Consider the following 449,894-nt stretch of genomic DNA (forward strand, 5'->3'; position numbering starts at 1 on the left):
GCCGTCACGGCATTCTTCGTGGCACGCGACGGGCGGAGGGAACCGAACGGTGCGCACCGTGTTGTGTGCGCTCGGTGCGGCGCCGGTCCCCCGGCGGCCCACCGTCAAGGACCCCAATCCCAAGGCCCTCGCGTTCCGGGGGCCATCAGGAGGACCCTCCTCATGCTGATGCGTTGGAAGATCGCCGGCCTCGCGGCCCTGGCGTTCGGCGGTCTCGCGGCCGCCCCCGCGAGCGCGGCCCCGGCCGGGCCCGGCCTTGCCGGCCTGCTCGCCCCCGAGGCGCCGGTGACCCAGGTCGCTCAGGGCTGCGGCCCCGGCTTCGCCCGCGGGCCCTACGGCGGTTGCCGGCCGATGTACGGCCGCCGCTATTATGGTCCGCCGCGGGTCTATGGCCGCCGCTGCTTCATCCGCCCGACGCCCTACGGGCCGCGGCGGATCTGCCGGTTCTGATCGGCGGCGCCCGAACCGGGCGGGGCTCCCTGCGGGATCCCCGCCTCCATCAGCCTTCCATAGGCCGGCAACCTTCCATCGGCCGGAACGCCACCAGTGCCATGTCGTCCCGCCGCGGCTCGGGCCCGCGATGGGCGGCGAGGGCCGCCTCCAGGGCCGCCACCTGGTCGGAGAGCGGCAGGCCGCCGTGCCGGCGCAGGATCTCGGCGACGCCGCGATGGCCGAGGAGCCGCCGGGACGCTCCCCCCATCTGGTCGCTGACCCCGTCGGTCATCAGGAAGAAGGCGCGGGGCCCGCCTTGGGCGTCGCGCAGCGGCACGGTGACGCGTGCGAAGGGCTCCTCCCGGCCGGTGCGCCGGTAGCCGAGGCCGTGGCGCCGGCCCTTGATCCGGGTGATCTCGCCGTCGGCCAGCACCGTCAGGGCGAGGCCGGCCCCGGCGAAATCCAGGATGCCGTTCGCCCGGTCGACGACGCAGATCCCGCAATCGAGCCCTTCGTCCGATCCGTCGGGGCCGGTTCCCGCGGCAGCGCCGGCCTCCTGCCGCAGCCGTGCCCGCACCACGCCGTCGAGGGCCGCCAGGATCTCGTCCGGCCGGCGCAAGGCCCGGTCGTGCAGGATCCGGTCGAGGGCGGTCGCGACGATGAGGGTCAGGAAGGCGCCGGGCACGCCGTGGCCGGTGCAATCGGCCACCACCACGATGCCGAGGCCGTCGCTCTCCTCGATCCAGTAATAGTCGCCGCCGACGACGTGCAGCGGCTCCCACAGCACCGCGACCTCGAACCCGGCCCCGCGCAAGGAGCCGGGCCCGGGCAGCACCGCCTGCTGGATACGGCGGGCATAGTTGAGGCTCTCCATCACCAGGCCGTTCGCCTCGGCGAGCCGGGCATGGGCACGCTCCAGCTCGGCCAGGAGGTGGCGGGCCTCGTCGCCGCTGCGTAAACCCTCGACCATGCGGTTGAAGGCGGCGGAGATGTCGGCGATCTCGCGGCTCGGCCGCCGGCTCCCGGCGAGGTCGACCGTCACCCACTCCTTGCGCTCGACCCGCCCCATCGCCGCGAGCAGCCGGCGCAGGGGCGCGAGGACGTGGCGCCCCACGGCGAGCCTCAAGGAGAGTGCGAAGGCGAGAATCAGCACAAGGCTGGCGCCGAGCACCATCACGACCTGCTTCTCGGCATTGGCCCGCAGGCCCTCCGCCGACAGGACCAGGGTCAGGCTGCCGGCGGGCTGCGCGTCGGGGCCGGGCTCGATCTCGGCCGAGACCTGGATGCGCTCGAAGCTGCGGCCCCGCGGCTCCTCGCCGAGCCGCGCCACCACGCCCCCCGCCGCGTCGCGCAGGATCGCGGAGCGGAAGGCGGGGTCGAGGCCGAGCGCCTGGAGCGGGGGGCCGTAGGCCGTGGTCCAGCCCGGATGGGCCAGCGCCCGGGCGGTCATGTCCGCCATCGTCCGGGCGCGCTCGCCCTCGATCCGGATCTGATCGCCGTAATTGACCCAGGCGATCACCACCTGGGTCGCCAGCACCACGGCCGCGATCACCGGCGAGAGGCGCAGGAACAGGGTATGGGCGAGACCGTCGAGGTTGCGGCCCCGGGCGGCGCCGCGCAACGCCCCCGGGCGCATCGTGTCGGCGCCGCCATCCTGCGTCGTCGGCACCCCGGTGACGCCGAGACCGGCCGGCGCGTCGCCCCGGCGCATCGGGCCGGCGCCCCGCAGGGAGCCGCCGCGGCGGGGGGCTGCTTCCGCCACGGGCTCGCCGCTCAACCGCGGGTCTCCGGTGCGCTCTTCTCCTGAATGCTCGTCTCCGGCCCGGCCTCCGGGGAGGGCGCCTGCGCCACCCGGTTGCGGCCGCCGTGCTTGGCCGCGTAGAGCGCGGCGTCGGCCCGGCGCATCGCCGCCTGCAGGCTCTCCCCCGGCTCGGCCGATGCCAGCCCGATGCTGACCGTGATGCCGATCGGCCCGCCCTCGGTGGCGACGGGGTTGGCCGCGACGGCGGCCCGGATGCGCTCGGCGATCGCCGCCCCGTCCGCGGGATCCGTCTCGACCAGCAGGACCGCGAATTCCTCGCCCCCGAGCCGCCCGACCGCATCGAGGGAGCGCAGGGCCGAGCGGCAGGCGGCGACGAAGGCGATCAGCGCCGCGTCGCCGGCGGCGTGGCCGTGGCTGTCGTTGACGAGCTTGAACCGGTCGAGGTCGAGCATCAGCAGGCAGGCGCGCTGCCCGGGCCGGCGCGGCCAGTCGCGGGCGCAGACCTCCAGGAAGCGCCGGCGGGCCAGCGCCCCGGTCAGCGGGTCGGTATCGGCGAGCCGGCGCAGCTCGGCCTCCAGACGGGCGCTGGTCTCGATCTCGCCCGACAGGGCCTCGTTCAGGTTCTGCAGGTCGCGCTGCTGCTCAGCCAAGCGCTTGTTGGCCTTCTGGAGGTCGGCCTGCATCCGGTCGCTCAGGCGCACCAGCCGGCGCTGCTCGCGGTAGCCCCGGCGATAGGCCTCGGCCAGCACCTTCACCCCGTCCGCCACCGCGGCGAGCTGGGTCAGCATCACCTCGGTCCGGTCGAGGACCGCCTCCTCGTTGTCGAACAGGCTGAAGACGTTGGCAGGTCCCCCGGAGCGCTTCGTCCCGTCGCCGCGCTTTCCCGTATCGGGCTCGGCCAAGCCGGGTTCCTGGGGGGCCTCGCCGTCGGTCGTCGCCGCAGGCCCGGGAAGCCTCCTGGTCGTCATGCGGCCGTCTCCTGCACCATCTCGAACCGGGCATGCGAGAAATCGGCCGCGAAATCCTCGCCCGCTTCCGCGATCGTGTCGTCCCCTTCGGCGTAGAGCCAGCGGATCGTCACCGCGCGGCCCTCCTCGGCGGCCTCCTCGAGGGGCATGAACAGGTTCATCAAGGCCTTGGCGCTCGACGAATTGAAGTAGGACAGGGCGACCTCGAAGGTCAGCGGCGTCGCCTCCTCCTCCAGGCAGGCGCGCAGGGCCTGAAGGAGGGGGCCGTAGAAGGCGGCGGCGTCCTCGGGGTAGGATTCGCCGCGCAGGAGCAGGCGCCCGGCGGGAAAGTCGAAATCGACCAGCGGCGAGCGGCTGGTGGCGGGGATCTGGATCCGGTCCATCGTCGGGCGCCTCAGATGAAGGCCTTGAGGCAGAAGAACGAGCGGTCGTCGCCGCGCGCCTGGAAGTCGTACTCGACCGGGGCGCTGGAGCGCCGGGCGATCTCGATCAGCCCGATGCTGCCGCCGAGGCTGCCCTCCTCGGCGGGCTGGCGCAGCCGCTCGCGGTAGTATTTCTTCAGCTCCTCGCCCGACAGGCCGACGATGTGGTCGAGCCGGGCGCGCAGCGCCGTGACGTGCTCGCCCGGAACCTCGTTGCCGCAGGCGACGAAGAAGCGCCCGTCCTCGATGCCGACGACGATCAGGCCGGCGCTGACCATGCTGCCCGCCGGCGTGCCGTGCGGCACCAGCTTGTCCGCCGAATAGCGGATGACGTTCTGGGCCTGCTCGACGAAGATCGAGAAGACCCGCTTCGACACGCCTGCGTCGGTGGCGCCCTGCTGCATGCGCAGCTTCAGCACCTCGCCGAGGGAGAACAGCACGTTCTCCGACAGGTCGCCGCCGAACGACAGGATGATCCCGTTGCGCCGGGACGCCTCGTGGAACGCCATGAAGTCAGATGCGAGCACCGCTCTCTCCCGCCCGGGTCACCGCGCCGGCCTTGAAGCCTCTCGCCCCCGCCGCCCGCTTTGTCCGGGCCGAAGGCGGCCGGACGCCATGGTAGCCGGCAAGGGCTCACTGGAGTGTTACTGCGTTGCACAACGGAAGTCCGCACACAGTCGATAAAAATTTTGTCGGTCGCTCGCCGCCGCGCGGATTTTTCATCCGGAATGTGCTTAAAAAATCCGCGACTTGCTTTTCGGTTGTGCAGCAGAAGGAGAGCCTGTCGCAAGGGTAGGTTTGAGGCGATTCGATCGCGTCGTTTTCATGGCCGATTCCCGGCCGGCCCCTGGCCGAGCGTGATGCGCCCCGCCGGCTTCGTGTCGATCGATTCGCCGCGAGGATGCGGTGGCGAGCCCTCCCTCGCCTCGCCCCCTTGCCTCGCCCCCTTGCCGCCGCCGGGCCGCGCGGGCAGCATCGAGCGGTCGGTGGAGCGCGTCCGGGCATGGTCGAGATCAAGCGGCGCCGGTCCTTCGAGGCCGGGCATCGGCTCAAGTTCATGGTGCTGGTCGACGAGACGCCGGAATGTGACCGCGCGGTGCATTTCGCCGTGCGCCGGGCGGCGCGGCTCGGGGCCCGGGTGGTGATGCTGGCGGTGGCCGAGCCGCCCGAGACGATGGAGTGGCTCGGCGTCGGCGACGCGATGCGGGCCGAGGCCGAGGCCGAGACGATGGAGCGGCTGGAGGCGCTCGCGGCATCGGCCCGGCAGGCCGCGGGCGTCGATCCCGAATTGGTGGTGCGGACCGGCGAGCGCGCCGACGCGATCCTGCGCCAGATCGAGGCCGACGAGGACATCGCCTTCCTGGTGCTCGGCGCCGCCGCCGGCGGCGACGGGCCGGGGCCGCTCGTCACCTCGATCGCCGGGCGCAAAGCCGGCAGCTTCCCGGTGCCGGTGGTGATCGTGCCCGGCGCCCTGAGCGAGGCGGAGATCACCGCGCTCGCCGGGTGAACGCCGCCTGCTCCATTGAGCTTTGGCGCGTTCGGGTCCACATCAGCGGGCAGGCGCGAAGGGCTCCCGAGGAGCCGCGCGCCGTTCCCGGCCGGCCTTGAACCGGCGCTGAGAACGTCTCGAGGATCACCGATGTTCATCCAGACCGAAGCCACCCCGAACCCCGCCACCCTGAAGTTCCTGCCCGGCAAGGTCGTCCTGCCCGAGGGCACCTTCGAGGCCCGGGACGAGGGTGCAGCTTTGCGCTCGCCGCTCGCCCGCGCCCTGTTCGGCGTCCAGGGCGTCTCCGGCGTCTATCTCGGCCACGACTTCATCTCGGTGACCAAGGCCGAGGGCGAGCCCGGCTGGCCGCAGGTCAAGCCCGCGGTGCTCGGCGCCATCATGGAGCACTTCATGTCCGGGGCCCCGGTCATGGAGGCCGGCCACGCCCCCGAGGAGGCGGCGGAGGAGTTCTACGACGAGGCCGATGCCGACACGGTCGTCACCATCAAGGACCTGCTCGAGACCCGGGTGCGCCCGGCGGTGGCCGGCGACGGCGGCGACATCACCTTCCGGGGTTTTCGCGATGGCGTAGTCTACCTGGAGATGAAGGGCGCCTGCTCGGGCTGCCCGTCCTCCACCGCCACCCTGCGCCAGGGCGTGCAGAACCTCTTCCGCCACTTCCTGCCGGACGTGCGCGAGGTCCAGGCGGTCTCGTAAAGGCTTCCCCGCCGCCCGCAGATCGGCGGGGCGGGAGCGTCGTTTCTGCCGCCGACCGGTTTCCTCCCCGGCGGGGGATGATCTAAAGGCTGAACCGAACCGGGCCGCCTCGCCATACGCGGGGCGGTCCTTCTTATGTTAACCTGTCTGTGCCAGGCTGGGATTCAAGCGGCGGGCCGACGAGCGGCCCGGCGCGGCCGGCGTCACGGACCCGGCCGCGGCGTTGCAACCCCGCGGGCGCGAAAGGGCGGAGCCTGACTGTGATGCGGATCCTGGCCATCGATACGGCGCTCGAGCGCTGCGCGGCCTGCATCATGGCGGACGACTCGCCCGAGCCCCTGGCGCAGGAGAGCATGGACCTCGCCCGCGGCCATGCCGAGGCGCTGCTGCCGCTGGTCGAGCGGGTGGTGGCCCGGATCGAGGGCGGGTTCGAGAGCCTGGACCGGGTCGCCGTCACGGTGGGGCCGGGCTCCTATACCGGCCTCAGGGTCGGCCTGTCGGCCGCCCGGGCGGTGGGGCTGGCCTGCGGAATCCCGGTCGTCGGCGTCACCACCCTGTCGGCCCTGCTGGCGCCGCTGCTCGCGGCGGAAGACGATTTCCTCGGGCAGGGCTACCTGCTCGCCGCCGCGATCGATGCCCGCCACGGCCATGTCTATTTCCAGGCCCTGAGCCAGGACGGCGGCATCGCCGTGCCGCCGAGCCTGCTGCCGCTCCCGGAAGCCGTGCGGCTCCTCGGGCACGGCCCCGCGGCGCTTGCCGGCTCCGCCGCCCCGGCGCTCGCCGCCGCCGCGGCCGCGCAGGGCAACCGCGCCGTGGTGCCGGAAGGCCACATCGCCCCGCAGATCGCCTGGGTGGCCTCGCTCGGCCTCGTCGCCGACCCGGCCCAGGCGCTCCCCCGTCCGTTGTATCTGCGCGGGCCGGACGCCCAGCCGCAGGACCATGCCCGCCTCGCCCGCCGCTGACGGAGACCCCGATGAAGTGGATGCCGTTCCGCTCTCCCCCGACCGCCCATGTCGCGCCCCTGACCTCGGCCGACCGGGCCGGAGAGCTCGCGGCGCTCCACGCCACCGCCTTCGCGCGGCCCTGGGAGGCGGACGAGTTCGAGCGCATGCTGTGCGAGCGCGGCCACATCGCCCACGCGCTGATGCTCGGCACGGTGATCGGCGGCTTCGTGCTCTCGCGCCAGGTGCTCGACGAGGCCGAGATCCTCACCATCGTGCTCGGCCCGGCCTCCCGCGGCGCGGGCCTGAGCCGCCAACTGCTTCGCGCGCATCTCGTCGCCCTGGAGGATGCGGGCGTGCGCCGGGTCCATCTCGAGGTCGACGACGGCAACGCCCCGGCGCTCGCCCTCTACCACCGCCACCGCTTCGCCGAGACCGGCCGGCGGGCGAGCTACTACGCCCGGCCCGACGGCAGCCGGGCGAATGCGATCATGATGCAGGCGGCGCTGGGGTAGGGGACTACGGGGCGATGCGCCCGAACCCTCCCCGTTCTGCGCTAGCGGATTCACGCTTCTTCCCCGAGAGCTAACCCTCTGTAAATGTGCGCGCTTTCCCCTCCCCCTTGTGGGGAGGGGTTAGGGGTGGGGGTGGTGCCGCGTAGAGCTGTGCGGTGCCTCCTGTACCACCCCCACCCCCATACCCCTCCCCACAAGGGGGAGGGGAGGTGCGCTACGTTCAAAGGGAGAAGCGCTCAAACCGAGTTGTGTGAACGCGATAGCCGCAAGCGGGGAGGAGGATACCCACGCCCAGTCCTTCCCCAAACAGCCTTGCGAGTGGCAGGAAGATCCGGTGCGGTGGACGCCCCCGGCCGGACTTGGTATGCGGCGCAAGACGCGCGACCCCGACCGCGCGGCCCGCCAGAAAACCTCCTCGAGCCGAGCACCGCGCCGCCCGAACCATGACGTATCTCGTCGCCGGCCTGCGGCTCCTCGCCTATGCCCTGACCTTCGCGCTCCTCGCAGGACCCCACTGGCTCGCCCTGAAGCTCAGGAAGGGCCGGTTCGCCGGGCACGCGCCGGTCTGGCTGCACAGGGTCTTCGTCCGGCTGTTCCAGTTGCGCATCACCGTGACCGGCACGCCGCCGGCCCCGGGCGAGGCGGCGCTCGTCATCGCCAACCACATCTCCTGGCTCGACATCCCGGTGCTGGGGAGCGTGCGGCCGCTCTCCTTCGTGGCGAAGTCCGAGATCGCCGGCTGGCCGGTGGTCGGCACGCTCGCCCGGCTCCAGCGCACGGTGTTCATCGATCGCGCCCGCAAGCGCCACACCGCGGTGGTCAACACCGAGATGAGCCGGCGCCTGCGCGAGGGCGACCTGATCGTGCTGTTTGCCGAAGGCACCACCGGCGACGGCACCCGGCTGCTGCCGTTCCGCACCTCGCTCGTCGGCGCGGCGCGGGCGGCGATCACCGAAGGCGGGCTCGACCGGGTGCGTCTCCAGCCGCTCTGCATCGCCTATACGCGCCGCCACGGCCTGCCGCTGACCCGGTCCGAGCGCCCGGACATCGCCTGGTACGGCGACATGGAGCTGGGTCCGAGCGTCAAGCTGTTCTTCGAGCGCGGGCCGATCGACGTCCAGGTGACCTGGGGCGAGCCGGTGGCGTTCGCGGCCGGCACCGACCGCAAGGCCGCGACGGCGCTCGCCGAGGCCTCGGTGCGCCGCGCGCTCCAGGAGGCGGTGACCGGCCGGCCGCCGGCCCCCGAGCCGGCGCCCGTTCCACGGCCCGTGCACGGGGCGCCGCCTATTCTCATTCCGGCCGCGACGGCTTAAATGACGGGAAGCGGTCCGCGACGGGCCGCCCCCGCCACCTCCGATCATCTCCGCTCAGGGCCGGTTCGTTGAAGAAAGCGTTCGTCAAATCCTACGGCTGCCAGATGAACGTCTACGACGCCTCCCGCATGGTCGACCTGCTCGGCCGCGAGGGCTTCGTCGAGACCGGCGCCGTCGAGGAGGCCGACGTCGTCGTCCTCAACACCTGCCATATCCGCGAGAAGGCGGCGGAGAAGGTCTATTCCGAGCTCGGTCGCCTGCGGGTGCTGAAGGGCGAGCGGGCGGAGGCCGGCCACGACACCAAAGTCGTTGTCGCGGGCTGCGTCGCGCAGGCCGAAGGGCGCGAGATCCTGAACCGCGCCCCGGGCGTCGACGTGGTGGTCGGCCCGCAGAGCTACCACCGCCTGCCGCAGCTGCTCGCCGCCGCGAAGTCCGGCCGGGTCGTCGACACCGAATTCCCGGTCGAGGACAAGTTCGATCACCTGCCGGCGCGTCGCACCCCGGGTGTCTCCGCCTTCCTCACCGTGCAGGAAGGCTGCGACAAGTTCTGCGCCTTCTGCGTCGTGCCCTATACCCGCGGCGCCGAGGTCTCGCGCTCGGTGGAAAAAATCGTGGCCGAGGCCGAGCGGCTGGCGGCGGCCGGCGCCCGCGAGCTGACCCTGATCGGCCAGAACGTCAACGCCTTCCATGGGCAAGGACCCGACGGGCGCGACTGGACGCTCGGGGAACTGCTCCACCGCGTCGCGGCGATCCCCGGCGTTGTGCGCTTGCGCTACACCACCAGCCACCCGCGCGACATGGACGAGGCCCTGATCGCGGCCCATCGCGACCTGCCGGCCCTGATGCCCTACCTGCACCTGCCGGTGCAGTCGGGCTCGGACCGGATCCTGCATGCCATGAACCGCAAGCATGATGCCGACACCTATCGCCGGCTGATCGACCGGGTGCGGGCGGCGCGGCCCGACATCGCGCTCTCCTCCGACTTCATCGTCGGCTTCCCCGGCGAGACCGATGCCGACCACGCCGAGACGATGCGGCTGATCGCCGATGTCGGATTCGCCAGCGCCTTCTCGTTCAAGTACAGCCCGCGCCCCGGCACGCCGGCGGCGGAGAGTGCCGACGCGGTGCCGGAGGCGGTGAAGAGCACGCGGCTCGCCGAGTTGCAGGAACTGCTGGAGCGTCAGCGCCAGGACTTCAACCACGCCACCGTGGGCAAGGTCGTGCCGGTGCTGCTCGAGAAGCCCGGGCGGCATCCGGGCCAGGTCGCCGGCAAGTCGCCCTATCTCCAGGCGGTGCAGATCGAGGGCGACGTCGCGGCGGTCGGCACGGAAATTCCTGTGCGGATCACCCGGGCCGGCTCGAACAGCCTGTTTGGTGAAGCGTTGACCGCGACCCCGGCCGCGACGACGGCCCAAGCGGCCGACACGGCCGCCGCGTGAGGAACGGGAACGACAGGATGGCGATGGGAGAGGGCGGGCGCGGTCCGAGAGGGCGTGAGCCCGCGCGCGAGCGGGAACTCGCCCCGCGGGCGGTGGCGGGCCTGAGCGAGGCGGCGGAGATCGCGCTCACCTTCGACGACAACCGCCTGGCGAGCCTGGTCTTCGGCCAGTACGACCAGAACGTCGCCCATCTGGAGCGGCGCCTCGGCGTGGTGGCCACCGCGCTCGGCAACCACGTCGTGGTCAAGGGCCCGCCCGATTCGACCGAGCGGGCGCGGCGCGTGCTCGAACTGCTCTATGCCCGCGTCAGCGACGGGGGCGGGGTGCCGCTGACGCTGGGCGACGTCGACGGGGTGATCCAGGAATCCTCGCTCCAGGGCAACCTGTTCTCGCCGGCCGAGGCGCCGGCCAACGGCGAGCGCCCGTCCTTCGACCAGATCGCCACGCGCCGCCGCGGCGGCGTGCGGGCCCGCAACGCGGCGCAGGACGCCTACATCAAGGCGTTGCGCGCCCACGAGCTGGTCTTCGCGGAAGGCCCCGCCGGCACCGGCAAGACCTGGCTCGCGGTCGGCTACGCCGTCTCGCTGCTGGAGCAGGGCCATGCCGAACGGCTGATTCTTTCCCGCCCGGCGGTCGAGGCCGGCGAGCGCTTAGGCTTCCTGCCCGGCGACATGCGCGAGAAGGTCGATCCGTATCTCCGGCCGATCTACGACGCCCTCTACGATTTCATGGAGGCGCGTCACGTCGATCGCGGCTTGCAGACCGGCATGATCGAGATCGCGCCGCTCGCCTTCATGCGCGGGCGCACGCTCACCAACGCGGTGGTGCTCCTCGACGAGGCGCAGAACACCACCTCGATGCAGATGAAGATGTTCCTGACCCGGCTCGGCGAGAATTCCCGGATGATCGTCACCGGCGATCCGAGCCAGATCGACCTGCCGCCGGGCCAGAAATCCGGCCTCGTCGAGGCGGTGCGGATCCTCGACGGCGTCGAGGGCGTCGGGCGGGTCACGTTCCGGGACGTCGACGTGGTGCGCCACGACCTGGTGCGCCGGATCGTCACGGCCTACGAGACCGATGCCCGGGAAAACCCGGAGGTCGTGCCCCAGCGGCCGATTCCCTCGCGCCGGGGGCCGCTGCCGTGAGCGGGCACGACGACACCGGTGAGAACGAGATCGACGTCGCGGTCGAGGACGAGCGCTGGGAGGGCGTCGCGCCCGACCTCGAAGGCTTCGTCGCCCGCGCGGTCGAGGCGGCGCTCGCCATCGTGCCGCCGGACGGCCCGATCGAGATCAGCATCGTGCTGACCGACGACCCCGCGGTGCAGGAGCTGAACCGCACCTGGCGGGGCAAGGACAAGCCGACCAACGTGCTGTCCTTCCCCAACGAGCAGCCGCATGGCGGGGGCCCGCGCCTCCTGGGCGACGTGGTTCTTGCGTATGACACAATGCTGCGCGAGAGTGGGGAGCAGTCCAAGCCCCTCGATCACCACCTCGCCCATCTCGTGGTCCATGGCACGCTGCACCTCCTCGGTCACGACCACGAGCTCGGCGACGCCGAGGCCGACGCCATGGAGGCGTTGGAGGTCGCGGCCCTGCGGCGCCTCGGCGTGCCGGACCCGTATGGCGACGTGGCCGGTTGAACCGCGGACGCCCTCACCCCAGACGCGAGAGACATGAGCAACGATCGAAGTCGCAGCGCCGCCGCGACCGCGCAGGCGATTCCGGAGGACGACAGTCCGGGGCGCGAACCCTGGTATGACCGCCTCCTCAGCATCTTCCACCTGAAGACGCGCGACGCCCAGCGCGACGGCCTCTCGGACGCCCTCGCCGAGGTGCAGAACGGCGACCACCCGGTCTCCGCGGTCGAGCAGGCGATGCTCAAGAACGTCCTGAGCCTCCACCGGGTGCGGGTCGACGACGTGATGATCCCCCGGGCCGACGTCGTGGCGGTCTCGATCGACACCGCCCTCGGCACCCTGCTCAAGGTCTTCCGCTCGGCCGGCCATTCCCGCCTGCCGGTCTACGGCGAGAGCCTGGACGACCCCCGCGGCATGGTCCACATCCGCGACTTCGTCGACTACATGGCGAGCCGGGCGGAAGCCCACGGCGACCGCCTGCCCGACCTCGCCGGGGTCGACCTCGCGGCGACGCTCGCCACCACCCGCATCCTGCGGCCGGTGCTGTTCGTGCCGCCCTCGATGCCGGCGATCGACCTGCTCGCCCGGATGCAGGCGAGCCGCACCCACATGGCGCTGGTCATCGACGAGTATGGCGGCACCGACGGGCTGATCTCGATCGAGGACCTGATCGAGGTCGTGGTCGGCGACATCGAGGACGAGCACGACGTCGCCGAGACCCACCGGGTCCTCAAGGTCGACGGCGAGAGCGAGATCTTCGTCGCCGATGCCCGCGCCAGCCTCGACGACGTCGCCGAGGCGACCGGGGTCGATCTCGCGGCGGCGGTGGGGGAGGCGGCCGAGGAGGTCGACACCCTCGGCGGCCTGATCGTCACCCTCGTCGGCCGCGTTCCGTCCCGGGGCGAGGTCATCGCCGTGCCGGGCGACTTCGAGGTCGAGGTGCTGGACGCCGATCCGCGGCGGATCAAGCGCCTGCGCATGCATCGCGGACTCGCCCGGCTCGTAGGACCCGAGACGCCGCTGGCCCTGCCGCCACCCGTGGGCGAGGCCCGCCTGCGGACAGAGACCGCCGCCTGATCCGTCCCGCGGCCCCCCCATGCATCCTGCCACCGGCTGCCTTGCGACCGGTGCCGCAGCGGCGGCCGGTCCGGCACGCGGAATGATGCTACGACAGGAATGACGAGCGGAGACGCACGACGCGTCTCCGCCCGAGCGCCGCCCCGCGAGCCCGCCCATGCACGACATCGACACGAACGGGACGGCGCTCGCCGCCCCGGCGGCGCCCTTCGGCCTCGCAACCCTCGCCCACCGCATCGCCCTGACCTCCGGCTGGACGCGTCTGGCGCTCGCCTGGCTCGCCGGCGCCTGCGGGGCCCTGGCAATGCCGCCATTCGGGTTCCTGCCCGCCCTCTGCGTCGCCCTGGTGCCGGCGGTCTGGCTGCTCGACGGGGCGGCCACCGCCTCGTCGCGCCTCGGTCGGCGCGCCGGCACGGCGCTCTCCGCCGGCCTGATCGGCTGGGCCTGGGGCTTCGGTTACCTCACCGCCGGCCTGTGGTGGTTAGGGGCCGCCTTCCTGGTCGAGGCCGACCAGTTCGCCTACCTGATGCCGCTCGGCGTGCTCGGCCTGCCGGCGGCGCTCGGCCTGTTCTACGGCGCGGGCTTCGCCGCGGCGCGGCTGATCTGGTCGCCGGGCCCCGGCCGCATCGCCGCCCTTGCCTTCGGAATCGGCGCCGCCGAGTGGCTGCGCGGGCACCTGTTCACCGGCTTTCCCTGGAACACCCTCGGGATGGCGCTCGGCCAGAACCTCTGGCTGATGCAGGCGGCCTCGGTCGTCGGCCTCTACGGGCTGACCGTCCTGGCAGTGCTGGCCTGCGCGGCGCCCGCCACCCTGGCGGATGCGGGGGGGGCCTCGCGGCGGCTCGGACCGCCCGCCGCCGCTGTCCTGCTGCTCGCCGGCCTCGCCGCCGGCGGGGCGCTGCGGCTGCCCTCCGGGCCGATGCCGGAGGTGCCCGGCGTGCGCCTGCGCCTCGTCCAGGCCAATATCCCGCAGGATGCCCGCTTCAACCCGCGCAACCGCGAGGGCATCCTCGAGCGCTACCTGGGCCTGAGCGACAGCGCCACCGCACCGGACCGGCAGGGCCTGCGCGACGTGACCCACCTGATCTGGCCGGAATCCTCGTTCCCGTTCCTGATCCAGCGCGACCCGCAAGCCCTGCGCCGGATCGGCAATGCGCTGCCGCCCGGCACGCTCTTGGTCACCGGCGCGGCGCGGGCCGACGAACCTCTGCCCGGCGAGCGGCTGCACTTCTACAACTCAATCCTGATGATCGGGCAGGACGGCCTCACGGGCGGCCGCTACGACAAGCTCCACCTCGTGCCCTTCGGCGAATACCTGCCGGGACCGGTCGACAGCCTGCTGCGCACGCTCGGCCTCAAGCAGTTCGTGGCGGTGCCGGGGGGCTTCACCGCGAGCGAGGCGCATGAGCGGCCGCCGCTCGCGGTGCCGGGCCTGCCGCCGGTGGCGCCCTCGATCTGCTACGAGGCGATCTTCCCCGGCGCCGTCGCCTCGCACCGGGAGCGTCCCGGTCTACTCCTCAACGTCACCAACGACGGCTGGTTCGGCGATACGCCCGGCCCGCGCCAGCATTTCGCCCAGGCCCGCCTGCGCGCCGTAGAGGAAGGAATTCCTCTCGTGCGTGCCGCCAACACCGGGATCAGCGCCGTGGTCGATCCTTACGGAAGGGTGACCGGGATGTTGTCGGTCGGCACCGAAGGCGTCCTCGACCGCAACCTTCCGAGAAACCTTAGGGAAAGTCCGGCATACGTACGTTTCGGCGATGTTTTTTTCACCATCATGCTTCTAGGGTGTGGGCTGTTGGCCCTCGTGGCGCGCCGTCGTCGCGCGCCGTCACCGCCCCGCGGAGCGTCGATGTGAAAAAGGCACCGGATCCGGTCGATCGTCATGTCGGGCATCGCGTCCGCGTCAGGCGGCTTCTGGTCGGCGTGAGCCAGGAGAAGCTGGGCGACGCGCTCGGCGTGACGTTCCAGCAGATCCAGAAATACGAGAAGGGCACCAACCGGATCAGCGCCAGCCGGCTGCGCCAGATCGCCGACATGCTGGGCGTGCCGGTCAGCTTCTTCTACGAGGGAGCGCCGCGCCAGGACGGCACGCGCAGCGACGCCGCCGCGGAGCCCGGCGCCGAGACCGCCGCCCACGACGTGTTCTGGACCAGCCAGGACCTGCAGCTGGTGCGCGCCTTCCAGCGCATCGGCGACAACCAGCTGCGCCGGCGGATCATCAGCCTGGTCGAGGCGATCGGTACCGGTTCCGCCACGCCCTCGGCCGGGCCCGACGCACAAGCGTGACGATCCCGCGTGACGATCCCCCCGACGATCCGTCGGTGACCGGGGTTGCAAAGGTTTCGGTGCTCACACGGCCGCCATGACGGTATGACCCTCCCGAACGCGACCGCGCCACCACGGCGTGCGCAGGCGCGACCGACGCGCGCGAGCGCGACAGGGAGGACGATCGTGCGGACCATCGAACGGGAGCCCGGCGCCGGGACCGCGCGGCCGGGGAGGGCGCAAGCCGGCTTCCATCCGGTCCTGATCGGCCTCGGGCTGATGCTGGTGGCCTTCAACCTCCGGCCCGCCCTGTCGAGCATCGGCCCGCTCCTGCCGGGCATCCGGGCCGAGACCGGCCTCTCCGGCGCCCTGGCGGGAGCCCTCGTCACCCTGCCGGTCCTGTGCCTCGGCGTGTTCGGCCGCCTCGCGCCGGTGCTGGTGCGGCGCATCGGGCCGGATGCCGGGGTGCTGGCGGCCCTGGTCGTGCTGGCTCTGGGGCTGACCCTGCGCGGTCTCGGGGGCCTGCCGCTGCTGTTCCTCGGCTCGGTGGTCGCCGCGGCGGCGATCGGGATCGTCGGCGTGATCCTGCCCGGCATCGTCAAGCGCGACTTTCCCGACCAGGCCGGCCTGATGACCGGCCTCTACACCGCGCTCCTCTGCCTCGGCGCCGCCGCCGGGGCCGGCTTCACCGTGCCGGCGCGCCACGCGCTCGGCCTCGGCTGGGAGGGGGCCCTGACGCTGTGGGCCGCCCCCGCCCTCGTGGCCGCCGCCTTGTGGCTGCCCTTCGTGCGCGGCCGGCCGATGGCGGCGGCAGGCCCGCGCCCGTCCGGCCGGCTCTGGCGCGATCCCCTGGCCTGGCAGGTCACCGCCTTCATGGGCCTGCAATCGTCGCTCGCCTACATCGTGTTCGGCTGGCTGCCCGCCGCCCTGGTCGACCGGGGCTTCGACATCGTGGCGGCCGGCCTCGTCGCCTCGGTCTCGGCGCTGGCGCAGGGTGTGCTGGCGCTTCTGGTGCCGACGCTCGCCGCGCGCCGGCCGGACCAGCGCCCCTGGGTGATCCTCGTCATCAGCCTGCCGCTCGTCGGCTTCACCGGGCTGCTCGTCGGGCCGCTGGCCTTCGCCTGGGGCTTCGCGCTGCTGCTGGGCCTAGGCCTCGGCGGCTGCTTCGGCCTCGCCCTGACGCTGATCGTGCTGCGGGCCGGCGATCCGCGCGCCGCCGCCGAGCTCTCCGCCATGGCGCAGGGCGTCGGCTATTGCGGCGCGGCGCTCGGGCCGTTCCTGGTCGGCATCGCGCACGACCTCAGCGGCGGCTGGGGCCTGCCGGCGGCACTCTATGCCGGTGTGTGCCTGACGGCGGCGAGCTTCGGGTGGCTGGCCGCGCGGGACCGGACGGTGCGGATCTGAGCCGCGGGAGCCCGCTCGCTCACCCCTGCGCGATCACCTTCTGCAGGCAGACCGCGTTGGTGTCGCGGTAGCCGAGGTGGTCGTAGAAGCCGAGGACGCCCTCGTTCTCCCGGCGCACCAAGAGCTGCACCTTCCATACGCCGCGCGCCGCGAGCCAGGCCTCCCCCGCCTCGACCATGCGCCGCCCGAGCCCAGTACCCTGCTGGCCGGGCGCCACCGCGACGTAGTAGAGCCAGCCCCGGTGCCCGTCCTCGCCGGCCATCGCGCTCGCGACGATCCGGCCGTCCACCTCCGCCACCAGCACGGTGCCGTGGGGGCCGCGCCGGGCGAAGGCGATGTCGGTGGCCGGGTCGTTCCAGGGCCGCGCCACCCCGGCCTCGTGCCACAGGGCGATCACCGCCGGCACGTCGGCATCCTCGATCTCGCGGATGATCGGCGTCATGGTCGGGCTCCCGTCTCGATGCCGGTGCGCCCGGCCGAGCCGGCGGGGCGAGGGAGAGGCGCTACACCATAGCGGACGCCTCCGGAATGCCCCGACCGGTCGGCATCGCGACAGCGAACGACGTCCCGGCGAACCCCGCCTACCGGCACCCGGCCGTCCCCTCGATCGACGACGACGCCTCAGCCCCGATGGTCGCCGATGTGTTTCGGGGCATCGAGCCCGGGGACCTGCCGGTCGGGCAGGGGCGATCCCAGGGGACTGGAACAGGGTGACGCTACGGCATATCGTTGACCAGCCGCGGCAGAGACACGATATATCGTGCGGATCGAATAGGACGAGCCGAAGCGCCAGGCCAATCTCCAGAAGCATGGCCTGGATTTTGCCGATGTCACGGCGAAGTTCGATTTCGCGACTGCGGTTCGATTGGAGACCAGGCCAAGCCGAACGGGGCGGAGACGGTTCAAGCTGATCGGGTGGTTCGAGAACCATCTGGTCGTGGTGGTGGTGGCTTCCCCGCTCGGCACGGAAGCCCTCTCCGTCATCAGCATGCGCCCTGCCAATCTGAAGGAGCGTGTTCATGTCGAATAACTCAGACGCAAAGAAACCCGATCACGCGCCCGGCTACGTTCCCAATGCCGAATATACGCAAGACGATTGGGACGAGGTCTGCGACGATCTGGAATCGACCGATGAGGATTTTCGCCGGGCCGTGCCATTCAGGGATGCCTTCCCGGATCTCTACGCGAGCCTGATGGAGGACCGCGAGGCGGTCGCGGCCGGGCGCAAGGTCGGGATTTCGATGACGCTCGACGCGGACGTCGTCGCCCGGTTCAAGGCGACCGGTCCGGGCTGGGAAGCGCGAATGAGCGAGGCCCTGCGCCGGGCCGCCGACGCGCTGCCCCCGGCCTGACACGGGCAGTCCGGAGGCCCCACGCCCGGCTCCGCGATCCCCGGGCTCACCCCTCGGGCGCGAACAAGGCCCGCTCCGCCTCGACCGTCGCGTAGATGTGCTCGGCCACGGCGCGGATGCGGGCGAGGTCGCGGCTGTCGGTGTGCATCATCAGCCAGAAGCTGCGGATCAGCGTCACCTCGTTCGGCAGCACGCAGATCAGGTCCGGGCGCCATGCGGCCATGAAGCAGGGCAGCACCGCGAGTCCCAACCCTGCCACCGTCGCCTGGAGCTGGGCGGTGAGGTTGGCGCTGCGCAGGCGCGCGCTCGCCCCAGGCGCGACCTGGTGCAGGTAGTCGAGTTCCGGCGAGTAGAGCAGTTCGTCGATATAGCCGATGAAGCGGTGGCCCTGGAGGTCGCGCCGCGCCCGGATCGGCGGGCGGCCGGCCAGGTAGGCAGGGGCGGCGTAGAGCTTGAGCGCGTAATCGGTGAGCTTGCGCCCGACGATGCGGCCCTCCGGCGGCAGGCTCAACCCGATGGCGATGTCGGCCTCGCGCTTCGACAGGCTGAACAGCCGGGCGGTCGCCACGAGTTCGATGTCGAGATCCGGGTGGCGCTCGATCAGCGGGGTCAGGCGGGGCGCCAGGAAGGAACTGCCGAAGCCGTCCGGCGCGCCGATCCGCACCGTGCCGACGAGCCCCGACGCTGCCCGGCCGACTGCCGCCTCGCCGTGGATGATCGCCGATTCGACCGCGTCCGCCGTCGCGACCAGCGCCAGGCCGGCTTGCGTCGCGGTGTATCCGGAGGCCCGGCGGTGGAAGAGCTTCTCGCCGAGGCGCCGCTCCAGCCGGTCGATCCGCCGGATCACCGTGGCATGGTCGACCCCGAGCCGGCGCGATGCCGCCGAGACCGTGCCGGCCCGGTGCACCGCCAGCACGAAGCGGTAATCGTCCCACATGTCGCCTTTGGCATCGCCTTTCGCCCCATCCGCCGGTTCCCGCATCCGCGCACACCCGTTCCGCTCCCACGCCCCTTCCTCTATGGGGACCGCCAGGGCAAGGTGGCCCGAACACGATCAATCCAGGGAGGATCCCATCATGGCGCGCGAAGTCGGGCACTTCATCGGCGGCGAGCACGTTCCCGGCCGCTCGGGCCGCTATTCCGACATCTACCAGCCGATGACCGGCGAGGTGATCGGGCGCCTGGCGCTGGCGAGCCGGGCCGAGATGCGCGCGGCCATCGAGAATTCCGCCAAGGCGCAAGTGGCCTGGGCCGCCACCAACCCGCAGCGCCGGGCACGGGTGATGATGCGCTTCCTCGACCTGATCGCCCGCGAGATGGACAGCCTCGCCGACCTGCTCGCCCGCGAGCACGGCAAGACCATTCCCGACGCCAAGGGCGACATCCAGCGCGGCGTCGAGGTGGTGGAGTTCGCCTGCGGGATCCCGCACCTGCAGAAGGGCGAGTACACGGAAGGGGCGGGCCCCGGCATCGACATCTACTCGATGCGCCAGCCGCTCGGCGTGGTCGCCGGCATCACGCCGTTCAACTTCCCCGCCATGATCCCGATGTGGAAGTTCGCGCCCGCCATCGCCTGCGGCAACGCCTTCATCCTGAAGCCCTCGGAGCGCGATCCGGGCGTGCCGATGCGGCTCGCCGAGCTGATGATCGAGGCGGGCTTGCCTGCCGGCATCCTCAACGTCGTCAACGGCGACAAGGAGGCCGTGGATGCGATCCTCGACGACGACATCATCCAGGCGGTCGGCTTCGTCGGCTCCTCCGACATCGCCCAGTACGTCTACGCGCGGGCGACCGCGACGGGCAAGCGCGCCCAGTGCTTCGGCGGCGCCAAGAACCACATGATCATCATGCCGGACGCCGACATGGACCAGGCGGTCGATGCCCTGATGGGCGCCGGCTTCGGCTCGGCCGGCGAGCGCTGCATGGCGGTCTCGGTGGCGGTGCCGGTCGGCGAGAAGACCGCCGACGCCCTGATGAGCAAGCTGATCCCGCGGGTCGAGAGCCTGAAGATCGGCCCGTCGACCGATCCGAGCGCCGATTACGGCCCGCTGGTGACCAAGGCGGCGCTCGAGCGGGTGCGCAACTATGTGGAGATCGGCGTCCAGGAAGGTGCCAAGCTCGCGGTCGACGGCCGGGCCTTCAAGATGCAGGGCTACGAGAACGGCTTCTACATGGGCGGCTGCCTGTTCGACCACGTGACGCCGGAGATGCGGATCTACAAGGAAGAGATTTTTGGCCCCGTGCTCTCGGTGGTGCGCGCCAAGGACTACGCCGAGGCCCTGCGGCTTCCCAACGAGCACGAATACGGCAACGGCGTCGCGATCTTCACCCGCGACGGCGACGCGGCGCGCGACTTCGCCGCCAAGGTGCAGGTCGGCATGGTCGGCATCAACGTGCCGATCCCGGTGCCGCTGGCCTACTACACCTTCGGCGGCTGGAAGCGCTCGGGCTTCGGCGACCTCAACCAGCACGGGCCGGATGCCGTGCGCTTCTACACCAAGACCAAGACGGTCACCCAGCGCTGGCCGTCGGGGGTGAAGGAAGGCGCGCAGTTCTCGATGCCGGTGATGCAGTAACGCCTGTCAGGCGTGCGGGAGCCATCCGGGCTTTCCGCGAGTGGCACGGGTTTCCCCTCTCCCCGCCCGCGGGGAGAGGAGAAACCCGCGCCAGTCCGAGGCCGGGTACGGACAATAATCGACACGGAACAGGAGGAACCGCCGCATGACCCTGTTCACCCTCCCCGAGGACCAGATCGCCATCCGCGACATGGCGCGCAGCTTCGCGGCCGAGCGGATCGCGCCGCACGCCCTCGACTGGGACGAGCGCAAGCATTTCCCCCTCGACGTGCTGCGGGAAGCGGCCTCCCTCGGCATGGGCGGCATCTACGTGTCCGAGGAGCATGGCGGCTCCGGCCTGACCCGGCTCGACGCCGCCCTGATCTTCGAGGCCTTGAGCCTCGGCTGCCCGACGGTGGCGGCGTTCCTGTCGATCCACAACATGGCCGCCTGGATGATCGACCGTTTCGGCTCAAGTGCCCAGCGCGAGCGCTTCCTGCCGGGTCTGTGCCGGATGGACCAGGTCGCCGCCTATTGCCTGACCGAGCCGGGTTCGGGCTCGGACGCAGCCTCGCTCCGCACCAGCGCCCGGCGCGAGGGCGATGTTTACGTCCTCAACGGCGCCAAGCAGTTCATCTCGGGCGCCGGCGCGGCCGATCTCTACGTGACGATGGTGCGCACCGGCGAGGCGGGGCCGAAGGGCATCTCGACCCTGGTGGTGCCCGCCGACGCGCCCGGCCTGTCCTTCGGCCCGAACGAGCGCAAGATGGGCTGGAACGCCCAGCCGACCCGGGCGGTGATCTTCGAGGAATGCCGGGTCCCGGTCGAGAACCGCCTCGGCGAGGAGGGGATCGGGTTTCGCATCGCCATGGCGGGGCTCGATGGCGGCCGGCTCAACATCGGTGCCTGCTCGCTCGGCGGCGCGCAAGCCGCCCTCGACAAGAGCATCGCCTACATGGCCGAGCGCAAGGCCTTCGGAAAGCGCATCGACGAATTCCAGGCGCTCCAGTTCCGCCTCGCCGACATGGCGACCGAGCTGGAAGCCGCCCGCGCGCTCCTCTACGGGGCCGCCGCCGCGCTCGACCGGAAGGATCCCGACGCCACCCAGCGCTCCGCCATGGCCAAGCGCTTCGCCACCGATACCGGCTTCCGGGTCGCCAACGAGGCGCTCCAGCTCCATGGCGGCTACGGCTACCTGTCGGAATACGGGGTGGAGAAGATCGTCCGTGACCTGCGGGTGCACCAGATCCTGGAGGGCACCAACGAGATCATGCGGGTGATCGTGGCGCGGGGCCTCGTCGCGGGCTGAACACGGCACCGCCGGATACGGCACGACTTGGACCGTCGTCATTACAGAACCAGAAACCAGCAGAGGACACGCTGAGCCATGACGCAGATCGCCTTCCTGGGCCTCGGCAACATGGGCGGGCCGATGGCCGCCAACCTCGTCGCGGCGGGCCACGCGGTGACGGGCTTCGACCTGGTGCCCGACGCCCTCGAGGCCGCCCGCGCGGCCGGGATCACGGTGGCGGACAGCGCCGAGGCCGCGGTGGCGGGAGCCGAGATCGTCGTCACCATGCTGCCGGCGGGGCGTCACGTGCTGGCGGTCTACGACGCGGTGCTGCCGCACGTGGCGGACGGCGCCCTGATGATCGACTGCTCGACGATCGACGTCGCCAGCGCGCGGAGCGCCCACGACAAGGCGACGGGACGCGGGCTCGCGAGCCTCGATGCCCCGGTCTCCGGCGGGGTCGGCGGCGCCAAGGCGGCGACCCTGACCTTCATGGCCGGGGGCTCGCCGGACGCCTTCGCCCGGGCCGAGCCGATCCTCGCCAAGATGGGCCGCAAGGTCGTGCATTGCGGCGAGGCCGGTGCCGGCCAGGCGGCCAAGATCTGCAACAACATGATCCTCGGCATCTCGATGATCGGCGTCGCCGAGGCCTTCGTGCTGGCGGAAAAGCTCGGCCTGTCGCACCAGGCCCTGTTCGACGTCGCCTCGACCTCGTCGGGCCAATGCTGGTCGCTCACCACCTATTGCCCGGTCCCGGGCCCGGTGCCGACCTCACCGGCCAACACCGACTACAAGCCGGGCTTCGCCGCCGCCCTGATGCTGAAGGACCTGCGCCTGGCCCAGGAAGCCGCCGCGGGTGCCGGCGCCGCGACGCCGCTCGGCGCACACGCCGAGGCGATCTACACGGCCTTCGAAGCGGCGGGGCAGGGCGGCACCGACTTCTCCGGCATCGTCCGCCACCTGCGCGAGGCGGGGCGGGACTGAGCGGAGCTGCACGCACGGTCCACGACCATCGCATGACGCCGACGGTGGATTCTTTCCCCACCCGCGACCTCATCCTGAGGTGTTGGTCGATCGAAGATCGACTGACCTCGAAGGAGGACTCCAGATACCACTGCGATCCCTGGAGCCCTCCTTCGAGGCTCAGCGATCTGCGATCGCCCGCACCTCAGGATGAGGTCGTGGAGTGGAAAAGCCTGAACCTGGGCATGCCACAGGCATCGTCGTGTCCTCTGGGGAGGGTGGAGCCGCGCCCCCCTCACCGCCCCGGACCGCGATCCGGCGGCGGGCGGTAGGCTTCGGGGGGCAGGTCGCGCGACAGGGTCTCGCCGGTGCCGCGGCCCGGCACCGGGCTCGGCGTCGGGGTGGCGCCGGGGGGCTCGGCCGGCTGGGGGCCGTCGGTGATGTAGCGCTGCGACCCGCTCCGGGGCGCGGCCTCGGGGGCCGGCGGGGTCTCGGGCGGGCGGGACTCCGGCGCCCGGGGTGCGAGGTAGCGGCGCCCGCTCTCGGCCGGGGCCGGCGGGGGCACCGGGACGGCCGGGCGGGCCGGTTCCGCCGGGGGCGGCGGACGCTCCGGCGGGGGGCGCACCGGGCGGGCCAAGGGCCTGTCTTCCCGTGTCTCCTCCCGCCTCTGCTCCGGATTCCCGTCCGGCCTGGGCTCCGCCGGGGCGGGGCGGGGCACGGGCTTCGGCGGGCGCCGTCGCGGAACCGGGCGCGCGGCGGGCGCCTGGACCGCACCGTCGCCCGGCAGGGCGATCGTCAGGTGCTGGACCGCCGCCACGAGGTCGTCGAGGCTCGCCTGCGCGGTGCGGCAGAGCCGGATCCGCAGCGACAGGGCGCGGCGCGGGGCCGACGGGTCGGTGACACCGAAGACCCCGTCGCGGGACGCCTCGCGCGCGCCCCGCCGCGGCCGCTCGAACCATTGCCACGCGTAGAGACAATCGGCCCCCAGCGCCAGGCCGATCGGGCCGTAGGCGTTGCGGCGCGGCACCTGGATCCGCATCGGCTCGCCGGGGAAGCGCACGGCGATCTCGCCACTGATGCCGAACTCGCTCGGCTTGGCGAGCCGGGGCGGGAAGGCGAGGAGCAGGTCGCCGGTCTCGTTGCGCAACGCGATCTCGGCGTGGTTGCGCCCGTCGCCACCTTCGTAAGCGATGCGCTGGTCGAAGCCGTCGCGCTGGCGCGTCTCGATCACCGCGGCGACCCGGCCGGCGCCGGGCAGCCGCAGGGCCGGGGCAGGCTGCGCCAGGGCACTCTCGGGGACGCTCCCGATCAGCCCGAGAAGACAGACGGTCAGGCGAAGGTTCACGGATAGCCTTTCTCGGGAGGCACCGTGCGCTCCGAGGTGGTGCGGGCCGGGACCGAGAAGCGGACGCTCTCCGGCGCGGCCGAGCGGTTGCGCTCGCCCTGCTGGTCCTGCCACAGGGTACCGGGCGGCGGGGCGCTCAGGCCCTCCGGCTTGTCGAGGCCGTTATAGCCCGGCAGCAGCGTGTAGCCGTAGCGCTCGTAAGGCATCGCCCCGGCGCCGGGCACCCGGCGGGCGACCAGCGGCGGGGCCGGCACCACGGGCTCGCGGGCATAAAAGCCCGGGGCGGCACCCTGGCCGGCCCCGGCGGACGGATAGCGCAAGGGATTGTCGAGGGGGACGCCCAGGGGGAACTCGCCGCGCTGGACCGCGAGCGGCACCGCCTCGGCCCGGCCGCCGGCGCCGGGCGCGTCCGGCCGGGGCACGCGGCCGTAGGAGGGCGGGGCTTCCGGGCGCGTCGCATTGGCGGCCGCGGGGGCGGCCCTACCACCGGAGGCGGTCTGCACCGCGCAAGGCAGCGGCGGTCCGCCCTGGCCCTCGCGGAACAGCAGGTCGACCACCTTCGGGAACAGCCCGTCGTAGCGGTTGACGACTTCGAGATAGGGGCGCTGGCGCCGCTGACGCTGGAGGGTCAGGGCGTAGCCGAACACCGTGCTCTCGCTCGGCATCCAGGCGACCGCGCGCTGGAACCACTCCAGGGCGGCGTCGAACTGGCAGGAATTGTAGGCGTACCAGGCCAGCCCCTGTGCGCCCTCGCCCGACGCGGTGGCGTTGACGACGCGGGCGTAGCGCTCGATCCGGGCCGGCTCGATATAGGGCGGGCTCGCGAGCGTCAATTTGCGCTCCAGGAGGTCGATGAACAGGAGTTCGTTGCCGACGAAGCGGTCGCGCCAGGCATAGGCCACCTCCTCGGCCTCGCGCATCATGTTGAGTTCGCGCAGGGTATGGGCGAGGCCGTGCGCCACCATGGCGTCGCCGCCCCGGGCGATCGCCAGCTTGAACCATTCCAGCGCCTCGCGGAACTGGCGCCTCTTGTAGGCGTACCAGCCGAGCAAGCCGGTCTGGCTCGGCTCGGCGGTCTTGCGGGCATAGGCCTGGAAGGCGGTGAGGTCGGCCAGCGTCGGGGTCTGGGCCGGCTCGTCGTGCAGGAAGGCGGCGATCCGCGCCCGGGTGATGTCGAGGCGGATCGGGTCGAATTCGGAAGCGCCGGACGGGTCCTGGCGGCCCATCGCGATGAGCCGCTCGGCCTGCTCCATCTTGATGTGGGCCATCGCCTTCTGGATCGTGGCGAGCCGCGCGCCGGCATCCGCGTTGCCGTCCAGCACCGACTTGTAGAGGGTGAACGCGTCCTCGCCCGCTCCCGTGGCGGCGAGGTCGTCGGCGATGGTCCAGATGCTCTCGATGTCGGAGGGGTCCAGCGCGCTCGGGTCGTTGCGGTAGAGCGCCACGACCCCGTCCGGGTTCTTGCCCGCGGCGGCCGCGATGCTGGAGCGGAACTCGGCCCGGCGCAGCTTGCGCGCCAGTTCCTCGGAGGGCTGCCAGGACGGCTCGACCGAGCGGCGCGCATTGATGGCGGCGCGCAGGTCCTGCAGGCGGCCGGCGGTGAACAGATCCCAGAGCGGCGCCTCCTCGGGCGGGCTCGGCTGCAGGCTGTCGAGGTCCTGCGGCTCGGTCCAGCCCGGATAGAGCCGCTTGAGGCGCGCGATCTCCGCCTTCATCCGGGCGGTCTGCTTCTGCGAGGCGTAGTAGCGCAGCGCGCTCTCGTCGACCATGCCGGGGGTGCGGGAGGTCTCGGGGTCGACCATGATGGCGGGCGCGCGCACGCCGTCGCCGTAGACGACCCGCGGCACCGCGGTCTCGGGCGCCTGGGCCAGCGCAGGGGCGACCAGGAGGAGGGCCCCGGCGAGGAGCGGGGTGCGGCTCATTTGAGGCATTGGGGATAGCGCATCCGGGCCGCGACCAGGGCGAGGAGGTGGAGCGTCGTCGGGTAGTAGTTCTGCCCGTCCTGCACGCTGCGCAAGCTTTCCGGAAAGGGCGTGCCGTCCTGCGCGCAGGCGACGAGGGCCGGGAGCGCGGTGTAGCCCGGCTCGGTCAGCCACTCGACCGGGCGGCCGTCGCGGGTATCGACGATCGGCAGGCGCTCGCGGTCGATCCCGCCCCACAGGGTCCGGAACGGCGCGTAATCCTCCGGCCGGCCGACCCCCGCCCAGGCGAGGTAGAGCGGGATGCGGATGGCGTTGTAGGAGAAGAGCGGCGGGAAGCCGTCGGCGGGGCGTAAGCCCTCGTCCTTGGCGGAGATCCACTCGGTCGGCAGCGCGCTCGGGCCGAAGCGCGAGCGGCGCAGGATCTCGATGCCGCTGCGGATCACCGAGGCCCAGTCGTATTCCGGCGCCACGATGCCGAGCCGCTGGAAGGCCGGGAAGACCCAGTAGGAGAGGTTGACCAGCGGCCCGTCGGCCCGGTCGCGGGCGGCGAATCCCGCCACCGCCGGCAGCACCAGCGGCCCGGGGGCGGCGCGGAACAGGATCGTCTTGCGGCCGAACTCGACGGCGATGCGCCGCGCCGCCGTGCGGTAGGACGGCTCGCCCCAGGCCTCCGCCGCCTCGGTCAGCGCCCAGGCGACCAGGATGTCGCCGTCGGTGGCGTTGTTCATGTCGGCGACCGCCGGGCGGTGGTCCGGCGCCCAGCGCCAGGCCAGCAATTCGTCGGAGCGCACCATCAGGTTGGCGCGGGTCCAGCCCCAGATCCGCTCGAAGGCCGGCCGGTCGCCCGCCGCCACCGCCAGCAGCATGCCGTAGCCCTGGCCCTCGCTATGGCTGATGAAGCCGTTGGCGGTGTCGACGATGCGGCCCTTCTCGGTGACGAACCGGGCCCGGTAGGCGCGCCAGCCGGGATCATCCCCGAGGCTGCCGGCAAGGGAGGGGGCCGGCCCGGCGCGGCCGGGCGCGTCGCCCGCGGGGGCGGGCTGGGGCAGGCTCGGCACGGCGGTGGCGGGGGGCACGGGGGTCGGCTCCTGTCCCTGCGCGACCTGATCCTGTGCGCCGTCGGGCGCCTGGACGGATTGCGGCACCTGAGGGGCCTGCGCCCGTCCGGGCACCGTCGTCAGCAGCAGGGCCGCCGCGCAGGCGAGGGCGGGGAGGCGGCTCATCGGTTCCTCCGGCCGAGCTGGCGCACCAGGCTCGTCGTGGCGAGCCCGAGGCAGAGCGCCATGACCAGCGTCATCGCCACATAGGCACCGGGATTGAGGGAGAGCCAGGCGGCCGAGACCAGCCGCAGGTTCGCCAGGCTCCGTCTCTGCGTCTCGATCAGCCCGACGCGCCTGGGCTGCACGGTGCCGAGGCTTCCGTCGGAGGCGTCCAGGAAGGCGGCCTGGCCGGACAGGCCGGTCCACACCGCCGGATCGACGAGGCAGGAGACCGAGGCCTTGAGCATCGAGGCGTTCGGGGCGGTCACCACCACGGTCCCGTCCGCGACCCGACCCCCGGACCCTTGCGCGATGATCAGCGAGGCGCGGGGATTGAGCGGCACCGCCTCCGGCGCCGGCCCGCCGGCAAGCCGCAGCACGAGGTCGCGGGCCTCCGCCGCCCGCTGGACCAGGCCCGTCCAGGCATTGGCGAGCACCGCCGGGACGCTGAAGCCGCGTGCCGACTCGTCCCAGCGCGCCACCAGATCCGCCTCGCTGTCGGCGGGACCGTCGGCGGGATCGGGCCCGGGCGCCGGCGATGCGGCCTGCACGGAGGCCGGCTGCACTTGGACTAGCCCTTGGACCGGCCCTTGGACCGGCGCCGCCGCGGTGCGCAGGGGCGTGGTGAAGGACGGCAGGGCGCAGCGCATCGGCAGGTTGCGGCGCAGGCGGTCGAGGGTGACGACGCCCTCGGCCCCGAACGGGCCGGGGGTGGCCACGGTCTCGGCCCGGCCCTCCCAGATGCCCCGCACCTGGCCCGGATCGAGCCCGACCGCCTCGAGGGCGGCGGGGGTCAGCGCCCGGACCGGCGCGACGACGAGATGGGCGCCGCCGCCCGCCTCGCGCTCGTCGCTCGCGACCTCGAAGTCGATCACCCGGCCGGCCGCGATGGCCAGGCGCGCCGCCAGGGTCGCGGCGGCGGAGGCCGAATCGCGGTCGGGGGTCGGCAGGACCAGACGCGGGCGGGGGCCGGAAGCCGCCAGGCCGGGGGCCAGGAACGGCACCGCCCCGGCCTTGACCGCGGCGAGGTCGGGGCTGCGCACGGCCCGGGCGAGCGCCGGGACGTCGATCCGGGTGCGGTCGAGGAACAGGAAGCGGGCGCGCTTGGCCCCCGGAGCAAGGGTGTCGCAGGCCCGGTCGGCGGTCGTGGGGAGCTGGGCGCTGATCTCGACCCGGTTCAGCCCCGGCCGCCACAGGCTCAGGGGCAGCGGGATCGCGCTGTCGGAAAACACCTCGCCGCGGCTGTAGGGCAGCGGCACGCTGGCGGCGTTGCGGCCGTTGATGTCGACGACGATCCGGGCGCTCGGATCGAGGCCGGCCGCGTAGCCGCCGGCAAGGTGCAGCATCACCTTGCCGTAATCGGCCGGGACGAAATCGGCCGGGAAGCGCACCGCGAAGCCGACCCGCAGGAGCCGGCCGTTGAACTCGCGGCTCGTCACCCCGAGTTGCTCCAGGGTCAGGCTCTCGCCGCCCCGGACGGGAAAGCCCCGCGCCAGCTCGGCGAGGCGCAAGCCCGCCGGCGTGCCGGTGTCGTCGCCGGGCGAGGCCAGGGTGGCGATGGCCCGGCGCACGTCCGCCGCACTCGCGCCGGTGACGACGAGGGTCGGGGCGCGGTTGGCCCGGGGCGCCAGCAGGGCGACCCGCGGGCCGGTGATCGGGCCCAGTTCCTCCAGCCCCTCGGTGCCGCGGATCTCGGCGGCGGTGCCGACGACGAGGGTGACGCCGGCCCGGCCGGTGAGGGCCGGCCCGAAGCTCACCGCCGGCCCGGCGAGGCGCCCGACCAGGGCCAAAGCCTGCACGGCGCCGATCATCCGTTCCAGCCGCTCCGGGCTCGGCCGCTCGGTGAGCAGCACGCCGACCGGCAGCGCCCCGCTCTCGTCGGGCTCGATCGCCGCCAGGGTCTTGAGGTCGAGGTCGCCGGCCTGGGCCACGACGAGGCCGGAGCGCGACGGGTCGATCTGAGTCCACAGCTCGTAGGTGGCCTCGGTCGAGCAATCGACCCGGTGGCGCTGGCTCGCCGTGAGCGCCACGGCGTTGGTGCCGGGCTTCAGCAGGCCCTCGGGGATCGGGAACTCCACCACCTTCACGGCGCCGGGGGCCTGGATCCGGGTCCAGCCGACCCTGGTGCCGTTGACGCTGCCCGAGAGTTCGGAGGCCTCCGGCGCCACCGAGATCGCCGAGAGGTAGGAGACGCGCAGCTTCGCGGCTCCCCGGGCCTGCGCCTCGGTCAGGTAGACGGGAAAGGTCAGCCCATCCTCCTCGCCGGCCAGGCGATAGCCGCGGAAGCCGGCGGGAAACCGCCGCGCCGCCGCGACCGTGCCGATGACCGGCATGGTGCGGCGGGCCGGGTCGACGTCGGGTGCGGGGCTCTGGGGGGCTTGGCTCTGGGGGGCTTGGCTCTGGGGGGCTTGGCTCTGGGGGGTTTGGCCTTGCGGTGCTTGGCCTTGCGGTGCTTGGCCTTGCGGCCGCGGCGGCGCGCGCATGGGCTCGCCGCCGGGCGGCAGGGTCAGGCGCTCGGCCGGCCCGGTGCCGAGGAAGCTCTGGGCGAGGACGGGGGTGGCAGAGAAACACAGGAGGAGTGCTGCCACGACACGCTTGCAGGTCGCGCGCCTCTCCTCCCCAGCCGATCTCGGGCTTGCCCGAGATCGGTCGAGCCTGTGGGGAGGAGCCGGAGGTGGGGGTGGTGCAGAAGGCACCGCTGAGCCTCTTTCGGCACCACCCCCACCCCTGACCCCTCCCCACAAGGGGGAGGGGAAGGTGCCAAGCATCCCAAGACGTTGGAGAGCGACCAAGCGGCGCAGCATCATCCCGGCCTCACGCCGCATCGGTGCGCCGGCCGCGGGCGGCGAGCGCGCGGTCGTTCTCGAAATCGAGCATCAGGCGGACCCAGTCGCCCTCGGCCTCCGGCTCGGCTTGGGGCACGGTCCGGGCCTCGGCCTGGACATGCGGCTGCGGGGCCACGTGTGGCTGGGGCTGGACGTCGGCCTGGATTCGGGGACGCACCGGAAGCGTCGGCCGCGTCCGCGGCGCGAGTGGCAGGTCGACCGGCGGCGATGGGGGAGCGACGGGGGCAGGCTCGTCGTAGACCGGGGCGGTCTCAGGCGCCTCGACACGGACGGGCCGCGGAGCCTCGCCGGCGAATGCGGTGCGCAGGGCGCGGACCGGCTCGGCGAGGCCCCACCAGACGAATTGCAGCGTGCCGGTGAACAGGTCCTTGTGGCGGCGCCGGCGCAGCTGGAACCGGCGCATCGCCTCGGCATCGCCATACATCAGGCCGGCGAGCGCGACGTAATCCTGGGGGCGCAGGGTTCCGAAGGCGAGGCGGCCCACCGCGTCGGCGCCCGACCGGGTCACCGGGCCGAGCACCACCGGCAGCGCTCCGGCGGGACGCGCACCCGCCACCGGCACCACCGTGAGCGTGCCGGGGACCGGGCGGTGGCCGGCGCCCGGGGCGAGGAACGCCGCCGGCATCCGCACCGTGCAGGCCTCCGCCGAGACCCGCTCGATCGCCACGTCGACGGCCCGGCCCGCGAGGGTGAGCTGGCCGCGGCGGGCGATCGCGAGCGAGGGCGTGCGCTCGAGCTGCCGGCGCTCGGCGCAGACCCCGAGCGCCGCCCCGGCGGTGAGCAGGTTGAACAGGTTCCACAGGCCGACGACCAGCATCAGGTTGGTCACGCCGGGCTCGAAGGCGTAGCGCCAGGCCGCGACGAGGCAGCCGGTGAGCAGCAGGCCGTAGACGGCGAAGAACGGCAGCGACAACGCCGACAGGTGGTCGTGGTCGAGGGTCGCGCCCTTGCTGGTGACGTTGAAGGTGGGCTTGCGCGGCGACCAGATCACCGAGACGATCGCCTTCGACAGGTACAAGCCCTGGACGTATTCGTACAATTCGGAGACGAACGGCCAGCGGAACTTGCCGTAGACGTAGTTCTGCATCATCAGGTTGATGACGATGTAGGTCGCCGTGTAGGCGATCGACTCGTCGACGCTGGCGACGAAGATCTTGAGATCGAAGAAGATATGGAGCAGCGGCGCGAACATGAAGACGAGCCGCGGCACGGGAAAGAACCAGAACGTCATGCTCGACAGGTAGGCGAGCTTCTGGATCGGCTTGAGGCCGCGCTGCAGCGCCGGATTCTTGAGGAGCAGGATCTGGAACATGCCCTGGCACCAGCGCGAGCGCTGGCCGATGAAGTCGGCGAGCGTGTCGGGCTGGAGGCCGGCGATCAGCGGCTTGTCGACATAGGCGCTGGTCCAGCCGCGGGAATGCAGCTCGAAGGCGGTCTCGCAATCCTCCGTGATGGTGATGCCGGCAAATCCCCCGGCCTCGTCGAGGGCTTGCCGGCGCAGGAGCGCCGCCGAGCCGCAGAAGAACGAGCCGTTCCACTTGTCGAGCCCGGCCTGGGTCACCGCGTAGAACATCTCGTTCTCGGACGGCATCCGCTCGAAGGTCCTGAGGTTCCGCTCGATCGGATCGGGATTCAGGAAGGCGTGCGGGGTCTGGACCAGGAAGAGCTTCGGGTCCTCGGCAAAGTAGCCGACGGTCTCGGCCAGCAGCGAGCGGAACGGCACGTGGTCGGCGTCGAGCACCAGCACCAGATCGCCGGTGGCGGAGGCCAGACCGTTGTTGAGGTTGCCGGCCTTGGCGTGCTCGTTGCGGGCCCGCGTCAGGTAGCGCGCGTCGAGGTCACGGCAGAGCGCCTGCAATTCGGACCGCCGGGCCTTCGCGGCCGCGGCCTTCTCGAGGTCCGGGTCGGCGCATTTCTGGTCGGTGCCGCCGTCGTCGAGGAGCCAGACGGTCAGCTTCTCGGGCGGGTAGTTCATCTGGCGTGCGGCGGCCAGCGTCATCGCCAGGATCTCGGCATCCTCGTTGTAGCTCGGCACGAAGACGTCGACGAACGGCAGGTCGGACGCCGGCACGGCGGCGGGCGGGCGGCGACGCAGGGGCTCGGCGTTGATGATCAGGCTGACGAACAGGATGAAGACGCAGTAGAGTTCGCACAGCAGCAGCAGCAGGCCGAAGCCGAAGCTGACCGGATCGCCCGGCGAGGGCAGCGTATCGGTCACCCGCCACAAGATGTAGCGGAGCACCACCAGGCTGCCCATCGCCAGGAAGACGAAGCGCGTCCGCGGCCCGTCGAGGGCGAGCCAGAGCACGGCCATCGCCGCCATGGCGGCGAGGCTCATCGCGAGCTGGTTCTGGGTGCCGACGGGCTGGCTCAAGAGGGCGAGGCCGGCGGCCGTCGTCCCCATCCAGGCCAGCCATCGCAACGCACGCACCACGCCCACCGCTCCAGAATCGCCGAAGAACCCCTACGCCATCAGATTATGTCCGTTTGTCGTTGCACGAAGCTGTTTTTTCCGCGCCGCACAAGCTGAACACGGCATGGTGCCGGCGCAAAATGCCACACTTGATCGCAAAGCCGCCCGCAACGGCGCCGAATCGCGCAATCTCTCGCTGTGAAATGCAATGATTTTCCTAGGAATATTTTTGTCATTCCATGCCGAAACGATCAGTCTTTCGGCAGTCCTGCCCGCGATGCGATCGGCCAGAGCCAGAGTTCTTCGCACCTCTGCAGGGTCATGACATGGCCCAGGCCGTCCGCTGCCCTGCGTCATCACGCGGCCGAGGATTGGCGGAGCCGGCGAGGAGCCGGCTTCCCTCGACGTCATCCCCGATCGCCGCAGCCACCGGGCACCCCGCTCCGCGACAGGACCGGGGCTCAGAAATTCGCCCGCGCCTCGATGCTCGAATAATAGCCGGAGCCCTGGACCCGGTCCTGGACGTACCCCGCCGCCAGCGACATCTGCACCGGCCCGAACTTCACGCCGGAGAGGTGGGCGCCGATCCGGTACTGGCGGAAGAAGTCGTCGCCGAGAAAAAGTGCCTCGGGGCCGATATAGACGCCGTCGGCGACCATGTAGCCGACGCGCAGGCGGGAGTAATAGGCGTTGAACTTGGTCGAGTAGGAGCCGTAGGCCGACACCATGGTACGGTCGGTGGGGTTGGCGTAGAAGTTGGCGGCGACCCGCAGGCCGATGCCGGTGCCGACCACCGGGTTGCCGGGATCGACGACCGAGAGCTGGTTGCTGCGCACGTTGAAGCCGATGAAGCCGGCGAGCGCCGCGTCGCGCCACACCCACTCGTAGCCGGCCATCGCCGAGCCTTCCTGCTGGTAGCCCGTCACCCGCGTGGCGACGGCCTGGCCCGGATAGGAATAGGTGCCAGCGATGGCCTCGACCCGCACCCGCGGGCCGCTCTGGCTCGGCGAGCCGGCGAGCGGCGCCGTCACGGTGATCGAGCCGAAGGCCGAGCTGTTGGAGGTGACGCTGGTCGAGCCGTCGACGGCGACCGCCCAGCTGTCGTCGACCGCCTGGGCCTGCGCGCCGGTATACCAATCGGCATCCGCGCCCGGCGCCCGGAGATCCGCCGCCCGGACGGGACCGGACGCGGCGAGCACGGCGAGGCCGGCGCCACCGACGAGATAGAGTGTTCGATACTGACTCGAGGCAATCAACGCCGCCTCCACACATGACACAGATACTCTGTGCACTGTTTTATGCGGAGGGACGGTTAAATTTCGCTTGCCTGCGCCGATCATCGTATCGGCAAATTTTACCGATCAGGCAGACGCTCCGTCAGCCCCCGGGCCGCCGGGAGATCAGGCGGCGCGGGCGGCGAGCACGGCGGCGAGGTCCTCGCGGCGAAACGGCTTGTCGAGCTGGAGGAAGCGGCGGGCGGCGGCGGGCAGCTGGCCGTGCGGGCTCGCCAGGATGACGCGGAGATCCGGATGGCGCTCGACGACGGTGGCGGCGAGCTGGAGGCCGGTCATCGCCGGCATCGCCTGGTCGGCGATCATCGCGTCGAAGGCGGCGTCGCGGCCCAGGAGTTCGAGGGCGTGCTCGCCGGAGGCCGCCTGGACCACGTCGTGGCCGAGCTCGGCCAGAGCCTCGACGAGGCTGGCGCGCACCAGGCTGTCGCTCTCGACGAGCAGGATGCGCAAGGCGGCCTGCGGCGGCGGACCGGCAATGGCATTCAGAGGGGAGGCGGCGGTGCGCGCTCCCGCGGGGCGCTCTTGCGAGGGACGGTCTTGCAAGGGACGGTCTTGCGCGGGACGCTCTTCCGCGCGTAGCCACGCCTCGGCGAGGAACGCCTCCTCGCCGCTTCCGTCGCTCATGACGCGCCAGCCGCAGCCGCTCGCGCGCAGCAACCGCCCCACGGTCTCGAGGGCCTGGATCTGAGACGACCGACCTGCCGGCCGCGCCGCGGCATCGGCCGGCCGGCGCCCGCTGGCGAACAGTACCCGCAGGGCCGGCCCCTCCGGCATGCCGGCGACCGGCGGCGCATCGGCCGGGTGCTCGGCCGCCCCGATCGCGAAGCCGTGCAGGCCGAGGTCGCGGACGTGGAAGGCGAGGTTGAGGAGCACCAGCTCGACCAGACGCTCGCCGCAAGCCGCCGGCGGCAGGCCACCGGGGATGCGGGTGACGACCGGCGCGTCGCGCAGGACGTTGGCCTGGAGGAAGGGCAGGAAGGCGGCCACGGTCGCGGCGAGGTCGGACGAGGCCAGTTCCGCCGGGGGCTGATCCGCGGCCAGTTCGCCGCCGCGCACCAGGCCGAGCAGGCGCCGGGTCAGCGCCGCCCCGCGCTGGGCGCCCGCGAGCGCCGCGTCGGTCAGGGCGACTTGTCGCGGATCGAGGCCGGTCTGGCGCCGCAAGACCCCGAGATTGATCAGCACCACCGTGAGCACGTCGTTGAAGTCGTGGACGATGCCGTCGGTGACCCGGCGCAGGACGAGGTTGCGCCGCCGCTCGTTGGCGCCGGCCGGGGTGTCGGCGGCCTCGCCCGCGCGGATCGTCCGGCTGAGGGCGTGGATGCGGGTGCGGCCGGCATCGTCGCGGCCGCGCAGGAACCGCAGCAGCAGGCGGCCGTCGGAGTCCGGCACCGGCCCGCGCATCCGCATGACCACGTCGTGGGGCCCGTCGGCCCCGAGCGCCGCCGCGAGCGCGAGGTCGAGGAGGGGGCGGTCGATCGGCTCGAACCGGGCGGCGAGGTCGGTGAGCGTCGCGACGCGGTCGGCCCCCGCCAGGGCGCCGGTCCCGTCGAGATCCGACCACACCACCTGCCGGGTCTCGGGGTCGATCTCCCAGCAGGTCCAGCCCGACATCGTCTCGAAGGTGTGCAGCCGGCCCCGGACGCGATCGAGGCCGGTCCCGGCCCCGGCGAGCCGGGCGTCGACGCTCTGGGCCCGGTCGCGGACGCTGCCGGCGATCGCCGCGATCTCGCGCACCCGCGAGACCGGCGCCTCGTCCGCGTCGCCGGCCGGGTCGGTCCCCTCGGCGAGGCGGCGCAGCCGCGCCGAGACGCGCCCGCCGAGGGCGTAGCCGAGGCCGCCGGCGCCGATCACCAGGGCGAGGCCGAGGGCGATCAGGCGCGGGTCCGGGCCGGCCGCGGGCGTGAGCGGAAGCCCGGGGGCGGAGGCGGTGACGAGCCAGCCGGGACTGGCGATGTCGCGGCTGCCGCGGGTGGGCGCCGCCTCGTGCGGCCGGGGATCGTCCGCGGCCGGCAGCGCGCCGACCAGCGCCCGCCCGTCGGCGCCCGCCACCGCGAAGCGGATCCCGTCGCCCGCCGCCAGCGCCCGGCGGACCCGCTCGCCGATCTCGTCGAAATAGCCCGGCGCGGCCCGGAGCACGATCCGGTCCGACCGGCCGGGGAGGCCGAGTGCCAGGGTCAGGGCGAAGGGCGCGTCGATGGGGCCGGCCGCCACCGCGACCTGCGCGTTGCGGGCGAGCGCGCGGTCTCCCTGCGTCCCGCCGGGACCGCCGGCGGCGCGCAGGGTCCCGTCGGGGGCGACGAGCGCGGCGGCCCGGTAGCGCGGATTGAGGGCGAGCCAATCCTGCAACCGGCCAGAGCGCCAGGCATCGGACAGGGTGGAATCGTCGAGGCGCAGGAGCAGGGCGGCGTTGCGGGCGTCGTTGATCGAGGCGCTGAGCTCCTCGTCGAGCGCGTCGGCATAGGCGCGCGCCGCCTGGACGAGATTCTGCGCGATGGCGGGCCGCTCGGTCGCGGCGTGGCGCGAGGTCCCGGAGAGTGCGCCGCCGAACCAGGCCAGCCCGAAGGCGGCGGCCGCCACCGAGGCGAGCTGGGCCGCGTTCAGCACCTTGAGCGAGATCCGGACCGAGTCCAGCATGAACGGGTTCCACGGCGCCCCGCGCGGGCCGGCTCGGAATCGGCAAGGGCGCCCTGCAACCTGGGACGATTTATGCTTAAGACGGAGTTAACGAGGCCGGTCGGGGAACGGCTGGTCTACGCCTCCGGCTCCGCCCCCGTCCGCCGCCCCCAGCATGAACCAGACCAGGGCCGCGGTCTTGATCGAGAACGGCGAGTCGCTGATGACGAGGAGCAGGCAGAGATAGACCGCCATGGCGCAGCGCAGGCGCCAGCCATCCGGGTTGCGGGCCGGCATCAGAACGAACAGGCCCCAGGCCACCAGCGCGCCCGCCACCCCGATCTGGGTCAGGGCGTAGGCGTAGCCGGAATCCGACAGGAACAGCTTGTCGGGCAGGATGCCCCACACGCCTTCCGGCGGCAGCGAGGTGACGAGCAGGGCGGCCCAGAGCAGGCGGCCGGCCATGTCGTTCTGCCAGGTCACCTGCATGCTCTCGAAGCCGTAGACCGTGAGGCCGAGCAGGATCGTGAAGGGCAGGGCGAACCAGAGCAGGCGCGGCAGCCGGTAGGCCACCAGCATCGCCCCGGCGATCGCGACGCAGACGTAAGCACCGAAGCGGGCATCGGCCAGGATGATGGTCAGCGCCGCGCAGAGGAACAGCCAGGCCCGGCCCCGCATGGTGCGGCGGTAAAGCGCCCAGGAGAACAGCACGGCGCCGAAATTGCCGGCCGAGACCGGCTCGAGGAAGACCGACGAGACCCGGTGCGGCCCGAGGAAGGGCAGGATGGTGCGCGAATCCGGCCGGATGCCGCTGGTGAACAGCGAGCCGGTCATCTCGTTGATCTCGGAAGGAGACATGCTGCCGCGGGCCACGTAGTAGCGCACGATGTTGAAGTATTGCTGGTAGGTGTCGAACAGGCAATACTCGAACAGGCCCATCACCACCACGATGACGCCGCTCGCCAGCACCGCCCGGTCGGCGCTGCGCAGGTCGGGCGAGCGGACCCCGAGATTGTAGAACACCACCGGGATCAGGAAGTCGCGGATGCCCTTGACGTCGGGTGAGCCGCGCAGGGCCACCAGCAGCAGCCCGTAGGTGACGAGCCCGGCGAGGATCAGCCAGGGCCCGGGCCGCTCGTCGAGGGCAAAGCCGAGGGTGAGCGCGATGATCGCCACCTCGGCCCCCATGACGGTGCCGCCGGAGACCGGGAAGCCGGCGGTGTTGAGGAAGCACAGGGCGGCGTTGAAGACCAGCGCGCCGATCAGCACGGCGAGGGCCGCCCGCCCCTGGTAGGGCGCGCGCCAGTCGGCGGCGGACCCGACGGCGGATCCGGCGGCGGCGGGGCTCACGCCGCCCGCACCTGGCCGGCCCCTTGGCCAGCCCCTTGGCCGGCCACCGGCCGCGCCGGTGCCGGCCGGCGGAAGCGCGAGACCCGCCGCCCCTCGACCGTGACGAGGCCGAAGAGCCCCTGCGCCCGGAAGCGGCCGGCGCCGTCGAGGGTCTCGAGCAGGCGCTCCAGGCGGGTGCGGGTCATCCGGCCGGGGGCGACGACGAGGAGGATCGCGTCCGAGGTCTCGGGGATCGACAGCCAGCCGTCGCCGCGGGACAGATCCCGCTCCGCCACGATGATCTCGGGCCGGGTCATCCGCTCCGGCCCGCGGACGGGATCGCGGACCGCGAGCTGGCCGCGCACCGGCGCGTCGCTGCGCGGACCGTCGCCGAAGCCGAGGCGGGCATGGGCCTGCTCGGGCACCAGCAGGGCCGGCTCGCCGAGGCGGATCAGCAGGTCGGTGAGGATTTCCGCCGCGTGCAGGCGCTCGGGCGCGAGTCCGTCGGACGCCACGGTGACCACCACCGACTGGCCGCGGCCGGCGAAGCGGTGGCGCAACTCGCGCGCCGCGGTGACCAGGGCCTCCTCGGCGCTGGTGCCGCGCCCGGCCCGGCGCGGCCGCTGCAGGCGGGCCCAGACCGGCGCGGCGGCGCCGAAGCCGGCCACCGTGGTGATGTTGCCGCGCCAGACGTCGTAGAGGAAGCCGAGGATCAGCCCGAGCACGGCGCCGAACAGGCCGGCGGCCACCACCACGATCGGCGCCGGGGTGTCCGAGGGCTTGAGCGGCGGGGTGGCGCGCGAGACGATCTGCGAGTTGCTCGGGTTGATCGAGAGCTGCTGCTCCAGGTCCTTGGTCCGGTCGAGGACGAGGTTGTAGGTGCGCCGGATCGCCTCCGCCTCGCTCTCGAGCTGGCGCAGGCGGATGCCCTCCTGGTTGCTGCTGGTCTGGTTCTGGATCAGCCGCTCGGCGCGGGCGCGCAGCTGGCGCAAGGATTCCTCGGCCCGGCGCTGGTCCTCGTCGATGGTGCGGCGGATCCGGTCGGCCTCCGCGGCGATCAGCCGGGCGGTCGCGGCGCGCTGGGCGGCGAGCGCGATCATCTGCGGGTGGCTCGGCCCGAGGCTGCGCGACTGCGTCGCGATCTCCTGGAGCGTCTGGGCGTACTGGGTGCGCAGCGAGACCATCACCGCGGAGGTGTCGGCCTCCGGCACCGCCTGGACCTGGCCGTCCGGCACGCGAAGCTGGCGCACCACCTCGCGCCGGGCCGAGAGCCGGGACAGGTTGGTCTCGGCGGCGGTGATCTGGGTGTAGAGGTCCTTGAGCTGCTGCGACACCAGGAGCCCGGCATCGCCCGATCCGATCAGGCCCTTCTCGGCCCGGTAGCGCTCCACCGCCACGTCGGCCCGGTTGAGCTGGGCGCGCAGGTCTCCGGCCTGGGTCAGGAGCGCTTCGTTCGCCCGGCGCACCGCCGAGACCCGGTCGCGGGCGCCGGTCTCGAAGAACTGCGCCGCGACGGTATTGGCGATCTCCGCCGCGCGCCGCGCATCCGGATAGGCGACGGTGAGCTGGAAGTTGAACGAGTTCTCGACCCGGCGCACCACGATGCGCTTGCGCAGGGCCTCGAGCGCCACCACCGCGGGATCGGCGCCGGGCGGCGCGCCCTTCATCAGCACAGGGTCCTCGGCGAGGCCGAGCTTCGCGATCACCGGGTCGAGGAGCTTGGCCGAGAGCAGGATCAGCCCCTGGCTCTCCAGGTTGGCGAAATCGAGCGGGGCCGGCGCGTCCTGGCGCGACAGGCCGCGCCCGACGATCTGCAGCGCCTGCGGATCGATCAGGAGCTCGACCGTGGCGCGGTAGGTCGGCACCTGGCGCAGCGCGTAGAGCCCGCCCAAGGACGCCATCACGCCGGCGCTGGCGACGATCCAGACCGCGCGTCGGCGCGCCGATCCCCACAGATCGGCCAGCGTGCCGCCGGTCCTGCGGGTGGTGGCCGCGGCGGGATCTGCCGTCGACATCTCGTGCCCCTGCCTCATGCGAGTTCCGATTGACGATCCGGCGATGCGGACATCAACTCCGCTCATCTGTCGTGCCGGTCGATGATGGGCCCCGTCGACAATCGTCCTTCGGCGGAACCCAGGCTTCGACCATCCCTGATCCGGCAGGGCACGGGCAGGAACTTAGTCGCAGGTCGGTTACCGATCCCGCTGCCGTTTCCGCCGCCGGGCCATGCCAAACTGAGACAGATCGGGCGCTCTAGCGGGAGACGAGCGCAGCAGAGCATGCTGGGGCCCGTGCGGCGGGCGCGGCGAGGCGGGCGTCGTTGCGCCGGAACCAGGCGAGGGACGGGCGCTCGACGAAGCGGTAGGTGAGGGCGGCGAGCGGCACCGTGGCCGCCACCAGGGCGGCGGCGACCGCGAGGTTGGCGAGGCCGGATCCGAAATCGAGGTAGCGGTCGTGCCCGAGGATCACCGTGTGCGGCAGCCCGGTGCGCTGCTCGACGTAGTGCATCGCGGTCGTGAAGACCTGGATCACCGGCAGGTGCAGGAGATAGATCGAGAACGACCACCGGCCGAGGCACTGGGGCGCCTGAGCCCGGGCGAGCCCCGACACGGCGCCGCGCTGGTGCGAGAACAGCGCGATCGCGGCGGCGAAGACCAGGCTCGCGCCGTAGCCCAGCGGCCCCTGGGGCAGCATCAGCACCAGGGCCGGCAGCGCCAGGACCGCCAGGATCTCGGCCCGGGTCGCGGCGGGGCGGGGCAGGCGGACCGCATCGCGCAGGCCGTAGGCGAGGCAGCCGAGGAACAGGTCGAACAGGCAGCGCACGATGCCCCAGTTCTGGATCACGAACAGCGTGCGTGGGCTCACCCACCACAGGGCCAGCGCACTCGCCGTTGCGAGCCCGACGAAGGCGAGGCGGGCCCGTGGCCCTGCGGCCAACACGGTCGCGGCCAGCACGATCGAGGCCCAGAACTCGACCGCGATGCTCCAGGACGGGAAGTTCCAGCTGTAATCGCCGAAGGTGCGGAAGTTCTGCAGGAACAGCAGGTTCGTGACGATCTCGACCGGCCGGTGCGCCGCGCCGAAGGGGGGCGTCGCGACCGGCGCGTCGGGATGGTGCGAGAGGTAGAGGAACCGCACCGTCTCGATCAGGACCAGAAGCCCCAGGGTGAGGGCGTGGAGCGGCCAGAGCCGGCCGAAGCGCATCAGCACGAAGCGCAGGACCTGCCGGCCGCTCGCCAGCCGGTCGCCATAGGCGTGCAGCAGCACGAAGCCCGACAGCACGAAGAAGACGTCGACGCAGAATTGCAGGTTCGGGAACCAGGCCTGCTGCTGCAGCGGATGGGCGAGCGGCATGTGGAAGAACGCCACGGCGAGTGCGCAGACGCCCCGGCCCGCATCAAGCGCCTCGAACCGTTCCGACCCAACCCGTCCGCGCATGGCCGCCACCCGTGCCGTTCTCGAACAATCCCGTCCCGTCCGGGGATGCCGCACGGGAAATCGTCCTCGCCGCCGCAGGATCGATGCCGGGCGAGACCCCGAAGGCGGGACTTGCTGTGGGGACTTGCTGTGGGGGACTTGCCGAGGGACCATCCATGGTCAGCCCGGGCGGCGATGCTGGTTGGTATTGGTCGATTCACCAGCCGCGCAGATTGCGTTTGATTTCTGCCCTGTATCTGTCTATGCATAAAACAGCACAGAACGAGGTCGAACGATGGCGTCCAACCAGGAAATCCGTACGATTCTGGCACGCCACGGCAACCTCGCCCGCACCCTCGACCGTCTCTCGGACGACGATTGCCTGTTCGACAACGGACTCGACTCGTTCGGCGCGGTCCAGGTGATGATGGACCTGGAAGAGCATTTCGGACTCGAGTTTCCGGAACACCTGCTCAGCCGCGAGATCTTCTCGACCGTCGGCAATATTCGGAGCTTCGTCTCGGGACAGGTGCTGCGCAAGGCGGCGTGAGCCGGCTCGACCCGCGCAACGGCAGCACGACAGTCCCGATGGTCTCGAACCCGCGCGGCGGCGTCGAGACGATCTTTTTCGCGTGTGCCGGCCCGGCCGCGATGGGTCGGACGGCATTCCCGATCAGGTCGGGATCGGACCGGTGGCCACCACGCCGGAACCCTCCCCCTCCAGGCAGGGCTATCCGGGGAAAATCCGTTTAAAAATCAAGCGCGTGATCCCCTCTCCCCGCGGGCGCAGGGCTGTCCGGGGCAAAGGGGGGAGGGTTGACGGGGCGGCGGCCCCTGCTCCCCGACCTGCGCTCCCTGCTGTATCTTGTACCGGGGACCGACCGCTTCACATCCCTCCATGTCCATCCCGGAGCCGTGTACACGAACCCGGGATGAGGAGGCGAGCAGCGCTCAGTTGAACTTGCCGCTCGCCGCCGCGCCGTCCGGCCCGGTGATCTGCACCACGCCCTTCGGGTTCGCGCCGAGCGCCACTTCGGCCTCGCCGGTGAGCCGGGCGGCGGCCGGTGTCAGGATCACGCGGGCGGGCTTGCCGCCGACGACCAGGATCGCCGTGCCCTTGAACCCGGCCGGGGACACGGCCTTCTCCTTGGCATCGTAGATCGTGACCTCGACGGTCCGGTCCCGGGTCACGAGTTCGATGTGGTAGGGCCCGGCATCGGCGATGCGCCCGCCATTGTGGCCGGCTCCCTCGTGGGCGCAGGCGCGGTGGGCGCAGAGCGGCAGGGCGAGGGCCAGGGTGCCGGCGGTGAGGATTCTGCGAAGCGGCATCGTGTCGGTCACTCTTACGGTGAGGGGGGATCAGTAGAGGTCGGCCGGCGCGGCGCCCGCCGGTGTATGCGCCGGCACGGCCGCCCGCGCCGCCATCAGGCGCTCCAGGGGGCGGCGGCCGCAGCGCAGGATCAGCACCGGCGTCAGCAGCGCGTCGAGGAGGGTGGCGCTGACGAGCCCGCCGAAGATCGTCACCGCCACCGGGTGCAGGATCTCCTTGCCGGGGCTCGCGGCGTCGTGGAGCAGCGGCACCAGGGCGATTCCGGCCGAGAGCGCGGTCATCAGCACCGGGGTCAGCCGCTCCAGGCTCGCGCGCACCACGAGGTCCGGCCCGAACGGCACGCCCTCGTGCAGGGCGAGGTTCAGGGTGTGGCTGACCTTGAGGATGCCGTTGCGGGCCGCGATGCCGGTGAGCGTGATGAACCCGATCATCGAGGCGACCGAGAGCGGCTGGCCGGCGAGCCACAGGGCCGCCACCGAGCCGACCAGCGCCAGCGGCACGCTGCCGAGGATGATCAGCGCCAGCGCGGCCGACCGGTAGCGGCTGGTGAGCAGCGCGAAGATCAGCCCCAGCGAGACCAGCGACAGGGCCCCGATGGTGCGGCTCGCCTCCTCCTGCGCCTGAAAGGTGCCTTCGAGGCTGGCGAAGGTGCCCGGCGGCAGGGTCTCGGCGGCGACCGTCTTGCGGATCGCCGCGATGATCTCCGCCATGTCGGATCCGGCGGTGGTGTTCGCCATCACGACGAGGCGGCGTCTCCCGTTCTCGCGCAGGATCTGGTTCGGCCCGTCGGTCTCGCGGATGTCGGCGACCTGGCGCGCCGGCACCCAGCCCGACGGCGTCTCGATCAGGAGGTCGCTCAAGGTCGCGGTGGTGCGTTGCGTCTCGGGGAGCCGCAGGACCACGTCGAAGCGGCGGTAGCCGTCGACCACCGTCGAGACCAGGCGCCCGTTGGAGAGCCGGCTGATCTGCTCGACCACCATCGCCGGCTGCACCCCGTAGAGCGCCGCCCGGCCGTAATCGACCCGGATCTCGAGCTGCGGGATCCGGGTCTGCTTCTCGATCTGGAGGTCGGCGAGGCCGGGAATGACCCGCATCCGCTCCTGCAGCGAGGCCGCCACCCGGCGCAACGCATCCAGATCCTCGCCGAAGATCTTCAGGGCGATCTCGGCCCGGACGCCGGACAGCATGTGGTCGAGCCGGTGCGAGATCGGCTGGCCGACATTGACCGAGACCGGCAGGACCGCGAGGCGCCGACGGATCTCCGCCACCAGCTCCGCCTTCGGCCGCCCGCCGCCTTTGAGCGCCACTTCGAGGTCGGAGGAATGGACGCCCTCGGCATGCTCGTCGAGCTCGGCCCGGCCGGTGCGCCGACCGACCGCGGCCACTTCCGGGATCTCCATCAGCAGCCGCTCGGCGATGGCGCCCACCCGGCTGCTCTCGGTGAGCGAGATGCCCGGGGTGAAGGCCATGGTGACGGTGAACGAGCCCTCGTTGAACGGCGGCAGGAAGGCCCGCGGCAGTTGCGACGCGGCGATTCCGGCGCCGGCCACCAGGGTGACGACGGTGCCGACGAGAAGGCGCTGGTGGCGGAACACCACCGCCAAGGCGGCGGCGTTGAGGTGCTTGAGCCCGCGGATGAACCGGCTCTCGTGCTCCTCCAGGCTCTTGAGGCCCGGCAGCAGCCAGGAGGCGAGGACCGGCGTGAGCGTGATCGAGACGACGAGGCTCGCCAGGATCGACACGATATAGGCCTGGCCGAGCGGCGCGAAGAGCCGCCCCTCGATGCCCGACAGGGCGAAGAGCGGCACGAAGACCAGGACGATGATCGCCGTGGCATAGACAATGCCCGAGCGCACCTCGTTCGAGGCCGCCACCACCACCTCGAAGACCGAGCGCGGATTGCCGGCGGCGCGGTTCTCGCGCAGTCTCCGAAAGATGTTCTCGACGTCGACCACCGCGTCGTCGACGAGTTCGCCGATCGCAATGGCGAGGCCCCCGAGCGTCATGGTGTTGATCGACAGCCCGAGGAGGTGGAACACCAAGGCCGTCGTCAGGATCGAGACCGGAATCGCGGTCAGCGAGATCAGGGTGGTGCGGACGTTCAGCAGGAACAGGAACAGCACGAGCGCGACCACGGCGATCGCCTCGACCAGCACCCGCTCGACATTGCCGATCGAGGTCTCGATGAAGTCGGCCTGCCGGAACAGGATCTTGTCGGCGGAGATGCCGGCCGGCAGCGAGGGCGCGAGATCCTTGAGCGCAGCCTCGATGTTGCGGGTCAGCGCCACGGTATCGACGTCGGGCTGCTTCTCGACCGAGACGATCACCGCGGGCTTGCCCTGGTAGCCGCCCTCGCCGCGCTTGGCTTTCGCCGCGAAGGAGACCTCGGCGACCTGCCGCAGCCGCACCGGGGCGTTGCCGCTGGCGCCGACCACGAGGTCGCGCAGATCCTCCAGGCTCATCGTGCGGCCGATGTTCCGGATCAGGTATTCGCGCGAATACTGGTCGGTGAAGCCGCCGCCGGCATTGGTGCCGAATTGCTGCAAGGCGGCGTCGAGCTGGGCGTTGGTGACGCCGAGTGCGCGCATCGCCGCCGGGTTCGGGGCGACCCGGAACTGGCGCACCTCGCCGCCGATCGGGATCACCTGCGCCACCCCCGGCACCGTGAGAAGCCGCGGCCGGAGCACGAAGTCGGCGGTCTCGCGCAGCTCCATCGGGCTGACGGACTCGCCGGTGACGGCGATCAGCAGCACCTGGCCCATGATCGAGGAGACCGGGCCCATCTGGGGCGTGACCCCGCGGGGCAATTGGTCCTGGACCAGGCTCAGGCGCTCGGCGACCTGCTGGCGGTTGCGGTAGATGTCGGTGCCCCAGGCGAACTCGACATAGACCACCGACAGGCCGACGCCGGAGACCGAGCGCAGCCGGGTCACCCCGGGCAGGCCGTTGAGGCGGGTCTCGATCGGATAGGTCACCATCTGCTCGACCTCCGGAGGCGCGTAGCCCTCGGCCTCGGTCATGATGGTGACGGTCGGGCGGTTGAGGTCGGGAAAGACGTCGACCGGGAGCCGGGTGAGGCTGAACGCGCCGTAGAGCACCAGCACCAGGGCCAGGGCCAGGACGAGCAGGCGGTTGCGCAGCGACTGCGTGACCAGGAAGGAGAACATCTTTTGGTGTCTCCCTACCGGACCTGGTCCAGGAGCTCGGCGCCCTGGACCACCACGCGGATGCCCGGCGTCACCCCGGCCTCGACCAGCACCCGCGTGCCGTCGAGGGGCGCGACCCGCACGGGTCTGGCCTCGTAGCGCTCGGCGCTCGTGTGGGCATAGACCACATCCTGGCCGTTGGCGGTGCGGACCACGCTCGCCCGCGGCAGGGCGAGGCCGTGCTGCTCGGCATCGGTGGCGGCGAGCACGGTGACGAACTGGCCGACCCGCAGGCCCTCCGAGCCCCCTTGGATCGCGAACTGCACGGGAATCGCCTGGTTGCGGTCGGCCAGCCCCGCGCCCTGGTAGGCGAGCGCCAGGGTCCGGCCGTCGGCGAGCCGCGCGGTGGCGTCGGATGCGGGCGTCAAAGCATCGAAGCTCAGGGCCTCGACCCAGAGTTTGGCCGGATCGACGATCTGGAACACCATCTGGCCGGGAGCGGCCATCTGTCCGGCGACCGCCGCGGCTTCCGCGATCACGCCGCCGACCGGGGCGGTCAGCACCTCCGGCTCCTGGCGGATGCGGTCGAGGGCGGTGCGGCGGTCCTTGAGGCCCTTCAATTCGTCCTGCGCCTCGTCGAGCTGGACCTGCGAGACGGCGCCGCTCGGGCTGAGCTTGAGGTAGCGGTCGACCCGGCGCTGCACGATGGCGATCTGCTGATCGAGCTCGCCCTGGCGCTGGCGCATGTCGGAGAGATCGACCCGCTGCACCGGCGGGGTGACCAGGGCCAGCGCCTCCCCGGCGCGAACCTTGGTGCCGAGCCGCGGGAAGGTGCCGGAGGGCGGCGGCGCCAGGCGCCCGCCGACCGAGGATTGCACCACGCCGCTGGCATTCGGGTCCGGGATGATGCGGCCGGGCAGGGACACGGTACGGCGGAAGGCGCCCTCGGCCGCGACCTGCGTGCGCAGGGAGAGCAGGCGCTGGGCGGGTTTGGGCACGAACACCGCCCCGTCGCCGAGGCGTTGGGCGAGGTCGGTGGGCGAGGGCACGAAGGCCGCGCCGGTCTCCGGGTGGTCTCCCTCATGCGCGAAGGCGGTGGCACCGAGCACCAGGGTCGCGGCCAGCACCAGAACGGCGAGGACGGGCGCCCGGCGTCCAGCCCGCATCAGCCCCATGGCGGCGAGCCCCAGGGCGAAGCCCCCGGCGGCGGCGAGGCCGGCGCCTGGATCGCGGGCGGCGATCCGGTCGGTCAGGCCCTCGGTGAGCCGGTGCAGCCAGCCCTCGCCCTCATGCCCGGCATCATGCGCGGCTTCGTGCCCGGTAGGAGCAGGCTCGGCGGGTTTCGGCATCGCGACGCTCAGCGGCAGCACGTCCACGTCGGCGCCGGCGGTCACCGTGACGACGAGGTCGAGGTGATCGGCCTTGGGATCGCGGGTCGCGAGCCAGGGCGCGGGGAGGCGGTAGCTGCCGTCCGGGGCGGGTTCGGCGGTGGCGGGACCTGTCGGCGTCTCGACCTCCAGGGTGGCATCGGTGATCGGTTCAGCCGTCGCGAATCGGTCGAGAAAGAGCACCAGGGCATCGCCCCGGGGGATCGCCACCAGCTCGAACGCGGCGGAGGACGCCTCGCCTCGCGGCGCAATGGTCTTCGAGACCGGCGGTTGCGGGGCACCGTGGTCGTGGCCCTCATGGGCATGGGCGGAGAGAAACGGCAGCGCCAGAAGAGCAAGCGCCACGGCCAGCGCACGCGGCGCTGCCGTCGACCGGAACGGGAACATCAGGAATTGGACCTTCGCGAGCGGACGTCGAGGAGCGCCCGCGGCAGTATCCGCCCGTCTCAGGCGGCGCGCCGGCGCGGGACGCGGGCGTCAGGCGAAGGATCGTGGCGGCCGGGCGGGCGAGTCCGGCGCGATGCCGGCGGGCACCGCGTCCTCGGCGGCCTTCAGGCGGCGGGCCGGAGTGAGGGCCGGGAACGCCGCCAGGCCGTCGGGAAGCAGGCCGGGCACGCAGCAGGAGGCGCCCATCAGGCAGCACAGACCGTTGCAGGGCCGGGCAGCGGGCGCCGCGTCCGGGTCGATGGCGGTCAGGCGCGGGCCTTGCGCGACGGAGCGCGCCTCGGCCAGCGTCAGCGCCGCCGCGGCGGGGGCAGGTCCCTCGACATGGGCGCGAGCCTGATGCGAGTGCCCCTGATGCGCCTGCGCCGACGACACCCCGACCACCGACGAGCCGACGCACGCGGCGATCAGAACGATCACCACGGCGAAGAGCCGTGCGAGGGGACGGGGCAGGGTCATGCCATCAGGATACCAGATTCGGGCCCGGAAGGAAGCGGGAGCGTCGGGCTTCGGCCCAGCATGGTCTCGAAGCCTGTTTGGCTGTTCGACGGACCCTCTCCCATCCGCGACCTCGTCCTGAGGTGTCATACGCTTTCCGGTTGATCGCTTCGCGATGCGGAAAGCGGCTTCGCTCAGGCGCCGCGCGGGCTGATGATACGGAATCCGGAAGTGATCTTCCGGATTCCGTATCAGCCGATTGAAAATCGGGTGACCTCGAAGGAGGGTTCCAGGGATCGCAACGGTATCTGGAGCCATCCTTCGAGGCTCCTTTCAGTCACACCTCAGGATGAGGTCGCGGGTGGGATGAAAATCCCTCGCGATGCCGATCTCTCGACTCAAGCAGGCTCTCAGCCCGGCCCCGACGTCTTGTCCGGATAGCGGCACAGGTCGGCGATGGCGCAGCGCCAGCATTCGGGCTTCCTCGCCTTGCAGGTGTAGCGCCCGTGCAGGATCAGCCAGTGATGGGCGTCGAGGCGGTAGGGCTCGGGCACGATCGCCTCCAGCCCCGCCTGGACCTTGTCGGTGGTCGAGCCCGGCGCGAGCGGGATGCGGTTCGAGACCCGGAAGATGTGGGTGTCGACCGCGATGGTCGGCTCGCCGAAGGCGACGTTGAGCACGACGCTCGCGGTCTTCTTGCCGACGCCGGGCAGCACCTCCAGGTGCTCGCGCTCCCGCGGCACCGCGCCGCCATGCTCCTCGACCAGGATGCGCGAGAGCGCGATGACGTTCTTGGCCTTGGTGTTGAACAGCCCGATCGTGCGGATGTGGTGGCGCACCACCTCCTCGCCGAGTTCCAGCATCGCCGCCGGGTTGTCGGCGCGGGCAAACAGCGGCGCGGTAGCGATGTTCACGCTCTTGTCGGTGGCTTGCGCCGAGAGCACCACCGCGACGAGGAGCGTATAGGGGTTCACGTATTCGAGATCGGAGCGCGGCTCCGGATTGGCGGCGCTGAGCCGGGCGAAGATCTCCCGCAGCGTCGCGGCATCGACCGGCTCCGGGGTCGTAGCCCGGGCGGTGAGGGGCTTCACCAGCCCTGCCTTGGCAGGTGCGGTGATTTTGTCGGGGGCGGCCTGCTTCCGGCGAGTCATGGGTGCCTTATATGGGGCGCATGGCGAGCGGCAAGGCATCCGACGACGCAAGCACGCGGCACCCCTACGGGCGCGACCCGGACGCGATCGAGCGCCCGGTCTTCTCGGCGACCATCCGGCCGCATTGCTCGCTGTCGCGCCTCGGCTTCCGGGTCGTGATGGTGGCCTGCGGCGGCGTCGCCCTGGTGACGGGGATCGCCTTCCTGCAGATGGGGATGTGGCCGGTCACCGGCTTCTTCGGCCTCGACATCGCGGCGCTCTGGCTGGCGCTCACCCTCAATGCCCGCCGCGGCCGCTCCTTCGAGCAGGTGGTGATCAGCCAGATCGAGGTGCTGGTCGCCCGCGTCAGCCATCGCGGCGAGCGGGCCGAGTGGCGCTTCAACCCGCTCTGGACCCGGCTGCACAAGGTCGAGGACGAGGAATTCGGGCTCCTGTCGCTGTCCTTCGTGTCGCGCGGGCAACGGGTGCTGGTCGCGCGGGATGCCTCGCCGACGGAACGGCAGGCGGTGGCCGACGGGCTGACGCGGGCCTTGGCGGAGGTGAAGAAGGGGTATTGAGGGATTGAGCCTGTTCGACTTGATCCAGCCACTCAATCCCACCCGCGACATCATCCTGAGGTGCGGGTGGGATGGAAATTCCCCTCTCGAATTTCTCGTCGCAAGCCAACCGGGCTCCCAGCCATTTTGATATTTCGGACTGATCTTATTTTCTCTTCCTCGCCGGCTGCCGCAACCACTCCGCCAGCTTGGTATACCGCGGCTTCACCCCACCCCGCACCGCGATCGCCACCGCGCGGGTCTGGGCCACCAGCACCACCAGCCGCTTGCCCCGGGTCACGCCCGTATAGAGCAGGTTGCGGGCGAGCATCGTATAGTGCTGGAGTGCCACCGGGATCACCACGGCGGGGTATTCCGAGCCTTGCGATTTGTGGATCGTGATGGCGTAGGCGGGGCTCAAGGCGTCCAGCTCCTCGAACGGCCAGGTCACCTCGCGCCCATCGAAGCCCGCCACCAGCGATCCCTCCTCGGGATCGACCCGCAGCACCACGCCGAGATCGCCGTTGAAGACCTCGCGGTCGTAGTCGTTCTGCCCCACCATCACCCGGTCGCCGGGGGCGAAGACCCAGCCGAAGCGCTCGACCGAGACGGCCGGGTTCGGGTTGAGCACCCGCTGGAGCGCCTGGTTGAGGTGGCGGCTTCCCAAGGCGCCGCGGGTCATCGGGCAGAGCACCTGCACGTCCCGGACCGGGTCGAGGCCGAAGCGGCGCGGGATGCGGCGGGTGACGATCTCGACCAGCTTCTCGGCCCCGGCCTCGGGATCGTCGATCCCGACCACGAAGAAGTCGCCGTCCGGCGTGTCGGCGCCTTGCGGCATCCGCCCGGCATTGATCCGGTGGGCGCCCGTGACGATCCGGCTCTCGGCGGCCTGGCGGAACACCTCGGTGAGGCGGGCGACCGCGAAGCGGCCCGCATCGATCACGTCGGCGAGCACCCGGCCCGGCCCGACCGAGGGCAGCTGGTCGACATCGCCGACGAGCCACAGCGCGGCGTGGCGCGGCAGGGCCCGGGTCAGCGCGTTCATCAGCGGCACGTCGATCATCGAGGCCTCGTCCAGCACCAGGAGGTCGCAGGACAGAGGAGCGTGCTCGTTGCGCTGGAAGCCGCCGTGGCGCGGGTCGATCTCGAGCAGGCGGTGGATGGTCCTGGCCTCGCGGCCGGTCTGCTCGCTCATCCGCTTGGCGGCCCGTCCCGTGGGCGCGGCGAGCAGCACCGCGGCCCCCGCCCCGTCGAGCATCCGCAGGAGCGCGTCCAGCGTGCTGGTCTTGCCGACGCCCGGCCCGCCGGTCATCACCGCGACCTTGGCGTTCAGCAGCGTCGCGGCGGCGGCTCGTTGCGACGGCGAGAGCGGCCGGCCGGTCTCGCCCTCGACCTTGGCGAGCGCGGCCTGCGCATCGATCTCGTCCCAAGGCAGGGGCGCGTCGTCGAGGGCGACCAGCCGCTCGGCGATCGTCCGTTCCGCCGCGTGCAGGCCGCGCAGGAACAGGTGCGGCACGTCCTGGATCGTGTCCATCACCACCGACTCGCCACCGATCTCCTCGACGAGGGCGGTGCGGAGCAGGCCCGCCTCCACCGCCAGCAGCGTGGCGGCGCGGGTGATGAGGTCCGGCACCGGCAGGGCGCAATGGCCGTCATCCATCGCCGCCTGGAGCGCGTAGGCGAGGCCGGCGCGCAGGCGCTCGGGCGCGGTCGGCGCCAGGCCGAGCTTGCCCGCGATGGCATCCGCCGTGCGAAAGCCGATGCCGCGTACGTCGCGGGCCAGCCGATAGGGATCCTCGGTCATCACCTGGACCGAGTCGGTGCCGTAGGTCCTGAAGATCCTGACCGCCCGGGCGGTGCCGACGCCGTGGGCGTGCAGGAACACCATGATCTCCCGCACCGCCTTGTGCTCGGCAAAGGCCGCGGTGATCCGGGCGGCGCGCGTCGGGCCGATGCCCGATACCTCGGTCAGGCGCTCCGGCTGAGCCTCGATCACCGCGAAGGTGTCGGCCCCGAAGGCCTTGACGATGCGCTTGGCCATTTCCGGGCCGATGCCGCGCATCTGGCCCGAGGCGAGATAGCGACTGATGCCCTCGACGCCCGTGGGAGGGGTCGCCGCCAGGGTGTCGGCGCGGAATTGCAGGCCGTGCTCGCGGTCGCTGACCCAGGCGCCGGTGGCGGTCACCCATTCGCCCGCCGCCACGGCGGGAGCGTGGCCGATCACCGCCACGAGGTCGCGCCGGCCCCGCGCCTTGACCTTCAGGACGCAGAACCCGCTCTCGGCATTGTGGAAGGTGACGCGCTCGATCGACCCGGCGAGGGCGTCGGGCGAGCGGGAGGGCGGGGGAGCGAAGGCGGCCATCGGCGCCCGTGAAGATCGGAAGGGGGCGGGAAGGCTGCAAGTGCGATGGTGGGGGGCGTGTGTCGTCGTCACGGCTCCGGGCCGCTCACATCCTCCTCCCTCCCTGGACCTCATCCTGAGGTGTTAGCCGATTGAAAATCGGCTGACCTCGAAGGAGACCTCCAGAGATCGCCGAGACTTCTGGAGCCCTCCTTCGAGGTCAGTCCATCTGCGATGAACTGACACCTCAGGATGAGGTCGAGGATAGGATTGCCGAGTCGGCGGACGTCAAAACAATTTCGAAGCGCGTCCTCTACCCCTCCCGCTCGAAGACCAGGTTCAGCCGGGTCTTGGCGATGCGGCGGTAGCCGTGGCGGGTGAGCAGGGCGGCGAGGTCGGTCTGCCACAGGTCGGTGCCGTCCTCGACGATGAGGAGGCGCGGGTACAGGGAGGACGGCGCCTGGCGCAGGAACGGTTCGAGGATCAGATCCTCGGCGCCCTCGACGTCGAGCTTGACCGCGTCGAGCCGGGTCAGGCCCTCGCCGCGCACGAGGTCGAGGAGGGACACCGCCGGCACCCGGATCGCCGCGCCCTCGTTGGTGCCCACCACCTTCAGGCTCGATTCGCCGCGGTTGCGGGGATCGACGAACAGGGTCATCTCGCCGGCCTTGTCGGCGACCGCGCAGGCCACCGCCTTGACGCTGCCGAACGGGTTCTGGGCGATGTTGTAGGTGAGCTTGTCGAAGATGTCCGGCTGCGGCTCCACCGCCAGGACCCGCGCGCCGGGGCCGGCGGCGGCGGCCACGAACAGCGCGTAGGCGCCGACATTCGCCCCGATGTCGAGGAAGACGCAGTCCGGCTTCACCCGCTCCCGCAGGATCGTCCGCTCCAGCGGATCGAAGAACTGCGGGGTGAAGAGCACCTTCTTCTCGCAGTTGTTGTTGTAGGGATGCAGCCGCATGCGTGCGCCGTAGCGCTCGACGTCGAGGGGCCGGCCGCGCAGCAACCGGATGGCGCAGCGGCGCAGGAGCAGGGCGAGGCGCCGCGCCCCCCAGCTCTCGTCGGGCAGGCGCTCGGTGCGGGACAGGATCCAGCGCACGAGCCCGGCGGGCGCGTAGGTGCCGAAGGGATGGAGGGTCTGTGTCATCATGCCGGTTCGAGGCCGCGGCGGGCCGCGGCCGCCCCGCGCGGACGCGGAGGCGGGTGGGAGTATCGTGGGGGGCGTCATGCCACCCCGGCGGGCGGCCGGCAATGACCGGCGGCGCGGGGGATCAGGCGAGCGGGCCCGGGATCGCCTGCTCGGCCTCCTGCGTCAGCCGCGCCTCGTGACGGCGCACGAACAGCCACAGGGCGATGCCGCCGAACACCACGATGGCGAGGAGCCCCAGCCCGACCGGGCCGGCGACGTGCTCGATCGAGCGGCCGCCCCAATAGGCGCCGAAGCCCATCAGCGAGGCCCAGGCGATGCCGCCGGCGGCGTTGAACAGGAAGAAGCGGCGGGCGTCGAACTGGTTCACCCCGGCAAGCAGCGCCGCATAGGCGCGCAGCATCGCGGTGAAGCGGCCGAAGAACACGATCTTGCCGCCGTGGCGGCGGAAGAGATACTGGCCGAGCTTGAGGCGGCGGTGGTCGAGGGCGATCTTGCTCCCGTGCCTGAGGAGCAGCGGCATGCCCCAGCGCCGGCCGACCCAGTAGCCGAGATTGTCGCCGATGATCGCGGCGGCCGCCGCCGCCAGCACCACGAGGCCGATGCGCAGGTTGCCGGTGGAGCCGGCATAGACGGAGGCCGAGATCAGCGCCGTCTCGCCCGGCATCGGCACGCCGGCGCTCTCGAGGGTGACGATCAGGAAGATCGCCCAGTAGCCGTAATGGGAGATCAGGTCGGCGACCGGGAGGTCGTGGAGGAAGTGCATTCTGGTCCCGCTGACGCACGATGCAGGGCGGCGCCGTGTCGCGCCCGATCGGCTGAAATAAGGGATTCGATCGTGGCTCTTCCAGGGCAACGCTCGGGCGGCGTTCAGCAATCGTGACGCAACATCGTCGTCGTACTGGCGACGCATTGCCATGCGGAATGGCCGTGCGGATCGGCGACGAGATGCCCGTCAGGCGAACGTGACGCAGGCGCAGGGCTGCGCCGCCCGCACGACATGAGAGGTGTCGCGGGGGCAAGGTCGGTGTTTCCAAGGTTGGTGGCTTCAGGTCCGGGTTGTCCAGAGCGATGAACGAGTTGTCTCCCATCCGGACCGATGACGCGGTCGAGCAGCGGCCGCGTCGGCGCGGCCGTGGGCTCGTGTGGCTGATCCTGCTGCTGGCGCTCGCCGGGGGCGGGTACTGGGCCTACCGCACCTATCTGCCGGATGGGTTCCGGAAGCCCGAGACCCAGCAGGCCGGGTCCGGACGGCGCGGCGGGCGCCGCGGCGCGGGCGGGGAGGGGCCGCAGGCGGTCGGCATCGCCACGGTGCAGCGGGGCGACATGCCGGTGGTGCTGTCGGGGCTGGGCACGGTGACGCCGCTCGCCACCGTCACGGTGCGCTCGCAGGTGAGCGGCTACCTCACCCGGATCGGCTTTCGCGAAGGCCAGACCGTCAAGGCCGGCGACTTCCTGGCCCAGATCGACGTGCGGCCCTACGAGGCGCTGCTGGCGCAGTACCAGGGCCAGCTCCTGCGCGACCAGGCCCTGCTGCAGAATGCCCGCCTGGACCTGACCCGCTACCAGACCCTGAACCGGCAGGATTCGATCTCGAAGCAGAACGTCGACACGCAAGCCGCCACGGTCAAGCAGTACGAGGGCATCGTCGCCTCCGACCAGGCCCAGATCGACCAGCAGAAGCTCAACATCAGTTACGGCCGCATCACCTCGCCGGTCGAGGGCCGGGTCGGCCTGCGCCAGATCGACCAGGGCAACTACGTCACCGCCGCCTCGACCGGCATCGTCGTGGTCACCCAGCTGCATCCGATCTCGGTGCTGTTCACCCTGCCGGAGACCGTGCTAGCCCGGGTGATGGACCGCCTGCGGGCCGGCGCCACCCTGCCGGTGCGGGTCTTCGACCGCTCGGACACCACCGAGATCGCGCGGGGCAACCTCGACACCGTCGACAACCAGATCGACGTGACGACCGGCACGGTGAAGCTGCGGGCGCTGTTTCCCAACACGGACGACCGGCTGTTTCCCAACCAGTTCGTCAATGCCCGCCTCGACGTCGACACCGTGCGCGACGCGGCGCTGGTGCCGGCCGCGGCCGTTTTGCGCGGCACGCCCGGCACCTACGTCTATCTCCTCACGGCTGAGGACAAGGTCGCGGTGCGGACGATCGAGATCGGCGAGAGCGACGGGGTGCGGACCGTCGTCACCAAGGGGCTCGCGGTCGGCGACCGGGTGGTGGTCGACGGGACCGACCGGCTGAAGGACGGGGCGGCGGTGCGCGTCACCGGTGGGCGGCCCGAGACGACGGCCGGGCCGGAGGCGGCGAAGCCGGAGGGCGGGGAGGGCGCTGCGGCCCAGCCGAAGCCGGAGGGGCAGCGTCCCGAGGGCGAGCGCCCGCACCGCCGCCGGCAGCAGAGCCAGAACCCGTGATGACGTGGCACGCCGCTATGAACCCTCCCCCCTCTGCGGGGGACTATCCGGGGGAAAAAATGGCGCGGGAATCCTCCTCTCCCCGCGGGCGGGGAGAGGGCTGCGAACCCCTTGTCGGGTTCGCAGCGAGCCCGCACAGCGAACCGCAGGTTCGCCGCGAGGGTGAGGGGGTTTTTCCGGGAGCGCCTCACTCGTCGAGACCCCCTCACCCTCGCTTCGGCTGCGCCTCCGCTTCTTTCGTCCCCGGCAAGGGGGACGAAAGCCTCTCCCCGCCCGCGGGGAGAGGGGAAACCCGCGCCTTTTCCTTTTCCCGGACAGCCCTGCGCGTAGGGGGCAGGGTTGAGGCAGCGCGCCTCATCGGAATCGCCCGATGAACCCCTCCCGCCTGTTCATCCTGCGCCCGGTCGCGACCACGCTCCTGATGCTGGCGATCCTGCTCGTCGGCATGATCTCCTACTTCAACCTGCCGCTCTCGGCCCTGCCCTCGGTCGATTACCCGACGATCCAGGTCCAGACCTTCTATCCCGGCGCCAGCCCCGAGGTGATGACCTCGGCGGTGACGGCGCCGCTGGAGCGGCAATTCGGCCAGCTCGCCAACCTCAACCAGATGACGTCGCAGTCCTCCGCCGGCGCCTCGGTCATCACGCTCCAGTTCAACCTCGATCTCGGCATCGACATCGCCACCCAAGAGGTTCAGGCCGCGATCAACGCCGCCGGCAACCTGCTGCCGGGCGACCTGCCGGCCCCGCCGGTCTACGCCAAGGTGAACCCGGCCGACGCGCCGATCCTGACGCTGGCGCTCACCTCCAAGACCCTGGCGCTGACCCAGGTCCGCGACCTCGCCGAGACGCGGCTGGCGCAAAAAATCAGCCAGGTCTCGGGCGTCGGCCTCGTCTCGATGGCGGGTGGGATGCGGCCGGCGGTGCGGGTGCGGTTCAACGCATCGGCGCTCGCGGCCTACGGCCTCAACATCGACGATTTGCGCACCACCATCAACAACCTCAACGTCAACACCCCGAAGGGCTCGATCGACGGGCCGACCCAGTCCTTCACCATCAACGCCAACGACCAGATCCGCGATCCCAACGCCTATCGCGACGCGGTGATCGCCTATCGCAACGGCGCGCCGGTACGGCTCTCGGCGGTGGCCGAGGTGGTGGAGGGGGCGGAGAACACCCAGCTCGGCGCCTGGATGGACACCACCCAGGCGGTGATCCTCAACATCCAGCGCCAGCCCGGCGCCAACGTCATCGCGGTGGTCGACCGGATCAAGGCGCTGCTGCCCCAGCTCCAGGCGACGCTGCCGGCGGCGATCCAGGTCACCCCGCTCACCGACCGCACGGTGACGATCCGCGCCTCGGTGGAGGACGTGCAGTTCGAATTGCTGCTGGCCATCGCCCTGGTGGTGCTGGTGATCTTCCTGTTCCTGCGCTCGCTGCCCGCCACCCTGATCCCGAGCCTGTCGGTGCCGCTGTCGCTGGTCGGCGCGCTCTCGGTCATGGACCTGTGGGGCTTCTCCCTCGACAACCTGTCCTTGATGGCGCTCACCATCGCGACCGGCTTCGTGGTGGATGACGCGATCGTCGTCATCGAGAACATCGCCCGCCACGTCGAGGAGGGCGACAGCCCGATGGAGGCGGCCCTCAAGGGCTCGCGCGAGATCGGCTTCACCATCATCTCGCTCACCGTCTCGCTGCTCGCGGTGCTGATCCCGCTCCTGTTCATGGGCGAGGTGGTGGGGCGGCTGTTCCACGAATTCGCCATCACGCTGGCTGCCACCATCGTGATCTCGGGGATCGTCTCGCTGACCCTGGTGCCGATGCTGTGCGCGCGGCTGCTGCGCCACGAGGCCCCGCAGGCCCGCGCCGCCGGGCGCCTGTCCAATGCCGGGCGCCGGCTGATGGAGGGCGGCATCGCCTTCTACGGCCGCACCTTGCGGGGCGTCCTCGCCCATCAATGGCTGACGCTGCTGGTGGCAGTGGGCACCCTCGTGCTCACCGTCTACCTCTACGTCGTGATCCCGAAGGGCTTCTTCCCGGTCCAGGATACCGGGCTGATCCAGGGCATCACCCAGGCCGACCAGACCGTCTCGTACAGCGCCATGGCCGAGCGCCAGCAGCGCCTGGCGGAAGCGATCCTGAAGGATCCGGACGTGGTCAGCCTGTCGTCGTTCATCGGCGTCGACGGCCAGAACGTGACGCTGAATTCCGGCCGCTTCCTCATCAACCTGCGCCCGCGCGAGGAGCGGACGGAGAATGCCAGCGCGATCATCCGGCGGATCTCCGCCCGGGTCGGCGACGTGCCGGGGATCGCGCTGTTCATGCAGCCGGTGCAGGACCTCACCATCGACACGGCGGTGAGCGCGACCCAGTACCAGTTCATCCTGGAGAACCCGGATCTCGGCGCCTTCGACACCTGGGTCCCGCGCCTCGTCGACCGCCTGAAGCAGATCCCGGATCTGGCCGACGTGGCGAGCGACCGGCAGGCGAGCGGGCTATCGGCCTACATCACCATCGACCGCGCCACGGCCGGACGCTACGGCATCACCCCGGCTTCCGTCGACAACGCCCTCTACGACGCCTTCGGCCAGCGCATCATCTCGACCATCTTCACCCAGTCGAACCAGTACCGGGTGATCCTCGAGGCCGATCCGGAGCTGCACCGGACGCTGGACTCGCTGCAGCGGATCTACCTGCCGTCCTCCACCGCCACCAACGGCCAGGTGCCGCTCACCGCCATCGCCCAGGTGAGCGAGCGCCGCGCCCCCCTCCTCATCAGCCATCTCGGCCAGTTCCCGGCCACCACCATCTCGTTCAACCTCGCGCCGGGTGCCTCGCTCGGGCCGGCGGTGGCGGCGATCCGGGCGGCGGAGGCAGAGCTCGGCATGCCCGACAGCTTCCGGCTGATCTTCCAGGGCTCGGCGCTCGCCTTCCAGGCCTCGCTCGACAACACCCTGTTCCTGGTGCTCGCGGCGATCGTCACGGTCTACATCGTGCTCGGCGTTCTGTATGAGAGCTTCGTCCACCCGATCACGATCCTGTCGACCCTGCCCTCGGCCGGCATCGGGGCGCTCGCCGGGCTGATGCTGTTCAACCACGACCTCGACATCATCGGCATCATCGGCATCGTGCTCCTGATCGGCATCGTGAAGAAGAACGCCATCATGATGATCGACTTCGCGCTCCAGGCCGAGCGCGAGGAGGGCATGACCCCGCGGGACGCGATCTACGAGGCCTGCATCCTGCGCTTCCGCCCGATCCTGATGACGACCTTCGCGGCCCTGTTCGCGGCGATCCCGCTGATCCTCGGGACGGGGACCGGCTCGGAGCTGCGCCAGCCGCTCGGCATCTCGATCGCCGGCGGCCTGATCGTGAGCCAGATCCTGACGCTCTACACCACGCCGGTGATCTACCTCGCCTTCGACCGGCTCGGCCGGCGCCTCTCCGGGCGGCGCAGCAGCGGGCTCGCGCCCGGGGAGGCGGTGCCGTGAGGGGCGCGACGGCCGAACAAATTTCCACTTTCGGTCGCGCGCATCCCCTCTCCCCGCGGGCGGGGAGAGGGCTGCTGACCCCTTGTCGGGTCAGCAGCGAGGCGGTAGCCGAAGGTGAGGGGGTGTCTCCGGATGAGACTCTTCCGGCACCACCCCCTCACCCTCGCTCCGGCTTCGCCTGCGCTCACTTCACCCCCGACGAGGGGGGTGAAGTCCTCTCCCCGCCCGCGGGGAGAGGGGAAAGCCTGCGTCGAGCCCCCGGGGCCCGCCGGTGAACCTCTCCGCCCCCTTCATCCTGCGCCCGGTCGCCACCACGCTCCTCACCCTCGGCGTGCTGCTCGCCGGGCTGTTCGCCTTCGTGCGGCTGCCGGTGGCGCCGCTGCCCCAGATCGATTTTCCGACCATCCTGGTCCAGGCGCAGATGCCCGGCGCCAGCCCCGACACCATGGCGACGACCGTGGCGGCGCCGCTCGAACGGCGGCTGGGCCAGATCGCCGATGTCGACCAGATGACCTCGACGAGCTCGGTCGGGCAGACCCGGATCGTGCTGCAATTCGGGCTCGACCGCGACATCAACGGCGCCGCCCGCGACGTGCAGGCGGCGATCAACGCCGCCCGGGCCGACCTGCCGACCGCGCTCCGCACCAACCCGACCTACCGCAAGTTCAACCCGGCCGACGCGCCGATCCTGATCCTCGGCCTGACCTCGAAGACGCTGAGCCCCGGCGCGCTCTACGATTCCGCCGCGACGGTGCTCGCCCAGAAGCTGTCGCAGCTCGAAGGGATCGGCAACGTCGATATCGGCGGCTCGTCGCTGCCGGCGGTGCGGGTCGAGCTCGATCCCAACGCCCTGTTCCATTACGGAATCGGGCTCGAGGGCATCCGCGCCGCGCTCGCCAGCGCCAACGCCAACTCGCCGAAAGGCGCGATCGAGGCCGGCGAGCGGCGCTACCAGCTCTACGCCAACGACCAGGGCCGCAAGGCCGCCGATTACCAGGATATCGTGGTGGCCTACCGCAACGGCGCGGGCGTGCGGCTTCGCGATGTCGGCCAGGTGGTCGACGGCGTCGAGGACCGTCGCAACCTCGGCCTCGTCAACGGCCGTCGCGGCGTGCTCCTGATCGTCTACAAGCAGCCCGGCGGCAACGTCGTCGAGACGATCGACCGGCTTAAAGGTGCCCTGCCGCAGCTCAAGGCGGCGCTCCCGGGCGACACCGAGCTGATCGTCACCGGCGACCGCTCGCTCACCATCCGGGCGTCGCTGGCGGAGGCCGAGCGCACGCTGATCATCTCGGTCGGGCTGGTGATCCTGGTGGTGTTCGGCTTCCTGCGCTCCGCCCGCGCGACCCTGATCCCGGCCGTCGCCGTGCCGATCTCGCTGGTGGGCACCTTCGCCGCCATGTGGCTGTGCGACTACAGCCTCGACAACATCTCGCTGATGGCCCTCATCATCGCGGCAGGCTTCGTCGTCGACGACGCGATCGTAGTGCTGGAGAACATCCAGCGCCACATCGAGGACGGGCGCTCCCGGGTCGAGGCGGCGTTGCTCGGCGCCCGCGAGGTCGGGTTCACGGTCCTGTCGATGAGCCTGTCGCTGATCGCGGTGTTCCTGCCGATCCTGCTGGCAGGCGGCATCGTCGGGCGGTTCTTCCAGGAATTCGCCGTCGTCCTGTCCCTGGCGATCCTGATCTCGCTGGTCGTCTCGCTCACCACCACGCCGATGATGTGCGCCCGGTTGCTCAAGCCGGAAGCTCATGGCGTGCGCCCGGGCCCGGTGGCGCGGGGGCTGGAGGGCGCCTTCGCGGGCCTCCTGTCGGGCTATCGCGTCACCCTCGACTGGGCGCTCCGCCACGGCGTCACCGTGATGCTGGTGCTGCTCGCGGCGGTGGTCCTCAACGTCTACCTCTACGTCATCGTGCCGAAGGGGTTCTTTCCCCAGCAGGATACCGGCCAGATGATCGGCGGCATCCAGGCCGACCAGCGCATCTCGTTCCAGGCGATGAGCGCCAAGCTCCGGCGCGCCACCGCCATCGTCCAGGCCGACCCGGCGGTGGAGAGCGTGGTCGGCTTCACCGGCGGGCGCGGCACCAACTCGGCCAACGTCTTCGTCGGCCTCAAACCCCTCGGCCAGCGCGACCCGATCTCCGACGTGATGACCCGCCTGCGGCCGAAGCTCGCCGCGATTCCCGGCGCCCGGCTCTACCTGTTCCCGCGCCAGGATTTTTCCATGGGCGGGCGCCAGAGCTTCTCGCAGTACCAGTACACGCTCCAGGGCGACACCAGCGAGGAGCTCTACACCTGGACCCCGAAGCTGCTTGAGGCGATGCAGAAGGACCCGACCTTCACCGACGTCACCTCCGACCAGCAGCAGGGCGGCCTGGAGACGCGCCTCGTCATCGACCGGCCGACCGCCTTCCGCTACGGCCTGACCCCGGACCAGATCGACAACACCCTCTACGACGCCTTCGGCCAGCGCCAGGTCTCGACGATCTACAACCCGCTGAACCAGTACCACGTCGTGATGGAGATCGCGCCGCGCTACCTCGACAATCCCGAGACGCTGAAGCTGATCTACGTCTCGACCTCCGGCGCGCGGGCCCGCGGCTCGGCCACCACCAACGCGGTCGCCGGCACGGTGGCGAGCGCCGCGACCGCCCCGACCGACGCGACGAGCGCGGCCGCCGCGGTCGCGACCGATTCAGCCCGCAACGCCGCCACCAACTCCATCGCGGCGGCCGGCCGCTCCAGCGCCTCGTCGAGCGCGGCGATCAGCAGCGCCAAGGAGACGATGGTGCCGCTCTCGGCGTTTGCCAGCTTCGAGACCGGCTCGACCCCGGTCCAGGTCAGCCACCAGGGCCTGTTCGTCGCCACGACGCTGTCGTTCAACCTCGCCCCCGGCAAGAGCCTGAGCGACGCCACCGCGGCGATCGACGGCCACATGCGCGACCTGCGCCTGCCCGCCACCGTCCACGGGGAATTCGCCGGTGCGGCGAAGAGCTTCCAGTCCTCGTCCACGCGCCAGCCGCTCCTGATCCTGGCGGCCCTGCTCGCCGTCTACGCCGTGCTCGGCATCCTCTACGAGAGCTGGGTCCACCCGCTCACCATCCTCTCCACCCTGCCGTCGGCGGGCATCGGGGCGATCCTGGCCCTGATGCTGGCGGGCGAGGAATTCGGGGTGATCGCGCTCATCGCCGTGATCCTGCTGATCGGCATCGTGAAGAAGAACGCCATCATGATGATCGACTTCGCGCTGGACGCCGAGCGCACGCGGTCCTTGAGCCCGCGGGAGTCGATCCGCGAGGCCTGCCTCTTGCGCTTCCGCCCGATCATGATGACAACCCTGGCCGCGCTTCTCGGCGCGCTGCCGCTGATTCTCGACGGCGGCGAGGGCTCCGAGCTGCGCCGTCCCCTCGGCATCGCCATCGTGGGCGGCCTCATCGTGAGCCAGGTCCTGACCCTCTACACCACCCCCGTCGTCTACCTGTACCTCGACCGGTTCCGGCTCTGGGTCGGTCGCCGCCGGGGCTCCGCCACGCGGGCGCTGCCGGCCGAATGACCTTGTCCACCGATTTCATTGACTTGAACGACCGCGCGCCCGTGAACCCTCCCCCCTCCGCGGGGGAGGGTGGCCTGCGGAGCAGGCCGGGAGAGGGGACCGCGACGCCGATCCAGGTGGCGCCCTTCATCGCGCGCGCGACCTCTCCGGAAACGGCGTCCCCTCTCCCGACCCGGCCTCACGGCCGGGCCACCCTCCCCCGCAGAGGGGGGAGGGTTGGGGGGCGCGCTCCGCATCTGGCGGCAGCGACCCTGCTCCCGCTCATGCTCGCCGGCTGCCTCGTCGGCCCCGATTACACCCGCCCCACCGTCGAGACGCCCCCCGCCTTCAAGGAGGGCGGCGCCCGGCCGATGCCGCCGCGCAACTGGCGGCCGGTGCGGCCCCTCGACGAGGCCGAGCGCGGCGACTGGTGGCGGGTCTTCCGCGATTCCACCCTCGACCGGCTGATCCGCCTGATCGACGTCGACAACCAGAACCTGCGCGCCCAGGTCGCCGCCTACCGGCAGGCCCGCGCCCTGGTGCAGGAGGCCCGCGCCCAGCTGTTCCCGACCGTGCTCGGCGCCCCCTCGATCAGCCGCGCCAGCACCGGCGGGATCGAGCGCACCACCGTGACGCTGCAGGGCTCGGCGACCTGGGAGCCCGACCTGTTCGGCCGCATCCGCCGCACGATCGAGAGCGACGTCGCCGCGGCCCAGGCCAGCGCCGCCGACATCGCCTCGGTGCGCCTCGCGCTCCAGACCCAACTCGCCACGGCGTACTACCAGCTGCGCTACCAGGAATCGCTCCAGAGCCTCTTGGAGCGCACCGTGCGGGCCTACCAGCGCTCGCTCGAGATCACCCAGAACCAGTACAATGCCGGCGTCGCCGCCCGCTCCGACGTCATCACCGCCCAGACCCAGCTCCAGACCACCCAGGCCAGCGCCATCGCGGTCGGGCTGCAGCGGGCGAACCTCGAACACGCCATCGCGACGCTGATCGGCCGCCCGCCCTCCGAGGTGTCGCTGGTCCGCGGCAGCCTGCCGGCGAGCCCGCCCGCCGTGCCGGTCAAGCTGCCCTCCGACCTGCTGGAACGCCGGCCCGACATCGCGCTCGCCGAGCGCACCGTGCAATCCCAGAGCGCCCAGATCGGCGTCGCGGTGGCGGCGTTCTACCCGACCGTCACCCTGTCGGCGAGCGGCGGGATCGCGGGCGATCCGGCCCGCACCTTCTTCTCGGCCGCCAACACCTTCTGGTCGGTGGCGGCCTCGGGGTCTCAGGTGCTGTTCGACGGCGGCGCCCGCACCGCCGCCCTCCAGGCCGTCGAGGCGGCCTATGACGGGGCCGTCGCCAATTACCGCCAGACCGTGCTCACCGCCTTCCAGCAGGTCGAGAACGGCTTGGCCGGCCAGCGCATCCTCGCCCGCCAGCAGGGCGCGCAGGAGCTGGCGGTGCAATCCTCGCGCCGGGCGGTCGAGATCGCGCTCAACGAGTACCGCGCCGGCACCCAGAACTACACCACCGTCGTCACCGCCCAGGCGCTGGAACTGAACAACGAAGTCACGGCGCTCCAGGTCCGGCTCAACCGCTTCACCAACGCGGTGTCGCTGATCGGCGCGATCGGCGGCGGCTGGGACACCAGCAGCCTGCCGAGCGGCGAGGCCTTGAAGCAGTTCACGCCGCTGCCGATCGACCGCGGCCAGGCGCCGCGGGTGGACGAGTGAGGCGGTGTCCGCCCGATCTGTGTCGAGATCAATAAAGCTCGGGTTCTCTCCTCTCCCCGCGGGCGGGGAGAGGCCTTCGCCCCCCTCGTCGGGGGTGAAGGAAGCCCGAAGGGCGAGGGTGAGGGGGTGTTGCCGGAGGAGCCTCATCCTGAGACACCCCCTCACCCTCGCTTCGGCTGCGCCTCCGCTCACTTCATCGACGACAAGGTCGATGAAGTCCTCTCCCCGCCCGCGGGGAGAGGGGTTTCCGGCGATTTACCTTTTCCGGACCGCTCCACCGCCCCGGTTCCCGCCCGCCCGCCAATGCCCTACACCGGTCCACCGGCGCGCCGCCGCCCGACCCATGAGCCGATGACCGACCCGCTCCTCTCCGTCCAGGACCTCTCCGTCGCCTTCCGCCAGGGCGGGCGCGAGACCCGTGCCGTCGATCGCGTCTCCTTCGCCATCGCGCCGGGGGAGACCGTGGCCCTCGTCGGCGAATCGGGCTCCGGCAAGTCGGTGACCGCGCTCTCGATCCTGCGCCTCGTCGATGGCGCCGTGCCGGAGGGCCATATCCGGTTCAAGGGCCGCGACCTGCTGACCCTCTCCGAGCCCGAGATGCGCGGGATCCGCGGCGCCGACATCACCATGGTGTTCCAGGAGCCGATGACCTCGCTCAACCCGCTGCACCGCATCGCCGAGCAGGTCGGCGAGGTCTTGCGGCTGCATAAGGGGATGAGCGGGGAGGCGGCCCGCGCCCGCACCCTCGAACTCCTGAACCTCGTCGGCATCCGCGACGCGGAGCGGCGGCTCGGCGCCTATCCGCACGAATTGTCCGGCGGGCAGCGCCAGCGGGTGATGATCGCCATGGCGCTGGCCTGCGAGCCCGACCTGCTGGTGGCGGACGAGCCGACCACGGCGCTCGACGTCACCGTGCAGGCCCAGATCCTGTCGCTGCTGGCCGACCTGAAATCGCGGCTCGGCATGGCGATGCTGTTCATCACCCACGATCTCGGCATCGTGCGCCGGGTCGCCGACCGGGTCTGCGTCATGCTGCAGGGCCGCATCGTCGAGACCGGCCCGGTCGCCGAGGTCTTTGCCGATCCGCAGCACGACTACACGAAGCGCCTGCTCGCCGCCGAGCCGCGGGGCCGCGGCAACCCGGTGCCGGACGGGGCGCCGATCCTGGTCGAGGCCGGGCCGATCAAGGTCCACTTCCCGATCAAGACGGGCTTGCTCCGCCGCACCACCGGCCACGTCAAGGCGGTGGACGGGGTGGCCTTGAGCGTGCGCGAGGGCGAGACCGTCGGGGTGGTGGGCGAGTCGGGCTCGGGGAAAACCACGCTGGGCCTCGCCATCCTGCGCCTCATCGCCTCGCAGGGGCCGGTGGTCTATCTCGGCCGGCGCATCGACGGGCTGTCGGCGAACGCCATGCGGCCCCTGCGGCGAGAGATGCAGGTGGTGTTCCAGGATCCCTACGGCTCGCTCTCGCCCCGGATGTCGGTGGCCGAGATCGTCGCCGAGGGGCTCGAGGTGCAGGGCAAGGGCCGCACCGAGGCCGAGCGCCGGGAGATCGTCGCCCGGGCGCTGACCGATGTCGGGCTCGATCCGGCGGCGATGGACCGCTACCCGCACGAATTCTCCGGCGGCCAGCGCCAGCGCATCGCGATCGCCCGCGCCATGGCGCTCGATCCGCGCTTCGTCGTCCTCGACGAGCCGACCTCGGCGCTGGACATGTCGGTCCAGGCGCAGATCGTCGAGTTGCTGCGCGACCTGCAGGCCCGCCGCGGCCTCGGCTACCTGTTCATCAGCCACGACCTCAAGGTGGTCCGCGCGCTCGCCAACCGGGTGATGGTGATGCAGGGCGGCCAGGTGGTGGAGGAGGGCGCGGCGGAGGACATCTTCTCCCGGCCCCGCACCGACTACACCCGCGCGCTATTTGCCGCCGCCTTCGACCTCGCGGCGGCCCCGACCGGGGCGGTGAGCGAATGAGCCGGGCGCTCCTCATCGTGCTCGATTCCGTCGGCATCGGCGGCGCGCCGGATGCCGCGGCTTTCGGCGACGCGGGCGCCGACACGCTCGGCCACATCGCCGAGGCCTGCGCCCAAGGCCGCGGCGACCGGGCGGGCCTGCGGAGCGGCCCGCTGCACCTGCCGCACCTCGCCGGCCTCGGCCTCGGGCTCGCGGCGCAAGGTGCGAGCGGCCGGATCCCGCCCGGCCTCGCCCCGCCCGGGCCGATCGCAGGCGCCTTCGGCCACGCGGTCGAGGGCGCGCAGGGCAAGGACACGGTGTCCGGCCACTGGGAGATCGCCGGGGTGCCGGTGGATTTCGCCTGGGGCCATTTCCCGGCGACGCGGCCAGCCTTCCCGCCGGAGCTGATCGAGGCCCTGGTCGAGGAGGCCGGGCTGCCGGGCATCCTCGGCGATTGCCACGCCTCCGGCACCGCGATCATCGAGGAACTCGGAGCGGAGCACGTCCGGACGGGCAAGCCGATCTGCTACACCTCCGTCGACAGCGTGTTCCAGATCGCCGCCCACGAGGAGACGTTCGGGCTCGACCGGCTCTATCGGCTCTGCACCATCGCCCGCCGGCTCTGCGACCCCTACCGCATCGGCCGGGTCATCGCCCGGCCCTTCATCGGTGATGCGACCACCGGCTTCACCCGCACCGCCCACCGGCGCGACTACGCGGTGCCGCCGCCGGCCGACACGCTGCTCGACCGCCTGACCGCCGCCGGCCGGACGGTGGTGAGCGTCGGCAAGATCGGCGACATCTTCGCCCATCGGGCGACCGGCCGCGAGGTCAAGCCCGGCGGCAACGAGGCCTGCCTCACCGCCGCCCTCGCGGCGCTGGCCGACCTGCCCGAGGGCGGCTTCGTCTTCGCCAACCTCGTCGAGTTCGACACCGAATACGGCCACCGCCGCGACGTGCCGGGCTACGCCGCCGCGCTCGAACGCTTCGACGCCAGGATCCCGGAGATCCGGGCGGCGCTCAAGCCCGGCGACCTCTGCCTCGTCACCGCCGATCACGGCAACGACCCGACCTGGCCCGGCACCGACCATACCCGCGAGCAGGTGCCCGTCCTGGCCTTCGGGCCGGATGTGGCACCCGGCCCCCTCGGGCGGCTCGGCTTTTCGGCGATCGGCCGGAGGGTCGCGGATCATCTCGGCTTGACCGATCACAGCTTGGCCGATCACAGCTTGAGGGAGCCCGGACCGCTCGCGTAAAGCAGGGACGGTGCGCCAGCGGAGACGTTTTCGCCTTGTCCATCACGGCTTCCGGTCCGCTCCCCGTCGCGGCGCACGAGCCCGGAGCCTACGCGCCGCCGGTGCCGGCCCTCGCCGAGCGGGTCGGCTGGCTCAAGCTCCTCGGCGCGTTCCGGCGCAACACCCTGGAGGCGCTGCCCCGCGCCTGCCTCGACGAACCGGCGGTGACGGTGCCGCTGCCCGGGGGCGGCCGGATCGTGCTGCTGTCCACGCCGGCCGGCGCCCGCCACGTCCTGCTCTCGGCCACCGAGGATTTCCTGCGCCTGCCTGCCGGGCGGCGGGCGATCGGGCCGATCGCCGGGAACGGCCTGGTGCTCGCCGACGGCGAGGCCTGGCGCCATCAGCGCCGGGTGCTGGCCCCGGCCTTCACGCCGCGCACCCTGCCCTTGATGCTGCGCTTCGTCGCCCGTGCCGCGGAGGAATCCTGCCGCCGGCTGGAAGCCGGCCTCGGCGCCCCGGCCGACCTGCGCTCCGAGATGCAGCGCGTCGCCCTCGACATCGCCACCACGTCGATGTTCTCGCTGGAGACCGGGGCGCTGGGCACCGAGATAAGGAGGCTGGTCTCCGGCTATCTCGACCGGCTCGGCCGGCCGACGATCGCCGATTTCCTGCTGCCGCCCGGCTGGCCGACCCCGTCGAGCCCGCGCCGGGCGCTGTTTCGCCGCCGCTGGCTCGGGACCGTGCGGGCGGTGCTGGCGGCGCGGCGGGCACAGGGGGCGACGGGGGAGGCGCGGGACCTGTTCGACCTCCTGGTCGAGGCGCATGGCGACGCGCCCGGAGGCTTGCTCGCCGACGAGGTCGGCACCCTGATCGTCGCCGGCCACGAGACCACCGCCTCGACCCTGTTCTGGGCCTGCACGCTCCTCGCCCGGGAACCCGCCGTGCAGGACGCGCTCGCGGCGGAAGCCGCCGGCCTCGACCTGTCGGAGGCGGGCGCGGCCACGTCCCTGGCCCATCTGCGGCTCGCCCGGTCGGTGGCGCAGGAGACCCTGCGGCTCTATCCGCCGGTCTACGTCATCCCCCGCCGCGCCGCCCGGGCGAGCGTGGTCGAGGGCACGGCGATCCCGGCCGGCAGCATCGTGATGATCCCGACCTGGGTGCTCCACCGCAACCCGCTGTGGTGGGACCGGCCGGAGGTCTTCGACCCGCGCCGCTTCCTCGACGGGCCGGAGCCGGACCGCTTCGTCTACCTGCCGTTCGGTGCCGGCCCGCGGATCTGCATCGGGGCGCAGCTGGCGCTCGCCGAGGCGATCCTGGTCCTGGCGCGCCTGATGCGCGACTTCCGCCTCTCCCTCGACGGCGACCGCCCGGTGCTGCCGGTGGCGACCACGACTTTGCGGCCGGACCACGTGCCGCGCTTCCATCTCGAACGCCGCGCCGGTTGAGCCTGCCGCGCGCGCGAAAATGCTCTATGGGCTGTGCGGGAAGCGGCCGGCCCGGCCCCGCGAAGAGATTGAAGACACGGTGCGACCCTGGCGCAGCGGCCCGTCCGACCGGCGCGGCTACCATCACGGCAACCTCAAGGAGGCCCTGATCGAGGCCGCGCGCCGCTTCATCGCGGAGCGCGGGATCGGCGGCTTCACCCTGGTCGATGCGGCGCGCCTCGTCGGCGTCTCGCCGGCGGCGCTCTACCGCCACTTCCGCGGCCGCGAGGCCCTCTTGGAGGAGGTGGCCGAGCGCGGCTTCACGGAACTCGCCGCGCGGCTGGCCCGGGCTTTGCGCGGCCCCGGCACGCCGCTGGAGCGCTTCACACGCATGGGCGAGGCCTACCTGACCTTCGCCGAGGAGGAGCCGGGCTACTACGCGGCGATCTTCGAGGCCCGGCCCGTCGGACCCGACGACTGCAAGCCGGTTCAGGCCCCGCGGGACCGCAATGCCTTCGAATTGCTGGTCGAGGCCCTACGCTCGACCTTCCCGGACGGATTCGCGCCCGGCGTCGATCCACGCTTCGTCGCCCTCGAAGTCTGGGCCTTGTCCCACGGCATCGCGACGCTCGCCGCAGCCGGCCGGCTGCCGACCGGGCCGGGCCTTCCGACCAAGTACGACCTCTTGCGGGCCGGGGTGCTGGCGATGGTGCACGGGGCGACGGTCAGGACGGGGTAGGGGCGTGGGCGCGACGCTTTTCCGTCGATCCGGCCTTCCATCCCACCCATGACCTGATCCTGAGGTGCTGGCGATCGAAGATCGCATTCGACCGAAGGGAGCCTCGAAGGAGGCCCCCAGAGACCACTGCGATCCCTGGAGCCCTCCTTCGAGGTCAGTCGATCTTCGATCGACCGACACCTCAGGATGAGGTCGCGATTGGGAAGACGATCAATCGCCCGCATCCCGGCCGTTCCGATACGCTCGATGGCTCAATGCCCCGAAGCCACGGCCGATCCCGGCTTGTCGTGGGTGCCGAGCTTCTCGACCAACGTCGCCGAGGCCGCGTTGAGGCCGACGATCTCCACCGGTACCCCGTGGTGGCGGAACTTCAGCACGACCCGGTCGAGGGCGTTGACGGCGGTGAGGTCCCAGAAATGGGCCTGCGTCAGGTCGATCACCACGCGCTCCAGTTCCTCCTCGCGGAAGTCGAAGCCGGCATGGAAGGCCTCCGCGGTGGCGAAGAAGATCTGGCCCGTCACCCGGTAGGTGCAGGTCCGGCCCTCGCGGTTCGAGGCGACGGCGAAGAACCGGGTGACCTTGTGGGCGAAGAACAGCCCGCTCAGGATCACGCCGAACAGGACGCCCTTGGCGAGGTCGTGGGTGACGAGCACGACCGCGACGGTGCCGAGCATCACGATGCTCGACGTGGTCGGGTGGGTGACCAGGGTGCGGATCGAGCGCCACTGGAAGGTGTCGACCGAGACCACGATCATCACGGCGACGAGCGCCGCCATCGGGATCTGCGCCACGTAACGCCCGAGCACCACGATCAGGAACAGCAGGAAGGCGCCGGACCACAGGGTCGAGAGCCGGCCGCGGCCCCCCGACGAGACGTTGATCATCGACTGGCCGATCATCGCGCAGCCGGCCATGCCGCCGAACAGGCCGGCGGTGACGTTGGCCAGCCCCTGGCCGGTGCATTCGCGGTTCTTGTTCGAGGTGGTGTCGGTGCGCTCGTCGATGATCGCCGCGGTCATCAGGCTCTCGAGCAGGCCGACCATGGCGATCGTCAGCGAATAGGGCAGGATGATCCGCAGGGTCTCCAGGGTGAATGGCACCTGCGGCAGGGCAAAGCTCGGCAATTCGCTCGGCAGCGCTCCCATGTCGCCGACGGTGCGGATGTCGAGGCCGAGGCTCATCGACAGGGCGGTGCACAGCACGATCGCCACCAGCGCCGGGGGCACGGCCTTCGTCAGGTACGGCAGGCCGTAGATCAGCGCGATGCCGGCGGCGGTCATCGCGTAGACGACCGGCCCGCGGCCGATCAGCTCCGGCAGCTGGGCCATGAAGATGAGGATGGCGAGCGCGTTGACGAAGCCGGTGACGACCGAGCGCGAGACGAAGCGCATCAGGTCGCCGAGCTTGAACGCCCCGGCGGCGATCTGGATCAGGCCGGTGAGGATGGTGGCGGCGAGGAGATGGCCGAGGCCGTGATCCTTGACCAGCGACGTCATCAGCAGGGCGGTCGCCCCGGTGGCCGCCGAGATCATCGCCGGGCGCCCGCCCGCGATGGCGGTGACGACCGCGATGCAGAACGAGGCATAGAGCGCGACCCTCGGGTCGACCCCGGCGATGACCGAGAAGGCGAGCGATTCGGGGATGAGGGCAAGCGCCACGACGGTGCCGGCCAGGATCTCGCGCGTGACGTCGGGCGCCCATTCGCGCCGCAGGCGGACGAGGTTCATGGAGTCTGAGCTTTCGGAACGGGCGCGACGAGGCGCGCGAGGACGGTCCGCCGCGCGGAGCGGACGGGTACGGAGGACAGGCGTGGAGAGAGGACGCGGGAGAGCGGAGCGCTACGGCGGCGTGGGCCGCGAGACCAATATGGCTCGATCCTGCATCATGGGTCCGTGCGTACACGGGTCTTTGCTGCGGCGCAACGGGGCGAGGGGATCAAAGTCGCAACGGCTGGGCGCAGGGTTATCGGGAACCAACCAAACCGAGATTGGCGCGGGTTTCCCCTCTCCCCGCGGGCGGGGAGAGGCTTTCGCCCCTCTCGTCGGGGGCGAAAGGAGCGCAGGCGTAGCCGGAGCGAGGGTGAGGGGGTCTCTACGGGTGAGACTCTTCCGGAAACACCCCCTCACCCTCGCCCTTCGGGCTTGCTGCATCTCCTGAACGGAGACGCAGCCCTCTCCCCGCCCGCGGGGAGAGGAGATTCCCCGCGCCCTTCAAGAAAAAAGCCCGCCCCTCGGCGGAGGGGCGGGCCTTGTCGTTACGGAGCGTACTCCAGCCCCTAGGCCGGGATCAGCGGATCCCGCCGCGCCGCATTCTCCGGCACCCCGTCCTTGGCCTTCTGCTTCGGCGGCGGCCCGAGGAAGGCCGGGACGATGAAGAAGGCGGCGACCAGGGTGAAGAACAGCGACAGGGCGAGCAGCTTGCCCATGCTGGCGGTGCCCGGGTGGCTCGACAGGACCAGCGAGCCGAAGGCGGTGCCGGTGGTCAGCGCCGAGAAGAAGATCGCCCGGGTCAGGCTGGAGGCGAGCATGTCGGCGACGCCGGCCCGCCAGGCGATCACGTAGTAGATGTGGAAGGCCACGCCCACCGCCAGCATCAAGGGCAGCGCGATGATGTTGGCGAAGTTGAGCGGCATGCCGATGAGGTAGAGCGCCTCCAGCGTCCACAGGGTGGCGAGCACCAGCGGTCCGAGCGCCATGGCGACGTCCCAGGGCCGGCGCAGGGCCACCGACAGGATGATGAAGATCGAGAGCAGCGCCAGCAGGCCCGCCTCGATGAAGGCGCCCAGGATGGTGTGGCTCGACAGGGTGGTGGCGACCGGCGCGCCGGTGGCGTGGGGAGCGACGCTCAGGACTTCCTTGGCGAAGCGCCGCTGCACCAGGTTGTCGTTCGAGTTGCCCTTCGGCTGCACCTCGATCCGGGCCTTGCCGTCGGCGGCGATCCAGTCGGAGCGGATCTGCTTGGGCAGGTTCTCGAGGGTGATCTTCTCCGGCGCGAGCAGGCTGCGCAGGCGGGTGAGCAGGACCTTGAGGTTCGGCACCACCGCGGCGGCGGCGGCCTCGCGGACGGACGGCTCGGCGGAAGCCAGGCGGTCGAGGGTGTCGGTGAAGCCCTGGATGGTGGCGAGCGGGCCGGAAGCGGCGGCGCCCTGCTCCTTGCCACCCTGCTCCTTGGCACCCTGCGCGATCCCGCGGAGCGCCGTCACGGCGTTGCGGATCGCCGTCACCACCTCGCGGTCGGTCGGCGGGGGCGCGACGCGGGGCGGGTTGAGCACGGGCCCGAGCACCTGCGCCGCGTCCTCGATGGTCGCGAGCTTCTGGTCCTGGTCGGCGGGCACGAAGGTGTTGATGTCGATCACCCCGGCGACACCCGGCAGGGCCATCAGCTTCCTGACCATCGGGTCGATGGCGTCGCGGTCCGGCACCACCACGTCGATCGAGTTCGGGCTGGTCTTCGGGTCCTTGGCGAGATCGAGATAGGTCGCGACCGATTCCACCTTCGCGCTGCGCAGGTGCATCGGGTTCGAATCGAACGGCAGCCAGTAGAGCAGCGGCAGGCCCGCCACGGTGACGAGGCCGGTCAGCGCCAGGACCAGCTTGCGGTGCTCGAGGATCCAGTGATCGACCGAGGCCATGCTGGCGGTGCCGACCTCCTGCTTCTCGCCCGGCGGCCGCAGCACGGCGATCAGCGCCGGCAGCATGGTGAGCGAGAACAGGTAGGCGACGATCATGCCGACGCCGGCGATCAGGCCGAGCTCGGACACGCCGCGGAAGTCGGTCGGCAGGAAGGAGAAGAAGCCGGCCAGCAGCGACACCGCCGCCAGCGTCAGCGACCAGCCGACGCCCCGGGCGGCCGAGCGGATCGCCCGCTCCAGGTCTCCCTCGGCGAAGCGGTCGGCGCGATAGCGCACGGCGAACTGGATGCCGAAATCGATGCCCAGGCCGACGAACAGGGCCGCGAAGGCGACCGAGATCGGGTTCAGCTCGCCGACCATCAGGAGACCGAGGGCGGCCGTGACGATGAGCCCCGCGAAGGTGGTGACGAGCACCGCGACGACGAGGCTGCCCGAGCGGAGCGCCAGCCACAGGAACAGCACGATGGCGCCGCCGGTGACCGAGTAGTTCAGCCCGGCATCGTCGGCGAGGGTCGCGAACTCGTCGTCCGCCACCGCGACCTGGCCGGTGAGGCGCACCCGCACCCCGTTGGCCTCGGTCAGGCCGAGGTTGCGGGCGGTCTCGCGGATCAGCTGGGTCGCCTTCTCGCCGGGCTGCAGGGCGTCGTAGTCGAGCACCGGCTGGGCGATGACGAAGCGGCGCAGGTCGCTCGGCTCGGCCTTGCCGCCCGAGAGCAGCAATTGCCACGAGAGCTGCGCCCGCTCGCCCTTCAGGACGCGATCAAAGACCTCCTTCATCTGGCCCATCGGGCCGACGAGGTCCTCGGGCTTGGCCTGGCCCGCCTTCACCCCTTGAGCGCCCATCACCATGGCCTGCATGATGCCGCGCAGGGACGGGTCGGCGGCGAGCGGCCCGAGCAGGCCCTGCTGCTGGATCAGCCGCTCCGTGGTCTGGTCCAGTTCCTTCTGGGGCATCAGCAGGAGGCCGTTCTTGTCGAAGAACGGCCCGCCATCGGGGCGGTAGACGATCGGCAGCAGGTCCTTGTGGGTCGCGAGGGCCTGGGTCAGGCGGGTCGCCGCCTCCTCGGCCTGTTCCGGGGTCTGCCCGTCGATCACCGTGACGAGGAGGTTGCTGCGCTGCGGAAAAATCTTCTCGAACTGGATCTCGTCCTGGCGCCAGGGCACGTCCGGGGTGATGAGGCGCTCGACGTCGGTGTTGATGCGGAAGAGATGCGCCGCCGTGACGGCGCTCGCGACGGTGAGCAGCAGCGCGGCCACGAGGACGAGCCAGCGCCGGTGTACGGAAAACGCCACGAGCCGTTCGATCACGATGCGAAGCCTGCCTCTAGCTCGCGGGCCATGCGGCGGCCCGGTGGAATCCTGACGATCGGCCCGACGGCCCTGCCACGGCGATGTCCCGTGCAAGACGCGCGCTAGCCGGGACCAACATAGCGCGCGGGGCGGCGGCGCCCATGGTCGCGAGGTGCATCGGTGTCACGGCAACGCTCCAGGGAGCGTCCGTGGCGCGCTAGGTAATGACCCGCAGGCCCGATTGCAACGCGTTGGCGCAAAACGGATCCCCGATCCGACCGGACTTCGCCGCGCAGGTCCTTCGGCCCGGCTCGGCTTTACGCCTCCGCCGGCCTCGCCCTAAACCTTCGGCCCGAGAGGGCTTTGCCCGGCAGGACGAGAGGGCTTTGCCCGACAGGAGCCGAGTCGCGGCGAGACGAGACGGAGGTCCGGTGGCGGCAGAGCAGGAGAACGGGATCGACCTCGTGCTGGCCCAGCCGCGGGGCTTCTGCGCCGGGGTGGTGCGGGCGGTCGACATCGTCGAGCGGGTGCTCGCCCGGGGCGATCGCGCGGTCTATGTTCGCCACGAGATCGTCCATAACGGCCGCGTCGTCGCCGACCTGAAGGCCAAGGGCGCCCACTTCGTCGAGAGCCTCGACGCGGTGCCTATTGGGGCCACCACGATCTTCTCGGCCCACGGCGTGTCGCGGGCGGTCGAGGCGGAGGCCGCGCGACGGAGCCTGCCCGTGATCGACGCCACCTGCCCGCTGGTCGCCAAGGTGCACAAGCAAGGGCAGCTTTATGCCGCGCAAGGCCGCACGGTGATCCTGGTGGGTCATGCCGGCCACGCCGAGGTCGAGGGGACGCTCGGCCGGATCGACGGGGCGGTCCATCTCGTCGGCAGCGTGGCGGAGGCCGAGACCCTCGACCTGCCCGCCGAGACGCGGCTCGCCTACGTCACCCAGACGACGCTCAGCGTCGACGACACGCGGGCGATCATCGCGGTCCTGCACAGACGCTTCCCCGATCTCGTCGGGCCAGAGACCAGGGACATCTGCTACGCGACCCAGAACCGCCAGGCCGCCGTGCGGGCGCTCGCCGAGGTCGCCGACCTGATCCTGGTGGTCGGCGCGAAGAATTCCTCGAACTGCAACCGCCTGCGCGAGGTCGCCGCCGAGGCCGGCCGGCCGAGCCATCTCGTCGAAGGCGCGGAGGACTTGCGCCGAATCGCCCTCGACGGCGTGCGGACCCTCGGGCTGACCGCCGGCGCGTCGACCCCCGAGGTGGTGATCGCCGAGGTGATTGCTGCGCTGCAGCGTCGCACCCCCCTGCGGATTTCCACGCTTCCGGGCGTGGTCGAGAGCGCAAGCTTCCCGCTCCCGTCGAGTTTGGGCCACAGTTAGGCCGATACGCACCCAGCCTGGACTCTTTCGAACCTAGCTTGCTGGAAATCCGCCACTTTTCGGGCTAATCAGCCCGCTTGGCACAGCACTCGACACGAACCACGACACAAGGAGCCTTGGTCTTGGGCATTCCTCTCCGGTACGTCGCGAAGATCGGCGGCTACATCCTCAAGCAGCACCTCACCGGCCGCAAGCGCTACCCGCTTGTCATGATGATGGAGCCGTTGTTCCGGTGCAATCTTGCCTGCGCGGGCTGCGGCAAGATCGACTATCCGGACGAGATCCTCAACAAGCGCCTGCCGGTCGACGAAGCTCTCGAGTCGGTCCGCGAGTGCGGTGCACCCGTGGTGGTCATCGCCGGCGGCGAGCCGCTCCTGCACAAGGACCTGCCGCAGATCGTCGAGGGCATCATCGCCCAGAAGAAGTTCGCGATCGTCTGCACCAACGCACTTCTCCTCGAGAAGAAGATCGCGCAATACAAGCCGAGCCCGTATTTCACTTGGTCGATCCATCTCGATGGCGACAAGGACATGCACGACCAGTCGGTGTGCCAGCGCGGCGTCTACGACAAGGCGGTGGCGGCGATCCAGAAGGCCAAGGAGATGGGCTTCCGGGTCACGATCAACTGCACCTTCTTCAACAACTCCTCGGCCGACAAGATCGCCGACTTCTTCGACAGCGTGACCCGGATGGGCATCGACGGCATCACCGTCTCCCCCGGCTACGCCTACGAGCGCGCCCCCGACCAGCAGCACTTCCTCAACCGCCGGGCGACCAAGGACCTGTTCCGCGGCGTGTTCCGTCTCGGCAAGGAGAAGGGCCGCGAGAAGTGGACCTTCCAGCAATCAGGCCTGTTCCTCGACTTCCTGGCCGGCAACCAGACCTACCACTGCACGCCGTGGGGCAACCCGACCCGGACGGTCTTCGGCTGGCAGAAGCCGTGCTACCTGCTCGGCGAAGGCTACGCCAAGACCTTCAAGGAGCTGATGGAGACCACGGACTGGGATTCCTACGGCACCGGCAACTACGAGAAGTGCGCCGACTGCATGGTGCATTCCGGCTACGAGGCCTCGTCGGTGGTCGACTCGGTGAAGAAGCCGTGGAAGCCGGTGATCTACGCTCTCCGCGGGATCAAGACCGAGGGCGAGATGGCTCCCGAGATCTCCCTCGAGAACCAGCGCCCGGCCGAGTTCGTGTTCTCACGCAACGTCGCGCAGAAGCTCTCCGAGATCCGGGACGCCAAGGCCGACGCCAAGAAGCGCGCGACAGCGGCCTAACGAGGCGAAGGCCGCCGACGAGTCGCGGGCGAGGCGCACCAGCCCGCCCACGCTCGCCGAGCGGCGGGCCAGAGCCGACAGGACGGCGAGGATATCGGGCTCGCCGTCCGGCTTGAGGGCCTTGGCGATCGCCGCCGGCAGGGCGCGGTCGGCCGGGTCGCACACCACCCGGACGGCGCAGAACGGCAGGCCGTGGACCTCCGCGAAGGCCGCCGCGACCTGCGATTCCATGTCGACCGCAGCAGTGCCGGTCTCGGCATGCAGGACCGCCTTGGCGTGCGGAGACAGCACCGCCGCCTCCACCCCCGCGACATCGGCCTGGATCACCCGCCCCGGCGCGTCCGCCAACCGGCGGGCGAGAGCCGCGACCACCTCCGGATGCGCCTGGAAGCGCCGCCCGGCCGAGACGACCCCGGTCGCCACCACGACGTCGCCCGGCACCAAGGCCGGATCGAGCCCGCCGGCAATGCCGATGCTCATCACCGCCCGGCAGCCCGGGCCGCTGCGCCCCTTCAAAAGATCCCGCAACCGCTCCGGATTGCCCCCGGCCCCCACCGTCGCCACGCCCGGCCCGGCGGCGAGCCGCGCCTCGCGGGCCAGGCCGGTCACGGCCAGGACGGGATGAGGCCCGTTCGGACCGGTGGTGTCCTCGACGACGATCATGCGGAGTCCTGAGCTTTCAATGGGGGCAGGCATTGGGGGCAGGCGACAAGCACCCCTCATACCAGAGCGGAGGAGGCGGTCCTGTGGCGCCGGTGACACGGGCGGGGCTCCGGCCGGTGCCGTGAATGACCACCCATGAACGACGGCACAGAAATGCCCGCAGACAATCCCGGCAGGCTGCCGCCGGTGGATCGGGTGATCGCCATCGATGGGTAAGCGGAGCGGCGGACGGCGTGATGCCGTCGGGCGATCGGTCAGCCTGCCCGGCTGAACGCAGGATCGTGCCATCCGGCGGCGGACGGGGCACGATTGTGCTTGTAGGCCCCGGCCCGCCTCGGCTATGACCCCGCTCGGACAGAAAAAAGGCCGCCCTTGCGAGGCGGCCCGAAGTCTAGGGAGGAAACGCCCAAAGAGGGCTGCACCGCCGCGACGCCATCGCTGCGGTACGACGCGGTTATCTCATGCTGCATCGCACAAAGCAATCGATTGCAGCGCACAACGGCCATGCTCGAAGCACATGGGTGGCCTTTGCGATGCGGGGACGATCCGGCTAGCGCCGGATGTCCATCTTCCGCAGGCCCCAGAATGCCAGCATGGCGGCCGCGACGGTGAAGGGCGCCGCCCCGATCACGGCCGCGATCGGCTCCGACCCGATCAGCCCCCCGAGACCCTTCACCAGGGCCATCAGCAGCAGGAAACCGCTGACGCAGGCGAGCAGCAGGATCGCGCCGCCCCACAGGGCCCAGCCCGAGACGACGCGGGCGATCCGGTCGACCTCGTCGGAGAACAGCGTGATCTCCTTGACGGCCAGGCTGCTCGCGAGGCGTACCGCCTCGACGACCAGCCTGATCGTGCTCACCTGCCGGTCGGCCCGCAAAGCTCGCGCTCCCGCCTCGCCGCGACCGGGCATCGGTGCGGCGAGCGAAAACGCCCGAGCTTGGCCGTCGTTCCCGGGTCGTGCCCGTCAGGCGGGCTTGAGCGGACAGCTCTGGCGGGCCAGCAGCCGCCAGTCGCCGCCATCTTTCAGCCAGACCTGCATCACCGCGATGTAGGAGCGGCCGGTCTCGCCGTTGGGCAGGATATCGGCGCCGTCCCAGACGTGACGGACCATGGCGGTATCGCCGACGATCTGGAACCACGGCTCCGAGAAGGTCAGCGACTTGTAGTTGGTCTTGCCGGCGAGGCTGGCGATGAACTGGGGCTTGGTCTCGATCTTGCGCCCGCTCGAATGGCCGTAGCTGAGCTGCGGATGGGTGAGGGCGTCGAGCGCCTTGGCGTCGCCCTCCACGATCGCGACCCGCAGGGCCTCGAGCTTCCCGGCCACCGCCTCGTTCCCGTCCGCGGCCAGGGCCGCGCCCGATCCGAGCATCGGGGCCGCCATCACCCCCATCGTCATGCCCGCCAGCAGGACGCGCCGCGAGCAGCTCTCTGTCCGTTCCATGGACTTCCTCCCGTCCGTGCGGTCACCGACGGGTTGATCCCGGCCGCGCCGCACGCCCCGAGCTTAGCGCGGAGCCCCGCTTCAGGCCACCGCGCCATCACAGTCGGGCTTGGCCCGCGAAATGGGAGCGCTCGGTCAATAACCCTGCCGCGGGGGCCCGGCCGCGTCCCGGCCCGAAGCGGCGGCGCTGGCGGCATCCAGCTCGCCCTGGCAGGGCGGGCTGACGCTGGCATAGTTGCGGCGCAGGCAGCGCTCGATGCGCCGCGTGTTGGGAACGTCGGCGGCGCACAGCGTCATGGCGTCCGTCATGCAGGCCATGCGCTGCCGCTCGGTCCCTTGAGCGCTCGCGCCAGCAGGCGCGAGGAGCAGGACGGCTCCCGCCAGGGCGACGGCGCGGGTCAACGGCATCGACATTCCACCTCTCCGGCTCTCTCCGGCGGGTCAACACCGAGCCAGGCCTTCCGGTTCGCGGCAAAGCTGGTTTGCGTTGCCGGAAGGGCAGGGCAGAGCGGGGCAGGTGGGGATCACCCGCCCACAGGTGTCGAGCCCATTCTCATCGTCTTCTCGCTGAGGGTCGGGTGCGGGATGGCCCCGTGCATCGGGTCGTCCCCGGTGATCTCGATCGGGACCGACAAGCGAGGGGAGAGAGGATTGAGCGGCCTGTGCGACCGCCTCACGCGGGCCGCAAGAGGCCCTTCAACACGCCCCGACTGGAGCGCCTGCCTCGACAGGCTCGCGGGGTGAACGGCTGCCAGTCCAGCGAGTTTTCCTTGCGCGGAGGCCAGAGCATTTTCCGACGAATCGGATACCGGCTCGTCGTAGAAAACGCAAAAAAATTAAAGACATAGAGAACTTCGCGATTGCAACGCGATCGTGAAGCTCTCTAGTTCGCAGATCGAACCGAGTGGATCCTGAGGACACGGCCGGCGGCTCCGCAGGCCCAAACGCCAAGGACGACGTTTCGGCCTTCCTTCAACATCGTTTCGAGACCGCGCTTGACGTTACCGACCGTTACGGCATCATCGCCGCGATTATCTCCTGCGTTTACAAATGTTCTTGTTCCGTCCGCTTTTTCCAAGATAATACTCTCTATATTAAATCCAGATCTGTCAAATTCCCGCTTGACGATCTTTCCTTTTAATGTCGATGGAAAGCAATCTTCTTTGTCTGATAAATTTGAAAGAGATATAATTTTTCCGCTCGAGGCATCCACCTTATATCTGGGCGCGCCCGCCTCAGCCGATCTGGCGTGACATGCCGCGCACGTCACGATCGCGATCCAGAATATTGCGTTTTTCATGGGTTTTCCCTGCTGCGCCTCACAAGTATTATTTAGACAATTCCGATTTACACGCTCAACCGGGCATTAGGTTGCGCATGGAATAACGATAAAGTCAGTCCTGAAATATTTTTAAGCACATCGGCTGAGCCCAAGAGGCGCATGTACCGAGGTGGCGCCGGTGAGACGATCTCGTCGGGACCGGGCGGCAATCCCCGATCTCGATCGACCATGGCGCCCGACGTACCAGCCCATGCCGGGCTGGCGGAGCGTGACGGCTCCACCGGCGGCTGACAGCGACGGGACGCAGGAGGGTCGAGGGACCCCGCTGCCGGCAGCATCGCGCCGCCGGCTCGGCCCATGATCGCCCTTTCCGAGAGCGTGACCGCGAAGGCGGATCGCGCCTGGCCTTCGGATGTCGACCCGTCGTTTCGAAAGAGCGTCTCGCGCTCCAGCGTCCCTAGGTGTGGATCACCCGCCCATAGGCGTCGAGCACGCTCTCGTGCATCATCTCGCTGAGGGTCGGGTGCGGGAAGACCGTGTGCATCAGCTCTTCCTCGGTGGTCTCGAGGGTCATCGCCACGACGTAGCCCTGGATCAGCTCGGTCACCTCGGCCCCGACCATGTGGGCGCCGAGCAGCTGGCCGGTCTTGCGGTCGAAGATCGTCTTCACCAGGCCGTCGGGTTCGCCCAGCGCGATCGCCTTGCCGTTGCCCGCGAACGGGAAGCGGCCGACCCGGACATCGAAACCCTGCTCCTTGGCCTTGGCCTCGGTGAGGCCGACCGAGGCGACTTGCGGCTGGCAATAGGTGCAGCCCGGAATCTTGCCCTTGTCCATCGGGTGGGTGTGCAGGCCCTTGATGGTCTCGACGCAGATCACGCCCTCGTGCTCGGCCTTGTGGGCCAGCATCGGCGGGCCGGCGACGTCGCCGATGGCGTAGATGCCCGGCACGCTGGTGCGCCCGAGCCCGTCGGTGGCGACGATGCCGCGCTCGATCTTCACCCCGAGCGTCTCCAGGCCGAGATTCTCGATGTTGCCGACGACGCCGACCGCCGAGATCAGGATCTCGGCGGTGATCTCTTGCGTCTTGCCGCCCTCGGTCTCGACCGTGGCGGTGACCGCCTCGCCCTTCGTGACCTTGGTCACCTTGGCGCCGGTGAGGATCCGGATGCCCTGCTTCTCGAAGCGCTTGCGGGCGTGCGCCGCGATCTCGTGGTCCTCCACCGGCAGGATCTGCGGCAGCAATTCCACCACCGTCACCTCGGCGCCCATGGTGCGGTAGAACGAAGCGAACTCGATGCCGATCGCGCCCGAGCCCATCACCAGCAGGCTCTTGGGCATCTTCTCCGGGACCATGGCCTCGTAATAGGTCCAGATCTGGCGTCTGTCCGGCTCGATGCCGGGAATCGCCCGCGGCCGGGCGCCGGTCGCCACGACGATGTGCTTGGCCCGGTAGGTGCCCGCGGCCTTGGCGCCCTTCGGGGCTTCGGCGCGCTTCGTCTCCTTGACCACGACCCGGCCGGGTTCGTTGCCTTTCGGCGCCGCCTCGATCGCCGCCTCGCCCCAGATCACGTCGACCTTGTTCTTCTTGAGCAGCATGCCGACGCCGCCGTTGAGCCGGCTCGACACGCCGCGCGAGCGCTTGACGATGGCGGCGGTGTCGAACCCGACATTGTCCGCCGTCAGGCCGTAATCCTTGGCGTGCTGCATGTAATGGTAGATCTCGGCCGAGCGCAGCAGTGCCTTGGTGGGGATGCAGCCCCAGTTGAGGCAGATGCCGCCCAGGTGCTCGCGGTCCACCACCGCCGTCTTGAAGCCGAGCTGCGCGGCCCGGATCGCCGCCACGTAGCCGCCGGGACCGGCGCCGATGATGAGGACGTCGTAGGTGTCATTATTCATCAGCGACCGCCTTTCGATTTTGAGAATACACCATCTTCTTTTAAGTTTTTCAGCTCGATTGTTAATCGTTTCCTCAAATCTCCGATATTTTTATAAACAATACACCTCTGACCCCCTACATCGAAAGGAAGATCGCTCCCCTCTTTCAGCATGAGAACTGCTGGCTTTCCTTTTGCCCAAGCATATCCCAGCTCAAGAAAAACATTTGGATTTGATTCGTTGAGAAGTGCTAGGACGCCATCAAATTTTTCAATTCTTTCCTTTATGTTCTGCAATATATCCCCGATATATGATTGCTGGTCCATTCTTTCACAGAGAATACCGTTGTTTTCTACCGCTTCGGTTATAGCGATATCAAATTCGTCGCTGAAATCAGATTTAAACGGCATTGCAACAAATAATTTTATCTTATTTTCACTGGCGGCCCCATACGAGGCAAGCTTTTTATTAATGGCGATATCCCTGGCTGAGGATGTCTTCGCCACCTGCTTTCGAGATGCGCCCTTCTCTTGGCCATCACCATATAAGGGCTTGATGCCAATTTTTTGGTCCAAGAGCCTTGTCAGGTGGGAAGCCCTAGCAGCCGCACGTTCGACAATAGTGATTTCCTCCAAGTGGCCGGGATATAACTTTTCTTGAATTGCCTGATAGAATCCAGAAATCAGAGACAGGAAAGACTCGGACTCATCGAGACCGTACCCAGGACCATGTATTGTCGTCGCAATCGTTCGTATTGCTGCCTTCTCATGCCTCAAGGAAGCGAGGGCATTATACGCAAAACTATGAATTTTTGAGTATCGAAATTCCGCAAGAGGGCCAACCCCAACAAACATAACCTTTTTCGGTCCGATTCCTATCCCCTGCAATATAGAATATGAGCCGTCTTGAACTGGACCCGAAAATGATATCAGATCAGCGACCACAGCGTCTGCGCCATGAAATCTATCCGCGTATTTCAAAACGAGCATATCACATACGTGGTTAATCACATCCCCTTGTTTGACTGATAGATTTACCATTTATGTCCACCACTCCAATTTGCCCCATATTAATACAAGCACGCTGAATGATCAAGAATTCTACGCGCGCCATCTGCTAGAGCGGGGGAACTAACGCAGGGAGATTGCTCCAGATGCCGCCCAAATATAACATCTGGATGGCAAATTTATTTTGCAATCTCCCGCACTACAAATACGGGCCCTATTTCAAACCAGCATGCTCATCGGGCTCTCGATCAAGCCCTTGAAGGCCGCGAGCAATTCGGCGCCGAGCGCCCCGTCGACCACCCGGTGGTCGCAGGAGAGCGTCACCGTCATCGCCTGGACCACCGCGGGCGCGCCGTTCTTCGCCACCACCCGGGCCTCGCCGGCGCCGACCGCCAGGATGGTGCCGTGGGGCGGGTTGATGACCGCGCCGAACGACTTGATGCCGAACATGCCGAGATTCGACACCGCCGTGGTGCCGCCCTGATACTCCTCGGGCTTCAGCTTCTTGGTGCGGGCGCGAGCCGCCAGATCCTTCATCTCGGCCGAGATGGTCGAGAGGGTCTTCTGCTCGGCCTTGCGGATCACCGGGGTGAACAGCCCGCCGTCGATCGCTACCGCGACGCCGACATCCGAGTGACGGAACCGCAGGATCCGGTCCTCGGCCCAGACGGAATTCGCCGCCGGCACCCGCTGGAGCGCCAGCGCCAGCGCCTTGATGACGAAGTCGTTGACCGAGAGCTTGAAGGCCGGCTTGCCGTCCTTGTCCTTCGCGGCTCCCGCATTGACCTGCTCGCGCAAGCTCAGGAGCGCGTCGAGCTCGACGTCGAGGGAGAGGTAGAAATGCGGGACGGTCTGCTTCGACTCGACCAGGCGCTTGGCGATGGTCTTGCGCATCCCGTCGAGGGGCACTTCCTCGTAGGAGCCCGGCTCGAACATCCCCATCACCTGCTTGGCCGTGAGGCCGGAGGGCGGGGCGGCGGCCGCGGCGGGCTTCGGAGCTGGGGCAGGCTCGGGCTTCGCGGCGGAGGCGGGGGCCTCCTTGGCGGCGGCTTGCGGTGCGGGCTTGGCCGTTCCCTTGGCGGTCCCGCGTTCGAGGGCGGCGCGCACGTCGCGCTCGATGATCCGGCCGTGCGGGCCCGAGCCCGTCACCGCACCGAGGTCGAGGCCTTCCTGCTTGGCGATGCGGCGGGCGAGCGGCGAGGCGAACAGGCGTCCGCCCTCCTGCTTGCCGGCCGACGCCGGTCGCGCGCCCTCCGGCGCGGTGTCGACCCGCTCATACGCCATCGTACCGCCGCCCGGCGTCTCGTTGCCGGCGGGCGCCTGGGGCTTACCGCCCTCGGCCTTGCCACCCTCCGCCTTGCCGGCCGGCGACGTCCCGGCCTTCGCCGTCTTGTCCTGCCCGTTGCCCCCGGCCGTCACGCTACCCGGATCCTCGCCCTCCTCGGCGATGAGGGCGATCAGGTCGTTGACCGGCACGTCGGCGGTGCCCTCCGGCACCACGATCTTGGCGAGCACACCCTCGTCGACCGCCTCGACCTCCATCGTCGCCTTGTCGGTCTCGATCTCGGCCAGGATGTCGCCCGACTTGACGGTGTCGCCCTCCTTCTTGAGCCACTTGGCGAGGTTGCCCTTCTCCATGGTCGGCGAGAGGGCGGGCATCAGGACGTTGATCGGCATGGATTCAGGTCTCGGCGGGAGGAGGGGCGGCCGGATCGTCGGGAGGCGAAGCCTCAATAGGGAAGAGATCGTCGAGCGGGAACGGGGCGGCCTCGAAGGGCGGCAGGACCACGTCGCCGCCGCGCTCCACGGTGCCGAGGAGCAGCCAGTGGTCACCCACAAGCGCAAAGCCTTCGAGTACGCCGTTGGCGGGATCGAGCAGCCAGAGGTGACCGACGCCGAACTCGGCATAAATCCGCCGTTTCGGCCCGCGGTCGAGCCGAGTGGTCGACGGTGACAGGATCTCGCAGACCCAGTCGGGCGAAGTTTCGATGAAGGCGGTCTTCGGGATCACCGGCAGGCGTTCGAGGCGCCAGCCGGCGAGGTCGGGCACGACCACGTGCGGCCCGAGATGAAGCTCGGGCTCGATCATGAAAATCCAGCCGCCCGGGCCGCCGCGCCCGCGGGAGAATGGGCGATCCAGTTCACCCGAGAGCCGCGCCGACGCGATGCTGTGCAGCGGCCGCGGCCGCGGATGGGTCTCCAGCACCCCATCGACGATCTCGGCCACGAGGTGGTCCGGCACCGCCTCGAGGTCGGCATAGGTGGCCCAACGCGGCGCGGCCTCGGCCATGAGGAGCCTCAGTTGAAGCTCTCGGGATCGAGGCTCTCGGCCTCCATCCCGGCGCGGATGCGCGCGAAGGCCTCCTCCTCGGACATCTCGGTCTCGCGGGCATAGACCACGGCCGCCTGCCGGGCGAGGTCGATGAACAGGCGCCCCCAGGTCGCCGGGTCGTCGAAGGAGCGGCGCAGCGCGATGCTCACCGCGCCGTCGACCACGGCGGCGCGCAGGACCTCGATGCCGCCCTGCTCCAGGGCGTCGGGCGGGATGTCGAGGGCCTCGAAGCGGGGCGCGTCGTCGGTCATCGGGGTCACCGGTAGCAGACGGCCTTGGCCGCCTCGATCACCTCGGCGACGTTCGGCAGGGCGAGCTTTTCGAGGTTCGCCGCGTAGGGCATCGGCACGTCCTTGCCGGTGATGCGCAGGACCGGGGCGTCGAGATAGTCGAAGGCATCGACCATCAGGCGCGCGGCGATCTCGGCGCCGATTCCGGATTGCGGAAAGCCTTCCTCCACGGTGATGCAGCGGCCGGTCTTCTTCACCGAGGCGACCACCGTCTCGGAATCCATCGGCCGGATGGTGCGCAGGTCGATCACCTCGGCCTCGATTCCGGCCTCGGCGAGTTCGTGGGCGGCCTTGAGGGCGTAGGTCATGCCGATGCCGAACGAGACGATCGTCACGTCCTTGCCTTCGCGATGCACCTTGGCCTTGCCGATCGGCACCGTGAAGTCGTCGAGCTTCGGCACCGGGAAGGACTGGCCGTACAGGATCTCGTTCTCGAGGAAGACGACCGGGTTCGGGTCGCGGATCGCGCTCTTCAACAGGCCCTTCGCGTCGGAGGCGGTGTAGGGCATCACGACCTTCAGGCCCGGCACGTTGGAGTACCAGGCGGCGTAGTCGTGGCTGTGCTGGGCGCCGACCCGGGCCGCGGCGCCGTTGGGGCCGCGGAACACGATCGGGCAGCCGAGCTGGCCGCCGGACATGTAGAGGGTCTTCGCCGCCGAGTTGATGATCTGGTCGATCGCCTGCATGGCGAAGTTGAAGGTCATGAACTCGACGATCGGCCGCAGGCCGGTGAACGCAGCGCCGACGCCGACGCCGGCGAATCCATGCTCGGTGATCGGCGTGTCGACGACGCGCTTCGCGCCGAATTCCTGCAACAGCCCTTGCGTGATCTTGTAGGCGCCCTGGTACTCGGCGACCTCCTCGCCCATCACGAAGACCTTGTCGTCGCGGCGCATCTCCTCGGCCATCGCGTCGCGCAGGGCCTCGCGGACGGTCTGGGTCACCATCTCGGTGCCTTCCGGGATCTCGGCCATCGCCGGATCCTGGCCGCGATTGGTGATCACCGCCGGGGAGGCCGGCGTCTCGACCGGCTTGTCGTCCTCGGTCTTGGCGGCGGGGGCGGGGCGCTCGGCCTGGCCCTCGGCGTGCATGTCGGGGGCCGGGGCCTTCTGGCCCTCCTGCTTGTCCTTGCCGTTCGGCTTTGCTCCGCCCGCCTGCACGCCCTTGGGGTCCTCGCCCTCCTCGGCGAGCACCGCGATCGGGGTGTTGACCGCGACGTTGTCGGTGCCGTCGGCGACAAGGATCTTGGCGAGCACGCCCTCGTCGACCGCCTCGACCTCCATGGTCGCCTTGTCGGTCTCGATCTCGGCCAGGATGTCGCCGGCCTTGACCGGGTCACCCTCCTTCTTGAGCCACTTCGCGAGCTTGCCCTGCTCCATCGTCGGCGAGAGGGCGGGCATCAGGATGTCGGTCGGCATGGGGGACTCTGTCGATCCGGGAGAGGGGCGCGGGCGCCGGCCAGGGGCGGGAGAGCCATCCGCGTCGCCGCGGACGGCCAGAGCGGCAGCAGCGCTAGAGCAGGATGTCGGTCCAGAGCTCGGACGGATCCGGCTCGGGATCGCTGGTGGCGAAGTCCGCCGATTCGTTCACGATCTCCCGCACCTTGGCGTCGACCGCCTTGATCTCGTCCTCCGCCACCTTGTGGGCCCCGAGCAGGCGCTTGCGGACCTGCTCGATCGGGTCGGATTCCTCGCGCATGCGGGCAACCTCGTCCTTGGTCCGGTACTTGGCCGGATCGGACATCGAGTGGCCGCGGTAGCGGTAGGTCTGCATCTCGAGGATGTAGGGGCCCTCGCCGTCGCGGGCATGCGCGATGGCCCGGGTCGCCGCCTCGCGCACGGCGCGCACGTCCATGCCGTCGACCTGCTCGCCCGGGATGCCGAAGGAGACGCCGCGCTTGGAAAAATCGGTCTGGGCCGAGGCCCGCGAGACCGAGGTGCCCATGGCGTAGCGGTTGTTCTCGATCACGTAGACCACGGGCAGCTTCCACAGCTGCGCCATGTTGAAGCTCTCGTAGACCTGGCCCTGGTTGGCCGCGCCGTCGCCCATGTAGGTCAGGCTGACCGCGCCGTCGCCGCGGTACTTGTTGGCAAAGCCGATGCCGGTGCCGAGCGAGACCTGCGCCCCGACGATGCCGTGGCCGCCATAGAAGTTCTTCTCGCGGGAGAACATGTGCATCGAGCCGCCCTTGCCGCGGGAGTAACCTCCCTTGCGGCCGGTCAGCTCGGCCATCACGCCCTTCGGCTCCATGCCGCAGGCCAGCATGTGGCCGTGGTCGCGGTAGCCGGTGATGACCTGGTCGCCGTCCTTCGAGGCCATCTGGACGCCGATCACCACGGCCTCCTGGCCGATATAGAGGTGGCAGAAGCCGCCGATCAGGCCCATGCCGTAGAGCTGGCCGGCCTTCTCCTCGAAGCGGCGGATCAGCAGCATCTCGCGATAGGCGTGCAGGTCCTCGTCCCGGCTGAAGGCCGGCACGTTCGAGGCCGTGGGCGGCGGGGCCGCCTTCTCGCGGGTCTTATCGCTCCCGCGGCGCGCCTCTTTCGCGGCATCCATCGGCACCCTCCCGGCTGCATCCCTGTTGGGACCGTTTCTAGGGCAGGTGGCCGCGCAAATCGAGCGGTTCGGGACGGAAAGCCGCCGGCTTCGGGCGTCTTGTTCGTGTCTCTTGGCGGCTTTCAGGGGTTGATGATGACGACGTCGTTGGGGTGGACGCGGCCGAGCACGACCCGGGCCCGCTCCTCCAGGAGATCACGATCGATCTGGTCGCTGCGCAGCAGGGCGACGCGCCGCTCCCACTCGGCCCGGTCGGCCTTGGTGGCGTCGAGATCCTGCTGGAGGCCGTAGGCCTGGATCTTCAAGGCCCGCTTGGCTTCGAGGCCGCGATTTCCGCTCTCGGCCTCGTGCAGAAAGTAGCCGACCACGAGGATCGACACGGCGTAGAGGCCGAGCGGCAACAGGACGGCACGGGCGCGACGACGGACTACCATGCGGGAGAGGATGGGGCGGGAGGGTTAAGGAAGGCGTAAAGTGGGACCGGCGACCTGCCTTGACAGGGAATGCGGAAACTGGCGAATCTGTATCCTGTAGGATACGATGACGCATGGTCGAGATCCGCCGAACCGCCACCTACGCTGCCTGGATCGACGGCCTGCATGATCGGCGGGCGGCTGTGAGGATCGAGGCCCGCATCAACCGGATGCGCCTGGGCAATCCGGGGGATGTGAAGCCCGTGGGCGAGGGCGTCTCGGAGATGAGGATCGACTACGGCCCTGGATACCGGGTCTACTTCGTCCAGCGCGGGACGACCTTGGTCATCCTGTTGTGCGGCGGGACCAAGAGCAGCCAGGAGCGAGATATCCGGACTGCCAAGTCCCTCGCGAAGGAGGTGTGACGATGCCGCTGGAGACCCTTCCGCACGATACGGCGGAGCATCTGAGAACCGACGAGGACGTCGCCCTGTACATCGAGGCTGTCCTTGAGGACGGCGACCCGGCGCTGATCCGCGATGCCATCGGGATCGTCGCCCGGGCCCGCGGGATGAGCCAGATCGCCCGCGAGGCGGGCCTGAGCCGCGAGAGCCTGTACAAGGCGCTCTCGCAGTCCGGCAATCCGAGCTTCGAGACGGTGAGGGCGGTGTTGCAGGCGCTGGGCCTCCAGCTCAGCGTGAAGCGAGCCGACAAGCCGGCGGCGTAACGCGAGACATCACCCGCAGGGGCTCACGCAGCTCCCCGCCACGCCGCCGGCGTGAGGCCGGTCGCCTGGGCGAAGCGGCGGGTGAAGTGGCTCTGCGAGGCGAAGCCGCAGGTCAGCGCGATCTCGGCGAGGCTCATGCGTCCTTCCGCCAGCAGCGCCTTGGCCCTGGCGATCCGCCGCTCGGTCACGTAGCGGTGCGGCGGCACGCCGAAGCTCGCCTTGAACATCTTGGCGAAGTGGAAGGTGCTGAGACCCGCCTCGTCGGCCAGCACCTCGAGGGTCAAGGCCTCGACGAGGCGCGCCTCGATCAGTTCCGCGATCTGGCGCCGGGTGGCGGGCGCGAGGCCGCCCGTCACCGCCCGCGCACCGCGGCCGGCATGGCGCCGCAGCAGGGCGTGGAGAAGAAGGTGGCAGGCGCTCCCGAGCGCCATCCGGTCGGCGCCCGCCCCCCAGTCGAGGGGCAAGACGGCGCCGCGCATCAGCATCGCGGTGGCGGGATCCTCGGCGAAGGTCAGCTCGCGCAAGGCGATCGTGCGGGGATCGACGTCCAGCGCGCTCACCGCCTGGTAGGCCAGGATCTCGGGCGCGACGTAGAGGTGGAGCATCCGTAAGCGACCGCCGATCAGCCACCGGCTCTCGTGGCCGGCCGGCAGCAGGCAGAGCTTGTCCGGCCCGCCGCCCGAGACCGCGCCGTCCTCCCGCACCACGCCCTCGCCGCCTTCGAGATAGAGGCTCAGGGTGTGGTGGTCCGGCCGGTCGTAGCGGGCGCGGTTGTCGCGGTTCTGCCACTCGGCCAGCGACAGCCCGCGCCCGATCTCGGCCTTGCGCAGGAGCGCCGCGCCGGTGCGGGACAGGGCGTCGTGGACGTCGGGATTCGGCTCGGTCACTTGAATGGGCCAGGAGGAAGCTCGCAGCGAGACCGTAGGGGGCGCCCGGGAGGTCCGGCAACCGGGTCCGCAGCCGTGACGGGGCCGAAAACCCCAAGAATGGACAACGCAGCCGCCGGAACCGGGACGCCCGCGGGATCGCGGCCGGCCTATGCCGGGCGCTCCAGCCCACCGGGACCCGACACGCCGTGACCGCCTTCCTCTACGCCCTGACCATCCTCATCTGGGGCACGACCTGGATCGCCATCAAGCACCAGCTCGGCGCCGTCGCCTTCGAGGCGTCGATCGCCTATCGCTTCGCGCTGGCCGGCGCGGTGCTGGCCTGTGCCCTGGCCCTTACCGGGCGGCTCAAGCCCATCCCGTGGCGGCACCAGCCCTTCGTGCTGCTGCAGGCGCTCTGCCTGTTCTCGTGCAACTTCGCCTGCTTCTACCTTGCCACGCGCTCGGTCCCGAGCGGGATCGTCTCGGTGGTGTTTTCCGCCGCCACCATCTTCAACGTCGCCAACGCCTATGTCTTCCACCGCCGCCGCCCGGCGCCGCGGGTGCTCGCCGGAGCGGTGATCGGGCTTGTCGGCATCGCCTGCCTGTTCCGGGACACGCTGGTGAGCACCGCCCTCGACCGGGACACCGCGATCGGGCTCGGCCTGGCGCTTCTCGGCACCTGGTTCTTCTCGGCCGGCAACCTCGTCTCGGCCCGCAACCAGCGCCACGGGCTCCCCGTCGCCACGGTGAATGCCTACGGGATGCTCACCGGCGCCGCGCTCGTGGCGATCGTCGCGGCGTTGCGCGGCGTACCGTTCGGCTTCGATCCGTCGCCCGCTTACATCGGGGCGCTCCTCTACCTCGCCATCCCCGGCTCGGTGATCGGCTTTACCGCCTATCTGACGGTGGTGCACCGGATCGGCCCCGAGAGGGCCGCCTACATGACCGTGCTGTTTCCGGTCGTGGCGCTGACGATCTCGGTCTTTGCCGAAGGCTACCGGGTGACGCCGCTCGCCGCCCTCGGCTTCGCCCTGGTGCTCGCCGGCAACGTCGCGGTGTTCGTGCCCCTTCAGGCCCTGCGCGCGCAACGAAAAGGCCGCCCGGAGGCGGCCTGCAAGGCATGACGCTGTCATGAGCGGGGAGGGGCCTTCGACGCCCCTCCCCTGAGAAAAGCTCAGCCGATCTTCAGCGCGCCGCGGCCGAGATAGCGGGCCTGGGTACCGAGGCCTTCCTCGATGCGGATGAGCTGGTTGTACTTCGCCAGTCTGTCCGAGCGGGCGAGCGAGCCGGTCTTGATCTGCCCGCAATTGGTCGCGACGGCGAGGTCGGCGATGGTCGCGTCCTCGGTCTCGCCCGAGCGGTGCGACATCACCGCGGTGTAGCCGGCGCGGTGGGCCATGTCGACGGCGGCGAGCGTCTCGGTGAGCGAGCCGATCTGATTGACCTTCACCAGGATCGAGTTCGCCGTGCCCTTGGCGATGCCCTCCGACAGGCGGGTGACGTTGGTCACGAACAGGTCGTCGCCGACGAGCTGGCAGCGGTCGCCGACCTTGTCGGTGAGCGCCTTCCAGCCGGCCCAGTCGTCCTCGGACATGCCGTCCTCGATCGACAGGATCGGGTAGGAATCGACGAGCTTCGCCAGGTAGCTCGCCTGGGCCTCCGGGTCGCGGGTCTGGCCCTCGCCCTCGTAGACGTAAGCACCGTTCTTGAAGAACTCGGTGGCGGCGCAGTCGAGCGCCAGCACGATGTCGCGGCCCGGCTCGAAGCCGGCGGCGCGGATCGAGTCCATCACGAAGTCGAGCGCGGCTTCCGCCGAGGGGAGGTTGGGGGCAAAGCCCCCCTCGTCACCCACGTTGGTGTTGTGGCCGGCCTTCTTCAGGGCGCCCTTGAGGGTGTGGAACACCTCGGCGCCCCAGCGCACCGCCTCGGCGAGCGAGTCGGCGCCCACCGGCATGATCATGAATTCCTGGAAGTCGATCGGGTTGTCGGCATGCGCGCCGCCGTTGATGATGTTCATCATCGGCACCGGCAGGATCCGCGCCTGGGTGCCGCCGACATAGCGGTAGAGCGGCAGGCCGGAGGCCTCGGCGGCGGCCTTGGCGACGGCGAGCGAGACGCCCAGGATCGCGTTGGCGCCGAGACGCGCCTTGTTCGGGGTGCCGTCGAGCTCGATCATCGCCTCGTCGATGGCGGCCTGCTCCTCGGCATCCATGCCGCCGATGGCGTCCAGGATCTCGCCGTTGACCGATTCGAGGGCCTTCAGCACGCCCTTGCCGCCGTAGCGGGACTTGTCGCCGTCGCGCAGCTCCACCGCCTCGTGGGCGCCGGTCGAGGCGCCGGAGGGGACGGCGGCGCGGCCGAACGAGCCGTCCTCCAGGAGGACGTCGACCTCGACGGTGGGGTTGCCCCGGCTGTCGAGGATCTGGCGGGCGGCGATATTGGTGATCGCGGTCATGAGAGGATCTCTCGGGCAGGCTCTACGGCGTTCGCGCGGCTTATCGGCCAAGACGCCGCCTGCGGCAAGCCGTCCATGGGTGGGGAAGCGGCATCGTGCCCATGGGGCATGCAGGCGGAAGCGAAGCCCGGGGTGATCCGCGCGCGGTTTCGCACGGGCCCGCGCGGGTCTATACGGCGGCCATGACCCAAGACATGTCGCAACACGCCCGCCAACTCGGGCAGCTCAGCGCCCAGCCGCGCTCGCCCGACGAGGCCCAGCTCGACCGCGTGCCGAACCCGCACCCGGACACCGATTACTGCGCCCGCTTCACCGCGCCGGAATTCACCTCGCTCTGCCCGGTGACCGGCCAGCCCGACTTCGCCATCCTGGTGATCGACTACGTGCCGGACCAGTGGCTGGTCGAGTCGAAGTCGCTGAAGCTGTACCTGCACAGCTTCCGCGATCACGGCGCCTTCCACGAGGATTGCACCGTCGGGATCGGCCGCCGGCTGACCGCGCTCCTGGAGCCGCGGTATCTCCGCATCGGCGGCTACTGGTACCCGCGCGGCGGCATCCCGATCGACGTGTTCTGGCAGACCGGCACCCCGCCGGCCTCGGTCTGGCTGCCCGACCAGGGCGTGCCGCCCTACCGGGCCCGCGGCTGACATGAAAGAAGGGCGGCCGGGTCACCCCGGCCGCCCTCTTTCGACGACTCGCGTGCGTCAGGCTTCAGTAGCCGTAGCCATATCCGTAGGCCGGGGCCGGGGCACCATAGCCATACCCGTAGCCGTTGCGGCGGGCCGCATCGGCCGCAGCCGCGGCGCCGATCGCCCCCACGGCGGCACCGGCGATGCCGAGGCCGACCGCGGCGCCGGGCGAGATGCCGCGGCGGCGCCCACCATAGGCGTAGGGCCGGCCGGCATAGCCGCGGCCATAGCCGTAGCCGTGGTGATGGCCGTAGCCGTGACCGCGCCACCCTTGAGCCTGCGCCGGCGAGGGCGCGACGGTGGACACGGCGCCGAGGGCGACGGCGAGGGCCGGAATGATCGCCAGCTTGCGCATCGTTGATCTCCTGCTTTCGTTCAAGCCATATGACCCCAATAACGAGCGCGGATGGGAAGGGTTCCCGTAATCGTGCTACCCGGGGCCGCCCGCCTGCGCTGCGGCGGACCGGAGATTCGGCGCCCGCAACGGGGGGACGTGACTGTCGCTGATCCTGCCGGGCGACGCCTGAACTCGGGCTGAACTTGACGCCCGGCCGGATCGTCAGCCGGCGCGGGCGAGGCGCCGGGCGGTGGCGAGCCCGAGGACCAGGATCGCGACGGCGCAGAGGCTCAGCGCCGGCAACTGGCCGAGGGCGTCGAGGCCGAGTCCCATCACGGCGACGCCGAGCGCCTGGCCGCAGAAGAACGAGAAGGCGTGGAGCGCCACCGCCGAGGCCCGGGCCTCCGGCGCCACCTCGGTCACCTGCACCTGGAAGGTGTTGTGCAGCATGTAGAAGCCGAGGCCGAGCGCCGTGAGCGCCGCCGCATCGGCCTGCCAGGAGCCGGCGAGGCCGACGACGAGAAGCGCGCCGCCGGAAACCGCACCGCCCGCCATCAGCATCCGGGTCTGGCCGAGGAAGCGCAGCAGCAGCCCGACGGTGAGCGAGTAGGCGAGCCCCCCGGCGGCAAAGCCCGCGAGCACCAGGCCTGCCTCCTTCGGCCCGCCCTCGCCGCGCGCCTCGATCAGGTGGGCGAGGTGCGGGAAGATGCCGAACACCGCGATCGCCTCGACGAAGACGGCGGAGAACAGCACCCGGGCGCGGGGATTGCGCAGGATGGTGCGGTAGCGCGTGAGGGCGGGCGCGAGGGCGAACCGGCCCCCGGGCGCGCGCAGGCGCCGGGCGAAGCCGAGGGCGACGCCGAGAAGACCCAGGGCCCCGACCCCGGCGGCGAGGCCGAACACCCCGCGCCAGCCGATCGCGCCCTCGATCAGCCCGGCGATGGTGGAGCCCGACAGCTGGCCGAGGATCACCGCGACGAGGAAGCGGCCGATCGCCACCTGGCGCTGCGCCATCGGGATGCGGTCGCCCATCATGGCGAGCGAGAGCGGGATCACCCCGCCGGCCGCCGCCCCGGCGAGCATGCGCAGGCCGAACAGGGTGCCGATGTCGTGAGCGACGATGCAGGCCGCCAGCGCCAGGGTCAGCACGAACAGGCAGGCCACCACCACCCGCTCCTTGCCGAGCGCGTCGCCGACCGGCCCGAGCACCGGCTGGATCAGCGCGTAGGGCAGGGCGAAGGCCGTGGAGAGGAGCGCCACGGTGGCGGGCGGGCTCGCGAGGTCGCGCGCCAGAACGCCGACCAGCGGCTCGACCACCCGGCCGGCGAAGGTGCTGGCGAAGCCCCCGGCGGCCAGGACCGCGATCAGGCGGGAGGGCGAATCGGGCTGCGACGCCCCGGCCCTGGGCGTCTCTGCGGCCTGCATCGCCGCCGCCCCGTCAGCCGCCGACCCCTTCCGATCCCCGCGCTTTGGCCAACCGGTCGAAGGCCTGGAGCTCGGCCAGCAGCGCCGGCATCTGGCGCAACGGCACCATGTTGGGCCCGTCGGAGGGGGCCCGGTCGGGATCGGGATGGGTCTCGATGAACACGCCCGCGACCCCCACCGCCACCGCGGCCCGGGCCAGAACCGGCACGAATTCGCGCTGGCCGCCGGAGGTGGCGCCCTGGCCGCCGGGCTGCTGCACCGAATGGGTGGCGTCGAACACCACCGGCAGGCCGCCGCTCACCCCCGCCATGATCGGCAGGGCGCGCATGTCCGAGACCAGCGTGTTGTAGCCGAAGGAGGCGCCGCGCTCGGTCAGCAGCACGTTGGGGTTGCCGGCCCCGGTGATCTTGGCCGCGACATGGGCCATGTCCCAGGGGGCGAGGAACTGCCCCTTCTTGACGTTGACCACCCGGCCGGTGGCGGCGGCGGCCAGCAGCAGGTCGGTCTGCCGGCACAGGAAGGCCGGGATCTGCAGGATGTCGACGGCCTGCGCCGCTTCGGCGCAGTGGCCGGGCTCGTGCACGTCGGTGACGACCGGCAGCCCCAGGGTCTCGCGGATCTCGGCGAAGATCGGCAGCGCCTGTTCGAGGCCGAGGCCGCGGCTCGACCCGGCCGAGGTGCGGTTGGCCTTGTCGAACGAGGACTTGAAGACGAGGCCGATGCCGAGTTGCGCCGTCATCTCCTTGAGGGCGCTCGCGACCTCGAGGGCGTGGTCCCGGCTCTCCAGGGCGCATGGCCCGGCGATGAGGCTCAGCGGCAGGTGGTTGCCGAACCGGACGGAGCCGGCGGCGACGGTGACGGGCGAGGCGGCGGGCGAGGGGGATGCGGTCGGCATGATGGGTGAGGCGTAGCGGGTTTCGGCGGGCGCGGGAAGGTGGTGAGGTGGAGTCGCGCCTGCGTCTGCGGGAGGGGTGCTTTGTCGAACGCGATGGCGGCGCCGCCGGGTCTTCGATCGTGTTGGCTCATCTCAGCGTGATCATTCCGGTTCACCACCGCGCCTACGGCGGGGCTCGCCGGCGAAAGGAAATGGCGCGGGTCCTCTCTCTCCCCGCCCGCGGGGAGAGAGAGGACCCGCGCTATTCTCGTCTCGAAGGCTTCCCGGACAGTCCTGTGCCTGCGGGGAACACGTCTTCTGGAAGCTGTCGATCCACCTCACGTTTTACGACGTCGAAGAGCGCACCGACGTTTCCGCTCCGTTCTCGGCAAGCCACAGAGCCCGTCGAAACCGGTCCGGGACAGACGGAGCGGATTTCCCATCACGCGAGAAGTCACCCCGAAAGCGGCTCCGGCCAGCGCATGGCCTCGTTTCCGGTATTTGACAAACGTCCATCATAGGAGAAAATCGCACCCGGACAGGAGCCCCGCCATGCCATCCCGACCCGACCTCCCATCCCCGGGAGCAGCCCGATGACCGGCGCGGCTCTCCTCTGTCTCGTCGCCGGGGCGGCCCTGGTGGTGCAGAACGCCCTGATGGGGGCGATCGTGGCACGGGGCACCGGGCTGACCGGGGCGCTTCTGTGCAACTCGCTGGTCGGGCTGTCGCTGCTCGGGCTGGTCGAGGTCTGGCGCAGCGGGCCGGCCTTCCCGCTGCGGCTGGCGGAACGGGCGGAGCCGTGGTTCCTGGTGCCGGGGCTGCTCGGCACGCTGGTCGTGGCCGCGAGCCTCTACGGCTACCGGCAGCAGGGCGCGACCGTCACGGTGGCGCTGGTGGTGGCGGGGCAGCTCACGGCGGGGATCGCCGGCGACGCGATGGGGCTCACCGGCCGCAAGGGCGGCCTCGGTCCGGAGACGTGGATCGGGGCGGCGCTGCTGGTCGCCGGCGCGGTCCTGATCCTGCGGGGGCGGGGGTCGGCCTGAGAGAGTGGGTCGGCCTGAATGAAAGAGGGGGGATCCCCCCTCGCGTCAGCCCCGGCCGCCCCGGGGCGCCTCGGCGGAGACGGCCGAGACGAGGCCGTCCGGCGCAGCCCCCGGGCCGAGCAGGTTGACGGCCACGTGGAGGCCGATGGCGGGTCCGAAGACCAGGGCCAGCATGAGAAGAAGGACAACCACGACGCTGCGGTCGCGGGTGGCGGCGGCGCCGGAGCGGGCGCCCGTCGTCATCAGGGTCATGGCTCACCTCGTTCGACCGGCCGCATCGGCGCCGGTCGCGGGCGAGCCCGATCAGCGATCAGGCGCGTGTCACGCGAGGCGGTACCGAGGCGGCGCGGTCCGTCGACTACTGTCGCTGGGCATGGGGGATGAAGGATTCCGGTGATGCCGCGCACGGCCGAGTCGTCGGCCGCCCACGGACGAGGGCCACATGCGTGCGAACCCCCGCCGCGTCAAGGGGCAGGGCGCGGTTTTCCCCCACCGTGGAGGCAGGGTCACGCCGGGCGCAAGGCGTGCGCGGTCCCGGGGCGCCGGCCGCACGGGACGATTGAACCCTTTGTCCTCGCCGCATTTGTTTGTCACAAGCCGGACGATCCCCCCACCTCGTGCCGCGATGCCGGCACCGAACCCGAAAAGACCAGCCCGCCCTCCATGCCCGATCCCGTGCCTTCCCCCACCGACGACGCGGCCCCGGTCCCGACCGGCGTGCCGGGCCTCGACAGCATCCTGGAGGGGGGATACGCGGCCAACCGCGCCCACCTGGTCGAGGGGCGTCCGGGCTCCGGTAAGACCACGCTGGCGCTGCAATTCCTCCGCGACGGGGCGCGGCTCGGCGAGCGCTGCCTCTACATCACCCTGTCGGAGAGCCGGCGCGAGCTGGCCTCCGTCGCCGCCCGCCACGGCTGGTCGCTCGACGGGATCGAGATCTTCGAGCTGGTCCCGCCCGAGCTGAGCCTCGATCCGCGCCAGCAGCAGAGCCTCGTCCATTCCTCCGATCTCGAGCTCGGCGAGACCGTGCGGCTCGCCGTCGCGGAGATCGACCGGGTCAAGCCGCAGCGGGTGGTGTTCGACAGCCTGTCGGAGATCCGTCTGTTGTCCCAGGGCTCGCTGCGCTACCGCCGCCAGGTGCTGGCGCTCCGCAGCTACCTGCTGATCCACGACACCACCGCGCTCCTCCTCGACGACCTCACCGCCGAGCAGGACGACCTCAACCTGCACAGCCTCTGCCACGCGGTGATCCGGCTCGAGCAGCTCGCCCCGCTCTATGGCGGCGAGCGCCGGCGCCTGCGGGTGATCAAGATGCGGGGTACGCATTTCCGCGGCGGCTACCACGATTTCGTCATCCGCCGCGGCGGCCTCGTGGTCTTTCCGCGCCTGATCGCGGCCGAGCACGGCCACCCCTACGCCATCGACCGCCTCGGCAGCGGCAATCCGGGCCTCGACGCGCTCCTCGGCGGCGGGCTCGACCGCGGCACCAGCACGATGCTGCTCGGGCCCTCGGGGGTCGGCAAGTCCTCGACCGCGCTCGCCTACCTGACGGCGGCTTTGGCGCGCGGCGAGCGCGGGCTGATCCTGAGCTTCGACGAGCCGACCGGGATCCTGATGCGCCGGGCCGCCGGCCTCGGCATGGACCTGACGGAGGCGGTCGCGCAGGGGAGCCTCACGGTCGAGCAGATCGACCCGGCGGAGGTCTCGCCGGGCGAGCTCGCCGCGATGGTGCGCGACGCCGTCGAGCGCGAGGGCGTGCGCCTCGTCCTGATCGACTCGCTCACCGGCTACCAGAGCGCGATGCCGGGCGAGCAGTACCTGCTGCTGCAGATGCACGAGATCCTGACCTACCTGAACCAGCAGGGCGTGACGACGCTGCTCGTGCTGGCCCAGCACGGGCTCGTCGGGCAGATGTCGTCGACGGTCGATCTCACCTATCTCAGCGACACCGTGGTGCTGTTCCGGTTCTTCGAGGCGGACGGGCACTTGCGCCGGGCGGTCTCCGTCGTCAAGAAGAGGGTGGGGCCGCACGAGGACACCATCCGGGAACTTCGGATCGACGGCGACGGTTTGCGGGTCGGCGAGCCGCTGGCGGGCTTCCGGGGCGTCCTGACGGGCGTGCCGAGCTACCACGGGGCGCTCGGCCGCCTGCTGGCCGAGAGCGAGACTTCCCCTTCGGGATCGGCCGGGCCGGGACAGCGATGAGAGAGAGTGATCCCCCGGTCCTGATCCTCGCCCCCGCCGGGCGCGACGCCGCGGTGGCGGCCAGCATCCTGGACGAGGCCGGCCTGCGGGCGGAGGTCTGCGCCGACCTGCCGGATCTGGTCGCCCGGCTCGCCGAGGGCAGTTGCGCCGTCCTCACCGAGGAGGCCCTGCGCGCCTCCGACCGGCACGGGCTCGCCGCCTATCTCGCCGGGCAGGAGCCGTGGTCGGATTATCCCTTCGTGCTGCTCACCCTGCGGGGCACCCCGCCGGATGCCCGGCTGATGGAGTCGCTGGGCAACGTCACCCTGCTGGAACGGCCGTTCCACCCCGCCACCCTGGTCACCGCGGCGCGCTTCGCCGTGCGGGCGCGGCGGCGCCAGCGCGAGGCGGCGGCCTTCCTGCACGAGCGCCAGCAGACCTCCGAGCGCCAGGCCCTGCTGATCCGCGAGCTGCACCACCGGGTGAAGAACACGCTCGCCACCGTGCAGGCGCTGCTCGGCGCCTCGGCGCGGGGCGCCACCAGCGTCGACGAGTTCTACCAGGGCTTCTCGGCCCGGGTGATCTCGCTCGCCAAGACCCACAACCTCCTGACGGAGGATTACTGGCAGATGGCCTCGCTCCAGGAGATGCTGGAGAACGAGCTCGGCCCCTACAACGACGAGGCCGGCAAGCGCATCACGCTGAAAGGCCCCCTGGTCGAGCTCACCGCCGACCTCGCGGTGCCGACCGGCATGGCGATCCACGAACTGACCACCAACGCCGCCAAGCACGGCGCCCTCTCGCTACCCGAGGGGCGCATCGCCGTGACCTGGGCCGTCGACCAGGGCGAGACCGGCCGGCGCCTGCGCCTCGACTGGACCGAGCGCGGCGGCCCGCGCACCGCGGAGCCGACCCGCAAGGGCTTCGGCTCGACCCTGCTGCAGCGGGTGCTCACCATGCAGTGCGGCGCCGACATCCGCTTCGACTTCAAGCCGACCGGCCTGCATTTCCGCATGGAGGCGCCGCTGGTCGAGCACCGGACGGTGCCGCATTATTGAAGCGTGCTCGGCTCGTAGCGCCACTCCATCATTGTCGCAGGCGTCGACGCATCTCTACGTCATCCCGGGGCTCGACGAAGTCGAGAACCCGGGGTCCTTAACCGCGGACGTTTCAGGAAACAGCGACCAGCGTTCCGCTTCGTCCTGAACCATCAGCGGTCATGGAGCCCGGGTTCCGCTGTCGCGGCCCCGGGATGACGATGGGGGGTTCGAGAACTGTAGAAGCCAGACAGACAGGCTCTCTGACGATCACCCCGTCCCGGGCAGGAGCACCGCCGCCACCGCCTCGGGCGTCGCGAACAGGTGGGCCGGCCCCGCGGCGGCGAGCGCCTGCGCCCGTGTATAGCCCCAGGTCACCGCCCCGAAGGCGAGGCCCGCCTGCGTCGCGGCGTGGTGGTCGCGCAGCTCGTCGCCAAGGCACAGCACGGTGGCGGGGGAGACGCCGATGTCACGCACCACGGCCCGGAACCGCCGCGCCTTGCCGAACAGGGCCGCGCCGCAGGCGTAGCGGCCGATCAGGCCGGTACATTCCGGGCCGAGCACCCGGCGCACCACGTCCTCGCGGTTCGAACTGACGAGGGCCAGGTCGAGCCCGCCGGATCGAAGCCGGGCGAGCAGGCCGGGAATGCCGGGGAAGAGCGACAGGTCGCCGGCGTCGCGGGCGACGAGGCGGCGCATGTGGCGGGCGATCAGCGGCAGCTTCCAGGCCGGCACGTGCAGATGCCGCAGCACCGCCCGCGCCTCCAGGGCCCGCAGGGTCTCGACCTCGTGCGCGGCCGGCCGGCGGAAGCCGTAGCGGTCGGCGACGCCGGGGAGCACCCGGGAGAACCACGGGAAGGTGTCGGCGAGGGTGCCGTCGAAATCGAGGATGACGACCCGGTAGGGCGGACCGGGACGGTCCGCACCCGAAGGGAGGCTGCCGGCCCGGTGCGTTACCAGCACACGCGGGGCAGGCGGCGCTTCCAGCGCTGACCGATGCGCAGGTCCTCGTCGCCGGTGCGGCGCTTCACCCGCGGGCGGATCTCGGCGTCCTCGGAGGCCTGCTGCGGCGGCGCCTCGGTCTTCGGCAATTCGATCCGCTCTTGAATCCTGTCCTGGCGCCGGGCAGCGGCCGGGACGGTGATCGGCGCGGGCGTCTGGATCGGGGCCTCGTCGGGCCAGTCCTCGGGCCACACGAAGGCCGGGCGCGGGCCGGGTGTGCGGCGGGGCGCCGACTCGGCGGTGCGGTAGCGGCGGACGCGGGGCAGCTTGGTCTCGGGCTCGGGTGCGACCTCCGGCTCGGGCTCGGGCTCCGGCGGGGCGATCAGGCTCGGCAGGACGCGCTTCGCGGGAGCAGCGGTCTTGGCGGGGGCTGCGGTCTTGGCGGGGGCGGCATCCTTGGCAGACGCCGCATCCTTGGCGGAAAAGACCTGGTCGGCAGGCTTCTCGGCGGAAGACTTGCTGAAGACCGGGAGGTCCGGCGGGTCGAAGCGGCCGGACTGGGTGGCGGCGGCGGTTTCCTCGAAGAGGCCGGTGCCGGCCCAGAGGTTGCGGCCGGGGGAGGCGGGCCGGGCCTCGGGCTCGCTCGGGGCGGGCGCGCTCGCCGCCGGCTTCGCGGCGGCCGAGGGCTTGGCGGCGCCGGGGGGCTTGAAGAGCGCCTCCGCCGGATTCGAGAAGCCCATCGAGGGCTTGCCGGCGGGGCGCTCGCTCTGGGGCCGCTCGCCGTCGGGCAGGGGGGAGGTGCGGCTGCGCTTGATCTCAACCGTGAATGACGGTCTCGCGCGGTGGCGCGTCATTGAATGTCCTGAAGCGATCTGTTCGGAATCAGCAGCCCGCGGCCATGCGCGCGGGCACGATCCTCACTTAGGATGGGTGACAGGGATTGTCCATGCCAAGAATTGATAAAGTCTCAACGGAGGTCTCAGTGACGGCATCGCGATGGTCTCGCACCGGCATTGTTCTGCAGCGTGCGAGCTTTGACACAATCGTGTCCCAGTCGTCGGCCGAATCGCCGCCCCCGCGGGAGGGCCGCGCGTGAACCTCTTCGTTCTCACCGGAGCCGGCATCTCGGCCGAGAGCGGGCTCGGCACCTTCCGGGATCCGGGCGGGCTGTGGCGGCGGTTCGATCCGATGCGGCTCGCCACGCCGGAGGCCTTCGCCGCCGAGCCGGAGGAGGTCCACGCCTTCTACAACCTGCGCCGGCAGGGCGTGCGGGAGGCCGCGCCCAACGCCGCCCACGCGGCGCTCGCGCGCCTGGAGGCGGGTCTCGCGGCACGCGGCGGAACGCTCTTCCTCTGCACCCAGAACGTCGACGACCTGCACGAGCGCGCCGGCACCCGGGCGGTCACCCACATGCACGGCGAGGTGATGCGGGCGCGCTGCACCGCCTGCGGCGAGGGCCGCCCCTGGCCCGGGGACCTGTCGGTCGGGACGGCCTGCCCGTCCTGCGGGCGAAGCGGCGGGATGCGCCCGGACGTGGTCTGGTTCGGCGAGGTGCCGCTCCACCTCGATGCCATCGCGGAGGCCCTCGACGAATCCGACCTGTTCGTCGCCATCGGCACGTCCGGGGCGGTCTACCCGGCGGCGGGGTTCGTGGCGCGGGCGCGGGCGGCCGGGATCCCGACCCGCGAGATCAACCTCGCCCCCTCCGACACCGCCGGCCTGTTCATGGAGGCCACCTACGGCCCGGCCACGCAGGCGGTGCCGGACTTCGTCGACGGGCTCCTGCGGGGGATCGACGGAGCCGCACCGTGACGCCGCGACCGGGGCCGCATCTCCGACGATCGTCGTCGGGCCCGCGACCGTCCGCGCGGCCGACCTGCGCCCTCCGTTCCAAACATCGGGCGGGGCGTCTCACATCGCGCCGGGCCACGCGTTCGTTGCCGCCGGGCCATATCGGCCCGCATGGTCTTGTCATAGTCACGGCGCACGGAAACTCACGCGCGACCGCGCATCCATCGCCGCCGGCGATGACGTCGGGCGGTTCGGCGGTCGCCCGCTCGAGGACTTGACGGATGTCTCGGATCGCCCTGGCCCTGTTCCTGTCGTTCGCCGGCCTCGTCGCGGCGCGGGCGGCACCGGCCGAACCGGTGGCCCGGCCCCTGCCGCCGGATGTCTGCAGCGCCCTTCGGACGGCCTTCGCCGCCGCCCTCGGCTTCCCGCTCGCCTCGGGCACCCAGTCGCCGAAGACCGTCAGCGACAGCGCGCCCGCCGGCACGGCCTGCACCTTCTCGGGCCGGGCCACGGGGCTCGGGCATTCCTACGCCGACGCCCTCGGCCGGCTGGAGACGATCGTGGAGGGCTGGGACCAGATCGCCGAGATCTCGGCCGACGGCCCGGAATCGACGGTGCAGGGCTACCGCAAGGACGACCGTCGGGTCGTCGTCGCCCTCGACCGGTCGCCGCCGGACGGCACCTGCGAGAACACGGTCCAGGTCCGCTGCAAGGTGCCGGCGAAACGCTGGCGCTGGACGTTCAAGGCCGCCGCCTATCGCCAGTGACGCAAAGCTCCGCTCAGGGCGCGTAGGCGCTGGCGGCCTTCGGCAGGGTCGAGGGCGGCAGCGCGCGGGCGGCGAGCGGCCGCAGGCTCGGGCGCTGCCACGGCCCCTCGATGGCGAAGCTCCCGCCCGCCCGCCCGTCGGGCCCGGGCTCGATCCTCGCCTCGGCGCCGAGCCGCCGCTCGGACAGGAAGATCCGGCCGCCGAGGCTCGCGGCGAGCGCCGCCGCGCGGATCTGGCCCTGGCCGATCTCGGCGACGCCGTCGCTCACCGTCAGGCTGACCCGGGCACGCTCGAAATGGGTGCGGCCGCCCCGGCGCAGGGCGGTGGTGGCGGAGTCGGGGCGCTGGGCGAGGTCGGCGAGGTTCACGCCTAAGATCTCCCCGCTCTCGACCGTGGCGGCGGCGCGGCCCGAGAGGCGCCGGACGAGGTCGGCGAGGCTCGATCCGGCCCCGTCGAGGGCGACCGAGGCTTGCGCCCGGCCGAGGATCCAGCGCGGCCAGCCGAGATCGGCGAAGAGGCCGCCGAGGTCGATCCGGTCGGCGCTGCCCTGGAGGCGGGCATCGAGGCCCGCCGGCAGGGCGGCGAGCGCCGCCCGCCCCTTGACGGTGCCGCCCTGCACGGTGGCGCGCCCCAGCGTCGCCTCCACGGTGCCGTCGCGCACCAGCAGGCCGGCGGCGACGTCCTGCGCCTCCACCGGGCCGAGGCGGGCCGAGGCCGCGGAGAGGCGCAGGTCGAGGTCGCCGTCCGTCAACCCGTCGAGGGCGAGCGGCGCCCGGCTCCAGGGACCGTCGGACAGTGCCTCGGGCATCAGGCCCGAGAGGTCGAGCCGCTCGGCCGCCAGGGTGCCGGTGAGGCTGAGCCGCCCCCGCGCCACGGACGCGGCGCCCGCGCCCTCGAGCCGGTTGTCGCCGACCTGCACCCGGATCTCGGGCCATTCGACGGCGCCCGGGCGGGCGAGGAAGCGCCCGTCGAGGCTCACCGGGCCGGCGAGCGCGGCGGGGCCGGGGACGATCCCGAGCCAGGCCAGGGTGCCGGGCAGGGCGGAGGTGACGAAGCGGCCCTGGCCGGACAGGCGCGGGCCCGTGCCGGAGGTCTCCGTCGACGCGGCCCTGGCCGTGCCCTCGGCCTGCTCCTTGGCCGGCTCCTTGGCCCAGACCAGGCTGCCCTCGATCTCGGCGCTGCCCTCGGCGGGCCGATCGGTCCCCGCGCTCGCCCCGTTCCAGGTGAGGGCGGCGGTGACCGGGGTCTCGGCGCCGGCCGCGAGTTCGCGCGGGCGCAGTCCCGACAGGGCCAGGGTCGCCGGCACGCCGCGCCAGGTGAAGGCGGCCGACAGGTCGAGGCCGGCGGTCGGGCGCGGCCAGTTCGCCACCAGGTTGAGGCCGGTGACCGTCTCAGGGGCACCGGAGCGCGGATCGCGCCCGGTCACGGTCGCGTCGACGAGGACGAGGCGGCGCAGGTGGCGGCCCCTCCCGGCGGCGACCCGCGCGGCGAGCCGCGCCGCCGGCTCGGCCCAGTCGCTCCATGCGTGCGGCGGCAGGGCGATCCGGGCCCGTTCGAGGACGAGGCCGGTGATCTCGGCCCGGCCGGCGAGGAGCCCGGCGAGGCCGAGCTGCACCTGCAGGCCGTCGCTCGCGACGAGGTCGTGGCCGGCGCGGCTGAGCCGCACCCCGGAGAAGGTCAGGCGCGGGGCCGGCAGCAGCGTCAGGGTGGCGGGGCCGGCGACCGCCAGGCCGAGGCCGTAGCGCCGCGCCAGGTCCCGCTCGGCGAAGGCCGCCGCCTGCGGGGCCGCGATCGTCCAGGACAGGGAGGCGGCCGCGACCGCGAGCGCCGTGACGACGGCGCCGCTGAGGGCCAGGGTGGTTCGGCGCGACATCGCTCTCCGGCAGCCGGCGTGGACGAGAACTCGTGCGCCCCCCCGGGCCGCCGTCCCGGCGGCCTCTTCGAGAGCCTGCCGGCGGCATCCGCCTTCCCGTGTCCCCTATAATCCCTCGCGCACGGCTTGTCTCCCCGGCATGGTTTGCCGCGTGGCGTGCACCGCTCCGGCAGCGGGACATTTTCCTCTCCCCGCCCGGTGGTGCGGCGGCGCAACGATGCTAAACAGGGCGGCGAGGCGCCGCATCCGTGCGGGACCGAGGGCGCTTCAGCCCCGGCGGTGCCGGAAATTTGAGGAAACGAGGGATGAAGAAGGTATACCCCGACGCCACCGCCGCCCTGGCGGGCGTCCTGCGGGACGGCATGACGATCATGGCCGGCGGCTTCGGCCTCTGCGGCATTCCCGACGTCCTCATCGACGCTGTGCGCGAGAGCGGCGCCAAGGACCTCACGGTCATCTCGAACAATGCCGGCATCGACGGCGTCGGCCTCGGCGTCTTGCTCGAGACGCGCCAGATCAAGAAGATGATCTCGTCCTATGTCGGCGAGAACAAGACCTTCGCCAAGCAGTACCTCGCCGGCGAGCTCGAGATCGAGTTCAACCCGCAGGGCACGCTGGCCGAGCGCATCCGCGCCGGCGGCGCCGGCGTCCCGGCCTTCTTCACCAAGACCGGCGTCGGCACCCTGATCGCCGAGGGCAAGGAGACCCGGGAGTTCGACGGCGAGACCTACGTGATGGAGCGCGGCCTGTTCGCCGACGTCTCGCTGGTCCATGCCTGGAAGGGCGACCACGAGGGCAACCTCGTCTACCGGAAGACCGCCCGCAACTTCAACCCGATGATGGCCACCGCCTCGCGCATGACCATCGCGCAGGTCGAGCACCTGGTGCGCCCCGGCGAGATCGACCCGGACCACATCATCACCCCCGGCGTGTTCGTGAAGCGGATGATCCACGTCCCGAACGCGCAGAAGCGCATCGAGCAGCGCACCACCCGCAAGCGTGCCGAGGCCGCCCCCAACGCCGAGCCCGCGCCCGCCCCGACGGGCGGCGGCGCCATCTGAACGAGCGAGACAGGAGACCCCCATGGCTTGGACCCGCGACCAGATGGCGGCCCGCGCCGCCCGCGAGCTTCAGGACGGCTTCTACGTCAATCTCGGCATCGGCATCCCGACGCTGGTGTCGAACTACATCCCCGAGGGGATGTCGGTGCAGCTCCAGTCCGAGAACGGGATGCTGGGCATGGGCCCGTTCCCGTACGAGGGCGAGGAGGATCCCGACCTCATCAACGCCGGCAAGCAGACCATTACGGAGTTGCCGACCACGAGCTACTTCTCGTCGTCGGATTCCTTCGGGATGATCCGCGGCGGCCATATCGACCTGTCGATCTTAGGGGCCATGCAGGTGGCCCAGAACGGCGATCTGGCCAACTGGATGATCCCCGGCAAGATGGTGAAGGGGATGGGCGGCGCGATGGATCTCGTCGCCGGCGTCAAGAAGGTCGTCGTGGTGATGGAGCACGTCGCCAAGGCCAAGGACGGCTCGGAATCCCCGAAGCTGCTCGAGGCCTGCGACCTGCCGCTCACCGGCACCCACGTCGTCGACATGGTGATCACCGATCTCGGCGTCTTCACCATCGACAAGAAGGGTGACGGCGGCATGAGCTTGGTCGAACTCGCCGACGGCGTCACCGAGGACGAGGTGCGGGCGAAGACGCAGGGTCAGTATCGGGTGGCGCTGAAGAACAGCTGATCACCATACTACATCGGGATTGAGAGCTCGAAGTAAAGCTCTTCCCCCTCTCCCGTGCGGGAGAGGGGATCCCACGCTATATTCTCGAATATTGATCGATAATTAGTGCTGCCCCGGATACGCCGCATCCAGCACGAACGGATACGGCCCGTCGAACGCCTCGACATAGACCATGTGGCTCACGATTCCCGTCTCCGGCGTGTAGCGGTGGAGCAGGTAGGCCGGCGGCTCGAAGACCAGGGCGCCGTCGTGCTCCGGTGTGAGATCGAAGGCGACCTGGTGAGTCACGCTCGGGGCGATCTGCGCGATCGTGCCGGCGTAGCGGGTGACGATCGGCCGGTGGTGGTGGCCGCACAGGATCCGCTCGATGCAGGTCTCACCGGCGATCAGCCGCCGGAACGGCGCCTCGCCGTCGAGGAGCCGGATCTCGTCCATGTGGACGAGCCCGCACTCGAAGGGCGGGTGGTGCATGAAGACCAGGGTCGGGCGGCCGTCGCCGCCGGCGAGCGCCCGTTCGAGGAAGCCGAGGCGCTCGGTGCAGAGCGCGCCGTGGCTCGCGCCCGCCACCAGCGTGTCGAGGGCGATCAGGCGGACCGGGTGATCCTCGACGGTGTACTGGATGAAGCCGTCCGTCGCGCCGGGCATCCAGGCCGCCGGCAGGACCTCGCGCAGGGTCTCGCGCCGGTCGTGGTTGCCGGGGATGACGTAGATCGGCATCGGCAGGCGCGCGAGCAGGCCGCGCAGCTCCTCGTATTCTTCCGCAAGCCCGCAATCGGTGAGATCGCCGGAGATCAGCACCAGGTCGGGCCGGGGATCGAGGGCGATGAGGTGGGCCACCGCGCGGGCGACCATCCGGTTGGTCTCGGAGACCCGGTAGGCCGGCAGCCCGCGGGGGCGCACGTGCAGGTCGGTGATCTGGGCGATGAGCATGGAATTCGTCCGGCACTCGGGGGCAATGGGCCCCGTCCCGGGCGTCGTCCAGGACGGGGAGGCGCGTCAGCGCGAGGCGGTCACTCGGCGCCCGGCAGGCGGAGCGCAGTGTCCTCGACGTAGGGGCGCATCAGGGCATCGGCGGCCTTCTGGGCGGCGGTGAGCGCCTCCTTCGGCTGGCGCTTGCCCGCGAGCACGGCCTGCAGCTCGTCCTCGATCGCCTTGCGCACCGGCACGGTGCGGTAGGTGGCGAACCACGGCTGGGCGTTGGCGAGCTGATCCACCGCGATCTTGGCGTCCGGGTTCTTCTCCAGGAAGGCCTTCATCTCGGGCAGGTCGTAGGCCGCCTTGTTGGGGGCGAAGTAGCCCGTGGCGCGGCTCCACCAGCCCGACTTCCCGGGCGAGGTCAGCCACTGGATCAGGGTCCAGCCGGCGGCGCGCTTCTCGGGCGAGAGGCCGGTCGGCTGGACCAGCGAGGCGCCGCCGATCGGCACCGCCTGGCGCACGTTCATCGGCACGAAGGCGACCTTGAACGGGAACTTGGCGGTGTCGCGGATGAAGGTGAGCGAACCGGTCGAGATGATCATCATCGAGGCCTGGCCGGCCAGGAAGGCGCCGGTCACCGCCGGGCCCTTCTGCTCGCCGGCCGGGTGCACCTTGGCCTTGTGGACCAGATCCGACCAGAAGGTGAGGGCGCCGAGCATGGTCGGGGTGTCGTAATAGACCTCGCCGCCGTAATCCCGGTTGTAGTATTGCCCGCCGTTGGACATGGTCAGGGCTTCGAGGATCCAGCCGCCGTAATCGTAGCTCGAGGGCATCATCAGGCCCCAGCGGGTGGTGCGGTCGCCCTCGCGCCTGGTCAGCTTGCGGGCGGCGTCGGCGAGCTCGGCCCAGGTGCGCGGCGGCTTGTCGGGGTCGAGACCCACTTCCTTGAAGTGGTCGGCATTGATGTAGAGCAGAGGCGTCGAGTTGTGGAACGGCACGCCGTAGACCTTGCGGTCGATCACGGCGTTGGGGAGGAGCGCCGGGAAGAACTGGGCCATGAAGGTGTCGGGCGTCTTGCCGTCCTTGGCGATCAGGTCGTCCATCGGCGCGATCTCGCGCTCGATCGACAGATCGGTGAGGAAGTTCGCCGACATGATGACGGCGGCCGGCGGCTTGCCGGCCTTGATCGCCGCGCGGGTCTTCAGGAGCGTGTCGTCGTAGGAGCCGGTGAAGACCGGCGTCGCCTTGATGTCGGGGTGGGAGTCGTTGAACTCCTTGATCAGCCCCGACATGTTGCGGGCGAGCGCCCCGTCCACCGGGACGGGGAAGAACAATTCGATATCGGTCGCGAATGCGGGGCGCGGCGCGGCGAGGCCGGCCACTGCTGCAAGCGCAAGGGCAGCGCCCTTCCACCAGGAAATCATCGGTCTATCGTCCTTTACTTGATGCCGGAGGCGAGGAAGCTGTTCACGAACCGGCGCTGGAAGATCAGGAAGGCGGCGAGCAGCGGCAGGCTGACCAGGAAGGTGCCGGCCGCGATCAGCCCCCAGGCCTGCATCCCCTCGGCGCTGAGCGTGAAGCTCGCGAGACCGAGGGTGAGGGGCCGCCTGTCGGGGGAGTTGATGACCATCAGCGGCCACAGGAACTCGTTCCAGTGGCTGGTGACCGAGACGATCGAGAAGGCGACGAGCGCGGGCTTCGTCAGCGGCAGGTAGATGAGGCGGATGCGCGCCCACCAGCCGGCGCCGTCGATCATCGCGGCGTCTTCCAGTTCGCGCGGCACCTCGCGGAAGCTCTGCCGCATCAGGAAGGTGCCGAAGGCGGTGGCGCAATAGGGCGCCATCACCCCCGGCAGGGTGTCGTAGAGGCCGAGAGCCGCGATCGTCTTCAGGTTCGGCACCAGCAGCACCACCGGCACCAGCATCAGCTGGAGCAGGAACAGGGCGAACAGGATCCCGCGCCCGCGGAATTCGAGGCGGGCGAAGACGTAACCGGCAAGCGAGGCGGTGACGAGCTGCACCGCCAGGATGCCGGCGCAGATGACGGCCGAGTTGAGGAAGTAGAGCGGGAAGTCGGCCGAGGCCCAGGCCTCGGCGAAGTTGGCGAGCGTCGGCGTCAGGGAGGGCAGGAGCGAGGCATCCGCCCCCGATCCCGCCGGCCGGAACGCCGCCACCAGCATCCACCAGAACGGCACCGCCCAGATCAGCGCGAGGCCGATGACGACCCAGCGGGCGATGTGAGGCGTGACCTCGCGGGTCACCGGGCCCGATACGGGGGAGGCGCTCATCGGGCCGCCTCCGGGCCCTGGCTGCGGGTGAGCGACAGGGCGGTCAGCGCAGCGAGCAGGCCCAGGGTCACCACGGTCGCGGCGGCGGCGCGGCCGGCATCGTAGCGCTCGGCGGCCTGCTCGTAGATGTAGAACAGCAGGAGCTTCGTCGCGTCCGAGGGCCCGCCCTTGGTGAGCACGAAGACGTGGTCGACCTGCGTCACGGCGTTCAGGAGCGCAATCACCCCGACGAAGGCGAAGGTCGGGCGGAGCGCCGGCAGGGTGACGTAGCGCAGGCGCTGCCACGGGCCGGCGCCGTCGAGGAGCGCGGCCTCCTTCGCCTCGTCGGGGATCGCCTGCAGCCCGGCCAGGATGAACAGCATGTAGTAGCCGGCATTCTTCCACACGGTGAGCACCGTGATGGCGGCGAGCGCGAGATCCGGGTCGCCGAGCCAGTTGGCGCCGGCGAATCCGAGCCGGGCGAGGTGGTGGTCGATCAGCCCGATGCCGGGCAGGAACAGGAACAGGAAGAGCGCGGCGGCGGCCACCAGCGGGATCATCACCGGCAGGAAGAACACCGCCCGCATCAAAGCCCGCACCCGGCCGGCGCCGTTGAGCGCCAGGGCGAAGGCGAGCGCCAGGACCAGGCTCGGCACCACCGTGCCGACCGCGTAGAGCGCGTTGTTGAGGAGCGCGCGCTGGAAGGTCGGGTCGGCGAAGAGGGCCGAGAAGTTGGCCAGTCCCACGAAGCGGGTGCCGCGCCGCGACACCTCGTGGGTGGCATCCCACAACACCTCGACCACCGGCCAGTAGGTGAACAGGACGAGGAAGACGAGGGAGGGGCTGAGCAGGGCGAGCGGCAGGGCAAGGCCGGCCCAGGGCCGGCGCGTCGCATCGGGCGCGGCGGCAGGGGCCTTTCGGGCCGCCGGAATCAGGTCGAGGGCGTGGGTCACGTGTATCCGCCGGGGGTGTCGGGACCGGCGCGTCATCGGGCGGTTTCGTGACAGGCGGATGAAATCGGCTTCGCTTACGGCCGCGCTCCCGACATGGCCGACCCGATTTCGGCGGTCGTCGTCCCGACCCCCTGCCTATTCGATCGCCGATCGATCAGTCCTGCGCGGCAGACCAGCTTAGCTCGACAGCGAGCCATGACGGCATGGCCTAAGTCGGATCATGACGGATCATGACGGATATTGCCGAATCGCCCACACTCCGCCGCGAAACCGGAACGATGGTGACGATCACGCACGGCCGGGCTTGCCGGCACGCCGCCGGGGCGGGACGCTCTCTCGGAGAGGCCCCGGAGCGAATCATGACGGACCACGGATACCGCGCCTTCCTGGAGGAGATGCTGGCGCCCCTCGGCGGCGTCTCGATCCGCCGGATGTTCGGCGGGCTCGGGCTGTTTCGCGATTCCCTGATGTTCGGGCTGGTCGTGCGCGACGTGCTCTACCTGAAGGTCACGCCCGACGAGACCGCGTCCTTCGCGGCCGAGGGCGGCGCACCGTTCTCCTATGCCGGGAAAGGCGGCCGGGTGACCGTCATCGCCAGCTACTGGCGTGCGCCGGACCGGCTCGGCGACGATCCGGAGGAATTCGTGGCCTGGGCGCGGCGGGCCTGCACGGCGGCGGAGCGGGCGCAGGCGAAAGGGTCATCCGGCAGCCGGTCATCTGCCGGTGCCGCCGATGAACCCTTCTCTCGTGTATCGTGAGCCGGCGCGATCGAACGCGCTCGGAGCCTTGCCGCACGATGCGGAGGCAAGGCTCTGAACGCGTGCTCTCTTAGAATTCCGGCTCGTTCAGCACCCGGGTGCCGATCCGGCTCTGGAGGTCGATCGGCGCACCGGTCTGCTGGCCGGCGGCATCGACCTCGATCACCGGGATGCCGGCGCCGCGCATCTGCTCGCGCAGGCGCTCCGACATCATCCGGAAGGCGCCGCCGGTGTCACGGGGCGGAACGTGGAGCAGAACCGCCGCCGGGCGCGGCATCATCGCCAGAACATCGTCCGCCGCCTCCAGGGAGGCGGTGACGCTGGCATAGCCCAGCTCGGCCAGCTCCGCGGAGAGGGCCCGGTCGACGGCGCGGTGGCCATCGTCGACGACGAGAACTTTTTGCAGCGCACCCATGTTCAAGCGTTAGCCGATCGCGTGCCTCTCGTGAAGGCACCGGGGCAGTAACGCCGTGAGCCGACGAAGGTTCATTCCCCGGCAAGGCCGGGACCGCCGGGCGATCCCGGGCGGGACCCGGTGATGAGCCGTCAAACAGCTGGAACGACAAGAATTTTTGAGATGGAAGCCGATCCGGACAGGTTGCCCGCGCGCTATGGCATTTCTGCGACCGCGGTGGCGACGCCGGCGAAGAGAGAGGCTCGGAAGCGCGAATCCATCCATCCGTCCGGATTTTCGTTCTCGGTGATGCCGCGGCGCAACATGACGGCTTGGCAGGCCGGACCGCGGAAGCTCAGGCGCCCATCCGGATCGCGGCGCAGCTGGATCAGGCCGCCTCGATCCCCGCCGGGGGCGGCCCGCTCGGGGGCCGACGCGGCCCGCTCGGGGGCCGCCAGGACGAGGCCGACATCCTGGGCATCACGCCGGCCGCAGAGCAGGGCGACCTCGTCGAAGGCCACGATGTCGACCACGCCGGAGCGGCCGGGCAGGCGGGCGCTGAGGCGGCAGGGCGCCCGGTGGACATAGGCGAGGGTGCGCAGGCGGCCCGGCACGGTGGTGCGGGAGAACCCCGCCTCCATCCAGGCGGGCGCGACGAGATGGGTCGGCACCGGCTGGTCGAGGGCGGCCGAGAGGGCGCCGGCATCGAAGACCGGATGGCATTCGAGGGTGGCGCCGGCGAGCAAGGCGGCGGCGAGCCCGGTGGCGAGGCCCTTCAGGTCGGTCGATGGCAGGAGGCTGAGGATCCGCTCGCCCGGCTCGATCCGCAGGGGCACCAGGCAGCCGGCGGCGGCGGCCGTCAGCGCCTCGGCCTCGCGCCGCACCGGCAGGGGCGCGCCCTCGGGTTCGGGCTGGGGGCCGGGGTGGGCCGGCACGGCTCCCGACAGGGTACCCGGAAGCGCGAAGGTGATGAGGCCGGCGGCCGGCCCGGTGCCGAGGGCGGCGGCATCGCCGCGATGGTCGAGCACGACCTGGTCGAGGCTGATCACCCCGTCCGGCACGTGCGGCCCGAAGGCGGCGACGAAGCGCAAGGGGAAGTAGCGCATCGCGACCCGGCAGACCTTGTCCGCCGGCCGCTCGGCCCCGAGGACTCCCTGGGTCAGGATGGCGAGGACCTGCGCCGCCTCGACGGCCTGGAGTAGGCGGTCCTCGTCCCAGGTCACCGGAAGCGGGCAGGGGACGTGGCCGGCCTGCTCGATCGCCAGGAAGGCGAGATGCGCCTCGGCCATGCCGGCCATGCACAGGCCGATGGGGCTCCCGGGCGGCAGCCGCCATTGCTGCAGGCCCTCGGCGAGGCGCGCGACGATCTCGCGGGCGGCGGCGTAGGTCCAGGCGATGGCGGGGCGGCCGCACCAGGCGGGCTTGCTCGCCTGGTCGACGAGGGCGATGCGGGCGGGATGCCGGTCGGCGATCGCGGCGAGGAGGGCGCCCAAACCCATGGCCGAACCCGTGGCCGAACCCGTGGCGGCGGGCCGCCCGGCACCGGCCGGGAGTGCCGGCAGGACCGCGGGATCCGGCAGGGACGACGCGTCGTCTCGTCTCATCGTCGCCTGAGCCGCCACCACCGTCACCCCGTCCGCATGCCGCGCCCGCCATCCTGCCCACGCATGGTTAATGCCGTTTTAAGCCTGCGGGCCCCCTCGCGATCCGCGTTGGGATCGGCTAAGGCCCCCTGACGGTCGGCGGCCGAGGCCTTGCCTTCGCCTCAATCCGGGGGAAAGCAGGCGCCCCGGAGGCCGGGCGGAGCCCTTCGGCCGCGCTCCGCTTGCTGCCGGCGACCCGCATCCAGCGGGCTTCGCGCGCATAAGGCCACCGACGTCCTGCCGTTTGAGGGGTCCACTCCTGATGTTCTTCGCGAATCGTCCCGCGCGCCCGAACCAGGCCGCCATTGCCTTCGCCCTGGCCGGCCTCGGGCTCGGTCTCGCGGCCGCCCCGGCGCTCGCCCAGCCCAAGAAGCCCGCCGCTCCGGCGCCGGCCCCGGCCCAGCAGGCCGCCCCGGCCGCGCAGGCCCAGCAGACCGGCCCGATGGTCGTGCAGGTGAAGCCCGAGCCGTCCCAGGCCGACTGGACCAAGGTCTGCGGCAAGGACCAGGGCAGCGGCAACGAGGTCTGCTACACCACCCGCGACTTCGTCTCCGACCAGGGCCAGGCGGTGCTGGCCGTGGCGGTCTACGACATGAAGGGCCCGCAGGGCACCAAGGTCGTGCGCTTCCTGATGCCGCTCGGCCTGCTGCTGCAGCCCGGCATCCGCTTCACGGTCGATAACGGCCAGCCGACCCCCGGCCGCTACGCCGTCTGCTTCCCGAACGGCTGCTTTGCCGAGGCCCCGGGCCTGAAGGACGAGGTCGTCGCCGCGATGAAGAAGGGCACCACCCTTCACGTCAGCGTGCAGAACCAGATGCAGCGCGAGGTCACCTTCGCGGTGCCGCTGGCCGGCTTCGGCAAGGCCTTCGACGGCGCCCCGATCGACCCGAAGGTGCTCGAGGAGCAGCAGAAGAAGCTCCAGGCCGAGCTCGAGAAGCGCTCCGAGGAGATGCGCAAGCAGCTCGAGCAGAAGGGCGGCGCGGCCCCGGCGGCGGCTCCGGCCAAGTAAGACAAGCAAGACATGGCCTCGCGCCCCGACCGGCGGCGCGGGGGCTGAGAGACCCGGACGCCCCGGCATCGACGCCGCGATGCCGGGGCGTTCCGTTTGGCCAGTCCCCTACCGCCGCAGGCCGCGGGTCACCCGATACTCGCGCGGCACGCAGATGCCGAGCGGGGTCGGGAACCGGGCGTGAAAAGCGATGAAGTCGCGGCGCAGGGCGGCGCGGCGTTCCTCGTCCAGGCTCGCGGCCAGGGCCTTGGTCGGCCCATAGCCGGTGGAGAAGGTCTCCCAGGCCGCTTCCGGGCTCGGCTCGCGGTAGAACGAGACGCCGTCCTCGAAGGCGAGGTCGAAGTCCCGGCCCAGCAGCTCCGCGATCCGCTCGGGGCGGCCCCACTCGAAGGGCGAGGGCGGGGCCGGCGCGGGCGGCGGCGGCATGTAGGCCTTCATCACCCGGAACATCTCGAACACCGCGCCGTCGGGCGCCCAGGTGGTCAGCGCGATGCGCCCGCCCCGGCGGCAGACCCGCGCCAGCTCCGTTGCGGCCGCCTCCGGCTTGCTGGCGAACATCACCCCGCAGGTCGAGATCACCGCGTCGAAGGCGCCGTCCGCGAAGGGGAGGCTCTCGGCATCGCCGACCCGGTAGGTGATGGCGAGCCCCTCGGCCTGGGCCCGCCCGGCCGCGAAGGCGATCAGGTCGGCGCCGAGATCGACGCCCACGACCTCGGCGCCGCTCCGGGCGACCAGGCGCGAGGTCCAGCCGGTCCCGGTGGCGAGGTCGAGGATCCGCTCGCCCGGCCGCGGATCCAGGCGCAGCACGCAATGGGCGATGCTGTCGGCGATGCCCCGGCTGATCTCGTCGTAGCGGCCGCCGCCGGAATTCCAGATGCCGGCCGGCCTGGCGTTGTGAGGCTGGATCCCGTTGCTCATGCCCCCTCCCGTTCGCGCAGGGACGCATCGCCGCGTCGCGTGACGGACAGTCGGATGACGGCAGGACGGAGCATCCTGCAAGTCGGGTCGCAGTCTATGACAAAGGCGGCAACATTCGTTTACATAAGTTGCGCGTCTCTCCGCCTGGCGCGAAACGCGGCACCGACCGGACATCGCTACCGACCGGCGCGAAGCAAGGTTGTCCAGGGAAAACACAGCTGTCCGGGGAAAAGAAACGGCGCGGATTTCTCCTCTCCCCGCGGGCGGGGAGAGGGCTTCATCGACCTTGCCGTCGATGAAGCAAGCGCAGGCGAAGCCGGAGCGAGGGTGAGGGGGTATCTCCGGATGAGACTCCTCCGGGAACACCCCCTCACCCTCGGCTGACGCCTCGCTGCGTGCCCTGAACGGGAATACAGCCCTCTCCCCGCAACGAGGTCGGGCCTGCCCGACTTCGTCCGTCGCTTGCAGATCCCGGGCAAGCCCGGGATCTGTCGGGGAGAGGGGAAAGCCCGCGCCTTTCTTTTCACCGGACAGCCGTGTGAGAGAGGAAGGGTATCGAGGGAGCGCTTTCGCTCAATTCGCCGCGTCGATCCGCATGCGGTAGCCGCCCTCGGCGTCGCGCTCGAACATCTCGGCGATGCGGGCATGCCGCAGGGGCTCGCCGGAGCGGTCCGGCACCAGGTTCTGCTCCGAGACGTAGGCGACGTACTCGGTCTCCTGGTTCTCGGCGAGCAGGTGGTAGAACGGCTGGTCCTTGGAGGGCCGCACCTCCTCGGGGATCGCCTGCCACCATTCCTCGGTGTTGGCGAAGACCGGGTCGACGTCGAAGATGACGCCGCGGAACGGGTAGATCCGGTGGCGCACGACGTCGCCGATGTTGAACTTGGCGAGGCGGATGACCGCGCCGGACGGCGCGGCGGCGTCGGGCTGCGGGGCGGGCATGGCGGAGAGGGTCTGTCCGAGGGGCATGGGCGTCAACATAGGAGGACGGGGGCGGGTTTGCACCGGCGTGGGGCCTGCACGCAGGGCAGGGCTCGCCCCCTGGAGGCTCACGATACCGGGAGCGGCTTGGTGTCGTCGCGCGAAACTCCCGGTCGCTGTCGTCGGCCGCCGTGGCGGCACCGGTTCGGCGGGAGTTTTGTGAGGGACACTTACGCGTCCAGGCCGTAGGCACGGGCGAGGTCGGGATCCTTGGCGGCGACGAGCCGGGCGAGGTTCACGATCACGCTGGCCTGCTTCCAGGTGGCGTCGTCCTGCATCTTGCCGTCGAGCATCACCGCGCCGGTGCCGTCGGGCATCGCCTCCAGGATGCGCTTGGCGAAGGCGACCTCGGAGGGATCGGGCGCGAACACGCTCTTGGCGATGGCGACCTGGCTCGGATGCAGGGTCCAGGCCCCGGCGCAGCCCATCAGGAAGGCGTTGCGGAACTGCACCTCGCAGGCGGCGGCGTCCGAGAAATCGCCGAACGGGCCGTAGAACGCCTTGATGCCGTTGGCCTGGCAGGCATCGACCATCCGGGCGATGGTGTAGTGCCAGAGGTCCTGCTGCACGCTCGCCCGCTCCGAGGAGCCGGGGGTGGGATCGGCGATGACCTTGTAGTCCGGGTGGCCGCCGCCGACCCGGGTGGTCTTCATGCCGCGCGACGCCGCCAGATCCGCGGGGCCGAGGCTCATGCCGTGCATGCGCGGCGAGGCGCAGGCGATGGCGTCGACGTTGGCCACGCCCTCCGCCGTCTCCAGGATGGCGTGGACGAGGATCGGCTTACTTACCCCGGCCCGGGCCTCGAGCTGGGCCAGCAGCTGGTCGACGTAGTGGATGTCCCACGGCCCCTCGACCTTGGGCACCATCACGACGTCGAGCTTGTTGCCGACCTCACCGACGATCTCGATCAGGTCGTCGAGCAGCCACGGGCTGTTGAGGGCGTTGACGCGGGTCCACAAGCCGGTGCCGTGGGCGGAAAAGTCGGTGTCCCGCGCCATGGCGATGAAGCCTTTTCGGGCATTCAGCTTCTGGTCGGCCGGGACCGCATCCTCGAGGTTGCCCAGAACCACGTCGACTTGGGCCGCCAGTTCCGGCACCCGGGCCCGGACCTTGTCGTTGTGCGGCGGCACGAAGTGGATCATGCGCTCCAGGCGCACCGGCAGCTCGCGGAACGGGGCCGGGGCCCCGGAGGCCAGGGGCTGGAAGAAGCGGCGCGGCAGTTTCATGGGCGTATCTCCGACCTTCCGGCGCGACCGGTCTCCCGCATCGCGAAAAATCCCCGGCGTGACGGAGGGGTAGTGCAGGGGCGGCGCGGCCGTAAAGGGGGCTCTTCTCGGCAGATGGTCGTGCCGGGGCCGGTCGCCCGCCCGCCGCCGTCAGTGGGCGTCGGCCTCATGCTTTTGGGGGACGATCCGACCGGACCCCCCCGGATGCGTGCCGGACCCTGTCTTCAAGGCGCCGTCGCAAGTTGTTTCATGTCGACTTGTGGGCCGTGCATTGCGGATTATCATTGTGGGATCGGGACGGGAGCAGCATAATCCGGGCAAGGCAGTGTCCGGATTGGCCGCGAACCGGACCTCTCGCCTGGTGATCTGACGGATTGAGCCCGACACACCTGCGCGCACGTGTTCTTTCGCACATGCGGCAGGGAACGCGAGCCTCACCGTAGCGTTCACCGGGCGAGGCGGGCGGCGGAGGACAGACGATCATGTCCCGAGAGTTGAATCGGCGCGGATTTGCCGGCGCCGCGATGACGCTGCTCGCCTTGAGCCTCACGCTTCCGGCCGAGGCCGGCACGGTGGCGGACCGGCAGCGCTCGACCGTGCGGGCGAGTTTCACGGCGGGGGATCTTGCGGCGGCACGGCCCGAGGGACTGCCCGCTTCCGTGCGGCTGCCGGGCGACGATCCGGCGGCGTTCCGGGCCTTCCTCGACGGTGCGCCGATGGCCTCCCGTGCGCCCTGGCTCGCCCTGTCCGGCGGCGGCGAGAACGGCGCCTTCGCGGCCGGCCTGCTGAAGGGCTGGACCCGGGCCGGCAACCGGCCGGATTTCGGCGTCGTCACCGGCGTCTCGACGGGCGCGCTCATCGCCCCCTTCGCCTTCGTCGGCGCCTCGCAGGACGCGGCCCTGGAGAAGGCCTACACGGAGACCTCCGCGGCGGACGTGTTCGAGTTCGGCGGCGGCCAGGAGAGCCTCACCGATACCTGGCCGCTCAAGCGCGGCATCGAGCGCAGCGTCACGCCCGCGCTCCTGGCGGCGGTGGCGGCGGAGCACCGCAAGGGACGGCGTCTCCTCGTCGTCACTACCGAGCTCGATTCCCTGCGACCGACCCTGTGGGACATGGGCGCCATCGCGGCGGCCGGCGGGCCCGCCGGGCTCAAGCTCTTTCGGGAAGTGATGCTGGCCTCGGCGGCGATCCCCGGCATCTTCCCGCCGGTGATGATCGATTCGACCGGCCCGGGGGCGAAGCGCTTCCAGGAGATGCACGCCGATGGCGGCGCCACGTCGCCGTTCTTCGTCGCCCCCGGCCGCGCTCTGCTGGATCAGGTGGAGGGCGGAGCCCCCGCGGAGGACAGGGTGCCGGCGCCCGCAATCTACGTCGTCGTCAACACCTCGCTGGCGCCGGACTTCCAGGTCGCGCAGCGGTCGATGCTGAGTATCCTCGGCCGCTCGCTCTCGGCGATGATCAAGGCCCAGACCGCCGGCGCCATCGCGGTGACGAAGGCTTTCGCGGCCCGTACGGGAACGCCGATCCACATCGCCACCATCGACCAGCGCTTCTCCCAGACCTCGCAGGCCCCGTTCGAGCAGGGCTACATGCGGGCTTTGTTCGCCCATGGCGAGCGGCTCGGCAAAACCGGCACCGCCTTCGACTGGTCGCCCGACACCCTCACCACCAGCGCGACGGGGCGCAGCGCCAGCAACGCGCCGTAAGCGTTCAAGGCAAGAGCCGTTCATTGGCTCGAGGACCCGGAAACCTCCGTGTCGTTCCGGGACCGCGAAAGCGGAGCCCGGAACGACACGGAGCCTGTGAGACTCGTCGAGCGGCCCCGTCACCCCCGCATCAGTGTCGGCGTCCCCAGGCGCGGGGTCACGCCCTCGCGCATCACCAGGCGGCGCAACGGCGCGATGGTCGAGAGGGCCAGGAGCCCCGCGCCGCGGGCGAGGTCGCTCGGCAGGAAGGCGGTGAGCAGGCTGCGGTTGAGGGTATCGACCGCGCCGGTGCGCAACCGGGCGTCCAGGGCCCGGCCGCGGGCAAACCCCGCCAGCACGGATTCCGCCCCGGCATCGCGCGTGCCCGCCACCGCGTCGCGGAGGGCGGCGGCATCGCGAAGGCCGAGATTCAGGCCCTGCGCGCCGATCGGCGGAAAGACGTGGGCCGCCTCGCCGACGAGCGCCAGCCGCGGCCCGACCGGACGCGGCACCGACAGGCCGCGCATCGGCACCAGGCCCCGCGGGCCGTCGATCCGCATCTGCCCCAGCAGCGACTGCGCCTGCCGCTCGATCGCCCGAGCGAGGGCGTCGTCGTCAAGCGCGCTCAAGGCCTCCGCCCGCGCCTCGGCCGAGACCCAGACCAGGCTCGAGCGGCGCCCGCCCGGCAGCGGCACCAGGGTGAAGGGCCCCTCGCGGGTGTGGAACTCGGTCGAGACCTCGCGGTGGTCGCGCGTATGGGCGAGGATGGTGGTGAGCGCCTTCTGCGGGTAGGTCCAGCGCCGCGCCGTCAGCCCCGCCGCCTCGCGCAAGGGCGAGCCACCGCCATCGGCCGCGACGACAAGGCGGGCCGCGACGCTCCCGCCCCCCTCCAGCGCCAGCACCGCCCGTTCCTCGGCCACGGTGCAACCGGCGGAATCCTGCTCGACCAGCGTCAGTTCCGGGATCTCGCGGGCACGGTCGCGCAGGCCCTCGACCAGGCGCCGGTTCTCGATGTTCCAGCCGAAGGCGTCGAGGCCGATCTCGCGGGCGACGAAGCGGGCCGGCGGCGGACGGAACAGGCTGCCGGTGTCGTCGATCAGGTGCATCTCGGCGAGCGGCGCCGCCTGGGGCTCCAGCCCCTCCCAGGCGCCGAGCGCCCGCAGCAGCCGCACCGAGCCGTCGAGGAGCGCCACGGTGCGCCCATCGGCCACGGGGGCGTGGCGACCGACGAGCGCGGTGCGCAGGCCGTCGCGGGCGAGCGCCAGGGCCGCAGCCAGGCCGACCGCGCCGGCACCGACCACCGCCACGTCGTAGAGGGGAAAGGCCTCGGAATTCGGCTCGGCTGTCTGGCTCACGAAACGGGTCCTCGAACACGCATGCGGGAGATCTTGCGGGAGATGGAGATCTTGCGGGAGATCTGGGGCGTGCAGGGCCGCTCCGCCATCCCGGTCATTGCCGAAAGGAGACCGGTTCCTATGATCCCGCGCAGCAAGCAAGAGCAAGGTGGGAGCGGACGATGCCCAAGGCGATTCGGATTCACGAATACGGCGGCCCCGAGGTCATGCGCTACGAGGACGTCGCGGTCGGCGATCCCGGGCCGGGCCAGATCCGGGTGCGCCAGAGCGCAATCGGCGTCAACTACATCGACATCTACTTCCGCTCCGGCCTGTACAAGGCGCCCCAGCTGCCCTTCACCCCCGGCAACGAGGGCGCGGGCCAGGTGGTGGCGGTCGGCGAGGGCGTGACCGGCTTCTCGCCCGGCGACCGGGTCGCCTACGGCTCGGCCGCCGGCACCTATGCGCAGGACGTGGTGATCGAGGCGCGGACGGTGGTGCGCGTGCCCGACGGCATCGACGACGACACCGCGGCCGCGATGATGCTGAAGGGCCTCACCGCCCAGTACCTGCTGCGCCGTACCTACAAGGTCCAGCCCGGCGACACGATCCTGTTCCACGCCGCCGCCGGCGGCGTCGGGCTGATCGCGACGCAATGGGCCAAGCACCTCGGCGCCACGGTGATCGGCACCGTCGGCTCGCAGGACAAGGTCGCGCTCGCCCGCGAGCATGGCTGCGACCACGTCATTCTGTACCGGAACGAGGACTTCGCCGCCCGGGTCAAGGAGATCACCGGCGGCAAGGGCTGCCAGGTCGTCTACGACGGCGTCGGCCAGGCGACCTTCCCGGCCTCGCTCGATTGCCTGAGGCCCTTCGGCTACTTCGTGAATTTCGGCAGCGCCTCGGGCCCGATCGCGGCCTTCGACATCAGCATCCTGGGCCAGAAGGGCTCGCTCTTCGCCACCCGGCCGACCGTGTTCACCCACACCGCCGACCGCGCGGCCCTGGACGAGATGGCCGCCGACCTGTTCGCGGTGGTGCAAAGCGGCGCGGTGACGATCCCGGTCCATACGCGGGCGAAGCTCGCCGACGCCCCGAAGGTCCATGCCGACCTCGCCGGGCGCCGGACGACGGGTGCGACGGTGATGCATCCCTGATAGCGTGACGGTGCGGCATACGGGGCGATTCGCCCGGTATGGGCGGAGACCCGATGCGATGACCTCCTACGCCCTGCACGCGACCGAGACCGATTGCCTCCTCGTCATCGACGTCCAGCCCGACTTCCTGCCCGGCGGTGCGCTCGCGGTGCCGGACGGGGACGCGGTGATCGCGCCGATCAACGCGCTCGGGCGCCTGTTCCGGCACGTCGTCCTGACCCAGGACTGGCACCCGGCCGGGCACGCCTCCTTCGCCACGAGCCATCCGGGCAAGCAGCCCTTCGAGACCACGGTGCTGGCTTACGGCGAGCAGGTCCTGTGGCCGGAGCACTGCATCCAGGGCACGCCCGGGGCGGAGGTGTCGCCGAAGCTGGAGCTGCCCCATGCCGAGCTGATCATCCGCAAGGGCTACCGGGCGGGAATCGACAGCTACTCGGCCTTCCGCGAGGCCGACCGCACCACCCCGACCGGGCTTGCCGGCTACCTGCGCGAGCGCGGCTTCACCCGGGTGTTCCTGTGCGGCGTCGCCACCGATTACTGCGTCGGCTGGAGCGCCGTCGACGCGCGGGAGGCGGGATTCCAGGCGGTGGTGGTCGAGGATGCCTGCCGGGCGATCGACCTCGACGGCTCGCTGGAACGGGCCTGGGGCGACATGGCGGCGGCGGGGGTCGAGCGGGAGGAGAGCGGGGCGATCGGGGGGTGATGCGGTTTCCGGACGATCCCTCGCGGATCGCGATCGGGCACGAGGTTGGTGAGAGGTCGGCGACGGGGTGACCGCCGCCGTCGAGGAAGGGGGGCCTCCGCCGGAAAGGCGCCCCGACCACCGGGCGTCAGCCGAAGGCGAAGTTGTCGGATGTCAGGCTCGACAGGGCGACGTTCCTGATCGTGATGCTCGTCGTGGTGTCGAGGTTGACGACGACATCCGATCCCATCTGCTGACTGGACGACAGCAGTTGATCGAACGAGGCGAACACCCCTCCGTTGAACGAAATCTGGTCGCGCTCGTCACCCGATACGACGAAGTCGCGGATCACGTCACGCCCGTCGCCGTGGCCGAACGCGAAGGTGTCGCGTCCGCGCCCGCCCGTCAGCCCATCGTCGCCGGCATTGCCGAACAGCAGGTCGTTGCCGTCCTCGCCATAGAGATCGTCGTTATCGGCGCCGCCAAAGAGGCTGTCGTCGCCCGCACCACCGCCCATGAAGTCGGCGCCTTCACGTCCTTCGAGCCAGTCGTTTCCGAGTTCTCCGAACAGGGTATCGTTCCCGAGTTCCCCCACGAGGGCATCGTTGCCGGCGCCGCCGAAGAGACGATCGTCGCCCGCGCCTGCACCGATGAAGTCGTCGCCGTCGCGGCCGTCCAGGATGTCGTTGCCGGCCTCGCCGAACAGCGTGTCGTTCCCGCCTTCGCCGATCAGGGCGTCGGCGCCGTCTCCGCCGAAAACCAGATCGTTGCCGGCTCCTGCGCCGATGAAGTCGTCGCCCTGCTCACCGTAGATCCGGTCGTCGCCGTCGTCGCCGAAGAGCGTATCGTTGCCAATATAACCGCGCAGCTCGTCGTTGCCGGCACCGCCGAGGATCAGATCCGCACCGGCATCACCGAAGAGGGTGTCGCGGCCGTCTCCACCTGAAATCGTATCGTCACCGTCCCGCCCCGAAATCAGATCGTCGCCGGGACCGCCGACAATCGCGTCGCCCAACGCCGTTCCGATGAGAGAGAGGCTTCCGCCCGGCGCATCAGTGACGTCGATCGTCGTCTGGAAGCCGGCGGCGACGAGGTCGGCGGTGGTGTAGTAGGTGTAGTTGCCGGCCTTGTCATACACCGACAGACCGGAGATCGTGTAAGTTCCGGACGCCGTATCCTTGGTGAAGATCTGCGACGACGACGACACTCCGTCCGAGAAGGAATCCTGGCTGTCGTAGAACGAGAAAGACGAACTCCGCCCATAGGACGACTGGTAGATGTTGTCGAACGAGAATGCGACGAAATCCACGCCGAGCCCTTGATCGGTCGCGCCGACGGTGATGGACACCGCCTTGCTGCCGCCCGACAAATCGAGCGACTTCGGCATCGTGATCGATGTCAGACGAGGCTTGACGGTATCGGCAGCGGGCGCTCCCCCCGTGACGTCGATCGTCGTTTGTAAGCCGGCGGCGACGAGGTCGGCGGTGGTGTAGTAGGTGTAGTTGCCGGCCTTGTCATACACCGACAGACCGGAGATCGTGTAAGTTCCGGACGCCGTATCCTTGGTGAAGATCTGCGACGACGACGACACTCCGTCCGAGAAGGAATCCTGGCTGTCGTAGAACGAGAAAGACGAACTCCGCCCATAGGACGACTGGTAGATGTTGTCGAACGAGAATGCGACGAAATCCACGCCGAGCCCTTGATCGGTCGCGCCGACGGTGATGGACACCGCCTTGCTGCCGCCCGACAAATCGAGCGACTTCGGCATCGTGATCGATGTCAGACGAGGCTTGACGGTATCGGCAGCGGGCGCTCCCCCCGTGACGTCGATCGTCGTTTGTAAGCCGGCGGCGACGAGGTCGGCGGTGGTGTAGTAGGTGTAGTTGCCGGCCTTGTCATACACCGACAGACCGGAGATCGTGTAAGTTCCGGACGCCGTATCCTTGGTGAAGATCTGCGACGACGACGACACCCCGTCCGAGAAGGAATCCTGGCTGTCGTAGAACGAGAAAGACGAACTCCGCCCGTAGGACGACTGATAGCTCTTGTCGAACGTGAATGCGACGAAATCCACGCCGAGCCCTTGATCGGTCGCGCCAACGGTGATGGACACCGCCTTGCTGCCGCCCGACAAATCGACCGACTTCGGCATCGTGAGCGACTTCAATAACGGCTTAGAGTTGTCAAGCGCTGCCATTGTGATCCAGACCGCTGTCATGCCGGTCACGTTGATGCCGGCCGCCAGTCATACAAGCGAACGCAGCGAGATCACAACCCTTTGGTTAAGAACAAGGACAGTGTGATATTACAATCACATCGCCCCCGCGCGCCACCAAATACTAACAGCGACAAAGCTTTTTAAGTAAAAATTCCTATTTTCTATGATCGCAGATCAATAGCATGACTTGATGAATTGGATTGCTCTGTCAGGCCGACGAACCACTCGTACCCGAGTGATCGACGGCCAGACCGATTCCTCACACCGCCACCCCGTGCAGATCATACGCATCCGCCGACTCGATCTTCACCGTCACGATGTCCCCGACCCGGACCGGGCGGCGGAAGGCGACGTGGACGTTGCCGTCGATCTCCGGCGCATCGTACTTCGAGCGGCCCTTGGCGACGGTGGGGCCGGCGGCGTCGATGATGACCGGCAGGCGCTTGCCGACCTTGGCCTTCTGCAACCGCAGCGACACGGCCTGCTGCGTCTCCATGAACCGGCGCTGGCGCTCGGCCTTGACCTCGTCGGGCACGGCCGCCGCGATCGCGTTGGCGGGGGCGCCGCGGACCGGCTCGTACTGGAAGCAGCCGACGCGCTCGAGCTTGGCCTCCTTGAGCCAGGCCAGCAGCTCCTCGAACTCCTCCTCGGTCTCCCCGGGGAAGCCGACGATGAAGGTCGAGCGGATGGCGAGATCCGGGCAGGTGGTGCGCCAGGAGCGGATGCGCTCCAGCATCTTCTCCTGGTTGCCGGGGCGGCGCATGCGCTTCAACACCGTGGGGCTCGCGTGCTGGAGCGGCATGTCGAGGTAGGGGAGCACCTTGCCCTCGGCCATCAGCGGGATGACCTCGTCGACATGCGGGTAGGGGTAGACGTAGTGCAGGCGCACCCAGGCACCGAGCTCGCCCAACTCCTTGGCGAGGTCGTAGAACCGGGCCCGCACCTCGCGGTCGCGCCAGGGGCTCGTGCCGTAGCGGGTGTCGATGCCGTAGGCGCTGGTATCCTGCGAGACGACGAGCAATTCCTTGACGCCGGCCTTCACCAGCTTCTCGGCCTCGCGCAGGACATCCGCCGCCGGGCGGCTGACGAGGTCGCCGCGCAGCTGCGGGATGATGCAGAACGTGCAGCGGTTGTTGCAGCCTTCCGAGATCTTCAGATAGGCGTAATGCCGCGGCGTCAGCTTGACGCCCTGCGGCGGGACGAGATCGAGGAACGGATCGTGCGCCGGGGGCACCGCCTCGTGGACCGCCGCCACCACCGATTCGTAGGCCTGCGGCCCGGTGACCGCGAGCAGGTTCGGGTACTTTTCGCGGATTTCCTCGGGCTGCGCGCCCATGCAGCCGGTGACGATCACCCGGCCGTTCTCCGCCATGGCGTCGCCGATCGCCTGGAGCGACTCCGCCTTGGCCGAATCGAGGAAGCCGCAGGTATTGACGATCACCACGTCGGCGCCGTCGTGCTTGCGGGCGAGCTCGTAGCCCTCGGCCCGCAGGTGGGTGAGGATGCGCTCGGAATCGACCAGGGCCTTGGGACAGCCGAGCGACACGAAGGAGATCTTGGGGGCGGGTGCGTTCATGGCAGCGTGAGGAATGACAGTGAGGGGATGCCGCGCCGGCCCACGGCCAAGCCGGCGCGAGCGGGATCAAGGATTTAGGGAAAGGTGCTGGGGCAGGCCATAGCACGGGGGAGGGCGGGCGTCACGGGGCGGGCCCTGCCCCCGCATCGTGGCTGATATCGCGATCGCGTCCGGTATCTTGGCCCGACGGCCGGCTTCCGCTGCGGCCCCCGCCTCCGCTATCACGGCGCGATGTGGAGCCGCCTCGTCACACCCCTCGATCCCGCCGCCGCCGCCGCCCGCCTGCGCGGGCGATGGCCCGGCCTCGCGCTCCTCGACAGCGCGATGCGGCACGACACCCTCGGGCGCCACTCCTACCTCGCCGCCGACCCGTTCGGGCGCTTCCGGGTGCGCGGCGGCCAAGCATCCTGGAACGGCGCCCCGATGCCCGGCGCTCCCCTCGACGCCCTGCGCGCCGTGCTGGCGCCGTACCGCATCGAACCGGATCCCGGCCTGCCGCCGTTCCAGGGCGGGGCGATCGGCTATCTCGCCTATGATTTCGGCGCCAGCCTGGAGCGGGTGACGCCGCCCCTTCGCCGGGCCGGCCTCACCGACGATCTCGCGCTCAACCTCTACGCCTCGGTGGTGGCCTTCGACCACCGGGCCGGCACCTGCCTGTTGATCGCCACCGGCTTCCCCGAGACCGACCCTGACGCCCGGGCGCTCAAAGCCGCCGCCGATCTCGACGCCCTGGAGGCGGCGCTGGAAGGCCCCGAGCCGGCGAGCGCGGCCGCCCCGGTCGCCCCCCTCGCCTGGCGCTCGAACTTCACCGCGGAGACCTATGCCGGGGCGGTCGAGCGGGTGCGGGACTACATCCGCGCCGGCGACATCTACCAGGCCAACATTTCCCAGCGCTTCGAGGCGGGGCTGCCGCCCGGCTTCGACGCCTTCGCGTTCTACCGGCGCCTGCGGGCGCGCAATCCGGCCCCGTTCGCGGCCTATCTCGAGGTCGATGGCCTCACGATTGCCTCCTCCTCGCCCGAGCGCTTCCTGCGCCTCGACGGCCGGGCGGTCGAGACCCGGCCGATCAAGGGCACGGCGCCGCGCTCCGCCGACCCGGCCGAGGACCGGGCCCGGGCCGAGGCGCTGGTCGCCGACGCCAAGGAGCGGGCCGAGAACGTCATGATCGTCGATCTCCTGCGCAACGACCTGTCGCGGATCTGCGCGCCCCACAGCGTCGCGGTGCCCATCCTGTGCGGGCTCGAGACCTATGCGGGCGTCCACCACCTCGTCTCGGCGGTGACCGGCACGCTCAAGCAAGGGGCGGACGGGCTCGACCTGCTCGCCGCCACCTTCCCGGGCGGCTCGATCACCGGGGCGCCGAAGCTGCGCGCCATGGACATCATCACGGAGATCGAGGGCGATGCCCGCGAGGCCTATTGCGGCGCGATCGGCTGGATCGGGTTTACCGGAAGCCTCGACACCAGCATCGCCATCCGCACGGTGCTGCTCGACGAGGCCCGCGCGGTGCTCCAGGTCGGGGGCGGGGTCACGCTGCTCTCGGACCCGCAGGCCGAGTACCGCGAGACCCTGACCAAGGCCGAGCGGGTGTTTGCGGCCTTCGCGACCGGGGAGGGTGCATGATCCTCGTCATCGACAATTACGATTCCTTCGTCTTCAACGTGGTGCGCTACCTTGAGGAACTGGGCGCCCCGGTCCGGGTCGCGCGCAACGACGCCCTCGACGTGGCGGGCCTCCGGGCCCTGGACCCGGAGGCGGTGGTGATCTCGCCAGGGCCCTGCAGCCCGGCGGAGGCCGGGGTGTCGCTCGCGGCGATCCGGGACCTGTCGGGGGAGGTGCCCTTGCTCGGGGTCTGCCTCGGGCATCAATGCATCGGCGCGGCCTTCGGCGGCCGGGTCGCGCGGGCCCGACGCCCGCTCCACGGCCACGCCACGCCGATCGACCATGGCGGGCAGGGCCTGTTTCGCGGCCTGCCGGCGCCGCTCACGGTCGGGCGCTACCACTCGCTGATCGTCGAGCCGGTGCCGGGCATGGCGGAGCACCTGACCGTCGATGCGGTCTCGCCCGAAGGCGAGGTGATGGCGCTCTCGCATCGCCGCCACCCGACCTACGGGGTGCAGTTCCACCCGGAATCGGTGCTGACCGAGCACGGCCACGCGCTGTTCGGCAATTTTTTAGGATTGGCCCGGCGCTGGCACGCGGAGGGAGGGACGCATCGTGCTGTGGCGTGACGGGCGGTTGCAGGAGGGAACGGTCGCCCCCTTCGACCTCGCCGATCGCGGCCTGCTGCTCGGCGACGGGGTGTTCGACACCGCCATGGCGCTGGGCGGCCGGGTGGCGGCGGAAGAGGCGCACCTGACGCGGCTCGGCCGCGCCGCCGCCGCCCTCGGCTTCGCGCTCGACGAGGCGGAGGCCCGTACGGCGATGCGAGCCGTGGCCGCCGGATACGAGCGGGCGGCGATCCGCACCACCGTGACCCGTGGGCCCGGCCCGCGAGGCCTGCGCCCGCCGGCCGGAGCCCGCCCTGTCCTGTGGTCCAGCGCCGCACCGTTGCGGCCCGGCATGGCCTTTTCGGAAATGTCCCTCGGCTGGAGCGCGATCCGCCGCAACGAGACCTCGCCGACCTCCCGCCACAAGACGCTCGGCTACCTCGACGCGGTGCTCGCCGCCGAGGCCGCCGGGCCCCAAGGCCACGACGAGGCCCTGTTCCTCAACCTGCAGGGACGGGTGGCCTGCGCCGGCATCGGCAATGTGTTCGCGGTGTTCGGGCGCGAGGTCGTCACGCCGCCCCTCGAGGACGGGGTGCTCGCCGGGATCGTGCGCGCCCAGGTGCTCGCCCTGGCCCCCGGCCTCGGCCTCGTGCCGGCCGAGCGATCGATGACGCCCGCGGACCTGGCGGGCGCCGAGGCGGTGATCCTCACCAATTCCCTGCGACTGATCGCGCCGGTGCGGCGGATCGGGGAGCGGGCTTACGCCAGCGCCGGGCATCCGGCGGTGCTGGCCCTGCGCGAGGCCCTGTCGCGGGAGATCGGGCAGGCCTGCGGGATGGCGGTGGAGGGCTGACGGCGCCCGACCCTGCCGCCATGACGGGGCCGTCCCGGAAAGGCGAGGCACGGAAAATCCCCTCTCCCCGCGGGCGGGGAGAGGACTTCATCGACCTTGTTGTCGATGAAGTGAGCCCGCAGGGCGAGGGTGAGGGGGTCTCGACGAATGAGGCTCCTCCGGACACACCCCCTCACCCTCGCAGCGAACCTGCAGTTCGCTGCTCCTTTCGCCCCCGACAAGGGGGGCGAAAGCCTCTCCCCGCAACGAAGTCGGGCTTGCCCGACTTCGTTCCTCGCTTGCAGATCCCGGGCGAGCCCGGGATCTGTCGGGGAGAGGGGGGAACCCGCGCTTCGTCTTTTCATCGGCAGCCCTGCTTCTGCGGGTGCCTCGCGCCGGTCTACGAGCGATCCGCGTCGGGACCGAAGCCCGCGCTCACTCCGCCTGCCCCGCCATCCGATGGCGCAGCTCCGCCACCCCGACCGACTCGCGGGCATAGGCGAGGCCGAGCTCGACCCGCAGGACGCGCAGGGCCTCCTCCGCGCGCTCGGTCGGCAGGCCACGGCGCCGGCGCTCGTCGAGCACGGCGAGCTGCCGGGCGATGCCGCGACAGGCCTGCGCGACCGTCCGGTGCTCCGCCGCGGGTGAGGATTCAGGTGCCACGCAGCCTCCGAACCGACCATCACGACGGTGTTCCGCACCGACGATCTGTCCGAAACCTGACACGGATCGAGGCGCAAACACAATCGGCCGGGGGTTACGCGACTGTGCGTCCCATCCGCCGGGGCCTTGCGAAAAAGATCGGAAACCCGCCAGAAGTGGCGAAAGCCGGGCCGAGAGGCCCACAAGGATCGGAGAGCAGAGCATGACACGCGCGTCCCTGGCGGTGGTTCTCGGTGCCGCGACCGCCCTGGCGGCAAGCCTGCCGGCCGGCGCCAAGACGCTGGTCTACTGCTCCGAGGGCAGCCCGGAGAATTTCTATCCGGCGGTGAACACCACCGGCACCTCGTTCGATGCCGGCTCCCAGATCTATTCCAACGTCGTCAATTTCGAGCGCGGCACCACCAACGTGGTGCCGGACCTCGCCGAGACATGGGACGTGTCCGAGGACGGCAAGACCTATACCTTCCATCTGCGCAAGGGCGTGAAGTGGCATTCCAACAAGATCTTCAAGCCAACCCGTGACTTCAACGCCGACGACGTGATCTTCTCGTTCGAGCGGCAGTGGAAGGAGAGCAACCCGTTCTTCCGGGTGACCAGCGCCAACCACACCTATTTCAACGACATGGGGCTGCCGAAGCTCCTCGCGTCGCTCGACAAGGTCGACGACTACACGGTCCGCTTCACCCTGACCGGGCCCGAGGCGCCGTTCCTCGCCGATCTGGCCATGCCCTTCGCGGCGATCCAGTCGAAGGAATACGCCGACGCGATGCTGAAGGCCGGCACGCCGGACAAGCTCGACCAGGAGCCGATCGGCACCGGGCCGTTCTATCTGCTGCAATATCAAAAGGACGCGATCGTCCGCTACCGCGCCTTCCCGCAATACTATGCCGGCAAGGCCGCCCTCGACGATCTCGTCTTCGCGATCACGCCGGATGCCTCGGTGCGCTGGGCCAAGCTCCAGAAGGGCGAGTGCCACGTCATGCCCTACCCGAACCCGGCCGACGTCGACGCGATGCGCAAGGACGCAAACGTCCAGGTGCTGGAGCAGCCCGGCCTCAACATCGGCTACCTCGCCTACAACACCCAGAAGAAGCCGTTCGACGACGTGCGCGTGCGCAAGGCGTTGAACATGGCGATCAACAAGAAGGCGATCATCGACGCGGTCTATCTCTCGACCGGCGTCGCCGCCAAGAATCCGATCCCGCCGACCCTGTGGTCCTACAACGACGCGATCAAGGACGACCCCTACGATCCGGACGCGGCGAAGAAGCTGCTCGCCGAGGCCGGCCTCGGCGACGGCTTCGCGATGGATCTCTGGGCGATGCCGGTGCAGCGGCCCTACAACCCCAATGCCCGCCGCATCGCCGAACTGATGCAGGCCGACCTCGCCAAGATCGGCGTGAAGGCCGAGATCAAGTCCTACGAATGGGGCGAGTACAGGAAGCGCATCCAGGACGGCGAGCACCAGACCGCGATGTTCGGCTGGACCGGCGACAACGGCGATCCCGACAACTTCCTCCACACCCTGCTCGGCTGCGCCGCGGCGCAGAAGGGCGGCGGCAACGCCGCCAAGTGGTGCGACAAGACCTATGACGACCTCGTCACCAAGGCCAAGACCATCACCGACAAGGCCGAGCGCACCAAGCTCTACGAGCAGGCGCAAGTCGTGTTCAAGCAGCAGGCGCCGTGGTTCACCATCGCGCATGCGGTGCAGCTGAAGCCGGTCCGCAAGGAGGTGGTGGACTTCAAGCTGTCGCCGTTCGGCCGCCACACCTTCTACGGCGTGAGCCTCAAGTAAGGGCGCCCGCGTGCTCCGCTTCCTCCTGACCCGCGCGTCCCTGGTGATCCCGACCTTCCTCGGGATCACCCTGGTGGCGTTCTTCCTGATCCGCCTGGTGCCCGGCGACCCGATCGAGACGATGGCGGGGGAGCGGGGCATCGATCCCGCGCGGCACGCGGCGCTCCGCGCCGAGTACGGCTTCGACAAGCCGCTGCTCGTCCAATACGGCATCTATCTCGAGCGGCTGGCGCATGGCGATCTCGGCCGCTCGATCAGCACCAAGGAACCGGTGATCTCCGAATTCGCCAGCCTGTTTCCGGCGACGATCGAGCTCGGAATCTGCGCGATCCTGTTCGCGCTCCTCATCGGCCTGCCGGCCGGCATCCTGGCGGCGCTCCGCCGCAACTCGGTCTTCGATCACGGGGTGATGGGGCTGTCGCTCACCGGCTACTCGATGCCGATCTTCTGGTGGGGCCTGCTGCTGATCCTGCTGTTCTCGGTGCAGCTCGGCTGGACTCCCGTCTCGGGCCGGATCGACGTGCAGTACTTCATCGAGCCGGTGACCGGCTTCCTGCTGATCGACACGCTGCTCTCCGACGAATCCGGCGCCTTCGCCTCGGCCCTGTCGCATCTGATCCTGCCGGCGGTGGTGCTCGGCACGGTGCCGCTCGCGGTCATCGCCCGCATGACCCGCTCGGCGATGCTCGAGGTGCTCGGCGAGGATTACATGCGCACCGCCCGGGCCAAGGGCCTGCCTTCCTGGCGCATCGTCGGGCTGCATGCCCTGCGCAATGCGCTCATCCCGGTCGTCACGGTGATCGGGCTGCAGGTCGGCGTGCTGTTCACCGGCGCGATCCTGACCGAGACGATCTTCTCCTGGCCCGGCATCGGCAAGTGGCTGATCGAGGCGATCGGCCGGCGCGACTATCCCGTGCTCCAGGGCGGCATCCTGCTGATCGGCGCGGTGGTGATGGCGGTGAACCTCCTCGTCGACCTCGCCTACGGCCTCGTCAACCCCCGCATCCGGCACGCACGATGAGCGCCGAACTTCTCGACACTCCCGCCGCCTCGGCGGCCCCCGCCGGCCCACCGCATCCGCTCGCCGAGTTCTGGACGAGCTTTCGCGCCAATCAAGGCGCGGTGATCGGGCTCGCGATCATCGTCGCGGTGCTGCTGATGGCGGTCTTCGCCGATGTCGTCGCGCCGCACCCGCCGAACCTCACCAACGACGCCGCCTTCCTCAAGCCCCCGTTCTGGCAGGAGGGCGGCTCGCTCACCTATCCGCTCGGCACCGACGCGATCGGCCGCGACATCCTCTCGCGCCTGATCCACGGTGCCCGGCTGTCGCTGTCGATCGGCGTCGCGGTCGTGGCGGTGTCGATCCTCGTCGGCACGATGCTGGGGCTGGTCGCGGGCTTCATCGGCGGCGCCACCGGCATCGTCATCATGCGGGTGATGGACATCATCCTGACCCTGCCGTCGCTGCTGCTCGCCATCGTCATCGTGGCAATCCTCGGCCCCGGGCTGATGAACGCGATGCTGGCGGTCGCCGTGGTGGTGCTGCCGCATTACGTCCGCATCGCCCGCGCGGCGGTGATCGCCGAGAAATCGAAGGACTACGTCACCGCCGCCCGGGTCAGCGGGGCAGGGCCGTTGCGGCTGATGGTGGGGGAGGTGCTGCCGAACTGCGCCGCTCCCCTGATCGTCCAGGCCTCGCTCGGCGTCTCGACGGCGATCCTCGACGCGGCGGCCCTCGGCTTCTTAGGGTTGGGCGCCCAGCCACCCGCGCCGGAATGGGGCACGATGCTGGCGGATGCCCGCGAATTCGTGCTCCGCGCCTGGTGGGTGGTGACTTTTCCGGGCCTCATCATCCTGATCACCGTGCTCGCCTTCAACCTCGTCGGCGACGGCCTTCGCGATGCCCTCGACCCCAAGCTGAAGCGGTGAGGCGACCCATGCCGCTCCTCGACATCCAGAACCTCTCCGTCGCATTCCCGTCCGCCGGCGGGACCTTGCGCGCCGTCGACGGCGTCAGCCTGACCCTCGAGGAGGGGGAGGTGCTCGGCGTCGTCGGCGAATCGGGCTCCGGCAAGAGCGTGACCATGATGGCGCTGATGGGCCTCGTCGCCTATCCGGGCCGGGTCTCCGCCGACCGCCTCGCCTTTGCCGGCCGCGACCTGATGGGGATGCCGGCCCGCGAGCGCCGCCGCCTCACCGGCCGCGACGTGGCGATGATCTTCCAGGAGCCGACCACCAGCCTCAATCCCTGCTTCACGATCGGCTTCCAGATCACCGAGTCCTTGCGCCAGCATCTCGGCCTCGACCGCAGGTCAGCCAAGCGCCGGGCGATCGAGTTGCTGGAGCAGGTCGGCATCCCGGCGGCCGAGAGCCGGCTCTCGGCCTATCCGCACCAGCTGTCGGGGGGCATGAACCAGCGGGTGATGATCGCCATGGCGATCGCCTGCAATCCGAAGCTCCTCATCGCCGACGAGCCGACCACGGCGCTCGACGTCACCATCCAGGCCCAGATCCTCGACCTGCTGCTCTCGCTCCAGCGCGAGCGCGGCATGGCACTGGTGCTCATCACCCACAACATGGGCGTGGTCGCCGAGACCGCCGACCGGATGATGGTGATGTATGCCGGCCAGGTGATGGAGGAGCAGCGCGCCGAGGCCCTGTTCGCGAGCCCCCAGCATCCCTACACGGCGGCCCTGCTGGCGGCGCTCCCGGAGCGCAGCGAGGGCGGACGGCTCGCCACCATCCCGGGCGTGGTGCCGGGGCTCTACGACCGGCCACGCGGCTGCCTGTTCGCGCCGCGCTGCACCTACGCCACCGACCATTCCCGCGAGCAGCGGCCGGCCCTGCGCCCCTGGCAGGACGGTTTCGTGCGCTGCCACTATCCCTTGGGCGATCCCTCGCGCGACGCCCGCATCCGCCAGGACCACCCCGTCGGCGCGAGCGTGGAGGCGACCTCGTGAGCGCCCCCGTCGTCGTCGCCGACAACCTCCGCCAGACCTACGAGATCCGCCGCGGCCTGTTTCGCGCGCCCGCCCGGCTCCAGGCGGTCGGTGGCATCTCGTTTTCGATCGAGCCCGGCCGGACGCTGGCGGTGGTCGGCGAATCCGGCTGCGGCAAGTCGACCCTCGCCCGCATGGTGACGCTGATCGAGCCGCCGACCGACGGCGACCTCATCCTCGACGGGATCGACGCCGTCGATACGCCGGCGGCCGAGCGCCGCCGCCTGCGCCGCACCGTGCAACTGGTGTTCCAGAACCCCTACGGCTCGCTCAACCCGCGCAAACGCATCGGGGCGATCCTGGAGCAGCCGCTCGCGATCAATACCGGTCTGTCTGGCGCGGAGCGCCGCGAGCGGGTGCGGGCGATGATGGCCAAGGTGGGCCTGCGCCCCGAGCACGACGCGCGCTATCCGCACATGTTCTCCGGCGGCCAGCGCCAGCGCGTCGCCATCGCCCGCGCCTTGATGCTGTCGCCCAAGCTCGTCGTCGCCGACGAGCCGGTCTCGGCCCTCGACGTGTCGATCCAGGCCCAGGTGCTGAACCTGCTGGCCGACCTCCAGGCGGAACTGGGGCTGGCCTACCTGTTCATCTCGCACGACCTCGGCGTGGTGCGCCACATCGCCCACGACGTGCTGGTGATGTATCTCGGGCTCGCCATGGAGCAGGGTCCGAAGGACGCGATCTTCGCCAATCCGCTCCACCCCTACACCCGGGCCCTGATGGCGGCGACGCCGGGCGTCGGGCCCCGCACCCGCGAGCGGATCGTGCTGCGGGGCGAATTGCCCTCGCCGCTGAACCCGCCGCAGGGCTGCGTATTCTCGACCCGCTGCCCCCACGCCACCGCCCGCTGCCGGGAGGAGCGCCCGCAGCCGCGGCCCTTGGCGGACCGGGCGGTGGCCTGCCACTATGCCGAGGATTTCCTGGAGGGAGCCCCGGCAGACGGACGCGCGCTCGCGGGCTGAGGGGGCCACCGCATCACGGTCAATTCAACACCCGGGGGCTTCGCTGCGCCGCCGCATGCCCTACCATCACGGAGAGAGCGGGAGCCCGGCGACCTGATCCGTGAGTGAGCCCATCGCGGCGGCCGAACCGCCGCCTCTGTCCCAGCCGAAGGCCTCGGGCTTCGCCCGAACGAGCCTCGCCCGCATGCTCGCCTTCCGCACCAGCCTGCGGGTCGCGCGCCTGCGCCACTGGCTCGCCGGACGACTGCCGCCCCGGGCCCGCGGGCGGCTGGCCGGGAACGTGCGGGCGGCCGAACTCGCCGGCCTCGCCTTCGCGTTCCGGGCCCGCGCCGTCGCGATCGTGGTGGTGTCGCTCTGGCTCCTCATCCTCGTGCCCTGGCCGCGCGACCTCTACTACCTCGCCGTCGCCGGCCTGTTCTTCCTCCTCGGCTACGTGCCCTACCGGCTGCGGCACCACCGATGGGCCGGGCCGATCAAGCTCGCCTTCACGGTGCTCGACATCGCGCTGATGACCACGGCGATCATCATGCCGCCGCCGGCCGGGCTCGGGGTCGACTGGCCGATCCAGACCCGCCTGCGCACCCCGGAATTCCTCTACGTGCTGCTGCTGCTGGGCGAGGCGGCGCTGACCTACTGGCCGGTCGCGGTGCTGTGGACCGGCACCTGGATCGTGGCGATCTGGTCCTTCGGCGTCTGGCTGGTCTATGGCCGCGCCGACACCGTGCGCTTCGCCGACACCGTCCATGACGGGCGCTTGAGCGCCGAGGCGGCGTTGCGGGTCTTCCTCGACCCGGCCTATGTCGGCCTGACCCCGCTCTGGACGCAAGCCATCGTCACCGGCCTGTTCACGCTGCTGCTCGCCATCGCGGTGTGGCGGGGACGCGGCACGATGCTGGCGCAGGTGCGCGCCGAGGTGGTGCGGGCCGACCTCGCCCGCTACGTCTCGCCCGACGTCGCCGACGCCCTGGCGGCCCGGGCCCATGCGGGCTTCGGCGCGCCGCAGACCCGGGTGGTGGCGGTTCTGTTCGCCGACGTGGTCGGCTTCACCGGCATGAGCGAGGAGCTGGAGCCGGAGCGCGCCTTCGCGCTCCTGCGCGGCTTTCGCGAGCGCAGCTGCAAGGTGGTCTTCCGCCACGCCGGCACCCTCGACAAGTTCCTCGGCGACGGCTTCATGGCGACCTTCGGCGGCCTCGACGGGCGCGGCGACGGCGCCGCCCGGGCGATCGCCTGCGCCCTCGACCTCCAGCGCGAGATCGACGCCTGGACCGCCAAGCGCGAGGCCCGCGGGGCGGCGCCGATCCGGGTCGCGGTCGGCGTCCATTGCGGCCCGGTGGTGATCGGCAATATCGGCGCCGACCAGCGGGTGGAGTTCACGGTGATCGGCGACGTCGTCAACGTCGCGAGCCGCCTCCAGGCCGCCACCCGCGAGGTCGGCGGCCGCATCCTCGCCTCGGAATGCTGCCTGGCGGCCGCCGGCCCGGAGGCGGCGGGCCGCTTCACCCGCTCGCTTCCGCTCACCCTGCGCGGCCGCACCCAGCCGATCGTGGTGCATGTGGCGGAGTAGGGCCTGAGATCGGCTTGTGCGGAGGAGGGGTCAGCCGCGCTGCAGAACCTCGATGCGCACGCCGTCCGGCCCCTCGAAGAAGGCGATCCGCAGGCCAGGCTTCACGTCGGTGATGCCCGAGACCAGGGGGATGCCGCGGGCGGCGAGGTCCGCCACCGTGGCCTCGATGTCCTCGACCCGCAGGCCGATATGCTCGATGCCGCGATGCGGCGGCACCGCGGCCGGCCCGGTGCCCTCGGGCGCCTGCTCGATGAACATCCGCATCCCGCCGAGATCGAGGATGATCCGGCTCGGATTCTCGCCGCCCTCGCGCCCGATCTCCCGCGCGCCCAGCACCTCGCCGTAGAACCGCGCCGCCGCCACCGCGTCCCGGCTGCGCAGGTGGAGATGGTCGTACACGTAGCCCATGCGGGTCTCCTTCCGGCGCGTCCCGTCGCGCCGCTCGTCCCGGCCGCACGGTACGTCGCCCGGGCACCGCGCGATAGGCGACCCGGCCGCGGTTGACGCAATCCCGCGCCGCGCCCTACAGAAGGGAACCCGGGCCATGGCGCCCGCGGCCGGTTCGCAAGCGCCTGCGGCCGGTTCGGAAGGGTGGCCGAGTGGTTTAAGGCAGCGGTCTTGAAAACCGCCGTGGGGGCAACCCCACCGTGGGTTCGAATCCCACCCCTTCCGCCAGCAGTTTCTCTAAGAACTTGAGAAACAAGGCTTATTTTAAACGCTGTACCGCCGGCCCCAACTCAGGCCCCAACAGCTTGAGTGGATATCAGCGGACGTCCGCGGACCCACCCGGTCGAACCGAGGCCCGATGTGAAGCTCGTCTCCCGCCCGCGCCGGTCGCTGATGCCACGCTCAAATTCGCTCCTGCAGCAGGACATCGACTTGCGCCACGGCAACCGCGAGCGCCCGATCGCTGAGTGTCCGGGTGATATCGCGTAAGCGAAGCTCAAGTTCGAGCCGCCTGGGGGAGTGCTGGACCCCTGGCGCCCCAACGCCTTCGAGCAGCTCACTGGCCGGAATGCCGAGTGCCTGCCCCAACTCTACGAGAGTCTCGATGCTCGGCAGCTGCAAGCCGCGCTCGATGTTCGAAATGCTCTCTGGCGTCCGCCCGATCTGGGCACCAAGCTCCTCCTGAGTGAGCTTCTGCCGCTGGCGGGCGATGCGCACTTTCAGCCCAACGCTTTTCTTCAAATCGACCGTCATGCCCGAACGCTGGCTTCGTCAGACAGGCTTGACCATGAAGGCGGCTTTGACTCTTATGCCGCGAACGAAGTGCGGTTCGTTTGTAGCGCACAGATACGAAGTTGGCGTACGCGCAGATGCGGGTCTGTGTTCACCGTGGGACCAAGGAGATCGGGGGCTCCTGCGTTGAGCTCGCACATGACGGAGCCCGGCTCCTCCTCGACCTCGGCCTACCCCTCGACGGCACGCCGGACGACGCGACCTGTCACCCACCGGTCGAAGGACTCGACGGCAGCGGCGACCTCCTCGCGCTCATTCTCAGCCACGGCCACCGCGACCATGTTGGGCTGAGCCACCTCACAGGGCCCGACCTGCCGGTGGCGCTCGGTGCGGTGACGCTCCGCATCCTCCAGGCCGCCGCCACCTTCGTGCCCGATACCTGGGTACCGCCGAACACGGTGACTTTCGGCGACGGCCAGTCCCTCACCTTCGGCCCGTTCACCGTCACGCCGATCCTCGTCGACCATTCCGCCTTCGATGCCTACGCGCTCCTCGTGGAAGCCGGCGGGCAGCGGCTGCTCTATTCCGGCGACCTGCGCGCGCACGGACGCAAGGGCGCCCTCTTCGAGCGTCTGGTCCGCAGCCCGCCGCGCGCCATCGACGCCCTCCTCATGGAAGGATCGAGCCTCGGCCGCCTCGACGCTGAGCGGATTTTCCCGACCGAGAGCGAGATCGAGGACCGCTTCGTCGCGCGGTTCCGCGAGATGTCAGGCCTGGCCCTCGTCGCGGCCTCCGCCCAGAACATCGACCGCGTCGTCTCGCTCTACCGCGCCTGCAAGCGCGCCGACCGCACGCTGATCCTCGACCTCTACGCTGCCGAGATCCTGGCCGCGACCGGCCACCCGAGCATCCCGCAATCCGACTGGCCGAACGTCGCAGTCTTCGTCCCGCACCACCAGCGCGTGCGCATCAAGCGCACCGGCCGCTTCGACCTGCTCACGCGGCACGGCCACCAGCGGATCTACGCGGAGCACCTCGCGGCGCTCGCGCCCCGGGCGGCCCTGCTGTTCCGGCACTCCCTGTTGCCGGACCTCGACCGGGCAGGCTGCCTCGCAGGCGCCGAGGCGATCTGGTCCCAGTGGGACGGCTACCTCCAGCAGCCGCGCGGGCAGGCTCTCGCCGCCGACCTCGCCGCCCGCGACATCCCGCTGACCCAAGCCCACACCTCGGGCCATGCCAGCATCCGGGACCTTAAGCGTCTGGTGGCGGCGATCGCGCCCCGGCGGCTCGTGCCGATTCACACCTTCGAGCCGCAGCGCTTCCCAGCGCTGTTCGGCGCCAGCGTCGACATCAAGGAGGACGGACAGTGGTGGGACACGACGGCATGAGCGAGACAACACCCTATCGGGCCCTGGGCGAGCCCTTCCTCGCGGCGCTCGAAGCCCTCGCGACCGCGCCGCATGGCGGCTGGTGGGCCGACGTCCTCGCCGACCCGGACCTGCTGCTGGCGGTGCGCGACCGCTCGCTCAACGTCTATTACCGTGGCGCGTCGCTGTTCCGAATCACGCCGGCCGGCGGCGGTGTCGCGGCCGAAACGCACGTGAAGTACCTCGTGCGCCAGCGTCAAGCGCTGACCCGGCTCGGCCAGGACGGGGGCTTCGCGCTCGACCCAGGCACGGCGGTGTGGACGCGCTACGAGGGGCCCGGCACGCTGGCCGAGATGAAGCGGGCCGCCGCCGCACTCTCCGGCCTGGAGAAGGCGGGCATGCACGCACTGGTGAAGGCCAGCCCGAACGTCGTCGATGTCGAGATCGCGCTCACCAGCGCACCAGTAGAGGCTGCGCCCATCGAGCGGGAGGGCGTGGAAGCAGATGCTATGCTCCTGACGCCGGACACAGAAGCCGCGGCCACTCCAACTCCGGCTCAGACCCGCCAGGATCGGCTCGACGCCGCGAGCCTGGAGGAACGGGGCGCGGCCGACGAGGCATGGCTCGTGTTCCACGAGGCTAAGCTGGCTGCGAACCCGAGCCTTCGTTCGAGGACCACCCCGGCGATCGTCACGCAAGTCGCACGCTACCGCGCGACGCTGACTGAGCAGGCGGAACGGCTGGCGAAAAGCTACCCAGCCCTCTGCCATGACCTCGTCCGCCTCGATGCACTGCGCGGGGCAGTGCGTGCCACCCGCGGCCTCGCCGCCTTGCCTCCCCTCGATCCGCTGGTGGGCGAGGTCGCCCGCGGCACGCGCCGGCTCCGGGTCGACACTGAGCCGCGTATCGTGGTGTTTGGCTTCGATGCCGACCAGCGTGACGGCGCGCTGCAGGCGGTGATCGACGATCTGCGCGGCCAGCACAGGCTACAGGTCTATCCGGTCGGCCGGCCCGGCGGGCGCACGACGGCTGCCTTCCGCCGCCCCGCCGACGCGGCCTGACGGCACCCACCCAGGTAGGGTGCGACCGCCGGCCGCGGCAGGAATTTGCGTCCGGCGGTAAATTCCGAGGGGGGTCAACGGGAATACATATCGTCGGCTCTGCCGGAGCCTCCGCGAGATCCCTTCGCCATGTTCAGCCCGATCCCGTCACCCGCCCTGAGCGCGCCGCACGCCGCACCCCCGTGCGCAAACTTGCGCGCGCCCGGCCGCGCTGCGGCTTGGCAGGGATATCTCGTTCGCCTCAATTGCCGGCAGCTAGGCTATCCAAGCCTCGTGATGTCCGCCAACCAGACCTTTGGCGCCTTCGACTCCCTCCGGCGGCTGTTCTCAGCAGACATTTCGGGACTTCGGACCATGCACATCGTCCGCGCTAGCATCACGACGGTCCTCTTCGTGACGGCACTCAGCATCTCCCCCGCTGCCGCCAACGCCAAGCCAACGACGCCCCTAGCAGCCTACGCAGGCACCTGGGCCCCCAGCGCGGAGCAGTGCAAGATCGACCCCACGACGACGCTGAACCAGCGCCTGGCAATCACCGCCGACGGGCTGAGTGACGGCCGCGCGCCCGACGTCGACTGCACGGTCGAGAAGATCAAGACCCACCCGGACGGGCTGAACGTCGGGCTCATCTGCCAGATCGGCCAAGAATCGCCGTTCAACTTCCGCACCGACTACACGATCCTGCGCAAGAGCCCGCGCACGATCGCGATTACGAACAGCTTCGTCGACCGCAAGCCGGAGACCCTGGACTACGTCCGCTGCGCGAAAGCCGTTCTACCGAATCCGAGCGCCCGAGCGCCGACCGGCGCGCCCGCCTCGAGCCAGTACACGCTGCCGCCACTGGCCGGCGGCGAGTACTACGAGGGTCAACCCTACCGAGCGGACTACGACGAGCGCCGCGCGGAACTCCTGGGCGCGAAGGCGAAGCCCCTCGCGCGCCGCACGCACGAAGTCTGCACTCAGCCCTTCTGCCGCAAGTACCCCGAGATCCGCGCCTGCTACGACAACGGCGCCTACTGCGTCGGCCGCTGGGAGCGCGCGGACAGCGCGACGGTCGACTATGTCGTCAAGCCGGACACGCTCGAGGTTCTGAACATCGTCTGCCGCGACACCTGCGGCGTCGACGAGATCCAGCGGCCTGCGCGCTAACGACCCGATAGCTGGAGAAGCTAGGCCATGCAACTCGCGGGTGGATGCCAACCGGAGCACTCTGACAGCGTAGGGGCCACCTCACCGAGCGTCGGCATCTTCTGGGGCGTGCCGGACGGCGGACGCACCGTGCTGGTCACCGACCGCACTACCATGACCGAGGCGGAAGTCTACGGCGACTGCCTCACCCACCCGCGTGGGCACCACGAGGTCTGGGAAGCGTGGCGTAAGCTCGGAGCCACGGCGCTGCGCCGCCGTGGCCTGCCGCCGGCCATCGTGAATCACGAGTACGAGGCGTTCCCGCGCGGGCGGGTGGTCTACATGCGCGAACCGGCGCTTTTCACCCTCTACGCCGACCGGCACCTGCAACGGCCGGAGACGGTCACCAACATCCTCCGGCTTTTCGGCCTCACCGGCGAGCGGCACACGGTGCGCTCAGACGCGCACTACCGCACTCGGGACGGAGGGCAATTCACATGACCGGCAGCTCGGCAGACATCGAGGCGCTACTGGTCGACGTCAATGATCTGAGTAACCCGACGCCCGGCATGCTGCCGGCGATCTTCCGCGACATTATCGGGCGGCTCGACGCGGCTGGTCTTGGCTACGCCGTGGTCGGCCGCATCGCCCTGGCGCTTCATGAGCAGGCCCGCTCCGTACGCGAGATTGAGATCGTCGTAGCTCTCGACGCAGACGAGCACGAACGCATCGCGGTCCTCACACGAGCGACCCAGGAACGATTCGCGGCACACCTGGACCCGCGGCAGTGCGAGCACCCCATCGTCCTGACGCTGAGGCCCAGCACCTGTACAGTCGAGGCACAGTTGCTGTCTAAGGCGATCGCCCGCCAATGGTTCGGCGTCGAGGCACGACTAGCGAGCGCGGAGCACCTGCTTTGGCTATGGTGCCACACCGAGGGTCCTGACCATGCCATGAACGCCAGTGCGCTCATCGTGGGCGGCACGGTCGACCTCTACTGCGTACGGGGTCTGCTGCGCACGACAGACGACGTTGAGGAAGGCGGTCAGCGACGACTGCGGCTAGCAATCGGCGACGCGGTCTTATCGGCGACGTCCTCGTTCAACAGGTTCATGACAGAGCGGCGGACCCGGCTCGACCCGAACCGCGTACCGATCTGGCAGCTACAACGAGCGAAGGCCGCGGACAGCGGCGAGCGCTGAGCGTCCAGCCGTCCGACATGCCAGCTTTACTAGACGTCGCCTGCCAAACATAGCAGGGGACAGCGCCGGTTCTTCATTTACGCGAAAGAAAGGGTCTGATACCCGTTCGTGCTGCAAGAACGGGTATCAGACCCGATCTGAGGAGATGGTCCCTGCGCTCGGTTCCCACGCCCGTCGCCTGCCAGCTTACCGAACTCTCGACCGACAAGCTTCGCGAGTGGACGAGCCGCCGTGCGCTGGTTCCGGCGGACATCCGACCCAAGGGCAAGGGCTCTCCTGCCCAGTTCACCTGGCAGACGATCCTCGTTCTCAGGATCGCAGTTCTGCTGCGCGATCAGTTCAGCTTGGAGCTCCAGGCTCACAAGGCGTCGCTGGACAAACTACGCAAGGCGCTCCGGTCGAAGTCCTTCATCGCACTTTGGGGTCAGCGGCTCGCCCTTCAGGGTAGCCGAGACTGGGTATTCCTTAATGAAGCCGAAGCGGTGCTCGAAGCGGATGCGCTCGTCATCCACCTAAACCCACACCTGCGGGTGCTGCGGGACGGGTTCGCTCTACCTGACGCCGAAGCATCGAAGGGACAGTTGGACCTCTTCTCTCTGCCGGCGATCCACGATCGAACGGCAGCAACGGCTTCGTTCAGCGCCAGGGCGCAGCCAAGACGCCGGCGCACCGCATGACCGCGTTCGCCCCCCGCTTCAGGTTGCGAGCCGAACCATCATCAGGCATTGATGTTTCAGTTTTGTTCTTATTCCGACCAGCATGGAAGGTGTGGCTGTGATCCCCGTAGCGGTGCAGGGATGGCTTGAGCGACTCGGCTACACGGCCGAGCCGGGCCTGCTGCATGTCCGCGGCGAAGGGGTCCCGGAAACGCACCCTTATGCACTCGAAATCAAAGCCCTGCTGAAGCCGGACGGAGCCGTTCGGGCTCAGGCGGTGTTTGACGTAGAGGGCGTGCCCACCGTCGTCTTCATTGAAGAGGATGGACGGCTTCTTGGTCCCAGAGGACTGGACGATGCCCGCAAACGCATCTGGAACCAGAACCTAGCGACCGTGGTCATCGAGGTGCGCGGCGACGAAGCGCTCGCACTTCCAGCTCGCAAGCTGAAGAAGGCCGGCGAACGGCTTCGGTTGAGCGACGCGCGCCCAGATGGCCCCTTCTCTGCCCAGGACGTCGCCACTGCGAACCTGTCGCGCCGCGAGCCGAAGTGGTTCGAGGTCCAGGCGCGCGTCGACCGCAAGCTCCTGTTCAACCTGTCCACGGCCGTCAAGAACCTGACTGCCGAAGGCCTCGACCGCGCGCCTGAGAAGGACCGCCGCCGCCTCGCCGAGCTCCTGATGGGGCAGGTGCTGTTCGTATCTTACCTCGAGCATCGAGAGATTGTCGGCCCGACCTATCGGGAGCGGCGCTCGGTAGCACAGCTCCACGAGCTCGTCGCCTCAAGCGACCGAGGCGGTGTCCGGACGCTCATCGACCGGCTGCGTGCGGACTTCAACGGCGATTTCCTTGGCGACGATCGCCACGATCCCTGGGCGGCCCTCTCGGCGGACGGCTTCGACATCCTGAACCAGTTCCTCCGCCGCACCGATATGGAGACCGGGCAAGGCGACTTCTGGAACTACGATTTCAGCTACATCCCGGTCGAGCTGCTCTCTGGCCTTTACGAGAAGTTCTTGACGCCTGAGCAACAGGCCAAGGAAGGCGCCTACTACACGCCTCGCAATCTCGCGATGCTCGCGGTCGGTCAGGCCTTCCTCACCTCCGATAACCCGCTCGAAGAAACTATCTTCGACGGCGCGTGCGGCTCGGGGATCCTGCTCACCACCGCCTATCGGCGATTGATCGCGCTTACGGAGGCCCATAAGGGGCGCCCGCTCAGCTTCACTGAGCGCGGCAAGTTGCTAAAGCTTCGCATCTTCGGCGGCGACATCAACTTCATGGCCTGCCGTGTCACCGCGTTCAGCCTCTACCTGTCGTTGCTCGAAGGCCTCGATCCCGCCGACATCCTGGAGGCGCAGGAGCGGGAGGGCGCGAAGCTCCCGCCACTCCAGAACAGCAATCTTGCGCACGGCCACGAGCATGGCGACTTCTTCCGCCAAAGCCATCGCTTCGCGGACAAGCGCTTTTCGCTCATTATCTCCAATCCGCCCTGGGCGGAGCCGGAGGGCCAGTCGGAGATCACTGCGGATACCTGGGCCAAGGACGCCGGCGCCCCGTTCGTCCGCCGCCAGATCGCCGGCGCATATGCGCTTCGAGCGCTCGATTTCCTTGAGGAGGACGGCCGAACTTGCCTCATTCTTCCCATCGGGCAGTTCCTTGGCGGCTCCAGTGCGAGCTTCGTCTCGCACCTTCTGGAGCGGGTTCAACCTCTTCGGCTGATCAACTTTGGCGATCTTCAGGGCCTTATCTTCCCCACGGCGGAGAACACATGCCATGTGTTCGTCGGCAAACGTCGCGAGCGGGTGTTGCCGCGGCAGATCCCGTTCCGCGAGACCTTTGATTACCTCGTACCGAAGGCCGATCTGAGCCTCGCGCTCGGCCGCCTCACGATGCAGTCGGCTGACCGGCATATCCTGCAGACACGGTCGGTCGCCGAAGACCCGCAGCTCCTCGTCACCAATATGTGGGGCGACGCCAGCGATCTCGCAATCTGGACGCGCCTGTCGCTTCGCGGGACCTTCGCCGACTTCTGGAAAGGTCAACGCGACGAGCGGCGTTGGGTCTATCGCAAAGGCATCCACCTCAAGGACAAAAGCCGCGAGGCGGTCAGCTCAGCCCCGCTTCGTGACCTGCCCTTCGTACCGATCACGGCGTTGAGCGCGGGTTCCCCAGTCCTGCACCCCGATCTCCTGAGGCCGTGGCCATCCAACCACTCGACCGTAGTCGGCCTGAACGAGGCCGTGCTGGCGGTGTTCGATGGCCCGAGAGTTCTCTTCCCGGACGGCTTCTCCAAGGAGGAGCAGAATATCAGGGCCGCCTACTATGACGCCCCCGCCAGCTTCACGCACAGCGTTGGCGTAATCGCGTCAAAGACGAAGGACGACGCGAGGCTCCTTCAGTTCGCCGCCGTCTATCTACGATCCACCCTCGCGCGCTACTTCCTGATGATGCGCGGCTGGAAGATGCTGTGTGAACGTAACGGCGTTCACCTAGCCGATGTCGAAACTTTTCCCTTCTTCCCGCCCGAGAGCGCGCCAAACGTCGAAATGGCGCAAGCTGCCCTCGCGCAGGTTGGCGAGCACCTCGAAGCATTGCGACAGCTGCCGGAACTCGAGCAGGGTCCGCGCTATGGTCAGATCCGGGACGATCTCGACGACGCGGTGTTCGACTATTTCGAGCTGACCGATCCCGAGCGCAAACTAATCCGCGAGACCGTTAAGGTCCTGATGCCCTCAATCCGGCCTCGTAGCTTCAAGAGCCTGGACACGCCGGCACAGCATCTCGCCGATGCAGGCGATTTCAAGATCTACGCTCAAGCCCTGGCCGACTCCCTGACCTCGTGGCGCAATCGCACCAAGGGCCAGGGCCGGTTCCTTGTCGATGTAGTCGCCAGCGACCCAGAGCGCGCAGGACCGTCGGGAATCGTTCGGATCACTTACGATCAGAACATCACGGAAGCGCCCGTCATCAATACTGACGTTAGCGACGAGCTCGTGCTGCAAACTTTAGCGCAGCTGCGGGCCGCAGGGCTACGTGCGATCCCGTCGGGCGACTTCCTGACCTTGGTTCCAGACGCTCATCTGTGGATTGACGGGGCTCTTTACCTTGTGCGGCCGCTCATGCATCGGAGTTGGACGATCCGTCAGGCGATGCGCGATGCCGAGCAGATCGTCCGGAGAGTGCAAGCGCGCGCTTCACGCGAGAAGTCCGAGGTAAGTTCGTGACTTCGGCCGACGACTGGCGCACCGCCTTCCCAATTCAGCCCGCCACCGAGGCCGTCGAGGCGCTCCGCCAAGCCTGGACCGAACTCGCCGCGCGCCCCCTTCGCGACTTCAACCCGAAGACGAAGGAAGACGCGCTTACGAAGCGCTTGAAGGTCTACATCGAGAACTACGTTGCGCCGCGGCGCGGACTCCTAGGGATGTGGGCGGCGGAAGATATCATCGGAGCCGTGGACCCGGCTACGGGCGAGATGATCGAGGAGCGTCGGACCGACATTGCCTATGGTTGGAACGATCAAGACAAGGACATGAAGCTTGTCTTTGAGTTTAAGCGCCTGGGCCGTCAAAAGCGCCACCGCGATCATTACCTGCAGGATCAAGGGTTGGGGCGCTTCGTGACCGGCATCTACAGCCGCCGGCAGTCAGTGGCCGCCATGGTCGGCGTCCTGCTCGATCCCGAGGACGAGGTCGTGCCGCCGATCCGACGGGCGCTCGGGCACACGGCGCTTGCGACGACTCTGAGGCTTCGCAAGACCGCCACCGGAGATCACTTCACGCGGCCTTCGACCTTATTCACGACCGCCGATTTCGACACGGAGCATGAGCGGGATGCAGCGTTTGCGCCGCCGCACGGCACCATTAACGTGTCCCACTTCTTCCTGGCGTTCGGCTACCCCGTCTCCACCGGGAAGCCCAAGAAGCCAAAAGCCTGACAGCTCCGCCCCCACGCCGTCCGTCGGTGTTCAAGGGAGCCGCAGTCCGCGATCAAGCAGAGCTTGCAGTTGATCCTCTGTAATACCAACGGTCGTTGAAAACGACCTTTGATTCCGTTCCCGAATTTTCGTCAAGCCTTTGGCTTGGCATCGAAAATTCGGGATGGTTCAATGGCCCAATGCGTCAGCATCTTGGGCCATTGGTATAAGTGCTCTTCCGAGCACGCGCCACAGCTCCGCGACAGCCGTCGTCACCTCGTCCGGCAGCTCAATCCCACTCACGCTCACTGCTTCTTCTTCGGCCCCATGAACAAAAGGACATGCTCGACGCTGGTCGGGTCGCCAAGATCGTCCAGAGCCGTGTCGCCGAGCTTGCCCTTGCCGCCCGCCAGCGCCCACCTCACACCGGCGTGGTTCGCCGGCAGCATTCGCGCGATCCGCTCCGCCACGCTCGCGTCCCGCTCACGTACAATCCAGATGGCGAGAAGCAACAGCACCCGGCGCTTCTCAATCGTGGACAGGGCCTCGGCGGCTTTGAGAACCTGATCCATCTCGGCGCGCAACGCGACAAGCAGCAGCAGCCGAGAGGCCACCGCCTCGATCCTGGTCGCGAGCAATTGCGGCGTGATCCGGCTCAACGTTTCGGGCAAGACCTGCTCATGACCCGCTAGCAGGGCTCCGGCGGCATTCACGCGAACCGTACGCCGCCCAGGGTTGACGGCGAGGTCGAACAGCTGCCCCTGGAAGCCAGGATCGGCAGCGCGCACGAGCAGGGCGAATATCTCATAGCGGATGTCGGAGTCGCGCGTGTCGATCGCCAGCCGGTAGAGCTCGTTGGCCACCCGGTCTTCCAAAGGCCCGAGCTTCCCCATCGCGCCGATCGCCGCCTGCGCAATGGGGTAGTCGTCCTCCTCGCCCTGGTAGGACGAGCGAGGCGACCAGTCATCCTTCGCCAGAACCAGCAGCGCTGGGAGGTGGTCAGCGTGAGGCTTGAAGTCGAGCAGCTCGACCAGCGCCTTGCGGACAGGGCTGCCCTTGTGGTCGGCGAGGGCCAGCAGAGCCCTAGGCAGCGGCGCTGCCAGCGGCGCCGCCACGGCACTAAGCGATTGCGCAACCACGGCTGCAAACCGGTGCGACAGCCCGGCCTCGATCTCAGCTGTCATGCCGTGCCGGATCGCGGCCTTGATCGCCTCGACGGCGCTGCTCGCCTCGTCCGTATTGGCCAGCAGCCACCGCACATCGTCGGGGACGAACATCGGCAGGTGCTCGTCCAGGGTGATGCGGAACAGTCGCACCTGCTCGGTCGGTGATCCGGCGCGTGCTAAGAACTCGCGGACGCCGTCCGAAAGGGTGGGCACAGCCTTGGTCTCGAGCGCGAATCCGGCGTCGCTGACCTCCTTGAGAAGCGGCGGCAGGAGCGCTACCGCGCGCTCCGCAGCCTCCCCATGCCGGCTGCCGTCGAAGTCCGACCGCTTGCGGCGCATCTCGCCCAGGGTGATCGCAATCTCGACGAGCCGGCCTTCCTGTCCGGTATCGGCGAGTTGCTGGCAGATTGCCGGCAGCCGCTCGACCGCGCGCTCGGCGAGGCACGTCAACGCGGCGAGACGAACCTGCGGCTCGGCATGGCCTTCCAGCACGCGCTCCACCAGCGCAGGCTCGAAGGCGGGGTCCCAGGCCTTGGCCAGGACGTGCCAGAGATCGTCCTCGTCCTCACTCCCGCGGCCGACCGCGAAGGCTCCAGCGATTTCGCCCGTATCCAGCGCCTCATCCTTCGCAAGCTCCCGGAACCAGTAGTAGAGCAGCCGGTCCCGATGCCGATGCTCGGCCAGATGACGCCAGCCGACAGTCGCTCGGACGCGCTGGACATAGGCTTCAAGGAACTCGCCCGCAGTCCAGCCATCCTCATTATCGTTGAGGTGCTCGGCATAGTCATCGCTGTACTCACCGTTGGTGATCGCGAGATTGATTTCGGCGTAGCGTCTGAGGTCGGCGGCGCTGGGCGTGCGTACCACAACCGCAGTGTCGACGATAGCCTCGAACCCGGCGAGGTCACCCAGCGCGCCTTCCGCGATGGCGTCGTAAGTGTGTGTAAAGCCATAGTGCACGGCCGTCGCCGCCGCAGCCAGGAACGCCGGCGTCAGACCGGGCGCGACCCGCTCCGCCTCGGTGACAAAGCGCGCCCGAAAGTCGTTGCGGGCGTGCGGTAGCACATCGCGGATGAAGGTCCCGATAACCGCTTTGACCGCTGGGTCGGCCCGCATCCGGCCGTACCATGCCTCGTCGTGCTCCGGCGGCCCCCAGATGTGCATCCATCCGAAGGTGTGATCCGGCCGGTGAACGAGAAAGCGCGCGATCTCGGAGACGTTGCTGTCCGTCGACCCTGCCGCCGCGGCGAGGCTGAGGTTGTTCTCAAACGCTTTTCCCCCCTTGGCCAGCTCGTATGCCAACCAGGCGTCGATCTTGGCCTGCGCCGCCGCCGAGGGCGTCGGCTTCAGCTCCGGCTTGCGCTCGCCAGCGAGAAGCAGGCGCGCTGAGGCGGCGATACCCCAAGCCTCGCCGGGTCCATCAGGCGACACGAGGATGTCGATCAGGAAGCGCAAGGTCCGCCGAGCGACCAAGCGGTCCCGATCCAGCGCCTGCTCGATGCCGGCTTCGACCCGCGGGTGATAGTAGGTAATCGTGCTCTCGGCCTGACGCAGGTTTCGAGCGGCCACGAAGAACGTCACAAGCGGCGAGACGCCCTTCTCGAACTGGGGTCCGCTCTCGGCGAGCAGCTCCTCGATCTCGCGCAGCAGCCGCAACGAGAGCTTGTCGTTTGCCTTGAGCAGGCCCCACAAGACGGCGGCCGCCCGCACGTCACCGCGCTCCTCGATCTGATCGACAACGGTTCGCTCTATCGAGTCCTGATGCGCCCGCCGGATCGCCTCGGCCACGAGACCCTCCGGATTGCGCCGCTCCTTATCATCCAGGGTCGGCAGCGCATCAAAGAACTTCTGGATCTCCAGCGGCGTTGCGAGCTCCGCCAGCACCGAACCTTCACTCTCCTTCGCGAGCGCCTGCAGCTTGCGCGGCAGCGCATCGATGCGGGTGCGGTACAGGCGTCGGCGCTCCGCCTGGCCGTAATGCTCGGCCTCCAATCCGACCTGCCACGGCTTCACCGTGTCGAGCGCCCCAGCGCTCTGGGCGACGTCAAGCCGCGATGTTGCAACAATCATCCTGCCGGGGCTAGCCCTGGCGAAGAACTGTGCGAGTTGATCGTTCCAGGGCCGACTCTTAGGGTCGAAATCGTAGCGCCCCCACGGGTCCTCAATGTCATAGAGGACGGGCGACTCTGTCACGTCGTCGCGCAATTGGTCAGGGCCTAGCGTGATCGGCACGCGCGCGAGGCCAGGCACCTCCTTGCGCAGCTCGTCATAAAGCTTGCGCGTCGCCATCGTCTTGCCCGTCCCGGATTGCCCGATGATGAGCGCGGCGTGCCGCTCGTCCATCGCGGCGCGCAGTTCGCCCCAATTCGTGGGATGGACATAGTGGTCGAGCTCCGGCGAGCTGGCGATATAGCCGTCATAACGCCGAATGATCTGCTCGACCTGCACGCGCGTCCAGCGCCCTCCGCCCGCGCCGCCGATCCGGACTCGCGCTTGCTCGCGCAGGACCTTGCGGCAGTCATCGAGCTTGGCGTGCGGAACCCGAAAGCTCTCCGTAAGCAGCGTCTTGATATCGGTCGCAAGACGCTCCTCATCCTCGTTGCCGATGATCGCGACCCGGCCCGCCGAGCCCGCAGGCAGGGCGCTCTTGATCGTCGAGGGCATGTCGCCCGGCTTCGGCCAGCTTCCCGCCCGGCGAACGCGCAAACCGCGCGTACCCCCGTTCAGCCCCGCCGAGGTGACCAGCAAGTAACGGGACTTCTCGTTTTTCAGTCGCTCCATGGCGGAAGGTCGAGCATCGCCATGTTCGAGCAGCGCCTTCACTCCGGCAACCGTCCAGGCGTCTCCGCCTCGAAGCTTGGCCTGAACTATGAGGCGGTATCCGTCCAAGGCCGCCGTGCTCGTCAGGCGGCCCGGCTCATTTTCGGCGAGATCGGCTTCGATATCTTCTTCGGACGCAGGCTCCAGCACTAGCTCGTAGGTGAGCCTGCTGGCCAGCACTAGGTCGAGCGCCAGCCAGACTGAAACGTCGATCTGATACTCGTACCCAGCAACTGATTGCCCCCCAGACCCGCTGCGCTCGTCCTCCAACTTTGTCATTATGCTTCACTCGCCTTGCAGATGCCTAAGCTATGTCCGACCTTCGCCGGGCATAGCACAAGCCAGGGTTTGATGAGTCGGGTAGATCGTATCGCCAGGAGGGCCGACCAGACGGCGTGGCGGGAAGGTGACAGGTTCAATTTAGTATCTGCCGCACATGGGTGGCCATTTGTCTGCCACTGCGAAGCGCTTCCCTCACTAGTGTTGCTCCAAGAACTCTTCGATATAAGGACGCGCGCATCTTCGATCCGCATGTCGCGGGTCATGCAAGCGGCACTAATTCCACGACAATAATTCGCCGACGACTTTCACGACGTCGTATGTCGTGTTTTCAGGCGGTGAGCCGGCACGTCGCGAAAACCCTCGTTCTCAAGACGCTAGCTCCCGCACATGCAACGGCTGGCGTTCGCTTTCGGGCAACGAACCGGTGACTGCTGTTGGCGCATCTCGGAAGGGGAAGGCGCTTTGACGCACGGCAGCGGGCGCATCCCTGCTGTCGGACCCCGCTATCTTCGCGAAAATATCAACCAGACCAGGGACGAGGCGCACCCAGCCCGCCGAGTGGCGGCAGTGGTGCCCTACCTGCGCCTACCACCCCTACGCCGACACCCGCCGGCATGCCAGCCGTACCGCCGCCGACATGGACGACGACGGGTGCGACCGTCCACTGGCGGACCAGCACCTCGACTGTTGACCGCGCCGAAGCACCAGCGCAACCACGCCTATGCGCACTGCCGGCGTGGCTCCCGACAACGCCGCGCCGTCCCCTTCGTCGTTCATCCCGCTGCCCCCTTCCGGGAATCCCGGTCTAGCCGCCCCCCGCGGCCCTGACCCAGGATTCACCCGATGGACATCACCGCACACCTGCCTTCCGCCGCCGACACCGACACCCTCGCAGCGGCCGCCCGCGCTGTTCTTGACCCCTCCGGCCTCGGCCCCATCGACCGCGTACCTCTCATCCCCGAGGCCGCCCGCCGCCGACACCGCGTCTTCGTCCCCGCCGACCACCGCTTCAAGGCCGCCGCCCGCTTCATGCAGGCACTCTGGCGCGAGGACCGCGGCCTCGCGATCGGCACCCACGTCAATCGCCACGAGCCGCACCGCCCCCGGCGCCTCGGCTCACGCATCTCGACCGCGGCCGGCGCGCTCGGCGCCAACTTCCTTCATCCAGACATCGTCCCGGTGGTCACGCGCGCGCTCGCCTACCGTGAGCCGAGCGCGGCCTACGACATCGACCGCCTCAAGACGAACCTGCTGTCCTCCCAGCCGCTGGCCTTCAACCTGTTCGGCCTGCTCGCCCGCGACCCCGCACTGGCCACCCGCTTCGTCACGGAGTTCCTGCCGGGGACGCTGACGGAGGTCACCGACATACTGTTCGAGCACTCGCCGGGCCGCGGCGACCCGCGTTTCACGGCCGACCGCACCGCCTACGACGTCGTCTTGCGCGGCCGGGACACGACCGGCGCACGCGGCCTGATCTGCATCGAGATCAAGTACAGCGAGCCCGGCCACGAGCCCGCGCCCCCACCCCACCCGCGGCACACGCAGATCGCGCACGCCACCCCGGGCCTGCTCGTGGACCCCGAGGCTCCGACCCTGACAAGCGCCACCTGTCAGCAATTCTACCGCCAGCACTGCCTCGCGAGCGCGATGCTGACAGCCGGACTCGCGGACACGGCGACCCTGGCCTTCATCGCCCCCACCCACAACCAGTCTGCGCACGCCGCGGCGGCGACCTACCGGCGCCACCTCACGGACCCGCAGACGGGCCCAATACCGTTCGTGCCCACGACGCTGGAGCACGCGTTCGCGGCCATAGCGACCGCCGGCCTCCCGGACCACGCCCGCGCCCTTCACCGTCGCTACACCGACTGGTGGCTCGTCGACGGCGAACTCGACCTCGCCGCAGCAAGCACACCTGCTGAGGCCACCGTGTCCCCCATAACCGACACCTCGGCGTTGCGTCGCATGCAGACCCGAGCGCCACGCCGGCGCCCGAGCCGTTCTCCTGGGCTGCCCGTCTCGCGCGCAGTCTGAACTCACTCACCTACCGACTGGGACTGGCATACCATCCGTGCGCCGGCCCCAGAACGGCTTACACCCGCGGCACCCGATCCGCGCACGAGTGCTGACACCAACACTTCATCGCCCCGACCATCGCGCACCACTGTGCAGGCCCGCCCCGGACTTCGTCCGAGCGACTTACGCACAAGCACAAACATCCGCTGCGCCGATCGGCACCACCCCTGATAAGAATAGCTACTAACTCTAGCTGCACAGAAGGGCGGTTTACAACGCTACGAAGGTCGGCGGCAAAATTAGCCGTCCCCGCATGATAGCACACATCCCCGACGACTATATTCAGCAAGCAGACAAGATAAACATACCTGGGGCGCAAGGCGATCCTAGAATGGGCCTCGTCTGCAACATCAAGGCTACATAGTCTAAGGGGCACCTATGACCGACGCACCACCACCATTACCTCCGTTCAAAGAAGACGGGTACAGAACCGTCGAGCCCCGGATCTCGTTCACAATCGAGCGAACCATTGTCGCATACAGGAACGAGATCTGTCGTGCCTGGACCGACCCGGAGCAGCTCAAGCGCTGGATCGTCCCACCGGACCAAGATCTCGTCTCCTGCTACCTCGAATCCGAAGACCGGATGGTCTGGTACACCAAAAGCCATGCGGACAGCGAGAGCTGCGTAGAGCACGTCTTAGACTGCCAGACGTGGTTCCCATACAGCCGTATGGAGATTGCATTCTACACATCCGCCGTGCCGGGCATGATGGATGAGCACCCGGTCTTCCTACAGGTGGAACTCCAAAAGCAAGAGCGGGACGACACGGTAGTCTCCACCGACTACAAGCTTACGCTCCAATACCACAACGCTACTCTATGGCGATATACCAGCCGGATCGATCTGCATACCTTCTGGCTCGAAGCCACAGAACGCCTCACACGGCTCATCGAGCGCAGTAGCACTCTGAGCAAGGCAACGACCCCAACTCAGCGGCTGCAGATTAGCTAGCAAGAACGATCCCGGAAGCGCACGCCGTTTCCGGGATCCCCTCTTGCGGGGTGAAGCGCCTTCTCGTCGGCGACACTTCGTCGAAAGAACTGCCTACGCCACCCAATACAAACACTACTTGCGATCGCCCACCCTGATCACAGGATGACCAAGCGACCACTCGTCTCCCGCGCAACAGACCGGTGCAGCGCGCTTCAAGCAAACGCTACGTTTGCGACAGGGTGTACTGCACCCATTCACCCCGATCTCGCTTCCAGGACACCGGCACGGTTTACACAGCCGCCACGGGATAAACAAGCAAATCCAACCCCTGATGGCTTCGTGCAAGTGATGCGAAGGCACACTGTATCTAACTGCGCTACCATAGTCTATAAAATCGCCGTCGACCGACAGCGCCGCACCAGCGTCGGCGGCAGGCGCTACTTATCTGGTCCGCACCTCCGTGCCTGCCAACAGCAGGCGCCACTTCTCTGGCACCCATACGCGCTCGCCTCGCAGCACTGGTGCGGCGTCCCACCCACCGGGCGCCACACGATGTTCACGCACCATCCCGATCCCACCCCCTTCGTCACCTCACTCACCACATGCCGCCGAGTCGACGTCACACCGCACGCGCTCGCACACGCGCTCGGGGCCGCATTTCTGTCTACGCGCACACCGGAGGGCGCGAGCCCAAGCCCAATCGCAATCGCAATCGCAATCGACCTCAACATCGGCATCCAAGGTCGAGGCGCGATCACCTTCTGCTGCCAAGAAACAGGCATCAGCGAACGTCGACCTCTGCGAGCGCAACGCCGATCACACTGGGAATTAACAGTCGCGACGGAGCATGACGGACGCATTCACGGAGAGACTCGAACTCCCGCCTTTGCGCTGACCGTGGCTCTGACGCCGCTCCTTCATCCAGGGCGATCCACCGCAACCCGCATCGGCATGTCCCTTCACCTCGTTCATGAACCCTGGTGGCCATCCGACCTAACCGACACGCTCACAAGCCTCGTCGACACCTGGCTTCGGTGCATCGCGGAACGCGCGCAATCAACAGCGTGAGCCAGCCGGGAGCGGTACGCGAAGTACCGCGACCACCCGAGGCGGCACATCGACGAAATCGCGCCGATCCCGGCCCTGCCAAGTGCCTGAAACTTGGCACGTCTGACCACGCGACTTCTGCCAACATGCCGCCTCGGCCGCACCCAACGACCTGTAGCTCACACCCACCCAGAAGCGGCCTTCTTTGATGTATCTCTCATCAAGCAGAAGATGCGTGCTGGCCGCAATGCGCCATTTCCAGACCTTCGCCACTGGCTGTTCGAATGGTCGCTCGCCGTCCGACAGCGGACTTCAGAGGGCCGTGATTGCTTAGCAGGTGCCCGAGCATATTAGGGGGTATATTTTGGGCTGTTCCTGGGCGAGCGGCTGGCCGCCCCGAACTGGCTCGGCATCGCGCTCATCGCCGCCGGCGCCGTGCTGGTCGCCTACCGGGCGTGTGGATGGCCCCCCGAAACGGAAGGGGGCGATCCGACGACCGCCCCCTCGGCACCGCTACTGCGCGGCTTGCACCTGGACCGTCGCACCGGTCTCGCCGGGCTTGCCCTCGACGATCACGAGGATGCGCCGCGCCGCGGCGTTGGGGTTCTGCGTCACCTGGCGGATCGGTCCGACCGCGTTGACGATGGCGGCGCCCGCAGGGTTCGTCATGAAGGCGGCGAGCGGTTCCAGCGGCCCGGCGCCCTTCGGGTCGGCTGAGAGAGCGAGCAGGTAGGGGCTCTTCGGCGTCAGCCCGGTGACCGCGGCCTGCAGCGTCTGCAGCACGCCCTGGTCGAACAACGTCACCTGCGTCACCGGCTTGCCGTCCGGCCCGTCGAGGGTCAGCCGGCTCGACTGGCCGGCCGCGCCGAGGGGCTGCAGGTTCGGGGCGCCCGCGCTCTCCGGGACCGCCGCGGGCAGGTAGGCCACGCCTTGCGGGCCCTGGCCGATCGGGATCGTTGCGGTGACGGCGTTGGTGCCGGTGTCGATCACCGCGACCGCATCGGCATTCTCCAGGCCGACATAGACCCGCGATCCGTCGCCCGAGGGCCAGAGGCCGTGCGGGAGCGCGCCGGTCGGGATCGTCACGACCTGCGAGAAGTCGTCGGTGCGGAACACCTTGACCTGGTTGAGCCCGCCGACCGTCACGTAGGCGAACTGGCCGGCCCTGGTGCGGGCGATGTTAACGTGGTTAGTGATCGGCCCCGTCTCAATGGTCTTGAGCGCCTTGAACGGCGGCGCGGCCTCGAAGACCTGGACCCGGCCGACATCCTTCAGGGTGAACCAGACCTGGCGGCCGTCGGGCGTCGCCGCGATGTCGGGGCAGAACGGGCTCTCCTGCTTGATCCGCCCGACGATCTGCCGGCTCTTGACCTCGATCGCGACCGTCTCGGGGCTGAAGCTGGAGCAGACGTAGCCGTACCGGCCGTCGGGCGAGAAGATCGTCATGCCGGGCCCGTTCGGCACCGTGATCCGGCCCGTCTCCTTGCCCGTCGCCGCGTCGAGGATCGCCACGTAATCCTCGCCGCGCACGCTGACCCAGACCTCGCGCCCGTCCGGCGTGAAGAACGCCTCGTGCGGCGAGCGGCCGACATAGGTCGTGTGCCGCACGGTATTGGTGGCGGTGTCGATGAAGCTGACCGAGTTCGAGCCGATTGAGACCGCGAGCAGAGTCTTGCGATCGGGCGAGAAACCCATGCCGTGCACGAGGAGCTGGCCGCGATAGAGCGGGCTCAGGTTCGCGGGCGTGGTGTCGCCGAGGCGGATGACGCCGAGGAGCGTGTTGGCGGCGGGGTCGATCACCGAGACCGTGTTGGAGAACTGGTCCGAGGTATAGAAGCGGTCGCGGGGGCCGACCGGCACGTCGGGCGCCGAGGCGGGGCCAGGCGCCTGGCCCGCGAGCGCGGTTCCGCCGAGAAGGGCGAGCACGAGGGCCGCCGGAATGAGGTGTCGCATCGGATGTCGTCTCGCTGGGTGTGTGGGCCGGGCGGCTCAGTGATGGTGCGGGGCCGGAGCTTTCGGCGTGGCGGGAACGGCGGGCGGGCGCTCGGCGAGCGCGCGCCGCATGACCTCGATCTCCTGGGCCTGCTCGACGATGATGCCCTGGGCGAGCCGGCGCAGGACGGGGTCGCGCCCATAGGCGAGTTCGGCTTTCGCCATATCGATCGCGCCCTGGTGGTGCGGGATCATCATGGCGGCGAAGTCCCGGTCCGGATCGCCGGAGGGCGGCACGGCCATGTCGGCATGCATCCGGGTCATCGACTGGGCCATCAGCGCGTCGAAGCCGTCCGGGGCGCTCTCGGCATGCCCGGTCCGCATCATCATCATGCCGCCGCCCGCCAGGCCGCCGGCCATCAGGGTGGCGATCAGGATCGCCGTCGGTGCGCCGCGCATCGTCTCTCCCGGTTCTCGAAGGTCACGCCGGGAGAGATGCCGGGGAGCGGCGGATATTCCCCGACCGGGCGAAACGCACCGATCACGGCTGCGTGATGCGATTTTCCGACCGGCCGGGGGAATACCGCGGCCTCATCCGGCATCTTTCGTCGCGAGCCGCGGCATCCATCCGCCACCGCCCGCCCCGAAGAGCGCCATTGTGGAGAACGCCTTGGACGACCTCGCCGCCCTGATCGAGCCGCAGATCCCGGCGTTGCGGCGCTACGCCGTCGCGCTCCTGCGCGAGCGCGAGGCGGCCGACGACCTCGTCCAGGACGCCCTCGAACGCGCGATCCGGGCCTGGCCGCAGCGCCGCCGGGACGGCGACCTGCGCGCCTGGCTGTTCGCGATCCTGCGCAACCGCTACCTCGAAGGGGGGCGCGGCCGCCGCGGCGTCGAGGTCGGCCCGGAGCTGCTCGACGACGTCGCGGATGCCTCCGCCGATCCCGGGGCCGCCCTCGGCGTCCGGGACGTGCTCGACGGGCTCGCCGGCCTGCCCGAGGATCAACGCTCGGTCCTGCTCCTCGTCGCGGTCGAGGACATGTCCTATGCCGAGGCCGCCGCGGTGCTCGCCGTGCCGATCGGCACGGTGATGTCGCGCTTGAGCCGGGCGCGGGGCCGGATGCGCGCTTTCCTGGACCTCGCACCGACCGTCGTCACCGGACACCTGCGGAGGGTGAAATGACCGCGTCCGACCCCCGGCCCGTCGGCGAGGACGATCTTCACGCCTTCGTGGACGGCCAGCTCGATCCCGGCCGCCGCGCCACCGTCGAGGCCTGGCTCGCCGAGCACCCGGACGCGGCGGCCCGGGTCGCCGCCGACGGGCAGGCCCGCGCCCGCCTGCGCGCCCGCCTCGCCCCGATCGCCGACGAGCCGATCCCGGCCCGGCTGCGGGTCGCCCATCTGGCGCGCCCGCGTCCCGCCCGAAGCAGCCGCTGGCTGCCGGGCGCCGCGGCGGCGATGGTCTGCCTCGCCTTCGGCGGGGCGGTGGGTTGGGTCGGGCGCGGGGCGGTACCGCCCGCGGCGGCGCCGGTCGAGCCGATGACGCAGGCGGCGGTTTCGGCCTTTCGCACCTACGTGGTCGAGGCCGTCCATCCGGTCGAGGTCCGCGCCGACGGGACGCCGCATCTGGAGCAGTGGCTCTCGCGGCGCGTCGGCCGGCCGGTCAGGGCGCCGGATTTGCAGTCCCAAGGGTTCCGCCTGATGGGCGGGCGCCTGCTGCCGGCCGGCGACGAGCCGGCGGCGATGCTGATGTACGACGACGACCGCGGCACCCGCCTGACGCTCTACAGCCGCGCCGGCGCGGCCGGGGGACGCGGCGTCTTCCGCTACGCCCGCGAGGGCGACGTCGCCGCCTTCTCGTGGATCGACGCCGGGATGGCCTACGTGGTGACCGCGCGCACGGACGAAGCGCGGCTGCTGCGGGTCGCCGAGGCGGTCGACGCCCAGGCGAGCGGACGAGAAAGCGGGCCGCGGTGACGCCGGGCCAAGCTCGGTCGAGAAGATGGGCAGGGGGAGCGAGCATGACGGAACGCGTGCCGGGGCCGTCCGGACGGCCATGACCCTCGACCAGCTGCGCATCTTCGTGGCGGTGGCCGAGCGCCAGCACGTCACCCGGGCCGCCGAGGCGCTCAACCTCGTCCAGTCGGCGGTCAGCGCGGCCATCGCCGCCCTGGAGGGCCGGCACGCCGTCAAGCTGTTCCACCGGGTCGGGCGGGGCATCGAGCTGACCGAGGCCGGCCGCCTGTTCCTCGCGGAGGCACGCGCGGTGCTCGCCCGCGCCGAGGCGGCCGAGCAGGTGCTCGCCGACCTGAGCGGCCTGCGCCGCGGCACCCTCGCCATCCGGGCAAGCCAGACCATCGCCGGCCATTGGCTGCCCCGCCACCTCGTCGCGTTCCGGGCGGCCTATCCGGACATCATCCTGCGGCTCGGCATCGGCAATACCGCGCAGGCAGCCGAAGCGGTCCGCTCGGGAATGGCGGAGCTCGGCTTCGTGGAGGGCGCCGTCGAGGATGACGGCCTCGCGAGCCTTCCGGTCGCGGAGGATCGGCTCGTCCTCGTGGTCCGCCCCGGGCACGAACTGGCCGGCTGCTCGCAGCCGGGCCCCTCGGACCTCGCCGCAATCGCCTGGGTGCTGCGCGAACCCGGATCCGGGACGCGCTCGGCCCTCGAATCCGCCGTCGCGGCCGCCGGCCTCGCACCCGACGCGCTCACCGTGGCGCTGGAACTGCCCTCGAACGAGGCGGTGCTCGCCGCCGTCGCGGCGGGGGCCGGCGCGAGCGTCCTGTCGGAGGCGGTGGTCGCCCCCTCCCTGCGGACCGGGACACTCGTCGCCGTGCCGCTCGGTCTGCCGGCACGCACCTTCCGGGTCCTACGCCACAAGGAGCGATACCGCAGCCGGGCCGCGGACGCGCTGCTCGACCTGATCCGGGGGGCCGAGCCGTGAGCAACGTCGAACCCGACGATCCGCGCGTGCGGCTGGCAGAAGACCGGACGGTGCTCGCCGCGGAACGCACCTACGCCGCGTGGCTGCGCACCGGGCTCGCGTTTCTGAGCGTCGGTTTGGCTGCGCAACGCTTCCTGTCGGAGATGCTGCCCGGCTGGCCGCTGCGGATCATGGCTCTGGCACTCGTCGCCTGCGCTTTCGGATGTTTTTGTGCGGCGGCCTGGCGCGATCACGCCGTGAGGCGATCCCTCGCGTCGGCACCGATGCGGATGATGCCCCGTGCCCTGCCCCTCGGCATCGCGCTCCTGCTCTCCGCTGTCGCGAGCCTCGCGGCCGTGACGCTGTGGCAGGTCTGAGTACCTCCCGGCGCTCACTCCACGGTCACGCGCACGCGGTGCCACGCGGCGCTGAGGTAGCCCTTGTAGTTCCAGGTGTCGTCCGGCAGCGCAGGCTGGGTCTGCCCGGCCTCGTCCCAGGCGCGCACCGCCAGCTCGTGCTCGCCTGGGGGGAGATCGAGGTCGATCGTCCAGAACGTCCAGGCGAAGCGCGCCCGCGCATCGTGCTCGAGCGCCGCTTGCGCCCAGGTCCGCCCGCCATTGCCGGAGACGTCGACGCGCACGACGGCGCGGTCGCCCGACACCGCGTAGCCGCGGATTGTGTTCGCCCCGGCCGCCAGCCGTGCCCCGCGTGCGGGCTCGCAGATCGCCGCGTTCAGCGGCATCGTGTTGATGGTGTGACCCTGGGCGGGGTCGGCCGTCTCCGCCGTTACGTCCGACGGGAACAGCTTGTAGTCCTCGGCCTGGATCGGGTTGTCCGACGGGTGGTCCTGCACCGTGATGCGCTTTAGCCATTTCGGGCTGCGCACCCCGGCGAAGCCCGGCACGACGACGCGCAGCGGGAAGCCGTGCTCCGGCAGCAGCGGCGCGCCGTTCATCGCGAAGGCCAGCAGGGTCTCGGGCGCGAGCGCCTTGGCCAACGGAATCGAGGCTCCGTAGGGCCGGCCCTCGACGAGGTCGTGGCTCTCGAAGGCGACGTGCAGGTCCGCACCCTCGGCGATCCCGGCCTCGCGCAGCACGTCGCCCAAGCGGACACCGGTCCAGTCGGCCGTGCCGATCGCGCCGCCGTCCCATGGGTCGCCGGAGACCGGCGCCACCGCCCGCATGTCCGCGCGGCGGTTGCCCGCGCACTGCATCGTCGCCGTCACGGTGGCCTCGATATGACGCGACCGCAAGCTCTCCAGCGACAGCTCCAGCGCCGTCGGGATCGCGCCGTCGAGGTGGAGGCGGTAGCCGTCCGCATCGATCTCCGGCAGGTCGCCGTGCGAGCGCACGTAGAAGTCGTCGGCTGCCGTGCGATAGGAGGCGCGCAGCCGCGCGAGGGGCGGCTCGGCATTGTACGGCGCCTCCCCGTGGACGATCAGGCGCGCCCTGCGCTCGGCCAAGCTCGACATGCGGGTCTCCAGGCTGGTGGATCGCGGGACAACGTGCCGGGACCGGATCGGTCCCGGCGTGCTTCCCCGGCTTCGCCGTCGCGACGGCGGGCCGGGCACGTCACCGTCAGGGCTGCGGCTTCATTGCCGCGAGGTAGTCGACGATGGCCTTCACGTCGGCCTCGTCGATCGGTGCCTTGTAGACGTGGACCATCTTGTTGACGGTCTCGGTCCACTGCGCCTTCGACAACTTGGGCTGGGTCAGCACCATTCCGGCCGAATGGCAGGCAAGGCAGTTGGTGTTGGCGGCCTCCGCCCCGGGGCCCTCCGGGAAGAAGCGGTCGGAGGTGGGCAGCTCGACCTGCTGCGAGGTGAAGCGCATCGGCTCGGTCGCCTCGGCGGCGAATGTCGGGGTGGAGGCCAGCGCGAGCGCGGCGAGCAGGAACGCGGTGCGGGATGTGACCATGGCTCTCTCCCTCAGGCGACGTGAAGCGACACGGTCTCGACGCCGTTCTGCATGAACCCGGCCCCGTTCCAGACCCGCTCCATCGGCTGGGCCAGCCCGTTCGTGTTGGTGCAGCGGACCTTGATCGCGTGGGTGCCGGCCGCGAAGGCCGGCAGGTCGCCCTCGAACCGCCGGAAGCTGTAGGGGCCCTCGTCGGCTCCGAGCTTGCCCAAGGACCACGTCGCGCCGCCGTCGGCGGAGATCTCCACCGTCCTGACCCCGCAATCGCCCCCGAAGGCGATGCCGCGAACCGCCACCGGCGAACCGGCCGCCGCCCGTGCGCCGTCGCGCAGGTTGGTGACGAAGGCGCGCGGGACCATGCGGTTGATCGGCACCGTCTTGAACCCGGTCTGACCGGGCTTGATGTTTGCCCCCGGCACGTCCGGGATGCGGTAGGCGGTCTTCATCCAGTACTGGTCGTCGGGCTTGTCCAGCACCTCGATGTCGGACAGCATCTTGACCCAGTAGGTCGAGTACCAGCCTGGCACCACCAGGCGCAGCGGAAAGCCGTTGAGCAGCGGCAGCTGCTCGCCGTTCATCGCGTAGGCCAGCATGACCTCGCCGTCGCGGGCATGGTCGAGGTCGAGCGACTTCTTGAAGTCGGGCGCGTCGTCCACGACGGGTTCGTCGAGGCCGCTGAAGCGGACTTGCACCGCTCCACCCTTCACCCCGGCGCGGTCGAGCACGTCCTTCAGGCGCACGCCCGTCCAGCGCGCGTTGCCCATCGAGCCGTTGGCCCACTGCGCCCCCGGCACCCGCGGCTCGAACAGGCCGCGGGAATTGCCCGAGCATTGGTTGACGGCGGCGATCTCGAAGCGCGGCAGCCGGGCGAGCTCGTCGAGCGACAGCGACAGCTCCCGGTCGACATGGCCACGCACCGTCAGCCGATAGGCGTTCGCGTCGACCTCGGTGGGGATCGAGGCCCAGTGCCAGCGCACGTAGAAGCGGTCGTTGGGGGTGAACACGCCCTGGTCGAACACCTCGAACGGCGTCTCCAGGAGCGGCGGGCGCGTCCGCTGCAGGATCATCGGCCCCTTGCCGGGGAAGGCCGTGGTCAGGTCGCGCAGGTCGGGGCCGCCGGGCTGCGGGAGCTTGACCGTGCCCGCAGCCCAAGCCGGCACCGCGGCCGCGAGGCTGCCGAGGCCAAGACCACTGAGGCCAAGACCGGCGAGCATCGCGCGGCGGGGAATGGCAGGATGGCTCAAGGGTGTTCCTCCGGGTCCGGGCCGAGCGTCTCGCGCTCTCCCTTGGGTGATGGAAAGTATCTTCCATGAGACAGGGCTTCCAACGGAAAGTCCTGCTCGTTCCGATCGATTGGAGAGATCGTTTCCCTCCGGCGCGCCGGGAAACGGTCGTCCGAGGACGCTCGGTTAGGCGATGCCGAGGAGTTGGATCAGGCAGAGGCTGACCGCGGTGAGGGCGAGCAGGGAGGCGACCACCGCTAGCGTGACCCGCAGCCCCGCGCCGGCGACGCTGCGCACGTCGACCCCGAGCCCGAGCGCGGCCATCGACACGATGGTGAGCACGTTGGCGGTCGCGGCGATCGGCGGCAGGGCGGCCTGCGGGATCAGCCCGCCCGAGCGCAGGCCGGCCATCGCCAGGAACGCCAGGATGAACCACGGCACGAGGCGGTGGATCGCGACGCGGCCGGGCTTCGGACGCTCCCCCGCGGTGACGTGCGGGGCCGGCTCGTCCGTCTCCTCGCGCAGCCGGCTCGCGCCGAGGGAGAGCGCCAGCACCACCGGGCCGAGCATTAGTACCCGGACCAGCTTGACCAGGGTGCCGACCTGGACGCTCAGCGCCGCCACCGGCGCCGTCGCGGCGAGCACCTGCGGCACGGCGTAGACGGTGAGGCCGGCGAGCACGCCGTACTGCATCGGCGACAGGCCGAGGAGCGGCACGAGCAAGGGCAGGCCGAGCACGACCAGCACCCCGAGCACCGCCGTGAAGGCGATGGAGGAGGCGACGTCCTCGCCGTCCGCACCGATCACCGGGGCGGTCGCGGCGATCGCCGAGTTGCCGCAGATCGAGTTGCCGCAGGCGACGAGGATCGCGAGCCGGGGGTGCAGACCTAGGGCGCGGCCGATGCCGTAGCTTGCCGCGATCGCCGCCATCACCACCACGGCGATGCCGACGAGCAGGCCGGGTCCGGCCGCCAGCAGGGTTGCGAGGCTGAGCGAGGCTCCGAGCAGGACGACGGCGACTTCGAGGACAGTCTTGGCGCCGAAGGCGATGCCGGGGAAGTAGCGCGCGCCCGGATTCCACACGGTGCGCAGGGCCGTGCCGAGCACGATCGCGAGCACCAAAGCCTCGAGCCAGGCTCGGCCGAACAGGTGTTCCTCGGCCGATTCGAGCGCGAGGGCGGCGCCGGTCACCGCGAGGCACAGGAGGAGGCCGGGCAGGAGGCGGCGCAGGGGGGTAAGGGGGGATGCGATGAGGGTCGCGGCGGTCATGATGGTCTCGCGGAGTCGCTTGGATCTGTCCCCACCGTGCCAATCCACGAGCATTCGATCCAACAGAACGTTACGATGGTTCTGTTCGTCATTACCGATCATTGCGACCGTGCCGACGACGATGCCGGTCGTCGGGTGGACAGGTTCACCTGCCCTTGAAACTCCGAGCCCACGACCAAACTTCCCGGTGAACGGTCACGCCCGGCAGACGGGCATGATTATGCGACCGGAGCAGGTGCGAGCCAGCCTCATGATCCCCGATCGGCCGATCGTGCGCCTGCTGGCGGCGGTGATCCTCGTGATCCTCGCCTCCTTCGTGCCGCCGGCAGTCCAGGCCCATGAGGGACACGCCCATCACGCTGGCCACGGTTCCGCGACGCACATGCGGACCGCCTCGGTGGCAGCGGTTCCGGCTGCGAATCTTGCCGGGCATGTCGCCCGGGCCGAGCCTCTGGCCTGCGCGGAGACCGCGCTCCGGATCACCGCTGTCGCGCCCATCCGGGACGCTGGTTGCTGCCCCGGCCCCTGCCGGGTCCGCTGCTGCGGAACGATGGCCTGCTGTGCCGCCGGCATTCTGCCCGGCCAGCCCGTCCTGGCGCCGATCTCGTTCCGGGCCGTCAGGCTGGTCCCGCGCAACGCCCCCGTTCGCACCGGCGCCGGACCCGAAGCCCTGCCGAGGCCTCCCCGAGCCCTCGCGTGAGATGAGGCGCGCCTGAAGGCGCGCAACGCCCGAGTTGTGCCCGCATCGACGGTGCACCTCCGGCTCTCACGGCACGGGCAGATCCCGCGGCTGCCGATCCCGCCTCTCGCCGCCCCGGGTGCGGCCGCCCCGCCTCCTAGGCGAAGTCCGCGCACGCCCCGCCCCCCCGGGGCCGTCCCGGGCGGCCCGTTCGAAACGATCCCCATTCGAAGCAGAGACCGATCCATGACCGCCCCTCGCACCTTCGCCGCCATCGTCCTCCTCTCGGCCGGCCTCGCCGGTCCCGCCCTGGCGCAGGCGTCGCACGACCATCGCTCCATGCCCGGGCACGGGATGGGCAAGACGAAGCCGGACCCGAAGGACACCGCCTCGACCGTTGAGTTCAAGGCCGCCGACGCGGCGATGATGAAGGAGATGCATGTCGCCTACACGGGCGACCCGGACGTCGACTTCCGCACGCACATGATCCCGCACCACAAGGGCGCGGTCGCCATGGCGAAGGTCGCGCTGACGCACGCCAAGGACCCCGAGACGCGAGCGATGGCGCAGAAGATCATCGACGATCAGGAAAAGGAGATCGCCGACATGGAGGCGTGGCTGAAGCGGCACGGCCGGTAGGCACCGCGCGGGCCGGGTTCATCCCGGTCCGCTTCCCCCGATATCGACCGACTGCTTGAGGAAATTCGCATGCCAGCCACCGCAAAGAAGGCCGTCCTCTACCGCATGGTGATGGAGAAGCACCTCTGCCCGTACGGGCTGAAGGCCAAGGACCTGCTCGAACGCCAGGGTTTCGCGGTCGAGGATCACTGGCTCACCACGCGCGAGGAGACCGACCGCTTCAAGGCCGAGCACGACGTCAAGTCGACGCCCCAGACCTTCATCGACGGCGCGCGCGTCGGGGGCTACGACGACCTGCGCCGCCGCTTCGGCACAACGGCGAACGACCCGAACGCGACGACCTACACGCCGGTCGTTGCGGTGTTCTCCATGACGGCGCTGATGGCGCTTGCGGCCAGCTATGCCGTCACCGGCACGCCGTTCACGATGCGCGCGGCCGAGTGGTTCATCGCCTTCAGCATGTGTGTGCTCGCCCTCCTCAAGCTGAAGGACGTCGAGAGCTTCTCGTCGATGTTCCTGGGCTACGACCTGCTCGGCCAACGCTGGGTCCGCTACGCCTACGCCTATCCGTTCCTGGAAGGCCTCGCCGGCATCCTCATGGTCGCGGGAGCCCTGAACTGGCTGTCGATCCCGGTGGCCCTGTTCATCGGGACGATCGGGGCCGTCTCGGTGTTCAAGGCGGTCTACGTCGACAAGCGCGAGATCAAGTGCGCCTGCGTCGGCGGGTCGAGCAAGGTGCCGCTCGGCTTCGCTCGCTGACCGAGAACCTGATGATGGTCGCCATGGCGGTTTGGATGCTGGCGATGCACGCATGAGCGCGGCGGCCGCGCCGCCATCGACCGAGGTCGCACGACCGGCGGAATCCCGTCTGCCCGGGTTCGACGGGGCAGAATTTACTTCGAGTCCAAGGCCCAGGCGCCCCCCGGGAGCATGCCGGTCCGGGCCCGTCGCACTCGGACGTTGCACTGGTTGCTCGATGCGTCGAACGGCTTTCGAAGCGGCGAAGCTGCTCGGCTCTAGAAACGACCGACGGGCATCGGAGAACCCGATGCCCGCACGGTCTCGCGTCTCGAATCTCGAGGCTACGCGGCCCGGCGGGCGTGACCCTTGCCGCGGCGCGACACGCCGAGGCCCTTGCGGGCATCGCACTTGAGGCCGTGGCTGTGCCAGCCCTCCGCGGGGGCCTGCTGCCAGCCGTGATGGCAGCCATGCGCTGCGGCAGGGCCGATCCAAAGAGCCGTCAGCAATCCGATCGAGACAGCGAGGGTGCGCATGCGAAGATCCTTCTCAGGTGGGAAAATCAGGTCTCAGAACCGGCCGGCAAGCGTCAGCCGCACGGCTGTCGGCTCGACCGGGTGGAAGTGGCGGTCGGCGACGCCGCCCGCGTCCTCCCCCGGCAGGCGTGACACGTAGTAGTAGGTGATCTGATCCGCCTTGGCATTGGTCACGTTCAGCACGTCGAGGGAGAGGCTGACGCCGTTGTCGAAGTTGTACCCGACCCGGCCGTTGAGAAGCGCGGTCGGCTTCGAGCGCACCGAGTTGTCCTCGATCAGAGGGCGCGGCCCGAAATAGCGGAGTCGCAGTGAGCCGAACCAGCCCTGGCCTTCGCCGAACGTGATGCCCGCCGACGCGATCGTGGTCGGCGCCTCGGGCACCCGCCGGCCGACCGGGTCGCGGTCGGCGAAGCGGGCGTTGGTGAGCGTCAGGTCGCCCTCCAGGGCCAGCCAGGGCGTGACGGCGTAATGGTTGCTCCACTCGATACCGAACCGCCGTGTCGGCCGGCTCGGCTCGGTGGTGCCGGTGTCGCCCTGGAACAGGTTCTCGGACGCGAAATCGAGCCGGAACAGCGCCAGGGAGGTTTCCAGCCCTGTGATCGAGCGGTTGCGGATCCCGACTTCGTAGCCGGTCGAGGGGACCAGGAACGGCGAGCGGGACACGTTGAACAGCGGACTGACCGGATCGACGGTGGCCGTGACGCCGCGAGCATCGTTCGAATGGAAGCCGCCGCCGTAGTTCACGTACAGCTCGGTATCTAGCCACGGCCCGAGCACCGCCCCGAGCTTCGGATTGACGATGCCGTCGCGGGCGCGGCCCGAATTCGCCGGGGTGTCGGAGCGGACATCGGCATAGTAGCCGTCGGCCCGGAAGCCGACGCTGGTGCGCAGCCAATCGGTCCAGCGCACCCGGTTCTCGTAGTAGAACGCCGCGCTGGCCTCCAGCACCCGGTCGTCCAGCACCGTCGAGCGGTACTGCCGCGCCGTCGTGTTGAACAGGCCGACCCGGATGTCGTCGGTGCGGGTCTGCACGCCGAACTCGTTCTCTATGGCGAGCCCGAACAGGTCGCCCTGGAACACGCGCGAGATTTCACCGCCGCCGAGCACGCGGCTGTCGCGCTGGCGGAATTGGTCGCCGTTGACCGGATCGTTTAGGAAATACGTGAAGTTGTTCCAGAGGTTCATCTGGTATCGGATCACGTAGGCCGAGGCCCGCGTGATGCCGCTGTCATCCGACTGGCTCCAGCGCCCCGACAGCGAGAAGCGCCCGGTATCGCCGCCATCGCTCGGGTCGAGGGTGCCGTAGCGACCGATGATCCCCTCCGCCACCGCCCGCTCGGGAATCTGATTGGTGGCATTCCACTTGGCCCAGTAGGCCATGCCGGTGACCGCAAAGCCGTCGAGCGGCGTACCCTGGCTGTAGCGCACCACGCCGTTGAACTTGCGGAGGGTATCAGGCACCACCCACGGGCCGTCATAGGTCTGCGCCTCGCCCGCCATGAGCAGGTTGCCCGCGCCGAGCGGTGCCGACGCGGCCGAGAAGGCTCGCTTAAGACCGAAGCTGCCCAACGTCGTCAGCGCGATGTTGCGGTTGAGCTTGTCGAGATAGTCGATCCGCACCGAGCCGGCCGAGGCGAAGTCACCGTCGCGCACGAAGTACGGGCCCTTGTGGAACTCGACCGCGCCGACGAGCTCGGGGATCAGGAAGTTGAGATCGGCGTAGCCCTGGCCGTGGGCATGGGTGCGCATGTTCACCGGCATGCCGTCGACGTTGATGGCGATGTCGGTGCCGTGGTCGAGGTTGAAGCCACGCAGGAAGTACTGGTTGGCTTTGCCCTCACCCGAGTGCTGCGTGATGATGAGGCCCGGCACTTCCTCCAGCACCTCGCCGGGTCGGGTCACCGGGCGGCTGTTGATCTGCGCCCCCGTGATGATGCCGGCACTTGCAGCATCAAACGGTCGAAGCGCGCCGCCGATGCCGGTGACGCCGCCGACATAGCCGGCGCTGGCGTTAGGTGTGCCCGATGACGTGGCGGCCGGTGCTTCCGGTGCGACCGTGATCTCGGAGAGCGCGATGGTATCTGCGGTCTCGGTCATCGCCGGCGCGGCCCAGGCGTGGGAGGCGACCAGCAGGACGCTGGCGGAGCTGAGCAGGCTGTATCGACGCACCCTGTGGGCAGATGACAAGGTAGAGCGGGCCAACGGCGTTCCAGAAGCGGCATCGAGGCGTGCCCCTCGCACGTCCCGCGTATGAGAAATCTACGCAAAGTTCACACCGCCGGCTGTGGCCGGCGGTCCTCAGTGGCCAGCGTTGTCACCGTGCGGGTGCGGGTGGTTGGCCGGTTCGGCGCTGTTCTCGGGAATGAGGTGCAGGTGGCCGTAGCGCACACCCCGCTGGGTGATGATGCGATCGGCGTAAGCCTGCATGGCCGGCACAGATCCATGCAGCACCGCAACTTCCAGGCAATCGTCCCTGGTCAGATGCACATGCATGCTGGCGATAGACACCCCGTGGTGGTGTCCTTCATCGGTGAGACGGCGTGCCAGGTCGCGGGTGCCATGATTGTAGACGTAGCTCAGCGTCCCGTAGTAGGACGCAGCGCCCGCCTGATCGCCCTGGGATGGGGCGACCGCATCGCGGACGAGGTCACGCACGGCCTCCGAGCGGCTACCATAGCCGCGTTCGGTACACAGACGATCCATCGCCGCCAGCAGCTCGTCGTCAATGGTGATCGTGATGCGCTGCATGCCCGCTCCGTCAACTGCTCGATGGCTTTGGTAGGAGCATGGCGAGCGCGTGAACAGCTAGGGGAATGGCGCGCCTTCGCGCGGCTCATGCCCCAGCGGTCATTCCATCACATGAACTGGCATGTAAGAAAAACGACCTGTTCCTGACAGCCAGAAGAGCCTTCGGCGGTGACGCACTTGACGCCGGAGCCCGGCGACGCAGCGAATGTCAAGGAGCCTGTCATGAAATCAAATGTCTGGAAAATCCTCGCGACCGGACATTCCTGACATAGTTTGCGAGGAGCCGCTTTGGGTCAGTTGTTCGCATGCCCCTTGGTCTGCTGAGCGACCTCGCCGACCTCTGGCTCTAGCGCCTGGAAGAACACGCGCACGCGACGACGCTGCATCACCGACTGCTCCGTATGTGACAGCACCACCCGCGTGGCCGCATCGCCCTTTTCGCACTGATTCGCACGCCGCCAAGTGTTTGAAACTTGGCGCGTCTGACAACGATCATTCTGCTGACATGGCGCCTCGGGCGCACTCAACGATCTGTAGCTCAGCCCACCGCACACAGCCGCCCTTTTGATGTGTAGTTCACCACCCCGATCCGGGAAACCCGCTCCAGAGGCCGCCATTATCGCCGCGGCCGCAACGGAGCAACCCCGGCCATGCCCGCCGACCTACACGAGCGCGTCACCGCCACCATCCTGCAGCAGCTCGACACCGCGGACCCCGACGCCTGGACACCGCCCTGGCACGGCGACGACCCGCTGCCGCGCAATGCGCTCACCGGCAAGCGTTACCGAGGCCTCAACATCCTGGCGCTGTGGTGCGCGGCCCAAGCCCACGGCTACACCGACGCCCGCTGGGCGACCTATCGCCAGTGGGCGGCGCTCGGCGCGCAGGTTCGTCGTGGCGAACGCGGCAGCCTGATCCTGTTCTATAAAGACCTGCCGACCGCCGACCGAGCAGACACAGCGCAGGGTACCGACACCGACAACCACGCAATCGCTGCCCGCTTCATTGCCCGTGCCTCGACCATATTCAACATCGCCCAGGTCGATGCCGCGCCCCAGGCGACCGCGCCGACGGGATCGCCGCCGGCCCTGCAACCCACCTTCGACGCCTTCGTCACCGCCACCGGCGCGCACATCAACGAAGGCGGCGCACGCGCCTGCTACGTCCCGGCCACGGACACGATCCACCTGCCGCCCCGGACCGCCTTCCACACGCCCACACGCTACGCGGGCACGCTCGCCCACGAACTCATTCACTGGACCGGCGCCCCCCACCGACTCGCCCGCGACCTCACCGCCCGGTTCGGCGCCCGCGCCTACGCCGCCGAGGAGCTGACGGCTGAACTCGGCGCCGCCTTCGTGCTGGCAGACCTCGGCCTCGCGCGCACGCCCCACCCGGACCACGCCGCCTACTGCGCCTCCTGGGCACCGCTCCTACGGGCAGACCCGCGCGCACTCAGTCACGCCGCCACCCAAGCCTCGCGCGCGGCCGACTATCTCACCGCGCTGCAACTGGGCCGCCAGGAGGAAGCGGGGACACAAGACGAGGCAAGCTTCTCTTACGCACCAACGCCGGAGGCGGCTTAGGCCGGATCCCAGATGAGACTAGCCGCCGCGGACACCGTGCCGGCGAACGCAGCATGAACACCGTATTCACCGTCTACCTCTCGTGCTCGACGTCCACCGCCCACCACCACGGCGGATTCGATTCACGGGCCCCGAGCCAAGGATGCTCGACTTCGTGGGGTCGAGGCCGCGCTCCATGATCAAGAAGATGGTCTCCGTGCGCTGCCAGCTCAGGCTGCTCGACGGCGCCACCCGTATATCGCACCCGGCCGCATTCAGACGGCCGCACCCGTCAAGCGTATTCGGAGGCCGGACGTGCCAACAACCCTGTCCATCGAACATCAGATTCCCAGCCCGTTCACACATCCCGCCTTCCTGGCGCGTCACAGGCAGGCGAACCGCAAACTGGATCGGCGGCACGGGGGCATCGAGACCGATGTACTCGCGCTTCGAGCCGCCGCGACAATCGCCTCGACAGCACCTGACCCGGCAACCCGACGCATCGCCTACCGGCTGCTCGTCCGTTGCAGCATCCTGGCGTCGATGAGCCTGACCGACTGCGAAGGGGAGGTGGTGGTGGACTCCTTCTTCGCGATGAAGGAGGCCGAGCACGGAGGCGATCGGCTGGCCGCATTTCAGAGTCACATCGATACCGTCATCGCGGCAACGCACACGAACGCGCCGCGCGAGGTACTTCCCGTGGTCTGGCGCGAACTAGAGCCGTTCATCCGCCCCCTGACCGATCGGAACTGGGCCGCCTTCCTGAAAGTCATCGCCTGGTGCTCAGCCGAAAATTTTCGGGATGATCCGGCACGGATACGCCATAACATCTATCTTCTCCGCCAACTTCGACAGCTGGTCGGCGGCACGGCCCGTGCAACCAATTAGAACTACTGGGGCTGGAACTGCGCACGTGGCCCCAGCCCCGAATATATCGCCGCCGCCACGGACGGAGGACGGCGATGAACAACACGGAACAGTACGGCGCGATGTCGATCGAGGACTTCTGCCGCTGGGCTGGGATCGGCCGTTCCCTGGCCTACAAGGAGATCGAAGCCGGCCGCCTTCGTATCAAGAAGGTCGGCCGGCGTACACTGATCACTATGGACGCGGCACGCGCCTGGCTCGCGAACCTGCCCGACGGGGACGCCGGAAACGCTGCGTAGCCCCGGCGTGTCACCCCCTGCACACCAGGGCTAAATCAACAATACCCCCTTACGACTGCGACCAGCGGGCACGACAGGTAGGCTGGGCAGGTGGACCTGCCTCCCCAACGACCGCCTCTACGACCAGCCCGACCTATACAGCCGCCGTGGACGCCTACCCACGGCACCCCACACGAACGGCGCTCCCGCCGACCTCAGCACTTCAACGCGCAAAATGACCGCAGGCCGAGGAAAATTCCCCATATCGTCACCTTGAAGCGTGAGAAATCCCTCTAATCATCTGGAAAAACAGAGTTTTTCGGCGCGCGAGATCGCTTCGCCTCACACTTTCATAAAGTGTGAGATCGGCATGCAACCCAAGATTTTACTTATCTGATATTATTAATCTTCAAGTTGATTAATCAGCTTGAACCTTCGATAATCTTCTATGGTCTGCTCACGCGCTAGAACGCGACGAGCCTCTCGGATCTCGGCATATGACATCGGAGGGGACTGTCGCGTCACGTAAGCTGCAAACTCAGCACCGTACAGCCTCCAAACATCGAACCGTCCCGCCTCGAACGAAGACTGGAAGGGTTCATTCTCCGGATTCCAGTTAGACGGAGGCAATATGCATTTCAAATCACCAATATAGATAGTTCTTCTCTCTTGATCACTCTCGGCCGCTAACTTAAGGGCCTTTTGACCCCCGGGACTTCCGGACCGGCGGGACGTCTCTCCAAGCAATTCGGAATGACCGATCCGCTTCTTCAGGGGGACCGTGCCAGGGTTCCTCCACTTAAACGCAATCAGGTCACCTAACATAACAGCTTGCCTGTCCTCCGAATTGCGACTCCTGACGATGCAAGCGTCCTGATCGTAGCCTTTCATCTGATAGTGGAACCCCATCCAGTGACGCATAAGGCTTGACTTGCCGCCTCGGCTAACCGCGACCGCCTTCGGCACATAGGATCTGAGTCTGTTCTGAACCCAGGTCCGCTGCGCCCACTCGCGAAAATTCTTGCGATGGGTTGGCTGCTCCTCGGCATCCGCAGGGATATGCACCTGCAAGTGCGTATGTAGGCTTCCGTCAGCACCAGCCTCGTGGACGTAGAAATATGCACGCGGGATCTCGTAATCCTTCAGCCAAGCATCAAGACACATCTGGAATGCACGAAAGCCGGCCTTGACGGCATTCGTGTCGTGACATCCGAGCAGGCCCCATTGGATCGTAATAGATACATCGCAGAGTAGGTTGTTTTCGACTGCGAACTCTGCGGCAGCATAATGCGAGGCAAATTCCTGTGCACCAATGAGAGATGGCCTCGGTCCAACTAGATCGACATAGAACGGCTTTACAGCTCGACCGCGCAACTTCCTGACAAAGCAGGAGGGACGACGCTCCTGTTGACTATTTATATTCTTGATATCAGCCTCATACAGCTCTTCAGGACTTCTCCCGTAAACACCTGCCAACAACCGGCTTTCATAACTATTGCCGGTGAAGCTGTAAGCGTGGTTTGGCGAGGGGCCGCCAGCATGTAGAACCGCAGCATCATGAGATGCGCGATCAATGAAGTCGCCTGGATTGACGTGCCTGTTTGCTCTTCGAGCCATCAACCTCATCCTACCCTAATCATGCGGCCACTCGACATCTTTATTCAGCACTGAGCAGAATCGCCATGCTCAACCAACCCTCGCCCCGAGAATCGTTTCGACGTCCCCTGTAGTGTCGTTCAAGAACCCTGGTGCCACATCACAGAAATTCGCCCACGCCTCCATCAGCTGCCGGCGCTTCTCCAGCGCGTCACCGCGTCGGTAGGCCCGTTCGACCGCGTCACCGACAAGATGCGCCAACGCGGCTTCCGCCACCTCCCGGGGAAACGGCGTCTCCTCACCCGCCCAGTCCCGAAACGCCGACCGGAACCCGTGCGGCGTGTCCGTCCGCTTCGCTCGCCGCATCACCATCTCCAGCGCCATCACCGACAGCCCCTTGCCCGGACGTTGACCGGGAAACACGAATGGATTGTCGGCCAGGCCGAGGGCCTGCATCTCCGAGAGGATGGCGAGGGCTCGGTCGCTGAGCGGCACTCGGTGCTCTCGCCCAGCCTTCATCCGTGCGGCTGGCACGATCCACACCCGCGCCTTCCAGTCCACCTCCGACCATTGCGCACCCAAGGTCTCGCCGGACCGGGCAGCCGTTAGGATCGTGAACTCCAGCGCACGCGCGGCGATGCCGACCGAACCCCGAAGCTGCTGCACGAAGGCCGGCACGTCCGCGTAGGCCATTGCCTTGTGATGCCCGCGGCTGAGCTTCGTCCGCTTCGGCAGCAGCAGGTCGAGGTGCCCCCGCCACCGCGCGGGGTTCTCGCCCGCCCGCAACCCCTGCGCCTTGGCCGCGTCCAGCACGCGCTCAATCCGCCCGCGCAAACGCGAGGCCGTCTCCGGCTTCTGCAGCCAGATCGGCTTCAGCACGCGCACGACGTCATCGGTGCTGATGCCGTCAACGGGACGGTCGCGCAGCAGCGCCGCGTACTCCCGAAGCGTCATCTGCCACTGGGCGACGTGCTTCTCGTTGCGCCACTGCGCCTTCATCGCCTCCACGAACGCATCGGCCACGACGCCGAAGGTCGGCACTGCGGCCTCAGCCTGCCGGATCGCAAGTGGATCCGTCCCCTGCGCGACGAGGTCACGGGCCCGTGCCGCCGCCTCGCGAGCCCGCGCCAACGGCACGTCGCGGGGCGTACCAAGACCCATCTCGCGCAGCCGTCCCTGCCAGCGGAAAAGGAACACCCAGCGTCGCCGCTGTCCGTCCTTCGAGATCGACAGATAGAGGCCGCCACCGTCGGCATGCCGACCGGGCTCCTCAAGGGTCGCGACCTTGCGAGCGCTGAGCCGGTTCAACTGCCGCGTCGTCATCCGCTTCACCCCATGCACTACCGGCCGGCCCCAACATGGGCCCCAACTCGTGACGAGGATTCTACCGGATGCCCACGGACGCCGCCAGACATACCAGCGATTAAAAGCCTTTTTTATCAAATTGATATGCAGACCAAGGGGGAAACCCGCGGATGCCTGCGGACGTGGATACGGCGGACACCCCTTCCGCCAAATGCCTCCGATAAGCCATTGTCCTGCATGGTTTTTCTGGCAGAGAAGGTATTGTCACCCCTCATAGCAGCCCACATTCGGTCTCGGCTTGTACTGGCCCTCAGTGGATGTGATCGGACAAGCTGCTGCAGTCACCCGGATGCCACAACAATCCGCACCGTCTCGGCGGCCTGTGTAGGCCATCGCGACACGATCTGAAGTGTCACGCAGGGCCACTTAGCTTCAGGGCACCAGACTACGGATCCGGGGGTCAGAGGTTCGAATCTATTCGGGCGCGCCACTCAACTTCCTCGCAGCACTGGTCTTTTCCTGCCGCGGGCTGGCGGCCTGCGCTCTGGTTTGCAGCCGGTTTGCAAACTGCGTCTGCGGCGACTTTTCCCAGTTTGCAATGGCCGGATCGGCCAGCGCCCGGGTGCGTGCCAGGTAGCGATCGAGGATCACCGTCACCGTCTTGAGCGAGTGGCCGAGACGCCGATGGTGTCCGGGCTGCGCAGCTCTTCGGCGCTCGCTCCGGCCATGGCTTCCGTCACGATCTGGCCCAGCCTGGCGTTGCCGGGCTCGGCATAGCCGCGAATGATGAAGATGCTGCGCGCGAGTTCCGCATAGCGGTTCGCGACCCTGGTCCGTTGTTCGCCCCCTGAAACAGCCGTCTGCATCGACGATCTCGCGTCAATATGAGTGATACTATGCGTGATTGATCTCGAACTCTGGTTGAGAACCGCCGAATTCATGCTGTTTTAAGGTCTTTCCCGGACAAAACGTCAGAGTGTCCAGACCAGGCGGCCTTTTGGGGCAGCCGGCAGGAGGCAGGGTGGTCGAGCGCAGTAGATCTGTGACCGAACCCCATGGTGCGACCGGCAATAGGCTGGCCAGCTATGTGAGCGACGAGCTCGATGGCCGGGCCGCCGATCTCGACTTCGCCCGCATGAACGCCGAAGAGAAACGGCTCCGCCTGATCGCCAAGTCCAGCGTCCTGCAGATGACCGCCAGCACCATGGTCGATCCGGCCTGGCTGGCACGGCTAGCCCGCCCGGGCGCGAAGCCTGAATGATCCGACAAACTGCACCGGCGCGCCGCCCCGGGCAGGGGAGTGCGTGTCCTGGCGGACCAGGCTCTCAGGCTAACGCCCAGCGCCGTCTTGCGTCGCCGCCCTGCCGGGTGACGTCCTGGTGTGCAAGCCGCGTCGCCGCGGCCGGCGCGAGCTCCTCGAACAGCAGCAGCTGGGCGAAGCTCTCGCGGGCAAAAGCGGTGCGTAGGACGGCGATCGTAGCGGCTGTGCTTAGCCACGGCCGCCTCCGCTTCAAAGCCCACCGAACGGGGCCCAAGAAAAAATGGTCGTCGCGCTCCGATCTCGAACGGTTCAGCGGGAATGAGAGCTGCTCTTGAAGCTCTAGGGATTGCCCATATGAACGAAGGCGAGACACCCGGCATTCGCCATTGTAAAGTTGATTTGTTTTTCCGATGCCCGTTCTGCCGGTTGGAGCATGACATGCCTGTGTGGAACAATTGCACAATGAGTTCCTACTATGATGATGGCTTGATTGAGGAGCAATGCGTCGTAAAGATCGAAGGCAGCTCGATTATAATCGAATATATGAATGGAAAAAATCGTTATTCGTTTGTAGGGGTGGAGCAAACCGACGGGCACTATAAATTAACAGCACAGACTCACAAAGGTCGGGCTACGCTTCACCGCTTTCCGAATGATCAGTTTCTAGAAGGCTGGTGGCACGAAGACGGTAGAGTAGGAATGTGGCGCATTCAGCTAGACGATTGAATACCGATTAGGTCATCGGAATTTTGATTATAGTCGACTGGGACGCCTTTTTCAAGGAAGAACACGCTGCCGCGCATGTAAAGGAGCGCCTCCTCTCGGCCGTGCCGCATCGCCGTGCCGCGAAGGGGCAGTTAATTGCCGTCCCGTTGTTGAAACCTAATGCCAATGACGTTCTACAGCATGCAGGCGCATTTTAAGTAGAAATTTTATCGACGAATAATAACAAAATTATCTACATTGATTTTTCTACATTTTTGTGCAATATTGCTGTTATCGAAAGCTGTTCAGTGCAACGCACTGGCGCTGATCGATGTTAGCCAAGGAGATCTGCGATGCACCAGCGACCCTCTTTCTCCGCCCGGCGTCAATCGCCGCCGCCCGGCCAGCCTGCCCTCCACGTCAGCATCTTCGCCAAGGCCCCCGCTCCGGGGGCCTTCTTCGTTTCAGGAGCACGCTGATGAGTGGCAAAGCTGCTCTGCAACTCGTCGCCGAAGTGCCGCTGCGGCCCATGACACCGGCGCTCGTCCTGTTCGGGCGTGATGACGCCGGCCGGCCCCGCGCCGCCTGGTTCGATGCCAGCGAAGCCAAGCTCGCGGCGCAAGCGGCCGAGGTGATGAACCTCCGGGTGGTACAGCTCGCCGACGACGAGCAGCGCGCCTTCGCCGATCAGCTCACCCATGGCCGGCTGTTCGGCAGCGGCCGCGCCTTCATCCCCTACATCCGGCGCGAGCTCTTCCCCCGCCTCCTCGAACTCGCCGGCGTTCAGGTGGATCCAGACGGCACGGACCAGGCCCCTGCCGCCGAGGATGGCCCGCCCGCGGCAACGCAAGAGCCGGGGAGGGGAACGCTGCCCCGCACGACGACGGCAGCCCCTCTGCCGCCCGCTTCGCCCGGACCCTTCGTCGGGCACAAGCTGCCCCGCGACCGGGATGAGATCGGGCTGGGCAGCATCGTGCTCGCTCATGAGGGGGCCGACGAGGGCTGGTGGGAGGCGGAGGTGATCGGGATCAACGGCACCGTCCACTCGCTGCGCTGGCGCGACTACCCGACCGAGCCCACCATCCTGCGCCGCGCCGACGAACTCGCGCTGCTGCCGCCCGGCAAAGCTTAGCGGTTCCGCGCCCCCGCCCGAGCCACAAAGGCTGGCTCGGGCGCCCAGTGGCAGGCCGCATCGTGCCGCCGCCTACCTCCCTTTCGATATTCGAGGCTCTCATGCTGACCACCGTCCTCGACGTGGATCGCACCCGCGCGCTCAACGACATCCTCCGCCGCTCCCTCTCGGGCGGCTTACTGATGCTGACCGCTGGCGTCATCGCCCTCGGCCGCGAGCGCCAGCAGATCATTCTCGACGCCATCGCCGCCTACGACGACTTCACGCCCGACAACGATCCCCGCGGCGAACACGACTTCGGTGCACTCGAGGTCGCGGGCGAGCGAGTGTTCTTCAAGATCGACTACTACAACCGCGCGATGACGGGGCACTCCCCGGATCCGGCCGACAGCAGCATCACGACGCGAATGCTGACCGTCATGCTCGCCGGGGAGTACTGACGTGGCCGGACGCAGACTGGCGGCCTCAATCATCCCCACCCCCGGGCCGTGGCTGGCGCGCGGCGAGGCCGAACCGGGAGCATCGCCCGCGCAAACTATGCTCGGGGTCGAGCCAGCGGCCGAGGATCGCACGGGTGGCTGGCCCTACTTCATTCGGCGGGATGCACCCGTCGAGCCCGGTGGCTGCCCGCTGCACATCGCCACCGGCATTCAGCGGCTCGCCGACGCTCAGCTCCTGGCCGCCGCCCCAGACCTCGCGGAACGGCTACTCGCGCTGCTCACCGCGCCGGCACTCCGATCGCGCGACCTCGACGCCCGGACCCGCACGGCGATCGACGCAGCTTGGGCCCTCCTCATCCGAGTCGCCCCGCAGCTGGAGATCGGCGCGTGAGGCGTCCGACGCGCCCGGCGCAACCAGCCTCCCCAACCCGGTGTCGAGGTTCACCCGGACTTCGCGCGCCGCCCCGCCCGCAACGGCATCGGTGGCTCGGCCCCGGCTTCGGGTTCGATGAACAGAGCTGCAACCGGCACGGCGAGGGCGACCGCCATCGCCTCCAGCGTCGAGATCGTCACGTTCTCCGAGCCGCGCTCGACCCGCCCGACATAGGCACGGTCGATGCCGGCCGCGAGCGCCAACCGCTCCTGCGAGAGGCCCTTGGCGACGCGCAGCCGCCGCAGATTCCAGCCGATGAGTGCTCGCACCTCCATGGCGCGAGAGAGCCAGTCCGCGGCTTGACAATCGACGGACCAACAGTCCCACATTCCTTCTATCAAAGGGCTCGGCCGCAGGCCGTCGGCCCGTTCCATGGAACCTCTGTCATGCTGCTGTCCGCCTCCGGAGCCTATTTCCTCGTCGCCTTGATCGCCGCCGCGGTGAGCTATGTCGTGGCTCATCGAAAGGGCCTCAACGCCGTCGGCTGGGCGTGGGCCTCGCTGTTGTTGCTCGTCCCTGCAGCGATTTTGCCGTTCGTACCCTCACGACAGAGGCTGGAGCGGTCGAGTGGTGTTCCGGACGAGACTTGGCAGGCCCTCCTTGCCTACGATCCCGACATCAAGGCGGCCGCGGCGCAGCTCGCTCCCTACGGCGCGCCTGCCCTCGATGAACTGCGGCGGGCCTGGGCGGCGGTCCCCGATAAAGGGGCGTTGCCGGCGATGGTTTCGGCCATTGAGGCGCGATGGTCGGGCTACATGGCCGCGGGTCTGGTGCACGTCGAAACCCAGGACGGGGTTGCGGTGCTGCGGGACGCAGCGGGGCGTTATCACGTCGGGGAGCGTCAGACCGGTGACCTCCGCACGGCGCGCCTCATCGCCTCGGCCAGCGCGCGGCGGGCGCGCACGTCCTCGGTGGCTGGCATCGTCGTTGGAGTAGCCGTTCTGGCCGCCGCAGTGACCGGTGCTGGCCCGGCGAGCGCCCAACCCGGCGCGACCGGGATGACGCTGCCGAACTGCGAGACCTACGATCGCGAACGCCCTCGTGGCGGCACGCGGGAGCAGCTGTCCGATCTGTTCGGCCTGTCGGTCTACCGGTGGGGTGACGCAGAGTACGGCCGCTATCGGGCCTTCCTGCTCGACTGCAAGCGCACGCTTCCGGGCTTCCGCCAGGATATGACACTGCGCGATTGGGCAACTGCCGTCGAGAGCAGCGTCGCGACCCTTAAGGCCTACACCGGCTACGTGAACCGGTTCGGCGAGCCGATGGGCCGACAGAGCGGGTCTCGGCCCCGCCTGGGCGAGCCGGACTACACGCGCGCTTTCGAGATCGTGTCCTGCGACCGCTTCACCGAGGCGACGGTCAACGCGTGGACGCGCGGCGGCCCGCCCGACGCATCGGCGGCCGCACCGTTTTCGGTGCCACTGGCGGCATGGCGCTACGAGGTCTGGCGCGCCTTCGAGAACCGCGTGCTGGCCTGCGGCAAGCGGTCCGGCTCGCCGGTCGAAGCCGACGAGAGCTGGATGCGCGTCATCGTCTCCCAGCAGGAGACCGGGAATGCTGCTGCGATCCGGCAGGCGCAGCAGGAGGAGGCCGCGGGCGCAGCACGGCTTGCCGGCATTCTAAGCCGGGCCGCCGAGGCCGAAAGCTCAACCTCGGCCGACGACATCGCTGGCAAGCTCAAAGCCGTCGATGCTCTCGCGGCGGGGCTGAAGCTCGCCCCCGCCGACGCCGCGCAGGTTGCGGCGGCACGAGCGCAGATCGACGCGCGTCTACGGGCAGCCCGAGCGGCCGAAGCCGAAGCCTGGGAGCGGGATCGCCCGGCGCGAGAGGCGCGGGCCCAGCAGCAAGAGGACGAACTGGCGGGCCTGCAACGTCAGAACCGCGAGCGTGACGCGGAAGCTGCGGCCGAGCGTGAGCAGGCTACCCGGATCGAGGCGGAACGGCAGGCTGGGGCTCGGGCGCAAGCCGAGCGGCAGGCGGCGGAGGCTGCGGCCCAACGGCAACGCGACGCAGCTCAGCGCGCCGTCAACCGGGAGGAGCGGGAACGAGCAGCCGCCGAGACCTTGGCCCGCCTCCGGCGCGAGGAGGAATCGGCGCTGGCGCGTGATCCGTGCAACCGGGTCGAAGTGCGCCGGCAGTTGATGGAGGCCGCCAATGCCACGGACCGCGCACGCTTCGGGGAGCGCAAGCTGCTCGATTTGACGCGTGGGCTTACGAATTCTGGGCAGCCTGATGCAGTACGTTCGTGCGTGTTCGAGGCCGAGTGGTCCTCGGGCCAGCGTGGGCTGGTGACGATCACGGTGCGCAAGAACTCATTCGGTGACGACCTGATCGAGGTGCGTCCGTGAATAAGGTCGCCAGAGTACCCGGAACAGCTGATGTAAAGTGTCGGAGCCAACGAACATGTTAGCCCTGCGCTCCGTCAAGGACGCAGGGCTATGACGCCGAAGGGCTCGTGCGCAGGGCTCAGGAAGGGGCAGCGGAAGGCGGCGCAGTAGCTGGCCCGCTTGGGGCAATCGTCGGCGGTGCAGTCGGAGCGGCAAGGCTAGTCGGATCTGCGTGAGGTGGTGCTCATCGTGCTCGGCAAGCCGTTCGACCGACGGAAAATGGAGGCGACGCTTCGGCGGTTTGCCGAATAGTTCATGCAAGTATCGTTGGCGCGTGATGTGGGACCGTCCGCGGCGAGCCTCCCCTCCCCAAAGATGGGGAGGGGCGATAGTGTCCATCCATGCGGCCGGATGTTATAGCTTACCGAGTGAACCAGACTTTATCAGTGCAGGGCCGAACGCGCCATCATCGCCTGAATCTCGGCCTCCTCACGATCCGAGAGGTAGTTGCGGTAGTGCCAGTCGATTGCCGTCTCACTGTGCATCTGCAGCTTCTTGGCTGCCACCGTCCAGCCGTTGAGGACCTCCTTGCCGATCCACCCCTCGAAGTCGTCCGGGTGCACGCGCTCGTTCTCGGCCCTCTCCAGATAGACGCTGTAGTCCCAGCAGAGGTTGTCCTGCACCGCGGTAACCGGCTTGGCATTGCGCGCGAGCTGCATGTGGGCCACCACCAAGACCCCGCTCGGGGGTCGCACGCCATCGCTGGCCGGCTTGACCTTGGACGATGCTCCACGTTGCGCCCCGGCCTTGCCGTAGAAGCCGTAGAGCAGGTTATAGGCGCTGGTTACCGTGTGCACCGTCGGCATCGGGACGATCTTGAGCTCCTCGCGCAGTTTGGGCAGGTCAGCGCATCCGCCTCGCGCCTTTGCCCGCTCGAAGTTCTCCACCATCCGGCAGACGCGTGAGATGGCTTCGAGGCTGTTTCCGATAACTTCGAGCTCGCCGTTGGCGACGTGCCAAGTTAGCTGCCCACGCGCCGACACCAACTCATAGACCTTGTGCTTCTCGCAGTGATAGCAGGCGCCGAGCATCTTCTGGCTCCGGGCAATACCCGCCAGCGTTGATATATCTCCGGCATATTTTGTATTTTTCACGTCTTCACCTCTTGAATTTCGAATGGCAGATATTCAGCTAAGCCGAAGCAGGTTGGCATCGACCGACAGCAGACCAGCCATTCGAGTTATGCGGGGCCTGATCAAGTTCTGGTCATCACCATGCGCGCTCGCTCCGGCGACGCCCTTGAAGACGACCTCGGTCAGAGTAGGCCGCCCGAAGGGTCCGAAATACCCGCATCGCCGATCTTCGCGCATCGATTTTAGCGTCGGCGCAGCGGGCTCTGTGCGTATAGCCAACAGCTTTACCGGCGGTCCGACGTCGAACATGATACTCCAATTTGCATTGCGTTCGCCGATGGTGCTGCTGATTATTTCAGGGGCTGGCGGTATCGCGGGTTACGGCGGCAGCCCGATGTGTGACCACTCGCTTATCGCTGCTCTTGTCATTCTCCTCCCCTCGTGGTTCTGATTGATTCGTGGAGTTAAAGAAGCGGCGGCGGGCAACGGCTGTGCAGGACAAGTATCTTTGGCCGCCGAAGTGTACGCTGTCGTTCTACCGGCGTGGGGCCGCTCTCGGGAGCTTTACCAACCGACGGCTGGATCTAAGCGACACCCTGATGCTTCAGCACAATGCGAGTCAGTTGACGGTGGAATTTGGAGTGCTGACAGAAAGTCCTCGTTGGCTCTGCTGGGACGAGGAAAACTTGGCCAGAATCGAGGGCTTGATCCGCCACGACTTGGGCTTCGACGGTTACGGGGTCACCATTCGGCGATGCGCAGGATACGTCGGGATGCCCTGCGATCTGGAGTTTCGGTGGAAGCTCCGGATCCGACCGCGGTAGGCGTGTTCCGTCCTCGTGTTGGCAGCGACGTCGGTCAAGTGCGCCGTCGCGGGCGTATGAATTCCATCGACCCGTGGACCGTTTCCTTCCCAACGGGCGTGCGATCATGAGAGACATCGTGCAGGTCGAGGAGTCGGCAATGAGTTCCGCAGAGTCTAGTCTTGGCACGATCATCACGCCGTTGCGCCTCTCCGGCACGCCGGCCACCACGCTCCATGGTTGGCTGCCGCTGGTGGACGCCCTCAACACGCTCGGCCATCATGATCACCCGGGCCTTTGGGGATACATGCCCGGCTGGGCGGCCATGCCGTTCCGATGGTCTCGCAAGGAGCGACGGCATGTCCGCCACGATTTGCGATTGATGGGCATTCGAGCCAGGCTTCGACGTATTCCCGTCGACCTCGCACTCACGCAAGCCGAACGGCGGGTTTGCACGCGTTTGTACAAGGCGGTGCGCACGACACTGCGCGAGGCTTTCTAGACGGGCCGGCTCGCCGCGCACGCTGTGCATCACGCTACGGGCGTGCGCAGCCCGATGCTGGCTCCAGGGGTTTGGCTGAAGCAAGCCCGGCCGATCTTCTACACTGGCCGCACCGTGATCCGCGAACCCGGGCTGCCGGACCAGCTCGCCGACGTGGTGATCGAGAGGGCCGCCTTCGAACGCTGGATGGACGCCCGCCGGAAGGAAGGGGGGAAGACTGCGAGCGAGGCCATGTTGCACCAGGCGGGCGAGCTCATCCGCGCACACGAGCGTGCGCACGATTACGGCATTATACCAACGGCCCTAAACTTTGACCTTCGCCCAGTCGCGCGCTGTGATTGAGGTCACGAGGTCCGGGTTGTTGGCGAAGAAGTTCCAGGCGTCGCAGCAAGCCTCGACGATCTGCCTGTAGTCACGGAACACCCGATTGGCGAGCTTGTTCTGGCGCACGTATTGCCAGACCAGTTCCATCGGGTTCAGCTCCGGCGAGGACGCCGGCAGATGCAACAGCGTGATGTTGTCCGGCACCGCCAGGCCACGCGGTCGGCGTGTCTTGGCGGTGCCGTGATAGCCGGCCCCGTCCAGCACCAGGATCGCGTGTGCGCCCTCGGCCACCTGCTTGCTGATCTCGGCCAAGTGCAGCGACATCATCGCGGTGTTGACCGTCGGCAGCACCAAGGCCGCGCTGGTCGCGCGCGCCGGGCAGGCCGCGCCGAACACGTACGCCCACTTGTAGCGTTGGTCGCGGGGCGCCCGCGGGCGCGTGCCCTTGCGCGCCCAGACCCGCGTCAGCGTGCCCTGCTGGCCGACGCGCGCCTCGTCCTGAAACCAGATCTCGAGCGGCTTGGCGCGGACGGGTTCGGGCAGGACCTCTGCCACGCGCGCGGCGAAGTTTTTTTAAATGCTTCCTGGATCTCCTCGTCGGCCTTGGGATGCTGCGGGCGCACCGAAAGCCGCACGAAGCCAAGCTCCGCCAGGTGCTTGCCAACGGTGCGCTCGTGCATCTCGACCCCGAACAGATCCTTGATCCGCGCCTGAAGGTCGACCCGGCGCCAGCGCACCACGCCATCGGTGTCGACGTCCGGCCCCGCCTCGACCAGCGCGGCCAACTGCTGCTTCTGGTCGGTCGTCAGCTTGGCGGCCCGGCCTGGCGCCTTGCGGTCGCTCAGACCTTCAAGCCCCTCGGCGTTGTAGCGGTGGACCCAATCGCGCAGGGTCTGGCGGTCCATGCCGCAGGAGCGGGCCGCCGTGGTGCGATCGGCACCCTCCAGCACCAGCGCGAGCGCCAGCATGCGACGCGCCGCCGGAATGCTCGGCGCCTTGGACGATGCTGCGCGCAACGCCTCAGCGCTCAGATCCGTGCGGGTGATGGCGATCCCGGTCATGGCACGCTCTCCTGATCCGTGAACCGAATCAGAACTGGAACCCGCGCGCAACACGCCGAGTCAGCCTCACCGGCCGTTGGTATTACTCGTGACGAAGCTTTGGATCTGGTGACCAGCGTAGCGCAGCGGCATGGCCGTGATGTGAGCGAACGACAGTTCAAGAAGCTGGTGTGGGCGCCGCGCAAAGCGAAAGCGGGCCGCCGGACGAAGGCTCAGAAAGAGCGGTTCACACAGCACCGCGGCGACTTATCCGACCACATAGCGGCGCTGTTTGCAGGTTCGGCGGGACCGTGAGGCCGGTGAGATGCGAGCGACCACCCGGATATCCAGCCCACGCAGCGCAGGAAGATTCCGCTCCGATTGCTGGAAAGCGCAATGATAGCAGCCACATAAATCCGCGCAGGTAATCGCAGCGGAGATTGGCCCAGCGCGGCTATTAGCCCATAGACAACCCGGTAAATGGAACGGCTTCGCCCACAGCAGCGAGGCCGCCCGTGCCCCCCAACCAAGCGACCGATCCCCCCGATGCCGCCCGTGAGCAACTAGCCGCGCTCGGGCTCGATAACTTCGAGACCGCAGCCGCGGTCGCTCAGCGCCAGCAGGCGATGGTCCGGGCTCTGGCCCGCACCAATGCCCCACGCGGCTTGATCCGTGAGCTCGGCCGGTGCAACCCCGACACCTGTGGCCCACGCCGCTGCCGCGACGGTTGCCACGAAGCCCAAGCGCGACTGCGCGCCGCGCTGATCCCGCAGGCCGACCTGCTGGTGCGCGCCCAGCCCGGGCCGCTGCGGGCCGTGACCCTCGTCCACCCGCTTTGGGAGGTGGCCGACGCGGCAGGCCCTGGGGCGATCTCGATCTCGGCGGTCAAGCAGCACGTGAGCATATTCATCGCAGGTCGCGGCCAGTCGAAGGGGCTGACGGCTTGTCGTTCGTGGTTCCGGCGGAACGCTCCCCGGCTCCGTTTTTGGTCTTCGGCGCTTCCTCAACCCGGTAGCTAAGCCAAACCATACCGCCCCTCTGGGGTTTCGGTCGCGAAATGCCGGAGCGCTTGACCTACGCCCGGCCGCTCGTCCGCATCGCCCTGGTAACAGAAGAAGCTCTCGACGCCGGTGAGGCCATCGACAGCCGGGTGGATGAGCACGCTGATCTCGTCGATCAGGCCCGCCTTCAGGAAGGCACCGTTGATGGCCGCGCTCCCTCCTCGTGTACCACCTCTACTATCCGAGCCGGCGCCGGCAACCGGCGGCATTCGAGGTGCTGGTCGAGGCCCTGCGCCACCGGGACTGAGACCGCTACCAAGCCGCTGGCGCTCAAGCAGCCGGGAGAGACCCGCGCCGCCCGAGCGGCTGCCCGTCCCGGAGCACCGCCATGGCCTCGTTGGCGGCCCGTTGCCCGCTATCGTGGGCCCCGTGAGCGGTCGTGAAGTCGAAGGGGTGTGTCGCCTCGCCTGCGAAGAACAGCCGGTCCTCGAAGGGGCGGGCCAGCCGCGCCCGCGCTTGGGATTGCCCCGGCAGGGCGCAACTGTAGGCACCGCCGATGGACGCCGTCCGGCTCCAAGCCGTGGCCGCGAGCGGGCGGATGGCCGAGGCCACGTCGCTCCCGAACAGGGCGACCAGTTCGGCCGAGGCGTGGGCGAAGCCGGCGGCCGGACCTTCCTCCTCCAGAATGCGGGCCCCTTCGCTGCCGAGGAACGCCTCGATGACCGGCCAGCCGTTGGGCCGGATCGAGTAGGCGGCTGACCGGGCGTCGCGCAGGTTGCCATAGGCGTGCGAGACCGGCTCGAACGCGGCGTCGCGCCTGATCTCCAGGAAGACCTTCTCGTTGCGGCCGAGCGGCAGGGCGGCGGCCGCCTCGCGCCAGGGCTCGGTTCCCGCGGGCAGGCGGATGGCATCGCCGGCCAGAACCGCGGTCGAGACTGTGAGGATGGCGGCCCTGGCGCGGACGGTACCGACGCGCGTCAAGACGGCGACGCCGTCCGCCATCAGGTCGACCCGCTCAACGGGGGTCGCCAGGCGCAGCGTCACCGAGGGCGGGAGGCTGGCAGCGACCAGGGTACCGTAGCCGAGTGGCAGGTTCCAGTTCCGACCCGTGGAAGCATCGTCGTAGGCGATGTAGTCGTGGCCGAGATCCTCTCGGGCGCGACCCCGCTCATGAAGCCGGCGATAGTCCGCACGTAAGCGTCCCACTCACCCTCGGGCTCCAGGGCATCGCTCGCGCGGTCGCTGCCCTGCGCGATCACCCGGAGCCGCTCCTCCCAATCGCCGAACGCCTTCTGGGCCACCTCTTCGTCGTCCTGGCCCCAGGCGATGCCAGGATGCGCCTTCGCCCATGGCGGGTCGCTTCGGTCGACCGGGAAGCCGGACGCCTCGGCGATACCGACCCAGGCGTTGCGGTCGCCCGAATGGAGCCACTCGCAGCCGAGGTCGAGCGGATACCCGCCGAGATCCTGCGTAAAGGCGCGACCGCCAAGGCGAACCGACGCCTCAAGTAGCAGCACCGCCTTACCCTTCGCGGCCAGCCGCCGCGCGGCGCCGATGCCGGCAGCGCCTCCTCCTACGATGATGACGTCAAACTCGCTGCCCATGGGGCCGTAGGTGAGGTCGGCCGGCAATTGGGGCAAGCGTCGGCGGTCTTCGGGCGTCGTCCCTAGCCGGGGCGGGCACCGGCCATATCGGCAACTGCCGCTCCGCCAGCACCTCCGGGAAGGCCACGATGCCTGCCTTCGTGGTCGCGCGGTCCGCCGACAGATGAGAAAGCGGCAGGCGAACTGGTGACCCCTTGCGGACATTCGCTTTCAGATTGGGAACGTCCGGTGTTCATTTTTACCAGACATTCATTTGCGCATAAAAATATTCAATGAAATAATTATGTATATTTCAAACAGATTTGGCAGATAAAATCAATTTAATAGGATCATTATACGATATATTAGCGCCACGTATCAGTTGTATGATTTCGATATCTTAAATTATGTTCGAAGCAATATATATTTTTATACTGATAATAAGAGTCTATAGAAGCGACAACGAACATACGCTCACTGCCACAATGCATCTACGAGTTGTCTGCCGACGTGAAGTCCATCAGCATCAATCCAGAATTCCCGGATGGTGTCGTCGTGCGGTCCGATCCTCTTCTTGATCACCGACACCGCCCTGCGCAAGTGCCCATCCGCCTCGAAGAACCGAAACAAAAGTAGGGTGTCAGCAAGGTAGGTAGGATCAATCGCGGCCGAAATCTGTCCCACCAAGCCGTGCTGGACCAACACGAGTAGCGTCGTCACCCTCTGCTGGTTCAGGTAGGTCAGGATCTCGTGCATATGAGGCAGTAGGTACTGCTCGTCCGGCATCGCGTTCTGATAGCCGGTGAGCGAGTCGATCAGCACGAGCCGCACGCCCTCGCGCTCGACAGCGTCGCTCACCATGGCGGCGAGCTCGCCCGGCGAAACCTCCGCCGGGTCGATCTGCTCGACCCGCAGGCGCCCCTCCGCGACCGCATCCGCGATGTCCATACCGAGACCGGCAGCCCGGCGCATCAGGATCCCTGTCGGCTCGTCGAAGCTCAGGATGAGCCCGCGCTCGCCCCGCGCCAGCGCCGCCGTCAGATAGGCGAGCGCGGTCGAGGACTTGCCGACGCCGGAGGGGCCGAGAAGCATCGTACTGGTGCCTCGGTCGAGTCCGCCGCCGAGCATCGCGTCGAGGGCGCTATTACCGCTGCTGAGGCGGTCGACCTCATAGGGATGGCCGTGCTCGGCCGCGACCAAGCGCGGGAACACCGAGAGGCCGCCGCGACGGATGACGAAGTCGTGGTAGCCGCCGCGGATATGCGTACCGCGCATCTTGATCACCCGCAGGCGCCGGCGCTCGCCGCCATAGAGGGGGACAAGCTGTTCGAGCTGGATCACCGCGTGGCAGAGATTGTGCAAGTTGAGGTCGTCCTGGTCGACGGTGAGGTCGTCGAGGAGGAGCGCGGTGGTGTCGTGGATGAGGAGATAGCTGCGCAAAGCCAGCACTTGGCGGCGGTAGCGTAGGGAGCTCTGCGAGAGCAGGCGGATCTCCGACAGGCTGTCGAACACCACCCGTTGCGGCTTGATCCGGTCGATCTCCGCGATGGCGAGCCGCACGGTCTCGCCGAGCTCGAGGTCGGAGGAATGGACGAGGCTCTGCTGCTGGCGCGGGTCGAGGCTGAGCTCGGGCGGCACCAGCTCGAAGATCTCGATGCCGTCGAGCGACCAGCCGTGGCGGGAGGCGACGGAGGCGAGCTCGCGCCGGCTCTCCGAGAGGGTGATGTAGAGGCAGCGCTCGCCGAGCCGCGCCCCGTCGCGGAGGAATTGCAGCGCGAGCGTGGTCTTGCCTGAGCCCGGCCGCCCCTCGACCAGGTGGGCACGGTTGGCCGCGAAGCCGCCCCCCAGAATGGTGTCGAGGCCGAGTGCCCCTGTTGCGACAGGGGAGGCATCGACGCGCTGAGTGGGCATGGGAATACTTTCAGAGCATGGTGAGCTTCACCACGGCGCTTGCAGGGTAGAAGGACAAATATGCCATCTATTTTTCAGGATATGTTAAATTGCTTATCCGGTGCCGTCCAAAGGACGCTCCCGCGGCTGCCATGCAAATGGCTTTTTCCAGGATTTTTGCCTATGCTTATTTGTCGGAAGCCCAGCGTATGAGGGCATTTCCGTTAATTTTTCAATGCGCCGACGAAATTCTTCATTGGAAGGACTGCGCGCTGAACCAGTGATGAAATTCTTTGCCATGAAAATTTTCTCCCGATAAGTTATATATTATAAACGCTATGATCTACCGCATCGCCGGCTTGATTCACTAGAAAATAGAGGCAATCTCACTTTCTCTGACAGCGCGATCTCCCATACGAGATCGGATACGGTACGACGCCTCCCCACTCCGATCCTCTGGCATGAGCTGCACAATTTCGAAAGTATCTCCGCTGCTCGTCAACCTGTCGGAGAAGCCGCCTTGAACCATGCGGACTTGTTGGCGCAGTTTGAATTTATGGGACACGTGGCTTGATCCTTTATTCATGATCGGGAAGATCTGCTAGTTCCGCCAAAATGCATTGCAACCACATCTGAGCTTGCGCCTTGCGGGCATCTCGCGCGGCCTGCTGCTTGGCACACAGCTTAACTTTAGCGACTGCGGCATCGGCAGCACGCAGCATTTCCTCAGGCGCCGCAAGCTCGCGCTCACGCACTTGCTGGGCTTCTGCTCTAGCCTACTGGATAATCCGAGTTACTTTTCAAGCAGCTCGTTCTGTCTCTCGCTCGGTCAGACGAATAGCTCTCGCTGCGAAGATAGCCCGCCGTTCGGCTTGCCTGTCCGCAGAGGCCAGGTCGTTCTTGGCGCCCCCCGCCTGAAACCAGGCTTGCAAGGTCTGGCGTGCCGCGGAGGCGGAACCCAGCCTTTCACCCAGAGGCGCTTCATTGCATTTGCCCATGGCTCAGGCTCGGTTCCTGACGAGGGATCGGATTGGGGACAAAAACCGGTTTGAGGCGTGTCATACGGAATCCGGAAGATCACTTCCGGATTCCGTATCATCAGCCCGCGCGGCGCCTGAGCGAAGCCGCTTTCCGCATCGCGAAGCGATCAACCGGAAAGCGTATCAGTGCGGTTCGTGGACCGAGTGATCGCAGTAGGTGCGATCGGATAGTTGACGCCGCGACGCTGGTCGCCAACCTATTGCGAGTATCGATTGCCGAGAAGCGGCGACAGCTTGATTGCTACAACGCAAAGAACAAATTATAGATTTTCTCAAAGTTTACGCCGCTTTTTCGCTTAAAAAGCTACCGACACCTTAAATTTAAGCAATGAAAGTGAGGACAGATATGTCCTCACCCCAATGTAGTGAATTTTATGCCGACTGCAGATTGCCGGCAGACTGCTTGCCGCTGCGGCGATCGGTTTCCATTTCGTAGGAGAGTTTCTGTCCATCGGTAAGGGTCTGCATGCCAGCCCGCTCGACTGCTGAGATGTGGACAAAGACATCCTTGGTGCCATCATCCGGCTGAATGAAGCCGAAACCCTTTTGCACGTTGAACCATTTCACGGTGCCGATGCTCATCGTCATCTCCATATCTCCCAGGTGCATGCATGAACTCAGCGCGCCACAGCGTCGCTAAAGCTCCAACTATCGGCAGATCTGGAGAGAATAACAGAGCGGACGCCCGGGGTAAGCGGAACGAAAAGCCCGGCAATCCGGCCAATGATCAACTCGTCTCATATGGTTCGGATCAGGCGAATTAGCAAGGGCGCAGAGAAAAAACTTTTTGCGCGTTCGGTTTGTAATACGAAATCTTGCAAAGGTGGCCTCATCGCGCAGCTGTCCGCTTCGACATAAGATGCCAGGATTGTACCCTCTGCCTCGTCGGGCCTCTTCGCGCCGAGGCCGATCTCCCCGCCGATCGGTGTCGTCATACGAGCTCGGTAGCCTATCGAAAGCAAAGGGCTGCGTTGAATTGCGCTGTAACGTCATTGGTGAGGATTAGCCCAAATTTTACTACCTATCCTGGCGCGATCACGGAGCATTGACGATCATATGCCGATCGATATGTCGAGGCTGTAGCTCATTTTTGATCAAGAAGACGCCGGTGATGAGATCAGGCTGATCTTTTTTCAGACATGTTTGACTATTTTTGTTGCGTTGTCTAAGTACGGATTTACCGATGAGCCATGGCTTCATCCGATAGTTTGATTATTTTACGGTCTTTCACATAAAAATATAATACATCGGAAAATAATTGGATAGCGACCGTGGAGGCATCTCCGAAGGCTGGCACCGGATCGTCATTGGTGACGCCTTCAGCGTCTTTCGCCGCCAAGCACCAGCCGGAGCGAGCGGGCGAGTTCGTCGCGGCGATAGGGCTTGCTCAGCACCGGCAGCTCGCCGCGCCCGATGACCTGCCCCTCGTCGAGATTGGCGACATAGCCCGAAGTGAGCAGGACCTTGATGCCGGGACGGAGCCGTTGCGCCTCGACGGCGAGCTGCGAGCCGTTCATGCCGCCTGGCATCACCACGTCCGAGAACAGGATGTCGATGCGCTCCACCCCCCTGAGGTGCTCCAGCGCCTCCGCGGCGTTGCGTGCGACGACCACCCGGTACCGCAGCTCCTCGAGGCTCTCGACAGCCATGGCGAGCACTGGCTCGTCGTCCTCCACGAGCAGCACCGTCTCGCCCGCGCCGGCTCGGCGGAGCGGAAGGGCGCTGACCGGCCCGGTCCCAGGCTCCTCGCCGGCTGGATCGGTCGAGCGTGGGAAACACAGGCTGACCGTCGTGCCCCGCCCGACCTCGGACTCGATGCGTGCGAAGCCGTTGGCGCTGCGCGTGAAGCCGTAGACCTGGCTCAATCCCAACCCTGTTCCCTTGCCGACCTCCTTCGTGGTGAAGAAGGGCTCGAACACGCGCGGGAGCGCGTCGGACGGGATGCCGCTGCCGGTGTCCGTGACCGACACCGTCACGTAGGGACCGGGCGGCACCCCCTTGTCGGCGACGGCCGAGGTACCGAGGTGGATGTTCCGGCTCGTCACGGCGATGCGGGCGGGGCCGTCCCGTCCCTCCATCGCATCGCGCGCGTTGACGACGAGGTTGAGCACCGCCGCTTCGAATTGGGCCGGATCGATGCGGATCGGATCAATCGCGGGATCGAGGTCGAAGGCCAGCTCGACGGCTCCGCCGGCCGCCCGCTCGGCGAGTGGCTTGAAGTCCAGGAGCAGCCGGTTCGGGTTGAGCGTCTGCGGCCGCAGCATCTGGCGCCGGGAGAAGGCGAGAAGCTGCTGGGTCAGCTGCTCGCCGCGCCTTGCCGCGCCCATGGCCGCCTCGGCCAGGCGCTTCACGCGCTCGACCTGCTCGGGCCGACGCAGCATCATGTCGAGCCCGCCGACGATGACGGTGAGCAGGTTGTTGAAGTCGTGCGCCACGCCGCCGGTGAGCTGCCCGATCGCTTCCATTTTCTGGGCTTGGCGCAGAGCCTCCTCGGTGAAGCGCTGGTCGGTGCGGTCCATCAGGATGCCGGCGATCCGCGTCGCCGTATCGCCCTCGTCGCGGACTCGGCCCCTGAGCGCGATCCAGCGCACCTGTCCGTCGGCGCGCCGGATGCGGCACTCGAGGTCGAGCGTGCCGGTCTCGCGGGTCGCCGCGAAAGCGCGCTCGGCGATGTCGCGGTCCTCCTCGACGACGTGCGCGATCAGGCTCTCTCTGTCCCAGTGCGGGCCTGCCTCGCCGTACCCAAAGACGGCGTCGAAGCGGGGCGAGCGCCGCGCCGCGCCGGTGCGGTCATCGAGGTCCCAGGACGCCATGCCGGCGGCGTCGAGGGCGAAGGCGAGGGTCTCGTGAGCGGTCTCGACCTCCCGCGTGCGCTCGGCCACGCGCCGCTCGAGATCCTCGTTGGCGAGCCGGAGCTGCGCTTGAGCCCGCTCGCGCTCCAGGAGATGCTCACGAGCCTGGTACTGGCGGCGGCGCGCCCGAAGGGCGGAGGCCGCGGCGCTGACGAGCGTCTCGGCATTCACCGGGCGCTCGAGCAGCACGACATTGGCGAGCCGGGCGAGCCGCTGCGACGCACGCTCGGAGCGGCGGCCGGCCTGGCGGGTCGCCAGCACGATGAAGGGGAAATCCGACCAGGCCGGTTGCGCATCGAGCCACGCGAACAGGTCGGTGAGGTCACCTTCCAGCGCCTCCTCGGTGACGAGGGCGGCACCAGCGCCGTCCCGCAGGCCGTCGAGCCAGCCCGTCAGGTTGGGACAGGCTTGTGCGGGCGTGCCGGTCCCGGCGAGCACCTGCCCGATCACTGCGGCATCGCGCCCCCGCGGCGCCAGGATCAGGATGCGTTCCTCGTGCGCGACCGGCATGCTCACGCCTCGCCACCCGCCGGAGCCTGACCCGTCAGCATCGCCACCTTGCCCCGGTAGGCCGGCAAGCCCGTGAGCACCCCTTCGAAGTCCTCGAGCGCCTGGCCGACCTCGAGGCCGCCCTCGGATAGCTTCAGCTCGCGGATGGTGCGCTCATGCGCGTTGACCCGGCTCTTCATCACCGAGAGGGCGGTGCGAACCATGCCCTGAGCCTCGAAGAACCGGAACAGCAGGATGCCGTCGCTGAGATAGCTCAGGTCGACATCCGTCCGGACCTCGCCGACGACGCCGTGCTGGCCGAGGACCAGCAGGGTGGTGATGCCCTGCTGGTTGAAGTAGCTCAGCAACTCGTGCATCTGCAGGACCAGGAATTCCTCGCCCGGCATCGCGTGCAGGTAGGCGTTGAGGCTGTCGATGACGACGACCGACGACCCGCGCTTCTCGACCGCCTCCCTGGCCATGGTGGCGAACTCGCCCGGCGAAACCTCGGCGGGGTCGATCTGGGTGATGGTCAGCCGCCCGGATTCGACATGCGGTCTGAGATCCATGCCGAGCGTGGCCGCCCGGGTCATCAGGGTCGCGAGTCCCTCATCGAACAGGTAGTAGGTCGCCGTCTCGCCGCGCTCCAGCGCCGCTTTCATGCACCGGACCGCGGTCGTGGTCTTGCCGACGCCGGAGGGCCCAAGCAGGAGCATGTTGGTTCCGGGTACGAGGCCGCCACCGAGCAGCAGGTCGAGCTCGGCCGACCCGGTGGACTTGGCCACCGGGTCGAAGGCCGCGTGGTGCTCGGACGCGATCAGGCGCGGGAACACCCGGATGCCGCCGGTCTCCAGGGCGAAGTCGTGGTGGCCGCCGCTGAACTTGATGCCGCGCATCTTCACGATCCGCAGCCGTCGCCGCTCGGACCCGTATTCGCGCGCCATCTGGTCCAGGGAGATCACGCCGTGCGCGATGCTGTGCAGCTGGACATCCCCCGTCTCCGAGGTCTTGTCGTCGAGCAGCAGCACCGTGCAGGCGCGCTTGGCGAAGAACCGCTTGAGCGCCAGGATCTGACGCCGGTAGCGCAGCGGGTTCTGAGCGAGCAGGCGCAGCTCCGAGAGACTGTCGAACACGACCCTGTCGGGCTTCGTCTCGCCGACGCGGGCAATGACGTCCTTGACGGTCTCGCCGAGTTCGAGCTCGGAGGGATGCAGGATCGATTGCTCGCTGTCGGGATCGAGGCCCATCTCGTCGACGAGCTCGTAGAGGTCGATGCCGTCGAGCGACCATCCGTGCGTCGCGGCGGCGGCGCGGAGTTCGTCCGAGGTCTCGGACAGGGTGACGTAGAGCGCCCGTTCACCGCGGGCCGCCCCCTCGCGGAGGAACTGGAGCGCGATGGTGGTCTTGCCCGTGCCCGGGGTGCCCTCCAGCAGATAGAGCCGGCTCGGGGTCAGGCCGCCGCAGAGAACGTCGTCGAGACCGGGCACGCCGGTCGAGATCCGGGGCTCCTTGCCGGGCGTCCGGCGCGTTGCGGGTTCGGTCATCGCGGAGGGTCCAGGTTCCTTGGGGCCGGTGGAGACCGCCGCCCGGCACGGCGGCGGTCCTTCCGGTCCCTCGTGGGTGCTCGCGAACGGTATGTCGGGAGTACCGGAGGACGCGGCATACGCCGAGAGAGGGTGTCAGGATACATCCCTGGAGATTCCACGGACGACCGTCCGGCGGTCAGCTACCCGAGGTCCGGCCGTCCGCCGGTCCCCAGGTGACCTTGCCCGGCTCGTTCGCACGGCGACCGATACCGGTGGAAAAGCGAGCGTTCGAGTTCGTCCGACGATCATGCCGCGGAGATCCCGCGGGCCCTGACCTGCCGCCAAGCCGCTACGGCGGCTCGTCGGGCCTCGTACGCCATACGCTGCGGCGTCCCTGGCTCACCCCTGCCGAGGGGGCCGTAGCCGTGGAGCAGGACGCCGTCGGGCCCATGGAGCCGCTGCACCTCGGCCCGCCACGCGCGATCGGCGAGGGCCAGTCGGTGCTCGGTCTCCACCAGGCGCTGCGCGTTCATCGCGACGCTCGTTGCGGTCACTCCTGAGGCGGACACTCCCGAGGCGGTCATGGCGCCGCGAGCCGCTTGGTGTTCGCCGCCACGTGCTCGCGGTAGCGGGCGACCACCATCTCGGGCGACCCGCCGGACGAGAGCGTCACCATCGCCTCGCCGGCCGCCGAGACTTTCTCCGTCACCATGGACTGAGCCTCGGCCCACCCCTCGGGACCGCCCCAGGCCAGCCGGACCATTCGCAGCTCGACGACCTTCTGGGCTTCGATCGCGAGCATCATCGAGGACAGCAACAGGTTGATCATGTCTCGCTCCGCACCGCGGCAGATGCGGCACGGCGTCAACCCGCCGCGATGCAGGATTGATCCGGCCCCGAAACGCAGCGCAGACCTGCAAGCCGCCCCGTGACCAAGGGGCGACCTGCGCGAGCCCGCGAGCCGGGCCGGATCGTCTCATGTCGTGAGCGGCGTCGCCTCCTCGGTCGTCACCCGGAAATCCACGAGGGTGTTCGGCCCGAACGTGAGCGTCAGGGGCACGTCGGCGGCGTCGCGTCCGTAGGCGATCAGGATTCTGCCGATTCGCGGGCTGTTGTTGCGCGGATCGAAGGTGTGCCAGCGGCCGCCCAGGAAGACCTCCATCCAGGCCGCGAAATCTCCCGGAGCATGCGGCAACGGCAGACCGATGTCGCTGACGTAACCGGTGCAGTAGCGAGCCGGGATGTTGAGGCAGCGGCAGAACGCGATCGCGAGATGGGCGTAGTCGCGACAGACGCCGCGACGTTCCTCGAAGGCCTCCAGCGCCGTCCGGGTGGGCCGGGAATGCTCGTAGCCGAAGGTAATGCGATCGTGCACGTAGTCGCAGATCGCCTGCACCCGCGCCCATCCCGGCGCCATGGCGCCGAACAGGTCCCAGGCGGTCTGCGACAGGCGATCGGTCTCGCAGTACCGGCTCCCGAGCAGGTAGAGCAGCGTGTCGACGGGCAGGCTGCGCACCTCCTCCTGCCGTGCGACCGTGTCGGTCATGTCCCCGTTGCCGTGATCGCGGACGACCGTGTCGGTCTTGAGCGTGAAACGCCCGGCCGGCGCGACGAGCCGGTTGCACCAATTCCCGAACGTGTCCCGATAGCCTTCCAGGGGCACGGCCGGCACCGTCAGCAGATAATCCGGTCGCTCGAGATCGGAGAACCGCGACGCGTGGACGTTGAGCATCGTGACGACCGGCGTGTCCTGCACGAAGTCGTAGGTCATTTCACAGCCGACGTGGATGCGCATCGCGTGTCTCCGGGGGGACGGCAGGGTCGCGCTCTCCCTGAACGCGGGTCGGCTCGCGTCTCCGGTTCACGTGGCTGCACTCGAACGATCCATGACACGAATGAGCGATCTGTACAGCACGAACAAAGAGCGTTTCCGTTCGCCGGACCGGAACGCGATCATCGAAGCCACAACCGGCCCCCGTCAGGGCAGCGGCCGGTCGCTCCCTCTCATCGCGGCATTCGCGGTGGTGGCAGGCATTTGGGCGTCGTGGTCTCCACGGGCTTAAACCCGCGACGGCATCGGAATTCAGCAGGCACCCTTTCATGTCAAAATATGATAGAGTGGATTTTTAGAAGGTCTCCCGATGAACCGTCAAAATAATGCAGTGGTGTTTCTGGCCACGCTGATCTGCGCGGCTGTCCTCTCCAGCACCTGGTCGAGCGCCGGAGCGCGCCCGGCAGGTGCCAGGCACTCCACCGAGCGATCTGTCGATGGAGCCGCTTCCAAGTTCAAATTGGATCCCGCGAAAATCGAAGACCGCGCGAGAAAAAGAAGGGAGGCCGACCGCAGGCGCGACGAGCGCATGAACAAGCTCGGTGCCTCGATCTGCACGGGCTGCGGCGGTCCCGTCGTTCCCTTTGACCCAAGCGGAGGCGATCTGAGCATCAACGGCAGATCGAAACCGCAAAGGCGCTGAATGGTCGACAGGAGTTCGTCATGATGTGCGCAGCCGGGCAAGAGGCGGGCGGAAACCATGACGACACGCCATTGGCTTCGCGCGATGGATCGGCACCGATGGTCCGTAGCCGCTTGGGCGAGATCGGGTGCCAAGCCTGTATCGCGATCGAGGAGCGGGATGTCCCCGCTCGCCGACGCGCCACTTCGTGAGACCGAGGCGATCGTCGGACCATCGCTGCATGGGTTCGATGTCGCAGCCCGGATGGCAGCGTGACGGCCACGCCCACCTCCGGCTCGAAAGCCGGCTATCGGGTATCGGCCGCCTGCCGCCACCACGGGACGGCAAGGCACTCAGCCGGTCGTTCGAACCCGGGCGGGCTACCGTTTCACGCCGGGCTTGCCGTTCGCCACGACCTGGCCCTTCGTGCTCGGTGCCGCCGCGATGACTTTCGGGGTTTCCTTCTTCGGCTTCTTGGCTTCACGGTTTCCACGAGTTCGATCGCTAGTCATCTGGACTTCTCCGGTCAGATGTTGGGAGCCTGCGGGTCTTGCGCCTCGGGCTTGGTCGGCCCCGACAGACGCGCGAAGTCGGACAACACGGCGGTGACCATGCTCTGCAAGCGAGGATCATCGCAGGAGAGCGTCGCGGCAAACCTTTCGAGCAGATACTTCGCCTTGTCGGCGGCCTCCGGCCATGTCGTCGCCTCGGCCGCGAACAGGTGGGCTTCCAGGTCGTGCTGGCGCGCGACGAGGCCCGCACGTTGCGCTTTCACCGCAGCTCGCCTGCGGCGCACCTTCGTCGCCTTCTGGGCGGCCATGCCGCGCCGTTCGTCAAGCTCGATCGGACGATCCGTCATCCAGCCAACCCTCTGTGCTGCGTTGCTGGCTCTTCGCCGCCGGGATGCGAACGCGGGTGCTCCGAGGGACCCTCTCGGACCGCGGCCGACGGAGCCGCGGAAGGGGGCCATGGCCTTGACACCCTGATATGCGGGGCACTGGACCCACGCACGTACGTTCCTTGCGCGAACGAGGTTCAGGGACCAGGAATGGCCATGGCTGCCGGTAACGACGCCAAAGAATTCGGGTCACGCGTGGAGCTCGTGCCGATACCGCTGAGCAAGCGCTCAATCAGCATCGTCGCTTCATGGATCTGCATTGCCGCGCCTCTGATCGTCTCGAGACTGGCTCGCCCAGGCTCGTCGGCACTCCACCAGCGGCCATTGTCGATGGCTTGAAGCAGGCGGCCGATCCGTCTGTGATCCCGCTCGATTTGTTCGATAACCTCAGCACCGTAGGGCACGACTATCTCCTGGAATGAAACGATAGTGAGATCTGCTGCCAAAGGCGCACCGTGCGTTCATAGGATATTTGGCCGACAGCATGAGAGCGATCATAACCGCGACGGTTTCCCTGCATGCGTGCCAGTTTCAGCCGGCCGACGATCCTGTCGAGACGCCGCTCCTCGCGTGCAATCCTCGACAAGATGTCGCGTGCGCGATCGCAAAACACGTCCTTGGATTCGACTGTGGTTATTCGGTTCGCACTCGGCAGTGCTCCCGGACCTGATCCTTCTGACGTGCGACGATGCAGTTCGGCCCAGGCATTCAGGTGGCGCAGGAGCCTGATGTGATCGCGTTCCTCAAGCGCCTGTTCGATGCGCCAGCCGAGCAAACGGAGCCGCAGGTTGACGATGACGGCACGCAGGGTCGATCGACCGTAATCTGGGGAACGCTGCCGGCGAGAAGGAAAGTCGGTGGGCATGGCGCCCTCCGGTGCAGTCCTGGCCCATCGCCACGACACCAGTACGTATATGGTGTGCAGTGAGCGGATAGCAACTCAAATACGAAAATACTCAAAAAATCACCGCGCGGCCAATGAAGTTGTAGGCCATGAGAATTTTTCTTACCCCACGGCTGCTGGTCATCGAAGCTGAGCAATATGGACGTCGACGATCGCGCTTCTCCAGCGAGCCCGGGACGCTATCGACGCGCAAAGCGCGTTCGAGCGGACTCCGCTCGCCGCCGTGCCGACGGGCATGAGATCGCTCAGAGTATGTCCGGGAAGAATTTGTTTTTTCGGAGCGCGTTGCGGTTCGCGCTGACAGGCGTATGCTTGAGCGATGTGGACGCCTGAGAACCGCCAGCGGTACGACCGCAGCAAGCTTCGCTATCCCACTGATTTGACGGATGAGGAATGGGCGCTTGTTGCTCCCCTTCTCCCGCCGGCTCGACGCGGGGGAAACAAACGAACGGTTGATCTGCGCGAGGTGGTCAACGGCTTGATGTATGTCCTTGGAACGGGGTGCCAATGGCGCGCTATCCCAAAAGATCTACCGCCTCGCTCGACGGTGCATGGCTACTTCGATCTATGGGATTACGACGGAACTCTCCTGCGCATCCATCACACCCTCTACGTTCTCTGCCGCGAACAGGCAGGACGTGAGGCCAGCCCAACGGCAGCGATCATTGACAGCCAGAGCGTCAAGAGCGCGGAAAAAGGGGGCGCACGATCGACCCGTCCGGCTATGATGCGGGCAAGAAGATCAAAGGCAAGAAGCGCCATCTCCTCGTCGATACGCAAGGTCTGCTGATGCATGCTCTGGTGCATCCGGCCGACGTGCAGGATCGTGATGGCGGCGTATGGGTCATGGCGACGCTGTTTAGTCTCTACCCGTTCCTGCTGAAGCTGTATGCAGATGGCGGCTACCAGGGGCCGGTGTTCCGGGAGGCGTTGGAACGGGTCTGCCGGTCTGTGACGGTGGAAATCGTCAAGCGGTCGGATCAGGCGGTCGGGTTCGAGGTCCTGCCCAAGCGCTGGATCGTGGAGCGGACGATTGGTTGGCTCAATCGCTGCCGGCGGCTGGCGAAGGATTGGGAGTGCCGCACCCGCAAGGCGCTGGCTTTCCTGCGCCTTGCTTCCATCCGCATCATGCTCAGAAAACTCTGCCAACAATCAGCATGATCCCGGACAGACACTCAAGGTCGGCGACGATGCGAACGAACTCCGCTGCAATTGCAAGGAAATGGCATACAGATCCAAGGGCGCCTCAAGTTGCCAACTCATCGTGATCGATTAAATATTTCAATAAAATACTATATATTTTTCCCATTTAATAAAATCGCGATGCAGCCAAAAGTTCAGCAGGGACTGAAAGCAGCAGATCTGGCCATCTCGTGTTAGGTAATGCTGCCCTAGGTTAAAATCTCAGGCTGTGTCGATCAACCATTCCGCGCTAAGAATGAGAGAGGCTGCGAATAATGCCTGCCCTGTCTCGTCGCGCATCAGCACCGCAACCTGCCGGCTTTTACCCAGGCTCATTTCCTCACGCGCGATATCTGGCAGAATCCGGATGGCGGCATCGCGGGCAGCATGAGCGTTAGGAAACTCGGTTCCTATATCGTCGGGGATCATTTGGCCGTCTTGGATGTCGAAAAAGAAACGCGGCATCGCATGCTCCGCTCGTGTAACCCGGGAGCGCGCATGTCTCACAGCCGCCAAGGGGCAAAACAGGTGTTGGCGATGATGTGCCCTTATCTCGAAAGACATCGAGGTGCATTAACATAAAGCAAACCAAGCGGATCGCAGCCGCCGCCCCGCCTCTCACAAGACCAATGCGTGAAAATTTCTGCCCGACCATGGTCGTTTTAGCTCACTAAGCGCGTTGCGTTAAGCGAACCCACCTGCCGTGAGTGACAGTGGGCGTAGCGTTCAGCGTGGGAGACGAAAAACGATGCCCATCACATACGACGAAGAATGGAAACCCGGCTCCGACAAACATTCGAGCGTGAGGCAGGTTTATCGCGATGGGAAGCGGCTCGGCCGAGTGCGATCCTGGAAGGCAGAAGATCCTGGCGAGTTGACTGGCGAGTGGTTCACTGTCGAACGATGGGAGCAGGGTCTGCATGTTCCTCAGGAAGGCATGTATGTTGATTTCCAGGAGGCCCTGGAGCAGATCGCGCTCTACACTACAACACAATGAAAATAAGTATATATATAATCTTGCTGCCTATATGTCATCTAAGCATTATTATAATTTCGATGAAGTTTATTTTTGAAAAAATTCAGCAATTGATCTATTTGAGCTTCACTTTTTCACATTTGCAAATATCAGGCACGAAGGGTCCAAAACTATAAATTGCAATAAGTGGCCTAGTTCGCTCTAGTAGGTCGCGAGATCTTGCTATGCTTTCACGGGATGATTCGATTAGCCAGGTATCGTATTCCGAAGCTGTGAAGCTCTTGTGAGATGACATTGCCATGACAGCGCTCCTCGCGATGCAGGCGGGAGCGCACGTCTCTCTCGGCCACCAGCGCCTACAGGTTAAAACGGCTGGCGATGGCGGTATCCTGCGCCTGCATTGCGGATTATTCAAGTGAGGTGGCACAGAATATTTGTAAATAGATCAGAAAATTGAGTCCCTTTGGCATCTTGTTGGACAGTTCTATGACATGCAGCGAAAGCATCTCGGACTTCGTCAATCAGACGCGTGTCTTCCACATCACCTTGCGCCCTTCCAGCAGTAGTGGCGCGATTGAGGCGGGCGGCGAGGGGGCTGGATGAGAAAGCAGATCGGCACTCCATCCTCCCGCTGAGCCAGTACTGTCAAACTGCGCCGCTCCGGCCATAGCCCAGACGCGCATGCGAACTTATCTTGGACGCGTGGCTCGAGAAAACTCGCTCAAAAGAGATCGGTGACCCTCAAGGATAATCTGCTTTGTCTACGATCGAGCTCACGACCTCATTGCCGCGCACATTAATGATGAGGTGCAAGCGCTTCGTTGGAATGGCTTGGCGCTCTTACATCCCCGCGCCGCGTTCAAGAAGATTTTCTCTTTTGCACATTTGCTTGTTATCTAATGAATGCTAGCAGACGATATTTTGTATTTCATTCTTAGTTTTTTTAATATCATAATTACATAATCAGCAAGCATTTTATCTTCTACATCAGATGTTTCTTCTGTATCCATTACAAAACTAGCCATGCTGTTATCATCATCAATATCTTTGAACTCAATCCAAAGCAGATTGTGACCGCAAGGAAAATTCTTGATCTGTTGTAGCACCATGATCGCGATCTGCGGCCACGTTTTCCATTCGCGTTGCATGCGCTCGTTCCGGAGGCGGCAGACACTGCTGCTCCACCGCAGGCCCGCAGTCAAATAAAAAATGCTACCTTCCTGCAATCACACCCTTATGCCGCACCCTCGATCGCCGATATTCGCCATCAAACAGAGGGCAAGGAATCGAACTAATGTCATTTAGGATCAAATTTTTTACTTACGAATGTCGATATATTATTTTCCAAAACTACACTTGCGATGGTCGTAAATCTCGCTGTTGAACCCCTCTTCGAGCACAATACAGGTGAGCTCGACACGCCTGTCATCAAGCTGGAGCAAATCTATCGAGCAGGTGTTGCGTGGTGCGATGGGCAATCGCAGCCCACTCAGAACGGAGACCGCCAAGATTCTAAATCTCTGGCGGCCTTTGTGCTGCCGGAACCGGACTAGCACCCGAACATTGACCCAGCAGTCACACCAGCCTGCCGCCTCATGGCCGCTCGGCTGGCGTCACCGGCGGGCCGGGTCTCCGTGACGGGGAAAACGCTTCCGGTCCGCCGCGCGGTCGGCGTTCTGCCTAAGTCGTGTTCAATTTTGGACAAGCTAGATTTTCCCGCAGGACGCAGGTCCGGTGCGTGATATGTGACCACCCGCACCTGCAGAGAGTTTCCCGCCTCGGCAATGATTGGTGGTAATACGCTGCAAACTCGACTTGTCTCGATCGCGAGGATCACCGGTTCCGGCAGCGGCCGCGTGATGAGGACTTGCTCGCCCGCGTTTCGTCGCATTGATGGTGCCGACGGTAGCCCGCCGCAACCACGACACGGCCAATATTCAGGATACCAACCTGGCGGCGCGCTGCCAGCGCTGTCACATGTTGCGCAATCGCGATAAGCATCAGAGCTGCCACTGGCTCACTCTGTTTCGGCGCAAAGCCATGGGTGACATGTACAGGGACGCTACCGACTTGCCTCAACTCGGCCGAGCCGACTCGATCACTCCGGTGGCGGCTCCTGGTCAAAACGTTAGGAACGGGACATTCATCAGTGCCAAGGTAGCTATGGCGGAGGAACGTGGCGAGGGAACATGTCAGACAGCCAACGAGAAGCGGTGCGCCAGAAGGCGCTCGCTGAGATCGCGCTGCTCGACACGGCCCCGGAACGCGAGTTCGACGCTCTGGCGAAGCTCGCTCAGCGCATGCTCGGCACCCGCATGTCCTCGATCACGCTCATCGACCCTGAACGGCAATGGTTCAAGGCGCGATGCGGTCCCTTGGCGTCCGAGACGCCTCGTGCCGGAGCATTTTGCCCGGTTGTCTTCGAGACCGAAGCACCTTTGACCGTGGCCGATGCTCGACTCGATCCACGCTTCGCGTCGAGTCCGTTTGTCATTGGCGCCCCTAACATCTGCTACTATGCCGGGGTGCCCGTCCGGGTCATGCAGACCGGCGGTGATGCGGTCGTCGTCGGCACCCTCTGCGTGCTGGACGATAAGCCTCGTGAACCCTGCGCCTCTGATGTGGAGGTTCTCTCGGAACTGGCCTGCATGGCCGAAGCGCTTCTTGAGGCGAGAATGGCCGCGTTACATGCGGCCGAAGCGGCCGAGGATAGACGCCTGACCGTCGAGCACCTCGAGCGCGAGCGGCGGCAGTTCAAACAGGCGGAGCGCATGGCCGTGATGGGCTCCTGGCGCTACGATCTCGGACTCCGCGCCGCGACCTGGTCAGACGGCATCTTCGCGATCCATGAGCTGCCCGTGAGCGGCGGTGTGCCGAATGACGAGATTATGAGCTTCTTTCCGGAGCCGGATAGAAGCGCGTTTCTTGCCGCGGTGATGCGCACGCTCAACACGGGTCTGCCCTTCGAGCTGGATGCTGACTTGATGACGGCAAAGGGCAACCGCCGACGAGTTCGCTGCCTCGCGGAGATCGAGGTGTCGAAGGGAAGGCCTGTCGCGCTGATGGGCCTGCTTCAGGATATCACCGAGCAGTATCATATGGAGCAAAAGCTACGACAGACCGCTCGCACCGACGATCTTACTCAGCTATCCAACCGGGCGGAGTTCAACCGGGTTTTGGACAGCCGCCTGCGGGAAGCCGACGCCAGGAATACGGAATTTGCGGTGCTGTTGATCGATCTCGATGGCTTCAAGGATGTGAACGACGCTTTGGGGCACGCCGCAGGCGACGAAGTGCTGCGCCGCGTGGCGGACCAGCTCCGTGCCGAGTACCTGAGTTCGTGTGTTCCGGCACGGCTTGGAGGCGACGAGTTCGCCGTTCTGGTCCCGCCGACGGTGGGTCGAGGAGCCATTGAGGCCCTGGTGCAAAGGCTGCTTCACAGCCTCCGCATCGTGGCGGATGGGCCTGGGCAAATTGCGAGCGTCACGGGGACGATCGGGGTCGCCTGGTCTGGTGGGGAAGCGCGGAGCCGAACAGAACTCCTTCGTAACGCAGATACGGCTCTCTACGAGGCCAAGCGCACGTGCAAGGGTACCGCCTGCACCTATTCGGGGGCATCAGATCGCCACACCGCCGGCTGAACAAGGGCGTCAAACGGTATCCAAACGGGGTTCATCCGCACTTTCAGTGCTGATGACTCGCCGTCCGATTGACTGCCGTCGGTCTCGGTGGAGATCAGGAACTGTGCGACCTATCGTACGACCTTGATCAGAGGTCCGAAAGTCGGTGCATCACCGTCCGGCCGGGCAGAGGAGGGGCGGATGTCGTCTCTCCTGCCGGCGCGCATAGCATCACAGGTCCCGGTTCGTCTCCATTCCCTGAGCAGGTCAGAGGCGTCCTGGGCGGTGGCCCTGGACGCCGCCTTCGTCGGTTTCGTCGGGGCATCGGTTCGCCCCGGGGCCGGGGCTAGCCCATGACCTGTGCGGCGATGCCGTTGAGGGCCTTGACGATATCGTCCGGCGGGTATGGCTTGGCGAAGAACAGGCCATTGTCGGGCAAATCCTCCTTCGTCACCTTGCGCCGCCCCGACGTGACCATGATGGCGACCGGGGGCCAGCGCTCCCGCACGGCGTGGGCCAGCTTCAAGCCGTCCATCGAGCCCTCCATCTCGATGTCGGTGAACAGGACGCGGATCTCGGAATGGCGTTCGAGGAGTTGGATGGCCTGGTCGGCGTTCCGTGCCTCATAGGTCGTGAAGCCCGCCTCGATGCAGAGGTCGACGGCCTCGGCCCGAAGCAGGGCGTCGTCCTCGACGACGAGGACGGCGACGTCGGCCGGATTGAAGGACTGTCCCATTATGCAACCCGAACCATCATGCCTCGACCGCGATGCTGCCGGGCACGCCCGTCAGCCTGAACCTGATGCCTGCCGGGTCGAAATCCAGGTGGCCCTCCCCCTCGAAATAGGCTGCCACGATCCGTTCGATTAACTTGGAGCCGAAGCCCCGGCTCCCGGGCGGGACGACGGGAGGCCCGCCGGTCTCGACCCAATCGAAGGCGAACGCGCCATCCTCGAACCGCCACGACATCGCGACGCGGCCGGCCTCGTTCGACAGGGCGCCGTACTTGACCGCGTTGGTCGCCAACTCGTGGACCGCGAGCGAGAGGCCGAGCGCCCGCTGCGAGGTGAGGATCAGGGGCGGGCCGGACCAGGAGATGCGATCCCCGACGACTCGGTACGGGTCGATGGCGGCCGCGACGACGTCATGGATGTCGGCCTCTGTGAAGTTCGATCGGGTGAGGATGTCCTGCGCCCGGCCGAGGGCGGACAGGCGCTGTCCCACCGCCGCGCGGGCCTCTTCCATCGACTTCGCTTGGCGCAGCGTCTGGGTGACGATGGCCTGCACCATGGCGAGCGAGTTCTTCATGCGATGGGCCAGTTCCTGAGCCAGCACTGCGCGCGCCTCCTCCGCCACCTTCAGGTCGGTGATGTCGCGCGAGATCGACAGGATGCGCTCGGGCTTCCCATCCGCTCCCACGATCGGGGAGACCTGCACGTCCCAATACCGGCGGTTGCCCTTCATCGTGTCGGCGTAGCCCTGGAATCCGGACGCAACGCCCGCCCTGGCCGCGGCAACGGCTTCCTTGGCGGCGAGGTTGCCCTCGCCTTCCCAGAAGCTCGGCCAGGGACACCCGGCGACGGCGTTGAAGTCAGAGACATCCATGACGCGCTTGCCGCCCTCGCTCATGTAGGTGAGCCTGGCGTCGAGGTCGAGCACCTTGATACAGTCGCTGGAGGCGGCGAGCACCCCGCGCATGAAGGATTCGCTCTCGCGCAACTGCTCCAAGGCGCGATGCCTCGCGGTCGCGTCGGCGGCCATGCCGAACCATTCCGTGACGCGGCCCTCGCCGTCTCTCACGGGGACCGCGCGTGAGAAGATCCAGCCCGTGCTCCCGTCGGCGAGGCGCACCCGGTGCTCCATCTCGAAGGGCTCGGTCCGCGCGACCGCCGTCGCGATCCTGTCGCTGACGTCGGTCCGGTCCTCCGGGAGCAGGTATTCGTCCATCCAGCGCACGCTCGGCGCGTCGGCATCGGTGATGAAGCCGCGACCCTGCAAGGTGCGCATCTCCTGCCAATCCGGGCTCATCGAGTACAGGCTGTCCGAACTCGCCTCGACCAGCGCCGCCAACCGCTTCTCGCTCGCGCGCAACCGTTCAACGGCCGCGTCGCGCTCCCGCTGCGCGACGACCCGGGCCGTGCAGTCGGATGTCACGTTGAGCAGGCCGACGACTTCGCCTCGCTCGTCGCCAACGGGCGAATAGGCGAAGTCGTACCAGACCTGCTCCTCGAAGCCATTGCGCATCATCGTGAGGGGCTGGTCGCGGAACGCGCAGCTTTCCCCTCGGAAGGTTCGGTCGATCAGGGGAACGAGGTCGTCCCACAGTTCCGGCCATACGTCCTCGGTCCGGAGGCCCAGGGCGCTGGGGTGGCGCGCTCCCAGAATCTCGGCATAGCCGTCGTTGTAGAGGAAGATGCGCTCAGGTCCCCACATGACGCACATCGGGTGCAGCGACGCGAGCATCAGGTCGACCGTGGTACGCAAAACCGCGGGCCAGGTCTACCGCTTCCCCAAAGGCGTCGACGCCCAGTCGTAAAGACGGAAAAGGTCCGCCATCCGCAGTGAACCGGTCCGTCCAGCTTCCGTGCCAAGCTTGGCGTGTCGCATCATGCCTCGTCTCGCGAGATACCCCGTTCGGCGAGCGACCCGCCTGCACCATCTCTAGACGGTCACCGGCGCGCCAGGAAGGGAGGTGCGCCCACCTCTTCGTGAGGCGGGCTGCCCGGACTCGGCGACATGCCAACGCTTCCATGCCCCGGCGATCTCCCGGAGAAGGGCTTCGAGAATCCCTGCCGGCGCGACAAGGTCTCGGACGCGATGCGGCACAGGAAGGCCGCCCAAGGTCAAAACCCAACTCGCTTGACTGTAAGAGGGTCTACTCCCGACCGTTCGGGCTTTTGGGGTGCCCGCTTCGCGGCCATCCCGCCGCACTCCTCCTTCCGGGTCCGGGGTGTCCGGTTGGCAACCTTTGACGGTCTCGCCCGAGCGTGACAGACCGTTGGCATGCCGAACACGCAGACCCGCAACGTCTCCCTGGCGACCGAGTTGACCGCCTCCATCAACGCTCAGGTCGCATCGGGTGACCACTCGAACGCGAACGAGGTGGCGCGAGCCGGACTGCGCCTTCTCATCGAGGGTGACCATGCGCCGACCACGGATGGGCGCCCGGCAGTCCACGAAGCGGCCCGTGCAGACGATCGTCCGGGTCGCTGATCGATGGCCGACCCTCGACCTGCCTCGACGCTCCTTCAAGGCTTCCTCACCGACGTCGTCGCGGTCGAGAGCATCGCGGCCGTGCCCACGATCCTCGACGTGGTGTGCCAAACCACCGGAATGGGGTTCGCTGCCATCGCGCGCGTCACCGATGACCGCTGGGTCGCCTGCGCCGTCAAGGATGACATCGCCTTCGGCCTCAAGCCTGGCGGTGAGTTGAGCCTCGAGACGACCATCTGCCACGAGATCCGGCAGAGCGGCACCGCGGTCGTGATCGACCACGTGGCCGAGGACCCGGCCTTCTGCGGCCACCACACGCCCGCCCGCTACGGATTTCAGAGCTACATCTCGATGCCCATCGTGCTGCCCGACGGCACGTTCTTCGGCACGCTCTGCGCCATCGACCCCAAGCCCGCCAAGCTGAACACGCCTGCCATCGTCGGCATGTTCAAGATGTTTGCCGACCTGATCGGCTTCCACCTCGATGCCAACCAGCGCCTCGCCTCGCGCACCGCCGAGCGCGACCTGTACGAGAACATCGTCCAGTCCGACACCGCGCCGATCTGCGTCTTCGACACGGAGTATCGGCTGATCGCCTTCAACAAGGCCCACAACGACGAGTTTTTCCGCGTCAACGGCTTCACCACGAAGGTCGGCGACATCTTCCCCGACCTGTTCATCCCCGAGCAAGCCGCCGTGATGCGCGCCAATATGGCCCGGGCGCTGGCCGGTGAAGCGTACAAGGTCGAGGCCGTCTTCGGCCGGGCCGAGTTCGGCCAGCCATGCTGGGAGATCACCTACACGCCCCTGCGCGATGCGGCGGGCAAGGTTTTCGGCGCCTTCCACCAAGCTCACGACATCAGCGCGCGGCTCAGGGCGGAAGCTGAGCTTCAGGATGCGCAGGACGTGTTGCGGCAGTCGCAGAAGCTGGAGGTTATCGGCCAGCTCACCGGCGGCGTGGCGCACGACTTCAACAATCTCCTCACGGTCATCAAGTCCTCCACCGACCTCCTGAAGCGCCCGGATCTCGCAGAGGCACGGCGCGGCCGCTACATCGAGGCGATCTCCGACACGGTGGATCGCGCCGCGAAGCTGACCGGCCAGCTCCTCGCCTTCGCACGGCGGCAGACACTCCAACCCAAGGTGTTCGCAGCCTGCGACAGCGTGCGGGTACTCTCCGAAATGCTAGGCACGCTCACCGGCTCGCGCATCAGGGTCGTGACCGAGCTGCCGGAGAACGACTGCTTCGTGAACGCTGACCCGAACCAGTTCGACACGGCGCTGGTGAACATGGCCGTGAATGCGCGCGACGCGATGGAGGGCGAGGGGCAACTCATCGTTCGCGTGCGGGCCGTCGAGCGGATGCCGCCCGTGCGCGCCCACCCTGCGGTGGATGGACCGTTCGTGGCGGTGTCGATCAGCGATACCGGCATCGGCATGACACCGGAGACGCTGGGGCGGATCTTCGAGCCGTTCTTCACCACCAAGGCGGTCGGGCAGGGCACCGGCCTTGGGCTCAGCCAGGTGTTCGGCTTCGCCAAGCAGTCACAGGGCGAGGTCGTGGTGGAGAGCGTGGTCGGGCAAGGTACGACCTTCACACTCTATCTTCCCCGCGTGGGTGGCGCGATCCAGGCCCCGGAACGGGGCGAGCGGACGCCCGTGGTGGATGGCCATGGCACCTGCGTGCTTGTGGTCGAGGACAACGTCGAGGTGGGCACGTTCGCCACGCAGGCTCTGGCCGAACTTGGCTTTGCCACGGTCTGGGCGGCCGATGCCGGGGAAGCTCTGGCGGAGCTGGCCGACGACGCGGGTCGGTTCGACGTGGTGTTCACGGACGTGATGATGCCCGGCATGAACGGCGTTGATCTCGCCCGTGAGATCGGGCGGCGTCATCCCGGTTTGCCCGTCATCCTGACCTCCGGCTACAGCCACGTTCTGGCCCAGACCGGCACCGGCGGGTTCGAACTTCTGCAGAAACCCTACTCGGTCGAACAGCTCTCGCGCACCTTGCAGGCGGTCGCCAGGCTCGACCACCCCAATCGCATCGGCGACGAGTAGCGTCCGGCAACAAGCTGCAGCCCATTTCGACTGTCCACTCCGAGCAGTCCTTCGCCCACGGTGGCCCCTCGCACGGTCAAGCTGATCGTGTCGAGACCGGTGTCCGCGGCAGCCCGCACGGTGTCAGGCCCCGCCCCTAAGCCCGACGCAGGCGTCCTGGACGGCACGGCGGAGGATGCGCGACAGATCGGCGACCGAGTAGGGCTTGCGCAGCAGGTCGAAGCCGTGCGTGCCCTCGGCGGCGAGCACGTCGCTGTAGCCGGAGGTCAGCACGACCGGGATGTCCGGCCGGCGCCGGCGTATCTCGCCCGCGAGCTCGACGCCGTTCATGCCTGGCATCACCACGTCCGAAAACACCACCTCGAATTGCGAGGAGTCGCGCTCGATCTCGGCGAGTGCCTGATGCGCATCCTTGGCCCAGACGGTGACGTAGCCGAGCTCGCGCAAGGCCTGCTCGGCGAAGGCGCCGACATCGAGGTTGTCCTCGACGACGAGGACCCGGGTCCCGTGCCCTTCGGCCAGCGCCTCCGGCTCCTCCACCGGCCCGGCGGCGCGTGACGGGCCGACCCGCGGGAGATAGAGGGTGAAGGTCGTGCCCTCGCCGAGCGCGCTCTCGACGGTGATTTCGCCGCCGGATTGCTTGGCGAACCCGAACACCTGGCTCAGCCCCAGTCCCGTGCCCTGGCCCACGGTCTTGGTGGTGAAGAACGGCTCGAAGATGCGCTCCAGGTTCTCGCGGGCGATGCCCGCACCGGTGTCCGAGATCGTGACCGCGACGAAGTCGCCGCGCCGCGGCGGATGCGCCCGGACAGCGGGGATACGGGATGCACGGCGGAGCCCGATGCGCAGGCGGCCCTCGCCGTCCATCGCGTCCCTGGCATTCACCACGAGGTTTACCAACGCCGTGTCGAACTGGCTCGGGTCCGCGTTGACGTGAAGGTCGTCCTGTTCCCCGTCGGGCATGCCGAACTCGACCCGGATGCGTGATCCGGTGAGCGTGCCGACCATGTCGGCGAGCGCCGCCACGGCGCGGTCGGCCGCGAAGGTCTCCGGCCGCAGGGCCTGTCGGCGGGCGAAGGCGAGGAGCTGACCGGTGAGCTTGGCGGCCCGGTCGACCGTGTCGGAGATCGCGCCGACATAGCGGAGCCGGCGCTCCTCGGCGAGGCCGGGCCGCTTCAGCAGGTCGGTCGAGGACTTGATGACCGTGAGCAGGTTGTTGAAGTCATGGGCCACGCCCCCGGTCAGTTGCCCCACGGCCTCGAGCTTCTGCGATTGGCGCAGCTGCTCCTCGAGCGCCCGCCGTTCCGTGACGTTGCGACCGGCGGCGTAGAAGTGGTCCCCCCGGGGAATAGCGTTCCAGGAGATCCAGCGATGACCGCCGTCTCTGGCGCGGACGCGCACGTCGACGTCGTGCAGCGCCAGCCCGCCCGTGACCCGCTCGAAGGCCGCAGCCGCCTCCGCCCGGTCGTCGGGATGGACGAAGGCGTCGAAGCGGGCGCCGACGACGTCGGTCTCCTCCCACCCCAGCATCTCGGTCCAGGCGGCGTTCGCCTTGCGGAAGAAGCCGTCGCGTCCGCAGACCACGAAGAGGTCGCGGCTGGCTCGCCAGACCATGTCGCGCTCGTTGGCCTGCTCCTGGGCGGTGGCCTCCAAGTGGTTTTCAAAGCGGCGCCGGTCGGTGATGTCGTTGAACAGGATGGCGACCCGGTGCTGCTCGGGGTCGCCCACCCTCAGGGCGTGCACGTCGTACCAGCGTCCCATCGCAATGGACCCGCTCTCGAACCTCACCGGCTGGCCGGTCCGCGCGACCGCGCCGTAGGTGTCGAACCAGGAGCGTTCGAGCCGGGGCACGAGCTCGCTCGCCCAGCGTCCAGCCGCATCGTGCAGGCCCGTCTGCGCCGCGAAGGCGGGGTTTACCTCGACGAAGCGGTAATCGACCGCGCGGTCGTCCGCGTCGAAGCGCATCTCGATGACGCAGAAGCCGCTGTCGACGGCGTCGAACAACGCCCGGTACCGGGCTTCGCTCTCGGCGAGTACGCCCTCCGTGGTCCGGAATCGGGTGACGTCGAGCTGGCTGGCGAAGAAGTAGCGGAGTTGTCCCTCAGCGTCGAAGACGGGGCTCACGTAGAGCTCGTTGCGGAAGGGTGTGCCGTCGCGGTGGTAGTTCAAGATCTCGACCACGACGTCGCGCCGGGCCACGATGGCGTCACGGACCTTTGCCACGTCGGCGGGGTCCGTGTCCGGGCCCTGGAGGAAACGGCAGTTCCGCCCGATCACCTCGGCAGCGTCGTAGCCGCACAGGTTCTGGAAGGCCCGGTTGGCGAAGACGATGGGATTGTCTGGCTGGTTGGGGTCGGTGATGATCTGCGGCATGCGAGTCTTCTCCGCCGCCGTGAATAGCAGGTCGGTCGATGCCGCCGAGGTTCGCTGCCCACGGTCCGGCCGGCGCAGGCCGTCACCCAGTTGGGCTTCAAGCCTCGCGACGCGGTCCTCGAGTTCGCGCTCGCGCCGCCGCAGCCTCTCGATCTCTGGGTCCATGGCCCCTCCCTTGGCGTGAGTACCTTCCGCACCGGCGCGGGACAACGGTCCGGGTCGGATAACGCGACAGCGGCGTCCGGGTGGCGAGGCGTAGAGTGCGACGTTCGACGGCGTCGTCCGTTGGCGTTTGCCCTAACCCGGGGGCGCCTGAGGGAAGGACGGCATGCAATCGGATACGCCATGGCCGGGAGGCGACCCGCCGCCGAACCGGCCCGCCAGTCGAGGCCCTAGCACCCCAGCCTCCTGGCCCGATCAATCGGCGCTAGGCCCCGGACGTCGACGTCACAGCCCTGTACCCTTGACCGGGCGCAAGGCCACCACGTTCGCGGCCTCGGGCATCTCCGCTCCGGCGGGTCCGAGCACCTCGGCGACCTTTCTGGCGAGTTGCTCGCGCTTGAACGGCTTGGAGATGAGATGCACCCCGTCGTCGACCCGGCCATGATGAATGATGGAGTTCTCGGTGTAGCCGGACATGAACACGATCCGGACCTCGGGCCGCAGGGCCTGTACCCTCTCGGCGAGTTCGCGACCCCGCACCTTGCCAGGCAGGATCACGTCGGTGAGCAGCAAATCGATGGTCGCGACGTTGGCGGCAAAGACCCTCAGCCCTTCCTCGCCGTCGCCGGCTTCCAGGACGCGGTAGCCGAGATCGGCCAGGATCGCGCAGGCGATTTCGCGAACCGCCGCCTCGTCCTCCACGACCAGGATCGTTCCCGATCCGCGTGGCAGATCGACCGGACTGCCGGACCGCTGGCCCGTCGCCGCCGCGGCCCCGACCGCACGCGGCAGGTAGAGCTTCACCGTCGTGCCCTCGCCGGGCTCGGAATAGATTTTCACGTGTCCGCCGGACTGCTTGACGAACCCGAACACCATGGCGAGGCCGAGCCCCGTGCCCTTGCCGTCGGGCTTGGTCGTGAAGAACGGCTCGAACACCCGCTTGACGATGTCGGGGGTCATGCCATGGCCGGTGTCGGAGACCGCCACCATGGCGTAGTCGCCGGGCACGGTTTCGGCGTGCCGGCGGACATAATCGTCGTCGAGGACCTTGTTGCCGAGCTCGATGGTGAGGCGGCCGCCGCCCGGCATCGCGTCGCGGGCGTTGAGCGCGAGGTTCAGGACCGCGCTCTCCAACTGCGCCGCGTCGGCCATCGCGGGCCACAGCCCGACGGTCTCGACGTAACGGACATCGATGGTCTCGCCGAGGGTCCGCCGCAGCAAGGGTATCAGGTCCGGCATCGTCGCGGCGAGGTCGATGGCCGACGGCGCGAGCGGCTGCTTGCGGGCGAAGGCGAGGAGCTGGCCGGTGAGCGTCGCCCCGCGCTGGGCAGCCCAGGATGCCCGCTCTATCCGCGTCTGGAGCCTGGCGTCGCCGTCGAGTTTCGCCCGGATGAATTCCAGGTTTCCGAGGATGACCTGAAGCAAGTTGTTGAAATCGTGCGCGATGCCGCCGGTGAGCTGGCCGATGGCCTGCATCTTCTGAGCCTCGCGCAGCACGCCCTCGGCCTGGGCGCGCTTGGTCATGTCCGAGATGGTCAGCACGAAGCCGCCGTCGGGCATCGGCGTCCGGCGGATCTCCAGGTGGTGCCCCTCCGCGTTCTCCCGCTCGTAGGTGACGGCCTCGCGGGGATTCCGGCTGCCGTGTCGGACCTGGTCCTCGGTCTCCAGAGCGGGACGCCCGGGTTCGCCGGTGTGCTCGACGAAGGCGCCGTAGGTCGTGCCCCGTCGGACCATCGCCTTCGGCAGGTCGAGTAGCACTTGGAAGCACTCGTTCCAGTTCGCGAGCTTGCGGTCGGGCCCGAACACCGCGACGCCCTGGCTGAGGCTGTCGAGGGTGGTGCGCAGGCGCAGGGCCACAGCCCGCTGTTCGGTCTCGGTCCTGTAGGAACGCGACCACGCCTGGTTCAGGAGGCGGGCCGCCCAGAGCAGGGTGAGGACCGCCAGCACGGAACCGGCGATGACCATCCAGCGCACCCAGGTCGCACGGGCGTCGTTCTGCACGAGGCGCTCGTCGAGGAGCCGCTGCTCGTCGGCGAGCATGGTCGCAAGAATGGTTTCGGCCTCGCGCATGTGGTTGCGGCCGGCGTCGCCGTTGATGATGCGCAGCGCCGCCTCCAGGCCACCGTCGCGGCGCGCCTGAAGCGTCTGGGCGAGTTCCTCCAGCTTGTGCTGGATGGCCGGGGCCAGCGCCCGGATGCGCTCCTGCTGCGCGGGGTTGTCGGCGGTCAGCTTCTGGAGCTCGCCCTGGAGAAGGCCGAGGCGGTCGCGCGCGACGTCGTAGGGGCCGAGGTACTCGGCCCTGCCGGTGAGGACGTAGCCGCGCTGGCCGCGCTCGGCGTCGCGCAAGGCGATGGCGAGGTCCTTGGTGGTGTCGAGCACCTGATAGCTGTGCCGCGACCAGGTGCGAGCGTCGCGCGAGGCGTTCAGCCGCTCCCAGGTCGCCGCACCGACCAGGGCGAGGATGGCGATCAGCACGCCGAGGACGAGGACGTTAGCGCGCCTGACGAGGTACTGGGTCATGGTATCCTAGTTGCGGCCGCAGCTTACTATTTGGTTCACGTCAGCGAGCGCGGTGCCATATTGGTCGCTAGTGAGACCTTGAGGCAATGCCCACTCGTGCGTCCAAGGTCAGCCCATGCGCCGCGATGCGGGCCTTTTACGGGCGCCGCGAACCGGGATCGTGGGACGCATCCCTCCGCGGACGCACTGAGTTTCCTGCTCTCAGCCGGCCCAGCGGGCATACCGGCCCTCGTTCCACGGTTCGAAATAACGCCCGAACGAGACCCGGACGTCCATCTACGCCTTGAGCATGACCGGTGTGGTGGGTTCATCGTTGCAGCGCGGCGCCGCGGATATCAGGGCCCGTGGCCCGGCAGACTCTCTGACGGCGTCAGGGGGAACCCCGCTCTACGAGAAGCTCGGCTATTTCCTTTATGATGCGGTCCGAGAACTCCTCGGCGCAGAAGCGGTCGAGCTGGATCTCGACCTTGGCGAGCTAAGCCTGGACGCGGACGTCCTCGGCCTAATCGGCTTTGGACCGGGCGTCCAGCGCGTCGTTCCCGGCATAAGGATCTTGTAGCCTCCCGTCCCGACCACTCCGTGCAGAGGCAGCTTGCGGTCGGATAGCGGATATTCAAGTAATTGTAGCTGAAGGTCCGCTAATGGCGCACTGCAGACGTCCCCGGTCACTCGCCGCGCGAGGGACTGGCGCCCCGCCCTGGTCCGGGCGTACTCGCAGAGCTGCGAGTCGGGTTGGACGCTTACCGTCACCTTGATCACGCCGAGCTTCAACAACTGCTTCGTCGTCACGCTCTCGGTGTTGTGGCGTAGGCCCTGTTCGCTCACCACGTCCTTTAGGCAGCCTACGATGGGACGTTACTGGCAGGCGCACTGAACGCGGCACGGGTGCCTCGAACCGCGTGCTGCTCACGCGGCTTGGCAGGGGGCCTTCAACGCAGACGACTGAGCCGACGCGGCCAGTTGCAGGCGCTCCAGCTCGTGGGCAACTGCAACCTCGACGTAGCGGTCGTCAGCCAAGGCACCAGCGCCGGGCCTACGGGCTATCGTTGACCGTCACCGCGTTGAGGCGGCCAGAGAGCCCCGGGGTGCGTGACCTCGGCCCTACAGCTCGGACTCGGCCACACCCATCAGGATGCTCTGGACTTTGGCATCGAGATTTTCTCCAGTCACCCTCTCTGGCACCGTGCCAATCGCAGCGAGCGCCATCGTCAGCGACATCGGATCCAGGAACGCACGCGCCTCCCGCACCGCGGCGGCCAGCAGCAGGCTGGCCATCATCAGCGCATCCACCCGTTGCAGCGTGCCGTCGGCCAGCCAGCCTCTCAGGTCAGCGCGCGCCGCTACGGTGGCCCGAGTGGGCCGTCCGAACGCCCCCGGTCCTTCAGGGGGGTGAGTCTTGCGGGTGCGCCGGGCAGGAACGCTGGTGCAAGGTGCCTTGCTGGTCGCAGGGTTAGCGATCTGCTGGCGCTTGCGGGCGATGCGCCTGGGTGCCTTGGTCATGCGGGTCTCCTAACAAATACGGCGGGTGGATACGGTCGACGGTCGTCCGACCGCCGCCAGGGGCGGCGAGACCACCGTCGTGACTCCTAATGAAGTGCCGAACGGGCGAGGTACGCGCTTATGTCAGCGTTGTCCTCGTCCGAAAGGAAGTCGTGGAAGTGCAGCGCGCCCTCGTTCTCGCTATACATCCCGATCTGCTTGGCCGCTTTGCTCCATGCGTTGAGGATGTCCCGCCCAATCCAGTCTTCGAAGGTTTCGGGCCCCACGCTCGCGTTCTCGGCTCGATTGAGGTGGTGGCTGAACGCGTCGCACAACTTCTCCTGGGCCGGAGTCGTCGGCTTAGCAACCCGTGCAATCATGGTGGACGCCAGCCGAGATGCGCCTGCCGTAGTGGCCGCACTGTCTGCAACACCGCCATTGACCAGGGGCCTCGGGTGCGTCCCGCCCGGCCGGTTGTTGAAAGCGCGCAGCAGGATATAGGCGTGTCTTAGGGGATGCTTCGTAGGCAGCGGCAGGATCTCGACCTTTTTTGACGGTTTGAGAAAGGGCAACGGGTGCTTCTGGACCTTCTGCAGCTCGAACATCGTGAGCACGTCGTAGAAGAGCATTGTTCGCTCGAGGGTATGCGCGATACCGCCGACCGCACCGCTGGCCATTCTCCAAGTTAGTTTGCTCTCAGTAGTCGAGAGCACGTAGGTGCTGTGCTTTTCGGAAAAATACCACTGACCGCGGAGTTTGCAGAAGTGCGCGATGTTAAGCAGATCTTGTATTTGCCCCGTGAATTGCGCCGAGAACATGCTAGCCTCCGTATCAAAGTTAAAACGCTGACGGATCCCGATTGCGCCGGATCAATAACACTTTACCCAAGAGGCGCCACAGGATGAGCGCTCTTATTTTGATTTTACCGAATAGCCTATCACGCTAGTGATCGAAGCTACCGGTGGCACGACCCTGTGTTCGTCAAGCGCCCGAACCAGCGGCGCACTGTCTAAATCGCGAGGCTTCGAGCGTTAGGCAGCGTATTCTGCAGCACCTATAGGATCGCGTTCAGCACCGCGTAACACCCAGCGCCAGGACGGCTTATCCGGAAGATGGTGGGCAATTGCGATGACAGTACCGTTTGCTCGGTGTCGATCAGGTAAGTTGCGTGTGGCAGAGTTTAGCGCTGGCGAATAAGATCCCCAACGTCCGACGTCTGAAAATCATGCTACCTTCAAGGCCACACGATGAAACACGGCTTTGAGGTAGCGGAACAAACTACGAACTCCACAGGGGAACGTGCGCGAATTTTCGATACGAAAAAGCTGGGAGGGGGCAGCCCCCTCCCAGCCCCTGCTCACTCTGCCCCGCGGGCTCGCGGATATCCGATGCACATACGGCAGTTAGGCGTTCACGATCCGCGCGCGAAGACTGCAGTGAAGCGACGCTGTAGTGGGCCGGGCCGCCCCTGAAAGCAGACCGTACCAGTGCTCGAACACCAGTTCATGATCTCGCCAGAGGATGAACGGAATTGATGGCAGCCTGCCGATTCAAGCGGGCGCCACTCTCCGAATATGCCGCAATCTCTGACAATTTTTTCCAGCCGCTTGTAAGAACCCGCATATTTTTGCTTCATCGCATTGCCCTCACTACCGACAACGTCGTCAGCGAGAGGTATTTACCGAATAGAACTTCGGCACGAACTCAGAAGCCGAGACGCGCTTACCACGTCAAAGCAGATGCAAGCGCCTGCTTCAGAATTGGTCGGGCCTCACCTCCGGCCAGCGTAAGATCCGGCAGTGTCAAGTTGCGCATCTCTTTATAGAGACGAACGGAATTGATTCCGTTTATGACGCGTTTTTGTTGAGCGAGAGAACCTGTTTCGCGCCGCCAAACCTGATATTGCTTGTAAGGTGTTTTGCCAGTGTACCAAATGATTTGGCGAAGATCCGGCGGTCGGATCTGCCGCCAATCTACTGCAGTGGCATAAGGCAGGTAAGCACTCATCGTCGGACGAACATTCATCGCCCACTCGTCGAGTTCGCGCGCTGACGTATTCCAGACAATGACATGAGCGTGCCAGAGGATGAAACGCGGAACGTGCTCAACCCTCTGCGCAGAGACGTAGAAGGCAGGGTCGAGCATCCCGAGGTAGTCTAGGCCCCGCAGCGCGCTACGGTAGCGGCGGCGAACGCTATCAATCGTGAGCGCGGGACGCCAGCCCCGCTCGCTGCCGGTAGGATAGGCGATTTGCTCCTCGTCGATCAGGGTGACGAAGAAAACGGGAATGCGCGGCTCCCAGTTGGGAGCACGGGCACCGACGTGACGGCACAAACCCGCGCCCAGCGAGCGCATCCAATACTCACGGGCGTAGGGGTTCTGTGTGCCAAGCTTGCCAGCCTGGCGGCGGCCAAGGCGACGTACTTCGCGTTCGGGCCGGTCGTAGACCTGCTGATGGTAGCCCCGCAGTCCCTCTATGAGGCGGGCGGCTTGGGCGTGCTCGCGCACGGAAAAGCGAGCAAATGCTGAGCGTTGCATCATGATGAACACCATACCGACATAGACATATCAGTACTTTACCAAGCATCAACAATGCTCACTTTCATCGTATTAGTCGTATATACAAGCGTTCGCACACCGCGTTCAAAATACTCGCCTTTGAAAATGCGGAGGACCGGACGGCATAGCCGTCCGGTCCCACCCATCGTTTAATCAGATGCCGTAGATTGGCGGTACTATTCGCTTTCGTCGTCAGAGGCTTCGCCGGGGAGAACCTCGTACTCCACAAGGCTCCAGGACATCGGACTGGTCGGGCCACGCTTGCCCCAGCAGATTTTCACAAGGCGAATCTCACCATCCTCCGGTTCGCCCTCAAAGTCGTCCCATTCCTTCTTCCACAGATTGATTTGGAGCTGGACAGTGTGGGGACCATCGTTTGCGACTCGCGCGCTGCCCGCTTCGCGGCGCTCCTTCGGCTTGCCAGCCGCCTTGGAAGTCGCCTTGTTCTTGGTAGCGCCGAGCGCCTCATCCTGCGATGACCGCGTTGAGGTCGTCTTCACCTTCTTCTGACGGGCGCGCTCCTCCTTTGCCTTTTGGTAGGCGTTCTCGAAACCATTCTCGGCCTTGATAAACTCAGCGCACTCTTCCGGACTCACCTCCTCTTTAACAAGGAACTTGATAAGGGTCACAGTCTTGGACAGCGTGCTGGGCAGGATGTCACTGCCAGAACAGCCCAGCTTGACCACGCAGCGGGCGACATACGACCGGAAGTTCTCTTCCGTGAGCGACAAGAGCTTGTTGTCGCCCTCAAAGCACTTTGCCTGCCGCCACTCGCAGAAGAGATCGTAATCGTCGCGCCCGGCGTACACCATAGCCAGCAGTCCGGCGGTCCGGCCTCGGAGAGCAGCATGGTAACCCCGCTCACCATGGCGGATCTCTTGCTTAAGATCGCGCATGTAGCGGCGCGGATCGCGCCGCCCGCTGTCGAAATCGTTCACGTCAAAACCGTTCGACATGTTTGCGTCCTGCGTATTAGAGGGATTTTCGATACGAAATTCATTGAGTTCGATCGTCGCGGCGGAGTGCCTCGTCGCCACTCCGCCGCGGCAATGGGGACTACTCGACACCCTCCGCGAGCAAGCGCCGGATATCCTCAACACGGTAGACGCGGATACGCGGGCCGAGGCTGACCGGCAGCGGGAAGCGGCTGCCACGGTGGGCGAACCAAGTCGAGCGGGAGACGGGGATCAGGTCCAAGACGGTACCGAGGCGCACGAAGCCGATCTTGGGCAAGCCATCTGCGTCAATCGCTACCTCACCCAAGTTTTTAACATTGTTTTTCTCAGTCATCTGATAATCTCCGTGACGGGGCGCCGGCCGGCAAAGAGAGATTTACTACACACCGATCCGCACGCGGAACTCGTCAGAAAATTTTGAGGATACTTATGTTGCTGCGAATTTGCCGGGTCGCCTCGGATTCAGCCCCGTCGGACGGACGAGTGATGCGGCGGGCCGGCTTGTCAGCGTCAAAGGGGAAGGGCCTGTACATACGTGAAGGCCGTTCGCCAGATCCCGGCTAGGCGCCCAGTCGCCGTTTTGTGTTGGGGCGACCGCCGCACTGCTGACTGTCGCAGCCGTGACTGGTATGTGCGTGTGGCGGGTACCCAACGCAGAATTCTACGCATCTGCCGCGCGCGCCGTTCACCGTTCCGAAACCGCGATATTTTCGATCTACTACCGACCGACGGGGCGTAGATGCCAGCGGCCCCTCAAAACTCAGCTGCTGCGGATTGAAGCGATGGATATATGAAGCGGACCCACAGAAATCGCAGACCCAGCTCAGAAGATATGCAATATAAAAATATAATATTTGTGATTTTTAGTAAATAAAGCATGTTTTTTAGCTACACTAGGATGGAGATGAATATCTATTTATCAGATCAATATTCTGTTTTATTTGTTTTTCTTGAAGATCCGCACGCGCGTTTTTATAACCATCGGCAATGATTTCAGGAGAAAACGAAAATACCTTGGGTAATTCGAACGGTACAGGGGCAACGCTGAAAATATCAGCTCCATAGTCGTACGGTTTCTGCTCTGGGTGGCATTGGTCTAGGATTCCCTCCACCACGAAGCGCGCCCGCCCGCACCATTCTAGCATCAGATCGCGATGCTTTGTGTACGTGGATCGGCAGGCAACGATCTCGTGCAGCAGCGTTCGGCCGGGCTCCGTTGGCAGAGAGGCTGCAGCATAGGCATAGGCATAGGCGATGGACGCCCGCGAGGCATTCCATGATTTGACAATGTTTGTTTCAGCCCGTAGCTTGTATTGCGCAGGCAATTTTCCATCTTTTTCGGGCTTGATGGCAGGGCCAGCTTTGACTTTTACTCGTAGCTCCTCCACGAATAATCGGCTACTCGGTGCGCCGAATGCGGTTTTGACCAACGCCGCTCCGGCATCCTTACTTGGAATGTGGTAAGTTTTTTTATCGGGCAGATGCGTAAGATGATAATGGTGTAGAGCTACTAAATGCACCGCTTCCAACATCTCGGTGGCGTGTGACAGCAGGGTGCGCTTAAACGTTGGGCGTGACATCGCTCGCAGAATGCGGGGAGCGCCTCCGATAGGATAGAAGACCTCATCGTTGAAGCGTCGATCGGTTCCAAGCGTTAACCCGACCACATCACCGACCAGCCTATTGAATCCGCTGGCCTTCTCGCGCCAGGGAGCTTCGGCCGCTTCAATAGCTCTGGCTACGCTGTAGACCATTGCGTCCTCGCGTAGCTTGCGAAAGCCGGGGCAGATTACCCAAGCGCAGAAGCCGGCGTGTAAGATTGCTTTGTGTCGATGGAAATGGCTGGGGCCAGAGTCGAGAAGATAACTTGCGATCGCTCGTGGATCGAAATTCTCCCAGGCATAATCAATGAACGGGCGCAGGGGGGTCGCCTGCTCCGTCGCTTTCCAATTCGCGCACAGGCGCCGGCGACGCGGAGTTTCGGCTTTCTGTGCCTCTCGGCACGGCCCACCATCCGTCACTGAAGTTCGCTCCCGAGGTCACCGCCGGATATATGCGCGTGTTACGATACAGACGTGTTGCGTACGACGCTACCGGATGTGGGTTCGCTCATAACATGCGCAGTCCACTGCTCCATCAGCTCGCGTCGGCGCTCCAGCAAGTCGCTGCGTGCGTAGGCAGCCTCCGTCCGATTCTCAACCGCGTGCGCTAGCGCCATCTCGGCGACCTCCCGCGGCAAGCTGGTGCGCTCCCCAGCCCAATCGCGGAACGAAGAACGGAAACCGTGAGCGGTGATGCTGAGGTTCATCCTCCGCAACAACATCAGGAACACCATGTTCGACAGCGGCCTTTCCCCCGAGCGACCGGGGAACACGAAGCTACTGCCCGCGGCGAGTTCTCGCGCTCGCGTAAGAAGCGTCAGGCTTCGCTCGCTGAGCGGCACTCGGTGCTCGCGCTTGGCCTTCATGCGCACTGCGGGCACGGTCCACAGCCGCTCCGTCACACTGATTTCGTCCCAGCGCGCGCCGAGCACCTCGCTCGTGCGCGCGGCGGTCAGCACTAGAAACTCGAAGGCAAGCCGGCTGCCTTCGCTCGCGTCCGACTCTCGCAGTCGGACGATGAAAAGTGGGACTTGGGCATATGGCAGGGCCGCGTGGTGCTCGTCACGGCCCCCTGCTTCGGCAGGCCTTTAGCGACGCCCTCGATCGGGTTTTCACCACTGCGATGACCGGCGGCCTTGGCCCAGTCGAGCACCGTGCCGATACGCTGGCGCACCCGCCGTGCGGTCTCCGGTTTGGTCAGCCAGATCGGCGCGAGCACTCGCAAAACGTCGGGAGTATCGATCTGATCGACGCGGCGCTCCCCAAGATGAGGGCAGGCATATTGCTGCAGGGTATTACGCCATTGCTGAGCGTGCTTCGCGTTGGCCCATGAGGCCTTGTGTTCGCCATGGACGCGGTCGACGGCTTCGGCAAAGGTCGGGACGACGTCTTGCGCTTTGCGGCGCTCAGCCAGCGGGTCGCCACCCTCCCGGGCCGTCTTGCGGTAGGCGAGTGCTCGCTCACGAGCTTCAGCAAGCGTTACGAGACCAGCCCCACCCAAGCCGATATCGCGGCGGCGACCTTGTACAACAAGCCTGAGAAGCCAACGTTTGGCGCCGCTAGGATCAACGACGAGATAGAGACCATTCCCGTCAGCATATCGGCCAGGCTGTCTGAGCTGCCGCACCTGCATGGCGGTGAGTGCTCTATCAGGATGCCTGCCCCTACCTTTCATGGATCCTCCGCCGAACTCAGCTACCCCACATTCCATACCACATATCGGCTCGGATGTAGCCAGATTTTGCAGGCTCCTTCCGGACTATCACTTTCTCTTAAATCACTGATGTGAAACACGATCTACATGATTTTGGACACTGCCGGACGTCGAATGGGCGGTCGCCCCTTCCGCCAGCGACTTCAAGAGCTGAGCCCAACGCCTCCAGCGCGAGCCCTGGTGCCTCGGCCAATTGGCGCCCGGCCTCGCCATCCCCGTGACGACGCCCGGTCACGGGACGCGTGGATCGCATCGGGAAGGCCGCCCGGCGGCCGAGGATGGCGCGAAGGGCGGCAGGATGCTGGGGCAGGCCCGTCACGCAGCATCCCGCCGCCGAACCCTGCCCGGGAACGCAGCAGAGACCCGCTCAACCGAGCGCCACCCCACTCACGACGCCGCCCGCAGCCGAGCGAAGCCCGCCTCCAGGTCCCGCGTCAGGTCGTCGAGATCCTCCAGCCCGACCTGGAACCGCAGGCCCGGCCCGCCCGGCGCCCAGGGGGTGGCGGTGCGGTAGGGCGCGCAGTCGAATGGGATCACCAGGCTCTCGAAGCCGCCCCAGGAGAATCCCATCCCGAACAGCTCCAGCCCGTCGAGCATCGCCGCCACGGCGGCCTCGGGGCAGGGCTGGAGGATGATCGAGAACAGGCCCGAGGATCCCAGGAAGTCGCGCGACCAGATCGCGTGGCCGGGATCCTCCGGCAGGGCCGGGTGGAGCACCCGGGCGACCTCCGGCCGGCCCTGGAACCAGCGGGCGAGTCTGAGCGCCTGCTCGCCGTGCTCGCGCAGGCGCAAGGGCAGAGTGCGCAGGCCGCGCAGGGCCAGGAAGACGTCCTCGGCACCGGCGCACATCGAGAACAGGTCGAAGGTCCGCCGCAGGGCCGGCCAGTATCGCGCATTGGCCGAGGTGAGGCCGAGCAGCAGGTCCGAGCCGCCCGACAGGTACTTGGTGCCGGCCTCGATGGCGATGTCGACCCCGCGCTCGTGCGGCGGGAACAGCAGCGGCGTCGCCCAGGTGTTGTCCATCAGCACGCAGGCGCCCCGCGCATGCGCGGCCTCGGCGATGGCCGGGATGTCCTGCATCTCGAAGCTCTGCGAGCCCGGCGCCTCGGTGAGCACCGCCGCCGTGTTCTCGCGCATCAGCGCGGCGATGCCGGCGCCGATCGTCGGCTCGTAATAGGTGGTCTCGACACCGAAGCGCTTGAGGAAACCGTCGCAGAAGGCCCGGGTCGGCCGATAGGCGGAATCGGTCACCAGCAGGTGATCGCCGGCCTTGAGGCAGGACAGGAGCCCGACCGTGACGGCGGCGAGGCCCGAGGGCGTCAGCACCGTGCCGGCGGCCCCGGCGAGTTCGGTCCAGGCGGTCTCGAGGGCGCGGATCGTCGGCGTGCCGGCGGTGCCGTAGGTGTACTCCGCCCGCCGGTTCTGGAGTGCGTCGTAGCTCGGAAAGAGCACGGTCGAGCCGCGATAGATCGGGGTGTTGACGAAGCCGTGCTGCTGCGACGGGTCGCGGCCGGCATGGACCAGGCGGGTGCGGGTGCCGAGGCGGCTCTTGTCGCGGGGCGGGGTGATGCTCATCGGGCCTCTGGCGTGGCGGGATCGGGCGGTCCGGAAACGGGCCGGGAAACCTGAGTGGAGCACATCCCGGGCCGCCGCCCGCCGTCAAGCCTCGACCGTGATGTAGGACGCTAGATCAGATGGCAGAACCGGGAATTTCCGGGATTGGCCGGGTCCTGGCGGGATAAGCGCATCATTCCGAAGGCTTTTCCCGCTTTGTGACGCTCGGCTTTGGCCAAGACCCCGCGCTGGATCAGATGGCAGGACGAGGCTCGCTTGGGTGCGGCCGCGCAGCATCACATGTCACGCCCTCGTGGAACCAGCGGCCCAGAAAAATAGGCCAGCGGCTACGACAACGGACAGCAGGATGCATCCAACGGCGGGCCTTGAGGTCCAAACCCGCACGCCGGAAGCGTCACGACTAATGCCGGCAACGAGCAGCCACGCCATCGCCATGTTCAATGTCAACGCTACTGCGATTGCGGCTGTGACGGATCGGTCGAGCAAAAACCAGCCCACCAATCCGTAAAACGCCAGCAGATTAATCAGCGCGACGAAGCAGCAAAATCTCTCAAAGGGGCTGTTTTTCATCGAGCTTGATCCTAGGAATGGTCGTTCTGTCGGTGGATCGCCTCAGATATAGCGCAGGAAGCCGCCTACGCGACCAACGATGCGGACGTGGCCGCGCTCCGCAGCAGGCACGACGGCGTCTTCGTAGTGACCACCCTTGTTGTCGCTGATGATCTTCAGGCCACCATCGAGTTGGGGGCGAATGCGCTTGATCAGAACGGCATCACCATAGGCCAAGGCATAGATCTCCTCGTCGCGAACACGGTTTTGCGATGTGTCGACGATCACAAGGTCTTTATCCAGTAGCGTCGGCGCCATCGAATGGCCGCTAAGGCGCAGGACGTGCGCGTAGTGAGGGTTGATGCCCACCTCCCGCAAGTAGCGTCTACTAACGGACAGATAGTCCTCGATTTCCTCCCGTGTTGGGATCAGGCCATGACCCGCCGATCCGTCAATGGTGAGCCGCGGCAGGGCGATAGCATCCTCGCTGCCCTCGTCCGGCACAGTCCCTTGCATTAGCTGCTGCCCCATATGTTCTCTTTCCGTTCTCATAACGGATAGAACATTGGCTGGTTTCACGTCAGGGTGGCGCACGCCTTTCGCGAGCCAATCCACAGTTTCCCCTGCGGCCTCGCACAAGCGGAGCAGCGCGAAAAAATCGGGCCTGCTTCGACCCAGCCTCCACGAGGTGAGCTGGTCAATCGAGCCGCCCGTTAGGTCGGCAGCGGCCTGCCCACCACCAACCTGATTAATCACGGCCTCCAGCCGATCTCTGAAGCCGCTGGTGAAACCGGGAACCGGCTTCCCGGTTTCCTTTATCGGCCTTGCCATACCTTAAGCCATTGATCTTTAAGCCAGAACTTCTGTAATTCCGCAAAAATACGGATATGGAAGTGGGAACGCGATTTCCCGCTTTCAAAACCGCAAAATCGCGGATACGATCGTTCTACCAACTGTTGCAACGCGACCCGAGAGGCCGGCCTGCCAGCCGGCGGTTCCCAGGAGCCAGAATGTGACCCAGCCTGCGAAAACGCAGCCCGATCGGTGGACCCCCGACCTCATCCGAGACGAGGTTAGGCGCCGTCACCTCTCGCTCCGGGGGATTGCGCTCGCCGCCGGCCTCCACGAGGCGTCCTGTCGCCAGGCCCTTCATGGGATCAACCGGAAGGGCGCCGATGCGCTCGCGGAAGCGCTCAACATCCCCTTCGACAAGCTCTTCCCCGATGGGTTCGTTCAGAGCCGGCGCCAAGCTAGCGTGAAGCGGCTGGCAGAGTCCCGGCAAAAGCGCGCTGCCCCTGCTGACAAGATTGCAGCCCAGGCCTGAGCGCTCCGGCAGCCTTAACCACGATCGCTGACGGCCAAGCCTCGCGACGTTCACAGCCCCCCACCACAGCAGGATCACCCTGTGATGAACGTGCGTACCGTCGACCTTGCATCGGTAGACGTCGGAGGACGCTTGCGCGCCCTCGACCCGGCTTGGGTCAAACTCCTTGCCGAGGAGATCCAGGCGGACGGGCAAGTCCAGCCCATCCGCGTCGTCGAGCGCGGTGCCCGCTTCCAGCTCATCGACGGCGCCCGGCGCGTGGCGGCGTGTCTTCAGCTCGGGCATACCGGCATCGAGGCCGCGATCGAGCCGGAGGCGGCCCTCGCCAACGACGCCTTCGTGCGGCTCGGCGAGATCAAGGGCAACTTCCTACGCGCCGAGCTGACGATGCTCGAGCGGGCCTATTACGTGGCCGCTTGGCGGGCGGTGTACGAGGGCGTCAACGGCGTCATCAAGCGGGGCCCCAAGCCCAGGACGGGAATTCCATTCCAGCGGAATGAAATTCCCGAGGCCGGCAACGACGACGTTGCCGACGCCTTCGTGCTCAGCCTGTCGGAGGCCGCCCAGAAGGCGCTTCAGATCTCGCAGCCGACGATGTCGCGCTACCTGCGGATTGCGTCGATCCCGACGGCGCAGGGGCACCGCTTGGTCGGTCACCAGGCTGCAAATAGCCGCGCCGAATTGCTCGTCCTGGCCGAGCAAACGGCAGCTCGTCAGGTCTCCATCATCGACATGCTCACGGCCGCCGAGCCGCGGGCAGCCACGGTGGCGGAGGCGATCATCGCACTCGACGGCACGCCGGCTGCGGCGCGCCTCTCGCCTTCGGAGAAGATCCACCAGACCTTCTCCCGGCTCCGGCCGCAGGATCAGGAACGCTTCTTCGACCTCAACGCCGAGGCGATCGAGCGGTGGTCGGCGGCGCGCGGCGCCAGTCGTCGGGCTTCCGGGCGGGGAGCGGCGTGATGCGCCCGTCCCTGCGCGAGCGCAACCTTAGAGCGCTGGAACGCCAGTGCGAGGCCTTCAACCTCCTGCACCTGGTCGGCGACACGATCCACGTCTGGTCCGGGCCCCGTGAGGGCAAGTCGGTGGCCGTGAGGATCAAGTACCCTGCCCAGGTTCTCAGCGGTCACACGCCGGTGGTCTACGTCACCGGCGCCCGCACCGGGTCGATCGCCCTCTCGCACGTACGGGAGGCCTGATCGATGGCCCCGCTCCGCGACCTCCACGCCCGCGATCTCTCAGCCTACGAGCCCGAGCCGGTCACCGTCGGCTACGGCGAGGACGTGGCGGGTCGCGGAGATCTGGGCAATCAGATCGTGCGCCTCGTCAGCCGCGCTCTGCGCGACGCCAGCATTGCCGACATCCCCCGAGCTGAGGTTGCCCGGCGGATGGCCGAATACCTCGGGCGTGAGGTCAGGGTGGCCACGCTCGACAAATGGGCGAGCGCGGCAGCGGTCGAGCATCGCATCCCCTTCGACGCCTACGTCGCCCTCGTCCACGCAACAGGTCGGCACGACCTTCTCGGCTTCCCGGCGAGCCTCTTCGGCTATGCCGTGGTGCCCGCCAGCTACATCGACATGATCGAGCTACAGCAGCTCGAAGAGCATGCGCGCGAAGTTGCCGCTCGCAAGGCCGCCCTGGAAGCTAAGATCGCGGGACGCCGGTGATGAAGGAGTGGTTGACCGCCCAAGAACTGGCGGACGAAAAGCTCCCGCATCTGCCGACGACCAAACGCGGCATCAACGATCTCGCCGAGCGCGAGGGCTGGAACCTCGATCCGTACCGTGCTCGCCGCCGCGCCGGCCGCGGCGGCGGCATGGAGTACAGCATCGGCCTGCTGCCTTCGCTCGCGCAGGTCGTCTATCGCCAGCGGACCATTCCCGTCGGGCCGGTGCCGGAGCCGGCCAAAGTGCAGCCTCTCGCTGCACTTTCGGGCCGCGCTGCCCTGGAGCGCGATGCCCGCCTGGCAATCCTGCGCGCCTACGACCTCTTCGCTCGCGGCCAGCGCCTGAACGCGCAGGGCTGCGAGCAACTGTTCGTCGCGAAGTACCAGGCCGGCACCTTCGCGATCGAGGCGTGGGTGCGCGAGCTGGTGCCGTCCTTCTCCCGCCGGACGCTCGCCCGCTGGCGCGCCGAGGCGGCCAGGGACCGCGACGGACTGGCCTTCGATCGCGGTGCCGCCCGCAAGGGCACCGGTGTCCTCGATACCGCCAATGACGGCAAGGTGCGTGCCTGGATCCTCGGGCTGATCGCCCACCAGCCGCACCTCTCGGCAGCGCATGTCCGCACCCTCTGCCGGGACGAGTTCGGCGACACCATCACGGTAAAGGACAAGGCGGTGCCAATGCCGCCGCTGCGGACCTTCCAGGCGGCTTTGAAGGCCCTGAAAGAGGCCGAGAAGGTGGTGCTGACGAAGCTCACCGATCCGGACCGCTTCCGCTCGCACATGCAGCTATCGGGCTCCGGATCGCTCCGGCACATCGGCGAGCCGAACCAGCTCTGGCAGATCGACGCTTCGCCGGTCGACGCGCTCTGCACCGACGGGCGCCATTCCATCTACGTCTGTGTCGACATCGCGACCCGCCGCGGCGTGTTTTACATGTCGCGCACGCCTAGAGCCGAGGCGGTGGGGCTGCTCCTACGCAAGGCCATCACGGCCTGGGGCGTCCCGTCCGAGATCAAGACCGACAACGGCAGCGATTTCGTCGCCAAAAGCACCCAGCGCTTGCTGGCCTCGCTCGGCATTACTGCGATCACGTCCGACGCCTTCTCGCCGGAGCAGAAGGGTCACGTCGAGCGGCTGATCAAGACATTCCAGCATGACGCGACAACGCTACTCCCGGGCTTCGTCGGGCACACCGTGGCCGACCGGAAGGCGATCGAGGGCCGGAAGTCCTTCGCCCAGCGCCTCGGCCAGGACGACGCCGCGACATTCGCAGTGCAGCTCACCGCAGCCGAGATGCAAGCCCACGTCGATGCCTGGGCCGAGCTGCACTACGAGCATCGAGCCCATAAGGGTCTCAAGGGGGCAACTCCGGCCGAGGTCGCGGCGAATGCTTCGCACACCGTGCGCCGGGTCGACGTGCGCGCCCTCGACCTCCTGCTGGCGCCGGCCGCGCGGGGCGACGGCACCCGCGTGATGACGAAGACAGGCGTCCACGTCGAGAACCACGCCTACCATTGCGGTGCGATCCTGCCCGGCACCCGCGTGTTCGTCCGGCGCGATCCCCTCGACCTGGGGCGCCTCTACCTGTTCGAGCCCGACGGCGAGACCTTCCTTGGCGAGGCGGTCAACGCTCAGCTCTCCGGCCTGCCGGCGGCGGCCCTGGTCGCAGCAGAGCGCGAGATCCGCGCCGAGGTGCTGGCAGAGCGCACGAAGCAGGTCGAGAAGATCCGCCGCGAGCTGCGCAAGGGACCGAACCTTGCCCAGCGGGCTCGCAAGGTCTGGGAACGCGACAAGGACGCGCGCGAGGCCGAGAGGGCCGACGTGGTGCCGTTCCCGCGGCCCGAGGTTGAGCACACCACCCTGCACATCGCCGCCGCCCGCGACGCTGCGGTCCAGCGCGGGCGCGGGCCGGTGGCGAAGCCCCTCTCGGAGGCCGCCGCTGCGACCCATGCCCGCCTGCGGGAGCAGGCGCGCCAAGCGCCCAACGTCACGCCGCTGCGCCAGCAGGAGACCTCGCGCCAGCGCTTCGCCCGGATGCTCGCGGTGGAGTTGCGGCACGAGGCCGGCGAGGCCGTGGAGCCCGACGAGCTGATCAGCCTCGGGCGCTACCAGGGCACCCCAGAATACGTGGCTCTGCGCAAGATCCACGACCGCGAACAGAAGAAGACCCCGAACAGCGGGGCGTGAATAAAAAAAAGGCCCCGGACTTGATCCAGGGCCATCGACAGGAAGTTCAGTGAGGCGTCAATGAACATGCATTCGACGCCGGTCAAGGGCGGGTCAACCGCTATCCTTAAGAATGTATCAGCGATGATGACGCTGATCGAGACGGTTCGGCAGCGTCCGGAGCAGTCGGCGGGCTTCGGCCTGTTCTACGGCCGTTCGGGCTACGGCAAGACGGTCGCCAGCACCTACGCTCAGAACGAGGAAAACTGCCTCTACATCGAGGTTCGCGAGTTCTGGACGCGGCGGGATTTCTGCGTCGCCTTCCTGGAGGAGCTGGGCCAGCGCCCGCGCGGCACGATCTCGGCGATGATGCGCGAGATCATCGGCCTCCTCGGCATGGATTACGGCCGCGCCGTCATCATCGACGAGGCGGACAAGCTCATCGACAAGCGGATGATCGAGCTGGCCCGCGACCTCCAGGAAATGACCCGGGCGCCGGTCATCCTCGTCGGCGAAGAGCAGCTGAAGAGCAAGCTCCAAGCCTATGAGCGCTGCGACGGCCGCGTGCTGGAGCGTGTCGAGGCGCTGCCCTGCGATGCAGAGGATGCCGGCGAGCTGGCCGGCATGATCGCGCCAGGTATCGACCTCGATTACGAGTTGTTGGACTACATCGTCGCCGAGGCGAAGGGCTCGACCCGCCGCGTGGCGAACGCCCTCTACAAGGTCTCGAACCTCGCCCGGAGCCGTAACCTTAACCGGGTGTTGGTGGCGGATTACGCCCAGGGAGGCGTCTGATGCCGCGCAACCTCCGCTTCGAGGTGCCGCCGGGCGGCGTCGTCCTGCGCGGCCAGGACCATTACTGGTCGGTGATCCTCTCTCTGCATCGGCGAGGCGAGGTCTGGACCACCGGAGAGATCGCAGATCGATGCGCCGCGCCGGTCAACCGTGGCGACATCTGTGATTTCGTCGGTCGCTTGGTCGCGGGCGGGTTCGCGGCAGCGGACGAGAGCGGGGAGGGGCGCTACCGGCTGCTGCGCACCCAGCTCGCCACCCCATGCCTGCGCCGAGACGGCACGCCGGGAGAGCAGGGGCGCGTCCGCACAGCGATGTGGAACGTCCTGCGGGGGCCGCTGGGACGCCAGGGCGTGACCGCCCAGGATCTCGCCTTCTACGCCTCGACCGAGAGCCTGACGGTCAAGCACCTCACGGCGCGGACCTACATCACCCACCTGTCCCGCGCGGGCCTGCTGCGGTGTATCCGCCCGCGGAAGCCCGGCGTGCCTGCCCTTTGGCGCGCTCGCGCGGGGCTTGGCCCGCTGCCGCCGGTGATCCTGCGCGGCGAGATCGTGTTCGACCAGAACACGGGCCAGGCCGTCGGGCCCGTTGAGGCGAGCGAGGTGCAGTCGTGAACGGCCGCCCTCGCACCGACTTCCTCGCCCGGGTGCGCGAGAGCTGGTCTGATCCGCCCGATTGGGTGGTCGCATTGGCGGAAGCCTGCACGAACAAGACACAGGGCGAGGTGGCCCGCCTGATCGGCTACTCGCCCTCCGCCGTCAGTGCCACGCTCGCCAACAAATATACCGGCGACGTCGCCGAGATCGCCGAGCGCACCCGCGGCGCCTTCCTCGGCCAGCACGTCATCTGCCCGCGCAAGGGTCGGATGCGCCGCGACGTCTGCATGGCGTGGCAGGCCAAGCCCTTCGCCCAGACCTCATCCGACCGCGTGGCGATGTTCCACGCCTGCCGCTCCGGCTGCCCCCACTCCCGACTGAAAGGGGAATGACCATGGACCTCGTCAACCCCGTGCCCGCGCTCGAAGGGCTTCTGGCCCTGTTCGAGGACGGGGCTGCAAAGGGCGGCACATTCGTCGATCAGGTGGCGTGCATGACCGCCATGGACGGCATTGCCGACACCATCCTGGCGTTCGCGGAGCTGGGTGCCCGCATGGAGGCCGCCGGCCTCCTGGAGCATCACGCGATCCCCCTGCCGGAGCCCGACGCTCCGGCAGGGCCACTGACCCCGGTTGAGCGCCGCCAGCTCGCCCGCCTCGCCGTCCGGCTCGATCTGGAGGGGCGCGTGGTGCGCCTGCCGACGGCGCTCGCTCTTGGGGTGGCGCGATGAGCGACCAACCCCTCACCACCCGGCACCTTTCCATCCGACACATCGCCGTGATCGTCGCCGAGGATTACGGCTCGTCGCTGGCGGAGATGCGGGGCGCGCGCCGCAGGAACGAAGACGTCAAGCCGCGTCAAGTCGCGATGTACTTGGCGCACCGCCTGATCGGACCGGGTCTCTCTGCAATCGGGCGGTATTTCAACCGGGACCACACGACGGTGCTGCACGCGGTCCGTGCCGTAACCGAGGACGCCGAACGGGATCACGTCCTGGCGTGCCGCCTGCTGGACCTCGAAGAGCGCATCAACATTGCCGAGACCCGCGCCATCGCGGGCCTCCGTGAAGTCGCGGACGCGCCTGTGACCGCACCCGTGACCGTGTCTGCGCCTCTCGTGCTGACGCGGGACGATCCGGGGACGCTCCGCGTGATCGATGCCGTCCGCAGCTACCTCGCGAGCCGGTCGGCGCTCGCGCTCGCGCGGCACACCAAGCTGGAGGCCGGAGCCCGCCGCCGGGCGGACGACGACTTCGACGCCCTTGCCAGCATCTACCGCGAATACGCCGACGCCCGGGGGCAGCGATGACCGCCCTCTCGCAGCTCGCCCCGCTTCCCCAGCAGCCCCCGAGGTCCCCGATGTTGATGGTCGACGCCATCACCCTGTCCGTCCTCGACCTGTCGGCCACCAGGCCGGTCCGGGTCGCTGCCGTCGACCCGAACGGTGGCGGCGACATCATCGGCATGGTCATCAAGGAGCTGTCTGAGACGCACGTACTCCTGGAGGCCGACGACGGCCCGTTGTTCATGGTGGAGAAGACATCGCTCCGCATCCTCTCGATCGACGAGGTGCTGTGATGGCCGTCGTCTATTGCTCTCGCGGCGGCGTCATCGGGATCGGCCGCCGCGCCCCGCGCGGCACCCTGGCCCTGATCTCGGGCCCGGGTCGGCCTCTGCGCTCCATCGTCGAGGTGGTGGCGCGGCACGCCTACACGGGCGGTGACCTGCTCGTCCCGGGCATCCCGGAGGCGACGAGCGATGTGGAGGCGCTGGAGGCGGCGGGCTCGTTCCGCGACCAGGTCGCCCGCCGCCTCGCCGATCGCGTCGGCGCCACTGCGACGGGAGGGCTGCCGCTGTGATCGTCGCCTACGCTTTCCTGGAGTGGGCCGCTGCCGGGACGGCCGTCTGGTTTGCCGTCGAAGCCTCTGGCACGGGCTCGACCCTCTCCATCCTGACCGTGGCCGTCAGCGCGATCGTCGCCGGCCTCGCCCGTCAGCTCGCGTTCCAGGCCATGCGAGCCCGGGACATGGATGCGCTCTACGACCGCCTCCGGCTGGCAGTGCCGCGGGGAGGTGCGCGATGAGCCCCGTCACCCTGTCACCCGTCGAACGGCGAGTGCTCCAGCACATCCGCCGGGACATCCTGACCCACGGGCGGGCACCGACCTACGACGAGCTGACCGCGGTCGCAGGTACCAAGGGCAGCGCTCACCGGGTCGTGCGCCAGCTGGCGCGCAAGGGGCTCGTGGTGCGCGAGCCGCAGCGGAACCGAGGGCTTCGGCTCCCGGCCGGCGCCGACACCTACACCATCCACCTCGAGCCGGAGGCCGATGCGCAACTCTTGGCCCTCGCCGCCGCCCGCGACGAGGTCCCGGAGGTCATCATCGCCCGGGCGCTCGCCGAATACCTTGGGAGAGCCGCATGACCGCCCGTCGCGCCGCCACGGCCGAGCGGCCGATCCAGGCCCACCAGCGCCGGACCATCCACGCGATCCGCAGGGCCACCAGCCTCGACGATGCGAGCTACCGCGGGTTGCTCGCCGGTGTCGGTGTCGCCTCGTCGAGTGACCTGACCGAGCCGCAGGCGAACGCCGTCATCGCTCGTTTAAGGGGGCTTCAAACGTCCTCGAATGACCGGGCCGAAGGGAAATTCGCCCCCAAATTGCAGGCTCTCTGGATCGCCGGCTGGAACCTCGGCGTCATCCGCAACCGGTCCGACGCCGCGCTCCACGCCTGGATGGATGATCGGTTCGGCGCCCGCGGCATCACCCACACCCGGTTCCTGATCGACCTGGGCCAAGCCGAGATGGTGATCGAGGCTTTGAAGGGGTGGCTGGAGCGCGCTGCCGGCGTCGACTGGCCGACCGGAAAAGCCTCTGCCGGGCTGCCGCAGCTCCGCGCGGTGCTGGTAGCGCAGTGGCGGCGCGCCGTGGCCCTCAACGGGATTTCGGTGCTCGACGGCTTCCCGGTTCGTGACGACGGCCTGCGGGAATACGCGGGCGAGCTGCTGCACCGAGACCGCTCCAGGTTGGCGTCGATCACCGATCGCGACCTGACCATGGCCGACCTCATCCGGGTTTCGAATGCCCTCGGCGTCGTCATCCGGGCCGCGCAGGCGGCGGGAGGCGACGATGAATGAGGCGCGGCTTCGGGATCGGATCGAGGAGCTGGAGGAGGAGGTTCGGCAGCTCCGCCAGCAGCTCGTGCCAGTCATTGCCCTGCCGAAGGCGTGGGGGCTGACCACGTTCGAGGCGCGGCTCCTCCTGGCGATCCGATCGGCGTCTCCGAACCTGGTCTCCCGAGATCGGGCCATGGTCGCCCTCTACGGCCTCAATGACGCCCCGGAGTACAATGTCGTTGACACGCTCCTCAGCCGCATGCGTCAGCGGCTCGCGGCGATCGGCCTGTCTGACGTTATCGAGAACCGCCGGGGCCTCGGTTGGTGCATGTCCCGGGAAGGCGCCCGAGCCTTCGACGATGCCCTCTCGCAGCGCGAGGTGGCGTGATGGTCGCCTATAACTTCCAAGGCCGCTTCGTCCCGGCGATCCGGGCCGGCAACAAGCGTCAGACCATCCGGGCGGAGCGCACCGGCCGCGTCCGCCATGCACGCCCGGGCGAGGCGGTGCAGCTCTACCAGGGCATGCGGACGAAGAAATGCCGCCTGATCGCGGCGCCGCTGTGCGAGGCGGTATGGCCCGTCCAGATCGACCTGGACGCGGGGATCGTGATCCTGCCCCAGGTCAAGCACGTCCTCCCGGCCGACCTCGACGCCTTTGCCTGGAGCGACGGGTTCTGCGACTGGGCCGCCATGACGATGTTCTGGCGCAGCCGGCACCCGGGCGTGCTGCTGTTCTCCGGCGTGCTGATCCGGTGGGAGCCGATCGCCGCGGAGGACCTGGCGCCCGAGGGCGCTCGCCGGGGGGGGCAAATGGACCTCTTCCCTGAACGGGCCGGACTGGCTCCCTGATGTCCAGATCCGTCAGCAAGCTCCGCTTGCCTCCGATCCTGCGCTCGATCGCCGACGCTGCCGGCCTCGCGGCGGCGCTCAAGCTCGCGCAGGCGAAGGGCGGCACGCGCATCTACGTGCCCCACCGGGTGACCGAGGGCCACTGGCTGGCCGAGCTGGTCGGCCTCGCGGCGGCGCAGGAGATCGCCCGGCTCTACGCGGGCGAGAACATCGACATCCCACTGGGCCTCACAGGCTCGGCGCAGAATGCCCGCCGAGCCGTGCGCGAGGCCCTGGACGCGGGCGCCAGCGTCGCGCAGGCTGCGCGCGCCGCCGGGGTCACCGAGCGCACGGTGTACAACCTGCGCAGCCGCGAAGGCTGCCGCGCCCCTAACCCGGATCAGGGTAGCCTCTTCGACGAGTAGCCGCTCCCACTGAACTCCTTCAGCGGATCCTGTTGGCGCGCGCGCGCGCAGTGTCGCTCTCGAATTCCGGGATCGGGAGCCGAGGGGATGCAGACATCGGACAACGGAGAGCTGTTCATCGCCTCCTTCGAGGCAGTGGTGCTCCGCGCCTATCCCGATCCCGCCACCGGCGGCGCGCCCTGGACCATCGGCATCGGCCACACCTCGGCGGCCGGCCATCCGAAGGTCACGCCGGGAATGGTCATCACCAGGACCAAGGCGTTCGAGATCCTGGCGAGTGACCTCCGAGCGTTCGAGGCCTGGATCGTAAAGGCCGTGAAGCGACCCTTGAAGCAGCATCAGTTCGATGCGTGCTCATCGTTGATCTTCAACATCGGCCCCAAAAACTTCTCCAGCTCCAGCATCGTGCGCCACATCAACGCCGGCCGCTGGCTCGATGCCGGTGCCGCTTTCGCGCTCTGGAACAAGGCTGACGGCAAGGTCATGACGGGATTGGTGCGCCGCCGGGCGGCGGAGCGCACCCTGTTCGAGGCCGGCCAGTACGGCCTCACCCTCGCGAGCGACGGGGACGAGGTGGTCGGCGTCGTGCTCGTCCGCGGCTCGGTCCATCCAGAGGGCGTGCGCGCGCTCCAGGTCGACCTGATGCGCCTGGGCTTCCTCCCGGCCGGGAACGACGACGGCGACTTCGGCCCGAAGACGGAGGCGGCCGTGGAGCGCTTCCAGGCCGCCACGCCCGGCCTCACCGCGGACGGCCGCGTCGGCCCCGCGACCCGCGCCGCCATCGCCGCGGCCCTCGTCCGCGCCGGCACCGCCCCGCAGGTCGCGATGTACCCGCTCGCCGGCCAGGCGCTCGATCTTCCCATCGCCGCCTGACGCGGCATCCCGCAGGAGCACGACATGGATCAGGACAACGCGTCCCTCGCCGGAGGCGACACGAAGCCGTGGTGGGCGAGCCGCACCATCATCGGCGCCGGCATCGGCCTCGCGGGCCTCGGCCTCGCCGCCGCCGGCTACCAGATCGACGCCGCCACTCAGTCGGTGCTGATCGACCAGACCACCGCGTGGGTGTCGGCGACCGCCGCGCTCGCCGGCACGGTCATGGTGATCATCGGCCGGATCGCGGCGACTAAGACCATCGGGAAGCGGTGACGCCATGGCGAACAAGGATCTGCCCCTCACGGCCGACATCGTCGGTGGCGTGGTCACCATCAGGATCGGCGTCTCGGCCCTGTGCCAGGTCGTAACGGAGACCCTGACCGGCTTGGCCGATGGCGACGCGCCGACCTTCACCGACGAATACGCCTTCGCTCGGGGGGTGCTGGTCGAGTTGCAACGAGTGCGGAACGAGGAAGGACGGACGCCGATCCATGCCTTCTTCGAGCACGCCGCCGTGAGTGCGGCGGAGGCCGGCAGCGACGGGGTCCGGTTCCCGGGCGAGTTCATCAAAGTGCGCAGAGCCGAGTGACGGGGTCGGCCGCGATCGGCCGTGCGGGGAGATTGGGCGTGGGCGCTGTTGTTCTGCGGGAAGACGAATTCACGGAGGGGCTGGTGAGGCGCACGGCGGCAGGGGCGGTGACCCCCCTCGTGAGGTTCGTGGAGTGGCTGTTCGGGCCGGCGGCGCCCGGGCTCGACGTGGGCTTGTGCCTGTTCGCGGCCGGCTGGGGCGGCATGATGATCGCCAAGCCGGAGATGTTCGACCGGGGACAGTTCGTCGGCATGCAGTGGCTGCGCGATGAGATCTGGATCGGGTTCTTCCTGCTCCTCACCCTGGCCCACGCAGCGGGCTGCCTGCGGCCCCACTGGCGCGCGCTCCGGGTCGGCGCCAGCCTGCTCTCGGCCTGGATCTGGATTTCGGTCTCGGGCAGCCTCTACCGGGTCGAGATGACCACGGGCGTGCTCGCCTACGCGATCGTCGGCTTCGGCGCCTTGTGCGGCAGCATCTTCATCGCCGGCCTGCCCCGGAAGGTGGTCTGACGTGGAGGTGCTGATCGGCCCACTCGTTCGGATCGTCGAGGCGACGGGGCCGGTCGGTGCGTACATCGCTGCCGCGATCGTCGGTCTCGTCCTCGCCCTGATCGTCTTCGCCAAGACCCAGGGCCTGTTCACCAGCACAACGACCGCCCAGCAGCAGGTCGATTTCCAGAAACTCCTCCTGGAACATCTCGACCGGCTGTCGAAGCGGGAAGAGGCGCTGCGTGCTGAGATGGCCGAGGTGCAGGCCCATGTCGCCCTGATGCGCGTTCAGCTCCGCAAGGCGATCGACCTGCTGCGCCAGGTGCGCGAGGGGCATGTGCCCCCCGACGCGATCGACACCGACGCGATCGAGAGGGCGCCATGACCGGAGCAATCGAGGATATCTGGATCTCCGTCGCTGTCGGCCTTTTCGTCGTGGCGCTGTTCGCCCTGGCGCTGCTGGTGCCGCGCAGGGTCCAGCCGGCGCGCTCGGCGGACGTGAAGCTCGACGACGTCAAGACGCGCCTCGACGAGGTCGAGCGCCGACAGCGCCAAGCCGACCACGATCTGCGCAACGTGCGCATGACGGTCGCCGGCCTCGCCACGAAGGACAGCGTCAACGCGGTGGCCTTGTCGGTCGCCGAGATGCGGGGCGAGGTCAAAGGGCTCGTCAGCAACGTGGCGGCCACCGGCCGGGGCGTCGAGAGGATCGAGGACTTCCTGATGAAGTCCACGGCAGAGGCCATCGCGAGCGCGAAGGGCGCCGAGGGGAGATCATGAGCAAGCCGGACTTCAATCGTCATCTGGAAGAGGACGCCCGCCTCGTCATGCTCAAGGAGCTGGCAGCGCAGACGAACTACACTCTTAACGAAACAATCCTTCACCGCGTGATCGAAGCTTTCGGCCACAGCCGCTCGCGCGACTGGCTGCGCACGCAGCTGCGGGCAATGGAGGAGCTGGGCGCGGTGAGCCTGACGCAGGCCGGTTCAGTGCTGATCGCCGTGATCTCGCCGACCGGCATCGACCATGTGCTGCGCCGCCGCGTGATCGAGGGCATCGCACGCCCGTCCGCGGGGGTGTGAGATGCGCCGTCGCCCCCCTCCGTCTTCCGCCGTCGCCGCTGCCGCCGATCGCGCCATGGCGCGGTCGCAGGGCCTCCCGGTCCCCGCCCGCGAAGCGCAGGGCTTGGATCCGGAGTTTCTGGCGGGGCTCCTGGTGGCGGCTGCGGCCCTGCCGGACCGGCGCGGCAATTCCGAGGTGCTGCTGGACGTCGCTGTCAGCGTGTTCGGCATGACCGCGACGCGGGCCGAAGTCGTGGCCGGGCTCGAATGCCTCGGCCTTCGGGGTGCGACCTCGAACACTGTCCCCTCGGTTCCGGGCTACTCCCCGGGGATCATCGTCTTCACGGTGACGCCGCTCGGCCTACGCGCCGTCGAGGCGCTGACCCGGGAAGGCACGGCCCCCGCCTGCGTCCCTGCGGAGGTCTGAGATGCGGCCGGAGATCCCCCATCACCGCGTGCTCGACGCGGCCGACCGGGCCGAGGCCCGGGCCGACCGCGGCCCGGAGCGCCGGCAGGGGCGCGGCCGTCTCTCCAGCATGGATCTGATCCCCGAGGAGGGTCAGGACGACATCGTGTGGGCAGTCGCCGAGCTGAACAAGCGCGAGCGCACCGCCAACGACATCCTGGCCGAGCTGAACGATCGGCTCGCCGCCAAGGACATCGACCCGATTTCGAAGTCGGCATTCAACAGAAAGTCCGTGAAGCTCGCAGCCATGAGCAACAGGCTCAACGAGGCGCGGCACATCTTCACCGGCCTGGCGCCGCAATTCACGGCCGAGAAGGTCGATGAGCACACTGTCGTCCTGGGCGAGTTCATCAAGTTGCTGATCTTCGAGATCGTGCAGAACGAAGGCGCCATCGATCCCAAGGGAGCGATGGAGTTGGCAAAGGCCCACCTCGCCGTGATCCAGGGCCAGAAGATCTCGGCGGACCGCCGCATCGTCCTCCAGCGCGAGTTTGCGAAGGGGGCGGAGAAAGCGATCGACACGGTGGCAAAGGAGAAGGGCCTGTCCGGCGAGACGGTGCGCGGGATCAAGGAGAAGATCCTGGGACTGAAGCTGCCGACCGCGCCGACGCCCGGCCCCCCTGCTGTCCCGGGATCATCCACGTGAGCGCGCCCGTCCGCGACGCCGATCTCCGGACCGGCCGGGCGATCACCGAGGCCGAGTGGCGCAAGCTTCGCCGGGAGAGCCTGGCGAGCCTGCCGCCCGGCCTCGACGCCACCGATCCCAGCATCCTGCTCGGCTACCAGCGCCGTCTCCTGGAGACCACGGCGACCAACCAGGTCACCGTGCTCCCGAAGTCGCGGCGCACCGGCGTGACCTGGGCGGCCGGCGCCGATGGCGTGCTGACCTCGGCTGCCGCCCGCACGGCCGGCGGCATGGACACGCTCTACATTGGCTACAACCTCGACATGGCCCGGGAATTCATCGACGTCTGCGGCATGTGGGCGAAGGCGTTCTCCCAGGCCGCGGGCGAGGTCGGCGAGTTCCTGTTCGACGACGTCAACGAGGCCGACCCGTCCGACACCCGTCGCATCCAGGCGTTCCGCATCGCCTTCGCCAGCGGGTTCGAGATCGTCGCCCTGTCGTCCCGGCCGCGCTCGCTGCGCGGCAAGCAGGGCTACGTCATCGTCGACGAGGCGGCGTTCCATGACGACCTTCAAGGCCTGTTGAAGGCCGCTTTCGCGCTGCTGATCTGGGGCGGCAAGGTGCTGATCATCTCGTCGCACAACGGCGAGAACAACCCCTTCAACCGCCTGTGCCAGGACGTCTACGCCGGCCGGTTTCCTTATGCGATCTTCCAAGTCGACTTCGACGACGCGCTCCGCGACGGGCTTTATCACCGGGTCTGCCTGCGCACCGGCGAGGCCTGGACGCCCGAGGGCGAGGCGGCCTGGCGCGCCAAGATCATCGCGATCTACGGCGACGGCGCCGACGAGGAGCTGTTCTGCATCCCCAGCGAAGGGATGGGCTTCTGGCTGCTGCCGGCGGTGATCGAGGCGTGCATGCGCCGCGACATTCCAGTCCTGCGGTGGGAGATGCCGCCGAGCTTCGCGTTCCGGCCGGAGGCCGAGCGCGAGGCGATGGCCCGCACCTGGTGCGAGAGCGTGATCGGCCCGCACCTCGCCCGGCTCGACCCGCGCTACCCGAGCTTCTTCGGGCAGGATTTCGGGCGCGTGGCGGACCTCTCCGTGATCTGGCCGGTGCAGATCGTGGCAGCCCTCTACCGCGAGACGCCGTTCACGGTGGAGCTGCGCAACATCCCGTTCGCCCAGCAGAAGCAGATCCTGTTCTGGATCGTCGACCGCCTGCCGCGCTTCTGCGGCGGCGCGCTCGATGCCGGCGGCAACGGTGCCGCCCAGGCCGAGTATGCGGCGCAGCGCTACGGCGAGCACGTCATCGCCCAGGTGAAGTTCTCGATCGAGTGGTATCGCGAGAACATGCCGAAGCTGAAGGACACGCTGGAGAGCCGGGGCATGGCGCTGCCGGCCCATCCCGACGTGCTCGGCGACTTCCGGCTGATCAAGATGATCGACGGCATCGCCCGGGTGCCCAAGACGCGCACGACCGAGAAGGGCGAGGGGGCTGCCGAGGGCAAGACGAAGCAGCGCCATGGAGACGCGGCGATTGCGGGCGCGCTGGCGCATTACGCCTCGCTGATGCCGGTTTCCGAGTACGGCTACACCCCGGCCAGCGCCGCTGCGCCGACCGGCTCGCTCTTCGCCGACCTCGACCGCGACGGCGGAGGGCGGGCGCTGTGGTAGGGAGGCACCGCCTCGCCTGCTGCGTCCCGTTCTGCCGCCGGTGGCGCCACGCGGACCGCCCCGGCCAGGACTGGATCTGCTGGGATCACTGGAAGCGCATCCCGCTGAAGCGCCGCCAGGCGTATTTCCGCGCCGTCACCGAGCGGGCGCCGGAATGGCTGTCGGAGCGCGGGCGCACGCCGCGCTGGATGCTGCCCCGGCCGGTCCGGCGGCACGATCGCCCACGGACGATGACGGCACTGTTCCGGTTGTTCGACCGCCTGAAGCGGGACGCCATCACGAGGGCCTTGTAGTCATGGCGCCGACCCGCCGCTCCACGATCCTCGGCCCCGACGGCCGCCCGGTCGAGATCCCGCTGCTCACCGAGGAATTCGCGCCCACCACCGCCTGGGGCGTGCGCAGCGTCCACGTCGAGGGCGTCGCCTCCGGCCTCACCCCGGAGCGCCTGGCTGCGATCATGCGCCAAGCCAATATCGGGCAGTCCCGCGCCTACCTCACCCTCGCGATGGAGATGGAGGAGCGGTACATGCACTACCGCTCGCAGCTCCAGGTGAGGCGGCTCGCCTTCGACACGGTCGATCCGCAGGTGACCACGCCCGAGGGCGTGGACGCGCGGATCGTCGACGCCGTCACCGAGCTGGTGAACGATCCGGGGTTTCGCGCCGGCTGCTCCGACCTCCAGGACGGCGTCGCCAAGGGCTACAGCGTCGTCGAGCCGATCTGGGACTATCACCGAGGCATGCTCCGGCCGGTGCGCTACAAGCACCGCGACCCCCGGTTCTTCCAGTTCGACCGGGTCACGCTCGAAGACCTGCGGCTTGCCAGCGACACGAACTTCGACGGCGACCCGATCCCGCCGGGCGTGTTCGTCACCCACACGCCGTCGATCCTCTCGGGGTTGCCCCTGCGCGGCGGGCTGGCGCGCACGGTGGCGTGGGCCTTCATCGTCCAGTCGTTCACGCTCCAGGACTGGAGCGCCTTCGCGGAGATCTACGGCATCCCGTTCCGGGTCGGCCGCTACGGGCCCGGGGCGTCGGAGGACGACAAGCGGACCCTGCTCTGGGCGGTGCGCTCGATCGCCAACGACGGCGCCGCGATCATGCCCCAGGGCATGAACATGGAATTCCAGGCCGTGCAGGGCAACCACGGCGAGGCTGTGTTCGGGAACCTCTTGGCCTACCTCGACCGCCAGGTGTCGAAGGTGGTGCTCGGCCAGACCATGACGGCCGACGAGGGATCGAGCCTCGGCCAGGCCAAGATCCACAACGAGGTCCGCATCGACATCAAGCGGGCCGACGGCCAGCAGACCGCCGGCACGATCAACCGCGACCTGATCCCGTGGTTCGTGGCGATGAACTTCGGCCCGCAGGACGTCTACCCGCAGGTGGATTTCCCGGTCGCGGAGCCGGAGGACATCAAGGCGATCACCGAGGGGGTGGCGAAGCTGGTGCCGCTCGGCCTGCGCGTGTCGCAGCGCCAGATGCGCGAGAAGCTGGCCTTGTCCGAACCGGAGAAGGGTGAGGAGCTGCTGGCTGCGCCGCGCGCTGCTGCACCGACGGCCGAGCCGCCTGCCCCAGCGCCGGAACCTGCACCGGGACCCGCGCCGGCACCGGAAACCCTGTCGCTGCGGCCCGGGCATCCCGGCGGCTGCCGCTGCACGGGCTGCGCTACGGCCCGGCTCGCGGCCGGCGATCCGCATCGCGACGCGATCGACGAACTCCAGGACGACCAGCTCCAGGATTGGGAGGCGATCACCGACCCGCTGCTGGAGGGCGTCTTCGCCCTGGCGGCCGGCGCCCGGAGCTTCGACGACGTGCTGCGCGGGCTCGATCGGCTGCGCATCGACAGCGGCCCCTTGCGCGAGCGCCTGGCGCGGGCGACCGCCATCGCCCGCGGCCTCGGCGACGTGACCGACTGAGGAGCGGAGCGCCCATGGTTCTCCGCATACGCGCCGGCACGGTGCCGACCGTCACGGCAGTCTCGACACGGCTACAGCCCCACCGGCCTCGCCGGTGGCATCGATCCCCCGGCCTGACAGGCGGGGGTCAGGGTGTTGGAAGCACCCTGAACCGCGAGGTCGCCCCTCGCACGACCGAAGCCGGCCGGTCATCCGGTCATCCCGCCACCGCTGCTGCGGCGGGGGTAAGGTCCCCCCTAACGATGGAAAAGTCTTTTGTGCCGGCCACTCAGGCCGGTGATGTTTGGTTGCTTGGTAAACATCGTCTTGTGTGCGGCGACGCGACGAATGCGGAGGATGTTGCCTGTGCCCTCGGCGGCGCCCGCCCAAACCTCATGGTGGCCGACCCGCCCTATGGCGTGAACTACGAGCCGCAATGGCGCGCCGAGAAAATTGGAGGCGCCCGAGCGATCGGTGCGGTCCTGAACGACGACCGCGCCGACTGGACCCAGGCATGGGCGCTCTTCCCGGGCGACGTCGCCTATGTGTGGCACGGCGCATTGTCGGGCTCGATCGTCGAGGGCGGCTTGAAGCGCGCCGGCTTCAGCATCCGCGGCCAGATCATCTGGGACAAGGGGCGGCTGATCATCAGCCGCGGGCACTATCACTGGCGGCATGAGCCCTGCTGGTATGCCGTGCGGCGCGGGCGCACCGCGAGCTGGGCTGGTGACCGGTGCCAGACGACCGTCTGGCAGGTGGTCCACCGGCGGTCGCAGAGCGGGCATGGCACCCAGAAGCCGATCGAGATCATGCGGCGGCCGATCCTCAACCACACGCAACCGGGAGAGGGCGTGTACGATCCGTTCGTGGGTTCGGGCACGACGCTCATGGCGGCCGAGGAGACCGGCCGGGTCTGCTACGCGATCGAGCTGAACCCGGCCTATTGCGATGTGGTGGTGAAGCGTTGGTCGGAGGCGACGGGCCAGCGAGCGCGGCGGGTGCGGGATGGCTGAGCCCCGCCGCGGCTTCCGCGTCCCGCCCGAGGTCCCGACCTACTTCGCCGAGAAGGGCCTGAAACCGGGCTTCTCCTGGCTCGACGTGTGGGGCGAGGAGCACGCCTACGCCTTCACGGTCGCGAAGGCGGTCGACCTCGAGCTGCTGACCGCCTTCCGCGACAGCATCGCGAAGGCGATCGACGCGGGCCAGGGCTTCGAGACCTGGCGCGCCGGCCTCCTGCCCGAACTGGAGCGGTTGGGCTGGGCCCGGCCCCGCCGGGTCGCCGATCCGACCGGCGAGCGGCCCGACGCGATGGTGAACTTCACCGCGCCCGGCCGGCTTCAAACCATCTTCAACAGCAACATGCGCTCGGCTCGCGCCGCCGGGCAGTGGGAGCGCATCCAGCGCACCAAGGGGGCGCTGCCGTACCTGCTCTACGTGCGCTCCGCCTCGGCCGAGCCGCGGGTGCAGCACCTCGCTTGGGCGGGCATCATCCTGCCGGCGGACGATCCGTGGTGGGTCACGCACTTCCCGCCGAACGGGTGGCACTGCAAATGCGCGGTGCGCCAGATCTCGCGGTTCGAGCGTGATCAGAAGCTCGGCCAGGACGGCTACAGCATCGAGCCGCCGACGCTGGAGATGAAGCCGTTCGTGAACAAGCGCACCGGCGAGGTGACGTGGGTGCCCGAGGGCATCGATCCGGGCTGGCAGACCAACCCGGGCCTGGCGCGGGCCCGCACCCTTGTCACCCGGATGAACCGGCGCCTGGCCGAGGTCGGGGAGGCGGAGGCCCGGCGCGTCATCACGGAGAACGCCGCCTCGCCGACGCCGCGGGTGATCTCGGCCCTGCCCGAGCTGGTGTTCCTGCCGGTGGCGGTCGCGCCGCCCGCACTCGCGGCCGAGCTGGGCGGCGTGGCGCGGATCGTCGAGGTCTCGAACACGACGATGCGGGCAAAGACGGCCAAGCACGGAGGCAGCCGGGCGGTCGGCCCCGAGACCTTCGCGAAGGTACAGGCGGTGATCGACGCCGGAACCATGGTGGACGAGGGCCGGCCGGGCCCGGTGCATCGCTCGATCTTCGCTGAGCTGGGGGACGGCTGGTGGCAAGCCGTCGTGAAGGCGGCCGATGGCGGCCGGCACTACATCCTGTCGAGCCTCCACGCCGTGAAGCAGAGGGCGCTGGCCGATGCCCTCGCAAGGAGGGCGAAGAACAAAGGGGATGAGTAGATGGCCCCGGGGGCGCCACGTCCCCGCGCCGACGAGCGACGGTATGGCTGGCTGGGCCGAGGTGAAGATACGCGCCGACCCGGCAGCCCGCAACCGGCCCCCGCGAAAATCGGCCCGTGGGCGGCCTCAGCGCCCCGGACGGCCATCCGGGCCCGATTTTTATTGAAGATGGAATTGAAGCTCCTGAAGCGATCTCAGGGGCATGCCAGCGCGGGGGTTGGCTGCTAGGCTGCATCCTGACCCGGCCGCACCGCCGCCCACCCCTCCCGCTGAACATCTTCAGGATGATGCCGGTCCCGGCTTGAGGCCAGGGTGCGGGCATGACGACGCCCGCCCTCCGATCCCCGCTCGAACTCGCCGAGGCCGCCGGCCTGGTGCTGTTCTCGACGGTCACCGCCCTGCCGACGGACGGGAGCGCGCCGGAATGGATCACGCTGTTTCCGAAGATCGGCCGGGTGCAGACCCGCGACGGGCGCACCTTCGAGGTCTCGGCCGCGACGCTGAAGGCCGCCTTCCAGGCGGACGGCATCGACCTGCCGGTGGACGTGAACCACGCCACCGACACCGCCGCGCTGATGGGCGGCCGGGCCGATGCCGTCGGCTGGGGCACCGAGCTGCGCGAGCATGACGGCGCGCTCCAGATCAAGGTCGACTGGCTGGAGGAGGGGCGCGCCCTGCTGGCGGCCCGCAAGTACCGCTACACCTCGCCGTCCTTCTTCCAGAACGGCGGCAGCGCGATCCGGCTCAAGGCCGTCGCGCTCGTGACCTCGCCCGCCTTGGGCGGGCAACCCGCGCTGGCCCATGCCGGCGGATCGCAGGAGCCCCACACCATGAAGACGATCGCCACCGCGCTCGGCCTCGCCGAGGGTGCGAGCGAGGCCGAGTGCCTGTCGACCCTCGCGGCCCTGAAGGCCGGGTCCGTGCCGAAGGCGGTGCATGACGAGACGCTGGCGCAGCTCCAGGCCAAGACCGGCGAGCTGGACAGCATCAGGAAGGCGGCGCGCGAGGCGCGCGTGACCGGGCTGATCGAAGGCGCCCTGAAGGCGAAGAAGATCGTGCCGGCGCTCAAGGACCACTACGTCACGCTGTGCTCGACGGATGCCGGCCTCGACACGGTCGAGAAGCTGTTCGCCGGCATGACCCCGGCCCTGCCGGGCTCCGGCCTCGACGATCGTGCTCCGCCGCAAGGCGGCGACGCCCCGGCCGACCCGGTGCTGCTCGCCGCCGCGGCGCAGAAGATCCAGGACGAGGCGAAGGCGGCCGGCCGTCCGATCGGCTTCGGCGAGGCGATGACGCTCGCGACCCGCAAGGCCGCCTCGGCCTGACCCCTCTTCTCCGACGAAGGACCCTCACCCATGCGGGACGGCTTCATCGACAGCCGCGCCACCCCGGCCGCGGTCGCGCCCTACAGCATCGTCGCGCATACCGGCACCCGCGGCCAGGTGCGCCAGGCCTCGGCCGACACCGACGCGCTCGCCGGCATCGTCGACAGCATGGGATCGGTCGCGGGCGGCATGGCCGACGTGCAGCTCACCCAGATCGCCGATGCCCGCGCAGGCGGCACGCTCGCGCCCGGCGACCGCGTCACCGCGGATGCCAACGGCCGGGCGGTCAAGGCGGTCAAGCGGGCCGGCGTCGCCGTCTCCTACATCGGCTTCGCGCAGGAGCCGGCAGTGGCCGACGACATCGTCCCGGTGCTGGTCGCGCCCGGCGTGATCGACGGCTGAACCCTCCTCTCACCGCCCTGCAAGAAGGCCCGCCACCATGGTCCGCCCCTTTCCGGTCGATCCGGTCATCACCGCCATCGCGATCGGCTACCGCAACCAGACCGCCGACCTGATCGCCGACGCGGTGATGCCGCGCATCCCGGTGCTCGGCGAGAAGTACAAGTGGACCGAGTACCCGATCGCCGAGCGCTTCACCGTGCCGGACACCCGCGTCGGCCGGCGCGGCCGGGTCGAGCGGGTCGAGTTCTCCGGCGTGGAGCGAACAGGGGCGGTCGAGGATTACGGGCTGGAGGATGCGATCCCCAACTCGGACATCCGCGAGGCCGAGGCCCAGCGCAAGGCCAACCTCGGCATCATCGACCCAGAGAACCTGGCGGCCGAGGGGCTGACCGACCTGATCGTGCTGGATCGGGAGGTGCGGGTCGCGACCGTGGTGCAGGACCCGAACAACTACGCCGCCACCCGGCGCCGGGTGCTGTCGGGCACGGCGCAGTTCTCGGACTACGTCAACAGCGATCCGATCGGCGTGATCAAGGCGTGCTTCCAGGGCACGCTGATCCACCGCCCCAACACCGTGTCGATGAGCCGGGACAGCTGGACCGTGCTGTCCTCGCACCCCCACCTCGTCAACGCGGTCAAGGGCAACACCACCGGCCGGGGCATCATCTCGCCGGACGACTTCGTCCGGCTGTTCTCGGGCGAGGGCTGCAAGCGCCTGCTGATCGGCGAGAGCTTCGTCAACACTGCCCGCCGCGGCCAGGTCGAGAACATCTCCCGCGTCTGGGGCAAGTCGATCCAGTTCCACTACACGAACCCGCAGGTTCGCCCCGAGCAAGGTGGCATCACCTGGGGCTTCACCGCGCAGTACGGCACCCGCATCGGCGGCAAGTGGGACGACAAGAATGTTGGCCTCGAAGGCGGCGTGGTCGTCCGGGTCGGCGAGCGCGTCCAAGAGCAGGTGGTGGCGAAGGACGTCGGCTACCTGCTCCAGAACGTCATCGCCTGACCGGTCCGCCCGCCCGCTTCAACCCCGCTTGAAGGATCGTTCCATGGCCCGTGACCGTGAGCCCAAGATCATCATCCCGCCGGCCGGCCGCGAGGCCGCCACGGTCGGCACCACCGCGCCGGCGGAGGAGCGCGTCATCCCGGCTGTCCCGGTCGAGGGCGCGGACGCCGCCGCCACTGTCGCCGGCAGCCTCGCCGGAGCCGCGGCGGCGCTCGGCGCCCCGGTGGTGCCGGTCGAGGTGCCCGGCCCGGGCGTCGGCGCCGAGCGTATCGCGCAGAGCGTCACGCGCGTCGAGGACCGGCCGCTCTCGCGCGACACCCTCGACGGCCGGGCCCTGCCGGTCGCGCCCGCACCCGTCATCGATCCCGCGACCGTGCCGGGCAACCGCCGGCTCACGGTCGCCACCCGCATCACCCACGACGGGGTGGATTACGACCCGGACCATTCCGATCCGGAGCGGCGCGGCTTCTACGCCGACTTCGCGACCTATTCCGAGATGGTGACGATCGGTGCCGTGCTGCCGCGGGCCTGGCCCGAGATCGGCGACGCCTGATCCGTCTCCTGGCGGGGTAGCTCAGCCGGGTAGAGCTTGGGCCTCATGAGCCCGTGGTCGCCGGTTCAAATCCGGCCCCCGCAACCAATACGGGCGTTTGCCCGTCGGCCGGCAGAGGGCGTGTGGCGTCCGAACCCGGCCACCCGCGGAAACGGCGTGGTGCGCCGCCCGCGGGCATGAGGGCCGCACCACGGCCCGGGCCGGCGGGCAGAGTTTCCCCGCCGGCCTCCCCCTTTCTCCCGGAGCCCGCCCGTGTCCCGCGCCCCCTTCGTCACCCGCGCCGAAATCCAGGCCCGCCACCCGCGCGAGCTGGCGGTGCTGGCGGCCGACGAGAAGACCCGCGAGATCGACACGGTGCGGGTCGACAATGCCTGCCTCGACGCCTCGGTGGAGATCCGCGGCATCCTCGCCTCGCGCTACACGCCCGACGACCTGGAGCGGGTCGACGCGGAGAGCGCGGCGGTGCTGCGCCTCTACGCCATCGACATCACGCTCTACCGCGTCTCCCTCTCCTTCGGCCGCTCCAGCGAGACCATCGAGAAGCGCTATGCCGCGGCCATCGCCCGCCTGCGCGACATGGCGGCCGGCAAGGGCGCGCTCACCGTCACGCCGGCCGGCGGCCCGGCGACCGCGGAGGGCCCGGCCACCTCCGGATCGCCGAACGAGGTGGTGATCGACGCCCCTGAGCGCCTGTTCACCCGCCGCCGCTTCGGGGGTGCGGCATGAACGGCGTCGGCCTCTCGATCACGGTCGGCGACCTCGCCGCCGCCAACGCGCTCATAGCCCGCTTCGCCGAGCTGGACGAGGCGGCTTTGCTGGAGACGGTCGGCACCATCGGCGAGAGCCAGACCCGCCGCCGGATCGAAGAGGAGAAGACCGGGCCGGACGGCGAGGCGTGGCCGCCGAACCTGGAAGGCAACCCGATCCTGCTGCGCAGCGGCCGGCACCTGCGCGACAGCATCGCCTTCGAGGTCGGGGCGGGCGAGGTCCAATGGGGCTCAAGCTGGGAATTCGCCCACATCCACCAGGACGGCGCCGTCATCACGGTGAAGAAGGCCAAGTGGCTGCGCTTCGTGATCCGGGGCAAGGTCCACTTCCGCAAATCGGTCAAGATCCCCGCTCGCCCCTTCGTCGGCCTCTCGGCCGAGAACGGCACTGAGATCGAACAGGTCACGATCGAGTGGCTGTCGGGGCTGGCGCGATGACGGCGGCCACGCCCATGGGGCTCCCCGAGCTGCTGGCCGCCTCGCGCGCCTTCGCCTGCCGCGACGCGATCGTGGCGACGCTGGCGCGCCTGCTCCCGGCGGTCGAGGTGAAGAGCCTGCCCGGCCGGATCAGCATCGACGACCTCGACAACAAGGACATGTTCCGGCCGCCGTCGATCGGCGTCGCGGCGGTGCGCATCCGCCCGGCCGACGGGCGGATGAGCGGCCTGCGGGACGTGCCGGTCGAGATCGTCGCCTACGTGGTCACCGAGGACGGCCCCTACGGCGAGGGCGGCCGCCTCGTCTACCGCGACGAACTCGGCCTTGCGCTCTGCGACGGGCTGCTGGCGCTCACCGAGCTGCCGGAGGTCGCGCGCTGGGGGCTCACCGACATCGGCATGCCGGAGGGCGCCGAGGCGCGCAGCCTGATCAGCGTCAGCACCGAGGAGCGTGCCACCGCCTACCATTCAGTCACCTGGTGGCAGATGCTCTACGGCCAGGGCGTGCCGTTCATGGACATGGACAGCCCGGTCCCGGCCGGTGCGACCGCCCGCGCGATCCTGCCCGGCGATCCGGACTGGACGCCGCCGCCGGTGCCGACGCCATGAGCTACATCGCCGACGAGCTGCGCGCGCTCCGCAAGGAGAACGTCCGCCTCAACCGCAAGATCGCGCTCGCGTCGCTGGACGGCACGGTCGCCGAGCGGGACGAGAAGACCCGCAAGGTGCGCCTGGAGATCGGGCGCGACCCGGAGACGGATGAGAAGATCCTGAGCCCGTGGGTGCGGGTGCAGTCGAACTCGGCCGGCGCCTTCAAGGCGTTCGTCCTGCCTTCGGTCGGGGAGCAGATGTACCTCGACAGCGGGTCCGGCGTGGTCGGGGCCGACAGCGTCGCCCGTTTCGGCACCTTCAACGACAGCAACAAGCACCCGCAGCAGGAAGCCGACGAGAACGTGCTGTTCGAGGTCGGCTCCGCCCGGCTGTCGGCCACGAAGGACAAGATCACGTTCAAGCTCGGCGAACAGGGCTTCGAGGTCACGTCAAGCGGCCTTCAAATGCTCGGCAAGTTCGTCGCAAAGGGCGGCAGTCGCCCGGCCCACTACAAGGGCGGCAAGGACAGCGACGGCGATACCGCCGTCGACGGCAACGACAACGTGCTGATCTGAGGAGCGGACCATGGAGACCAGGGATTACGAGGTCACGGAGCGCGCCGGCCGCCGGGTGGCGGGCCGCGTGGTGTCCGGCCCCGGCGCGAGGCTGACGCTGACCGAGGCGGAGGCTGAGCACGCCGTCCAGGCCGGCGAGCTGGTCCCGGCCGGCGAGACGCTGCCGGAAGCGTTCACCTCCGACAGCGAGGTGCTGGCGGGGATGCGCGCCGACGCCGAGCGGATCGGCGGCCGGCCGCGCCCCGGGCCGCCCGTCGTCGAACCGGCGCCGGCTGCTAGCCCCGCGCCGGCCGGGGCAGTCGCGGCCGAGCCGGCCCCGCCGCAGGCCACGGCCGCGCCCGATGCCGGGACCGCGAGCCGCCGCGCCCGGGCCCAGCCGGCGGTCGAGCCGGCCGTGTCCGCCGCCACCCCGCCCGCCGCCTGACGGCCCGCACCGGGATCCTCCGCGTCATGATCCGCTACCGCGCCGGCATCGACCGCGTCACCGGAAAGCCGCTCGTCGGCTTCGCCCATGTCTGCCAGTCGGTCGGGGTGATCCTGCGCACGGTGCCGACTGAGCGGGTCATGCTGCTGGATTTCGGGTTCGTCGGGGTGCGCCACATCGGCCGCAACATGGTGGCGCCGGTGGTGCTGGCGCTCTACCGCGACGCCCGCGCGGCGATCCGGGCCTGGGAGCCGGAATACGACATCACCCGCTTCACCCTCGGCCGGGCCGAGGCGACCGGCCTTCTCGCGCTCGGCACCTCCGGGATCTACTTCCCGGAGGGCCGGTTCGGGAATTTCGACATCCGCGAGCCGGTCACCGCCAGCTTCACCTTGAGCGGCGTCGCGACCGCGCCGGTTGTCGGAGCCGGCGCATGAGCCGCTTCGACGACATCGACCTGTCGCAGCTCGGCCCCCTGCCGCTCGGCATCGACACCTACGAGGGCCTGAAACAGGCGCGCCTCGGCCTCCTGGTCGAGCGGCTGGTCTTCCACGGCTTCTCCTACGACGTCGACATGCTGGAGACCGACCCCCTGGTGGTCGCCAACGCCGAGGCCGGCGCGGCGCGCGAGCTGCTGATGCTGTCGCGCCGGGACGACGCGATCCGGGCGGTACTGCTCACGGACGCGTGGGGCCCGTTCCTCGACGCGCTCGGCGCGACGCAGATCCCGCCGGTCAAGCGCAACACGCTGGTCCCGGCCGACCCAGTCGCCGGCACCGACGCGGTGATGGAGGAGGACGACGATTACCGGCGCCGCATCCAGCTCGCGCCCGAGGCCTTGTCGACCTGCGGGCCGGAGGGCGCGTACCTGTTCTTCGCCACCGACCAGACCGGCGCGAAGGCAGCCCTGCCGATCGGCCCGATGTCGTTCGGCGGTGATTACGACACCCCGTTCATCCCCCACGGCTGCGTCCACATCCCGATCGTCTCCGCCACCGGCGACGGCACCGCCTCGCCCGGGCTGGTGGCCGAGGTGCAGGCGGCAGTGTCGGCGACGAACCGGCGGCCGATGGCCGACTTCGTCACCGTCATGCCGGCGATCATCGTGCCCTACGCGATCAAGGCCATCATCTATGTCGGTCAGGGCCCCGACCGGGACGAGGTGAGGAAGCGTGCGCTCGCGAGGCTGTTCGTGCAGGCCCAGCGCCAGCACCGATCGGGCGCGGCCCAGCGCCTGCGGATGCTCTATGGCGCCGCCTCCGTGCCGGATGCCAACGGCAGGAACCTGACCGAGGACGTCGAGCTGATCTCGCCCGCGGCCGATGTCAACGGCGTGCCGATCACGGTGGCGACGCCGCAGGGCGCCTACCGGGCGCCGTACTGCACGGGGATCGAGGTCGAGGTGAGGCTGGCCGATGGCTGACTTCGACGACGTCCTGCCGGGCGACGCGACACCGCTGGAGCGCGCCATCGCCGATGCGGACGCCCGCCTCGACGCGATCGACACCGACCTGGTGCGCCGCATCGGCGGACCGCGCATCGCCGAGGTGCCGGAGCCGTACCTGTCCCGCCGGGCCTGGGCGCGCTCGGTCGACGTCTACGACCCGGCCTGGCCGGAGGCGATCCGCCGCGCCGTCATCGAGGTGGCGCCGGCAGTCCACATCATCAAGGGCGCCCTCGACGCCACCACGCTCGCGCTCGCGGCGCTGCGGGTCGAGACGGTGATCACCGAGTGGTTCGAGGCCAACCCGCCGGCCAAGCCCTACACGGTCGACATCCTGGCGCTGGCCCGCGCCAAGCTCTACGCCGACGGCCCGGTGCTCGACGATCGCCTGCTGAAGGCGGTGTTCGACACGGTGATGCGCACGAAGCCCCTGTCCCGGGGGTTCCGGCTGCGGGTCGGGGTCGCCCTGGAAACCGGGCTCGGCCTGGCGCCCGCCGCCGTTGCCGTCTCCCGGGTCGCCGTCTCCGCCGACGCGATCCTGCCGATGCCGCCGGCCGCCGCCAGCCTCGGCCTGGCGCCCGCCGCTGCCGCCGTCTCCCGGGTCGCCGTCTCCGCCGACGCGGCCCTGCCGATGCCGCCGATCGGCGCGGTCCTCGGCCTCGCCCCCGCCGCCGCGGCGCGGGTGCGCGTCACCTTCACCGCCCACGCTGGATGACCCATGGCCGTCGATGTCCTCGCCCTCGTCCCCACCATCGTCGATGTCGGCCTCGCCGCGTGCCTGCGCGCGCAGGGCGACGGGATCGAGGCGCGGCTGTCGCACATGGCGGTCGGCCGCGGGATCGCCGACGGCGGCACCTGGAAGGGCTACGTCCCGTCCCGGACGCAGACTGGCCTGGTGCGCGAGGACGTCCGGGCGCCGATCCTGTCGGGGACGAAGGTGCCGGATTTCGGGTTCCGGGTCCTCGCCCGCATCCCGCGCACCACCGACGGCAGCGAGCTGCCGATCCGTGAGGTCGGCTGGTACCTCGAGAGCGGCGAGATGCTGTGCGTGTGGAGCGAGGTGGCTGCCGCGCCGCTGGCCTACCGGACGCCGCGGGCCGAGGTCGACCTCGCCCACGAACTGTATCTTCGCCAGCTCCCGCTCTCCATCCTCAACATCACCGTCCAGCAGCCGGACATCCCGGACCCCATGGCGGGGCTCTTCGGCCTGTTCTCGACCGAGTGCCGCCTTTTCATTGCCGCCCTGGAGGCGGAGCGCCGGTCAGTCGACCGCAAGATCTACTAGGAGCCCCGACATGCCGACCCTGATGGAGATGTTCACCCAAGCGACCAGCGACCTGCGGGCGGCGGTTGCCTCCGTCGTCGGGCTGGAGGCCCGGGTGCAGGCGAAGTTCGACGCCAACACCAACAACGTCACGACCATCATCAACAATTTCAACGCGCGTCCGTTGGCGGTGACCTTCTACGTCGACCCGATCAACGGCAACAACGCGAACGATGGTGCGAGCCTGGCTGCTCCGAAGCGCTCGACCGACAACGTCCTGGCGTCGCTCGGCTCGCAGGGGGTGAGCATCGTCCTCCTCGGGGACGACGTGATCCGTCTGCGCCACAACGCGGCGACGAACGTGTACATATACGGCGCGCAGCGTGCCGCCAACGCGCAGGGCTGGGTCAACTATCTGCGTACGGTGACCCTGCTCGGCATCGCCGAGAACTCGCCCTCGCTGACGGTCGGAACGATGTCGGCCGGCATCTTCTTCTCGGCAGGGCAGTTCTTCTCGGCGAACTGTAACTTCGTGCTCCCGGACGTCCCGGCGGGCTACAGCAATCGGGCCCATTTCTGCTCGGCCGCGTTCGTCAACATGCAGTTCACGGCCGGCACGCTGACGGCGAGCGGCCCGGGGGCGGCAGCGCTGGTCGGGTCGTTCAACGGGGGCCGCTCGGTCGTGACGCTGACGGGGTTCACGCTCGGCACCAACGCGAGCGGCCATGTCTTCGACGGCATCGCCGCAGGCGCCGACCCGAACGGCAGTTGGAACTACTCCACCAATCTCAAGGCCGCGTAATTCCCATTCCGGAGTGCTCACGTGTTCTCTGCCATCTCTGCACCTCTCACGCTCAACCACGACGGTCGCACCTACCCGGACTTCACCGTCCCGATGCTGCGCGAGGCCGGCGTGCCGGACGATGTCGTTCTCGTCGGTGTCAAGGCTCGCCTGACGGTGGCGATCGACGAGCGCGCGGAGAGCTTGCGCCGTTCCGTCCTGTCTCCGGGGGTCGGTCAGGCGCTCGAATACCAGGAGGCCCAGACCCAGGCCGCAGCGGCCCTCGAGGGGGAGGCGTCGGCCGCGACGGCCGGGCGGTACCCGATGCTCGCCGCCACGGTGGGGATCGACATCGACCCGGAGACGGGGGCGCCGGCAACGGATATCCTCGGCGTCGCCCGCAGCGTCCAGGCGGCGCGCGACATCTGGCTGGCGATCGGTGCCGCGATCCGCGGGACGCGGCTCGGCGCCAAGGCGGCGGTCGAGGCCGCCTCTTCGATCGAGGGGGCCCAGGCCGCCTACGACGCCGTCGTCTGGCCGACCCTCCCGGACTGACCCTGCACGTCTTCAGGCTGATCTCGTTCCGGCCTGCCCCCTAGCGTCCCCTCGACCGTCGCGTCCGACCAAGGGGACCGCCCATGCCCGCCACCACGCCCCATGTCGGCGTCAGAACGTTCCTCAACCGCACCGAGAAGGCGCCCTTCATCATCGCCGACATGGCGACGATCGGAGGGGCGTTCACGGCGACGGGCGTGAACCGCACCCTGTTCCCGCCCGACTATCCCGTCCTGTTCACCACCGACGACGCCGAGATGGTGGCGGGCGCCGGCACGTCGGGCACCCTGCGCAAGACCATCGACGCCTGCATCAATGCCGGCATCGTCGCGTCGATCCAGGCCGTGGTGCCGGACATGACCGGGGCCACCACCCTCGAACAGCAGATGGCGAAGATCGTCGGCTCGCCATCCGCGCGCACCGGCCTCTACGCCCTGCTGTCGGGCCAGGGGGAGACCGGCGTCGAGGCAGACCTGATCATCGCCCCAGACTACACGATGCAGCGGCTCGGCAGCGCCGCGAACCCGGCCGCCACCGCGATCGACGCGATCTGCGAGCGGCTGCCGACCGCCATGGGGGTGTGCCTCACGCCGTCCTCCACCAAGGAGGCAGCGGCCGAGTGGGCGGCCGACTTCGCCACCTCCCTCAACATCATCGCTGTCGGCCAGGCGGCGCGCGAGAGCGTGAACGGCGTGCCGATCGTGCGCGACAGCGCCCCCCACGTCGCCGCCCTGATCTCGAAGACCGACAAGGCCCGCGGCGGGCCGTACTACAACCCGGGCAACCAGGCGCTCGGCGGCATCCTCGGTCCCGACCGGGCGGTGTCGTTCTCGATCTCCGACCCCGATTGCGAGGCCAACTACCTGATCCAGCGCGGCGTCAACTCGATCGTCCAGATCGAGAAGAACCGCACCTCGCGGGCGAGCAATAGCCCCCAGGGCAAGACCTTCTGGGGCTTCTTCAACACGTCCAACGACCCGCTGTGGCGGGCGATCAACGTGGTGCGCACCCGCAAGGCTGTGCGCGAGGTGATCCCGCGCACCCTGGTCAAGTATGTCGGCCAGAACCTCGGCACGCATGTCGGCGTGATCCTGCTCCAGAGCCTCGACGACTTCCTGTCCGAGCTGAAAGGGCTCCCCGAGCCGGCGATCCTCGGCGGCGAGGTGCGTTGGGAACGCAACCTCAACACCAACGCCGTGCTCCGGACCGGTGGTTTCGCCGTGACCCTCAACTTCGAGGAAGCGCCGCCGATCACCGACATCCAGGTCTACACGGGCCGCTACGAAGCCGCCTTCAACATCCTGGCCGACGAGATCCAGCAGGCGATGAGCCAGTACGGCGTGAGCGGCCAGCTCGCCGCCTGAAGGCGAGCAGGGATTGAGGGCCCGACTACCTGAGAGGTGCCGCAGGGCGGCGAAAGGAGCGTCCGATGGACAACGTGGTCCGCGGTGGAAACTGGTACTTCGACGTCATCAACACCTGGCGCGTCCTCGACGAGGTCGAGCTGCCCGAGATCGCGCATGCCGAAGACGACTTCACGCCCGGCGGGCACATGATGGCGGTCAAGTGGCAGGAGGAGGTCAAGGCCCTGGAGGCCAAGATCAAGCTCAAGACCGCCGATCCGGAGGTGCAGGGGATGGTGGGCCGGCTGCCCGGCAACTACATCACCGCCACCTACTACGAGAACCTGCTGTCGTTCCGCACCGGCGCCAACCGCGGCCGGGTCATCACCCTGAAGGGGCTGATCCTCGTCTCGAAGCAGGCGGCGGTGAAGGGCCACAAGGCGGCCGGGCGCGAGTACACCTTCAGCGACATCGTCTATTACCAGGACATCGTCGACGGACGGGCGATCCACCGCCTCGACTTCTTCGCCGGCCCGGGCGCGACGCTCATCAACGGGGTCAATCCCTACCAGCAGATGGCGACGAACCTCGCCATCTCCGGAGGGACGATGCTGTGAGCGAGCCGAACCACCGCCCCGACCGTCCCCTGGAGCTTTACCCGGAGGCCGAGATGCCGGCCCTGCCGCCGGAAGGCGCACCGGGCGAGGCGCCGGCCCCCGCCGCCCCGGCGCCGGTCGCCCCGCCGGCATCGCGCCCCGAGGCCGCCGTGCTCGACTTCCTCGACCCGGCGGCGATCCGGACCGACATTCCGCTGGACTATCCGTTCCGCCACGAGGGCCGCGAGGTCCGCAGCATCACGGTCCGGCGGCTCACCACGGCGGAAGTCGGCGCGGTGATCGAGGCGATCCCGGAGGGTGCGAACTACGACCTCTACGACTTCGTCGCGGCGATGTCCGGCCTGCCGGCTCCGGTCCTGCGCGGGCTGATCGACGACGACGGGGCGGAGGTTCTGGCGAAGGCGCGCCCTTTCTTGCCCCGCGCCGTCGCGGCGATCTTCTACAGCCCGACTTCCGGGAGTGGCGGGCGCTCGCCGTCGCCGCCGCCCGCGGCCTGAACGAGCCGTATTCCCGCATCCTGGCGATGCCCTGGGACGAAGTCGTGCTGGCGCACGCCGAGGCGCAGGCGATCGAGGCCGAGAGCGGTGTGGCACCCCAGCTCGCCATTCTGCTGGCCGACCATCTCGCCGCCATCCTGGGCGCCCTGACCGGGGAGTGACATGGCCAACCTCGACGTCGCCCTCCGGCTCCGGCTGATCAACGGCCTCAAGGCGCCGGCCGGCGAGGCGAAGCGCGACCTCGACGCGCTCCGCGGCGCGGCCCAGCGCCTCAACGGCGTGCGGGCTGGCGGGCTTGCCGCCGATCTCGGCCGGGTGGCGACTTCGGCCGGCCGGGCCGACGACGCCCTGCGCCGGACCGCGGCGAGCCGCACCGGCCTGGCGGCCACCGGCACCGCCGCGGCCCGTCTCGGTGCCGACCTCGGCGCCGTCGCCGGCCGGGCCGGCCAGGCCGATGCCGCGATGAAGCGGCTCGGCGCCGAGCGCTCCGGCCTCGTGGCCGTGGGGGCCGCCTCCGCCCGCCTCGGGGCCAATCTGTCGGGCCTTGCCGGCAACGCCGTCCACACTGATGCGACACTGCGCCGGCTCGGCGCTGACCGCACCGGGCTTGCCGCGACCGGTTCCGCCGCCGCCCGCCTCGGCGCCGACCTGTCCCGCCTGAGCGGCGCGGCGAGCCGCACCGACGCCGCCCTGCGCCGCCTCGGCACCGAGCGGAACGGGCTCGCCGCCGGCAGCGCCGCAACCTCCCGCCTCGGCAACGACCTGCGCATGCTGGAGCGGGCCGCCTTGCGGGCCGATGGTGCGCTCGATCGCATCGGCGCCGCCCGCACCGGTCTCACCGCCACCGGCAGCGCTACGGCGCGCCTGGGTGACCAGCTCGCGGGAGCGGCCCGCAATGCCGGCCGGCTCGCCGATAACCTGACCCGCGCGACCTCGGTGGTGCCCCGCATCCGCGCGCCGCAGGTCGAGGCCCCGGCGCCCGGGCCGTGGGGCCCGCGGCCGAGCGGCCCCGCTCCAGTCCGCCAGCGCCCGGTCCGGCCCGCGACGCGCCCGCATGCCCCGCTCGCCCCGGAGGATGAGCAGCGCGTCCGGGCTGCCACTGGTGCCGAGGGCGGTACGATCCTGGCGCTGGGCAACAAGGCCGTCGCGGCGGCCGGTGGGATCTACGCCGCGCGCGCGGCGGTGCGCGCCACGGTGGGCGAAGCGATCAGCTTCGAGAAGGCGTGGGCGGAGGTCGTCAAGAAGGTCAACGACGCGCCGAACCCGGAGGCATTGCAGCAGCTCCAGCGCACGGTCGCGAAGACGGCGATCGATCTCGGCCTGCCGCGCAACGGGCTCGCCGAGATGACAGCGGAGGCAGGTGCGGCCGGCATCAAGTTCCAGGATCTGGAGCGCTACGTGCGCCTGGCTGCGAAGGCCTCGGTCGGCTGGGACATGGCGCCTCGCGAAGCGGCGCAGAACCTGGCGGAGATCAAGTCGGCGGGTCAGCTCACGATCGCCGAGATGGAAACGCTCGGCGACAAGATCAACGCGCTCGGCGACAACTCGGCCGCCAAGGAACGCGACATCGTCGAGATGTTCCAGCGCGCGGCGGAGGGCGCGCGTCTGGCCGGCTCCAGCATGGACACGACGCTTGCGGCGCTGACGGCACTCAAGAGCGGCGGCATGCAGCCCGAGGTCGCGGCTCGGTTCTATCAGGCGTTCACATCGAAGCTGCGCACGGCCGGCGGCGAGGGCAAGGCGGCCGAGAAGGTTAATGACGCGCTCAAGGAACTCGGCCTGAACGGCAAGAAGATCGCGCAGGACATGGCGCGCGACGCCGACACGACCATCACCCAGATCTTGGAGCGCATCGGCAAGCATGCCGACCCCGTGAAGGTCGCCAAGGGCCTGATGGGCGAGGAATGGTGGGACGAACTGGCGAAGTTCACCGGCGGCTCCCTTGCTGAGTTCAAGAAGCAGCGCGACTTCCTGCGCGATCCGGCGAACTTCAAGGGCTCGCTGACCAAGAACCTCGACACGCAGCTTTCGACCACCGCGAACCATTTGGAGCGGCTGAAGGCCCTGACCGGCGACGTCGGTGATCGATTGGGGCGGTGGGCGCTGCCGGGGATCAATCGAGCGATCCAGGGCGCCATCCAGCAGATGGACGAGCTTGATCGACGGCGAGCGCTGGCGGACGCTGAAATGCGGGCTCGTGGCGAGGACCCGAAGCAGGGCGATCCCATCGGCCGAGCGACTACGGCCGCGATGAAGGCCGGTGCTTGGGCAAAGGACAAGTTCCTCGACCATCTCGTTGCCCCGTTGCCAACCCAGGATCCGTCTCGCGCACTCGTCCAGCGAAGGTTCCAGGAGGCGGAGGACGAAAAGGAGCTGGCCAAAAAGAACCGCGCGGAGGCCGACAAGCTTGAGGAGCGCGCCAAGGGCACGAAGGACAAGGTAGCCCGCAAGACCCTGCTGGAGCAGGCGCAGCGAGAGCGCGAGAGCGCCGCGCGCCGGGACGCGAAGGCCGCCGAGGGTATGCGCGGCGTCGGCCCGGCCGGCGCTCGCGATATGACCGACGTGGAGTTCGGCGAGGCCGCCGCCCGCGCGTCGATCGAAACCAAGCGGCGGATCGCGCTCCTGGAACGCGGCCTCGGCGCCGGCAACCAGCCCAACGTGCGCATCCCGGATACCGGCGTCATCATGAGCCGCCAGGCTGCGGAGGCCGAGCTGCTGGCCCTGCGCAAGCGGTTCGAGGCGCTGGGCGGACCGCCGGCCGAGCCGCAGGCTCCGGCCCAGGCTCCTGTCGCACCGGTGATGACCGTGCCGCTGCCGCCGGCCCGGCCGGGCCCGCCCGCCCCGGCGACGCCGCTCCCGCCCGCTCGCCCGGCCTCCCTGACGCCGCCGCCTGCGCCGGTGCGGCCCGACGCGACCGTGCAGCCGGCGCCGACGATCCAGCCGCAGCCCACGATCCAGCCGGCTCCGGTCGCGCCGCAGGAGCCGCAGGAGGCGCGGCCCGCCCCGGTGGTCGGGCCGGCCGGCGAGGTGGCGGGCACCGTCGCCGCGCTCCAGCAGCGCATCGGTATCCTGGAGCGCGCATTGGCGGGCGGCGGCCAGGCCAACGTGCGCATCCCCGACACCGGCATCATCACCGCCCGGCGCGGCGTCGAGGCCGAGATCGCCGACCTGCGCCGCCGCGTCGGGAGCCAGCGGCCGGCGCCGGCTGCGCCCGTCCCAGAGCAGCCTGCCGCCCCGGTCCCGGCGCCTCCTGCATCAGTGCCGCCGGCCCCAGCTCCAGCGCCCGCAGTCGCGCCGGTGCAGGCCCGGCCGGCCATGGCACCTGCACCCGGGGGCGAGGTGGCAGGCAGCGTCGCCGCGCTCCAGCAGCGCATCGGTGTCCTGGAGCGCGCATTGGCGGGCGGCGGCCAGGCCAACGTGCGCATCCCCGACACTGGCATCATTACCGCCCGGCGCGGCGTCGAGGCCGAGATCGCCGACCTGCGTCGCCGCGTCGAGAGCCCGCGGCCGGCGCCGGCTGCGCCCGTCCCAGAGCAGCCTGCCGCCCCGGTCCCGGCGCCTCCTGCATCAGTGCCGCCGGCCCCAGCTCCAGCGCCCGCAGTCGCGCCGGTGCAGGCCCGGCCGGCCATGGCACCTGCACCCGGGGGCGAGGCGGCAGGCACCGTCGCCGCGCTCCAGCAGCGCATCGGTGTCCTGGAACGCGCATTGGCGGGCGGCGGCCAGGCCAACGTGCGCATCCCCGACACCGGCATCATCACCGCCCGGCGCGGCGTCGAGGCCGAGATCGCCGACCTGCGCCGCCGCGTCGAGAGCCAGCGGCCGGCGCCAGCCGCCCCGGTTCCGGAACGGCCGGCTGCGACGGCTCAGGCTCCAGCACCTGTGCCTCAACCGCCGCGCCCGGCCTCCGCTCCGCAGCCGGTGCCCCCCATTCCGGCCGTGCCGCCGATCGACATCAAGCTCAAGTTCGACCCGCAGCCGGCCCTGGACGGCATCCGCGCCGCCGAGGACGGCGCCAAGCGGCTCAAGACCACGATGGGCCAGGATCTCTCAGGGCCGGCCCGGGAGAGCATGCAGGGCTACACCGCCGCCATCCAGGCCGGCACCGACCAGGCCATCGCCGCCGCGATTGCCGCCGCGGCGCGGATCAGGGCCGCCCTGTCGTTCACCGCCACGCCGACGATCGCCCCGCGCCTCGTCATGCCGCCCGGCGGCGCGGCGACGCCGGCCGCAGCGCGCGCCGGCCGCGCGCCGGGCCGGCCTGCGGCAACGACGCCGGTCCGCTCCGCGCCGGCCATCCCAGCAGCTCCGGCGGCCCCGGCCGGGAACGCGCCGCGCCTGCAATCCGCCTCCCTGCGCCGGGGCGGCGGAGGCGTGACCATCAACGGACCGATCCACGTCCACGGCGTGCAGAACGTGGCGAGCCTGCACCGCCAGATCTCCCGTGCCGCCGACCGGCGCGCCCGCGACGCCCGCGACGGCGCCCTGCACGATACCGGTGTCGAGAGCGCATGAGGTCCGCCCCATGAGCCATCCCCTCTGCTGCATCGGCAGCGCCGTGCTGGAGGTCATCGGCCTCAACCCGCGCCGCTTCGACTACCGGTCCGAGGCCCATTGGGCGGAGCAGGCGGTGTTCGACGACGAACCATTCTACCAGCCGACCGGCCTCGGCGCCCGGGTGCTGACCTTGCACCTCGCGGCCCGGCCGCACGTCATGGGGGGCTTGGGCGCCTACGCCGCCCTGAAACGCCACCACGAGGCGCAGGACGTGGTCCCGTACATCCGCCTCATGGCCGGCAACATCGGCGAGGTGGTGGGCGACGTCGCCGTTCGCCGCCTCGGCCATGGGGAAGAGAAGATCGCCCCGGACGGCGTCGGCTACCGGCACGAATTCGACGTCGAGCTCCTGGTGGTCGGCCGCCGGGCGGGAGGGTTTTGAGGATGGCGCGCGAGACGACGACCGCGGACGAGGACCGCATCGACGTGGTGGCGAAGGGGGTGGTCGGCCGGGAGCGCGACGGTGGCCTTGAAGCCCTGTTGAAGGCCAATCGCGGGCTCGCCGCCAAAGGCCTGTTCGTGCCGGCCGGCACGCGCCTGGTCGTGCCCGATCCCGTGTCGGCGAGCCCGGTTCTGCCCAGCATCAACCCGTGGGGTGATTGAGCATGTGGCGCCGTCCGCTCCTCGAGGTTCGCAACGGCCGCGGGTTCAACGTGCTGCCGGCGCTGTCGGGCCTGTGGCTGGAGGTCTCCGTCACCGACAAGGCCGGCAAGGAGAGCGACAGCGCCCGCATCAAGTGCGTCGGCCCGCCCGCCCGGGTCGCGCTGCCGAAGCGCGGCGACACCTACACCGTGCTGATGGGCTGGGCCGACGAAGGCCTGGTGGACCAGGGCCAGTACACGTTCCAGAAGGCCACCCTGTCGGGCGATCCCGAGCAGGGCGAGACGATGGACCTGACCTTCCGCTCGGCCGACTTCGTCGACAAGCTCAAGGCGTCGGGCCGCAAGCACTACGATGCCACCACCTACGGCGACCTGATGAAGAAGCTGGCGGGTGAAGCCGGCCTCGGCAGCCAGGTCGATCCGGATCTCGCCAAGATCAAGCTCGCCTACCGGCTGCGCTGGGATCAGTCGCTGATCGACTTCGCCACCGAGATCAGCGAGGAGATCGGCGCGACGGTGAAGCCGGCCGGCGGAAAGCTGGTGGCGATTAAGCGCGGCGGGGGCAAGAACGGCGCCGGCACCGCCTTCGCGCCGATCCTGATCCGTCGGCGACGGAACTTCGGCTACGAGATCGAGGTCGAGCCGCGCCCGGAGGTCGGCAGCGTCGCGGCGGCGTGGTACGACGAGAAGACTGGCAAGCGGAAGCTGACCAAGACCTCCGCCAACCGCCAGGGTCCGATCCGCATCCTGCCCCACCCCTACCGCAGCGAGGCCGATGCCAAGGCCGCAGCCGAAGCGGAAGTCTACGCCTCCGACAACCGCAGTGGCGGCGGCTACTTCGAGAGCCCGGGCCTGCCGCATGCCAGGGCCGAGGCCCCGGTGACCAGTTCGGGTTTCGGCCCGCTGATCGACGGGAGCTGGAAGGCCGAGAGCGTCGACAAGACCGTGCGGGCGGACGGCGGGTTCCTCACCACCGTCCACGTCACGGCCGGCAACGACAAGAAGGGGGAGAAGGGCAAGTGACGCTGAATCGTTTCAGCGGCGCAGGCGATCCGTGCTCCGGCTATCCCGAGGCGGCCCTTCCGGGGCCGTCCGCGTTCTCCTGACCCGGGGGCTGTCGTGAGCACCAAGCAGCTCTACCGGTTCACCGCGCAGGCCGGGCCCTGGGTGGCGGGCTACCGTCGCGACCCGGCTGCCGCTACGATCGCGCTGACGCCGGAAGAGGCCGAGCTGGACCTGCTGGCCGGGACGATCGTGCGGGACGGCACGCCAACTGGACCGGTCGTGGTGCCCGGCGCCGTCGTGGCGACTGACCGCGTCACCGCCATTCGCGGCGCCCGGGAGCACGATTTCACGGTCGGCGAGCTGGTCGAGTTCCTCGGCGAAACGGACCTGGTCGACCTGTTCCATCGGGCCGTGCTGGGCGATGTCGGTCCCGACCGGAACACGCTGGCGAAGGTGTCGGCGGCGCTCGACGCGGCGGTGGTGCTGCTGCGGGCGGCGATCCAGACCCGTGCCGCCGCAGGCGAACTGGCCGGGAAGGCTGCGGCCGGGGACAACGCGGACATCACCCGCCTTTCGGGCCTCACCACGCCCCTATCGATCTCCCAAGGGGGAACGGGTGCGGGCACACCTACCGAGGTGCGGACCGCCCTCGGCCTGCCCCTGGTGCCGGGCGACCCCGAGTTCGCGCAGGCCATGGAGGCCGCGTGGCTCGCCTTTGTCGCCACCCTGCCGGTCTGGGACGGCGTCGGCCCCGCTCCCGTCCGCGCGGGCAGGGCGTTTCGCCAGAGCGTTGGCGGCCCCGTTCTTATCGCTCAGTGAGGTTTCCCGTGCGTCTCTTCCGCCTGATCATTGCTGCGAGCACGGCGCTGGTGCCAGCGATCGTGCTCGCTCAGGGTGTCGTGGCCCCGATGCCGCTGCCGCCCGGATCGACAGGTCAAGCCGACGGCCTGACCGTCGGCGGCACCGCGATCCGGACGATCCTCGACGCCAAGGCGCCGATAAAGGACCCGGTGTTCAGTGGCACTGCCACCGCGCCGGTCTTCGCAGGCGATGCGTCCGGCATGACGGCGACGCCGTCGGCGGCCGCCCCCGTGGGCAGCGTTTCCAGGCTCCTGGCTCCGAGCTACGGGCTGGGACTGAGCACCGTCTACATGCCGCCGCCGAGCGGCGACGCGGCCACCGACGCGGGGCGCTTCGCGGCGGCCCAGGCGACCGGCGCCCGGATCGTCGTGTTCCAGGCCGGCGTGTACCAGGTGCCGCCAGCCGGCTACGCGACGCTCCGCTCGAACCAGTCCGTGGTCGGACAGGGCTCCGGCAGCACGATCCTCCGCATCACAGGCCAGGGGACCGGCGATGGCATGATGCGCGCCCTGGAGAGCGGCGACATCGAGTTGCGCGGCCTCACCCTCGACTATGCCGGCAACCGGGCGGCGAGCCTGAGCGGCGGCATCCTCGTGCTCCGCAACGCGAGGCAAATCCGTCTCACGGATGTCAATCTGATCGGCTGGCCGGTCGTCGGCCTCGACGTTAACGGCGGCAGCGACATCAGCTATCGCGGCGGCCGGAACGTGCGGGCGTCCACGCCTCTCAACGTCGCCGGGGCGGTCATCCCGCTCGGCCAGCGGGTGCAGTGCATGAACGCCTCGGCCACAGCAGGGCTGCCGGAGCGTTTCCTGTTTGAGGACGTGGCGTGTACCGGCGCCGGGTTCCTGGCCGACGGCGTCGATTTCACCTATGTGCGCACATCTGTCGTCGGCTGGTCGTTTGGTGCCGCCTACGTGAGCGCGCAGGGCGCGGGCACGACACGGCACCGATTTCTCGGCGTAAGGGCCACCGGCGGCCGAACGGCAGCGTCAGGCTATGATGCCGACGCCACCTCCGCCAGTTGCTTCGAGATGTGGGGGTCTGAGACGGTCATCGACGGCGCCCGGTGCGATGACGCGGGAGGTGGCGGCGTTTCCGTCGGTGGTCAGAACTCGCGCGTGATCAACAGCCGGTTCAGCCGGCTGGGTATGCAGGTCCCATCGGATGGCATCATCGCGATGTACGACTCCAGCATACACAACGCAGCCGGTTCTCTAATCGCCAACAACGTTGTCGTTTCGACAAGCGGCGACGGCTCGGCCCTGAAGCTGCCCTACACGCAGCAGAGCCTCGCGCCCGACCTGACCGTCTCCCTGACGGGCAACGATTTCGGGGCGATCCCGCTTCCCCGGAAGGGCGGCGGCGAGCGGTGGGGCTCGCCCGGCATGTTGATCTCGGGGACCTCGTCACCCTACACCCACGCCTCATGCAGTTCCCGCGGGCCGCTCGGGATCACGGTGGCCGGGGCCATGCGCCGGCGCGATACGGTGGTGGGGGTCACGTTCACCGGCGCCGACGGCAGCGCGCTCCCGTCCGGCCTGCGGGCGTCCGCCGAGGTCAGCGCGGACAATAACATCGTGTTCACGACCGTGGATGTCGCGTGCAGCGGTTCGAACACCACCGTCCCGGCGGGCACGTTCACTGCGCGGCTCATCACCATACAATGACCGCCGGCCGCCACGTGACCTTGCCGACAGGGAGGGGGCACGGCGCGCGTAGAGGCGGGTGGTCGACATCAGCAAACTGATGACATTCGAACCTGCGCGCCGTGCCATTCGAATTTGCGCGCTACATGAGAGCTTGCAGCTGCAACAACCCTGCAGACCGCCCCGTCTCATCTGTTCGTCGCACGAGCCAACCCCTTGACCGGGCAGCCCGCTTCGCTTGGAATGCCTCTTGCTTAGGCAGGGTCCATGCTTGAGCAGACGGGCGGCGGCCGCGGGGTCGCAACCGGAACGGGAGACGCACACCGCATGAAGAAAATCGTCGCCGCCCTGGCCTTCGGGCTCGGCGCCACCCTGCTGGCGGGCGCCGCCCAGGCCCAAGGGACGCTGAACAGCATCAAGCAGAAGGGCTACATCTCCTGCGGCTCCAACCCGGGCCTGGCCGGCTTCGGCGTGCCGGACGCGCAGGGCCGCTGGACCGGACTCGACGTCGATTTCTGCCGGGCCTTGTCCGCGGCGATCTTCAACGACGTCACGAAGGTCCGCTTCATCCCGCTCTCGGCCAAGGACCGCTTCACGGCGCTCCAGTCGGGCGAGGTCGACGTCCTGTCGCGCAACACCACCTGGTCGATGTCGCGCGATACGGCGCTCGGCCTCGACTTCCCGGCCGTCAACTTCTACGACGGCCAGGGCTTCATGGTGAAGAAGAAGCTCGGCGTCACCTCGGCCAAGCAGCTCGACGGCGCCTCGGTCTGCACCCAGCAGGGCACCACTACCGAGCTGAACCTGGCCGACTACTTCCGCGCCAACAAGATGAAGTACGAGGTGGTGGCCTTCGCCAGCGCCGACGAGACCTTCAAGGCCTACGATTCCGGCCGCTGCGACGCCTTCACCACCGACGCCTCGGGCCTCTACGCCGAGCGCCTGCGCGCCTCGGCCCCCGACGACAACATCGTGCTTCCGGAGATCATCTCGAAGGAGCCGCTCGCCCCGGCGGTCCGCCAGGGCGACGCCCAATGGGCCGACATCGTCCGCTGGACCCATTACGCCATGCTGAACGCCGAGGAGGCCGGCATCACGCAAGGCAACGTCGACCAGATGGCGAAGTCCACCGACAACCCGGACATCAAGCGCATCCTCGGCACCGAGGGCAAGTACGGCGCCGATCTCGGGCTGACCAACGACTGGGCCTACCGGATCATCAAGCTCGTCGGCAATTACGGCGAGGTGTTCGAGCGCAATGTCGGCCAGGGTTCGCCCTTGAAGATCCAGCGCGGCCTCAACGCCCTGTGGTCGAAGGGCGGCCTGCAATACGGCCCGCCGATCCGCTGACATCGTGACGTGCGGCGCCCGGGAGCCCGGGCGCCGTCCCCCGAAGCATAGACGCGAGCACAACGCCCTTGCCGACGCAGCTTCCGGCCGATGCGCCGTCCGCTCCACCCCGGGTCTCGCCCCTCTACGATCCGCGCGTCCGCGCGGCGGCCTACCAGATCCTGCTGCTCGTCGCGGTCGGGGGGGTGGCCTGGATCGCGATCGGCAACGCCGCCGAGAACCTGCGCAACGCCCGCGTCGCCTCGGGCTTCGGCTTCCTCAACAACACCGCCGGGTTCGACGTCAACCAGACGATGATCCCCTTCGCCGCCGCGACGTCCACCTACGGCACCGCGTTCCTGGTCGGACTCACCAACACCCTGATGGTGGCGGCGATCGGCATCGTGCTGGCGACGATCCTCGGCTTCACGGTCGGCGTGGCGCGGCTGTCGCCGAACTGGATCGTGCGGACGCTGGCGACCGTCTATGTCGAGATCCTGCGCAACATCCCGCTGCTGCTGCAATTGCTGTTCTGGTACGTCGCGGTGCTGGCAAGCCTGCCGGCTGCTCGCGATTCCTACGCGCTCGGCACCTCCATCTTCCTCAACCAGCGCGGCCTGTTCCTGCCCAAGCCGTTGCTCGCGGCCGATGCCTGGGCGCTGCCGATCGCCCTCGTCGTCGGAATCGTCGGCACCCTGGTGTTCCGGGCCCGCGCCAAGCGCGAGCAGGCGCGGACCGGCCGGCGCCTGCCGGTGCTGGCGGTGGGCTCGGGGCTGATCCTCGGCCTGCCGCTCCTCACCTACGGGGTGCTGGCGCTGATCGGCGTCGCGCCGGTGGCGCTCGATTTTCCGGTGAAGGGCACCTTCAACCTGCGCGGCGGGATGCAGCTCTATCCCGAATTCGTCGCGCTCGTCCTCGGGCTCACGGTCTACACCGCCGCCTTCATCGCCGAGGTGGTGCGGGCCGGCATCCAGGCGGTCAACAAGGGCCAGACCGAGGCCGCCCGGGCGCTCGGCCTGCAGCCCGGCCCGACGATGCGGCTGGTGGTGATCCCGCAGGCGATGCGGGTGATCGTGCCGCCGCTGACCAGCCAGTACCTCAACCTCACCAAGAACTCGTCGCTGGCGGTGGCCATCGGCTATCCGGACCTCGTCCAGGTCTTCATGGGCACGGTGCTGAACCAGACCGGACAGGCAGTGGAAGTGGTGGCGATCACCATGGCGGTCTACCTGACGATCAGCCTCGTCACGGCCTTCGTGATGAACCTCTACAACCGGCGCGTCGCGCTGATCGAGCGGTGAGCCCCCGATGAGCGCCGGATCCCCAACCCTCACCTTCGTCCGCCGCGAGGCGATTCCTCCCTCCGCCCCGCCCGCCCTGGTCGCCGGGCCGCTCGCCTGGCTGCGCCAGAACCTTTTTTCGAGCCCGGCCAACGCCGTGATGACGCTGGCGGCTTTGGCCGTCATCGCGCTCGTGGTCCCGCCGCTCCTGCGCTTCCTCGTGATCGACGCGGTCTGGACCGGGGAGAACCGCGACGCCTGCCGGCCGGAGGTGCTGGGCCGCCCGGTCGGCGCCTGCTGGGCCTTCGTCGCGAGCAAGATCAACTACTTCATCTACGGCTCGTACCCGATCGAGGAGCGCTGGCGGCCCAACGTCTTCTTCGCCCTGATGGCGTTCGGCGTCGCGTGGATGCTGTGGCTCGACGCGCCCAAGCGGGCATGGGGGGCGCTCTACTTCTTCGTGATCTTCCCCGTAGTCTCCTACGCGCTCCTCGCCGGGGTGCCGAGCCTGGGGCTGGCGTCGGTGCCGACGGCCTTGTGGGGCGGCATGCTGGTGACCTTGATCGTGTCGCTCGTCGGCATCGTCGCCTCGCTGCCGCTCGGGATCCTGCTGGCGCTCGGGCGGCGCTCGCGGCTGCCGATCGTACGGCTGTTCTGCGTCGTCTTCATCGAGTTCTGGCGCGGCGTGCCGCTCATCACCGTGCTGTTCATGGCCAACGTGATGCTGCCGCTGTTCCTGCCCGGCGACGTGACGGTGGACCGGCTGGTACGGCCGCTGGTCGGCATCGCGCTGTTCTCCGCCGCCTACATGGCCGAGACGGTGCGCGGCGGCCTCCAGGCCATTCCCCGCGGCCAGACCGAGGGAGCGATGTCGCTGGGCTTGAGCCCCTGGCACCGGATGCGCCTGATCATCCTGCCCCAGGCCCTGCGCATCGTGATCCCGGGCATCGTCAACAGCTTCATCGCGCTGTTCAAGGACACGAGCCTCGTCTCGATCGTCGGCATCTTCGACTTCATCCGCACGATCGAATCGGCCCGGGTCGATCCCGCCTGGGCGGCGCCGACGGTGGTGATGACCGGCTACGCCTTCGCAGCCCTGTTCTACTTCGTCTTCTGCTTCGGCATGTCGCGCTACGCCCGCTTCATGGAACGGCGGCTCGCGGCCGGCCAGACACGGTGAGATTTCCGATGGCTTCCTCCCCCGTCCCGACAGCCCCCGTTTCCTTGCCCGGGACCGACCCGGATCTCAGCCCCCGCAACACCTCGGCGACGCGGCTGGCCAGCGCGCCGACCGCGGTGTCGCTGGAGCGGGTCAACAAATGGTACGGCGCCTTCCACGTCCTGCGCGACATCGACCTCAGCGTGCGCAAGGGCGAGCGGATCGTGATCTGCGGCCCCTCGGGCTCCGGCAAGTCGACGATGATCCGCTGCATCAACCGCCTGGAGGAGCACCAGGCCGGCCGCATCGTCGTCGACGGGATCGAGCTGACCAACGACCTCAAGAAGATCGACGAGATCCGCCGCGAGGTCGGCATGGTGTTCCAGCACTTCAACCTGTTCCCGCACCTGACCGTGCTGGAGAACTGCACGCTGGCGCCGATCTGGGTGAAGAAGATGCCGAAGGCCGAGGCCGAGGCGGTCGCGATGAAGTACCTGACCCGGGTGAAGATCCCCAATCAGGCGCACAAATATCCGGGCCAGCTCTCCGGCGGCCAGCAGCAGCGGGTGGCGATCGCCCGCTCCTTGTGCATGGCGCCCAAGATCATGCTGTTCGACGAGCCGACCTCGGCGCTCGACCCCGAGATGGTCAAGGAGGTGCTCGACACGATGGTGGGCCTGGCCGACGAGGGCATGACGATGCTCTGCGTCACCCACGAGATGGGCTTTGCCCGCCAGGTCGCCGACCGGGTGATCTTCATGGACGAGGGCCAGATCGTCGAATCGAACACCCCCGAGGCGTTCTTCCGCGCGCCCGAGCACGAGCGGACCCGGCTGTTCCTGAGCCAGATCCTGCATTGAGCGTGCCGCCCGGCCTGCGGGCCGGGCGAGAGCGGGATTGCCGCCGAGCCTACCGCCCGGTCGCGACCGGCAGATCCTCCCGCGCGCCCCATTCCGACCACGATCCGTCGTAGAGGGCGCGGGGCGGGCGGCCGAGGCTCTCGAGGGCGATGCCGACGATCGCCGCGGTGACGCCGGAGCCGCAGGTGGTGACGACCGGGCGATCGAGGGCGATACCCGCCTGCGCCACCGCCTCGCGCAAACGCGCCTCGTCCTTGAGCCGGCCGTTCTCCTGGAGCGCGGCGTAATGCAGGTTCAGGGCGCCGGGCATGTGGCCGGGGCGCACGCCGGGGCGGGGCTCGGGCTCCTCGCCGGCAAAGCGGGCAGCGGAGCGCGCATCGACCACCTGGGCCTGGCCGGCGAGGGCCCGCTGCACGTCGCCCACGTTGGCGACCGCCGAGTGGTCGAGGCGGGCGGTGAAGTGGCGCCGGTCGCGCGGACGGGCCTCGCCCTCCTCGACCGGATACCCGCCGGCGATCCAGGCCGGGTAGCCGCCTTCCAGGACCGCGACGTCGCGGGCGCCGAACGCCTTCAGGGTCCAGCGCACCCGCGGGGCCGAGAACAGGCCCATGCCGTCATAGACCACCACCGTCATGCCGTCGCCGATGCCCATCTGGCGCATCCGCGAGGCGAAGGCTTCCGGCGACGGCAGCATATGGGGCAGGGCGCTCGCCTCGTCGCGCACCCCGTCGATGTCGAAGCGCAAAGCCCCCGGAATGTGGCCGGCGCGGAACTCGGCCTCGGCGTCCCGGCCCATCGCCGGCAGGTACCAGGACCCGTCGACCACGACGATGTCGGGCGCCGCGAGCCGCTCTGCGAGCCAGTCCGTCGTCACGAAGGGGCCGATCGACATGCCTGTCCGTCTCCGAAAAAAGGGGGCACGATGGCCCGTCGCGGGCATTGTGCCCGATTTCCGGGCGCCGCCGCCACCCGTCCGGCGGCGATTCTCGCCAGGGCGCGATCCCCCGGGCCGACATGCGTTCCGGACGGTGCCATCCGGAACGCATGCCACGACCCCGCGCGGTGGAGCCGAGGGCTGCCCACGCCCGGGCACAAGCCGCCCTCCGCCTGGCGAACCACGTGGCGAAGCGATCGGTCGGATACCGGATGAGATGCCCATCCTTGAGCAGACTTGCGTTGGCAGGCCAACGCTTCGTCCGCTCAGATCCTTGTTTTATCGCAGATTTTTTCCGCAAAGCCGGCAGCCGCTTTTGCGAAATCTGCTTAGCAAATGCTATCGAGCCGGCGGCACGGCCTGCCTAGAACGAGGGCGTCTTGAACCTGGGAGAAGCCGGATCCCGATGCTCACCCGCGCATCCCGCCTCCTGCGACGCGTTCGCATCCGCTCTGGCACGGCGTTTGCAGGATATTCCTCACTGCACCCGCCGTGTCCACTCTCCCTTGCACGGCCGGGCGTGGTCGACGGGCCAGGCGGTGAGACTCCGAGGGCTGCCTGGCCCGCCCGCCCGCGGCGGGGGACCGATCGGGGCCGTGCGCGGACCCGTCCGGACGCCACGGGGCGGCCGCCTCGGCTGCGAGCACAAGCATGACAGGGAGGGTGTGCATGACCGCCACGGCCCGCTTCGAATGGCCGATCCGTCCCGACAGGATCGAGGTGTCCTCGCTCGGCTATCTCGCCGCGGCGATCCTCCTCGCCGATCTGCGCGCCGCCCGCGCGGCGGCCTCGCGCCCCGCGCCTGCCGCACCCCTGCCCTTGGCGACGGTGCACCGGCTGGTGCCGCGCCGGGCACGGATGGCCTCGGCGCCGTCCGAGGGGATGCGGCGCGCGGCCGAGGGCTGAGCCCCGGGAGGTTCGCGGACGCGGGCCGGCAGACCATGCGCCCATGGAAAATCATGCGCCCAAGAAAAAAGGCGGCCCCCGCGGGGCCGCCCTGGTCCGGGGAGGCGGGCCGAGGAGGCCCGCCTGACCGGCTCACGTCAGATTCGGGGCGAGCGGCCGCGCATCAGGCCGAAGATCGCCGAGACGGCGAACAGCACGATCGCCACGAAGAACACGATCTTGGCCGCCTCCATGGCGGTGCCGGCGATGCCGCCGAAGCCCAGCAGAGCCGCGACGAGGGCGACGACGAGGAAGGTGATAGCCCAGCCGATCATTGGAAACTCCCGTATCGAAGGCTGCTGGATTGCTTCACAGCGTCGTGCAGAGAAGCGTTGCAGCAAGTTGAACGAGAAACCATCGGACCGGGCGACAGGTTCCGTCGATTTTTTCGGATGAAAGACGGTGGCCAGCCGTGGGACCCACCAACGCGGAAGCCGCGCCGGCCCGGGACGGGCGGCGGGCGTGCGGGTGCAACGCTGTGCGGAAGGGAGTGGCTCCCCGAGCAGGACTCGAACCTGCGACAAGGCGATTAACAGTCGCCTGCTCTACCAACTGAGCTATCGGGGATCGCGGCGGGACCTCTACCCAAGGCGGGGAGGGTGCGCAAGGGATTTTCGGTGGGATTTTCCGTGCGGGCGGGATTTTCGCGAGCCGGCTCATTTCACCCCCCTCGAGCGCGGTTTTGCCGTCCGAACCCTGTTGCGGAGCCGGGGCGGGCTCTGCTAATGACCCCCTCGTCCCCGGGTTGTCCGCCCGACGCCGGGGAGACGGCGCAGCCGGTGCTTTCCAGAAGCCCGGCCCGCCCGATCGCCGGCTGTGAGCCGGCCCGGATGGCCTCGTGGCGGAGTGGTTACGCAGAGGACTGCAAATCCTTGCACCCCGGTTCGATTCCGGGCGAGGCCTCCACCCTTCTTCTCCTGATTGCGATGCAGATCGGCCCGGCGCTCGCCTGCGAGACCGGGCTTTTTCGTATCCTTGCCTTTTGGCCGGCGATCCACCACAACCGCGTCGCCCGGCGGCTTGACCGTCGCGGCTTGGCCGTCGCTCAAGCTCTCCAGAGACGTTCATGCTCGACTACGCGCAAGCGCGCCGCCTCATGGTCGATTGCCAGCTCCGGACGTTCGACGTGACCGACATCGCGCTCCTCGACGCGTTCGACGCCGTCCCGCGCGAGCGGTTCATGCCGGCGGACCGGGAAGCCTTCGCCTATATCGACCAGCCCCAGGCGGTCGGAACGGAGGAGGGCGAGACCCGCTTCATGCCGGCCCCGATGGTGCTGGCGCGCCTGATCCAGGCGCTCGCCCTCAAGCCCGGCCAGCGCGTCCTCGAGGTCGGCACCGGGCTGGGCTACGCCGCCGCCCTCCTGCGCCGCCTCGGCGTCGAGGTCGTCGCCCTCGAATCGCTCCCCGGCCTCGCCGCTTCGGCGCGCGAGCGGCTGGGCGACGGCGTGACCGTCGAGGTCGGCCCGCTCGACAAGGGCGCGCCCGGCCACGCCCCCTACGACGCGATCCTGGTCGAGGGCCAGGTCGAGCAGCGCCCGCAAGGCCTGCTGGACCAGCTCGCCGATGGCGGGCGCCTCGCCTGCGTCCAGGGCCAGGGCCGTCCGGCCAAGGCCACCCTATGGGTGCGCTCCGGCGACGCCTTCGGCTCGCGCCCGCTCTTCGACGCCACCCTGCCGCCGCTCCGCGCCTTCGCGGCCGAGGCCGGCTTCGCGTTCTGAGCACCCGGGCGCGGGCCGGTCCCGCGCCCGCCTCGCGATGCCACCGCCGGAAGAGGGTGGCGCATCCGCCGATCGGAGGCGCCCGCCGGCGGCTCCGGCCGGGGTCCCGGACGCGGATTTTTCTTGCTGCCCCATCCGGGCAGGCCGTCCCGTCCGCCCCGCCGACCCGGATCCTGCGCCCGATCCGCGGGTTAGGCCGGCTGGCCGAGGCACCGCCCGCGGGCCCGGCGGCGCGCGAAAGCACTTCGTTTACCAATCATTTGCAGGGTGCGCACGCACCGCCCCCGTCCCGCACGGGAAAGCCGCGAATCGCCGGCCCGCCGCCCGCGATTGCCCCTGCGACACCTGTCGCTTTTATGCGGCACCGCCGGTCAAACTCGGTGATCCACAGCGCGGGGGCCGTGCTCCCGGCGGAACCCTCGGCTAATGTCACGCTCGAGGTGGGCACAGCGATATGACGAGCCGGCTCCGCCGCCCGCGGTGAAGAACCGGTCGATTGTGAGCTAGCCGCACAGGGTAGACAGGCGTGACTGACACAGGAACTCGGGCGTTCCGCGGGCTTCGGCTGGGCGGCTTCGCCGCCATGGCCCTCGCCCTGGCGGGCCAGGGCGCGGCCGCGGAAACCCTGGATAGCGCGCTCGCGCGGGCCTATGCGGGCAACCCGACGCTCAACGCGCAGCGCGCCGGCCAGCGCGCCAACGACGAGAACGTGCCGCGGGCGCTGGCGGGCTACCGCCCGACCGTGAGCGCGCAGGCCAGCGTCGGCGTCAGCAACGTCTCGGGGCGCCTCGGCGTCGCGCGCGGGGAACTCGGCGGCGGCGACGCCTCGCAGACCCTGATCCCGGGCTCGGCCGGCGTCTCCGTCACGCAGACGCTGTTCAACGGCTTTCGCACCGACAACCAGACCCGGCAGGCCGAGTCGCAGGTGCTGGGCGGCCGCGAGACCCTGCGCAACACCGAGATGACGACGCTGTTCTCGGCGGCGCAGGCCTACATGAACGTGCTGGCGGACACCGCCACGCTGGAGCTCAACCGCAACAATGTCGAGGTGCTGGAGGAGCAGCTCCGCCAGACCCGCGACCGCTTCAACGTCGGCGAGGTGACCCGCACCGACGTCGCCCAGGCCGAGGCGCGGCTCGCCGGCGCCCGGGCCCAGGTCAGCCTGGCCGAGGCCAACCTGCGCACCAGCATCGCGACCTACCGGCAGGTGATCGGCGTCGAGCCGCGCCAGCTCGCCCCCGGCCGCCCGATCGACCGCTTCGTGCCCGGCACGCTGACGGCGGCGGTCGAGATCGGCCTGATGGAGCACCCGGCGATCCTCTCCGCCCTCCACTCGGTCGACGCGGCCGAGGCGCAGGTCAAGATCGCCGAATCGTCCCTCTATCCGACGGTCAGCTTGAGCGGAAACGCCGCCCAGGTCTTCGACCAGCAGATTGCCAATACCCGCTACTTCCAGGGCTCGATCGTCGGCCAGCTCACGGTCCCGCTCTACCAGGGCGGCGCCGAATACGCGCAGATCCGCCAGGCCAAGGAGCAGGTCGGCCAGGCCCGGCTCCAGGCCGAGCTGACCCGCGACCAGGTCCGCGCCGGCATCGTCACCGCCTGGGGGGCGCTGGAGGCCGCCAAGGCCCGCGTCATCGCCTCGCAGGCCCAGGTCCAGGCCAACGAGGTGGCGCTGAACGGCGTGCGCGAGGAGGCCCGGGTCGGCCAGCGCACCACCCTCGACGTGCTGAACGCCCAGCAGGAGCTCCTGAGCGCCCGCGTCAGCCTGATCGCCGCCCAGCGCGACCGGGTGGTGGGTTCCTACCAGGTGGTGCAGACCGTCGGCCGCCTCACCACCCGCTTCATCGCCGTCCCGGTGGCGCAGTACAGCGCCAAGCAGCATTACGACCAGGTCAAGGATTTGTGGTACGGCGTGCGCACGCCGGACGGCCGCTGAATGCGGCGGGTGCGGGGAGACCCCGCGCCTTCCTGTGAGTTCGGCGGGCCGCGTCGCTTGTGCGTGGCCGGCCCTGTGGAATACTGCGTACCTCAAGACCCCCGATCCCCTGTACTCGAGCGTTGAGCCGGATGAGCGCCGCGAGCCCCAAGACGCAGTCGCAGGAACCCTCGATGGAGGAGATCCTGGCCTCCATCCGCCGCATCATCGCCGACGACCAGAAGCCGGCCGAGCCGCCCGCCGCCGGGTCGCGGCCGATGGCGGTGCCGGACCTCGAGCCGGACGAGGACGACGTGCTCGACCTCGCGATGGTGGCCAAGCCCGCGCCCAAACCGCCCGAACCCAAACCGCCCGAACCCAAGCCGGCGCCGAAGCCGGAGCCGGTCGCCAAGGCGCCGCCGAAGCCCCCCGAGCCGAGCTTCGACGACATCGAGGAGATCGCGTTCCGCGACGAGCCGATGGATTTCGACGCGATCGAGATCGAGCCGGAGCCCGCGCCCCCGCCGCCGGAACCCCCGAAGGCCGTCGCGCCGCCGCCCGCGCCGGAGCCGGCCCCGGCGATGGAGGACAGGCTCCTGTCCCAGGCGACCGACGCCACCGTCGGACACGCCTTCGATCTCCTCGCCAACACGGTGCTGACCCGCAACGCCCGCACCCTCGAGGACCTGGTGCAGGACATGCTGCGGCCGATGCTGAAGGCCTGGCTCGACGATAACCTGCCGGTGATGGTCGAGCGCCTGGTCCGTGCCGAGATCGAGCGCGTCGCGCGCGGGCGCTGACGCCCGCCGGGGCGGGCCAGTTGACGGAACGGCGCGGGTCCGCTTGAAAGCGCTCTCGGGGGCCGGCCGCTCGCGCGGCTGGCCTTTTTCGTTTCTGACGGCGCCCGCGGGGCGCGCGTCCCGCCGGACGGGACGCGCCTCGGGCGGCGTGCGAGTGGCTGCTTCCCGCGATGATGGACAAGACCTTCGATCCCGCCGCCGTCGAGGCGCGCATCGCCGCCGAGTGGGAGGAGGCGCAGGCCTTCCGGGCCGGGCGCCCGGACCGGGCCGGCGCCGAGCCCTACAGCATCATGATCCCGCCGCCGAACGTGACGGGCTCGCTGCATATGGGCCACGCCCTCAACAACACGCTGCAGGACGTGCTCGCCCGCTTCGAGCGCCTGCGCGGCAAGGACGTGCTGTGGCAGCCCGGCACCGACCACGCCGGCATCGCCACCCAGATGGTGGTGGAGCGCCGCCTCGCCGAGCAGCAGCAGCCCGACCGCCGCAGCTTGGGCCGGACGGAATTCGTCCGCCGGGTCTGGGAGTGGAAGGCGGAATCGGGCGGCACCATCGTCAACCAGCTCAAGCGCCTGGGCGCCTCCTGCGACTGGTCGCGGGAGCGCTTCACCATGGACGAGGGCCTGTCGAAGGCCGTCCTGAAGGTCTTCGTCGACCTGCACGCGCAGGGCCTGATCTACCGCGACAAGCGCCTGGTGAACTGGGACCCGAAGTTCCAGACCGCGATCTCCGACCTCGAGGTGCAGCAGGTCGAGGTGAAGGGCCATCTCTGGCACTTCGCCTATCCGGTGGTGGACGAAGCCGGCAACGAAACGGCCGAGACCATCACGGTGGCGACCACCCGGCCCGAGACCATGCTGGGCGACACCGCGGTCGCGGTGCATCCGGAGGACGAGCGCTACCGGGCGCTCGTCGGCAAGCGGCTTCGCCTGCCGCTGGTCGGCCGGCTGATCCCGATCGTGGCCGACGCGTACTCGGACCCCGAGAAGGGCACCGGCGCGGTCAAGATCACCCCGGCGCACGACTTCAATGACTTCGAGGTCGGCCGCCGGCACGGGCTCGCCCAGATCAACGTCCTGGATGAGGAAGCCCGCATAAGCTTAGAGGGCAACGCGGAATTCCTCGACGGATCGGCGCCCGAGCCCGAGGCCCTGGCGCTGCACGGCCTCGACCGCTTCAAGGCCCGCGAGACGGTCGTCGCGCTCATGGAGGAGCGCGGCCGCCTCGTCACGATCGAGCCCAACACCCATGCGGTCCCGCACGGCGACCGTTCGGGCGTGGTGATCGAGCCGTATCTCACCGACCAGTGGTACGTGAACGTCAAGCCGCTGGCCGAGCGGGCCCTGCAGGCGGTGCGCGACGGGCGCACCCGCTTCGTGCCCGAGACCTACGAGAAGACCTACTTCCAGTGGCTCGAGAACATCGAGCCGTGGTGCATCTCGCGTCAGCTCTGGTGGGGCCACCAGATCCCGGCCTGGTACGACCCGGACGGCCACTGCTTCGTCGCCCACACCGAGGAAGAGGCCCTGGCCCAGGCCGCCGCGAAGCACGGCCGCCCGGTGACCTTGCGCCGCGACGAGGACGTGCTCGACACCTGGTTCTCGTCCGGCCTGTGGCCGTTCTCGACGCTGGGCTGGCCGGAAGGCACGCCCGAGCTCGCCCGCTACTACCCGACCAGCGCGCTGGTGACGGGCTTCGACATCATTTTCTTCTGGGTTGCCAGGATGATGATGCTCGGCCTTCACGCACTGGACGAAGTGCCGTTCCGGACCGTCTACATCCACGCCCTCGTCCGCGACGAGAAGGGCGCCAAGATGTCGAAGTCGAAGGGCAACGTGGTCGATCCCCTCGACCTCGTCGACCGCTACGGCGCCGATGCCCTGCGCTTCACCCTCGCGGCCATGGCGGCGCAGGGACGCGACATCAAGCTCTCCGTGCAACGCGTTGAAGGCTATCGGAACTTCGCCACGAAGCTCTGGAACGCCGCCCGCTTCGCCGAGATGAACGGCTGCCGGCTCGATCCCGCCTTCGCGCCGGCCGGCGTGACCCAGACCCTCAACGCCTGGGCGCTCGGCGAGGCCGCGCGCGCGGTGGCCGAGGTGACGGCTTCCATCGAGGCCTACCGCTTCAACGACGCCGCCAATGCCGCCTACCGCTTCGTCTGGAACGTCTTCTGCGACTGGTACCTGGAACTGGCCAAGCCCGTGCTCCAGGGCGAGGACGGGCCGGCGAAGGAGGAGACGCAGCGGACGATCGCCTACCTCATCGACCAGATCTGCGTGCTGCTGCACCCGTTCATGCCGTTCCTCACCGAGGAATTGTGGGCGACGAAGGCGCGCGAGGCGGGCATCACGCGTCCGCTGCTCGCGCTCGCCGCCTGGCCGGATCTCGGCGCGCTGGCGCGTCCCGAGGCCGAGGCCGAGATCGGCTGGGTGGTCGACCTCGTGTCGGAGATCCGCTCGGCCCGCTCGGAGACCAGCGTGCCGGCCGGCGCCCAGATCCCCCTGGTGCTGGTGGCCCCGAGCGCGGCGGTGCGCGAGCGCCTTTCGCATTGGGGCGACACCGTGCGGCGGCTCGGCCGCATCGCCTCGATCGAGATCGCGGAAGGCAGTCCGCGCAACGCCGTGCAGCTGATCGTGCGCGGCGAAGTCGCGGCCCTGCCGCTCGAAGGCGTGGTCGACCTCGCCGCCGAGGTGGCGCGGCTGAAAAAGGAGGATGCCAAGCTCGACGGCGAGATCGCCAAGATCGACGCCAAACTCGGCAATGCCGACTTCCTCGCCCGCGCCCCCGAGGAGGTGGTCGAGGAGCAGCGCGAGCGCCGCGACGCCGCCATCGCCCGCCGCGAGAAGGTGCGGGACGCGCTGGCGCGGCTCCAGGGCTGACGCCGCGACGCGGCGGCTTTGCGGTGCGGGCAAGCCCCGGCACCGCAAAGCCGCCGAACGAACGACAGGACATCGGACGACAACGAGACATGGGAGAAGCGCTCGTGCGGCCTCCTGGTCCCCCATGGGATCGGGAGGCCGCGGCGAAGAGGCGATCCGTCAACCTTTGCCCGGATATCCGCACAGGCATGAGCCCCAATCCCCCATCGTCCCGCGCCGTGACGGGCCGCTACGACACCGAGACCGACGTGCTCTCCGTCCGCTTCAGCGCGGCCGAGGCGGTGGAGAGCCGGGAGGTCCGGCCGGGCCTCGTCGCCGCCTATGACGCGGCCGGGGCCATCGTGGGCCTCGACATCCGCGACGCCTCCGCGGAGCGGCTGACGGCGGATCAGGACCTGCGGCGCCTCGCCGTGGCCGCCTGACCGCCATGCGCCGCCTCGCCCGGCAGGCGGCGTTCCTCGCCCTCACCGTCATCGTCGCCGTCACTTTCGCCCTCTCGGCGGCGGCCTGGCTCACCGCCCGGCCAGGCGACCCGCGCCTCTATCCGCCGGCCCCGGGCGAGGCGGCGGTGACGGTGCGGCTCGTCGCCCGGACCTGGCATTCCGGCCTGCTGCTGCCGCGCGACGCCCTCGCCCGGGCGGCGGCGGAGGCCGGGGACGGGGTGCTCCTGGAGGTGACCGAGCGCTTTCGCGCCAGCCCGGCGCTGGAGATCGGCTGGGGCGATGCCGGCTTCTACCGCACCGTGCCGACGCTCCAGGCCCTCGACTGGCGCCTGGCGCTTCGGGCCCTGTTCACGCCGGGCGGCCGCCCGGCGGTCCTGCACGTGGTCGGGGTCGCGGCCGAGCCCGAGACCGCCTTTCCGGAGGCCGAGATCGTGACGCTCCGGCTGTCGCGGGCAGGCTTTCACCGGCTCGCGGCCGCGCTCGGCCGCGCCTTCGCGCGGCGCGGCGGCCACCCGGAGATCCTGGGGCCCGGCCTCTACGGCCCGAGCCTGTTCTACGCGGCAGAAGGGCGCTTCAGCCTGCTGACCGTCTGCAACCACTGGAGCGCCGGCCTCCTCAACGACGCGGGCATCCCGGTGACGCCGCTCCTCGACACCCTGCCGCAGGGGCTCGTCCTCGACCTGGCATGGCGCGCGGCGACCGCGCAGGCGGGACCGTCGCGGGAGCCGGTCTCGCCGCGCGGCCTTTCGGCCGGTCCAAGATCGTCTTGTCCAGGATCGGCGCGGGTCGATACCATCGGCCCAGGATGCTGCGACGCATCGTAATCGCCCGGGACTCTGTCGACGGCCGGACCTGACATGCATCTGATGAGACGATCGTCCCATCTCCCTGTCGCAGAACGGGCCGACCCTGCGCAAGGTCAAGGCGACCTTACCGTCTTCGGCATGACGCAATCCTCCCATCGGATCGTCTTGTCCGCATCCGCTGCCGACCCGCGGAAACGAAGCCGTTACAATTCTCGGTTCGTCGTCTAAGATCGCCGGGTGCGATCATCCGCGTTCGAGCGTGGGTCATCAGCCGCGGCCGGGAATCCTGCCGACGAACGACGAGGGAGTAGGGCGCCATGGCGGTCATCATGCCGAGCAACACGGTCGAGCAGAGCTTCGGTACGAGCCGCGACGATACCCTGATCGGGTCCAATGGCACCGACATCATCGACGCGCTCGCCGGCAACGACGTGATCGACGGACGCGGTGGCGACGACATCCTGTACGGCAACGACGGCGACGATACGATCCGGGGCGGCACCGGCGACGATCTGATCATCGGCGGCCCCGGCAACGATTTCGTCCCGTTCGATCCCAGGATCGACGGCGCCGACCGCGCCCAGCTCGGTACCGGCGCCGACCGGGTCGACGTCTCGGCCGATGCTCCCGGCCGGGTCCGCCTGAGCTTCGCCTTGTCGGGGGTCGGCAACGGCAACCCCAACGATCCCGGCGAACTCCCCAACAATATCGGCACTCTCGCCGTGAGCCTGCAGGCGGCGGGCTCCGGCGACGTTCTGACCGGTCCGGTCGGCCGCTTCGACGATGAGGGCATCGCCTTCGTCGCGGCGGTGGACGGCCTCACCTTCGACGTGCGCGATCTCGGCTTCGGCACGTCGCGCGGTGACCAGTTCCGGGCGGTCGTCCTCGGTACCGCCTTCAACGACGTCCTCGGGCCGGTCCCGGGGCGCGAATCGCAACCGCACTACATCAATGGCGGCGAGAGCAACGACACGATCACCGGCGGCAGCGGTCACGATGTCCTGATCGGCGCCTTGGGCAACGACGTGATCCGGGGCGGCACCGGCGATGACGCGATCTTCGGCGGCAGCGGCAACGACGTTGCGCTGTTCAACGTCACCACCGACGGCGCCGACCGCACCGATCTCGAAAGCGGCCTCGACCGGGTCGACGTCTCGGCCGACGCCCCCGGCCAGATCCGCCTGACCTTCACGTCCTCGGAGGTCGGCGACGGCCGCCCGGTGGACCTCGGCGGCTCTGCCAACCAGGATGGCGGCCTCGCCGTGCGCCTGCAGGCGGAAGGGCCCGGCGACACCCTGACCGGCCCGGTCAGCCGCTTCGACGACGAGGGCATCACCTTCGCGGCGGCGATGGACGGCCTCACCTTCGACGTGCGCGACCTCGTCTCCGGCACCCCGCGCGGCGACCGGTTCGGGGTGGTCGTCCTCGGCAGCAGCCTCAACGACGTGCTCGGGCCGGTCCAGGGCCGCACGTCGCAGCCGCACTACATCAATGGCGGCCAGGGCAACGACACGATCACCGGCGGCAGCGGCGACGACGTCCTGGTCGGCGGCAGCGGCGATGATCTCGTCGGCGGCGGCGACGGCGACGACACCTTCATCGACGGCCCGGGCAACGACACCTACCTGGGCGGCAGAGGCACCGACACCCTGGTGCTCACCTCGCCGCTCACCGACGCGACCGTCCGGCGCAGCGGCTCCTCCATGGTGCTCAACGTCCGGGACACCTACACCGGCATCGAGCGTTTCCAGTTCACCGACGCGACGGTGGTGACCGGCGACGGCCAGCCCCTGGTCGACGACCTGTTCTACCTGACCAACTACCGGGACGTGTTCCAGGCCGGCCAGGACGCCGACACCCACTACGCCGCCTATGGCTGGAAGGAGGGCCGCGACCCGAACGCGCTGTTCTCCACCACCGGCTACCTCGCCGCCAATCCGGGCGTGCGCGCCTCGGGCCAGAACCCGCTCGAGCATTACGACCAGACCGGCTGGAAGGAAGGCCGCGACCCCTCCGCCGGGTTCGACAACGAGGCCTATCTCGCCCGCAACCCGGACGTGAAGGCGGCCGGCATCGACCCGCTCAAGCACTTCCTCGAATACGGCCAGGCCGAGGGCCGGCAGATCACCGACGCGGTCGGCCGCACCGCCGATCTCGCGGGCGGCGCCTTCGACGCCGAGTACTATCTCCTCGCGAATCCCGACGTGGCCCGCGCCGCGACCGCCGCGGGCGGGGACAGCTTCGCCTACGCGGCGCAGCATTTCGAGCAGTATGGCTGGCGCGAGCGGCGCAACCCGAACGCGGTGTTCAACACCGCCGAGTACCTGATCGCCTATCGGGACGTGCAGGCGGCAAACATCAACCCGCTCACGCACTACGATCAGTACGGCTGGAAGGAGGGCCGCGACCCGTCGCGGGGCTTCGACACGTCGAACTACCTCGCGGCCTATGGCGACGTGGCGCAGGCGGGCCTGAACCCGATGCAGCACTACCTGCAATACGGGCTCTACGAGGGCCGCGGCACCTTCGCGGATCTCACCCTCGGCTACGGCAACCAGGGCTGAGCCGGCCCGCGCGGTCGCGTTCGGGCCGGTGACGCGGCGGGTCCGCGCCTCGCGCGTCCTCAGGGCCGGAGCCCGGCCCCGGTCGGGCGCCGTCGGAAGACGCGCCGGAGGCGTTCCCGCCACGGCACCCGGCCGCTGCGGGCGAGGTCGCGGCCGCAGGCCCGGGCGGCGGCGCGGTCGAACTGGACGGCGATCTCGGTGCCCTCGGCGAGCCGCAGGGCGAGGGCCGGCACCCCGGGGCCGACCTCGCCGGCCGTCCAGCCGAGGACCGGGAAGAAGCAATTCTCCACCCGCGTGCCCGCCGGCACGTCCTGCGCCGCATCCGCCGCCACCGAGGCGGTGGCCAGCAGCGCCACGCCGAGCTCGGCGGCCTCTGCAGGCGAGAGACGCACCGCGTAGTCCCGCGGCCCGAACGCCACCACGAGCTCGACCTCGTCCGGCCCGGCGGTCATGACCGAGAAGCGCGGGGTGGCGGCGGGCGGGGACGCCGCGGTCGCGGCAAGGGAAACATCGTCCCGAGAGGTCTCGGGAACAGAGGGGTCGGGACTTGCGGTCTCGGGACTTGCGGTCTCGGGACTTGCGGTCTCGGGACTTGCGGTCTCGGGACTTGCGGTCTCGGAAGAGGTCATGCGGGGCCGGTCACTCGCGGGCCGTGGCGGGGACGTCCCACCAACCGTAGCGTCCGGACTTTCGCGGGGGCAAGCGCTGACGCTGTGCGTCAGCGCACCGTGCCGCCTTGGGTGTCGGTCGGCTCGTTGGCCGCCTGCCGCGCCGCCTCGGCCTCCTGCTCGACCCCGACCCGCTGGTCCTGGCGCAGGAGCTGGAGGTGGTCGGTGGCGATCCGCTCGCCGGCCTTGAGACCCTTGAGGATCGCCGTCCGGTCGCCGAATTCCGCGCCGGTCTCGACCGGGACCATCGCCACCGTGCCGTCGTCGCCGACCCGCCAGACGATGCGCTGGTCGAGCTGGGCCGAGAGCGCGACGGTCGGCACCAGCAGGCGCTCCTCGGTCCCCACCTGTACCTGCGTGCGCACGAACTCGCCCGGCAGGTAGCGCTCGTCGGCATTGGGCAGCCAGGCCCGGATCAGGCGGCGGGCGGTGCGGGGGTCGAAGCGGTTGTCGAGCTTGGAGATGGTGGCCTTGCGCTCCGGCCTGCCCTGAGCATCGAGGGTCCGGATGAAGGCACGGCTCTCCCTCAGGGCCGCGCGCACCGCCTCCGAATCCTCGGCCGAGAGCGCCACCTGCACCTCGATCGGGTCGACCTGGACCACGCTGACGAGCTGGGTCGCATTCGCGTTGACGTGGTCGCCGACATTGACGTCCGAGAGGCTGGAGCGCCCGTCGAAGGGGGCGCGGATCACCGCGTAGTCGAGGTTGAGCTTTTCACGCGCGATGGCGGCCTCGGCCTCCTGCACCCGGCTGCGGGCGACCTGGCGGTTGCTCTCGAGCTGCTGGAAGCGCTGCTCGGAGGCGTAGCCCTTGTCGGCCAGCGGCTGGGTGCGGTCGACCTCGGCATCCGCGAAGGCGAGTTGCGCCGCCGCCTGCGCGCGCTGGGCCTCCGCCGTGCGCAACGCCACCTCGAAGGGCCGCGGATCGATGCGGAACAGGACCTGGCCCTGCTTGACGTGGCCGCCCGGCTCGAAGGGCCGCTCCACCACCACGCCGGTGACCCGGGGCTGGAGCGCGGCGTCCTTCGGCGAGATCACCGTGCCGGTATACGAGAAGGCGACCGGCACGGTCTCGGAGGCGGCCCGCGCCACCGCGACATCGAATTCGGGCGCCTCGGGCTCCGTCTTCGGGACGGGCGGAGGCGCCAGGAGTCGCGCCATCGGGCCGGGCAGGAGACGGGCGGCGCCCGGCGGCAGCGGATGGCCGACGCCCCACCAGAGGCCGCCCCCGGCCGCGAGCGCGGCGAGACCGACGAGGCCGTAGCGAATCCTTCCGCGCACGATGCCGATCTCCTCCTGGCGGGTGCCCGCGCTCTCGGCGGGCGGACCCCGCATCGCGACGGGGGCGTCCGTGCCGGAAGCGGCGACCCACCGCCGCAGTTCCGGACCGGGACGACGGGACGCGCCCCGAACGACACGCTCCGGTTGCCCGGTCCCGCAAAGGAACTCCCTCGGGCGCGATCACGTTGCACGAGAGCCATCACCATACCGTCGCAGGACCCGCGGCCCGTCCCGAAGGCCTCCGGCCCGCGGTGGGCGCAACGGCGTCTCGCGGGCGGCTCACCGGGACGCCGGATGTTCGCCACCTTCGTCGACCGGCCCGTCCTGGCGGGCGTGATCTCGGTGCTCGTCACGCTGATCGGGGCGGTGGCGGGGTTCTCCCTGCCGATCGCCCAGTTCCCCGAGATCGCGCCGCCGATCATCAACATCCAGGCGACCTATCCGGGCGCCACGGCGCAGCAGGCCTACGAGGCGATCGCGATCCCGCTCGAGCAGGAGATCAACGGCGCGCAGGACCTCATCTACATCAGTTCGACCAGCAACGCCGACGGCAGCGTCAACCTGGACGCCACCTTCGAGGTCGGCTCCGACCTCAACGCGGCCGCCGCCGACGTGCTGACCCGGGCCCAGCGCGCCGAATCGCGCCTGCCGCAGGCGGTGCGCGACCAGGGCCTCGAGATCGTGAAGTCCTCGCGCCAGCGCCTCGGCAACGTGGTGCTCTACAGCGACGACAACCGCTACGACGAGCTGTTCCTGTCGAACTGGGCCGAGACCCAGGTGATCAAGCCCCTGCGCCGGGTCGCCGGCATGGGCCGCATCGTCAACTTCTCCAACCAGCGCTACGCGATGCGGATCTGGCTCGATCCGGCCCGGATGGAATCGCTCGGCATCGGGCCGAGCCAGATCGTCCAGGCGGTCGAGCAGCAGAACGCCCAGATCACGGTCGGCTCGCTCGGCAAGGAGCCTGTGCGCGACGCCACCGCCTTCGAGCTCCAGATCGTCACCAAGGGCCGCCTGACCGAGCCGACAGAATTCGCCGACATCGTGATCCGGGCCAATCCCGACGGCTCGGTGGTGCGCATCCGCGATGTCGGCCGGGTCGAGCTCGGCGCGGAGCAGTATGGCAGCCGCTCGACCTACGACAACAAGCCCGCCGCCTCGCTCGGGCTGTTCCAGAACCCGGAGGCCAACGCCGTCGAGGTGATGAAGGGCGTGCGCGCCACCATGGCGGATCTGGGAAAACGCTTCCCGCCGGGCTTGCAATACAGGATCGCCCTCGACCGCACCGAGTTCGTCACCGCCTCGATCCACGAGGTCATCAAGACCCTGATCGAGGCGATCGTGCTGGTCGTCGTCATCACCTATCTGTTCCTCCAGAGCTGGCGCGCGACCCTGATCCCGGCCATCGCCGTGCCGGTGGCCTTGATTGGCACCTTCGGGCCGATGGCGGCGCTCGGCTTCTCGTTCAACACCTTGAGCCTGCTCGGCCTCGTCCTGGCGGTGGGGCTGGTCGTCGACGACGCGATCATCGTGGTCGAGAACACCGAGCGGCTGATGGAGGAGGGGCAGGAACCCCGCCAAGCCGCGGCCGAGGCGGTGAACGAGGTCGCCGGGCCGGTCATCGCCACCACCCTGGTGCTCGCCGCCCTGTTCGTGCCGGTCGCCTTCATCCCGGGGCTGACAGGCCAGCTCTACAACCAGTTCGCCCTCACCATCGCGATCTCGGTGCTGATCTCGGCTTTGGTCTCGCTCACCCTGACCCCGGCGCTCTGCGCCCTGCTCCTGAGGCCCCACGACAAGGCGGCGCATCGGAGCCGCTGGCGGGCGCCCCTGCGCTGGTTCAATGCCGGCCTCGACCGGGCGACCGGTGTCGCGGTCGGCTCGGCGGGACGGCTGTCGCGCCACCTCGTCGCCACGGGCCTCGTCTTCGTCGTCTTCGGCGGCCTGACCGCCTGGATGGTCGCGAGCCGCCCGAGCGCCTTCGTGCCGCAGGAGGACCAGGGCTACTTCTTCGCCGACATCGCGATGCCGAAGGGCGCCGCGGTCGGCCGCACCGCCGCGATGGTGGAGGAGGTGGGGCGCGCGGTCCTCGACCAGCCCTCCGCCGCCGGCACGATCGGGGTCGCCGGGCGCGGCATCCTGGCCGACGTCACGGCGCCGTTCTACGGCTTCCAGATCCCGACCCTCAAAGCCTGGGACGAGCGCGAGGAGACGGTCACCGAGGTGATCGGGCGATTGAGGACACGGTTCAAGAACCACCCGGACGGGATCTTGCGCATCGTCGACCCGTCGCCGCTGCCGGGGCTGGGCTCCCGCGGCGGCCTGACGCTCGAATTGCAGGACCGCAGCGGCGAGGGCGGGCTGAAGCTCGCCCGGACCGCCGAGGGCTTCATCGCGCAACTCAAGAAACTGCCGGAGATCGGCGGCGCCACCGCCACCACGAGCTACGGCGTGCCGCAGCTGCGCCTCGACATCGACCGGGCCAAGGCCGAGCAGCTGGGCGTCAGCCTGCAATCCTTGTTCGATGCGCTCGGCACCTATGTCGGCTCGTCCTTCGTCAACCTCTTCAACAAGTTCGGCTTCGTCTACCAGGTCTACGTCCAGAGCGAATCGCAAGGGCGGCGGACGTATCAAGACCTGGCGCGTCTCACCGTCCCGAACAACCGCGGCGAGCCGGTGCAGATCGGCGCGCTCGTGACGCCGCATTTCGTCAGCGGGCCGACCGCGGTGTTGTCCTACAACACCTATCCGGCGATCGAGATCGCGCTCGACACCGCCGAGACCGCGAGTTCGGGCGCGGCCATCGCGGCGGTGGAGCGCCTGGCCGGCACGGCGCTCCCGACCGACACCGCCGTGGAATGGACCGAGGTCGCCTACCAGGAAAAGATCGCCGGCGGCTGGGCGCCGCTGATCTTCGGGCTCGGCGTGGTGATGATCGTGCTGTTGCTCGCCGGCCAGTACGAGAGCCTGCTTCTGCCCTTCGTGGTGATCCTTGCGACGCCGCTCGCCCTGTTCGGGGCCGTCGGCGCCCTGGCGCTGCGCGACCTGCCGCTCGACATCTTCGGGCAGATCGGACTCCTGCTGCTCGTCGGTCTCGCGGCCAAGAACGCGATCCTGCTCGTCTCCTTCGCCCGCGACCTGCGGGCGAAGGGCGAGGATCCGGTCACGGCCGCGAAAGGCGCGGTGCGCCTGCGGATGCGGCCGATCCTGATGACCTCGTTCGCCTTCATCCTCGGCTCGCTGCCGCTCGCCATCGCCAGCGGAGCGAGCGCCAATGCCCGGATCTCGATGGGCACGGTGGTGATCGGGGGACTTCTCGTCGCGACCCTGCTCACCCTGTTCGTCACCCCGGTCTTCTACGTCGCGGCGGAGCGGCTGGTGGAGGGGCGGGGACGGAAGGGGGAGCCGGGCCGGAACGACCGGGAGCCCGGCCCCGCGCCGCAGCCGGCCGAATAGGGGCGCCCATCGCCCTGCCGGTCGGGGCGGCCCGGCTCCCGGATCCGGTCCCCGTGATCCGGTCCCAAGGATCGGTCCCCATGATCCGGTCCCCATGATCCGGTCCCGAGAATCCGTTCATGGCGGCGCCCGCCCGCGTCACGCGATGGCCCGGGAGACCTCCCGCACCTGCCGGGTCGCGCGGTCGACCTGCGCGACGGCCCCGGCGATCGCGCCGACGCCCGCGGCGATCTGCCCGGCGCCCTGGGAGGCGGCCTGCATCGAGCCCGACATCTCGCGCGTCACCACGGCCTGCTCCTCGACCGCGGCGGCGATCGCGCCCGAGACCGCGTCCAGGTCCCGGATCGTCGCCTGGATCGTGCCGATGGCGGCAACGGCCTCGTGGGTGGCGGCGCGCGTCGCGTCGATCCGGGCCCGGATCTCGTCGATGGCCCGGGCCGTCTGGCCGGCCAGCGCCTTCACCTCGGCGGCGACGACGGAGAAGCCGCGGCCCGCCGCGCCCGCCCGGGCCGCCTCGATGGTCGCGTTGAGCGCCAGCAGGTTGGTCTGCTCGGCGATGGACTGGATCAGGCCGACCACCGCGCCGATCCGCTCGGCCTGCCCGCTCAACCCGGCCACGATCGTGCCGGTCCCCTGCGCCTGCGCCACCGCCGCCCGGGAGATCGTGGAGGCGTGCGCGACCTGCTGGCCGATCTCGGCCACGGAGGCGGCGAGCTCTTCCGCTCCCGCCGCCACGGCCTGGATGTCGCCCGAGACCCGCTCGACCGCCCTGGCCGCCTGGCCGCTCCGGTCGGTGACGTCGCTCACCGCGTCGCCGATGACCGCGAGGTCGCCGGCGATCATGCGGCCCGCCTCGGCCCGGCGTTGCCGGTCGCGCACCTGCGCGGTGACGTCGGTGGCGAACTTCACCACGCGCAGGACCCGTCCCCGCGCGTCGAGGATCGGGTTGTAGGTTCCCTGGATCCAGACCTCGCGCCCGTCCTTGCCGAGGCGCCTGTACTCCGCCGCCTGGAACTCGCCGGCCTGCAGGGACGGCCAGAACGCCCGATAGGCCTCCGTGTCCCGCTCGGCGGGATCGACGAACAGGGAGTGGTGACGGCCGCGGATCTCGTGGAGCCGGTAGCCGAGGGCGTCGAGGAAGTTCTCGTTGGCCTCCTCGATCGTGCCGTCGGGCGTGAAGGTGACCACCGCCTGCGAGCGGTCGAGGGCGGTCAGCCGTCCCTCGGCATCGAGGCCGCGCCGCTTGGCGTCGGTGATGTCGGCCGCGACCGTGACGATCCGGACGATGCGCCCGTCGCGCCCGGGCACGGGATTGTAGCTCGCCCAGAGCCAGACCTCGCGGCCGCCCTTCGCGAGCCGCAGGCCCTCGCCCTCGCGCGGCGTGCCGCGCACAAGGTCGTCCCAGAAGGCCCGGCCGGCATCGCCGTCCCGCTCGGCGACGGGCAGGAGCATGCGGTGATGCCGGCCCTGCAGGTCGGAGGACGCGTAGCCCATCATGGCGAGGAAGGTCTCGTTCGCCGACAGGATGGTTCCGTCCGGGCCGAAGGTGATCATGGCGTGCGATCGATCGAGCGCGCGCAGCGTGGAACGCGCCATGAAGCCGTCGAACTTGAACATCATACCATCTCCCATCCTCATCGATCGGCGCAGAAGGCTCTGGGACCTTGGCACGAGAGGACGAGACACAGAAATCGGCTCGAATGTTATCGAATTGATTGAAGATTCATCGTCGCAAAGATGACAGCGCCATGCGCGATCGTGATACGCCCATGAGCGTTCACCGCTTCGGCATCACCGGGCCTGCCGACGCGTCTCGGTCGGCGTGCAGCCGAAGCGCCGGCGGTAGCGCTGCGCGAAGTCGCTCATGTGCACGAAGCCCCAGCGGCGCGCCACGTCGGCGACCGATCGGTCCGCGTTGTCCGGGGAGGCGAGATCCGCGTGGACCCGCTGCATGCGCCGCTCGACGATGAAGCCCAGGGGCGTCGTGCCCAGCTCGCGCTTGAAGGCCTGCTGGAGCGTGCGCACGCCGACGCCCGCGGCGGCCGCGACGTCGACGAGCCTCAGGGCCTCGCCGAGATGCGCATCGATGTAGTCCATCGCCGCGCGCAGGCCCGGCGAGGAGACCGCCGCACGGTCACGCCTGGGCGCGCCCGGACGGCGCGGCCAGCAGGAGAGGAGCTGGTAGCTGACGATCTCCTCGAACAGGGGGAAGAACAGGTCCTGCGCCGGGTCGACCTGCCGCAGGCGCCGATGGAGCCGCTGGAAGCACGACAGGAACGCGCGCATCGGCAGCGTCTCGACCGGCGTGACCGGCTCGAATTCGGGACAGGACCCGTCGTCCGCGTCGTCGAGCGCCCGGTGGCTGGCCAGCAGGGCGGCCCGGGTGATCGTTCCGCTGATCGCGGCGAAACGGGCCGAGGCCTCCTCGCTGCGCATGTCCTCGAAGGCCACGAACATCGCGTAACCCGGATGGCCGAGATGCTCGCCGGTCCGGTTGCGGCGCATCATCCAGCCGCGGGTCACGAAGCGGATCGTGAACAGGTCCGCCTCGAGTTTCGGCACGGTCAGGAAGCCCGTGGTCGACTGCGTGAGCCAGAGGCTCATCGTCCGGCTCTGGCCGCCCTCGACCGACAGATGCGGACCGGTCCTGCGCAGTGCATGGAAATCGACCGCGATGCCGCCATGCTCGTTCAGCAGATCGAAGGCCCGCTCGCTGTGGAGTTGATGGGAGAAGAAGGATTGCGGACGCCAGGGAATGGACCTTCTTCCCGTTTCCGACATTCGGAGACATCCAGTCATACGATTTCCGGCTGATCGCTTCGCGATGCGGAAATCGGCTTCGCTCAGGCGTGTGAAGCGAAGCTTCACCGTCGCGGGCTCGTGACACGAAATCCGGAAGTGCTCTTCCGGATTTCGTGTCAGCGGACGACGACTTGAGCCGTGAGGCAACAGCAGAAGGCGACCTGCGTCAAGGGATCGGGCAGGGCCGGACTGAGTGCCCGGCGGGCTCCCCCCTCGATGCCGGGTGCCGGTCCTGCATCGACGACCGGGCCGGACCGCGGCGCGAGGGTCGATCGTCGACGGTGAGCGGCCTGGAAGGATGTCGGTCCACGCCCCCTGTCCCCGGCCGGACCGACGGCCTGTGGATGACGGTGGACGGGACTCGCGCGAAAACCACCGTTGAGCTTTCATTTACGCAGGCCCGTCAGGGTCCTCGACAAGTGCAGCGTAACCCTGTTGCAGTCTCGAGCGCCCGCCTCTCCAGCCCTTTCGGCGGGGGCGGCGCTCGGGGCGGCACGGGGATCCGAGGGGTCGATGGCGGGATCTTCGAAGAGCGGTTCTCCGCGTCCGGAGACGGAACGGGGGGCCCTCCGGCCTGTGCCGGTCGTCAAGTGGGCCGCGGTGGCGGGGATCGCGCTCGCGGCGGCCAATTGCGCCGGGCCGACGCCCAAGAACCTGGCGGTGCGCAGCGGCGGCCGCGAGATCGATCCGAAATACGGGGTCGCCGCGAGCCCGCGCCTCTACGGCGAGAACGACAAGATCCCCAAGGGCGGCGGCCGGCAGATGACCGGCAAGCCCTACGTCGTCGGCGGCCGCACCTACGTGCCGCGCCAGGATGCCCGCGGCTACGTGCGCGAAGGCCTGGCCTCCTGGTACGGCACCGCCTTTCACGGCCGCCAGACCGCCAACGGCGAGATCTTCGACCGATTCTCGGTCGCGGCGGCGCATCCGACCCTGCCGCTGCCGAGCTACGCCCGGGTCACCAACCTCCAGAACGGCCACTCGATGGTGGTGCGGGTCAACGACCGCGGGCCCTACCACGCCGACCGGCTGATGGACGTGTCCCAGGCGGTGGCCGAGGCCCTCGATTTCCGCCGCCGCGGCACCACCAAGGTCCGGGTCGAGTATGTCGGCAAGGCCTCTGTCGGCGGCAGCGACGACCGCAAGCTGATGGCCACCTTGCGCACCGACGGGACGCCGGCCGGCTCGCCCTTCGGCGCCAACATCATGGTGGCGGATGCGGGCGACGACGCAAAGCCGTTCGCGTTCCGCCAGCCCGAGCCGGAGCCGGTGCCGCCGATCGTCGAGAAGCCGCGGGTCGTCGCGCCCGTGCAGGTCGCCGAGGCCGAGCCGGAGATCCGCCGGCCGGTGCGCCAGCCTGCGCCGGTCCGGGTGGCCGAGGCGCCGGCCAGGGCTCTTGCGGCGCCGGTCAAACCCCATGCGGCCCCCGCCGCGGCGCCCCTGCGCATGGCCGCCATCGAAGGCCTGAATCCCGGCCTCGCCGCGCCCCGTGCCGCCAAGCCCGCCGCCGCGGCGCAGGCCCCCGCCACCCTGTCCCGCCGGCCGGCCCCGCCGAGCCAGGTCCTGGCCTATGCGGGCCATCCGGCTCCGGACCGCGCCTCGCTCGCCCAGGCGATGCACGCCGCCGCTGCGCCGACGACCAAGGGCAGGCCTGCACAGACGACCGTCATCGCGAAGAGCGGCCCGCTGCCGATCGCACCGCCTTTGCGCCTCGCCGGCGCCCAGAAGGGCGACAGGGAGGACGCCAAGTCGACCGGCCACAAGCCCGGCGCACCGCCGCGGTCGAAGGTGGCGGGCATGTATTGAGGGCCGGGGCGGCCTTCGGCCGTGGGATGGCGGAGGTCACCGGTATCCCACCCACAGCCTCATCCTGAGATGTCAGTCCATCCTTGATGGACTGACCTCGAAGGAGGGCTCCAGGGATCTCGGAGACTTCCGGATCTCTCCTTCGAGGTCGGTCGATCGTCAATCGACCGACACCTCGGGATGAGGTCGTGGGTGGGATGGATCGATGGAGATGGTCGGACGGCTCGATTTTGCCAGTCTCGGCGACGTCGCGACATCACATGGTCGTCTCACCGGAGTCCACATCCGAAACGGTTCCCCATCCCGCACTGCGGCACAGGCGCGGTTGCGCGTGCCCGAGCGGAACGGCACAGTGCGGCAAATGTCCCGGTCGGCGGATGGCCCGATCGGCCTGGGTTTCGAGCGGTAGCGGCAAGGCGGCAGGTTCATGCGTGTGACAGCGACCACCGGAGCGGGCAGGGCGCTTACGCGCCGTGCCGCCGCCTTGGCCCTGGCGGCCCTCCTTGGGGCCTCGCTGGCGGTCTCCGACGCGCGGGCGCAAGCCACCCAGACTCCCGCCTTCCAGACGCTGGCGCCGCACGCGATCCTGATCGACGCCGATACCGGTGCGGTCCTGTTCGAGAAGGGCGCCGACGAGCCGTTCTCGCCCGCCAGCATGGCCAAGCTGATGACCGTCGAGGTGCTGTTCGACGAGATGCGCAAGGGCAAGCTCGGCCCCGACACCGAGTTCACCATCAGCGAGAATGCCTGGCGCCGCGGCGGCGCAGGCGGCGGCGGATCGTCGATGTTCGCCCAGCTCAACAGCAAGGTGAAGCTGCCCGACCTCCTGCGCGGCATCATCGTGCAATCCGGCAACGACGCGGCGATCGCCGCGGCCGAGGGCGTCGCCGGTACCGAGGACAACTTCGCCCAGATCATGAACCGGCACGCGGGTGAGATCGGGCTCGAGCGCTCGACCTTCCGCAACGCCACCGGCTACTCGGCGCCGGACCAGAAGGTGACGGCCCGCGACCTTGCGAAGCTCGCCATCCACCTGATCGAGACCTATCCGGAGAACTACAAGCTCTTTGCCGAGCGCGAATTCACCTGGAACAAGATCCGCCAGCAGAACCGCAACCCGCTGCTCACCCTCGACATCGGCGCCGACGGGCTGAAGACCGGCTACCTCGAGGAATCCGGCTACGGCCTGACCGGCTCGGCGGTGCAGAACGGCCAGCGCCTGGTCCTGGTGGTGAGCGGCCTCAAGACCGCCCGCGACCGCGCCGCGGAATCGCGCAAGCTGATCGAATGGGGTTTTCGCGCCTTCGAGGCGCGCCAGGTCTTCAATGCCGGCGAGACCGTGGCGGAGGCCGAGACCTTCGGGGGCGAGAAGGGCCGGGTGCCCCTCGTGACGAAGAAGCCGGTGCGGCTGATGCTGCCGCGGGGCAACGGCGACCGGCTGGTGGCGCGGGCCACCTACCAGGGCCCGCTGACCGCCCCGGTGGAGGCAGGCCGCGAGGTCGGCCGGCTCAAGGTCACCCGCGGCGATCAGGTGGTGCTCGACATGCCGCTCTACACTGCCGAATCGGTGCCCGCCGGCACCATGACCCAGCGCGCCCTCGACGCGGCCCTGGAGGTCGGGACCGGCTGGTTCCGCCAGGCCCTCAGCCGGATCACCAGCAAGTCGTGAGCGACGCGCCGATCGCGACCGGACATCCCGGCTGCTTCATCACCTTCGAGGGCGGCGAGGGCGCCGGCAAGTCGACCCAGATCGCGACGCTCGCGGCCTGGCTGCGCACCGGCGCGGAAGCCCCCCGCGAAGTGGTGACCACCCGCGAGCCCGGCGGCTCGCCCCGGGCCGAGCGGATCCGCGCAGCGGTGCTGTCGGGCGTCGCCAAGCCCTACGGCCCCTTCGCCGAGGCGCTGATGTTCGCCGCAGCCCGCCTCGACCACCTCGCGACCCTGATCCGCCCGAGCCTCGCCCGCGGCGCGATCGTGCTGTGCGACCGCTTCAGCGATTCGACGCGGGCCTATCAGGGCGCCGCCGGCGGGGTCGAGGCCGAGACGCTCGCCGCCCTGGAGCGGGTGGTGGTGGGGGCGACCCGGCCCGACCTGACCCTGATCCTCGATCTGCCGCCCGAGACCGGCCTGGCCCGGGCGCGCCAGCGCGACCGCGCCGCGGCGAGCGGCCCCGACCGGTTCGAGGCCGAGACCTTGGGGTTTCACCAGCGCCTGCGGGCGGCCTTCCTCGCCATCGCGGCGGCCGAGCCGGCGCGTTGCGCGGTCATCGACGCGCAAAGGACGCCCGACGCCGTCGCGCAGGCGATCCGCGCGGCGGTCGCCTCGCGGCTGCCCCACCTCGTCCGGGGAACCTCCGATGCCGCCTGAGAAGGGTGACGACGAGCTCGAACCGGGCGAGATCCCGGGCGTGCCGCGCCCGCGCGAGCAGACCGATCTCCTCGGCCAGGAGGCGGCCGAGCGGGCCTTCCGCGAGGCGATCGGCGCCGGGCGGCTGCACCATGCCTGGCTCATCGGCGGGCCGAAGGGCATCGGCAAGGCGACGCTCGCCTTCCGGGTCGCCCGCCACCTGCTCGCCCGCGGCGACGGCGCGGGCGTGCCCGACAGCCTGGCGCTGCCGCCCGGCCACACGGTGGCGCGCCAGGTCGCCGGCCTGTCGCACCCCAACCTCGTCCTGTTGCGCCGCCAGAAGGCGCCGGGAGCCAAGACCGTGCCGACCCAGATCGGCGTCGATGCGGCGCGGCGCGCCCTCCACCTCTTCTCGGCGACCTCGGCGGATGCCGGCTACCGGATCTGCATCGTCGATTGCGCCGACGAACTGAACCTCGCCAGCGCCAACGCGCTCCTGAAGGTGATCGAGGAGCCGCCGCCGCGCTCGCTGTTCCTGATCGTCAGCCACGCCCCCGGGCGCCTGCTGCCGACCATCCGCTCGCGCTGCCGCCGCCTCGCCCTCAGGCCCCTCGCGACCGGGGAGGTGGCGCGGGTGCTCCGCAGCCTCGGGCCCGCGCAGGCCGGCAAGCTGCCGCAGGCCGTCATGTCGCCGGAGCTGATCGAGCGGGCGGCGTCCTTGAGCGAGGGCTCGGTCGCCCGCGCCATCGACCTCCTCGATCCCGACACGATCGGGGTGGTCGACGAGGTCGAGGCGCTCCTGGACCAGGGCGACCGGCCGGATTGGCGCCGCGCCCTGAAGCTCGCCGAGCGGCTCGCCGGCCGCGACGCCGACGGGCTCTACGCCACCGCCCTCGACACGGTGCAGCGGCGGCTCGCCGCCGAGATCGCGCACCGCCAGGGCGAGCCGCCGTCCCGCCTCGCGGCGCTCGCCGACGCCGCCGAGCGCGCCGCCAAGGCCGCCCGGGAGGCGCAGGTCTACAACCTCGACCGGCGGCCGGTGGTGCTGTCGCTGTTCGGCGCCTGACGCCAGATGCGCCTCTTCCCGCTCTCCGACCTGCATCTCGAGCGCCGGCCGCTGGCAGCGGTCACGGCCCCGACCCACCCCTTCGACGTGATGGTCTGCGCCGGCGACGTCTGGGAGGGCGAGCCGGAACGAGGCCTCGCCGCGCTGCTGCAGCTCTCCGGCGAGCGGCCGGTCGTTCTGGTGCCGGGCAACCACGAGCGTTACGCCCCCGCCGGCGATCCCCGCACCGCCCCCGAGCTGCTGGCGGCGCTCCGGGCCGGGGTGGAGGCGATCAACCGGGAGGCCTCCCGCGAGCGGGTGGTGCTGCTCGAAGGCGGCGAGACCCGCATCATCGACGGCGTGCGCTTCGTCGGCGCCACCCTGTGGAGCGATTGGCGGCTCGCCGGGCGCTGGCTCAGCCCCGATACCCCCGACCGGCCCGCCGACCCGGTCGCCTATGCCGCCGCCCGCATGACCGATCCGGCGACCGGCTCGCGGGAGTACCGGGCGATCCGCCAGGGCGACGGCACGCCCTGGACGCCGCAAGCCGCGATGGACGCCCATGCGGCCGACAAGGCCGCCATGATGGCCGCGCTCGCCCGGCCGCATCCGGGCCCGACCGTCGCGGTCACCCACCACCCGCCGATCGCGGAGGCCGCCGACCGGTTTCGCGATGCCCCCGGCGTGCCCTGGTGGGTGCCGGCCTTCTACGCCACCACGCTGCTCGCCGACCTGGCCGATGCCGACCGGCCGGCCCTCTGGGTCTCCGGCCACTTCCACGCCGCCCACGACCTCGCGCTTCACGGCACGCGCTGCCTCGCCAACCCCGTCGAAGGCCGCACCTTCGCGCCTGAGCGCGTGGTGGAGGTTCCGGCCTGAGACCGGGGTCCGGATTGGACTTTTGGGACGGGTTGGAGTCGCGCCGCCGCGCTCCATCATGACCGGTCTCGGTGAAGGAGGCGGGTCATGAACGGCTTTCTGGCGGTGGTGCTGATCTGCGCCCAGGCGATCCCGGTGCAGGATTGCGAGGAGGCGAACGCCACCGACGTGTTCAAGACCCGGGTCGCGAGCGAGATCGGCTGCGCCACCGGCTGGCAGGAGATCATCGCCCGCTCGCAGGTCCGCGACGGCATCGGGCAGACCGCCTACCTGAAGACGCAGTGCCGGCGGGTGAAGACGGGCGGCTGAGTTGCGCCGGATCGCCCTTACGCCAATGGGACTCAGCATTTCGTCGTATAGATCAATGGTTGCAGGCAGGGCGAGACTGCCACCATCCATGATTTTACCGTTACGTTGCTATGCCATCCAGCCTAGAGCGCGGGAGGGACCTCTGCGTCGTTAGATGACCGTCAACGGGTACGCTATCATCTTGCGCTTCAGAGGTCGTCAGCGCCATCGGGCACGACCCGGATTTGGTGCCAGGAAGCGTGCGATGACGGACGGACGGACTGCGTGCATCGTCGGCTTCCTGTCCTTCCTGCTGGCGGCGGGCACGATCCACCTCACGAGCGACGGCCGCGACATCGCCACCGTGTGGCCGGCCAACGCCGTCGTCCTCGCCGCCCTGCTCGACCGCCGCCCCGCGGCGTGGGCGGGCCCGCTCGGCGCCGGCTACCTGGCCGGCGTGGCGGCGAACGCGGTGACGCGCGGCTTCGGTGCGGGCCCGCTGCTCTTCGGCGCGTGCAACCTCCTCGAGGTCTACGTCGCGGCGAGCCTGCTCCGGCCCGCGCTCGAGGGTAGGCGCAAGGATCAGGCCAAGGATCAGGCAAGCTCGGGCGACGACCTCCTGGCGGCGCCCGCCGTCGTCGGCCGCTTCATCGTGGTCTGCGGCCTGGTCGCCCCGGTGCTCAGCGGGCTCGGGGGCGCGGCCATCGCCCGGCTGCTGTTCGGGCAGGACCTGAGGGCGGCGTTCGTCACCTGGGTCCTGAGCGACGGGCTCGGCCTCCTGATCTTCACCCCGTTCTTCTTCGCCCTCCTGCGCGGCGACTACCGGCGGTGCTTCGCGAGCAAGGACTGGCGGGAGCGCGCGGAGGCGGTCGGGCTCCAGGCCCTGACCGCGGCCGCCGCCTACGGGGTGTTCTTCGTCGCCGCGCGGCCGCTGCTGTTCGCGCTGTTCGGCCCCGTGATGCTGGTGACGTTCCGGGTCGGGCGGCTCGGCACCAAGGCCGCCGTCACGGTCGTCGCGGTGATCGGCACGATCGCGACCCTGCGCGGCCAGGGGCCGATCGCCACCATCACGCCGGATTCCCACGAGCAGGCCGCCCTGTTCCAGGGCTTCCTCGCCATCCTCCTGCTCACCTGCCTGCCGGTGGCGGCGGCGCTCGCCGCCCGGGGCGCGCGCTTCGCCTCCCTGTCGCGGCGCGCCGAGGCCCTGCGGGTGCGGGAGGCCGAGCTCGCCCGCCTCGCCGCCACCGACCCCCTGACCGGGACCCTCAACCGCGCAGGCTTCCGCGACGCGGCCGAGGCGGCGATGCGGGACGGGAGCCGCGCGCCTTCGGGCCTGATCGCCCTCGACCTCGACGTCTTCAAGGAGGTCAACGACCGGCACGGCCACGGGGCGGGGGACCGGGCGCTCGTCCACCTGGTCTCGGTGCTGCGCGCCAGCCTGCGCGAATCCGACACGATCGGGCGCGTCGGCGGCGACGAGTTCCTGGTCCTGCTTCCGGGGACGGACCTCGACCAGGCGGGCCTCGTCGCGGCACGCCTGCGGGAGGCCTTGCGCCGCGCGCCGCTGACCCTCGACGACGGCACGACCCTGCTGCTGTCGATGTCCTGCGGCACCGCGCTGCATGCGCCGGGACTGCGCTTCGAGGACGTCGTGCACGCCGCCGACATGGCGCTCTACCGCGCCAAGCGCACCGGGCGGCCTACCTCGGCAAGAACGGCGTGAGTCGTCTCTACCGGTCGTGCTTGATGTAGGCGAAGCGCGGGTCCGTGGGCGTGCCCTCCAGCGCGCCGCCCTCCAGCCCCGGCTGCCAGCCGACCACCTCCTCGATCTTCTTCGCCAAAGCAAAATCCTTCTCGGTCAGGCCCTTGGCCGAGTGGGTGGTGAGCCGCACCTCGACCCAGGCATAGGAGGCGGTGAGGTCCGGGTGGTGCCAGGCGGCCTCGGCGAGGTGCCCGACGGTGTTGATCACCATCAGCGTGCCCTTCCAGCTGTTCGTCCGGTAGGTGCGGCTGATCCAGCCGTCGGCCTCTTTCCAGGCCGGCAGGTCGGCGAGGCGCGCGGCAATCACGTCGGGGCTGAGGACTTCGTCCCTCGGCATGGCGTCCATCTCCCTGAACAACCCGCCCGACGATAGTACAAGTGACCGCGGGACCGGGCCCGCCCAGGGTGCGGCCTCGCATCCCCGCGCGCAAGCGGTGGACGATCCCGGCCGCGCCGCCTACCTCTGGGCGGCGGCCGGCGACACGGCCGGATACAAGGCCGGGCAACAGGGAGGGGCGCCCATGCTCTCACGGCGCGGATTGATGGCGGCGGCCGGGCTGTGGCCGCTCGCACTCCGTGCGGCCGGGGCGCAGCCGGCCCCCCCGCAGGCCACGTCCCTCAAGGTCGGCCTCCTGCCCTTCGGCACCGTCTCGTGGGAGGCGGCGGTGATCAAGGCGGAGGGGATCGACGCGGCGGAGGGCCTGAGCCTCGAGGGCGTGCGTCTGGCCGGGAGCGACGCCGCCCGCATCGCCTTCCAGGGCGGCCAGGTCGATACCATCGTCTCCGACCTGCTCTGGGCCGCGCGCCTGCGGGCGGAGGGGCGGGCGGTGAAGTTCCTGCCCTATTCCTCCACCGAGGGCGCCCTGATGGTGCCGGGGGGAAGTTCCCTGACGACGGTCGCCGGCCTCGCGGGCAAGCGCATCGGCGTGGCGGGGGGCCCGCTCGACAAGAACTGGCTGCTCCTGCGGGCCCGCGCCCGCGAGAAGGATGGGCTCGACCTGGAGCGCGCGGCGCAACCGGTCTTCGGCGCGCCGCCGCTGCTGATGCGCAAGCTCGAATCGGGCGAGCTCGACGCCGCGCTCCTGTACTGGACCTTCTGCGCGCGGCTCGAGGCGCGGGGTTTCCGCCGCCTGATCGGCGCCGACGGCATCGCCGAGGCCTTCGGGGTGACGGGCCCGATCGCGCTCCTCGGCTACGTCTTCGACGAGGCGCTGCTGCAGCGCGAGCCCCGCACGATCGCGGGCTTCGCCCGGGCCTCGGCCAGGGCCAAGCAGGCGCTCGCCGCCAATGAGGCGGCCTGGGCGGCCGTGCGCCCGCTGATGGCGGCGGAGGACGAGGCGACCTACGCCACGCTCAAGCACGCCTTCCTGGAGGGCATCCCGCGCCGGCCGGCCGCCGCCGAGCGCCAGGACGCCGAGCGGCTCTACGCGGTGCTGGCGCGGCTCGGCGGCGAGCGCCTGGTCGGGGCGGCCACGACCCTGCCGGAGGGGCTGTACTGGGATGGCGGGCCGAATGGCTGAGCGGCCCATTTCCTGATGGCCTTCCTCGCCCGTCTCGGATCCCTCGTCCTGCTGCTGGCCGGCTGGTGGCTCCTGAGCCGCACCACCGATCCCCGCACCCTGCCGTCGCCGGAGGCGGTGGCGGGTTTCGTGGTGCGGGAGGCGGCCTCCGGCGACCTTCTGCGCAACATCGGCATCACGCTGTGGCGGGTCGCGGCCTCGTTCTGCCTCGCCATGGCGACGGGGGCGGTGCTCGGCATCGCGCTCGGCCGCTCACGAACCGCCGACAGGCTCCTCGACACGCCGCTCCTCGTGCTGCTCAACACCCCGGCGCTCGTCATCACGGTGCTGGCCTATATCTGGCTCGGCCTGACCGAGACCGCGGCGATCCTGGCGGTGGCGCTGAACAAGATGCCGAACGTCGCGGTGATCCTGCGCGAGGGCGCCCGCGGCCTCGATCCCGGCCTCGAGGAGATGGCCCAGGCCTTCCGCTACGACCGCCGCACCTGGATCCGCCACGTGCTCCTGCCCCAGCTCGTGCCCTTCGCGGTGGCGGCGGCCCGCTCCGGCGTGTCGCTCGCCTGGAAGATCGTGCTGGTGGTCGAGCTGCTCGGCCGCCCGAACGGCGTCGGCTACGCCATCTCGTACTATTTCCAGCTCTTCGACGTCGCGGCGCTGATCGGCTACAGCCTCGTGTTCAGCGCCGTGATGCTGGCGGTCGACGCCCTGCTGCTCCAGCCCCTGGACGCCCATGCCCGCCGCTGGCGATAAGATGCCCGCCGCCGACGCGCTCCTCGCCCTGACAATCCGCCGCAAGGTCTACCGCCCGGCCGGTGCCGAGCCGGTCGAGGCGGTGCGCGACCTCGCCGTCACGATCGGGCCCGGCGAGACCCTGTGCCTGATCGGCCCGTCGGGGGCGGGCAAGACCACGACCTTGCGCATCCTGCTCGGCCTCGACCGCGATTTCGAGGGTGCGCTCGCCACCCGCCCGGATTTGCGCATCGGCATGGTGTTCCAGGAACCGCGGCTCCTGCCCTGGCGCAGTGTCGAGGAGAACGTGCGCCTGTCCCTGCCGCGGTCCGAGCGCGGGCAGCCCCTCGACGCCTTGTTCGAGGAACTGGGCCTCGGCCCCTGGCGCGGGCGCTATCCCCGGGCGCTGTCGCTCGGCATGGCCCGGCGGGTCGCGCTCGCTCGCGCCCTCGCCTTGGCGCCCGGTCTCCTCGTCCTCGACGAGCCCTTCGTCTCCCTCGACGACGCGGCGGCGGCCTCGTTGCGCGCGGCGGTGTTCGGCAGCGCAGGCTCGCGCGGCGCGGCGGTCTTGATGGTGACCCACAACGTGCCGGAGGCGCTCGCCGTGGCCGACCGGCTGCTGCTGCTCTCCGGCCGGCCGGCGAGCCTGGCGGCGGAGGTGCCGATCCGGATGCCCAAGGCCGAGCGCGGCCGCGACTGGATGGAGGCGATACGGCGGGACCTCTCGGCAAAGTATCCCGGAACGGTCGCGGAGGGATGACCGTGCGAAGAGCCCGGCCTTGAGAGGCAGGGCGAATCGATTATCTTCATCTTGCGCAGTCCCTCGAAGCCGCCATGCCCGCACCCGCCCTCAATCGTTTCGCCGCCGAGGATCGGGCGCTCGTCAGCCCGGCGGAACTCGACGTGGTGACATTGAAGACTCCCGCCACGAGCGATGACGGGGAGACGGTGCCGGCTGGCGCGACGGGAACGATCGTCGCGGTCTACGGCGATGCGGTGGCGTTCGGGGTCGAGTTCGAAACTCCCATCCACGCGCTCGCGACGGTCTATCCGCATCAGATCGGCTCGGTCCGGCGGGCCGGGTAGGTGTTCCCCGGCCCCTGCGAGCCGCTGGACTTCGTCATCCCCTTTCCGAAGCTCACCCATTATCTCCTGCACGGGGAAGGGGCGGCTCCGGCGAAGGCGAAGTTCTTCATAAAGCACGGTTTCCATCGGAATGCACCGATTGAACTGGCGCACGCCCTGTGGCGACACGCCAAGCCGGAGCATTCCAGGCCGGCGCGAGTCGTACCCCTGGGGCTGAACCTCGTCTTCGAGGGCCCGATCTCGACGCCGCGTGGAATCAGGCCCTCCATCCTGTCGGTCTGGCACGTCCCTGCCGACAATCCACGGTACATCGCCAGATTCGTGACCGCGTACCCGTCCTGAATGGATGCAGCCGGCAGGCCCGCCGGCCCGGGACCGTCACGCCGTGAAGCGGGCAGGGGTTGCGCCGGAAACGCTCCTCGCCGGCCCACCCGGCTGCTACAGCACCGGCAAAGCCATAAGCGATTCGAGGACGCGCCCGTGCCGACCCAAGCGATGCCCGCCGACGGGCTCGATTCCGCCGCCGCCTGGCGCCGCCTCGTCGTCGCCGTGCTGCTCTCCACCATCGGCGGCGTCGGCATGTGGTCGGTGGTGGTGGTGCTGCCCGCGGTGCAGGCGGAATTCGGCGCCGCCCGGGGGGCCGCCGCCTTGCCCTACACCCTCACGATGGTCGGCTTCGCCTTCGGCGGCGTGCTGATGGGGCGGCTCGCCGACCGGTTCGGCATCCTGGCGCCGCTGGTGCTCGGCGGGGTGTGCCTGTTCCTCGGCTACGGCGCCACCGCGCTCTCGACGAGCCTGTGGCAGTTCGCGCTCGCGCACGGGATCCTGATCGGGCTCTTGGGCTCGTCGGCCGCCTTCGGGCCGCTGATGGCCGACATCTCGCTGTGGTTCGCGCGCCGGCGCGGCATCGCGGTCTCGATCTGCGCCGCGGGCAACTACCTCGCCGGCACGATCTGGCCGCCGCTCGTCCAGCACGCGGTGTCGGCCCATGGCTGGCGCGCCACGCAAGCCGGCATCGGCCTGTTCTGCCTCGCCACCATGCTGCCGCTCGCCCTGCTGCTGCGCCGGCGTCCGCCGGTGGCGAGCGTCGAACGGGGCAGGATCGCGGGGGCGGGCGGCACGCTCGGCCTGCCGCCCTCCGTCCTCCAGGGCCTGCTGGTGGTGGCGGGGCTGGCCTGCTGCGTCGCCATGTCGATGCCGCAGGTCCACATCGTCGCCTATTGCGGCGATCTCGGCTACGGCGTCGCCCGGGGCGCCGAGATGCTGTCCCTGATGCTCGGCTTCGGCATCGTCAGCCGGGTCGCCTCCGGCTTCCTCGCCGACCGGATCGGTGGCTTGCCGACGCTGCTGGTCGGCTCGGTGCTCCAGGGCGTGGCGCTGCTGCTCTACCTCGCCTTCGACGGGCTGACCTCGCTCTACGTGATCTCGGCCCTGTTCGGCCTGTTCCAGGGCGGCATCGTGCCGGCCTACGCGATCATCGTGCGCGAGCTGTTTCCGGCGAGCGAGGCCGGGGGCCGGGTCGGGGTGGTCCTGATGGCGACCCTGTTCGGCATGGCGCTCGGCGGCTGGCTCTCGGGCGTGATCTTCGATCTCAGCGGCTCCTACACGGCGGCCTTCGCCAACGGGATCGGCTGGAACCTGCTCAACGTCGCCATCTCGCTCTGGCTGGTGCAGCGCCGGGCGGGGCAGGGGCGGCAGGCGCTCGCCTGACGCCAGGGGCGGCCCCAGTCGAGGCCCGGTTCGACTGGGCGACACTGCGGCAGGAACCCGCCGGGATTTCGGCCGTTCGAAGTCCATTGCAGTTCCACCACGATCCGGCATCAATCAAGCGATGCAGTCACTCCAGCCAATCAGCGCCGTGGTGCGAAATGTCACCGCGGCGTCGCATGCCCGTGTTTACCGTTTTCGCAACCGACACGCTTCGATCACGCAACTCTTCGAGCCCTGGCGACTTATCCATGGCAAGAGAGACAGCGGCCCCGGAGCGACGTCGCCGGACGTGCCGCACGGCCTTCAACCGATGGGATCACCGATCATGCGTGCGCGTTCCTGCGCCCGACTGCCCTTGCTCACCCTTCTGGCCGCCCTTGTCACGGCCGGCGCCCCGCTCTCTGCGAGCGCCGCGCCCGCGGTCGACAAGGCGCCGAAGGCCGCATCGGGCACCACCCGCGACGTCGCCGCGACATCGAGCGTCGCCACGCCCGCCACGGAGGCCGACGACGCCCAGTGCTCGACCTCGCGCAAGAAGCTGTTCGTCGACGGCGAGGGCTGGATCGTGCGGCGGGTGACGACCTGCCGGTGACCGCACGCGTCTGAACGGTGTTCGGGGCCCGTCTCGGTGAGGCGGGCCTTTTTTCGTGGATGGGCCGTTTCCTTGCCATCGCTGGTCCCGACTTTGCGCGACGGTCCTGAACCCCTCCGAGTCATCCCGGGTTCCGGGCTGCGCCGGGCCCCAGGATGACCGTCGAGGACGAGAGCGGCGTCGGTTCCCCCTGCGGGGATGCCCCGAAAACGAGAGGGGCGCCCGCAGCCTTCGCCGCGGGCGCCCCTCTTTAGTCCATCATCCTCGACTTCAGTGCGCGGCGGTGTCCCGCTCGTCGAAGATGTCCCGGTCCTTGGTCTCGGGCACCAGCAGCAGGCCAAGCACGAAGGTCATCAGCGCGATGACGATCGGGTACCAGAGGCCGTAATAGATGTCGCCGGTCTGGGCCACCATGGCGAAGGCGGTGGCGGGGAGCAGGCCGCCGAACCAGCCGTTGCCGATATGGTAGGGCAGGGACATCGAGGTGTAGCGGATCCGGGTCGGGAACAGTTCGACCAGGGCCGCGGCGATCGGGCCGTAGACCATCGTGACGAAGAGCACGAGGACGAACAGCAGCCCGATCACGCCGGCCACCTGCGGCCGGAAGATGTCGAACGGGTTCGCCATCTTGACGACCTGCGCGTCGCCCGCCTTCGGGTAGCCCGCCGCCTGGAGCGCGCCCGCCGCCGCCTTGTTGAACTCCGCCGCCGGAGCGCCCGCCGCGAACGGGACCTCGGTACCGTTGATCCGCACGACCGTCGGCTGGCCGGCCGGGGCGGCCTCGGTGGAGTAGCGCACCGAGGACTTGGCGAGGTAGTCGCGGGCCAGATCGCAGGGCGCCGAGAACACCCGTGTGCCGACGGGGTTGAACAGGCTGCCGCACTGGGCCGGATCGGCGACGACCGTGACCTTGACGTTTTCGATCGCCTTCTCGAGGGCGGGGTTGGCCAGCGTGGTGATCTGCTTGAACACCGGGAAGAAGCTGAGCGCCGCGATCAGGCATCCGGCGAGGATGATCGGTTTGCGGCCGATCTTGTCCGACAGCCAGCCGAACACCACGAAGAAGCCGGTGCCGAGCAGCAGCGCCCAGGCGATCAGGAGGTTGGCGGTGTAGCCGTCGACCTTCAGGATCGATTGCAGGAAGAACAGGGCGTAGAACTGGCCAGTGTACCAGACCACGCCCTGGCCGGCGACGAGGCCGAGCAGCGCGATCAGCGCGATCTTGGCGTTGCGCCACTTGCCGAAGGCCTCGGTCAGCGGGGCCTTGGAGGTCTTGCCCTCGTCCTTCATGCGCTGGAAGGCGGGCGATTCGCTGAGCTGGAGACGGATCCAGAGCGAGATGCCGAGCAGCAGCACCGAGACCAGGAACGGGATGCGCCAGCCCCATTCGGCGAAGGCGGCCTCGCCGGTGAAGGAGCGCACCGCCAGGATCACGATCAGCGACAGGAACAGGCCGAGCGTCGCCGTGGTCTGGATCCAGCTGGTATAGAAGCCGCGCCGTCCCTGCGGGGCGTGCTCGGCGACGTAGGTCGCCGCCCCGCCATACTCGCCGCCGAGCGCCAGCCCTTGCGCGAGGCGCAGCACGATCAGGATGATCGGCGCCGCGATGCCGATCTGCGCGGCATTGGGCAGGATGCCGACGATGAAGGTCGACAGGCCCATGATCAGGATGGTGACGAGGAAGGTGTATTTGCGCCCGACGATGTCGCCGACGCGCCCGAACACCAGGGCGCCGAACGGCCGCACCAGGAAGCCCGCCGCGAAGGCGAGCAGCGCGAAGATGTCCCGGGTCGCCGGCGGGTAGGACGAGAAGAATTGCGCGCCGATGATGCCGGCGAGCGAACCGTAGAGGTAGAAGTCGTACCACTCGAACACGGTGCCGAGGGAGGAGGCCAGGATGACCTTCTTCTCCTCCCGCGTCATCGGGCGCGCGGCATCGCCGCTTTGCCCGAGGGCGGCTGAGCTTGCCATGGGGTGTTCCTCCTGTGAGGGCGTTTCCGTAAGGGACGGCACGCGTCGCCCGCGCGAATCTTCGCCGCGTCGAGGTCGTCGCGTTTCAGGTGAACCGGGTGGCGGCGCCTTTTGCGCCGGGCGGGGGGATGGGAACCGCCCGCTCGCGCGTGATCCGCCGCCGACACGAATCGTTAAGCCAGCCGTGCGTCGCGGCCCATCCGACAATTCGTCGTGAGACTTAGGTCGTGAGACTTCCGTCGGGGGCCCGAACCGCGATCGGCTCGCCTCCAAGAGGCGTGGTTGCACGATGACGGGTTGCATGACGCGGGGCGCAGACGGAAGGCGGGCATTGCCAAACGGGCCTCATGCCCGATGGTGTCCGGCGTTCCGGCGCATCGCCTTCTCGGATTTCGCGATTCGTCCCCCCACGGGCAAGGCCCTGCACGACCTCTCGTGAACGGATCGGGGCCTTGTGCCGGAGGCCGCGAGCGGCGCTCCGCAGGGTCGAGCCGTGACCTGGAGCCAAAAGACCCGTCGACTCGACGGCAGGCGACTCCGCTCGCGCCCCGAAGCAATCCTTCGAAGGGTGCAATTTCACGATCCAGCAGAATTCTGTATCGCCGAACATCGCGGCACTTACGGCGACGGACCGCGACGCGTGGTGCCATCATGAATCTGCTCGCGAGCTTCGCACCCTTCTTCGCCTTCGCGATCCTCATCCATCTCGATCACGTCGCGGCGGCCTTGTGGGCGGGAGCGGCCGTCGCCGCCGCCCTCCTCCTGCGGGACCGCCTGGTCCGCCATCGATCCTTCAAGATCCTGGAGGTCGGCACGCTCGTCCTGTTCGCCGGCCTGGCGGTCTACACGCGGGTCACGGGGCAATCATGGACGATCCCGGCGGTGCGCCTCGTCGTCGATGCGGGTCTGCTCCTCATCGTGCTCGCGTCGCTGGCGATCGGGCAGCCGTTCACGCTCCAGTATGCGCGGGAGACGACGCCGCCGGAGGTCTGGGGTACCGCGCCATTCCGGCAGGTCAACCGCACCATCACCCTCGTCTGGGCGGCCGCGTTCGCGGTGCTCGTCCTGGCCGATGCGGCGATGGTCTCCGTGCCGGAGATCCCCCGGCGCATCGACATCCTCGCGACGGTGCTCGCGCTGGTAGGTGCTTACAAGTTCACGGTCCGCGCGACAGCGCAGGCCACGCAATGACCGCCGCCGCCCCGGCGGCTATCCGCATGATCGATCCGGTCGGGTTGCAGACCCCGGCCCCCGGGCATCCGCACTCTGCCACGGCTGGCGCAGCTCCCCCGTGGGAACGAGGATGGCACCCCGGCATTGATCCTCGAGCCAGTGCCGGGAGCCGGGAAGACACATCATGCGTCGCGACCTGATCGTCCTCACCCTCGCCGCCACCCTGGTGGGCGCCGGCGCCGAGGCGCAGCCGCTGCGCGGCCCCGGGGGCCCGAGCGCGCGTCCTCATTTCGCGCCCGTGCAAGGCGGCCGCGCCGCGATCTACGACGTCCGCGGGCGGCACGGCCGGGGCGGTGCTTTTCATGGACGGCGCTTCGCCGCCTATGGCGGCACCACCTTCGCCGCGCCCCTCGGCGTCTACGGTGCGAACGGCGTGCTGGAGCCCGGCCTCGTCGCCGAGCCGTACTTCAAGCTGCCGCGGCCGAGCGAACTCGTTCCCTCCGCCTGGGGCGAGGGCACCTACGGCATCCCGACCGTCGCCGGCATCCCGCCCCAGCCGAAGGCCGATCCGGTCCTCTACGTCATCAACGGCGGCGAGCGCCAGGTCGGCGGCGCCCGGGTGATCTCCGTCCAGGCGCCGCGGCGGTAGGAAACCGGCCGCGGCGGTAGGAAACCGGCCGCGGCGGTAGCGGACCCGTCGTGCCGGTTACGGGCATACCGCGGCGGTAGGATGCAAGAACCGGTATAGCGGCCGCGGGCGCTCGCCTGTGCGGCCGCGATTTGTTATGGCGGACGGGTGATGCCGACCCAAGCCCCCGCGCCGCCGCCGCAGAGCCGGATTCCCGCTCGCACCAGGCGTCCGCGCCCTCGCACGAGCCGATGAGGCTGCGCGCCGACATGTCCGATCCGGCCGAGGCCGCCTTGCCGGCCCCGGACGAGGCTGCCGCCCTGCGGCGGGAGGTCGAGACCTTGCGCCGGGCCTTGGCCGAGCGCGACGCCTTCCTGGCCGGCGTGGCGCACGAATTGCGCAACCCGATGACCCCGATCCTCGGCCAGGTCGAGCGGCTGCTGGCGACCTCGGAGCGCGAGGCGCCGGAGGGACGGGTGGCGCAGGGGCTGGCGCAGCTGCGCTGGCTCGTCGAGCGCTACGTCCGCCGGGCGACGACCCTCCTCGACGTGTCCCGGGTCCAGGCCGGGCAGCTGGCGCTGCTCGCCGCCCCCGTGCCGCTGGCCGAGGTGGCGGCGGAGGTGGTGGCGTCCTTGAGCCCGATGGCGGCCCATGCCGGCAGCGCGATTACGGTCTCGGTGCCGGACGACCTGGTGCTGTCCTGCGAGCGCCTCGCCCTCGACCAGATCCTCGACAACCTGGTCACCAACGCGATCAAGTACGGCGACGGCAGCGCGATCACGGTCTCAGGTCTGCGGGACGGCGCCGTGGCGCGGATCCGGGTGAGCGACCGCGGCATCGGCATCCGGCAAGCCGACCAGGCCCGGATCTTCGAGCGCTTCGAGCGGGCGGTGGGCGATCCCAGCCTGGCGCCGGCCGGCTTCGGGGTCGGCCTGTGGCTGGTGCGCCGCCTCGCCGAGGCGATGGGCGGCGGCGTCTCGCTCGACAGTCGCCCTGGCGAAGGCGCGACCTTCACGGTAACGCTTCCCCTCCACGCGTAGGCGATCCACGATCGCGAACAGCCGAGAGCCGGCGAGAGAGTACGACATGACGGGGGCGGAACCCAGCATGGGACAGGCCGGTGCCTACGGGGAACTCGAGCGGGTTCCGACCGGAATCGCCGGGCTCGACGACATCCTCGGCGGCGGGCTGTTTCGCGGCGGCGTCTACATCGTCCAGGGCACGCCGGGCTCAGGCAAGACCATCTTCGGCAACCAGGCCTGCTATACGCATGCAGGCGCCTCGCCTGCCGGCTCGCATGCGGGCGCCTCGCCGGAGCACCGGGCGCTCTACGTCACGCTGCTCGCCGAGAGCCATTCGCGGATGCTCGGCCACATCGCGCCGCTCGGCTTCTTCCGGGCCGGCCTGATCCCCGACCGGATCACGTACCTGAGCGCCTTCCGCACCCTCCAGGACGAGGGGCTGGCCGGCCTCCTGACCCTGCTGCGCCGGGAGATCGCGATCCGCGAGGCGAGCCTCCTCGTCCTCGACGGCCTGGTGGCGGCGGAGGAGAGCGCCGCCTCGACCCTCGAGTTCAAGACCTTCATCCACGAATTGCAGACCCAGGCCGCCGCCACCGGCGCAACCGCGCTCCTCCTCACCAGCGCCTCGGCCGGGGCCGACATGGTGGCGGCCGAGCACACGATGGTGGACGGGCTCATCGCCCTGTCGAGCCGGTTCAGCGGCTGGCGGGCGGAGCGCGAACTGGAGGTGCGCAAGTTCCGCGGCAGCGGCTTCCTGCGCGGGCGCCACAGCGTCCGCATCACCGATGACGGGATCCGGGTGTTTCCGCGCATCGAGGCGCGGTTGCGGCTGCCGAGCCGGCGCGACCACGTCGAGGGAGCCCCCCTCACCACCGGGTCGCCGTCCCTCGACGCGATGCTGGGCGGCGGCCTGCCGCACCATTCCACCACCCTCGTCGGCGGCCCCTCCGGTATCGGCAAGACCACGCTCGGCCTGCAGTTCCTCGGCGCCGATCCGGGGGCGCCGGGGCTGCTCTGCGGCTTCTACGAGAGCGAGGCCGCGATCCTCGCCAAGGCGCGGGCCCTCGACCTGCCGGTGGCCGGCCTGATCGGGGACGGCCGGGTCGGGGTGATGTGGCAGCCCGCCACCGAGGGGCTGATCGACGAGATCTGCACCGATCTGCTGGGGACGATCCGGAACCGGGGGGTCCGGCGCGTGTTCATCGACGGTCTGGACGCGATGTGTCGGATCGCCGGAGATCAGGACCGCATCGTCCGCATCTTCGCCGCCCTCACGGCGGAGTTCAGGGCGCTGGGCGTGACGGCGATGTACACCCGAGAGACCGACCTGCGCGGCACCTTCCTGGATGCTCCCTCCGGCGCTCCCTCCCTGCGGCAGACCTCCAGCGTCGCCGAGAACGTGGTGCTGATGCGCTCCTGTGTCCTGCGCTCCGGCGTCCACCGCCTGGTCGCCGTCGCCAAGGCCCGGGACGCCCGGATCGATCCCCGGTTGCGGATCTTCGACATCCGCCCCGGCGGCCTGGCAATCGACGACGGCCCCGAGCGGGCCGAGGCGATCCTGGCCGACCGCGACGCATCGAGCCACGGCGGGGAGTAGGCCCGTGGCGACGGTGCTCATCGTGGACGACGAGTTCGGCATCGCCGAATTGCTGGATGCCGTCCTTTCCGACGACGGTCATACGGTGGTCACCGCCGCCAATGGACGACAGGGCCTCGCCCGCGTCGCCGCAGCCCGGCCCGACCTGATCTTCCTCGACTTCATGATGCCGGTGATGGACGGGCCGGCGATGCTGGCGGCCTTGCGCGACGATCCGCAGACGCGGGGGATCCCGGTCGTGCTGATGAGCTCGATGCCGGAAGCCACCGTGCGCGAGCGCGCGTCGGGCCACGCCGTCTTCCTGCGCAAGCCGTTCCGGATCCGCCAGGTCCACGACCTCGTGGCGGCCTTGCTGCCGGGACCCTCCAAAGATAGTTGACTCAGTCAATCATGTCGGCGACCCTGCCGCCCTGGACGGGAGGCGGATCGATGATGCGCGAGGGTGAGGTCGAGGCGGCGATGGTCGCGGATATGCGGGCCTTCGGCCGGTTCTACACGAGGCAGATCGGCCTCCTGGAGGAGGGGCTGCACCGCAGCGCCTTCTCGCTCACCGAGGCGCGGGTGCTCTACGAGCTCGCCCACCGCGATGGCCTGACCGCCTCGGTCCTCGGCCAGGATCTCGGCCTCGATGCCGGCTATCTCAGCCGCCTGCTCAAGCGCTTCGAGGAACAGGGCCTCCTGACCCGCCGGGCCGCCGCCGATGACGGGCGGCGCCAGGTCCTGGCCCTGACGCCGGAGGGACAGGCCGCCTTCGCGCCGCTGAACGAGGCCTCGCGGGCGGAGGTCGAGGCGCTGCTGGCGCGGCTGCCCTGCGCCGACCGGGCGGCCCTCGTCGGCGCCATGGCGCGGGTGCGCCGGCTCCTCGGCGATCCGCCGGAGCGCCCGGCCATCTTGAGAGACCTGCGGCCCGGCGACATCGGCTGGATCGCCCACCGCCAGGGCCTGCTCTACGCCACCGAATACGGCTTCGACCTGACCTTCGAGGCCCTGGTGGCCGAGATCCTGGCGGCGTTCGTGCGCGACTTCGATCCCGCGCGGGCCGGGGCCTGGATCGCCGAGCAAGCGGGAGAGGTGACGGGCAGCGTCTTCCTGGCGCCCGCCTCCGCGGGCGCGGGGCCCGCTTCCGAGACGGTGGGCAAGCTGCGCCTGCTCTACGTCGAGCCCTCCGCCCGCGGCCAGGGCCTCGGCCGGCGCCTCACCGCGGCCTGCATCGCGGGCGCCCGGGAGCGCGGCTACCGGCAGCTCACGTTGTGGACCAACGACGTGCTGGGTGCGGCGAGGCGGATCTACGCCGAGGCGGGCTTCCGGCTGGTCGAGAGCGCGCCGCATCGGTCGTTCGGGCAGGATCTGGTGGGGGAGACCTGGGTGCTGGACCTGTAGTCGATCGGCCCCCACCGGACCTGACACCCTCCGGGTCATCCCGGGGCCGCGAAAGCGGAGCCCGGGATCCAGAACCGCGGATCATGCAGGATGAAGCGGAACGCCTGCCGCCCGATTCTCAAACGTCAGCGGTTATGGATTCCGGGCTCCGCTGCGCGGCCCCGGAATGACCCTGAGTGGTGTCGGCGTAAAGCCTGTCCCGCTTGACACTCTCACACCTTCTCCAGTGCCATCTCCAGGAAGCCCAGCGCGTCCTCGACGGCGCAGCGCCGGACCTCGGAGCGGCCGAGATCGCCGTAGCGGCGCTCGATGTGCCGGGTCGCCCGGCCGGCGGCGACGAGGCCGAAATGGACGAGACCCACGGGCTTCGTCGGTGTGGAACCACTCGGACCGGCGATGCCCGTGATGGCGAGCGCCACGTCGGCACGGGAATGGGCGAGCGCCCCTTCGGCCATCGCCCGCGCCACGGGCTCGCTCACCGCGCCGTGGGCCGAGATCAGGTTGAAGTCGACGCCGAGGATCTCGGCCTTGGCTTCGTTGGAATAGGTGACGAAGCCGCGCTCCACCACCAGGGAGGAGCCCGCCACCTCGGTGAGCAGGGCGGCGACGAGGCCGCCGGTGCAGGATTCGGCGGTGACGAGGCGGGCCTGGCGCTCGCGATAGGCGGCGATCAGCACGCTCGCCCGGGTGACGAGGGCGGCATCGAACATCACGCGCGCGCCTCCGGCAGGCGGATGGTCGCGGCGGCCTGGGCCGCCAGGCCCTCGGCCCGGCCGACGAAGCCGAGCTTTTCCGTCGTCGTCGCCTTGATCGAGACCGCCGAGAGCGGCACGCCTGCGATCTCGGCGATCCGGGTGCGGATCGCCTCGCGATGGGCGCCGATCCGTGGCGCCTCGGCGAGCACCGTGATGTCGAGGTGGTCGATCACCCCGCCGCGCTCGGTCACCCGCCGCACCGCATCGGCGAGGAACTGGTCGGAGGAGGCGCCGCGCCAGCGCGGGTCGCTCGGCGGGAAATGCACGCCGATATCGCCGTCGGCGAGCGCGCCGAGGATCGCGTCGGTCAGCGCGTGCAGCACCACGTCGCCGTCGGAATGGGCGAGCACGCCGCGATCGGCCGGGATGCGCACGCCGCCGAGCCACACATGGTCGCCCTCCGTGAAGGCGTGCACGTCGAAGCCGGTGCCGAGGCGGGTCAGGAGGGTCATGGCGGGATCGCTCTCGGAGGGAGACGTGAAGGCGCGGTCGGCCTCGACGAGGTCGGCGGCCTGGGTGATCTTGCGGTTGCGCAGGTCTCCGGGGAAGACCGCCACCGGCAGGCCGGCCCATTCGGCGAGCGCGCCGTCATCGGTGAAGCCGTCGAGCCCCTCCGCCGCCGCGCGCCCATGTGCCTCGTGGAGAAGGGCGAACCGGAACGCCTGCGGGGTCTGCACCGCGCGCAAATCCTCGCGCTTCGGCGTCTCGCGCACCCGGCCGTCCGGCTCGACCACCTTGATCGTGTCGCTCACCGGTACGCCCGGCACAGCAGCGCCGTGGCTCTCGGCCGCCGCGATCGCCCGGTCGATCAGGCCTGCATCGACGAAGGGACGGGCCGCGTCGTGCACCAGCACCAGGTCGGGGGCACCCTCCCGGGCGAGCGCCGCGAGCCCGGCCCGCACGGAGGCCTGCCGGGTGGCGCCGCCCTCGGTCGGCCGCGCGAGCTTGGCCTGGGCCGCCAGGGGAAGGTCGCCCACACACTCGTCGTAGAAGGCGGCGGCATCCGGGGCAATCACCACCTGGATCCGCGCGAGGCCCGGATGGGCGGCGAGCGCCGCCAGGGTCCGGGTCAGGACCGCCTGGCCGCCGACGCGGCGATATTGCTTGGGCGTGTCGCCGCCGACGCGGATGCCGCGCCCCGCGGCGACGACCACCGCGGCGATCTGGGGAAATGTCAAAGAGGTCGCTCCCGGGATTGCCCGCTCATTAGCCGGGGCGGTCCGTCGAGGCAAATGCACCAGGGGAAGGGGAGTGCCGCGTCGGAAGAAAACCGGATCCGGGCGGGTTCTTTCGGAGCGATCCGGTCGTTGCTCCCACGTTGGTCGCAGGGCTGTCCGGGAGGAGGAGAAGGCGCGGGTTTCCCCCTCTCCCCGCGGGCGGGGAGAGGGCCGTGTCTCCGTTCAGGAGACATGGCAAGCGGAGGCGCAAGCCGGAGCGAGGGTGAGGGGGTGTTTCCGGAGGAGCCTCACTCGTCGAACCCCCCTCACCCTCGCCCTTCGGGCTCGCCGCGCCCCCTGAACGGCGGCACGGCCCTCTCCCCGCCCGCGGGGAGAGGGGGGGTCCCGCGCCATTCTTGTTTCCGGACCGCCTTGCGACGGTCAGAATCCGGGATTGCGCACGGTGCGGGACCGGCTCGGGTCCGGCCGCCATCCCGCAACGCAGCAAAGTCCGGGCGCCGCCGCTTCCATTCCGCCGTGATGCCCCCTTATCCTGCCCGGCACAGGCGCGAGCCGCCGCGGAACGCCACCGCGCACGGACCGGCGGCTCAAGGCCGGGGTCACTCACCACCCATTTCGCAGGCAATTCGGGGATCGAAGCCCGAACGCGCTTGCGTACGACCAGGTTTTGGCTATTTGCTGTGCACAATGACGACTGACCATTATTTGAGCGCATGGGCCCCGGGGGCCGGGCCGGCAGCGCTGCCAAGAGGACCCCTGTCCGCAGGGGTAACGCGCGCGCGCGGGGCGCTGCTGGCACCCCTGTCCGGCGTGACCGACCTGCACATGCGCCGCATCGCCCGCCGGTTGGGGGCCACCGCGACCGTGTCCGAGATGGTGGCGGCGGAGGATTTCGCCCGCGGCACCGAGGAGGCGCGCCTGCGGGCCGAGGGCGAGGGCGTGCTGCCCCACATCGTCCAGCTCGCCGGCTGCGACCCGGGCTGGATGGCGGAGGGCGCGCGGCTTGCCGAGGCGAACGGCGCCGACGTGATCGACGTCAACATGGGCTGCCCGGCGAAAGCCGTGACCGGCGGCCAGGCCGGCTCGGCCCTGATGCGCGACCTCGACCATGCCGAGCGCCTGCTCGCGGCGGTGCGCGAGGCGGTGTCGGTGCCGGTCACCGTCAAGATGCGGCTCGGCTGGGATGACGCCACTCGCAACGCCCCGGACCTGGCGCGCCGGGCCGAACGGCTCGGCTACGCCGCCGTCACGGTGCATGGCCGCACCCGGCAGCAATTCTATACCGGCCGGGCCGACTGGGCGGCGATCCGCGCCGTCCGCGACGCGGTGGCGATCCCGGTCGTCGCCAACGGCGACGTCGCGAGCCTCGCCGATGCCCGGGCCTGCCTGGCCGCGTCGGGCGCCGACGCGGTGATGATCGGCCGGGCGGCGGTCGGGCGGCCCTGGCTCGTCGCGGCCATCGCGGCGGGGCTCACCGGCGAGACGGTCGCCGAGCCCGACGCCGCGGCAAAGGCGGAGCTCGCCGCCGAGCATTACGAGGGGCTGCTGGCCCTCTACGGCGCCCGGATGGGCGTGCGCCACGCTCGCAAGCACCTCGCCGCCTATGCCGACCATGCCGGCGGGCTCGAAGCACCCGAGCGGACCCGGCTCGTCACCACCACCGACCCGGACGAGGCCGCGCGGCTGCTGCGGCGCGCCTTCGACGCACCGGCCGTAGGGCCCGAATGTCAGGCTGCATGAGGATGAGCGATGCGCCAGCCCCCCTTGCCGCCCGCACCCGGAAGGCCTCGTTCATGAGCGACCCGACGAGCGAGATGATCATCAACGCCCTGCCGCTGCCCGTCCTGACCATCGGCCCGGACGAGCGGATCATGCAGGTCAACATGGCGGCGGAGCACTTCTTCGACTATTCGCGCCGGATGATGCAGCGCCAGCGCCTGCGCGACATCATCCCGTTCTCCTCGCCGATCATCGCGCTGGTGAACGAGGTGCGCCGCCGCCGGGCCAGCGTCAGCGAATACCGGGTGGAACTGGCCTCGCCGCGCACCGGCGTCGAGCGCAGCGTCGACGTGTTCGCGACCCATCTCGACGACGACCTCGTGGTGCTGATGCTCCAGGAGCGCACCATCGCCGACAAGATGAACCGCCAGCTCACCCATCGGGGGGCCGCCCGCTCGATGGTGGCGCTCGGCGCGATGCTGGCCCACGAGATCAAGAACCCGCTCGCCGGCATCCGCGGCGCCGCCCAGCTCCTCGAACAGTCGGCCGCCGAGGACGATCGCCTCCTGACCCGGCTGATCTGCGACGAATCCGACCGGATCGTGCGCATCGTCGAGCGGATGGAACTCTTCGGCGACGAGCGCCCGGTCGAGCGCGGGCCGGTCAACGTCCACGGCGTCCTCGACCAGGTGAAGCGCTCGGCCCAGTCGGGCTTTGCTCGCCACATCCGCTTCGTCGAGAATTACGATCCCTCGCTGCCGCCGGTGCTCGGCAATCGCGACCAGCTGATCCAGGTCATCCTCAACCTCGTCAAGAACGCGGCGGAAGCGATCGGCGCCGACGCGGTCGACGGCGAGATCATCCTGTCGACCGCCTTCAGGACGGGGCTTCGCCTCCAGGTGCCGGGCTCGCGCGAGCGGGTCAGCCTGCCGATCGAGGTGGCGGTGCGCGACAACGGACCCGGCGTCACCGCCGAGCTCCTGCCGGACCTGTTCGACCCCTTCGTCACCACCAAGGCGCAGGGGTCCGGCCTCGGCCTCGCGCTGGTGGCCAAGATCGTCGGCGACCATGGCGGCATCGTCGAGTGCGATCCCGCCCCCCGCCGCACCACCTTCCGCGTCCTCCTGCCGATGTCGCATGCCCGCGACGGGCGCGAATCCTCCGCCGAGACCGAGTGAGCGCCATGCCGAACGGACACATCATCGTGGCGGACGACGACGCCGCCATCCGCACCGTGCTCAACCAGGCCCTGTCCCGCGCCGGCTACGAGGTCCGCTCGACCGGCAACGCCGCCACCCTGTGGCGCTGGGTGGCGCAAGGGGAGGGCGACCTCGTCATCACCGACGTGGTGATGCCCGACGAGAACGCCTTCGACCTCCTGCCGCGCATCAAGCGGGTGCGGCCGGACCTGCCGATCATCGTGATGAGCGCGCAGAACACCTTCATGACGGCGATCCGCGCCTCCGAGCGCGGCGCCTACGAGTATCTCCCGAAGCCCTTCGACCTGAAGGAGCTGACGGCGATCGTCGGCCGCGCCCTGTCGCGCCCGCGCGGCGCCGCTTCCCCGGGCGCCCCGCCGGAGAACGAGGACATCCCGCTCGTCGGCCGCTCGCCGGCGATGCAGGAGATCTACCGCTCGCTGGCCCGCCTCATGCCGACCGATCTCACGGTGATGATCACCGGCGAATCCGGCACCGGCAAGGAACTGGTGGCGCGGGCTCTCCACGATTACGGCCGGCGCCGCTCGGGCCCGTTCGTGCCGGTCAACATGGCGGCGATCCCCCGCGACCTGATCGAATCCGAATTGTTCGGCCACGAGAAGGGGGCGTTTACGGGCGCCACCGCTCGCTCGGCCGGCCGGTTCGAGCAGGCCGAGGGCGGGACGCTCTTCCTCGACGAGATCGGCGACATGCCGATGGAGGCCCAGACCCGGCTGCTGCGGGTGCTCCAGCAGGGCGAGTACACCACCGTCGGCGGCCGGGTGCCGATCAAGACCAACGTCCGCATCATCGCGGCGACCAACAAGGACCTGCGGGTCTCGATCCAGCAGGGGATCTTTCGCGAGGACCTGTTCTTCCGCCTCAACGTCGTGCCGTTGCGCCTGCCGGCCCTGCGCGAGCGCTCCGAGGACGTGCCGGACCTGGTGCGCCACTTCTTCGTGCTGGTCGAGCGCGAGGGCCTGACGCGCAAGCAGCTCGACGGCGACGCCATGGAGAAGCTCAAGCGCTACCGCTGGCCCGGCAACGTGCGCGAGCTCGAGAACCTGGTGCGGCGCCTGGCGGCGCTCTACCCGCAGGAGACGATCACCGGCCCGGTGATCGAGGCCGAGCTCGACACCCTGCCGCTCGCCGCCCCCGCGCAAGCCGGGAGCCGCAAGGGCGGGGCGGAAGCCGAGGGCCTGTCGGCGGCGGTGGAGCGGCACCTGTCGGAGTATTTCTCCAATTACCGGGACACGCTGCCGCCGCCCGGCCTCTACCACCGCGTGCTGCGCGAGATCGAGGGACCGCTGATCGGCGCGGCGCTCGCGGCGACCCGCGGCAACCAGATCCGCGCCGCCGAGCTGCTCGGCGTGAACCGCAACACCCTGCGCAAGAAGGTGCGCGACCTCGACCTGCAGGTCTTCCGCACCCCGCGGTGAGGATCGGGCCGGTCGGCGGCCGGCCCTTCCACCGTGGAATTTACGCGGCGTTTCGACGCATCCGGGCGCATCGCCTCTCCTCCGCACCGGCGAGACGGGATAATCCGGCAAAACCGGAGCGGCGGGGACCTGATTTGGCCCGTTTTTGGCTTCACCCCCGTCCGATCCCGGCGCACTGCGAATTCGCGCTGCGACACCGTCGGCGCGGGCCTGACCATGATCTCGTTTCGACGCCGCGCCGTGAAGCCGCGTCGTCGCGGCGAAACGACCGCACAACCTTAAGTCGAATAACCTGTCTTCGTCGCCGGAACACTTCGCATCGTCTGGCGAAGACATCACGGCATCGCGGGACAGAATAGGTGCGACAGACATCGTGGCGCGCCCTCGCGGTTTCGACAGGTCCGGCACCGCCGCGGCGGCCGATGGATTCGGGCCCGGATTGGACTTTCTGGGGTGGCTCTACGATCCCGCAACGTATCGGATCGTTGTTTTTATCAATTCTTAAGTGAAAGACGGACCGGCCCGCACATCCGTCGACTGCTTTGCCCCACACCCTCGATTGTCCCGGCAAACCCATGGCGGAAAAGGAGTTTTCCGCCATGGTCGTCTTCCAGCGGTGCTCCGCGGCGCGGCGCGGTCGGCGGCGCCGGTCAGGTCGTCTGACCTTTGGAAAAGCGGCAGAGATAATCCAGTGCCGTCTCTTGTGTTGATCGCGACACCTTGCAGTTGACGGAGACTGGCGTAACATCCATCACCTCGGACGGGGGCCCGCACTTCTCGAGGACCGCAATGAGTTCAGTTGACCACGACGAAACGCCTCAGATGATCGGCCTGGTGTCCGACATTGTCTCGGCCTACGTGTCGAACAACAGCGTGCCGGTGGGCGAGCTGTCGAGCCTGATCCGCAGCGTCCACGAGGCGATGGCCCGGCTCGGCTCGGCCGCCCCGGCGGAGCCCGAGCGGCTGACCCCGCCGGTGCCGATCAAGAAGACCGTCACGCCCGACTACCTGATCAGCCTCGAGGACGGGCGCCGGTACCGGACGCTGAAGCGCCACCTCGCCGGCCGCGGTCTCACTCCGGAGGCCTACCGCCAGAAGTGGGGCCTGCCGCCGGACTACCCGATGGTCGCCGCTAACTACGCCGCGCAACGCTCGGAGCTCGCCAAGAGCATCGGGCTGGGCCAGAAGCCGGTGGTCCGCCGCCCACGCCCGGACCGGGCCGCCTGACGCGCGCCATCGGCCACGGGCCGGACGGCGCGGCCGCCGGCTCCGATTGTCGCCGCGCCGGCATCCGTATTAATTTCGCCACACTGTAGTGGCCTTGCACCACGGATGCTGTTCACACGTCGCCCCCGGGCTCCAGCGCCCCCCTCCGGCGCGGCCGGCCACACCGCCCGGGCGCTCCCGCCCGGGTCGATTCAGGACGCCGCGCCGCGGGGTCCGGGCTGGTTCGGTGCGCTCGCGGTCATCGTCGCCCTGGCGCTGGCGCTCGCCACCTTCCTGATCCTGGTCGGCGCCACCGCGATCGCGCCGACCCACACGGTGGTGGTGGCCTTGCTGCTCAGCAACGTCGCCCTGGTGCTGCTGCTCGTCGTGGTGATCGCCTGGGAGGCGCGGGTCTTCCTGCGCGCCCGGCAGACCAACGCCGCCGCCGCCCGGCTCCACACCCGCATCGTCGGCCTGTTCAGCCTGATCGCGACCCTGCCGACGGTGCTGCTCGCCGTGGTGGCGTCGATCACGCTCGAGCGCGGCCTGTCGCCCTGGTTCTCCGACCGGATGCGCAACGTCGTGCTGATGTCGGTCGACGTGGCCGACGCCTACCTGACCAACCAGTGCCAGAGCCTCGCCCGCGAGGCCCGCATCCTCTCCGACGACCTCACCCGGGCGCGCCCCGCCTTCGACGTCGAGCGGGCCTGGTTCGAGAGCTTCCTCACGGCGCGGGCCGCCTCGCTCGGCCTGCCGATCGCCCGGATCATGCGCTCGCCGACCGAGACCGTGGCGCGGGCCAATATCGACATCCTCAAGGACCCGCCGCTGCCCTCGGCCAGCGACTTCGAGGAAGCGTCGAAATCCGCCGACGCCACCTGCCTGCTGCCGCGGGAGGGGCGGGTCTTCGGCACGCTGATGCGGCTGCCGGCCTACGACGACGCCTTCCTGCTGGTCGAGCGCGAGGTGACGCGGCTCGCGGTCGAGTTCCCGGGCGTGTCGCGGGCCGCCGCGACCGAGTTCCTGACCATCGATGCCGGGCGGCGCAGCGTGCAGATCGCCTTCGCGACGATGTTCGCGCTGATCGCGCTCATCGCGCTGCTCTCGGCGGTGTGGTTCGGGCTCAACTTCGCCAATCGCTTCGTGGCGCCGATCCGCCGGCTGATCAACGCCGCCGACCAGGTCGCGTCGGGCAACTACTACGCCCAGGTCCCGTTCCGGAAGACGGAGGGCGACCTCCAGCACCTGGGCGAGAGCTTCAACAAGATGACCCAGGAGCTCAGCCGCCAGCGCACCACCCTGATCGAGCAGAGCGAGCAGATCGACAGCCGCCGCCGCTTCACCGAGGCGGTGCTGGCCGGGGTGCCGGCCGGCGTCATCGGCGTCGACGGGCGCGGAATCATCACCATCGCCAATCCGTCGGTGGAACGCATGCTCGGGCGCTCCGTCGCCGACCTCGTCGGCCAGCCCCTGGAGGCGGTGATGCCGGAGCTCGGCGGCCTGCCGGGGGATTCCCGCGCCCGCCCGACCCAGCAGCAGATCCAGATCGCCCGCAACGGCCGCGAGCGCACCATCGACGTGCGGACCACCAGCGAGCAGTCGCAGGACGGCGACCGGGGCTACGTCGTCACGCTGGACGACATCACCGACCTCGTCACGGCGCAGCGCACCTCGGCCTGGGCCGACGTCGCCCGCCGCATCGCCCACGAGATCAAGAACCCGCTGACCCCGATCCAGCTCTCGGCCGAGCGCATCCGGCGCAAGTACGGGAAGGTGATCACCGCCGACAAGGAGATCTTCGAGCAGTGCGTCGCCACGATCGTGCGCCAGGTCGACGACATCAAGCGGATGGTGGACGAGTTCTCGTCCTTCGCCCGGATGCCGAAGCCCGCGATCGCCCGCAACGACCTGACCGAGATCGTCAAGCAGAACCTGTTCATGATGCGGGTGGCCCATCCCGACGTGACCTTCACGCTGGAGGAGGGCGAGGCCCGGGTCAGCGCCGCCTTCGACACCAGGCTCCTGTCGCAGGCGATCACCAACATCCTCAAGAACGCCGTCGAGGCGGTGCAGGCGGTGCCGGAAGAGACCCGGGGCGAGAGCCTGGTCGCGGTCCGCCTCTACGAGGAGGGCGAGGCCGCGGTGATCGAGATCACCGATACCGGCAAGGGATTCCCGCAGGAAGGGCGCCAGCGGCTGCTCGAACCCTATATGACCACCCGCGAGGGGGGCACGGGCCTCGGATTGGCGATCGTGAGCAAGGTCTTGGAAGAGCACGGCGGCGGCATCGAGCTGAACGACAACCCGCGCGGGCGCGGCGGGCAGGTGCGGATGCGGGTCCTGCGCGAGATGCGGCGCGACGAGCCGCCGGGGGGCGGCGGGACCCCGGCCCGGCCCGCGCGGTCTCCGGAGACGTCGCCGGAGCCCGCTGCGTGACGCGGGCCCGCCCTTGCCGGGAGCGGCGCCCTTCGAATTGCCGTCTTCATCACAGCCATTTTCGATACAGCACGGGGTGCCGCGGGGCCGTCAGGACCGCCGCCCACGCCGCGGGGAGGCCCTGAGCCATGAGCGCCGACATTCTGATCGTCGATGACGAGGCCGACATCCGCGAGCTCGTCGCCGGCATCCTCGACGACGAGGGCCACCGCACCCGCACCGCCGGCTCCTCCGACGAGGCGCTCGCGGCGATCGAGGCGCGCCGCCCGCACCTCGTCTTCCTCGACATCTGGCTCCAGGGCTCGCGCCTCGACGGGCTGCAGGTACTCGACGTGATCAAGGCCCAGGCCCCGGACCTGCCGGTGGTGATGATCTCGGGCCACGGCAACATCGAGACCGCGGTCTCGGCGATCAAGGCGGGCGCCTACGACTTCATCGAGAAGCCGTTCAAGGCCGACCGGCTGATCCTGGTCGCCGAGCGGGCGCTGGAGGCCTCGCGCCTCAAGCGCGAGGTGCGCGACCTCAAGGCGCGGTCGGGCCAGGCGAGCCGCATCGTCGGCGCCTCGGTGGCGGCCAACCAGCTGCGCCAGACCGTCGAGCGCGTCGCGCCCACCAACGCCCGGGTGATGATCTCGGGCGCGCCGGGCTCGGGCAAGGAACTCTCGGCCCGCACCATCCACGCCGCCTCGTCGCGGGCGAACGGACCCTTCGTGGTGATCAACGCCGCGACGATCACCCCCGACACGATGGAGGCCGAGCTGTTCGGCGTCGAGGCGGCCGACGGCAAGCCGCGCCGGGTCGGCGCGCTGGAAGAAGCCCATGGCGGCAGCCTCTACATCGACGAGGTCGCGGACATGCCCCGCGAGACCCAGAACCGCATCCTGCGGGTCCTCGTCGACCAGAACTTCCAGCGCGTCGGCGGCACCACCCGGGTCCATGTCGACGTGCGGATCATCTCGTCGTCGTCGCGCGATCTCGCGGAGGAAATCGCCGGCGGGCGCTTCCGCGAGGACCTGTTCCATCGCCTGAGCGTGGTACCGATCCGGGTGCCCTCGCTCGCCGAGCGGCGCGAGGACGTGCCGGAGCTGATCACGTTCTTCATGGAGCAGATCTCGGGCGCCACCGGCCTGCCGCAACGGCGCATCGCCGCCGACGCCATGGCGGTGCTGCAATCGCACGACTGGCCCGGCAACGTGCGCCAGCTGCGCAACAACGTCGAGCGGCTGATGATCCTGACGCAAGGAGACCCCGAGACCGAGGTGACGACCGAGATGCTGCCGAGCGAGGTCGGCGCGCTCGTACCCACTACCCCGAGCGGCGCCGGCGGCGAGAAGCTGATGAGCCTGGCGCTCCGCGAGGCCCGCGAGATCTTCGAGCGCGAATACCTGGTGGCCCAGATCGCCCGCTTCTCCGGCAACATCTCCCGCACCGCCGAGTTCATCGGCATGGAGCGCTCGGCCCTGCACCGGAAGCTCAAGTCGCTGGGCATCGGCGCCTGACGAGGATGACGACCCGCTCGATCCCACATTTGTGAGTGCCAAGCTCGGGTCCTTCTGCTAGGGCGGCCTGTGGCCGGGGCGCGACAGGATCGCGAGCACGAGCCGGATGCGGCAGGTTCGGTGGCCGGGGACTTCCCCTGCGGCCAGTCTGCACTTGCGCCCGGACGAGCTTCACCGTGTAATGGAGCGGCCGGCTCCCGGGGCGGCGCGCCGCGCCTCCCGCATAACGACAACACGGACCGACCCGTCGACAGGACTGGCAGCGGGTTCAAAGGACAAGAAGAATGGCGGGCGAACGCGCTCAGAATCTGCAGGACACCTTCCTCAACCACGTTCGCAAGAACAAGATTCCGCTGACGATCTTTTTGGTCAACGGTGTGAAGTTGCAGGGTGTCGTGACTTGGTTCGACAACTTCTGCGTGCTGCTGCGGCGCGACGGCCACTCGCAGCTGGTCTACAAGCACGCGATCTCGACGATCATGCCCGGCCATCCGGTGCAGCTGTTCGAGCAGGGCGAGGAGGGGGCCGAGAAGGCCTAATACCCCAGGCCTGGTCTCCCAGGCCCGATCCCCTGAAGGCCTGATCCCGTTCCGAGGAAAAGGCGCGAGCGGCGCGGCCCCCGAGGGCCCCGCAAGACGTGTCCATGCCAGTGTCCAGGCCGCATCGTGCGGCCTGTTTTTTGTCAGACGGACCCTCCCTGCAAGAAGTCCGCGGATCCCGGGCCGCGGAGACGCCCTGCCGCTTGATTCTCGCGGCCCCTCATCCAACCTCTATCCGATGGACTCCCGACCGACGCGGGAGCGACCGGAGACACGATGGAACCGCGGATACAGGGCGAGATCCGCCTGCAAGGCCAGGCCGAGCCGGAGGCCGCGATCGCGGCCGAGACCCGCACGCTGGTGATCGGCCCCTACCCGACGAAGCGCGACGCCCACGGTGAGCCGCGCCCGGCTCTCGCCCGCCTCGACGAGGCGGTGGGGCTGGCCGCCGCGATCGAGCTCGACGTGGCCGACAAGCTCCTCGTCACGATCCAGCAGATCCGGCCCTCGACCTATCTCGGCAAGGGAAGGGTGGAGGAGATCGGCGGGCGCATCGAGGCCGAGGGCATCCGCCTCGTGGTGATGGATTGCGCGCTCTCGCCGGTGCAGCAGCGCAACCTGGAAAAGGCCTGGGGCGTCAAGGTCATCGACCGGACCGGCCTGATCCTGGAGATCTTCGGGCGGCGCGCCTCGACCCGCGAGGGCACGCTCCAGGTCGAGCATGCGCATCTCGCCTACCAGCGCAGCCGGCTGGTGCGGTCCTGGACCCACCTCGAGCGCCAGCGCGGCGGCTTCGGCTTCCTCGGCGGCCCGGGCGAGACCCAGATCGAGGCCGACCGGCGGATGATCCAGGAGCGGATGACCCGGATCGAGCGCGATCTGGAGACCGTCACCCGCACCCGCGGCCTGCACCGCCGCTCCCGCCGCCGGGTGCCGTACCCGATCGTGGCGCTCGTCGGCTACACCAATGCCGGCAAGTCGACCCTGTTCAACCGCCTGACCCGGGCCGAGGTGCTGGCGGAGAACATGCTGTTCGCCACCCTCGACCCGACGGCCCGCGCCATCAAGCTGCCGCACGGCGAGACCGCGATCCTGTCCGACACCGTCGGCTTCATCTCCGACCTGCCGACCATGCTGATCGCCGCCTTCCGGGCGACTTTGGAGGACGTGATCGAGGCCGACATCCTGCTCCACGTCCGCGACATCGCCCACGAGGATGCGGAGGCGCAAGGCGCCGACGTGGCGCAGGTGCTCGCCGAACTCGGCATCGAGCCCGATGCCGACCGCATCATCGAGGTCTGGAACAAGGCCGACCTCCTCGACGAGGCGGAGCGCGAGCGCCTGATGAACCTGAGCCGGCCGAACGGCGCCAAGGGCTCCGGGCCGGTCCTGCTCTCGGCGCTGACCGGCGAGGGCATCGACCGCCTGATGAGCAGGATCGAGGCCCGGATCGCGGCGGCCCGCACGAGCTTCGCGGTGATCCTGGAGCCGGCGCAAGGCGCGGAGCTGCACTGGCTCTACGAGAATGCCGAGGTGCTCGACCGCCGCGAGGATGCCGAGGGCGCGATGCATCTCGTCGTCCGGGTCGCGCCGGAGAAGGAGCCGCGGTTCCTCAACCGGTTCGGGGCGGCGCGGCGGTTGAAGGGGAGTGGGTGAGGCGCCCTTGGGCATCGCCGCACGAATACATTGATTTTGATCCGCAATAATAACGACAAGTCGAGTGCGGCGAAACCTTCGCGCCCATGCCGATCCACCGCCTCGCCATCTCCGGCTACCGCTCCTTGCGCGACATCGTGCTCGGCCTCGACCGGCTGACCGTGGTGACGGGGGCCAATGGCAGCGGCAAGTCGAGCCTCTACCGTGCCCTTCGCCTCCTCGCCGAGGTCGCGCAAGGGCGGGCGATCCCGTCCCTCGCCCGGGAGGGGGGCTTCGCCTCGGCGCTGTGGGCCGGGCCGGAGACGTTCGGGCGCCAGGTCCTGTCCGGGGCGCGGCGGGTCGAGGGCACGGTGCGGCGCCATCCGGTCGAGCTGAAGCTCGGCTTCTCCGACGACGATGTCGGCTACGCCATCGCCCTCGGCCTGCCGGCCACGAGCTTTTCGGGCACGTTCTTTTCCCAGGACCCGGAGATCAAGGCCGAGAGCGTCTGGACCGGGCCGATCGTCGGTCGGGCGAACGTCTTCGCCGAGCGGCGCGGGCCGCTGGTGCGCCTGCGCGACGGGTCCGGCAGCTGGACCGAGGCCCTGCGCGATCTGCCCGCCTTCGACAGCCTGATGACCCACGGCGCCGACCCTCGCGACGCCCTCGACGTGCTGATGCTCCGCGAGCGGATGCGGGCCTGGCGCTTCTACGACCATGTCCGCACCGACCGGGACGCGCCGGCCCGCCGGCCGCAGATCGGCACCCGCACGCCGGTGCTGGCCGCCGACGGCGCCGACGTCGCGGCGGCGATCCGGACGATCATCGAGATCGGCGACCGGGACGCCCTCGACGCCACCATCGCCGAGGCGTTCCCGGGGGCGACGGTGTCGGTGGCGGCGAGCGAGGGCCAGTTCTCGCTCGAACTCGGCCAGCACGGGCTGCTGCGCCCCTTGCGCGGGCCCGAGCTCTCGGACGGGACCCTGCGCTACATCCTGCTCGCCGCAGCCCTCCTGTCGCCGCGCCCGCCCGAGCTGATGGTGCTCAACGAACCCGAGACCAGCCTGCATGCCGACCTGCTGGCGCCGCTGGCCGCGCTGATCGCGCGGGCGGCGCAAGCCACGCAGGTCCTGGTGGTGTCGCACGCCGCCGCCCTGGTGGCGGCCCTGGAGCGGCAGGGCGCGGCCCGCATCACCCTGGACAAGCGTCTCGGCGAGACCCTGGCGCCGGACCACGACCCGCCATCCTGGACCTGGCCGAAACGATAGACGCCCGGGTCATGCCGCGGCGAAGCGGCGCCCGCGCAGATGCCCGATGAAGCGGCGCCGGACCAGGAGCAGGGCGCCGGAGACGGCGAGGCAATAGACCCCCATCCCGGTGACGATGCCGGCGAACGGCACCCCGGCATCGATGAGCAGGCCCGACAGGAACGGGCCGAGCGCCGTGCCGAGCACCATGATCGCCACGATGGTACCGCGGATCGCCCCGAGATGGCGGGTGCCGTAGACCTCCGGCCAGAGGGCGCCGAACAGGGTGAGCGAGATCCCGTCGGTGACGCCGTAGAGCAGCATGAAGGCGAAGGCGGCTGAACGAGCCGAGACCCCGCCGAGGATCAGGCAGGCGAGGCCGAACGGCACCAGGTAGAGGGGCAGCAAAGCCAGGGCGGAGAACCGGTCGACGAGGCGGCCGGCCACGAGCAGGACGACGAAGGTCGCGGCCGCATAGGGCGGGAAGGCGGCGGCGAGCAACTCCGGCGGCCAGCCCCGGCTCTCGGCCAGATGCACTTGGTGGAAGAAGATGGTGTTGCTGATGAAGGAGGGCGGCAGCATCGCCAGCAGCAACAGGTACAGGAACGGGTCGGCGAGGGCTTGCGCCCGGGTCGCCCCCTCGGCCGGGCCGGCGCGGGTCGTCTCCTCCGGCACCCGCTCGCGCGCCACGAGATGGCGGGCCAGCGGCAGGGCGACGAGGACCAGGAGCCCGGCGATGCCGAGCCAGGCGCCGCGCCAGCCGAGGACACCGGCTGCCGCGACGAAGCCGAGGGGCAGGCAGGCCTGGCCGGCATTGAGCCCGAGCGCCGCGAGCGACACCGCCCGGCCGCGCTCCGCCGAGAACCAGCGTCCGAGCAGCGTGTAGGCGGTCTGGAGCATCAGCCCCTGGCCGGCGAGGCGGAGCAGGAACAGGCTCGAGGCCAGCACGCCCAGGTTCGGCGACAGGCCGAGGCCGGCGGCGCCCATGGCCAGGAGGCTGCCTGCGAGGCTTACCACCCGCGTCGCCGGCCAGCGGTCGATGAGCCCGCCGAGACCGGCGAGCGCCAGGGCCGAGGCCAGGGTGACGCCGGCATGGAGCGCCCCGAACGCCCCGTCCGACAGCCCGAACTCCCGCCGGATCGCCCCGCTCGACAAGGCAACCACGAAGGTCTGGCCGAAGCAGCCGCAGAACAGGAGCAGGAACCCGGCCGCGAGCCAGCGCAGGTTGGCCGTGATGAAGGGGGGCATGGGGTGGGAGGTAGCGGAGGGGCGGGACCGCGGCAACGACGATCTCCCGGAAGGACGACAGACTATGCGACTCTGTCGACAGTGCAGAATCAGCGCATTCTTCTCCGCCTCTCCGTGTCATTCCGGGGCCGCGCCAGCGGAGCCCGGAATCCAGAACCGCGGGTGATCCAGAAAGAAGCGGCCAGCGTTCCGCTTAGTTCTATTCCACCTGAGTGTCTGGATTCCGGGCTCCGCTGGCGCGGCCCCGGAATGACATGGTCGGTTTCAAACATGTCGGCGGCGATCGACCGGACAGGCCGGAAACGCGGCGCGCGGCCCGGGCCATCCCCGGGCCGCGCGCCCATCTCTCACTGCGAACGACGACCGAACGAGATCGCGTAGGCCTGGACCCGGGCGTCGATCAGCGGGTCGTCCGAGACCTCGACGCCGTCCGGCAGGTTGTTGGGCATGAACAGCAGCGCCTTCTCGGCGGTCTGGCTGTCGGGCACCGCCTTGGTCAGCGTCAGGGTGCCGAGATCGACGAAGCGGCGGTCCTCCGGCCAGGGCACCGTCGCGTCCTTGGTCGAATCGCCGGGTTGGGCGATCTGCGCCTCGATCCGGAAGGCGACCGGCGCCTTGGCGAGGTGGGCCGGCATCTCCTCGACGAGGTAGTTCGGGCCCTTGGCCTTGGCCTCGTCGGCGCTCAGGATCTCCTCGCCGGCCACCGGCACGATGCGGTAGCGGAAGGGGGTGCGCTTGCCGGCGGCGTCGACCAGCACGAAGGCGTTGACGCCGTTATAGACCTGGCGGCCGAAGCTCGACGGGGTCCGGGCGCTGGCGAGCGCCTTCGGGGCGGCCGGATGCGCCGCCATGAACTGCTCGACCGGGGTCGGCTTCGGTGCGTCGGGGCCGCTCCTGGTGATCGCCACCAGGAGATCGCGGAACTCCTCGCCGGTCGCGACGGGGAAGAACTTCAGCGAGTTGGTGACGACGTCCATCTCGGAGCCGTCGGCGGGCTTGAACTTGATCGACAGGCCGTGCGGGTTGGCCTGGGGCGCGCCGTCGGGGATCTCCGGCAGGCCGGTCGCGTCGGAGAAGCGCACGGTCACCGGCACGGCGGCGCCGGAGAACACGCCCGCCTTGCTCAGGGTCCTGGCGTCCTTCGACGGGGTGAAGCTGCCCTCCACCACCACGCCCTTGGCGTGGTTCGAGCGCTTGCCAGGATGGTCGCCGAAGATCTTGGTCATCGCCGCGATGGTCTGCTCGGCGGTGGACGAGGCATCCTGAGCGAGAGCAGGCGCGGCGGCGAGGATCAGCGCGGCACCGAGCAGCGTGCGCCGGAGGGTGGCGTGGGTCATGGTCGGTCATCCCTGCACAGGGCCGAGTCGGCCCGGCGCGACATGACCCGACGATTCGATTGCGCGCAAGCGATTGCCGATCAAAAATTCGTCAGGTTCCGGACTGGCAGGTTCCGGACTGGCATGCGGATCACAGCCGCTTGTGCATGAAGGTGCAGGGCTCCCGCTCGCCCGTCGGCGAGCAGGCGTAGTCCGGCACCGTGCCGGTGACGGCGTAGCCCAGCGCGCGGTAGAGCGCCTCGCCGGCATCACCGGCCCGGGTGTCGAGGATCAGGAGCGAGCGCCCCTCGGCGGCGGCGACGGCTTCCGCTTCCCGCATCAGTGCCCGGCCGAGGCCGCGGCGGCGCGCCTCCGGATGGACCAGCACCTTGGTGATCTCGGCCCGGTGGCGGCCGTTCGGCGGCGAGGCGAGGCCGACCTGGGTGCAGCCGAGGATGCGCCCGTCGTGGCGGGCCACCAGCAGCCGGCGCGCCCCGCTCCGCAGGGCCGGTAGCCCGTCGCGCCAGAAGTCTTCCGCCTCGGACAGGGTGAAGGGGAGCACGAAGCCGATGCTGGCCCCGTCGAGGACGCAAGCCAGGAGCAGGGCGGCCAGCTCGGGCAGGGCGGCTTCCGCTTCCTCGGGGGAGAGGGTGTCGATCGTCGTCATGGTGGGTCTCACGGCCGGCAGATCGCGATGAGGTAGCGGGCCTCCGGGCCCGGGCAGGTGAAGCGGGAGGCGCCGGCGAGCTGGTAGCGCAGGCAATCCCCCGGCGAGAGGGCGTGGGTCACGCCGTCGAGGGTGAGGTCGAGCCGGCCTTCCAGCATCCAGAGGTGATGCTCCAGGCCGCCGACCGGCGGCGCGGCATAGGCAATCGTCGCCCCCTCCGGCAGGGTGCCGAGGACGAGCTCCGCCGAGAAGCCACGCGCCGGGGGCGAGACGAGGCGGCGGCGAAACCCCGTCTCGGGATCGACCCAGACGCTTTGCTCGGCGTGGCGCACGACCCGAGCCGGGTCGGCCTCGATCTCGGCGAGCAGCCGCGACATCGGCCGGCCATAGACGGTGCAGAGCCGGCCGAGCAGCGAGGCGGTCGGGCTGGTCTCGGCGCGCTCCAGCCGCGACAGGGTCGCCCGGCTGATGCCGCTCGTGGAGGCCAGCGCGTCGAGGGACAGGCCGTGCTCCTGGCGTAAGGCAGCGAGCCGGGCGGCGAGGCGCAGGTCGATGTCCGAGGCCTGGGGGTCGGGCAAGGAATCGGGCACGAGATCATCTCTCATGAATGAGAAATTCTCTCACATTCGAACGACGGTCAAGCCCGGCGGCCGTCTCTCCGTCGGGGGTCTTCCGCCCGTCGCACCGACGCTCCTCGAACCCACTTCGTCATCCCGGGGCCGCGCAGCGGAACCCGGGATCCATGAACGCCGACGGTGCGGGATGAGGCGGAACGCCGACCGCCTCGTCCGGAATCGTCAGCGGTCATGGATTCCGGGTTCCTGCCTGCGGCGGGCCCCAGGATGACGCGGAGGGCGTGATGTCCGACGGTCCGGCGTGGCCGCCTCACTTCATATATCGGGTGCGCTCAGCGCTCCCGCCACTTCACCGCCACCCAGGCCTCCTCCATCGCGGCAAGGCCGGCGTCTTTCAGGGGGCGGCCGTCCTTCGTCACCTCCGCCTCCATGGCGGAAAAGCGGCGCTGGAATTTCAGGTTGGCCCGCCGCAAAGCCTCTTCCGGATCGACGCCGGCATGGCGGGCGAGGTTGGCGACCGAGAACAGCAAATCGCCGATCTCCTCGGCCACCGCCTCCGGGCCTTCCCCGGCCAGCGCCTGCACGACCTCGTCGGTCTCCTCGCGCACCTTGGCGACGACCTCGGCGGCGTCCGGCCAGTCGAAGCCGACGGCGGCGGCCTTGCGCGAGATCTTCTCGGCCCGGGCGAGGGCGGGCAGCGCCAGGGGCACGCCGGAGAGCGTCCCCTGCGGAGCCGGGCTCCCCTTCGCCGCCTGCTGCTTCGCCGCTTGTTCTTCGGCCTTGATCGCCGCCCATTGGGCGTTCACCGCGGCCTGATCGAGACCGCGGACCTCGCCGAAGATGTGGGGGTGGCGGCGCACCATCTTGTCGGCGATGGCGGTGGCCACGTCGTCGAAGGCGAAGATGCCGGCCTCCTCGGCGATCCGGGACTGGAACACGACCTGGAACAGGAGGTCGCCGAGCTCGTCGCGCAACTCCTCCGGATCTCCGCTCTCCACCGCCTCGGCGACCTCGTAGGCCTCCTCGATCGTGTAGGGGACGATGCTGGCATGGGTCTGCGCCAGGTCCCAGGGACAGCCGCCCTCCGGGTCGCGCAAGGCGGCCATGATCCCGAGAAGCCGCGCGATCGGGGTGGTGCTCATGGTCGCTCGCCATCCGCCCGCGCCGCATCCGGCGGCGCCGTCAGCCCGCTCATAGGCGCCCCGGAGCGCCCGGGGAAGCGGGCCGAGGGGCAGGGCAGGGGCCTGATATTCCTCGATTATTCCATAAATTCCCACTCTGCAAAGATTGTATCCAATCCGCGCCGAAGGCGCGCCCCGGCGTTCTTCAAAACGAACCCTCTCTCGGGCCTATAGGTGACTTATCAGTCATGGATTCTCAGAGAGTCAGTTATGTGGATTATATGGAGGGGTTAATTCCGCTGATCCGACAGGGAGTTACGGGGTGGTCGCGCATACGGGTCTGCGTGGATCGGCATCGGACTCTGCGTGGAGGCGCATCGGACTCTGCGGGGATTCCGGGGGTTCGCGCATCGGATTCGGCGTGGCTGCGCATCGGATTCGGCGTCGGGCGCTCTCCGAGCCCTCGGAAACCGGCCGGTTTCGCGGTGGTCTCGCGTATCGAACTCTGCGCGAGCGGCGATCCTCGGATCCGGCCCCGTATCGAACTCTGCGCGGGCCCGCCCACCGCCCATCCACCGGCTTGCCCCAGGCGTGGCCACAGCCCCGTCCCGGCCGGGCCCACAGGGCCGTGCACAGGCCGCCCACCGGGTGCGGGAGTGGCTTAAGGGGAAGGGGGCAGGGGGCAGGGGAAGGGGGCACGGGGCAGCGCCACCGGGAAACCCGGCCGGCGGCTCCCGGTGGAGGTCCCTCGGGCCTCCCGGAGGGTCGGAGGGACCGCGCGGCGGGCGGGCCGCCGGAATCCGCGCGGGATAACGGGGACGAGTCGTGGGAATCTTGGGATAACCCGCCCCCACCCCCGGAATCCCGGGATCGGAATCGTGCATGAAGGTTTGGCCCATCACCGGCGGGGAGCGCCGTCCAGCGTCAGGCAAGTTTCGGCAGCATGAGCATCGAGGCCAAGATCGCGGCGATCCACGACGAGGACCTCCTGGCCGAGCTGGAAGCGGCCCGGGGCGGGTTCCTGTTCGCGGTCATCGTCGAGCACATCGCCCACCGCCAGGCCCTGCGCGACGCCGAGCGGGCGGAGACCGGCCGACAGCAGGATGCCCGCGCCGCGATGGGGCGCGACCAGCGCCGGCGCGACGCGGTCCGGATGGTGATCGAGGCCGAGCCCGTCACCCCGGACACGATCCAGCACATCCATTCCGTCCTGGCGCTCTGCGGCCTGCCCTACCGCGACCCCGGCGAGGAACGGGAGTTCTTCCGGGAATACGGCCGCAACACGCTCAGCATCCTCGCCGGCCGCCTGAAGAACCCGACGACCGGCCAGATGGAGCTGCAAGGCTTGCCCTACGGCCCGAAGGCCCGGCTGGTGCTGCTGCATCTCTGCACCGAGGCGGTGCGCCAGCGCAGCCCGACGGTGGAGGTCGCCGACAGCCTGTCGGGCTTCATGCGCGAGATGGGCTTTGCCGTCACTGGCGGCGAGCGCGGCACGATCCGGCAGTTCAAGGAGCAGCTGCATCGCCTGGCCGCCTGCACGATGCAGATCGGCCTGTGGGACGGGCAGTCGCGCTCCTCGACCATCACCATGCCGCCCTTCCGCCAGCTCGACCTCTGGCGCTCGAGCGGCCAGGACGGCATCGCCTGGTCGAAGACGGTGCAGTTCCACCAGGACTTCTACGACAACCTGATCCAGCACGCCCTGCCGGTCGACATCCGCGCCGCCCGCGCCTTCTCGGGCTCGGCGCGCAAGCTCGATCTCCTGTTCTGGATCGGCTACCGCCTGCGCAGCCTCCAGCGGCCGCTGCGCCTGAGCTGGGACCTCGTCCACAAGCAGTTCGGCGCCGACAACGCCTCCCTGCGGAGCTTCCGCCAGGCGTTCAAGGCCGACTTGGCCCACGTCAAGGAAGTCTTCCCGAAGCTGCCGATCAGCCTCGACGAGGCCGGCCTGCAGCTGCTGCCGACCGATCCCGGCTCCCTCCTGGTGCCGCCGAAGCCCGCCCGCCGCAAGGCCGCGGCCGCGCGGGCCGGGGCCGCCTGAGGGGAGGGGGCAGACGGGACGCGACATCGTCCGGGGAGTCGGCCGGCCTCTTCGTGCCGGTCAACGGGCGCAGACGCCGAGAGCCTGTTTGAGCGCCTGACTTAGTGCACCTCACAAAACTCCCGTTGCACCGATGCTGCCACAGCGAGCGACGACGGCGATCGGGAGTTTTGTGAGAGACACTTAATTGACACCCTCCTCGTCATTCCGGGGCTCGACGGCGTCGAGAACCCGGGATCCATAACCGCCGACGCATCAGGATAGGACAGCCAGCATTCCACTCCATCCGTGTCGTCGGCGATCGTGCATTCCACGTTCCTCTGCACGGTCCCGTGATGGCGACGAAGATGGGCTCTGTCGCGAGACGTCGTATTCCAATCTGAATAGATGGAATGTTTCGCATTCATTCGTAAAGCGCCGCTGCCGTGTGAGCGTTCGATTCGTCTCGCGCCGTGCCCTGTCCCGCCCAGCCTCGCGCGGAAGAGGGCGATCGGGGCGCGAGGCGGCCATTCCGCGGTGGATCGCGCGAGAGCGATCCGGCAATGAGCTTGCACTTCGACGGAATATTCCTACTCTGGGCATTCCTGACGATCCTAACGGCATCAGTTTGGAATATGGAATATTCCAAGAGGGCGACATGTTCCTGTCGGAAGCGGAAACGGAGGCCCGGCTGGACGACCTGCGGCGCCAGCGCGCTGCCCTCGACCGGGCCATCGCCGAGCACGAACTCTATCTCGATCTCGGCCGCCGGCTCGCCCGGCCGGGGGCCGCCGTCGAGCCGGCTCGGGCCGCGCCCGCTCCGGCCTCCGCGGAGCCTCCGGCCCCGCGCGCCGCGGCCGAGCCGCCGCGGACGGAGTCCATGGTCGCGCCCGCCCGGCCGCCGGCCGACCCTCCGGCTCTCGCCGGCGCGGCGGGGCGCCAGGAGGGGCGCCGGCTGATGGAGGCGGCGGAAGGCATCCTGGCGGAGGCCGGGCGGCCGATGCATGCCGCCGAGATCTGGGAGCGGCTCGCGGCCCGCGGCCTGACCTTGCCGGGCCATGATCCGGTGGCGGCCCTCAACACCCGGCTGTGGAAGCGCGCGAAAGCCGGCACCGTCTTCCGCCGCCTCGGCGACGCGGTCTACGGGCTCGCCTCCTGAACCCGGCATCGATGCGACGGGATCGGCTGTCGGGCCCCGGCCGATGCCGTTCGCGCATCGACCCATTCACCCTTTGACTTGGACCTCGCCCCGGACCCGCCCCTAGTCTCCCGTCCCGGAACGCCCCTTGCGACGAATGACGGGGCGCGAACAGACGCCGCGGCGGCTCCCGGGACACGATCGTGACGACGCGATCGTGGTTCCCCGCCGCCCGGGAGGAGAACCATGAGTGCAGTCCTCGGCCTTTCGGCCGCGAAGCGGAGCCGCATCCGCCTCGTCATCCTGGCGATGCTGTTCGCCGCCACCGCCATCAACTACGCCGACCGGGCGACCATCGCCATCGCCGGCCCGGCCATGGCCAAGGATCTCGGCTTCGACGCCGTGACCATGGGCTTCGTGTTCTCGGCCTTCGCCTGGTCCTACGTCCTCGCCCAGCTCCCCGGCGGCTGGCTGCTCGACCGCTACGGCGTGAAATGGGTCTACGCCGCGGCGATCTTCCTGTGGTCGGCCTTCACCCTGATGCAGGGGGCGATCGGCTTCCTCTCCGGCTTCGCCGCCGTCGCGGTGCTGTTCTCCCTTCGCCTCGCCGTGGGCCTGGCCGAGGCGCCGGTCTTCCCGGCCAATGCCCGCATCACCGCGGCCTGGTTCCCGGCGAACGAGCGCGGCATGGCCTCGGCCTTCTTCAACTCGGCGCAGTACTTCGCCACCGTGCTGTTCGCCCCGCTCATGGGCTGGATCGTCCACGCCTTCGGTTGGCACCACGTCTTCACGGTGATGGGCGCGCTCGGCATCGCCTTCGCGCTGCTCTGGACCCGGGTGGTGCACGGCCCGCACGAGCATCCCGCCGTCAACCCGGCCGAGCGCGACTATCTCGAGGCCGGCGGCGCCATGATGGACATGGACGGGCGCAAGGCCGAGACCGCGACCCGGGCGGGCCGCACCCTGCGCCGGCTGCTGGTCAACCGGATGCTGCTCGGCATCTATGTCGGCCAGTACTGCATCAACACGCTGACCTATTTCTTCCTCACCTGGTTCCCGGTCTACCTGGTGAAGGAGCGCGGCCTGTCGATCCTGCAGGCGGGTTTCGCCGCGACCCTGCCGGCCCTGTGCGGCTTTCTCGGCGGCATCCTCGGCGGCGTGATCTCGGACCAGCTCCTGCGCCGCGGCTACTCCCTCACCGCCGCGCGCAAGATCCCGATCGTGTCGGGCATGCTGCTCTCGATGGCGATCATCGGCTGCAACTATGTCCAGGCCGACGCCCTGGTGGTCGGCCTGATGGCGCTCGCCTTCTTCGGCAAGGGCATCGGCGCGCTCGGCTGGGCGGTGGTGTCGGACACCTCGCCGAAGGAATCCGGGGGCCTGAGCGGCGGCCTGTTCAACACCTTCGGCAACCTTGCGGGCATCACCACGCCGATCGTCATCGGCGCCATCGTCCAGCGGACCGGCTCGTTCGACGGCGCCCTGGTCTTCGTCGGCCTCAACGCCCTGGTGGCGGGCCTGTGCTACCTCGTGGTGGTCGGCGAGATCCGCCGGGTCGAGCTGCGGCCGTAGCGCCATCATGAGGGGCAGGGGCCTGATCCGCCTGCTCGTCGGCGCGATCCTCGCCCTCGCGGTCCTCCGCGGGGGTATCGCCGTCTGGGCGAGCGCCCGTGTCCCGACGGCAAAACCCTATGGGATCTTGATGCCGGGACCCGTCCGTCCGCCTCGATCCTTGACGGCGACCGGGCCACCTTGAGGGGGCGGCCGCAACGACGGCCGCGCGAACCCCGAACCCCCCGATGCCCCGATCCGTGGACGCCAACACGCCGACCACCGCGCCGGCCCGTCTCCCCCTCGCCTTCCTCGTCGGCCGCAGCGCCGAGGGCCACTGGCTCGCCGTCGAGACGCACGGCCTCGGCGGCGGCATCTTCCGCACCTGCCGCGACGCGCTGCATTACGCCGCCGCCGAGACCGGCCGCCGGCCCGATGCGGTGCGCCTCGCCGACACCACCCTGGCCCTCGCCCCGTGAGCCCCGCGCACGGGCTCGGCGGCGCCCTCACCGCCCTCGTCACGCCCTTTTCGGCGGGCGGGAGCCGGATCGACGAGCGGGCGCTCGGCGATCTCGTCGCCTGGCAGATCGCGCAAGGCACCGAGGGCCTGGTGGTCGGCGGCCCCACGGGCGAAGGCCCGACCCTCACGGAAGTGGAGCGCGACCGGACCTTGCGCGTCGTCCTCGAGGCGGCCGGGGGCCGCGTGCCGGTGATCGCCGCCACCGAGAGCCCCTGCACCCGGACGGCTGTCGCCCGGACCCGGGCGGCGGAGACCGCCGGGGCCGCCGCCACCCTGGCGGTCACGCCCTTCTACAACCGCCCGACCCAGGAGGGGCTCGTCCGGCATTACGCGGCGATCGCCGCGGCGGCCGGCCGGCCGCTCCTCGTCCAGGCGGTCCCGGCCCGCACCGGGATCGACCTGCGGCCCGAGACCCTGGCGCGCCTCGCCGCCCTGCCGGGCCTCGCCGGGCTGGTCGATTCCACCGGCGATCTCGCCCGGCTCGCCTCCGTCGCGGGGGCCGGTCCGGGCTTCCTCTCGTTCTCCGGCGACGACGCCACCGCCGCCGCCCACGCGATGATGGGCGGGCGGGGCTGCGTCTCGGTGGTCGCCAACCTGATGCCGGGACCTTGCGCCGCGCTGCAGCGGGCCGCCCGGGCGGGCGACCACGCCCGCGCCCGGGCGATCCAGGCCGGGCTGATGCCGCTGGTCGCGGCGCTGTCGCGCGAGACCGATCCGGGTCCGGTCAAGCTCGCCCTGGCGCTCCTGCGCCCAGGCTTCGCCCCCGACCTGCGCCTGCCCCTGGTGCGGCCCGGTCCCGGGACGGAGGCCGCGCTGGCCGCGGCTCTGGCCGCGCTCGACCCAGCCCGCCCGGGGGAGGCCGCGTGACCGATCCCGCCGACGACGCGCTGTGCGACCTCGGCCGTGCCCTGGCGGCGGCGCGGCGCACCGGCACGGCGGTCGCCGGTCCCGTCCCGCCGATCCGCGACCGGACGGCTGCCGAGGCGGTGCAGGCCGAGGCGGTGCTCGCCGCCGGCGAGGCCCTGCGGGGCTTCACGCTCGCCGCCACCGCCGCGCGCACCGCGCGCCCGCTCGCCTGTCCGGGACCGGTCGTCGCGCCGCTCCTGGCCGGCTCGCTCCTCGTCGACGGCGCCGCCGTCCGGAGTTCCCGGGGCGTGCTCGGCGTGGGCGCGCAGTACCTGTTCGTGCTCGGGCGCCCCTTCCCGCAGGAGCGCGAGGATCCGGGCGACCGCGCGGCGCTCGCCGGCGCCGTCCTGTCCTGCCGCATCGGCCTGCAGGTACTGGGCCGGCGCCTGCCCGACTCCGTGCCCCTCGGCCCCTGGGCCGCGACGGCGGACCTCGCGCTCGACGCGGCGCAGCTGCGCGGGGCCGCGATTCCCGCCTGGCGCGCGGCCGACCTCGCCGCCGCCCCTGTGATCCTGCGGCTCGACGGCCACGCGGTGGCGCAGGGGAGCGGGGCCGAGATCCTGGCCGAGGTCCTGGCCGAGATCCTGGACGCCGATCCGCTCGCCGCCCTGGCCTGGCTCGCCGGGGAACTGGCCCGGGCCGATCGCGGCTTCGAGGCCGGCGACACCATCGCCACCGGGAGCTGCACCGGGCTGATCCGCGTCAGGCCGGGCCAGCGGGTCGAGGGGGATTTCGGGCCCCTCGGGCGGGTCGGCCTCGACATCGCGTAGGATGTCGGCGATTCCATCCGGCACCCGAGGGGGGACGCTCAGCTCCCGCCCGCCTCGTGCGTCTCGCGCACGAAGGCGGCCCGCGCCTTCGCGTCGGGTGCGGTGCCGCGCGCGCGGCACCAGGCCAGGAAGGCCTCCGGCTCGATCCGGATGCGGACCACCGCCACCCCGCTGCGCGCCACCTCGCGCTCGATCTGGAGCGCCGACATCTGCCAGGCGGCGTAGCTCTCGGGCAGGCCGGATTCAGGCGCAGCCTCCCGGATCCGGGGATAATCGCCCGGCTCGTACCAGGCGAGGCCGATGCTCCGCGGGCGCTCCATCTCCAAAACCTCTCCGCATGCCTAAGATCACGGCCCGTTTCCGGGCGGTGTCATCGCAGATAGGGCAGGCGGGACAGAAAAAAGGCCGCCCTTGCGAGGCGGCCCGAAGTCTAGGGAGGAAACGCCCAAAGAGGGCTGCACCGCCGCGACGCCATCGCTGCGGTGCGACGTCGTTGTCTCATGTTGCACTGCACCCTGCAATCGTTTTCACCGCGCGACCGCCATGCTCGCGGCGCATGACGGCGGGACGGGTCGCTGCAAGGGGCGTCGAAGAGGGCGTCAAACCGCCCCTTGCCCCCCTGAGCGTGACCTGTCAGACGACACGTCTCCCTCGTGGACGTACCCTGTGGCGCTCCGGCTCCGCCGACAGGCTGGACCGTGAGGGAGCTCGTGACGACGAGTTGGCGGTGGACCAGTTCTCCCCGCCAGCCTGTGAGGCTCAGTGGGCCGGGTGGTTGCGGGAGGGTCGGCGCAGCGGGGAACAGGAACCGCGTCGCCGGCTGATGGCCCACACATTCGCCCTGCCTCGAAGCGGGGTAGCGCGCCGCCGCGCAAGTTCAAGAATTTCGCAAACAGCCACGCTTCGCTAACCATGCCGCCGGTTCGCCTGAAGAGCTCGCCAGGAGGGCTCGCATGGGAGCACGCATGAGAACGGCAGCGAGAGCCTACCGGGTCGCGGGCGCAGAGCCCCGCCGGTCCGATCGATCCTGCGGGACGCGAAGCGGCGAGACCCGGCTCGGGTCCGGCCTTGGGTCCGGCGGGGCACGCCCGGTCGGGGAGATCTGGTCGCAGCAGGACAGCCGCGGCCTGACCGCCCGCGAGCTGATCCGCCTGGCCCAGGCGGTGCGGCTGCGGCCGGCCTCCCCGCCGGACTAGAGCATCTTCCGACGACGTGGATACCGGTTCGTCGTAGAAAATGCGGCAAAAACAAAGACCTAGAGCAGGGTTCGATCGCAACGCGATCGGGCTGTGCTCTAAGCAGATTTCGCAAAAGTGGCCGCCGATTTTGCGGAAAAAATCTGCGATAAAACAAGGATCTAAGCGGATGAAGCGTTGGCCTGCCAACGCAAGTCTGCTTAGATCCCAGGCCGCGTCACCGAATCCGAGAGAGAAGAAGGCTCCGCCGGAAGCGGGGCCTTCTTCGTTCGGGGCCCTCATCCGTCTCCGGGCGGGAGGACGGGGGCGAAGATCGTGATGGCCTCCTTGCGGCCGGCGAGGGGTTCGCGGCCGACCTCGCGCCAGGCGGCCGGGTCCGACGAGCCGGCGATGGCGGCCTCGGAGGCGAGCACCACCGCGCCGTAGCGCTTGGTCGCCCGTTCGAGGCGCGCGGCGACGTTCACCGCATCGCCCAGCACGGTGAACTCCATCCGCTCCTCGTCGCCGACGATGCCGCAAAAGACCTCGCCGACATGGATGCCGATGCCGATCCGCACGGCCCGGGGCGGCTCCCGCGTCTCGTTCCAGGCCGCGACGATGCCGACGAGGTCCTGCGCGAAGGCCAGCGCCCGGGCCGCGTCGTCGCCGCCCTCGTCCGGCACCCCGAACAGGATCAGGGCGCCGTCGCCGATGAACTTGTCGACGAAGCCGTGATGCCGGCGCACGCAGGCGAGGATCCGGGTGCGGAAGGCGGTGAAGAACCGCGACAGGCCCTCCGGGTCCATGCCCTCGGCCATCCCGGTCGAATCGCGGATGTCCACGAAGGCGATCACCGCCCGCTGGCGGCGGCCGCGGCGCAAGGCGGCGTCGCCCGCCGCGAGCCGGGGCGCGATCTCGGCCGGCAGGAAGCGCGACAGGCTGGCGCGCCCGACCGCGTCGCGGACCGCGGAGGCGAGCAGCCGCCGCGAGCGCACGATGCCGAAGGCCGTCGCCGCCCCGGCGAGCAGCAGCAGCGTGAGCCGCATCACGTTGACGGGCATCGAGAACAATTGGGTCCAGGCCGGACGGCCGGCGGCGGCCGGATCGAGGACCAGGGGATGCTCGAGCCCGGCCGCGATGCCGACGAGGCCGAGCCCCAGGAGCGCGACCGCCGCGAGCTGGACCTTCACGTCGTAGCGGAGCGCCCCCACCGCCAGGACCAGGGGAATCGCCCAGACGATCGGCGCCGAGGGCACGGCGTTGCCGGGCAGGCCGCGCTCGCCGAGGGCCAGCACCGTGATGGCGAGCACCAGCCCGACATCCAGCGCCATGAACAGGTAGGCGTAGGGATGCCGCCAGCGCTGCGGCACCGCGAGCACGATGCTGACGGCGCCGACGGCGAGGAAGCCGAGCGCGGCGAGCCAAGCGTTGCGCTGGAAGATCCCGAGCGACAGGCCGGCCAGTTCCTGCAGCAGGTGGTTCGCCGCGATCACCGTGACGAAGACGCAGGTCCCGATCCCCACCCGCAGCCAGCCGATCAGCCGCTCGGCCGCGACCTCGTGGCGGCGCATCAGCCCGGCGACGAGGTCGCCCGCGAGGGGGGCGGCCAGGGGGTTGGCGAAAAGGTCTCCTGCGGCGGCCTCGTGCCGCGGATTCTGCTGCACGCGCAATCCTGGCTGCATGCCGGCCTCCCGTCGCCCTGGACAGGGCGGAGAATGGCCTGATTAGAGCATGGCGGTGACCGGGCGGCTACTGGTGGTGATCTGGTCCACCCGGGGCGCGAGCTTTCCCGAATCTGTCATGGGCGGGCAGCGAGGCCCGTCCCGATCCGATCGAGCCTCGGAATGGCCACCGGGGACGGCTCGCGGAAGGGGCCGGCCGTCGCGCGTGAGGCCTCTGCCTTTCCGCCGCGACACGCGCACCTCCGCGACGGGTCTTCGCCCGATCGTCGAGCGATGCGGTGCCGGGCTCAACGGGTAACCTGTTCGGCTAGCCGCACCCTGGCGGCGGCGCTGAGATTGACGTTTGCGGCGGCTCCCAGCTTGGAGGTCGAGCGCGGGCCGGATTTCGCCGCGACCTTTCCCTTGGACACGGCCTGGCCGATGGCCCGATTCTTCGACGATGCCGCGGATCGCCCCACGGCCATCCTCTGCGCTGCCGTCATCGTCGCCATGGTCCGGACCTCCAGCCGAGTGCAGTCCCGTAACGATGGGCGGGTAGCGTTAATATATCATGAATCTATCGGTCGATATAGGACGATGATCGACGCGATATTTGATGTATGCTGCGGGTCAAGGTGTCTTTTCTCGCCGCATCACCGATCATGGGCTAACATGACATGGAAACATCGTCGGGCGTGGTTGCAGACGAGCCGGCCAGTCCCGGTGGTCTCGAAATCCGAAAGAACAGAGGCAGCGCCCGGTCGTCCTGCGATCGGACGCTGCTCGATTTTGAGTTCGGAGCCTTGCCGTGTCAGAGTCTCGCGCCCGCGTCAGGCCGGATCGTCGCGCAAGAGGTGGTAGAGCAGGATCGCCGCCGCCGTGGCCGTTCCGATGCCGCCGAGCTTGAAGCTGCCGAGGCCGAGCGTGAAGTCGCCGGCGCCGAGCACGAGCGCGGTGCCCACGGTGAGCAGGACCCGGGTGCGGGAGAAGTCGACCCGGTTCTCGACGAAGATCCGCCCCGCCGCCGCGGCGATCAGCCCGAACACCACCACCGACAGGCCGCCGATCACCGGGCCGGGGATCACCAGGATCGCGGCGCCGAATTTCGGCGACAGCCCGAACAGGATCGCCACGAGCCCGGCGACGGCGAAGACCAGGGTCGAGTAGATCCGGGTCACCGCCATCACGCCCATGTTCTCGGCGTAGGTGGTCACGCCGGTGCCGCCGAAGCAGCCCGACAGCATCGTGGCGAGCCCGTCGCCGAGGAACGCCCGGCCGAGCCAGGGGTCGAGGTTGCGCCCGGTCATCGCGCCGATCGCCTTCACGTGGCCGAGATTCTCGGCGACCAGCACCAGGGCGACCGGGGCGATGAGCCAGATCGCGGCAGGCTCGAAGACCGGCATGGTGACGTGCGGCCAGCCGAACCACGGGGCCTCGGCAATGCGCCCGAGGTCGAGGGGCTTGGCGAGCCCGAAGCCGTTCGCCAGCACGCCGTAGAGCAGGGTCGAGGCCGCCGCCCCGATGAGGAGCGGCAGGCGCCGCGCCGCGCCGGGCAGGTAGGAGGCGGCAAGCCCCACCGACAGGATCGTGAACAGCCCGACCCCGACATCGAGCCCGGAGCCCGAGATGCCCTTCACGCCGATCGGCGCGAGGTTGAGGGCGATCGCCCCGACGATCGCCCCGGTCACCGCCGGCGGCATCAGCCGGCCGATCCAGGCATCACCCGCCCTCATCACCGCGATCCCGATCAGCGCGTAGACCGCGCCGGCGGCGATGATGCCGCCGAGCGCCACCGCGAGATTCGGGTTCGGCCCGCTGCCGCCGTAGCCGGTGGCGGCGATCACCACGGCGATGAAGGCGAAGCTGGAGCCGAGATAGCTCGGCACCCGCCCGCCGACCACGACGAAGAACAAGAGCGTGGCGATGCCGGAGAACAGGATCGCCAGGTTCGGGTCGAACCCCATCAGCAGCGGGGCGAGCGCCGTGGAGCCGAACATCGCCACGACGTGCTGGAGCGCCAGCACCACCACCTGGCCCCCCGGCGGGCGCTCGTCCGGCAGCACCACCGGGCCCCGTGCGAGCCGCCAGCGCGGAAAGCCCCGCTCGTCCGTGCCTGTCTCCGGTTCCATGCTCTCTCCCCCCCTGATCGTGTGTCCGGGGAGGGCCTTAGAGGATTTGGCGCGGGTCCGGGAATAGCCGTGCGGGCAGGACCGTGGGCAGACGATCATGGGCAGAGGATGATGGGCAGACGATCATGGGCAGGAGGCGTTGCGCGGGGACGCGGTCTCGCGCGAAGGATCCGTCCCGATCCCACGCACCGGCAGCCCCCCGATGACGCCGTCCGACGAGACCACCGCCGACCTCACCGTCATGATCTCGGGCGGCTTCGCCCTCGCCTATGCGGCCGTGCTGCCGGATTTCGAGCGCGAGACGGGGCTGAAGGTCCGGACCCTGTCCGGGGCGTCGCAGGGGCAGGGGCCGCGGACCATCCGGCACCAGCTCGCGCACGGCGCGCGCGTCGACGTGGTGATCCTCTCCAACGAGGGCCTGCACGAGCTGACGCAGGAGGGCCGGATCCTCGCCGGATCGGCAATGGCACTCGCCACCGCGCCGCTCGGTGCCGCGGTGCGGGCGGGGACGCCGCATCCGGCGATCGACACCGTCGCGGCGCTCGCCCGCACCCTCGCGCAAGCCCGCCTCGTCGTGATGCCGGGCAGCACCAGCGGGCTGTTCATCCAGGAGACCGTGCTGCCGCGGCTCGGCATCGCCGACACGGTGCGCAAGCGGGTGTTCCCACGGGGCACCGACTCCGCCGCCGCCCTGGCGGCGGGCGAGGCCGACCTCGCCCTCGGGCCGGTGAGCGAGCTCGTCGACGTGCCGGGAGTCGAGGTGGTGGGCGCGCTGCCCGACGCGGTCCAGCTCGTCCAGACCTTCACGGCGGCGATTCTCGCGGATTCACTTGCCCTCGCACCGGCCCGGCGGCTGATCGCCCATCTGGTCTCGGACCGGGTCGCGGCGGCGATCCGGCGGACCGGCATGGAGCCGGTCGCCGGAGGGTGAGCGCGCAAGGGTGAGGGGCCGCGCGATCCGCGGCCCCCGGCAGCACTCCCGGACGAGATCAGGCGAGGGCCGCGCCCCACTTGTCGGCGTCGGGGGTCTTTTCCCGGTAGATCGTTCCGGCGGCGTCGACGTGGAGTTCGGTCCAGGGGCCCTCGCCCCGGCGCGCCAGCACCTCGACGTGCTTCGGCTTGCGCCGCGGCTCGCCCGTCGGCGTCCAGCCCGCCGCGACGATGGCGGCGAGTGCGGAAGCGGGATCGACCGGCGCGTCCAAGCGCGGCTTGCCCGGGTGGCTCGGCGTCTTGTGGTGGATCTCGACCGGTTCGCGGCCCGCGGCGGCGATCCACGAGACCTTGATCTCCGAGGGGCGGCGTTCGCCCTCGAGGGTCACCTGCAGGCCGGCGGCGAGGGGGAAGGCCTGCGCCCCCTTGGGTCCGAGATCGGCGAGATGGACCGCGCCGTCCGCCTCCAGGGTGAAGCGGTGCGCGAAGACGTGCTGGATCGTGCCCGAGAGGGCGGTGGTGTCGTGGTGCGGCATGATCTTCTCCGAAGAGCGCCCAACCGCAGGCGCGACCGGCAGATGGAGGGACGCTGCCGGCGTTTCAAGGGCGTCGCCGGCCTTGAGCCCCGACGATGAGGAGCCCCCGCTCGTGACGTCGGCGAGCGGTCAGGCCGCATCGTCGCAGGCGCAACGCGGCCCGTAGCCGAAGGCCTGTCGCAGGGCGACCTGCCCGCCCGGCGTCACCGTGACGGCGCGGCTGCCCTCGCTCCGGCGCACCCAGCCCCGGTCGAGGCAGGTCGTCAGCAGGGCGGCCCCGAGGGCGCCGGCGATGTGGGGCCGGCGCTCGCTCCAGTCGAGGCAGGGGCGGCAGAACACCCGCTGGCGGGGACGACCCGCCGCCCGGGCCGCGTCGAGGTCGACCCCGAGGTCTCGCAAAAAAACCTCGCCCGAAGGCGTGAGGGCGCCGCCATCCTCGCCGAGCTCGACCGCGCCGCGCGCCGCCAGGGACTCCGCCATCGCGACGGCGAGGCGGCCGGCGAGGTGGTCGTAGCAGGTCCGGGCCTCGCGCAAGGCCGAGTCCCGGGGACCGGGAGGCCGGATCGAGGGCGGGGCCGGCGTCGCGGCGCCGGCCACCGCCATCACGCCCTCCAGCATCCGGGCGACGCCCGGGGAGGCAAGGCGATGGTAGCGGTGGCGGCCCTGGCGCGCGACCGTGAGCAGCCCGGCCTCGGCGAGCTGCGCGAGGTGGCCGCTCGCGGTCTGCGGCGTGACGCCGGCGGCGCGGGCGAGCTCCGCCGCGGTGAGCGCGCGACCGTCCATCAGCACCGACAGCATGGCGGCCCGGGCGGGATCGCCCAGCAGGGCGGCGGTGCGGGCGAAGGCGGCGACGGTCACCATGGCGGGCTCGCTCCTCGGACGGGCTCCTCGCGGATCGCCCCTTGTAGCGCGCGGCGGGGCCGGACGCTTCGGTCGCGGACGAACCGTGGCGCCGGACTCTTCGGCCCGGGCCGAAGCACCGCGCCCGGCGGGCGGGCGAGGATCGGCAAGTCCCAACCGGCAAGTCCCAACCGGCAAGTCCCAACCGGCAAGTCCGAGGGGCGAGTCCGATGGGCAAGTCCCAACCGGAAGGACCCGCCATGCCGTCGCTGATTCACCGCCTCCTCGCCCTCGGCCGCGCGAGCGCCCCCGGGGACGGCCCACCCGGGGAAGGCGGCCCACCCGGGGAAGGCGGCCCACCCGGGGAAGGCGGCTTGGCGCGACACCTGCGTCGGCGCCGCGACCGCACGCGGTTGGCCGGGCTCGACGACCGGTTGCTGCGCGACATGGGCCTGCGGCGCGAGGTCTCGCCGGCCGGCCTCGACATCGTGCCCCTGTCCTCCGCCGATCCGGGCGCGCGGATAAGACCTGCGAAACCGTTGCCGGGTACCCTGCGCCATGACGAGACCGGGCCCGCGGCCTCGCCTCGCCACGGCCGCGCTGCCCTCGACCGGCCATGATCGGGCCGTCATCGTGCCGTCGTGCCGAGGCCCGTGGGACAAAGCGCCGGCCGGGCGCCGGCGGTGTTTCCCGTTTGCATCACGTCGCTTGGATCCGACGTCCCGGTTCGAGGATTGGTTTACGAACCGTGTCCGTGCCCCGTCTTCGCCACATTCCGCCCCAAGCTTGACCTCGAGCGCGGCCATATCGGCCGTGCCCGGCAATGCACGACAGGGGCCTGCATGACGCGGAACCGGACTTTCCCCATCACCGCCGCCCTCGCGGTTCTTGCCACGGCGCCGCATCTCGGCGCCTGCAGCCTGATGCCCGCCGGGGTCGACACGACGGGAAGCCTTCCGGACCGCAAGCAGCTCGCCGCCGTCACCAGCGCCGACCGGGACTGCCTCGCCCGCGCGATGTATTTCGAGTCCAACCGCTCGAGCGAGGAAGGCCTGCTCGCGGTCGGCACCGTGGTGATGAACCGGCTCGAGGCGCCGGCCTACCCGAACTCGATCTGCGGCGTCGTCGGCCAGAAGCGCCAGTTCGCCGCCGGCGTGCTGCACAAGCCGATGCGCGACAAGGAACGCGAGAAGGCCCAGCAGGTCGCCGACGCGATCCTGGCCGGCGAGCGCCACGAGAAGGTCGGCGGCGCGATGTTCTTCCACACCGCCGGCTACACCTTCTCCTACCGCAACATGCACTACGTGGCTTTGGCCGGCGGCAACGCCTTCTACGAGAAGCGCCCGTGGTACGACCGCGAGGGCGCGACCCCGCGCCGGGCCCCCGCCGCCGCGACGCAGCTCGCCCAACTCCAGTCCGGCTCGGCCGGCAGCGCCCGCTGGACCTCGCACCCGGTCCGGGTCGCCCGCAACACCCAGCAGACCCCGCTCGCCGAGTTGGGGCCCGCCCGCAACGTCTGCCGCGTCGCCGCCGCCGAGACCGGCCGCAGCCCGGGCTGATCGGTATTACGCCAGCCGATCGAGCCGCAGGCGGTGGCGCGCATCGGTGAGCCGGCGCGACGCCGCGAGGACCGCGGCCGTCACCCCGAGGCCGCTCGCCCCCGCCAGCAGGAACAGGATCAGGATCTGTGACGCGGCCGCGCCCTGCGGGTCTTGGCCCGCGAGGATCTGGCCGGTCATCATCCCCGGCAGGGTGATCAGCCCCGCCGCCGCCATCTGGTTGAGCACCGGGATCAGCCCGGCCCGGATCGCGCTGCGCACGAGCGGCGCCAGGGCCTCGTCCCGGGTGGCGCCGAGCGCCAGCCGCGCCTCGATCCCCGCCCGCTCGCGCCGCACGGCGCCCGTGAAGCCGTTGAGCCCGATCGCGATCCCGCTCATCACCGAGCCCAGCACGATGCCGGAAAGCGGGATCAGCGCGTGCGGGTCCCACCAGGGCTGCGGGCGCAACGCCGCGAGGCCGACCGCGACGGCGATGACGGTCGCCCCCGCGGTGACGAGGCCGCCGAGCCCGTAGCGCCACGCCCCCCGCAGGGGCCGCTCCTGCCGGGCGCCGATCTCGTAAGCCGCGGCGAGCGCCATCACGGCGACCACTCCCACCACCGGCCCCGGCGCCCCGAGGCCGAACACCGTGCGCAACACCAGCCCGACCAGGGTGAGCTGCGCCGTGAGCCGGCAGGCCGCGACCAGGATCGTGCGGGCGAGCCCGAGGCCCAGCATCGCCGACAGGCCGGCATGGGCGAGGACGAAACCCGCTCCGAGGGCGAGATCGAGCGGGCCGGGTGACGGGATCATGCGGGACGCCCGCCCGCCACCGCGAGCCGTCGGGTCGTCAGGCGCGCCACCTGGGCCGGATCGTGCGAGACGAGGAGGACGATCAGCCCGGCGGCGCGGCGGCCCTCGATCACGGCTTCGGCGCCCCGCACGCTGTCGGGATCGAGGGAGGCGGTCGGCTCGTCGAGGAGCAGCACGCGGGGGCCACCGGCGAGCGCCCGCAGGAGGGCGAGGCGCTGGCGCTCGCCGGTGGAGAGCCGCGCCACCGGCCAGCCGAACACCTCCGGCGGCAGGCGCAGGGCCTCCCGCTCGGGGGCGAGGCGGGCAGCGGCGTCGGCGGAAAAATGCTCGGCCACGGTCTCGGCCCACCAGCCGGCCTCCGCCGCGAGATAGGTCACCCAGCGCCGCCAGGTCGGCGCCGGCACCGCCTCCCGGTCGACCCCGTCGAGGCGAGCCCGGCCCTCGGACGGGTCGAGATCGGCGATCATGCGCAGGAAGACGCTCTTGCCCGCCCCCGACGGCCCCGTGACCGCGCAGGCCTCGCCCGGCGCCAGCGCGAGGTCGAAGGGCCCGAAACGGTCGCGGCGGAGGGCGTCGATGCGGAGCATGGGCGGGGACTGGGAAATTCCCGTCCGGTGTGCGGGAGGAGGGGGCGGAACGCAACCGCCGCGCTGCTGTTCTCCCTGCCACGGATGAATCGGGAGGTTGCGACGTGGCGGCAGCAGCGGGACCAGCGCGGGACGCCGGCATGGGCGTGGTGCGCAGCGACGTGCCGGCCCGGATGGACCGGCTGCCTTGGAGCCGCTTCCACCTGCTCCTCGTCGTCGCGCTCGGCATCACCTGGGTGCTCGACGGGCTCGAAGTCACCATCGTCGGGGCGATCGGCCCGGTGCTCCAGGACAAGCGGGCGCTCGGCCTCACCCTCCAGCAGATCGGCGGCGCGGCCTCGTTCTACGTCGTCGGCGCGGTGGTCGGCGCCCTGGTCTTCGGCTGGCTCACCGACCGGTTCGGGCGCCGCCTCGTCTTCTACGCCACGCTGATGATCTATGTCGGCGGCGTCATCGCCAGCGCGCTCGCTTGGGATTTCTGGAGCTTCGCGCTGTTCCGCCTCGTCACCGGGCTCGGCATCGGCGGCGAATACGCGGCGATCAACTCGGCCATCGACGAGCTGATCCCCGCCAAGTATCGCGGCCGGGTCGATCTCATCGTCAATGGCAGCTTCTGGATCGGCGCCGCGGCCGGCGCGGGGGCCGCGCTGCTGCTCCTCGATCCCAACCTCTTCGATCCGGATTTCGGCTGGCGCCTCGGCTTCGGCATCGGCGGCGTGCTCGGCCTCGGCATCCTCTTTCTGCGCCGCTACGTGCCCGAGAGCCCGCGCTGGCTCGTCACCCATGGCCGCGAGGACGAGGCCGAGCGCACGGTGGCGGAGATCGAGCGCACGGTCGAGGCCGAGACGGGACAAAAGCTCCCGAAGGCGGAGGGTATCCTGGAGGTGCATCCGAAAAAGAGCTTCGGCTTCGGCGAGATTTTTTCGTCGATGGTCCACAAGCACCGCGGCCGCAGCATCCTGGCCCTGGTGCTGATGATCGCCCAGGCCTTCCTGTTCAACGCGGTGTTCTTCACCTACGGGCTGGTTCTGGCGAAGTTCTACGGCGTGCCGGAGAACAAGGCCGGCGTGTTCCTGGTGCCGCTCGCCATCGGCAACTTCCTGGGGCCGCTGCTGCTCGGCCACTTCTTCGACACGATCGGCCGGCGCCGGATGATCGCCGGGACCTTCGCGTTGAGCGGCGTGCTGCTCATGGCGACCGCGGTGGTGTTCGGCCTCGACCTGTTCACCGCCTGGACCCAGACCTTCGCCTGGATCGCGATCTTCTTCGTCGCCTCGGCGGCTGCAAGCTCCGCCTACCTGACGGCGAGCGAGATCTTCCCGCTCGAGACCCGGGCGCTCGCCATCGCGGTGTTCTACGCGCTCGGCACCGGTGCCGGCGGCGTGATGGCGCCGTGGCTCTTCACCCACCTGATCGAATCCGGCCAGCATTGGGCGCTCGCCGGCGGGTATGCGGGGGCGGCCCTGCTCCTGGTGATCGCCGCGGTGACGGAGTGGAAGCTCGGGGTCGACGCGGAGGGGAAGTCGCTGGAGAGTATCGCGGATCCGTTGTCGAAGGCGGGGTGAGGGGGCGTCAGGAGGTGGGCTCGGCCGGGGGTTGGGGGAGGGCGGCGATCAGGGCGTCGATCTCGGCGGCCTGAGCGTCGTGGCCGAGCTTGCGGTAGGCCCCGGCTGAGCGGCTGAGCACAATCGCTGCTTCCGTCGCCGCGCCGATCTGGCTCAGCAATTTTCCGAACTCTTCGCCAACTGCGGCGATTGCATCGGCTCGACCTATATGCTCAGCTATGCGATAGGCTTCATTGAGGTCTTCGAGCACGATTTGTGCGCAAGCTTGATTGTAAATGCCCTTGGCAATTCGAATTTTTGCTGCATGCAGATAAACATGACAGACTCCAGTCATGTCTCCCAATTCTTTATATATTGGGAGCTGCTTTTCTAGGCAAATGTCCAACCCTTCATCGAACCGTCCGAGCTGGAGCAGCACCTTGACGACCCAGCCAAGTGTGACGGCATACTCACCTCTATCTTCTAGACGTTCGAAGGTTGGCAATACCTCTTGATTATAGATTTGCAGAGCGCCATCGAGATTGCCTTTCTCCAGCAGCACTTCGGCGACATTCGCTAGTGCCACAGCGCGTGAGTGTGCATCGCCTAGCTGCTCATAGACTGGTAGCTCTTCCTCCAAACGAATCCGCAACGCTTCGTCTAGATCGCCACGCATGGACAGTACGTCTGCGATCTGGCCGATTGTCATAGTACGCAAGCGTACGTGTCCCAATCGTTCGTATACTGGTAACTGCTCTTCTCGACGAATTCGCAATGATTCGTTTAAGTCGCCCTGCAGGAAAATAACATTGGCGATCTTACCAAAAGTCGTTGCTACCTCAACAATGTCGCCTAAATTTTTCAAGGCAGGCAATTGTTTTGTTTGATAAATTTGTAGTGATCTAGCAAGATTGCCGCGCTCGAACATAACATCTGCAATCCTTCCCCAAGTCACCACTTGCGAACGTATATCCCCAAGGCTCACAAAAATCGATAATACTTCGTCTTCATAAAGCCGTAACGCCTCGTCTATATCTCCGCGCGCAAGAAAAATATCCGCGATTTGAGCAGTCGCCACAGCGCGAGAACGCATATCGCCAAATTTTTCATATATTGGCAGTTCTTCTTTCCGCCGGATACGTAGCGCTTCGTCCCACTCGCCACGTATTGATAAAATATCTGCTATTAGACCTCGTGTCACGGCATATGACCGTGTATCTCCCATTTCCTCAAATTGTGCGCCCGCAAGTAGATATGCGCTCCTGGCTTCGTCAAGTTGCCCTTTTTGCTTCAGCCGATCGCCATATCGGGTCAAGAAGCGGGCTCGGCCGGCATGGTCTGGATCGGAGTCAAGGCATGCCCCATGCTCAATAAGAAGATCTTGCGTAGCTCCATCGCCAAGGCGGTCAGCGCATTCGATGCCAATCAAGAGCATATGAAATTTATAATTAATGTCTGATTTTGATGATTCTGCAATCGCTTTTTGAACCAATGCGAATCCTCGGTGGGCATCGTGGTGATGAAACCAAGCCCATCCAGCAGCGGCCGTTGCTGCTTCAACAAGGATATCTGGTACGTTGCCTGCTACTTCCGCGAGGCGGAGAAGTTCAACAGCTTCTGGTCCTCGGCGCAACCGCCCTTCACGATTTCTCCATGCTGGCACCAGAGCTGTAACAACGGCACGTGCGATTCCTGCTAATTCGCATGCCTCGGGTTCCGCGAAGAGCGGGGCTGCCAGCGCGTTGACGGCGAAGTTCGTCGTCTCGCCGTCCCGGAACAGGTCGAGGCAGCCGAGACCGTTCAGACGGTTGAGCGCGGGCGGGGGTGCCAGAACCCCGAGTACACCCGCTGCTGTCTCCATCACCGCCCGCGGCACCGGCAGCGTGAAGGCGCGGGCCGCCCGCATGGCGCGGGCCTCCTCCACCGTCAGGGCGTCGCGATAGGTGGTCAGCGCCAACTCGTTGAAGAACTGACCGACATCGCCCGCCGGCATTGCGCCGCTTCCTCGGTAGCTCTCGACGGCTGCAATGGCGGCCTCGGCCCTACCCGGGTCGCTCGGAATCGGCCGGGTGAGGAGGGCTTGGAGGCCGGGATTGCCCGCCGCCGCCTCACGCGCCCGCCCCGCCAAAACCTCCGCGTCCTCGCTCACCTCGGCGTCCAGAACACCGCGGCTCAACTCGGCCCAGGCGAGCTTGCGACGCTGGCCCTCGGTCAGGGGCGGCAATTGTAGGTCGAGCAGGTCGTCGGCGACATCGCCGCGGGAGGCGGGCAGGCTGAACGTGTAGCGGCTGGTGAGGAGCAGGCGGGACTCGGTCAGGGTCCGGGCCGCCGCGAAGGCCTCGATCACCGCCTTGAGCGGCGCCCGCGCCTCGGCCTTGACGCGGGTGCGGGTCTCGCCGGGCCGCGGCGGCTCCAGGATGCGCTCGAGGTCGTCGATGACGAGGAGGATCGGCTGGTGGCCGGCGGCCCGGTCGGGCGCGGCGGCCGGGCCGGTCAGGATTGCCTCGATCGCGTCCTTCAGGGCCTGCGGATCGCGGGCAATCTCGTCGAGCCAGGCTGTGCGCAGGGCGGCGCGGTGGCGGGCATCGATGGCCTCGATCAGTTCGTCGAAGATCGCCCGGGCGTCGTAGCGGCCGAACACCACGGCACTGCGCAGGTCGGGCCGGCGCCGGGCGATGCGGGCGGCGAGGCTCGACTTGCCGAGCCGGCCCATGCCGCGCACCAGCACGCCGGCCGGCCCGTCGAACGCCGAGAAGGCCCGCAGGACCGCCTGCGCCTCCCGCCGCCTCCCGACATAGAGAGCGGGGGCCGCCACCGGCACCTGCTGCTTGCGGTCGAGGAACGGCTTGTCGCCCAGCGGCCGCGGCCGCGGCGGCTGGCCGTTGGCGCAGAGCGGCCCGCCGCCATGCGGCCCGAGATGGACCCGGGCGAGGTGCCAGTGCCGCCCGGTGCCCTCCGGGTCCCGTTGCAACGCCTCGACCAGCGCCCGCCGGGCGATTGCCGCGGCGGCCGGCACGGTCTCGCGTCGGCCGAGTGCTTCATAGAGCGCGCGGGCGAACACGATGGCATCGGAATCGTAGACCGAGCCGGCCCAGCCGATCACTTGCGGCAGGCCGGCTTCCATCAGGGCAAGCGCCAGCGGCACGGCGGCGCCGGCCTGCTCGGCGCTGCGGCAGGCCGAGACCATGGCCAGCGGCGGCCGGTGGCTCCCCATCGCCTCGCAGAGCCGACCGGCGGTGACGGGGTCGAGCCCGCCCTTGTCGTCCTCCAGGGCGAGCACGCCGCGCCCTTCATCGAGGTCGCCGTGGCAGGTGAGGTGCAGCACCTCGAACGGGCCTTCCAGGGCGAGGCGGTCGGCCAGGGGCCCGAGCGCGCCGCTCTCCTCCACGGCGAGCTGCACCGGCAGGCGCTCGACCGCGTCGAGGATCAGCGCCTCCTCGCGCTCGTAATCGAGGTCCGACACGCCCTCCGGCGCCGCCGCCATGAACAGCACCGAGAGGTCGCGGTGGGCCGGTTCCCACGGCGTGCCGGGGGCGCCGAAGCGCCGGGCCGGGCTGTAGGCGCGGGTGGCGTCGAAGGCGAGGTGGAGGCCGCTCGCGTCGGTCAGGAGTTCCCAGGGTGCCGCCACGAAGGCGCGGGCCTTCGCGTCGGGCCGAACCGCCACCGCCAGGTCGAGGGAGACCGGCCCGCTCTCACCGATGATCGGCGCCAGCAGATCCTTGCGGTCGAGCCAATCGTGCAGGGCCTTGCCGATCGCCAGAAGCGTCCCGGCCGGCTTCGGAAGCGTCAGCGCCCTGGTATAGGCGGCACTCTGGTCATTGAGGAAATCCGCGTCGGCGGCCTCGAACGGGCGGCGCTCCTCGCGCGCGCCGTCGAGGATGATCTGGCCGTCCCTGCACCACAGTACCGCCATCGACGACCGCCCATCACCCTGTGCGACTCAACCAGGATCGCATGGGGGAAGGACGACCGCCAGGGGCGATGGACGCGGTGGTCTGCAGCCTTCGTCTTAAGGGAGACGATCCGGAGTGGGCGGATGGACTGTCAGTGCAAGGCCGCCGGCCGCTCCGTCTCGGGCGGCATCACCGCCTCGTCGATGAGCGCCGCGCGGATGCGGGTCAGGCGGGCTTCCGCCGCCTCGCGGCGGGCTTCCGCGGCGGCGGCGGTCTCGCGGGCGGCGCGGGTGTCGGCCATCACCTCGGCCAGGCGCTCCTCCAGCCGGCGCACCCGTGCCCGCTCGGCGGACACCTTGGCCTCGGCCGCGCCGGCCTGGGCCTGCGCCTCCTCTGCGGCGTGTCGGGCCTCGGCGGCGGCCTCATGGGCCTCGGCGGCGGCCTGTCTCGCCTCGGCGGCCTCGGCAGCGGAGGCCCGCAGCGCCTCCTCGACCCGGCCGAGCAGGGCGCCGACCTCGCGGCCGAGCCGGTCGGCCCGGGCCTCGGCCGCGACGGCGCGGGCAGTCGTGGCGCGCACCGTCTCGGTCGCGCGGCGCAGCAGGTTCAGGATGGTGCCGGTGTCGAACGGGGTGGCCATCGGGTCCGTATCGTCGGGATCCGCCGAAAACCCGGGATCCGGGCGGCGATTCCCCAAGGGGGACCTGCCGACCCCTCGCGGTCAAGCGCCATTGCTCCGCTTCCCACGGCTCCCCGTACTTTACCGCGCGATGCGGCGCGGATGCCCCAGGCCGAGCCTTCCGTGCCCGATCCACCCCTGCGACCGATGCGCCCGTACGCTCGGGCACACGGGAACCCATCATGGCTCGAACCGATGCCCCCCGGGACTATCCTGGATGGACCGGGGGAGTATCCCGCCGAAGAAGGGGCCGTGCCATGTTCATGAGGATCGATCGCCTGCAGGCCGAGCTGCCGCAGCCCAAGAGGCCCGACCCGAATGCCGCCGCCGCCCTGCAGGAGCTGCTCGGCGGCAAGTACGGCGAGATGTCGACGCTCGGCAACTACATGTTCCAGAGCTTCAATTTTCGCGACAAGTCCAAGCTGCGGCCGTTCTACAGCCTGGTCTCCAGCATCTTCATGGAGGAGCTCGGCCATGTCGAATTGGTCTCGACCGGCGTGGCGATGCTCAACAACGGCCCCGGCGACCCGACGCCGGATGTCGACGTGTCGAAGGCGCCGTTCCACGACATGCAGGACGTGCGGCTGGCCGGCAGCTTCCTCAGCAACGGCGGCGGCGCGATGCCGATGAACGCGAACGCCGCGTCGTGGAACATGGACATGGTCACCACGACCGGGAACATCATCATCGACCTCCTGCACAACTTTCACCTCGAATGCGGCGCGCGCATCCATAAGCTCAGGGTCTACGAGACGCTGAAGGACCCGACCGGGCGCGAGGTCTGCGGCTACCTGCTGGTGCGCGGCTCGGTGCACGCCCACGCCTATGCGCTGGCGCTGAAGAAGCTCACGGGGGTGGCGATCGAGCAGATGCTGCCGACGCCCAACATCAACCTCGACCGCATCCCCGAATGCCAGAAATACCTGCAGGAGGGCAGCCACCGCCGGCTCTACCGCTTCAACTCGCCGGATTATCCGGAAGCCGCCGGGGTGTGGTCGAACGACGAGGTGGCCTTGCCGGGCGATCCGCCGGGCAAGCTGGAGGTGGTCGACGGCGCGCCCGAGGGCGGCAAGATCCCGGAGCTCGACGGCAATTACGGCGCCTTCGCGCCGAACTACAAGCCGGAGGAGATCTTCGAGATCGCGAGCAAGCTCTACAAGAAGAGCCGCTGAGACGAGGATCGGGGCCGGTCAGGCCGGCCCCGATTCCCTGATGAGCCCGTCGAGGGCACCCAGCACCTCGGCCATGCCGGGGCGCGCAGCAGGCTCCCCGGTGCAGGCCTGCGCCAGGGCCTCGGCGGCCGGGTGGGCGAGGGGAGCGATGGTCCGCAATTCCTCGAGGAGCAGCCCGAAGGCCCGCACGTCGAGCCGTTGCAGGACCTCGCCCTCGGGCCCCGAGGGCAGGGCGGAGGCCGCGCCGAGATCGCTCAGCACTGCCTCGCCGTGCGTTCCGTCCCACAGGACGTTGTGGGCATAGAGGTCGCCGTGGCCGAAGCCGCTGGCGTGCAAGTGGACAGCGCCCGATGCCACCCCGCGGGCGAGGCGTAAGGACGCCGCTTGCGTGAGCCGGAGGCCGGGCTCGTAGACGTCGCGGCTGCAGCTCTCCAGGCTCGGCGGCCCGGCGAGCACCCGCCAGCCCTCCGGCAGGAGCGGCATCAAAAGCCCTTGCGTCCCGTCCGGATGGTCGGCGAGGCGGCCGAGGCCGCCGGTGAGGTGCGGATGCGCGCCTGCCGCCAGGCAGGCCGCCATCTCGCGCTCCGGCAGGCCGTCGCTGGTCATCGCGCCCTTGAACAGCTTGAGGGCGACGGGTCGTGCCTCACCGGTTCCCTCTGGCCGCCATGCCGCCCGCATCACCCGCCCGGAGGCGCCCTCGCCGAGGAGAGGGCCGATTGTGAGATCGCGCCAGGCGACCGGTATCGCCGCCACCGCGGACGGCGCCGCCCGATCCTCGAACGGGTTGCCGGCCCAGGACAGCCAGGCGAGGCGCGGCAGGGCGGTGAGGCAGGCGGGCAGCGCCTCGAATCCGTTGGCGGCGATGCGCAGGAGTTCGAGGTTCTGCGCGTCCCTCAAGCTCTCCGGCAGGGCGCGCAGGCGGTTGCCCGCCAGCATCAGCTTCTGCAGCAGCGGCCGGTCGCCCAGGGAAGCGGGCAGGGCGGCGATGCGGTTGTCGGTGAGGGTGAGCCAGCGCAGAGCCGGGGACAGGGATTCCGCCGGCACCTCGGCGATGCCGGAGCCGCGAAACCCCACCTGGCTCAAAGCCGTACAATCGCCCAGCACCGGCGGCAGCCGGTCGAAGCGGTTGCCGGAGCAGAACAGCACCCGGAGCCGGCGCAGGCGGCCGAGATCGGCAGGCAGCGCGGTCAGGTCGTTCTGGCCGAGATCGAGCAGTTCGAGCGTGTCGGCGAGACCGAGGATCTCGGGCGGCATCTCGGAGAGGCGACCCTCCGGCCCGCCGGGAAGCCGCAGCTCCCGGATTCCGGCGAGGTCGCCCCGGCGCAGGGCTTCGAGGCGTGCCGCCGTCGCGGGCGGCAGGGTCATGCCCAAGAGTTCATGCCCGCGGGCCCGCGCGAAAGTGTGTCGGCATGGTCGTCTCCCGGCGGCGCATCGGGGCCGCCGGGTGCTGGTCGCCGGGAAAGGCGGCCGGATCAAGGGGGCGGCGCAAGGGTCCCGCGGCGGCCTCAGTACGGATAGCCGTAATAGCCGGGCGGGGGCGCCGGGCGGTCGTAGCCATAGCCATAGCCGGCCGGTGGGCGGCCGTAGGTGCGCAGGTAGGGGTCGTAGCGCGGCTGCCGGTAATTTCCGTTGTTGACGCCGGCCGAGCGGTCGTTGCCGCTGAGCGCCGCGTAGGGCGAGAGCCCGCTGCCGGCATCGCCGCCGTTGCGGGCGAGCGCCGCGCCCGCCGTCCCGAGGACGAGGGCGGCCGCGACGGAGACCCGGACCGTGAGAGCACGCATGGAAGGCCTCCTGGTTGAGGGGCGAGAGCCTGGGAACGGCAACCGGCCGGCCGGGGTTCCGGCGCGGGCGGCGCGGCCTTTCGGCACCCGCCGCCCGGACCGTCAACCGCCGGCCAGCAGCGTCGCGGTCCGGCGCTGCTGCGCCAGGACGCGGCCGAGATGGTCGATCGCCCCCTCCTGCAGCCGGCGTAAGGCGCCGGGCTCCTCTTCCCCGTCGCGCCGCATCGAGACGTAGAACTCGAACCCGCCCACCTCCGTCGCGCCGATCCGGTTCAGCACGAACGGGAACAGCCCGAGCCGCGTCGCTCCCGCCACCAGGTCCAGGAACGCCTCCGGGGTGAACACCCAGCAATGGCACGGCACGTAACGGTTTTCGGCGAGCGCCGCGGAGGCCTCCGCATGGGCGTGCGCCAGGGCCGTGCCGCCGGCGAGGCGCGGCGCGGCCGCCGGGTCCTCGCCGGCCCAGATCTGCGCCGGCGCCACCGCCCGCGCCTCGCTCGCATGGGCGAAGACCTGGCGCGGGCTCGGCCGCGTCAAGCCGACGAGGTCCGCCTCGACCAGCTCGGCCAGGGTGCTCACCGGCCGCGCGGCGTCGAACATGAAGCGCTTGTCCGGCAGCGACAGGTTGAGCACGCCCCCGGCCCGCAGCACCCCGTGGATGCCCTTGAGCCAGCCGAGGAGGTTCGGCACGTATTGGGCCACCTGCGCGGCGATGGCGACGTCGTAGGGCTCCGGCCCGACGATCGCCGCGAGGGAGCCGGATCCCGCCCAGGCATGGTCGATCGGCGCGGCGCCGGGCAGCCCGGCGCTCGCGTCGAGGGCGTGGTCGACATAAGCGACCTGCACGCCCGCGGGCAGGGGGACGGGGTTGTCCCCGGGCCCGAATTCCAGCCCGCGCGCCTCCGGCAGCGTCATGTCGTGGGTCAGCCGCGCCAGCCGCCGGTCGGCGGCGCGGCGGGCCAGGAAGGCGTCGAGGGAGAGGGAGCCGGGTCTCATGACCCGGCTTGTCGCACGATCGCCCTCACGCGGCGAGCCAGTCGAAGCACCCGGCCGCGTCCCAGGCGCAAGCGGCGCCGAGGCTTTCGGCGAACACGCCGGACAGGCGCGCCCGCTCGGCCTCGACCACCGGACCGTCGACCGCCACCGGCCGGCAGCGGGCGGCGAGACCCGGCACGACGAAGTCGGGGTTGTGGAGCGCGTGGTCGGAGGCTTCGGTGAAGAACGGGCGGTCGCCCCAGTCGAGGTAGCTCTCGGCGGCAAGACCCTCGGCGAGCAGGATGTCGTGGGCGTCGAGCTCGACGTGCCAGTAGGTCACCGACGCTGCCGGCTCGCGCAGGATGCTGGTGCCGTTGATGAGGCACATGACCGGCACGAGGTGGCCGCCCGCACCGTCCGTACCGGCGCCGACGAGGACCGGATGGCCGGGAGAGAGGCGGAGATCCCGGGCCGGCAGCCCCGGCCCGAAGGCACCGGCGCGGATGCGGACCGGCTGCTGGGATGCCGGCAGGGGCCGGCCGCGTCCGTCGAGGTCGCGATGCCCGATCCAGGTGACGGGCCGCAGGGCGCCGGAGGCGGTCGCCGCCCGGTCGCCGACCCGCAGATCCTCGACCGCCACCTCGCCGCGCGCGGTGCGCAGGCGGGTGCCCGTCGTGAAGCAGACGGCGACGGCCTGGTCGTCGAAGCGCAGGGCCTGGAAGTTGGTCAGGGTGTCGGTGACCCCGGTCGGCCGCGCGGCGAGGTTCGCGCTCAGCGTGCGCGTGACGATCGTTGCGCCGTTCGCCTGGGCGATGGTGTAGTCGGCCCGGTTGCCGGAGAAGACCGCGGTGTTGGTGCCGGCCCCGCCGTCGATCGTGTTGTCCTTGGCCAGGTTGACCGTGCAGACGTCGTTGCCCGAGCCGCAGACGAGCCGCTGGATGTAGGTCTTGTCGTAGATCGCGATGTTGTTGGTCATCCCGAAGGCACTGCTGTAGGTGCCGGCATTGAGGTTGACGATCGCGGTGTCGCTGCTCTGCGAGAGGTCGAGGGCGTTGCCGCTCGCGGCGGTGTCGTAGAGGGTCAGGACCGGCTTGGTGTTGACGGTGAAGTCGAAATACGGCTTCAGGCTGCCGGTGATCGTGGTGTTGTAGCCGAAGGTCTGGGCCTGGTTCAGCGGGCCGCTGGTCTGGGCACCGTAGAGGCGCTGGATCGCGTCGATATCGACCGGCATCCAGGTAGTCGGAACATGATCGACCCCGTCCGTGGTCCTCCAGTTGGTCCCGGTGATGGGGCTCTGGTACGCCAGCTCTTGGCCTGGGTTGAAGTACGACATGATCGTCGAGATCCTGTTGTCGTAAGGCCCCAATTGCTGGCTGGGGACCTTCTCCCCGTTATAGGGACCGCCATGGCCGAGCCCGAGCGCGTGCCCCGCCTCGTGCACCGCCGTCATGGCGCCGTAGCCGCTACCGCCGTTCGTGAAATCGTTGAGAAATCCGTGCTTGGAGGTCGCCGGCTCGACCTCGCCGGTATCCAGCGAGATCAGAGCATTGCCGTCGGAGGGCGGGGTGATCACGCTGCTGCCGACCGGGTGCGGCGTAGAATTATGGTACTCTAAGGCGTCGCCTTTGTTGTTCCGCATGAACCCGATATTGGCGTTGTCGCCCGAGGTCGTCAGCTTGAAGGAGATGTTCGCGACGGCGGACCACATGTCCAGGCTGGAGGCCAGGGCGGCCTGCTCGACCGGGGTCCACTTGGAATCCGGATCGAAGGCGTAAGTCAGGGTGCCGCCGGCCGTCCCGGCTGCGTTGTTCGGGCCCCAGTGGATCGAGCTCGACGATGTCCCGTAATTATCCGGGGTTTTGCCGTCATACGTCGCAAAGGAGGGATTTGCGAGGGTCCCGTCCGCATTGACGCCCGACAGGTACGTGACTTCCTGCTCCCGCGTCATCCCCGTGGCGTTCGCCATCACTTGCCCCCTCTTGGACTTTTCGGCTTAGATCGGCTTAGATCGATGTGTGCATTGCAGCGAAGCGCGTGATCCGCTGTGTCGCCGGAAGCCGTACTCTGGCTTCCATTTCATTTCTGCTATCACACGGCCGAAAAAATCGTTGAGGGCGCGCGTCTCAAAAACCGGCGTTTCGGTCTCAGGCCCCGGGGTTTCGCGCAATCGGATCCTGCATGTGGTCCGCCCGCCACAGGCACCGGCCTCGGCCGCGCGGCCACGGGCGCTCCGCGCGACGCGCCCGGTGGGGAACGGCAGGAATCAGGGCGGGATCGGCTGCCCGTCCCAGGCGAACACGCCCCCGGAATCCCGGCTCCGCAGCCCGTCCAGGACGCGCAGGAGATGGGCCGCGCTCTCCTGCGGCGGGAACAGGCCGGGCCCCGGATCGGGGCGGAACGGCCGCGACAGGGCCGTCTGCACGGTGCCGGGATGAAGCCCCGCCACGATCAGCTCCGGATGAGTGCGCGCGGTCTCGACCGCCAGCGTGCGCAGGACCTGGTTCAGCGCCGCCTTCGAGGCCCGGTAGGCGTACCATCCCCCCAGGCGGTTGTCGCCGATCGAGCCGACCCGGGCCGAGAGGGCGGCGAAGACGCTCCGCCCGCGGCGCGGCATCAGGGGGAGGAGGTGCTTGGCCACCAGGGCCGGACCGATCGCGTTGACGGCCATCACGGCGGCCATCGCGGCCGGGTCCAGGGCCTTGAGCGCCTTCTCGGGCGAGACGCCCGGCCCGTGCAGGATGCCGCTGGCGACGAGGACGAGCCCCACCGGCCCGGCCGCCTCGATGGCCTGCGCCGCCGCCGCGATGGACTCCTCGTCCGTGACGTCGACGGGCAGGGATTTGACGGGCAAGGGCTGCACGAGACTGGGCTGCACGAGACTGGGCTGCACGAGACCGGGGTGCGGCGCGGCCGAGCGCGACAGGGCGAACACGGTTTCGTGCGCCCCGCCCGCGGCGAGCGCCGCGACGAGGGCGCGGCCGATCCCGCCCGAGGCGCCGACGACGACCGCGCTCGTCATGCGGAGCATCGCTCACGGGGGGCTTGGGAACGGCGCATGCTGGCATCCGGGTGAGCCCGGACGGGGGGCCCGGGCCGTGCGGGAACCGCGCGCCGCCCGCACCGGTTCCGCGGGAGCAGGCCGGGGCCGGCCGGACGCTCCGTTTCGCCGGCGCTCAGCCCCGGTCGTCGGCCCGGGGCGCGGCCCGCAGGGTGAAACGGGTCATCTCGGAGGGCCGGCCGAGCCGGAGGGCGAAGCCCGGCCAGATCCCGGTGCCGTTGCCGACGTAGAGAACCATGCCGGCGACCTCGTAGCGGCCCGACACGAAGCCGTTGTTGCCCCGCGCCACCAGCCGGTCGAGGCCGAGGATCATGCCGCCATGGGTGTGGCCGGAGAGCTGGAGCGCGACGCCCCGGGCCGCCGCCCGCTTCGCGGCCCGCGGCTGGTGGTCGAGGAGCAGGATCGGCGCGCCGGGGGGAGCGCCCTCGAGCGCCGCCGCGAGGTCGGGGCCGGCCTCGCCGGCGGTGGGGGCCGAGGAATCGGTGACGCCGGCGAGCACCAGGCGGGCCTCGCCGCGGGTCAGCACGGTATGGGCGTTCGGCAGCATCGTGAGACCGAGGCCGGCGAGGTGGCGCATCCAGGCCGGGTAATCGAAGAAGTATTCGTGGTTGCCGGGGATCGCGAAAGTCCCGTCCGGCGCCCGCAGGCCGGCGAGCGGCGCCACGTCGTCGCGGCGCATCGCCACCGAGCCGTCGATGAAGTCGCCGGTGACCACGATCAGGTCGGCGCCCGCCCCGTTGGCGCGTGCCGCCACGGCCCGGGCCCAGGGGGCCGGGAAGAGGCGGCCGAGATGCAGGTCGGTGAGCTGGAGCAGCCGGTAACCGTCGAAGGCGGGCGCCAGGCCGGGGATCGCCACCTCGACGTCCCGGACCGGCGGCACCCGCACGGCCTGGGCGACGCCGATTGCGGCCAGCAGGCCTGCGAGCCCGGCCGCCCCGAACCGCACCCCGTCCGGGATGGCCACGAAGCTCCGGTGCAACGCTGCGACCGCCAGGGCGCCGAGATCGAGCGCGATCTGGAGCACGGCGAGCAGCAGGATCGCCCCGAAGGCCCAGTTGAAGAGCAGCACGATCCCGCGGGGGAATTCGGGCGCGAAGACCGAGCCGGAGGAGAGCCGGTTCCAGAGGTGGAACTGCGAGGCGAGGAGCAGCAGCAGGGCGATGACGCCCTTGGCGGGAAGCGGCAGCCCGAGGGGCGTCAGCCAGCGGGCGATCACGTAAGCGCACGGCGCCGCGAAGATGAGGTGGAAGATGGCGGGTCTCCTGTCGTCCGTCGCGCCGGATGCCCACGTGTCCCATGACACGTGAGCCTTGGCACGTGCCATGGGACACGTGCCGACGCCCGCCCCGCCCCGCGACCCCGAAAAACTATCCCAGCATCTCCCGCACCATCGGCGCCACCTTGGTGCCGTAGAGCTCGATCGAGCGCATCAGCCGCTCGTGCGGCAGCGGGCCGGCGCTGTACTTGAGCTGGAACCGGCCGAGGCCGAGCCCCTTCACCGTCGCGGCGATCTTCCGCGCCACCGTCTCCGGCCCGCCGATGTAGAGCGAGCCGTGATCGGCCTCGCGGTCGAATTCCTGGCGCGTCATCGGCGGCCAGCCGCGCTCGGCGCCGATGCGGTCGCGCATGCGCTTGTAATCGGCGAAGAACTCCTCCCGTGCGCCCGCGTCGGTCTCGCCGACATAGCCCGGGGAATGGACGCCGATCGGCCGCACCGTCCGGCCGAGCTGGGCGCAGGCCCGCTGGTAGAGATCGACGTAAGGCCGGAAGCGCTGCGGCTCGCCGCCGATGATGGCGAGCATCAAGGGCAGGTCGTGATGGACCGCCCGCACCACCGAGTTCGGGCTGCCGCCGACGCCGATCCAGGTGGTAGGCGGCGTCTCCGGGGTCGGGAAGACCGACTGGTTGTCGAGCGGCGCCCGGGTGGTGCCCTGCCAGGTCACCTTCCCGCCGGCGAGAAGCGCGGCGAACAGCTCCAGCTTCTCCTCGAACAGGGTCTCGTACTGGTCGAGGGGGTAGCCGAAGAGCGGGAACGATTCGGTGAACGAGCCGCGGCCGAGGATCACCTCGGCGCGGCCGTGCGACAGCCCCTGCAGGGTCGAGAAGCGCTGGTAGACCCGGACCGGATCGTCCGAGCTGAGCACCGTCACGGCCGAGCCGAGGCGGATGCGCTCGGTGCGCGCCGCGATCGCCGCCAGGACGATCTCGGGCGAGGAGACGGAAAAGTCCTCCCGGTGGTGCTCGCCGATGCCGAAGAAGTCGAGGCCGACTTCATCGGCCAGGATGCCTTGCGCGACGACGTCGCGGATCACCTGGCCGTGAGGCAGGAGCTCACCGTTCCGGGCGGTGACATCCCCGAACGTGTCGAGGCCGAATTGCAGGGTCTGTGTCATGGAGGCCAAGATGGACGCGCGGGGGCGGGTTTGAAATGCGCGGAACTGCAAGGACGGGCTTGCAGGCGTGCATGCGGCGCTCAGAGACGGAACAAGCCGAGGGCGTCCTGCACCGCGTCCCGGGTCTCTGCAGTGAGCTCCCTTGCCCGCGCCGTGCCGGTGCGCAGCACGTCCATGACATGATCCGGATCGCGGGCGATCCCGGCCCGCCGCTCGCGGATCGGCCCGAGGAGGTCGCGCAGGATTGCCGTGAGGCGGTCCTTGAGCACGGAATCGCCGAGGCCGCCGCGCCGGTAATGGGCCTTCAGGTCCGCGACCGCTTGCCGGTCGGGGTCGAAGGCGTCGAGATAGGTGAAGACCACGTTGCCCTCGACCCGGCCCGGATCGGAGGCGCGCAAGTGGCCGGGATCGGTGTACATCCGCTGCACAAAAGCGGCGATCTCGGAGTCGGAGGCCGAGAGCGGCAGGGCGTTGCCGCCCGACTTGCTCATCTTCGCCCGTCCGTCGACACCCGGCAGCCGCCCGATCTCCGGGATCAGCGACCGAGCCTCGGGCAGGAGGTCGTGGCCCACCTGCCGGTTGAGGCGGCGGACGATCTCGTTGGTCTGCTCGATCAGGGGCGCCTGGTCCTCGCCCACCGGCACCAGGGTGGCCCGGAACGCCGTGATGTCGGCGGCCTGGGCGGCGGGGTAGCACAGGAAGCCCGCCGGGATGTCGCGGCCGAAGCCGCGGGCCTGGATCTCGTCCTTGATCGTCGGGTTGCGTTCCAGCCGGGCCACCGTGACGAAGTTGAGGTAGAGCAGGGTCAGTTCGGCGAGCGCCGGAAGGGCCGATTGCACGCAGATCGTGGTGACCGCCGGATCGATGCCGACCGCGAGGTAGTCGGTCGCGACCTCGATCACGTTGCGGGCGATGCGGGCCGGGTCGTGGGCGTTGTCGGTCAGCGCCTGCGCGTCGGCGAGCAGCAGGTATTGGCGGTGGCTGTGCTGCAACGCCACGCGGTTGCGCAGCGAGCCGGCGTAGTGGCCGAGATGCAGGGGACCGGTGGTGCGGTCGCCGGTGAGGATGACGGGTTTGGGCGGCATCGGGGGGCTCTTTCCGGAGGAAAGCCGCCGCGCCGAAGGGTGCCGGAACCGAAGAACGACCGTGCCCACCGGACGGCGGCATCGGTCGTGACGAGAATGACGACGGGCCGCTTCCTTAACGGAAGCGCCACCAGGTGGTCGCGCGGGGGGAGCGGCTCTCGATCATCGGGGACAGGGTAAGCGGGATTCAGCGCCCGCTCAAGCCGGTCGCGCCGCCTCGAGGCGGTCCGCCTCCGCCATCTCCTCCACCCCCACCCACAGGTTCCAGGCCGGTGCCAGGCTCCAGCCCGCCAAGCCCACATGCGCCTGCGGCATCCGGTAATGCAGCACGGGCCGAGGGCTCACCTTCTCGTCCGGCGGCAGGGCCGCCCGGACGCCGTCCTCGTCGCGATGGGCGAGGAGCGGCAGGAGATCGAGGCCGCGGTGGCGGGTCGGGTTGGCGGCGAGGTAGTCGCGGGCGAGGCCGTCGAGGTCGGGCCGGTAGCCGGGATCGAGCACCCGGGCGACGTAAGCCGCTGGGAAGGGCGGCGGCAGGCCGCGGGCGGCCAGGAACCCGCCCGCCGCGGTGGCCCGGCGCAGGTCCGGCTCGGACCGGAGATAGGCCCGCAGCAGGCCGGTGAGGGTGGCGGCCTCGAGGTCCGGCGGCTCGACGTTGAAGTGGAGGCCCAGCGAGCCGAGCAGCACCGCCCCGCGCCCCCGCCCGCCGGCCCCGTGCAGCAGGGCGGCGAGGCGGTCGGTCTCGGGCAGGCGGTCGAAGGCGAGGGGGCCGGTGATCACCTCGCGCGGCACCACCGGGCCGAGGAGGGCAGCGAGAGAACGTCCGGCGGCGCGGACCGGCAGTCCCGGACCGGCACCGTGTTCCGGCATCCGGCGCTGCGGATGGGCGGCGCGCAGGTCGAGTTCGACCCGGAGGTCGCCGAGCGCCGTGCCCTCGAGCCGGAAGGCGTGCGGGTCCTCCTCGGCGAGGCGCCCGCCGAGCCCGGCGGCGAGCGCCCCGGCGGCGGCCCTGGCCGAAGGCCCCATGAACTCGATCTCGACGCCGACCCGGCGCGGGGTCCCGTCGCTCCGCAGGGGCCGGGGCGGCGAGCGGAACTCGGCCGTGCGGGTCTCGGGCATGGGACGCTCTGTCATAGGGGCGCTCGTGGGGGCGCTCGTGGGGGCGCTCATGGGGGGCTCACGGGGCCGCTGCTCACGACGCCACCGCCGGCAGGGGTGAAGGCGTCTGCGGCGAGGGTGTCTGCGAGGGGGCCGGCGCGGCGGCGGGATCGAGGCCGAACAGGTCCGGGCAATCCTCCTCGCCCGGGCGGCGCGGCAGGCGGCGGGCCGGCGGCGCGGCGGGGCCGAGGAGCCGCATCACCCGCTTCGAGACCGCGACCGGCAGGTTCTCGCGCTTGGCCCGGGCCTCGACCCGGGCGAGCGCGTTCATCGCCGGGCCGAGCACCGTGAACTCGGCCCGTGCCCCGTCGTCGAGCACCCCCACCAGCACCTCGCCGGCATGGAGCGAGGCGGTGAAGGCGAGCGGCGGCAGGTCCTGCCGCCCCCGGGTCTCGTTCATCCGCCGCACCCGCGCCTCGATCTCCCGTACGCAGGCGAGCGCTGCCGCCGCCTGCTCCGCCGGTGCGCCGTCGAGGAACTGGGCCAGCACCCCGTCGCCGACATACTTGTCGACGAGGCCGCCCTGCGCGGTGACCGCGCCGTGGGCGAGTGCCCGGAACGCCAGCAGCCAGTCGAGCACCCGGGCCTCGCCCCAGCGCCGGGTCAGGGCCGAGAAACCCCTGATGTCGAGGGCGAGCAGGCAGGCGTGCCGCGGCTGGAGCGCCGTCGGCCCGTCATGCCGCACGAGGTCGATTCCCGCCGGCACGAAGCGCGCCAGGGCCGCCCGCTCGTGCTCCAGGCGCAGCATCGCGGCAAAGCCCCGGCGCAGGCGCAGCGACCCCTCGATCACGAAGGCGGCCGCCACCAGGAAGGAGAGGAGCCCGAAGACGTTCGGCCCCGCCGGCGGCAGGCCGAGGCCGGGCTGGAGGAGGCCGAGGCCGAGCGCCCCGGACCACACCCCCGCCACCAGGGCGGCGAAGACCGCGGTGTGGCGCGGCCGCAGGGTCAGGCCGGATTCGAGCAGCAGCAGGAAGGCCGGCAGGCGGCTCGCCAGGGTGCCGGGCTCGTCGGCGGCCTCCGCCGCCGCCATCATGTATTCGAGCACGATATAGGCCGCGAGCGCGGCGTCGAGCAGCGTCGCGATCCAGGCCAGGCGCTCGCTGTCGCGTCGCCGCGCCGTGACGGCGAGCCAGAGCGAGGAGGCCGCGTAGCCGCCGAGGATGAACCAGTGGCTGCCGGCATGCAGCACGCCGTCGCTGAGATGGGCCGAGACCGCCAGCACCCCCAGCATCACCAGCCGCATCGCCAGGACGCGCGTGGCGGTGCCCGCGGCGAGGCCGGCGGCCAGGGTGTGCTCGTCCCCGGCAGGGCGGGGCGCCGGGCCCCGGTCCGGCGGGGTCGGATGTCGTCTGCTCATGCGGGCCTTATCGCGGGGCACGGGGATGCATCGAGGCAAGATGGTCGTTCACCGGCCGCCGGCGAAGGCCCCCGATTGGTCCGGGTCGCGACGACGCCGGTGCCGGAGAGCCGAACGGGCCGGACGGCGCATCGTTCCGCCGGATCGGCCCCTTGCGGAAAGGGATGCCCATCGCCATCTCCAGACCATCCAACGGGATGGTCTGGAGATGGCGATGACGGAGAGCGTGCACGAGTTGAGGCCCAAGGGGCCCGGACCCAAGCTGCCGGAGAGCGAGAAGGTCACGGTCAATCTCGGCTTCGTCGATCTCGGCCGCGTCGACCTGATGGTGCGGGACGGGTTCTACGCCAACCGGGCCGACTTCATCCGCACGGCGGTCCGCAACCAGCTCGACCGTCAGGAGGAGGCGTTGCGCCAGTCGGTGGCACGCCGGCAGCTCAGCCTCGGCCTCACGTACATCACGAGGGCCGAGCTGGAGGCGGCGCGGGATTCCGGCACGCCCCTCAGCATCCAGGTCCTCGGGCTCGCCAGCATCGCCGACGACGTCACGCCGGAGCTCGCCCGGGCGGCCATCGCGTCGATCCACGTGCTCGGCGCCTTCCATGCCAGCGCCGCCGTCAAGGCCGCGCTCGCCGACCGCATCGCCTGAAACCCCTCCTCGCACAGGACCACGCTCATGAGCGCATTCAGGAACTTTCCCCCGGGCGGGCCCCTCGGCGGCCTTGGTGCCAATGTCGACATGGCCGAGGTGACCCGCCTCACCCGCGCCGGCCGGCTGACCGAGGCCGTGGCCCTGATCCAGGGCCACGCGGTGCCGGCCGAACCCGCCCGCCCGGCGGCGCCGACGGCGACCGGGCGAGGGGCCGGCCCAGGAACCGGGCCAGGAACCGGGCCAGGAACCGGCCCAGGAACCGGGCGAGGCACCGAACCCGCCATCGACCTCGAGGCCCCGACCGAGCCGGGCGGCGCCTGGACGGTCCCGGGACAGGCCGGTGCGCCGGATCCGTCCGAGGCGCTGCGGGCGATGCCCGATGCGCTGAAGGGCTTGCAGGAGACCCTGCTGGGGATGCCGGCGGCCCTGAAGACCTTTCGCCCGCCGGGCGGGCTGGCCGACCTGCTGCGCGAGGGAGCGTTGGATGGCTTGGCGGGCAACTTGGCGGGCAACTTGGCGGGCAACTTGGCGGGCAACTTGGCGGGTAACTTGGCGGGTAACTTGGCAAGCCATTTGCCCGGCGGTCTCGGCGAGGGCCTGAAGCCTCGCCGGCCCGTGCCGGTGCCGGATGGGGCGCGGTTCGAGGAACGGAGCTTTTCCGATGCTGCGGGCCGCCGGACCTACAAGGTCTACGTCCCGAGTGGCCGAGAGGGCCAAAGGCTGCCGGTCGTGGTGATGCTGCATGGCTGCACCCAGGACCCCGACGACTTCGCCCTCGGCACGCGGATGAACGCGCTCGCCGAGGCGCAAGGCGCGATCGTCGTCTATCCGCGCCAGGAGCGCTCCGCCAACGCGCAGAAATGCTGGAACTGGTTCCAGCCCGGCGACCAGGGCCGCGGCGCGGGCGAGCCGGCGCTGATCGCCGGGATCGCGCGGGCCGTGGTGGCGGAGTTCGGGGCCGATCCGACCCGGGTCTACGTCGCCGGGCTCTCGGCCGGCGGCGCGGCGGCGGCGATCCTGGCGGCGACCTATCCGGACGTGTTCGCGGCGGCCGGCATCCATTCGGGCCTCGCCTGCGGCGCGGCGCGGGACATGCCCTCGGCCTTCGCGGCGATGAGCCAGGGGGGAGCCGCCCCGACGCGGCCGGGCCCGGCCGTGCCGACCATCGTCTTCCACGGCGACGGCGACAGGACGGTGCATCCGCTCAACGGCGAGCGGGTGGCCGCCCAGGCGATGCCGGGGGCGCCGCTGCGGGAGACCGTGACCCGGGGCGAGGCACCGGGCGGGATCGCCTATACCCGCACGATCCACGCGGATGCGGCGGGGAAGGGACAGGTGGAAGCCTGGGTGCTGCACGGGGCGGGCCACGCCTGGTCCGGCGGCAGCCCGGACGGCTCCTACACCGAGCCGCGCGGGCCCGATGCCAGCACCGAGATGCTGCGGTTCTTCCTCGAGCATGCCCGCGTGGCTTGAGGATTCACGCCTTCGGGGTCGAGACCCGCAGCAGCAGCGCGACCGGCAGGAGCCCGACCGCGACGATCAGGAGGGCGGCGACCGCGCCGTCCTCGTAGGTGCCGCGGGCGGCCTCGCCGTAGAGGTGGGTCGCCAGGGTCTCGACGTTGAGCGGACGCAGGATCAGCGTCGCAGGCAGTTCCTTGACGCAATCGACGAAGACCAGGAGGGCGCCGCCGAGGAGCGCCGGCCAGGTCAGCGGCAGGTGGACCTGCGCCAGGGCGCCGGCCGGACCCCGGCCGAGCACCCGGGCGGCATCGCCGAGCGAGCGCGGCACCCGGGCGAGGCCCGCCTCGCTGCTGCCGGCGGTCACGGCGAGGAAGCGCACCACGTAGGCGTAGACGAGCGCCGCTCCCGTGCCGAGGCCCATCGCAGCGAGCGGAACCCCGGTCAACGCCCGGCTCAGGCCGTCGAGCAGGCCGTCGAGGGCGGAGAGCGGCGGCAGGAGGCCGATCGCCAGGATGGCGCCGGGCACCGCGTAGCCGAAGGTGGCGCAGCGCAGGAGCACCCCGTGCCAGCGCCCGCCGAGCACAGCTGAGCCTGCCGCCATCACGAGGCCGAGGGTGGTGGCCACCACGGTCGCGAGGCCGGCATAGAACAGGGTGTTCAGGCTCTCCGACAGGATCGCCCCGGACAGGCCGGCGAAGTGCAGGCGCTTCCCCGCCTCGACCGCGAGGTAGCCTGCCGGTGCCAGGAAGCCGATTGCGACCGGCACGAGGCCGAGACCGAGCGCCATGAAAGCCGCCGGGCCGGCGAGCCGCGTGCGGCTCATCCGCCGCGGGCGCTGCGCCGCCCCGGCATAGCCGCGCCCGCGCCGGGCCCGGCGCTCGACCGCGATCAGGCCGAGGCAGGCGGCGAGCATCACCAGCGCCAGGCCGGCGGCGCCGGGCAGGTCCGAGCGGTTGATCCAGGTGTCGTAGATCGCGACCGTGAGGGTGCGAACGCCCAGAAATTCCGCCGCCCCGATGTCGTTGAGCGCTTCCAGCAGCGCCAGGCTGGCGCCGAGCGCGATGGCCGGGCGGGCGAGCGGCAGGGCGACCCGGAGGAACACCGCCCCCGGCCCGGCCCCGAGGCTGCGCCCGGCCTCGACCAGGTTCGCCGACTGCATCAGGAACAGCGCCCGGGTCGGCAGGTAGACGTAGGGGTAGAGCACGAAGCCGAGCAGCAGGATGCAGCCCGGCAGCGAGCGCAGGTCCGGCAGGATCAGGTCGCGCGGGCGGGCATAGCCGAGGAGGGCGCGGATCGCGCCCTGCACCGGGCCGACCGGGTGCAGCAGGTCGAGATAGGCGTAGGCCCCGATGTAGGTGGGGACGGCGAGCGGCAAGAGCAGCGCCCAGTCGAGCAGGCGCCTCCCCGGGAACTCGTAGGCCGCGACGAGCCAGGCCGCCCCGGTGCCGACCACGACGACCACGATCCCGACCCCGGCGAGCAGCAGTCCGGTCTCGACGAGGGCGGGGGGCAGGACATGGGCGAGGAGATGCGGCCAGAGCCCGCCGGAGCCGTGCAGCGCCTCGAGCCCCAGCGCCGCGACCGGGGCCAGGACCAGGAGGGCGGTGAGGCCGGCGGCGAGCGTCCAGGCCAGAAGCCAGGGAGACCCTCCGCCGGAGGTGGAACGAGGCAGGAGCGGCCTTGCCGCCCGGCGCGCGGCCGCCGATGGGCGCGGCGGCACGAAAGCTCTTCCCTCCACGTTGGTCGCCGGCTCCCGTCCGCTTCAGAATGGGTCGTGGTTTCCACCTGATCCGTCCCGAACAAGATCAAGCGCGAGCTCTCTCCTCTCCCCGCGGGCGGGGAGAGGGCTGTGTTCCCGTTCAGGGAACGCAGCGAGGCGGCAGCCGAGGGTGAGGGGGTGTTTCCGGAGGAGCCTCACTCGTCGAGACCCCCTCACCCTCGCTCCGGCTGCGCCTCCGCTTGCCGACGACACGACAAGGTGTCGTCGGCCCTCTCCCCGCCCGCGGGGAGAGGGGAAACCCGCGCCATCATCGGCCATCGGAACAGATCACACGGCCTCCGGCCTCACCGGTCGAACCCGACCTTGTCGACGAGCAGGCTCGCCGCCTTGCGGTTGCGGGCGATCTCGACGAGCGGGGTGGTGTCGACCGTGAGCGGGCCGAGCGCCGTGAGCAGCGGGTCCGCGGCGACGCCAGGCTTCACCGGGTACTCGTAATCGGCCTTGGCGTAGAGGCCCTGCGCGTCGTCGGAGGCGAGGTATTCGAGGAGCTTGACGGCGTTGTCGCGGTTCGGGGCGTTCTTCGCCACCACCGCGCCCGAGACGTTGACGTGCGTGCCGCCGCCCTGGAACGTCGGTAGCACCACCTGGATGCCCTCGCCCCATTTCTTCTGTTCCGGGCCGCCCCGGCCGCTGCGCATCAGGCCGACATAGTAGGAATTGCCCAGGCCGATGTCGCAGAGGTCGGCGACGATGTCGCGGGCCACGTCGCGGTCGCCGCCGCCGGCCTTGCGGGCGAGGTTGTCCTTCACGCCGCGCAGCCAGGCCTCGGTCTTCGCCTCGCCGTGCTTGACCAGGTAGGCGGCGATCAGCGCGGTGTTGTAGGGGTGCTGGCCCGCCCGCAGGCAGACCTTGCCCTTCCATTTCGGGTCGGCCAGGTCCTCGTAGGTCAGCCCGGCGAGGTCGCGGAGATCCGGATCGGCATAGGCGACCCGGGCGCGGGTCGAGAGGGCGAACCAGCGCCCCTCGGGATCGCGCAAGCTGGCGGGAACCGCCGCCTCCAGGGCGGCCGAGCGCACCGGTTGGGCGAGGTCGCGGTCGACGAGTTCGATCAGGTTGCCGATATCGACCGTCATCACCACGTCGGCGGCGGAGCGGGCGCCCTCGGCGGCGACGCGCTCGGTCAGGCCCTTGTCGACGAACACCGTGTTGACCTTGACGCCGCTCGCCTTCGTGAAGGCGTCGAGGAGCGGACGGATCAGGCCGGGCTCGCGGGTGGTGTAGAGGTTCACCTCGCTCTCGGCCCGGGCGGGGGCGGCGAGGGCGACGAGACCGAGGAACGCGAACGCGGTGCGTGACAGGGACAAGGGGCGTCTCCCGAGGATGGCGCACCCCTTGAGAAGCAATCCCGAAACAAAAGCAAGCGCGTTAGATTTTAGTTGTTTCAATGTAAAAACGAGATCCAGTGTCGGCGATCCTGCATCGATCGCGAAGCCGAGCCTGCGCTGGGTCATCGGCGTCCGGGAAGGCCGGTCGATCTGCGCACGGGCCGACATCGTCCCCTCTCATCCCGAGGCCGCGAAAGCGGAACCCGGGATGACATCGAGGGTGTCAGGTCCGTCGAACGGGCTTCAAGCTCGACGATCATCGGGCAGACGTCAGTCGCCCCCCGCCGAGCCGGTGCAGGGCCACCGCTCCCGCCACCGCGACGTTGAGCGAATCGACCCCCGGCGCCATCGGGATCGCGACCCTTTGGGCGCGGGCCATCAGCGCCTCGGGCAGGCCGGGGCCTTCGGTGCCGAGCAGCAGGAGTGAGCGGGGCAGGGGCGGCAGGGTCGCGATGTCCTCGCCCCGGGGCGAGAGGGCGACGGGCGTCAGCGCATGGCGCGCGCAGAGATCCAGCAGGTCGTCGCCGGTGGGGAGCCGGCCGAAGGGAACGGTGAGGCTCGTCCCGGCCGAGACCCGGATCGCCTTGCGGTAGAGCGGATCGCAGGTCCCGGCGTCGAGGAGCACCGCGTCGGCGCCGAAGGCGGCGGCGTTGCGGAAGATCCCCCCGACATTGTCGTGGTTGGCCAGCCCCACGAGGCCGACGAGCAGGGCCGGGCCCGGCGGCACCAGGGCGTCGGGCGGCGGCTCCTCGCCGCGCAGGCCCACCGCCAGCACGCCGCGATGGATCGGAAAGCCCGCCACCGCCCCCATCACGCCCTTGGCGGCGAGGTAGACCGGGGCGTCGAGGCCGGCCAAAGCCGGCGCCAGCCCCGGCCAGCGCTCGGGCGCGAGCAGCACCGATTCGATCCGGAACCGGGCGTGTCCAGAGAGCAGCACGCGGAGCACCACCTCGCCCTCGGCGATGAACCGGCGCTCGCGCCCGACGAGGTCGCGCTCGCGCATCCGCGTATAGGCGGCAAGGCGCGGGTCGTCGGGATCGTCGATCGGGAGGGGCGTCATCGCGCCCCGGATAGCATCACCCCTTGCGGGCGGCCAGCGGATCGGATTCGGCCCTGGTCGGCACCTTCACCAGGGCCTCGCCGTCGAGCACCGTCTCGCCGTTGACCGCGCAGATGCAGGTCAGCCGGGCGCGGCGGCGGTCGGGCACCAGCTCGGCCACCGACACCGTGACGTCGACCGTGTCGCCGATGCGCACCGGCGCGCGGAAATTGAGGCTCTGGCTGATGTAGATCGCGCCCGGCCCGGGCAGGCGGGTGCCGAGCACCGCCGAGATCAGCCCGGCGGTGTAGAGGCCGTGGGCGATGCGGGTGCCGAACGGCGTGCGGGCGGCGAAGTGCTCCGAGAGGTGGATCGGGTTGCGGTCGCCGGTGATCTCGGCAAAGCCGACCACGTCGGAGGCCGCGATGGTCTTCGACAGCGTCTCGGACAGGCCGACGCTCAGGTCCTCGAAGTACAGCACGCGCAGTTCGGGCATCATCGGCGTCGCTCCCGGTCGATTCTCGTGCCGCGGCCGAGGCGGCCGCGCGCGCGCGGCGCCGCAATCCCGGCCCGGGTTCCCGGGGGTCGCACGGGAGGGGGGCGGAAATCCAGTGGCGAAAGGTCGGACAGCCCAAAGGAGGAGACGCCGCGGGACGAGGCGCCGTGGACCGGGTTCACGCGCCGGCCCCGGGGCGCCGCGATGGATCGGACCGTCGAGCGCCCGGTGCCGTGCGCGTTCCGTCGGCTCGCCGAGACCGTCTTCTGGACTTTCTCCTTCCGCAACGTCGTCGCCTGTCGATCCGTCCCGTCTGGCGATCTTCTGCGGTCATGACTTGGACTTATCTTTATGGCGCCAGGATTGGAGGAGGCGGGCGTTTTAATTAAATTTTAGCGATATCTGGAGGAAGGATGTGAGGTCTTCCGAAGCGATCACCAGCGGTCCCCGTCATGCGCATGTCCCTGAAGAGCAGCCTGAGCGGCCTGTTCGGGATCCTCCTGTTGCTGTCCCTGTCGCAGGGCGCCGTCTCCCTGTGGAAGCTCGACGCGATCGAGAGCCGCATCGCCACCCTCGCCGACGACGCGATGCCGTCGATCACCGAGGCGCATGCCCTCAACACCCTGGTGATGCGCGCCCGGCTCTGGCAGTTCCGCTTCATCACGGCGGAGGGCGAGGCCGAGAAGGCGCTCTCGGCCAAGAGCTTCGCCGAGATGGACGCCGCGCTCGACGCCGGCATGGCGCAGTACCGCAGGCTGATCAGCTCCGCCGCCGAGCGGGAGATCTTCGATGACGTCACGGACAAGCTCGCGGCGTTCCGGGCCGACTGGGCCCGCCTCAAGGCGCTCCCGAGCCAGGCCGAGATCGACGCCTTCTTCCGTGGGCCGATGAACAAGACCTACCGGGCGATGATCGACACGACGACGAAGCTCGTCGGCCTCAACGTCGCCGCCGGCAAGGCGGCGGGCGAGGCGGCCCGGGCCGAGCGGGTGGAGGCCACCCGCACCACCGTGGCGATGTTCTCCGTCTCCGTCCTCGTCACCCTGGCGGCGGTGCTGTTCTGCCTTCTCGGCGTCGTCCGGCCGCTCGGCCGCATGACCGGGGCGATGCGCCGCCTCGCCGAGGGCGATGCCGGGACCGCGATCCCCGGCGCCGCCCGCCGGGACGAGCTCGGAGCGATGGCAGGGGCGCTGGCGGTGTTCCGCGACAACCTGATCCGCACCCGCCGCCTGGAGGAGGAGACCGCGCTCGCCCGGGCCGGGGCGGAGGCGCAGCGCCGGCAGGCGATGCGCGAGATGGCCGACGCCTTCGAGCGGGCGGTCGGCGGCATCGTCGGTGCCGTCACCGCCGCGGCGACCGAACTGCAGGCCACCGCCCAGACCATGACCGCCACCGCGCAGGAGACCGCCGGCCAGTCGAGCGGCGTCGCCGCGGCCGCCGCGCAGGCCGCCGCGAATGTCGGCACCGTCGCGGCGGCGGCCGAGGAACTGGGGGCCTCGGTTCAGGAGATCGGCCGCCAGGTCGACGGCTCGGCGCGGCTCGCCGGCGCCGCCGTCCGGGAGGCCGGCGAGAGCGCGGCCCAGGTCCGGGCGCTGACCGAGGCGACCGCCCGCATCGGCGACGTGGTCGGGCTGATCTCGTCGATCGCCGCCCAGACCAACCTGCTCGCGCTCAATGCCACGATCGAGGCGGCCCGGGCCGGCGCGGCGGGCCGCGGCTTCGCGGTGGTGGCGGCGGAAGTCAAGGAACTCGCCGGCCAGACCGCGAAGGCCACCGAGGAGATCACCGGCCAGATCGCGGCGATCCAGGCCTCGACCGGCCAGGCGGTCGGCGCGATCGGGGCGATCACCGCCCGGATCTCGGAGATCTCGACCGTGGCCACCTCGATCGCGGCGGCGGTCGAGGAGCAGGGCGCGGCGACGCAGGAGATCGTGCGCAACGTCTCCGAGGCCGCGTCCGGCACCGGCGAGGTGACGACGACCATCGCCGGCGTCGCCCGGGCCGCGGACGAGACCGGCGCGGCGGCGAGCCAGGTGCTGGGGGCGGCGAGCGAGCTGTCGCGCCAGTCCGAGCACCTCTCGGCCGAGGTGGCGCGCTTCCTCGACACGGTGCGGGCGGCCTGAGCCGCCCGGTTCCAGCCGATTCTCGAACCAATTCGTCGGTCGCGCCGCCCTGGACCACCGGGGCGGCGCTCGCCGTTTCGGCCCCGGTCAGTTCAGCGCCTGCGGGTCGGCCTCGGTCAGGAAGGCGGCGACCTCGCGGAAGAACTGCATCCGGTTCTTCTCCATCATGACCGTGTGGGTGCCCTCGCCGAGTTCGACGAAGCGTCGGTAGGGCGCGCGGGTGAGCCGGGCGAAGTATTCCTGCGCCTGGTAGCTCGGCAGGTCGGCGTCCCACTCGGCGTGGATGACCAGCGTCGGCACCCGGATCTCGCCGGGATCGTAGAGCGGCTTGCCGGCCTGCCAGTAATCCTGCGCATCCGCCACGACGCCGTTCGGCGCGCGCAACACCGGCGGCGCTTGCGCGGCGCCGGCTTTGTCGGTCGCGAAGGTGGCGTCGGCCCATTGCTCGAACCAGCCGGGCGGGATCAGCGCCGCCTGCTTGTCCTCCGGCACGCCCTTGAGCCAGCGCGCCTTCGCGCTGTCCCGGCTCACGCTCCGGTAGGCCCCGAGCGCGCCGCCGCCGGCGCCGATGAGCGAGGGCGTGCGCGAGAGCCATTGCGGCGCGTAGAGGACGAGGCGGTTGACCTTGTCGTTGTGGGTGCTGGTGTAGAGCCCCATCGTCGAGGTGCCCCAGGACCAGCCCATCAGGTCGATCTTGTCGACGCCGCGCCGCTGGCGGATGAAGTCGACGACCTGGCCGACGATCGCGGCGGCGTCCTTCGTCCGCATGAAGGGCTGTCCGTCGGCGGCCGGGCGGCTCATCGCCGCCGGACGGCCCGAGAGCCCGTAGCCCGGCAGGTCGACGAGGTAGACGTCGAAGCCGAGGCCCGCCAGGTACTCCATCATCGACAGGCCGGCGAGCGGCAGGTCGAAGGCGGTCGAGGCCGGGTAGGTCGCGCCGTGGACGTAGAGCAGGATGCGGTCGGCCGCGAAACGCTCCGTTCCGGCCGGGCGCTTGTTGCGCACGTAGATCGAGACGCCGTCCTCCGGGCCAGGCAGGCGGAACTCTTCCGTGTGGAGCGCCGGCCGGTCCGGCGAGGCCTGCGGCGCGGAGTCGGGGGCTGCCGCGGCCTGCGGGATCGCCGCGAGGGCGCCGAGGCCGGCGAGGACGAGCCGGCGGGGCACCCGCCCCGGCCCGGATGCGGTTGACCGTGATGAACGCGGCATGGCGTGTTCCTCCCTCCCGCCTGTCGTCGGCGGGTAGCCCCAGTCAAGCCGGCGCCGCCCGTCGGCACAACCGCCGGTGGGGCATGGCGCGGATGCGGCCCCCTCTGGCGCAAGCCCCTCTGGTCCAGCCCACTTTGGCCCAGCCCCCTGGCTCATGCCGCCCGATCGGGGCATAGACGCCGCGTCCTGCCGCTGCCGTGCGAGCCCGCTCCCCGTGACCTCCTCCGACACCGATCCCGGCCTGCGCGAGACCGTGGCCTCCGTCGCCCTGCTCAATCTCGGCTATTTCGGGGTCGAGGCGGCGGTGGCTCTGGCGATCGGCTCCGTCGCCCTGGTGGCCGACAGCGTCGATTTCCTGGAGGATGCGGCGCTCAACCTCCTGATCGTCGCCGGCCTCGGCTGGCGGCCCGCCGCGCGGGCGCGGCTCGGTGCGGCGATGGCCGGCATCCTGCTGCTCCCGGGGCTGGCGGCCGCCTGGACCGCCTGGCAGAAGATCGGCGCCTTCACGGCCCCGGCGCCTTTGCCGCTGACCCTGACGGGTCTCGGTGCGCTCGCGGTCAACCTCGCCTGCGCGGCGATGCTGGCCCGCCACCGCGAGGGGCGCGGCAGCCTGACCCGGGCGGCCTTCCTGTCGGCCCGCAACGATGCGGTGGCCAACGTCGCCATCGTGGCGGCCGGGCTCGTCACCGCCGCCACCCTGTCGCGATGGCCCGGCTTCGCGCCCTGGCCCGACCTGGTGGTCGGCCTCGGCATCGCGGTGATGAACGCGGAGGCCGCCCGGGAGATCTGGCAGGCCGCCGCGGCCGAGCGCCGGGCGGCGCGCGAGGGGGGGTGAGATGGGCGGGGATCGGGGCTCGATTCACACGACGACGAGAGGACTGCTCGCGACCGAGCCTGTGTGAAAACTCGGACACGCCCTGAACTTACGGAACAATCTTCCTCGCTGCAGCCATCCGAGCATCCTGGGTGGCCGCCGAGGTGCCGACAGGATGCCCCTGCCGGGTTGCCCAGCGTGCGCGGGGGGAAATTCTTCTGCAAACCCTGCGGTTTCACGCAGCCTCGACCCGTTGCAGACGAGCAGCCCCTTTGCCGGTAGAGCGTCCCGTATGACGGACCACACGAGCATCCATGTGCGGCGCGCCGATCATGTCGGCTTCGCGGTCGGCTCCCTCGACGAGGCACTTCGGTTCTGGATCGATGGGCTCGGCGCACGCCTCGTGCGGACGGGCGAGATGGAGGGCGAGTTCCTCGGTCAGGTCACCGGAGCGCATGGGGCGAAGGTGCGCCTAGCGATCGTTTCGCTGGCGGATCAGACCATCGAACTCCTGGAGTATCAGGGTCCGGACCGACCAAGCGTGCCAGCCAAGCCGTTCGACCCAGGCTTCGCGCATCTGGCCCTTGTGGTCGATGACATCGACGCGCTCCTGGTGCGGATCGCCGCCCACGGCTGGAAGGCGCAAGGTACGCCGCAGCCGATCGCGAGCGGTGCGCGGGCTGGAACGCGGGTGATCTACGCTGTCGGTCCTGACGGCGCGACGATCGAATTCATGCAGCCGCCAGCGACCGCCCAGGATCACTGATCCCGCTGGGCGAGGGCCCGCTTCCCACCTCCAGCGGTCCTTCATACGGCCAGCCCAACCAAGGAGCGGCCCTACGAACCCGGCTCCGCCGCCCCGTCGGCCTCCCGCCCGATCATCTCCCGCAGGGCCGCCCCGGTCGGCCCGGCGAGGACGTCGGCGAGGGTGAAGCGGTCGAGTTCGCGCACGAAGCTCCGCTCGGCCGCGTCGAGGGCGTGCTTGAGCAGGCAGCGGCCGGCGAGCGGGCAGGGGCCGCGGGCGCATTCGACGAGGCAGCCGAGACCTTCGAGTTCCGCCACCACGGCGCCGAGCCGCACCGCCTCCGGCGGCAGGGCCAGGCGCACGCCGCCGGCGCGGCCCTGCCGCGCCTCGATGTAGCCGGCGCCGGCGAGCCCCCGCGCCACCTTCTGGAGATGGTGCAGCGACACCCCGAAGGCGCGGGCGACGGCCGGCGTCGTCGTCCAGGCGCCGGCCTCCACCGCCGCGAGGTAGAGCAGCAGGCGCAGCGACAGGTCGGTGTAGAGCGAGAGCCGCAGGGGTGCCGTCCTTCCTTCGCGGCCGTCCGTGCCTTCGCGGCCGTCCTTGGCGGATGCCGCCCCGCTGCCCGCCCCCGGGCCGTCGGGACCGCGCGGTCGCTCCCGGCCGAAGCGCGGCCGTCGCGGGGCGCCAGCCTATCGTATGTCGGGCCGGCCGAGAAAGCCACGGGCACGGTTGTATCGTGGCCGAGCGGATGCAACCTCGCGACCACGGCCGCAGCGGAGGACCGGCCGCCGGCATGCGCTGACGCAAGCGGGCGCCAGTCGATGGTGGCATAATCTGGTAATTTTCATACTTGTTTGAAGCGAGAGGGAAAATCGCGTTCGATAAACATTTGCGAGGGCGGGGATTGTCGGGTCGGCCTAGTCAATCGTCACCGGGCCCCGATCGGCAGGGCCGGCCGGTGGGCTCCGGAGATTCGGTCCGGAGGCCCCCTCACACATTGGGGCAACCCGTGCCGCACTACTTCTTCGACATCAACGACCACGACCTGTCGCATCGCGACGACGAGGGCAGCGACTGGCCGAGCCGCGAGGCCGCCCAGGCCCATGCCATGCGGATCCTGGCCGACATCGCCCGCGACGAGGCCCGCCGCCAGGACCGGCTCCACCTGTTCGTGACCATCCGCGACGAGCGCCGCACCGTCCTCGCCATCGCGTCCCTGGCCGTCGCCTGCACCTGGCTGGATTGACCCTGGCTGGATTGAGTCTGACTGGATCGAGCCCCATCGGATCGGCCGATGGTCCCTCGCGGCCCGGCACATACCGTCGCGCCCCGAAACCGCCCTCCCGGCGGACCGTTACCCCCGCGCTTTAACCCATGTTGGCAGCGAGGCGACGTGACGGACCGGCCGATCGAGGACTACGCCATCATCGGCGATACCTGCACGACGGCGCTCGTCGCCCGGGACGGGTCGATCGACTGGCTGTGCTGGCCCTGCCACGACAGCCCGGCCGTCTTCCTGCGCCTCCTCGACGAGGAGAAGGGCGGGGCCTGCGAGATCCTGCTCGAGGGGTTGCGCGAGACGCATCGGCGCTACCGGCCCGGCACCACCATCCTGGAGACCACCTTCGTCACCGCGACCGGCCGCCTGACGCTCACCGATCTCATGCCGCTGCACCCGCTCGACGCGGTCCCGGACGAGGGCCCGGACGGCGCGCCCCACGGCCGGATCCTGCGCCTCGCCACCTGCGAGGCCGGCACGGTGACCGGCCGCTTCCGGGTCCGCTCGACCTTCGACTACGCCCGCGACGGCGCCGTCCTCGACGCGGAAGCGGGCGGGACGGTCCTGTGCCGGCGGCTCTCGAAGCCCGAGGGCGTGCGCGTCGCCGCCACGGTGCCGCTGACGATCGCCGGCGACCGGGTCGAGGCGGCATTCTCCTTGGCGGCCGGGGAGGGGGCGACGCTGGTCCTCTCCCACCGCGAGGACGACGACGGCGATATCGGGCAGGCCGCCGCGAGCCTGTCGGCGACGGAACGCTACTGGCAGGAATGGTCCGGCCGCTGCACCTATGACGGGCCGCACCGCGACGACGTCGTGCGCAGCGCACTCGTGCTCAAGCTCCTGACCCACGCCCCCTCCGGCGGGATCATCGCGGCCGCCACCACCAGCCTGCCGGAGGCGGTGCCGGGCACCCGCAACTTCGATTACCGCTACGTCTGGATGCGGGATGCGAGCTTCACCGTCACGGCCTTCGTCAATCTCGGCTACCTGCGCGAGGCGGCGGAGTTCCTGCGCTTCCTGCGCGACGCCGACGGGACCCGCGGCCGCGACCTGGAACTGATGTACGGCATCAACGGGCGCGTACCCGAGGAGGAGATCCTCGACCACCTGCGCGGCTGGCGCGGCTGCGCGCCGGTGCGGATCGGCAACGCGGCCTCGGGCCAGCACCAGTACGACATCTACGGCGAGTTCCTGGTGGCGCTCCACGCCTTCCTCGACGCCGTCGACTACGACCCGCCGGTGAAGGTCAACGACCATCTGCCCGAGGTGCTCGGGCACCTCACCGATCACGTCATCCGCTGCCGCCACGCCGCCGATCACGGCATCTGGGAACTGCGCGACGAGACGCGCCAGATCCTGCACACCAAGGGCATGCTCTGGGTCGCCCTCGACCGGGCGGTGCAGATCGCCGGGGTCCTCGACGTGGCGGCGCCCGAGCGGGTCGAGGAATGGCGAAGGGCCGCCGCCGAGATCCGGGCCGAGTACCACGAGAAGGGCTGGAACGCCCACGTCGGGGCCTACACCCAGTCTTATGGCTCCGACGACCTCGACGCGGCGGTTTTGCGCACGGTGCTGTTCGGCGCGTTCGACGCCGGGTCGCCCCGGGTCGCGGCGACGCTTCGTGCGGTGAGCGAAGGCCTCGGCGACGGCGACCTGATCTACCGCTACCGCAACGCCGACGGGTTCGAGCACCCGGAGGCGACCTTCGCGGCCTGCGCCTTCTGGCGCGTCGGCTGCCTGGCGCTCGCCGGGCGCACGGAGGAGGCCGAGCCGCTCTTCGCGCGGCTGCTGGCGCGGGGCAACGACCTCGGGCTGTTCGCCGAGGAGATCGACGCCGGGACGGGCGAGCAGCGCGGCAACGTCCCGCAAGGGTTCACCCACATGGCGATCATCAACCACGCGGTCCGCCTCGACCGGGCGGCGCGGCACGCCGAGGCGCAGGCCCGCGGGACGATGACGGACGAGCCGTGCCGGTGGGCGGTGGGCGCCTGAGCGCCGGAGTGAGCGGCGGCGGAGGAAGAGCCGTCCCGGGGGGTGGGCACCGCCGCCCGAATTTGCTCTAAGGCTCGGATGGGCGCCCCGCGGGCGCCCCGACCGATCCGAAGCCTCCTATCCGGGAACCCAAGTCGTGGCGGGCGAGCCGTACTTCATCACCACCGCCATCTCGTACCCCAACGGGGTGCCGCATATCGGGCATGCCTACGAGGTGATCGCCGCCGATGCCATCGCGCGCTTCAAGCGCCTCGACGGTTACGACGTGTTCTTCACCACCGGCACCGACGAGCACGGCCTCAAGATCCAGCAGACCGCCGCCAAGGCCGGGATCAGCCCGCGCGCCTTCGTCGACGATATGGCGCCGCGCTTCCGCGCCATGGCCGAGCGGCTCGACTGCTCGTTCGACCGCTTCATCCGCACCACCGATGCCGACCACATCGCCTCCGCTCAAGCCCTGTGGCGCCGGATGGAGGAGAACGGCGACATCTACCTCGCCAAGTATGCCGGCTGGTACTCGGTCCGCGACGAGGCCTATTACGACGAATCCGAGCTCGTCACCTCAGCCGACGGCAGCCGCCGGGCCGAGAAGACCGGCACGCCGGTCGAGTGGGTCGAGGAGGAGAGCTATTTCTTCCGGCTCTCGGCCTATGGCGAGCGCCTGCTCGCCCTCTACGAGGCGAACCCGGACTTCATCGGCCCCGATTCGCGCCGCAACGAGGTGACGAGCTTCGTCCGCTCCGGCCTCCAGGATTTATCCGTCAGCCGCACCACCTTCGACTGGGGCGTCCCGGTGCCGGGCAACCCGGCCCACGTGATGTATGTCTGGGTCGACGCGCTGACCAACTACATCACCTCCTGCGGCTTTCCCGACGAGGGCGACCCGCGCTGGCGCCACTGGCCGGCCGACCTCCACGTCATCGGCAAGGACATCATCCGTTTCCACGCGGTCTACTGGCCGGCCTTCCTGATGTCGGCCGGTCTCCCGGTGCCCAAGCGCGTCTTCGGTCACGGCTTCCTCCTCAACAAGGGAGAGAAGATGTCGAAGTCGGTCGGCAACGTCGTCGACCCGGTGGGGCTGGCCGACATCTACGGCGTCGATCCCCTGCGCTACTTCGTGCTGCGCGAGGTGCCGTTCGGCCAGGACGGCAGCTACTCGCACGAGGCGATCGTCAACCGGCTCAATGCCGACCTCGCCAACGACCTCGGCAACCTCGCCCAGCGCTCGCTGACCATGATCGCCCGCAATTGCGGGGGGCAGGTGCCTCAGGCCGGCGAGCCGGCCGCCGCCGACCGGGCGCTGCTGGCGCTCGCCGACGCGCTGCCGGAGAAGGCGAGGGGGCTGATGCAGGATCTCGCCCTGCACGCGGTGCTCGCCGAGATCTGGGCCGTGGTGGCGGAGGCCAACCGCTACTTCGCCGGTCAGGAGCCGTGGGCCCTGCGCAAGACCGACCCGGCCCGGATGGAAGCAGTGCTCTACACCACCGCCGAGGTGCTGCGGGCGGTCGGCATCCTGGTCCAGCCCTTCATCCCGAACGCCGCCGCGCGGCTCCTCGACCTGCTGGCGGTGGCGCCGGACGCGCGCAAGCTCGCCGATGTCGGGCCGGAGCATCGCCTCGTGCCCGGCACGAGCCTGCCGGCGCCGAGCCCGATCTTCCCGCGCTACGTGGAGCCCGAGGCGTGAGCCTGGTCGACAGCCATTGCCACCTCGACTCGCCCGGCCTCGCCGAGCGGCTGCCCGAGGTGCTGGCCCGCGCCAAGGCCGCCGGGATCGACCGGATGGTGACGATCTCGACCCGTGTCGCCCGGTTCGAGACCTACCGGGCCCTGAGCGAGGCCCACCCGGAGGTTTTCTTCACGATCGGCACCCACCCGCATCAGGCGGGCGAGGAGCCGGACGTGCCGGCGAGCGAGATCGTCGCCCTGTCGCGCCATCCGCGCTGCATCGGCATCGGCGAGGCGGGGCTCGACTACCATTACGACACCGCGCCCCGGGACGTTCAGCAGAAGGTCTTTCGCACCCACATCGCGGCCGCGCGCGAGAGCGGGCTGCCGCTCGTCATCCACGCCCGCGAGGCGGACGAGGACGTCGGCCGCATCCTCACCGAGGAGATGGCGCGCGGGCCGTTCAAGGCGGTGCTGCACTGCTTCTCGTCGGGGCGGCGGCTGGCCGAGATCGGGGTCGAGCTCGGCCTCTCTATCTCGTTCTCCGGCATCGTCACCTTCCGCAACTCGGACGAGATCCGGTCGATCGCCAAGGGAGTGCCGCACGAGCGCCTTCTGGTCGAGACCGACGCGCCCTATCTGGCGCCGGTGCCGCATCGGGGCCGGCCGAACGAGCCGGCCTTCGTCGCCGACACCGCCCGGGTGCTGGCCGAGACCGTGGGGCTTGCCCCCGACGCGCTGGCAAGCCTCACCACCGCCAATTTCGATCGCCTGTTCGACAAGGCCGCCGCGCACAGCCGAGGGCTCTGACCGCATGCCGACCCTGACCCTTCGCATCCTGGGCTGCGGCTCCTCGGGCGGCGTGCCGCGGGTCGGCTATGGCTGGGGCGCCTGCGACCCGGCCGATTCGCGCAACCGGCGCCGACGCTGCTCGCTCCTGGTCGAGCGCCGGGACGCGGAAGACCAGGCGACCACCGTTCTCGTCGACACCTCGCCGGACCTGCGCGAGCAGCTCCTCGACGCCGGGGTGCAGCGCCTCGACGGCATCCTGTTCACCCATTCCCACGCCGACCACACCCACGGCATCGACGACGTGCGCCCGCTGGTGATCCACATGCGCCGGCGCATCCCGGTCCATGCCGATGCGGACACCTCGGCCTTGCTGCGCGCCCGCTTCGCCTATTGCTTCACCTCGCGGGAAGGCAGCCTCTACCCGCCGATCCTCGACCTGCACGCGCTCGAGACCGGCACGCCGGTGACCGTCGCGGGCCCGGGCGGGACGGTGACGGCGACCGCCTTCACGATGGAGCACGGGCCCGAGGAGAAGGCGTTGGGCTTCCGCTTCGCCGATGCGGCCTACGCGCCCGACGTCAGCACCATGCCCGACGCGGCCAAGGCCCGTTTGCGCAACCTCGACCTCCTGATCGTCGATGCGCTGCGCGACTCGCCCCATCCGACCCATTTCTCGGTGTCCGACGCCCTGGCGCTGATCGAGGAGGTGGCGCCGCGCCGCGCCATCCTGACCAACCTCCACACCGACCTCGATTACGAGACCTTGCGCCGGCGCCTGCCGCCCGGGGTGGTGCCGGCCTATGACGGGCTGTCGGTGACGGTCGACGGCTGATCCGCCGGCCGGAGATGGACCGCGAGCCAGAGCGTCGGTTCGTCGGGGCTGGTCCACTCGACCCGGTGGCGCAGCCGCGCCGGGATCAGCAGGTGGTCGCCGGGGCTAAGCCGCCGGGGCGCCGTCTCGCCGTGCAGGTGCAGGCCGGCGCTCCCTGAGAGCAGCACGACCCATTCGTCCCAGGGCTGGTCGTACCAGAAGCCCGGCGGGCTGGCCTGGCCGGTCGAGACGATCCGCTCGATGCGAGCGTGCGGGGTTTGGGCCAGGAGGTCGACCCGTTCATCGGGCTGAGGCGTGGCGGGCAGGCCGGAAAAGAGGTTGGCGGTCGGTGGGTACACCGGTTCAGAGGTCATGTTTCGCCCAGATCGCTGCGACCTCCTCGTCGCTGGCGAACTCGCCCCGCTCGGCCTGCGCGAGGGACGTGGCGAACGACGCCTTCTCCTCGGGGCTGAGAACGACGAGGCTCCGCTCGTCGTCGATGACGGCCAGCATGGCACGAGCGACATCGTCCTGCGCTTGCGAGCGGACGCGCGCGACGGCTTCTTCGAGAAGGTCGGTCATAACCGGCATCCTGCACCTGATTCGCGTCGGACAGAAGGATATCCGAAGCACGGGCCGACGGGCCTCGGACACGCCCGGAGAATACTCCCGTCAGGCCCCACTCGGCATTCTGGTTCCATAAGATTCCTTATGCGAATTGCGGATCATGGCTCCGTGCGGGGGGATCGGGCGAGCGGACCGGCCCCTCGCCCGGCGACGATGGACGCGACTCGGCCTTCGGGACGGAACGCCCCGAAAACCGTGTCGCCCCCAAAGCCGCGTCGCCTGGACGGTTCAGCGCGGTCCACCGCCCCGGCGCATCGCGATCTCCTGTCCCTCCTGCTGGAGCGCGCCGGACGGGGCCAGGCTCTCGTTCGGGATCGGGGTCATGCCCTCGTGCGCGGTGCGCGATTCCGGCCGGTCGGCGGCCGGATCGCCGGCCTCCCGCCGCAGCGCCAGGGCGCGCCGGGCATGGGAGACCAGGCTGCCGCGGGCCTCGGCGGTGCGGCGGCGCTCCCGCTCCTTGTTGGCGCGCTTGACGGCCGAGGCGAGCAGCCCCGCCTTCTGCCGCGAGCCGGTGTCGTCCGAGGCCGGCCGCGCGCCCGAGGGCGCCGCCCGTCCGCGGATCTCGCGGCGCTGACGGTGGGCGATCCCGCGCGCCCGGTCCCGGCGCTCGCGCAGGCGGTGGATCAGGTCGTCGAGGTCGCGGTCGGCGATATCCTGGATGCGGGGATGATGCGACCGGCCGACGAGCTCGGCCTCGTCGGCGGTCAGCAGGCGGGCTTCCTGGCGGCTCGAGATGGTCACAGGGCTGCTCCGTCGATGCGTGGGCTGGGGCAGTCCGGAGCGCGGCTCGTTGGGCGCACCCCGTCCTCGTGCAGAGGAAGCCCAGGGAGAAAGCGTGGTTCCGCGGTGCTTGATCGTGACGCAGAGGCCGAAAATCCGGGATTAAGTGTCGATTTCGGGCGTCGCGCCCGGCGCGGCGCATCGTGAACAGCCTACCGGCTGCCAATGTGCGCGAGATGGTCTGACCAAAAGGTATCCGGACGCCAAGAATATCCGGACGAAGAGTCGTCCGCTCGACGAGGCGCATCTTCTTTCAGCGCGCTTTGAATGGTGCGACGGCCGGCAATTCGCGCGAGACAGGCATGCCATTGATGACGGAGTGGATGATACGTCGCCCATCCAGGCCGATGACGACATGCTCGCCCGGCTTCGCGTGCGTGATCGTGTCCGCGATGGCCTCGACTCGCTCCAGGATCAGGCGTCGCTTGTTGTATGGCAGGGCCACGACCGCGATGGAGCGGCCCTGGAGGCTCTGCTGATAGGCCATGTTCTTGTCGTTGGTGACGAGCACCGAGAAGCCGGCCTCCTCGATCGTCTTGAGCAATGCGCCGTTGCCGAGCGCTGCCCATGGTCGGGGAAAGCGGTTGGCGTCGATCCCGTGATCGCGCAAGGCCTGGACGAGCTGGCGTGGAACGCCCTCGTCGACGACCGTCTTCACGCCGCCCTCGGGCCGGCGACCGCCTGCGCGGCGAATTCGAGCACGGCCACGACGTCGTCCCGGTTCAAGGCCTCGTAGGTATCCAGGATCTCGTCCAGAGACAGGCCGTCGGCCAGGTTCTCGAACACGACCTCGACCGGCACGCGCGTGCCGCGAAAGACCCGGCGGCCCGCGAGGATGGCCGGGTTCGAGACCACGATGTCGTCCAGTGACTGGGGCGTGCCAGGCGATCGGGGGGGCGTCATCGTACGGCTCCTGCCGTGTCGCATGCGGGAGGTGCTGCTCCTGAGGTGCACGATAACCCCTTCCGGTACCTGCGTCAGGCCCCCGCCCCCGGCGCTTCGGTTTTACCGCACTACCTGATGCGCGTCGTCGGGACGCCTTCACGGGCGCAGCGCGCAACGAATGGCCCGAGACACGAGAACGCCGGCCCCTCGCGGGGCCGGCGCTCGCTTTCGTGACCGAAAGCCGGGATCAGCCGTTCTTGGTCTGCAGGCCGATCGCCACGAAGCGGGTGCCCTTGTCGTTCTTGATCCGCATCAGCACCGCCTTGCGGCCGTCGCTCTCCGCGGCGCGGATGCGACCGGCGACGTCGGACAGGGTCGAGACCGGCTGGCCGCCGACATCGAGGATGACATCGCCCTCCTGGATGCCCTTGGCCGCCGCCGGGCCGTCCGGATCGACGCCGACCACCGCGACGCCCTCCTGGCCGGCGCCGACCTGGGCCGCCGGGGCGAGGCTGAGGCCCAGCCGCGGCTGGCTGTCGCCGCGGCTGCCACCATTGTCGTTGGCGCTCGCCACCTTGGTGTCGTTCGGCAGCGTGCCGAGGGTCACCTGGGCGGTCTCGGTCTTTCCGCTCCGGACATAGGTGAGGTCCACCTTGGTGCCGGGCTTCAGCGAGGCGATCTTGCGCGACAGCTCGCGGGCATCGGTCACCGGCTCGCCGTTCACCGCCTGCACCACGTCGCCGGCCTTGAGCCCGGCCTTGGCGGCGGGCGTGCCGTCCTGGGCGCTGTTCACCAGCGCGCCCTTGGCCTTGTCGAGGCCGAGGCTGTCGGCGATGTCCTTCGTCACCGGCTGGATCTGGAGGCCGAGATAGCCGCGGGCGACCTTGCCGTCGGCGCGCAGCTGGTCGACCACCGCCTGCACCGTCTCCGAGGGAATCGCGAAGGCGAGGCCCACATTGCCACCCGACGGCGAGGCAATCGCGGTGTTCACGCCCACCACCTCGCCCTTGACGTCGAAGGTCGGCCCGCCGGAATTGCCCTTGTTGATCGGCGCGTCGATCTGCAGGAAGTCGTCGTAGGGGCCGGCGCCGATGTCGCGGCCGCGGGCCGAGACGATGCCGGCGGTGACCGTGCCCCCCAAGCCGAAGGGATTGCCGATCGCCACCACCCAGTCGCCGACCTGCGGCGCGCCGTGCGACAGCTTCACGTAGGGGAATGGTGCGCCGTCGGTGACCTTGAGCAGCGCCAGATCGGTCTTCGGGTCGGTGCCGATGATCTTGGCCGGCAGGGTGCGGCCGTCGTCGAGGGTCACTTCGACCGACTTGGCGTTGTTCACCACGTGGTTGTTGGTCACCACGTAGCCGTCGGCCGAGATGAAGAAGCCGGAGCCCTGCGCCGCGCCGCCGCCGTGGCGCTGCGGGCGCTGCATGCCGCCGGGCCCGCCCTCGCCGAAGCGGCGGAAGAAGTCGCGCAGCTGCGGCGGGACGTTCTGGAGGTTCGGCTGGCCGCCGCCCTCCTCGTCGTCCGAGGCGTCGTCCTTCAGCTTCACCTTCACCGAGACCACGCCCGGCTTCACCCGGTTGACGATCGGCGCGAAGCTGCCCGGCGGGTGCTCGGTCGTGGTGATCGGGGTCTGCGGCAGGGCCTGGGCGTAGGCCGGGGTGCTGGAGGGCAGGATGGCGGTGCCGAGCGCCCCGGTGGCGACGAGGGTGACGGCGGCCACGGAGGCGAGGGCCTTGCGGTGGAAGCGGCTGGGCTCGCGGCGGGTCTCGCGGGAAGTCTCGGTGGTCTGGGACATCGGTTTCTTGAGGCTCCGTGTGGCGAAGGCGGCGCTCGCTGCCGTTCGATGGGGCCATTATGGTCGGCGGGCCTGACTGCGCCGTGGCCCGTAGATTACGGTTTGGTCAGGCACCGGACGCCCGGCCGGGCCGAAGGGGCCGCGCCCCGGCCCCTCGCACCCCATCAGCCCCCGCACCCCAAGGATTCCCATGGACATCGCCGTCTCGGTCATCTCCCTGCTGCTGGTGCTCGTGCTGATCGCCCGGGGCGTGCCGGGCCGCAACCTGCTGGTCGCCCTCGCGGTGGCGCTCGCCGTGGTGGTGCTGGTCGTCGGCATCGAGCGGGCCGGCCTGTGGCCCGACTCGTTCCACACCCGCTGAAAGACGGACCCCCGATGACCGCCCTCCCCCTGGTGCTCTACCCGGACCCGCGCCTGCGCCTGGCCCCGCCCCCGGTTACGGTCTTCGACGAGGCCTTGCGGGCCGTCGCGGGCGACCTGCTCGACACGCTGCGGTCGGTCTCGGCGCTCGGCCTCACCGGCCCGCATGTCGGCGCGCCGGTGCGGGTGACCGTCATCCGGGCGACGCTCGACTTCGCGCCGCGGACCTACGTCAACCCGGAACTGGTCTGGGCCTCACCCGAGACCGCCCGCCACCGCGAGGGCAGCGTCTCGATGCCGGGCGTCGACGAGGAGGTCGAGCGCCCGGCCCGGGTGCGGGTCCGCTTCCACGACCTCGACGGCACGGCGCACGAGGCCGAGGAAGAGGGTTTCGCCGCCGCCTGCCTGCAGCACGAGATCGACCAGCTCGACGGCCTGTTCTGGATCGAGCGCCTGTCGCGCCTCAAGCGCGAGCGGGTGCTCAAGCGCTACGCCAAGCTGCGGCGCGGCTGACGCCGCCTGCCGGGACGCCTCGACCGAAGCCTTAACCGGGCCGGCCGCAGGGTGGCGCATCCCTGCCGCACCGGAACGGCGGACCCAGCCTGGCCGTTAACCCGGCAATCGGGCCGTCCCCGGCCCGAAACCCCTCGGACGAAAAGCCCCTCGGAAAGGATGCCGATGCGCCCCCTCCGGATTCTCCTGATCCCCGCCGCCCTGCTGGCGACGACGCTCGCGGCCTCCGCCCAGCCCAGCCCGTATGACCGCTACGGCCCGCGCGACATCGACGCCACCGGCACCGTCGGCGGCCGCGCGCCCTGGTCCGCGCCCTGGGTCTACGATACCGGCGGCGACAACGACCGCCGCCCCGAACTGCCCGCCTACCAGCAGGGCGGCGGCCAGCAGACCGGCGGCCCGGCCCGCAACCTGCTGCCGGATGACGGGCTGCACATCGTCCCGCGTTGAACGGAATCCCGGTGGCCGGCCACACGCGACACAACAGGACCGTTGCCGCGCGGCTCCGGTCCTTGCCACCTTCGACCTCATCCTGAGGTGTCGGTCGATCGAAGATCGCCTTGCGCGCATCTCAGGATGAGGTCCGCGGGGAGGACGGACGGTGACCGTCGCAGATTTTCGTCGCAGAACCGGCCACCGCTGAAACCTGCTCGGGGCCCTAGGCGGTGTGGACAGTTACCTGAGCCATAGGACGATGGCGGCGATGGTGACCACTGCGGCATAGTTGCGGGCTGTTTTCTCGTAGCGTGTGGCGACACGCCGGAACTGCTTGAGCTTGGAGAAGCAGCACTCAATCAGGTGCCTCTCGGTATAGAGCGCCGTGTCGAGCTCGTACTTCTTGGCGCGTGAGGGATTGTTCGGGATCACAGCCGTGGCGCCCTTGCCGGCAATCGCCTCGCGCAGCCGATTACTGTCGTAGGCCGCATCGGCCAGGACCACCGCAGCAGGGAGATCCGCCAGGAGCGCCTCGGCCTGGGGCGCATCGCCTTTCTGCCCCGCCGTGAGGGCAAACCGGATCGGACAGCCAAGGCCGCGTACGACCAAGTGGATCTTGGTGCTCAGGCCGCCGCGGGACCGGCCCAGTGCCTGATCGGGCGGATCATCAGACCCCCTTTTTTTGCGCCCGCCGCATGTTGGTGAGCGCGCACGATCGTGGAGTCGACGATCAGGTACTCAAAGTCGGGATCGTCAGCCATCGCCTCGAAAATGCGCCACCACACGCCCTTCTGGCTCCAGCGACTGAAGCGGCGGAACACGCTGTTCCAGTCGCCGAACGCCTCGGGCAGGTCGCGCCACGGTGCGCCGGTGCGCACGATCCAGAGCACGCCCTCCACGAACATGCGGTTGTCGCGTCCGGTCGAGCCGCGTTGATCCGGCCGGCCGATGATCAGGGGGGATAAGCGCTCCCACTGACCATCGCTGAGAACGAGACGATCCAGAACTCCCAAGGCGGCCCCCCAAAAAGCAGCCTTGAATCACTCCCCACCCGCAAAGGGAACCCCAAGAGTCCACACCGCCTAGTCCGCGCCGGCAGCGGGGTCGCCCGCCTCCGGCTCGCTCGCCCTCCGCCGCACGCTCGCCCGCTCGCCGGCCTCCGCCGCGCATTTGTCGGCGTGGATCGCCCGGTTGACCACCTGGAGGTTCGGCAGGCCCCAGTAACCCAGGAGTTCGGGCCAGGGCCGCGCCCGCTCCTCGCGCCAGATCCGGTAGAGCGGCACCCGGTGGTCGACCTCGGCCGTCTTCAGGAGGCGCTTGCCGGACTGGGCGCAGCGATGGCCCTGGCGGCGCTTCAGCTCCTTCACATGGTCGGCCGGCGCGATCCAGAACTTCCAGGCGGTGACGCAGGCCGCGTGCCACGCGGCGTTGCGGTTGGGCGTCCCCGTCCCCCACAGGTCGCGGTGCCAGCCGAAGCGGTAGACCGGCTGGCCGCAGATGCAGCAATGCCCCTTGCCCCGGGCATGGGGCGCCTCGCGGAACGGCGCCGGCGGCATCCGGAAGCTGAAGGCCAGCCCCTTCTCGGCGAGCGCCGTCTCGGACAGGCCCTCCACGGCCTTGCCGCGGCGCCTTTTGTCGAGGCGCCGTTCCTCCGGGTTCCAGGTGCCGAGGCGCCAGGTCCAGCCCTCCGGCTGGCCGGAGGCGGCGGCGAGCGCCCGCGCCAGCCGGTCGGCCCGCAGGATGTGGTGGCGCCAGTAGCTCTCGACGGCGAGCCGCGGCGTCGGCGGCACCAGGGGCCGCGACAGGGCGTGGCGCAGCACCGGGAGCGGGAACACCGCCGGCAGGGACTTTTCCAGCCGCGCCCGGGCGGCGGCGTTGCGCGCCTCGCGCCACAGCGAGGCCGCCGAGGGCGGCTGGTCCGCCGGGCCGTCCGCCGGCGCCGCCAGCGCCGGCAGCCGGTCCGCGAGGGTCGGCTTGGGCGTCTTCGCTGGTTTCGCCTTGGCCGGCTTCTCCTTGGCCGGTTTCGCCTTGGCCTGGGTCGTTGTGGCCGCTCGCTTCGCCATGCCGGTCCCGAATCGGCCGCACCGGCCACGGCCAGGGCATAACGCCGAAGCGTCGCCGCACAAAATCCCGCGCGTCGTACGGGCCGATCCCGGGGCTCCCGACGCTGGTCCGCGGCGGAATGCCGCCTATGTGACCACGGCAACGCTCGCGGCGCCGGCAGGCGCCGCCCAACCGTGCATCGCCCCAGGAGCTTCGCCGCCACCATGACCGCCTCTCTCCTCGGCCGCCTGCGCCTCGCCCTCGTGGCGCTCAGCCTCGCCACCACCCTCACGGCCTGCGACGCGGTCAACCGGGTGCCGACCCTGGAGGAGGCGGCGAAGTCGCGCTGGGGCGAGGTGCAGAACCAGTACCAGCGCCGCGCCGACCTGATCCCCAACCTCGTCGAGACCGTGAAGGGCTACGCCCAGCAGGAGAAGGACGTGCTGGTGCAGGTCACCGAGGCCCGCGCCAAGGCGAGTTCGGTCAAGGTCGACGCCTCGACGGTGAGCGATCCGCAGAAGTTCCGCGAGTTCCAGGACGCCCAGAACCAGCTCTCCGGGGCGCTCGGCCGGCTCCTCGTCACCGTCGAGCGCTATCCCGACCTGAAGTCGAACGCCAATTTCCTCGCCCTGCAATCGCAGCTCGAGGGCACCGAGAACCGCATCGCGGTGGCGCGGCGCGACTACATCCAGGCGGTGCAGGCCTACAACACCGAGATCCGCACCATTCCCGGCCGCTGGATCGCCTCCACCCTCTATCCCGATGCCAAGCCGATGGAGGCCTTCACCGCCACCCCCGATGCCAGCCGCCCGCCGAACGTGAAGTTCTAGGGCGATGCGCAGCCCTGCGGGCGCGGTCCTCGCCCTCCTGCTGATCCTCTGGACCGGGGCGGCGTGCGCCCTCGACCTGCCGCCGCTCACCGGCCGGGTGGTCGACAATGCCGGGCTGCTGCGCCCGGAGGACAAGGCGGCGCTCGCCGAGACGCTCAAGGCGCACGAGGACAAGACCACCGACCAGGTCGTGGTCGCCACCGTGCCGTCGCTCCAGGGCACCTCGGTCGAGGATTTTGCCAACCGCCTGTTTCGCGCCTGGGGCCTCGGCACCAAGGCGCGCAACAACGGCGTCCTGTTCCTCATCGCCCCCACCGAGCGCAAGGTGCGGATCGAGGTCGGCTACGGCCTCGAAGGGGCGCTCACCGACGCCCTGACCAAGGTGATCATCGCGAGCGCGGTGGCGCCGAAGTTCAAGGCCGGGGATTTTCCCGGCGGCATCCGGGCCGGCATCGACGGGATCCTCGGCATCCTCTCCGGCGACGCCGCCGAGTGGCAGCGCCGCGCCGAGGTGCGGGAGGATTCCGGCGGCGGCCTCGATCCGGTCCTGGTGCTGATCCTGCTCGTGGTGATCGGCTTCGTGCTCGTCCGGCTCCTCACCGGAGGCGGTGGCGGCCCGGGGCGGCCGCATCGCCGCAGCGGCGGCAACTGGATCGTCGTGCCCGGCCCGCCGAGCGGCGGTTTCGGCGGAGGCTTTGGCGGGAGCTTCGGCGGAGGTGGCGGCTTCTCGGGCGGCGGCGGCTCGTCCGGCGGCGGCGGCGCCTCGGGAGACTGGTGATGCCCGAATTGGGGAACCCGATGACGACCCTGAGCGAGGCGGAGCGCACCCGCATCGCCGCGGCGATCGCGGCGGCCGAGCGCGGCACGGCGGGCGAGATCGTCGTGATGGTGGCGGCCCGCTCCGGCGCCTATCGCAGCCTGCCGCCGGCCCTGGCGCTGGCCGGCGCCCTCATCGTGCCCTGGCCGCTGATCCTGCTGACCGGGCTCTCCGCCACCCGGATCTTCCTGGTCCAGCTCGTCGTCGCCCTGGCGTTGTTGCTGAGCCTCGCGGCGGCCCCCGCCCTCGCCCGCCTACCCCGCGCCCTGCCCCGCTTCCTCCGCCGCGCCCGCGCCCGGGCCGCCGCCCAGCACGAGTTCCACGCGCGGGGCCTTGCCCGCACGCGCGGCCGCACCGGCGTGCTGATCTACGTCGCGCTCGCCGAGCGCTACGCCGACGTGGTGACCGATATCGGGGTCGGCGCCGTCCCCGATTCCTGGCGGCCGGTGCTGGACGACCTCGTGGCGGCCTTGCGCCGCGACGCCCTGGCGGAAGGCCTGGTGCGGGCGGTGGCGGCGGCCGGCGCGATCCTGGCCGAGGCCGCCCCGCCGCAGCCCGGCGACACCGACGAGTTGCCGAACCGGGTGATCGTGACCGAGTAGGCGAGCCGTCACGCGATGACCTGCGAGGTCATCGACGGGCGCCCGCTCCCCCGTCCATTCTCCTCTCGCTCCCTGGAGGAAGGACGAACCGATGACCGACCCCGCCGCCCTCGCCGCCCGCTACCTCGACACCTGGAACGAGACCGACCCCGCCCGCCGCCGCGCCCTCCTCGCCGAGACCTTCACCGAGGGCGCGCGCTATCGCGACCCGCTGATGGCCGGCGAGGGCCATGACGGGCTCGACGCCCTGATCGGCGCCGTGCAGGCCCGCTTCCCCGGCCTGCGCTTTCGCCTCGCCGGCCGGCCCGACGGCTACGGCGACCGCCTGCGGTTCTCCTGGGCGCTGGCGCCCGAGGGCGGCGAGGGCGTGGTCGAGGGCACCGACTTCGCCACCCTGGAGGGCGGTCGCCTCGCCGAGGTGACCGGCTTCCTCGACCGGGTGCCGGCCTGACGCGCGGGAGCGCCCCCCGTGATCCTCGGCACCGCCGGCCCGCCGGGCGACATCCTGCGGGCCTGGCGCCGGCGCCGGCACCTGAGCCAGCTCGCCCTGGCGCTGGAGGCGGAGATCTCCCAGCGCCACCTGAGCTGCCTCGAGAGCGGCCGCGCCCGGGCGAGCCGGGCGATGCTGCTCCATCTCGCCGAGCGCTTGGGGATCCCCTTACGCGAGCGCAACGCCCTGCTGCTCGCCGCCGGCTACGCCCCGGTCTTCGCCGAGCGCGCCCTCGACGATCCGGCTTTGGCCCCGGCCCGCCGGGCGGTGGCGCGGATCCTCGACGGCCACGCCCCCTACCCGGCCCTCGCCATCGACCGCCACTGGACCCTGCTCGCCGCCAACGCCGCCCTCGCCCCGCTCCTCGACGGGGTCGATCCCGCCCTCCTCGCCCCGCCGGTGAACGTGCTGCGGCTCAGCCTGCATCCCGGCGGCCTGGCGCCGCGCATCCTCAACCTGGGCGAATGGCGCGCCCACCTCCTCGACCGCCTGCACCGGCAGGGCACGGCGAGCGGCGACCCCGGCCTCGCCCGGCTCCTGGACGAGCTCTCCGCCTACCCCGCGCCCGAAGCCCCGGATGGTCCGGGCGACGGCGCCGGGGTGGCGGTCCCCCTCGTCCTCGCCGTCCCGGCGGGCCGCCTCTCGTTCCTGTCGACCACCACGGTGTTCGGCACGCCCGTCGACATCACGCTGGCGGAGCTCGCCGTCGAGGCCTTCTTCCCCGCCGATCCCGAGACCGCCGCCCTGCTCCACCGCCTCGCCCCGCCGCGCAAGCAGGCTCGAACAGAACCAGGAGAGACGCCCCCATGACGCGCCCCGCCTACGCCGTCGCCCATCTGCGCCGCGTCACCCTCGGCCCGGCGATCGCCACCTATCTCGCGCGCATCGACGCCACCCTGGCGCCGTTCGGTGGCCGCTTCCTCATCCACGGCGCCCGCCCCGAGCCGCTCGAGGGCGACTTCTCCGGCGACCTCGTCGTCATCGCCTTCCCGGACCGCGCCCGGGCCCGCGCCTGGTACGAGTCCCCGGCCTACCAGGCGATCCTGCCCCTGCGCACGACCCATTCCGACGGCGTCGCCTTCCTGATCGACGGCGTCCCCGCCGACCACCGCGCCCCCGACGTCCTCGCCGGCTGACGCCGCCGGCACGAAGGGGCTTGCGCGGACGCGAGCGCGGCGCTAATACCCCGCTCGCCCTCTCGGGGGCGTCGGAGCGTAGCGCAGCCCGGTTAGCGCACTAGTCTGGGGGACTAGGGGTCGGAGGTTCGAATCCTCTCGCTCCGACCATTAAAATCAAGCACTTAGCTGTTGATGCATGTGCTGGTGGCTTCCGGAGATCCGGGACTAGGAAGCCAATCGGAAGCCACAAGCCGAACTTCCTCTACAACGATAAGCTTGCCCACTGAACGGTTCATGTGAGCTCAGTGGGCGCTCGTTTTTGGCTGATGCGCCTTGCTCTATAAAATTCGACGCCAAGCAGCTTCGAGCGCAGCCGACACGCACTTGCCGATCCTACCTGATCAGGCAGCCTGGATGCCGAGTGCGGCGCCAATCGAGCTAGCGACGCGCCCGGCTCGATAGCGGTCCACCGTCATTACAGTATGGGCGGGCCGCTTACACAACCATGCCATCAGCAGATGCAAGCCCCCCAGCGGCGCACTATCTCCGTTGTGTAGACATTATGCGGCAGTTTGCACCTTACACAGCCGCCTTTGCATTAAGAGCGCCTAACAGAACCGCTCGATCTGGCGGAGGGTGATGCGGCTGGCCTGCAGGACTGTGAAGGCCTCGTAGATGTCGGCGCGGCGCTCATAGCGGATGGGCAATCGGCGGGCGCGGTTGAACCAAGCGTGGCTGCGCTCGACTACCCAGCGATGCCGTCCGAGCCGGTCACTTCTCTCGATGCCGCGTCGGGCGATCCGCGGCCTGATCCCGCGTGCCCGGCACTCCTGCCGCCGCACGCGGGCATCGTAGGCCTTGTCGGCGTGCAACTTGTCGGGGCGCCGGCGCGGTCGTCCACGCCGCCCGCTGCGCACAGGCGGGATCGCGTCCAGCGTCGGGGCCATCAGCGGGCTGTCGTGACAATTGGCGCCGGTCAGAACGAGGCTGAGCGGCGTGCCGCGTGCGTCGGTGACGAGGTGGCGCTTGGTCCCCGCCTTGCCCCGGTCCGTCGGGTTCGGGCCGGTGGCAGCCCCCCTTTTTTCGCCGGCACGCTCGCGCTGTCGACGCTCGCTCGGCTCCAGTCGATCTCGCCCGCCGCATGCAGGCGTTCAAGCAGCACCTGATGCAGGCGCCGCCACACGTCGGCCGCTTGCCAATCGCGCAGCCGGCGCCAGCAGCTCATGCCGCAGCCGCAGTTCATCTCGGCCGGCAGCATCTCCCAGGGGATGCCCGAGCGCAGCACGAACAGGATGCCCGTCAGGGCAGCCGATCGTCCAGCCGCGGACGCCCGCCCTTGGGGCGAGGCGGGTGCGGCGGCAGAAGTGGGGCAATCGCAGCCCAGAGATCGTCGGGAAGAAGCGGGCGAGCCATACCAGACAACGCCCAACCGCGCCGATCGTGCCGTTCTGTTAGGCGCTCTAAATGTACAATGGAGCCCTGTGCCGCGGCAGCGGCCAGCGCCAGAGACGATACTATTGGAGTAGAAAGGTCAGTAGAGGCGCGAACACTGCCCACTCAAATAAACTTGAGAAGGTATCGCAAGGCAGGCTCTCACGCGAAAAAATCGGCGCCGGCTGCAAACATGCAGCATAATACCTCTTGTATAAGGATTAAAAAATACACCGCTAATCACAGTTTCCGCTGCTTATTCGATAGCAATGCTGCCCAACCATTACCAATGCGCGGTCATAGCACCTTGTGGCCATTTGGGAATACGTAGCCATGCTTGGTGTACCGAAGCGAGCCTATCAGATAGGCTAGTGGCATCCCCGCCAGAACCCGTCGGCGCGCCACCACGGGCGCCTCCAAATTATGAGCTGTGCGCGAGAGCAGGATCTCGTCAACCTTCACCGCATCTACAACCGGACGGCGTGGTGCTCCGGCAGCCGCATCCTGCTCACGCTTCTGATCTTCGCGCTCGCCCTATATAATGCGATAACGCTCACCGTAGACAACATAATCGAGCAAATTGCGAGGTCGGCGCATCCGGGCGCGCCGCATCTATTGTAATCACACACACTTATCCGATGCCACTTCGGTAAAGCGAGTGGTTTGCGGTGTATTAGACTGATTTTACTTGCCCTTACCCCATAGTCGGATCTGTGGGCGACCATTCCTCACGGCCATGGAGCCGCCTTAGCATTCTTGCAAGGAGCCGGCAGCTCTAACAAAAGCTCGCTTAAGCCTGCCTTCGTCCTGGAGCTATACCCTCTACTACGGCACATGAACGGCTAATTTCGAGCTAAGGATATTAGCATAGCTCTCGTGAGAAGGCCTTTTCGATATTCGATACACATGCTAATGATGCCCACAAATCGATCAACGCTCGCTCGAAGTAACAAGACATGAACAATCTAACCCACCATAGAACCCAAAATAATTCGTCGAAGCAAGATTTGCCAAGCTAAGAACGGTCGCAAAAACATTACTTTTAGCAAAAATCGAGAATACGGAGCTAGTGATGCTTAAAAGTTGGGCCATTTCAAATTTTAAATCGTTCGGAGATAGAACTGAGATCGATCTTGCACCAATAACAGTGATAGCGGGGGCAAATAGTAGTGGAAAAAGTACTATTTTACAAAGTATCCTCCTCTTAAAGCAAACCGTGCAATATGTTCCGGTGAGTAGGGCGATAGGTCTTAATGGTCCTATATTAAAGCTTGGACGATTTGACGACATAAAAAACGCAACTAGTAAGTCAAATTCGATATCTCTCGAGTGGGAACTTACGGAAGTAGGTGCTTATAAGCCGCAGGGCGGACAAGAAAATTTAGGTTTTATGTATTATGGTATGTACACAAACATAGACGTTGAGAATGTGAAGTACGGAATATCTTTTGCAGTTGATGACGATTTAAGTAGGGAGCAGTCATCAAGCGAAGGATTAAAAATAACAGGTGAGCTCAGGCAGCTCCAGCCGGTCCTTGAGCAGGTCTACGTCTACGCAGATTACCATAATAAAGATAACGATAATCGGTTTTTGAGCAGTGCGAGGCTAAAACTTAGTAGAAAATCAAGCGATATTATGAGCCACGACGAGAGCAGGACGGGATCTCACGAGGCAGCAAAACTCCTCAGCTATAAAATTGACTATATAGATAGCAGCACAAAGAGCGAAATCAGTCAGCAGCGCCCAGACCCTCGCCTATTGGGTGCAAACGTTCAACATTTTCTGCCTTATCAGATCGGCATGTCTTATAATAAGCGTCGAGACTTATCCTATAAGGCAGCCGTCGTCATAACTTCTACTCCGCACTCTCATCAGTATCAATTTGACAGAGAGGCTATCTCCGTAATAATCGATAGGGAAGTAGCACTGTATATTTTAGAAATTATTGAAGATAAGTTTGCACAAGAGAGTTTTCCTCAATTTCGTCCTAGCCCACATGCACGGTTAATCGAAGCTAAGCAGTCAGTGGTGGCCCGTAGCTATACGGCAGGTGATTTTTCGGCGCTGCTAGATTCGACCTTAAGATGGCTTGATGCAAGAAGCCGCGCAGCTGTTAGGGCCACTCTGAATGATTGTTTGGTAAATATTCAAGAAAAAATTGGGCGATCGCTCGAACTCAGTACCGATATTGGATTTCAAGCAAGCTCGCCCAGAGTTATGTGGCATGTTGCTGATCAAGCAAATAATTTTTTCCGACATTCTATAAGATATTTAGGTCCACTACGAGATGAGCCTAAGCCTATCTATCCGCTCGAAGCTGTAGCCAATCCAACAGACGTAGGCTACAAAGGAGAGCACACTGCCGCAGTTCTTGACTTAAATCGGGATCGTCAAGTTACCTACATTTCAAGCTCCAATGCGCAACTTCCTATTGGCGCGAGACCAATCACAACTTCTTTACATAGCGCAGTAGTGGACTGGCTCACCTATCTGGGTGTGGCAGAGGGAGTACGCACTAGTGATCTGGGCAAAATGGGACATCAACTTCAGGTAAAGACTGGAGGTATCGCCAAAGAGCACGACTTAACAAACGTTGGCGTTGGAGTTAGTCAGCTTCTGCCAATCATCGTCATGGCTTTATTATCTCCGATCCCATCAACATTAATTTTTGAGCAGCCAGAATTGCACCTTCATCCAAGAGTTCAAACAAGATTAGCGGATTTTTTTATTAGTTTGGGTCTTTCCAGGAGGCAGTGCATCTTAGAAACTCACAGCGAATATATGATTGAGCGACTGCGGCGTAGGATTGCTGAAGCTGAAGAAGACCTTCTGCAATCAAGCATAAAAATATATTTTACTCATCGAGTAGAAGGAAATACCGTGTGCGAAGCGATCCAAGTCACAAAATATGGTGCAATAAAAAATTGGCCGCCAGATTTCTTTGACCAAAGCCAAGAAGAGACTGCTGAAATATTGAAAGCAGCTCAACGAAAACTAAAAATAGACCGACAAAATAGCAAGAAATAATTAGATGGGGTGCGTTGATCTATGAAGCCGGTTGTAATTTTTGATGCAAGTCTGTTCGCGATACCTAACGCTGCCGAACAGCCCGCAGATATAGAACTCATTCTAGGCAGGATCAATACTTGGGCGGAACGGACAGAGAAGCAAAACTGCGTTGATTTTGCTGTTTTAAGTGACATTATTGAAACATTAACATCGTCGAACTGCTTCCCGGCAACTCATAATATCCAGTCGCTACTCGATTTATATGAATTATCTCACGTATTTAGCGCGCATGAATTGAATGGTAGAATATTTAGCATTCTGAGCCGCTCCGATTACGTCCATGAGATATTAAATATCGAAATAGGAGAAATTTGTACACCACTGTTGCCGGAAATCGATACCTCCACATCTCATAGTACCATACTCGTTGAAGCACTTCATAAGACTATAGCTTCCGTTGTTACTTCTGCTAAAAAAGATATATCTCGGGTCGTAATAGGGTATCCGGCAAAAAAATCTGAAATTGACGTATCATTTGGCTACAAGTCATATATTGATAGCGAGAACAATTTTAATAAAATAGATGATTGGATTATGGTTGCGGAAAAAATTAAAATCGTAGATAACCCAGCTGAATTTCTGACAAGTCTCGATCCAGATGTCATGTGGAGCTATGCAGAAACAAGTGTGGAAATTAGCCTTTCTATAAATTTAAAAATAGCCTCAACCCTCAACATAAATATTGATAAAATCCCCCTGTCTGCGCCTTACAGTTTTGTTGTTGGCACTGAATTTTTGTCGTCTCTACGCCGAAACCAAGCGTACGGTATCGCGCCGTTTTCTGCTACAGTCTTGGAAAAATGCGTAGAGGCCGTAACGCAAACAAAGGGCACCTTCGTTCGAGATTTTAACATAAAACGCATCGCCGATGACGCCGACGGAAGACGCATGCACATTACAAAAAGCCATGAGGCTCTGCGTCTGTTGTTTTGGGTAAAACAAAACAACATCGTCGAATTAGCAAACATTGGACCTAAAAACGAGCTAAAAATAGTGCCCGGCGATCACAAATTTGCTGTCCACGCAATATTTTAATTTATTATTACATAGAAAATACACTTAAAGTACCTGTGTAGAGATATGCGATGAGGTAGGCGGCGTGGGACGCGATCAGGCGTTGATGGTCTTGAGCAGGGCTGTGAAGGTGCAAGTACCCAATAGGCAGCGATGTTGGCTACCGCGCGCACGTCCGCATCGCTGACGGCCGTCCACATAGCACGATAGCTGTTTATCAGCAGATACGAGCGCCAAGGTCGAGTGCAACGTAGGACGCCAACACCGCGATGACGATGGAAAGCGCGGCGAAGGCGACGTTATAGCTGGTATTGACCATGGGACTTCCTGCTGGTTATCAGATTAACCATGAAACAAAATCGCATTTATGTTGAATAAATCCCCTATTTTTGAATACAACGAGCGGTGCGGCACGCTGGCGAGAGTGCATGCTCGCGCCTCTTAGACCTGATTCGGCCGCATACCTTGCAACGTGGTGATTCCTCGCATCGCTGCCAGCTGCGGGCTCGAGTAGGGACGTGGCGCCCTCTGCCCTCAGTTCCGCGGTTTTGCGCGCCAAATCTTTAGCTCAGTGCCTCGCCAGCCGGCGGACTACACCGAGGCGCTGGCGAGGGCTGAGCGATGGCGCTCGCCCTCCAATCCAGAAGCCGCGCGCTGCCAGACACCCTCGACCGGGGCGCAGCACCGCGACCACCACATCCAGCCGGCGGGCGGCAGCCTCGAGCGCCACCAAGTCGGCGCCGCAGGCCTCGAACGTGCCGGTCACCAGCGCCTCACGCCGCCGGGCCTCACCCTCACCGATGCCGGCTTCCTCCGGGTCGCCTCGAGGTCTAAGCACCCACCACCCTGGCGGCTTCAGGTCCCGGGCGGCGGCACGTCGGCCACCGATGGCGGGGCGAGGTCCGCGACCGCGGCGCCCGCCCGTTCAAGGCCTCTACGCGGCGCTAGCGAGCGCCTGACGTAGCAGCGCCACCACGTCCTCATGCGCGGTCTCCGGCCAGTCGTTGAACACGGCCGGCCCGGCCATATCAGGCAGCAGGGCGCACAACCGGTCCTCAACGACGTCGCCGATCGCCGGATCCTGGCCGGCCGCCCGATCGATGGCGCCTTCCAGGCTCCAAGCCACGGCCCGGGGGCTGGTGGGCGAGCACGGCCGCCCAACGGCATCCCGAGCACCTGCGCCGCGGCACCACCGCGCCGGGTCGGCGAGCAGGGCGATCATCCGGGCGATGACCTGGTGCGCCGCGACGGGGCTACGGTCCTCAAGCTCAAGGTCCCGGTCCCCACCACGCATCCACCCGACCTGCGAGCCGTACCCCTCGGGAGCGCCAAGCGACGGCTCGGCGTCGGCACCGTCCTCGAGGTCCGGGTCTTGGTCGAGCTGGTCAAGGATGCTGATGATGCGCTCGGCGGCCAGCTCGAGGCTGGCGCGCATGGTCGGGCTGACGGGCATGTTATGTTCTCCGTTGGTTCAGTGGGTGGCGGCGCGGCGAGCGGCATGAGCCGCCGCCCAAGCGGTCTTGAGCCCGTGCGCCATCGCGGTGCGCCAGCAGCCGCGGGCGAGGCAGCCATTCAGGACGGCACGAGCGTGGTGGACGGCGAAGGCCATGATGGCCCGGCGATCGAAGCCATCCGCCGCCGTCCAGAGCCCGGCCTTGGTGCCGCTCGCGGCCCGCAGGGCCTCCACCCTGGCGGCTTGCACGCTCTCCAGGTAGGCGCGGCGGGCCACCGCCGGCCGGCGCTCGGCCTGAAGCTCGTGCATCGCGATGGACCAGGAGAGGGATCGGCACGCGGCCATGGGCGTTCACCTATTGGTGATAAAATCACCATATGAGGTGTAGCCGTCACTGGTTTGATGTCAACCTCTTAAGGTGATAAAATCACCATATGAAGCCATTTCAATCCCGCATGGCCCGGGCAGCACTCGCCTGGAGCACACAGGATCTCGCGCGAGAGGCCGAGGTTGGTGTAAACACCGTTAACCGCTTCGAGGCGGGACAGGACGCGCGCGTGAGCAGCGTCGAAAAGATGCAACGGGCCCTGGAGAAGGGCGGCGTCGAGTTCATCCCGGAGAATGGCACCAGCATGGGCAGCGGTGCCGGCGTGCGGATGCGCGACAGCGGGTGACTGCCGGCGGTAGCCGGTCCAATCGAGGCTCAAAACAACAAATAATTGACCCCCGAATTGCTCCGTAGGAAGCAGGACGCGAAAATTCACACCTCAAAATTAGGCAGGTATTTTTCCACGAATTCTTCGACAATCTCATCTATGCTTCGACCTGTGGTTTCCGATAGATGCTCTAATTTACGAACGATCTCCTCATCAAGCTGGAGGCGAATTCTTCTTTTGTTGTGTTCCGTCACAACGCTCAAGTGGTTGTTCTCAGCCATTGTTCCCCCTCGCGCCTGGCCTAGGCGGCAAAGCAGTCTACTGAGCCAGCGGCCACGCTTGAAGTAGCGGCGGCAGCCCTATAATGCGCTGCCGACCGAGAATTGCATTATGCTCTGATGGCTGCCGCTGGACAGTGAGTGGATGGGCGCCTAAGCCTTCATCCGAGGGCTGCTACGCTCTTGGTGGATGAGCGCATCGATCAGCCGCGCGCTCAATGACCGGACTACCGCACGCTCAACGGCCGGGGTCACCCGTGTCACAGCGCGTCGCATCGCATCGGCGGCAACCCGAACGACTGACGCGCTTCAGGCGCATCAGCGGAGCCATACGCGATGACAACCACCTCAGCTCAGAACCGTGACCGTGAACACGCCGTCCTCTCGGCGGTGACCGCGGCCTTCGTCTACTCGGACCACCTCTCGGGCAAGGCCCGGATCGGGGGCCTATCCGACGATGACGCGCGCCGCCTGCTGGCGGAGGCCCGGGAGGCTCAGGCGCGCCTCGCCGGTTGAGGTACAGGCCGCGGCCAGGGCTCGGCCTTCTACGATCCCGAAACGATTGAGGACATCGTTTCGGGATCGTTCGGGGATCGGTACCCCAACAAGAGCGCCGGGGCTCAAACCACTCCGGTATCGACAGCGTCAATGTTGAACGAGAGGTAGTGCCCGCCAATCTTGTCCTCGCCACAGAGGATCGGGATGCGGGTACCGATCTCCACCGTGTTCTTCGGTGGACCCAGGTAGTGGGACTTCTTCTCGTCCTTGTCCCTGTTGTCGCGCTTCGGCGTGTTGAACATCTGGAGGATGCCACCGATTACCAGCATGATGCCAAGCTTCATCAAGATCGGCGCGAAGGTCGGCATGACCGGACCAAGAACGAGGCTCGCCGCGATCAACACGGCCCCGATGACGATCTGGAAGAAGCCCCCGTTCTTGCCACCGTTGAGCTGAGGGAAGATGTGGATGTCCTGGGCGTCGGTCGGAGCAAGTAGGCTCTCCAGGGTCTCGTGCCCGACCACCTTGACCCGCAGGGGGCCGGTGATCGCGTTGCCGCCGAAACCAGGCAGCTGCCGGCTGATCGCCTTCAGCGCCTCGGCGACAGTCGACGCACGGATTTCGATCGGCTCAGGATGGATGCTCTTCAAAGAGCCGTGAAGATGAATACGCCGCAGCATGGTCCTAACCTCCTGCCGACACCCGCTTGATGAGCTGCTTGATCGCCCCGCCGCGCTGGATGTCGCTGCCGATGATGTGGACGATCTCGTTGGGGCCGGGCGGCGGCACCTGGTCCCGGTCCACCACATAGACGCTGGTCTCGGCCCGGGCCGAGTTCCCGAACCGGGTCGGCTCCACCTGCGGGGCCTTCGCCATCACACCCGCGCCCATGGCGTTCATGCGGTCCAGGCTCTCCCGGCCGATCACATCCACCGCGCTCCGCTTCAGCACGAACTCACCCGGCATCAGGGTCCGGGGCACGCTGTCCCGGTTCGGCACCCCGCCCGTGACCAGGCCGCCGGTCGCCATGCCGGGCGCGGCCGGCGCTCCGGTGAAGGCACCGATGACACTGGTCACAATACCCGCGAGGCCGCCCGAGCTGCTGCCCGCACTCGTGGACCCGGTGAGCAAACTCCCGAACAGGGCCTTCATGATCTCGTTCGAGGCGGCCTTGCTCGCGATCTGGAGCATGTCGGTGAGGATCGACGTGGTGAAGGTCTTGAAGGCGTCCTTCCCCTTGACGGTGCCCGACGCGAGCCCGGTGAACAGGTTCGTCATGCTGTTCGACATGCCGCCCATCGCCTGCTGCCAGTAGCCAGCCATCTCCTGCGCCGCCGTCTTGAACTCGCCGGTCTTGCGGTCGATCATCCCGGCCGACGTGAAGAAGTCGAGGGACCCGCGACTGAGCGCGGCCCCGAAGTCGTCCTTCCGCGCCTCCACGCCGCGCTGGAGACCCGCGTTGGCCGCGTACTCGGCCTCCTTCTTCTTCAGCTCGGTGATGCGCTCCTGGATCGCCGCGCGCCCGGTCTCGGACATCAAGCCCTTGTCCCGGAGCTGAGCGAGCTGCTGTTCGAGCGCCAGTTCCTCTGCCCGCACCGCGGCGGCCTGGCCCTCCAGCTTCAGCCGGTCGGCCGCCTGGCGCGCCGCGGTGTCAGCGGCCTGCACCTCGCCGGCCGACACCTTGCCTGAAGTCTCCTCACCCTTCAGGAAGTCGGCCCGGGCCTTGGTGCGCTCGGCCTCCTCCCGGTAGGTCTTCAGCGTGGCCTCACCGATGGCCTTGGCGTTCTCCTCTACCAGCCTGGCGGCGCGGTCGGCATAGCTGCGCTGGATGCGCGCCACCTGGTCCGTCTTCTCGTCGGGCGCGAGGGACGTGAAGCGGTCGCTGGCCTTCTCCCGCTCCAGCTCCTTATCCCGGAGGGCCGCCAGGTCGGTGATGGTGCGGGTGGCCGGCGCGAGGTCGGCCGTCCGGCCCACCGCCCGCTTGTCGAGCGACAGCCGGTCGGACAGGTCCTGTTCGTCACGGGCGAGCTGCCGTTGCTCCAGCGCCAACCGCTTCTGGCGGATGGCCCGGGCGTTGGCCTCCTCCGTCGCCGTGGCTTCCGCCCGCGCCTTCCGGCCAGCGGCCTCACCCTCATCGAGCGCATCCCCGGTGGGGGCCACCAGGCGGTCGGCCCGGGAGGCCTTGGCGTTGAAAGCGGCCAGCAGCCGGGCGACGAACTCGGCCGACGTGTCATCGGCCCGGCCCCCATTCGCAAGAATGGCTTCCCGAGCACGGGCGTCCTTCACGCCCGCGTCGATGAGAGCCTGGATTGCACCCTGGTTCGGATTACGAAGTAATGCCGAGCCGCCGCCCTCGCCCTGGTTGTAGAGCACGTACCTGTTGTCGTCGGACAGGTTCAAGCCCTTCGAGCGAAGGGTCTTGTCGATCTGGTCGAAGTACCGGATCGCGGCCAGTGCCGACTGAGCCACATTGGTGGGATCGGACAGGCCGAAATCGGAGGCGGTGCCCCTAGTGAACTGGAACACGCCGCGCGCCCCGGTGGAGCTGACGGCCTGCGGGTTGAAGTCGCTCTCGAACGACCCGAACCGCAGCAAGGTCCGCAACCGGTCGTTCCGGCCCGCGCCCTCCGCCGCGTCCGCGACCTGGCGCGCCACCGCGTTGGCGCTCTCGGACAAGGCCGAGGTCCGGTTGAACCCGATCGGGGCCGTCACCGCCTCCCGAGCAACCCGCAGCTGCCCCTGCTGGTCCACGATGCCAATGGCCTGCTGCAACAGCTCGCGCACCTTGGCGGCCAGCTCGGCGGCCTTGTCCACGGTGGTGGCCGGGTCGCGGATTTGCTTGTCGAGCTGCGCCACCTGCGCGTCGATCACGGCCTTCTGCCGGCCGAGCGCCCGTTCCTGCGCGGTGAGCACCGCTTCCGTGACCCGCTTGCGAGCCTCCACCAGGCGGTCGGTGTAGCCGGCCAGGCGCGCGTCCAGCTCCTCATTCGCGGCGGCCAGCCGGTCGCGCAACTCGGCCCGGTTCACCACCTCATCCGGGTTGGCGGTCTCGGCCTCGATGAGCTGCCGGGCGATGGCGCGCTGGCGCTCCACCAGCGCCTTCACCTGCGCTTCGATCTCGCCCGGCTCGGCCACGTCGCGCGTGGTGCCGGCGCGCTTCATGAGCGTGTCGATCTGCGCCGCGGTCGCCTTCCGCTCGGCCTGAAGCTCGCGCGTCAGGTCCGGCCGGATGCTGGACGCGATCTCGTCCAGCTCCTTCGTGACGCCGTGCCGGAGGCTCTTGAGCTGGTCCGCGATGCGGGCACCAGCCTCGGTGACCGTCTTGTCGGCCGCGCCGGCTGCCCGCAGGCCGTCCAGGTACTGGCCGAACTCGGCCTCCAGGCGCGCGGCATCGCCCTGCGCCTCCCGGATCGCGGCGACGATCCGGTCCTTCTTCTCGGTGCCGGACAGACCGCGGTCCGCGTCCACCGCGCGGCTGCGCTCGGCCAAGCCAGAAGCCATGTCGGCAGCCCGCTGGCCGAAGGCCTGGAACTCGGGGGCCTGCTGGAGGCGCGACACGTCGGCCCGGGCCGACAGCTCGGCCAGCTTGCCCTGCGCCGCCACCGCGTTGCTGTTGGTCTTCACCGCGTCCGCGAACAAGGCCGCGATCTTGTCGAGCCGGTCCAGGGTGTCGGTGATCCCCGCGAGCCGCACCGGGCTGGCGCCGCTGAGCCGCAGCGGTGCGGCCTCGCGCTCCAGGCGCTGGCGCTCATCCAGGATGAGCTGCTGGTAGCGGGACACCCCGAGCGGATCGTCCTGGCCGAGCGAGGCCGGGTTGCGGATCACGTCCAGCAGGGGCTTCAGGGCGGTGAGGCCGGCGCGGGCGAGCGCCGCGTCATCCGTCCGGGGGCCGGTGACCGGCCGCACCGGGTACCGGGGGTCGGCATACTCGGGAGCCCCTCCGCCGAGCGCATCCGCAATGCGCTGGTCCGCCGAGCGCCGGTCCACGTTGCCTTTCGTGACCAGGGCGTCCAGCTCCTTCGCCGTCACCGCGAACTGGCGCTGCAACAGCTCGGTGTTCTGGCCCTGAAGCTCGGTGCGGAGCCGGCGGTAAGCCGCAATCAGCTCGTCGATGCTGGCCGCGTTGGCCGAGATGGACAGCCCGAGGTCGCCGAACGCCTTCTGCGCCTCCAGGATGGTGTTGCGCCGCAGGACCGGATCAGCATTCAGCTTCTCCCGGCGCTCCAGCAAGAGGCCGAGCTGCTGGTCCACGCCCGAGATGCCGGTCTCGATGGACTGCTGTTCGGACAGCACCTCGTTGCGGACGGCGCGCACCTGGTCCAGGGCGGCCTTCGCGCGTTCGGTGTCCGACAGGATGCGGGCGAGGTAGGCCCCGCCGCCGATCGCCGCGCCGGTCGCCGCGATGGCGAGCACCGCCGGGTTGGCGAGGCCGGCGAGAAGCGGGGCGAGGCTGGCCGCGAGCGCCCCGAGGCGCAGGCCGGCGGCGGCCACCGCAATGGTGCCGAGCCCGGTGCCGACGATGGGGAGCACCACGCCGAGCTTGTCGGCGGCGGCGGTGAGCGCAGCGGCCCCGTCCACCGCGCTGGTAAGGCCGGTGACCATCGGCCGAAGGCTCTTGTCGAGCACCCCGAAGGCCACGTTGTTGAAGCGGGTGAGGCTCGCCGTCAGGCTCTCGTTGGCCTTGGCCGCGCCCTCGGTCGCCGCGCTCGACAGCGTGAGGTCGCCCCCGAGCCTCTTGATGGTGTCGAGCTGGCCGAGCATGGCCGAGAAGGCGGAGGCCGCCCGCAGGTCGAGCGAGCGCAGGGCCTCGGACGTGCCGAAGCCGGCCCGGCGCAGGTTCTCGATGACGCCGATGAGGCCGTTGGCCCGCAGGTCCACATCGGCGAGGCTGAGCCCGACTTGGCGCAGGCCATCCTTCAGCTTGTCGGTGGGGGCGGTGAACTCCTGGAAGAACTGCCGCAGGCCGGTGCCGAGCGTCGAACCCGACTTGATGCCGGCCTGCGCCATGCCGCCGAGCGCCGCCGTCAGCTCGGTGAACGACACGCCGCTGTCACGGGCGACATTCGCCGCATACGAGATACCGAGCTGGAGCTGGTCCATCCCGAGCTTGGTGCGGTTCAGGGCACCCACGAACACGTCGGCCACGTCGCCCGAGCGGCTGGCCTCCAGGTTGTAGGCCCCGAGCACCGAGGTGATGGCCTCCACAGACTGCTGGAGGGTGGACCCGGACGCGGCGGCCAGGTCGAGCACCGGCTTCAGCGTCTGGCCCACGCCCTTGGCGGACAGCCCGATTTGGCCGAGCTGGATGGAGACGTTGGCCAGCTCGATGACGCTGAAGCGCGAGGTCGACGCAACGCTCAGGAGCTGGTCCCGGAAGCCGCCCAACTCGGTGTTGGTGGTCTCGGTGATGGCCTGGAACTGGCGAAGCCGGTCATCGAACTCGGCAATGTCCCGGAGGCCGGTGCGCAGCACCGCGATGCCCGCGCCGATGGCAGCGTAGTTGGCTGCGATCTGAGCCTGAAGCCCGAACAGGTTGCCGCCCGAGCCGCCGGCACCGGCACCGCCGGGTGAACCACTAGGTGGGAGGGGCGGGAAGCCCGAGCCGCCGGCGGCACCGCCCGAACCCGAGCCCGAGCCGCCCCCGGAAGCCGGTGCAGGCGACGGCGACGGGGCCGAAGCGGCCTGCCGGGCCGCCGTCAGGGCCGCGGTCGCGGCACGAAGGTCGGTCTCGGCCTGGCGGAGCTGGTCCCGGAGCCCGGCCTGGACCGGGCTCGCGGCCAGCTCCGCCTTGAGCTTCGTGACCATGGTCAGCAGCGGTTCGACGGATCGCACCGTCCCCGCGAACTGCTCCTGGAGCGCGCGAGCGCCCTGGACCGTCTCGCGGATACCCTGCGCCGTGCGCTGGAGGCCGGAGTTCAGGGCGGCATCGTCCAGGACGATGTCCACACCCACCTGGCCGTTGTCGCTGCTGTTAGCCATTGACCATCTTCGCGAAGGCCAGCATGTCGTCCACGCTGGATAGGTTTTTCTCAGGCCCGGACTGCTTCGCCCCGAAGAGCTGGCCCGCCGTGTAGAGAAGGCTCTCGGTGAAGGACATGGCCCTCACCATCTCGGACTGAGCCTTCAAATCGGTGAGCGTGATTAAATCTTCGAGTGTGTGCGACCAATACACGGCCGGTAGGGCGCTCGGCTTGACGCCGAGCGTGAAGATTACCGTGTCTCGGAAGCTGAGCCCACCAAGCCACTCAGCGACGACCCGACACCCGTCAGTCGATCCCCGTTCGCCTGGAGGCTGAGCAGGTGCTTCTCCAGCCGCCCGAGAAAAAAATCCGACAGGTGCTCTTTCGCGAAGTCGAGCACCGCCGCCCCGTCCTCGATGGTGAGCCGGTGGAGGATGCCGGCGGCGGTCTCGCCGTCGATCCGCCGGCCGCGCTCGTCGCGGGGAGCCAGGCAGATGTCCAGGACGGCCTCACGAGTGGGGGCGTGGAAGTCCACATCAGGCAGCCGCTCGAAGCTGCCGACCACCTCAGCCAGCTCGTTGAGACGGCCGAAGTACATCGTCACTTCGTGCGGCTCGCCGCCGATCTTGATGTTGATGGTCGGGGCGGGGGAAGTTGCCGTCATCTTACATTCTCCGGGATGGCTGTCGGAGAAATGGGTATTGTACAGCCCCGTTCAATACGGGATCAACTTACGTATCGATCGCCTGCGAGGGGATCAACTTCAGCATCCGCAGAACAGCGACGTGAGACCAGACCACGCCGCGAGGCGCCGGGATGCCGGCGCGGGTGAGCCCAGCCGCCAAGGCCGGGAGGCTGGTGGCGCCGGCCGCGCGCAGCTCGGCAATGATGGGCGCGAGGGCCGCCGCGCGCTGGCGCGCCCGCTCGGATCGGGCAACGGCAGAGGCGCGGCTGGCCCGGTGCGCGAGGGCGGGGAGGTGCTGGTAGCGTGGCATAGTACAGAGGTGGGCGCCGGCTTGGCGGCGAGCAAGGCAGTGGTAACTGGTGCGCTGGAGTGGCCGGCTCTCTACCCCGGAAATGCCACGGAAATTCCGGGGAAGTTCCGTGGAAGCGCGGCCTCTACCCACGCCAGTGACAGCTTATGTTTCTGAGTTGTAAAAATTGCGCAATATGCACTCGGAGTTGCATTTCTCCGTTGTGCCCGCCCCGTTTCCACCGATAGCTTGACCGTACCACCTCAACTCAACTCGGGGTGGTTCATGGGGGAAAGCATGAAGAAGGTGTTCACGGTCTGCGCCTTGGCTCTGACCATCGCATCGGTTCTCGGAACTGTCGCTGCCGAGGCACGCGGGCGCTCCGGCAGCCACCGGGTCGGCGGCAGCAACAGCCACGGCAAGGGTAGCCACTACGTCGGCGGGCGCTGACCGGCCGGCCCGGTGCGTGCCATCTCGACACGGCGCGCGGCGGTGCAGGTCAGCGGCGATGCCCCGGGCGCCGGTGATCCCAGCCGCTCAGATCGTGGCGACGAAGGCAAGGCTGGTCGCTGCCTTGCCTATGGAACGCCGCGGAATCTAGGGGGCATTTCACCGGAGTTTCCAGGGAAGTCGAGGTAGCGAGGCGGTAAGCCCGCCAGTCAAGGCTGGTCGCCAGCTCGCGAGCTTCAGGCTCCGATCCGGGCCAGGGTCCGGCTCACCGCCATCGGTGACCAGGTGGTGCCCCGAGGCGGGGCGATGCCGGCCCGGTTCAGGCCAGCCGCCAGGGCGCGGAGGCTTGTGGCCCCGGACGCGCGCAGCTCGCCGATGATCGGGGCGAGGTCGGTGGCTCGGGCTTCGGCCCGGGCCTGGACAGCGGCAACCCCCTTCACCTTGGCTTCGGTGGAGAGGGTGGCACCCCGGTCACCCCCGAGCTTCACCCCGTGCGCCTTCGCTGCCGCGAGCGCGGCCTTGGTGCGGGCCGAGATAGCGCGGCGCTCCTCCTCCGCGACCATAGCCATCACCCCGACCGTGAGCCGGTTGGCGTTCGGCATGTCGGCGGCCACGAACTCGATGCCGGCCTTCTCCAGCCCGAGAAGGAAGCCGGCATCGCGGCTGAGCCTGTCCAGCTTCGCGATGAGGAGCTTGGCCCCATAGACCCGGCACGCCGCGATGGCGCGCTGTAGCTGAGGCCGGTTCGTGTCGGACTTGCCGCTCTCCACCTCCACGAACTCGCCGGCCACCGTCCAGGCCCCACCGTTCAGGTAGTCCGTCACCGCCCGCTGCTGCGCCTCCAGGCCAAGGCCGCTGTCGCCCTGACGCTTGGTGGAGACGCGCAGGTAGGTGACGAACTTGCCCTGAGCCACGGCCGAACCCCTGTCACGAACCAATCATCGAACGTCGATTGGTTCGTGACAGGGATGGCAGAAGCCGACCTTGTTGGTCAACCAAACAAAGACATGAGCAACTCAGATAAAATTCTTGACATCCAACTTAGAAGGGGTGGGTCTTTTTTCTGTATACCTGTTTCACCACAATAACACTAAGTGCAGTTTACATTTCCGGAAAATTTTACTTTTCCCCTTATGGTAGCAATACGTCGAAGTATCGCCGTCCAACCAGTGGCGGGGGAATGCCCGGGAAATACCCTGGAATTTCCCCGGAACTCGTGCCGGTCGGAGTGCTCAGCCCTCAATCCGCTCGAGCACCCGCTGCACGGCCGTTGGGGTCCAGGCCGCACCTCGACGCGTAGTAAGCCCTCGCCGGTTGAGGCCGGTCGCCAGCTTGCGCAGGGACGTGGCGCCTTCGGCTCGCAACTCGGCGATGTCACGCGCCAGGGTCTCGGCCCAGTGACGGGCTTTGGCCGACCGCACCGAGGCGCTGACGGCGGCGGCTCGCCTGGCCTGAGCCGGGAGGTGGTGGTGGGTCGGGCCGCCGAGCTTCACGCCCTGCTCTTTCGCGGCAGCGAGCGCGGCCTTGGTGCGGGCCGAGACCGCCGCACTTTTCGCCTGCGCCACCTCAATCATGGTGTGGATCGTCATCCTGTTGGCTCCGGGCATATCGACTGCAATGAAATGCACCCCCGCCCGCTGAAGCTCCTGGAGGAAATAGACATCATCCGACCGCCGGGCCAGCTCGGCGATGACCAGCGTAGCATCGTCACGGCGACAGAGCTGAATGGCCTCAGCCAACTTCGTCCGGGTAGCCCGCCTGCCGGTCTTGACCTCCACCACCTCTACCTCAGTCACTAAGTACCGCTGATCGTCGTTCAAGAAGTCAGCCACGGCCCTGCGCTGCGCGTCCAGCCCGGGGCCGGAGGTGCCTTGCAGGTAGGTAACGAACTGGCCCCTGGCCATGGCTTGGTACTCCACCCTCAACGTATCACCAGCCTGTACGGGTTAAACGGGCTAAGGATACGAACACTAGAACCCGGACGCGCCGTCACGGAGGACTGACCCAGCTTCCCCGTACAGGCTAACGATACGAAACCGCGCCTGATTGGCCGTCTTCTCGGGCTACGCCGCGGGGCTGAGGCTGAGCAGGTACTGCCGCCAGCCGGGGGAGGTGAAAGGCACACCGCCAGGCCCCGCACGCTCAGCGAGGCGCCGAGCCCACACGGGGTCCGCAGGCAGCCCCACAGCGGCCAGCGAGGCCTGCCAGGCACCCCGCCCGGTCGAACGGCTCGCCGCGCCGGCTGGCGAGCCACTCCAGCACGGTATCGGCACGGTAGTAGCAGGGGCCACCGGTTGTGCGCCGGAACCAGCCGGCGGGCAGCTCAACCGGACCGATGCCCCGTCCCCGCCAGCTCCCCCAGTTGCCCCGGTCAATGTCGAGGCTGCTGACGACGGAGCTGGTGGGGAGAACGGCCCAAGGCGGCAGCCCCCCGAAGTCCACTTCCGAAGGCGCCGGCAGCGTCGCCAAGGTGGTCGGCAGCTTCTTAATAATAGTGCTGGCGAGCCCGATCATCTCAATCTTCCTCTGGATTTTCTACAGTCCAAGAAACGTAAGCATCCCAGGTTTCTATAGATATAGAGCCGCGCTCAAAGCCGTATTCTTCCTCAGCTATATCAACGCCTCCCCAGTTAGTGGGCCTGCACTCTTTAAGCTTATCCAGTACATCTTCCTGAAGGCCGGCTTGCCTCTCGGCTTGTGCAGTTTCAGGTTGAGCTTTCTCAGAAGAGTAGAAGCCTTCGGCATCCCTTGCTCGAGCCTGCGCCAACTTTTGCTGAGGCGGGACGTCCATCTCGACGACGTGATGAGGGCTCACGCAAGTGTCGCAGCCACATCGCGACAGCGTCGGCACGTCCCCGTAATCGAGCCCGGTGAGCAGGCCGTAGATGTACCGCCAAGCCGAGACCGACCACCCTTTTCCTGGGTGTCGAACCTGCGGAGCGCCGCGCTCGCGTTGGTAGGACCCACTGAAGTTGCGGGTGCCTTCGTAGTCCTTCGGAACCCGGTACATCTTGGGCCGCGTGCGCGCCGCTGTGACCGTGCCGGTCCAGTGCCAGCAGCCGTCATCCTGGATGACGATCTTCTTCCGGATGTTGGCCGGCAGGTCCGCAAACTCGCCGATGGGGCGCGTCTGCCCCGGCTGAAACGTAGTGGGGAGCATGGCCCTCTTACCCTCTTTATAGAGAAAGGAACATCCTATTGATGTTACATCCTATTGATGTTCCTCTCTCTCCCCCTTAGCCAATCTCTCTTTACCCCCCACTACGTTTTCCCTTCGGAGGAAAAGAATGAAGAAGATAGAAAGAGAAGGGGGAGAGACTGAACAGCTTGACGTGGTCGACCCTCTTGCGTTTCGCCGGGACCCAGGCCGATGGGACCAACACCATCGGCCTACCCGGCCGGGGTGCCTCCACCGGCCTACCGCCGCGGCGCCCGGCGGAACCGCTTCGGCATCGAGCGTCCACCCGGCCCGTGGCGAACCCCGACCGGCACCAGGCCGCCCCACGGTTCGCGGGCCAGGGTCTCCAGCCGCTCGCGCAGGACAGTGCCGGCCGGCCCCCCGCGCTCAGGGCGGTACCTCACCAGGTAGGCCGTGAAATCCGACGTCAGCCGGAACCTGCCTTTACCGTCCATCTCGTTGCTCTCGTGGGCGCTCTCTTCCGGCATGTCCAAGCTGTACTCGAATAGAATATTCGATATTAAATCCGTTATTTCACACCGTAGTTGATCGGTAATATTATCTCGACCATCGAACAGATAGCTGAACACAAGATCAGCCAGTTTATACTGACGGAACCTTAAAGCCATCGAGGGCCAGTCTCGCGCCTCGCCGCTCATCGTGCAGCCTCCCCGTTGAGGAGCCGCTCGAACGCGGCGACGGGGATCAAGACCTTTCCACCAATCTTAATGCGGGGAAGTCGCCTGTCGATGAACGTGAGGGACCAGCCGGTCCGCTCACGGATCTGCCGGCGGCTCATGTAGTCGTCGCGCTTCAACATAATCCATATCTCCTGCCTGCTAAGAGATGTGCCTGCATATCTTCTTATGCAAATGGCTGCTCCTAGCTGTTAGGAGTGGTCGAAGAGCATCTATCTTCTTCAAATTATTGATTGAAGATCCTGGTCGGGCTCAAGAGCACCCGCACCGGCTTCGAGCGCCCTGCCGGCTCTGCCGTAGTCGTTCCGGGGAAATGCCCTGGAAATTCCACGCCATTTCCGGGGACGCTCATAGGAAACCGAGGTGGATCCAGCACTGGAACCACCTCGCTTCCCCATCGAGGCACGCGGAAGCCGGTGGTAGCGCGACTAGGAGAAGTTGGCTTCTCGCGCGATGAGCCAAGCGTCGAGGTCCGCACGGCGAACACCGAGGCACCGTTCGCTCAGCCTGATGACGCGCGGCCCGCGGCCCGCCTTGAGAAGGCGGCGCATCGTGCTCACGGACACTCCAGCCTCTTGGCAGGCAGCCTGGAAGCGGATGACAGCTCGTTCGGAAGGGGTGACGGATTCATCGCCCGTCGTCATGCTGCGCATGACCATCTCCAATTCACAGTCACGCTGGGTATGAGCCTCGCATGGCAAGGCCTCATCGCAACCCGCACCCAGCGTGCGGGCCAGAATTCGAACTGTGACTGGAATTTGAACTTCGGTGGTTATAGGCGCTCACCGGGCGCCAGACAAGTGGAAGAGCGATCACGGCGCGTCGGACAGGGCCATGACGTGCGCCGCCCACAGGTCCAGCGCCTCCCGCTTCTCCCTCGCGTAGGACGCTCTGTTGTAGACGCCGGCCACCCCCGCCTTGTGTCCCGAGACATGGTTCAGGATCGCCTCAATGATGTGTGGCGCAACCCCGAGCTGATCCGCCATCGTCGTCGCAGCGGTCCGGCGGAGATCGTGCAGGGTCCAGGGCGCCAGAGGCGTCCCCGCCTCCGTGAGCCGGCTGTCCAGCGCATTCTTCGCTCGTGACCAGCCGGAGAAGCCACCAGCCCCCTCACCAAAGACAAGCGAGCGGCCCTCAAGGCGGGGCGCCTCCCGCAGGATCGCAACAGCAGGCGCCGAGAGCGGAACAAGGTGCTCCCGGTGGTTTTTCGCCCGGGCGGCTGGAAGGGTCCATAGGGCGGCGTCCAGATCCAGCTCCGTATCCGCCATGCCGCCCACCTCCTCCCGGCGCTGGGCCGTGAGGATCAGCGTTCGGACGATGCGCCCATAGGCATCGTTGCGGCATGCCCCCCAAAGGGCCTTCAGCTCGGCGTCGCTCAGGACGCGCTCGCGCGTCTTCTCCTCGGCAGGCTTGTGGGTCCCGACTACCGGGTTGGCTTCCGTCAGTCCCTCCCCGATCGCCCACGCGAAGAGCGCCGATAGCGCCGACCGGCTCCGGTTCGCGGACACTCCACCGCTGCTGTCGCGCAGCTCGGTGAGCCTGGCGGCCACGTCGGCGCGCCGAACCTTGTGCAGCGGGAGACCCCGCAGGGGCGCCCAATGCTTCGTCAGGTGAAGCTTAGTCTGGTAGAAGGTCCCGGGCTTCTGCCGGGCCTCGCAGTGCTTCAGGTAGGCATCCGCGACGCTGCCGAGCGTGACAGCGGCAGCCTTCTTCGCGGCGGCCTTCTCGGCGTGCGGGTCGTTGCCGGTCAGGGCCTTGGCGAGAAGCGTCCGGGCCTGTCGCCGGGCTTCATCGACGCTAAGGGTGTCCACTGCACCGATGCTGAGCTTCTTCGTGGCTCGCTGCCCAGGCACCCGGTACTGGACGACGTAGCGGCGGCTTCCCCCTGCGCTGGCGCGGACGCCGAAGCCCTTGACCTCTGCATCCCACAGGAACGCTTCCAGTTTGCCGGGCGGGACAGTCAGAGCGGCGACAGTCTGGCGGGTGAGGCGCTGCGCAGTCATTTTCCGGAAGCCAATCGGAAGCCACAGACCCGAATGCCTGCGGAATCAGGATACCGCTTCTGCGCTCTAAAAACTAGAGGTTCAGAGGGTAAATGGCGCCATTTGGTGGCTTCCGGACGCTCCTGAAAGCTCTTCCTCGAAGACTGGGGGACTAGGGGTCGGAGGTTCGAATCCTCTCGCTCCGACCATTATAAACTCTGGTGAGATAGAGATTTACGACAGGCGGCCTTCGGGCCGCCTTCGTCGTTTATAGGCCCGGGGATCGTTGTGTAGGCTACCGCAGGACCATCTATCGTGCCGCTCTGCTGTGCATTTCCTGTCGGGTCGAACACCATCAGGTGAGTGCCATACCTCACCGGGTTCCATCTCGAGACGAAATCTCACATTCCAGTCTAATGATATTCTGGTTCGGGGCCGATACCCGGCCCCACCCCACGTCATCCCTCACGCCCTTGCATACAACCGATCCGCCCGGCTCTCGAACGCATCCGTGAATTTCCGGAACGCCCGGTCGAACATCTTGCCCATCAGGAGCCCCAGCGCCAGGCTCTTGAACTCGTAGGTGATGAAGAACTCGACCGTGCAGCCGCCGTTCGGCGCCTCGCGGAAGGTCCAGCGGTTCTCGAGATGCCGGAACGGGCCGTCGATGTATTCGGCCAGGATCTTCAGGTTCGGGCGGTCGAGGCGGACCCGGGTGGTGAAGTGCTCGGAGATCGCCTTGTAGCCGACGCCCATGTCGGCCACCAGGGTCTCGGTGCCGTCCTCGCCCTCCTGCTTGCGCAGCACCCGGAGCGAGTCGCAGAGCGGCAGGAATTCGGGATAGCGCTCGACGTCGGCGACGAGGTCGAACATCTCCGTCGGGCTGTGGCGGACGGTGCGGGTGGTGCGGAAGCTCGGCATCGGGTCAGACGGTTCCCAGCCGGTCGAGCCGGGCCTGCTTGAGCCGGGCGAAATCCTCGCCGGCGTGGTGGGAGGAGCGGGTGAGCGGCGTCGCCGAGACGAGCAGGAAGCCCTTGGCGTAGGCCGTGGTCTCGTAGGCCTTGAACGCGTCCGGCGTCACGAAGGACAGGACCGGATGGTGCTTCTTCGTCGGCTGCAGGTATTGCCCGATGGTCAGGAAGTCGACCTCGGCCGAGCGCAGGTCGTCCATCAGCTGGAGCACCTCGTTGCGCTCCTCGCCCAGGCCCACCATGATCCCCGACTTGGTGAAGATGGTGGCGTCGAGCTCCTTCACCCGCTGCAACAGGCGGATCGAGTGGAAGTAGCGGGCGCCGGGACGCACTGTCAGGTACTTCGACGGCACGGTCTCGAGGTTGTGGTTGAACACGTCGGGACGTGCCGCCACCACGATCTCCAGGGCGCCGTCCTTGCGCAGGAAGTCGGGGGTCAGGATCTCGACGGTGGTCGCGGGGCTCAGGCGCCGGATCGCCGCGATGACGGCCGCGAAATGGGCGGCACCGCCGTCACGCAGGTCGTCGCGGTCGACCGAGGTGATGACGACGTGGTGCAGGCCGAGTTTGGCCACGGCCTCCGCCACCCGCTCGGGCTCGGCCGCATCGAGGGCGTCCGGCATGCCCGTGCGCACGTTGCAGAACGCGCAGGCCCGGGTGCAGGTATCCCCCATGATCATGAAGGTGGCGTGCTTCTTCTCCCAGCACTCGCCGATGTTCGGGCAGCCCGCCTCCTCGCACACCGTCACGAGCTTGTTCTCGCGCACGATGGCCTGGGTCTCGGCCCATTTCGGCGAGCCCGGCGCCTTGACGCGGATCCAGTCCGGCTTGCGCAGGATCGGCTGGTCGGGCCGGTGCGCCTTCTCCGGGTGGCGGGGGCGCTGGTCGTTGCGCAGGAGGTCGAGGACGACGGCCATGGGATCCGGGGCGGCAAGGGGTTTGGGGACGACTGCGCCCGCGAACCCCTCGCGGCGCGAACCTGACTTAGGATGTCCGGGCCGCCGGAGCAAATGGGGCGTGACGCGCCGCCGCGCGGCGCGGCATCGATGGTGGCCTTCGCAAGGTCCGCGAAGGCGTCCGGCACGAGGCGTGCCGGCGCCCGGTCGGGCTGGGCCGTCGCGCCAAGGCGCTTCGGTCGATCCCGGTCAGTAACGCCGCTCGCCCCGGACCGCCCGCACCACCGCGATGATGATGACCGCCCCGATGGTGGCGGAGAACAGGTTGCGCCAGAACCCGAAGATCGGGATGTGGAACTGCGCCGCCAGGAAGTTGCCGACCACGCCGCCGATGATGCCGAGCACGATGTTGCCGAGAAGGCCCATGCTGGAATTCATGAAGCGCTCGGCCAGCCAGCCGGCCAGCGCCCCGATGACGATGGCCATCAGGAGGCCGACGCCCGGCTGCCCGAGCGCTCCGTACACGTGACCGTCCATGCTGTTCCCCTGTCTCGCCGCCTCACGCGGCCGAAGGCCTCTAGATGGGGGCGGCGTGGCCGTGTTGCACCGGGCCGCCCGCCGCGATCACCGTAAAACATGACGATGGGGAACCCTGCCGGCGCACGGTCGTTCTGCGCAGGACCCGCGCCACCCCACGGGCGCGGGCCCCGCTGAAGAGAGTTCGTTCCCATGACGCTGAAGACCGCCCTCGCGACGGCCGCCCTCCTGCTCGCCGTCGGCCAGGCCCAGGCCCAGACCGCGACGCAGCCGGAGGCGACCACCGGCGGCATGACGACCCAGCAGGTCAAGACCGCCACGGTGCAGTTCGTCACCCTCCAGCCGACGGCCGCGGTGACCTCGCGCATCCTCGGCACCAAGGTCACCAACGCCCAGAACGAGTCGATCGGCGACATCGCCGATCTCGTGATCGTCGACGGTAAGACCGTACAGGCTGTGATCCTCGGCGTCGGCGGCTTCCTCGGCATCGGCGAGCGCTACGTCGCGGTCAGCCCCGACAGCGTGACCCTGACCCGGGACGGCGACACCTGGAAGGCGAGCGTGAACGCCACCAAGGACGACCTGAACAAGGCTCCGGCCTTCGACTACAAGAAGAAGGGCTGACGCGCCCGCGCCCCGGGCCTGCCCGGGGCGCCCCTCATGCGCCCGTGCCGCGCCGCTCGCGGAACACCAGGGCGAGGTTGCGCAGGTAGATCACCGTGCCGAGGCTCTGGCCGAGGATGAAGACCGGGTCGCGCCGGTACAGCGCGTAGCCGAGCAGCACCGCCGAGCCGCCGAGCGACAGGAACCAGAACGAGAGCGGGATCACGCTGCGCCCGGCCCGCTCGCTGGCGATCCACTGGACCAGGAAGCGGGCGGTGAACAGCCCCTGCCCCACCAGGCCGATCAGCAGCACGAGATCGACCGGGCCGGTGAACAGCGACCAGAAATAGGCGCTGAGCCCGTGCATGATGTCGGCGACCATCGGGCTACTCCGCCTTGCCCTGCACGACTTGCTTGCCCTGCACGACTTGCCCGCCCTGCTCGACCTGCGGCACCCGGCGCCGGCGGCGGATCAGCCACCACACCCCGGCGAGATCGAGGATGCCGACCCAGAGCCGGTCGAACAGGCCGTAATTCGAGCGCCCGGTGAAGCGCGGCCGGTCGACCACGTCGCCATGGACGACGGAAAACCCCTCCCGGGCGACGAGGGCCGGCATGAAGCGGTGCAGCGCGTCGAAATACGGCAGGCGCAGGTAGACCGCCCGGCGGAAGACCTTGAGGCCGCAGCCGGTGTCCCGGGTCGCGTCCTTGAGGATGCGCCCGCGCACCCCGTTGGCGATGCGCGACTGGATCATCTTCCGCCGCCCGTCCTTGCGGCCGACCCGCTGCCCTTGCGCGAGCCCGGCCCGCGGCCCCGCCGCATTCAGCGTCGCCGCCAGCTTCGGGATGAAGGCCGGATCGTTCTGGCCGTCGCCGTCGAGGGTCGCCACCAGTTCGCCGCGCGCCGCCAGCACCCCGGTGCGCACCGCCGCGCTCTGGCCGCAGCTCTCGCGGTGGCGCAGCACCCGCAATTCTGGATGGCGAGACTGCGATTCCGACAGCGCCGCCGGGGTAGCGTCGGTCGAGCCGTCATCGACGTAGATGATCTCGAACGGGCGCAAGGGGGTGCAGGCCGCCGCGATCTCGGCGACGAGGGGGGCGATGTTGCCGGCCTCGTTCTTCACCGGCACCACGACGCTGAGGCGGATCGCCTCCCGATCGGACATGGCGTGGGTGCTTTCTGGCAGGGTCTGGATCACGGCGTCACCGCATAGGCCGACAGGCCGACCGGCTTGCCGCCATTGATGTTGAAGCCCGTCACGCGGCCGACCGGCCGGGGCGGGGTCGCGCCTTCCGCGTCCGCGAAGGCGTTGGCGAAGCGGTCCTCGACATAGACGAGGCGGCAGCCGCCACCCTTGAGGAAGGCGGCGGCCTCCTCGCCGGAATCGAGCATCGCGAGGTCGGTGCCGATGAGGAAGACCAGGCTCGGCTCGCGGTAGCCGAGGGTCGCGACCTTACGGGTCGGGCAAGGCAGCGCGTCGCGGATCGCGGCGAGCCGCGGCGAGACCTTGAGGGCGGCGAGCGCCGGCTGGGTGAGCCCGAACACCGCGGGCCCCAGCAGCGCGCCGGCCAGCACCGCGATCGCCAGCGCACGCTCCGGGAACCCGTCGACGAAGGCGCGCCAGGCCAGGAACGCCACCGCGCTCGCGGCGAGGAGCAGCGGCAGCCCCGCCCACGGGATCACCCCGTCGAGGCGCCAGGCGGCGAGGCACAGGCCCACCGTGAGGCCGGCCGGGATGAACGGCACCAGGAGCGCCACCCAGTGCGCCCCCGGCCGGTCGCGGTGGACCGCGCCCCGGGCGACCGCCGTGACGGCGAGGATCGCCAGCGCCGAGCAGAGCGGCAGCACGTAATGCGGCAGCTTGGTCGGCACCGCCTCGAAGACCAGCCAGGACGGCAGCACCCAGGCGATCAGGAAGGCGACCCCATCCTCCCGACGGTTGGTCCAGGCGAAGGGCAGCGCCATCGCCGCGAAGGCGGCGGCGGGCCAGAAGGTGGCGAAGATGACCAGCAGGTAGGTGCCGGGCGGCGCCCAGTGCTGGGTCTGGGCGGTGCCGACCTTGCCCAGCATGTCGTGCCCGACCGCCTCGCCGTAGAAGGCGGTGCCGCTCTTCAGCGTGATGGCGACGAACCACGGCGCCACCAGGACCAGCACGAGGATCAGGCCGAGGCCCGGCCGCAGCCGCTTGAGCCAGGCGCCGGAGCGCACGGAGACCGAGAGGCAGAGCGCCGCGAGGCCGGCGAACATCGGCACCATCGGTCCCTTGACGAGGATGCCGAGCGCCACCGCGAACCAGAAGGTCAGCACCGTCGGCATGGGGAGCGGGGCTTGCGGCGGCCGGATATGCGCGGCGCCGCGGGTCAGCCAGGCCCGGGCAAGCGCCCCCATGGCGGCGACCGCGCAGGCGGTGAGCAGCGCATCGGTCTTGGCGAGCCGGGCCTCGGCCGACAGCATCACGCTGGCGCCCACCAGGGCGGCGGCGAGGACGGCCTGGCGCCGCGGCAGGAAGGCGAGCGCGGCCCAGTAGCTGAGCAGCACCGTGGCGAGCGCACCGATCAGCGAGGGGATGCGGTAGAGCCAGATCGCCGTGCGGGCGCCCGGCACGCCGAGCGCCTCGCCGGCGGCGACGACCGCGCTCTGGGCCCAGTAGATGCCGACCGGCTTCTTGTGCCGGGCCTCGCCCTGGAAGCGGATATCGACGAACTCGCCCGATTCGAGCATCTGCTTCGAGGCCTGGGCGAAGCGCGGCTCGTCCCGGTCCATCGGCTGGAGCGAGGCGAATCCCGGCAGGAAGCAGACCAGCGACAGGACGACGAGCAGCGCGCAAGCCCGCCCGTGGCTGAGCGCCCCGAGATCGAGGAGGCGCTCCGCGAGACGACCCACGGAGGCGGCGCGGCCGGGGCGGCGCCCGGCGGCAAGGCTCGTCAATGCACAGCTCCGACCCGGGAGAAACCGACGCGAACGGCGCCGGTCGCGGCGGGCGCCCGTGTCGGTGATCCGGTCCGGAAAGTCAATTTTTGCTCGGAGGAGCGGCGTGCCGGCGTCGGCGCGGGCGGCCGCGCGCCCTCACGCCATCTCGAACAGGAACCCGTCCCGGGCGGGAATCGGCACCGACAGGCTCACCCCGCGCGAGGCTCGCGACAGGCGCCAGGGGCGCTCGCGGCCGGCGCGGATCGCCTCGGAGGGGCGTAAGCGGCGGGTGGCGCCGTCCTCGCCGACCTCGTCGATGGTGAGGAAGCCGTAGACGAGCAGGCGCGAGGCCAGCAGCTTGGTGTCGCGGTCGCCCGCCGCCACCGGCAGGGTGCCGGCCTCGTAGACCGTGTCCATCAGGCTGCGCTGGTCGCGCCGCGCGGCGGCGATCCGGGGGCTGGGGGCGAAATCGTGGTCGAGGCCGTGGCTCAAGTCGTGGCTCGCTGGCGCCGCCCGCTCCTTGCGCCGGAACGCCACCACGGTGCCGCCCTCGGCATGGCTCCTCTCACCCGACAGGTTACGCATACGCCCGATACCCTTCGCGACACATCCGCCGCCTCCAAAGGGGCCGCGGCGATGTGCAGGATTCGATGAATCGGCTTAACGCCCGATTGACCCTGACAGGCTGCGTCCCGTGCCGGATCGGTGCAGGCCGACGTGCCCGGCTCGGCGCCCTCGCCCCTTCCTGCCGGCGCGTGTATGAGCGCGACGCCCGCGTGGAAGACCCCGAAGGAAACGCCGCATGACCGAACCGGCCCCCTCCCGCCCGGCGCCTGCCTTGGCGCCCGCCCTGGCGGTGGAGGACCTGGCCTGCCGCTTCGGCCGGGTGCAGGCCCTCGCGGGGGTCTCGCTCACCGTGCGACCGGGCGAGGTGATGGCGCTGCTCGGCGATTCGGGCTGCGGCAAGAGCACCCTGCTGCGGGTGGTGGCCGGGCTCGAGGTGCCGGATTCCGGCACGGTGCGGCTCGACGGGCGCCTCGTCGCCGGCGACGGCGCGCGCGTGCCGCCGGAGGAGCGCGGCGTCGGCCTGATGTTCCAGGACTACGCCCTGTTCCCCCATCTGACGGTGCGCGAGAACATCCGCTTCGGCCTGAAGGGCCAGCCCCCCGCCGCCCGCGAGGCCGCCGACGAGCTGCTGGAGCAGGTCGGCCTCGCGGGCCATGCCGGCTCCTATCCCCAGACCCTGTCGGGGGGCGAGCAGCAGCGCGTGGCCCTCGTGCGGGCGCTCGCGCCGGGGCCGCGGCTGCTGCTCCTCGACGAGCCGTTCTCCAACCTCGACCGGCGCATGCGCGACCGGGTGCGGGAGGACACCGTGGCGCTCCTGCGCCGCACCGGCACCACGGCGCTCATGGTCACGCACGACCCCGAGGAGGCGCTCGCGGTGGCGACCCGCATCGCGCTCATGCGCCGCGGCCGCATCGTCCAGGTCGCCACCGGGGAGGCGCTGTATCGCCGCCCCGAGAGCCTGTTCGCCGCCCGCTTCCTCGCCGATGCGGCCGAGATCCCGGCTCGGGTCGAGGCCGGCCGGGCCGGGACACCCTTGGGCGTCGTGCCGGCCTCGCACCTGCCGGAAGGGGCCATGGTCCGGGTCTGCCTGCGGCCCGAGGCCCTGCGGGTCGCGAGGCCCGGCGAAGGCATACCCGCGCAGGTCGTGCGCCGCACCTTCCTGGGGGCGGCGAGCGTGCTGCATCTCGGGGTGCCGGGCCTCCCGATCCCGCTGCGCGCCCGCCTGCCTGGGCCCGGCCTCTACGGACCGGGCGACGCTGTCGGGGTGATGCTGGTGCCGGAGGCAATCCTGGTCCTGCCCGACGACGAGGACGGCTGAGACGCGATACGGGGCCGCTTCGAACGGGCCCCGACCCATCGTCGGCGCCGACCCCGACCGCTGCGCCTCCGGCCGCACTCGCGCACGACACCGGAGAAAAAATTCACTCCCGTCCCCACCGCGACAATGCGCAGCCATTGCCGGCTTACCGCCGCGCGCCACAACTAGGCCATAAGCACGGGCGACCGTTTCGGTCTGGCAGGAGGTGGAGCGTTGTTGCAGCCGCGGGATGGGTACCGCACCCTGTCGGGGCGGCGGGCGGTGGTGGTCGGGGCGGGGCCGGGGGGCCTCGCGGTGGCGCTGATGCTCGCTCGCGACGGCGTGCAGGTGACGGTGATCGAGAAGGAGGAGAGCGTCGGCGGGCGCACCCGCACGGTCACGGCGCCGGGCGGCTACAAGTTCGACATCGGGCCGACCTTCTTCCTCTATCCCCGCATCCTGGCCGACATCTTCGAATCCTGCGGCGAGCGGCTGGAGGACCACCTCACCCTCGAGCGGCTCGATCCCCAGTACCACCTCGTCTTCGAGGGCGGCGGCGAGATCAAGGCGACGCCGGACGTCGAGCGGCTCGAGGCCGAGATCGCCCGCATCGCGCCCGACGACGCGAAGAACGTGCGCCGCTTCCTGAACGACAACCGCCGCAAGCTCGCGGCCTTCATCCCGGTCCTGCAGCAGGCCTGCGACTCGATCCGCAGCTTCGCCTCGCCGGCGATGCTGGCGGCCCTGCCGCTCCTGCGCCCGCACGCCACCGTCGACCGCGACCTGACGCGCTACTTCAAGGACCCGCGGGTCCGCCTCGCCTTCTCGTTCCAGACCAAATATCTCGGGATGTCGCCGTTCCGGTGCCCGAGCCTGTTCACCATCCTGAGCTTCCTCGAATACGAGCACGGGGTCTATCACCCGGTGGGCGGCTGCGGCGCGGTCTCGGAAGCGATGGCGGGGCTTGCCCGCCGCCTCGGCGTCGAGATCAAGCTCGGCACCTCCGTCGACCGGGTGCTGTTCGAGGGCAAGCGCGCCGTTGGCGTCGAGGCCGGGGGGGAGCGCATCGCTGCCGATGCGGTCGTCATCAACGGCGACTTCGCCAAGGTCGTGCCCGAACTGGTGCCGGAAGTTCGCCGGCCGCGCTGGCGCGACGCCAAGGTGGCGAAGGCCCGCCTCTCCTGCTCGACCTACATGCTCTATCTCGGCATCGACGGCCCGATGCCGGAGAGCCTCGGCCACCACACCATCCTGCTGTCCGAGGATTACGCCCGCAACATCCGCGAGGTCTCCGACGGGGTGCTGCCGATGCAGCCCTCGATCTACGTCCAGCATGCCGGCTACACCGACGGCGGCATGGCCCCTCCCGGCCAGACCAGCCTCTACGTGCTGGTGCCGGTGCCGAACCTGCGCGCCGGGATCGACTGGGCGGCGGTCGGCCCGTCCTACCGGGCGCTGGTGCTCAAGCGGCTGGAGAAGCTCGGGCTCACCGACATCGAATCGCGCATCCGCTACGAGCGCGTCGTCGACCCGACCCAGTGGCGCGACGAGTTCGCGGTGCACGAGGGCGCGACCTTCAACCTGTCGCACGATCTCGGGCAGATGCTGTATTTCCGGCCCCACAACCGCTTCGGGCCCGGGCTCTACCTCGTCGGCGGCGGCACCCATCCGGGCTCCGGCCTGCCGGTGATCTACGAGGGCGCGCGCATCACCGCGCGGCTGATGGCCGAGGATCTGGCCCTGGAGCCGGCCCCCGCCCGCGGGATGCCGCTCGCCGCCCCGAGCCTCGGGGAGGCCTCGTGAGGCGCGCGCCGCTTGCCGCCGCCCTGGCCGCCGCCGTCTTGGCCGGCGGGCTGACCGCCGCGGCCGCCGGGGCCGACCTCTCGGTCGAGGTCGACGGGGTCGAGCCCGGCGCAGGCCGGATCTTCGTCGCGCTCTGCACCGGGTCGCTCGCCGAGGAATCCTGCCGCATCGGCCAGAGCGGGCCGGCCGCGGCCCAAAGCCTGCGCTTCGGCTTCACCGAGGTGCCGCCGGGCACCTACGCGGTGGCGGCGTTCCAGGACCTCGACGGCGACGGGCGCCTCGGCCGCACGGGCTTAGGCCTGCCGACCGAGCCCTACGGCTTCTCGAACGGCGCCGGCCGCCGCGGCCGCCCGGATTTTGCCGCCGCCGCCTTCCGGCTGCCCGAGGCGGGCACCGCCTTGCGGGTGCGGCTCACCCGCGCCCTGCCGGCCCGGTGACTCGAAGCGCGGTGGCGGCACTCCCTCGGAATGCCGCAAAGCGCTGCTGTAGTGACGGGATGATGCCCGATCCCGCGGCGGAGATCCGCGACCTCGCCTTCTCGTACCGGAACCACCGGGTTCTCGTCTCCGTCGACCTCGCGCTCGCGCGGGGCGAGACCGTGGCTTTGCTCGGCCCCAACGGGGCGGGCAAGACCTCGCTGATGCGGCTGCTCGCCGGGCGCCTCGTCCCGAGCCGCGGCTGCGTGCGGGTCCTGGGGCGCGATCCGGGGCGCGAGGCCGGGGTACGGCGCGCCATCGCCTGGGTGCCGCAGGAGATCGCCCTCTACCCGCGGCTCACCGTGCGGGAGAACCTGGAGGTGTTTTCCCGCCTCATGGGCCTGCCCCGGGCGGCGCGGGCGCCGGCGGTGGTGCGGGCGCTGGCCCGCACGGGGCTCGAGGACGTGGCGGGCCGCCTCGTCGGCGTGCTCTCCGGCGGCTACCAGCGCCGGGCCAACATCGCGGCGGCCTTGCTCGCCGAGCCCGCCCTCGTCCTCCTCGACGAGCCGACGCAAGGCGTCGACCAGGCGGCGCGAGCGGCGATCCACGCGGTGCTCGAGCGCCTGCCCCGGGCCGGGGCGGCGGTGCTGATCGCCACCCACGACTTCGCCGAGGCCGAGCGCCTGGCCGACCGGGTCCTGGTGCTCCAGGACGGTGCTCTTCGCCTCGACGGGCGCCTCGCCGACCTGCTCGCCGGCATGCGGGCCGGTCCCCCTGAGCACGAGGTCGCCCTGTCGGAGGCCGCCGATCCGGCGGCGGCCGCCGCCCTGCGCCAGGCCGGCTTCCACCCGGCCTCGCCGTTGACCTGGCGAACCGGGAGCACCGTCGCGGGCGGGCGCGACGGCGCCGCCCTGCTGGCGCACCTGCGCCGCCAGGGCGTCCCGGTGCGGGAGATCCGGGTGCGCGAGCCGGGCCTCGACGGGCTCTACCGCGACGTGACGCAGGCGTCCCCGGCCGATCCCGTCCGGGCGCCCTTCGGAGTGCCGGCATGATCGTCGCCGCGTTCCGGGTGATGCTGCTCACCCTGTGGCGCGACCGCGCCGCCCTGGTGATGGCCTTCGTGCTGCCCACCGTGATCTTCTGCGTCTTCGCGGCGATCTTTTCCGGCGCCGTCGGCGAGCGGATCCGCATCCAGGTCGGGCTCCTCGACCAGGCCCGCACCGCCACCACGGCGCGCCTCGTGACCGCGCTCCAGGCCGATCCGGCCCTGCGCACCACGCTCCTCGACGGCGATCCGGTGGCGGCGGTGCGCCGGGGCGAGGTCGACGTGGCGCTCGTGCTGCGCGGCGACCTTGCCGCCGGCAGCAGCGTGACGGACGCGCCGATCCTCGTCGTCGAGAGCCCGGCTCGCGCCTTGGCCACCCCGATCGCCCTCGGACAGGTGCAGCGGGTGCTCAACGAGGCCCTGCCCGACGTGGTGCTGTCGCGGGTCGTCGCCGATGTCGAGCGCACCGGCAAGATCGGGCCGGACGAGCGCGCCTTCCTCGATCGTGCCTTCGCGGAGAGCCGCGAGAAGCGCGAGGCCTTCTCCTTCGCCGCCCTGATCGCCCGGACCTCGACGGCGGAGGGCGGAGACGGCCAGGCCGGGGGCAATGCCCGCGTCGCCTATTATGCCGGCGCCATCGCCGCGGTGTTCCTGCTGTTCGCCGCCATGCAGGGCGCCCTCTCCCTCGTCGAGGAGCGCCAGTCCGGCATCGCCGACCGCCTCGCCGCCGCACCCGGCGGCCTGCCGGTGGTGGTGCTCGGAAAATTCCTGTTCCTGGTACTCCAGGGCACCGCGCAAGGCGCGCTGATCTTCGGCGCCGCCGCCCTGTTCTACGGCGTCTCGGTCGGGCCGCACGCCGTGCCCTGGCTCGTCACCGGGGTTCTGGTCGCCGCCATGGCGGCGGGCCTGGGCCTGGCCGCCTGCGCGGCGGCGCGCACCCGCCAGCAGGCCCATCTCGTCTCGACCTTCGGGGTGCTGCTGCTCTCGGCGGTCGGCGGCAGCATGGTGCCGCGCTTCCTGATGCCGCCCTGGCTCCAGAGCCTCGGCTGGCTCACCCCCAATGCCTGGGCGATCGAGGCCTACCAGGCGGCCCTGTCCGAGGGTGCGGGCGCGGCGTGGCCGGCTTGGGGCGTGCTGGCGGGGCTGGCCGTGGCGGGTTTGGGCGTGGCCTTGGCCCTCACGGTGCGGCCGTCGCCCGGGCCGGCGCGGGCGTGAGGGGGAGGTCGATGCCTCCCCGCGCGCGTCAGCCCTTCAGCCGCTTGTTGCACTCCGAATAATACCCGCCGCCCTTCGCGATCCAGTTCATGCCGCCGTTGCCCGCGCCGCCGGCCGCCTTGTTGGCGTTGTACTGGTCGAGGCAGGTGTGCTGGCGGGCGCTGCCGGCCGGTTCCTTGGCGTATTTCGGCGCGACCGCCGTGGGGTAGATCGCGGTGCCGGCTGCGGGGGCTTGGGCTGCGGGGGCCGCGGGCTTGCCGGGAATCGCGGGCGGGTTCGGCGGCGGCGCCGGGTTCGGCTTCGCCGCGCCGGGGCCGAACGGGTTCGGGGCCGGCGCGGTCGTCTGGGCGTGGGCCGGGGCGGCGAGCGCGCCGAGGAGGAGCAGGGAAGCGAGGGAGAGGCGCATCGTCGATCGGGTGTCCGGATTCCGGGGGCGCCAGCCTAGCCGCAACGCCGCTCGAGGGCGACCTGTGACGCAGCGACATCCGCCTCGGGCGCGCGCCCGCTCCGGCCTACGCCTTGCGGAGGAGGCCTCTCCCATTTGCGGCGCTCCGCTGAAGCGCCGGGGCGGCTAAGCAGAACGGCCGGAAGGCAGCCCGAGGGGAAGGCCGATGCTGATCGCCGCGAGCGCCCTGTTGATCCTCTTCGCCTGGTTCGCCGGGCCGCGGCGCTTCGTCGAGGCGGTGCTGCTGACGCGCTCGGCCCTCGATCCGGTGTTCAACCTGACCAAGGTCGGCGGCCTCGAGGATATGGGGGTCGGCGCGGCGGTGAACCTCGCGGTGCTGGTGGTGGCCGCCGCCTGCGTGGCGACCCGGCCGCGGGTGAGCCCGGGCCCGACCCTCGTCCTGTGGGGGCCGCTCCTCCTGGTCTGCCTCGTCTCGTCGCAAGTAGCGCCCGATCCCGGCGCCGCGATCCGGCTCATGATGCTGCTGGCGACCCATGCCGCCTTCTGCCTCCTGGCCTTCCATGTCGTCCGCGACCTCACCGACCTGCGCCGCTTCCTGCTTCTCATCGTCGCCGGCTCGATCGTGCCGACCCTCTATGCGGGCCTGCAACTCGCCCTGGGTTGGGCGGAGTTCGGGGACGACGGCACCCGGGTCTTCAGCAGCTTCCCGCACCCCAATATCTACGCCTTCTACCTGATGACGATCCTGGCGGTCGTCCTGACGCTGCTCGCGGGCAAGAATTTCGGGATGGGCCCGCGGCTGCGCCGGGTGCTGGCTCTCTACGTGCCGGTCCTGCTCGCGCTGATCCTGCTCACCAAGACCCGCAGCGCCTGGGCCGGGGCCGGCCTGATCCTCGTCACCCACGGGATCCTCTTCGACCGGCGCACCCTGCTCTACTTCCTGGGGCTACCGGTGGCGTTGCTGGCCGTGCCGGAATTCGCCGAGCGCCTCGCCGACCTCCAGCAGGGCAACACCGCGGATGCCTACGAGAAGCTGAACTCCTACGCCTTCCGGATCCTGCTGTGGCAGGGTGCCATGACCTGGTTCTGGGAGCGCCCGCTCTTCGGGTGGGGCCTGTCGAGCTTCGGGCACTACGTGGCGCAGTTCTTCCCGCTGCCGCTCGAGAACGACACGATCGATTCGCACAGCGTCTACGTGCAGTTCCTGTTCGAGACCGGCGTGATCGGCCTGGCCGCCTATCTCTGGCTCTACGCGCGGGTCCTCGTCATGATGGGTCGGCTGATCGCCCGCGGCCAAAGCTGGGCCTGGATGATCATGGCGATGACGGCCGGATACCTGTCGATGGCCTATTCCGACAACATGCTCTATTACTTGGTGCCGACCTGGTACATGTGGTTCGTCCTCGGCGGCGCCTGCGCGGTGCTGGGGCGGCATCGGGCGGTCCGGCGGCACCCGGTGGCGTTGCCGGCCTGAAGGCGGCCTCAGCGCAGGTGGAAGGCGATCCACAGCACCGCGACCGCGACGAGACCGGCGGCGGCAAGGCGCGCCAGGCGCGAGGCGGTGGGCGTCACCGGCCCCTCACTCGGCCGAGCGCCGGACCGCCGCGCCCGCGATGATGGTGGCGAGCGCCGCGGCGCCGAGGCCGTCCTGCAGCGCCCGTACCGGCTCGTCCGGCATCGCCAGCCACCACAGGGCGGCCGTGGCCGCGATGCACACGGCGACGGCGCCGAGGATGCCCTTCTCGATCGCGCTCAAGACCCGCCTCCGCTCGTCGGGCGCGACGCGCCCCGTCCCTCTGCCTACCGGTCCCCTACGCCAAAGGTCCCTCTGCGCCAAGCCGCGTGGCTTGGACATGCCCGCCGGGGGCTTGGACATGCCCGCCGGGGGCTTGGACACGCCCGCCGGGGGTCTGGCCGGCACCCGCCGGGCGTGACGCAGCTTTGCAACGGTCGTCTCGCCGATTCCGATGTTCGATCTTGCCGGCGCTCCCTCCGCGCTCGGCGCGGATTGAATTCCCCGGTCGCATGGTGGATTTCAACCAGAGATGATTCGGCGCGGCCGGGTCACGGTGCCCGGAAGTCGGCCCGTAGGGGGTGCGGCGGGCCGCGGAGACGGTGATGGCGAAGCCCCTGGTCGTCGTGATTCCCCACCAGATCGGCCGGACGGAGGCGCGCCGGCGCATCGACGCCCGCCTCGGACAGGGCCGGGACCTCGTGCAGAAGGCCGGGCTCACGATGCAGGACCCGGTCTGGGACGGCGACATCCTCGCCTTCGTGGTCGGCGCCATGGGCCAGACGGTCAGCGGCACCATCGCGGTCGAGGACGAGGCCGCCCGCGTCGAGGTCCGGCTGCCGCTGCTGCTCGGGATGTTCGCCGGCACGGTGCGGCAGGTCATCGCCGAGAAGGGCGGCGAGCTGCTGGCGGCCTGAACGCCCCGACATTGATGGAATCCTGATAAAGCGGCCCGGCCGGCCGCATCGTTTTCCCCCGGCCTCCGATCGCAAGACCCCCCGGTGAGGATCGGGATCGGTGCGATGAGGGATGGGGATCACGGCGCGCTCGCGCCCGCGGCCATCACCGGAGGGGCCCGCCGCGGCCCGGCCCTGGCTCCCGTGCGCGCCGCCTGCCGGCTCTGCGGCTTCACGGTCCGGGGCTTCCTGAACGGCGGCGCCTGCGTGCTCCAGGTCGACGGCCGGGCGCTGCAATCCTCTTGCCGCGCGGCCGCCTGCGGCGGGGAGCACGCCTGTGCCGGCCTGCGGGAGGCGGTGCGGGCGGCGCGGCGCCCCTGACGGCGAGACCCGGCACGGCCGTCCATCTTTATGCCGCCTTGATATCGCGGCCCCCGCCCCCCTCTCGAATCCCTACGCGATCGGGAGGATGTCCGGGATCGGGACCGTGGCTCACGGTCCGGTTCGATGCGGCGGCGCCCTTCATCCCGGCGCCGCCCGACGGGGATGCCCCATGTTCGATGTCCTGATGCTGGCGGTGGGCCTCGGCTTCTTCGCCCTGTCGCTCGGCTACGTCGCCGTGTGCGAACGCCTGTGAGGAGGCCCGCGATGACCCTCGATTACGGGCTCGGCGGCCTGATGACCCTCGGGCTGCTCGCCTATCTCGCCTACGCCCTCGTGCGGCCCGAGCGGTTCTGAGGAGCGCCCCATGACTCTCGCCGGCTGGATCCAGATCGCGCTGTTCTGCGTGATCGTCCTCGCCCTGGTGAAGCCGCTCGGTCTCTACATGACCCGGGTCTTCACCGGCGCCTCCACCCCCCTCTCCCCCGTGCTGCGCCCGATCGAGCGCGGCCTCTACCGCCTCGCCGGCATCGACGAGCGCCACGAGCAGCACTGGCTCGCTTACGCGGGCGCCATGCTGATCTTCCACGCCGCCGGCTTCGTGCTGCTCTACGGCATCCTGCGGCTGCAAGCGGTTCTCCCGCTCAACCCCGCCGACCAGTCGGCGGTGGCGCCGGACCTCGCCTTCAACACGTCGGCGAGCTTCGTCACCAACACCAACTGGCAGAATTACGGCGGCGAGAGCACCCTCTCCTACCTCTCCCAGATGCTGGGGCTGACGCACCAGAACTTCCTCTCGGCGGCGACCGGCATCGCGCTCGCCGTGGCGCTGATCCGGGGCTTCGCCCGGGCCTCCGCCCGCACGGTGGGCTCGTTCTGGGTCGATCTCACCCGCTGCACGCTCTACGTGCTGCTGCCGCTCTGCATCGTCTACACCCTGTTCCTGGTCTGGCAGGGCATCCCGCAGACGCTGGCTCCCTACGCCGAGGCCACCACCCTGGAAGGCGGAAAGCAGACCATCGCCCTCGGGCCCGTGGCGAGCCAGGTGGCGATCAAGATGCTCGGCACCAATGGCGGCGGCTTCTTCAATGCCAACGCCGCCCACCCGTTCGAGAACCCGACCGCGTTGTCGAACCTGATCCAGATGGTGTCGATCTTCGCGCTCGGGGCCGCCCTCACCAACGTGTTCGGCCGCATGGTCGGGGACGAGCGCCAGGGCTGGGCGATCCTCGCCGCGATGGGCGTGCTGTTCCTCGCCGGCACCGTCGTCACCTACGGGGCCGAGGGCGCCGGCAACCCGCTCCTTCATGCGCTGGGGCTCCAGGGCGGCAACCTCGAGGGCAAGGAGGTCCGCTTCGGCATCCCCGGCTCGGCCTTGTTCGCGGTGGTGACCACCGCCGCTTCCTGCGGCGCGGTCAACGCCATGCACGACGCCTTCACGGCGCTCGGCGGCATGATCCCGCTCGTCAACATGCAGCTCGGCGAGATCATCGTCGGCGGCGTCGGCGCCGGCCTCTACGGCATGCTGGTCTTCGTGGTGGTGGCGATCTTCGTCGCCGGGCTGATGGTCGGGCGTACTCCCGAATATCTCGGCAAGAAGATCGAGGCCCGGGAGGTCAAGATGGCGATGCTCGCCATCCTCTGCCTGCCCTTGATGATGCTCGGCCTCACCGCGCTCGCCACGGTGCTGCCGGCGGGCCTTGCCGGGCCGGCCAATGCGGGTCCCCACGGCTTCTCGGAGGTCCTCTACGCATTCACCTCGGCGGCGGCCAATAACGGCTCGGCCTTCGCGGGACTGTCCGGCAACACCCCGTTCTACAACCTGACGCTGGGCGCCGGGATGCTGGTCGGGCGGTTCTTCGTGATCATCCCGGCGCTCGCCATCGCCGGCTCGCTCGCGGCGAAGAAGACGGTCCCGGCTTCCGCCGGAACCTTCCCGACCCATGGCGGCCTGTTCGTCGGTCTCCTGGTCGGGGTGATCCTGATCGTCGGCGGCCTGACCTTCTTCCCGTCGCTGGCTCTCGGACCCATCGTCGAGCACCTGGCGGGGGCCGCCGGCCAGACCTTCGCGGCGGCGGGGAACTGAGCCATGACCACCCACGCCGACCGCCTGCGCCGGGGCCTGTCCCGGCACCGGCCCCGCTCCGGCCCGCTTCCCGACCGCTCCACCTTGCGGCCCTGCGACATCGTCCTGGCGCTCACCGGCCTCGCGCTGCTCGGCTCCGGCGCGATCTGGGCGGCGGTCATGCTCGGGGCCGCGGCGCTCGCGCCGTGAAGCCCGGCCGAGCGAACAGGGCTCATCCCATTCACGACCTCATGCTGAGGTGCGAACGGAGTGAGCCTCGAAGCAGGGCTCCAGAGGTCCATGCGATTCCTGGAGCCCTCCTTCGAGGTGAGTCGATCTTCGATCGCGTGCGATCTGTGATCGCCAACACCTCAGGATGAGGTCGCTGATGAGAGATGGCGGGTCCACTGGCGATCCGTCTGATCTCGGAAAAACGATCCTCTCCGCTCGAAAACCGACACGTCACTTCCTGGGTGCTGCGGCTGCAACCGCCTGCCCCACTCTTCCCGCCTTCATCCGGATCCCAGGATCATGGCCCAGTCCCAAAAATCCTCCCTCTTGAATGCCGGCCTGATCGGCCCGGCCTGCCTCGGCGCGGTCACCAAGCTCGACCCGCGCCAGATGGTGAAGAACCCCGTGATGTTCGTGGTCGAGGTCGTGGCGGCCTTCACCACCCTGCTGTTCGTCCGCGACCTCGTCACCGGCGGGCAGAATCTCGCCTTCACCGGCCAGATCATCCTCTGGCTGTGGTTCACCGTGCTGTTTGCCAACTTCGCCGAGGCGGTGGCGGAAGGGCGCGGCAAGGCGCAGGCCGATTCCTTGCGCCGCACCCGCACCGAGACCACGGCGAAGCTCCTGGCCGGCGCCGCCGCCACGCCCGGCGGCCCGCGGACGACGTACGAGACCGTGCCGGGCGCCGGGCTCAAGGTCGGCGACGTGGTGCTGGTCGAGGCCGGCGACGTGATCCCGTCGGACGGCGAAGTGATCGAGGGCATCGCCTCGGTCAACGAGGCGGCGATCACCGGCGAATCCGCCCCCGTGATCCGCGAATCCGGCGGCGACCGCTCGGCGGTGACCGGCGGCACGCAGGTGCTCTCCGACTGGATCCGGGTGCGGATCACGGCCGCCGCCGGCTCGACCTTCATCGACCGGATGATCGCGCTGGTCGAGGGCGCCTCCCGGCAGAAGACCCCCAACGAGATCGCGCTCAACATCCTGCTTTCCGGCCTCACCATCGTGTTCGTGTTCGCGGTCGGCTCGATCCCGAGCTTCGCCTCGTATGCCGGCGGCGCGATTCCCCTCGCCGTGCTGGTGGCGCTCTTCGTCACCCTGATCCCGACCACGATCGGGGCTTTGCTCTCGGCGATCGGCATCGCCGGCATGGACCGGCTGGTGCGGTTCAACGTGCTCGCCATGTCGGGCCGCGCCGTCGAGGCGGCGGGCGACGTCGACACCCTGCTCCTCGACAAGACCGGCACGATCACGCTCGGCAACCGCCAGGCGACGGAGTTCCGCCCGGTGCGCGGCGTCACCCCCGGCACCTTGGCGGATGCGGCCCAGCTCGCCTCGCTCGCCGACGAGACCCCGGAGGGCCGCTCGATCGTGGTGCTCGCCAAGGAGGCGCACGGCATCCGTGCTCGCGATATGGCGAGCCTGAATGCCACCTTCGTGCCGTTCACCGCGCAGTCGCGGATGTCGGGTATCGACCTCGACGGCTCCTCGATCCGCAAAGGGGCGGTCGAGGCGGTGATCGCGAGCCTCGAATCCGCCCCGGCCCTGGTCGGAGCCGGCGCCGCCGCCCGGGTGCTGCAACCCCGCCTCGATGCGACGGCGGCCCAGGAGGTGCGGGCCATCGCCGAGGAGATCGCCAAGGCCGGCGGCACGCCGCTGGCGGTGGCCCGCGACGGCAAGCTCCTCGGCGTCGTCCACCTCAAGGACATCGTCAAGGGCGGCATCGCCGAGCGCTTCGCGGAGCTGCGCCGGATGGGCATCCGCACGGTGATGATCACCGGCGACAACCCGATGACCGCCGCCGCCATCGCCGCGGAAGCCGGCGTCGACGATTTCCTGGCCCAGGCCACGCCGGAGGACAAGCTGGCGCTGATCCGCAAGGAGCAGGCGCAAGGCAAGCTCGTGGCGATGTGCGGCGACGGCACCAACGACGCACCGGCTTTGGCCCAGGCCGATGTCGGCGTGGCGATGAATACCGGCACGGTGGCGGCCCGCGAGGCCGGCAACATGGTCGACCTCGATTCCGACCCGACCAAGCTCATCGAGATCGTCGAGATCGGCAAGCAGCTGCTGATGACCCGCGGCGCCCTCACCACCTTCTCGATCGCCAACGACGTGGCGAAGTACTTCGCCATCATCCCGGCGATGTTCGTCGGGCTCTACCCGCAGCTCCAGGCCCTCAACGTGATGGGGCTCGCTTCGCCCCAGAGCGCGATCCTGTCGGCGATCATCTTCAACGCGCTGATCATCGTGGCGCTGATCCCGCTGGCACTCCGCGGCGTCAGCTACCGCGCCGTCGGCGCCGCCGCGTTGCTGCGGCGCAATCTCCTGATCTATGGTCTCGGCGGGATCCTGGTGCCGTTCGTCGGCATCAAGGTGATCGATCTCGCCGTGAGCGCCCTCCATCTGGCTTGAACGAGACCACCGCCATGCTCCGGCACCTCCGCCCCGCCCTCGTGCTCCTCACCGGCCTGACCCTCGTCACCGGCCTCGCCTATCCGCTCGCCATGACGGGGATCGCCGAGCGGCTCTTCCCGGTCCAGGCGCAAGGCAGCCTGATCCGCGGGCCCGACGGCACGCTCGTCGGCTCCGCGCTGATCGGCCAGTCCTTCACCAGTCCGCGCTACTTCCACGGCCGCCCCTCGGCGACCGTGGCGCCCGACCCGGCCGATGCCTCGAAGACGGTGGCCGCGCCCTACAACGCCGCCAATTCCGGCGGCGCCAATCTGGGGCCCACCAATCCGGCGCTCATCGACCGGGTGAAGGCCGACCTCGCGACGCTCAAGGCCGAGAACCCGGCAGACCCGGTGCCGCAGGACCTCGTCACCACCTCGGGCTCGGGTCTCGATCCGGACGTCTCGCCCGAGGGCGCCCTGTTCCAGGTGCCCCGGGTGGCGAAGGCCCGCGGCGTCTCCGAGGATTCCTTGCGCGCCCTCGTCGCCGGCCAGATCCAGGAGCCGAGCCTCGGATTCCTCGGCGAGCGGCGGGTCAACGTGCTCGCCCTCAACCGCGCCCTGGATCTCGGTTCGGTGCCGGCGCAAACGGGACGATGAGGGATACGTCACGGCCCTTGCGCGAGGGCCTGCGGCCCTCGCCCGACGCGCTCCTGGCGCAGGCGCGCCGGGAGGCGCCCGGGCGCGGGCGCCTGAAAATCTTCCTGGGAGCCGCGCCGGGGGTCGGCAAGACCTACGAGATGCTGACCACCGCCCATGCGCGCTTGCGCGAGGGCGTCGACGTGGTGGTGGGCGTGGTCGAGACCCACGGCCGGCCCGAGACAGAAGCCCTGGTCGCCGGGCTCGAGGTGCTGGCGCGCCGCATGGTCGCGTATGGCGGCGGCACGTTCGACGAGATGGACCTCGACGGGCTCTTGGCCCGCAAGCCGCAGCTGGCACTGGTCGACGAGCTCGCCCATACCAACGCCCCGGGCTCGCGCCACCCGAAGCGCTATCTCGACGTCGAGGAACTGCTCCAGGCCGGCATCGACGTCCACACCACCCTCAACATCCAGCATGTCGAGAGCCTGAACGACGTGGTGGCGCAGATCACCCGGATCCGGGTGCGCGAGACCGTGCCGGATTCGATCCTCGACCGGGCCGACGACATCGAGGTGATCGATCTCTCCCCCGGCGACCTGATCCAGCGCCTCCGGGAGGGCAAGGTCTACCTGCCGCGCCAGGCCGAGCGGGCGCTCAAGCACTACTTTTCCCCCGGCAACCTGACGGCGCTCCGCGAACTCGCGCTGCGCCGCACCGCCCAGCAGGTCGACGACCAGCTCGTCACCCACATGCGGGCCCACGCGATTCCCGGCCCCTGGGCGGCGGGGGAGCGGGTGCTGGTCTGCGTCAGCGAGGATCCGCGATCGAGCGGCCTCGTGCGCTACGCCAAGCGCCTGGCCGACCGGCTGCGTGCGCCGTTCACGGCACTCACCATCGAGAGCCGGCGCAGCGCGTCTCTGAGCGAGGCCGAGCGCGACCGCATCGCCGACACCCTGCGGCTCGCCGAGCGCCTGGGGGCCGAGACCGCGACCCTGCCGAGCCAGGGGCGGATCGCCGACGACGTGGTGGCCTTCGCCCGCGAGCACAACGTCACCCATGTGGTGATCGGCAAGTCGACCCGCTCGCGCTGGTTCGAACTCGTCAACGGCTCGGTGGTGCACGACCTCCTGCGCCGCTCCGGCCCGATCAGCGTCCACGTCGTGGCGGGCCAGGAATGGGCGGGCGAGGAGGCGGCCGGCGCGCCGGCCGCCCACAAGGGCGTGCGCACCGCAGCCCCGCCGCGGCCCGGCCCCCTGCCCTACGTCGCGGCAATCGCCACGGTCGGGGGGGCGCTGGGCATCGGCCTCGTGCTGCAATCGTATCTCGGCCACGAGAGCACCGACCTCGTCTTCCTCACCGCCGTGGTGGCGGTGGCGGTGCGCTTCGGGCTGTACCCGTCGCTCGCCGCGGTGCTCGCGTCGTCGCTCGCCTACAACTTCTTCTTCCTGCCGCCGCTCTACACCTTCACCATCGCCGATCCGACCAACGTCGTCGCGTTGTTCTTCTTCACCCTGGTGGCGGTGGTGGTCTCGAACCTCGCCGGCCGCGTGCGGGCCGAGGCGACGATGTCGGGGGCGCGCTCGCGGGCGACGGAGGCGCTCTACGGCTTCTCGCGCAAGCTCGCGAGCTGCGGCACCCTCGACGACGTCCTGTGGGCCACCGCCTACCAGATCGCCCTGATGCTGCGGCTGCGGGTGGTGCTGCTCCTGCCCCACGAGGGCACCGTCACCGTGATGGCCGGCTATCCGCCGGAGGATTTCCTCGACGAGGCCGACCTCGCGGCGGCCAAGTGGACCTTCGACCACGGCCGCCCGGCAGGGCGGGGCGCCGACACCCTGCCGGGCGCCAAGCGCCTGTTCCTGCCCCTGCGCACCGGCCGCGGCATGGTCGGGGTGGTGGGGCTCGACGGCGACAAGCCGGGCCCGCTCCTCACCCCCGACCAGCGCCGGCTCCTCGATGCGCTGGCCGACCAGGGGGCGCTCGCCATCGAGCGGGTCCACCTCGTCGAGGACCTCGACCGCGCCCGGCGCTCGGCCGAGACCGACCGCCTGCGCCAGGCGCTGCTGTCGTCGCTCTCGCACGACCTGAAGACCCCGCTCGCCGCCGTGCTCGGCGCGGCCACGACGCTCCGCGACCTGAGGGACGCCCTCGACCCGGAGGCGCAAGGGGAACTGCTCTCGACGATGATCGACGAGGCCGAGCGCCTGAACCGCTTCATCGCCAACCTCCTCGACATGACGAAGCTCGAATCCGGCGCGCTCGCCCCGAACGTCGCCCCCCACGACCTCGCCGAGATCGTCGGGACGGCGCTCGAGCGCGCGGCCAAGATCCTCTCCCGCCACCGCGTCGACCTGGCGCTGAGGCCAGGCCTACCCACCTTGAGCCTCGACGCGGTGCTGATGGAGCAGGTGCTGTTCAACCTCCTCGACAACGCCGCCAAATACGCTCCCGAAGGCAGCCTGGTGCGGATCGAGGGGTGGCGCGAGGGGGACAAGGTGTTCTTGACGATCCTCGACGAAGGCGAGGGTCTCCCGGAGGGCGACGAGGAGCGGATCTTCGACACCTTCTACCGGGTGCGCAAGCGCGACCGGGTCCGGGCCGGGACGGGGCTGGGCCTTGCCATCTCCCGCGGCTTCGTCGAGGCGATGGGCGGGCGGGTCGCCGCCCGCAACCGCCCGGACCGGACCGGTGCGGCCTTCACCCTGACCCTGCCGGTGCCCCGCGCCGCCCTGGAGGACGCCGCTTGAAGGACCTGATCCCGCAGCGATGCCGGACGGACAAGTTCGGAAGCGCAAGGCAAGCCCGAACGGGTCTGCGCCGACAGGCGCCAGGCGCCGATGCGCCGGACGCCTGGCCCTGGACGCGTCGAGGGCCAGGCAGAAGGACATGCGCGTGACGAATGCCCTGCGCATCCTGGTGATCGACGACGAGCCGCCGATCCGCAAGCTCCTGCGGGTGGGCCTCGGCAGCCAGGGCTACGCGGTGGCGGAGGCTCCGAGCGGCCGTACCGCCCTCGATCTCCTGGAGCGGGAGGCCTTCGCGCTCGCCATCCTCGATCTCGGCCTGCCGGACATCGCCGGCCACGCGCTCCTGGCGCAGATCCGCGCGAGGCGGCCCGACCTGCCGGTGATCGTGCTGTCGAGCCGCGACGACGAGGCCGGCAAGGTCGAGGCGCTCGATCTCGGGGCTGACGACTACGTCACCAAGCCCTTCGGCATGAACGAGCTCCTGGCCCGGATGCGCAACGCGCTCCGCCACCAGCTCGCGGTCGGCGGCGAGCGCCCGGTCTTCCGGGCCGGCGACCTCACGGTCGATCTCGTGCGCCGGATCGTCCGGGTGGGCGAGCGCGAGGTGAAGCTGTCGCCGAAGGAATACGACGTCCTGCGCCTCCTGGTGCACCATGCCGGCAAGGTACTCACCCATGCCCACCTGCTGCGCGAGGTCTGGGGTACGGCCGCCGATCCGCAATACTTGCGGGTCTACGTGCGCCAGCTGCGCCAGAAGCTCGAGCCCGAGCCCGAGCGCCCGCGCTACATCCTGACCGAGACCGGAATCGGCTACCGGATGCGGGCGCCGGATTGAGGCGGGGGTTCGGCCGGGGTCTCCGCCTCGGCGGGCTTCGCGCCGTCGGGCGCGCGGCGCACCCAGGCATCGAGGGCCCAGCCGATGCCGCGGCCGGCAGCGGCCACGAAGACCAGCGACCCGGCGATGTGGAGGAAGAGCGGCGCATCCGAAAGGGCGGGCAACGGGGTGGGCAAAGGGCTGACTCCCTGATCTCGCCGTACCAGAAGACCGCCGGGCCCGGGCCGGCCGCCAGTGCTCCGGCGCCACAGCGCCCCGGGACGGGGCGACCGCCCGAGGG

At 69.5% G+C, this 449,894-nt stretch carries 419 protein-coding genes, 5 tRNA genes and 8 pseudogenes; 246 read left to right on the top strand and 186 right to left on the bottom strand.

Annotated features, from left to right (window positions below):
* Nucleotides 1-162 precede the first annotated feature (162 nt).
* Entirely contained in the window at nt 163-450 is a 288-nt protein-coding gene (locus HBB12_RS05390) for a GCG_CRPN prefix-to-repeats domain-containing protein (RefSeq protein WP_336886929.1), read from the top strand.
* 49 nt (nt 451-499) lie between these two features.
* Here the strand turns inward: HBB12_RS05390 and HBB12_RS05395 are convergent, their stop codons facing one another.
* Genes HBB12_RS05395 through HBB12_RS05410 form a run of 4 tightly spaced genes read right to left on the bottom strand, consistent with a single transcriptional unit; the run spans nt 500 to nt 4,111 of the window.
* The gene (locus HBB12_RS05395; protein ID WP_236988410.1) at nt 500-2,209 is read right to left on the bottom strand and encodes a SpoIIE family protein phosphatase; all 1,710 of its coding nucleotides are present in this window, start codon (nt 2,207-2,209) and stop codon (nt 500-502) included.
* Nucleotides 2,206-3,162, bottom strand: a complete 957-nt coding sequence (locus tag HBB12_RS05400; protein WP_236988411.1) for a GGDEF domain-containing protein — start codon at nt 3,160-3,162, stop codon at nt 2,206-2,208. Before HBB12_RS05400 ends, HBB12_RS05395 begins: the two co-directional genes overlap by 4 nt.
* Entirely contained in the window at nt 3,159-3,545 is a 387-nt protein-coding gene (locus HBB12_RS05405; RefSeq protein ID WP_236988412.1) for a DUF1987 domain-containing protein, read from the bottom strand. The genes HBB12_RS05400 and HBB12_RS05405 overlap by 4 nt, the downstream gene beginning before the upstream one ends.
* Before the next feature lie 11 nt (nt 3,546-3,556).
* Nucleotides 3,557-4,111 (bottom strand): SiaB family protein kinase, encoded by a 555-nt coding sequence (locus tag HBB12_RS05410; protein WP_236988413.1) that lies wholly within the window; start codon nt 4,109-4,111, stop codon nt 3,557-3,559.
* A 476-nt stretch (nt 4,112-4,587) separates the two neighbouring features.
* Between HBB12_RS05410 and HBB12_RS05415 the strand changes: the two genes are divergently transcribed.
* The 12 genes from HBB12_RS05415 (at nt 4,588) to HBB12_RS05470 (ending at nt 16,386) form a co-directional block, all read left to right on the top strand.
* Entirely contained in the window at nt 4,588-5,091 is a 504-nt protein-coding gene (locus tag HBB12_RS05415; RefSeq protein WP_236988414.1) for a universal stress protein, read from the top strand.
* Between the two features lie 132 nt (nt 5,092-5,223).
* Nucleotides 5,224-5,790, top strand: coding sequence for a NifU family protein (locus tag HBB12_RS05420; RefSeq protein WP_236988415.1), 567 nt, complete (start codon nt 5,224-5,226; stop codon nt 5,788-5,790).
* Nucleotides 5,791-6,053: 263 nt separating this feature from the next.
* Complete coding sequence (tsaB, locus tag HBB12_RS05425; protein ID WP_236988416.1) at nt 6,054-6,752, top strand: tRNA (adenosine(37)-N6)-threonylcarbamoyltransferase complex dimerization subunit type 1 TsaB; 699 nt, start codon at nt 6,054-6,056, stop codon at nt 6,750-6,752.
* A gap of 11 nt (nt 6,753-6,763) precedes the next feature.
* Entirely contained in the window at nt 6,764-7,246 is a 483-nt protein-coding gene (locus HBB12_RS05430) for a GNAT family N-acetyltransferase (RefSeq protein ID WP_236988417.1), read from the top strand.
* 443 nt (nt 7,247-7,689) lie between these two features.
* The gene (locus HBB12_RS05435) at nt 7,690-8,559 is read left to right on the top strand and encodes a lysophospholipid acyltransferase family protein (RefSeq protein ID WP_236988418.1); all 870 of its coding nucleotides are present in this window, start codon (nt 7,690-7,692) and stop codon (nt 8,557-8,559) included.
* A 68-nt stretch (nt 8,560-8,627) separates the two neighbouring features.
* Entirely contained in the window at nt 8,628-9,998 is a 1,371-nt protein-coding gene (gene miaB, locus HBB12_RS05440; RefSeq protein WP_236988419.1) for a tRNA (N6-isopentenyl adenosine(37)-C2)-methylthiotransferase MiaB, read from the top strand.
* A 17-nt stretch (nt 9,999-10,015) separates the two neighbouring features.
* The gene (locus HBB12_RS05445) at nt 10,016-11,143 is read left to right on the top strand and encodes a PhoH family protein (RefSeq protein WP_236988420.1); all 1,128 of its coding nucleotides are present in this window, start codon (nt 10,016-10,018) and stop codon (nt 11,141-11,143) included.
* Complete coding sequence (gene ybeY / locus HBB12_RS05450) at nt 11,140-11,640, top strand: rRNA maturation RNase YbeY (protein WP_236988421.1); 501 nt, start codon at nt 11,140-11,142, stop codon at nt 11,638-11,640. Before HBB12_RS05445 ends, ybeY begins: the two co-directional genes overlap by 4 nt.
* Before the next feature lie 33 nt (nt 11,641-11,673).
* A complete protein-coding gene (locus HBB12_RS05455; RefSeq protein WP_236988422.1) occupies nt 11,674-12,714 on the top strand; it encodes a hemolysin family protein in 1,041 nt (346 codons plus the stop codon).
* 157 nt (nt 12,715-12,871) lie between these two features.
* A complete protein-coding gene (gene lnt / locus HBB12_RS05460) occupies nt 12,872-14,572 on the top strand; it encodes an apolipoprotein N-acyltransferase (RefSeq protein WP_236988423.1) in 1,701 nt (566 codons plus the stop codon).
* A complete protein-coding gene (locus tag HBB12_RS05465) occupies nt 14,569-15,003 on the top strand; it encodes a helix-turn-helix domain-containing protein (protein WP_236988424.1) in 435 nt (144 codons plus the stop codon). The genes lnt and HBB12_RS05465 overlap by 4 nt, the downstream gene beginning before the upstream one ends.
* 165 nt (nt 15,004-15,168) lie before the next feature.
* A complete protein-coding gene (locus HBB12_RS05470; protein WP_236988425.1) occupies nt 15,169-16,386 on the top strand; it encodes an MFS transporter in 1,218 nt (405 codons plus the stop codon).
* Between the two features lie 19 nt (nt 16,387-16,405).
* On the opposite strand, the gene HBB12_RS05475 is transcribed toward HBB12_RS05470, so the two are convergent.
* Nucleotides 16,406-16,828 (bottom strand): GNAT family acetyltransferase, encoded by a 423-nt coding sequence (locus HBB12_RS05475; RefSeq protein WP_236988426.1) that lies wholly within the window; start codon nt 16,826-16,828, stop codon nt 16,406-16,408.
* Nucleotides 16,829-17,161: 333 nt separating this feature from the next.
* Between HBB12_RS05475 and HBB12_RS05480 the strand changes: the two are divergent.
* A pseudogene (locus tag HBB12_RS05480) lies at nt 17,162-17,416 on the top strand (BrnT family toxin); the annotation flags it as partial.
* Complete coding sequence (locus tag HBB12_RS05485; RefSeq protein WP_236988427.1) at nt 17,406-17,738, top strand: BrnA antitoxin family protein; 333 nt, start codon at nt 17,406-17,408, stop codon at nt 17,736-17,738. The pseudogene HBB12_RS05480 and the gene HBB12_RS05485, both read left to right, overlap by 11 nt.
* Nucleotides 17,739-17,784: 46 nt before the next feature.
* Here HBB12_RS05485 and HBB12_RS05490 read toward each other — a convergent pair whose 3' ends face one another.
* A complete protein-coding gene (locus HBB12_RS05490; protein ID WP_236988428.1) occupies nt 17,785-18,675 on the bottom strand; it encodes a LysR family transcriptional regulator in 891 nt (296 codons plus the stop codon).
* A 139-nt stretch (nt 18,676-18,814) separates the two neighbouring features.
* Here HBB12_RS05490 and HBB12_RS05495 point away from each other — a divergent pair, with 139 nt between their 5' ends.
* From HBB12_RS05495 to mmsB, 3 genes are all read left to right on the top strand, one after another.
* Complete coding sequence (locus HBB12_RS05495; protein ID WP_236988429.1) at nt 18,815-20,314, top strand: CoA-acylating methylmalonate-semialdehyde dehydrogenase; 1,500 nt, start codon at nt 18,815-18,817, stop codon at nt 20,312-20,314.
* Nucleotides 20,315-20,459: 145 nt separating this feature from the next.
* Complete coding sequence (locus tag HBB12_RS05500) at nt 20,460-21,602, top strand: acyl-CoA dehydrogenase family protein (protein WP_236988430.1); 1,143 nt, start codon at nt 20,460-20,462, stop codon at nt 21,600-21,602.
* Between the two features lie 78 nt (nt 21,603-21,680).
* Nucleotides 21,681-22,568 carry a 3-hydroxyisobutyrate dehydrogenase gene (gene mmsB / locus HBB12_RS05505; RefSeq protein WP_236988431.1) on the top strand — a complete coding sequence of 296 codons (888 nt, stop codon included), beginning with the start codon at nt 21,681-21,683 and terminating at the stop codon, nt 22,566-22,568.
* 274 nt (nt 22,569-22,842) lie between these two features.
* Here the strand turns inward: mmsB and bcsN are convergent, their stop codons facing one another.
* The 10 genes from bcsN to HBB12_RS05555 all read right to left on the bottom strand — a co-directional run bounded on the left by bcsN (nt 22,843) and on the right by HBB12_RS05555 (nt 41,004).
* The gene (gene bcsN, locus HBB12_RS05510; RefSeq protein WP_236988432.1) at nt 22,843-23,892 is read right to left on the bottom strand and encodes a cellulose biosynthesis protein BcsN; all 1,050 of its coding nucleotides are present in this window, start codon (nt 23,890-23,892) and stop codon (nt 22,843-22,845) included.
* Nucleotides 23,889-25,814, bottom strand: a complete 1,926-nt coding sequence (locus HBB12_RS05515; RefSeq protein WP_236988433.1) for a hypothetical protein — start codon at nt 25,812-25,814, stop codon at nt 23,889-23,891. The genes bcsN and HBB12_RS05515 overlap by 4 nt, the downstream gene beginning before the upstream one ends.
* The gene (locus tag HBB12_RS05520) at nt 25,811-27,037 is read right to left on the bottom strand and encodes a family 8 glycosyl hydrolase (RefSeq protein WP_236988434.1); all 1,227 of its coding nucleotides are present in this window, start codon (nt 27,035-27,037) and stop codon (nt 25,811-25,813) included. Before HBB12_RS05520 ends, HBB12_RS05515 begins: the two co-directional genes overlap by 4 nt.
* Nucleotides 27,034-29,661, bottom strand: coding sequence for a cellulose biosynthesis cyclic di-GMP-binding regulatory protein BcsB (locus HBB12_RS05525; RefSeq protein WP_236988435.1), 2,628 nt, complete (start codon nt 29,659-29,661; stop codon nt 27,034-27,036). The genes HBB12_RS05520 and HBB12_RS05525 overlap by 4 nt, the downstream gene beginning before the upstream one ends.
* 226 nt (nt 29,662-29,887) lie before the next feature.
* Nucleotides 29,888-32,353: a UDP-forming cellulose synthase catalytic subunit gene (gene bcsA, locus HBB12_RS05530; protein WP_272913247.1), complete on the bottom strand. Its 2,466-nt coding sequence runs from the start codon at nt 32,351-32,353 to the stop codon at nt 29,888-29,890.
* 440 nt (nt 32,354-32,793) lie between these two features.
* Nucleotides 32,794-33,531, bottom strand: coding sequence for a cellulose biosynthesis protein BcsS (gene bcsS, locus HBB12_RS05535; protein ID WP_236992672.1), 738 nt, complete (start codon nt 33,529-33,531; stop codon nt 32,794-32,796).
* A gap of 201 nt (nt 33,532-33,732) precedes the next feature.
* Nucleotides 33,733-36,258: a response regulator gene (locus HBB12_RS05540; RefSeq protein WP_236988437.1), complete on the bottom strand. Its 2,526-nt coding sequence runs from the start codon at nt 36,256-36,258 to the stop codon at nt 33,733-33,735.
* Nucleotides 36,259-36,345: 87 nt separating this feature from the next.
* Nucleotides 36,346-37,587, bottom strand: coding sequence for a UDP-phosphate alpha N-acetylglucosaminyltransferase (locus HBB12_RS05545; RefSeq protein ID WP_236988438.1), 1,242 nt, complete (start codon nt 37,585-37,587; stop codon nt 36,346-36,348).
* The gene (locus HBB12_RS05550) at nt 37,584-39,581 is read right to left on the bottom strand and encodes a GumC family protein (RefSeq protein ID WP_236988439.1); all 1,998 of its coding nucleotides are present in this window, start codon (nt 39,579-39,581) and stop codon (nt 37,584-37,586) included. The genes HBB12_RS05545 and HBB12_RS05550 overlap by 4 nt, the downstream gene beginning before the upstream one ends.
* Before the next feature lie 238 nt (nt 39,582-39,819).
* The gene (locus HBB12_RS05555) at nt 39,820-41,004 is read right to left on the bottom strand and encodes an acyltransferase family protein (RefSeq protein ID WP_236988440.1); all 1,185 of its coding nucleotides are present in this window, start codon (nt 41,002-41,004) and stop codon (nt 39,820-39,822) included.
* A 274-nt stretch (nt 41,005-41,278) separates the two neighbouring features.
* Between HBB12_RS05555 and HBB12_RS05560 the strand changes: the two genes are divergently transcribed.
* Entirely contained in the window at nt 41,279-41,533 is a 255-nt protein-coding gene (locus HBB12_RS05560; protein WP_236988441.1) for an acyl carrier protein, read from the top strand.
* Between the two features lie 401 nt (nt 41,534-41,934).
* Here HBB12_RS05560 and HBB12_RS05565 read toward each other — a convergent pair whose 3' ends face one another.
* From HBB12_RS05565 to nth, 5 genes are all read right to left on the bottom strand, one after another.
* Entirely contained in the window at nt 41,935-42,312 is a 378-nt protein-coding gene (locus tag HBB12_RS05565; protein WP_236988442.1) for a hypothetical protein, read from the bottom strand.
* 30 nt (nt 42,313-42,342) lie between these two features.
* The gene (locus tag HBB12_RS05570; RefSeq protein ID WP_236988443.1) at nt 42,343-45,480 is read right to left on the bottom strand and encodes an efflux RND transporter permease subunit; all 3,138 of its coding nucleotides are present in this window, start codon (nt 45,478-45,480) and stop codon (nt 42,343-42,345) included.
* Between the two features lie 14 nt (nt 45,481-45,494).
* Complete coding sequence (locus tag HBB12_RS05575) at nt 45,495-47,234, bottom strand: efflux RND transporter periplasmic adaptor subunit (RefSeq protein ID WP_236988444.1); 1,740 nt, start codon at nt 47,232-47,234, stop codon at nt 45,495-45,497.
* A 90-nt stretch (nt 47,235-47,324) separates the two neighbouring features.
* A complete protein-coding gene (locus HBB12_RS05580) occupies nt 47,325-47,750 on the bottom strand; it encodes a hypothetical protein (RefSeq protein WP_236988445.1) in 426 nt (141 codons plus the stop codon).
* Between the two features lie 389 nt (nt 47,751-48,139).
* A complete protein-coding gene (nth, locus tag HBB12_RS05585; protein WP_236988446.1) occupies nt 48,140-48,880 on the bottom strand; it encodes an endonuclease III in 741 nt (246 codons plus the stop codon).
* A gap of 20 nt (nt 48,881-48,900) precedes the next feature.
* On the opposite strand from nth, the gene HBB12_RS05590 reads away from it, so the two are divergent.
* Nucleotides 48,901-49,437: a DUF2244 domain-containing protein gene (locus HBB12_RS05590; protein ID WP_236992673.1), complete on the top strand. Its 537-nt coding sequence runs from the start codon at nt 48,901-48,903 to the stop codon at nt 49,435-49,437.
* Between the two features lie 145 nt (nt 49,438-49,582).
* On the opposite strand, the gene recD2 is transcribed toward HBB12_RS05590, so the two are convergent.
* The 3 genes from recD2 to HBB12_RS05605 form a co-directional block, all read right to left on the bottom strand.
* The gene (recD2, locus tag HBB12_RS05595) at nt 49,583-51,778 is read right to left on the bottom strand and encodes an SF1B family DNA helicase RecD2 (RefSeq protein ID WP_236988447.1); all 2,196 of its coding nucleotides are present in this window, start codon (nt 51,776-51,778) and stop codon (nt 49,583-49,585) included.
* A gap of 292 nt (nt 51,779-52,070) precedes the next feature.
* The gene (locus HBB12_RS05600; RefSeq protein WP_236992674.1) at nt 52,071-52,904 is read right to left on the bottom strand and encodes an FkbM family methyltransferase; all 834 of its coding nucleotides are present in this window, start codon (nt 52,902-52,904) and stop codon (nt 52,071-52,073) included.
* A gap of 124 nt (nt 52,905-53,028) precedes the next feature.
* Nucleotides 53,029-53,670 (bottom strand): DedA family protein, encoded by a 642-nt coding sequence (locus HBB12_RS05605; protein ID WP_236988448.1) that lies wholly within the window; start codon nt 53,668-53,670, stop codon nt 53,029-53,031.
* 305 nt (nt 53,671-53,975) lie between these two features.
* Here HBB12_RS05605 and HBB12_RS05610 point away from each other — a divergent pair, with 305 nt between their 5' ends.
* From HBB12_RS05610 to HBB12_RS05645, 8 genes are all read left to right on the top strand, one after another.
* Nucleotides 53,976-55,331, top strand: a complete 1,356-nt coding sequence (locus HBB12_RS05610; protein ID WP_236988449.1) for an MdtA/MuxA family multidrug efflux RND transporter periplasmic adaptor subunit — start codon at nt 53,976-53,978, stop codon at nt 55,329-55,331.
* 370 nt (nt 55,332-55,701) lie between these two features.
* On the top strand, nt 55,702-58,821 hold the full coding sequence (locus tag HBB12_RS05615) for an MdtB/MuxB family multidrug efflux RND transporter permease subunit (protein WP_236988450.1): 3,120 nt from the start codon (nt 55,702-55,704) through the stop codon (nt 58,819-58,821).
* 271 nt (nt 58,822-59,092) lie between these two features.
* On the top strand, nt 59,093-62,377 hold the full coding sequence (locus HBB12_RS05620) for an efflux RND transporter permease subunit (protein ID WP_236988451.1): 3,285 nt from the start codon (nt 59,093-59,095) through the stop codon (nt 62,375-62,377).
* A gap of 263 nt (nt 62,378-62,640) precedes the next feature.
* On the top strand, nt 62,641-64,077 hold the full coding sequence (locus HBB12_RS05625) for an efflux transporter outer membrane subunit (RefSeq protein WP_236988452.1): 1,437 nt from the start codon (nt 62,641-62,643) through the stop codon (nt 64,075-64,077).
* 351 nt (nt 64,078-64,428) lie between these two features.
* Complete coding sequence (locus HBB12_RS05630) at nt 64,429-66,048, top strand: ABC transporter ATP-binding protein (RefSeq protein ID WP_236988453.1); 1,620 nt, start codon at nt 64,429-64,431, stop codon at nt 66,046-66,048.
* Entirely contained in the window at nt 66,045-67,283 is a 1,239-nt protein-coding gene (locus HBB12_RS05635) for a phosphopentomutase (RefSeq protein WP_236988454.1), read from the top strand. Before HBB12_RS05630 ends, HBB12_RS05635 begins: the two co-directional genes overlap by 4 nt.
* Before the next feature lie 35 nt (nt 67,284-67,318).
* Nucleotides 67,319-68,707, top strand: a complete 1,389-nt coding sequence (locus HBB12_RS05640) for a cytochrome P450 (protein ID WP_236988455.1) — start codon at nt 67,319-67,321, stop codon at nt 68,705-68,707.
* A gap of 79 nt (nt 68,708-68,786) precedes the next feature.
* Nucleotides 68,787-69,425: a TetR/AcrR family transcriptional regulator gene (locus tag HBB12_RS05645; RefSeq protein WP_236988456.1), complete on the top strand. Its 639-nt coding sequence runs from the start codon at nt 68,787-68,789 to the stop codon at nt 69,423-69,425.
* Nucleotides 69,426-69,676: 251 nt separating this feature from the next.
* Here HBB12_RS05645 and HBB12_RS05650 read toward each other — a convergent pair whose 3' ends face one another.
* Together HBB12_RS05650 and HBB12_RS05655 are read right to left on the bottom strand one after the other, a co-directional pair.
* Entirely contained in the window at nt 69,677-71,152 is a 1,476-nt protein-coding gene (locus HBB12_RS05650; protein ID WP_236988457.1) for a SulP family inorganic anion transporter, read from the bottom strand.
* Nucleotides 71,153-71,700: 548 nt separating this feature from the next.
* Entirely contained in the window at nt 71,701-74,364 is a 2,664-nt protein-coding gene (locus HBB12_RS05655; protein ID WP_236988458.1) for an MMPL family transporter, read from the bottom strand.
* A 413-nt stretch (nt 74,365-74,777) separates the two neighbouring features.
* On the opposite strand from HBB12_RS05655, the gene ispH reads away from it, so the two are divergent.
* Both ispH and hpnH read left to right on the top strand, forming a co-directional pair.
* A complete protein-coding gene (ispH, locus tag HBB12_RS05660; RefSeq protein ID WP_236988459.1) occupies nt 74,778-75,728 on the top strand; it encodes a 4-hydroxy-3-methylbut-2-enyl diphosphate reductase in 951 nt (316 codons plus the stop codon).
* 122 nt (nt 75,729-75,850) lie between these two features.
* Nucleotides 75,851-77,005, top strand: coding sequence for an adenosyl-hopene transferase HpnH (gene hpnH, locus HBB12_RS05665; protein ID WP_236988460.1), 1,155 nt, complete (start codon nt 75,851-75,853; stop codon nt 77,003-77,005).
* Here hpnH and HBB12_RS05670 read toward each other — a convergent pair.
* From HBB12_RS05670 to HBB12_RS05730, 13 genes are all read right to left on the bottom strand, one after another.
* Nucleotides 76,928-77,668, bottom strand: a complete 741-nt coding sequence (locus tag HBB12_RS05670; protein ID WP_236988461.1) for a phosphorylase — start codon at nt 77,666-77,668, stop codon at nt 76,928-76,930. The genes hpnH and HBB12_RS05670 overlap by 78 nt on opposite strands.
* A gap of 550 nt (nt 77,669-78,218) precedes the next feature.
* A complete protein-coding gene (locus tag HBB12_RS05675) occupies nt 78,219-78,527 on the bottom strand; it encodes a phage holin family protein (protein ID WP_236988462.1) in 309 nt (102 codons plus the stop codon).
* A 105-nt stretch (nt 78,528-78,632) separates the two neighbouring features.
* Nucleotides 78,633-79,109 carry a nuclear transport factor 2 family protein gene (locus HBB12_RS05680; protein ID WP_236988463.1) on the bottom strand — a complete coding sequence of 159 codons (477 nt, stop codon included), beginning with the start codon at nt 79,107-79,109 and terminating at the stop codon, nt 78,633-78,635.
* 135 nt (nt 79,110-79,244) lie between these two features.
* Complete coding sequence (locus tag HBB12_RS05685) at nt 79,245-79,523, bottom strand: hypothetical protein (protein WP_236988464.1); 279 nt, start codon at nt 79,521-79,523, stop codon at nt 79,245-79,247.
* Between the two features lie 469 nt (nt 79,524-79,992).
* Nucleotides 79,993-80,322, bottom strand: a complete 330-nt coding sequence (locus tag HBB12_RS05690) for a hypothetical protein (protein WP_236988465.1) — start codon at nt 80,320-80,322, stop codon at nt 79,993-79,995.
* Between the two features lie 526 nt (nt 80,323-80,848).
* Nucleotides 80,849-82,288 carry a dihydrolipoyl dehydrogenase gene (lpdA, locus tag HBB12_RS05695; RefSeq protein ID WP_236988466.1) on the bottom strand — a complete coding sequence of 480 codons (1,440 nt, stop codon included), beginning with the start codon at nt 82,286-82,288 and terminating at the stop codon, nt 80,849-80,851.
* Nucleotides 82,288-83,307 (bottom strand): hypothetical protein, encoded by a 1,020-nt coding sequence (locus HBB12_RS05700; protein WP_236988467.1) that lies wholly within the window; start codon nt 83,305-83,307, stop codon nt 82,288-82,290. The genes lpdA and HBB12_RS05700 overlap by 1 nt, the downstream gene beginning before the upstream one ends.
* A 186-nt stretch (nt 83,308-83,493) precedes the next feature.
* A complete protein-coding gene (locus HBB12_RS05705) occupies nt 83,494-84,951 on the bottom strand; it encodes a pyruvate dehydrogenase complex dihydrolipoamide acetyltransferase (protein ID WP_236988468.1) in 1,458 nt (485 codons plus the stop codon).
* Between the two features lie 4 nt (nt 84,952-84,955).
* The gene (locus HBB12_RS05710; protein WP_236988469.1) at nt 84,956-85,564 is read right to left on the bottom strand and encodes a Uma2 family endonuclease; all 609 of its coding nucleotides are present in this window, start codon (nt 85,562-85,564) and stop codon (nt 84,956-84,958) included.
* 8 nt (nt 85,565-85,572) lie between these two features.
* Nucleotides 85,573-85,857 carry a DUF5076 domain-containing protein gene (locus HBB12_RS05715; RefSeq protein ID WP_064504246.1) on the bottom strand — a complete coding sequence of 95 codons (285 nt, stop codon included), beginning with the start codon at nt 85,855-85,857 and terminating at the stop codon, nt 85,573-85,575.
* Nucleotides 85,858-85,862: 5 nt separating this feature from the next.
* A complete protein-coding gene (locus HBB12_RS05720) occupies nt 85,863-87,314 on the bottom strand; it encodes a pyruvate dehydrogenase complex E1 component subunit beta (RefSeq protein WP_236988470.1) in 1,452 nt (483 codons plus the stop codon).
* 94 nt (nt 87,315-87,408) lie between these two features.
* Nucleotides 87,409-88,452, bottom strand: coding sequence for a pyruvate dehydrogenase (acetyl-transferring) E1 component subunit alpha (gene pdhA, locus HBB12_RS05725; RefSeq protein WP_203158469.1), 1,044 nt, complete (start codon nt 88,450-88,452; stop codon nt 87,409-87,411).
* Between the two features lie 122 nt (nt 88,453-88,574).
* Nucleotides 88,575-88,886: an FtsB family cell division protein gene (locus HBB12_RS05730; RefSeq protein ID WP_236988471.1), complete on the bottom strand. Its 312-nt coding sequence runs from the start codon at nt 88,884-88,886 to the stop codon at nt 88,575-88,577.
* 113 nt (nt 88,887-88,999) lie between these two features.
* Here HBB12_RS05730 and HBB12_RS05735 point away from each other — a divergent pair, with 113 nt between their 5' ends.
* Together HBB12_RS05735 and HBB12_RS05740 are read left to right on the top strand one after the other, a co-directional pair.
* The gene (locus HBB12_RS05735; protein WP_236988472.1) at nt 89,000-89,290 is read left to right on the top strand and encodes a type II toxin-antitoxin system RelE/ParE family toxin; all 291 of its coding nucleotides are present in this window, start codon (nt 89,000-89,002) and stop codon (nt 89,288-89,290) included.
* 2 nt (nt 89,291-89,292) lie between these two features.
* Nucleotides 89,293-89,592: an addiction module antidote protein gene (locus HBB12_RS05740; RefSeq protein ID WP_236988473.1), complete on the top strand. Its 300-nt coding sequence runs from the start codon at nt 89,293-89,295 to the stop codon at nt 89,590-89,592.
* 23 nt (nt 89,593-89,615) lie between these two features.
* Here HBB12_RS05740 and HBB12_RS05745 read toward each other — a convergent pair whose 3' ends face one another.
* Nucleotides 89,616-90,479, bottom strand: coding sequence for a helix-turn-helix transcriptional regulator (locus tag HBB12_RS05745; RefSeq protein ID WP_236988474.1), 864 nt, complete (start codon nt 90,477-90,479; stop codon nt 89,616-89,618).
* 188 nt (nt 90,480-90,667) lie between these two features.
* Between HBB12_RS05745 and HBB12_RS05750 the strand changes: the two genes are divergently transcribed.
* Nucleotides 90,668-91,585: a DMT family transporter gene (locus HBB12_RS05750; RefSeq protein ID WP_236988475.1), complete on the top strand. Its 918-nt coding sequence runs from the start codon at nt 90,668-90,670 to the stop codon at nt 91,583-91,585.
* A gap of 50 nt (nt 91,586-91,635) precedes the next feature.
* Here HBB12_RS05750 and eno read toward each other — a convergent pair whose 3' ends face one another.
* Nucleotides 91,636-92,916 carry a phosphopyruvate hydratase gene (eno, locus tag HBB12_RS05755; protein ID WP_236988476.1) on the bottom strand — a complete coding sequence of 427 codons (1,281 nt, stop codon included), beginning with the start codon at nt 92,914-92,916 and terminating at the stop codon, nt 91,636-91,638.
* 194 nt (nt 92,917-93,110) lie between these two features.
* Between eno and queF the strand changes: the two genes are divergently transcribed.
* On the top strand, nt 93,111-93,563 hold the full coding sequence (queF, locus tag HBB12_RS05760; RefSeq protein ID WP_236988477.1) for a preQ(1) synthase: 453 nt from the start codon (nt 93,111-93,113) through the stop codon (nt 93,561-93,563).
* A gap of 64 nt (nt 93,564-93,627) precedes the next feature.
* Here the strand turns inward: queF and HBB12_RS05765 are convergent, their stop codons facing one another.
* The 3 genes from HBB12_RS05765 to kdsA all read right to left on the bottom strand — a co-directional run bounded on the left by HBB12_RS05765 (nt 93,628) and on the right by kdsA (nt 96,262).
* Entirely contained in the window at nt 93,628-93,960 is a 333-nt protein-coding gene (locus HBB12_RS05765) for a hypothetical protein (RefSeq protein WP_236988478.1), read from the bottom strand.
* Nucleotides 93,961-94,164: 204 nt separating this feature from the next.
* Complete coding sequence (locus HBB12_RS05770; protein WP_236988479.1) at nt 94,165-95,367, bottom strand: MFS transporter; 1,203 nt, start codon at nt 95,365-95,367, stop codon at nt 94,165-94,167.
* A gap of 13 nt (nt 95,368-95,380) precedes the next feature.
* Entirely contained in the window at nt 95,381-96,262 is an 882-nt protein-coding gene (gene kdsA, locus HBB12_RS05775; protein ID WP_236988480.1) for a 3-deoxy-8-phosphooctulonate synthase, read from the bottom strand.
* Nucleotides 96,263-96,834: 572 nt separating this feature from the next.
* On the opposite strand from kdsA, the gene HBB12_RS05780 reads away from it, so the two are divergent.
* On the top strand, nt 96,835-97,284 hold the full coding sequence (locus HBB12_RS05780) for a DMT family transporter (protein WP_236988481.1): 450 nt from the start codon (nt 96,835-96,837) through the stop codon (nt 97,282-97,284).
* 45 nt (nt 97,285-97,329) lie between these two features.
* Here the strand turns inward: HBB12_RS05780 and HBB12_RS05785 are convergent, their stop codons facing one another.
* Nucleotides 97,330-97,536, bottom strand: coding sequence for a hypothetical protein (locus HBB12_RS05785; RefSeq protein ID WP_236988482.1), 207 nt, complete (start codon nt 97,534-97,536; stop codon nt 97,330-97,332).
* A 411-nt stretch (nt 97,537-97,947) separates the two neighbouring features.
* Between HBB12_RS05785 and HBB12_RS05790 the strand changes: the two genes are divergently transcribed.
* Both HBB12_RS05790 and HBB12_RS05795 read left to right on the top strand, forming a co-directional pair.
* Nucleotides 97,948-99,489: an ATPase domain-containing protein gene (locus HBB12_RS05790; RefSeq protein ID WP_236988483.1), complete on the top strand. Its 1,542-nt coding sequence runs from the start codon at nt 97,948-97,950 to the stop codon at nt 99,487-99,489.
* Nucleotides 99,486-100,526, top strand: a complete 1,041-nt coding sequence (locus tag HBB12_RS05795) for a sensor histidine kinase (protein WP_236988484.1) — start codon at nt 99,486-99,488, stop codon at nt 100,524-100,526. Before HBB12_RS05790 ends, HBB12_RS05795 begins: the two co-directional genes overlap by 4 nt.
* 249 nt (nt 100,527-100,775) lie before the next feature.
* Here the strand turns inward: HBB12_RS05795 and HBB12_RS05800 are convergent, their stop codons facing one another.
* Nucleotides 100,776-101,468 carry an HAD hydrolase-like protein gene (locus HBB12_RS05800; protein ID WP_236988485.1) on the bottom strand — a complete coding sequence of 231 codons (693 nt, stop codon included), beginning with the start codon at nt 101,466-101,468 and terminating at the stop codon, nt 100,776-100,778.
* Entirely contained in the window at nt 101,459-102,301 is an 843-nt protein-coding gene (locus HBB12_RS05805; RefSeq protein WP_236988486.1) for a hypothetical protein, read from the bottom strand. Before HBB12_RS05805 ends, HBB12_RS05800 begins: the two co-directional genes overlap by 10 nt.
* A 238-nt stretch (nt 102,302-102,539) precedes the next feature.
* On the opposite strand from HBB12_RS05805, the gene HBB12_RS05810 reads away from it, so the two are divergent.
* A complete protein-coding gene (locus HBB12_RS05810) occupies nt 102,540-103,259 on the top strand; it encodes an NAD-dependent deacylase (protein ID WP_236988487.1) in 720 nt (239 codons plus the stop codon).
* 260 nt (nt 103,260-103,519) lie between these two features.
* Entirely contained in the window at nt 103,520-104,005 is a 486-nt protein-coding gene (locus HBB12_RS05815; RefSeq protein WP_236988488.1) for a hypothetical protein, read from the top strand.
* A gap of 13 nt (nt 104,006-104,018) precedes the next feature.
* Here HBB12_RS05815 and HBB12_RS05820 read toward each other — a convergent pair whose 3' ends face one another.
* Nucleotides 104,019-105,878 (bottom strand): AsmA family protein, encoded by a 1,860-nt coding sequence (locus HBB12_RS05820; RefSeq protein ID WP_236988489.1) that lies wholly within the window; start codon nt 105,876-105,878, stop codon nt 104,019-104,021.
* 305 nt (nt 105,879-106,183) lie between these two features.
* Here HBB12_RS05820 and HBB12_RS05825 point away from each other — a divergent pair, with 305 nt between their 5' ends.
* Entirely contained in the window at nt 106,184-106,939 is a 756-nt protein-coding gene (locus HBB12_RS05825; protein ID WP_236988490.1) for a CoA transferase subunit A, read from the top strand.
* 22 nt (nt 106,940-106,961) lie between these two features.
* Entirely contained in the window at nt 106,962-107,627 is a 666-nt protein-coding gene (locus tag HBB12_RS05830; RefSeq protein ID WP_236988491.1) for a 3-oxoacid CoA-transferase subunit B, read from the top strand.
* Between the two features lie 102 nt (nt 107,628-107,729).
* On the opposite strand, the gene HBB12_RS05835 is transcribed toward HBB12_RS05830, so the two are convergent.
* From HBB12_RS05835 to HBB12_RS05850, 4 genes are all read right to left on the bottom strand, one after another.
* A complete protein-coding gene (locus HBB12_RS05835; RefSeq protein ID WP_236988492.1) occupies nt 107,730-108,557 on the bottom strand; it encodes a phosphodiesterase in 828 nt (275 codons plus the stop codon).
* Nucleotides 108,558-108,637: 80 nt separating this feature from the next.
* Nucleotides 108,638-109,966 carry an ABC transporter substrate-binding protein gene (locus tag HBB12_RS05840; protein WP_236988493.1) on the bottom strand — a complete coding sequence of 443 codons (1,329 nt, stop codon included), beginning with the start codon at nt 109,964-109,966 and terminating at the stop codon, nt 108,638-108,640.
* A 14-nt stretch (nt 109,967-109,980) separates the two neighbouring features.
* Entirely contained in the window at nt 109,981-110,829 is an 849-nt protein-coding gene (locus HBB12_RS05845) for a carbohydrate ABC transporter permease (protein ID WP_236988494.1), read from the bottom strand.
* Entirely contained in the window at nt 110,826-111,671 is an 846-nt protein-coding gene (locus HBB12_RS05850; protein WP_236992675.1) for a carbohydrate ABC transporter permease, read from the bottom strand. The genes HBB12_RS05845 and HBB12_RS05850 overlap by 4 nt, the downstream gene beginning before the upstream one ends.
* A gap of 449 nt (nt 111,672-112,120) precedes the next feature.
* Here HBB12_RS05850 and HBB12_RS05855 point away from each other — a divergent pair, with 449 nt between their 5' ends.
* Nucleotides 112,121-112,519, top strand: a complete 399-nt coding sequence (locus tag HBB12_RS05855; RefSeq protein WP_236988495.1) for a TfoX/Sxy family protein — start codon at nt 112,121-112,123, stop codon at nt 112,517-112,519.
* Between the two features lie 70 nt (nt 112,520-112,589).
* On the opposite strand, the gene HBB12_RS05860 is transcribed toward HBB12_RS05855, so the two are convergent.
* Both HBB12_RS05860 and HBB12_RS05865 read right to left on the bottom strand, forming a co-directional pair.
* Nucleotides 112,590-112,934: a hypothetical protein gene (locus tag HBB12_RS05860; protein ID WP_099954725.1), complete on the bottom strand. Its 345-nt coding sequence runs from the start codon at nt 112,932-112,934 to the stop codon at nt 112,590-112,592.
* Between the two features lie 194 nt (nt 112,935-113,128).
* Entirely contained in the window at nt 113,129-114,517 is a 1,389-nt protein-coding gene (locus HBB12_RS05865; RefSeq protein ID WP_272913248.1) for an AMP-binding protein, read from the bottom strand.
* Nucleotides 114,518-114,818: 301 nt separating this feature from the next.
* On the opposite strand from HBB12_RS05865, the gene HBB12_RS05870 reads away from it, so the two are divergent.
* Nucleotides 114,819-115,565: an invasion associated locus B family protein gene (locus HBB12_RS05870; protein WP_236988496.1), complete on the top strand. Its 747-nt coding sequence runs from the start codon at nt 114,819-114,821 to the stop codon at nt 115,563-115,565.
* Between the two features lie 108 nt (nt 115,566-115,673).
* Here the strand turns inward: HBB12_RS05870 and HBB12_RS05875 are convergent, their stop codons facing one another.
* The 3 genes from HBB12_RS05875 to HBB12_RS05885 all read right to left on the bottom strand — a co-directional run bounded on the left by HBB12_RS05875 (nt 115,674) and on the right by HBB12_RS05885 (nt 118,690).
* Nucleotides 115,674-116,483 (bottom strand): class I SAM-dependent methyltransferase, encoded by an 810-nt coding sequence (locus HBB12_RS05875; protein ID WP_236988497.1) that lies wholly within the window; start codon nt 116,481-116,483, stop codon nt 115,674-115,676.
* Nucleotides 116,484-117,056: 573 nt separating this feature from the next.
* Nucleotides 117,057-117,425, bottom strand: a complete 369-nt coding sequence (gene hspQ / locus HBB12_RS05880) for a heat shock protein HspQ (protein ID WP_236992676.1) — start codon at nt 117,423-117,425, stop codon at nt 117,057-117,059.
* Nucleotides 117,426-117,634: 209 nt separating this feature from the next.
* Nucleotides 117,635-118,690, bottom strand: a complete 1,056-nt coding sequence (locus tag HBB12_RS05885; RefSeq protein ID WP_236988498.1) for an HpcH/HpaI aldolase/citrate lyase family protein — start codon at nt 118,688-118,690, stop codon at nt 117,635-117,637.
* 482 nt (nt 118,691-119,172) lie between these two features.
* Between HBB12_RS05885 and HBB12_RS05890 the strand changes: the two genes are divergently transcribed.
* Nucleotides 119,173-120,396, top strand: a complete 1,224-nt coding sequence (locus HBB12_RS05890) for a patatin-like phospholipase family protein (RefSeq protein ID WP_236988499.1) — start codon at nt 119,173-119,175, stop codon at nt 120,394-120,396.
* 119 nt (nt 120,397-120,515) lie between these two features.
* Here the strand turns inward: HBB12_RS05890 and HBB12_RS05895 are convergent, their stop codons facing one another.
* Nucleotides 120,516-121,730, bottom strand: a complete 1,215-nt coding sequence (locus tag HBB12_RS05895; protein WP_236988500.1) for a UbiH/UbiF family hydroxylase — start codon at nt 121,728-121,730, stop codon at nt 120,516-120,518.
* 161 nt (nt 121,731-121,891) lie between these two features.
* On the opposite strand from HBB12_RS05895, the gene HBB12_RS05900 reads away from it, so the two are divergent.
* Together HBB12_RS05900 and pncA are read left to right on the top strand one after the other, a co-directional pair.
* Nucleotides 121,892-122,866: a quinone oxidoreductase family protein gene (locus tag HBB12_RS05900; RefSeq protein ID WP_236988501.1), complete on the top strand. Its 975-nt coding sequence runs from the start codon at nt 121,892-121,894 to the stop codon at nt 122,864-122,866.
* Between the two features lie 58 nt (nt 122,867-122,924).
* Nucleotides 122,925-123,569, top strand: coding sequence for a bifunctional nicotinamidase/pyrazinamidase (gene pncA, locus HBB12_RS05905; RefSeq protein WP_236988502.1), 645 nt, complete (start codon nt 122,925-122,927; stop codon nt 123,567-123,569).
* Between the two features lie 127 nt (nt 123,570-123,696).
* Here the strand turns inward: pncA and HBB12_RS05910 are convergent, their stop codons facing one another.
* Together HBB12_RS05910 and rimO are read right to left on the bottom strand one after the other, a co-directional pair.
* On the bottom strand, nt 123,697-125,769 hold the full coding sequence (locus HBB12_RS05910; protein WP_236988503.1) for a calcium-binding protein: 2,073 nt from the start codon (nt 125,767-125,769) through the stop codon (nt 123,697-123,699).
* Nucleotides 125,770-126,028: 259 nt separating this feature from the next.
* The gene (rimO, locus tag HBB12_RS05915) at nt 126,029-127,345 is read right to left on the bottom strand and encodes a 30S ribosomal protein S12 methylthiotransferase RimO (RefSeq protein ID WP_236988504.1); all 1,317 of its coding nucleotides are present in this window, start codon (nt 127,343-127,345) and stop codon (nt 126,029-126,031) included.
* Nucleotides 127,346-127,576: 231 nt separating this feature from the next.
* Between rimO and pabB the strand changes: the two genes are divergently transcribed.
* The 3 genes from pabB to HBB12_RS05930 are packed head-to-tail and all read left to right on the top strand — an operon-like array spanning nt 127,577 to nt 130,408.
* Entirely contained in the window at nt 127,577-128,968 is a 1,392-nt protein-coding gene (gene pabB / locus HBB12_RS05920; protein ID WP_236988505.1) for an aminodeoxychorismate synthase component I, read from the top strand.
* Nucleotides 128,965-129,576 (top strand): anthranilate synthase component II, encoded by a 612-nt coding sequence (locus HBB12_RS05925; protein ID WP_236988506.1) that lies wholly within the window; start codon nt 128,965-128,967, stop codon nt 129,574-129,576. Before pabB ends, HBB12_RS05925 begins: the two co-directional genes overlap by 4 nt.
* Nucleotides 129,563-130,408: an aminotransferase class IV gene (locus tag HBB12_RS05930; protein WP_236988507.1), complete on the top strand. Its 846-nt coding sequence runs from the start codon at nt 129,563-129,565 to the stop codon at nt 130,406-130,408. Before HBB12_RS05925 ends, HBB12_RS05930 begins: the two co-directional genes overlap by 14 nt.
* 414 nt (nt 130,409-130,822) lie before the next feature.
* Here HBB12_RS05930 and HBB12_RS05935 read toward each other — a convergent pair whose 3' ends face one another.
* Nucleotides 130,823-131,050 (bottom strand): hypothetical protein, encoded by a 228-nt coding sequence (locus tag HBB12_RS05935; RefSeq protein ID WP_236988508.1) that lies wholly within the window; start codon nt 131,048-131,050, stop codon nt 130,823-130,825.
* A 202-nt stretch (nt 131,051-131,252) separates the two neighbouring features.
* Between HBB12_RS05935 and HBB12_RS05940 the strand changes: the two genes are divergently transcribed.
* The 6 genes from HBB12_RS05940 to HBB12_RS05965 all read left to right on the top strand — a co-directional run bounded on the left by HBB12_RS05940 (nt 131,253) and on the right by HBB12_RS05965 (nt 138,373).
* Nucleotides 131,253-132,848: an ABC transporter substrate-binding protein gene (locus tag HBB12_RS05940; protein WP_236988509.1), complete on the top strand. Its 1,596-nt coding sequence runs from the start codon at nt 131,253-131,255 to the stop codon at nt 132,846-132,848.
* A gap of 10 nt (nt 132,849-132,858) precedes the next feature.
* Nucleotides 132,859-133,869: an ABC transporter permease subunit gene (locus tag HBB12_RS05945; RefSeq protein ID WP_236988510.1), complete on the top strand. Its 1,011-nt coding sequence runs from the start codon at nt 132,859-132,861 to the stop codon at nt 133,867-133,869.
* On the top strand, nt 133,866-134,777 hold the full coding sequence (locus tag HBB12_RS05950; protein WP_236988511.1) for an ABC transporter permease subunit: 912 nt from the start codon (nt 133,866-133,868) through the stop codon (nt 134,775-134,777). The genes HBB12_RS05945 and HBB12_RS05950 overlap by 4 nt, the downstream gene beginning before the upstream one ends.
* Nucleotides 134,778-134,785: 8 nt before the next feature.
* Nucleotides 134,786-135,808, top strand: coding sequence for an ABC transporter ATP-binding protein (locus tag HBB12_RS05955; RefSeq protein WP_236988512.1), 1,023 nt, complete (start codon nt 134,786-134,788; stop codon nt 135,806-135,808).
* Complete coding sequence (locus tag HBB12_RS05960; RefSeq protein ID WP_236988513.1) at nt 135,805-136,809, top strand: peptide ABC transporter ATP-binding protein; 1,005 nt, start codon at nt 135,805-135,807, stop codon at nt 136,807-136,809. The genes HBB12_RS05955 and HBB12_RS05960 overlap by 4 nt, the downstream gene beginning before the upstream one ends.
* Before the next feature lie 100 nt (nt 136,810-136,909).
* Nucleotides 136,910-138,373: an adenylate/guanylate cyclase domain-containing protein gene (locus HBB12_RS05965; protein ID WP_236988514.1), complete on the top strand. Its 1,464-nt coding sequence runs from the start codon at nt 136,910-136,912 to the stop codon at nt 138,371-138,373.
* 30 nt (nt 138,374-138,403) lie between these two features.
* Here the strand turns inward: HBB12_RS05965 and HBB12_RS05970 are convergent, their stop codons facing one another.
* Nucleotides 138,404-138,781 carry a VOC family protein gene (locus HBB12_RS05970; RefSeq protein ID WP_236988515.1) on the bottom strand — a complete coding sequence of 126 codons (378 nt, stop codon included), beginning with the start codon at nt 138,779-138,781 and terminating at the stop codon, nt 138,404-138,406.
* Between the two features lie 177 nt (nt 138,782-138,958).
* Between HBB12_RS05970 and HBB12_RS05975 the strand changes: the two genes are divergently transcribed.
* Nucleotides 138,959-139,048, top strand: a tRNA-Ser gene (locus HBB12_RS05975).
* 174 nt (nt 139,049-139,222) lie between these two features.
* Here the strand turns inward: HBB12_RS05975 and relB (HBB12_RS05980) are convergent.
* Nucleotides 139,223-139,573: a type II toxin-antitoxin system RelB family anti-toxin gene (relB, locus tag HBB12_RS05980; protein WP_236988516.1), complete on the bottom strand. Its 351-nt coding sequence runs from the start codon at nt 139,571-139,573 to the stop codon at nt 139,223-139,225.
* A 116-nt stretch (nt 139,574-139,689) separates the two neighbouring features.
* Between relB (HBB12_RS05980) and HBB12_RS05985 the strand changes: the two genes are divergently transcribed.
* The 8 genes from HBB12_RS05985 to HBB12_RS06020 all read left to right on the top strand — a co-directional run bounded on the left by HBB12_RS05985 (nt 139,690) and on the right by HBB12_RS06020 (nt 148,902).
* Nucleotides 139,690-140,940 carry an MBL fold metallo-hydrolase gene (locus tag HBB12_RS05985; protein ID WP_236992677.1) on the top strand — a complete coding sequence of 417 codons (1,251 nt, stop codon included), beginning with the start codon at nt 139,690-139,692 and terminating at the stop codon, nt 140,938-140,940.
* Nucleotides 140,937-141,980: a hypothetical protein gene (locus tag HBB12_RS05990; RefSeq protein WP_236988517.1), complete on the top strand. Its 1,044-nt coding sequence runs from the start codon at nt 140,937-140,939 to the stop codon at nt 141,978-141,980. Before HBB12_RS05985 ends, HBB12_RS05990 begins: the two co-directional genes overlap by 4 nt.
* 276 nt (nt 141,981-142,256) lie before the next feature.
* Nucleotides 142,257-143,129 carry a hypothetical protein gene (locus HBB12_RS05995; RefSeq protein WP_236988518.1) on the top strand — a complete coding sequence of 291 codons (873 nt, stop codon included), beginning with the start codon at nt 142,257-142,259 and terminating at the stop codon, nt 143,127-143,129.
* A 129-nt stretch (nt 143,130-143,258) separates the two neighbouring features.
* Nucleotides 143,259-143,609, top strand: coding sequence for a hypothetical protein (locus HBB12_RS06000; RefSeq protein WP_236988519.1), 351 nt, complete (start codon nt 143,259-143,261; stop codon nt 143,607-143,609).
* Nucleotides 143,606-144,310, top strand: coding sequence for a hypothetical protein (locus HBB12_RS06005; RefSeq protein WP_236988520.1), 705 nt, complete (start codon nt 143,606-143,608; stop codon nt 144,308-144,310). Before HBB12_RS06000 ends, HBB12_RS06005 begins: the two co-directional genes overlap by 4 nt.
* Nucleotides 144,311-144,654: 344 nt before the next feature.
* Nucleotides 144,655-144,987 (top strand): hypothetical protein, encoded by a 333-nt coding sequence (locus tag HBB12_RS06010; protein ID WP_236988521.1) that lies wholly within the window; start codon nt 144,655-144,657, stop codon nt 144,985-144,987.
* A gap of 97 nt (nt 144,988-145,084) precedes the next feature.
* Entirely contained in the window at nt 145,085-148,192 is a 3,108-nt protein-coding gene (locus HBB12_RS06015; protein WP_236988522.1) for an N-6 DNA methylase, read from the top strand.
* A complete protein-coding gene (locus HBB12_RS06020) occupies nt 148,189-148,902 on the top strand; it encodes a Fis family transcriptional regulator (protein WP_236988523.1) in 714 nt (237 codons plus the stop codon). Before HBB12_RS06015 ends, HBB12_RS06020 begins: the two co-directional genes overlap by 4 nt.
* 284 nt (nt 148,903-149,186) lie before the next feature.
* Here HBB12_RS06020 and HBB12_RS06025 read toward each other — a convergent pair whose 3' ends face one another.
* Nucleotides 149,187-153,146, bottom strand: coding sequence for an nSTAND3 domain-containing NTPase (locus HBB12_RS06025; RefSeq protein ID WP_236988524.1), 3,960 nt, complete (start codon nt 153,144-153,146; stop codon nt 149,187-149,189).
* Between the two features lie 846 nt (nt 153,147-153,992).
* On the opposite strand from HBB12_RS06025, the gene HBB12_RS06030 reads away from it, so the two are divergent.
* The 3 genes and pseudogenes from HBB12_RS06030 to HBB12_RS06040 all read left to right on the top strand — a co-directional run.
* The gene (locus HBB12_RS06030; RefSeq protein WP_236988525.1) at nt 153,993-155,183 is read left to right on the top strand and encodes a PGN_0703 family putative restriction endonuclease; all 1,191 of its coding nucleotides are present in this window, start codon (nt 153,993-153,995) and stop codon (nt 155,181-155,183) included.
* Between the two features lie 420 nt (nt 155,184-155,603).
* The gene (locus tag HBB12_RS06035) at nt 155,604-156,179 is read left to right on the top strand and encodes an SRPBCC family protein (RefSeq protein WP_236988526.1); all 576 of its coding nucleotides are present in this window, start codon (nt 155,604-155,606) and stop codon (nt 156,177-156,179) included.
* Nucleotides 156,180-157,565: 1,386 nt separating this feature from the next.
* Nucleotides 157,566-157,661: pseudogene (locus tag HBB12_RS06040) on the top strand (EamA family transporter); the annotation flags it as partial.
* A gap of 60 nt (nt 157,662-157,721) precedes the next feature.
* Here the strand turns inward: HBB12_RS06040 and HBB12_RS06045 are convergent.
* Both HBB12_RS06045 and copM (HBB12_RS06050) read right to left on the bottom strand, forming a co-directional pair.
* Nucleotides 157,722-159,161 carry a YncE family protein gene (locus tag HBB12_RS06045; RefSeq protein ID WP_236988527.1) on the bottom strand — a complete coding sequence of 480 codons (1,440 nt, stop codon included), beginning with the start codon at nt 159,159-159,161 and terminating at the stop codon, nt 157,722-157,724.
* Between the two features lie 36 nt (nt 159,162-159,197).
* Nucleotides 159,198-159,599, bottom strand: coding sequence for a CopM family metallochaperone (copM, locus tag HBB12_RS06050; protein ID WP_048431829.1), 402 nt, complete (start codon nt 159,597-159,599; stop codon nt 159,198-159,200).
* A 211-nt stretch (nt 159,600-159,810) separates the two neighbouring features.
* Between copM (HBB12_RS06050) and HBB12_RS06055 the strand changes: the two genes are divergently transcribed.
* The 4 genes from HBB12_RS06055 to HBB12_RS06070 all read left to right on the top strand — a co-directional run bounded on the left by HBB12_RS06055 (nt 159,811) and on the right by HBB12_RS06070 (nt 162,440).
* Nucleotides 159,811-160,323, top strand: a complete 513-nt coding sequence (locus tag HBB12_RS06055) for a sigma-70 family RNA polymerase sigma factor (protein ID WP_048427049.1) — start codon at nt 159,811-159,813, stop codon at nt 160,321-160,323.
* Nucleotides 160,320-161,117, top strand: a complete 798-nt coding sequence (locus tag HBB12_RS06060) for an anti-sigma factor family protein (RefSeq protein ID WP_048427050.1) — start codon at nt 160,320-160,322, stop codon at nt 161,115-161,117. The genes HBB12_RS06055 and HBB12_RS06060 overlap by 4 nt, the downstream gene beginning before the upstream one ends.
* Before the next feature lie 79 nt (nt 161,118-161,196).
* Nucleotides 161,197-162,084: a LysR family transcriptional regulator gene (locus tag HBB12_RS06065; protein WP_232388833.1), complete on the top strand. Its 888-nt coding sequence runs from the start codon at nt 161,197-161,199 to the stop codon at nt 162,082-162,084.
* Entirely contained in the window at nt 162,081-162,440 is a 360-nt protein-coding gene (locus tag HBB12_RS06070; protein WP_236988528.1) for a YidH family protein, read from the top strand. Before HBB12_RS06065 ends, HBB12_RS06070 begins: the two co-directional genes overlap by 4 nt.
* Before the next feature lie 14 nt (nt 162,441-162,454).
* Here HBB12_RS06070 and HBB12_RS06075 read toward each other — a convergent pair whose 3' ends face one another.
* The 4 genes from HBB12_RS06075 to HBB12_RS06090 form a co-directional block, all read right to left on the bottom strand.
* The gene (locus tag HBB12_RS06075) at nt 162,455-163,534 is read right to left on the bottom strand and encodes a molybdopterin-dependent oxidoreductase (protein WP_232388835.1); all 1,080 of its coding nucleotides are present in this window, start codon (nt 163,532-163,534) and stop codon (nt 162,455-162,457) included.
* Between the two features lie 106 nt (nt 163,535-163,640).
* Nucleotides 163,641-163,979 carry a c-type cytochrome gene (locus HBB12_RS06080; RefSeq protein WP_236988529.1) on the bottom strand — a complete coding sequence of 113 codons (339 nt, stop codon included), beginning with the start codon at nt 163,977-163,979 and terminating at the stop codon, nt 163,641-163,643.
* A gap of 11 nt (nt 163,980-163,990) precedes the next feature.
* Nucleotides 163,991-165,193, bottom strand: a complete 1,203-nt coding sequence (locus HBB12_RS06085; protein ID WP_236992678.1) for a molybdopterin-dependent oxidoreductase — start codon at nt 165,191-165,193, stop codon at nt 163,991-163,993.
* Between the two features lie 195 nt (nt 165,194-165,388).
* Nucleotides 165,389-166,471, bottom strand: coding sequence for a YeiH family protein (locus HBB12_RS06090; protein ID WP_232388837.1), 1,083 nt, complete (start codon nt 166,469-166,471; stop codon nt 165,389-165,391).
* Nucleotides 166,472-166,721: 250 nt separating this feature from the next.
* Here HBB12_RS06090 and HBB12_RS06095 point away from each other — a divergent pair, with 250 nt between their 5' ends.
* From HBB12_RS06095 to HBB12_RS06105, 3 genes and pseudogenes are all read left to right on the top strand, one after another.
* The gene (locus HBB12_RS06095) at nt 166,722-167,171 is read left to right on the top strand and encodes a hypothetical protein (RefSeq protein WP_236988530.1); all 450 of its coding nucleotides are present in this window, start codon (nt 166,722-166,724) and stop codon (nt 167,169-167,171) included.
* A 225-nt stretch (nt 167,172-167,396) separates the two neighbouring features.
* Entirely contained in the window at nt 167,397-167,789 is a 393-nt protein-coding gene (gene copM / locus HBB12_RS06100; protein ID WP_236988531.1) for a CopM family metallochaperone, read from the top strand.
* A 69-nt stretch (nt 167,790-167,858) separates the two neighbouring features.
* A pseudogene (locus tag HBB12_RS06105) lies at nt 167,859-168,604 on the top strand (MauE/DoxX family redox-associated membrane protein).
* A 267-nt stretch (nt 168,605-168,871) separates the two neighbouring features.
* On the opposite strand, the gene HBB12_RS06110 reads toward HBB12_RS06105, so the two are convergent.
* The 3 genes from HBB12_RS06110 to nikR form a co-directional block, all read right to left on the bottom strand.
* Complete coding sequence (locus HBB12_RS06110) at nt 168,872-169,063, bottom strand: hypothetical protein (RefSeq protein WP_048427058.1); 192 nt, start codon at nt 169,061-169,063, stop codon at nt 168,872-168,874.
* A 33-nt stretch (nt 169,064-169,096) separates the two neighbouring features.
* Nucleotides 169,097-171,160, bottom strand: coding sequence for a TonB-dependent receptor (locus HBB12_RS06115; RefSeq protein WP_236988532.1), 2,064 nt, complete (start codon nt 171,158-171,160; stop codon nt 169,097-169,099).
* A 201-nt stretch (nt 171,161-171,361) separates the two neighbouring features.
* Nucleotides 171,362-171,811 (bottom strand): nickel-responsive transcriptional regulator NikR, encoded by a 450-nt coding sequence (gene nikR, locus HBB12_RS06120; protein WP_127728850.1) that lies wholly within the window; start codon nt 171,809-171,811, stop codon nt 171,362-171,364.
* Between the two features lie 650 nt (nt 171,812-172,461).
* On the opposite strand from nikR, the gene HBB12_RS06125 reads away from it, so the two are divergent.
* The 3 genes from HBB12_RS06125 (at nt 172,462) to HBB12_RS06135 (ending at nt 174,542) form a co-directional block, all read left to right on the top strand.
* Nucleotides 172,462-173,397, top strand: coding sequence for an ArdC family protein (locus HBB12_RS06125; protein WP_236988533.1), 936 nt, complete (start codon nt 172,462-172,464; stop codon nt 173,395-173,397).
* Between the two features lie 294 nt (nt 173,398-173,691).
* A complete protein-coding gene (locus tag HBB12_RS06130; protein WP_236988534.1) occupies nt 173,692-174,264 on the top strand; it encodes a hypothetical protein in 573 nt (190 codons plus the stop codon).
* A 74-nt stretch (nt 174,265-174,338) separates the two neighbouring features.
* Nucleotides 174,339-174,542 carry a MerR family transcriptional regulator gene (locus HBB12_RS06135; protein ID WP_236988535.1) on the top strand — a complete coding sequence of 68 codons (204 nt, stop codon included), beginning with the start codon at nt 174,339-174,341 and terminating at the stop codon, nt 174,540-174,542.
* 381 nt (nt 174,543-174,923) lie between these two features.
* Here HBB12_RS06135 and HBB12_RS06140 read toward each other — a convergent pair whose 3' ends face one another.
* The 4 genes from HBB12_RS06140 to HBB12_RS06155 all read right to left on the bottom strand — a co-directional run bounded on the left by HBB12_RS06140 (nt 174,924) and on the right by HBB12_RS06155 (nt 178,288).
* Nucleotides 174,924-176,138, bottom strand: a complete 1,215-nt coding sequence (locus tag HBB12_RS06140) for a hypothetical protein (protein WP_236988536.1) — start codon at nt 176,136-176,138, stop codon at nt 174,924-174,926.
* A 69-nt stretch (nt 176,139-176,207) separates the two neighbouring features.
* Nucleotides 176,208-177,440 (bottom strand): tyrosine-type recombinase/integrase, encoded by a 1,233-nt coding sequence (locus tag HBB12_RS06145; RefSeq protein WP_236988537.1) that lies wholly within the window; start codon nt 177,438-177,440, stop codon nt 176,208-176,210.
* 456 nt (nt 177,441-177,896) lie between these two features.
* Entirely contained in the window at nt 177,897-178,073 is a 177-nt protein-coding gene (locus HBB12_RS06150) for a hypothetical protein (RefSeq protein ID WP_236988538.1), read from the bottom strand.
* 2 nt (nt 178,074-178,075) lie between these two features.
* Complete coding sequence (locus HBB12_RS06155) at nt 178,076-178,288, bottom strand: hypothetical protein (RefSeq protein WP_236988539.1); 213 nt, start codon at nt 178,286-178,288, stop codon at nt 178,076-178,078.
* A 155-nt stretch (nt 178,289-178,443) separates the two neighbouring features.
* On the opposite strand from HBB12_RS06155, the gene HBB12_RS06160 reads away from it, so the two are divergent.
* The 5 genes from HBB12_RS06160 (at nt 178,444) to HBB12_RS06180 (ending at nt 181,351) form a co-directional block, all read left to right on the top strand.
* Nucleotides 178,444-178,683 (top strand): hypothetical protein, encoded by a 240-nt coding sequence (locus HBB12_RS06160; protein WP_236988540.1) that lies wholly within the window; start codon nt 178,444-178,446, stop codon nt 178,681-178,683.
* Nucleotides 178,684-179,037: 354 nt separating this feature from the next.
* Nucleotides 179,038-179,409 carry a hypothetical protein gene (locus HBB12_RS06165; protein ID WP_236988541.1) on the top strand — a complete coding sequence of 124 codons (372 nt, stop codon included), beginning with the start codon at nt 179,038-179,040 and terminating at the stop codon, nt 179,407-179,409.
* A gap of 457 nt (nt 179,410-179,866) precedes the next feature.
* Nucleotides 179,867-180,520, top strand: a complete 654-nt coding sequence (locus tag HBB12_RS06170) for a hypothetical protein (RefSeq protein WP_236988542.1) — start codon at nt 179,867-179,869, stop codon at nt 180,518-180,520.
* A 104-nt stretch (nt 180,521-180,624) separates the two neighbouring features.
* A complete protein-coding gene (locus tag HBB12_RS06175) occupies nt 180,625-180,960 on the top strand; it encodes a DUF3768 domain-containing protein (RefSeq protein ID WP_236992679.1) in 336 nt (111 codons plus the stop codon).
* Between the two features lies 1 nt (nt 180,961).
* A complete protein-coding gene (locus HBB12_RS06180; RefSeq protein WP_236988543.1) occupies nt 180,962-181,351 on the top strand; it encodes an XkdD/Y8K6 family phage-associated protein in 390 nt (129 codons plus the stop codon).
* 50 nt (nt 181,352-181,401) lie between these two features.
* On the opposite strand, the gene relB (HBB12_RS06185) is transcribed toward HBB12_RS06180, so the two are convergent.
* Nucleotides 181,402-181,668 carry a type II toxin-antitoxin system RelB family anti-toxin gene (gene relB / locus HBB12_RS06185; protein WP_091887011.1) on the bottom strand — a complete coding sequence of 89 codons (267 nt, stop codon included), beginning with the start codon at nt 181,666-181,668 and terminating at the stop codon, nt 181,402-181,404.
* A gap of 111 nt (nt 181,669-181,779) precedes the next feature.
* Between relB (HBB12_RS06185) and HBB12_RS06190 the strand changes: the two genes are divergently transcribed.
* Entirely contained in the window at nt 181,780-183,741 is a 1,962-nt protein-coding gene (locus HBB12_RS06190) for a hypothetical protein (protein ID WP_236988544.1), read from the top strand.
* A 422-nt stretch (nt 183,742-184,163) separates the two neighbouring features.
* On the opposite strand, the gene HBB12_RS06195 is transcribed toward HBB12_RS06190, so the two are convergent.
* Complete coding sequence (locus HBB12_RS06195; protein WP_236988545.1) at nt 184,164-184,811, bottom strand: hypothetical protein; 648 nt, start codon at nt 184,809-184,811, stop codon at nt 184,164-184,166.
* Between the two features lie 972 nt (nt 184,812-185,783).
* On the opposite strand from HBB12_RS06195, the gene HBB12_RS06200 reads away from it, so the two are divergent.
* Nucleotides 185,784-186,158 carry a hypothetical protein gene (locus HBB12_RS06200; protein WP_236988546.1) on the top strand — a complete coding sequence of 125 codons (375 nt, stop codon included), beginning with the start codon at nt 185,784-185,786 and terminating at the stop codon, nt 186,156-186,158.
* Between the two features lie 303 nt (nt 186,159-186,461).
* Here the strand turns inward: HBB12_RS06200 and HBB12_RS06205 are convergent.
* Nucleotides 186,462-187,543, bottom strand: a protein-coding gene (locus HBB12_RS06205; protein ID WP_236987631.1) for an IS630 family transposase whose coding sequence is annotated in 2 segments (ribosomal slippage) — nt 186,462-187,057 and nt 187,057-187,543 — 1,083 coding nt in all. Because the reading frame shifts where the segments join, the coding sequence is not laid out codon by codon here.
* A gap of 494 nt (nt 187,544-188,037) precedes the next feature.
* Between HBB12_RS06205 and HBB12_RS06210 the strand changes: the two genes are divergently transcribed.
* Nucleotides 188,038-188,541: a hypothetical protein gene (locus HBB12_RS06210; RefSeq protein WP_236988547.1), complete on the top strand. Its 504-nt coding sequence runs from the start codon at nt 188,038-188,040 to the stop codon at nt 188,539-188,541.
* Here the strand turns inward: HBB12_RS06210 and HBB12_RS06215 are convergent.
* From HBB12_RS06215 to HBB12_RS06265, 11 genes and pseudogenes are all read right to left on the bottom strand, one after another.
* The gene (locus HBB12_RS06215; protein ID WP_236988548.1) at nt 188,538-188,792 is read right to left on the bottom strand and encodes a hypothetical protein; all 255 of its coding nucleotides are present in this window, start codon (nt 188,790-188,792) and stop codon (nt 188,538-188,540) included. The two genes, HBB12_RS06210 and HBB12_RS06215, sit on opposite strands and share 4 nt — an antisense overlap.
* Nucleotides 188,793-188,853: 61 nt before the next feature.
* Nucleotides 188,854-190,127 (bottom strand): annotated as a pseudogene (locus tag HBB12_RS06220) (flavin monoamine oxidase family protein).
* A gap of 453 nt (nt 190,128-190,580) precedes the next feature.
* A complete protein-coding gene (locus HBB12_RS06225) occupies nt 190,581-192,017 on the bottom strand; it encodes an ATPase domain-containing protein (RefSeq protein ID WP_236988549.1) in 1,437 nt (478 codons plus the stop codon).
* A 93-nt stretch (nt 192,018-192,110) separates the two neighbouring features.
* Nucleotides 192,111-192,296 (bottom strand): hypothetical protein, encoded by a 186-nt coding sequence (locus tag HBB12_RS06230; protein ID WP_236988550.1) that lies wholly within the window; start codon nt 192,294-192,296, stop codon nt 192,111-192,113.
* 278 nt (nt 192,297-192,574) lie between these two features.
* Nucleotides 192,575-192,751, bottom strand: a complete 177-nt coding sequence (locus HBB12_RS06240; protein ID WP_167858512.1) for a hypothetical protein — start codon at nt 192,749-192,751, stop codon at nt 192,575-192,577.
* Between the two features lie 45 nt (nt 192,752-192,796).
* Complete coding sequence (locus HBB12_RS34445; RefSeq protein WP_355291264.1) at nt 192,797-192,994, bottom strand: DUF6481 family protein; 198 nt, start codon at nt 192,992-192,994, stop codon at nt 192,797-192,799.
* A 414-nt stretch (nt 192,995-193,408) separates the two neighbouring features.
* Nucleotides 193,409-193,618 (bottom strand): cold-shock protein, encoded by a 210-nt coding sequence (locus tag HBB12_RS06245; protein WP_135414733.1) that lies wholly within the window; start codon nt 193,616-193,618, stop codon nt 193,409-193,411.
* Between the two features lie 737 nt (nt 193,619-194,355).
* Nucleotides 194,356-196,398: an ATP-binding protein gene (locus HBB12_RS06250; protein ID WP_205820884.1), complete on the bottom strand. Its 2,043-nt coding sequence runs from the start codon at nt 196,396-196,398 to the stop codon at nt 194,356-194,358.
* A 2-nt stretch (nt 196,399-196,400) separates the two neighbouring features.
* Nucleotides 196,401-197,921, bottom strand: coding sequence for an ATPase domain-containing protein (locus tag HBB12_RS06255; RefSeq protein WP_135414731.1), 1,521 nt, complete (start codon nt 197,919-197,921; stop codon nt 196,401-196,403).
* Nucleotides 197,922-198,483: 562 nt separating this feature from the next.
* Entirely contained in the window at nt 198,484-198,732 is a 249-nt protein-coding gene (locus HBB12_RS06260; RefSeq protein ID WP_048435260.1) for a hypothetical protein, read from the bottom strand.
* 147 nt (nt 198,733-198,879) lie between these two features.
* The gene (locus tag HBB12_RS06265) at nt 198,880-199,698 is read right to left on the bottom strand and encodes a transglutaminase-like domain-containing protein (protein ID WP_236988552.1); all 819 of its coding nucleotides are present in this window, start codon (nt 199,696-199,698) and stop codon (nt 198,880-198,882) included.
* Between the two features lie 346 nt (nt 199,699-200,044).
* Here HBB12_RS06265 and HBB12_RS06270 point away from each other — a divergent pair, with 346 nt between their 5' ends.
* The gene (locus tag HBB12_RS06270; RefSeq protein ID WP_236988553.1) at nt 200,045-200,377 is read left to right on the top strand and encodes a hypothetical protein; all 333 of its coding nucleotides are present in this window, start codon (nt 200,045-200,047) and stop codon (nt 200,375-200,377) included.
* A gap of 505 nt (nt 200,378-200,882) precedes the next feature.
* Here the strand turns inward: HBB12_RS06270 and HBB12_RS06275 are convergent.
* The 3 genes from HBB12_RS06275 to HBB12_RS06285 all read right to left on the bottom strand — a co-directional run bounded on the left by HBB12_RS06275 (nt 200,883) and on the right by HBB12_RS06285 (nt 202,119).
* Nucleotides 200,883-201,215, bottom strand: a complete 333-nt coding sequence (locus tag HBB12_RS06275) for a hypothetical protein (RefSeq protein ID WP_135414726.1) — start codon at nt 201,213-201,215, stop codon at nt 200,883-200,885.
* Between the two features lie 176 nt (nt 201,216-201,391).
* Nucleotides 201,392-201,658 carry a hypothetical protein gene (locus tag HBB12_RS06280; RefSeq protein WP_236988554.1) on the bottom strand — a complete coding sequence of 89 codons (267 nt, stop codon included), beginning with the start codon at nt 201,656-201,658 and terminating at the stop codon, nt 201,392-201,394.
* Between the two features lie 2 nt (nt 201,659-201,660).
* Nucleotides 201,661-202,119 carry a hypothetical protein gene (locus tag HBB12_RS06285; RefSeq protein ID WP_236988555.1) on the bottom strand — a complete coding sequence of 153 codons (459 nt, stop codon included), beginning with the start codon at nt 202,117-202,119 and terminating at the stop codon, nt 201,661-201,663.
* Between the two features lie 358 nt (nt 202,120-202,477).
* On the opposite strand from HBB12_RS06285, the gene HBB12_RS06290 reads away from it, so the two are divergent.
* Nucleotides 202,478-203,319 (top strand): IS5 family transposase gene (locus tag HBB12_RS06290; RefSeq protein ID WP_442919232.1). Its coding sequence is split into 2 segments (ribosomal slippage): nt 202,478-202,868 and nt 202,868-203,319, totalling 843 coding nucleotides; the frame shifts between segments, so codons are not numbered across the junction.
* Nucleotides 203,320-203,562: 243 nt separating this feature from the next.
* Here the strand turns inward: HBB12_RS06290 and HBB12_RS06295 are convergent.
* A complete protein-coding gene (locus tag HBB12_RS06295; RefSeq protein ID WP_236988556.1) occupies nt 203,563-203,805 on the bottom strand; it encodes a DUF6894 family protein in 243 nt (80 codons plus the stop codon).
* Nucleotides 203,806-204,088: 283 nt separating this feature from the next.
* Here HBB12_RS06295 and HBB12_RS06300 point away from each other — a divergent pair, with 283 nt between their 5' ends.
* A complete protein-coding gene (locus tag HBB12_RS06300) occupies nt 204,089-204,337 on the top strand; it encodes a hypothetical protein (RefSeq protein WP_236988557.1) in 249 nt (82 codons plus the stop codon).
* A gap of 875 nt (nt 204,338-205,212) precedes the next feature.
* Here HBB12_RS06300 and HBB12_RS06305 read toward each other — a convergent pair.
* Complete coding sequence (locus tag HBB12_RS06305; protein WP_236988558.1) at nt 205,213-205,464, bottom strand: hypothetical protein; 252 nt, start codon at nt 205,462-205,464, stop codon at nt 205,213-205,215.
* A 1,041-nt stretch (nt 205,465-206,505) separates the two neighbouring features.
* Here HBB12_RS06305 and HBB12_RS06310 point away from each other — a divergent pair.
* Nucleotides 206,506-207,957 carry a sensor domain-containing diguanylate cyclase gene (locus HBB12_RS06310; protein WP_236988559.1) on the top strand — a complete coding sequence of 484 codons (1,452 nt, stop codon included), beginning with the start codon at nt 206,506-206,508 and terminating at the stop codon, nt 207,955-207,957.
* Between the two features lie 325 nt (nt 207,958-208,282).
* On the opposite strand, the gene HBB12_RS06315 is transcribed toward HBB12_RS06310, so the two are convergent.
* A complete protein-coding gene (locus tag HBB12_RS06315) occupies nt 208,283-208,672 on the bottom strand; it encodes a response regulator (RefSeq protein WP_236988560.1) in 390 nt (129 codons plus the stop codon).
* Nucleotides 208,673-208,688: 16 nt separating this feature from the next.
* Entirely contained in the window at nt 208,689-210,398 is a 1,710-nt protein-coding gene (locus tag HBB12_RS06320) for a PAS domain-containing HWE histidine kinase family protein (RefSeq protein ID WP_236988561.1), read from the bottom strand.
* 540 nt (nt 210,399-210,938) lie between these two features.
* Here HBB12_RS06320 and HBB12_RS06325 point away from each other — a divergent pair.
* Complete coding sequence (locus HBB12_RS06325) at nt 210,939-211,148, top strand: ribbon-helix-helix domain-containing protein (protein ID WP_236988562.1); 210 nt, start codon at nt 210,939-210,941, stop codon at nt 211,146-211,148.
* A gap of 3 nt (nt 211,149-211,151) precedes the next feature.
* Nucleotides 211,152-213,206, top strand: coding sequence for an ATP-binding protein (locus HBB12_RS06330; RefSeq protein WP_236988563.1), 2,055 nt, complete (start codon nt 211,152-211,154; stop codon nt 213,204-213,206).
* Between the two features lie 123 nt (nt 213,207-213,329).
* Here the strand turns inward: HBB12_RS06330 and HBB12_RS06335 are convergent, their stop codons facing one another.
* Both HBB12_RS06335 and HBB12_RS06345 read right to left on the bottom strand, forming a co-directional pair.
* Nucleotides 213,330-215,744: a hybrid sensor histidine kinase/response regulator gene (locus HBB12_RS06335; protein ID WP_272913249.1), complete on the bottom strand. Its 2,415-nt coding sequence runs from the start codon at nt 215,742-215,744 to the stop codon at nt 213,330-213,332.
* 282 nt (nt 215,745-216,026) lie between these two features.
* Entirely contained in the window at nt 216,027-218,261 is a 2,235-nt protein-coding gene (locus tag HBB12_RS06345) for a CHASE3 domain-containing protein (protein WP_135414713.1), read from the bottom strand.
* A 283-nt stretch (nt 218,262-218,544) separates the two neighbouring features.
* Between HBB12_RS06345 and HBB12_RS06350 the strand changes: the two genes are divergently transcribed.
* Nucleotides 218,545-218,820 carry a hypothetical protein gene (locus tag HBB12_RS06350; protein ID WP_167858511.1) on the top strand — a complete coding sequence of 92 codons (276 nt, stop codon included), beginning with the start codon at nt 218,545-218,547 and terminating at the stop codon, nt 218,818-218,820.
* Between the two features lie 542 nt (nt 218,821-219,362).
* Here HBB12_RS06350 and HBB12_RS06355 read toward each other — a convergent pair.
* From HBB12_RS06355 to HBB12_RS06400, 10 genes and pseudogenes are all read right to left on the bottom strand, one after another.
* On the bottom strand, nt 219,363-219,761 hold the full coding sequence (locus tag HBB12_RS06355; RefSeq protein WP_236988564.1) for a hypothetical protein: 399 nt from the start codon (nt 219,759-219,761) through the stop codon (nt 219,363-219,365).
* An 86-nt stretch (nt 219,762-219,847) separates the two neighbouring features.
* Nucleotides 219,848-220,558 (bottom strand): hypothetical protein, encoded by a 711-nt coding sequence (locus HBB12_RS06360; protein ID WP_236988565.1) that lies wholly within the window; start codon nt 220,556-220,558, stop codon nt 219,848-219,850.
* Between the two features lie 904 nt (nt 220,559-221,462).
* Nucleotides 221,463-222,293 (bottom strand): hypothetical protein, encoded by an 831-nt coding sequence (locus HBB12_RS06365; protein ID WP_236988566.1) that lies wholly within the window; start codon nt 222,291-222,293, stop codon nt 221,463-221,465.
* A 182-nt stretch (nt 222,294-222,475) separates the two neighbouring features.
* Nucleotides 222,476-223,255, bottom strand: a complete 780-nt coding sequence (locus HBB12_RS06370; RefSeq protein ID WP_236988567.1) for a hypothetical protein — start codon at nt 223,253-223,255, stop codon at nt 222,476-222,478.
* Nucleotides 223,256-223,355: 100 nt separating this feature from the next.
* Nucleotides 223,356-223,589, bottom strand: coding sequence for a helix-turn-helix transcriptional regulator (locus tag HBB12_RS06375; protein ID WP_236988568.1), 234 nt, complete (start codon nt 223,587-223,589; stop codon nt 223,356-223,358).
* Nucleotides 223,590-224,148: 559 nt separating this feature from the next.
* A complete protein-coding gene (locus tag HBB12_RS06380) occupies nt 224,149-225,276 on the bottom strand; it encodes a hypothetical protein (RefSeq protein WP_236988569.1) in 1,128 nt (375 codons plus the stop codon).
* Between the two features lie 41 nt (nt 225,277-225,317).
* Nucleotides 225,318-226,531, bottom strand: a pseudogene (locus HBB12_RS06385) (tyrosine-type recombinase/integrase).
* A gap of 426 nt (nt 226,532-226,957) precedes the next feature.
* Nucleotides 226,958-228,145: a cystathionine beta-lyase gene (gene metC / locus HBB12_RS06390; RefSeq protein WP_236988570.1), complete on the bottom strand. Its 1,188-nt coding sequence runs from the start codon at nt 228,143-228,145 to the stop codon at nt 226,958-226,960.
* Between the two features lie 282 nt (nt 228,146-228,427).
* A complete protein-coding gene (locus HBB12_RS06395) occupies nt 228,428-228,715 on the bottom strand; it encodes a hypothetical protein (RefSeq protein WP_236988571.1) in 288 nt (95 codons plus the stop codon).
* Between the two features lie 42 nt (nt 228,716-228,757).
* Entirely contained in the window at nt 228,758-229,525 is a 768-nt protein-coding gene (locus tag HBB12_RS06400; protein ID WP_236988572.1) for a S24 family peptidase, read from the bottom strand.
* A gap of 181 nt (nt 229,526-229,706) precedes the next feature.
* On the opposite strand from HBB12_RS06400, the gene HBB12_RS34450 reads away from it, so the two are divergent.
* From HBB12_RS34450 to HBB12_RS06700, 62 genes are all read left to right on the top strand, one after another.
* A complete protein-coding gene (locus tag HBB12_RS34450) occupies nt 229,707-230,018 on the top strand; it encodes a helix-turn-helix domain-containing protein (RefSeq protein WP_442919233.1) in 312 nt (103 codons plus the stop codon).
* Between the two features lie 84 nt (nt 230,019-230,102).
* Nucleotides 230,103-230,981: a ParB N-terminal domain-containing protein gene (locus HBB12_RS06405; RefSeq protein ID WP_488656592.1), complete on the top strand. Its 879-nt coding sequence runs from the start codon at nt 230,103-230,105 to the stop codon at nt 230,979-230,981.
* Nucleotides 230,981-231,217, top strand: coding sequence for a hypothetical protein (locus tag HBB12_RS06410; protein ID WP_236988574.1), 237 nt, complete (start codon nt 230,981-230,983; stop codon nt 231,215-231,217). The genes HBB12_RS06405 and HBB12_RS06410 overlap by 1 nt, the downstream gene beginning before the upstream one ends.
* 3 nt (nt 231,218-231,220) lie before the next feature.
* A complete protein-coding gene (locus HBB12_RS06415) occupies nt 231,221-231,685 on the top strand; it encodes a hypothetical protein (protein ID WP_236988575.1) in 465 nt (154 codons plus the stop codon).
* Nucleotides 231,685-233,871: a TnsB C-terminal domain-containing protein gene (locus tag HBB12_RS06420; RefSeq protein ID WP_236988576.1), complete on the top strand. Its 2,187-nt coding sequence runs from the start codon at nt 231,685-231,687 to the stop codon at nt 233,869-233,871. Before HBB12_RS06415 ends, HBB12_RS06420 begins: the two co-directional genes overlap by 1 nt.
* A 66-nt stretch (nt 233,872-233,937) precedes the next feature.
* Complete coding sequence (locus HBB12_RS06425; protein WP_236988577.1) at nt 233,938-234,645, top strand: AAA family ATPase; 708 nt, start codon at nt 233,938-233,940, stop codon at nt 234,643-234,645.
* Nucleotides 234,645-235,259 carry a hypothetical protein gene (locus HBB12_RS06430; protein ID WP_236988578.1) on the top strand — a complete coding sequence of 205 codons (615 nt, stop codon included), beginning with the start codon at nt 234,645-234,647 and terminating at the stop codon, nt 235,257-235,259. Before HBB12_RS06425 ends, HBB12_RS06430 begins: the two co-directional genes overlap by 1 nt.
* Nucleotides 235,256-235,633 (top strand): transcriptional regulator, encoded by a 378-nt coding sequence (locus HBB12_RS06435; protein ID WP_236988579.1) that lies wholly within the window; start codon nt 235,256-235,258, stop codon nt 235,631-235,633. Before HBB12_RS06430 ends, HBB12_RS06435 begins: the two co-directional genes overlap by 4 nt.
* Nucleotides 235,634-235,635: 2 nt before the next feature.
* The gene (locus tag HBB12_RS06440; protein ID WP_236988580.1) at nt 235,636-235,971 is read left to right on the top strand and encodes a hypothetical protein; all 336 of its coding nucleotides are present in this window, start codon (nt 235,636-235,638) and stop codon (nt 235,969-235,971) included.
* Nucleotides 235,968-236,549: a helix-turn-helix domain-containing protein gene (locus HBB12_RS06445; protein ID WP_236988581.1), complete on the top strand. Its 582-nt coding sequence runs from the start codon at nt 235,968-235,970 to the stop codon at nt 236,547-236,549. Before HBB12_RS06440 ends, HBB12_RS06445 begins: the two co-directional genes overlap by 4 nt.
* A gap of 56 nt (nt 236,550-236,605) precedes the next feature.
* Nucleotides 236,606-236,818 carry a hypothetical protein gene (locus HBB12_RS06450; RefSeq protein WP_236988582.1) on the top strand — a complete coding sequence of 71 codons (213 nt, stop codon included), beginning with the start codon at nt 236,606-236,608 and terminating at the stop codon, nt 236,816-236,818.
* A complete protein-coding gene (locus HBB12_RS06455; protein WP_236988583.1) occupies nt 236,818-237,099 on the top strand; it encodes a host nuclease inhibitor protein in 282 nt (93 codons plus the stop codon). Before HBB12_RS06450 ends, HBB12_RS06455 begins: the two co-directional genes overlap by 1 nt.
* Complete coding sequence (locus HBB12_RS06460) at nt 237,096-237,323, top strand: hypothetical protein (RefSeq protein ID WP_236988584.1); 228 nt, start codon at nt 237,096-237,098, stop codon at nt 237,321-237,323. Before HBB12_RS06455 ends, HBB12_RS06460 begins: the two co-directional genes overlap by 4 nt.
* Nucleotides 237,320-237,664, top strand: coding sequence for a LexA family protein (locus HBB12_RS06465; protein ID WP_236988585.1), 345 nt, complete (start codon nt 237,320-237,322; stop codon nt 237,662-237,664). The genes HBB12_RS06460 and HBB12_RS06465 overlap by 4 nt, the downstream gene beginning before the upstream one ends.
* A complete protein-coding gene (locus HBB12_RS06470) occupies nt 237,661-238,377 on the top strand; it encodes a regulatory protein GemA (protein ID WP_236988586.1) in 717 nt (238 codons plus the stop codon). The genes HBB12_RS06465 and HBB12_RS06470 overlap by 4 nt, the downstream gene beginning before the upstream one ends.
* Nucleotides 238,370-238,744: a helix-turn-helix domain-containing protein gene (locus HBB12_RS06475; RefSeq protein WP_236988587.1), complete on the top strand. Its 375-nt coding sequence runs from the start codon at nt 238,370-238,372 to the stop codon at nt 238,742-238,744. The genes HBB12_RS06470 and HBB12_RS06475 overlap by 8 nt, the downstream gene beginning before the upstream one ends.
* Nucleotides 238,744-239,205, top strand: a complete 462-nt coding sequence (locus HBB12_RS06480) for an ASCH domain-containing protein (RefSeq protein WP_236988588.1) — start codon at nt 238,744-238,746, stop codon at nt 239,203-239,205. The genes HBB12_RS06475 and HBB12_RS06480 overlap by 1 nt, the downstream gene beginning before the upstream one ends.
* Nucleotides 239,205-239,609, top strand: coding sequence for a transposase (locus tag HBB12_RS06485; RefSeq protein WP_236988589.1), 405 nt, complete (start codon nt 239,205-239,207; stop codon nt 239,607-239,609). Before HBB12_RS06480 ends, HBB12_RS06485 begins: the two co-directional genes overlap by 1 nt.
* A gap of 87 nt (nt 239,610-239,696) precedes the next feature.
* Entirely contained in the window at nt 239,697-240,482 is a 786-nt protein-coding gene (locus HBB12_RS06490; protein WP_236988590.1) for a glycoside hydrolase family protein, read from the top strand.
* A 24-nt stretch (nt 240,483-240,506) separates the two neighbouring features.
* Nucleotides 240,507-240,758: a hypothetical protein gene (locus HBB12_RS06495; protein WP_236988591.1), complete on the top strand. Its 252-nt coding sequence runs from the start codon at nt 240,507-240,509 to the stop codon at nt 240,756-240,758.
* A 4-nt stretch (nt 240,759-240,762) separates the two neighbouring features.
* On the top strand, nt 240,763-241,074 hold the full coding sequence (locus tag HBB12_RS06500; RefSeq protein ID WP_236988592.1) for a hypothetical protein: 312 nt from the start codon (nt 240,763-240,765) through the stop codon (nt 241,072-241,074).
* A 38-nt stretch (nt 241,075-241,112) separates the two neighbouring features.
* The gene (locus HBB12_RS06505) at nt 241,113-241,583 is read left to right on the top strand and encodes a hypothetical protein (protein WP_236988593.1); all 471 of its coding nucleotides are present in this window, start codon (nt 241,113-241,115) and stop codon (nt 241,581-241,583) included.
* Between the two features lies 1 nt (nt 241,584).
* Nucleotides 241,585-241,947 (top strand): hypothetical protein, encoded by a 363-nt coding sequence (locus tag HBB12_RS06510; protein WP_236988594.1) that lies wholly within the window; start codon nt 241,585-241,587, stop codon nt 241,945-241,947.
* Nucleotides 241,944-242,342: a DUF2730 family protein gene (locus tag HBB12_RS06515; protein WP_236988595.1), complete on the top strand. Its 399-nt coding sequence runs from the start codon at nt 241,944-241,946 to the stop codon at nt 242,340-242,342. Before HBB12_RS06510 ends, HBB12_RS06515 begins: the two co-directional genes overlap by 4 nt.
* A complete protein-coding gene (locus HBB12_RS06520) occupies nt 242,339-242,644 on the top strand; it encodes a VpaChn25_0724 family phage protein (RefSeq protein ID WP_236988596.1) in 306 nt (101 codons plus the stop codon). The genes HBB12_RS06515 and HBB12_RS06520 overlap by 4 nt, the downstream gene beginning before the upstream one ends.
* Before the next feature lie 55 nt (nt 242,645-242,699).
* Entirely contained in the window at nt 242,700-243,050 is a 351-nt protein-coding gene (locus HBB12_RS06525) for a hypothetical protein (RefSeq protein ID WP_236988597.1), read from the top strand.
* 1 nt (nt 243,051) lies between these two features.
* Nucleotides 243,052-243,735, top strand: coding sequence for a DUF3486 family protein (locus HBB12_RS06530; protein WP_236988598.1), 684 nt, complete (start codon nt 243,052-243,054; stop codon nt 243,733-243,735).
* Entirely contained in the window at nt 243,732-245,390 is a 1,659-nt protein-coding gene (locus HBB12_RS06535) for a hypothetical protein (protein WP_236988599.1), read from the top strand. The genes HBB12_RS06530 and HBB12_RS06535 overlap by 4 nt, the downstream gene beginning before the upstream one ends.
* Nucleotides 245,384-245,683 carry a hypothetical protein gene (locus HBB12_RS06540; RefSeq protein ID WP_236988600.1) on the top strand — a complete coding sequence of 100 codons (300 nt, stop codon included), beginning with the start codon at nt 245,384-245,386 and terminating at the stop codon, nt 245,681-245,683. Before HBB12_RS06535 ends, HBB12_RS06540 begins: the two co-directional genes overlap by 7 nt.
* 2 nt (nt 245,684-245,685) lie before the next feature.
* A complete protein-coding gene (locus tag HBB12_RS06545) occupies nt 245,686-247,308 on the top strand; it encodes a DUF935 domain-containing protein (protein WP_236988601.1) in 1,623 nt (540 codons plus the stop codon).
* A 242-nt stretch (nt 247,309-247,550) separates the two neighbouring features.
* Nucleotides 247,551-248,300, top strand: coding sequence for a DNA-methyltransferase (locus HBB12_RS06550; RefSeq protein ID WP_236988602.1), 750 nt, complete (start codon nt 247,551-247,553; stop codon nt 248,298-248,300).
* On the top strand, nt 248,293-249,510 hold the full coding sequence (locus HBB12_RS06555; protein ID WP_236988603.1) for a phage head morphogenesis protein: 1,218 nt from the start codon (nt 248,293-248,295) through the stop codon (nt 249,508-249,510). The genes HBB12_RS06550 and HBB12_RS06555 overlap by 8 nt, the downstream gene beginning before the upstream one ends.
* A gap of 320 nt (nt 249,511-249,830) precedes the next feature.
* Nucleotides 249,831-250,835 carry a phage protease gene (locus tag HBB12_RS06560; protein ID WP_236988604.1) on the top strand — a complete coding sequence of 335 codons (1,005 nt, stop codon included), beginning with the start codon at nt 249,831-249,833 and terminating at the stop codon, nt 250,833-250,835.
* Between the two features lie 30 nt (nt 250,836-250,865).
* Nucleotides 250,866-251,237 carry a hypothetical protein gene (locus HBB12_RS06565; protein WP_236988605.1) on the top strand — a complete coding sequence of 124 codons (372 nt, stop codon included), beginning with the start codon at nt 250,866-250,868 and terminating at the stop codon, nt 251,235-251,237.
* 37 nt (nt 251,238-251,274) lie between these two features.
* The gene (locus tag HBB12_RS06570; RefSeq protein ID WP_236988606.1) at nt 251,275-252,243 is read left to right on the top strand and encodes a capsid protein; all 969 of its coding nucleotides are present in this window, start codon (nt 251,275-251,277) and stop codon (nt 252,241-252,243) included.
* A gap of 43 nt (nt 252,244-252,286) precedes the next feature.
* Nucleotides 252,287-252,796: a hypothetical protein gene (locus tag HBB12_RS06575; RefSeq protein ID WP_236988607.1), complete on the top strand. Its 510-nt coding sequence runs from the start codon at nt 252,287-252,289 to the stop codon at nt 252,794-252,796.
* 9 nt (nt 252,797-252,805) lie between these two features.
* Nucleotides 252,806-252,883, top strand: a tRNA-Ile gene (locus HBB12_RS06580).
* Between the two features lie 165 nt (nt 252,884-253,048).
* Nucleotides 253,049-253,522 carry a gp436 family protein gene (locus tag HBB12_RS06585; protein WP_236988608.1) on the top strand — a complete coding sequence of 158 codons (474 nt, stop codon included), beginning with the start codon at nt 253,049-253,051 and terminating at the stop codon, nt 253,520-253,522.
* Nucleotides 253,519-254,001: a phage virion morphogenesis protein gene (locus HBB12_RS06590; protein ID WP_236988609.1), complete on the top strand. Its 483-nt coding sequence runs from the start codon at nt 253,519-253,521 to the stop codon at nt 253,999-254,001. The genes HBB12_RS06585 and HBB12_RS06590 overlap by 4 nt, the downstream gene beginning before the upstream one ends.
* Complete coding sequence (locus HBB12_RS06595; RefSeq protein ID WP_236988610.1) at nt 253,998-254,609, top strand: hypothetical protein; 612 nt, start codon at nt 253,998-254,000, stop codon at nt 254,607-254,609. Before HBB12_RS06590 ends, HBB12_RS06595 begins: the two co-directional genes overlap by 4 nt.
* Nucleotides 254,606-255,166 (top strand): phage baseplate assembly protein V, encoded by a 561-nt coding sequence (locus HBB12_RS06600; RefSeq protein WP_236988611.1) that lies wholly within the window; start codon nt 254,606-254,608, stop codon nt 255,164-255,166. The genes HBB12_RS06595 and HBB12_RS06600 overlap by 4 nt, the downstream gene beginning before the upstream one ends.
* 10 nt (nt 255,167-255,176) lie before the next feature.
* Nucleotides 255,177-255,590 (top strand): hypothetical protein, encoded by a 414-nt coding sequence (locus HBB12_RS06605; protein WP_236988612.1) that lies wholly within the window; start codon nt 255,177-255,179, stop codon nt 255,588-255,590.
* Nucleotides 255,591-255,616: 26 nt separating this feature from the next.
* The gene (locus tag HBB12_RS06610; protein ID WP_236988613.1) at nt 255,617-256,027 is read left to right on the top strand and encodes a GPW/gp25 family protein; all 411 of its coding nucleotides are present in this window, start codon (nt 255,617-255,619) and stop codon (nt 256,025-256,027) included.
* Entirely contained in the window at nt 256,024-257,013 is a 990-nt protein-coding gene (locus tag HBB12_RS06615; protein ID WP_236988614.1) for a baseplate assembly protein, read from the top strand. The genes HBB12_RS06610 and HBB12_RS06615 overlap by 4 nt, the downstream gene beginning before the upstream one ends.
* Complete coding sequence (locus tag HBB12_RS06620; RefSeq protein ID WP_236988615.1) at nt 257,006-257,749, top strand: phage tail protein I; 744 nt, start codon at nt 257,006-257,008, stop codon at nt 257,747-257,749. The genes HBB12_RS06615 and HBB12_RS06620 overlap by 8 nt, the downstream gene beginning before the upstream one ends.
* Before the next feature lie 3 nt (nt 257,750-257,752).
* Nucleotides 257,753-258,319, top strand: a complete 567-nt coding sequence (locus HBB12_RS06625; RefSeq protein WP_236988616.1) for a phage tail-collar fiber domain-containing protein — start codon at nt 257,753-257,755, stop codon at nt 258,317-258,319.
* 10 nt (nt 258,320-258,329) lie between these two features.
* Complete coding sequence (locus tag HBB12_RS06630) at nt 258,330-259,100, top strand: hypothetical protein (RefSeq protein ID WP_236988617.1); 771 nt, start codon at nt 258,330-258,332, stop codon at nt 259,098-259,100.
* A gap of 21 nt (nt 259,101-259,121) precedes the next feature.
* The gene (locus HBB12_RS06635; RefSeq protein ID WP_236988618.1) at nt 259,122-259,634 is read left to right on the top strand and encodes a hypothetical protein; all 513 of its coding nucleotides are present in this window, start codon (nt 259,122-259,124) and stop codon (nt 259,632-259,634) included.
* A gap of 83 nt (nt 259,635-259,717) precedes the next feature.
* The gene (locus HBB12_RS06640; RefSeq protein ID WP_236988619.1) at nt 259,718-260,998 is read left to right on the top strand and encodes a phage tail sheath protein; all 1,281 of its coding nucleotides are present in this window, start codon (nt 259,718-259,720) and stop codon (nt 260,996-260,998) included.
* A 65-nt stretch (nt 260,999-261,063) separates the two neighbouring features.
* Nucleotides 261,064-261,594: a phage major tail tube protein gene (locus HBB12_RS06645; RefSeq protein WP_236988620.1), complete on the top strand. Its 531-nt coding sequence runs from the start codon at nt 261,064-261,066 to the stop codon at nt 261,592-261,594.
* The gene (locus tag HBB12_RS06650; RefSeq protein ID WP_236988621.1) at nt 261,591-262,091 is read left to right on the top strand and encodes a phage tail assembly protein; all 501 of its coding nucleotides are present in this window, start codon (nt 261,591-261,593) and stop codon (nt 262,089-262,091) included. Before HBB12_RS06645 ends, HBB12_RS06650 begins: the two co-directional genes overlap by 4 nt.
* A 26-nt stretch (nt 262,092-262,117) precedes the next feature.
* Nucleotides 262,118-262,252 carry a hypothetical protein gene (locus HBB12_RS34245; protein WP_272913250.1) on the top strand — a complete coding sequence of 45 codons (135 nt, stop codon included), beginning with the start codon at nt 262,118-262,120 and terminating at the stop codon, nt 262,250-262,252.
* 1 nt (nt 262,253) lies between these two features.
* On the top strand, nt 262,254-266,603 hold the full coding sequence (locus HBB12_RS06655) for a phage tail tape measure protein (protein ID WP_236988622.1): 4,350 nt from the start codon (nt 262,254-262,256) through the stop codon (nt 266,601-266,603).
* A 10-nt stretch (nt 266,604-266,613) separates the two neighbouring features.
* The gene (locus HBB12_RS06660) at nt 266,614-267,027 is read left to right on the top strand and encodes a phage tail protein (RefSeq protein ID WP_236988623.1); all 414 of its coding nucleotides are present in this window, start codon (nt 266,614-266,616) and stop codon (nt 267,025-267,027) included.
* A gap of 2 nt (nt 267,028-267,029) precedes the next feature.
* Nucleotides 267,030-267,248, top strand: a complete 219-nt coding sequence (locus tag HBB12_RS06665) for a tail protein X (RefSeq protein WP_236988624.1) — start codon at nt 267,030-267,032, stop codon at nt 267,246-267,248.
* A 2-nt stretch (nt 267,249-267,250) separates the two neighbouring features.
* Nucleotides 267,251-268,270, top strand: coding sequence for a phage late control D family protein (locus tag HBB12_RS06670; protein ID WP_236988625.1), 1,020 nt, complete (start codon nt 267,251-267,253; stop codon nt 268,268-268,270).
* Between the two features lie 96 nt (nt 268,271-268,366).
* Nucleotides 268,367-269,071 carry a hypothetical protein gene (locus HBB12_RS06675; RefSeq protein ID WP_236988626.1) on the top strand — a complete coding sequence of 235 codons (705 nt, stop codon included), beginning with the start codon at nt 268,367-268,369 and terminating at the stop codon, nt 269,069-269,071.
* 8 nt (nt 269,072-269,079) lie between these two features.
* Nucleotides 269,080-270,783, top strand: coding sequence for a right-handed parallel beta-helix repeat-containing protein (locus HBB12_RS06680; protein ID WP_236988627.1), 1,704 nt, complete (start codon nt 269,080-269,082; stop codon nt 270,781-270,783).
* 306 nt (nt 270,784-271,089) lie between these two features.
* The gene (locus HBB12_RS06685; protein WP_236988628.1) at nt 271,090-272,112 is read left to right on the top strand and encodes an amino acid ABC transporter substrate-binding protein; all 1,023 of its coding nucleotides are present in this window, start codon (nt 271,090-271,092) and stop codon (nt 272,110-272,112) included.
* A 68-nt stretch (nt 272,113-272,180) separates the two neighbouring features.
* Complete coding sequence (locus tag HBB12_RS06690) at nt 272,181-273,392, top strand: amino acid ABC transporter permease (RefSeq protein WP_236988629.1); 1,212 nt, start codon at nt 272,181-272,183, stop codon at nt 273,390-273,392.
* A 7-nt stretch (nt 273,393-273,399) separates the two neighbouring features.
* Nucleotides 273,400-274,551 (top strand): amino acid ABC transporter permease, encoded by a 1,152-nt coding sequence (locus tag HBB12_RS06695; RefSeq protein ID WP_236988630.1) that lies wholly within the window; start codon nt 273,400-273,402, stop codon nt 274,549-274,551.
* Nucleotides 274,552-274,559: 8 nt separating this feature from the next.
* Nucleotides 274,560-275,390, top strand: coding sequence for an amino acid ABC transporter ATP-binding protein (locus HBB12_RS06700; RefSeq protein WP_236988631.1), 831 nt, complete (start codon nt 274,560-274,562; stop codon nt 275,388-275,390).
* 49 nt (nt 275,391-275,439) lie between these two features.
* Here the strand turns inward: HBB12_RS06700 and sseA are convergent, their stop codons facing one another.
* On the bottom strand, nt 275,440-276,282 hold the full coding sequence (sseA, locus tag HBB12_RS06705; RefSeq protein WP_236988632.1) for a 3-mercaptopyruvate sulfurtransferase: 843 nt from the start codon (nt 276,280-276,282) through the stop codon (nt 275,440-275,442).
* 711 nt (nt 276,283-276,993) lie between these two features.
* On the opposite strand from sseA, the gene HBB12_RS06710 reads away from it, so the two are divergent.
* A complete protein-coding gene (locus HBB12_RS06710) occupies nt 276,994-277,230 on the top strand; it encodes a hypothetical protein (RefSeq protein WP_236988633.1) in 237 nt (78 codons plus the stop codon).
* Nucleotides 277,231-277,367: 137 nt separating this feature from the next.
* Here HBB12_RS06710 and HBB12_RS06715 read toward each other — a convergent pair whose 3' ends face one another.
* Both HBB12_RS06715 and HBB12_RS06720 read right to left on the bottom strand, forming a co-directional pair.
* Complete coding sequence (locus tag HBB12_RS06715) at nt 277,368-277,544, bottom strand: DUF1328 domain-containing protein (RefSeq protein WP_048431004.1); 177 nt, start codon at nt 277,542-277,544, stop codon at nt 277,368-277,370.
* A gap of 216 nt (nt 277,545-277,760) precedes the next feature.
* Nucleotides 277,761-277,836 (bottom strand) — tRNA-Asn (locus HBB12_RS06720).
* 265 nt (nt 277,837-278,101) lie between these two features.
* Here HBB12_RS06720 and HBB12_RS06725 point away from each other — a divergent pair.
* The 8 genes from HBB12_RS06725 to HBB12_RS06770 all read left to right on the top strand — a co-directional run bounded on the left by HBB12_RS06725 (nt 278,102) and on the right by HBB12_RS06770 (nt 288,402).
* A tRNA-Cys gene (locus tag HBB12_RS06725) sits at nt 278,102-278,175 on the top strand.
* 160 nt (nt 278,176-278,335) lie between these two features.
* Nucleotides 278,336-278,989: a protein-L-isoaspartate O-methyltransferase family protein gene (locus HBB12_RS06730; protein WP_236988634.1), complete on the top strand. Its 654-nt coding sequence runs from the start codon at nt 278,336-278,338 to the stop codon at nt 278,987-278,989.
* A 583-nt stretch (nt 278,990-279,572) separates the two neighbouring features.
* A complete protein-coding gene (locus HBB12_RS06735; protein WP_236992681.1) occupies nt 279,573-280,928 on the top strand; it encodes a TolC family outer membrane protein in 1,356 nt (451 codons plus the stop codon).
* A gap of 560 nt (nt 280,929-281,488) precedes the next feature.
* Nucleotides 281,489-281,707 carry a PopZ family protein gene (locus HBB12_RS06740; protein ID WP_236992682.1) on the top strand — a complete coding sequence of 73 codons (219 nt, stop codon included), beginning with the start codon at nt 281,489-281,491 and terminating at the stop codon, nt 281,705-281,707.
* Between the two features lie 170 nt (nt 281,708-281,877).
* Complete coding sequence (locus HBB12_RS06745) at nt 281,878-284,589, top strand: valine--tRNA ligase (RefSeq protein ID WP_236988635.1); 2,712 nt, start codon at nt 281,878-281,880, stop codon at nt 284,587-284,589.
* 188 nt (nt 284,590-284,777) lie between these two features.
* Nucleotides 284,778-285,011, top strand: a complete 234-nt coding sequence (locus HBB12_RS06750; protein WP_236988636.1) for a DUF2283 domain-containing protein — start codon at nt 284,778-284,780, stop codon at nt 285,009-285,011.
* A gap of 5 nt (nt 285,012-285,016) precedes the next feature.
* Entirely contained in the window at nt 285,017-285,856 is an 840-nt protein-coding gene (locus tag HBB12_RS06755) for a DUF2459 domain-containing protein (protein ID WP_236988637.1), read from the top strand.
* A 299-nt stretch (nt 285,857-286,155) separates the two neighbouring features.
* Nucleotides 286,156-288,402 (top strand): calcium-binding protein, encoded by a 2,247-nt coding sequence (locus HBB12_RS06770; RefSeq protein ID WP_272913251.1) that lies wholly within the window; start codon nt 286,156-286,158, stop codon nt 288,400-288,402.
* A gap of 59 nt (nt 288,403-288,461) precedes the next feature.
* Here HBB12_RS06770 and HBB12_RS06775 read toward each other — a convergent pair whose 3' ends face one another.
* Together HBB12_RS06775 and HBB12_RS06780 are read right to left on the bottom strand one after the other, a co-directional pair.
* Nucleotides 288,462-289,031: a hypothetical protein gene (locus tag HBB12_RS06775; protein WP_236988638.1), complete on the bottom strand. Its 570-nt coding sequence runs from the start codon at nt 289,029-289,031 to the stop codon at nt 288,462-288,464.
* 89 nt (nt 289,032-289,120) lie between these two features.
* The gene (locus HBB12_RS06780; RefSeq protein ID WP_236988639.1) at nt 289,121-290,404 is read right to left on the bottom strand and encodes an efflux RND transporter periplasmic adaptor subunit; all 1,284 of its coding nucleotides are present in this window, start codon (nt 290,402-290,404) and stop codon (nt 289,121-289,123) included.
* A 240-nt stretch (nt 290,405-290,644) separates the two neighbouring features.
* On the opposite strand from HBB12_RS06780, the gene HBB12_RS06785 reads away from it, so the two are divergent.
* Nucleotides 290,645-293,806: an efflux RND transporter permease subunit gene (locus HBB12_RS06785; RefSeq protein ID WP_236988640.1), complete on the top strand. Its 3,162-nt coding sequence runs from the start codon at nt 290,645-290,647 to the stop codon at nt 293,804-293,806.
* 138 nt (nt 293,807-293,944) lie between these two features.
* On the opposite strand, the gene HBB12_RS06790 is transcribed toward HBB12_RS06785, so the two are convergent.
* Both HBB12_RS06790 and HBB12_RS06795 read right to left on the bottom strand, forming a co-directional pair.
* A complete protein-coding gene (locus HBB12_RS06790) occupies nt 293,945-295,426 on the bottom strand; it encodes a methyl-accepting chemotaxis protein (protein ID WP_236988641.1) in 1,482 nt (493 codons plus the stop codon).
* A 171-nt stretch (nt 295,427-295,597) separates the two neighbouring features.
* Nucleotides 295,598-296,410 carry a helix-turn-helix transcriptional regulator gene (locus HBB12_RS06795; protein WP_236988642.1) on the bottom strand — a complete coding sequence of 271 codons (813 nt, stop codon included), beginning with the start codon at nt 296,408-296,410 and terminating at the stop codon, nt 295,598-295,600.
* 711 nt (nt 296,411-297,121) lie between these two features.
* On the opposite strand from HBB12_RS06795, the gene HBB12_RS06800 reads away from it, so the two are divergent.
* The 7 genes from HBB12_RS06800 to HBB12_RS06830 all read left to right on the top strand — a co-directional run bounded on the left by HBB12_RS06800 (nt 297,122) and on the right by HBB12_RS06830 (nt 304,695).
* A complete protein-coding gene (locus HBB12_RS06800) occupies nt 297,122-298,414 on the top strand; it encodes a septal ring lytic transglycosylase RlpA family protein (RefSeq protein WP_236988643.1) in 1,293 nt (430 codons plus the stop codon).
* A gap of 427 nt (nt 298,415-298,841) precedes the next feature.
* On the top strand, nt 298,842-300,083 hold the full coding sequence (locus HBB12_RS06805; protein WP_236988644.1) for a D-alanyl-D-alanine carboxypeptidase family protein: 1,242 nt from the start codon (nt 298,842-298,844) through the stop codon (nt 300,081-300,083).
* Nucleotides 300,080-300,781 (top strand): dTMP kinase, encoded by a 702-nt coding sequence (gene tmk, locus HBB12_RS06810; protein WP_236988645.1) that lies wholly within the window; start codon nt 300,080-300,082, stop codon nt 300,779-300,781. The genes HBB12_RS06805 and tmk overlap by 4 nt, the downstream gene beginning before the upstream one ends.
* Nucleotides 300,771-301,826, top strand: coding sequence for a DNA polymerase III subunit delta' (locus HBB12_RS06815; protein ID WP_236988646.1), 1,056 nt, complete (start codon nt 300,771-300,773; stop codon nt 301,824-301,826). Before tmk ends, HBB12_RS06815 begins: the two co-directional genes overlap by 11 nt.
* Before the next feature lie 6 nt (nt 301,827-301,832).
* Nucleotides 301,833-302,684 (top strand): metallophosphoesterase, encoded by an 852-nt coding sequence (locus HBB12_RS06820; RefSeq protein WP_236988647.1) that lies wholly within the window; start codon nt 301,833-301,835, stop codon nt 302,682-302,684.
* An 87-nt stretch (nt 302,685-302,771) separates the two neighbouring features.
* A complete protein-coding gene (locus tag HBB12_RS06825; protein ID WP_236988648.1) occupies nt 302,772-302,993 on the top strand; it encodes a hypothetical protein in 222 nt (73 codons plus the stop codon).
* Nucleotides 302,994-303,237: 244 nt separating this feature from the next.
* Nucleotides 303,238-304,695, top strand: a complete 1,458-nt coding sequence (locus tag HBB12_RS06830; protein ID WP_236988649.1) for a GGDEF domain-containing protein — start codon at nt 303,238-303,240, stop codon at nt 304,693-304,695.
* Nucleotides 304,696-304,702: 7 nt separating this feature from the next.
* Here the strand turns inward: HBB12_RS06830 and HBB12_RS06835 are convergent, their stop codons facing one another.
* Nucleotides 304,703-305,071: a 4a-hydroxytetrahydrobiopterin dehydratase gene (locus HBB12_RS06835; protein ID WP_236988650.1), complete on the bottom strand. Its 369-nt coding sequence runs from the start codon at nt 305,069-305,071 to the stop codon at nt 304,703-304,705.
* A gap of 184 nt (nt 305,072-305,255) precedes the next feature.
* Between HBB12_RS06835 and HBB12_RS06840 the strand changes: the two genes are divergently transcribed.
* From HBB12_RS06840 to HBB12_RS06865, 7 genes are all read left to right on the top strand, one after another.
* Nucleotides 305,256-306,254, top strand: a complete 999-nt coding sequence (locus tag HBB12_RS06840) for an ABC transporter substrate-binding protein (protein ID WP_236992684.1) — start codon at nt 305,256-305,258, stop codon at nt 306,252-306,254.
* Between the two features lie 15 nt (nt 306,255-306,269).
* Nucleotides 306,270-307,004 carry an ABC transporter permease gene (locus HBB12_RS06845; protein ID WP_236988651.1) on the top strand — a complete coding sequence of 245 codons (735 nt, stop codon included), beginning with the start codon at nt 306,270-306,272 and terminating at the stop codon, nt 307,002-307,004.
* Nucleotides 306,985-307,743: an ATP-binding cassette domain-containing protein gene (locus HBB12_RS06850; RefSeq protein WP_236988652.1), complete on the top strand. Its 759-nt coding sequence runs from the start codon at nt 306,985-306,987 to the stop codon at nt 307,741-307,743. Before HBB12_RS06845 ends, HBB12_RS06850 begins: the two co-directional genes overlap by 20 nt.
* Before the next feature lie 74 nt (nt 307,744-307,817).
* Complete coding sequence (locus tag HBB12_RS06855; protein WP_236988653.1) at nt 307,818-308,069, top strand: DUF4926 domain-containing protein; 252 nt, start codon at nt 307,818-307,820, stop codon at nt 308,067-308,069.
* Entirely contained in the window at nt 308,070-308,411 is a 342-nt protein-coding gene (locus HBB12_RS34455) for a DUF6883 domain-containing protein (RefSeq protein ID WP_442919234.1), read from the top strand.
* A 153-nt stretch (nt 308,412-308,564) separates the two neighbouring features.
* Entirely contained in the window at nt 308,565-309,779 is a 1,215-nt protein-coding gene (locus HBB12_RS06860) for an MFS transporter (protein ID WP_236992685.1), read from the top strand.
* A 325-nt stretch (nt 309,780-310,104) separates the two neighbouring features.
* Entirely contained in the window at nt 310,105-310,371 is a 267-nt protein-coding gene (locus tag HBB12_RS06865) for a hypothetical protein (protein ID WP_236988654.1), read from the top strand.
* 270 nt (nt 310,372-310,641) lie between these two features.
* Here the strand turns inward: HBB12_RS06865 and HBB12_RS06870 are convergent, their stop codons facing one another.
* Nucleotides 310,642-312,294, bottom strand: a complete 1,653-nt coding sequence (locus HBB12_RS06870; protein WP_236992686.1) for an MFS transporter — start codon at nt 312,292-312,294, stop codon at nt 310,642-310,644.
* A 699-nt stretch (nt 312,295-312,993) separates the two neighbouring features.
* On the opposite strand from HBB12_RS06870, the gene HBB12_RS06875 reads away from it, so the two are divergent.
* The 6 genes from HBB12_RS06875 to HBB12_RS06900 all read left to right on the top strand — a co-directional run bounded on the left by HBB12_RS06875 (nt 312,994) and on the right by HBB12_RS06900 (nt 318,142).
* Complete coding sequence (locus HBB12_RS06875; RefSeq protein ID WP_236988655.1) at nt 312,994-313,533, top strand: hypothetical protein; 540 nt, start codon at nt 312,994-312,996, stop codon at nt 313,531-313,533.
* A gap of 166 nt (nt 313,534-313,699) precedes the next feature.
* Nucleotides 313,700-314,164, top strand: coding sequence for a hypothetical protein (locus HBB12_RS06880; protein ID WP_236988656.1), 465 nt, complete (start codon nt 313,700-313,702; stop codon nt 314,162-314,164).
* Between the two features lie 230 nt (nt 314,165-314,394).
* Complete coding sequence (locus HBB12_RS06885) at nt 314,395-315,183, top strand: sensor histidine kinase (protein ID WP_236988657.1); 789 nt, start codon at nt 314,395-314,397, stop codon at nt 315,181-315,183.
* A 67-nt stretch (nt 315,184-315,250) separates the two neighbouring features.
* Nucleotides 315,251-316,762, top strand: coding sequence for an RAD55 family ATPase (locus HBB12_RS06890; RefSeq protein ID WP_236988658.1), 1,512 nt, complete (start codon nt 315,251-315,253; stop codon nt 316,760-316,762).
* A 4-nt stretch (nt 316,763-316,766) separates the two neighbouring features.
* Entirely contained in the window at nt 316,767-317,141 is a 375-nt protein-coding gene (locus tag HBB12_RS06895) for a response regulator (protein ID WP_236988659.1), read from the top strand.
* Nucleotides 317,142-317,191: 50 nt separating this feature from the next.
* Entirely contained in the window at nt 317,192-318,142 is a 951-nt protein-coding gene (locus HBB12_RS06900) for a bifunctional helix-turn-helix transcriptional regulator/GNAT family N-acetyltransferase (RefSeq protein WP_236988660.1), read from the top strand.
* Between the two features lie 212 nt (nt 318,143-318,354).
* On the opposite strand, the gene HBB12_RS06905 is transcribed toward HBB12_RS06900, so the two are convergent.
* Both HBB12_RS06905 and HBB12_RS06910 read right to left on the bottom strand, forming a co-directional pair.
* A complete protein-coding gene (locus tag HBB12_RS06905) occupies nt 318,355-318,855 on the bottom strand; it encodes a CinA family protein (protein WP_236988661.1) in 501 nt (166 codons plus the stop codon).
* Nucleotides 318,852-320,075, bottom strand: coding sequence for a bifunctional 2-C-methyl-D-erythritol 4-phosphate cytidylyltransferase/2-C-methyl-D-erythritol 2,4-cyclodiphosphate synthase (locus HBB12_RS06910; protein ID WP_442919235.1), 1,224 nt, complete (start codon nt 320,073-320,075; stop codon nt 318,852-318,854). The genes HBB12_RS06905 and HBB12_RS06910 overlap by 4 nt, the downstream gene beginning before the upstream one ends.
* 687 nt (nt 320,076-320,762) lie before the next feature.
* Between HBB12_RS06910 and dusB the strand changes: the two genes are divergently transcribed.
* From dusB to HBB12_RS06955, 9 genes are all read left to right on the top strand, one after another.
* Entirely contained in the window at nt 320,763-321,815 is a 1,053-nt protein-coding gene (dusB, locus tag HBB12_RS06915) for a tRNA dihydrouridine synthase DusB (RefSeq protein WP_236988662.1), read from the top strand.
* Entirely contained in the window at nt 321,812-322,972 is a 1,161-nt protein-coding gene (locus tag HBB12_RS06920) for a two-component system sensor histidine kinase NtrB (RefSeq protein WP_442919236.1), read from the top strand. Before dusB ends, HBB12_RS06920 begins: the two co-directional genes overlap by 4 nt.
* A 5-nt stretch (nt 322,973-322,977) precedes the next feature.
* The gene (gene ntrC, locus HBB12_RS06925; protein ID WP_236988664.1) at nt 322,978-324,432 is read left to right on the top strand and encodes a nitrogen regulation protein NR(I); all 1,455 of its coding nucleotides are present in this window, start codon (nt 322,978-322,980) and stop codon (nt 324,430-324,432) included.
* 789 nt (nt 324,433-325,221) lie between these two features.
* Nucleotides 325,222-325,659: a Ros/MucR family transcriptional regulator gene (locus tag HBB12_RS06930; RefSeq protein ID WP_236988665.1), complete on the top strand. Its 438-nt coding sequence runs from the start codon at nt 325,222-325,224 to the stop codon at nt 325,657-325,659.
* Nucleotides 325,660-325,764: 105 nt separating this feature from the next.
* Nucleotides 325,765-328,074 carry a sensor histidine kinase NtrY-like gene (locus HBB12_RS06935; protein WP_236988666.1) on the top strand — a complete coding sequence of 770 codons (2,310 nt, stop codon included), beginning with the start codon at nt 325,765-325,767 and terminating at the stop codon, nt 328,072-328,074.
* Between the two features lie 128 nt (nt 328,075-328,202).
* A complete protein-coding gene (gene ntrX, locus HBB12_RS06940; protein ID WP_236988667.1) occupies nt 328,203-329,573 on the top strand; it encodes a nitrogen assimilation response regulator NtrX in 1,371 nt (456 codons plus the stop codon).
* A gap of 284 nt (nt 329,574-329,857) precedes the next feature.
* A complete protein-coding gene (gene hfq, locus HBB12_RS06945) occupies nt 329,858-330,112 on the top strand; it encodes an RNA chaperone Hfq (RefSeq protein WP_048429571.1) in 255 nt (84 codons plus the stop codon).
* 276 nt (nt 330,113-330,388) lie between these two features.
* Nucleotides 330,389-331,768: a GTPase HflX gene (hflX, locus tag HBB12_RS06950; RefSeq protein WP_236988668.1), complete on the top strand. Its 1,380-nt coding sequence runs from the start codon at nt 330,389-330,391 to the stop codon at nt 331,766-331,768.
* A gap of 86 nt (nt 331,769-331,854) precedes the next feature.
* The gene (locus HBB12_RS06955; RefSeq protein WP_236988669.1) at nt 331,855-333,015 is read left to right on the top strand and encodes an AAA family ATPase; all 1,161 of its coding nucleotides are present in this window, start codon (nt 331,855-331,857) and stop codon (nt 333,013-333,015) included.
* A 9-nt stretch (nt 333,016-333,024) separates the two neighbouring features.
* Here HBB12_RS06955 and HBB12_RS06960 read toward each other — a convergent pair whose 3' ends face one another.
* The 5 genes from HBB12_RS06960 to mazG all read right to left on the bottom strand — a co-directional run bounded on the left by HBB12_RS06960 (nt 333,025) and on the right by mazG (nt 337,942).
* On the bottom strand, nt 333,025-334,242 hold the full coding sequence (locus HBB12_RS06960) for an MFS transporter (protein WP_236988670.1): 1,218 nt from the start codon (nt 334,240-334,242) through the stop codon (nt 333,025-333,027).
* A gap of 347 nt (nt 334,243-334,589) precedes the next feature.
* Nucleotides 334,590-335,579 (bottom strand): catalase family peroxidase, encoded by a 990-nt coding sequence (locus tag HBB12_RS06965; protein ID WP_236988671.1) that lies wholly within the window; start codon nt 335,577-335,579, stop codon nt 334,590-334,592.
* A 130-nt stretch (nt 335,580-335,709) separates the two neighbouring features.
* Nucleotides 335,710-336,225, bottom strand: coding sequence for a GNAT family N-acetyltransferase (locus HBB12_RS06970; protein ID WP_236988672.1), 516 nt, complete (start codon nt 336,223-336,225; stop codon nt 335,710-335,712).
* 8 nt (nt 336,226-336,233) lie between these two features.
* Nucleotides 336,234-336,830 (bottom strand): helix-turn-helix domain-containing protein, encoded by a 597-nt coding sequence (locus HBB12_RS06975; protein WP_236988673.1) that lies wholly within the window; start codon nt 336,828-336,830, stop codon nt 336,234-336,236.
* A 302-nt stretch (nt 336,831-337,132) separates the two neighbouring features.
* Nucleotides 337,133-337,942 carry a nucleoside triphosphate pyrophosphohydrolase gene (gene mazG / locus HBB12_RS06980; RefSeq protein ID WP_236988674.1) on the bottom strand — a complete coding sequence of 270 codons (810 nt, stop codon included), beginning with the start codon at nt 337,940-337,942 and terminating at the stop codon, nt 337,133-337,135.
* A 922-nt stretch (nt 337,943-338,864) separates the two neighbouring features.
* Between mazG and HBB12_RS06985 the strand changes: the two genes are divergently transcribed.
* From HBB12_RS06985 to HBB12_RS07010, 6 genes are all read left to right on the top strand, one after another.
* Complete coding sequence (locus HBB12_RS06985) at nt 338,865-339,962, top strand: replication protein RepA (RefSeq protein WP_236988675.1); 1,098 nt, start codon at nt 338,865-338,867, stop codon at nt 339,960-339,962.
* Between the two features lie 637 nt (nt 339,963-340,599).
* Nucleotides 340,600-341,100, top strand: a complete 501-nt coding sequence (locus HBB12_RS06990; RefSeq protein WP_236988676.1) for a winged helix-turn-helix domain-containing protein — start codon at nt 340,600-340,602, stop codon at nt 341,098-341,100.
* Nucleotides 341,101-341,325: 225 nt separating this feature from the next.
* Complete coding sequence (locus HBB12_RS06995; protein WP_236988677.1) at nt 341,326-342,651, top strand: MFS transporter; 1,326 nt, start codon at nt 341,326-341,328, stop codon at nt 342,649-342,651.
* A 227-nt stretch (nt 342,652-342,878) separates the two neighbouring features.
* Entirely contained in the window at nt 342,879-343,109 is a 231-nt protein-coding gene (locus HBB12_RS07000) for a hypothetical protein (RefSeq protein WP_236988678.1), read from the top strand.
* Nucleotides 343,106-344,017, top strand: coding sequence for a 4-hydroxy-tetrahydrodipicolinate synthase (gene dapA, locus HBB12_RS07005; protein WP_236988679.1), 912 nt, complete (start codon nt 343,106-343,108; stop codon nt 344,015-344,017). The genes HBB12_RS07000 and dapA overlap by 4 nt, the downstream gene beginning before the upstream one ends.
* Nucleotides 344,014-344,826: a hypothetical protein gene (locus HBB12_RS07010; protein ID WP_236988680.1), complete on the top strand. Its 813-nt coding sequence runs from the start codon at nt 344,014-344,016 to the stop codon at nt 344,824-344,826. The genes dapA and HBB12_RS07010 overlap by 4 nt, the downstream gene beginning before the upstream one ends.
* Before the next feature lie 38 nt (nt 344,827-344,864).
* On the opposite strand, the gene HBB12_RS07015 is transcribed toward HBB12_RS07010, so the two are convergent.
* On the bottom strand, nt 344,865-345,146 hold the full coding sequence (locus HBB12_RS07015) for a hypothetical protein (protein WP_236988681.1): 282 nt from the start codon (nt 345,144-345,146) through the stop codon (nt 344,865-344,867).
* Between the two features lie 645 nt (nt 345,147-345,791).
* Between HBB12_RS07015 and HBB12_RS07020 the strand changes: the two genes are divergently transcribed.
* On the top strand, nt 345,792-346,022 hold the full coding sequence (locus HBB12_RS07020; RefSeq protein WP_236988682.1) for a hypothetical protein: 231 nt from the start codon (nt 345,792-345,794) through the stop codon (nt 346,020-346,022).
* A 278-nt stretch (nt 346,023-346,300) separates the two neighbouring features.
* Here HBB12_RS07020 and HBB12_RS07025 read toward each other — a convergent pair whose 3' ends face one another.
* The 3 genes from HBB12_RS07025 to HBB12_RS07035 all read right to left on the bottom strand — a co-directional run bounded on the left by HBB12_RS07025 (nt 346,301) and on the right by HBB12_RS07035 (nt 349,791).
* On the bottom strand, nt 346,301-347,683 hold the full coding sequence (locus HBB12_RS07025) for an adenylate/guanylate cyclase domain-containing protein (RefSeq protein ID WP_236988683.1): 1,383 nt from the start codon (nt 347,681-347,683) through the stop codon (nt 346,301-346,303).
* A 287-nt stretch (nt 347,684-347,970) separates the two neighbouring features.
* A complete protein-coding gene (locus HBB12_RS07030; protein WP_236988684.1) occupies nt 347,971-348,174 on the bottom strand; it encodes a hypothetical protein in 204 nt (67 codons plus the stop codon).
* Nucleotides 348,175-348,492: 318 nt separating this feature from the next.
* Nucleotides 348,493-349,791: a solute carrier family 23 protein gene (locus HBB12_RS07035; RefSeq protein WP_236988685.1), complete on the bottom strand. Its 1,299-nt coding sequence runs from the start codon at nt 349,789-349,791 to the stop codon at nt 348,493-348,495.
* Nucleotides 349,792-349,993: 202 nt separating this feature from the next.
* Between HBB12_RS07035 and HBB12_RS07040 the strand changes: the two genes are divergently transcribed.
* Nucleotides 349,994-350,722, top strand: a complete 729-nt coding sequence (locus tag HBB12_RS07040; RefSeq protein WP_236988686.1) for a substrate-binding domain-containing protein — start codon at nt 349,994-349,996, stop codon at nt 350,720-350,722.
* 58 nt (nt 350,723-350,780) lie between these two features.
* Here HBB12_RS07040 and HBB12_RS07045 read toward each other — a convergent pair whose 3' ends face one another.
* Nucleotides 350,781-351,257: a hypothetical protein gene (locus tag HBB12_RS07045; protein WP_236988687.1), complete on the bottom strand. Its 477-nt coding sequence runs from the start codon at nt 351,255-351,257 to the stop codon at nt 350,781-350,783.
* A gap of 129 nt (nt 351,258-351,386) precedes the next feature.
* Nucleotides 351,387-352,118: an ArsR/SmtB family transcription factor gene (locus HBB12_RS07050; protein ID WP_236988688.1), complete on the bottom strand. Its 732-nt coding sequence runs from the start codon at nt 352,116-352,118 to the stop codon at nt 351,387-351,389.
* A gap of 353 nt (nt 352,119-352,471) precedes the next feature.
* On the opposite strand from HBB12_RS07050, the gene HBB12_RS07055 reads away from it, so the two are divergent.
* Nucleotides 352,472-352,717, top strand: coding sequence for a YjiS-like domain-containing protein (locus HBB12_RS07055; RefSeq protein ID WP_236988689.1), 246 nt, complete (start codon nt 352,472-352,474; stop codon nt 352,715-352,717).
* A gap of 222 nt (nt 352,718-352,939) precedes the next feature.
* Nucleotides 352,940-353,656, top strand: a complete 717-nt coding sequence (locus tag HBB12_RS07060; protein WP_236988690.1) for a cell wall hydrolase — start codon at nt 352,940-352,942, stop codon at nt 353,654-353,656.
* A 6-nt stretch (nt 353,657-353,662) separates the two neighbouring features.
* Here HBB12_RS07060 and HBB12_RS07065 read toward each other — a convergent pair whose 3' ends face one another.
* Both HBB12_RS07065 and HBB12_RS07070 read right to left on the bottom strand, forming a co-directional pair.
* Nucleotides 353,663-354,448 carry an ABC transporter permease gene (locus HBB12_RS07065; protein WP_236988691.1) on the bottom strand — a complete coding sequence of 262 codons (786 nt, stop codon included), beginning with the start codon at nt 354,446-354,448 and terminating at the stop codon, nt 353,663-353,665.
* Entirely contained in the window at nt 354,445-355,035 is a 591-nt protein-coding gene (locus tag HBB12_RS07070) for an ABC transporter ATP-binding protein (protein WP_236988692.1), read from the bottom strand. Before HBB12_RS07070 ends, HBB12_RS07065 begins: the two co-directional genes overlap by 4 nt.
* Before the next feature lie 140 nt (nt 355,036-355,175).
* On the opposite strand from HBB12_RS07070, the gene HBB12_RS07075 reads away from it, so the two are divergent.
* Entirely contained in the window at nt 355,176-356,600 is a 1,425-nt protein-coding gene (locus HBB12_RS07075) for an MFS transporter (protein WP_442919345.1), read from the top strand.
* Between the two features lie 7 nt (nt 356,601-356,607).
* On the opposite strand, the gene HBB12_RS07080 is transcribed toward HBB12_RS07075, so the two are convergent.
* Nucleotides 356,608-360,492 (bottom strand): CHAT domain-containing protein, encoded by a 3,885-nt coding sequence (locus HBB12_RS07080; RefSeq protein ID WP_236988693.1) that lies wholly within the window; start codon nt 360,490-360,492, stop codon nt 356,608-356,610.
* A gap of 131 nt (nt 360,493-360,623) precedes the next feature.
* Nucleotides 360,624-361,109 carry a hypothetical protein gene (locus HBB12_RS07085; protein WP_236988694.1) on the bottom strand — a complete coding sequence of 162 codons (486 nt, stop codon included), beginning with the start codon at nt 361,107-361,109 and terminating at the stop codon, nt 360,624-360,626.
* Nucleotides 361,110-361,405: 296 nt separating this feature from the next.
* Between HBB12_RS07085 and HBB12_RS07090 the strand changes: the two genes are divergently transcribed.
* On the top strand, nt 361,406-362,320 hold the full coding sequence (locus HBB12_RS07090; RefSeq protein WP_236988695.1) for a manganese catalase family protein: 915 nt from the start codon (nt 361,406-361,408) through the stop codon (nt 362,318-362,320).
* 18 nt (nt 362,321-362,338) lie between these two features.
* Here the strand turns inward: HBB12_RS07090 and HBB12_RS07095 are convergent, their stop codons facing one another.
* The 11 genes and pseudogenes from HBB12_RS07095 to HBB12_RS07140 form a co-directional block, all read right to left on the bottom strand.
* A complete protein-coding gene (locus HBB12_RS07095) occupies nt 362,339-363,685 on the bottom strand; it encodes a leucine-rich repeat-containing protein kinase family protein (protein WP_236988696.1) in 1,347 nt (448 codons plus the stop codon).
* Between the two features lie 140 nt (nt 363,686-363,825).
* Nucleotides 363,826-364,101 carry a hypothetical protein gene (locus tag HBB12_RS07100; RefSeq protein WP_236988697.1) on the bottom strand — a complete coding sequence of 92 codons (276 nt, stop codon included), beginning with the start codon at nt 364,099-364,101 and terminating at the stop codon, nt 363,826-363,828.
* A gap of 102 nt (nt 364,102-364,203) precedes the next feature.
* Nucleotides 364,204-365,097, bottom strand: a complete 894-nt coding sequence (locus HBB12_RS07105) for a class I SAM-dependent methyltransferase (RefSeq protein ID WP_236988698.1) — start codon at nt 365,095-365,097, stop codon at nt 364,204-364,206.
* A 25-nt stretch (nt 365,098-365,122) separates the two neighbouring features.
* Nucleotides 365,123-365,764 (bottom strand): annotated as a pseudogene (locus HBB12_RS34380) (Hint domain-containing protein); the annotation flags it as partial.
* Between the two features lie 150 nt (nt 365,765-365,914).
* Nucleotides 365,915-367,042 (bottom strand): annotated as a pseudogene (locus HBB12_RS34385) (matrixin family metalloprotease); the annotation flags it as partial.
* A gap of 297 nt (nt 367,043-367,339) precedes the next feature.
* The gene (locus HBB12_RS07115) at nt 367,340-368,095 is read right to left on the bottom strand and encodes an SDR family NAD(P)-dependent oxidoreductase (RefSeq protein ID WP_236988700.1); all 756 of its coding nucleotides are present in this window, start codon (nt 368,093-368,095) and stop codon (nt 367,340-367,342) included.
* 154 nt (nt 368,096-368,249) lie between these two features.
* Nucleotides 368,250-369,386, bottom strand: coding sequence for a metallophosphoesterase (locus HBB12_RS07120; protein ID WP_236992689.1), 1,137 nt, complete (start codon nt 369,384-369,386; stop codon nt 368,250-368,252).
* 115 nt (nt 369,387-369,501) lie between these two features.
* The gene (locus tag HBB12_RS07125; protein ID WP_236988701.1) at nt 369,502-370,527 is read right to left on the bottom strand and encodes an LLM class flavin-dependent oxidoreductase; all 1,026 of its coding nucleotides are present in this window, start codon (nt 370,525-370,527) and stop codon (nt 369,502-369,504) included.
* An 80-nt stretch (nt 370,528-370,607) separates the two neighbouring features.
* Nucleotides 370,608-371,612, bottom strand: coding sequence for a tryptophan--tRNA ligase (trpS, locus tag HBB12_RS07130; protein ID WP_236988702.1), 1,005 nt, complete (start codon nt 371,610-371,612; stop codon nt 370,608-370,610).
* 198 nt (nt 371,613-371,810) lie between these two features.
* Nucleotides 371,811-372,728 carry an amidoligase family protein gene (locus HBB12_RS07135; protein WP_236988703.1) on the bottom strand — a complete coding sequence of 306 codons (918 nt, stop codon included), beginning with the start codon at nt 372,726-372,728 and terminating at the stop codon, nt 371,811-371,813.
* A gap of 73 nt (nt 372,729-372,801) precedes the next feature.
* Complete coding sequence (locus HBB12_RS07140) at nt 372,802-374,124, bottom strand: adenylate/guanylate cyclase domain-containing protein (protein ID WP_236988704.1); 1,323 nt, start codon at nt 374,122-374,124, stop codon at nt 372,802-372,804.
* 214 nt (nt 374,125-374,338) lie between these two features.
* On the opposite strand from HBB12_RS07140, the gene HBB12_RS07145 reads away from it, so the two are divergent.
* Both HBB12_RS07145 and HBB12_RS07150 read left to right on the top strand, forming a co-directional pair.
* Complete coding sequence (locus tag HBB12_RS07145) at nt 374,339-374,773, top strand: ribbon-helix-helix domain-containing protein (RefSeq protein WP_236988705.1); 435 nt, start codon at nt 374,339-374,341, stop codon at nt 374,771-374,773.
* A 27-nt stretch (nt 374,774-374,800) separates the two neighbouring features.
* The gene (locus HBB12_RS07150) at nt 374,801-376,249 is read left to right on the top strand and encodes an extracellular catalytic domain type 1 short-chain-length polyhydroxyalkanoate depolymerase (RefSeq protein ID WP_236988706.1); all 1,449 of its coding nucleotides are present in this window, start codon (nt 374,801-374,803) and stop codon (nt 376,247-376,249) included.
* A 4-nt stretch (nt 376,250-376,253) separates the two neighbouring features.
* Here the strand turns inward: HBB12_RS07150 and HBB12_RS07155 are convergent, their stop codons facing one another.
* The 4 genes from HBB12_RS07155 to croR all read right to left on the bottom strand — a co-directional run bounded on the left by HBB12_RS07155 (nt 376,254) and on the right by croR (nt 380,880).
* A complete protein-coding gene (locus tag HBB12_RS07155; RefSeq protein ID WP_442919346.1) occupies nt 376,254-377,909 on the bottom strand; it encodes an ABC transporter permease in 1,656 nt (551 codons plus the stop codon).
* A 392-nt stretch (nt 377,910-378,301) separates the two neighbouring features.
* Nucleotides 378,302-379,315, bottom strand: coding sequence for an extracellular solute-binding protein (locus HBB12_RS07160; protein WP_442919347.1), 1,014 nt, complete (start codon nt 379,313-379,315; stop codon nt 378,302-378,304).
* A 283-nt stretch (nt 379,316-379,598) separates the two neighbouring features.
* Nucleotides 379,599-380,402, bottom strand: a complete 804-nt coding sequence (locus HBB12_RS07165; RefSeq protein ID WP_236988708.1) for a TrmH family RNA methyltransferase — start codon at nt 380,400-380,402, stop codon at nt 379,599-379,601.
* A 16-nt stretch (nt 380,403-380,418) separates the two neighbouring features.
* Nucleotides 380,419-380,880, bottom strand: a complete 462-nt coding sequence (croR, locus tag HBB12_RS07170) for a 3-hydroxybutyryl-CoA dehydratase (RefSeq protein WP_236988709.1) — start codon at nt 380,878-380,880, stop codon at nt 380,419-380,421.
* A 449-nt stretch (nt 380,881-381,329) separates the two neighbouring features.
* On the opposite strand from croR, the gene HBB12_RS07175 reads away from it, so the two are divergent.
* Complete coding sequence (locus HBB12_RS07175) at nt 381,330-383,000, top strand: methyl-accepting chemotaxis protein (protein WP_236988710.1); 1,671 nt, start codon at nt 381,330-381,332, stop codon at nt 382,998-383,000.
* Between the two features lie 87 nt (nt 383,001-383,087).
* On the opposite strand, the gene HBB12_RS07180 is transcribed toward HBB12_RS07175, so the two are convergent.
* On the bottom strand, nt 383,088-384,206 hold the full coding sequence (locus HBB12_RS07180; protein ID WP_236988711.1) for an alpha/beta hydrolase: 1,119 nt from the start codon (nt 384,204-384,206) through the stop codon (nt 383,088-383,090).
* Between the two features lie 214 nt (nt 384,207-384,420).
* Between HBB12_RS07180 and HBB12_RS07185 the strand changes: the two genes are divergently transcribed.
* On the top strand, nt 384,421-385,041 hold the full coding sequence (locus HBB12_RS07185; protein WP_236988712.1) for a cation efflux transmembrane domain-containing protein: 621 nt from the start codon (nt 384,421-384,423) through the stop codon (nt 385,039-385,041).
* A 271-nt stretch (nt 385,042-385,312) separates the two neighbouring features.
* The gene (locus HBB12_RS07190) at nt 385,313-385,786 is read left to right on the top strand and encodes a VOC family protein (RefSeq protein ID WP_236988713.1); all 474 of its coding nucleotides are present in this window, start codon (nt 385,313-385,315) and stop codon (nt 385,784-385,786) included.
* Nucleotides 385,787-385,857: 71 nt separating this feature from the next.
* On the opposite strand, the gene HBB12_RS07195 is transcribed toward HBB12_RS07190, so the two are convergent.
* Nucleotides 385,858-386,319, bottom strand: a complete 462-nt coding sequence (locus HBB12_RS07195; protein ID WP_272913317.1) for an RrF2 family transcriptional regulator — start codon at nt 386,317-386,319, stop codon at nt 385,858-385,860.
* A 455-nt stretch (nt 386,320-386,774) separates the two neighbouring features.
* Between HBB12_RS07195 and HBB12_RS07200 the strand changes: the two genes are divergently transcribed.
* From HBB12_RS07200 to HBB12_RS07220, 5 genes are all read left to right on the top strand, one after another.
* Nucleotides 386,775-387,011, top strand: coding sequence for a DUF6894 family protein (locus HBB12_RS07200; RefSeq protein ID WP_236988715.1), 237 nt, complete (start codon nt 386,775-386,777; stop codon nt 387,009-387,011).
* Between the two features lie 48 nt (nt 387,012-387,059).
* Nucleotides 387,060-389,036: a glycoside hydrolase family 15 protein gene (locus tag HBB12_RS07205; RefSeq protein WP_272913252.1), complete on the top strand. Its 1,977-nt coding sequence runs from the start codon at nt 387,060-387,062 to the stop codon at nt 389,034-389,036.
* Between the two features lie 136 nt (nt 389,037-389,172).
* Nucleotides 389,173-390,720, top strand: a complete 1,548-nt coding sequence (gene metG, locus HBB12_RS07210; RefSeq protein ID WP_236988717.1) for a methionine--tRNA ligase — start codon at nt 389,173-389,175, stop codon at nt 390,718-390,720.
* Nucleotides 390,717-391,511, top strand: coding sequence for a TatD family hydrolase (locus HBB12_RS07215; protein ID WP_236988718.1), 795 nt, complete (start codon nt 390,717-390,719; stop codon nt 391,509-391,511). The genes metG and HBB12_RS07215 overlap by 4 nt, the downstream gene beginning before the upstream one ends.
* Nucleotides 391,512-391,515: 4 nt before the next feature.
* Nucleotides 391,516-392,325 (top strand): MBL fold metallo-hydrolase, encoded by an 810-nt coding sequence (locus tag HBB12_RS07220; protein ID WP_236988719.1) that lies wholly within the window; start codon nt 391,516-391,518, stop codon nt 392,323-392,325.
* Here the strand turns inward: HBB12_RS07220 and HBB12_RS07225 are convergent.
* The 6 genes from HBB12_RS07225 to HBB12_RS07250 form a co-directional block, all read right to left on the bottom strand.
* Entirely contained in the window at nt 392,292-392,678 is a 387-nt protein-coding gene (locus tag HBB12_RS07225) for a cupin domain-containing protein (protein ID WP_236988720.1), read from the bottom strand. The two genes, HBB12_RS07220 and HBB12_RS07225, sit on opposite strands and share 34 nt — an antisense overlap.
* Nucleotides 392,668-392,886 (bottom strand): hypothetical protein, encoded by a 219-nt coding sequence (locus HBB12_RS07230; RefSeq protein WP_236988721.1) that lies wholly within the window; start codon nt 392,884-392,886, stop codon nt 392,668-392,670. The genes HBB12_RS07225 and HBB12_RS07230 overlap by 11 nt, the downstream gene beginning before the upstream one ends.
* Before the next feature lie 273 nt (nt 392,887-393,159).
* Nucleotides 393,160-393,672, bottom strand: a complete 513-nt coding sequence (locus tag HBB12_RS07235; protein ID WP_236988722.1) for a hypothetical protein — start codon at nt 393,670-393,672, stop codon at nt 393,160-393,162.
* Between the two features lie 292 nt (nt 393,673-393,964).
* A complete protein-coding gene (locus tag HBB12_RS07240) occupies nt 393,965-394,369 on the bottom strand; it encodes a hypothetical protein (RefSeq protein ID WP_236988723.1) in 405 nt (134 codons plus the stop codon).
* Nucleotides 394,366-394,614, bottom strand: coding sequence for a DUF433 domain-containing protein (locus HBB12_RS07245; protein ID WP_236988724.1), 249 nt, complete (start codon nt 394,612-394,614; stop codon nt 394,366-394,368). Before HBB12_RS07245 ends, HBB12_RS07240 begins: the two co-directional genes overlap by 4 nt.
* 229 nt (nt 394,615-394,843) lie before the next feature.
* Nucleotides 394,844-396,394, bottom strand: coding sequence for a Do family serine endopeptidase (locus HBB12_RS07250; RefSeq protein ID WP_236988725.1), 1,551 nt, complete (start codon nt 396,392-396,394; stop codon nt 394,844-394,846).
* Between the two features lie 190 nt (nt 396,395-396,584).
* Here HBB12_RS07250 and HBB12_RS07255 point away from each other — a divergent pair, with 190 nt between their 5' ends.
* The 3 genes from HBB12_RS07255 (at nt 396,585) to HBB12_RS07265 (ending at nt 397,717) form a co-directional block, all read left to right on the top strand.
* A complete protein-coding gene (locus tag HBB12_RS07255) occupies nt 396,585-396,755 on the top strand; it encodes a hypothetical protein (protein ID WP_236988726.1) in 171 nt (56 codons plus the stop codon).
* Nucleotides 396,756-396,769: 14 nt separating this feature from the next.
* Nucleotides 396,770-397,267: a peptide deformylase gene (locus HBB12_RS07260; RefSeq protein WP_236988727.1), complete on the top strand. Its 498-nt coding sequence runs from the start codon at nt 396,770-396,772 to the stop codon at nt 397,265-397,267.
* A 165-nt stretch (nt 397,268-397,432) separates the two neighbouring features.
* A complete protein-coding gene (locus HBB12_RS07265; protein ID WP_442919237.1) occupies nt 397,433-397,717 on the top strand; it encodes a hypothetical protein in 285 nt (94 codons plus the stop codon).
* Between the two features lie 225 nt (nt 397,718-397,942).
* Here HBB12_RS07265 and HBB12_RS07270 read toward each other — a convergent pair.
* Both HBB12_RS07270 and HBB12_RS07275 read right to left on the bottom strand, forming a co-directional pair.
* A protein-coding gene (locus tag HBB12_RS07270; RefSeq protein ID WP_442919229.1) for an IS5 family transposase occupies nt 397,943-398,715 on the bottom strand; the annotation gives its coding sequence in 2 pieces (ribosomal slippage) (nt 397,943-398,383 and nt 398,386-398,715; 771 coding nt in all).
* 69 nt (nt 398,716-398,784) lie between these two features.
* The gene (locus tag HBB12_RS07275; RefSeq protein WP_236988729.1) at nt 398,785-399,765 is read right to left on the bottom strand and encodes a hypothetical protein; all 981 of its coding nucleotides are present in this window, start codon (nt 399,763-399,765) and stop codon (nt 398,785-398,787) included.
* A 204-nt stretch (nt 399,766-399,969) separates the two neighbouring features.
* Between HBB12_RS07275 and HBB12_RS07280 the strand changes: the two genes are divergently transcribed.
* From HBB12_RS07280 to HBB12_RS07310, 7 genes are all read left to right on the top strand, one after another.
* Nucleotides 399,970-400,575: a LemA family protein gene (locus HBB12_RS07280; protein ID WP_236988730.1), complete on the top strand. Its 606-nt coding sequence runs from the start codon at nt 399,970-399,972 to the stop codon at nt 400,573-400,575.
* A gap of 4 nt (nt 400,576-400,579) precedes the next feature.
* Nucleotides 400,580-401,353, top strand: coding sequence for a TPM domain-containing protein (locus HBB12_RS07285; protein WP_236988731.1), 774 nt, complete (start codon nt 400,580-400,582; stop codon nt 401,351-401,353).
* A complete protein-coding gene (locus HBB12_RS07290) occupies nt 401,353-401,994 on the top strand; it encodes a hypothetical protein (protein ID WP_236988732.1) in 642 nt (213 codons plus the stop codon). The genes HBB12_RS07285 and HBB12_RS07290 overlap by 1 nt, the downstream gene beginning before the upstream one ends.
* A 91-nt stretch (nt 401,995-402,085) precedes the next feature.
* The gene (locus HBB12_RS07295) at nt 402,086-402,445 is read left to right on the top strand and encodes a nuclear transport factor 2 family protein (RefSeq protein ID WP_236988733.1); all 360 of its coding nucleotides are present in this window, start codon (nt 402,086-402,088) and stop codon (nt 402,443-402,445) included.
* Nucleotides 402,446-402,466: 21 nt separating this feature from the next.
* Nucleotides 402,467-403,294 (top strand): helix-turn-helix domain-containing protein, encoded by an 828-nt coding sequence (locus HBB12_RS07300; protein WP_236992691.1) that lies wholly within the window; start codon nt 402,467-402,469, stop codon nt 403,292-403,294.
* Complete coding sequence (locus HBB12_RS07305) at nt 403,291-403,620, top strand: DUF1330 domain-containing protein (RefSeq protein WP_236988734.1); 330 nt, start codon at nt 403,291-403,293, stop codon at nt 403,618-403,620. The genes HBB12_RS07300 and HBB12_RS07305 overlap by 4 nt, the downstream gene beginning before the upstream one ends.
* A gap of 72 nt (nt 403,621-403,692) precedes the next feature.
* A tRNA-Pro gene (locus HBB12_RS07310) sits at nt 403,693-403,770 on the top strand.
* A 440-nt stretch (nt 403,771-404,210) separates the two neighbouring features.
* Here the strand turns inward: HBB12_RS07310 and HBB12_RS07315 are convergent.
* Nucleotides 404,211-405,015 (bottom strand): annotated as a pseudogene (locus HBB12_RS07315) (IS5 family transposase).
* Nucleotides 405,016-406,105: 1,090 nt separating this feature from the next.
* Here HBB12_RS07315 and HBB12_RS07320 point away from each other — a divergent pair.
* On the top strand, nt 406,106-408,061 hold the full coding sequence (locus tag HBB12_RS07320) for a DUF3696 domain-containing protein (protein ID WP_236988735.1): 1,956 nt from the start codon (nt 406,106-406,108) through the stop codon (nt 408,059-408,061).
* Between the two features lie 21 nt (nt 408,062-408,082).
* The gene (locus HBB12_RS07325) at nt 408,083-409,138 is read left to right on the top strand and encodes a hypothetical protein (protein WP_236988736.1); all 1,056 of its coding nucleotides are present in this window, start codon (nt 408,083-408,085) and stop codon (nt 409,136-409,138) included.
* Nucleotides 409,139-409,334: 196 nt separating this feature from the next.
* Here HBB12_RS07325 and HBB12_RS07330 read toward each other — a convergent pair whose 3' ends face one another.
* The 4 genes from HBB12_RS07330 to HBB12_RS07350 all read right to left on the bottom strand — a co-directional run bounded on the left by HBB12_RS07330 (nt 409,335) and on the right by HBB12_RS07350 (nt 411,507).
* A complete protein-coding gene (locus tag HBB12_RS07330; RefSeq protein ID WP_236988737.1) occupies nt 409,335-409,436 on the bottom strand; it encodes an MHYT domain-containing protein in 102 nt (33 codons plus the stop codon).
* Between the two features lie 615 nt (nt 409,437-410,051).
* Nucleotides 410,052-410,570, bottom strand: a complete 519-nt coding sequence (locus HBB12_RS07335) for a DUF6197 family protein (protein WP_236988738.1) — start codon at nt 410,568-410,570, stop codon at nt 410,052-410,054.
* A gap of 18 nt (nt 410,571-410,588) precedes the next feature.
* Nucleotides 410,589-410,915, bottom strand: a complete 327-nt coding sequence (locus tag HBB12_RS07340) for a hypothetical protein (RefSeq protein ID WP_236988739.1) — start codon at nt 410,913-410,915, stop codon at nt 410,589-410,591.
* A 415-nt stretch (nt 410,916-411,330) separates the two neighbouring features.
* Entirely contained in the window at nt 411,331-411,507 is a 177-nt protein-coding gene (locus HBB12_RS07350; RefSeq protein WP_236988741.1) for a ribbon-helix-helix protein, CopG family, read from the bottom strand.
* A 333-nt stretch (nt 411,508-411,840) separates the two neighbouring features.
* On the opposite strand from HBB12_RS07350, the gene HBB12_RS07355 reads away from it, so the two are divergent.
* On the top strand, nt 411,841-412,020 hold the full coding sequence (locus HBB12_RS07355) for a hypothetical protein (RefSeq protein WP_236988742.1): 180 nt from the start codon (nt 411,841-411,843) through the stop codon (nt 412,018-412,020).
* Nucleotides 412,021-412,124: 104 nt separating this feature from the next.
* On the opposite strand, the gene HBB12_RS07360 is transcribed toward HBB12_RS07355, so the two are convergent.
* The 4 genes from HBB12_RS07360 to HBB12_RS07370 all read right to left on the bottom strand — a co-directional run bounded on the left by HBB12_RS07360 (nt 412,125) and on the right by HBB12_RS07370 (nt 418,626).
* Complete coding sequence (locus tag HBB12_RS07360) at nt 412,125-412,682, bottom strand: tail assembly protein (RefSeq protein ID WP_236988743.1); 558 nt, start codon at nt 412,680-412,682, stop codon at nt 412,125-412,127.
* Nucleotides 412,683-412,686: 4 nt separating this feature from the next.
* Nucleotides 412,687-417,981: a phage tail tape measure protein gene (locus HBB12_RS07365; protein ID WP_236988744.1), complete on the bottom strand. Its 5,295-nt coding sequence runs from the start codon at nt 417,979-417,981 to the stop codon at nt 412,687-412,689.
* A complete protein-coding gene (locus HBB12_RS34250; protein WP_272913253.1) occupies nt 417,974-418,099 on the bottom strand; it encodes a hypothetical protein in 126 nt (41 codons plus the stop codon). The genes HBB12_RS07365 and HBB12_RS34250 overlap by 8 nt, the downstream gene beginning before the upstream one ends.
* Before the next feature lie 113 nt (nt 418,100-418,212).
* Complete coding sequence (locus HBB12_RS07370; protein WP_236988745.1) at nt 418,213-418,626, bottom strand: hypothetical protein; 414 nt, start codon at nt 418,624-418,626, stop codon at nt 418,213-418,215.
* A 607-nt stretch (nt 418,627-419,233) separates the two neighbouring features.
* Between HBB12_RS07370 and HBB12_RS07375 the strand changes: the two genes are divergently transcribed.
* Complete coding sequence (locus tag HBB12_RS07375) at nt 419,234-419,386, top strand: hypothetical protein (RefSeq protein WP_236988746.1); 153 nt, start codon at nt 419,234-419,236, stop codon at nt 419,384-419,386.
* Nucleotides 419,387-419,622: 236 nt separating this feature from the next.
* On the opposite strand, the gene HBB12_RS07380 is transcribed toward HBB12_RS07375, so the two are convergent.
* The 9 genes from HBB12_RS07380 to HBB12_RS07420 form a co-directional block, all read right to left on the bottom strand.
* Entirely contained in the window at nt 419,623-420,300 is a 678-nt protein-coding gene (locus HBB12_RS07380) for a recombinase family protein (protein WP_236988747.1), read from the bottom strand.
* A 318-nt stretch (nt 420,301-420,618) separates the two neighbouring features.
* Nucleotides 420,619-421,290: a recombinase family protein gene (locus HBB12_RS07385; protein ID WP_236988748.1), complete on the bottom strand. Its 672-nt coding sequence runs from the start codon at nt 421,288-421,290 to the stop codon at nt 420,619-420,621.
* 611 nt (nt 421,291-421,901) lie between these two features.
* A complete protein-coding gene (locus HBB12_RS07390; protein WP_236988749.1) occupies nt 421,902-422,546 on the bottom strand; it encodes a hypothetical protein in 645 nt (214 codons plus the stop codon).
* Between the two features lie 257 nt (nt 422,547-422,803).
* Nucleotides 422,804-423,223, bottom strand: coding sequence for a hypothetical protein (locus tag HBB12_RS07395; RefSeq protein ID WP_236988750.1), 420 nt, complete (start codon nt 423,221-423,223; stop codon nt 422,804-422,806).
* Nucleotides 423,220-423,384, bottom strand: a complete 165-nt coding sequence (locus HBB12_RS07400) for a hypothetical protein (RefSeq protein ID WP_236988751.1) — start codon at nt 423,382-423,384, stop codon at nt 423,220-423,222. Before HBB12_RS07400 ends, HBB12_RS07395 begins: the two co-directional genes overlap by 4 nt.
* A 690-nt stretch (nt 423,385-424,074) precedes the next feature.
* Nucleotides 424,075-425,265 carry a tyrosine-type recombinase/integrase gene (locus HBB12_RS07405; RefSeq protein WP_236988752.1) on the bottom strand — a complete coding sequence of 397 codons (1,191 nt, stop codon included), beginning with the start codon at nt 425,263-425,265 and terminating at the stop codon, nt 424,075-424,077.
* 444 nt (nt 425,266-425,709) lie between these two features.
* The gene (locus HBB12_RS07410; RefSeq protein WP_048431019.1) at nt 425,710-426,165 is read right to left on the bottom strand and encodes a type II toxin-antitoxin system RatA family toxin; all 456 of its coding nucleotides are present in this window, start codon (nt 426,163-426,165) and stop codon (nt 425,710-425,712) included.
* A 4-nt stretch (nt 426,166-426,169) separates the two neighbouring features.
* Complete coding sequence (lipA, locus tag HBB12_RS07415) at nt 426,170-427,132, bottom strand: lipoyl synthase (RefSeq protein ID WP_236988753.1); 963 nt, start codon at nt 427,130-427,132, stop codon at nt 426,170-426,172.
* A gap of 228 nt (nt 427,133-427,360) precedes the next feature.
* Nucleotides 427,361-427,648 carry a GlsB/YeaQ/YmgE family stress response membrane protein gene (locus tag HBB12_RS07420; protein ID WP_236988754.1) on the bottom strand — a complete coding sequence of 96 codons (288 nt, stop codon included), beginning with the start codon at nt 427,646-427,648 and terminating at the stop codon, nt 427,361-427,363.
* A gap of 192 nt (nt 427,649-427,840) precedes the next feature.
* Between HBB12_RS07420 and HBB12_RS07425 the strand changes: the two genes are divergently transcribed.
* The gene (locus tag HBB12_RS07425; protein ID WP_236988755.1) at nt 427,841-428,272 is read left to right on the top strand and encodes a PRC-barrel domain-containing protein; all 432 of its coding nucleotides are present in this window, start codon (nt 427,841-427,843) and stop codon (nt 428,270-428,272) included.
* Nucleotides 428,273-428,306: 34 nt separating this feature from the next.
* On the opposite strand, the gene HBB12_RS07430 is transcribed toward HBB12_RS07425, so the two are convergent.
* The 4 genes from HBB12_RS07430 to HBB12_RS07445 form a co-directional block, all read right to left on the bottom strand.
* Nucleotides 428,307-428,633, bottom strand: a complete 327-nt coding sequence (locus tag HBB12_RS07430; protein ID WP_203158195.1) for a lipid-A-disaccharide synthase N-terminal domain-containing protein — start codon at nt 428,631-428,633, stop codon at nt 428,307-428,309.
* 4 nt (nt 428,634-428,637) lie between these two features.
* A complete protein-coding gene (locus tag HBB12_RS07435) occupies nt 428,638-429,417 on the bottom strand; it encodes a glycosyltransferase family 2 protein (protein WP_236992692.1) in 780 nt (259 codons plus the stop codon).
* A gap of 29 nt (nt 429,418-429,446) precedes the next feature.
* Complete coding sequence (locus HBB12_RS07440; protein ID WP_236988756.1) at nt 429,447-431,180, bottom strand: ArnT family glycosyltransferase; 1,734 nt, start codon at nt 431,178-431,180, stop codon at nt 429,447-429,449.
* A 138-nt stretch (nt 431,181-431,318) separates the two neighbouring features.
* Nucleotides 431,319-431,747 carry a hypothetical protein gene (locus tag HBB12_RS07445; RefSeq protein WP_236988757.1) on the bottom strand — a complete coding sequence of 143 codons (429 nt, stop codon included), beginning with the start codon at nt 431,745-431,747 and terminating at the stop codon, nt 431,319-431,321.
* 217 nt (nt 431,748-431,964) lie between these two features.
* Between HBB12_RS07445 and HBB12_RS07450 the strand changes: the two genes are divergently transcribed.
* The 5 genes from HBB12_RS07450 to HBB12_RS07470 all read left to right on the top strand — a co-directional run bounded on the left by HBB12_RS07450 (nt 431,965) and on the right by HBB12_RS07470 (nt 437,505).
* Nucleotides 431,965-433,047: an ABC transporter ATP-binding protein gene (locus HBB12_RS07450; protein ID WP_236988758.1), complete on the top strand. Its 1,083-nt coding sequence runs from the start codon at nt 431,965-431,967 to the stop codon at nt 433,045-433,047.
* Nucleotides 433,048-433,260: 213 nt separating this feature from the next.
* Entirely contained in the window at nt 433,261-434,829 is a 1,569-nt protein-coding gene (locus tag HBB12_RS07455; protein ID WP_236988759.1) for a phytoene desaturase family protein, read from the top strand.
* Nucleotides 434,826-435,266 carry a DUF2141 domain-containing protein gene (locus HBB12_RS07460; RefSeq protein ID WP_236988760.1) on the top strand — a complete coding sequence of 147 codons (441 nt, stop codon included), beginning with the start codon at nt 434,826-434,828 and terminating at the stop codon, nt 435,264-435,266. Before HBB12_RS07455 ends, HBB12_RS07460 begins: the two co-directional genes overlap by 4 nt.
* Before the next feature lie 62 nt (nt 435,267-435,328).
* Entirely contained in the window at nt 435,329-436,297 is a 969-nt protein-coding gene (locus tag HBB12_RS07465; protein ID WP_236992693.1) for an ABC transporter ATP-binding protein, read from the top strand.
* The gene (locus HBB12_RS07470; protein WP_236988761.1) at nt 436,294-437,505 is read left to right on the top strand and encodes an ABC transporter permease; all 1,212 of its coding nucleotides are present in this window, start codon (nt 436,294-436,296) and stop codon (nt 437,503-437,505) included. Before HBB12_RS07465 ends, HBB12_RS07470 begins: the two co-directional genes overlap by 4 nt.
* 28 nt (nt 437,506-437,533) lie before the next feature.
* On the opposite strand, the gene HBB12_RS07475 is transcribed toward HBB12_RS07470, so the two are convergent.
* Nucleotides 437,534-437,911, bottom strand: coding sequence for a hypothetical protein (locus HBB12_RS07475; RefSeq protein WP_236988762.1), 378 nt, complete (start codon nt 437,909-437,911; stop codon nt 437,534-437,536).
* 205 nt (nt 437,912-438,116) lie between these two features.
* On the opposite strand from HBB12_RS07475, the gene HBB12_RS07480 reads away from it, so the two are divergent.
* Nucleotides 438,117-439,385, top strand: a complete 1,269-nt coding sequence (locus tag HBB12_RS07480; RefSeq protein WP_236988763.1) for an O-antigen ligase family protein — start codon at nt 438,117-438,119, stop codon at nt 439,383-439,385.
* A gap of 105 nt (nt 439,386-439,490) precedes the next feature.
* Here HBB12_RS07480 and HBB12_RS07485 read toward each other — a convergent pair whose 3' ends face one another.
* Nucleotides 439,491-439,667 carry a hypothetical protein gene (locus HBB12_RS07485; protein ID WP_236988764.1) on the bottom strand — a complete coding sequence of 59 codons (177 nt, stop codon included), beginning with the start codon at nt 439,665-439,667 and terminating at the stop codon, nt 439,491-439,493.
* A gap of 362 nt (nt 439,668-440,029) precedes the next feature.
* Here HBB12_RS07485 and HBB12_RS07490 point away from each other — a divergent pair, with 362 nt between their 5' ends.
* From HBB12_RS07490 to HBB12_RS07535, 10 genes are all read left to right on the top strand, one after another.
* On the top strand, nt 440,030-440,341 hold the full coding sequence (locus tag HBB12_RS07490; RefSeq protein ID WP_236988765.1) for a polyhydroxyalkanoic acid system family protein: 312 nt from the start codon (nt 440,030-440,032) through the stop codon (nt 440,339-440,341).
* A gap of 105 nt (nt 440,342-440,446) precedes the next feature.
* Nucleotides 440,447-440,701, top strand: coding sequence for a hypothetical protein (locus tag HBB12_RS07495; RefSeq protein ID WP_236988766.1), 255 nt, complete (start codon nt 440,447-440,449; stop codon nt 440,699-440,701).
* A 106-nt stretch (nt 440,702-440,807) separates the two neighbouring features.
* A complete protein-coding gene (locus HBB12_RS07500; RefSeq protein ID WP_236988767.1) occupies nt 440,808-440,957 on the top strand; it encodes a hypothetical protein in 150 nt (49 codons plus the stop codon).
* An 11-nt stretch (nt 440,958-440,968) separates the two neighbouring features.
* On the top strand, nt 440,969-441,058 hold the full coding sequence (locus HBB12_RS07505; protein WP_099905332.1) for a K(+)-transporting ATPase subunit F: 90 nt from the start codon (nt 440,969-440,971) through the stop codon (nt 441,056-441,058).
* A 10-nt stretch (nt 441,059-441,068) separates the two neighbouring features.
* Nucleotides 441,069-442,787, top strand: coding sequence for a potassium-transporting ATPase subunit KdpA (gene kdpA, locus HBB12_RS07510; protein ID WP_236988768.1), 1,719 nt, complete (start codon nt 441,069-441,071; stop codon nt 442,785-442,787).
* Between the two features lie 3 nt (nt 442,788-442,790).
* A complete protein-coding gene (locus HBB12_RS07515) occupies nt 442,791-442,976 on the top strand; it encodes a hypothetical protein (RefSeq protein WP_236988769.1) in 186 nt (61 codons plus the stop codon).
* 321 nt (nt 442,977-443,297) lie between these two features.
* A complete protein-coding gene (gene kdpB, locus HBB12_RS07520; protein ID WP_236988770.1) occupies nt 443,298-445,412 on the top strand; it encodes a potassium-transporting ATPase subunit KdpB in 2,115 nt (704 codons plus the stop codon).
* 14 nt (nt 445,413-445,426) lie between these two features.
* Entirely contained in the window at nt 445,427-446,050 is a 624-nt protein-coding gene (locus HBB12_RS07525) for a K(+)-transporting ATPase subunit C (protein ID WP_236988771.1), read from the top strand.
* Nucleotides 446,047-448,779: a DUF4118 domain-containing protein gene (locus HBB12_RS07530; RefSeq protein ID WP_236988772.1), complete on the top strand. Its 2,733-nt coding sequence runs from the start codon at nt 446,047-446,049 to the stop codon at nt 448,777-448,779. Before HBB12_RS07525 ends, HBB12_RS07530 begins: the two co-directional genes overlap by 4 nt.
* Before the next feature lie 139 nt (nt 448,780-448,918).
* Nucleotides 448,919-449,614 carry a response regulator transcription factor gene (locus HBB12_RS07535; protein WP_236988773.1) on the top strand — a complete coding sequence of 232 codons (696 nt, stop codon included), beginning with the start codon at nt 448,919-448,921 and terminating at the stop codon, nt 449,612-449,614.
* Here the strand turns inward: HBB12_RS07535 and HBB12_RS07540 are convergent.
* Nucleotides 449,590-449,790: a hypothetical protein gene (locus HBB12_RS07540; RefSeq protein WP_236988774.1), complete on the bottom strand. Its 201-nt coding sequence runs from the start codon at nt 449,788-449,790 to the stop codon at nt 449,590-449,592. The genes HBB12_RS07535 and HBB12_RS07540 overlap by 25 nt on opposite strands.
* Nucleotides 449,791-449,894 lie beyond the last annotated feature (104 nt).

This window comes from Methylobacterium sp. SyP6R (genome assembly GCF_019216885.1).
GTDB lineage: Bacteria > Pseudomonadota > Alphaproteobacteria > Rhizobiales > Beijerinckiaceae > Methylobacterium.

Excerpts from the sequence above, each read along its gene's own strand:
- HBB12_RS07205 (WP_272913252.1), top strand. The coding sequence starts at position 387,060 with ATGGTCCCTCGCGGCCCGGCACATACCGTCGCGCCCCGAAACCGCCCT.
- HBB12_RS06780 (WP_236988639.1), bottom strand. The coding sequence starts at position 290,404 with ATGCGGGGTCCGCCCGCCGAGAGCGCGGGCACCCGCCAGGAGGAGATC.
- HBB12_RS06305 (WP_236988558.1), bottom strand. The coding sequence starts at position 205,464 with ATGCAACGCGAATGGAAAACGTGGCCGCAGATCGCGATCATGGTGCTA.
- lpdA (WP_236988466.1), bottom strand. The coding sequence starts at position 82,288 with ATGAATAATGACACCTACGACGTCCTCATCATCGGCGCCGGTCCCGGC.
- HBB12_RS06155 (WP_236988539.1), bottom strand. The coding sequence starts at position 178,288 with ATGCAGACGGCTGTTTCAGGGGGCGAACAACGGACCAGGGTCGCGAAC.
- HBB12_RS06475 (WP_236988587.1), top strand. The coding sequence starts at position 238,370 with ATGAATGAGGCGCGGCTTCGGGATCGGATCGAGGAGCTGGAGGAGGAG.
- HBB12_RS06775 (WP_236988638.1), bottom strand. The coding sequence starts at position 289,031 with ATGACCTCTTCCGAGACCGCAAGTCCCGAGACCGCAAGTCCCGAGACC.
- HBB12_RS06520 (WP_236988596.1), top strand. The coding sequence starts at position 242,339 with ATGAGCAAGCCGGACTTCAATCGTCATCTGGAAGAGGACGCCCGCCTC.
- HBB12_RS05650 (WP_236988457.1), bottom strand. The coding sequence starts at position 71,152 with ATGAACCTCGTCCGCCTGCGGCGCGAATGGGCGCCCGACGTCACGCGC.
- HBB12_RS07505 (WP_099905332.1), top strand. The coding sequence starts at position 440,969 with ATGACCCTCGATTACGGGCTCGGCGGCCTGATGACCCTCGGGCTGCTC.
- HBB12_RS07495 (WP_236988766.1), top strand. The coding sequence starts at position 440,447 with ATGAGGGATGGGGATCACGGCGCGCTCGCGCCCGCGGCCATCACCGGA.
- HBB12_RS05415 (WP_236988414.1), top strand. The coding sequence starts at position 4,588 with ATGGTCGAGATCAAGCGGCGCCGGTCCTTCGAGGCCGGGCATCGGCTC.
- HBB12_RS07285 (WP_236988731.1), top strand. The coding sequence starts at position 400,580 with ATGCGCAGCCCTGCGGGCGCGGTCCTCGCCCTCCTGCTGATCCTCTGG.
- HBB12_RS06890 (WP_236988658.1), top strand. The coding sequence starts at position 315,251 with ATGGGACAGGCCGGTGCCTACGGGGAACTCGAGCGGGTTCCGACCGGA.
- HBB12_RS06700 (WP_236988631.1), top strand. The coding sequence starts at position 274,560 with ATGGCTTCCTCCCCCGTCCCGACAGCCCCCGTTTCCTTGCCCGGGACC.
- HBB12_RS06115 (WP_236988532.1), bottom strand. The coding sequence starts at position 171,160 with ATGACCGAGACCGCAGATACCATCGCGCTCTCCGAGATCACGGTCGCA.
- copM (WP_048431829.1), bottom strand. The coding sequence starts at position 159,599 with ATGCGCGGCGCACCGACGGCGATCCTGATCGCCACCCTGATGGCCGGC.
- HBB12_RS05865 (WP_272913248.1), bottom strand. The coding sequence starts at position 114,517 with ATGAGACGAGACGACGCGTCGTCCCTGCCGGATCCCGCGGTCCTGCCG.
- pncA (WP_236988502.1), top strand. The coding sequence starts at position 122,925 with ATGACCTCCTACGCCCTGCACGCGACCGAGACCGATTGCCTCCTCGTC.
- rimO (WP_236988504.1), bottom strand. The coding sequence starts at position 127,345 with ATGAACGCACCCGCCCCCAAGATCTCCTTCGTGTCGCTCGGCTGTCCC.
- HBB12_RS05785 (WP_236988482.1), bottom strand. The coding sequence starts at position 97,536 with ATGACCCTGATGACGACGGGCGCCCGCTCCGGCGCCGCCGCCACCCGC.
- HBB12_RS05540 (WP_236988437.1), bottom strand. The coding sequence starts at position 36,258 with ATGCTGGACTCGGTCCGGATCTCGCTCAAGGTGCTGAACGCGGCCCAG.
- HBB12_RS07400 (WP_236988751.1), bottom strand. The coding sequence starts at position 423,384 with ATGTTGAAGCGCGACGACTACATGAGCCGCCGGCAGATCCGTGAGCGG.
- lipA (WP_236988753.1), bottom strand. The coding sequence starts at position 427,132 with ATGGCCGTCGTCCTCGACCTCCTGCGCAACGACCAGCGCCCCCGCCAC.
- HBB12_RS06900 (WP_236988660.1), top strand. The coding sequence starts at position 317,192 with ATGATGCGCGAGGGTGAGGTCGAGGCGGCGATGGTCGCGGATATGCGG.
- HBB12_RS07225 (WP_236988720.1), bottom strand. The coding sequence starts at position 392,678 with ATGACCTCTGAACCGGTGTACCCACCGACCGCCAACCTCTTTTCCGGC.
- HBB12_RS07325 (WP_236988736.1), top strand. The coding sequence starts at position 408,083 with ATGAAGCCGGTTGTAATTTTTGATGCAAGTCTGTTCGCGATACCTAAC.
- HBB12_RS07490 (WP_236988765.1), top strand. The coding sequence starts at position 440,030 with ATGGCGAAGCCCCTGGTCGTCGTGATTCCCCACCAGATCGGCCGGACG.
- HBB12_RS06870 (WP_236992686.1), bottom strand. The coding sequence starts at position 312,294 with ATGACGCGGGAGGAGAAGAAGGTCATCCTGGCCTCCTCCCTCGGCACC.
- kdsA (WP_236988480.1), bottom strand. The coding sequence starts at position 96,262 with ATGCCGACCGCATCCCCCTCGCCCGCCGCCTCGCCCGTCACCGTCGCC.
- HBB12_RS05795 (WP_236988484.1), top strand. The coding sequence starts at position 99,486 with ATGAGAGAGAGTGATCCCCCGGTCCTGATCCTCGCCCCCGCCGGGCGC.
- HBB12_RS06530 (WP_236988598.1), top strand. The coding sequence starts at position 243,052 with ATGCGGCCGGAGATCCCCCATCACCGCGTGCTCGACGCGGCCGACCGG.
- HBB12_RS06405 (WP_488656592.1), top strand. The coding sequence starts at position 230,103 with ATGAACGTGCGTACCGTCGACCTTGCATCGGTAGACGTCGGAGGACGC.
- HBB12_RS06855 (WP_236988653.1), top strand. The coding sequence starts at position 307,818 with ATGCCCGCACCCGCCCTCAATCGTTTCGCCGCCGAGGATCGGGCGCTC.
- HBB12_RS05625 (WP_236988452.1), top strand. The coding sequence starts at position 62,641 with ATGCTCGCCGGCTGCCTCGTCGGCCCCGATTACACCCGCCCCACCGTC.
- HBB12_RS06805 (WP_236988644.1), top strand. The coding sequence starts at position 298,842 with ATGCGTGTGACAGCGACCACCGGAGCGGGCAGGGCGCTTACGCGCCGT.
- HBB12_RS05860 (WP_099954725.1), bottom strand. The coding sequence starts at position 112,934 with ATGGGTGCGCTGCAAAAAGTTCTCGTCGTCGACGATGGCCACCGCGCC.
- kdpA (WP_236988768.1), top strand. The coding sequence starts at position 441,069 with ATGACTCTCGCCGGCTGGATCCAGATCGCGCTGTTCTGCGTGATCGTC.
- pabB (WP_236988505.1), top strand. The coding sequence starts at position 127,577 with ATGTGGAGCCGCCTCGTCACACCCCTCGATCCCGCCGCCGCCGCCGCC.
- HBB12_RS05490 (WP_236988428.1), bottom strand. The coding sequence starts at position 18,675 with ATGTGGGACGATTACCGCTTCGTGCTGGCGGTGCACCGGGCCGGCACG.
- HBB12_RS06025 (WP_236988524.1), bottom strand. The coding sequence starts at position 153,146 with ATGACAAAGTTGGAGGACGAGCGCAGCGGGTCTGGGGGGCAATCAGTT.
- HBB12_RS07385 (WP_236988748.1), bottom strand. The coding sequence starts at position 421,290 with ATGGCCAGGGGCCAGTTCGTTACCTACCTGCAAGGCACCTCCGGCCCC.
- hfq (WP_048429571.1), top strand. The coding sequence starts at position 329,858 with ATGGCGGGCGAACGCGCTCAGAATCTGCAGGACACCTTCCTCAACCAC.
- HBB12_RS07305 (WP_236988734.1), top strand. The coding sequence starts at position 403,291 with ATGACGCGCCCCGCCTACGCCGTCGCCCATCTGCGCCGCGTCACCCTC.
- HBB12_RS05500 (WP_236988430.1), top strand. The coding sequence starts at position 20,460 with ATGACCCTGTTCACCCTCCCCGAGGACCAGATCGCCATCCGCGACATG.
- HBB12_RS06515 (WP_236988595.1), top strand. The coding sequence starts at position 241,944 with ATGACCGGAGCAATCGAGGATATCTGGATCTCCGTCGCTGTCGGCCTT.
- HBB12_RS06320 (WP_236988561.1), bottom strand. The coding sequence starts at position 210,398 with ATGCTCGCGTCGCTGCACCCGATGTGCGTCATGTGGGGACCTGAGCGC.
- metC (WP_236988570.1), bottom strand. The coding sequence starts at position 228,145 with ATGAGCATCACCCCGCCCCGCGACAAGAGCCGCCTCGGCACCCGCACC.
- ntrC (WP_236988664.1), top strand. The coding sequence starts at position 322,978 with ATGCCGAACGGACACATCATCGTGGCGGACGACGACGCCGCCATCCGC.
- HBB12_RS06090 (WP_232388837.1), bottom strand. The coding sequence starts at position 166,471 with ATGACCGCCGCGACCCTCATCGCATCCCCCCTTACCCCCCTGCGCCGC.
- HBB12_RS06745 (WP_236988635.1), top strand. The coding sequence starts at position 281,878 with ATGATGGACAAGACCTTCGATCCCGCCGCCGTCGAGGCGCGCATCGCC.
- HBB12_RS06045 (WP_236988527.1), bottom strand. The coding sequence starts at position 159,161 with ATGCGACACCTCATTCCGGCGGCCCTCGTGCTCGCCCTTCTCGGCGGA.
- croR (WP_236988709.1), bottom strand. The coding sequence starts at position 380,880 with ATGATGCCCGAACTGCGCGTGCTGTACTTCGAGGACCTGAGCGTCGGC.
- HBB12_RS06875 (WP_236988655.1), top strand. The coding sequence starts at position 312,994 with ATGAATCTGCTCGCGAGCTTCGCACCCTTCTTCGCCTTCGCGATCCTC.
- HBB12_RS06310 (WP_236988559.1), top strand. The coding sequence starts at position 206,506 with ATGTCAGACAGCCAACGAGAAGCGGTGCGCCAGAAGGCGCTCGCTGAG.
- HBB12_RS05630 (WP_236988453.1), top strand. The coding sequence starts at position 64,429 with ATGACCGACCCGCTCCTCTCCGTCCAGGACCTCTCCGTCGCCTTCCGC.
- HBB12_RS05990 (WP_236988517.1), top strand. The coding sequence starts at position 140,937 with ATGAGCGAGACAACACCCTATCGGGCCCTGGGCGAGCCCTTCCTCGCG.
- HBB12_RS06430 (WP_236988578.1), top strand. The coding sequence starts at position 234,645 with ATGCCGCGCAACCTCCGCTTCGAGGTGCCGCCGGGCGGCGTCGTCCTG.
- HBB12_RS05485 (WP_236988427.1), top strand. The coding sequence starts at position 17,406 with ATGTCGAATAACTCAGACGCAAAGAAACCCGATCACGCGCCCGGCTAC.
- HBB12_RS05715 (WP_064504246.1), bottom strand. The coding sequence starts at position 85,857 with ATGACCGACGACGCGCCCCGCTTCGAGGCCCTCGACATCCCGCCCGAC.
- HBB12_RS06425 (WP_236988577.1), top strand. The coding sequence starts at position 233,938 with ATGCATTCGACGCCGGTCAAGGGCGGGTCAACCGCTATCCTTAAGAAT.
- HBB12_RS34445 (WP_355291264.1), bottom strand. The coding sequence starts at position 192,994 with ATGGGCAAATGCAATGAAGCGCCTCTGGGTGAAAGGCTGGGTTCCGCC.
- HBB12_RS06440 (WP_236988580.1), top strand. The coding sequence starts at position 235,636 with ATGGACCTCGTCAACCCCGTGCCCGCGCTCGAAGGGCTTCTGGCCCTG.
- HBB12_RS06730 (WP_236988634.1), top strand. The coding sequence starts at position 278,336 with ATGCTCGACTACGCGCAAGCGCGCCGCCTCATGGTCGATTGCCAGCTC.
- HBB12_RS05555 (WP_236988440.1), bottom strand. The coding sequence starts at position 41,004 with ATGCGCGGACGGGTTGGGTCGGAACGGTTCGAGGCGCTTGATGCGGGC.
- HBB12_RS06820 (WP_236988647.1), top strand. The coding sequence starts at position 301,833 with ATGCGCCTCTTCCCGCTCTCCGACCTGCATCTCGAGCGCCGGCCGCTG.
- HBB12_RS07095 (WP_236988696.1), bottom strand. The coding sequence starts at position 363,685 with ATGACCCTGCCGCCCGCGACGGCGGCACGCCTCGAAGCCCTGCGCCGG.
- HBB12_RS07350 (WP_236988741.1), bottom strand. The coding sequence starts at position 411,507 with ATGGCTGAGAACAACCACTTGAGCGTTGTGACGGAACACAACAAAAGA.
- HBB12_RS06590 (WP_236988609.1), top strand. The coding sequence starts at position 253,519 with ATGAACGGCGTCGGCCTCTCGATCACGGTCGGCGACCTCGCCGCCGCC.
- eno (WP_236988476.1), bottom strand. The coding sequence starts at position 92,916 with ATGACCGCGATCACCAATATCGCCGCCCGCCAGATCCTCGACAGCCGG.
- HBB12_RS07135 (WP_236988703.1), bottom strand. The coding sequence starts at position 372,728 with ATGCCCGAGACCCGCACGGCCGAGTTCCGCTCGCCGCCCCGGCCCCTG.
- HBB12_RS05575 (WP_236988444.1), bottom strand. The coding sequence starts at position 47,234 with ATGTTCCCGTTCCGGTCGACGGCAGCGCCGCGTGCGCTGGCCGTGGCG.
- HBB12_RS06785 (WP_236988640.1), top strand. The coding sequence starts at position 290,645 with ATGTTCGCCACCTTCGTCGACCGGCCCGTCCTGGCGGGCGTGATCTCG.
- HBB12_RS07475 (WP_236988762.1), bottom strand. The coding sequence starts at position 437,911 with ATGCGCCTCTCCCTCGCTTCCCTGCTCCTCCTCGGCGCGCTCGCCGCC.
- HBB12_RS07450 (WP_236988758.1), top strand. The coding sequence starts at position 431,965 with ATGACCGAACCGGCCCCCTCCCGCCCGGCGCCTGCCTTGGCGCCCGCC.
- HBB12_RS05840 (WP_236988493.1), bottom strand. The coding sequence starts at position 109,966 with ATGATTTCCTGGTGGAAGGGCGCTGCCCTTGCGCTTGCAGCAGTGGCC.
- HBB12_RS05475 (WP_236988426.1), bottom strand. The coding sequence starts at position 16,828 with ATGACGCCGATCATCCGCGAGATCGAGGATGCCGACGTGCCGGCGGTG.
- HBB12_RS06365 (WP_236988566.1), bottom strand. The coding sequence starts at position 222,293 with ATGGTGTTCATCATGATGCAACGCTCAGCATTTGCTCGCTTTTCCGTG.
- HBB12_RS06985 (WP_236988675.1), top strand. The coding sequence starts at position 338,865 with ATGAGCATCGAGGCCAAGATCGCGGCGATCCACGACGAGGACCTCCTG.
- HBB12_RS06375 (WP_236988568.1), bottom strand. The coding sequence starts at position 223,589 with ATGACTGAGAAAAACAATGTTAAAAACTTGGGTGAGGTAGCGATTGAC.
- HBB12_RS06285 (WP_236988555.1), bottom strand. The coding sequence starts at position 202,119 with ATGCCCACCGACTTTCCTTCTCGCCGGCAGCGTTCCCCAGATTACGGT.
- HBB12_RS07355 (WP_236988742.1), top strand. The coding sequence starts at position 411,841 with ATGACAACCACCTCAGCTCAGAACCGTGACCGTGAACACGCCGTCCTC.
- HBB12_RS06670 (WP_236988625.1), top strand. The coding sequence starts at position 267,251 with ATGTGGCGCCGTCCGCTCCTCGAGGTTCGCAACGGCCGCGGGTTCAAC.
- HBB12_RS06245 (WP_135414733.1), bottom strand. The coding sequence starts at position 193,618 with ATGAGCATCGGCACCGTGAAATGGTTCAACGTGCAAAAGGGTTTCGGC.
- HBB12_RS05910 (WP_236988503.1), bottom strand. The coding sequence starts at position 125,769 with ATGACAGCGGTCTGGATCACAATGGCAGCGCTTGACAACTCTAAGCCG.
- HBB12_RS06800 (WP_236988643.1), top strand. The coding sequence starts at position 297,122 with ATGGCGGGATCTTCGAAGAGCGGTTCTCCGCGTCCGGAGACGGAACGG.
- HBB12_RS07525 (WP_236988771.1), top strand. The coding sequence starts at position 445,427 with ATGCTCCGGCACCTCCGCCCCGCCCTCGTGCTCCTCACCGGCCTGACC.
- HBB12_RS07425 (WP_236988755.1), top strand. The coding sequence starts at position 427,841 with ATGACGCTGAAGACCGCCCTCGCGACGGCCGCCCTCCTGCTCGCCGTC.
- HBB12_RS06345 (WP_135414713.1), bottom strand. The coding sequence starts at position 218,261 with ATGACCCAGTACCTCGTCAGGCGCGCTAACGTCCTCGTCCTCGGCGTG.
- HBB12_RS07115 (WP_236988700.1), bottom strand. The coding sequence starts at position 368,095 with ATGACGAGCGCGGTCGTCGTCGGCGCCTCGGGCGGGATCGGCCGCGCC.
- HBB12_RS05770 (WP_236988479.1), bottom strand. The coding sequence starts at position 95,367 with ATGCAGGCCGCAGAGACGCCCAGGGCCGGGGCGTCGCAGCCCGATTCG.
- HBB12_RS05670 (WP_236988461.1), bottom strand. The coding sequence starts at position 77,668 with ATGATCGTCGTCGAGGACACCACCGGTCCGAACGGGCCTCATCCCGTC.
- HBB12_RS05780 (WP_236988481.1), top strand. The coding sequence starts at position 96,835 with ATGACCGGCGCGGCTCTCCTCTGTCTCGTCGCCGGGGCGGCCCTGGTG.
- HBB12_RS07075 (WP_442919345.1), top strand. The coding sequence starts at position 355,176 with ATGGGCGTGGTGCGCAGCGACGTGCCGGCCCGGATGGACCGGCTGCCT.
- HBB12_RS34245 (WP_272913250.1), top strand. The coding sequence starts at position 262,118 with ATGCCCTGGGACGAAGTCGTGCTGGCGCACGCCGAGGCGCAGGCGATC.
- HBB12_RS06815 (WP_236988646.1), top strand. The coding sequence starts at position 300,771 with ATGCCGCCTGAGAAGGGTGACGACGAGCTCGAACCGGGCGAGATCCCG.
- HBB12_RS06975 (WP_236988673.1), bottom strand. The coding sequence starts at position 336,830 with ATGAGAGATGATCTCGTGCCCGATTCCTTGCCCGACCCCCAGGCCTCG.
- HBB12_RS07030 (WP_236988684.1), bottom strand. The coding sequence starts at position 348,174 with ATGGCGACGATGACGGCAGCGCAGAGGATGGCCGTGGGGCGATCCGCG.
- HBB12_RS06600 (WP_236988611.1), top strand. The coding sequence starts at position 254,606 with ATGAGCTACATCGCCGACGAGCTGCGCGCGCTCCGCAAGGAGAACGTC.
- HBB12_RS06490 (WP_236988590.1), top strand. The coding sequence starts at position 239,697 with ATGCAGACATCGGACAACGGAGAGCTGTTCATCGCCTCCTTCGAGGCA.
- recD2 (WP_236988447.1), bottom strand. The coding sequence starts at position 51,778 with ATGGCCGCCTTCGCTCCCCCGCCCTCCCGCTCGCCCGACGCCCTCGCC.
- HBB12_RS05685 (WP_236988464.1), bottom strand. The coding sequence starts at position 79,523 with ATGTCGATGCCGTTGACCCGCGCCGTCGCCCTGGCGGGAGCCGTCCTG.
- ntrX (WP_236988667.1), top strand. The coding sequence starts at position 328,203 with ATGAGCGCCGACATTCTGATCGTCGATGACGAGGCCGACATCCGCGAG.
- nikR (WP_127728850.1), bottom strand. The coding sequence starts at position 171,811 with ATGCAGCGCATCACGATCACCATTGACGACGAGCTGCTGGCGGCGATG.
- HBB12_RS06395 (WP_236988571.1), bottom strand. The coding sequence starts at position 228,715 with ATGAAAAACAGCCCCTTTGAGAGATTTTGCTGCTTCGTCGCGCTGATT.
- HBB12_RS06420 (WP_236988576.1), top strand. The coding sequence starts at position 231,685 with ATGAAGGAGTGGTTGACCGCCCAAGAACTGGCGGACGAAAAGCTCCCG.
- HBB12_RS05805 (WP_236988486.1), bottom strand. The coding sequence starts at position 102,301 with ATGACGCGCCACCGCGCGAGACCGTCATTCACGGTTGAGATCAAGCGC.
- HBB12_RS05925 (WP_236988506.1), top strand. The coding sequence starts at position 128,965 with ATGATCCTCGTCATCGACAATTACGATTCCTTCGTCTTCAACGTGGTG.
- HBB12_RS07100 (WP_236988697.1), bottom strand. The coding sequence starts at position 364,101 with ATGCGTGCTCTCACGGTCCGGGTCTCCGTCGCGGCCGCCCTCGTCCTC.
- HBB12_RS07390 (WP_236988749.1), bottom strand. The coding sequence starts at position 422,546 with ATGCTCCCCACTACGTTTCAGCCGGGGCAGACGCGCCCCATCGGCGAG.
- HBB12_RS06480 (WP_236988588.1), top strand. The coding sequence starts at position 238,744 with ATGGTCGCCTATAACTTCCAAGGCCGCTTCGTCCCGGCGATCCGGGCC.
- HBB12_RS05700 (WP_236988467.1), bottom strand. The coding sequence starts at position 83,307 with ATGGTAAATCTATCAGTCAAACAAGGGGATGTGATTAACCACGTATGT.
- HBB12_RS07180 (WP_236988711.1), bottom strand. The coding sequence starts at position 384,206 with ATGCCGCGTTCATCACGGTCAACCGCATCCGGGCCGGGGCGGGTGCCC.
- HBB12_RS06970 (WP_236988672.1), bottom strand. The coding sequence starts at position 336,225 with ATGACGACGATCGACACCCTCTCCCCCGAGGAAGCGGAAGCCGCCCTG.
- HBB12_RS05995 (WP_236988518.1), top strand. The coding sequence starts at position 142,257 with ATGTCCGCCAACCAGACCTTTGGCGCCTTCGACTCCCTCCGGCGGCTG.
- HBB12_RS05705 (WP_236988468.1), bottom strand. The coding sequence starts at position 84,951 with ATGCCGATCAACGTCCTGATGCCCGCCCTCTCGCCGACCATGGAGAAG.
- HBB12_RS06835 (WP_236988650.1), bottom strand. The coding sequence starts at position 305,071 with ATGCCGAGGGACGAAGTCCTCAGCCCCGACGTGATTGCCGCGCGCCTC.
- HBB12_RS05420 (WP_236988415.1), top strand. The coding sequence starts at position 5,224 with ATGTTCATCCAGACCGAAGCCACCCCGAACCCCGCCACCCTGAAGTTC.
- HBB12_RS05855 (WP_236988495.1), top strand. The coding sequence starts at position 112,121 with ATGACGGACCACGGATACCGCGCCTTCCTGGAGGAGATGCTGGCGCCC.
- HBB12_RS05825 (WP_236988490.1), top strand. The coding sequence starts at position 106,184 with ATGAAGAAGGTATACCCCGACGCCACCGCCGCCCTGGCGGGCGTCCTG.
- HBB12_RS07150 (WP_236988706.1), top strand. The coding sequence starts at position 374,801 with ATGAGCGCATTCAGGAACTTTCCCCCGGGCGGGCCCCTCGGCGGCCTT.
- HBB12_RS06030 (WP_236988525.1), top strand. The coding sequence starts at position 153,993 with ATGGACATCACCGCACACCTGCCTTCCGCCGCCGACACCGACACCCTC.
- HBB12_RS07430 (WP_203158195.1), bottom strand. The coding sequence starts at position 428,633 with ATGGTCGCCGACATCATGCACGGGCTCAGCGCCTATTTCTGGTCGCTG.
- HBB12_RS06685 (WP_236988628.1), top strand. The coding sequence starts at position 271,090 with ATGAAGAAAATCGTCGCCGCCCTGGCCTTCGGGCTCGGCGCCACCCTG.
- HBB12_RS06330 (WP_236988563.1), top strand. The coding sequence starts at position 211,152 with ATGGCCGACCCTCGACCTGCCTCGACGCTCCTTCAAGGCTTCCTCACC.
- HBB12_RS06275 (WP_135414726.1), bottom strand. The coding sequence starts at position 201,215 with ATGACGGATCGTCCGATCGAGCTTGACGAACGGCGCGGCATGGCCGCC.
- HBB12_RS07375 (WP_236988746.1), top strand. The coding sequence starts at position 419,234 with ATGAAGAAGGTGTTCACGGTCTGCGCCTTGGCTCTGACCATCGCATCG.
- HBB12_RS06825 (WP_236988648.1), top strand. The coding sequence starts at position 302,772 with ATGAACGGCTTTCTGGCGGTGGTGCTGATCTGCGCCCAGGCGATCCCG.
- HBB12_RS07145 (WP_236988705.1), top strand. The coding sequence starts at position 374,339 with ATGACGGAGAGCGTGCACGAGTTGAGGCCCAAGGGGCCCGGACCCAAG.
- HBB12_RS05515 (WP_236988433.1), bottom strand. The coding sequence starts at position 25,814 with ATGAGCCGCACCCCGCTCCTCGCCGGGGCCCTCCTCCTGGTCGCCCCT.
- HBB12_RS07040 (WP_236988686.1), top strand. The coding sequence starts at position 349,994 with ATGACGCCGTCCGACGAGACCACCGCCGACCTCACCGTCATGATCTCG.
- HBB12_RS06695 (WP_236988630.1), top strand. The coding sequence starts at position 273,400 with ATGAGCGCCGGATCCCCAACCCTCACCTTCGTCCGCCGCGAGGCGATT.
- HBB12_RS05940 (WP_236988509.1), top strand. The coding sequence starts at position 131,253 with ATGACACGCGCGTCCCTGGCGGTGGTTCTCGGTGCCGCGACCGCCCTG.
- HBB12_RS07335 (WP_236988738.1), bottom strand. The coding sequence starts at position 410,570 with ATGCCCGTCAGCCCGACCATGCGCGCCAGCCTCGAGCTGGCCGCCGAG.
- HBB12_RS07435 (WP_236992692.1), bottom strand. The coding sequence starts at position 429,417 with ATGTCCGATCGGGAGGCGATCCGCCTCAGCGTCGTGGTGCCGGTGAAG.
- HBB12_RS06545 (WP_236988601.1), top strand. The coding sequence starts at position 245,686 with ATGGCGCCGACCCGCCGCTCCACGATCCTCGGCCCCGACGGCCGCCCG.
- HBB12_RS07020 (WP_236988682.1), top strand. The coding sequence starts at position 345,792 with ATGAGAACGGCAGCGAGAGCCTACCGGGTCGCGGGCGCAGAGCCCCGC.
- HBB12_RS07395 (WP_236988750.1), bottom strand. The coding sequence starts at position 423,223 with ATGAGCGGCGAGGCGCGAGACTGGCCCTCGATGGCTTTAAGGTTCCGT.
- HBB12_RS06935 (WP_236988666.1), top strand. The coding sequence starts at position 325,765 with ATGCTGTTCACACGTCGCCCCCGGGCTCCAGCGCCCCCCTCCGGCGCG.
- HBB12_RS05820 (WP_236988489.1), bottom strand. The coding sequence starts at position 105,878 with ATGTCGCGCCGAACCACCCTGGCCCTCAGCGGCGCCGTCGTCACGGCG.
- HBB12_RS07360 (WP_236988743.1), bottom strand. The coding sequence starts at position 412,682 with ATGCTGCGGCGTATTCATCTTCACGGCTCTTTGAAGAGCATCCATCCT.
- HBB12_RS06165 (WP_236988541.1), top strand. The coding sequence starts at position 179,038 with ATGAACGAAGGCGAGACACCCGGCATTCGCCATTGTAAAGTTGATTTG.
- HBB12_RS06605 (WP_236988612.1), top strand. The coding sequence starts at position 255,177 with ATGGAGACCAGGGATTACGAGGTCACGGAGCGCGCCGGCCGCCGGGTG.
- HBB12_RS06655 (WP_236988622.1), top strand. The coding sequence starts at position 262,254 with ATGGCCAACCTCGACGTCGCCCTCCGGCTCCGGCTGATCAACGGCCTC.
- HBB12_RS05835 (WP_236988492.1), bottom strand. The coding sequence starts at position 108,557 with ATGCTCATCGCCCAGATCACCGACCTGCACGTGCGCCCCCGCGGGCTG.
- HBB12_RS06955 (WP_236988669.1), top strand. The coding sequence starts at position 331,855 with ATGCCGATCCACCGCCTCGCCATCTCCGGCTACCGCTCCTTGCGCGAC.
- HBB12_RS05495 (WP_236988429.1), top strand. The coding sequence starts at position 18,815 with ATGGCGCGCGAAGTCGGGCACTTCATCGGCGGCGAGCACGTTCCCGGC.
- HBB12_RS05790 (WP_236988483.1), top strand. The coding sequence starts at position 97,948 with ATGCCCGATCCCGTGCCTTCCCCCACCGACGACGCGGCCCCGGTCCCG.
- HBB12_RS34250 (WP_272913253.1), bottom strand. The coding sequence starts at position 418,099 with ATGTCCTTCACCGAGAGCCTTCTCTACACGGCGGGCCAGCTCTTCGGG.
- HBB12_RS05520 (WP_236988434.1), bottom strand. The coding sequence starts at position 27,037 with ATGAGCCGCCTCCCCGCCCTCGCCTGCGCGGCGGCCCTGCTGCTGACG.
- HBB12_RS05580 (WP_236988445.1), bottom strand. The coding sequence starts at position 47,750 with ATGACCCTGCCCCGTCCCCTCGCACGGCTCTTCGCCGTGGTGATCGTT.
- HBB12_RS06735 (WP_236992681.1), top strand. The coding sequence starts at position 279,573 with ATGGCCCTCGCCCTGGCGGGCCAGGGCGCGGCCGCGGAAACCCTGGAT.
- HBB12_RS07230 (WP_236988721.1), bottom strand. The coding sequence starts at position 392,886 with ATGACCGACCTTCTCGAAGAAGCCGTCGCGCGCGTCCGCTCGCAAGCG.
- HBB12_RS05900 (WP_236988501.1), top strand. The coding sequence starts at position 121,892 with ATGCCCAAGGCGATTCGGATTCACGAATACGGCGGCCCCGAGGTCATG.
- HBB12_RS06145 (WP_236988537.1), bottom strand. The coding sequence starts at position 177,440 with ATGACGACGCGGCAGTTGAACCGGCTCAGCGCTCGCAAGGTCGCGACC.
- HBB12_RS06455 (WP_236988583.1), top strand. The coding sequence starts at position 236,818 with ATGGCCGTCGTCTATTGCTCTCGCGGCGGCGTCATCGGGATCGGCCGC.
- HBB12_RS07370 (WP_236988745.1), bottom strand. The coding sequence starts at position 418,626 with ATGACGGCAACTTCCCCCGCCCCGACCATCAACATCAAGATCGGCGGC.
- HBB12_RS05845 (WP_236988494.1), bottom strand. The coding sequence starts at position 110,829 with ATGAGCGCCTCCCCCGTATCGGGCCCGGTGACCCGCGAGGTCACGCCT.
- HBB12_RS06625 (WP_236988616.1), top strand. The coding sequence starts at position 257,753 with ATGGCCGTCGATGTCCTCGCCCTCGTCCCCACCATCGTCGATGTCGGC.
- HBB12_RS05985 (WP_236992677.1), top strand. The coding sequence starts at position 139,690 with ATGCGGGTCTGTGTTCACCGTGGGACCAAGGAGATCGGGGGCTCCTGC.
- HBB12_RS06250 (WP_205820884.1), bottom strand. The coding sequence starts at position 196,398 with ATGCCGGTCGCGCACGAGGAACGCATCCTGATCCTGGCGCCGCGGGGG.
- HBB12_RS07290 (WP_236988732.1), top strand. The coding sequence starts at position 401,353 with ATGCCCGAATTGGGGAACCCGATGACGACCCTGAGCGAGGCGGAGCGC.
- HBB12_RS06315 (WP_236988560.1), bottom strand. The coding sequence starts at position 208,672 with ATGGGACAGTCCTTCAATCCGGCCGACGTCGCCGTCCTCGTCGTCGAG.
- HBB12_RS07515 (WP_236988769.1), top strand. The coding sequence starts at position 442,791 with ATGACCACCCACGCCGACCGCCTGCGCCGGGGCCTGTCCCGGCACCGG.
- HBB12_RS07025 (WP_236988683.1), bottom strand. The coding sequence starts at position 347,683 with ATGCAGCCAGGATTGCGCGTGCAGCAGAATCCGCGGCACGAGGCCGCC.
- HBB12_RS07140 (WP_236988704.1), bottom strand. The coding sequence starts at position 374,124 with ATGAGCAGACGACATCCGACCCCGCCGGACCGGGGCCCGGCGCCCCGC.
- dusB (WP_236988662.1), top strand. The coding sequence starts at position 320,763 with ATGACGACTGACCATTATTTGAGCGCATGGGCCCCGGGGGCCGGGCCG.
- HBB12_RS06620 (WP_236988615.1), top strand. The coding sequence starts at position 257,006 with ATGGCTGACTTCGACGACGTCCTGCCGGGCGACGCGACACCGCTGGAG.
- HBB12_RS06920 (WP_442919236.1), top strand. The coding sequence starts at position 321,812 with ATGAGGATGAGCGATGCGCCAGCCCCCCTTGCCGCCCGCACCCGGAAG.
- relB (WP_236988516.1), bottom strand. The coding sequence starts at position 139,573 with ATGACGGTCGATTTGAAGAAAAGCGTTGGGCTGAAAGTGCGCATCGCC.
- HBB12_RS06615 (WP_236988614.1), top strand. The coding sequence starts at position 256,024 with ATGAGCCGCTTCGACGACATCGACCTGTCGCAGCTCGGCCCCCTGCCG.
- HBB12_RS05445 (WP_236988420.1), top strand. The coding sequence starts at position 10,016 with ATGGCGATGGGAGAGGGCGGGCGCGGTCCGAGAGGGCGTGAGCCCGCG.
- HBB12_RS06960 (WP_236988670.1), bottom strand. The coding sequence starts at position 334,242 with ATGCCCCCCTTCATCACGGCCAACCTGCGCTGGCTCGCGGCCGGGTTC.
- HBB12_RS07445 (WP_236988757.1), bottom strand. The coding sequence starts at position 431,747 with ATGCGTAACCTGTCGGGTGAGAGGAGCCATGCCGAGGGCGGCACCGTG.
- HBB12_RS06400 (WP_236988572.1), bottom strand. The coding sequence starts at position 229,525 with ATGGCAAGGCCGATAAAGGAAACCGGGAAGCCGGTTCCCGGTTTCACC.
- HBB12_RS06230 (WP_236988550.1), bottom strand. The coding sequence starts at position 192,296 with ATGGCAAAGAATTTCATCACTGGTTCAGCGCGCAGTCCTTCCAATGAA.
- lnt (WP_236988423.1), top strand. The coding sequence starts at position 12,872 with ATGCACGACATCGACACGAACGGGACGGCGCTCGCCGCCCCGGCGGCG.
- HBB12_RS05610 (WP_236988449.1), top strand. The coding sequence starts at position 53,976 with ATGAACGAGTTGTCTCCCATCCGGACCGATGACGCGGTCGAGCAGCGG.
- HBB12_RS06445 (WP_236988581.1), top strand. The coding sequence starts at position 235,968 with ATGAGCGACCAACCCCTCACCACCCGGCACCTTTCCATCCGACACATC.
- HBB12_RS06865 (WP_236988654.1), top strand. The coding sequence starts at position 310,105 with ATGCGTGCGCGTTCCTGCGCCCGACTGCCCTTGCTCACCCTTCTGGCC.
- HBB12_RS06085 (WP_236992678.1), bottom strand. The coding sequence starts at position 165,193 with ATGCTCGCCGGTCTTGGCCTCAGTGGTCTTGGCCTCGGCAGCCTCGCG.
- HBB12_RS07265 (WP_442919237.1), top strand. The coding sequence starts at position 397,433 with ATGCGCCCCCTCCGGATTCTCCTGATCCCCGCCGCCCTGCTGGCGACG.
- HBB12_RS06265 (WP_236988552.1), bottom strand. The coding sequence starts at position 199,698 with ATGCGCATCCACGTCGGCTGTGAAATGACCTACGACTTCGTGCAGGAC.
- HBB12_RS06075 (WP_232388835.1), bottom strand. The coding sequence starts at position 163,534 with ATGTCGAGCTTGGCCGAGCGCAGGGCGCGCCTGATCGTCCACGGGGAG.
- HBB12_RS06255 (WP_135414731.1), bottom strand. The coding sequence starts at position 197,921 with ATGACCGAACCCGCAACGCGCCGGACGCCCGGCAAGGAGCCCCGGATC.
- HBB12_RS05740 (WP_236988473.1), top strand. The coding sequence starts at position 89,293 with ATGCCGCTGGAGACCCTTCCGCACGATACGGCGGAGCATCTGAGAACC.
- HBB12_RS06885 (WP_236988657.1), top strand. The coding sequence starts at position 314,395 with ATGAGGCTGCGCGCCGACATGTCCGATCCGGCCGAGGCCGCCTTGCCG.
- hspQ (WP_236992676.1), bottom strand. The coding sequence starts at position 117,425 with ATGCCCGCCCCGCAGCCCGACGCCGCCGCGCCGTCCGGCGCGGTCATC.
- HBB12_RS06965 (WP_236988671.1), bottom strand. The coding sequence starts at position 335,579 with ATGACCCACGCCACCCTCCGGCGCACGCTGCTCGGTGCCGCGCTGATC.
- HBB12_RS06850 (WP_236988652.1), top strand. The coding sequence starts at position 306,985 with ATGCCCGCCGCTGGCGATAAGATGCCCGCCGCCGACGCGCTCCTCGCC.
- HBB12_RS07175 (WP_236988710.1), top strand. The coding sequence starts at position 381,330 with ATGCGCATGTCCCTGAAGAGCAGCCTGAGCGGCCTGTTCGGGATCCTC.
- HBB12_RS06575 (WP_236988607.1), top strand. The coding sequence starts at position 252,287 with ATGGCCCGTGACCGTGAGCCCAAGATCATCATCCCGCCGGCCGGCCGC.
- HBB12_RS05405 (WP_236988412.1), bottom strand. The coding sequence starts at position 3,545 with ATGGACCGGATCCAGATCCCCGCCACCAGCCGCTCGCCGCTGGTCGAT.
- HBB12_RS05890 (WP_236988499.1), top strand. The coding sequence starts at position 119,173 with ATGTCCCGAGAGTTGAATCGGCGCGGATTTGCCGGCGCCGCGATGACG.
- HBB12_RS05875 (WP_236988497.1), bottom strand. The coding sequence starts at position 116,483 with ATGAGCAACGGGATCCAGCCTCACAACGCCAGGCCGGCCGGCATCTGG.
- HBB12_RS06560 (WP_236988604.1), top strand. The coding sequence starts at position 249,831 with ATGACGACGCCCGCCCTCCGATCCCCGCTCGAACTCGCCGAGGCCGCC.
- HBB12_RS06300 (WP_236988557.1), top strand. The coding sequence starts at position 204,089 with ATGCCCATCACATACGACGAAGAATGGAAACCCGGCTCCGACAAACAT.
- HBB12_RS06570 (WP_236988606.1), top strand. The coding sequence starts at position 251,275 with ATGGTCCGCCCCTTTCCGGTCGATCCGGTCATCACCGCCATCGCGATC.
- hflX (WP_236988668.1), top strand. The coding sequence starts at position 330,389 with ATGGAACCGCGGATACAGGGCGAGATCCGCCTGCAAGGCCAGGCCGAG.
- HBB12_RS06095 (WP_236988530.1), top strand. The coding sequence starts at position 166,722 with ATGATCCCCGATCGGCCGATCGTGCGCCTGCTGGCGGCGGTGATCCTC.
- HBB12_RS05400 (WP_236988411.1), bottom strand. The coding sequence starts at position 3,162 with ATGACGACCAGGAGGCTTCCCGGGCCTGCGGCGACGACCGACGGCGAG.
- HBB12_RS06005 (WP_236988520.1), top strand. The coding sequence starts at position 143,606 with ATGACCGGCAGCTCGGCAGACATCGAGGCGCTACTGGTCGACGTCAAT.
- HBB12_RS06880 (WP_236988656.1), top strand. The coding sequence starts at position 313,700 with ATGCGTCGCGACCTGATCGTCCTCACCCTCGCCGCCACCCTGGTGGGC.
- HBB12_RS06645 (WP_236988620.1), top strand. The coding sequence starts at position 261,064 with ATGGACAACGTGGTCCGCGGTGGAAACTGGTACTTCGACGTCATCAAC.
- HBB12_RS06135 (WP_236988535.1), top strand. The coding sequence starts at position 174,339 with ATGAACAACACGGAACAGTACGGCGCGATGTCGATCGAGGACTTCTGC.
- HBB12_RS05970 (WP_236988515.1), bottom strand. The coding sequence starts at position 138,781 with ATGGGCTACGTGTACGACCATCTCCACCTGCGCAGCCGGGACGCGGTG.
- HBB12_RS07280 (WP_236988730.1), top strand. The coding sequence starts at position 399,970 with ATGACCGCCTCTCTCCTCGGCCGCCTGCGCCTCGCCCTCGTGGCGCTC.
- HBB12_RS06665 (WP_236988624.1), top strand. The coding sequence starts at position 267,030 with ATGGCGCGCGAGACGACGACCGCGGACGAGGACCGCATCGACGTGGTG.
- HBB12_RS06080 (WP_236988529.1), bottom strand. The coding sequence starts at position 163,979 with ATGGTCACATCCCGCACCGCGTTCCTGCTCGCCGCGCTCGCGCTGGCC.
- HBB12_RS07330 (WP_236988737.1), bottom strand. The coding sequence starts at position 409,436 with ATGGTCAATACCAGCTATAACGTCGCCTTCGCCGCGCTTTCCATCGTC.
- HBB12_RS06335 (WP_272913249.1), bottom strand. The coding sequence starts at position 215,744 with ATGGACCCAGAGATCGAGAGGCTGCGGCGGCGCGAGCGCGAACTCGAG.
- HBB12_RS05570 (WP_236988443.1), bottom strand. The coding sequence starts at position 45,480 with ATGTTCTCCTTCCTGGTCACGCAGTCGCTGCGCAACCGCCTGCTCGTC.
- HBB12_RS06225 (WP_236988549.1), bottom strand. The coding sequence starts at position 192,017 with ATGCCCACTCAGCGCGTCGATGCCTCCCCTGTCGCAACAGGGGCACTC.
- HBB12_RS07090 (WP_236988695.1), top strand. The coding sequence starts at position 361,406 with ATGTTCATGAGGATCGATCGCCTGCAGGCCGAGCTGCCGCAGCCCAAG.
- HBB12_RS06715 (WP_048431004.1), bottom strand. The coding sequence starts at position 277,544 with ATGATCGGCTGGGCTATCACCTTCCTCGTCGTCGCCCTCGTCGCGGCT.
- HBB12_RS06415 (WP_236988575.1), top strand. The coding sequence starts at position 231,221 with ATGGCCCCGCTCCGCGACCTCCACGCCCGCGATCTCTCAGCCTACGAG.
- HBB12_RS06060 (WP_048427050.1), top strand. The coding sequence starts at position 160,320 with ATGACCGCGTCCGACCCCCGGCCCGTCGGCGAGGACGATCTTCACGCC.
- copM (WP_236988531.1), top strand. The coding sequence starts at position 167,397 with ATGACCGCCCCTCGCACCTTCGCCGCCATCGTCCTCCTCTCGGCCGGC.
- HBB12_RS06200 (WP_236988546.1), top strand. The coding sequence starts at position 185,784 with ATGAGAGACATCGTGCAGGTCGAGGAGTCGGCAATGAGTTCCGCAGAG.
- HBB12_RS05950 (WP_236988511.1), top strand. The coding sequence starts at position 133,866 with ATGAGCGCCGAACTTCTCGACACTCCCGCCGCCTCGGCGGCCCCCGCC.
- HBB12_RS06500 (WP_236988592.1), top strand. The coding sequence starts at position 240,763 with ATGGCGAACAAGGATCTGCCCCTCACGGCCGACATCGTCGGTGGCGTG.
- HBB12_RS06190 (WP_236988544.1), top strand. The coding sequence starts at position 181,780 with ATGCTGCTGTCCGCCTCCGGAGCCTATTTCCTCGTCGCCTTGATCGCC.
- HBB12_RS07295 (WP_236988733.1), top strand. The coding sequence starts at position 402,086 with ATGACCGACCCCGCCGCCCTCGCCGCCCGCTACCTCGACACCTGGAAC.
- HBB12_RS05680 (WP_236988463.1), bottom strand. The coding sequence starts at position 79,109 with ATGGAACGGACAGAGAGCTGCTCGCGGCGCGTCCTGCTGGCGGGCATG.
- kdpB (WP_236988770.1), top strand. The coding sequence starts at position 443,298 with ATGGCCCAGTCCCAAAAATCCTCCCTCTTGAATGCCGGCCTGATCGGC.
- HBB12_RS07275 (WP_236988729.1), bottom strand. The coding sequence starts at position 399,765 with ATGGCGAAGCGAGCGGCCACAACGACCCAGGCCAAGGCGAAACCGGCC.
- HBB12_RS06565 (WP_236988605.1), top strand. The coding sequence starts at position 250,866 with ATGCGGGACGGCTTCATCGACAGCCGCGCCACCCCGGCCGCGGTCGCG.
- HBB12_RS06630 (WP_236988617.1), top strand. The coding sequence starts at position 258,330 with ATGCCGACCCTGATGGAGATGTTCACCCAAGCGACCAGCGACCTGCGG.
- HBB12_RS06740 (WP_236992682.1), top strand. The coding sequence starts at position 281,489 with ATGGAGGACAGGCTCCTGTCCCAGGCGACCGACGCCACCGTCGGACAC.
- HBB12_RS07260 (WP_236988727.1), top strand. The coding sequence starts at position 396,770 with ATGACCGCCCTCCCCCTGGTGCTCTACCCGGACCCGCGCCTGCGCCTG.
- HBB12_RS05735 (WP_236988472.1), top strand. The coding sequence starts at position 89,000 with ATGGTCGAGATCCGCCGAACCGCCACCTACGCTGCCTGGATCGACGGC.
- HBB12_RS07060 (WP_236988690.1), top strand. The coding sequence starts at position 352,940 with ATGACGCGGAACCGGACTTTCCCCATCACCGCCGCCCTCGCGGTTCTT.
- HBB12_RS06295 (WP_236988556.1), bottom strand. The coding sequence starts at position 203,805 with ATGCCGCGTTTCTTTTTCGACATCCAAGACGGCCAAATGATCCCCGAC.
- HBB12_RS05830 (WP_236988491.1), top strand. The coding sequence starts at position 106,962 with ATGGCTTGGACCCGCGACCAGATGGCGGCCCGCGCCGCCCGCGAGCTT.
- HBB12_RS07410 (WP_048431019.1), bottom strand. The coding sequence starts at position 426,165 with ATGCCGAGCTTCCGCACCACCCGCACCGTCCGCCACAGCCCGACGGAG.
- HBB12_RS07105 (WP_236988698.1), bottom strand. The coding sequence starts at position 365,097 with ATGAGACCCGGCTCCCTCTCCCTCGACGCCTTCCTGGCCCGCCGCGCC.
- HBB12_RS06525 (WP_236988597.1), top strand. The coding sequence starts at position 242,700 with ATGGCGCGGTCGCAGGGCCTCCCGGTCCCCGCCCGCGAAGCGCAGGGC.
- sseA (WP_236988632.1), bottom strand. The coding sequence starts at position 276,282 with ATGTCGATCGGCCCCTTCGTGACGACGGACTGGCTCGCAGAGCGGCTC.
- HBB12_RS05955 (WP_236988512.1), top strand. The coding sequence starts at position 134,786 with ATGCCGCTCCTCGACATCCAGAACCTCTCCGTCGCATTCCCGTCCGCC.
- HBB12_RS07015 (WP_236988681.1), bottom strand. The coding sequence starts at position 345,146 with ATGGAGCGCCCGCGGAGCATCGGCCTCGCCTGGTACGAGCCGGGCGAT.
- HBB12_RS07045 (WP_236988687.1), bottom strand. The coding sequence starts at position 351,257 with ATGCCGCACCACGACACCACCGCCCTCTCGGGCACGATCCAGCACGTC.
- HBB12_RS07080 (WP_236988693.1), bottom strand. The coding sequence starts at position 360,492 with ATGGCGGTACTGTGGTGCAGGGACGGCCAGATCATCCTCGACGGCGCG.
- HBB12_RS06065 (WP_232388833.1), top strand. The coding sequence starts at position 161,197 with ATGACCCTCGACCAGCTGCGCATCTTCGTGGCGGTGGCCGAGCGCCAG.
- HBB12_RS05815 (WP_236988488.1), top strand. The coding sequence starts at position 103,520 with ATGTCTCGGATCGCCCTGGCCCTGTTCCTGTCGTTCGCCGGCCTCGTC.
- HBB12_RS05730 (WP_236988471.1), bottom strand. The coding sequence starts at position 88,886 with ATGGTAGTCCGTCGTCGCGCCCGTGCCGTCCTGTTGCCGCTCGGCCTC.
- HBB12_RS05455 (WP_236988422.1), top strand. The coding sequence starts at position 11,674 with ATGAGCAACGATCGAAGTCGCAGCGCCGCCGCGACCGCGCAGGCGATT.
- HBB12_RS07320 (WP_236988735.1), top strand. The coding sequence starts at position 406,106 with ATGCTTAAAAGTTGGGCCATTTCAAATTTTAAATCGTTCGGAGATAGA.
- HBB12_RS07535 (WP_236988773.1), top strand. The coding sequence starts at position 448,919 with ATGCGCGTGACGAATGCCCTGCGCATCCTGGTGATCGACGACGAGCCG.
- HBB12_RS06930 (WP_236988665.1), top strand. The coding sequence starts at position 325,222 with ATGAGTTCAGTTGACCACGACGAAACGCCTCAGATGATCGGCCTGGTG.
- HBB12_RS06450 (WP_236988582.1), top strand. The coding sequence starts at position 236,606 with ATGGTCGACGCCATCACCCTGTCCGTCCTCGACCTGTCGGCCACCAGG.
- HBB12_RS05885 (WP_236988498.1), bottom strand. The coding sequence starts at position 118,690 with ATGAAACTGCCGCGCCGCTTCTTCCAGCCCCTGGCCTCCGGGGCCCCG.
- tsaB (WP_236988416.1), top strand. The coding sequence starts at position 6,054 with ATGCGGATCCTGGCCATCGATACGGCGCTCGAGCGCTGCGCGGCCTGC.
- HBB12_RS06790 (WP_236988641.1), bottom strand. The coding sequence starts at position 295,426 with ATGATGTTCAAGTTCGACGGCTTCATGGCGCGTTCCACGCTGCGCGCG.
- HBB12_RS06355 (WP_236988564.1), bottom strand. The coding sequence starts at position 219,761 with ATGACCAAGGCACCCAGGCGCATCGCCCGCAAGCGCCAGCAGATCGCT.
- HBB12_RS06170 (WP_236988542.1), top strand. The coding sequence starts at position 179,867 with ATGAGTGGCAAAGCTGCTCTGCAACTCGTCGCCGAAGTGCCGCTGCGG.
- HBB12_RS06140 (WP_236988536.1), bottom strand. The coding sequence starts at position 176,138 with ATGGCTCGAAGAGCAAACAGGCACGTCAATCCAGGCGACTTCATTGAT.
- HBB12_RS05435 (WP_236988418.1), top strand. The coding sequence starts at position 7,690 with ATGACGTATCTCGTCGCCGGCCTGCGGCTCCTCGCCTATGCCCTGACC.
- HBB12_RS06990 (WP_236988676.1), top strand. The coding sequence starts at position 340,600 with ATGTTCCTGTCGGAAGCGGAAACGGAGGCCCGGCTGGACGACCTGCGG.
- HBB12_RS05550 (WP_236988439.1), bottom strand. The coding sequence starts at position 39,581 with ATGTCGACGGCAGATCCCGCCGCGGCCACCACCCGCAGGACCGGCGGC.
- HBB12_RS05615 (WP_236988450.1), top strand. The coding sequence starts at position 55,702 with ATGAACCCCTCCCGCCTGTTCATCCTGCGCCCGGTCGCGACCACGCTC.
- HBB12_RS07000 (WP_236988678.1), top strand. The coding sequence starts at position 342,879 with ATGCCCCGATCCGTGGACGCCAACACGCCGACCACCGCGCCGGCCCGT.
- HBB12_RS07405 (WP_236988752.1), bottom strand. The coding sequence starts at position 425,265 with ATGACTGCGCAGCGCCTCACCCGCCAGACTGTCGCCGCTCTGACTGTC.
- HBB12_RS07035 (WP_236988685.1), bottom strand. The coding sequence starts at position 349,791 with ATGGAACCGGAGACAGGCACGGACGAGCGGGGCTTTCCGCGCTGGCGG.
- HBB12_RS07085 (WP_236988694.1), bottom strand. The coding sequence starts at position 361,109 with ATGGCCACCCCGTTCGACACCGGCACCATCCTGAACCTGCTGCGCCGC.
- HBB12_RS05870 (WP_236988496.1), top strand. The coding sequence starts at position 114,819 with ATGTTCTTCGCGAATCGTCCCGCGCGCCCGAACCAGGCCGCCATTGCC.
- HBB12_RS07125 (WP_236988701.1), bottom strand. The coding sequence starts at position 370,527 with ATGACACAGACCCTGCAATTCGGCCTCGACACGTTCGGGGATGTCACC.
- HBB12_RS07050 (WP_236988688.1), bottom strand. The coding sequence starts at position 352,118 with ATGGTGACCGTCGCCGCCTTCGCCCGCACCGCCGCCCTGCTGGGCGAT.
- HBB12_RS06215 (WP_236988548.1), bottom strand. The coding sequence starts at position 188,792 with ATGCCGCCGGTTGCCGGCGCCGGCTCGGATAGTAGAGGTGGTACACGA.
- HBB12_RS07480 (WP_236988763.1), top strand. The coding sequence starts at position 438,117 with ATGCTGATCGCCGCGAGCGCCCTGTTGATCCTCTTCGCCTGGTTCGCC.
- HBB12_RS06325 (WP_236988562.1), top strand. The coding sequence starts at position 210,939 with ATGCCGAACACGCAGACCCGCAACGTCTCCCTGGCGACCGAGTTGACC.
- HBB12_RS06595 (WP_236988610.1), top strand. The coding sequence starts at position 253,998 with ATGACGGCGGCCACGCCCATGGGGCTCCCCGAGCTGCTGGCCGCCTCG.
- HBB12_RS06610 (WP_236988613.1), top strand. The coding sequence starts at position 255,617 with ATGATCCGCTACCGCGCCGGCATCGACCGCGTCACCGGAAAGCCGCTC.
- HBB12_RS07530 (WP_236988772.1), top strand. The coding sequence starts at position 446,047 with ATGAGGGATACGTCACGGCCCTTGCGCGAGGGCCTGCGGCCCTCGCCC.
- queF (WP_236988477.1), top strand. The coding sequence starts at position 93,111 with ATGTCGCAACACGCCCGCCAACTCGGGCAGCTCAGCGCCCAGCCGCGC.
- HBB12_RS07245 (WP_236988724.1), bottom strand. The coding sequence starts at position 394,614 with ATGACGCCCCCCCGATCGCCTGGCACGCCCCAGTCACTGGACGACATC.
- HBB12_RS05710 (WP_236988469.1), bottom strand. The coding sequence starts at position 85,564 with ATGGCCGAGGCCGCGCCGCGTTGGGCCACCTATGCCGACCTCGAGGCG.
- HBB12_RS07065 (WP_236988691.1), bottom strand. The coding sequence starts at position 354,448 with ATGATCCCGTCACCCGGCCCGCTCGATCTCGCCCTCGGAGCGGGTTTC.
- HBB12_RS06260 (WP_048435260.1), bottom strand. The coding sequence starts at position 198,732 with ATGATCAACCTGTTGCTGTCCTCGATGATGCTCGCGATCGAAGCCCAG.
- HBB12_RS06660 (WP_236988623.1), top strand. The coding sequence starts at position 266,614 with ATGAGCCATCCCCTCTGCTGCATCGGCAGCGCCGTGCTGGAGGTCATC.
- HBB12_RS07420 (WP_236988754.1), bottom strand. The coding sequence starts at position 427,648 with ATGGACGGTCACGTGTACGGAGCGCTCGGGCAGCCGGGCGTCGGCCTC.
- HBB12_RS06125 (WP_236988533.1), top strand. The coding sequence starts at position 172,462 with ATGCCCGCCGACCTACACGAGCGCGTCACCGCCACCATCCTGCAGCAG.
- HBB12_RS06550 (WP_236988602.1), top strand. The coding sequence starts at position 247,551 with ATGGAAAAGTCTTTTGTGCCGGCCACTCAGGCCGGTGATGTTTGGTTG.
- HBB12_RS05590 (WP_236992673.1), top strand. The coding sequence starts at position 48,901 with ATGGCGAGCGGCAAGGCATCCGACGACGCAAGCACGCGGCACCCCTAC.
- HBB12_RS06465 (WP_236988585.1), top strand. The coding sequence starts at position 237,320 with ATGAGCCCCGTCACCCTGTCACCCGTCGAACGGCGAGTGCTCCAGCAC.
- HBB12_RS06995 (WP_236988677.1), top strand. The coding sequence starts at position 341,326 with ATGAGTGCAGTCCTCGGCCTTTCGGCCGCGAAGCGGAGCCGCATCCGC.
- mazG (WP_236988674.1), bottom strand. The coding sequence starts at position 337,942 with ATGAGCACCACCCCGATCGCGCGGCTTCTCGGGATCATGGCCGCCTTG.
- HBB12_RS06270 (WP_236988553.1), top strand. The coding sequence starts at position 200,045 with ATGAACCGTCAAAATAATGCAGTGGTGTTTCTGGCCACGCTGATCTGC.
- HBB12_RS06360 (WP_236988565.1), bottom strand. The coding sequence starts at position 220,558 with ATGTTCTCGGCGCAATTCACGGGGCAAATACAAGATCTGCTTAACATC.
- HBB12_RS05600 (WP_236992674.1), bottom strand. The coding sequence starts at position 52,904 with ATGACACAGACCCTCCATCCCTTCGGCACCTACGCGCCCGCCGGGCTC.
- HBB12_RS07220 (WP_236988719.1), top strand. The coding sequence starts at position 391,516 with ATGCCGACCCTGACCCTTCGCATCCTGGGCTGCGGCTCCTCGGGCGGC.
- HBB12_RS07165 (WP_236988708.1), bottom strand. The coding sequence starts at position 380,402 with ATGACGCCCCTCCCGATCGACGATCCCGACGACCCGCGCCTTGCCGCC.
- HBB12_RS06830 (WP_236988649.1), top strand. The coding sequence starts at position 303,238 with ATGACGGACGGACGGACTGCGTGCATCGTCGGCTTCCTGTCCTTCCTG.
- HBB12_RS05635 (WP_236988454.1), top strand. The coding sequence starts at position 66,045 with ATGAGCCGGGCGCTCCTCATCGTGCTCGATTCCGTCGGCATCGGCGGC.
- HBB12_RS06845 (WP_236988651.1), top strand. The coding sequence starts at position 306,270 with ATGGCCTTCCTCGCCCGTCTCGGATCCCTCGTCCTGCTGCTGGCCGGC.
- HBB12_RS05605 (WP_236988448.1), bottom strand. The coding sequence starts at position 53,670 with ATGCACTTCCTCCACGACCTCCCGGTCGCCGACCTGATCTCCCATTAC.
- HBB12_RS07470 (WP_236988761.1), top strand. The coding sequence starts at position 436,294 with ATGATCGTCGCCGCGTTCCGGGTGATGCTGCTCACCCTGTGGCGCGAC.
- HBB12_RS05720 (WP_236988470.1), bottom strand. The coding sequence starts at position 87,314 with ATGCCGACCGACATCCTGATGCCCGCCCTCTCGCCGACGATGGAGCAG.
- HBB12_RS06410 (WP_236988574.1), top strand. The coding sequence starts at position 230,981 with ATGCGCCCGTCCCTGCGCGAGCGCAACCTTAGAGCGCTGGAACGCCAG.
- HBB12_RS06195 (WP_236988545.1), bottom strand. The coding sequence starts at position 184,811 with ATGCTCGGCGCCTGCTATCACTGCGAGAAGCACAAGGTCTATGAGTTG.
- HBB12_RS07255 (WP_236988726.1), top strand. The coding sequence starts at position 396,585 with ATGGACATCGCCGTCTCGGTCATCTCCCTGCTGCTGGTGCTCGTGCTG.
- HBB12_RS06755 (WP_236988637.1), top strand. The coding sequence starts at position 285,017 with ATGCGCCGCCTCGCCCGGCAGGCGGCGTTCCTCGCCCTCACCGTCATC.
- HBB12_RS06370 (WP_236988567.1), bottom strand. The coding sequence starts at position 223,255 with ATGTCGAACGGTTTTGACGTGAACGATTTCGACAGCGGGCGGCGCGAT.
- HBB12_RS06035 (WP_236988526.1), top strand. The coding sequence starts at position 155,604 with ATGACCGACGCACCACCACCATTACCTCCGTTCAAAGAAGACGGGTAC.
- HBB12_RS07340 (WP_236988739.1), bottom strand. The coding sequence starts at position 410,915 with ATGGCCGCGTGCCGATCCCTCTCCTGGTCCATCGCGATGCACGAGCTT.
- HBB12_RS05565 (WP_236988442.1), bottom strand. The coding sequence starts at position 42,312 with ATGCCGCTTCGCAGAATCCTCACCGCCGGCACCCTGGCCCTCGCCCTG.
- HBB12_RS06640 (WP_236988619.1), top strand. The coding sequence starts at position 259,718 with ATGCCCGCCACCACGCCCCATGTCGGCGTCAGAACGTTCCTCAACCGC.
- HBB12_RS07250 (WP_236988725.1), bottom strand. The coding sequence starts at position 396,394 with ATGTCCCAGACCACCGAGACTTCCCGCGAGACCCGCCGCGAGCCCAGC.
- trpS (WP_236988702.1), bottom strand. The coding sequence starts at position 371,612 with ATGCCGCCCAAACCCGTCATCCTCACCGGCGACCGCACCACCGGTCCC.
- HBB12_RS06750 (WP_236988636.1), top strand. The coding sequence starts at position 284,778 with ATGAGCCCCAATCCCCCATCGTCCCGCGCCGTGACGGGCCGCTACGAC.
- HBB12_RS06470 (WP_236988586.1), top strand. The coding sequence starts at position 237,661 with ATGACCGCCCGTCGCGCCGCCACGGCCGAGCGGCCGATCCAGGCCCAC.
- nth (WP_236988446.1), bottom strand. The coding sequence starts at position 48,880 with ATGACTCGCCGGAAGCAGGCCGCCCCCGACAAAATCACCGCACCTGCC.
- relB (WP_091887011.1), bottom strand. The coding sequence starts at position 181,668 with ATGGAGGTGCGAGCACTCATCGGCTGGAATCTGCGGCGGCTGCGCGTC.
- HBB12_RS06795 (WP_236988642.1), bottom strand. The coding sequence starts at position 296,410 with ATGAGCCTCTGGCTCACGCAGTCGACCACGGGCTTCCTGACCGTGCCG.
- HBB12_RS07070 (WP_236988692.1), bottom strand. The coding sequence starts at position 355,035 with ATGCTCCGCATCGACGCCCTCCGCCGCGACCGTTTCGGGCCCTTCGAC.
- HBB12_RS05765 (WP_236988478.1), bottom strand. The coding sequence starts at position 93,960 with ATGCGCAAGCTGGCGATCATTCCGGCCCTCGCCGTCGCCCTCGGCGCC.
- HBB12_RS07465 (WP_236992693.1), top strand. The coding sequence starts at position 435,329 with ATGCCCGATCCCGCGGCGGAGATCCGCGACCTCGCCTTCTCGTACCGG.
- HBB12_RS06485 (WP_236988589.1), top strand. The coding sequence starts at position 239,205 with ATGTCCAGATCCGTCAGCAAGCTCCGCTTGCCTCCGATCCTGCGCTCG.
- HBB12_RS06555 (WP_236988603.1), top strand. The coding sequence starts at position 248,293 with ATGGCTGAGCCCCGCCGCGGCTTCCGCGTCCCGCCCGAGGTCCCGACC.
- HBB12_RS07190 (WP_236988713.1), top strand. The coding sequence starts at position 385,313 with ATGACGGACCACACGAGCATCCATGTGCGGCGCGCCGATCATGTCGGC.
- HBB12_RS07365 (WP_236988744.1), bottom strand. The coding sequence starts at position 417,981 with ATGGCTAACAGCAGCGACAACGGCCAGGTGGGTGTGGACATCGTCCTG.
- HBB12_RS05560 (WP_236988441.1), top strand. The coding sequence starts at position 41,279 with ATGGCGTCCAACCAGGAAATCCGTACGATTCTGGCACGCCACGGCAAC.
- pdhA (WP_203158469.1), bottom strand. The coding sequence starts at position 88,452 with ATGGATGCCGCGAAAGAGGCGCGCCGCGGGAGCGATAAGACCCGCGAG.
- HBB12_RS06710 (WP_236988633.1), top strand. The coding sequence starts at position 276,994 with ATGACCGCCACGGCCCGCTTCGAATGGCCGATCCGTCCCGACAGGATC.
- HBB12_RS06110 (WP_048427058.1), bottom strand. The coding sequence starts at position 169,063 with ATGCGCACCCTCGCTGTCTCGATCGGATTGCTGACGGCTCTTTGGATC.
- HBB12_RS05390 (WP_336886929.1), top strand. The coding sequence starts at position 163 with ATGCTGATGCGTTGGAAGATCGCCGGCCTCGCGGCCCTGGCGTTCGGC.
- HBB12_RS06770 (WP_272913251.1), top strand. The coding sequence starts at position 286,156 with ATGGCGGTCATCATGCCGAGCAACACGGTCGAGCAGAGCTTCGGTACG.
- HBB12_RS06495 (WP_236988591.1), top strand. The coding sequence starts at position 240,507 with ATGGATCAGGACAACGCGTCCCTCGCCGGAGGCGACACGAAGCCGTGG.
- mmsB (WP_236988431.1), top strand. The coding sequence starts at position 21,681 with ATGACGCAGATCGCCTTCCTGGGCCTCGGCAACATGGGCGGGCCGATG.
- HBB12_RS06840 (WP_236992684.1), top strand. The coding sequence starts at position 305,256 with ATGCTCTCACGGCGCGGATTGATGGCGGCGGCCGGGCTGTGGCCGCTC.
- HBB12_RS06860 (WP_236992685.1), top strand. The coding sequence starts at position 308,565 with ATGCCCGCCGACGGGCTCGATTCCGCCGCCGCCTGGCGCCGCCTCGTC.
- HBB12_RS05430 (WP_236988417.1), top strand. The coding sequence starts at position 6,764 with ATGAAGTGGATGCCGTTCCGCTCTCCCCCGACCGCCCATGTCGCGCCC.